The following is a 345,916-nucleotide window of genomic DNA, read 5'->3' as shown; positions in this document are numbered from 1 at the left end:
CAAATATATAAAAATTCATGAAAAGCATTTTACATTTATTATCCATTTCCTTCTATATAACAATATAAAAACTTAACTACACTCAAAATCATCATAATTATCATGATGTATTAACATGCATTATATAACTTTCTCAATGAATAAACTTACATAAAGCAAATCTTTTAACTTAATAATACAACAAAATTTGAGCAGCACTTAAAAGTTGATAAGCATAGCTATTTAATTTAATATTTTCATCTATAAATAATAAGTGCTATGCTATACACATCAAAAAAACTAACAAATCTATTTAGCTTTTTAGTAAAACATTAACTAAAAATAACAACCTTCATAAATAAAAAATAATTCCCAAAATTAGTAAGTTCTAGCTAAACAATAACACAATATAAATCCTAATATTTTTTCTACTGTTGTTTAATATCTTAATATATGTTACTATATACAATATAAAGTGTGTTTCCAAAATATATGCGAAAAAGATTTAACCCCCTTGAAGAAAAAATATTTAACGCTATAGAAGCAATTATCAATAAACAATTAGATCATGGCTTTTTTATAAACATGCTTGAAAAGTTAGTAACAAACAAGCCAAGAGATAGTCATAATATTGCTATATTGATTACAGATCAAGTATTAAGTATCGTAATTAACGAAAAATATGGGTACATACCTACTGAGACTTTTTCAAGTGTAACTAACTATTTAGACAAATTATTTATTGATAAACTTAGTTCCGGTATGCATCATGAACTAGTTAATTTATTTAAAGAGCTAGATAGACACGTAACCTTACATCCAACAGAATTTCAACTAAATAGCCTTAATGCATACATTAATTTTATTAATCAACATACAGATCCTACACAAATTAATGCATTAATTCGTTCTTCAGCAAAATTATTAAGAAAAAACAACCTTTGCATATTAACAAAAAAGTGGTTCTTAATGCGAGCATTGGCAAGAGCTATTATGAATGAACATGTTCTATATAATAATAATAAAGCACAACAAGAACTTACAGATGAATTTCATGCATATGACAACTTAGTATTTTATTTTCAACATCGTGATAAGATTCTAGATGAACAGTTAAAAGCTGAACAAAGTTTTAAAGAACATTATTCTATTCTTAATAAATTCTTAAAATTTACCACAAATGCTTTAAAAAAGTTTTCATATATGTTATCAATACATGCTGCATGTACACTTTCAATATTCATGGTACGTATTGTTTCCACAGCAAAATTCAATGATTTTTTGGAAAGAAATTCTTTATCACAATCTTGCTTAACTCCTAATTTACAAAATTATAGTGTATCTCATACTATCACTTCTTGTGCAGATTTTGATTTTGACGCATATCCACAAGAAATAGGTACATTATCTACTATTACTCCTAGAATAATAGCACTAATATGTTTTTTTTTCTCTATGCCAAAAATTTTGTTCTTTAAATTTAAAAATAATTTCATAATTAGCAAAATACGTACAGCACCATTTCATAAACCTATCATCACACCTTATTCTGTTGCAGTCGGAACAAGATGGGTATCAAACATTGCACTCCAATGCATTGATACATTCTCTAGTCAAGGTTTTATAAAATGGTATGTACTCAGATCTTATACACCATCAGAAATAATAGAAAATTCTCAAAAAATAAAAATAGTCCATATTATGGCATTGCAATCAGGCTCAAAGCATTATAATACACAATTTATTTTACATCGGAAATATATTATCTCTGCGTTTATATGTTCAATTATATTTGAATATGTAAGCGCACTTACTTTTCCAAGCAGTTCAATAATAAAAATACCAACAAAATCTATGCGTTTATTCGCTACCATATTGCCATATATATATAATATAAATTCATATGGTGCTCCATATCATCCCTCAGTTTCAAAATATATAGCATTTGACATGATAAGATGCATGTCTTCTACTATTGCATTATCACTATTGGAAGTCATAGACAATGTAAAGTACTCAAATTTAATGTTAGCGTGCCACGTTCTAGCTACACTATATTCGGACATAAAATGCGGTACAATAATGGAAGAATTATCTAATAATCAAGTCACAATAACTTGTTTACAACATCTAAGAAATTCTAGAGAACTAGTAAATTATTATAGTACGTCTTTAAAATATGAAAATGAAACAGAAGAACAGCACGGCAATTCTGCGATAAATTGTATTAATATACCAGATTCAGCACAAATACTACCACACAATACAGAAGAAGAACAGTATAACAATCCTGTAATAAACTTTATTAATACACCAATATGTGATTCAGCACAAATATTTCCATGTAAATACAGAGAACAGCATAATAATAACAATTCTGTAATAAGTTCTATTAATACACCAATACATGATTTAACGCAAAAATCGTCACATAATACAGAAGAAGAACAGTATATATCACATTACATAGCACAAACATCACCATACAATCAAGATACCAATATCACAGATGATGATTGTGCTTTAATATTTGATGATATGCATTATGCTAATGCATTAGCTCCTCAAAACATGCGCTATGATCATTCTAGTCAAAAACGTACAGGAGGCTCATGTATATACAATCCTTTAGATATACCACCATCACACCACATTACACAAATTAACTTACAATCATATCGTGCACATAGCAATAATTACAAAATATAAAAATGATTGTGCTTTATAATAATATATTAGCTCCTCAAAACATGTACTATGATCATTTATATACCCTAGATACACCACTATAATATCCATTACACAAATTAACTTACAACCATATCGTCACATAACAACAATTACAGAATATAAAACTTTCAATATCCAAAATAGTAGCAAATTTAGATCACTTACAAAAATTATAAAACTTTCTTTTTCTATTGTTAAAAAATTTAACATATGTTATTATTTAGTTAAAGTGTGTATATTTTAACCTTATGATAAAAAAGTTTAATCCCCTTGACAAAAAAGCATATAGTACCATACGCAATGTTATCAAACAAAAAATAAACCACGGCATTTTCATTAACACTTTTGAAAAAATATTTACAAATAAGCCAAAAGATAGTCATAGTATTGCTGTACTAATTACAGAAAAAGTATTAAATATTGCAATCAACGATACATATGGATACATACCTACTCAAAACTTTTTGAACGCATTAGAACATTTAGAAAGTGATTTCATTGCTCAACTTAGATCCGAAATGCAGCATGAGCTGGTTGAATTATTTTATGCGTTAGATCAATATGTTACATTACATCCATCCGAATTTAGATTAAATCAACTTAGCGAATATATGGACTTTGTTACAGAAAATGTACATCCTATGAATATTAATACATTAATTATATCTGCAAAAAAGTTATTAAAAAAAGATAATCTTTGTATATTAACAAAAAAATGGTTCTTAATGCGAGCATTAGCAACAGCTATTGTAAATTCCTATGACAACAATAATTACATTACCGAACAACAAAAGCTTTTTATTGAATTTAATGCATACAATAACTTAACAACTTATTTCCAGCAACGCGATAAAATTTTAGATGTACAGTTAAAAGCAAAAGAAGATTTTAAAGAAACACATCCCATAATAAATAAATTATTAGATGTAACTCAAAGCTTTTTTAATAAATTCCCATATATGCCACAAATGTACTCTATATGCATATTTACAATATTCACAATACGTGCTACTACTATAGCAAAATTTCAAGATTTTATCACAAGAAATAATAAAACAACCTGCTTTCTTCCAAACGCTAACTCTGAGTCTTATCAACGAAATGCATGTGAGAGTTTTGATTTTGATGAATACTTTCCAATGTACAGCGGCATAATTAATTCATCATCTGTTATTGTAACTACATCACTAGCAGTATTGTGTTTGTTTTTTAGTGTACCACAAATGTTGTTTGCTAAATCCTACTATAATTTTATAAAAGATAAAGTATCCAGAACAAGAACCAATGAGTCATCATACAATCCTTTTTTTATTACACTAATGCTAAGATGGGCTTCAAATGTTGCAATACAATTTGCTGACTTAATACGTAACAAATATTTTAATATGGTAGTGGTTTGGTATATAGTAAGAACTTTCGTACCATTAGGAATAATGGAAAATTCTCAAAAAACAAAAGAACTTTATGATACTCTACTTATAAGTAGCACAAAAACAAATAATCCACAATTTATTTTGCGTTGGAAATATGTAATTCTATCATCTGTTGTTATGGTTATACTTGAATATACATCACAAGTTTGCAAATATTTCGGGTATCAAGCAATATATTACACGATTGGAATGCCATTAAAATTTGCACGTGCACTTGCTATTGTAGTACCTTACTTAGTAAATAGACACTACAATAAGATTGAATACAACCCTTCAATGTCAAGGTATATGGCGCTAGACTTGATAAGAAGCCTATCTAGCCCTATAGTATTACCGTTGTTTGATAATATACAAACAACAAGGTATATCAGTTTAGTATCAGCATACGATATTCTATCTACAGTATATTCAGATACACATTGTAGCATAATAATAAGAGAGGCACACAATAGTAAAGTTATAATGTATCATATAAAAAGCTTAACGACTAATAATACACCTATTTCTCCGAATACTCCTGCTCATGTACCTTCAGAGTTATTTTATATTAATCACCAACCATATAATTATCAAGAATTACCCCAAGATGAACACACAGTCGCTGATGAAAATACTAATAGTAATGTTCTTAACAGCAACAGAAAGCCCATTTATACAAAAAGCTGTCATTTACGTCATCATGGATCCCCCACCACTCTATCTTCTTTTTTAGAAAACACACACATCATGCGTCCTGCATTAACGCATTATAACCCTGCAATAAATAATCGCTAAAACTCAATTATGTACTAAAGTTAACAAATATATAAAAATTCATGAAAAGCATTTTACATTTATTATCCATTTCCTTCTATATAACAATATAAAAACTTAACTACACTCAAAATCATCATAATTATCATGATGTATTAACATGCATTATATAACTTTCTCAATGAATAAACTTACATAAAGCAAATCTTTTAACTTAATAATACAACAAAATTTGAGCAGCACTTAAAAGTTGATAAGCATAGCTATTTAATTTAATATTTTCATCTATAAATAATAAGTGCTATGCTATACACATCAAAAAAACTAACAAATCTATTTAGCTTTTTAGTAAAACATTAACTAAAAATAACAACCTTCATAAATAAAAAATAATTCCCAAAATTAGTAAGTTCTAGCTAAACAATAACACAATATAAATCCTAATATTTTTTCTACTGTTGTTTAATATCTTAATATATGTTACTATATACAATATAAAGTGTGTTTCCAAAATATATGCGAAAAAGATTTAACCCCCTTGAAGAAAAAATATTTAACGCTATAGAAGCAATTATCAATAAACAATTAGATCATGGCTTTTTTATAAACATGCTTGAAAAGTTAGTAACAAACAAGCCAAGAGATAGTCATAATATTGCTATATTGATTACAGATCAAGTATTAAGTATCGTAATTAACGAAAAATATGGGTACATACCTACTGAGACTTTTTCAAGTGTAACTAACTATTTAGACAAATTATTTATTGATAAACTTAGTTCCGGTATGCATCATGAACTAGTTAATTTATTTAAAGAGCTAGATAGACACGTAACCTTACATCCAACAGAATTTCAACTAAATAGCCTTAATGCATACATTAATTTTATTAATCAACATACAGATCCTACACAAATTAATGCATTAATTCGTTCTTCAGCAAAATTATTAAGAAAAAACAACCTTTGCATATTAACAAAAAAGTGGTTCTTAATGCGAGCATTGGCAAGAGCTATTATGAATGAACATGTTCTATATAATAATAATAAAGCACAACAAGAACTTACAGATGAATTTCATGCATATGACAACTTAGTATTTTATTTTCAACATCGTGATAAGATTCTAGATGAACAGTTAAAAGCTGAACAAAGTTTTAAAGAACATTATTCTATTCTTAATAAATTCTTAAAATTTACCACAAATGCTTTAAAAAAGTTTTCATATATGTTATCAATACATGCTGCATGTACACTTTCAATATTCATGGTACGTATTGTTTCCACAGCAAAATTCAATGATTTTTTGGAAAGAAATTCTTTATCACAATCTTGCTTAACTCCTAATTTACAAAATTATAGTGTATCTCATACTATCACTTCTTGTGCAGATTTTGATTTTGACGCATATCCACAAGAAATAGGTACATTATCTACTATTACTCCTAGAATAATAGCACTAATATGTTTTTTTTTCTCTATGCCAAAAATTTTGTTCTTTAAATTTAAAAATAATTTCATAATTAGCAAAATACGTACAGCACCATTTCATAAACCTATCATCACACCTTATTCTGTTGCAGTCGGAACAAGATGGGTATCAAACATTGCACTCCAATGCATTGATACATTCTCTAGTCAAGGTTTTATAAAATGGTATGTACTCAGATCTTATACACCATCAGAAATAATAGAAAATTCTCAAAAAATAAAAATAGTCCATATTATGGCATTGCAATCAGGCTCAAAGCATTATAATACACAATTTATTTTACATCGGAAATATATTATCTCTGCGTTTATATGTTCAATTATATTTGAATATGTAAGCGCACTTACTTTTCCAAGCAGTTCAATAATAAAAATACCAACAAAATCTATGCGTTTATTCGCTACCATATTGCCATATATATATAATATAAATTCATATGGTGCTCCATATCATCCCTCAGTTTCAAAATATATAGCATTTGACATGATAAGATGCATGTCTTCTACTATTGCATTATCACTATTGGAAGTCATAGACAATGTAAAGTACTCAAATTTAATGTTAGCGTGCCACGTTCTAGCTACACTATATTCGGACATAAAATGCGGTACAATAATGGAAGAATTATCTAATAATCAAGTCACAATAACTTGTTTACAACATCTAAGAAATTCTAGAGAACTAGTAAATTATTATAGTACGTCTTTAAAATATGAAAATGAAACAGAAGAACAGCACGGCAATTCTGCGATAAATTGTATTAATATACCAGATTCAGCACAAATACTACCACACAATACAGAAGAAGAACAGTATAACAATCCTGTAATAAACTTTATTAATACACCAATATGTGATTCAGCACAAATATTTCCATGTAAATACAGAGAACAGCATAATAATAACAATTCTGTAATAAGTTCTATTAATACACCAATACATGATTTAACGCAAAAATCGTCACATAATACAGAAGAAGAACAGTATATATCACATTACATAGCACAAACATCACCATACAATCAAGATACCAATATCACAGATGATGATTGTGCTTTAATATTTGATGATATGCATTATGCTAATGCATTAGCTCCTCAAAACATGCGCTATGATCATTCTAGTCAAAAACGTACAGGAGGCTCATGTATATACAATCCTTTAGATATACCACCATCACACCACATTACACAAATTAACTTACAATCATATCGTGCACATAGCAATAATTACAAAATATAAAAATGATTGTGCTTTATAATAATATATTAGCTCCTCAAAACATGTACTATGATCATTTATATACCCTAGATACACCACTATAATATCCATTACACAAATTAACTTACAACCATATCGTCACATAACAACAATTACAGAATATAAAACTTTCAATATCCAAAATAGTAGCAAATTTAGATCACTTACAAAAATTATAAAACTTTCTTTTTCTATTGTTAAAAAATTTAACATATGTTATTATTTAGTTAAAGTGTGTATATTTTAACCTTATGATAAAAAAGTTTAATCCCCTTGACAAAAAAGCATATAGTACCATACGCAATGTTATCAAACAAAAAATAAACCACGGCATTTTCATTAACACTTTTGAAAAAATATTTACAAATAAGCCAAAAGATAGTCATAGTATTGCTGTACTAATTACAGAAAAAGTATTAAATATTGCAATCAACGATACATATGGATACATACCTACTCAAAACTTTTTGAACGCATTAGAACATTTAGAAAGTGATTTCATTGCTCAACTTAGATCCGAAATGCAGCATGAGCTGGTTGAATTATTTTATGCGTTAGATCAATATGTTACATTACATCCATCCGAATTTAGATTAAATCAACTTAGCGAATATATGGACTTTGTTACAGAAAATGTACATCCTATGAATATTAATACATTAATTATATCTGCAAAAAAGTTATTAAAAAAAGATAATCTTTGTATATTAACAAAAAAATGGTTCTTAATGCGAGCATTAGCAACAGCTATTGTAAATTCCTATGACAACAATAATTACATTACCGAACAACAAAAGCTTTTTATTGAATTTAATGCATACAATAACTTAACAACTTATTTCCAGCAACGCGATAAAATTTTAGATGTACAGTTAAAAGCAAAAGAAGATTTTAAAGAAACACATCCCATAATAAATAAATTATTAGATGTAACTCAAAGCTTTTTTAATAAATTCCCATATATGCCACAAATGTACTCTATATGCATATTTACAATATTCACAATACGTGCTACTACTATAGCAAAATTTCAAGATTTTATCACAAGAAATAATAAAACAACCTGCTTTCTTCCAAACGCTAACTCTGAGTCTTATCAACGAAATGCATGTGAGAGTTTTGATTTTGATGAATACTTTCCAATGTACAGCGGCATAATTAATTCATCATCTGTTATTGTAACTACATCACTAGCAGTATTGTGTTTGTTTTTTAGTGTACCACAAATGTTGTTTGCTAAATCCTACTATAATTTTATAAAAGATAAAGTATCCAGAACAAGAACCAATGAGTCATCATACGATCCTCTTTTTATTACACTAATGCTAAGATGGGCTTCAAATGTTGTAATACAACTTGCTGCCTTAATACATAACAAATATTTTAATATGGTAGTGGTTTGGTATATAGTAAGAACTTTCGTACCATTAGGAATAATGGAAAATTCTCAAAAAACAAAAGAACTTTATGATACTCTACTTATAAGTAGCACAAAAACAAATAATCCACAATTTATTTTGCGTTGGAAATATGTAGTTCTATCATCTGCTGCTACGGTTATACTTGAATATACATCACAAGTTTGCAAATCTTTCGGGTATCAAGCAATATATTACATGATTGGAATGCCATTAAAATTTGCACGTGCACTTGCTATTGTAGTACCTTACTTAGTAAATAGACACTACAATAAGATTGAATACAACCCTTCAATGTCAAGGTATATGGCGCTAGACTTGATAAGAAGCCTATCTAGCCCTATAGTATTACCGTTGTTGGATAATATACAAACAACAAGGTATATCAGTTTAGTATCAGCATACGATATTCTATCTACAGTATATTCAGATACACAGTGTAGCATAATAATAAAAGAGGCACACAATAGTAAAGTTATAATGTATCATATAAAAAGCTTAACGACTAATAATACACCTATTTCTCCGAATACTCCTGCTCATGTACCTTCAGAGTTATTTTATATTAATCACCAACCATATAATTATCAAGAATTACCCCAAGATGAACACACAGTTGCTGATGAAAATACTAATAGTAATGCTCTTAACAGCAACAGAAAGCCCATTTATACAAAAATCTGTCATTTACGTCATCATGGATCCCCCCCCCCTCTATCTTCTTTTTTAGAAAACACACACATCATGCGTCCTGCATTAATGCATTATAACCCTGCAATAAATAATCGCTAAAACTCAATTATGTACTAAAGTTACAAATAATAAACTCATGCTAGTTCTTTAGTACAGGAAATTATATACACTCATTGTTTTACCTAAAATTATAAATTAGGAATAATATGTATAAAATTAAGAAATAGTTAATAATACTTACATTAAAACTTTTCCTATTACCAAAGTATGAGTTTTAACTGATACATGATACAAAATATTAAACTTAACTAAATTGTATGCAATTCATTGCATATCTTTACCACTATTTACTTATAGTAAAGTATATACTTTTAAAATAAAATAATACCACATTTCCTAAATAACTAAATTACATGTAAGTCTTAATTCTATGTAAAAAAAGACTTCTACAAATTCCAACTTCTTTTACTATTTTTATATTTTAAGCAGCATAACATGATTATTAACTGATAGCAACGTAGTTATTATAAGCATAGAACCAGTGCTCTCCTAAGAACACTACCTTACAGCCACCATACATATTTGGAAATACATAAAATTGCTAAAAATAATCAATAAATTAACCACCGTACAATGTATAATGAAACTCAAATAAATTACATTATATTGTGTTAACCCAATAAGCATAATCATAATATACTACATAATAACAAAAATCATATGTGCAGCAACTACGTTGTTACCAGTTAACAATCTTTCAAAAAGTAAATCAAATTACAAGAAAAATACCTATGTCCAGATTATTCATCAGTTGAAGTTACTATTGCACATGCATACTTTACGCTTTTATACTATAATCTAATATTTTGAATTCGCTTTTATATGTTATAAGTGATAGTCTTTATAAGAGAACTTTAAATATAAACAAGAATATTTATTCCATATGTCATACACTAACTTAAGAAAAGTTTAGCCTCTTTAGTCCATAAAGTACATAAGTTAAACAATCATATTCTTCTGCTACTCAATAATAACCAAAAACCATATTACATTAATATAATTGATAGGAAGAAGTATAATAATAAAGTATTATTAAAACATGCAAAATCAGAATTACGTTATTTATTAATTAAGGTATTACCTCTCACGTGCTGAAGATTATCTAAAGTAGAAATGTTAACATATGTATGATCTCTTCTTCTAATAATTCATAACTCTCATTAATTACGCAATTATCTCTATTAACACATTTTTCATATAATTTCAGACACGCACTCACAATAAACTTCAATAAATCCATACTATAAGATAATCTTAAATAGTCTCCTATTTTATCACAATCCTATGAGTTAATGTATAAGGCTTCCCAGTACTTGGATTTACTTCCCTATCAAATATCGCAACACCAACCAACAATACCCACTAATGAACACAATGCTATAACTCAACCAACAATTAAGCCCATAGGATTGGACCTAAAAAAGGACCACCTACCATAAATTATCTATAAACTTATTTATAATACTAAAATCAATACCATTTATCATATAAATAGATATAGTTGCAAATAACTCCCCTGCGATCACTGATTTCATAAAATTTTTACACACATTTATACATGCTTTCGTATGATCATTGTTAATTTATCAATATCTATCGGTACAACTTTTGAGATTTTTTTAACACACCATTATCTATATTATAAATTAAAATGCATATAGAATATTTTCTATAAAATTGTACTAGCAAGCATACACTATACTGCTTACCAAAAATTTTACAGTATAGCAAAAACCATCAACAAAACCAGTCAAATGGTTCTTAATACGAGCACTAGCACAGATATTACAAATTCTTAGGTATATACACATAACAGTATAAATATGCAACTTACTCACAAACTTTTCTATAAAAACAGAAATATTTAGTTATTACATTATAAAACAATTTTAATCCTTTTCATATTTATATAGAATGCATATATGAGGCTTAACCAACTTTTATCTATAAAACCAATAACAACTACCTTTAAGCTTTTTATTCTTTGAATTACTATCTAGCTACATTTCTTCTAAGCACAACAGTATATGGTTTATCAAATAATTCCAAGAACATAATATTCTTCACAACATTATTTAAGTTAAATTTAATATAAATCTTAAATAATGCCTTTGTCATATAAAATATTCCATCAATAAATAAGATATAAAAGCAATAATATCCCATCCGCATCTATTTCTTACAAAAAGTCAGAAACCCATAATAATACTATAATAATAATACTATAATAATTAACATTATTACAAATAAACAAATATTATACACTATGTATTTTTTATAAAATTTAGAAAAAAACTATTTATTGTATAATACAGCAGCAAATATTCTCTAATGATAGATATGCCCCAACATACTTAAATTTCTAAAGCATTAAATATTCTCTACACTCAACACACTTACAATAATACTGTATATTGGTACTAATAAAAAACTTAAATCATTTATGAAATACTTTTTAAGCCACATTTGCATGATGTAATGCATATAAATACACCGCTCTATTTTTTAATATCAATAAAAATATAGAAAAGAAATTATATTTCTAATTTACAAGCACAGTACTTATAGTATTATAAGCTATAAAGCTATACCATATTTCCTATAAAGAATATACAAAATTAGTTTTTAATATAAAATTGTAAATACATTTTTTTAAAGTATATGTTAACTTGGTTACTATAAAAGATAGTATCCCTACATTAAATTTATAACTATTATAAATAATTTGCCTAAATATAATTATTTTGTTAAACAATCCTACAAAAATGATAAAAAATCCAGGAAAGTGCATCTCTTATTCTTATTAGTGTGCACTCTTACATTTACAAGAAATGTTGTGCTTAATACATCAAATAAAGATTTTCTTCCATAAACACATAATAATTATGTTTAAGCTGCCCATATTCAAAACCATAATTTCATATAAGAAAATAACCCTTACTTCATTACAAATATCATTCAAATACAGATTAACTCCTAATCTAACAATGAAAATATAATACTATTACATAGTATTAAAATGATAACCTACTATTTCTTCAGTAATCAGTAAAATTATAATGGATCATAGATTATATTAATACATTATGTATTAAATAACACCCAATATAGATATAAAATAAATATTACTATTAAAGAAATTTATTTGTATTATAAAATAATAATGATAATAAGTTTTTTATCTTGCTTTATGTGGTATATTCATTTACTCTCTTAACAATATGTACAGCTTGCGGGAATAGCTCAGTGGTAGAGCGTGACCTTGCCAAGGTTAAGGCCGAGGGTTCAATCCCCTTTTCCCGCTCTTTAGCAAATTCAAGTAATCATAATATATTTCCAACTATTTATAAATTTGGCAAAAAACATATGCTAAAAAAAAAGTTGTAATAATAATTCAAAATATTACTTATACAAATAATATATGCAGAAACAAATTTTCCTACACTATTGCCTACTTTAGTTATAATATAATAAATACTTTTTAAGAACAAATACTATATAAGCCCTAAAAAAATAGGCATTCACATTATCAAAGTAAAATCCCCCTCTCAATAATAATCTTCTACTCAAATAATTAAATACTACTATAACATTAATTTCTTAATTTAAGAAAGTAAAAGCCTCACACAAAACTTAGTGCAATAATCTTCATATAAATATAGTATATTTTTACATAAGATATAAAAAATAACATTAATTAAATAATAAGCTATTAATAATAAATTAATCTACAAAATCAATCTTTTTGCAGTAGTAATTTTCATATTATCAGTTAACAATTTTCCATTCAGTACTCAATAAGGACTGTAGCTTCACATACCATCTATCAATATTATCTCATGCTTCTTTGAGTTCTTAACCTTTCAATCCTAACATTACATAACTATTGGCAGTACTATAATAAATCATTCACAACCTAAAAAATAATAAAAACACGTACCTATTATTATGATATACCTCGTTGCAAATTAACAAAAATACTATAAGTAACAATTAACAAACATAAAATAGTTAAATTTGCACCTTAACCTATACTTATAACTTTTTTACAACGAGCACTATAACCAATACAACCATTATAGCATAATTAATAATAAACCCGTTAACCTTATTAACATTATTTTTCATTATCACATATGATATAATGTACATATATATAATATTCCATTAATAATTATACATCACATCAATGTAACACACTACATTTTGCGCCTGTTATACAACAACATCATATAATGCCAACAATACATAAACAATTATGCACAATTTTCTTAGAAAATGCCATAAAGTATACTTAATTAAAAATGCTATTATTAATATTTTTATGTTAATTTACACTTTACAAGCTTCATGCTATAACTTTCTATTGCATACATGGTTGTCTTTTTACACGTTTAAAAACATTCTCAACATCATACGAAGAAATTTTATCACATAAACTTAATGCTTCTTGCTCTAATATTTGATTGTCATCATAATGCTGTGCAATTTCTAACGTATTTTTATCACACTTCCCTTTTTTATTTTGACGATTACCTTTATAATTAAAGCAACCCTTTACCGTACTTACCAAGGATTTGCTATTTACTTTCTGCAACCACAGATCTTGCAATTCTCTTAATTTGTCAACAGCATATTGAAATATTCCTTTATAAAAAATTAATGCTTCTTTTAGTTGATAGTACTCATTGTATGCTTCAACTGCCTGCTCACTTCTAACATTATTATCCACGTTAACAACTGTTTGTATATCTTGCTCTTGCTCATCTTTGCATTCAATTGCATTAGATTCATCTGCTACCTCATTTAATAATGAGGAACCAAATTTAACGTCTTTGCTTTCCATCTGCTGCTTTTGCAATTTCTTCTTGAAAATACTATAATAAGTTAACAAAAATAACATAAAACATATTATAAGACAGCTCAAAACAACAACTGACAACCTTACTACGTTAGCATCAATATTCATAATAAACCTCACACACACCCTTATATTATTAAGCAGCACATACCAATTGAAATGATCGCCTATTTAATATAAGTATTAATATTTCTTTTCATAATTATTTGGCTAGCTTGATTAGGTAGTAATAGCAGTTAATATAAAAACTTAAGTTTTGCACAATACTACCTTACCACAAACCTCTCAGTAGGACAAAACACCCACTATTGTAAACAATTATATACATAATTATATGATATTGCAAAATGCATCTACCACGTATTAACTTATATCATAAATATAATTCCGTGACTCAAAATTTCTTTTATTAGTATTATATTATTTATATATAAAAGCATAAACACCTCTATATGTTATAATAGTACTATTTTTCATTGAAAAAATCAATAAATTTCATTTTAACTACATCCTCCAAGTACAAGTCTATTTCGTCATAATATAAATATAGGCACTACCTACTACTTCTATCAATGCTGCCATCATTGATATTCATATACATACCTTAAATACATTAGATATAAAAACAATAAATCATAAAATAAAACTAGCTATTACAATTTTTATACTATCAATAAATATACATTAGAAAAAAAACATAAAGTTATCAGTAATTGAGTATAAAAAACTAATTATATAAATAATTCATAACCTAAAAAACAAATTATGGTTATCCATATTACAAAAATACACCACTTTTATACGTTACAACATATAATACTTAACGCTATTTATAGACTATAACAAGCTCTCATAATGCATATTTAATACCTATCTCAAATTCATAAAGCTTACTAATTAAACTCTAATAAATAGTAACCTCATAATCAGTAATCAACATTATAAATTTACATAAATAAATATACCACACTAATTTCAATAAATATAAATCCACTAAAGCAAAGATAAATTAATCATATAAAGTTAACTTAAAAAGCAAGCATTCCTTCTTTCAATGAACTACCAACTTTTATATAACATTTTTATTATACAAATAATAGTCTACTTTTTTTATGCCTAAACAAAAATACACTACAAATAATTATCTATTATGCTTTCACATAAATAAGATTACAATTCGTACTCATTAACATAAATACATAAAAAATTTTGCAAAAAACATAAATTTATCTCATGATGTTAACAAAAGTAATAAGCATGGTTAATTATTGTGATTGAACGTTACAGCCTACCTGAAATGTCCTCTATCTGGAATGAGCAAAACAAATACAGAATCTGGATGGATATAGAGCAATATGCATGCGAGGCACAAGCAAAACTTGGAGTAGTACCTCAATATATAGTTGACAATTTAAAAAACAAAATAAAATATTTTGACATAGAAAAAATTAATGCAATAGAATCTGCAGTAAAACATGATGTAATAGCGTTCCTAACATATATAGCAGAACATACAAATGTAGACATACGATATCTACATTATGGTATGACAAGTTCAGATGTAGTAGATACATGTTTAGCTGTACAATTGCATCAATCCTGTAATATACTGCTTAGTAACATACAAGACATATTATTTGAGCTTAAGCAAAAATCTGAAGACAACAAATATTTATTATGTATTGGACGTAGCCATGGAATTCATGCAGAACCTATAACATTTGGTTTAAAATTTGCAAGATTCTATGCAGAATTTAAGCGTAATTATAATCGCTTAAAAATTGCACAACAAGAAATATCAACATGTAAAATTTCTGGAGCAATGGGAAATTTTGCAAATATTAACCCATTTGTTGAAGAATACGTTGCATCTTCATTAGGATTAATACCAGAAACAATATCTTCTCAGGTAATACCTAGAGATCGACATGCAATGTTTTTCGCAACACTAGGAGTTATTGCTTCATCCATAGAAAATATTGTTACAGAAATTCGAAATTTACACAAAACTGAAATTTTAGAAATAGTAGAATATTTTTCACCTGGCCAAAAAGGTAGCTCAGCAATGCCTCATAAAAAAAATCCTATTCTCAGTGAAAATTTAACTGGTATTTCTAGAATAATACGTAGCTATGTAATTCCTGCTTTAGAAAACGTAACACTATGGCATGAAAGGGATATTTCTCATTCCTCTGTAGAACGTTGTATAGCACCAGATTCCTGCATCGCCTTAAATTTTGCCCTTGTACGGCTCAAGCATTTAATAGGCAACATGGTAATCAATAAGAATAGTATCAAAAATAATTTAAATATGTCAAATGGTCTAACACATTCTCAACGTGTACTTTTAACATTAGTAAATTGCGGGTTAAGCAGAGAAAAATCTTACAAAATTGTTCAAGATATTGCATTAAAAACACTAGAAAATAATAGCCATTTTCTTGATGAATTAAAGCAAGATTTAACTCTATCAAAATATATCAGTAGCAAGACTCTAGATTCTTTATTTAGCTATGACTACTATACCAAACATATAGATACTATATTCAATAAGGTATTTAGCACATAAATACTATACAGATTTATACTAGAATTTTAATAGGTACATACTTGTTGCTGATTTTTAAATCAGCTTTAAATGTTAAATACAAATTTTTAGTTTTTTTAATGAGCTGCAAATGTCAAATCTGACTTCTTATTCTAATGTACGAATATTCTACTATAACTTAAATTCATTATTTTTATACTCTATATATTACCATACTTACAGCACCATACCTAATAATACACAACACAAGGTAATACAAAGAAAAATTTCACAATTATATCGTCCACATAATAATCGCATTTGATAAATTATCAATAAATACATATTTTTAATACAACATTAACACTGTTAAAAATATATAAAAACTAAATGCATATTACTTTTTATTTGCAAAAAAAAATAGTAACCTTACTTAACACAACATAGTATATATAATAACAAACTTTCTCATACTATTGCCTACTTTAGTTATAGTATAATAAATACTTTTTAAAAATGAATACTATATAAGCCTAACAATAAATGGGCTTTCTCATTAATTATTAACTAAAAAGTAAATATCTCTATTGACTCAGCAAAAGACTTAAGTTACAATCCTATTTGTACTACAATTAATAAATTAATTATGGCCTTGCTCTACTATCAATGCATAACCATTAGGTAACACACACACTTTATCTTAACATGTAGAGCAAGGCCGCCATCACTCTATTAGTGTATACTTTTATTGAATACACTGCAATATATTTTCACAATAAATGTTTAAAATGTGACATTAATATCAAAGACATGTAGTAAAAATGTCATACCCTTAATAATTACTAACAAAAACAATACAGATGTTCATAATTGTATAATTTTACAAATTAGTTTACGAAATACAGTTAATATTACGATTAATAATTATTATACTAACAATATATAAAAATATTATTTTAATTATATGTAATTTATGGTGTGATGTTTATGAAAAAATCTCATTAAAAATATGGTTTACTTGCTATTTCTGCATTATATTAACTAGTGCCATAATCATTTTTACCTTAGTTTATATAAGTGCAATGTTCTTTTAATTTGATAATAAACAAGGATATAATTAACCACTTATACTTATTTTAATACAGTTATAGACAACCATAGTAAAACATTAATACGTCATCAATGTACTAAAAAACTGAAATTTTTTTTAGTATTAAAACAAGTGACATATTGCGTATGATTATATTATACCAAATTTTACAGAAGTTATAGTTACCAGTCCTACTACCTCCTACAAAAATAACTTTACTTTAAAAAAACTCACTCGTTACCTTACTGTTTGTATTTCTAGCATTCTGTTAATGCTTCAAATTTACATTGAACAATATGCTCTTTAATTTCTAAAATATAAAATAATTTGTACTTCGATCGCTATTGTCAGCCGCATAGCGATATTTTCTGCTTTTGTAATAGCAGGTATTCACTTTACAAAATACATTCAAATTATGATAAAATGTCTTGTACATCAGCATCATAACCTATGATTTAATACTTGAAAATTATTTAGGAATCTATTAATCTAACAACTCAGAGCCAACTTGTAATAAAAACGTGCATTAGCATATAACTCAGTTCAACACCTGATTTGTTGAAAACCTAATAATAACCCATACAAAACATAAGAACTTTAAACCCATAGTATAAATCAGCAGCAAGAGGAAATAGCTTGTGCTTTTCATTGCTTTAAAGGAGAATTATCGTTAAAGCAATAGAATATAATAAAAATATCACAAAAAAAAGTAACTCCTTATCTAAGTGAAAGGCCTATACCACTCAGCTACTATTTTTCCAGACTACAATAAAACCTTACTCAAAATAATATTCATTCTATTTGCAAAATTAGCAGCATTATCTATTTCTTCACCCTCAATAATACATGCCTGATCAAACAATACATGTATCATATCTTCTAGCAATACGCTCTCCCCATTTGTACTATATTTTTCAATCAAATTACTAATAACAGTATGCTTAGGGTTTAATTCAAGAATTTTTGTACTCTTATGGCTTAATTGCTTCTGTTCTCTCAAAAAGCGCTCCATTCTAATATCCATTGAACTATCAGAAACTGCAAGACATACTGGACTACTGGTAAGCTTTTTTGAGACTCTAACTCCACTAACTAATTTACCTAATACTTTAGTAGCATATTCAATAAATTTACCTGTCTTTTCTACTGCTAAATCTTCCTCTTTTTCATCATTATCACTTTTTGACTTAACAAAACCTTCTAACTCTTCACTAGCACGAGTCACAGATTTTAAAGGAGTTTTTTGGTATTCCGTAACAACGCTAGTCCAAAAATCATCCACTGGATCTGTTAACAAAATAACCTCTATTTCCCTACTAATAAACCCTTCCAATTGAGGACTTTTCTTAACTGATTCAAGATCATTACCTGAAAGATAAAAAATACTTTTTTGTTCAGATTTCATTCTTCCAATATAATCTTCAAGACTAGTTAATTGGTCACTATAAGTACTATAAAATCTACACACTGATAGTAAATTTTCTCGTGCTTCAGTATTCATATTCTCACATAACCCTTCCTTAAGCACTGAACCAAAATTATTCCAAAACTTCGCATAATCATCTAAATCGCTCTCAGCTTTTTTTTGTAATTCTGAAAGCACCCTTTTTATAATTGAATGTTTAATTTTCTCAATAACTTTATTATTTTGTAAAGTTTCACGACTAATATTCAACGGCAGATCTGAAGAATCTATAATACCCTTTAGAAATCTTAAATACTGTGGAACAACTTGTACATTATCCTCAGTAATAAATACCTTATTAACATACAACTTAACAGAACACCTTCTATCTGGATGAAATAAATCAAAAGGCTTGATAGAAGGTATATACAGTAAATTAGTATATTCAACAGCTCCTTCATTCTTATTATGCAATATCATCCATGGATCACCACCTACATGTGCAACTGATCTAAAGAAATTTAGATGTTCATCTTGTGATATATCATTTTTTTGCCTAGTCCAAATAGCAGACTTACTGTTTAATCTTTCTTCTTCACCTTTATCATTAATAAAATAAACTGGGTAACTAATATGATCAGAATATGTTGTAACAATATGCTCTATACGGAATTTATCCAAAAACTCAATTTCTTCCGGCTTAAGATTTAAAGTAATTTTAGTACCTCTAATAGCACTTTTTTCTAATTGTGCAATGGAGAATTCTCCATCACCATTAGATTGCCATTGATAACATAAATCTTCTCCAGCTTTACAAGACTCAACAACAACTTCATTAGCAACCATAAATGCCGAATAAAAACCTACTCCAAATTTTCCTATTAATTCTATCCCGTCTTTACTTTTATTATTCTCTAAAGATTCAATGAACCTTTGAGTACCTGAATGAGCAACAGTACCTAAATTTTCTATCAAATCTTTTTTATTCATACCAATCCCATTATCAGTAATAGTCAATTTATGATTTTCTTTATCCACACTGATAATAATTTTTAATTCAGCATCATTGCCCATTAAATCTTGATCTGACAAAGATTCATATCGTAACTTATCACAAGCATCAGAAGCATTTGAAATTAGCTCCCTTAAAAAAATATCTTTATTGGTATAAAGAGAATGTATAACAAGATTTAGAACTTTACCAACTTCGGCATTAAATTTTAATTTCTCAACATTCGTAACATCTTGCATTGAACAACCCCTTTTTAACCTGCTTACAGTATTAACCTAATAACTCAGCAATAATTTTTCAAGCCTTATAAAATTATTTTTTGCTATATATTCTCATTAAATCTTTTGCATTCTTACTAATCATTGAGTCAGAATTAACATCACTTACAATTTCTTGCATTATTTCCATAGCACCTTTAATATCATCATCCTTAATTCTTGTAATTGCAGCCACCTCTTTTACCGAAGATTGATAAACTTTACGATTTTGTACAATAAGTTTTCCAACTTTCTCCTTAAGTAAATCAACATTACTACCTTTCAATAACGAAATAACTTCTAAATATCCTGCCAATTCCTTCAATTCAGGAACCACTTTTTCGTCATTCACCAAACTTGCATATATTTCCTGCGCTTTCTCTATATCTTGTATGCCATAAGTACTAGCCAATCTTAGCTTAGCTAAATATTTGTAATTACCAAAGTCACCATCTATTACACTTTGTAACATGCTTATCATTTTAGCTTGATCGACATTACTCATCAATGCTTTATACATAATATTACCAGCCTCTATAGACCTCTTATCCTTTACATTACTCCACCATGATAAAGCACCTGCACCTGTCAATAATAGAACCACCGACCCTAATATTAGCCATTTAACCTTTATTATAGCATCAACTATATTCACTCTCTCCCTCACAAAAACTATTAAGTAATCATACTGTAAGAAAATAGACCCATATAGTCAACATTTAGTTATATGTTACACAACGTATATTATCAGGACTTTTTAGTTATTTTATTACCAAAACTCAATAATATACAATCAAGTAATACAATTATATTAGCTACTAACCATCTTATAAATAACAATTAAAAAAACTGCTTTGTTACTTATTAACAAAACTCAATAATACATAATCCCAATAATATAATTACATTTACTACTAATCACTTCCAAAGCACAATATTATATATCAAAATCTTTCATTACTATTCGTCAATACAATTACAACTTAGTAAATAACCAGCAGCTAAAAAAACCTATATCTCGACTCAATCAATATATAACTAGAACATTAAATGCTAATAAAAATATAACATAATACAATAAATATTTTATTACTTATCACTATTTACATAAACACCAGTATATCAAAAATTGTAATTACATGTTCCCATAATAGATTTAATAATAAAAGTTATATTCAAACATATCTTCCACTTATTATATTAATAAATATATAACTATAACCCTCTTTATACAGCTATAGTATAGCCCCTTTATAATTAAACGCATTACTACTTATGCTTAACTAACCATAATCACAATACAATTTTACAACTAATTACTTATATATTTTTATAACACAAGTCTTCTATAATACATTTATGGCATAAAGGATATCTTGCCTTACAAATATATCTTCCATGTAATACTAACCAATGATGAGCATACAATAACCATTTTTTTGGAATAATACACATTAAATGTTTTTCTACATCAAGCACATTGTTAGCCTTTACCAATCCAATTCTATTACTCACCCTAAAAACATGTGTATCTACTGCAATTGTTGCAACTCCCAGCATAGAATTTAAAAAAACATTTGCGCTTTTTCTTCCAACACCGGGCAAAGAAGTTAAAATATCAAAATCATGAGGTACTTGTGCATCATATTTTTGCATAATAACCTCACTCATCTTAATAATGTTCTTAGACTTAGTGTTATATAATCCTATTGTATTTATATACGCCTTTAATCCATCTTCACCTAAAGATAAGATTTGTTCTGGCGTATCCGCTACCTTAAAAAGCCTTTCCGTAACTTTATTTACACTTACATCAGTAGTACGAGCAGATAACACAATAGCAACAAGTAAAGTAAATTCACTATAATATTTTAACTCTATTTTAGGTGCTGGATTATTATGCTGAAATCTTTTAAAAATTAAATTTATCTTTTGCTTGTTCATTTACATTTAATACCATATCGTACTAAACATACACATTTATTATTGATAAGAACATAAATTTATAATATGCTAATAATAAAATTTATATGCTATAAAAATTTTGCTTTCTACCATACTTCTACTTAAGCTTCATCTATATTTGTACCATCTTCCTTATTATCAATAATCTTTGCAACCGATACAACCTTTTCACCTTTTTCTGTTTTAAACAAAGTTACACCCTGCGTACTTCGCCCAATAATTCTAATATCGCTAACAGCAATACGTATCAGCTTTCCCTTGTCGGTAATAAGCATTACTTGATCTTTTGAATCTACAGGAAAACTAGCAACTACATTACCATTTCTTGTAGTAGTTAGAATATTTGCAACACCAGCCCCACCTCTTAATGCCATACGATATTCATATGCTGACGTTCTTTTACCGAAACCGTTTTCTGTAACTGTTAATACAAACTGCTCATTATGTACCATCATTTCAAAAGCTTCTTTACTTATTTTTAACTCATCAATCATCGAAATAATATCTTGTGTAATCAAATTCTTAGCATCACAGCGTTTTTCTAGAGGAATTCTTAAATATAAATCTTTAATTTCAGAGCTTATACCCATACCTATCAATATAGACATTGAAATAACCTGATCCTTATCTGCAAGACGAATTGCTCTTACACCATCAGACATCCTACCTTTAAATTGACGTATATTATTAACGGCAAATCTTATACTCTTACCAAATTTACTTGACAATAAAATGTGATCTTGCTCCTTACATACTTTCACAGAAATTAATTTATCATCTTTGTTGAGCACCATAGCTATTTTTCCATTAGAAGGCACATACTGAAAATCAGACAATGCATTACGCCTTACATTCCCAGATGAAGTAGCAAAAACTATATTAAGCATATTATCATTTTGACCATTATCAGGTAAAGGCATAACACTAGTTATGATCTCATTTTCATTAAGAGGAAAAATATTTACCAATGATCTTCCACGGGAAGTTGGCTCCCCTAATGGTAACTTATAGACTTTTAACTTATATACTCTACCAATATTAGAAAAAAATAATACACTAGTATGAGTATCTACAATAAATAAGTTAGCAGTTATATCTTCTTCTTTAATAGCCTGACCTAGTCTTCCTTTTCCACCACGTTTTTGCGCACGATAGTGAGATAGCTTTACACGTTTGATATACCCATTCATCGTTACAGTAACAACCATGTCCTCTTTGGGAATAAGATCTTCAGAATCAGTTTCTGAATAAGATAATTCTATAGCCGTCTTTCTAGGAACAGCTAATTTTGATTTAATTTCTAGTAAACCATCCTTCACTAAATTTAAAAGCAATTCTTCAGATCCCAAAAGCTCCGTATAACTTTTTATAATAGTTACCATTGACTGCAATTCAACTTCTAATTTGTCTTTTTCTAACCCCGTAAGACGTTGCAGCTTCATATCTAAAATTGCTTTGACTTGTACATTAGTTAATTGATACATACCATTTTTTACAATGCTCTTGCTATCAGATACAAGCTCTATCATATCACAAACACTAACAGATGCAGACCATGTACATTCTAATAGTTTCTTAGCCGCTTCCATTGCATCAGCTGATGACCTAATAATAGAAATAATTTGATCAATATTTAGCACAGCAATATACATACCTATATATAAGTGTGCTTTGTCTCTTACTTTTTTTAACCTAAATTTTGTCCTACGTATAATAACTTCTTTTCTAAAAGAGATAAACGTTGATATTATCTCTACTAAAGACATTACTTTTGGCCTATTATTATCTAGCACCAAAGTATTAATACTAAAGCTAGTTTTTAGCGGTGTTAACCCAAAGATTTGATTCAAAACAAATTGATAATTAACCTGCTTCTTCAATTCTATAGCAACTCTTATACCCATTTTATTTGATTCATCACGTAAATCAAACACACCTTCTATTTTCTTTTCCTTGACTAACTCGTGTATGCGCTCAATAAGTTTTGCTTTATTTACTTGATAAGGAATTTCATCAATAATAATTGCCTGTCTTCCAGATGGTAAGTCTTCAACATGAGTTTTACCCTGTATAATAATTGTACCTTTACCGGTCGCAAAGGCAGATCTAATACCCGCATTACCTAATATTACCCCACCTGTAGGAAAATCAGGCCCAGGTATAACAGTCAACAACTCATCAAGCGTAACATCTGGATTCTCTATGTACATAATACAAGCACTTATAACCTCTCCTAAGTTATGAGAAGGTATGTTAGTAGACATACCAACTGCCACCCCTCCTGCACCATTAACAAGTACATTTGGAAATTCTGCTGGCAAAACCACTGGTTCTTCTTCATTTTCATCATAATTAGGACGAAAATCTACAGTATCTTCGTCAATATCATTTAACAAAAAATGTGCAGATTTTGCTAATCTCGCCTCTGTATAACGCATAGAAGCTGGAGGATCACCATCAATTGACCCAAAGTTACCTTGGCTATCAATCAATGGAAGCAAAAGTGAAAATTCCTGTGCCATTCTCACCAACGCATCATAGATCGCTGCATCTGCATGAGGATGGTATTTACCCATAACATCACCAACAACACGTGCTGCTTTTTTATAAGGTTTACTATAATCATATCCGGATTTATACATAGAATATAAAATTCTTCTATGCACCGGCTTTAATCCATCTCGAATATCAGGGATTGCCCTACTAACTATTACACTCATAGCGTAAGACAAATAAGAATCTTCTAGCTCTTTTTCTATTGCAACTGGTAAAATGACACTACTCATGCAATCTAAATTACGATATAAACTTTTATCATATTAAATCTCCACAATACCAAGGTCAAGGTAATTGTTTGATAAGATCTTTATAGCTTTATAAATCAAACACATACACCCTCTATAAAATTAATTCAGGTATTTTAGATAAAATAAAAATATAGATAAGCTTTATTATATAAACAATTACTAATAATAAAAATTACTATCATACTAAAATTACGATAAACAAATTTAAAGTGATCCTATATAATCTCCTAATATTGAGACAAATTGTCTTCTGTTATAAACAACATAGTTCTATTAATACTATTTCCTATAGTAGTAAGTATTAAATATTATTAGTATATGTTTATTGTGTTTTTAACCAATTTTTATAATCAATAATATTTTTATTTTTTCCAAACTAAAACACTGGTAATAGTATTTTATAATTCTAATTGGCACAAGACCCTATAAGTCTTACAATTCCTACTGTAAGTGTACTCAGTACCTATATAGTTATAAATATTATGCAATTATTAAATGCTATTCCAAAACTTACTTACAACTTCAATAGTCAATTTTTCTTAAAATTCATATTTGCTGTTAATGTTATTATTATAATTAATCTAATGTTTCATCTATAAAAAATTATCAGCACCTAAACATACACATATTCATAATAAACTCTGTTTCCTAACTCTTAATATTTCTTTAAAGCATTAAATATTTCCTACACTTAATACACAATAACAAATATATAATAATACTGATAAACTGGTTAAAAAATTGATAGAATTATCACACTGTCTAAAATTAAAAAGCATGTAATAATCTTATCAACAAATACATATTCCTCCCCCTATATTTAAATAATGCTTATATAATAAATATCTACTTTGACTGCTATAGTAAAAAAATATAATATCTCACTATTGATCGCAAGTTAGTTTTAATATGGAAGATTATCTTTCTTTGCTAAATGAAGGACAAAAGCAGGCTGTTATTAACATCAACGGACCAACTCTAATATTAGCCGGAGCAGGAACAGGTAAAACACGAACTATAACTTCAAGAATGGCATATATCATTAAAAATGATTTTGCTTTACCAAATCAAATTCTTGCTGTTACATTTACTAACAAAGCTGCAAATGAAATGCTATTAAGAGTTAATGAATTGACTCATACACATGGAATCTGGCTAGGTACCTTCCACTCAGTAGCAGCAAAAATTTTACGTCAAAATGCAGAAATAGTACACCTTAAAAACGACTTTACAATTATTAACTCCGATGACCAAGCACAAATTATCAAATCCATTGTTAATGATATATATCCTCAATATTCCTCAGATGGATATAAAATAATTTTAAACATAATACAAAGATGGAAAGATAAAGGACTAACTCCACATAATGTAACAAATACAGAATTACTCAAACCCATACATAATGCTGCACTTAATGTATACAATGCATACCAAGAGCGTCTTAAATGTCTTAATTGTACTGACTTTGGAGATCTTTTATTACATAACATACATATATTAAATACCCAGCATCAAATTCTCACACATTATCAAGAACAATTTAAATATATCATGGTTGATGAATATCAAGACATCAATACTGTACAGTACTTATGGTTAAGGTTATTAGCACAAAAACACAAAAATCTTTGCTGCGTTGGAGATGATGACCAATCAATATATAGTTGGCGTGGTGCGGAAGTAGGCAACATATTAAGATTTTCAGATGATTTTCCACAAGCAACAGTCATTAGATTAGAGTGTAACTACCGCTCAACATCTAACATATTAGCAGCAGCAGCAGCAATAATAACTCATAATAAGTCAAGATTAGGAAAAAAACTATGGACTCTTAATCAAGCTGGCCATAAAGTAAATTTAATGAAATTTTGGGATAGCAAAGCTGAAGCAAAATATATAAGTGAGTATATAAAAAATTCTTATGATTATCAATTTAACGAAATAGCAATACTAGTAAGAGCTGGATTCCAAACAAGAACATTTGAGGAATTTTTCATAAAATATAGCATTCCTTATAAAATAATTGGCAGCACAAAATTTTATGATCGTCAAGAAATTCGTGATATTCTTGCTTACTTAAAAATAACAGTTAACCCTAATAATGATATCGCTCTTGAAAGAATTATCAATAAACCAAAAAGACATATAGGATCTGCTACGCTCAGCAAAATATATCTTTATGCAAAACAATATAATATATCCTTTATACAATCAATACAAGCCCTCACCGATAATAACCAATTACCAGAAAAATCCACTAACTCTTTAAAAGATTTACTAAGCAAAGTTGAAAAGTGGAAAAAAATGCTTGATTCAGAATCTGTATCCAATGTTGTAAAAACTATTTCATATGACTCCGGATATATTGAAATGTTAGAAAATGAAGGTGAATCAGGACTTATAAGAATTGACAATATTAAAGAACTATTTTCCGCATTACTAAATTTTGATGATGTAACAGAATTTTTAGAACATATCAGCCTTGCAACAGACTTAGACAATTTTAACCATTATGATAATCATGTATACATTATGACATTACATGCTGCCAAAGGACTAGAATTTCCCATAGTTTTTCTTCCAGGATGGGAAGAAGGTACTTTTCCACATGAAAAATCTTTACATGACCTTACAGGACAATCTTTGGAAGAAGAAAGGCGCTTAGCTTACGTAGGTATTACAAGAGCAAAAGAACAATTATTTATTTCATGCGTTGCAGTACGAGAAATTAATAACTGGCGTCAACCCATGAAAATATCTCGATTTATTAAAGAACTTCCAACAGAATACGTACAAGTAGTAAAAAATATTTCTTATCATTGTTAACTCTTGTGTTATATATTAGCTACTGAAAAAGCAAACTTAGCCTCTAAATTACAAGTTATTCATAAATGCTTTATCACAAACAATTGCTTGTATATTCTGACAATTACAAATTAAAAAACAACAAAATCATATATTAAAATATTTTATATAGCATTTAACACTTATTTCTTCTTATATGGTATTTTTTATGTGAAATGTTGTTAATTGTTAGTTAATAATTTTTTATATACTAGTACATGTAACTAAAAGTTGAGAAACTTATTAGTGATAAGGTTAGCAAGAAATTTATGTCATTTTCAAGCAATAAATTCAAATAAGTTCTTATTAAGATATTAAAATAACTATACATTCATACTTATGTAAAACAGCAATAATAATATAATATTATTTATGTATACAAAATTACTTACTTATTAATACTTATCCTCTTTACAAAAAGATCTAAAACCCCTAATTTGCCATTCAGTAGTATAATTCACGTCAACAAATACTAAACAAGGTATACATAGTTTACAAATAACACATATTTAATTATTAAAGAAATTAACAATATAATTTATATTAATAATACATTATAAAAAATATTAATTTCTTTACTTAATACTTAAAACAAGTATAATGCTTAAATGTAACGTACCATATAATTAATCCTATGAAAGAAAATATTAAAAATAGTATTTCCAACATTAATGACAATTTAGAAAATGATTGGAATGCTATACTATCAAATAGTCAAGTATACAATTTAAGGCCAACAAAACTTTCAGACATACAATTAAGTGGGTATGAAATAGAATCAGAAATCCCAAGATTACTTAATAACTTGTATATTAATAGTAAACTTATTAACCTAAAGCAATTACAACATAATTTTTGTCAATCTACCCCGCATGAAATTTATCAAGCCATGAACGAGTTATGTTATTATTCTACAAGAAATGAAGCATTCCCTAAAAATCATGAAAATATTCATTCTAATGATTTATACAAATATTATCAAAATCGTATAAAATTTTATCTTACGCTAAAAAAGACATTTAAAGCTAACATTAATACTATACCACACAACAGCATAATAAACGAACTTGTACACAATATTACCGTAGGAACTATTGGTGCCTTTGTTACATATAATATAGCATATCCTATTTTTAGAATAGTAAGCAAAATTCATAAAACATGCAATTATGATTCTCATAAGCTCGATATTACATATGCTCTCAACATGTCATACTCTGCAAATAAAAACCCAAATTCCATTACAATACAGTGTATATCTAAAAGCAATATATTTCCCAGAGAACTATATTCTGACAAAGAAAAATTACCAGTATTCGAAGATTTTGAAAAATATAAAAAATTATTTAACGATTATTCACAAAATAAAACTTCCAGTATAAAAAATGCAAATTTTGACCAAAAACTTACTTCAATGTTTTACATAGAATATACTATTACAGCAATTGACAACAATAAAGTTCAATATACAAATTTTCATTGCAAGCTCCTTCTTCCAAATTATTCTTTAAAAAACAATGAAACATCTACTAAATCAATAATAGAGAAATTACGTGCCTTACTAATAAGGCTTTGGAATATAATTGTCAGAAACACAAAAAACGTATCAACACTAAATATAGGAAGTTATGACACAATCAACGACATTAATCATACAGTAGATATACAACATACATGTAAGAACAAAGTAGTAATTTCTTGCAATTTTAATAACTCTGAAATAATAAATGCATTTACAATTGATACAGCAAATAATATATCAAAACAAAAATCCTGCGGTAGAGCATTTAGTCAGTAAATATGCAAGTAATTTAAGCCATAATACAACAACACATACGTGTATATATCTAAGTCACTTAACTTTTCTTCAAAAAAATAAATTCAATAAAAACTCATAGGTTCACTATCTATGTTATAATATTCATTCAACAATTGTAACCTTTATATACAATGTGGTGTACATTTATACATTATTAAGTGATCTTTCTTAAGATTATATATATATTTATAATATATAATTAGTACTGCATTCACAATTCACAGAATGTTTACACTCATATAAAGTATAAAAGAAAAGTAAACATAAGGTCATACAAATGTTTCTATATCATATTCATAATAGTATTTTTTATAAAGCTTTTTCAAAAATAACAACAAATTCTTTAATTAACAATACGCAAATTAGTAATGATGTATTAAGCGGATACACAGCTAGTATAGACTTTAATAGAACAAATATAAGGATAAATAATAACATTGTTAAAAAAGATTATGAAACATATACCAAAGACGGTTTAATAAGAGAAATAATGCGCACACAACATAGCATGCCTTCTGAATTAAATAACTTATGTACAATATACAATACCACTACACAAAATTTCTTAGAAAAATGTCCAGCAAGATATTTACTACACATAAAATATAAAAGTTTATTTTGCAAGTATTGTAATGTTCAACCTGACATAAGACTCACTAACGAAATAATAACTAATTGTAACCAAGGAGGTTTTATATCCTCTATCGTATATGCACTTATGTCAGAACTTTATACAACACAAAAGCCCTTATTATCACATAATTGTATTGTTTTTAAAGTAGGTGACAAATCATCCACGTTTATTACTATACCAGATCAACCGTCTAATGCAAAAACTGCTAATACTATATCAGTTAATGAAAGTATTACTTTTATCTTCTTTAACACATTAGGCTATCAATGTAGTGTTCCAGTTCAATTAACTTACACAATTTCACTAGTATCAAATATAATAAAATACCACAACGTTAAAATAAGTGGAGATATACCATACAAATTACAAGAAGATATTAATCAAAATATACAACATACCTTACTAAGCAGAATAAAAAATAAAATAACAATGTTTTTCTACCGTATATGTGCTTATATATCATCGTGTATCTACGGTTGTCAACCTATACCAGAAGAAGAAAATGATATACTTATCGATAACAAAAAAAGCTCTTCATTTTCACTGACACGCACACTTGAAGACCTTTATATTTACACACATAAATTACCCGAAACCAAACAATTTTGCTTAGAGGAACATAATAATTTAATAAAAAATCACCATGCTAATACAAAATTTCAAGAAAATATTACAAACTTACAACATCAAGAAAATATTACAAACTTACAACACCAAGACAATATTACAAACTTACAACATCAAGAAAATATTACAAATCCACAACACAAAAAAAAGATATCACAAACTGAAAACCTTCAATTAACAAGTATAGAACGTCAAAAACCATCAAATAACAAACATATTAGTTAACATAAAATTTTTATAAAACTATTACAAAAATACATCATAAAATATACTAACAGTAAAATGTTATATTTATAATATAATAAAAATTCAGTAAAGTACTAACCTATAACCATGATGATTCTAACAGAAACAGCATTCTTTATACTTAAATCACTAATCTTTACTTAACAAATGCGTGACTGCATAAATATACTTAGTATTTCTACTACACCATTATCTTTTCAATAAAAATTAAAAATATGCTCTATAATATAAAAAAAACATTACATTAATTATGTAACCTGACGCCCATATTAAAGAGAATCAACAAGGAAAATAAAATTTAAAATCAAAAATAATACCTATATCAAAATAACACTTAACAAATCTTACAATACATAAAAAGTGAATATGAAATTTTTTTTGTATTATCTTAATATAAATATAAAGCTATCACATATTTAAAAAATTCATTCAGTACTACTTATGATCACTTATTAATAAATTCTTTAACTTATTAAATAATAATATAATATTCTTAATTATAAAAAATTAATGATTTCTAAACATGACAAAATATACTCCTAATCCCAATTATTATAATAAATTTATATCCTCCATAACAATAGATTCACTGATTAATGAAGCAACTTCCAGACAAGATGTACTATGTGGAAATACTGCTATGCAAGATTACCATAGAAAAAACTTATGCTTAAATGGAATAATGATACCAAAAACCGAAGAACATAATTTATCTATAAAAGAAAATATTGAAACATATATTAACAATCTAATAAGAACATGCGGCATTTTGCCTGACTTGCAAGATATATGCAAAATGTACAATATAGATCAAAAAGATTTCTTAGAAAAATGTCCCAGACGTTATTTAATGTACGTAGAGTACAAAAAATTATTTAACAAAACAATTAAACTTTCTCCTCACATTAAACTGATTAATGAACTCATCACCAACTGTAATCAAGGAGGGTTATTAATTGGATCAATCACAGCAAAATGTATTCATATGCTTTTCCCATATGTAAATACTATTATCAAACCAGATAATTCAACAGATATACACATTAAAGCCCGTAAAGATACTTTAAAAACAAACTTTACTCTTACACACAATCAACATAAACCTTCACCAATATCGCACAATATTTTAGCAGATGATGCTCCAAAAATTAAAAGAAAGCAGTATAATAATGCTTCAGCAATAAAAGAGCAGGATCATAATAGTACTACTAGTAATAAACAAAAATCATACAATCCCTTATCAACATCAGATACTCTAAAAGTAAGAGAAGAATTATTACTTGACATTGTTCACAATGAAACAGTTTTTTCTCAAGTTAATATATCTCTAGAATATAGTATGTCATTACAAGATAATAATATACTTTATCACAATACTTATTTTACAATCACAATTCCAAATAAATTAAGTCAACTCATTACACATATAAAAGAAGATAATCTTCATAATAATTCTAATAACTTACCACAACTACTAAAAATACATCGTTCATCATCAGATACAAAACTTGTATATCATATTGGCCAAGCTAAGATATCATCACAATTTCAAAATTTGTTATCGCAAATTCCAAAGGACATTAATGCGTTTTCTTTTCCCATAACTATAAACAATGTACAAGTTTCACCCGATGAAGTAATGGCCGACACAAAATTACAGCATCATCAAGATTTACAATACTTTAAATAAATTTGTACGCATCTTATAAATTATTTTAATACAGATTTAATACCGTTAATTCAAAATTAAATACAAAACACCTTTATATAACTACAAATAACCTATAATCTTTATCTAATACACTTATAGCAACCCAAAGCACAATATTATAAAACTCAACAAGAACATATATGCATATTATATAAATAAATAATTAATTAAGTAACTAAATTAAGATCTATAAAACATTTCAAAAAATATAAACCTTAAATTATAATATTACATTAAAAAATTTATAAATTAACATCTTAATAAAAAATAATATAAAAAAATGCCATTATAGAATATAGAACTACTAATATATATTTTCATCTTAAAAATATTCATAGAATATAAGCGTATAAATATCTACTATTACCAATACTATTTCTTCATACTAATTACAGTAATATAACTGATAAATATACCCTATAATATAGGTTATATATAGTATTTACAGAAAAATATGCAAAATACATTTTACTTTAAATAACTCATTGGTATTACTACTTGATTATAGTTAATATTTAAATTTTTTAATAAAAATTAATATTTTATTAATATATAAATTCTAATATTTATTAATAATTTTAATTTATTAATTAATATTTAATGACTAAATACAATATTAATACTGATAATAAATCTGATATACAAAATCTTCAATATGGTACATTCCATCAGAATTTTTCTTCAATTACACTCAATTCACTAATACAAGAAATATGTACTAGTAACAGTGTGTTAAGCGGCAAAGAAGCACTACAAGATTATGCTACAAAAAACTTAATTATAGGTAATAAAAGCATCAAACATGATAATAACTCACTATATAAACCTTCTTTACAATCTCATATCCAAAGTTTAATAGATCAACACAATATTTTACCGGAAATAAAATACATATGTAATATGTATGATATAGATCATATAAATTTTCTAGAAAGGTGTCCAGAACGCTATTTGCTATATTTAGAATATAAAAAATTATTCTATAATCATTACAAATTCACACCTCACATAAAACTCATAAACGAACTTATAACTAACTCTCATAAGAAAGGATTTATAGGCCGTACACTGCTAAAGTCCGTACGATCAGCAATAAAAACAAACATATTCAAACAACAAACAGCAATAGATATTGAAACACAAATATTGTCTACACTAGAAGAAGCATCATTAACAACAATAACTATTGATCCTCCTAAAGCACCTGCTCTTTGCCATATTGCCCCTTACTCATCAAAACATTATCACTCAAGTGTATCAAATTGTATAACAATTACAGAACATATGATAATTAACTTAAATAAAATAAGCCAATTTACAGGAGCAATGAAAATAACCCTTTCTTATAAAATATCCTTAAAAAACAAACACAAAAAGATTTATTATAACAATATCGAATTATTAGTAGAAGTACCACAACAACTTCACAAATATGTTGTAAAAATAAATCCACATATAATAAAATTAAAAAAAATTATTAACCATTTAACAAAAATTCAATGGAAAATATTATCATATGTTAATATTTACAGACCTTTAAGAACCAACACTAAAGAAAGTAATACATTAGTTAAGCAATCTAATGATTTATTATCAACTAATTTTACATATTCTCTTCCAGATATCACACTTTCACAAAACTTTTTTAAGAAACTTAATCTATTAAAGATAAAAAAAGCAATTAATCTATCTTTTTTAAAAGCAATTCCACATAGTATAAAACATAATTCTTTATATTTACCTACTTCATTATTAGAGGATACATCATTATATGATGTTCAAACAAAATCTTTACTAATAATTAAAAAAATATAAATTTATTAAGATAATAAATTAAATTATATTAATAAAACAATTTATTATTAATTATAAAATTAATAAAATATTAAGATCTTAATAATAAATTTATCTTTATTATTAATTAGTTTTAACTCATGTTTCATAAAAAATTCAATACTTACAAGAATATATCTAAAAGCCTTCAGCCATTAACATTCGATCAAGTATTTTCCAAGATCAATATAGATGAATTAAAAAATTGTATACAAAGTACAGAATGTTTAACGGAAGAATCACTTATTAAAAATCTTAAAAATATAAACTTTTATATAAATCAAAAAAAAATAGACACTAAAAATTTAGAACACACTTCAACACAGAATAATGAAAATACATTACCTAATAACAGAACAACAGCTTTATCAACAATAGATAACATAATAAAAAGTAACTCTTTCGATAAGATTGATGTAAACCCCATAATTATTGAGGGGCTAGCTAATCATTGCAATAACAACGGATTGAACAAATTATTCTTATCCAATATTAAGTCTTGTACAAAATATCAAATGAGTAATGCAAAAATATTTGATGAACATAAACCTTGTATAAAAATCAATGTACTTTCTAAAAACCTAATACATATTGTTCATAAATATGGAATAGACATCAAATCACAATTGAATGAACATCTAGGATCAATTACAGTATGTTTTCAAAGTCATATATCTACACAAAAGGACATAATTAAACACCAGAATAACACCATAGATATCGATTTTTCTTCTACGCTATCACATTTAATAAATAATATAAAATCTAAAAAATACACACAAGACATGGCTATTAAGCTAAAAGTAGCAACTCCTCTACATTTAATATATATGGCAAAGGACATTGATATAAAGCAATCCCTAACAGATAATGTAACTGAACAATTAAAAAATCTACCATCTCACAAAACTCAATATCAGTACAACAAAACATCAGAAATAACAACTATAAAAGAACCTATTTATAATAAAGCACAATCTTCTCAAGATCAAAGCAGTATTACTAATTCACCATATAATACCAAATATCCTTTAACATCAGAATACCATCCGTATACAAGCAAAGTCCGATCTTTATCATATATTTTAAAGCAATATCGTAAGAGCACACCAATAGAAGATCAACAGATATATATGGATATCAATAATAGTTATACTATAGATCAAGAACCTACTACTTCACATAATATTATACCTGTTATCAAAGATCAAACTTCTTATACACAACCTCATAAATCAGTACCTCAAAAGCAGCAACTTTCAAATACTAACGATAAAAACAATACATTTAAAGATACGATTTCTGTTAATCAATCAAAAATCAAAGAACAACAACCATTAAATATGAATAGTAAAAATGATACATCACAAATTCATGAACTTACACAACCTACTTCTGCAGATTCTGAGTTAACCCTTGAAAGGCCATCTTCTTCTGCTAATTCACAAAATTTTTATAAACAACTTGGTAAATTAATGACTAAAGAACAACAGCCCTTAAGTATGAATGGTAAAAATAATACACCACAAATTCATGAACTTATACAACCTACTTCTGCAGATTCTGAGTTAACCCTTGAAAGGCCATCTTCTTCTGCTAATTCACAAAATTTTTATAAACAACTTGGTAAATCAATGACTAAAGAGCAACAGCCCTTAAGTATGAATGGTAAAAATAATACACCACAAATTCATAACCCTATACAATCCACTTCTGCAGATGTTGAATTAACCCTTGAAAGGCCATCTTCTTCTGCTAATTCACAAAATTTTTATAAACAACTTGGTAAATCAATGACTAAAGAACAACAGCCCTTAAGTATGAATGGTAAAAATAATACACCACAAATTCATAACCCTATACAATCCACTTCTGCAGATGTTTTAAATAATATTACATCGAAGAATTCATCATCTAAGAAAATAGCTATTTTACGCTACAAATTTTTAGATCAATTACTTAATGAATCAATCAATAAAGAACAACGACACTTAAATATGAATAGTAAAAATGATATATTACAAGTTCATAAACCTATACAACCTACTCCTGCAGATGCTAAATTAACCCTTGAAAGACCATCTTCTTCTGCTAATTCACAAAATTTTTATAAACAATTTGATAAATCAATGACTAAAGAACAACAACCCTTAAATACGAATAGCAAAAATGATACATTACAGATTAATAAACCTACACAACCTATTTCTGCAGATGCTAAATTAACCCTTGAAAGACCATCTTCTTCTGTTAATTCACAAAATTTTTATAAACAACTTGGTAAATCAATGACTAAAGAACAACAGCCCTTAAGTATAAATGATAAAAATAATACACAACAAACTCATAACCATATACAATCCACTTCTGCAGATGCTACTGTTTTAAACAATATTACATCGAAGAATCCATTATCTAAAAAAATAGACGTTTTACGCTACAAATTTTTAGATCAATTACTTGATACATCAAACTCTAAAGATCCTACTGTTTTAGACAATACTACATCTAAGAATACATCTTCTACACAAATATTACATACAAATATTAACCCTATAATAAATCCAAAACCTTACTCAAAAACAACAGCTACATATAGAAAAATTCCGCTTTTTAACATTAAAACAACTAATACCACATCACCATCCTATAATGATGATAATACACAAAAAGTAGAAGCACAAAATCAAAGTATAACTATCACAAGCAAAAAAGAATCTGCAGGTCAGACCTCACAGCAAACAACACCAGTAATTTCACAGAATATACAAAAAATAATCAAACCTGCCATTGCTCGTAAACCCTCTTTATCACAACTTTACTTACAGACAATAAGTACAGATAAACAACAAAATAAAGATAAAGTTGCTACCCAACCTATACCCCAAACTAATAACACTTCTGCTGACTTACAAAATACTACCCTAGTAAAGAGAAATCTTTCAACTCATACAGCAACAAAGTTAACAACAGCACAACATATATCTACTTTACAATCAACAAGTGCTTTATCTACATCTACAAGTAAAGAATCACAATCCCATACAGAAAAAACAATACAACCACATGATAAAGAACATTCTCCACAAACAATAAAAGATCTCCAACAAAAAAAACAGTCACATGTTACACAGCTTAAAAACATTTATGAAAAATTACTTACTTCACAATCAACAAGTATTCCATCAACACCTACAAGTACTAAATCACAACATCATACTACAAAAACATTAACACAATCACATAATGGAAAACTTTTTGTACAGGTAATAAAAGAACCTCAACAAAAACATCAGTCACCACGTGTTACGCAACTTCAAAAACCAGCAAGTACTCCATCAACATCTATAAGCACTAACCCACAACACCATGTAAAAACATTAACACAATCACATAATAGACAACTTTTTACACAGGTAATAAAAGAACTTCAACAAAAACATCAATCATTACATGTGACACAACTTCAAAGATCAACAAGTACTCCATCAACATCTATAAGTACCAAACCACAACATCGTGTAGAAACATTAACACAACCACATAATGGAGAACTTCTCGCACAAGTAATAAAAGAACTTCAACAAAAACATCAATCATTACATGTGACACAACTTCAAAGATCAACAAGTACTCCATCAACATCTATAAGTACCAAACCACAACATCGTGTAGAAACATTAACACAACCACATAATGAAAAACTTTTCGCACAAGTAATAAAAGAACTTCAACAAAAACACAAAGAAGCCTCTAGTAACCCTTCTAATAAACTTGATGCAACATCACTGCAACAATATAACACAAAAACACTTAATAGATAAACAGGCTAATCTTTAAAATAAGCACTATAAAACAACGTTTTATAGTGCTTATTACTCTATAAAATCATCTTTTTACTACAAAAGTTATAAAATTTTGAACATTCCCACTTTTTATAGAATTCACAAAAAAACTTTAAAATATCAAGGATCATATCCCATAATAAGCTAATTTTCAGAATAACTAAATAATACATATACGATATATAATCATATCAAATCATCACACCATATGATACAAAAGCTTATATAATTTATTAATATCTTCAAATTTAAATTTCTATTATTACAAGTAAAACAACTCTACCCATTAGTTATCACTTAAATATATAAGATGTAAGCAATTTACACACGATATAAGAGCACATTGATAGCTATAAAATTTTCTTTAAAACATTAATTCACGAAAATTTGTATTATACTCAAAAATATCACAATTTAACTTCCTGAACAATTTACAAAAATAATGTAAAAATAAAACGTACCTATATTAATAAGCCCACATATAGAATATATAATGTACTTTCCTTAATACTAATTAAATAAAAATACTATATACTCCTTCATTAAAATACTAAGTCCTAAATTGAATGCAATATTTCAATCAACTAATTTTATCTTCAATACAATATTCTGCTTCACATATATATTTTATTCCTAACACACCTCCTGCTATTAAAACTCTTGGTCGTATAGAATTTTTACAGCTCAAAAATTGTAGTACTATAGAAATAGAAAAAATAATAGAATCGGTACTCACAGAAGAAGCTTATAACCTTTGTAAATCAAAAAATTACTTCACAACTACCTTGAACTTTAATCAAGAATACCAACTAAATATACATATTATACGTAGCATATCACAAATAAAAATGGTGATACAAATTAACAAAAAAACCTCTTATTCTTTATCAGAATTAAATATACCTATTGAATTATTAAAAACTATCAGTTCAGCATCAAAAGGATTAATAATAGTTACCGGAGCACCTCATCACAATAAAGATATAACAATTAATGCATTACTAGACGAAATTAATAATAATCAAAAAAAACATGTGTTGATCTTTAGCAATGATAATGCTTTCCATAAAACATCAAATAAATCGATAATAAGCTCATATAACTTATCACAAGTTAATTTTGAATTTATCAAAAATCAATCAGCAGATATTGTAATACTAGGCTGCATTAATAGTACTGAATTAATCCATATAGCAAACAATTGCATTGCTATAGGAACTTTAGTTATAGCATTGGTAGATGCAGTATCAGTGACATATGCAATAGAAAAAATTATTTCCCTTTTTCCACATAGGCAGTCTGGTCTTAATACGCTTTCGTATCATTTATTAGGAATAATGTTACAAGTTTTTATTACAAGTAAAATCCATAATAACAGCTTATATTTATATGATTTTATAAAATGTAACAGTAAAGTACAAAACTTAATACAAGAGGACAAGTTACAACAAATCAACTCTTCTAACATAAAGAACAAAATTAATGAACTTATAGAACAAAATAAGTTGACTTATCATGATGTACAAATTATCCTGTCAAATTTATCTAATACCCAATTTTTTTATGATACACATTATGATATATTCTAGCATCTTATTACTTTGTTAATAATCAATACTACCAACAATACTCTTAAAAAAGGAGAAGTACATGAATAGTTCTTCTTATCACATCATTATACTTTCACTTATGTGGCATACTTGTTGTAAGCAATCTGCTAATCAACAATAATAAAAAATCTTTATCACAAAGAAAGTAGCGTAATTAAAAAATATACCAACATAATAGCTTAAATAATAGTTATCTAACAAAAAATATTTTTGTATATTAGTCATCACAGTAACGTATATAGTGCATTACTGATATTACAAGGTAGGTAATACAATATATATAAAACATAATCAGGAGAATACATGACCACCACAACGTTATGTTATCGTAGTAAAAATTAGTATAATGATACTTACCACGTAATAAATCAGCAAAATAAGCACGTAAAAGTATGTTAACATAAATAATTACACATACTGTACAAACTCTATTATAATAATTTAATTTTCATGATATTATTATTCACAAATGGACTAAAAACATTCGAAATACTTGAAATAATCCCATGTATCATATATACAAACAATTACATTAATCTTCTACCAATTTTGGACTTGAAAAATCAGCGAAATAAATATATATTTTGCCATGCTACACTTGTACATTACAACAGCTCTATATATATTATGATCAATAACTTTAAAATTAATCCATTAGTACCCAATAAACCCCCTCAAGAAACAACTGTAGTAGTTGCAATGTCAGGAGGTGTCGATAGCTCAGTAACGTCAGCACTTTTACATGTACTAGGATACAAGGTAATAGGGGTTACTATGCAGTTATATTCTAATAATAATTCAAAAAAAAAAGCATGTTGTGGCAATATTGATATTTATGATGCAAAAAGAGTTGCTGCCTCTATGGGATTTCCTCACTACGTATTAAACTACGAACAAGTATTTAAAAAAGAGGTAATAGATGATTTTATAAGTTCTTATGAACGTGGTGAAACTCCTATACCATGTGTAAAATGTAATCAAACAGTAAAGTTTAGGGATCTTTTACACACAATGAAAAATATAGGTGGAGACGTATTAGCAACAGGTCATTATATTAGACAAGTAGAAGTTAAAGGTGAAATGCAAATATTTTCAAGCAAAGACATAAAAAAAGATCAAAGTTATTTTTTATTTTCCGTTACTCCCGACCAACTAAAATTTCTAAGATTTCCATTAGGAAACTTCCAAAAAAGCGATATTAGAGCTCTAGCAGAGTTTTTTAATTTAAGTATTGCTAACAAACCAGATAGTCAAGATATATGTTTTGTGTCAGAAACATACAAAAAAACTATTTTTAATCTTAAGCCAAGTACCATGAAAAAAGGTAAAATCATACATATTAACGGCCAGGTTTTAGGAGAACATAATGGTATAGTCAATTTTACAGTAGGACAAAGAAAAGGTCTCGGCATATCATCACCCATACCACTACATGTAGTAAACCTAAATGCAGAAAAAAATGAAGTTATTGTTGGTCCTTTATCATCTTTGATGAAAAACAAGTTGTATATTAAGGATTTAAACTGGATATCAAAAAACCAAATTCCACTTCAAGGATTAAAAGTAGAAGTAAAGCTTCGCTCATCTCATCCTGGGAGTCCAGCAACTATATTTCTAGATAATACAAATTCAGCAACCGTATTATTAGAAAATAGTTATTGCGTAATTACCCCAGGGCAAGCATGTGTAATATATAACAAAGATAGAATGCTAGGTGGTGGCTGGATATACAATAAAACTTAAGTAATTCTTATTTAAATCAATATACCTTAAATACAATGCTTTCCTGTAAAAAATCATCTACAAAATTATCAGTATCAAAAGTATATTAAAACATGATAACTAACTGTCAATGTTGATACAAGCTTCACATTAATAAATCTATTAGCAATAACTATATTTTTGTTTTTATACAACTTTATAATATCAAACTTAAAATACCAATTGTCTTTATTACTAGCAACATACAATACCATCCATAAACAAAACCAATATCAGTTAGTTTTTGCTGTATCGTATCCATATATATAATCCCAATATTTTTAATTTACGATATAAATAAGCACTAATAAAATAGCAAAACTTTTTTTATACTACATTATATACTAATACAATAATATATTGATCAATATCAACAAATTCTTTTAGAAGCTTGCAAATTGATAAAATACCAAAATCTAAACAGCAGGAGTCATGAATTTATACAACATATACAAAACACATAATTTTAATATCTACAACACGGAGTCTATATATGCATATCAACCTTGTAGAAAGTTAAAAATACGGTATAATATTATGTAAGCAAACTCCCGTATTTGTAATAATTACAGTACAATAAAATATAATATATATTTAATATTCTAAATAGTATGTAAAGCTTACTAATATAACTGCTAAACAATACACAATTTGTTACATATGATTCAAAAAAGTACAATAAGCTTATCTTGCTAATCCTCATATTATTTAGGTTTTTGATATGATATAAGTGAACACTTATTATCAATAAAAAAACATTAAAATACACATAAGTAACATTTACATATAAAAAAACTTGTCATTAGTATTAATGATATACTACATTTACAGCTTCATAATAGCTGTATACAACAGCAATATGCATAAATGTTTTAGACTTTAGAAGAAATATTTAGCATCCATGTTGTTTAAAGCATTGTATAATATTTATGCTGTAACAAACCCAAAGAAATTGTATGCTAATAGCAATTTCTACAATATATTACATACTTATTTATCTACAATACAGTATTTGTGTAATGCATAAAAATCTTTCACATGTACAAAGACGCAAAAATTATTTTGAAACTACGCGCATAACTCATCACAAATTACTTCCATTATTATATTTATAGTTAATCCTTAAATATAGAATATTATTAGCATAAGCATACAATACATCCATTTATAAAATATTATCCTTATGATAATTAATACAATCACATCTTTATTACATCCAAATAAATTACCTATTTATTAAACAAAAAACCCATACTGCATGCAAAGACGCACAATAAAAGACGTAACTATACTCCATCATTAATCATTTATACAAATATCTTTAATACACAATTAAAAATACACCGCCAAAATATACAAGTAATTGTATAAACGTTTTTACCATACTGCCAGAAAAATGCTACACATCATCCAATGTAATCCATAGATAAACAACAAAGTCATTATTAAATACTTTTTTTGTATTTTTCTCTTAGTATTATTATTTAACACAAAATGAATAATAGTGTACATCAGTGGCGTTGCTCCCAATGGAAAAGCATATATACAGTCTCTTATCACACCTGTTACAAACAACAATAAATAACATGGCAATAGCTCTATATAAAAGAAACACACAGCAAAAAATAAAAAATCAACCCTTAGAGTAAATTGATATACAGTCTTACTAAGTAAAAATTCACACAATATTAAAATAATACTTACTAGAAATAGTAAAAAGTTTTTAACAAATAACTTTAACATATATGATATTCCGTAATATGCGATCTTATTCTTCTAACAATATTACGCGCGTCCTTTTATATTTTAATACTCGTAATAATTTTTAGTTAAACATTAAAGTTATACTATATATTAATATATAAATCGTATTCTATGTTATACTTTTTCAAAATATCAACAATTCCATACGTTATATATAAAGTCATTACACAACTATATAAAATTATATATAATATATCCGCCCATATTAATGGCCACTATTCTATTCAGTAAGCAATTGCTTCTAATCAGCAATGTTTTACTTTATTATAAAATATATCATAAAGTACATAATAAATTATTTTTGCTATCAAGTTTAAGCATTAATTATTTACACATTTCATTCACTGTTAATCTCACCTTGTAATACATATCTTCTACCTTATAAGATAAAACTCAAAAAAGTTTTTTATCTATATAATCTTAATACTTTAAAAAATAGCTTTATTTTTATGTAATGCAATATTATTGTGATAACCTTAATAATCCACCTTGTAAACTTCAGAACAACAATATGTCTAATCGTTATACGAATAAAAGTATAACTGCACAAAGTTTACATGACAATACAACCTATAAGATTAAAATATATATTCTAATTAAAAAACAAACCCCACACACATTGTATTTAATTTTAAATATACCAAAAATTAATTTATAAATCTATTCCCTTGGTTTCCTAATATAACAAACATAAACTATAAAAACTAATCGATAAAATCACATAAACTTTCTTATAGCAGAAACATAACCTTTAGTTTTGTATTGTTAACAAAAATACACTAGATGTTAACATTAAATATTATAGTATTTTCGAAATAGCAATAGCAGTTTTACATATTTTTTTTATTGCATAAGACAAAACTTGATATGCAAAAGCATCCTCTGCTCCATGATCTATAGCAATATCTTTATGTTCTGATTCTTCTTTATAAAACTGTTTTATTTTTTCTTTTAATTTAGCATCATTACAATTATTCAACTGTAAAAGTTGGTTACGATAATGATCACATATAACTTCTTCTACTGCAGCAGTACAAGCCATTGCTGACTTTTCTCCCATAAGAGCCGTTACAGCCCCCATCATTACACCCATTACATGCCACACTGGCAAAAAAAATGTGGGACGTACCTGCATTTGTCTCATAGTATCATTAAAATATTTAAAATGGCACTGCTCCTGTTTTTTCATATGAAATATCTTTTTAGCCATTATGGGATTCTTTTTTAATACTAACTCTTGCCCATGATATATGCAAACCGCACCATATTCACCAGCATGATTTACTCTGATAACACTCTCAATAAAACCATTCTTTAACATAACACACAGTAAATAATTGAATATTTATATACAAAAAACTTAAATTTGTATGGTTGCATAATATAATTAATAATTCTTTTCGTTATTGTAAAAAACATAACAATCACTTTATGTATCTTTACTAAATAAACAAACTCCTGAAAGCAAGCATACCATACTATAAATAAAGTTCCACCCTGCCATTGAAATTCCAAGAAAAATGAAGCTAGGCACATTACAATACGCAATATTCGTATTTAACAAGTTGTTTTTTATATCATCAAAACTCAGATTATTTAAATCAACATTACTACTACAACCTAACACATCAAAAAACCACCCATATTCTAAACCCATATGATATATCGATATAAGCGCATTCACTATATAACATAAACATATAGAAACAAAAACTACTTTATGCTTTACAAACAAACTCACAATACATAAAATTATAATTATAAAATATGGTATGCGTTCATATATACACAATCTGCAAGGAATAAAACCAAAAATAAACTGAGATATATATGCAGTAATTAATGCAATGACGCTCAATAGTAAAAATAATTTATTATATATTTTCATGCTGTATCATTTCATAATAAAAGCAAAAACATATCGATTAAAATTAATAGCTTGTTGAATAGTCAAATCTAAACATATAAATGCAATAAGATACATAACAACTAATGTATAACAAACTATTATTATACCTTCTAACATTATCGAAAAACAATTATTATAAGTAAGTTGCAAAAAAGATATAGGCCATGGTTTTATAACTTCTATAAAATTAAAAAATACAAAAGGTATTGCAAAAAATATTATAAAATATGTCAGATTATTAAACCAAGCAGGGCATAAAAAAACTCCCTTACATAATCTATCATATATATCAACTAAATGCACATATATTGACAATGCAGCAGGCATTGAAAGAGCAACAACCAAAAGCTGGCCTATAACTATTTGTATAACTATATTATCGTCATTACTTACAAATTGTACGGATTGATTCTCGGTCTGAAAAATAAATATCGATATTATCCCTAATATTATGACAGATAATGCAACTTTACAGAAAAACACAGAAATCATTGCACCAGTCATCTCAATTCCTAACAAAAAAGAAGAAGCTCCATTCACTAAATAAAAAGCAATATAACATAATAACAAAGAACTTGCAGATGCCCAGTGACATTGCCATGCTGGAAGATATCCTATGCCAAAAAAAGTACTTATTAATGTTGTAGGAAGAAATCTGCCAATAATTTTTATTAAAACATGAAAATAAGACCCTAACATAATAACTACTCTTTAATTAGATATAACAAATCATACCCTTTACTAATAATATCATAACTAAATATCATTTAATAAAATTTTTTAGTATATATAAAGCCAACCTTATATTTACAAAATAAACGTCTCCAATTTATTACAAAAAGCTTAACTAACAATTCTTTAATACTTTTTAATCCTTTATATTTGATACTTTCATATAAGTAAAGCTTTTAAAGTCTTAAATGATAGATAACAAAAACATACCCCTATATTAATGAAAATACTTGACATAAATGAACTTAATTATTATTCCATCTCAAATAAATATTTATATCAGATACAAACCAAAATATTCTTTTAGAACTATGACTACAATTTATAAAATTAGTTTTTATAAGTATATAAAGTGAAGTTTTATATATAAAAAATTTAAAAAATAAATACACTATTAATTTTGTTTTGTACAAAGCTCATTATTTATGTAGCTTACAAATTAAAACCCACCAAAACACATATTACTCAAAACATTTTCCATAATTTAAAACTTAATAATAACTCTTGATAACACACTAAAATCATACGCAATAAATTTTCAAAAATTACTTGACTGATATACTAATCATAAACTACCATGGAGATAGTTTTAGGAATAGGTTTCCATTCAAACATGGCTAAAAAAGTTTCCAATTTGCTTGTTAAGTTAGTCAGCAGCGCAAAAACAGGTTATTTTTATGTAAAGAAGCGTAACCCTAAAAAGTTAGTTAATAAGTTATCTTTTCGTAAATATGATCCTATTGCAAGAAAGCATGTAATTTTTAACGAAGAAAAGCTGAAGTAGGTTCCTGATAATAGCTTTTTTTTGACCTATGGGATTCTTTTTCTATTAAAGATTCCTTCCTTTTGTCATTTTTCATATTCGTATGTATAGTATAATTGTATAAGTTGCAACTTAAAGGATCGGATGGATCTTCGCTGTTGGTACTGCTACATTGTAAACTAGTTTTTTGACTTGTTAATTCACTTAAATTTTGTGATAAACTACCACTATAATCACTAAGCTGCTCCACGTTGCCAATATTATTTTTATATAATTTACAGCTTGATTTATTATAAACACTATTGACATATTTTTGATTGACAATCGGAAAAATTGTCTTTTGTTCATTAAGTTGAAATACTAAAATGCTTACCATAAAGTAAGAAAAAAACATCAAAAAAAGCATTAGTGATGTTAATGTACCTAAAGTAACTTGCAGCTTCCATAAATTATCTGATGCTACAGATAATAATTTGTCTCTATATACAAAAATGCAGTACAAAGCAGCACTTGTCATTAATACAAATTTTCCTAAACATACACCTAATGATATTAAACTATAGTAAATAAATCGTGATCTTAATTTTTTTAAAATCAATTTTTGTATTTTATCATTTATTGAACGTGTAAACATTAGCAATGGTATATAAGAAATCTTAGCATCACCAAAGAATAAATCTTGCCTTTTATCAGAAAGTAAAGTGCAGATCATATCCATATTTTTTTTGTCAATAGCAATTTTTAGTGCTGTGGTATTAAATCCATTACATAAATTAACATCCAAATCTTTATATGAAAGAAGATGCTTAACAAATTGTACATCATTCTTAATAACAGCTTGATGCAATAATGTATTTTTTCCACAAGTACTATAACTATTTAAAGCTGTATATCCTGCTTTATTTTGAATACTAACATCACAATGTTTTTCTTGTATTAAAAATTTAGCAACATCAAAATTATTGCTTTCAATTGCTATATGTAATGGCGTATTACCTACCTGTTGAATATCATTATCTTTTAATTCTATCACTTCTCGAATTTCTTGCTGAGTCACATTATAAACATTACATAACTTCTTCAAATACTCATAATCTAAAGCTCTATCACAAACTTGATTATTTACATCTAGGTTTTTCACTAACCGAAAAATTTCTATTGAATTTACATTTCTTGCAGCATAATGTAAAACATTCTGACCATAAACATCTACTTGATAAACAGCATCAGGCACTTTATCAAGGATTAGCTTAACAATATCCACAGCTCCATTTGAAGCAGCTATATGTAAAGGAGTAGCACGGAACTTATACTCTGCAATAGATACACTTGTACCTTGATTTAACAAATAATTTACACATTCGTATGAATTTTTAGCAGCAACAGCAATATGCAAAAGCGAGTGGCCATATTGATTAACAGTATTAGGATTAATACTCATATTTTCAAGCAAATATTTTACGAGTTGCAACTTACCACAAAAAACTGCAATACTTACTAAGCTTTCTCCATCGCGATTATATTTACTAAAAATTAAATTATAACTAACACTATAATAGTCAAGCATAACATTTGTTAAAGATTTAGATGTATATGCATTATTTACACGTTTCTTTCTTCTTACAGCATGTAATGCTTTTTTATTACCACAATGTTTATACTTATAGCATTGTGATTTTTCTTCCTGTATTTCATTTTTCCATAATTCACCACCTATAATAAATAGCTCTATAACTTTTAACAACTCTTCAGATACTAAGTATTCAATTAAAGCATTAAACCCCGGATCTCTAGTATTTCTTAGAATTTTAATAATTTGTACTGCATTCTTTCGTAACCCTATATCACAATTATTATAATCAATCGTAACTTTACTTAATAATTTATCTAAAATTTTCAGCATGTCACAACATAAAGAGTAGTAACCCGCTTTACTATCAAGAACAAATAATCTAATAGCGTATGCTATAAGATTATAGCCTTGATGTGTATCATAAATATCTTTTATAGTAAATTTTGTATCCACAGAATTCAGTGAAAGTAAGTACCTTACATATTGAATATTTTTATTTTCTACCGCATATGCAATAGGAGTTTTGCCATCTACTTCATAAATAACTTTATCTTGTACAACAATTCCCTCAGCAGCATAAACATTAATATCTGCCCCATGATCAATAAGACACTCACAAAAATCACTTAATTGATCGTAATTTAGTATATTATCAATAAAAGGTAAATGTATCAAAAAGCATCTTATTACTTGTGAGGATTTAACATACTCAACAGCACTCATATTATTTTTTTTTTCAATAATATCGTTAACAACATCATCTTCATCTTTGTAAAAGACAAGGCCAGAGGCTCCTTTGACAACATATATTTGTTTTTCAACCAAAGATTTATCATCGTTACATGCACGTACTATTTTTTCATAAATACTTCTTGATTTTTTATCATTAATTTTAGCATTTAAACTATCAACAAGCAAACTTAGTGACATATACATAAACCAGCAAAAACTCTGTTATGTATAGTGAATAAATATGTGCATTAATACAACTCATACTTGTATAAAGCATATTTATAAACAATTCATGTTAATAAAATAACAACCAATGATAGACATGTTGAAATTAGTATTAGCATACGTTATCATAACATACGCTAAAGTAAATTCTGTAATTATTGTAATAACTTTTACATTATATTTGCTTTATTTACATTTAGTTTATATATTACTTATGTTATTTTTCAATTATTAATGTTAATGGATAAATTATGGAAAAAAATGTTACAGAACATGAAAAACAAGATTGTATGGTAGAATGTTCTATAAAGGACACTGTAATAAAAATTGTCATTGATTGTTTAAAACTTAAAGATGAACAAAAGAGTTCTATATGTGGTACAACTAATTTAGCAAAAGACCTAAATCTTGATAGTTTAGACTTTGTTGATTTGGTAATGTGCTTAGAAGAACATTTCTCAATCGAGATTTCTGATGAAGAAGCACAAAAACTTGAAACTATTAATGACATAGAAAAGTATATAAGCGATAAAGTAAAAAATTAATAAAGTTATTACTAGGAACTCGCATGGAAAAGAAAAGAGTAGTAGTCACTGGCCTTGGATTAGTAACCCCTTTGGGTACAAATATTAACAAAGTATGGGAATGTTTAATAAGTGGGGTTTCTGGTATCAGAAAAATTACAAACAGATTTGATAGTTCTGATCTGGAATGCAAAATTGCTGGTCAAGTGCTAATAAAACATGAGTCAGAAGATTACATCTTTGACCCTGCACAATGGATACCAGAAAAAGACATAAAAAAAATGGATACATTTATTCATTTTGGAATTGCAGCGTCCGCTGAAGCAATCAAGGATTCAAGTTTACTTACTTACAATAACCTTAATTATAATCGTATAGGAGTTCTTATCGGTTCTGGTATTGGTGGATTACCTTACATTGAAAAGACAGTCATAAACTTAAATGAGCATGGACCAAAAAAAGTAAGTCCTTTCTTCATTCCTGCAAGTCTAGTCAATTTATTACCTGGACACATATCTATGAAATATGGTTTTAAAGGATATAACAATTCAGTCGTTAGTGCATGTGCAACTGGCGCACATGCTATTAGCGATGCTGCAAAAATCATTCAACTAAGTGAAGCAGATGTAATGATTTGTGGGGGATCTGAAAGTGCTCTATGTCGCTCCGGAATTGCAGGATTTGATGCAATCAAAGCATTAACAAGAAAATTTAATGATACTCCAGAAATTGCTTCACGTCCATGGGACAAAGATAGAGATGGCTTTGTAATGGGAGAAGGAGCTGGAATTATAGTACTTGAAGAATATGAACATGCTAAAAAAAGAGACGCAAAAATTTATGCAGAGCTCATTGGATATAGTGCAACTTCAGATGCATACCACATCACCGCTCCTCACCCAGAAGGACAAGGTGGTATAGAAGCTATGAAAAAAGCATTAATCAATGCACAACTCGATCCATGCAAAGTAAACTATATTAATGCCCATGGTACTTCAACTCTAATAGGAGATAGTATAGAAATAAAAGCGATAAAATCAGTTTTTCAGGACCATGCTTATAAAATCCCAATTTCCTCAACAAAATCTTCAATAGGACATTTATTAGGAGCAGCAGGTAGCGTTGAAGCTATTTTTAGCATTCTTTCAATTATTAGCGGTATTGTTCCTCCTACATTAAATCTACATAATTCTTCAGAAAGTAGCGCTTTAAATCTTGTACCACTAATTGCCCAAGAACATAAAGTAATACATGCTTTGTCAAATTCTTTCGGTTTTGGTGGTACTAATGTTTCTTTAATTTTTAAAAAACTATCTGCTAGTTAATTACATATCTATATATTATGGAAACTATTAAATATAAATACTGTAATAATATCTAAGTGTTCTTTAATGTTTTGTTTTCTTTAAACACTTTACGTATCCGCCAAAAAACTTTTTATACTTTAATGTCAAAAACGCTTAACTACATCCAATAATTATAAGATATAAAATTAAACAATATGTAACATTATAAACTCATATTTTACAATTATTTATATTCTTATCAAAAGCACCTTACCTGATTACATTGTAGCCAATATTACATAGAATTAATTACTACATGTTAATATTCGTTTTATATATGATTTCCAACTATTATAAGCACTTTTATTATTGACATAAATTACCTATGTCTTATAAGTACGCTACGGTTGTTAAAAACTCTTATATTGATGACAAACCTTGAATTAGTGACACTATATAAACAATTCGTCTACTAAAACATTTTCTACACATTATTTCAGTAATGCTGCTATTTATATATATACTCCACACTGATTAGCAATTATTTATTCTTGATTATTTAAAATTAATATTTATATTTTTAAACTTAATACTAATAAATTAAAGTATTTTTTAATGTTCAATAATTTACATAATAATAATCAAATACACTATAATGATTTACTATCTTGTATAAGGTTAATACGTACCCCAAATATAGGACCCATAACTTTCTCTCATTTACTAAAATTATATAAAACTCCTCAAAATGCAATATACGCTTTAGAAGCCTTAACAGTAACATCAAAAACATACAACCAAATAAAAGAAATATACCCTATTGACAGAGCAAAAAAAGAAATTGACGACACTTATAAAATAGGTGCGAAAATTATAACAATGTTTGAAATACCATACCCAAAAATGCTACGTAATATTAATGATTTTCCACCAATTATTACTGTTTTAGGAAATCATACCTTACTACAAAAAGACGCAATTGCAATAGTTGGAAGCCGCTACCCATCGATCAATGGTAAAAATTTCGCTTATAAACTATCTTATGATATTTCAAAACACGGATTCATAACTGTCTCAGGACTTGCTAAAGGGATTGACAAGTCTGTACATAGTGTAATCTCAAAAAACTTTCCAACGATTGCAGTTATGGCTAGTGGCATTAATATAGTATATCCTAAAGAAAATTTGCACTTATATAAAGATATTGTACATAATGGAGGGTTAGTACTTACTGAATTACCTTTTTCATCATTGCCAAAAGCACAGTTATTCCCTCAACGTAACCGCATAATATCTGGATTATCGCTTGGTATTGTAGTAGTAGAAGCATCTAAAAAATCAGGATCTCTCATTACTGCAAACTTAGCATTATCACAAGGCAGAGAAGTATTTGCAGTTCCTGGATCACCACTAGATATAAGATATTCAGGTTGTAATAATTTAATAAAAAATGGTGCAAAACTAGTAGAATCTGCAAATGATATAATAGACGGTATCACATTTAATTACAACCCATTACAACAGAAGTTAATATATAGTGACAATATTACAAACAATAATAAAGAAGAAAATACTAAAAAAAACGATATAAAAAAGTTTATTTTACAGCAATTAAGTACTTCACCTACTAGCATTGAAGAACTTCTTAATTTAACATCTCTTAATATCAATGTAGTCCTCGCTGTTTTAACTGAATTAGAAATTTCACAAAAAATAGAAAGGTTACAAAATAACAAAATCGCTTTAATACTATGAATTAAAACAAAAGCTACAGCACATTAATACTTCATTAGTAAATTCATTATTGCACAACAATGTATTGTAATTTTAAAATATTTCACCCACCCTACAATCAGTTATATTTTGGCAAATTTTTTTATTTTATTAGGTTTAATAAACTACACATAATTATAGATATCACATAGACTCATAACATGTACGAAGTTTTAATCAAAAATATTAGGTAGTACAACTATTTAAAACAAAAAATATTTATGCATCACCAAAATACACATTAGGCCATCTAATAGAGTAACTCTATAATATAATTACCAATAGGTAAATACTAATATTTCCATTGATAAACACACGATTTTTTAAATAAGTAATAAGCATTATAAAAAATAATTTACAAATTATTCCCTATAAAATTTCTTTTACATTTAACATATAACTATGTAAATCTTATTTATACTTATGGTTAGGACTTACAATTTTTTATATTTTTCTACAAAGTATTTATTATAAATTAGAGCGATTTTTTTCTGTTTTACCAGAACAAAAAAGCCATTTTACATTAATTAGGGAATATTATAGCCATATTTCCTATTCCACTCAAAACTCTATTAATCATTTACATGTAACTAAATTTATATAAAGTTGCTCATAAATATTTTTTTGCCATAAAATTTACATATATCAATCACACATAGCAAATATTTATACTTATCATTTTGCATTATTTACAATAAGTAAATATAGCACAAAGATATAACTGCATAACTTAATACATTATTTAAGTTCGCTCAAATAATTTATCAATTGTTGTTAAACTAAGCTTAACATAAGTTGGCCTTCCATGATTACATTGGCCAGAATGTGCCGTATACTCCATTTGTCGTAAAATGCCATTCATCTCATCAATATGCAATTTTCTACCACTTCTAATAGAACTATAGCATGCTATAGTACCACAAATATCTTTTATTTTTTCATCCATAAATAATGTATTACCAAATTCTATAATACTATCAACAATTTTTACCATTAAAGATTTAACATTAAAATTGCCAAATATTGCTGGTACCTCCCTTACTACAACCGCCAAATTTCCCATAGATTCAAATAATAATCCCAATTTTAGCAATTGTGCTTGATATTCAAGAAGTGCTTCTAATTCATATTCATTATTTAATTCAACAACTTCTGGCATAATAAGTAACTGACGCTTTATACCATCTTTACTCATAGCTTTTTTCATATATTCATACGTCAATCTTTCATGAGCTGCATGTTGATCAACTATAATAACGTATTCTTTAGTCTGGGAAACAATATACTTATTATATAATTGACATATAGCATAACCCAACGGATAATCTTGTATTAATACATTATTATCTTGCAATGTTGATTTATTTTTATCATATATTGGGTTACTACGTTTTATAATATTATTTAAATCATCTTTACCATACAATAAAGATTGGACATTTTCACTTTGTTTTATATAAATATTATCGTTACTTTTTGACGTATCTAATGTCAACCCTATATCATCACAAACTATACTACACTCACTATTACTATCAGAATGTTGTAAATAATTACTATCTGAAGGAATACCTGATAAGAGCACATTATTATCATTGCTTTGTAATTTGTCAAATTCCAACTTTGATAAATGAGAACTTACAGGTAATTCTTGTACAACTGTTTTACCACATATCTTTTCAATATTATCTTTAACAAAAGGATCTTTATTATAAGAAAGGATATTACTATCTTTTAGATTCACATACACATTATTTGAAAGAGCATCTTTTAGTGCTTTAACAACAATATTAAAAACTAATTTCTTATCTTGAAATCTTACTTCTAATTTATTGGGATGCACATTAATATCAACTTGATCAAATGGAATATTTAAATATAAAACAACAACCGGATATTTATCCTTACTAATAAAATCACTATAGGCATATTTTATTGCGCCCACTAATAAATTATCATTTATAGGTCTATTATTTACAAAAGTATATATGCCACTAGATCGAGATTTATTAAAAGTTGGCAGACTTATATATCCACTTAACCTGATTGCATCTTTCTCTAGGTTTACTGCTAGAGCGTTATTTCTAAATTCCTCACCAAAAAATTTAATTTCAGACAACCGATCTATTATTTTGTCTTGTTTAAAATACTTAAAAATCAACTTATCATTAATGTATAAAGAAAAAGCAATATGATAATTTATTATTGCTAGTCTATTTATTATTTCAATAATATGTTGAGTTTCTGCTTTTTCTGTTCTTAAAAATTTCAACCTAGTTGGTGTTGCAAAAAATAAATCTCTTACTTCTATACTAGTACCACAAGATAAAGCTTCCGGTGATAAATCTTGTATTTTTTCTCCTCCTGCAATTAATATAGACCAAGCAATGTCAGATTTTGCATGTTTTGATATTAACTTGACCTTACTAACAGCAGCTATGGAAGTCAATCCTTCTCCTCTAAACCCTAAAGACCTAATATTAGTTAAGTCACCATCTATCAATTTTGAAGTAGCATGACAAAGAAACGCTAATTCTATATCCTTTTTAGGTATTCCAATCCCATTATCAGATACACTAATTAAATTACGTCCACCATTCTCTATTTTTATATTTATTAAAGTAGATTGAGCATCTATAGAATTTTCTAACAACTCCTTGACTACACTAGCTGGACACTCTATTACTTCACCAGCCGCTATCCTATTAATTGTACATGCATCTAGTAATATAATAGACATTTTTTAACGGTTGACATTACACAATATAAATATAGTATAAAAAAGTTATTTTAATAATCTTTATATTATAGCTTATGAAAAGCATTATTCAATCTTCTAATATAAGTACACAAAATAGCTTATCACTTTTTGATTTATTTCTACAAGCAGATGTAGTTGTGCAAGCTATTATTTTAATGCTTGTAATATTTTCCATAGTCTCCTGGACAATTATCTTCAAAAAATACATTACGCTACGTACACAACTTATAAAAACTACTGAATTTGAAAAATATCTAGAATTACAACAAGCCAAACAATCCATAAGTGAATTATATCAACACATACAGAATAATCAATGCCTCATTGCTAAAGTTTATATTTCTGGATTAACTGCAGCACAATCTAAACATTTACCTATAGATAATAAAAAAGAATACATATTACAATCAATTAATATTGAGTATCATAAAGCTATTGATATACTGGAAAGTAAAATAGAAATTTTAGCTACAATTGGTTCATCAGCACCTTTTATTGGGTTACTTGGAACTGTATGGGGAATCATGAATAGCTTTCAAGCTATTTCCAACACTGCTAATAGTAATTTAGCAACCATCGGTCCAAGTATAGCTGAAGCATTATTTGCAACCGCTATAGGGCTAATTGTGGCAATACCCGCAACAATTTTTTACAATAGGTTTACTGTATCTATCTCAAGACTCTCAAATAAATTCAGTGGTCTCATTAGTGAGTTTGAAATATTATTAATGAAAAAAGAGTGGAATTAATGCATATATCACGTAAAAAACATATATTATTACATAATATCAATATGACGCCCTTTGTTGATATAATGTTAGTTTTACTAATAATATTCATGATTTCTCCCACTACAGAAAACATGCCTTCTTTACTAGTAAATTTACCTACAGCAAAAGAGGCAACCCCTTTACATGTTAATCAATCAATTATTCTTACCATTAGTAGCAATGGTACCATTTATATAAACGACAAATTATCCAATGAAAAAACTCTTAAAAATGACTTAATATCTGCTATAAAAAATAAAGATATACAAATATTTATACGTGGGGATGATAAACTAAATTATGGTGCTATAATAAGGATAATTAATATAGTAAATAGTTATGGATTGAAAAATATAGCACTAGTAACAAAAACAACAACTTAACTGGACTATATAATGTATCGCTTATTGCACAGCAATATCTTTTACGTTACTCTTTCACTATTATTTCACGTGCTAATAACAAGTTTTTTTTTTATCAAGTTACCTAATTTACATTTAAAAAAAAACAATCTTTATACTAATCATATCGTTGTAATTGATGCATTACCATTAAACACAATAAATAACATACCTCTAAAACAAACACCTCCAACAAAGCCTCACCACAGTAACCATATAAATAAATTACCCACAAAAAATAATACAAATCAAAAAAAACATACTACAAACACAGCATCTTCCCATGAACATAAAAAGATGAAGGATACAGAAAAAAAAGTAACAAAACCTAAATCAAATAATAAAGAAACAAACACTGCATCCAATCATAACCAAAAAAATAAAAATGCCACAACACAACATGCATCTCCCCAACATGAACATAAAAAGATGAAGGATACAGAAAAAAAAGTAACAAAACCTAAATCAAATAATAAAGAAACAAACACTGCATCCAATCATAACCAAAAAAATAAAAATGTCACAACACAACATGCATCTCCCCAACATGAACATAAAAAGATGAAGGATACAGAAAAAAAAGTAACAAAACCTAAATCAAATAATAAAGAAACAAACACTGCATCCAATCATAACCAAAAAAATAAAAATGTCGCAACACAACATGCATCTCCCCAACAAGAATTAGCAAGTATTTTAAAATCCATAGAAAAAAGCAACACAACTAATAACCTAGAACAAAATAATGCTCAAGATGGTCTTATAGGAAAAGGTGATGTGAATTATGACAAAAATAGTCCTGTATCAATAAAAATCCTTGATGCTATAAGAAGTAAGTTTATCAAATGTTGGACTGTTCCAGCAGGAGCAAAAAATATAGGAAGTTTACAAGTTATCATAAACGTTGCTTTATCTCTTGATGGGAAAGTGATAAATGCAGAAATTAGCGATCAATATAGTTATGCTCATGATCATTTTTTCAGAGCAATAGCAGATAGTGCTTTACGAGCCGTTTATAAATGTAGCCCGTTAATTGGATTATCAAAAAAACACTATAACATATGGAATAACATCTCATTAAATTTCGACCCACGACATATGTTGTAATTTACTAAGCCTTCAAACCCCGTAAGCAAAATAATACAAACTTTACTATATTAGATATTTAATACAATAATAACAAACCACTTGCATCAACAATATACTCTTATATGACACAATATTCTTATATACTAAAGAAATTCCCTATAAAACTGCGGGCAACAAACAGTATGTAAATTATATATAGCAACAAGTGTATATATTCTTAATAGACAAGATGTTCATTCTAAAATTTCTACATACAAAAGCCGCATCTTTTGATCAATTACATTTTGCATGCCAATTACTTAAATAAAGAAGAAATTACAATCCTTATAAAAAATTAAAGTTCGTATTATAAATGATAATATACTATCTAAATTTAAAACATCTGATTATTTCTCGTTACACATAATCATCACAAAAGATCTTTTTTAGTACTCTGAATATACCTTCTTAAGCTACTATTAGTTACTACAACTGTTTTTGCAATTTTATCATGCCAAGTCTGCTTACGTTTATCAAAATGACCCCACAGCATTCCTAAGCATAAAGGTATTCCCGATAATGGAAAAGCAATAAACCTCTTAAAAGCTTGCATAATTGTCACATTTTTAAAAGTTTCTGCATCTACTATCCTTAATCCCATAGAAAATTTTCCTATGGTAGATGCAAATCTTACCCACATATACATCTTATATAAAAATATAGCAATTAACTGTACTATTTGTTCACCAACTATTATAAATAAATATACATTTTTAAAATAATTTTCTTCATTATTCAATGAAGCTTCCATTTTATACTTTTCTATAGATTTAGCATACATTTTATTTTTAGGGTACACAGCATATACAAACACAACATGTATAATTTGAATAATTAATAATATTATTATTAGATCTAGTATAATACTTAAACATCTTCTTATACCACCTACATAACAAATACTATCGTTTTCTTTCAAATTTTTTTTAGGATTAAAAAAAGAAAGTAACTTTAAAATAAACTTCATTTTATAGACCTTATGATATTTACAAATGCTAAAAAGGCTTCTTATCTTGATTTACATTAGGAAAAATAAGCGTAACAACAGTGCCTAAATTTGGCTCACTCTTGATTTTAAATACTCCATTCATCAATTCTACTAGTTTTTTACTTAAAGGTAATCCTAACCCCGTACCTTCATATTTACGTGAATGCTCGCTATCAGCTTGCCCAAAAATAGACATAACCTTATAAATATCCTGTTGAGCAATACCTATTCCATTATCACTAATTTCAATAATTATTTCTTCTGTATTTGCTTCTACATATAATTTTACACATCCATTTTCCTGCGTAAATTTTATTGAGTTAGATAATATATTAATAATTACTTGCTTTATCCTTTTAGGATCCGCAAACATTATTACATCATTATTTGGAAATTCTTTTTCTATTTTTATTTTTGTTTCGCTTGCCCTTTGTAATACCATATTGCAACATGATTCTATTACTTTTAATAAATCAAACTTAATTGGTTGTACAGTAAGTTTATTCGCTTCTGCTTTAGAAAAATCTAAAAGATCATTAATTATACTAAGCAGGTGAACACCTGACTGATAGATATCATTTATGTATTCCTTATATTGTTTGTTCCCTATAGCACCCATAGATTCATTACAAATAATTTCTGAAAATCCAATAATAGAATTTAAAGGAGTACGTAATTCATGGCTTACATTTGCAAAAAACTGAGATTTGCTAACATTCTCTTTCTCTGCAATTTCCTTAGCTTCTTTTAATTTTAAATTAGTATCGTATTGCTTACTAAGAATTTTTGTGTTTCTATTATAAATGAAAAAAACAAAGATAATACATACCAGAACTATTAATGCAATAAAAAAAGTAAGTATTACATACGTTTTTGTAATAAAACTTGACAAACTTGTAAAATTTTTAGTAACCTTTAAAAACATTATAGGCTTTAAATAATTACTACTTGACGTAAAAACAGGAAATACTGTAGTAACAGTACTACCATCAACCGTACTATATAAACTTCCTTTTGTTAATAAAATATCAATCTCTTCGCTAGATAATAATTTCTGATTACAACTTTTATGAGCATTGCTTACATTATTGTCAGTAGTTAATATAATATTTCCATCCAAGTTATATAAAACTACAGAAATATCATCAATACCCTTTAAAGTCTTGATAAATTCAGCACGTAACTTAATAAGAACATTAACATAATAAGGGCTTACCCCTACATGATTAGGGATTTTACTTAATAAGTAAGTATACTTATTAAGTATGGAATTAACAATAATATCTCTAACATTTGTGTTAATTTCCTGAGAAATACTATATAAAGAATTATATTTCAAGTATATATGCATATATCCAGTAACAATAATCAATGTACTTACAAGTACCAACAAAAGTGCAACCTTAACATATTTCATATACAACTCATTATATCAAACAATCTAAAACTACATAAACATTATATATTACATACACCAATGCTTTATCATTTGATACGTTACATATTTTTATAGTGTAGTTCGTAAAAAAATAATAGATTTTTCGTCAAAATATCACAATATAACTTGCAAATTATACCTTTTTTAATCTATATAACTTATTTAATAATAAAGGCACATTCTAGTTTAAGTTAATGTTTTAATTTTGTAAAAGTATAATAGATTTTTTATAAACTTATTAATCATTAGAGTATTACTTCTTTATATAGCATCTATGATATGCATACCGCCCCTTATAGGCTATAGCATATATAATGCACTAACCACTTTAACACATTATTACTTGACATAAGTTATACCATAGTATAGCTTCTAGCTAATAATTATTTCTTGAGAATTCAATGCCATTCCCTCTTATCATGCCGTTTTACAATCCAAAAAATCTTAGTTTTACACATGGTAAAGGAGTATATTTATATGATAATAATAACAATCGTTACCTTGACTTTACATCTGGAATTGGTGCTAATTCTTTAGGGTATTCTCATCCCATATTAATAGATGCACTTAAAACTCAAGGAAACAAAATTTGGCACATTTCTAACTTATATATTATACCAGAAACAGTAAAGCTAGCTCAAAAATTAATAGGTAGTAGTTTTGCAGATACAGCATTTTTTGCCAACTCAGGTGCTGAAGCAGTAGAATGTGGTTTAAAAATTGCAAGGTCGTACCAAAATGGAAAAAGAAGACCTGAGCGTTACAAAGTATTAACATTAAAAAATTCTTTTCATGGAAGAACATATGCAGCCTGTTCAGCTAGTGACCCACAGAAATTTTCCCCTCTTCTCTATCCATATGTTGATTGGTTTGAAAACGTTGACTGTGACATTAATGTAATTAAAAGCGCTATTAGTAAAAATAACATAGGAACCATACTTTTAGAGCCTGTGCAGGGAGAAGGTGGTATAAACGTAATTAATAGTAACTTATTAAAGGAGCTGCGCCTCTTATGCAATGAAAATGATATTTTATTATTTTTTGATTGCGTACAATGTGGCACAGGAAGGACAGGAAAGTTTTTTGCATATGAACATTTTGACGTACAACCAGATATATGTTCCGTAGCAAAAGGCATTGGTAGCGGGTTCCCATTAGGTGGATGCTTAGCAACTGCAAATGCTGCACAGTTTTTATCCGTAGGAATGCATGGATCTACTTATGGAGGAAATCCTCTAGCAGCAACTATTGGATATACTGTCGTTAGTGAAATTTTAAGTGAGGGTTTTTTAAATAATGTTACCAACAACGGTATTTACTTAAAAAATAAACTTATACATTTATCCAATCAATTTCCTATAATAGAAGAAGTAAAAGGTATAGGTTTAATGTTAGGAATAAAGTTACAAGATAAAATCAGTAATGTTGCATTAGTAGAAAAGCTTATACAGCATAAGCTGTTAGTATGTGTAGCAAGTAATAATGTTATAAGAATGCTTCCACCACTAATAATATCACAACAAGAAATAGACGAGGCAGTTAATATTTTTAAAACAGTATTAATAAATACTGATTTTCATTAGTAAGTACTGAGTGTTATTTATAAAGGGATGTTATAAATTTATTATAGTTAACAGAGTTAAGTGTTCTAATAAACTAATGTCAGTTTTATACTCAATACAAAAGTTTTATTTGTATAGTAGAAGCAAACGCGCTAATTATTATAAAATAAAATTGACTTAATTTCTGTCAAGATTATAATTATTAGTTGTAACTAGTGTATTAATTAATAACACATTTAAAATAAATGTGAGATTCAGGTTAATGCTAGCAAGCGTCTATATTACTAGAAGTAAAAATATAATTTACTGTTAAAAAAAATCAAGGTAAAAATTATGATGGAAAGTCCTAATAGTGTTTCACATGAATATGTTAACAATTTGCAAGAAAGTCTTTTAAATTCTAATAATAGTTTATCACAAATAAACCATGATACATTAATAGCTGATATACAACAGTTACAAAACGATTATGCAACAACCATAGAAGACATAAATAAGATAAATACATCTTATGTATCCGCCATAGAAACAATAAAGCAACATAAAGTTGCCAAAACTATAATGGATAATCACACAGAAACATACAATAATTTGCAAAAATACCTTGATGTTAGTACTAAATTAAATCATATACATAATAGCTTAAGAGAAGTTCAAGCAAATCACAGAAAACAGTTCTTAGCTTTCACATCACCTCATGATGCAATACCACTTTATGAAGCTATTAATATAGCTCTTAACACTGCTACAAAAAACTACAATGCTGCACAAAAGAAACTTAAGAATGCTCAAAAAGAATGCTCTAATAATAAAACCATCATTAATAATATTAAATTAAGGTTTTACACTCATCAACAAGACCTAGCTTGTATCTGTAAAGAGTTACAAAATGTTCTAATAAATACACACAATATAAACAACAAAAAAATATTTACTATAGAACAATACATTATTAATCAAAAATCCGCAACTTTCGAAGAAATAGAAAAGGTTCAAGAAAAACTTAAAGCCGCTATAGAAGAGCTAACAGGTCTTACAGAATCAAGTGTCGAAAAAATACAAGAAATTCAAGAAGAACTTAAAATATTTATAAAGGAACTCGCAGCTATTAAAGAAACAACAATTCAAAAAGAGCTAGAAAATAGCAAGGAATTTCCTACAACTGATATACCAACTCGAACTAAATATGCTACAAAAAATACTGATAAAAAACTAGCAGAAATATTAAAAGCTTGTCAAAATATACGGTCAATTCAAGAAAAAATCATAACTCTCACACAAAAGTTCATTGATATAGAAACACAACAATGTAACAATAATATGCAATCCAAAATGCTAAAAGATTCAATACAAAAAATTGACGAAGAAATCAAAAGTACCGATAAAAATCTTAGAATCTTAACAGTAGTAATAGAACAAGAAGAAAGAAAAAAAATACTTATTCAAGACAACATCAACACTATCACAACAAATTTCAATAATGAAATACAAAAAATGCAAGAATGTTCAAATAATGTCACACTTATCCATAATAAAGTCAGTAGCATTCAACGCGAAAAATCAGATTATGAAAATAAAATATCTCAGTTATATAACGATTTTATAGCCACAAAAAATAATGTGGTAAACAAATTAGCAGATATTACACAAAATTATGATTCTCAAAACTATGATACTATAGCAACCAATTTACAAAAAGATATCTTATATACATTATCAATAGTACAACAGTTAATCAATAAAGAAGTTAAGACTATAATAAGCACATATGACCCTTATACTACTTTTTACAACATGGCTCCAGAAATGCTAACTGCAGTACGTCTAGTAAAAGAATATAGAGAAGCTAGACACGCTATAATGAATAAATACTTAACCGCTAAACGCAGGATCGAACAAAAATATAACATTAACGTAAATTACTTGATAAAAAACAATAATAACAATAATGCATCATATGTTGATCGCTTATTTTTTGCAGTAACTTTATTAATAATAATAGTAGATGCAGCTTCTTCAGCCTTCAGTCTTGCCGCAAAATTCTATAACTTAGAAATATACAAACAATATGTTACTTATATAGTCTATAGTCTGTCCATAATATTATCTCTATTTTTAATATTACAATCAGTTATTGCACTTAAACAAACAAATAAGGATAAAAAAGAAAATATCATTACAAGTAACCTTGCAAAAATTCAACACTTTCAAAGCTCATTATCAATAGTGAGTTCAATACTATGGACCACATTGTTTGCTATTTCATTATATATGCTTACTGGTAACTACACTAAAACGCTTGTTAACATAAGTTTAGTATTGTCATTAGTTGCACCTATAATTGGATTCATCTCTTCTATATCTAGAGTCTCAGATCAATGGATACAACAAAAAAATAAACAGCATTCACCTCAAGAAAGACATAGATCTATACTTAACCTTATATTACGTCCAATTACATTGTATGTTATTATTTCTACCCTTGAGCTTATTCATTGTGTATGTCATATATTAGAAGCTATAAATCTCAAAGGTAACATGCAAAATATTTATAATTTTAATATCCTACCTGCAATAATTGTACAGCTAATAGTAGCAATTATGTTTATGGCATTAGAAATCTTACAAGAAACAAACATTTGGCTAAATATAAATAATAATAATAATAAAACATTACCTGATGACCTTAGCCATCTTATAAATAATGATAATAGCTTAAGTGACTATATTGTAGCCTATAGTGCAGAAAATGCAGCTTATATTACAGATGAGAACAATAGCGTATATCCTCAAGTAAGCAATGCTATGCCTACATCAACATCAATGCATTTATAATATTACCATTATTGATATTATTTATAAGATAACATTTATCTATTTATGAAATAACCTATAAGCTGCACTACAGCAGCTTTATATAATATATCAAGACAAACAATATCAATACCATACTCCTGCTAACAACTAACATACAAGTAATAAGCGCAATTACTACAAACTCATCATGAAGATATTATTATCCTAATCTTTTTTTACATATATCTATATGTAGAATAATTATATACAACAATATCAATCTTCCATAGTATATCAAGTCATACATTATCTACTTGACATATTTAATAAACTTAACCTACAACAATAACAAAAAATACTCACCTCATAACTTATGTAAATACATAATTTAAATGTAAACTTTCATCATTTAATTATAAACTTAATATATATACAATCTTACATTATCTGATAAAAAATACTTGAATTATTAACTATCAAATACACAACATAAATATTATTATCAATAATACCTAAACATTATCAATATTCATCCTTTCATACTTTATATATTCAGTTATAACCAATAAACTTCTCTATTTACAATAAAAGTAACATAAGCAATCTACAAAATATTTACATAAATTAACAATAAAAATTAATCTTAAATATTTGATATATAACTAATACATCATTTAGTCAGGATTTCTCTTTTTCCAAAATTAGCAGCTGGACCTAATATACCCTCTCTTTCCATACGCTCTATTAAATTTGCTGCTCTATTATAACCTATTCTTAGTTGTCTCTGTATATAACTGACTGACGTTTTCTGATCTCTAAGCACTATAGACACAGCCTGGCTATAAAGTCTATCATCATGATCACCGCACTGTTCATTTTCATCATCATTTTCATCATCACTAGATATTTCTGTAATATCCTCCATATAACTAGGATTACCTTGTTTTTTTAAATGATTAACAATATCTTGAACTTCATTGTCACTTACAAATGCTCCATGTACACGAACAATTTTTCCACCAGAAACCATATATAACATATCACCCATTCCAAGCAATTGTTCAGCTCCTTGGTCCCCAAGAATAGTTCTACTATCTATCTTAGATGTTACAGCAAAACTAATTCTTGTTGGAAAATTTGCTTTTATTACACCAGTAATTACATCAACTGATGGTCTCTGAGTAGCCATAATTATATGAATGCCAGCAGCCCTAGCCATTTGTGATAATCTCTGTATAGAAGATTCTATTTCTTTTCCAGATACCAACATTAAATCTGCCATTTCATCCACTATAACTACTACATAAGGAAATAGCTTAGCTTCTATTAATATTTTTTCAAAAATAGGTTCCCCTGTACTTTTATCAAAGCCTGTTTGGACAGTTCTTTCAAGCATAACACCATTATTAATAGCTTCATTTACTTTATCATTATATCCAATAATATTTCTAACCCCTATAGCCGACATTAATCTATATCTATTCTCCATCTCACTAACTACCCATTTCAATGCAGCTATTGCCTTTTTAGACTCGGTAACAACAGGAGTTAATAAATGTGGTATAGAATCATATATTGATAACTCTAACACTTTAGGATCTATAAGTATCATTTTACATTGTTCAGGTGTTAAACTATATAACAAAGACAAAATCATAGTATTAATTGCAACAGACTTACCAGCACCAGTTGTACCGGCAATTAAAAGATGCGGCATTTTCGTTAAATCTGCTATTACCGGTTCTCCATCAATACTTTTTCCTAAAATTATTGGTAATTTTAACTTTGCATCTCGATATTCTTTACTATCAATTAAATCCCTTAACATTACTATCTCTCGATGCTGATTCGGTAATTCTATTCCCATCACATTTTTTCCAGGTATTACTGATATTCTAGTAGATAAAGCACTCATAGAACGTGCAATATCATCAGATAATCCTATTACCCTTGAAGATTTAGTACCTGCAGAAGGTTCAAATTCATATAATGTTACCACTGGTCCATAACGAACATTTATTATTTTTCCGTATATACCAAAATCTTTCAGAACTTCATCAAGCAATTGAGCAACGTCACTTGCATCGTTCTTATTATTAATATCTTTTGCCAAGTTCGATTTAGACAAAAAATCTACACTCGGTAAAACAAACCCGCTACAATTATTTCTATATTCAAACAATGGTTCTTCTTTTACTTTTCCAATTTTTTTTAAAATATTAGTAGTTTTCTTTCTTTGTTTAGTATAAGGTACATCTTCTTTTACAAAATTCTCAGTTTTATTTCTTTTTGTTAATAAAATTAATAACCATTTCCGCAAAAAGTAAACTACATTTTTCCATCCAATCATCCCACATAAACCAACCAATACAATTATAAGTAACAATAAAAACGGATATACTGAAAGCTTAATACCCACTACTCCACCATAATAATACTTACTTGTGACACTTAAAGATAACTTACCTAAAATTCCACTAGTCCCTATTAAAGTAAGTAAAAAATAGATAAAATAAAAAAATATTACTTCATTTAAATAAAGTAATTCTTTAATTCCATATAATAGAACAAAAACCCATATACAAAAACTTGCAGCACCTAAATACTGAATTAACATATCAGCACAATAAGAGCCTACCTTACCTCCCATATTAGTCACTAATTCACTACTAGCAGTATTAAAGGAAGTGTCATTGGCATTATACGTTAATATTATCACACAAATAAACCCAGCCATACAAAAAATGCTAAGTAACTTTATATAAAAATAGCATTTATAAGCTATATCCTTAACCATAAATAATTACCCAAAATAGTAACGCAATGTATATCTACAAAAATTGATAAAGATAAGTAGTATAATAGGAGAAAAATCAACTCCATACATTAATGGCATATATCTTTTTATAAAATTTAGGACAGGAAGAAAAATTTTAGAAAGTGCCATAAAAACATTATTTACAAACTCATTATATCTATTCACAATGTTTAAGGTAATAAGCCAACTTATTAGCAACCATACAATCAAAGCAAAATTATACATACTTAATAACATATCTAATAAGTACACCACTGGATGCATATATACTACCCTTTTTGGCTTAATAAACACTTTAAGTATATACAAACTTATAACTAATGAAAAACGATAAATTTTTTCACTTGAAAAATATAATGTTATTATATATATATTATTATCGGGAAGATTGTTATCCTCAATGGATTATTTGTTGTTATCTTTAATATTAACTGTCTTCATATTGCTGCTTTTTTCTGCTATGTTTTCTGCAGCAGAAACAAGCTTAACATCAATTAGTATTTCACGCATAAATAAACTAGCACTACAAGGAAATAAAAAAGCAGCTATAGTTAACTCACTACATCAAAAGAAAAAGCTTGTTATTAGTACAGTATTAGCAGGAAATACTATTGTTAATATAGCTTCCTCGTCGCTTGCAACAGCAATATTTATGAAATGCTTTGGACCTGAAGGAATATTAGCATCCACAATTACAATGACATTTTTAATATTATTATTGTCTGAAGCATTACCTAAAACTTATGCCATACAAAATCCAGAAAAAGTTGCCTTGCTAATAGCAGCACCTGTAATGTACTGTGTATTTATTTTATCTCCTCTAACAACGCTTATACAGTATTTTGTAGACGTTGTATTAAAAATCTTTCGCATGCATAAAGATGCAGAGATCATCTCAGCAGCTGATGCTATGCGTAACTTAATACTACTGCACAGCACTAAAGGTACTATGCTAAAACAAGATTTAGATATGTTAAGTAGTATTTTAGATCTTGCAGAGACTGAAATATCCCAAGTAATGACTCATAGAAAAAATTTATCAGCACTCAACATTGATACAAATGTTAATGATTTTATCAAGCAAATTCTTAAGTGTCATCACAGTAGAATTCCTATATGGAAAGATAGAGAAGATATAATAATAGGAATATTACATGTAAAAGACGTTGTAAGTTTAATAAGAGAAAAAAACGACAGTATCACACAAGATGATATATATAAAATTATGACAAAACCATGGTTTATACCAGATACAACATTATTAAGTGTACAACTACATAATTTTAGAAAAAATCGTAAACATTTTGCTTTAGTCATTGATGAATATGGAGCATTACAAGGAATAGTAACACTAGAAGATATATTGGAGGAAATAGTAGGAGATATTTCTGATGAACACGATATTACAACAGAAAACTTAATTAAATCAATATCCGAAAACGTATATCACATAAGCGGAGAAATGCCAATTAGAGATATTAATAGACAACTAAGATGGAACTTACCAGATGAAGAAGCATCTACCCTTGCCGGCCTTATTGTATATAAAATTGAGCGCATACCAGAAGAAGGAGAAAAATTTCAATTATACGGATTCTTTTTTACAATATTAACAAAACATGGAAATGTTATTTCTGTTATACAAGTTGAAATACCCAACGACATTAATAATAATTGCATACATGCTTGATAAATAAACTTTATTTATATAAGTTAGTCATAACTATTCAAATTAAAGTTTTTCACACCTTTCTTAATAATATAATAAATTAAGTATATATACAAAATTATCTATTATTCCAGTTGATCATATACATTATATCAGATTTTCTTGCTTAGTAAGCTCATAACTTAATAAATATGAAAATATGCTCTAAATAATAAAACTAATGACCTAGTAAATGCTAAAATGTATATCTAGGTTAAAAAACTAAATAACCTTTACAAACAAATACTCCAATTATTTAATTTACACACATGATCATTAATAGTATTCATTATACACTACAGGTTACAACAAACTTGTACAAATATTGATTTATAACACCATCATAGTATATAAATACTTACAATATTGTCATTTCAATAACACCTATAACAAATACACTTACATAATACAAATCATCAATTAACAAATTGTTTATTTTATATCAATTACTCAAATTTCTACTACAAGATATACATGCACTATATCAAAAATATTATCATAAATTTATCATTATCTATCTAATGTTTAAACATTGATCATGTATTTAATAGCAATATTTTAAACAATAAACCACTTTTGTATACCAACAATATTAAACCAATAGTTATTTTTATAAATTTTACTAATTTTACCTAACAAATCTCTTTTGAAACTCATATGTAACATTCTCAGGATTATCACTATCAATTAGTGCAGATATTACTGCAATTCCATCTACTCCACAATCAACTACTGAATCTACATTTGATAAATTAATACCACCAATAGCTACCACACTACAATCTGTATTTTTAACCCACTGAGTTAATAATTTTAATCCTTGAGCATTAAACTTCATTATTTTAGAGGTTGTAGGAAAAATTGGACCAAATGCAATGTAAGAGGGATTAAAATAGCATGCTCTTGCCAATTCGTGATAACAATGAGTACTTATACCCAAATATAGTCCCGATTGATATATATTATAAATATCAGCTGTTTTACAATCTTCTTGCCCTAAATGCACACCATCAGCACCATACTTTATAGCAAGTTTCCAATAATCATTAATAAATAACTTTACTTTATTTTTTTTAGCAAACTCAATACATTGAGCTATTTCTTTCTCTACTTCATCATCAGACTTACCTTTAATTCTCAACTGTACAACACTTACTCCTAAATTCATAACATATTTTAACCAATAAATATCTGGAACTATATAATATAACCCTATAGATTCTATCTTTTTAAAATTAAATTTTATATTATTACACTGAAAATCATTTGCTATACAAGGAAAATAATTACTAGTTAAATCATCTATACTAGAGCATAAATTATCAAAATTAGCATAAGCTCTTGCAAGCACTAGACAATCGCGATACGCATCTTTAATATCTAAGCATTTAGTATTATTTAAAACTTGAATTGCTTTTTGATAGGCTAAATGAAAATTTTTTTTACTATTATCATTATAGCAAGAATATATAAATTGCAGTTTTTCTTCCCCATCAAAATAATAGTCTATACAGTTATCGCCATTATTCGTATCAATAACATAAATATCCTGATCATTCTCCACATATAAATCATATATAACATCATTAATAACTTTCCCTACATTTAATTCTCTTTTTTCTATTATATACATAACATCTCACAGTATTTTAATAAATTAAGTAATTCATAAATTAAAAATGAATAAAAACCACAACAGATTTTTATACAGATACATAAAATGAACCTTACAATTACGCTATTTCTTGTAATTACAAGTAACAACACATAACTACTTTGAAGTAATAAATCACACAAGGCAATATTATTATACATTAAGGTTAGCAAAGAATCACATAACAACTACTTATAATCAGCATTCAGTAATATCACTACCTTTAACATGTTTACATAAATATTAATTATTTTCTCAATATATCACTAACATTTTTTATCTTATAATTGCTATAATGATCAAATACATAATAATTCAAGTTAATTTACATATCATTTTTACAATTATATCTACATTAAAACCCATATAGGTATATTATCCTAAATATTTTCAAAATTATATTATAATTTGCACTTATTTTATAAAACCTATTATTAAAATATACTATATTATAATTATTATATATATTACAAGTTGATCATAAAAAAACTTTCAATAATAACCTACGCTCCATCATAGATTATATAAACCGTATATTAATAATTTAATATATTCACTAATTACTTTATTACTAAACCACTATACATACAAGAAAATAAATTAATTATACAATTAACTTACTAGGATAACTTTTTTTATTTAATTAACAACTTATTTTATTAAAAAATTGAATTATAGTTGCAGCAATTTCTTCAACAGATTTTTGTGTAACATCTATGATAGGCCATCCATTTTGCGTACAAATTTTTTTCATTAGATTAATTTCTTCAAACACTTGCTCATAGTTAACATATTCATAATTATCATAATTTTTCATAGACATTAATCTATTTTTACGTATTTGTATTAACCTATCTATGTTAATAGTTAATCCAACTATTAGTTTATCCGTAAATTTTGACAAATCTACAGGCATATCTATAGAATGAACTAAAGGAATATTAACTACTTTATATCCTCTATAAGCAAGATATATACTAGTTGGGGATTTAGAAGTTCTAGAAACTCCCACAATAATTATATCTGCTTGATCTATATCCCAAAGACTTTGTCCATCATCATGAGCAATTGTGTAATTTATTGCATCTATACGATTAAAGTACTCATCACTTAATCTATTAGCACTAACATTGATATCCCTTGCTATATCTAAATAACAAGAAATTTCTCTAATAATATGTGATAAAACAGGTATACACCTAATATTTTGCACACTCGCTTTTTCTTTTAAATATTCTCTCAGTTTATCATCAACCATCGTATACATAATAAGATTATATTTTTCAGGATTAATGGCCAAAATAATTTTATCAATCTGCTTACGGCTACTGACTAATGACCATACAAATTCATTCACTCTTATAGATGTAAAATGTTCTAATGCTGATCTAGCGACCGAGATTACCGTTTCACAAGTGGAATCAGAAATCAAATGCAAATTTAAAGTTACTTTATTAGTCATATAAAATATACGCGCTCATAAATCTATAGATATCAGCATAATTATACAAGTTACCTTAATACATTGGAAAACCTTAACAAAAAAGTTTTTATACTTTTCTCCTTAAGCACAAGATAAAAACTAGTTTACATAAAAGCTATCCAACAAATATATTATTTCACCTATATTAACTTATTATAAGTCTCATATAACATGTTGTTATAACATAACATAATACTTAACCTAAAATTTTTACCGTTCTTTTTAGAATCCATGATTTATTATATTTTTCAATCATAAACTAACTTAATTAAGATCTATTAAAATAATATGCAAATTAAGTTTTTAACAGGATAACGCTAAATGCATAATGCTCAATAACCATAAAATCAACATCTTATTGCATTGTACATAACCTTTTAAAATATACTATAGCAAACATCTTATATGGAAACTCTTATTTTGGGCAGCTGGAACCTGTTTGCCAATATACAAAACTTTCCCAATTCTAAAGAACCATTACCATCATATGCTAAAGCCATGCTTATGCTTATTTAAAACTACTATTTTGCCGTAAACTAATAGGTAAAAAACAATCATCAACGCAACATATAATATAATTGATATAAACTTAAGCTATTGATACACGATGTGCATTAGACCTACACTCACAACATATAACATATCCTCTAGATATTGACTGAGTATCCTTATTACTTACCTTTTTTGAGCATTTAACGCACTTTATATTATCACTAGGAAGTAAATGTTCATTAACAGCAATCCTATCATCAAAAATAAAACACTCTCCCGTCCACAACTTATTTCTGTTATCTGTACTGTGTAGATAATTTAATATCCCACCTTTTAGATGATATACATTTTTAAAACCCAAATTTTTCATAAAAGCAGTAGATTTTTCACATCTAATTCCCCCTGTACAATACATTGCAATATGTATATCATGCGCTTTGTCAATTGACCATAATTCTGCCCACCTAGGAAATTCTCTAAAATAAGATGTATTAGGATTTATAGAATTTTTAAATTTTCCAAATTTTACTTCATAATTGTTACGAGTATCTATAACATACACCATAGGTTCAGAAATAAAATCATCCCAATCATCTGGAGAAATATATTTCCCATTAACAGAACAATCAAGATCTGTAATTCCCATATGTACAACTTCTTTTTTTAATCTTACCTTCATTTTAGCAAAAGGATCTTCTTTTGAATAACTCTTATGATATTGAATACTCTTAAATCTACTATCTAAATCTAAAAAGGAAAATAAATTATTTATTGCAAAATCACTACCTGATATTGTAGCATTAATTCCTTGCTCAGCCAAAATTATTGTACCCTTTATTCCATGATATAAACAAAAATCTCTTAATACAGGTTGAATATCATAATAATTAGATAAATATACAAAACGATAAAAAGTTGCAATAACACAGCCCATATTTTTATACACTATTAGAATCCTTAGCTAGTAATTTTATTTTACAAAATCTCTTCTGTCAATCTTGTAACATATACAACAAATCTATATATCATTTATACCGCCAACATATAAAAAAGCTTTTAGTAAAGAAGTACAAGCACTACAAAAAAAACTATAAATATAACTTTAAACAGTCACACTCTATTACAACTAACAAATTACTTTTCACATTCACGCCAATAATATGTAAAAATATAAAAGAATCAACAACTAAAATAACAACAAATATACTTTATCTACTTAAACAAGTTACATGTATATCAACATATACAAACACTGATAACTATATAAATAGCTTTATCCTTTTTTAATTAACATTACTACTGTAATAGCGATCCAAAAATCTTTTTTCTATACCCTCGTAAAAAATTATCAGTACTACATACATTTTTACCTTCCATCTGTATTACAATAGGTATTAATGCTGTACCTTTCCCACACTTTATATGCATACTATCATTAATAACATCACCAACATTTAACTGATCAAAGTTATAACTACATGCTTTCAATATTCGAATCCTTTTTCCATGTAACATAAAAAAAGCCTTTGGATAAAAAGCTCTTATTTGCCTACATATAAATTCTGCCGAATCATTAAAATTTATTCTAAAATCTATTAATTTATTTGCATAGGTAATACCAACATTACTCTGTGCTATAGGTAACATATTATCAATATTATTTAATACATTAATAACTAATTTACTGCCTATACAAGACAATTTACAACTTAAAGTATCGATATTATCTTCTACATCAACAGCAACACTTTCTTGCAACAATATATCACCTGCATCCAATAGTTCACTGACTTTAATAATGGTTACTCCTGTCATAATATCTCCACACAGAATTGTATGTTGCATAGGAGCCGCACCTCTCCACCGTGGCAACAAAGACGGATGTATATTAATGCACTCATATTTTGGAATACTTAATAATTGCTTAGGTAGTATTAATCCATATGCAACAACTACAATTACATCTGGATTCATATCACGTATTTTCTCAATTTCACCATTAGATCTCAAAGAAGATGGCGTATATACATCAATATTATAACGTTCTGCAACTACATGTACAGGCGTTTTTTTAATGCTTTTCCCTCTACCGGCAGGTTTAGGTGCTTTAGTATAAACAGCTAAAACCCTACATTGAAAATTTAAAAGCGCAATCAAAGTAGCAACAGAAAACTCCGATGAACCCATAAATATCACTTTCATATTACTATCTAAACCATACCTATAAATAGCTTGTATATATAAAGAATATAAATCATTGATGCAAAAAAAAACAAGTAGTTTATATTAATAAAAATCTAAAACTTTGCAGACTCATAAACTATCCATAAGTGCAATCAAAATAACAATTGAAAACTCTGATAAAAACTCATAAATATTTTTAATAAATCATATCGTAAATAACTGCTCACATAATAATCAGGATACACAATTGATATAAACAAAAAACAAATAGGATTTATATTAATAAATCAAAAATTAAAAAACCTCATAAATTATTTATATAATAATACCCATTAAAGTTTAAAAAACTTTCTATAATACTAAGTCAGCATTGAAGATCTAAAAAATAAATTTCACATTACATAATAATTAATTATATAAATACCAAAACTATTGTATAACTTAACATACTCATACAAATAACTCTTACCAACTACTAATCGCAGCATAAATAGTAATTTAAATAAAAAATAATTTACACTCCTTTACAAAAAAATTAACTTATACACCCTACACATAAACGTGGGGCTGGTAGGAATTGAACCTACGACCTTATCGTTATGAGCGATCAGCTCTAACCCCTGAGCTACAGCCCCACAAAACAACTATATTGTATTACATAAAAATATAATTTACAACAGCACATTTTATTATACCACAAAAAACTATTACCATATAATATAGTTTATATAGATCACAACCCCAATTATAAACCCCTACAACATAGCAAAAACAGCATAACATTTTCACTACCTACATGTAATTATTAACTATAAATTAAACTATTACTTATAAACCAACATAATTTATAAAAATAATTCGAAATACAGCTTAAAGCTACATAAGTAAATTTATAGAGTTTTTACTTTGATAAACATTTACTTATATATAAGCTGACATAAAAACTTATAAAGTCAATTTAATCACTAGATAATAATGATATACAAAAAATGTTACTTAAATATGTAATATATTCTTATAAGAAAATAGCTCAATACAATACAACAATTCAATTTATAATTTGTGTAGTTATATAAGTTTTTTATATAACCCCTATAGTTTCTTTGATAAAAATATTTAGATATACTACCTTAATACTAACTAATAAACTGCAATAGATATAACCTAATACAAAAATATTATGTAGTATTAATGATTTTCTATTAGAGTATAGATTTGAATAACCTATTTATATAACAACATTGATTAAGAAAAGGGCAAAACTATTTATATATCCATCCAGTACTTTTATATGTTGTACATATAATCTACTTTAGGAAGCATAAGATAAATCATTACCTACTACATTGATATATAATATTATAAAAAGATTATAGCTTTTTCCAAACACAGATAAAATAGACTTATTATCTTTTAGTTATTAGTCCTTTTCTATCTTCCACTAATGTTAAACTATTTATGTACTATTTAGTGAAAATAATGAAGATAAATAATTCGTTACCCATATTGTCTTCAATTAATAAAAACAAAAAACAACCATTTACTTACATATCACAAGTGTAGTACCAACACTCAATAAGTGAGCTACCACTTATTCATTTAATATATAACACCAATAAAATAATACCTACACTAATTTAGTATCGTACAATCTTCTTCATCTGTATTAATCATTTTGTTATTAATAAATGTATCATTTTTGCTCAAATGATTCACTGGACGAACCAAAGCATTATTAATAACTTCATCAACTGTTGAAACAAATATAAATTTCATTCCTTGTTTAACATTATCTGGTATTTCAATCATATCCTTTTTATTTTGAATCGGAATAATAACAGTTGTTATACCCCCTCGCAATGCTGCCAATAACTTTTCCCTTAAACCACCTATAGCAAGAACACGTCCTCTTAAAGTTACTTCTCCCGTCATTGCAACTGTTTTTTTTACTGCAATTCCTGTCATTAAAGATACTATTGAAGTACACATAGCAATACCAGCAGAAGGACCATCCTTTGGTATTGCACCTTCCGGTACATGTAAATGTATATCACTAACCTGAAATTTCTTAGATTGAATACCAAACTCTAAACATCTTGATCTTATATAACTATATGAAGCTTTTACTGATTCTTGCATTACTTCACCCAATTTCCCCGTAAATTTTATACCACCTTTACCTGGCATTAATACCGATTCTATCGTTAATATATCTCCACCAGTATCAGTATATGCTAATCCAGTAGCTACCCCCACCATATCATCTTTTTCTACAATACCAAAAGTATATTTTGGTACACCCATATACTTTTCAATATTATTATGATTAATATGCACGTTTTTTATTTCTTTATTCATTAATATTTCTTTCACAACTTTTCGCATAAGATTAGAAAGTTCTCTTTTAAGGTTACGAACTCCACTTTCTTTAGTATAAAACCTAATTAAGCTATATATTGCATCATCAGAAATACTCCACTCTTTCTCTTGTAATCCATGATCCTTATACAATTTAGGTATAAGGTGCGCTCTCGCTATTTTCAATTTTTCTTCCTCTGTATAACCAGACAGCTGAATTATTTCCATACGATCAAGAAGAGGTTTATGCAAGTTTAAACTATTCGCAGTCGCAATAAACATTACATTTGAAAGATCAAATTCCACTTCAATATAATTATCAACAAAATGTTTATTATGTTCAGGATCCAATACTTCAAGCAATGCAGCTGTAGGATCACCTCTATAATCAGAGCCAACCTTATCTATTTCATCCAACAAAAACAAAGGATTACATGACTTTGCTTGCTTCATCTGTTTGATTATCTTTCCAGGCATTGCACCTATATATGTTCTTCTATGACCTCTAATTTCTGATTCATCATGAACACCACCTAAAGACATACGTACAAACTCCCTACCTGTTGCTTCTGCTATTGACCTTGCTAGCGATGTTTTACCTACTCCGGGAGGACCAACAAAACATAAAATTGGACCTTGAGGTTTTTTTATTCTTTTTAGTACTGCTAAAAATTCTAAAACTCTCTCTTTAATTTTATCCATACCATAATGATTATTATTCAAAATCTTTAAAGAATTATCCATGTTAATTCTAGAATTTTTATATTTGCCCCATGGAAGATCAAGTAACCAATAAAGATAACTAGAAATAATATTTGCTTCAGGAGACATAAAATTCATTTTTTTATAGCGTTTTAGATCATTTAAAGCCCGTTCCTTTGCTTCTTTAGATAATAATGTATTATTAATCCTCTTTTCAATTTCACTAGCAGAATCAATATCACAGTATGCACCCTCACTGTCTTCCAATTCTTTTTGTATAGCTTTTAGCTGCTCATTTAAATAATAAACCTTATGATTTGTTTCAACTTGTAACTTAACTCTATTATCAATTTTTTTCTGAGCATTTAATATATTGATCTCTAACTTAATAAAACTATATATTTGCTCTAAGCGTTCAATGACATCAAATGCTTCAAGAATTTTTTGTTTATCTGAAACCCTAATGTTTAAATGAGAAGCTATAACATCAGCTAAATCACTTAGTTCTTTAATTTCGTAAATTGATGATAAAGCTTCTGACTGTACTTTCTTGCTTAATTTACTCCAAACATCAAACTCATTTAGAACCGATCTTTTTAAAGCTTCAACATCATCATTTATAACTATATTATTATCACTATTAACTACATTAACTTCTGCTTGCAGAAAACTATCACCCTCTATAAAATTTACTACTTGTGCACGATACCTTCCTTTTATTAAAACTTTCATGATTCCATCCGGAAGCTTTAAAAGCTGCATAACATCTGCAACAATTCCTACTTTATATAAATCAGTTAAACTTGGCTGATCAACTGCTCCATCTATTTGCGTCACTAGCAAAATTTTACAATCATTATTTTGAGTAGCATACTTTAAAGCACTAATAGACTTTTCTCTACCTACAAACAAAGGTATAACTACTTGAGGAAAAACAATTGTATCACGTAAAGTTAAGACCGGCAGCAAAATTTCGCTTTTCATATATAACCTTTTCTAGTATTTTTTAAAACAATTATCACTTACTACCATCTCATCTACCATTTGTGCACTAATAAATATTTTATTATTTGTACAATTTGAAGAATCAAACATTAAATCAAGCAATAAATTTTCCATAATAGCACGCAATCCTCTTGCTCCTGTTTTCCTGTCAACAGCTTTTTTAGCAATACTAAACAAAGCTTCATCACTAAACATAAGCTCTATGTTATCCATCTCAAATAATTTAGTATATTGCTTTACTAGTGAATTCTTAGGTTCAACCAAAATACGATAAAGAGTGTTCTCATCTAATTCACCTAATGACGTAACAACAGGTATCCTACCCACAAACTCTGGTATTAATCCAAATTTTACTAAATCTTCAGGAGCAGTATGACAAAGTATATTTTTTTTCTTATCTGATAATTGCTGCACATTTGCTTCGAATCCCATATAACTACCACGATTCCGTGCTTCTATTATTTTTTCTAATCCATCAAATGCCCCACCAAAAATAAATAGAATATTATCAGTATTAATCTGTATAAACTCTTGATGAGGATGCTTCCTACCACCTTGTGGAGGCACAGAAGATACAGTACCTTCTATAACTTTAAGCAATGCCTGCTGAACGCCTTCACCAGAAACATCACGTGTAATAGAAGTATTTTCAGATTTTCTTGATATTTTATCTACTTCATCAATATAGATAATACCACGCTGAGCAGCATCAACGTTAAAATTAGCTGCCTGCAATAACTTTAGCAAAATATTTTCAACATCTTCTCCAACATATCCTGCTTCTGTTAATGTAGTAGCATCTGCCATAGCAAAAGGCACCTGTAACACCCTTGCTAGAGTACGAGCTAATAAAGTTTTTCCAGAACCTGTCGGACCGATTAGTAAAACATTAGACTTAGATATTTCAATATCACTAATAACACTAGAATTCAACAAGCGTTTATAATGATTATATACAGCTACTGACAAAACTTTCTTAGAATGCTCTTGACCTATAACGTATTCATCCAAAACCTTCTTAATATCTTTTGGTTTAAGATCAAAGCTAGTATTTTTATATAATTTACCCTCTTCTTGTAATATGCCACTACAAAGATCTATACATTCATTACAAATAAATACTTCAGAACCAGCAATAAGTTTTTTTACTTCACTATGAAGCTTACCACAAAATGAGCAACTATAAGTATTCTTATCATTATCCGACATTCATTTTCCTTAATTCCCTAATATAATATCTAGCCTTTTATCTATAACCTTATCAATTATACCAAAATCTTTTGCTTTCTCAGCAGACATAAAATTATCTCTCTCCATATTAATTATAACTTCTTCTAAAGACTTACTTGTATGCTTTACATAAATCTCATTCAATCTACGCTTAACATTTAAAATCTCCTTCGCATGTATCTCTACATCTGTTGCTTGACCATGGAAACCACCAGAAGGTTGATGTATCATTATTCTAGAATTTGGTAAGGCATATCGCATACCATGTTCTCCAGCCGCTAAAAGAAGAGACCCCATAGAAGCTGCCTGTCCTAAGCACAAAGTAGAAACCTTAGGCTTAATATACTGCATAGTATCATATATAGATAATCCAGCTGTAACAACCCCTCCCGGAGAATTAATATACATTGATATATCTTTCTCTGGATTCTCAGCTTCTAAAAATATAAGCTGAGCAACTATCAAACTAGCCATATTGTCTTCTACTATTCCTGTAACAAAAATGATTCTTTCTTTTAGTAACCTTGAATATATATCATAAGCACGCTCACCACGACTAGTTTGCTCAACAACCATAGGTATTAAATTCATAAATATTATTCCCTTATTAATTCCCTACATTCAAAATGTACTAATTATCACAATTTATTCAACATAACATCCACTAAAATTAAGAAATACTATTAAATAATTCTTCTAAATCTGCACAAGTTATGTTTTCCTTTTCCTTTTTGACACAACCAATTATATAATCAACAACCTTATCTTCAAGGACTTTTCCCCTAATATAATTACTAAAATCCTTATTAGATTTTAATAATTTTATCACATTATTAAAGCTTGCACCATAATCAACATAATTACTCTTAATAAAATTTACAACATCCTCACTTACCACAGATATATTATGATCCTTTGATATTTTCATTAATATCATACCCAATTTCACTCGTTTTACAGCTTCCTTTAATGGATCAATTTTTGTATTTAATTTACTATTTTCTAACTCATGATTTACCTTTTTAAGCTCTGTTGACACAACGCACTCTGGCGCATCTAATGAATAATTATCATCCATATAATCAAAAAGCTCCTTTTTCATTAAAATATTGTTCATTTGAGTACACTTCTCTTTAATTGCCTTTTCGGAAAATGTTCGCATTGCTTCCACATCATCAAACCCATAACCTTTAGCCAACTCTTCATGATTATCAGCACCTTTTGATACAAAAACATCTTGGATATCTACTAACATTTCTACTTCTCTACCTGCCATATGAGCAATTTTATAATCACAAGGAAATAAAAGTGGAAACATTTTCTGCTCTCCTTTTTTCATTCCTATTAGTTTATTTTCAAAATCTTCTAATAGATGAGAATCACCTACTACGACTTCATAATTTTTTGCACTTCCACCTTTAAAGGCCTTGCCTCGTATCTTACCATAGTAGTTAATAATAACCTTATCTCCTTTGCATATTTCATGCTGTTCATTATCAGGTTTAACAAAATTAACATACTTGCTATTTAAAGTATCAATAAAATCATCTATATCTTTATTACCTATCAAAACTTCCCTATCTTTTAAAGTTACATTTTCAATATCAAAACAAGGAACTTCCGGCATTATTTCAAATTGTAATTTATACATTAATTGTAACCTATGAATATTATCACTGCTGACCTTTTCATTAGGAATAAAACTAACATCAACATTTGATGAAACTACTTCCTGAAAATTATTTTCTTTCAAGAATAAAGAAGAAACATCTTCTATAATTTTTGACACTACAAAATTTACTACATCATCAAAATGAAGCTTTTTAACTACATCAACTGAAACCTTACCAGGCCTAAATCCAGAAATCTTTACAGATTTAGCTACTTCCTTGAATTTATCATCCAATTGTCTTTGAAAATAGTCATTATCAATAATAAATTCATACTCATGCTTTAATTTATCTCTTAAAATTTCTTTGGCAATATAAAACCCATCCATAATAATAAACCTAATACTCCATTGATAAGACTAGAGTACGGATAGAGGGACTCGAACCCTCACAAGTCTCCTTACTAGGACCTAAACCTAGCACGTCTACCAGTTCCGCCATATCCGCACATTAAAACCATTAATTTATACGATTAATAACTCAGTAATCCTCCAAAAAGTAAGGAATTATACTCACTAAACACACAAGACTCAAGATTTTTAACATCAGCTTATAAACTAACAAACACTTTTATTTTTTTTATAGATCTAAGTAACCACAAATAACCACTTTCAAACCTGATCCCGGTGTGAATCGAACACACGACAAACTGATTAAGAGTCAGTTGCTCTACCAACTGAGCTACGGGACCACCTTAGTATATAAAAATAGTAAACGCAAGCTTTATTTATGTCAACAATTCATAATTTATCAAAATACTACTTACTATAAGTACTACAATATAATTATTCTGACATACTTTGTACATTACATAACTTTAATCTGTAAGTACTTTTATAACAACTAATATCATACACAACTTGTCATTACTTCAATTCATATTCAATGTATCCAACATTAAATATACATTAAGCACATAAAGATAAATAACTAATGTATTTCTAATAAAATACTAATTATAGCTATATAGAAAAAGATCTTACCATCACCATAAATCATGTACAGCTAATATATGATTATTTCAATAATACTACCTACTACAAATTAGTAATGTTTAAAACAATATACAAAACAATTTAAGTTATTAAATACGACTATACACCTGATATAAAATTTGGTTTTATAATAATGTACCTTTGATAAGTAACTTATAATGCTGGCAAGTCATAACTCTTTTAACACTTAACCATAACAATAAAATATTATAATATATAAAAAACTAATAAGACAAACTGCTTATTATTTGCTCTTTAACTATTGCTTTTTATCTTTTAATATTAATAATGCTAACAAGTTATAGTATTTTTAACCGCTATTATAAGCTAATCTTGACTATATTAAGTAAATTATTTATATATATTACAATAAAGTAAAAATAGGCAATAATAAATGAAGCAAGTTGCTATAGCGTTTGTCTTTTGTATACTGTTGCTTGCTATATCAAGCTGCAGTTTCACAAAAAAAGAGCGTAGAATCAAAAGTCCATGTATAAGATTAAACAGTAATACTCCTTGCAAAAGCTACCCTGTGAATGATTGGTGGATGAAGTAGAAAAAGTATTTAGTAATGATGTATTTATTTATCATGTAAAATAATGATGCCACTTTACGATATAGTATCAACGTGGTTTAGCTGTGGTAAGTTAACAAACATGCCAGGTACCATAGGAAGCTTAGCATCAGTAGTTTTTATACCGCTAGTTATAATAAATAGTATTTATGGTGTTATAATATCTGTAATAATACTTTTTCTTGGTTTATGGTCAATACCACAATATTTAATATCTCATCCTGGAATACAGGATCCGAAAGAAGTCGTTATAGACGAAGTGCTAGGGCAATTAATGACATTCACATTAATAATCTTATTCACGGAAAACAATGATACATTTATATTAAAAAATAAAATAAACTATATAAGTATATTTTTCGCTAGTTTTACATTATTCAGATTTTTTGATATAATAAAGGTTTGGCCAATTAACATTGTCGACAAAAACATTAAAGGCGCGTTAGGAATAATGCTTGATGATATAATAGCCGCAGTCATGTCCGCAGCATCCTATGCTATATGTTACAAGATTTACTTCACTACTAAGGTTTAAAGGAATTAACAGAATGCATTATTCTATAGTCATGGATAACCTTAAACAATACATTACTTATGCTACACGACTATCAAATTGGGAATTGCATACATTTAATAACATCACATCAACAATTAACGGTAGCAAAAGCCCTATATTTAATTACGTTTTTCTTGAAAAAACAAACGATAATACTTTCCATAAATCAATAAAAGAAGTATTGCAATACTTACAACAAAGAAAAATTGAGGCCACTTGGCCTTTAGATTCATCAGTAAAACATGCACAACCCATTCTTGAAGATCTAGGCTTAACACTTGCTAACTCTCCAAAAAAAGCTATTGCTAATATAACTAACTACTTCATACCATACAATAACAATATAAATATCACTTTAGACATTGTAGATAATCAACCAAAATTAACTCAGCTAGATCTTCTCGCATCAAAAATTTTCCACTGTAATATCAATGAGGTATCTATATTTCTCAGGGGCATATCTAGCTATAAAGCTTCCGAATCAGAATTAAAATTCTTTTTAGTAAAACTACACAATACAATAGTAGGTATATGTGGAATGTATATTTACAATCAAGTTGCAGGTTTTTATAGTGATGGTATTCTACCAGAATATAGAAATCAAAGAATTGGGACTAGTATAGTATTACAAAGAATTAAAATAGCACAACAACACTATTGTAAATACGCAGTAGCTCAATGTATGAAACCGTCTATTAATTTATATAAAAGACTAGGATTTAAAATGATTGGCAACTTACCTTTGTACGTGTCGCATACAATATGAAGTTTTTTACAATTTTATATAGAATGAAGTAATATATGTTTATTTATACTATTATTTTTCTTCTTATTTTTACCATATCAGTTCTAACTGCTGCTTACTTTTATGCTAATATAAGCATAAATAATTTAAAACACAATAATAATCTTATTACTAATTTACTTTTATCTTTAGGAGATGGATTTTACTTATGGGACGAAGAAAAACGTATAGAAAAATTTTCCCCTAATTTACAGTTATTACTAAACACAATATTCTATTCTTTTGATGAGCTTGCCAACTTTTTTGAAGAGTCACATCAACTTAAAAAAAATTTTACAGATGCACGAAAAACAAATAAATCTTTTACAATAGATCTAAAAGGAAAAGATACGGAAATTTACTGCTTTTGTTATGGGCAAAGCATTGTTAACAATCAAGATAAAATTGTAGGAGTATTACTATGGATTCAAAATACTACAAAAGAAAAATTACTAATAACACAATTAGAACATAAAAACGCAAAATTAAAACAAGAACTGGAAAATTATAAAGATATGATCGATGTACTTCCGTATCCTACATGGAAAAGAGATAAAGACTTTAAAGTAACAGTATATAATCCTTTTTACATTAAATTTACACAATGTCATTCAAATAGAGAATTTTTTAAAAACAGGACACTTAGTAATAAAGTTTTCCCCGATAAATATCAGGAAAGCATATATACGATTATTGAAAATGAAAGAAAACTCTATACACTAACAGAAATTATCAACCCCCATACCCAAGAATTTATTGGATATGGACAAGATATGACACAAGTAAAGCAACTCACTCAAGAAATACAAAGCTATATTGATTTACAGAAAAACTTATTAAACAACTTATCTTGCGCCATAGCAATATATGGTAATGATAATAAGTTATCATTCTATAATAATAACTTCATAAAGTTTTGGCATTTAGAACAATCATGGTTAGACGAAAACCCTACTTATTCAAAAGTGCTACATAAAATATACACTAATAATCAATTTTTTAACAAAGAAACATTTGATTTTTTACAACAGCAACAACATATTCTTTTTAGAAAGCTGCTAGATCCTTACCATGAAACTATTACTTTAATAAATAACCTTATTATAAAAATTTCAGTAATTCCAACTCATAAACAGGAACTCATATTCATTTATGATCATATCAGGTATGAATAAAATTAACAAATCAATATATTTATTACATAATCTATTTAAATCTCCTTTTAAATACCATAAATTTTAATTCAATAGCTCATAAAAAATCTATGTATAATGATACATCAGCTTATATTTTAAACTCTTTCCCTAAATGCGATATCTAGTAACGGGTAAATAACATAATTATCATGTAACTTTCAAAGCAAATTTGCGTTTAAATAATATTCACAATAAAAACAGATTTACAATTATTAACAGTTGTTCCTTTCCTCATGCCATGCAATTTGTATCGCCTCTAATATTTTTTCGTTACACTTATCACTATCATCATCAAACCCTGGCAATCCCATAACCATTTGCTGCAAGTCAGTAAATCTTAAATTAAAAATCATCGTATCTGGATAGTTTTCCTCTAACAAATTAACTATATCTTCAATATCAACCCATTTCATACTACTTTATACTGTTATTATATTTTCCAATAATACTACACGTTTACCTATGATCAAGTTTTATTATCAAAAAAAAATTGACATGCATGCATAAAATGTATCATACTAGCCAAGGTTGGTTTATACTATAAATCTATAGTTGTTTGCTTATATGGTTATAGTGTTTAATTTTTTTTCATGTCGTTAATTATAATAAAGGTCATATGACAGCAGTTATAAAAAGAAAATATAGAGCAAGTCGCAGACTAGGGGTAAACTTATGGGGAAGATCTAAGGACGCTTTTAATACAAAAAACTATCCTCCTGGGCAGCATGGTAATTTAGGGTATAAAAAGCCTTCAGATTTTGGAAAACAGTTTGCAGCTCATAAAAAGTTTAAGTTCTATTATGCAATATCTAGTAAGCAAATGCGTAATATATTTTTAAAGGCTTATCAAAAGAAAGGTGATACTGGTGACAACTTTGTAGGAGCTTTGGAATCTCGTCTCGCATCTATATTATATAATTCTAGCTATGTTCCTACAATATTTTCTGCAAAGCAATTAATCTCCCATAAGCATGTTACCGTAAATAACAAAGTTGTAAATATTTCAAGCTACGTTGTCAGACCTGGTGATGTTATACAAATTAGGGAAAAAGCAACAAACTTACCCATCATTATGGAATCCATTAAGTCACAGGACAGAAGGGTACCAGACTACTTAGAAGTTGATGTTAATCAGTATTCTATTAAGTATTTAAGGGTACCTAAATATCCTGAAGTTCCTTATGCGACCAATATGGAAGTCAATTTAGTTATAGAGTTTTACTCTAGGTAGTTCTTTGCCCATGTGGCGGAATCGGTAGACGTTGCGGACTTAAAATCCGTTGATCGCAAGGTCGTGGGAGTTCAAGTCTCCCCATGGGCACCATGTTAAGTTTAATTATGTACAGTTCTACTTCAATAATATTGTAAATATTAAGAGTACAAATTAACATATTAACCATTGTATCCCTGCAGGTATTATATAATAACTAATGTATTAATATATACGTGCATATTTTCACACAACATTAACACAAATTCACTGAATATTTATTATTACACTATACAATACCTTAAATTACATGATAATTACTGACAGTAAGCTTAAAAATACTGTACAATACCTATAAGATATTATATGCAAAGTATAATCACTAAGATAAAAATAAATGAATAATAACAAATCTATTACTAATTACACCAATTATTTATTTTTTGCATTGTTTACAGTAGCCATAATATTAATTGCAAAACCAGTCATTATACCATGTTGCACAGCATTTATAATAGCCTATTTTCTTAACCCGTTAGTTAATAAATTAGAGCTAATAAAAATACATAGAGCAGTATCTACATTTATAATAATTACTGCATCTACTAGTATAATGATAACTTTTCTAATTATATTTATACCAATAATATACTTTCAAACTATAGAATTAATAAAATTTTTCATAGAAAAAATACAACTAAGCGATACTCAGCATATACAATCTCTTATAAAAACACACAATTTTTTTGATCACAATAATATAGAAAAAATCATACAATTGTTTACTCACTCATCTCAAAATTTGTTAAATCATGAAAATACCACATCTTTTATAACAATATTCAACAATTTACTGCAAAATTTTAATAACATAATAGGCTATACTATTAGCTCAGGAATAAACATAAGCTATACAATAGCAATGATTTTTGTAGTATTATTACTCACATTCTATATATTATGTAACTGGCCACTAATTATAACAAGCTTTCATAAATTAATACCTGTTACCCATAAAAAAAGTATAGAATTTTTTACCTTAAAAGTAGATAATATTATTGCATCCTATATTAGGGGACAAATAAGTGTATGTTGTATTATGTCCATGTATTACTGCGTAAGCTTTATTATATTAAACACAAAGTATTCTCTAGTCATAGGATTCATATCAGGAATTATGACTTTCATACCATATTTTGGACCGTCAATATGTGCTATTCTAAGTATTGTAATCAATATGTTTCATACAAATAACTGGACAACATCTGGTATTATCATATGCATTTTTATTATTGGACAATGCATTGAATCCAACATCATTACTCCTTTATTAATCGGCAAAAAAATAGATTTACATCCTATATGGATAATAATTGGCATGATAATATGTCATGCATATATTGGATTCATGGGAGTATTACTATCAATACCTATTACAGCTATCACAGGCGTATTTATACAATCTATTATACAAAAATATATAAACAGCGATTTTTACAATGGAATTTAATGTACAAACAGCTCAATTTATTTGATTTAGCACATAGTAAATCATATCAATATCGTGACTATATACTGTTAGAGCAAAATAAAGATACATATAACATGCTAATGAACTATGACTTGTGGAGTTGTTTTATTTTATATGGCAAATCAGGGTCCGGCAAAACACATCTTGCTCATATATGGCAAAAATTAAAAAATGCATCTTTTATTCATCAAGGACCTATAGCCAAAACAATGCACACAATACATAATAGCAATGCTTTTATAATTGAAGACATAGATAAAATAAAAGATGAAACTTGGATGCTACACTGCTATAACTATGCAAAAGAAAATAACAAATTATTACTTATGACTTCTTCTGTACCACCAAAATCATTAAACTGTAGCTTAAAAGATTTAAAGTCACGTGTACTATCAACTATGAGTGCAAGTCTTGCAAGTCCCAATGAAGAATTGTTAAAAATCATGCTCATAAAATTATTTACAGATCACCAACTACACATCAATCTAAAAACTATAAACTATATTTTAAATAACACTGAACGCTCCTTCAAAAACCTACGTAATATAGTTAATTGTATTGATCGGGAGCTTTCCAATAAGATCAATGGAATTACTATTTCATTTGTAAAATGGATAATAGAAAAAAATGCATAATAATAATCAATATAAGGGTAAGGTTTTAACTATAGCAGGATCGGATTCAAGTGGAGGAGCAGGTATTCAAGCAGATATTAAAACTATCACTATGCTTGGTTGTTACGCAACAAGTTGTATCACATCTGTAACCGTACAAAATACAATGAAAGTATATGCTATACATAACATTCCTCTGAATATCATTAGTGAACAAATAAAAGCAATTATATGTGACATAGAAATAGATACAATTAAAATCGGCATGTTACCTAATTATAATACTGTAAAAGAAGTTGCAGAATCTATTACACAAAAAATTCCTATTGTTTTTGACCCAGTAATGATTTCAACTTCAGGTTTTCAACTCTCAGAACATAGCATTGCTAATGCTTTTATAGAAATTCTATTACCAAAAACAACTATTATTACCCCCAATATTCCAGAAGCAGAAGCTATGATTAATACAAAAATCAACACGCTAGAAGACATCATTACTGCAAGTAAAGTTATTGCATCATTTGGAGCAAAAAACGTTCTAATAAAAGGCGGTCATTTACCTAATAGAGTAATTAATAATATACTACTTACAGAAGATAATGAAGTATTTAACTTCCAACATTTAAGAATCTCTGAAGAAGATTTACATGGGACAGGATGCACGCTATCATCAGCTATTGCAAGCTTCATGTCACAAAAATTACCTATAAAAGAAAGTGTGAAACAATCTATAAGTTATCTTATAAACACTATACATACAACTCCTAAAATAGGACATGGCTTTAATCCAGTATTTCATAACTATAATATGATAAAACAACTTTAAAATTCAATTATTATCCATATTTAACCATTAAATAACAAGTAGTTAATTATAATTACCGATATTAAATTACCAAGTATTTTATCCTTAATTGTACTAAAAACTATCTAGCATTACAAAATTCTGCAATATAACACCTAATTAACAAATATATATGGCTTAATTATCAAAAATTTAATTTATAACTAAAAATCACATTTTGGCTTAATGTTAAAATTGCTATTAAAAATGCAATTTTAACATTAAAATATCATACCACTCTAGTGAAAAATAACTTTAATCTTTCTCATACCATTAATTTTGCAATTATTATAGTCCTTTATAAATATAACAAAATATCTAATTAAAAAAAATCCTTATATTAATAATACTCTTAGTAAATACATATACAAATAATTACTTTATCAAATCAGGTTTTTTTCCTCTAGGATTTGCACTACATTCAAGTCAAACAAAATATTGTATACATTCTTAAATATAGCTATATACTATATAAACAACTTATAATAAACATATAGATAGTGGTTTAATATTCTAAACAACTTACCAAAAAAATAAAAGATACCTTCAATAAAAAGTATACACTCAATGCAACCAACAATAAAAGTAATGCACAATAATAAGCATAAAACAGTAAACAATAATTAATACATAAATTCATATTGTCATAAAAATGATACATATATATAAGATGCAAGTTTATTTTAATAGTAAATTATTTCAACATTAATCTGATCACAAACAAAAAACATTCTAATAAACAATACAATACCTATGTACAAATAACACTTTTATAAGTACTTATACTCATCTAATAGAAACAAAATACCTTTAAAAATATAAAACTTTAAAGCTTCACGTATAAAATAAAAATTTATCTTACCTGTTTTGTGACGCTACCGTAGAAATATTACGTTGATTTTGAGAATAATCATGTAATTCTTCTGATGCTCCATACAATACTTGTTGTTTTGATAAATCCATCCCTACTTTTTTAATTTCCTCTTTATCATTAGCATTAATTTTCCGTTTTATATGTTTCCTTTGCCTTGTCATAGAATTTTGATTATCATTTTCTTTCATTACAGCAATTTTCTCCATATTATTACACTGATCTATCTTACCTTTAAGCGTACTTAAAGCCTTTCCATCTCGAGAAAACCTAAGTTTATATAGCTTATAATGATCGGTAAGTTGCTTTGCTCCATTACGTAAATCAGAATAGCAATCTGTAGATACTTTCTTAAGTACAGCAACTCCTGATTTTTTCTGTAAATCATCAGCATTATACATAGCATTTAAAAACGTATTTCCAACTTTACATAAAGCTTCACCTATATCTTTCGCATTTTTAATAAACATCATAAATCCTGTAACTATCAAACCTAGTAATCTAAAAATAGATGCAGCCACAACCAATCCCATATCAGATTGCTGATTTATTAAAACCCCTGTACTTTTATTTATAATGTTACAATCCATTTTCTCTTCTAAAGAATTAGCACACTTGTTAAAAAAATTGCTAATATGCTTTAATACCCCTTGAACTGCACCCAAAGAGAACCTAATAATATCACCGAATACATATAATGGCATTAATGCTAAAGTTAATATCCAATTTGTAGTATTTGACTCCAAACTTTTAATACGCATAGAAAAAGGATTTAATTTTATATCTTTAAGTCTCTTCATTACTCTTCCATCATGAGACCTAACTTGTATAGGAATATTATCTTTACAAGCAATAACAGGTATCGTATTTTTTACTCGACTACCCAGATGTAAATCTTTAAATATTTTTTCTTGGTTATTAGTATTAATTGCAAATAAAGCATTACCATTTATATCATAAATTGGGTTACCATCATCATCATGTAACTGTATAACCGGATATTTTTTATTATTATATATCAAGTTATTTCCTTTGATAAACATGTTACCTGTACTTTTTTTAAAAAATTTATCAGGAACATAATTGCAAAATTGCTGCTTAAAAATAACTTGAGATTGTACACCAGAAATTGTTACATCCCTTTGTTTGCCAAAATCAGGATTAAGCTTTGCCAAATATGTAAAGCTTAATATATTATTAATTACTTTTAAGGATGAAGAAAGCAATGACCCAATAGTAACAATGGCTTTTCCAAAAGGCACATTATTATTTTTTAAAGCCCTTCTTAAGTTACCCAACATAGTTATTTACACAATCAATTCTTAAAATAATAATCTTATAGAAAATCTATTAATAAATTAATAAAAATTATTTACATAACCTGCCAATAAAAAAATAGCTAGTATAATATTTATATAAATAAAACTCCTTTTAATAAAAAATACAGTCTCTTACTGATAAGAACAAATAAACTACATAATAGCAATATACTCAAAAAATACACAAAAATTAAATAATTAACATACCTCTTTATTTAATTACTAAGTGTAAACATCTTACCAACTGCACTGCAAATTATAGATTTTATAAAGCAAAAAAACAAAACATTATAACTGCCATTAAAGATAATAATAATGTTATTATAAAAATAACTTTTACAGTAATAATAATAGCAATTCTCAGCTTTTGAGATGAAATATAATCCTCTAAAATAACTATTATCCCTAACATAGCATGATATATAGCTACATAGAATAAAAGAGTAATTAATATAAGTTTTATAGGATGCATTAAAATTAGCTCACGCGCATGCTCAACTGAATATGTAAACATATTAAGAACAATAGGTAAAAGCAATGGAATCGGTAACATTATAATAGCAGTAATCCTTTGCATTAACCAATGATATGCTGACTTATTTATCATATAGTACTATAAACTAAACGCAAAAAAACAAGATATTAATGATAATGCTACGGATAAAGATATAACTAATAACCCACTTATTGTAGCCGAAGACTTATTTATTCCTATACCTAAATCCCACATTAAATGTCTAATACCATTTAAGTAATGATAATAGAAACTAGCACTCCATAACACACAAACCGCTTTAATTAACCACATAGGAATTAAAGCAATTAAATTGCTAAACAATCCAGGCATAAATGCAAAAACTATAAATGCCCAAGAAAAAGCCATCAATCCTATAAACAGAAATACACCAGTAACCCTATGAGTAATTGATAAATATGCCATTCCCAACTTATAGATTTGCAAATGAGGAGATAAGGGCTTAATTTTCATTATTATTGACAATTATAAATACAGAAACCTGTAGCAAGAAAAAAACAATAAAATAGAAATAAAGACGGCGGAACAACTTATTAAGTCATTACTAAAAAATAACAACTTTAATAAAAAGCCTAAAAGGAGGTAATCCAGCCGCAGGTTCACCTACAGCTACCTTGTTACGACTTCACCCTAGTCACTGATCCAACCTTAAATGGCTGCCTCCTTACGGTTAGCTCACCAGCTTCGAGTTAAACCAATTTCCAGGGCATGACGGGCAGTGTGTACAAGACCCGAGAACGTATTCACCGTGGCATGCTGATCCACGATTACTAGCGATTCCGGCTTCATGCTCTCGAGTTGCAGAGGGCAATCCGAACTGAGACAACTTTTATGGATTAGCTCAATCTTACGATCTTGCAACCTATTGTAGTTGCCATTGTAGCACGTGTGTAGCCCACCTTATAAGGGCCGTGCTGACTTGACATCATCCTCACCTTCCTCCAGTTTATCACTGGCAGTTTCCTTAGAGTTCCCAGCATTACCTGTTGGCAACTAAGGACAAGGGTTACGCTCGTTGCGGGACTTAACCCAACATCTCACGACACGAGCTGACGACAGCCATGCAGCACCTGTGTAAGGTCCAGCCGAACTGACTCTTTATGTTAAAAAAGATACGACCTTCATGTCAAAAAGTGGTAAGGTTTTTCGCGTTGCATCGAATTAAACCACATGCTCCACCGCTTGTGCGGGTCCCCGTCAATTCCTTTGAGTTTTAGTCTTGCGACCGTAGTCCCCAGGCGGAGTGCTTAACGCGTTAGCTACAATACAGAGATAAAATATCCCCACATTTAGCACTCATAGTTTACAGCGTGGACTACCAGGGTATCTAATCCTGTTTGCTCCCCACGCTTTCGCACCTCAGCGTCAGAACTGAGCCAGATAGTCGCCTTCGCCACTGGTGTTCCTCCTAATATCTACGAATTTCACCTCTACACTAGGAATTCCACTATCCTCTCTCGATCTCTAGTCTAACAGTATTAAAAGCAGCTCCAAGGTTAAGCCTTGGTATTTCACTTTTAACTTATTAAACCGCCTACATGCCCTTTACGCCCAATAATTCCGAACAACGCTTGCCCCCTCCGTATTACCGCGGCTGCTGGCACGGAGTTTGCCGGGACTTCTTCTGCAGGTACCGTCATTATCTTCCCTGCTGAAAGAGTTTTACAACCCTAAGGCCTTCTTCACTCATGCGGCATAGCTGGATCAGGCTTGCGCCCATTGTCCAATATTCCCCACTGCTGCCTCCCGTAGGAGTCTGGACCGTATCTCAGTTCCAGTGTGGCTGATCGTCCTCTCAGACCAGCTATAGATCATAGCCTTGGTAAGCTATTACCTCACCAACTAGCTAATCTAACATAGGCTCATCTAATAGCGATAAATCTTTCCCCCGCAGGGATTATACGGTATTACCTGTCATTTCTAACAGCTATTCCATACTACTAGGCAGATTCCTATGCATTACTCACCCGTCTGCCACTAACTATAACTATAGTAAACTATAATTATAATTCGTTCGACTTGCATGTGTTAAGCTTGCCGCCAGCGTTCGTTCTGAGCCAGGATCAAACTCTCAAGTTTGATTAACCATAATTAACTATGGTCTGTACTCATGCAAAACAAAAACTAAAAAATGTATTAGCTTTAGTACATGAAAAATAAATTAGCTTATATGTACCGCCGCCTTTACTTCTATTCTATATTTCCCTTAACTAATCAAACAACCTCACCAAATAGGTGCTTATATGTATTAATTTAGAGTATCTAGCACTATTCACTATGTGTCAATATATTTTTTAAATACTAAGTATAAAATAACTATATTAGTTTTTTAATTTTCCCACCTAACTGGTTAACTATACTAATAAAGTCAGTATAACTACTACTTATACATTCCACATCATTTATTATAATTGGCTGTTTAGATACCATACCCAATATTAAAAAAGACATCGCAATCTTATCATCGGAATGTACATTAACTACATTACCACCACAAATATTACCTCCGGATCCATAAATTATCAATTCACTATCTGTCATTTCTGTATTCACACCACATTTATTTAATTCACAAATTATTATATTCAATCTATTTCTTTCTTCAGTGTCCAATAAAGACATACCTTGCATAACAGTTGTCCCATCAATGTAGGCAGCAATTATACTAATAATGGGATATTCCTCAACAATAGATGGTAAATCCTTTTCCAATATTATTCCACCATGTAAAACACTTGTTTTAATAAAAATATCTGCTATACACTCACCAATAATACTTTTCCTTTTATTGGTTAAAGTAATATTAGCACCCATATTAATTAAAATTCTGTAAAATCCCATTCTATCGCTATTTATCATAACATTATGAATAATAACTTCCGAATTTTCTACCATTAATGCAGCAGCAACTATAAATGCTGCTAAAAAGGCATCTGATGGTACATATATATCCTTAGCAAATAACTCTTTTTGTCCACGTAACGTAATAATATTAGAATCATCAATAAAATTAACCGATATATCAGCATTTAAATATTGTAATAATAATTCTATATGATTTCTTGTTAAAATTCTTTCAGTAATTATACTGATGCCAGATGTATTTAACCCTGCAAGCAATACAGCAACCTTGACTTTATCTGACACACTATTGGTCGAATAACTTATAGGAATACTATCTTCAGAACCAATAAGAAGTATTGGTAACTTACCATTAACAGAAATATAATTACTCCCCATAGATAATAAAGGTTCTGTAACTCTATCCATTGATACTGAACATAATTTTCTAGATCCATAAAAAAAAGATAGGAAAGGATACGTAGATAAAAGACCAAGCAACATACATGTTATAGTAAAAGAATTACCCATGTATAATGCATTTTTAGGGCACATTAATCCGCCAATTCCCACACCTTTGACTATACAGTCACCTTTTTCATATAAAATTTCAACTCCTAATAAACTCAGTGCCTTACTAACACACATAACATCTTGACATAATGATATTCCATAAATCCTAGTAATACCTATGGCCTGTGATGCTAGTATTAAGGCTATACAAGATATAAACTTATCCCCAGAAATATTTGTAATACCATTTATAGAAGAAACTTTATAGGATATAGCTTTCTTTTTACTATTCATATTGCAAATTTAATTATACTAAATATAAGCCTAAGCAACATATTTATAAATATATTTTTTTAGCAACTACACTCCATTGAAAATACATTAATCAAAACATCATAACAAATCAACTTTTTATTACTAAACATAAAAAACTTTTAGTAATTAGTACAATAAATCTTACAAATAAGTGCAATTAATTTTATACAACAAACAACTACAAATTATACGCCATCATCATTAATAGTTACATCTTTTACCCATGTGCAATTTAAAATTTGAATAAAAGTCACAGGAGTAATAAAAAACAATTTTGGTAACTCAACCACTATCTCGCTGTCTTCTAGGTACAATTTAATAAAAATTTTTGTATTACCAGAGTCATTTAACAGGCAAGATAATGATTGTGGGGCAATGTTATCATTAACATGTATAACAATACTTCTTATATCTTTCATTATAACAGTAAGATATTCCTTAAAATCATATATATTTTTTCCAATTAACCTAGATCTACTTACATGATAATCCATATCAATAATAACTGACACACCACTATTAAATAAGTCCCTATTCTCTTCTATAATGTTACTACCATAAAAAGCTATTTCATTAATATTATAAGGATCAGATAATCTAATTACTGCAAACTTTTCCTTATTGGTTGATCTAATACGTACATTTGAAATAATACCTGCAACTCTTTTTGTCTTATAAGTAAATTTTTCTTTATGTTCACCAATAAAGTGTATGTTTAATTTTTCTAAAATACTTTTATATTTACTCATAGGATGATAACGTAAATAGAATCCTATTGCAGAAAATTCTTGATTGATTTTTTCTTCATCGCTCCAATCCTCTACTTCCTCTAATTTACTAATGCTACTATTATTAAATAAGCTAAACTGATCAAAGCTAATACTACGTTTATTGCTTCCTATCACATCAAGTAAGATATTCAAAGATTTAAAAAGTTGTTTTCTATTGGAATGAATAGAATCCAATGCACCAGACTGTATAATACTTATTAGCATTCTTTTATGCGCTACATTTGATTGTATACTATCAATAAAATGCCATATATTCTCATATTTAGTTTTAGGAATAATTTCTGTTGCAGCTAATTGCCCTACATTTTTTAATGCTCCAATACCATATCTTATAGATTTTCCTTCTATTGAAAAAAGCGCATCTGAAAAATTAATATCAGGTGGAAGTATAGTAATACCATGAAGTTTAGCTTGTTGACAAAGTAGCTCTAATTTATCTTTATTATTTATATCCAAATTCATTGATGCAGTAAAAAATTCTAATGTATAATTAGCTTTTAAATAAGCTGTCTGAAAACTAATTAATGCATATGCAGCAGCATGCGATTTGTTAAACCCATATCCAGCAAACTTTGCTACCAAGTCAAATATATAACTTGCCTTTTCCGCATCTATTCCATTTTTTATAGCACCGCTAATAAAAATTAGCCTCTGACTATCCATTTCCTCCTTAATCTTCTTTCCCATAGCACGTCTTAATAAGTCAGCACCACCTAAAGTATAATTAGCTAATATCCTAGCTATTTCCATTACCTGTTCTTGATATATAATCACTCCAAAAGTTTCTTTTAATACTACTTCTAACATTGGATGTATATAATCTGGTGCTTCTAAGCCATGTTTACGTTGTATGTAAAGTGCAATATTATCCATGGGTCCAGGACGATATAGAGAAATGATGGCTATAATATCTCGAATTCCATCTGGCTTTAGTTTACTAATTGCTTCACGCATTCCAGAACCTTCAAGCTGAAAAACACCTATAGAATTCCCTAATGACAGCATTTCATAAGTTTTTTTATCATCTAAAGGAATTTTCGAAAGATCAATATCCGAGCCTCTTTTCCTAATTAGGTCACAGATCTGGTCTATTACAGTTAAGGTACGTAGCCCTAAAAAATCAAACTTTACTAACCCTGCTTTTTCAATATATTTCATGTTATACTGGGTAATAGGCAAAGCACAAGATTTATCATAGTATAAAGGTACAAAATTTTCTAATTCTTGATCACATATAACTATACCCGCAGCATGCACTGATGCATGTCTATATAAACCTTCTAATTTTAGTGATATTTCAAGCAATTCAGCAACTGTTTGATCATTATCACGCTCTTTCTGTAAATTTTTATCCATTTCTATAGCTTCAGAAAGTGTAACAGGACTTACAGGATTATGTGGTATCATTTTACATATTCTATCAATATGAGCATAAGGTACTTGCATTACCCTACCAACATCACGTAACACTGCTTTAGCCTGTAATTTTCCAAATGTTATAATATGAGCAACATAACCATATTTCTGTCTAACATATTCTATAACTTGATCTCTCTTTTCTTGACAAAAATCAACATCAAAATCAGGTATCGATATCCTATCAGGATTAAGAAATCTCTCAAAAATTAATCCAAATTCAATTGGATCCAATTCTGTAATCTGTAAAGCCCAAGCAACTAATGACCCAACACCTGAACCTCTACCAGGACCTACAAGTATATTGTTTTTTTTACTCCAACAAATAAAATCTGCAACTATCAAAAAATATCCTGAATAATCCATTGATATTATAATATCTAATTCATATTTCAACCGATCATAATATTGTTTTTCCTGCTCTTGGGTAAAACTTTTACCACATAAACGAAAATTCAACCCATTAATTGACTTATCAGTTAATTCTTCTGCCTCAGTTCTTCCTTTAGCACAAGGAAAGTGCGGTAACATAGGTTTTCTTACCTCTAAAACAAAAGAACATCTTTTCGCTATCATAATAGTATTATGCACTGCTTCAGGGATATCAGAAAATAACTCACACATTTCCTTTGAAGATTTAAAGTAATAATCTGGTGTTAATTTCTTTCTATCTTCCTGTACAATATATGTTCCATCAGCTATACAAGACAGTACATCATGTGCTTGAAAATCTTCTTTATTAGCAAAAAACACATTGTTTGTCGCAACTAAAGGAATATTATTCTTATAAGCAAAATCTATAAAAAACTTTTCTAGCTTTTTTTGACTTTTAAGATTATGACGTTGAAGTTCAATATAAATATTATCATTAAACACTGATATAATATCATTAAGAATACTAAAATTACCGTTTCTTTCTAATAATAACTGAGACAGAAAATCATCATAGCCTCCCGTAAGTACAATTAACCCTTTATAAAGGTGCAGCAACTGCTTAACATTTACCCTATTAATTTTACTACATTGGTTATCTTTAAACGAGTTACTAATAAGACTAACAAGGTTACTGTAACCTTCACTATTCTTTGCTAATAACAGTATATTACCTATATTTTTTCCAGAGTCTTCAACCATAACATTGCATCCAATGATAGGCTGCACACCTGCTTTTATAGCATAATCAGAAAACTCTAAAGATCCAAATAAATTTCCTGAATCAGTAAGCGCTACGGCCGGCATATTATGCTGTACACATAAATCAACTAAAGCATCAACTTTAATCATTCCCTGTAATAAAGAATAATCACTGTGAACTCTTAAGTGAATAAATAACTGAGACATACAGTTGTTTTTAATATTAAAATCACACATATTTACATGCTAGTAAGCTATGTATAAAAATACTACAAAATTTTACAGCTGGGCAAAAGGTTAATTATGTGTAAGCAATCTAACAAAGGTTTAACAACAATATCAAACCATAAATTTCTATAACATTTACTAAAAAATACAAATAACATATGACCTAATTATACTGAAAACAAATACAAATTTAATCAAAAAAAATACAGCGAGAATAGCTAACACGTAAAATAATCTGCATATGTATAAGTTATTACGCAATTCAATATCTCGGAATATATGTGTAAAGTACATTTTTAAATTACGACAAGTATTAATTCACTTTGATAAATAATCTTAAAACTGTAAAAAATCACATTTATAGAATTACTACTTCTACAAATAATAATATCATACCTAAGTAACCAAACACTAAGTAAAACATCACTAAACCTATACATAAAGCTATTCAACTCAGTATAAATATGCCATAATACAATCAAGGCATCTATCACAAACAATAATTAATGTAGTAAATAAAAGATTGGCAACCAAGCCTCCCTTGATTTTTCAGCAACTTTTTATAAAGCTAACTTTACACTTTTCTTTCTAGTTATAGCTTTTACATTACATCTATTACAACCACAACTTTTAAAACATCATCACAACATAATAAACTTTTGGGTAAAATGTAAATATACTATTTTTTTCAACTAAAATATCTAGATGACTTACACCTTTTTCTAACTATCACTTTTTAACTATACCTATTTACAACTAAAATTTTGACCATCACCACGATATGACAAATCTTTTGAAATGTAAATATACCATCCTTCTTTGCAACTAAAATATAATGCATTTCTTGTATATTATATAAACATTCCATATAAGTTTTATTTACTTTATTACTTATCTCTTTATAAACTTTTGTAGCACTCATGAGATTTCATTAGAATGTAAAAAATAAAAGCTCTTTTTTAGGATAAACTGCCACTTGATTATGAGGAGTTTTAAATTTCACTGCCGTTATACATACAGCAACTTATTAACTATGTATAAAAAACTGTAATCTCTTTCGGTTCATCCATTAATTTGAGCGTGAAGATCTCTACCATAAAAGTGCATATCTCCCAAATCTGTAGACGTAGGCTGACCACATAATATATGAGCAAAAGCTTTACCATTAACCAAAAATCTGCTAACTCTTTTTAAATTGAGATAAATTTGCACTTGCAGTAAAAACTTAACAATTAAGCAAATTATAAATTTCTTTAACATAACTTTCATAGTTCTTATCATTTAACAGTTGTACAAAATCATCTCTCTTAGGAATAATACCCCTCGCCACATATTTTTAATACTGCATTATCAAAAGTATTCAATTTATGAACTAATGGAAGATCACACTTGTCATAAACACCTTGTCGAAAAAAAAAGGATTAAAACTTATATTGCTAATACAATCTTTTGACATTTTAGCATCAGCACTACCATAAGACCCAGAACTAAAGAAGTACAATGCAATACAAAATATAACATTAATAACTAACATAATTCTATTGATTCTCATAAGAATCATCTTTCACAATTTAACACAAAGTTCTACATTTAATAATAAATATAGTATGCAGCCATACCACTTTTAAAACAATGCAAATTTTTTAGGACAATTACTTATATTTATAATAAAAATATATTCCTTTTTTTTAATTTACAAGCTAATACTATTAGGTAATACACACAAAAAATGCATAAATTTTATTAATACAACCATGAAGTTAATTCAAACAATAAAAAATAAAATCGCATCCTCTATTAACTTAATTGATTTAAAAGTTATTGATAAGTCTTTAGACCACATAGGACACAAGTTTACTTCTAATTCCTCTATATCACACATCAAACTAGTAGTAATATCTGATGATTTTTCAAACACTAACAGACTAGAACGTCACAAGTTGTTACATAAAATTTTAGCAAATGAGATACAATTAATACATTCAATTTCTTTATCAGCTTATACATCAGAGGAATATGGTAACTTACCAAAATAATAAACTAACTCACAATAAATTATATCCCTTAGTTTCAAACTTAACTAAAATACCCGATTTCTTGTATATTACAAAGGCCACTAGTTACTTTTATAAAAAAATTTAGAAATAAGTTGTTTATCAAGTCAAAATTTAACTAAAAACCTAAATTATTTTTTAATTTTTACCATGCAATAACTAAAAAATATTTTAACTATTTAATAATATTTTTAAAGGTTAAAAAATATAGTATACTTAATAATTCGTGACATTATTATCTATAGTATAAAAATATTCTAGCTTATAAGAAGTAAGTTAAATGAAAAAAAATTTTTCTATATTGAAACCACATAAAAACTTTTATGGTTCTTTAAACCTTCCTGTATATAGATCGTCTACAATACTATTTCCAAGCTTTGAAGAATACAATAATGCCACATCCGGGAATAGCATACACGACGTTTTACATGATGGGATAACAAGAGATTACAGCTATAACAGTGTTGGTAGTCCTACATATCACTACTTATCACAAATAATTGCACAACTTGAAAAAGGAAAATATGCTATAATATACCCTTCTGGATTAATGTGCTTAACTTTAGCAAGTATAACATTCACTGATAACAACACACACATCTTAGTCCCAAGTAACGTATATTTCAGGTATAAAAATTTTGTAAATGAAGTTTTAACTAATAATGGAACAACTGTTACTTTTTATGACCCAGCTACAGACATTAGTCACCTTATTCAACAGAATACATCTTTAATAATAATAGAGAGTCCCAATTCTACAACTTTAGAAATAACTGACATATCTCCTATAGCAAAGTTAGCAAGAAAGCATAATATCACTACCATCTGCGATAACTCTTGTGCACCTTTACTTTATAGTCCTTTAAAATACAATATTGATATTGTAATGTATTCACTTACAAAATATTTTTCTGGACATTCAGACGTATTAATGGGAGCAATAATAACAAACAATAAAACACTCTTTCAAAAATTATGTAACATCTATAGAAATTTTGGTGTTTTTGTATCTCCAGACGATTGTTACTTGGTATATAGAGGGATGAAAACAATGCATATACGTATGGAAAAATGTCAAAACACTGCCCAAAAGCTAGCCTTGTGGTTACAAAAACATAAAAAAATAAAGCAAATAATTTATCCATCACTACCATCACATCCGCAATACCATATATGGAAAAAATACTGTACAACTGGTGGTGGTGGATTACTAAACATTATCCTACATCAAAAATATTCAAATGATGCAATAAATGCTGCTTTTAATAATATGAAACATTTTGGCATTGGAGCATCATGGGGAGGATGTACTAGCTTAATTTTACATAAACACAATGACTCCCAAGAAAGCTACTTAAGAATATTTTGTGGGTTAGATGACCCACAGGACTTAATAAATGATTTAGAATCATCACTTGCAAAACTATAAACATATTTTATATATTAGCTTTTTATTTAAATCTATTATTATCATATATAGTAAAAACTTGTGTTATTTGCTTCTAAGTTGTAATTTTACAGCATAATGCATCACCTTTATCAAAAGTACCCATGACACATTTTAGATATATTCTATCATACTAAACATTGTAATATATTATTATCACCAATACAAAAAATACTTATCAATTTATATGCAATATATAATGAATATATTTCATAGATTATGAGAAAATATAAAATAAAATTATTATGAATTTCTCTTTTACACACATTATTTTAAAAATTTGACTATAATAAACCATAATTATTTATTAGAAATCTTATAGCAATATTGTATCTTATATATTTTCTATTAATATACAACTCACATTTCATATGTATAATACATATAGCAGCTTTTTTCAATTATATGAACATAAATAATCTTATACAAAAACTTGCCTGTAAAATCAGTGGTATATCATCTCACTCAAAGCACATTAAACCAGGGTATGCCTTTATATGTTTATCTGAAAAAAGCCACATGTTTATACCAGAAGCTATAAAATTAGGTGCTAAATTCATAGTAACAAAAAATTACAATACTCTAAACAACAACAAAATTATCACATGCTCAGATCCATATAAATTATATCATCTTTTATCATCCAAGTTACATAATAACAAACAACCACATTTCATCGCAGCAGTAACTGGTACCAATGGAAAAACATCAGTTGTAGATTTTTGCAGACAAATATGGTACTTACTCAACTATAAATCTGCAAGTATAGGAACTTTAGGCACATTCATCAATAAACAACTATTATATAAAAACTCTTTAACAACACCAGATCCAACAAATCTACACCAAATATTATCAAAGTTATATAACAAACAAGTTCAATATTTATGCTTAGAGGCCTCAAGTCACGGAATAGATCAAAAACGTATTAATAATACTATAATAAGTGCCGCAGCTTTTACAAATCTATCACATGACCATCTAGATTATCATAATGATATGAAATCATATTTTTCCGCAAAAAAAAAACTATTCTCACATGTAGTAACACGTGAAGGGTATTCCATATTAAATATGGATATTGCAGAATATCCACAATTAAAAGCTATAGCAAGAAGTAGCAAAATTATTACGTATGGGACTAATAAGGGAGATATCCAAATATTAAGTTCTTGTAGTAATAAAAAAGGACATTATATAAAAATAAAAATATATAACTCTATATATGAAAAATTTTTCCCTGTACTTGGACAATTTCAGATATATAACTTAATGTGCGCTATAGGTATAATCATTGCATCAGGTGTAAAATATAAAGACTTACCTATTGAAAAACTAGCTACTCCAAAAGGACGAATGGAGAAAATAAATGACTTCATTATTATTGATTATTCACATACTCCTGATGCATTAAAAAGCACGTTATTATCCTTACAATTACACGGATACTCCAAAACAATTTTAGTTTTTGGATGCGGAGGAAATAGAGATATTGAAAAACGCAAAATCATGGGTAAAATAGCTGCTCAGTATACAACAAAAACTATCATTACAGATGATAATCCAAGAAATGAAGACCCACAAAAAATTAGAAAAGAAATCTTATCACACTGTCATAATAGTATTGAAATACCTAATAGAGAAGAAGCTATAAAATATGCAATAGAGGAAGCAATTAATAATAACTACATTGTATTAATTGCAGGAAAAGGTCATGAAAACACTCAAATTATTGGCAATAAAATACTTGATTTTAACGATGAAATAATAGCAAAAAATATTATCAATCAGTACTATAAATAACACAATTGACATATTTTATAATTAGCAAGGATAACAATATTAAATACTAAGTTTCCTTTATTGAATTAAAACTCTAAAATATTACTAATCTATTTGCAACAATAAAATTCTTTACATCCTTACTTTCACAGATTATAAAAGTTAAAAATATAAGAAAATTTAGCGCTACAGAAATCATAACTCTTTAATTAACAATTTAATGCATACTAGCTAACATATGATACTCTTTAAAGAAAGAGTTATCAATTTATGCATAATGCTAATAAAATCCAATAATAATATAAACCACTAGAATAAAAATCACAACTTTTCCATTTACATCTATATTGTAGTCAATATAAATCCTATCATTATTTACTTTAAAATTAATTTCATAAAGTAACATGCAACACTTTTTACGGATAAAGCTCTACAACTTTCCATGTATCATTTATACACTTACTATATTGATGCCTAATATGCAACCTATCAATACCTTCCTGCCAAAATTCTATTAACTCAGGAACTACTTTCATCCCCACCCAATAATCTGGTCTAGGTATGTTTTTATTTATAAATTTTTGATGCATATATTTAATTGATTCTAATAATTCATCACGATCTTTTAAAATACTTGATTGTTTAGAACACCAAGCACTTATTTGACTGCCACGCATTCTAGATGCATAATAAGAATCAGATTCCTCGGATGTAAGTAACTCTATTTTACCTTCCACACGAACTTGCTTTGAAATAAAGCTCCAATCAAATACAAGAGCAACATTTGGATTATAAGCAATATCTTGACCTTTTTTACTATGAAGATTAGTAAAAAATACAAAGCCACTATTATCATATTTTTTAAGTAGTACAATCCTTGCAGACGGCTTTAAATCCTGTCCACAAGTTGCTAATACCATAGATGTTGGGTCCTTACAAGAAGACCGTAATATCTCATCATACCATATACTAAATAATTCGATAGGATCCTTCATAGAGAAACATATAAACTAACAATACGTATCATAAATAGTAAATGATATCTTCCATATCATAAAATACTATTCAACCCTTAAATTTTTATCCATATAAATCTCTTTATATTTTTTAATACAAAATCTTGCCACAAATCAAAAACAATTAGGCTTCCTACTTAATAAGGTAAAACTCTAAATATAGAATAACTTTAATTTCACGTTATTTAGGCATATCAATTATATTAATCATATTACATATTACCTTAATTGATACAAATATCAATCCCATAACTTACATGTTACAGTAGCACATTTATAATACATTTTAATTTTTTATTCTTAAAATTATAAAAGTATTTCTTTACTATTATATGATATTATCTATCTGTTAATTAAGTTCCATTCTTTAATAAACAAATATACTAAAATTAATTAAATACGCAACATCATATATTATAGCAGTACACAAAATGCTTATAAATGTTATAAATACGTTTCATTTTACATACTATAAGCTAATCCTATATTTCAGTAAGTTAATTATTAGTATATAATGGTGAATGTTTGAAATGACTATCACTAGTAATAAAATCACATAACTTATTTATATTATTCATATTTTCTTGTACGATTCTCTGTGCGTCTAATCTTAAAGATTGGATATTTTTATATGAGATATCAGATAATTCATATGAAGATTCTTGTAAATTACCATTTATTCTAATATAATGTCCTTTTCTCGCAATTCTTTCCATTTGATAATCTATCCCATCTATTCCAGCATCTAAAAATAGATTTACAATATGTGTAGCCCAATATAATAATGTATCATGAGCTGATTTAGTATTTATCTTTGAACCACAACCTATTGATACAAAATATATATCATCATCTGGATATATGGTTATTGCAGAAGCATATGCACATACTACAGGGTTACTAGCCAACAAACTACTATCTACTAATAATTTCCTTTGATTATCTATTATAAGTTCTCTTGGAGAAAAATATGTAGGAGCTGCAGTAGCTGCTAATAATACATCCATTACTTTAATACTTGAATATTTATCTATCCAATTTCTAAAGATCACATCTTTCTGATTATATACGTCATAGCTTGGCACTAAAAAATTACACATTAGATCTTTCATTTGTACATTTTCAAAAAAACAATCAATAGTTTCCCTCAAATTATCAGAAGAATAGCGTGATCCTATTACATAAGATGTTATTCTACGTAATATCGAATTAGTAAACATTTTTTTTCCATATTGAAGAAAAAATCCTAAAATATCTTTAGCCATATACTTGGAACATCCTTTATCATCTTGCACAATTAATAAAGCAGATATTAAACTACCAACTGAGCTACCAGCAAACATACTAAATATTTTAGATAATGGCATTGCAAGTTTTTTTTCTATTTCACACAAAATTGTTGCAGCAATAATACCTTTAATTCCTCCGCCATCGACTGATAATACATATCTCGCCATATAACCCTCTAATGCTGTTAAATAATTTTATAATATAAGGAAGTATTACAAATACACTATGTAAGTAATAAAATTATAATCTAGTATCACAATTATAGTAAGCATACTTTAAAAGTAACTTTGTAAATTATTAGGTCTATACAATTAAATAAGCTTTTCTTTAATTCTACGTATGCACTACAACTTTATTGCACCCTTAACTTATATGCATATTAGTAACTCAAATGCAGTAATATACAACAAGCTTTAAAAAATAACTATAATGTAGTTTTGGAATACATATAGACAATTAAGAAATGACAAAGATATTCCCTAATATTTAGCATATTAATGCATTTTTATCAAAAAGACTTAGAAAGATATATTTAGTCTTGTAACACTAATAACTGCACATGCCAATAATTTAAAAGTTAATTTTAAAGTATACTTACTATAATTGTGATACTAAATATAATTTTACTACTTACATAAACAAATATAGTATAAGCTAATTACAAATGGGATATACAACTTTTAATAAACTCTGCTCCTACTATAATACATTCAGTACTTATGCTATGATCTAACCCCTTTATTTCATGATATTTAGCAGGAACATTATTATTAGTTAAAAAAGCCATACAATTGTTAAAATGTATAAATGGAACTACATAATCTTCATTACCATGTATAATACACATATTAGGTCTTGCAATAATCTCATGCTTCAACAAATTAGGACATAAAATAGCACCAGAATAAGATACAACAGAAGCACATAATTTTCTACATAGCGCTACATGCATTGCTAGCATTGCACCCTGTGAAAACCCTATCAGCGATAATTTGTTATCACTTAATTTTAGCTTTTTCAATTGTTCATCAATAAAATTATTAACAATTTCTGCAGATTTTTTCATTTCATTAAAAATAATATCTTCTTGCAAATAACTAGATGAAAACCACGCATATCCCATATTATAATTAATATGTGCATTAGGAGCAATAAATTGAGATTTAGGAAGAATCTTACTCATTACAGGAGCTATAGATATTATATTATCTCCTGTAGCACCCCTACCATGCAATAAAATTATCAAGTTATCTATATTATTACTTACCGCAAAGCTTGGTCCATTTATTATCATAACACCTTTTTACCTCTCGCGATAAATTAATTGTCAACGCTAATACAGTGGATTATAATGCTTTTTTACACATAGTCAAACCATAATGAACCATCCCTTATGGGGAGGTAGGTTTACATTACCTCCTAATAAAATTATGAAAGAGATTAATGCTTCTATAAAATTTGACAAATTGTTATATCAAGAAGATATAGAATGCTCAATATCACATTGTAAAATGTTAATAAAACAAAAAATAATAACCGAGTCTGACGGACAGCTAATCATAAACGGACTAAATGTAATACAGACACAAATTTTAGAAAATAATTTTGATTTTAATGCAGATCTTGAAGATATACATATGCATATAGAGCATCACTTGCATAAAATTATAGGAAATGTAGCAGGAAAATTACATACAGCAAGATCAAGAAATGATCAAGTAGCAACAGACTTAAAGTTATGGATAAGAAAGTATATATTAATACTTGATGCAAAACTACATGAGTTGCAAAGTTCTTTAATAAACATAGCTGAAAAGCATTATAATACCATTATGCCAGGGTTTACACATCTTCAAATTGCACAACCTGTAACCTTTGGACACCATATGATGGCATATTTTGAAATGTTTAAACGTGATAGGTTACGTTTAAAAGACCTATATCAAAGAACTAATGAATGTCCTTTAGGATCAGCTGCCTTAGCAGGCACTTCCTTTCCTATAGATCGTCATTTTGTTGCTAAAGAATTAGGATTTGAATGTCCTACAGAAAATTCTATAGATTCGGTGTCAGACCGTGATTATGTAATTGAATTTTTGTCAAACGCATCAATTTGTATAATGCATCTATCGAGAATCGCTGAAGAACTAGTATTATGGTCTAGTTATGGTTTTAAATTTATAAAGCTATCCGATAGCATGACAACTGGTAGCTCAATAATGCCACAAAAAAGAAACCCAGATGCAGCAGAATTAATTAGAGGTAAAACTGGTCAAATATTTTCTTCACTTAACCAGTTATTAGTCATTATAAAAGGACTACCATTATCATATAGCAAAGATATGCAAGAAGATAAGGAATCAACATTTATTGCAGCAAATAACCTATTATTATGTATAGAAGCAATGAGTAGTATGTTAAATAGTATGACCATTAATGCAAAAGTAATGACAAAAACTGCTTCATGCGACTTCTCAATAGCAACAGATGTTGCAGATTGGTTAGTAAAACATTTAAACATATCTTTTAGACAATCTCACGAAATAACTGGAAAAATTGTAAAATTAGCTGAAGCACAAAAATGTGACATAAGTAATTTAACAATTCAACAGTTGCAATCAATATGTCCTAGCATTACAGAAGATATATTTCTAATATTATCGGTACAAGAATCCGTAAAAAGCAAAACAAGCTATGGCGGCACAGCACCAAAAAATGTTATTAATGCAATAAAAAAAGGAATTTTATATTTACATAGTTACTGTTTGGCTAATCAACATAAAAAATGACTTTCTTTCCTATCATTAATACAATTATCTATAAATGAAAAATTACACCAGCACATATACTATTCAGTACTTTAATAAAATAACATGCATACTATACAAAAAGCCTAGTACTTTTACTACATTTGATCTGCTAAACATAAACAAATATTTGTAAACCTCTATATTCACCATATTTAGTAATAACTAAACAATCCATTACTACCCATTAATATCTCATTATAAATTAACATCTAAAAGAAAGCTATTCAGCATTTGTAGCATGTTTTTTATTGTTTAATAATAGTATATGTACTGTACTATAATCCTCATCAGATACACTACTTACATTAACATTTCTTATATTATCTATAACATTTGCCAATAATACACCGTTTAAATGATCAATTTCATGCTGAATACAACGAGCAAGCCACCCATACGCTCTAATAACACATTCATTATTTAATAAATCTTTATATTTTAAATCTAAATGCTTTGGACGGTGAATTCCAACTAAACCATAAGATATAGCTGATAAACAACCTTCAAACAAAGTCACAGCTTCACCTGATAAATTAACAATTTCTGGATTAATACATATTAAATTTTTACCGTTTAACGAATGATACCCTGATATTACTTTTATATCTTTAGTAATATCAAATAATCCACTAAACATATTTATAACAAAAATTCTACTAGTATTCCCAAGTTGCACAGCAGAAAACCCAACAGTTTTATTACTTTCTACAACCTTTACCATATCATCAACTAATTTTATAACGTTATCATCTATATCTCTTACATAATCCGACCTAGTACGTAATACTGCTAACTCCTGCGTATTTTCAACAGATAAAACCTTCATTCTTCCTCCAAATGATATACAACTGATATTGTATAACATTATACATAGATAATCTTAATAGTTGATATATAATTAGTATAAACTTTATAAACCATAATCATAACACTATAAAATTGTATTTTATCTTTTAAAAAGCGAAATAAATACAATAATATACACTTATTATTCTATAAAAGTTACGTTATACAGATTTATCAAGTAGTATTTTTGTAAAAATGTTATATAATTGAAATTAAATATTACGAGTTTAAAAAAAAGTAAATGCAGTGCTTCCACTAAAACTTACTAATCCATTATTACATATATCACCTGAGATTGCACATAGGTTAGTAATACTTGCATTAAAAAATGGACTATTTCCATATACAGCACCACAATGGTATTCATGTCTTAATACTCAGTTTTTTAGTAAAAGATTAAGAACACCCATAGGTACCGCAGCAGGATTTGATAAAAACGCAGAAGTAATAAAACCAATGCTATCAATGGGATTTGGATTCACTGAGGTAGGTACAATAACAAAATATCCACAAAAAGGAAACAAAATACCTCGCGTTTTCAGACTACACAAAGAAAGAGCCATAATTAATAATCTTGGATTTAATAATAAAGGCGTACAATATATAATAAAGCAAATTAACAAATGTGATCTTAATAACTACACATTTGGCATAAATATTGGTATCAATAAGGATACTAATGACCCTATAAAAGACTTTACAGATGTTATAAAGGAGATATATGGGTTAAGTACCTACATTACAATAAATATATCATCTCCTAACACCTTAAGATTACGTGATTTTCAAAATAAAGAAATTCTTACTAAGCTTCTCATGTCCATCATACAAACACGTAAAACTATAGATTATGCAGAATCTGTACCATTTTTTTTAAAAATATCACCTGATATTAACGATACCATAAAAGAAGACATTGCAATACTATCTTTAAAATATAAGATAAATGGCTTAATTATTAGCAATACAACAACTCAGTTTGGTCACTTATGTAGTAATTCAAAAGGTGGACTTAGCGGTCAACCGCTTTTTGATTTGTCTACAAGAATATTATCAGAAATGTACCAACTTACTAATGGTCAATTAGTATTAATAGGTTGTGGCGGCATAAGTAATGGTTTTCAAGCATACGAAAAAATAAAAGCTGGGGCATCGTTATTACAACTTTATACTGCAATGGTTTATAATGGAGTTAATGTAATAAACAAAATTAATCAGGAGCTTGCTGGTATTTTAACATCTGAAGGTTTTACAAAAATAGATCAAGCTGTAGGTATTAACCACAAATGATAATAGCTATAGATATTGGTAATACAAATACAAAAATTGCAATTTGTCACCAAAGTACAATAATGCATCATTGCATATTATCAACCTGCTATAAAAGAACAACATACGAGTACTTTATATTACTAAATGCTTTCACTAACCAAAAAAATATCAAATTACAACATATAAAATATGTTGTAATTTCAAGTGTCGTTCCAAATATTAACCCTGTAATAGAAAATATGTGCAAGCAGCACTTACAAGTTGACCCCATATTTATAACAAATGAAAGTATTTCAAATTTAGATATTACCATAAACCTTGATCAAAATAGTATTGGTAACGATAGAATCGCAGATCTAGTTGCAGCACAAAAATTATGGCCTAATCAAGATTTGTTAGTTATAGGGATGGGAACTGTAACAGTATTTAACTTATTGGATAAGCATGGCAGCTTATACGGACAAATTATTACTCCTGGAATTCCTTGCTTAACACAGAGCATAAGATCACAAACTGCATTATTGCCACAAGTGAATTTACAAAAAACAAACAAACTTATAAGTAAGTCTACAGCTGAATCCATAGGGTCAGGATTATACTGGGGATATGTTACAATGACTGAGGGTATAATAAAACAAATCTTTAATGAAGAAAAAAAAAATTTTCTTATAATAGCAACAGGAGGTGGATCTAATTTATTTTATAACAATAAAAACATTCATATTATTGATACTCTCCTAACCATAAAAGGAATTTTGTATTTACATAATAATATAACATCACAACACTAAGCTACTATACAATATTAAAACAATTACTTTATAACATTTTATGTACTAATCATTAAATACAGTTAATTATTTTAACAATAACTAAAATAGTTGTCTCATAAGTACTTGAAAAAATAAACATATAAATAACATGTAATTAACAACCTATTACACTTTTATCAAAAAGTTACTTACTTCCAATAATCTAAAGTATGAACCAACCCCTATTTACAAATAATACTAACAATCTTGTGATTTAACAATTTTATCCATGCCATAACTTTATTATCATAGCAATATGAATTACTGAAATATTTCTTTTACTTTATTATCAATATCATCTACTCCTGATATTAGTTCTTTATCTATCGCTAACACTTTTATCTTATATCTATCTTCCTTTATAACATCAACACTCACTGTACCAGGAGTCAAAGTAATAGAATTCGCTAATACCAATACTCCCAAATCATTTTTTTGTTGAACTGTAATTAATTTAAATACGCAGCTATCTGTGTCTAACTTTAACTTCCATATTTTTTTTACAATGCATATATTAGACACCACTATCTGCTTAACAAGCCACACAATATAATATAATGATCTAATAAAAAAAGTAAAAGAACATTCACTTGAAATATGAATAACACGTTCACCATTATTATAATGGATTCTTTCCAGTAAAATATTTACTATTACTAATGATAATACAGCACTACACATACCTGATACAATAAAGAAAACATTGAAATACCCTGATAAAATCAACCATAACACCATTAAAACAAAAAACCTCTTGATTTCATAAAATCTCATACAATTTTTACTCATACTTCATAAATACATAAAAACCTTAGCATTTATAACATAATCAGTTATTGTATAATATAAATAACTTACATAATATTAAAATGCGAAAGGATATAAAATTTACAATCGTTATCAGTATATTGGTAATATTTTATACAATTTTCATGATAAAAGAAAACATTATAAGTACTAATAGAGATAGTAAAAGTACAACATTTATACTTTCTAGTTACATCAATAAATTCTATACTGATCCAACATCAACTACACAAATAATAGCTTTTCACAAAAATTCTCCACATATACAACAATATTTACCAAACATGTTAATATATAATATTATTAACAAAAAAAATGCATCAACAATATACCAATACTTTACACATTGGGAAAAAAATCTTGCATATAAAGAGCAATTACTTTACGAAATAAGCAAAAGTATTTCCTCACAAATTAACTATCTTGTTAAAATTAAACAAGAGATTAGCAAAGTTTCTATACCCAATGACAATAACATTAATGCATCTCTTTCCAGAATAATTAATATATATGAAAGCATACCTGCACATGATGTCGCACAAATCTTTGATGCATTAGATTCTAAAACCACATTATACATTGCATCTCATATGCAAAAGTCAAAATTACTACCAGTGCTAGCACACATAAATAATAATACAATAAAAAACATAACCCTAGAAGCTTATAATACACTTATAGATAATAATTAGGTTTTAACCATAAGTTCACACAATAATTAATATAAATTGAGCACTACAAAAACCTGCTGTAATTTCTAGGATTATCATAAGAACCATCTAGCAAAATCTAATTCCTGCTATAAACCTTTAACATTTCCTACTCCTATACTAAGTTATATTTATATAAAACATAGGTTGTCTGATATACAAAGATTGTGTAAAGTACTAAGGGAAGAGTACATTAAGGGACCGTAGCTCAGTAGGATAGAGCATCAGATTCCTAATCTGGTTGTCGTGCGTTCGAATCGCACCGGTCCCACTTTATTTATAAACTATCAATCCGATATCATTAATCAATATTCTCAATACAACGCTGCTAATAATTCATGAATAACATTCATTATTAAAATCACTGTTATACTTCAACATTGTATGATAATTTCTCTAGCATATAGAAAAAATTTTATATAAGTTATACTTTAATTAACTAAGATTATAACTTTCTATATACTTAAACATTAGTTAATAAACGATAATATAATAATGAGCTTATCAAATCTTATAGAAGTATATTTTTTATTATTCATTGACAGTGTAGTAGCTGCACTGATTTTACCTCTAAATAAAGTAGTAGTATTTAAAATAATGCACTATTTTGGAGGATATAATACATTACTTATGATAATAATAGCAACCCTGGGATCATTAATAGGTAATTTAGTTAACTTGATGCTAGGTAGAATTATAATCTATGCAAGAACAGAATATCATCACTTGGAGGAACAGCTACAACATGTGTTTATTCCCTACATTAAAAAAATAATAACCTTTTTAGTACTTACTATATCTTGGATACCATTTTGGGGAGCTTTAGTAATAGCATTATCAGGGTATTTTAAAATTAACATCATACATACACTATTTGCAATGCTAATATCTTATTTAGCATATTTTATACTATATTAATGGTATACACACTTCATAATCATAAAAAGTTTTTTAATAAACAAATTCCTTACTTTAGCAAAATACTATAAACAGCTTATGTAGGACTAGCATGTACATAAATAATACACTTAAAAAAAAGCTGTCTACTACTAAACAGCTTTTCTTTACGTTATTGTCATTAGTTTATTTTTATAACTCTCTTTTAACATGTCTGTCATAACTTACTTTATCCAAATAACTTTCTGATTTTGCTCTATGTCTATCCAAAGAAAAACATTGATAACGTAGTGCATTTTTACCATTATCTTCTCTATTCCCACCATTATCAATAACAGAAGCACTAAAAGAAAAAATCTCACTTTCTTTGTTGTTACACCTCTTATTATCTCCATTAGCACAATGTACAACTTTTGCTTGCGTTACAAAACTTTCTTGCAAGCTATTATCTCCTTTACTATTTGATGAAACACTACTGTCACTGTAATGACTTAACATTACTTTACCAATAGAACCATTAGGAGAAAAAATCTCATTCCCATTACTTGACAAGTTATGTTCTTCATTATCATCAAATGTGCTAATAGCAGGCAATCTTTTTTCTTTTAGATCACCTTTCTTAATACCATCTATGGTATCATCTGATGTAATAGTACTATAACTATATTCACTAACCATATCACTCGACACAATACTACTAGCACAATCATTTAACATTGCAATATTATGATTTCTAGGGATTCTAGAAGAAAAAATTTCATTCCCATCATCACTTCTTTCTAATAATTTGTATTCTTCGCCATTTTTTAATATACTAGTACTAGGCAAACTTTTACAATCTGTTTGTAATGCAACATACTTAGAAGTATTTGCTTCTTCTACGCAGCTATCCTTACTACTAACCGTTTTTTCATTACTTACATTATTTAATACAAAAAAACATTTCCTATTACTATCTCCCGTACCTTTTATCTTTCCGCAATTCAGTAGAGAACGTACCTCCCTTTCATAATTAGCTAAAACAGCTTGTCTTTGCATTGACACTTGGTCTTTGCTCAATCCATTAGAATTAGCTATCTTTTTACATAAAGTTATCCATTTCATATGCGCTCTACTAGACAATGCTTTTTCAGTAGACGTTTCGCTCTTATAATAAACAAAAACCTTACTATCAAGTGTCTCAATACTTCCACCTATCATAACTATAATTTCCAACAAAAACTTTTCACCATAAAATTGGGTACCAACAGCCATTTGCAACATTACTTGAGACTTATTTTCAATGAACATAACCGTATTATAATCACTCATATATGCCTTCAATAGAGATTTTCCCTGAATTTTTAGGCTAACGCATTGTAACTTACCAAAATCTCTTTCATCTGAAGTAACTAAATCATCATTTGTGCATTCTAGATGTGCAATACTATTACGCAGCACATCAATATCATCCTGTCTATTACACATATCTCTACTATAAACGTATAATTTACTGTTCATTATATGAATCTTACTTTTGACAATACTGTTTGTATTTAAATAACTATTATTCAATAATAAAACTGAATCTTGCATCCTTTTTATGTAACCAATAACATCTTTTACTGTAATACTACAATTATCAACACTACCTAAAATAATAAATTGAGTATTCTCTCCATCTAATACAAGTCCATGTGCATCATCTTTGATAATCACTGTAGAATTTTTTGCTTTGATGCACTGTTTTTTTGATGTTATGTACTCAGTATTTAAACAATTAAATATTGCATCACTAGAACAATGTATTTTATTAATCATTAAAGTACTATTCTTACATTTCATTTTTCCACTAAATTGATCACAAATTATAGCACTATTCTCAGAGGTTATATCACCATAATTATTACCTATATTAACTATTGCACAACATTTCTGTGATAATATATCGTAATAACCATAAGCATCATGTTGATCACTAAAATACAAATCACATATATTAGTATCAAATTTACAAACGTTACCAACATAAGTATTCTCACAATTAATGCTACCATAATTAGCATTCTTAATATCAACATTTCCACTATTTTTAAGTTGTATAATTCCATAATTGTTCTTATAAATTGTAACTTTACACCTATCCTTTGAACAATTAATACTTTTATAATTATTACCTTCAATAACAACACAGCCACCATTTTTTATAGAAATAGCGCCATTGTTATCATTTTTAATAGTAACATTACCACTTATATTACTAATATTGCATGTATTTTGTAAAAATACAAAAATAGTACAGTTATCACCAACAATCTTTCCTTCGTTATTACCATATATATTTATTGTGCCATTATAAGATTCCAATGTTCCATAAAGATTCTTTTTTATATTTATAATTCCACCCCCTGAAATAATACTTCCATAATTACTACCAAATACACATATACCATTACTACCTACAGAGATCTTTACATAATCATATACATCACCACACACATATATATCACTATCTAATATCTTAATATCATTTAAATATTTAAAATATTGTGACAGAATAAAAATTTGCCCAACTTTGTTTTTAAACTTATCTATGTATTGTCCACTAATCCCATCATTACAAAACTCTTCTATTACATTCTTAAAAAAAGATCTATTACGCACAATTCTTAATCTAGACACAAAAGGATTAGCATTAATTTTACATAAATTTTCTATACATTTGTGTACATCTTGTGACTTAATAGAGTGATGATACAATGTATGGAAGTCTTTTAAAATCTCATACACTTCTTCCCGCTGATCAAATAATGGAATAGCTGGTAATTCATATTCTTGATACTTACGCTTTTGATAATAATAATATTCAAAACCTTTCAAGCTTAAATATATTTCACCTAAACACTCATTAAAGTTATTACACTCTATTAAAGTCAACATTACAAAATTATAACAGTAACTTTCATAAGTATCATCACTGCATATTTCTTGTATTTTTTCTACAATAGGTAAGACTTCTTCCATCATAGGTACCATTGTTGAACTATCATTTAAAGATTCGTCACCAAATTGATCAACAACTTCATCTTTCAAGTAAGAATCTCTCACAATAGCAATCTTTCTTTCACTCATACTATGTAATGTGCTACTAGAAGCCAAGAGGATATCACCTAAATTTTCCACTTGAGCATCATAAACATGACTTGTAACACTTGGTTCTATTGTAGTTTTTGCTTTATCTGTTAATTTAGAGCTATCTTCCTCTAAAACATTAACAGAATCATTACTACTTAACATAAAAGACCTCATTTGTACTAAAAATAATAATTTATGCTTAAATTAGCATAAATTATATTTTTAAAGGTATTATATTTAATATTTGTAGTCAAGATAAAATCTGTAACTATCTTTACCATTCAAAAAAATATTAAATTTTACTGCAATACGGTCAATCAAAGACTAACAATTAAAAGCACCATACGTAATTAATAGCACTAAAATTAGCTATATGTAAAATATACACAAGTCAACTATAAATAAGCTTTACTGCATTAGTACACTTTAATAATAAAAATACCAAATATCACTAAGTGATATACAGGAATACTTCATAAACATATACAAATATATTATAATATCTACTAGCAATTAGTACTAATACTGCTTTAATAGTAAAGCGATAACAACAAAAATATAAAAAGAATACCTTTACCTTTTATACTATACTTCTTTACACACAAAATTTTTATAAATACTACAAGTACAAATTACACTTTTAAAGAAAAGTACTATTAACATTAATCTTAATAATATTTAAAAATTTACTTATTATCAAAATATACATCAATAGATAACTAGTATAAGATTTTTTTTTAACACTTCAGCAATATTCAAAAAGTACATAATAATTACATAAAAAACTTTACATATTAATACTGATAAACTACTGATAAACGTAATGAACTATCTCATAAACATATTACATTATTCATTAATAAAATATACGTAACTTTATTAAGTTATTGTTCATTATTGCAGAACGCTTCCTTTAGCAATTATCTAACTAAAAATTTTAAGCACTATTTGATATCTACCACTTTTGTTACATAAATTACTGTAACTGCTTTTTCTAACAAGCACATATCAGAAGTATATGATATGTAAAATTCCTGAAGAGAATTTTCTTCGATAGGTCACATTTATACAAATTCTATCCATAAATTTCCACCAACACCTACTAGTCATTACGGAATCAATTTAATAAGGTTTTATCATAAACCGCTTATACTAAAATATACATACAGTATGTGAATTTTTATAATAAGTAATCATTAAAAACTACCTATTCCCCAAAGTATAAAACATGACAATAATTAAGTATATTCCTCATATTACATAATAAGACATGTTAGATAGAAAAATAAAATTAATGTGTTAAATACTCAGAAACAAAATGGTGATGTATATAAAAAAAACACTTACAAATGTTACTAACATACACATATATCAAAATATAACAAATTTACTTGCAAAAATTAAATAAAATAAATTATAACATCACCTTTGTTTTTTACATAATACCTAAATTTCACATAAACATTTTACCTATGTTAGTAAATATAATAAAAATACATTCACAAATGTTCTATCAAACTTGCATCATAACATAGTAAAAATATCAAAAAAAAAACTTTAAATACAGCAAATTATATTAATATAAAAATAATTAAGTAAAATACTAAAAAATACAAATATGCCTAGTTTTTTTATAGAAAGCACAATAAGTACACTACTTCAAAAACATGTAATTGTAGGAGTAGACGAAGTTGGATATGGAGCAATAGCCGGACCTGTAGTATCCGCTGCTGTATTCTTTCCAACAAGAAATAATATTACACAAGAAATTAAAGATTCAAAAAAACTTACCCCACAAAAAAGACAAGACCTTTTTCTAGAAATCACCAAATATGCAAAATATGGCATTGGCTTTGCTAATGTAAGTGAAATTAGTCAATATAATATACTAAATGCCACACATTTATCAATGAAAAGAGCTTTATTAAATATGAATATAAAAATCGATTTTATATTAGTAGATGGAAATCGAACTCCTAACTTACCGTGGAAAATAAAAACTATAGTAAATGGAGACAATATTAGTATATCAATAGCTGCAGCATCTATAATTGCAAAAGTCACAAGAGATAAACTAATGAAGGAACTACACGTACAGTACCCTCAATACCATTGGAACAAAAATCACGGATATGGCACAAAAAGTCATATTTCATCATTATACAAATATGGTAAAACTATACATCATAGAAGTACCTTTGCACCCATTTCTCAAATAACTAAGACATATTTAGAACCTCATCAAAATTCTATATAAAACAAGAAGACAATCCCTATATAATTTTAAAGTCTTCAATACTTTAAAAAATACAATTAATAAACTCTAACACACAAATGTCTTATGATATAACCATCCACGCAAGCATACTACCCAATAAAATTATCTAAAGTTATAACCACCCGCCTTTTTTCTTATAAATTCAAATAAATCAGTACCAAAACTCACCTATAGCAAGTGGCATTGAGATACAAACCATCTCATATTTAAATCTATCATTTTGCTTTAACTAGTGTATTTTCCGAATATAACTATCACTAATAATCAGCAACCCCACTATCAGAATTTTCATTATCAATAGGCACTTCATCTTCTTGCTTAAGATCATATCCCATAATTTCCCTAAGTTCGCTATTATAATAGGTAGAATAATCACTTTTATCAAGTAAAGATAGCTTCTTAATCTTATTCATGACAAAACCCGTACCTGCAGGTATTAATCTACCAACTATTACATTTTCCTTTAAACCATATAATAAGTCTTCTTTTCCTGAAAATGCAGCTTCAGTTAATACCTTAGTAGTTTCTTGGAACGACGCTGCAGATATAAATGAATTAGTATCAAGACTTGCTTTAGTAATACCTTGCAGTATTGAAACATAACTAATAACACGCTTATTAGACATTTCCAAATTTTTATTAACCTTAATTACCTCTTCTTTATCAACATGCTCCCCTACCAAATACATTGTATCTCCTGGATCTACAATCTCAACCTTTTGAAGCATTTGTCTCAATATTACTTCTATATGTTTATTATCAATACGCACACCTTGCAACCTATATACTTGCTGTATTTCAGATATCATATAATTTGCAAGTGCTTCTACCCCTAAAACTCTTAGTATATCGTGCGGATCTGGATCTCCATCCATTAACAAATCACCTTTATGTACAAAGTCACCCTCATTTACAATAGTATGCTTACCTTTAGGAACTAAGTACTCAACAGATGCAACTTTATCATCTACTGGTTTAACAAAAATACGTCTTTTAGAACGATAATAATCTTTACCAAACTCAACATAACCATCAATATCACTCACTATAGCATGTTCTTTAGGACGCCGAGCTTCAAATAATTCAATAACCCTTGGTAAACCACCTGTAATATCACGAGTCTTAATAGATTCCCTAGGAATTCTAGTAATCACATCTCCAGCATGCACTTTTTGACCATCTTGTACATTTAATACCGCCCCTATTGGAATGAAATAGTTAGCTTCCAAATCATTAGATAAAGTCACTACACTCCCATTATCATCAAGTAATACTAACCTTGGTCTAATATTTGCTCCTTGCAAATGTAACTTCCAATCAACTACAACTCTATTTGATATACCTGTTGACTCATCTAAAACTTCATTAATTGAGACACCATCTATTAAATCTACATACTTAATAATACCAGTTTTTTCAGTAATAATCGGAATAGTATATGGATCCCAATCTGCAATTTTTTCTGTTATTTTAACTAATTGACCATCATCAACATATAATCTTGCACCATAAGGTACACCATGACGCATTTTCTCATTACCAACATTATCAAGAAGAACAACTTCACAAGATCTACTCATAACTATTTTATTTCCATGCCTATCTTGAACAATATTGCTATTGACTATTTTAACTGTTGCATCTAATAACGCTATTAAATTAGAAACTTCTATACCTCTCATTGCTGTACCACCTACATGAAAAGTACGCATTGTAAGCTGAGTTCCAGGCTCACCAACTGACTGAGCCGCTATTACTCCAACAGCTTCGCCTATTGAAACCACATATCCTGTTGCAAGATCTCTTCCATAACATAATGCACAGATACCTTTTTTAGATTCACAAGTTAGTGCTGATCTTACTTTTACAGCATCTAACCCAGCAATTTTCATTTTCTCTACCTTTGCTTCATCTATCAATTCTCCAGCTTTAACAATTAATTCATCTACAATAGGGTTATAGGTATCAACAGCAGCAACTCTTCCTAAAATTATACTATCTAATGTAGCAACTACAGCACCTCCCTCGACAACAGCTCTAATAACAACCCCATTTTTAGTCTTACAATCATGTTCCACAACAATACAATCTTGTGCAACATCTACAAGTCTACGAGTCAAATATCCAGAATTTGCTGTCTTTAAAGCTGTATCAGCCAATCCTTTACGTGCACCATGTGTTGAGTTAAAATACTCAAAAACACTCAATCCTTCACGAAAATTAGATATAATAGGAGTCTCAATAATTTCACCTGATGGCTTAGCCATTAAACCTCTCATACCTGCCAATTGTTTCATTTGAGACGCAGAACCCCTTGCTCCAGAATGCGCCATCATATAAATGGAATTTAATTTTTTTTCTGAATCATAAACAGATATTGCTTTCATCATATCCTTAGCAATCAAATCTGTACATTTTGACCACTCATCAATAACTTTATTATATCTTTCACTCTGGGTAATTAAACCATCCTGATATTGCATAGAAAATTCCTTAATTTTTTCGCTTGCATTTTCCACATGAGCAGCTTTAGTATCGGGGATTATCATATCCTTACACCCAAAAGAAATCCCCGACTGTGATGCATATTTAAAACCAAGAGACATTAATTTATCAGAAAATTCAACAGTCTCACTTTGACCACAACTCCTATAAACTAAATCAACTATAAAAGTAATTTCCTTAACTGTAAGAACTTGATTTATTAAGTCAAAACTCAGATTTTCATGAGATGGAAAAATTTGCCATAATATTAACCTACCAGGAGTAGTTTCTATAATTTTTGTATATTCAGTTTTATTACTGTTACAATATTTCATTCTATATTTAATTTTTGTACACACGTGCACAATATTATTGCTCAATGCATACTCTACATGACTAAAATCTGCAAATGTTAAAACCTCATCATCATTATTCTTATCTTGCAATGTTAGATAGTATATTCCTAACACTATATCTTTAGAGGGAACTATTATTGGCTTACCATTTGATGGGCTTAAAATATTATTTGTAGACATCATTAATATTCTAGCTTCAAGCTGGGCTTCCAATGATAAAGGAACGTGAACAGCCATCTGATCCCCATCAAAATCAGCATTAAATGCACTGCACACTAAAGGATGTAATTGTATAGCCTTCCCTTCTATCAATAATGGATCAAATGCTTGTATACCCAGTCTATGTAAAGTAGGAGCTCTATTTAGCAATACAGGATGTTCATGTATTACTTCATCCAATACATCCCATACTTCAGATCTTTCATTCTGAATCATTTTGTTAGCTAGCTTAACTGTTGGAACAATCCCATACATCTTAAGTTTTGAACAAATAAAAGGTTTAAATAACTCTAAGGCCATCTTTTTTGGTAAACCACATTGATTCAGTTTTAAATTTGGCCCAACAACTATTACTGATCTTCCAGAATAATCAACTCTCTTACCTAAAAGATTCTGCCTAAAGCGACCTTGCTTACCTTTTAGCATATCACTTAAAGACTTTTTATACCCTACACTCCCAGCTTTATTAGAAATATAATTACGTCGACTACTATCAAAAAGCGCATCTACTGCTTCTTGCAACATTCTCTTTTCATTACGTATCATTATGGCAGGAGGATTCAATTTTAAAAGCTTACCCAGCCTATTATTACGATTAATAATAGTTCTATAATGATGATTTAAGTCAGAAACTGCCGGCCTACCATTTTCCAAAGATACAAGAGGTCTTAAATCAGGAGGCAATATTGGAATAACTGTAAGAATCATCCACTCTGGCTTATTACCAGAATTAATAAAATTCTCAATAATACGCAACCTTTTTACTATTTTTTTTCTTTTAATTTCTGAAGTAGTAGATTCAAGCTCATTTCTTAAATTTATGTTAATTGCGTTTAAATCTAACCTTACTAGCAACTCTCTTATTGCTTCAGCACCAGTTAAAGCAATAAAACTATCCTCTCCGTATAGGTCTTTTGTTTGATTATATACACTTTCACTAATTACTTCTCCCTTAGAAAAAGGAGTAGCTATAGGATCTATTATTACGAAATCACCACTATAAAGTATACTCTCTATCGACTTAAGTGGCATATCAAGTAATGCTCCTATACGTGATGGTAATGACTTTAAAAACCAAACATGCGCCACTGGAGATACAAGTTCTATATGACCCATTCTCTCTCTACGCACCTTTGAAGAAGTTACCTCAACCCCACATTTTTCACAAACAACACCTCTATAACGCTTCTTCCTATACTTACCACACAAGCATTCATCATCATTAACAGGACCAAAAATTTTAGGACAAAATAACCCACCTTTTTCTACTTTAAAGGTCCGATAATTAGTAGTAGAGATGTCCTTAATTTCACCATATGACATAGCCTTAATACTTTCAGGACTAGCTATAGATATGCAAATTTTATCAAATGATTGTGCTATACTAGTATAACCATATAAATCCAATAGCTTCATATTCTTACTACTCCCTCTTTAATTTGCCATTCCATCATTACCTGTAAAGTCTTTATCTTGCTGCAAAACAACATTTAAACATAAAGAACGCAATTCTTTTACCATAACATTAAATGACTCAGGTATACCACATTCAAAATTGCTATCACCCTTAATTATTGATTCATAAATTTTAATTCTACCAACAATATCATCAGATTTTACAGTTAACATCTCCTGTAAAGTATAAGCTGCACCATAAGCTTGCAAAGCCCAACACTCCATTTCTCCAAAACGTTGTCCACCAAAATGGGATTTACCTCCTAAAGGTTGTTGTGTAACTAATCCATAAGGACCAACAGATCTAGCATGTATCTTATCATCAACTAAATGATGTAATTTTAGCATATATATGTATCCAACTGTTATCTTACGATCAAATTTTTCACCAAGCCTACCATCATAAAGATCAACTTGTCCTGAAACATCTAAATCAGCCAATTGCAACAAATCAGAAATTTGAGAATCTTTAGGTCCTTCAAATACAGGAGCCGCCATAGGAACACCTTTTCTCAGGCGCTCTGCAAACATTATAAGATTATCATCACTCATTGAAGAAATATTCTCCTCTAATTTTTTTCCTTTATATATCTTACATAAAAATTCTCTTAAATGAGCAACTGATAACTCTTCAATATTATCAAGTATTGTACTGATTTTTTTACCTAAATTCACAGATGCCCATCCCAGATGAGTTTCTAGTATTTGACCTACATTCATACGAGATGGAACCCCTAAAGAATTTAATATAATATCAACAGGTGTACCATCCTCTAAATAAGGCATATCCTCAACCGCAACAATCTTTGAAATTACTCCTTTATTTCCATGACGACCAGCCATCTTATCTCCTGGTTGTAAATTATGTTTCACAGCAACAAATACTTTAACTACCGTTAAAACACCTTGTGGCAAATCATACCCATAATTCAACTTTTCTATCTTCTGATCAAACTTTCGATTAGCATCACTGATAATTAGATCAAATTTCCCCTTCATATCCTTTATTTGCTCTGAAACTTCAGTATTATTTAGCAAAATATTCCACCAATCTTTTTTTTGTAATGTTTCTAGAAACTCATCTAAGCTATTATAACCTTTACTTTTAAAATCACAATGATTGGCCAACAATTTCTTTAATTCATCGTAAAAATACTCACTGACAACATCAATTTCATAATCTCTTTCCTTAATAAAATTATTTATTTCATTCTGTTTGATCAGCAACGACCTATCATTTTCTTCAACTCCTCTACGCACAAATACATGCACATCTATAACAGTACCTTCAACATCTGGTGGAAGATATAAAGAAGAATCAACGCAGTCAAATACTTTTTCACCAAAAATTGTTACTAATAATTTTGTTTCTGGAGGAAGTGAAACTGGCGGTCTAGGCGTTACTTTACCAACCAATATGTCACCTGCAGATACTTCGGCTCCAACATTAACAATTCCAACATCATCCAGATGCCATAAACTATCTTCATTTACATCTGGAATAGATCTCATAATTTTTTCTGGACCAAGAGGAGTATCTCTTACTACGCACTCAAATTCTTCAATATGTATAGAGGTAAACATATCTTTCTTTACAACTTCACTTGAAATCACTATTGAATCTTCAAAGTTATAACCTTGCCATGACATAAAGGCTACAAGAACATTTTTACCTAGTGCTAACTCTCCTCTATCAATTGCAGATCCATCCGCTATAACATCATTTACTTTAACATAATCTCCAGGTTTTACCAAAGGTTTCTGATTAATACAAGTATTATGATTAGAACGCTGAAACTTACGTAAATTATAAATATCAACACCTAAATATTCATTTTTATCCTTATCAAAAGCACGAATAACTATATATAGCCCATCAACACGATGAACAATACCATCACGCTTTGCAAGAACAACAGTTCCCGATCCTGCTGCTACAATTGCCTCCATACCTGTACCAACTAATGGGGCTTCTGCTTTTAACAAAGGTACTGCTTGACGCTGCATATTTGAACCCATTAATGCACGATTTGCATCATTATTCTCTAAAAATGGAATCAACGACGCAGCAACAGATACTATTTGCTTAGGTGATACATCTATATAATCCACCTCTTCACTTTTTACCATTATAAAATTACCGCCATGACGGCAATAAAGCATATCATCAATAAAACGATTATTTTCATCAAGAGCTGCACCTGCATCCGCTATATAATAATTACCTTCTTGTATAGCAAGTAAATATTCAACAGTATCTGTTACAACTCCGTTCTTAACTTTTCTATACGGACTCTCAATAAATCCATACTTATTAATTCTAGCATATATAGCTAAACTACTTATTAAACCTATATTTTGTCCCTCTGGAGTTTCAATAGGACAAATTCTTCCATAATGTGTCGGATGAACATCTCTAACTTCAAAACCAGCTCTTTCTCTTGTCAATCCTCCAGGACCTAAAGCTGATAACCTACGCTTATGAGTCACCTCAGATAATGGATTTGTTTGATCCATAAACTGAGAAAGTTGAGATGAGCTAAAAAAGTCTTTTAAAACAGTAGCTAAAATCTTAGGATTAACAAAATCACAAGGCATTGCATTATCAAAATTGACTGATGACATATAATCCATTATCATCTTTTCTAATCTTAATATACCAACTCTAAACTGATTTTCTATAAATTCGCCTACAGATCTTACTCTTCTATTACCAAGATGATCTATATCATCAACAACACCTTCCCCATCACGTAATAAAACTAATTTTTTAACAACATATATTATATCATCTTTAGTTAATACTGTTATATCTTTACTAACATCTAATCCAAGATGACCATTCAATTTTATTCTTCCCACAACTGATAAATCATATCTATCCTTGTCAAAAAATAATCCATTAAAAAATGACTTAACTGCTTCTAAACTTGGAGATTCACCAGAACGTAGTACTTTATATATCTCAAAAAGAGCATCTTCATAAGATATATGCTTATCCAAAAATAACGTATTTAAAATATATGGACCAACTGTTAAAAAATCTATATTTAAAACATCAATTTCATTAATATCAAGTAATTCTAACTGTTTAACATGCTCAGCGGTGATACTTTCACCAGCAGAAATAATAACAGAACCACTATTAACATCTATTAAATCATTAGCAATAAATAATCCTACTATCTCAGAAAATGGTATTATATATTCCCTAAGACCTTCACTAAATAACCTCTTTGCTATTCTTAAAGTAATTCTTGTATTAGCTTTTATTAAAACATTCCCCTCAATATCCTGTAAATCATAAGAAAGCCTTATTCCTTTAAAACGCTCTATTAAAAAAGGAACCCTCCATCCCTTATCACACTTTACATATTTAATTGTATCATAAAAGGTATTTAAAATTTCATTATTAGACATACCTAATGCTCTTAATAAATAAGACAAAGGTAATTTTCTTTTTTTATCTATTCTAAAGTGCAATATATCTTTAATGTCAAACTCAAAATCTAACCAGGAACCACGATATGGTATTATGCGTGCCGAATAAATCAATTTACCGGAACTATAGGTCTTACCTTTATCACTATCAAAAAACACACCAGGTGAACGATGCATTTGCGATACTATAACTCGCTCTATACCATTAATAATAAAAGTACCATATGACGTCATAATAGGTAATTCACCAATAGAAACTTCCTGTTCTTTTATGTACTTAACGCTTTTTTCTAACGTATCTTCATCAACTACATATTTTACTTCTTTAAACGATACTTCCTGTATTTTCCATACTATAAAACGTAACACTATACGTATTGGTACAGAAAAGGTAACGCCTCTTTTAATACACTCATGTTCATCATATTGTGGCTCACCAATACTATAACTTACAAACTCAAGAACTGCTCTACCCAACAAATCTTGTATTGGAAACATAGACTGAAAAATATTCTTTATACCACTTTCTGCATCTGTGTTTACCCCAATAAATGCGTTATAAGAATCTCTTTGAATTTTAATCAAGTCGGTAAGAGAATCCTTAATATCTATTGATTTTGCATAAGAAAGCCTAGGAACTACGTCAAAAGAATTTAATACATACTGTGATGTTACAGAAGAAGACATTAAAATCCCTCAAAAATATTAAAAACTACTTTTTATACTATTAAAACTACTTAATGCTAATCTTAGCACCTGCATCTTCCAACTTCTTCCTAATTTCTTCCGCCTCATCTTTTTTATATTTCTTACCCTCATTTAGCTCCTTAGATCCCTCTTGTTCAACAAAATCTTTAGCTTCTTTTAATCCAAGATTAGTACATTCCCTTACAGCCTTAATAACTGCTATCTTCTTCTCTGGAGCATATCCATCAAACATAACAATAAATTCTGTTTTTTCTGCATCAGCAGCAGGTACATTACTTAAAGTTGTTCCTCCTGCAGAAGGTGCAGCCATCAATAATCCCCCTTTAGGAAACCCTAATTTTTCTTCTATTTTTTCTACTAACAGTGCGGCACTGCATAAATCCAAGCTACAAATTTGTTCCACTAAACTATCCATATCAACTTTACTCATAATTAATAACCCCAAAATTATTAAAAAATATAACTACATATAAATAAAACGTTACTCTTTATTACTTAAAGCTTTCAAGCACAATGCTAATCTTACTGGTATACTGTAAGATATTAAATTTCCTATTTGCACATGTAGTTCCTTTAAAGATGGCAAATTAGATAAATAAATAATTTTATCTTTAGATAGCACTTGATTATTATCATATGCACATACTAAAGATATTTTCTTTTTATTACTATTTATAAAATTAACAACTATCTTTGATATAACAATCACATCATTTGAATAAACAACAAATACAGAGTTAACAAACTTGCTATTTAATTCTTGCTTACCTAATTTTTCTAAAGCAATACGTGCTAAACTATTCTTTGTAACAATCAACCCTCCACTAACAGCTTTTAATTCTCTTCTCAAACAAAAAAAATCATCAGCTGTCATATGCTGAAAATTCACAATGATAAAGCTTCCAAACTGTACAAATACATTCTCAATATTATTTAAATGCTGTTTCTTATTATCACGCTTCACTTATAACACCTCTCATAATCAGAATAATTTAACCGATATTTACTATTTTAAAAGACCTTCCCATAGTTGAGCTAATAAACACACTCTTAAAATATAATCCTTTAACAGTAACAGGCTTTAATTGTTTTACCATACTAACAACAGCATTAAAATTATCTAGCAAATCCTCCACAGAAAATGAAGTATTTCCAATTTTTGCATGCACAATACCACCCTTATCAGCTCTAAGTCTAATCTGACCAGATTTTATTACACCTATAGTCTTAGCAATATTAGAAGTAACTGTACCAAACTTAGGATTCGGCATTAATCCTCTTGGCCCTAGAATTTTAGCAATAGGAGAAATGTGGGGCATAAAATCTGGTGTTGCAATACACCAATCAACATCTAATTCTTTTTTTCTTTTTACATCTTCTACTAAATTCTCATCACCAAAAATATCCGCCTTAGCATCTTCAGCTATCTTTAGATTTTCACCTTTGGCAAAAACTGCAACTTTAATTTCCCTACCCAATCCCTTAGGCAAAACAACAATTCCCCTAACTTGTTCATCAGCTTTAGAAATATTAACATTGAGCTTAATTGCTACATCAACAGACTCACAAAATTTTGCTTTAGAACACCCTATAAGCTTTTTTAATCCTTCTCCAATTTCATAAAAATCATCAACTAGCATTAATTCTTTTCCCCTTTATTAATTTTCTTCTATAATTATACCTATAGAACGTGCGGTACCTTTAACCATATTAATTGCAGCTTCTAAAGTATCAGCATTCATATCGGCCATTTTGCGCTCAGCTATTTTTATAATTTCTGATATTTTTACCCTACCAACATTATCCTTCCCAGGATTAACAGATCCTTTTTCAATAGCAGCAGCTTTTTTTAACAAAAAAGATACAGGAGAATCACTAATAGTAAACTTATAAGTTTTATCATTATAAATACATATCTTAGCAGTTACCATATCCCCAATACTATATTGTTTATCATCACCACTTGTTGCATCATTAAATTCTTTACAAAACTTAGGCATTGATATACCACGAGGGCCTAATACTGAAGCAATTTTTGGACCAGGATTAGCTTTGCCAGCTTGCATCATTAAATTAATTCTTGAAAGAACATCCTCATTACTCACAACTATCCCTCCAGTTTTTGTATATGTTGTAACTTAAATTCTATTTTAGTTAATCTACCGAATATCATAACACTTACTCCAGCTATCTCTTTATCTTCATTAACGTATTCTACTTTACCCGTAAAATCTTGAAATAACCCATCATTTATAACTACTTCATCTCCCACTTCAAAATCTATTCCTTTATTATCATCAACTATAGCACCATGATTCATTTTTTGACGCATTAATGCCATTTCCTCAAATGAAATTACTTTAGGTAAACTAGAATCATCACTAAGAAGAAAATTAGACACTTTAGGTATAGCCCTAATAAAAGCCATATTATCATTATTTAACTTCATCAACAAGAATACATACCCAGGTAATAACTTCCTTTTTACTATTACCTTCTTATTACGTTTAACCTTAGTTACCTCCTCATAAGGAATAAATACTTCAGAAAAATCATCCATTATTCCTAATTGCTTAGATCTTTCCATAATAATCTGAGATACCTTTTCCTCATTTCCAGATAATACTTGAATAATATACCACTTATAAGCATCATTACATTCCATAAATTACCTCAAGCACTATCCTAATTAATTTTAGGAATAAAAAATCTACACAGCAAAATAAAATGGACGCAAAAGTAATTACTAGTATAACTATCAACAAAAACATCATAATTTCATTTTTTGAAGCCCACGAAACCTGCAAAGCTTCGTGCTTCACACTATATAAAAATTTATTAATAACACTTATCATGCATACACCTGACATATTTTTAAATGGCAGGAGCGATAGGAATTGAACCTATAACCCTCAGTTTTGGAGACTGATGCTCTACCAGTTAAGCTACACTCCCATTCACTTTATACTCCAAGATTTCAGTAATAATACCAGATCCAACAGTTCTTCCACCTTCACGTATTGCAAATCTTAATCCTTTTTCTATCGCAACTGCTTTATCTAAGCTTACTTCTATACTTAAATTATCACCAGGCATAACCATCTCTATTCCTTCTGCCAATTTTATACTACCAGTAACATCAGTAGTTCTTACATAAAACTGCGGCTGATAGTTTGAAAAAAATGGTGTATGCCTTCCACCTTCTTCTTTCTTTAATATATAAACTTCCGCCTTAAATCCATTGTACGAACGTATTTGCCCAGGTGCACTTAATACCTGACCTCTCTCAACATCCTCTTTCTTTATGCCCCTTAGCAAAATCCCTGCATTATCTCCTGCTTCCCCAGCACCTAATGCCTTGTGAAACATTTCAACACCTGTACATACAGTACTTTGAAGCTCCCTTAATCCTACTATCTCTACTTTATCTCCTACCCTTATAACTCCACGCTCTATTCTTCCTGTTACTACAGTACCTCTACCAGGTATAGAAAATACATCCTCTATTGACATCAAAAATGGCTTATCTTTTTCTCTTAGTGGTAATTCTATCTTCTCTAATGCTGCCATTAACTCCATTATCTTATCGCTCCACTCTCCATCAGCACCTTCATCCTCTAACGCCTTTATTGCTGATCCTCTTATTATGTCTATACTGCTTCCTTGATATCCGTAATTTGTTAATAGCTCTCTCATCTCCATCTCTACCAATTCCAGCATATCATTATCTGTAACAACATCACACTTATTTACCCATACAACTATATCTTTAACACCTACCTGCTTTGCTAATAATATATGCTCTCTTGTCTGCGGCATCGCTCCATCAGTAGCAGAAACTACTAATATTGCTATATCCATTTGCGCAGCACCTGTTATCATATTTTTTATGTAATCAGCGTGCCCAGGACAGTCAACATGCGCATAGTGTCTACTCTCTGTTTCATATTCTACGTGTGCCGTAGAAATCGTTATACCTCTTGCTTTCTCTTCAGGTGCCTTATCTATTTCATCGTACTTTACTACTTTATTCGCTCCACTTAATTTCTTTGCTAACACTGTAGTTAGCGCAGCTGTCAATGTTGTCTTACCATGATCAACATGCCCTATTGTACCTACATTAATGTGTGGCTTCCTAGTATCTGTCATCTTTATACCTTACTTTTTATATCATTAACCACTATATTATCAGGAACTTGCTCATAACAAGCAAAATACATACTATATTGAGCTCTCCCCTGAGATATAGAACGCAAATCCTTTACATATCCAAACATTCTTCCAAGAGGAATCAAAGCTGTTATTAGCTTAGTATTATGACGATCTTGCATCTCTAATACTCTACCTCTTCTACTATTTACATCCCCTATTACATCACCCATATATTCTTCAGGGGTAATAATTTCAACACGCATTACCGGTTCAAGTAATATAGACCCAGCTTTATTTAGCATATCTCTAAATGCGCCCTTAGCAGCCAATTCAAATGCTAAAGGACTTGAATCAACTTCATGAAAGGCTCCATCAAATAAAGTAGCCTTGAAATCAATCACTGGAAATCCTGCTATCACACCACTTTCCTTGGCAATTTCTAATCCATTTTGTACACCAGGTATATATTCTTTAGGAATTGCTCCACCAGTAATTTTACTTTCAAATATAAAACCAGAACCCGGCGATAATGGCTCAAATAATATATTAACTTTAGCAAATTGACCAGCTCCACCAGTTTGTTTTTTATGAATATATTCGATTTCAATAGACTTTGTAACTGTTTCACGATACGCTACTTGCGGAGCACCTATATTAGCCTCCACGTTAAACTCGCGCTTCATTCTATCAACTATTACCTCTAAGTGCAACTCACCCATACCCTTTAAAATTGTCTGACCACTTTCATTATTTACAAACATCTTTAACGAAGGATCTTCAGCAACCAGCCTATTTAATGCCACACCCATTTTTTCTTGATCAAATGTAGACTTTGGCTCTATTGCTATTTCCATGACAGGATCAGGAAAATCCATACGTTCTAAAACAACAGGAAAATCCACCGCACATAAAGTATCCCCTGTAGTAGTTTTCTTAAGACCAGCTAAGGCAACTATATCCCCCGCTTGTGCCTCTGAAATATCTTCTCTATTATTAGCGTGCATCAATAAAATTCTTCCTATAGATTCTGTCACATTCTTCACAGAGTTCAGTACTGATATTTTACTTGTCAATTTACCAGAATATATTCTTATAAAAGTTAAACTACCAACAAACTTATCTGCCATAACCTTAAAAGCCAATGCAACAAATTTTTCACCTACAGAAGATTTGACAGATATAACTTCATCTACATTAGAGATACTACTACCTTCAATCATAGGAACATCATCAGGTGCAGGCAAAAAATCAACTACAGCATCCAATAAGGGTTGCACACCCTTATTTTTAAATGCAGAACCACACAAAACAGGGACAAATTTTGATTGAATTACACCTACACGTATACAGTGCTTCAACAAAGGTACAGGAATATCATTTCCTTCAAGATATAAATTCATTGCTTCATCACTAAGTTCAACAACACTCTCTAAAAGCTGTGCTCTATATTTTTCCGCTTGATCAAGCATATTATCAGGAATGCTTTGGTACGCAAAGTTCGCCCCAAGAGAATCTTCTTCCCAAATAATAGATCGCATCTCTATTAAATCTACTACCCCTACAAAACCTTTATCAACTCCTATTGGCAATTGCAAAACTAAAGGGCAAGAACCTAACCTATGCACTATCATATCAACACATCTAGAAAAATCTGCTCCTACCCTATCCATTTTATTAACAAAACAAATCCTAGGAACATTATACTTATCTGCCTGTCTCCACACTGTTTCCGATTGAGGTTCAACACCAGCAACACCATCAAAGACTGCAATCGCTCCATCCAATACTCTAAGAGATCTTTCAACTTCTACTGTAAAATCAACATGACCAGGAGTATCAATAATATTGATTTTATGACTATTCCAAAAACATGTAGTGGCTGCAGATGTAATGGTAATTCCTCGCTCCTTTTCTTGTTCCATCCAATCCATTGAAGCAGCACCTTCATGCACCTCACCTATTCTATTTTGTTTACCTGTGTAAAAAAGTATACGCTCCGTAGTAGTAGTTTTGCCGGCATCTATATGAGCCATAATACCTATATTTCTACACTTAGATAAACAATTATTCTTGCTCACCTATCCCTCTTTGATTAATTAAACCTAAAATGCGAAAATGCCTTATTAGCTTCGGCCATTTTATACTTTTCTTCACGAATCTTATATGCACCACCACGCTTATTACAAGACTCTAATAATTCATTACACAAGCACTCCATGTATGTCTTATTACTATGCCTCCTACTTGCACACGCAGCCTTAGAAATCCACCTTAATGCCAATGAAATTGATCTATCCTCTCTTACTTCAACAGGAATTTGATAAGTAACACCACCTATTCTACGCGAACGCACCTCCATTTGCGGCATTACATTATTTAAAGCGTTATTAAAAATAGTAATCCCACTTTCACCAAAGCGAGACTCCGCCAAATCTAATGCTCCATATACTATTTTCTCAGCTAAAGACTTTTTACCGCAACACATCACTACATTTATAAAACGCGCTAATAATACACTATTATACTTTGAGTCAGGAACAATAATCCTTTTATTTACTTTACAACGACGTGACATTATACTACCATCTTAACCATTTTTCTTAACCCCATATTTTGATCGTGACTTCTTTCTACCTTGCACTCCCTTAGCATCCAATGCACCACGAACTATATGATAGCGCACACCTGGTAAATCCTTTACACGTCCACCTCTAATTAACACCACTGAATGTTCTTGCAAATTATGACCTTCGCCAGGAATGTATGCTATAACTTCACTTCCATAACCGGATATCTTTACCCTAGCAACTTTACGCAACGCTGAATTAGGCTTCCTAGGAGTAGTAGTATAAACCTTAACACACACTGCCCTTTTTTGAGGATTATGCTGAAGAGCAGGTGCCTTATTTACAGAAGCACGTGACTTCCTAGGATTACGAACTAATTGATTTATAGTAGGCATACACTAAATAACCTTATTTATTAAAGAATACTATCCCAGATTTAAATAACAGAAATACTATTACTTATAAAATAATCATAAATTTCAGTCAATATATAATTTAATATTTTATTTATATATAACAATCACATAATCCTATGATATTTTATTTAATATTTTTAATTGATGCACTTCTTTATTTTCCACGTTATAATATTTTATAATTGAGTAATTTTTATTTAACTGTGCAATTGCAAACCCAAAACCCTCAACACTTTGAACATTATTTGCAGCAAAGTCGCCAATTTTTATATCATGTATCTTTAAAAATTTTACATTATCAAGCTTAGTGCCACTATTACCTACTATTACTTGAGTTATAACGTCTTTTCCATCTCTAATCCTTATTATCAGCGTTTGTCCTATATGAAGATGCCCTGACACTATTGCCAATAAATTTTTAGGTAAAATATTACCAAAAGCTTTAACCTGCAATAAATTTCCATAATATATAATACCCATTCTATCAGCATAACTCCATAAAGGACGATGTGTTAATAACCAAGTAGGCAACTTGTCATCTAATTTATCTAAAAACCCACTTCTAACATTATTAATATCTTGCTTAGAAAACAACACTTCATTAATGCCCGAAGAATCATGTATATAAAAATTTAAATCACATATACCCAATCGATGCGAAGTAAAAACCCAAGAATCAACAATACCTTTACATGCTTCCTTACTTATGTCGGCAAAAGGACTTGCGCTTAAATACCTAAACCACCCCTTATAAGCCCTATTACAATTTTCGTGATTACCACGTACAAATATAAAAGGAGCTTTTTTTGACAATAATTTAGATGGAGCTAACCAATCAAGCTTCCAAGTATTAAAGTTATCCCCATAAATACCCTTATCACACTCTTTATCATCAACACAATCCTTCTCCCTATACAAGTAATCCCCAACATGTATTACTAAGTCAGGATTATGCTGAGATATTTGGTACAAAATTTTTTCTAGCGGCCATGTATCTTGCAATTTACAATTTTGTTGGTAATATGATGATACTCTGCATCCTGTATCACCTATTATCGCAATTTTCTTTATTTTGCTAGGAAGAACAGGTATTACATCATCACCTACTTTAACAACTTTTGCAGTGTTAGAAATTAGCGCTTCACATACTTTATTATCAAAAACTGCATTTTTTTCATATATAGGAAAGGCTCTGATATCCATTTTTCTTGTTTGATTGTCAATACTAATTATAGGACAATCATCTTGCAAAGAAACTATTGCTCTAACACTTAAATTATTACCACTTACAACTTGAGACCAAATAAATAATACATCGGCTTTTACGCATATACTAAAAAAATATACCATTAGAAATAGTACAAATTTTAATATACTCACAAAATCCTCACAAACAATAATTTAAAAACCTCTTATACTATACCTCTTACTTTTTGTTTTTAATACAATTAAAACTGCTCATATACACCTTAGCTCATATTGAGTACTTAAGAATAGTAAAGAAATAAGCAACCTATAAGATATCATTATTACCAGCATATAGCGCTGTACCCATAATTATATACTTACACAAACAAATACATTATAAACTTCCTTTAAATATTTTCAATGAATTAAAATACTAAACATATATTCTACTGATACAAAAAAATATACTTAATTATCCAATCATTCCTTTTTTATCCTATGCCCTACAAGTGATAATTTCTTATACTCATAAGAATCTTATAAACAACATCTACTACTATTAATTAACATATTGAGAAATACGATTAACAGTTCATTAAAATAACAACTATTGCCTTTATTAGAGATTTAAACACATTAAATTGCTGATAAAAATAAATTCTTTTTGATAAAAACTAATATACTGTCATAGTATTTAACTAACTCTACACATAAAAAATTATTAATACTGATCAAAAATGCAATTTTTAAAATGTTTCTACTATAGTAACATACCTTATCATAACAATTATCCATAATACCTGTAATTTAAATATAAAAAACATTATTAAACAGCTAATTTACTAAATTAGTTTTTGTTTGTAATGGAAATTATATGTGATATCCTAAAATACTTAACTTATTTAATTTTTTCGATATTTACATGAATTTTAATCCCAATAATTTTTTATTCGTACCTTTAGGTGGTGTAGGAAAAATAGGTATGAATGTTACGCTATATCATTTCCAAGGCAAGTGGATCATAGTTGATTTAGGAGCAGGGTTTGCTGACAGTGATATTATGCCAGGAATAAATATGATTGTTGCTGATATTAGCTTCATAAAAAAACGTCGAAAAGATTTACTTGGCATTATACTAACACACGCACATGAAGATCATATTGGAGCAGTACAGTATTTATGGGAAGACTTAAGATGCACAGTGTATGCAACAAAGTTTACAGCAACACTTCTCAGAGCAAAGTTAAAGGAATTTTCCCTAGAAGTCCCGATTAAAGAAGTTGACACTTCTAAAAAGCTAATTCTTGACTCTTTTACCATAGAATTTATCAATATGACACATTCTATACCTGAAATGCACGCACTCGCTATTCATACTAGTGTAGGAAGCATTTTACACACAGGAGATTGGAAACTCGATAATTCTCCCATTATTGGACCTACTTCTAATATTGAAAAACTAAAACAGCTCGGTAAAAATGGATTACTAGCAGTTGTATGTGATTCAACAAATATATTCACTAAAGGAAAATCTGGATCAGAAGGAGATTTATATGATAGCTTATTCAACATCATCAAAAACAGTACCCAAAGAGTAGCTGTATCTTTATTTGCTTCTAATGTTGCTAGAATTTATACATTCATTAAAATATCTCAACAACTCAATAGAAATGTCATAATTCTAGGAAAATCTCTTATTAGGATTATACAAGTTGCAAAAGATAGTGGATATTTAAATGATATACCTGATTTTATTGATGAAACACAAGCAAAAAAATTACCAAAAAATAAGGTACTTTACATCTGCACAGGATGCCAAGGTGAACCACTTGCAGCTACTGCAAAACTATCAACTAATTCTCATAAGTTAGCTAAATTGGAAAGTGGAGATACAATTATTTTTTCATCCAAAATTATTCCTGGAAATGACAAAAGAATTTATGGTGTATTTAATCGTTTTGTCAACATGAACGTAAAAGTAATAACAGAATTTATGGATAATGTACATGTATCAGGTCACCCTGCAAGAGAAGAAATTATTACAATGTACTCGCTTACCAACCCTAAGTTATGCATACCAGTACATGGAGAATATATACATATGTATGAACATACAAAAGTAGCACAAGAATGCGGCATTAAAAATCATATTATTCCTAATCCAGGAGATGTTATTGATATAGTATTAGGAAAAAAAATTGACTCTGTAAAATCTGGTTACTTTGGTGTTGATGGAAATTTCTTCCATCATCCCGAAGGTAAAGTAATGTCAATGCGTAGAAAAATGAAAAACGCAGGTATTATTATAGTAACATTAATTATGAACAAAAAAAACCAACTACTTAAAGAACCATCTATTATTGCACCAGGTGTGTTAGATGAAGTAGAAGACAAAGCATTAATACAAAAAATAACAAAAAAAATAGGTCCTAAGTTCCATACAAGCAAAATGCAAAATATTAAAAGTTATATAAAAAACATAATTCTCAATACTCTAAAATATGATATACAAAATAAACCAGTTATAGAAGTACAAATAGAGTACATAGTATAGTGGTACAAAAAAAGAAATAAAAAATTAAAACAATGCTTTATCGTTTATTCTTATTATTGCTTTTTACAATATTAAATGTTGTTCCTAATAAGTCACATGGTGAACTTAAGATTGATATTACTAGAGGTAATACAGAAAACATTTCCATCATTATTCTTCCTTTTCATTTTACAACTAATCTTGAAAATGAAATTGGAAAAAATATTATAAAAGTAATACAAAATAACTTAAATAACACCGGAATGTTTAATGTAACAACTCAGCACGCAAGTGACTTCGATATCAATTCAAATGCATTACCAACTTCATCACTATGGAAGATATTAAAAAAAGATATGTTAATTACCGGCAGCGTTAAAGAAAATGAACAAGATAAAATAGAGGTTAAATTTCGTATATGGGATATTACCCTTGGTAAGGAACTGTCTGGCCAGTCCTTAACTTTTGTAATAACAAGCTGGCGACGTGCTGCACATATTGTTTCAGATAATATATATCATAGGCTTACTGGTGAAGAGGGGTATTTTAATACTAAAATAGTATACATAGCAGAAACTCTGTCTCCAAGAACAAGAAAAATTGCCATTATGGATCAAGATGGTGAAAACAATATTTATCTTACAAGCGGATACAATTTTTATTCAACACCAAGATTTTCTCCTAATGCAACCGCCATTGCATACATGACTTACATTAAAAACAAAGGAAAAATTGTAATGAAAAACTTAAATACTGGATCCTCAGTAATATTAGGAAATTTTAACGGTATAAGTTCTTCACCAAGATTCTCTCCTGATGGAAAGTCAGTACTACTATCAGAGTCTATAAACGGACAAACAAATATATACTCCATTACCCTTAAAGATCACAAAGTTTATAAATTAACAAATAATAAATTCATCAATACTTCTGCTTCATATTCCCCTGATAAAAAGTTTATAGTTTTCAACTCTGACAGAAATGGGTCTCAACAATTATATGTAATGAGTGCTGATGGAAAAAATCAGCGTAGAATAAGTTTTGGTAAAGGTAGATATGCAACACCAGTATGGTCTCCTAGGGGAGATTGGATTGCTTTTACTAAAATTTTATCTAATAATTTTTATATAGGAGTTATACAACCAGACGGTACCGGAGAAAGACTACTTGCAAAAGGTTATGTGGTTGAGAGTCCAACATGGTCTCCTAATGGAAGAATCATCCTTTTTACACAACAAGAGCATCCTTCTGGCAAAGCTCATCTTCAATCAAGACTTATGTCCATAGATTTAACTGGTATTAATAAAAAAGTCATAAACACTCCAACTAATGCTTATAGTCCACATTGGTCACCTTTAATTCAAGATTAAACATGTATACAATAAAGTACTTACAAAATAAAATTTAATAAAAATTATGCAATTATCACTTGCAAAAATTACATATATGCCTATAATTCAATTGTGCTGTTATAATATTATTACTTAATGGTTACTGTCAAAAGCAGTGGTTATCAACCTATAAAAGATACGCTATACCTTTCTAGATGGTTGGTGTGCTTTGTGTATAGGTTATACAAAACCTTAAAGTATAAAGTTTTTAATTTACAGGGTAGCAATTTTGTTTGCTCAAAAATGTACAGATATATAATAGGTGACTTACTCAAGTTGCAAATTAGGGCAATGTTATATATTAGTAAAAACTTTATAAAAAGAGTAGCGCACTTTCTATTTAAAAAATTGCCTTCAAAAAAATACAAAATAGCTCTCAGTACTAGGTTTTTCTATTCAAAAAATAGTTGGCCAGTATATAAAACAATAAGAAGTGTGGCTTTATACCTTTTAGTAAACCTTCAAAATTTTGTAACTCATAATATTAAACTACATAATTTACTTTATTGTGAATACAAAACTATTATGAATGCTTCTTGTTAATTTTTTTTGAAGGCAAAAAATAATTTTAACAATTAAATATTAATCATAAGTGGCGCGGTTAACCTTGTAAAATGATTTCTAATAACATATAATTATGTCCTCCTATATATTTCATTATAAATAACTTTGATACTTTTGTAGCTTTATTTGCTAATGCATATTTATACATTATGATATTTACATAAAATTTCAGCATTAAAAAATTTTCCAAACATAATCTTTAATACACAATATAAACACCATATGAAAGAAGATAAGGGAATTAAAGAGGAATATATTTATGATGATATAAGCATTGAGATAAGACAATATTTACGTTAATAGTCTTGATATTAAAATGGATGTTTAGAAGTAATATAAAAATCCTGTGTACAGTGCTTTATCATAAAAGCAATGAGAAAGCTATCATAACACACGAAGAATACATAATACTATTCATTCTTTATGTAAGATTTAACAGATATGACTATACAATATCATTTGTATAAATAGTGATTTGATAGCTTTATATTTAAAAAGTTATAGATAAATTACAAACATTATATTTAGATACAAAAAGTCTTCTAGTATACCTATTAGGTTTTTCCAACAATATCCAGTTGCAACTTAATTTTTTTGCATATACTATCAAACATGCAATATCAAACCAAATAACCTTTGCATTAACTTAAATTAAAATGCTATTAGCTGTTGCACTAATTCACAAAATTTATTCCCTCGTTCTTCAAAGTTTTTCCATTGATCCCAAGAGGCACAAGCTGGAGATAACAATATTATAGCATCTTGAACATCTTTTATCGCAAGTTCATATGCAATTTTAACTGCAACTTCTAAATCATAACACTTAACATAATCAACATTATTATCTTCCATTAACTTCGCAAACATACTAACTGATTCGCCTATTAAAAAAGCTTTTTTAACACGATAAAAATACATCCATAATTTAGAAATTCCCATATCTTTACTTCTTCCACCAACAATCCAATATATATTTTTATAAGACATTAACGCTTTTTCAGTTGCGGAAGCATTAGTTGCCTTACTATCATTAACAAAATAAACATTACGAACCTTTCCTACTAATTGGTTTCTATGTTTCAACCCTTTAAAATTTTTCATAGCATGAATAATTATATCATCTGATATGTTAATATGTTTGGCAACAATATAACTAGCAGCTAGATTTTCTAGATTATGTTTTTTATTAATATATAGTTCTCCAATTTTTAATATTTTACTTCCCATATATAAACAATCATCTATAAAAGATACTCCTTCGTCTAATCTAACAGTAGAAGAAAATGCAATTTTATTACCGACAATATTTCTAAAAACTTTATTGGTAATAGTATCATCATAATTTATCACAGATACTTTACTGTAATTTAGTATTTTCGTCTTTACTGAAATGTAGTTCGCCATATTACCATAAATATCCATATGATCTGCAGTAATATTAAGTAGTACAACAATGTCTATATCAATAACATTCAATAAATCTATTTGTTGTGAGGATAATTCCAATACATAAACTTCTGCATTAGGATTAAGTGTTAAAGCACTTTTTCCTATATTACCTCCCACTTCAACATTAATTTTAGCATATTTTAAGATTAACCCTATTAACTCAGTTGTAGTAGATTTACCATTGGTCCCAGTAATACAAACAAACTTTGATTTTTTCTGTGATTGATAAAGTAACTCTATATCAGAAATTATAGGACAACTATGATATTTTGCTAATTTAACAACCCAATGCTGCTTATCACCAAAATAAGGGATGCCCGGACTTAGCACCAAATTTGAAATCTCATTCCAATTGTATTCATTAGGATGCACACAGTAACAATTCTCTAACATTTCCATATTTTTTAATACAGATACATTATCATCCCAAAAAAATACTTGTGCTCCACTCAATGATAAAGACTTTAATACAGAAATTCCTGTCTTTCCCAACCCAAACACTGCAACTTTCTTGCCTTTATAATCAGGTAATAAAATCATGATTTATAACGTTTAGTACTTTTATACATTAATATATGGCAATATTTATAAAACAAGAACTCTAAAAAATATAGATATCAACACATAAATTATAATAAAACTCTAGTTATACTTTATAATTAACACTAAATCTTTTAATCACAAAGCACACAATTAACATTGGGTACAAATTGCCATAGCTTCTCTCAGTATTCTCTTTAAAATTATTTAACAATCAGCTATTATATTGCTCATAGTTTTATTATGACATTACATGGAAGATATTTCTTTAATTAATAATACAACAATTGCACTAATACCTTTTTACGGTGTAAATGACAACACACTATTAAAGGCATGTATACAATTAAATTTACACAATAGTTTCTGCAAATTCCCCAACGGCATTAATGATGTTATAACCTATATGCACACAGAACTAGAAAAATTTATTGCCTTTAATTTTCATAATACTAACAACATCACAAATTTTAAAACTCATGAAAAAATCAAACACTGCATAAATCTATGCTTATTGTATTATGAAACTTTACCAAATTTTAGAGAACTAATTAAAAGTATATTACGCTTTTTTAGTGTTCCAAAGAATACTTGCTTTGCAACACAGTGCATATTTAAAATCAGTAATAACATTTGGTACATTTCGGGAGACTTATCAACAGATTTTAATTACTACACTAAGAGACTAACTTTAAGCGCTATTTATATATCTACATTAGTATACTTTACAAATGACCTTTCCGAAAATCACACAAAAACTCTATCATTTCTAGACAAGCATATTAATAATATACTAGCATTCCATAAATTTAAATCATGTATAAAAAACATATTTTATACAGACAACAATATATTTCATGTAAAATTTTAAAGTAAAACAATACATTTACATATGCTTTTTTAATCATAAAAATAAAAGATTTTAATTATTATGTTTTTATGATATAAAGTAAGCTCACCTATCTTATTAAACTTATGTATAAACGGTTGCAATCCATAACAAAAACAGGTCTATCACTACCACAACTTTTAGGACACGATTCTCTTCACAAAAATGGAACAACAAACAAACATAGCTCCAAAATTATTGGAAAATTAACATCCGTTATTGACTCGATAGTTAATTTCATTTTTCGCATTAAAAACAAACATAAAATTAATGACGCATTAAAAGTATCATGGGGACCATTATTTGCAGGACTAGTAATTATTATTATGTTTTTTGGCTTTTTTGGCATATGGGCTGCAACAGCGCCATTAGATGGTGCCGTTATTGCAGTCGGTGAAGTAATGTCCTCACTTAATCGACAAATTGTACAACATCTTGAAGGAGGAATTATCAAAAAAATTTCAGTACAAGAAGGAGAAATAGTACAAAAAAATCAACCTCTTATTTACTTAAATGATACAGCTGCAAAAGCCAATTTAGCAATCTTGCAAGAAAAAATGCTAGTGCTACTAACAACAGAAGCAAGATTAACTGCTATAAAAAATAACCTAAATAATATTACCTTTCCATCTAATGTATACACATTATCTGATATACAAACTGTCAATAAGGTCCTAGATAATCAGCAGCAATTATTTTTATCATACAGAAAGAATATCTCTGGACAAATAAAAATATTAAAGCAACGCATTAAACAATTAAGACAAGAATTAAGCGGATTATCAGCACAACTAACATCAGAAACAAAACAATATACTCTTATTACAGAAGAACTAAACACAAAAAAGAAACTGCTTAAAAGCGGATACATAAGCAAACCTTACATACTTAACCTTGAACGCTTACATGCAGAAGCTCAAGGAAAATTAGGTCATATCAAAGCTGCAATTGCAAGTACACAGCAAAAGATTGGGGAAAACAAACTAGAAATAATAAACATTATTAATAATATGCAGGATAAAACCAATATAGAATTAAAAGATACTGATTCAGCAATTGCAGATTTAAAGGAAAGACTAAGAGCAGCTAAAGATGTATTAACGCGTACAATAATTAGATCTCCACAAAATGGAATTGTTACAGGCTTAAAGTATCATACTGAAGGAGGAGTAGTATCTCCTGGTAGTAATATTATGGACATAGTTCCAATCGATGAAGATTTAGTCATTGAAGCTAAGATTCCTACAAGACACATTGAAGAAATTCTTTCTGCTCAATCAAATTCAAAAAATATAATTTCAAACGATAAATATATAGGACTAAAAGCAAAAGTAAGGTTAAGTGCATATAATATTAGAAAATTTGGACTTGCTAATGGTATTATGACACAGGTTTCCGCAGATGCTTTTAGTGAATATAATGGTACAAGATATTATTCAATACGAATTGTTATTCCAAAATCCTTACAGCTTGGAAAGTTCAAAAATATAAAACTATATCCTGGCATGCCAGCAGAAGTATTCATTATCACTCAATCACGCACTCTGTTAAACTATTTATTAACACCTATAACCAGCACATTTGAAAAAGCATTCAAAGAAAGATAATAATTCAGCATAAAACAAAATTTGCTAGGGCAACAATAAGTATTTATACGCTATCTAGTCATAAATAATCTACCCCACAAAATTATCACTTTGACTAAAAAATACTTTAACAATATTTAATCCATGTTATCCATAACATTTATTTTACCTTCTACTAAAAATTATAAACACTTCCCAATATCATCTTAATATTCATGCTTTCATCTAAAAGTACGAGCATAATATATGAATATAGTTAAAAATAGGCAAAGACTCTCAATAACTAATACTATAGAGTATAACTTTATGTACGTATATACATCAAAATATCTTTATTTAAAAAATTAAGGTTACTAAAATGCAATTACTACAGCTCTTAATCAATATTTCTACTAAAGAATTCTACATTCTTGTACTGTGAAAATTATAAATTACATTAGTATTTAGTAATTTTTTTCGATGCTTTATAAAATTTCTCGATATAATATATTATAAGTATATGATTAATTAAATAGTGAAATAAAAGAAAAGTGTTAATGGTAAATTTTTTTAAAAATTTATTTATATTTACCTTAACAGTGCTATTTACTTTACCAATATTTTCTTTAATATCAATTGTTTTTACAAAAAGTGAAAAACTTAATATATTTACCACTCTATTACCCGAATATACAGTTAATACTATTGTTTTAATGATAGGCGTAGGAATAATAGTATTAATTATTGGAGTAATGAGTGCATGGTTTATTACTTATTACTCATTTCCAGGCCGTAGATTTTTTGAAGTCGCACTTTTTTTACCATTATCAATACCAGGATACATAGTAGCTTATGTGTATGTTAACATTTTTGGATTTGCTGGTCCGGTACAAAGTTTTTTAAGAGCATTACTTCACTGTAATAAGGGTGATTACTATTTTCCAGATGTAAAGTCAATATATTGGGGAATTATTATTATTGGGTTTAATTTATATCCTTATGTATACATGCTAACAAGGACAGCATTCATAATGATAAGAAGTACAGTAGCAGTTGCTACAACTTTATGTGATTCCAGATCCAAAATTCTCATATCAATAGTCATACCAGCAGTTCGTCCAACTATAGTTGCAGGTATTGCATTGGTATTAATGGAAGTAGTTTCTGATTTTGGTACTCCTCAATTTCTCACAATTAATACTTTTACTACGGGAATATATCGTCATTGGTTTTTATTACATGATAAATATTCTGCATGTATTCTTGCTATTATAGCTTTATGTTTTGTATTTCTGTTAATTATAGTAGAGAAGTTTGTTCGTAAAGATGAAGCATCTTATACAACAATTAAAATGAATACAGGTTATTGTCATAGATGGAATGTCAATAATATAGCATCTATTATATTAATATATTTAATTTGTTTATTACCTGTATTCATAGGATTTATTCTCCCTGTATTGCCACTAATTTACTGGACTATCGAAAGATTACATATGTTAGTAGATAATGCAAGGTTTTACATTATTGTTTTCAATAGTATTAGTATAGCACTAATGACATCCATTATTACTGTAACTATATCTATAGCGGTATCATATATAACACGTAATAACAAGTTTTTGTCTTATCTTATCAGGTTTATTGCTATGGGATATGCTATTCCCAATACCATTATTGCAATTAGTATTATGGTATTACTTGGAAAAATATCACAAATAATTAGTTCATATTTTTTTAATATTACCCTTATAGGTACAATAATTGGGCTATTATATTCTTATACTTTTAGGTTTTTTGCTGGTGCATTAGGGCCTATTGAATCGGGTTTTAGTAAAATTCCTAAGGAGATAGATTGGTCTTCTTCTTTAATGGGTCATGGTGTAATATCAACATGTTTTAATGTACATATTCCTATGTTAAAGAAAAGCATACTGGTAGGATTTTTGCTAGTGTTTATTGATACAATTAAAGAACTATCAGCAACTTTAGTAATCAGGCCATTTAATTTTGAAACTATGGCCACTTGCATATACGAGCTTGTAAGCGATGAGAGATATATGGATGCTGCACCTTATGCGTTAACTATAGTTATTGTAGGATTAATATGTGTTATGGTATTATGTAAAATTTTTCAGCACGACAAAGTTAAAGAAAACAGAATTAATAATTAAGTATCCATTTAAAATCTAATAATACAGATTTAAATAATAAATATCATACGCACATGATATTATGCCAAATTTTTCAGCATAACAAAAAGTTAAAGAAAACAGGACTAATAATTAAGGTATCTGTTTAAAATCTAAATAACACACATTTAAACAATAAATATCATATGTCGCAATATGGTCATAATTAATCTAAAAACACTTAATATGCCAAATAAATTTAGCTCGAAAAAAAAGTGTAAGAGTTAAAGAACAACTTATAACAAATAAAACCATTTAAAATGATCAAAAGAGTTTTTATACAAACAACCGTAATTAATAAAGCAATATTACACCTATATATAGTGCACAATACTATAACAAGTTAAGTATTTTCTGGCCACTACATGTTTATAAGCAATATTTTGATACACAAGAAAATTAACAGTATCATTATTAATTAACTTATGAGCAAGCATAAAAATAATATCATATATATCGTTACAATGTATAAATCAAAATTATTGTAGAATATTTTCATACAAGGCTAAATTATTTAGCAGGTAACTATATTAACATACCCTATTTACATTTGTAATGAAATGACTCTGTTAAGAACATTAAATATTGCCTTAAACTATGTAAAAAAATGATTTGTAAAATATATTAGTGTGTTTGTTATTATGCAAAATATAAAATTAAAAATTATGTTCATAAACTTGCAGACTTGGTAATTATACTTTTACCTAGATATACAGTGTTATTATTTTTAAATACATCGATCAACATTTTCTTATCCTTATTAATATTTACTAAGAAATTAAATTTAACTTCTAAACTTACTTCCTATCTGACACGCATTAACTATTTTATAAAGCTATTCATTCGGAAAATTAACATTTAAATATCTAGTAGTAGATTAAACATTTTCAGCATTTCACATAAAAAAATTACGATATTTATAAAAAAATTTTATTGAAGAATACAAACACTGTGATATATATCACTTAATTAATAATATATAAAACCTTAAGATAGTGTGGAAATATAGTATCTTTTTAAGAATAATACATTGGTTAATGGCTTTAGTAATTATATCTATAATAATTTTAGGCTTCTACATAAAAACATCATCTAGTAGTATCAAAGATACTTTATACGTCGTACACAAAGCATTAGGTATTGTATCTATGATATTAATTATATTCAGAATTTTTTGTCGTATTTTTTCACAAATACCTTCACATTCTAAAACAACTTCATATTTTTCTATTATAGTTTCCAAATATGTACACACATTATTATATTTTTTTATGATAGTTATGCCTTTATCCGGATATATGATGTCATCAGCTTCAGGCAAAGCAATTAAAATAATATTTTTTGATGTTCCATTAATATTTACTCAAAATAAAAGTCTAGCTTTTTTATATAATAAAATTCATACCTCATCTTCATATATAATAACTATCTTAATAATGTTACATGTTTTAGGAACATTTAAACATTTAATAATAGACAAAGAAAACATTTTCAAACGCATTACATAAAAAATATATGATACTTTCAAATTTATGGAAAAAGGGTACAGAATTTCTAGGCAGCAAATATGCGATTATGGGTGGAGCCATGAGTTGGGTTTCAGAACCATATTTGGTATCTGCAATATCAAACGCAGGAGGGTTTGGTGTATTAGCTTGTGGAGCTGTATCTCCTACACATTTAAAATTTGACATAGAATTAACACAAAAGCTAACTAGTAATCCTTTTGGGGTAAATTTAATAATTATGCACCCAGACTTAAGCGAACTTATTAAAATATGTATCAATAGTAAAATTACACACATAGTTTTAGCTGGAGGCATTCCCAGTAGCACCACAATAAATCATATTAAAGCCGCAAAAATCAAAATTATATGTTTTGCGCCTTCTCTTTCTGTAGCTAAAAGATTAATAAAATTAGGTGCAGACGCACTCATTATAGAAGGGATGGAAGCTGGAGGACATATAGGACCTGTAAGTACATCTGTCTTAGCCCAAGAAATACTTCCATTTTTTAAAAATAATAACTTAGGTATAGCACCTCCTATATTTGTTGCTGGCGGCATTGGAATGGGAGATATGATAGTACATTACTTAAGAATGGGCGCAAGTGGATGTCAAATAGGAACCCCTTTTGTATGTACTCATGAATCAAGAGCGCATCAAAACTTCAAAGAAATATTCATAAAATCATCATCTAGAGATGCTATTGCATCAATCCAACTCAGTAAAGATTTCCCTGTAATTCCTGTAAGGGCGATATCTAATGCTGCAAGCACAAAATTTTTAGAGTTACAAAAAGAAATGATAAGCCTATATAACAAAAAACAAATTTCAAAGGAAACTGGACAATTACAAATAGAAAAGTTTTGGGCTGGTGCATTAAAGAAAGCTGTAGTAGATGGTGATATAACAAATGGATCGCTAATGGCAGGTCAAAGTGTTGGGTTAATCAAAAAAATACAAAGCACACAACAAGTAATTGATAACCTTATTACTGAAGCAAGAGTATATATTTCAATGTAACAAAGATTAGTTCCAATTAACCTATTGTAAGTTTTATACCTTTATCATAAACCTAAACTTGCTGCAAAATAATTAAGTTTTAAGCATGTTTTTAATATATTCTAGATATCTTTTTTGTATAATTATCATTAAAATTAATTCTATATATCAAAACTTTCATTAAAGTCATAAATTATTTTCATGTTATTTAGTAATAAAGTTACTTTATTGTAATGAATAAAATAAATTAATATTGAATAAAAAATTTTATAACATATTTATAAATTTTTAAACAACATGTAGTACCTTTACAAATAATATCTTTCATCATATTATTAAAATCTTTTTAATTTTATTTACATTATTAATTATGCTTCTCCTGTAACCCAATATCAATACTAACTTGCAATACAAATATATGTCACCACGACAATTAAAATTAGATATTGTAAGAAATTTTAAAGCACTTAATTATTTTTAAATCCTTAATTTACACTTATTACAATAAATATTAAACCTAAGCTTTATGCAATAAGTGGAATCCCATATAACATACTTGACACACTTTCTAGATAAATGCTAGAATTCCTAACTAGCATCTTCTTAAGGTCTTAGATAATGAAAATTTTTAAAATACTATCCAATACTTTTTTATTACTTGCAGCAATGTTTTTGGTATACTCATATTTTAATAAAAAAGGTATTTTTAATAAAGGCAATTCTCATAATGTAAATGTATTAAATATTAAAAATAATCAAGGCTCTTTTGACACTTCCTTCAATTTAATAAATCAAGAAGGTGTTAATGTCAGTAGCAAAGATTTTGCAGGCAAGTATATGTTGGTAATATTTGGATTTTCGTCATGTAATCATATTTGTCCCGCTGAACTAGGGCTTGCATCTGAACTTCTAAGTAAACTTGAAAACAATGCTGATAAAATACAAGTTATTTTCATTACTATAGATCCTGAAAGAGATACTGTAGAGAGGTTAAAAGAATATCATCAAGGATTTGACAACAGAATTCAAATGTTAACAGGCAGTAAGCAAGATCTAGATAAAGTTGCAAAAAATTATAAAGTATATGTTGGGGGTCAAGATAGCGATAAACAAATCGACCATTCATCACTTTTATATTTAATAGATCAAAATGGCAACTTTTTAACACACTTTGCACCAGATTTAAAATCATCTAAAAATCAAACTGAAAAATTATTTCTTCTTGTAAAGCAATATCTTACACCACAAGAACCTAATAACCAAAATACTGTATCTTAAATATTTACAAAAATGAAATATTTCTACATATTTATGCTGGTATTTATGTCAATAACAGCAAGTAGATTACAAGCACATCATATTAGAGTTGTAGGGTCTTCAACAGTTTTTCCATTTATTTCATCTATTGCAGAAGAATTTGGTAAGTTTTCATCTTATCAAACACCTGTAATTGAATCTGTAGGAAGTGGCATGGGATTCAATATGTTTTGTGCAGGTACAGGAGCTAATACTCCTGATATAACAATGTCATCACGCAAGATAAAAGATGCTGAAGTAGAGCTTTGTAAAACAAACAAAGTTAATGATATTATAGAACTTATAATAGGTTATGATGGTATAGTTATTGCAAATTCTAATCAAAATAAAAAAGTAGATTTCTCTATTAAAGACTTATTTAGTGCTCTTAGTAAATATAAAATATCTGATGAATATAGTGATACTATACCATTAAATCATTATAAATCTTGGTCTGAAATTCATAATAAATTTCCCAGTGTTAATATTGAAGTGTATGGCCCACATAAAAATACAGGTACCTACGACATATTAATAAAGGAAATTATGTTAAATTTATGTATGAATTCCAAGATTTTTATAGATGTATATCCAAACGTACAAAAAAGAAAAAAAATATGCAGCAGCATTAGAGATGACGGTAAGTATATTGAAGTCGCTACTAATGAAAATGTAATAATACACAAAATTGCAAAAAATAATAGTGCATTTGGAATATTAAGTTTTAGTTTTTTAGTCAAAAATCAAGACAAAATTCAGGGTAATAAAATTGCAGGTATAGAGCCAAGTTACGAATCAATTTCCTCAGGCAAATATGTATTATCTAGGCCTATTTATTTATATGTCAAAAAAGAACACTTAGATAGTACACCTGGTTTAAAAAAATTTCTTGAAGAAATTGTCAATGCAGAATCAATAAGTGAATATGGGTATTTAGTAAACTCAGGATTTATCCCTCTACCACAAGAAGAACTCACTAAAACCAAAAAAAAGGTTATGGATTTAATTAAATAAATCTATATAAACACTATAATAGCCAATTTACTAACATTGAATATAGAGAAAAATTATTTGACATATTAATATGTTACTGTTAAAATTATAGGTTATTATTGAAATTAATTGGGGGAGCTGTTTTGGTTGAAGTAGTTGTTTACCATGGGGATATAGAGCAAGGTATACGTACCTTAAAGAAAAAATTACAACGTGAAGGTAAGCCTCGTCAAATGAAAATCACTCATCATGAAAAGCCTTCAGAAAAACGTGCAAGAAAGCAAGATGATTGCAAAAGAAGAAGGAAAAAGTTACATAAAGTACCTTATGAGCCGCAGTTTACAAAGTTTCAAATAAGTGCAAAACATTTTCAAATTCAAAGGCCTTTGCTTCCACACAATAATAGTAATTCTCAGTGAAGCATAATAAATAACACACAATTTTTAGCTAAAATTTATATAAAATGGTTTTATTATGAATATTCATGAGTTTCAGGCAAAAAGTGTTTTGCGTGACTTCGGTATTGCAATACCAAATGGAGTATTAGTTGAGTCGATTCAAGACGTTGACACAGCTTTAAAAAAGTTACAATCAAGCACAGTAGTTGTTAAAGCACAAATTCATGCTGGAGGTAGAGGAAAGGCCGGAGGAGTTAAAATAGCAAGAACTACAGAAGAAGTACATCAGTTTGTAAAGCAACTATTACATTCAACCCTAGTAACATATCAGACTTCTCTAGAAGGACAAAAGGTTAATAAAATATACCTTGAAGAAGGTTGTGACATTAAAAAAGAATACTATTTGAGTGCTGTCATAGATCGTAAATCTGGAAGAGTAAAAATTATTTTTTCAACTGAAGGGGGTGTTGATATAGAAGAAGTTGCTAAAATTTCTCCTAATAAAATATCTCAATGTTGTATTGACGTAGTATACGGGTTTCAAGACTTCCATGGACGTGAGCTATGCTATTCTCTTAACTTAACCTCAGACCAGTCCCATAAAATATGTAATATTATAAATAAAGTATATAATGCATTTATAAGTACTGATGCAACTCAAATAGAAATCAATCCACTTGTTGAAACACATTCTGGCAAATTTATTGCACTTGATGCTAAAGTAAGTTTTGATGATAATGCATTATATCGTCATCCTGACATTATTAAGTTACGTGACCTTGATGAAGAAGTTAAAGAAGAAATTGAAGCATCAAAATACGGACTGAGCTACATAAAAATGAACGGCAACATTGGATGTATGGTAAATGGAGCTGGGTTAGCTATGGCTACAATGGATATAATTAAATATTATGGGGCAGAACCAGCAAATTTCTTAGATGTTGGAGGTAGTGCAACTAAGAAAGCCGTAAAAGAAGCTTTTAAAATTATTTTATCTGATAAAATAGATGGCATATTAGTAAACATATTTGGTGGAATAATGCATTGTGATACAATTGCTCATGGAATCATTGAAGCCACAAAAGAAGTAGGTATTAATATTCCACTAGTTATAAGATTATCAGGTACAAATTTTAAAGCCGGAAAAAAATTACTCAATGATTCACAGCTTAACATCATTACAGCAGATACCCTAAGTGAAGCCGCTTCTAATATAGTGAATGCAATTAAGAAAAAATAGGAATAAAACATTATGTCCATTCTCGTAGATAAAAATACAAAAGTTATATGCCAAGGATTTACTGGTACAAATGGGACTTTTCACTCTGAACAAGCCATTGCATATGGAACAAAAATGGTTGGTGGAGTAACTCCTGGAAAAGGTGGATCTATGCATCTCAATCTTCCTGTATTTAACACTGTCATGCAAGCAAAATTACATACTCAAGCTAATGCAACGGTTATTTATGTTCCAGCCCCTTATGCAGCTGATGCCATCCTAGAAGCAATCGTAGCTGAAATCGAGTTAATTATTTGCATTACTGAGGGAATCCCAACATTAGATATGGTAAAGGTAAAGCGTGCTTTAATTGGCTCTAAAAGTAGATTAATTGGACCTAATTGCCCCGGTATTATAACCCCTGAAGAATGTAAAATTGGTATCATGCCTGGACATATACACAAAAAAGGTCACATAGGTGTAGTTTCCCGTTCTGGAACATTAACCTACGAAGCAGTTGCACAAACAACAGCTGTAGGACTTGGACAATCAACTTGTATTGGAATCGGTGGTGATCCTGTACACGGAATGTCATTTTTAGATTGTATAGATCTTTTAATACAAGACCCAGATACACATGGTATTATAATGATTGGTGAAATTGGTGGTACAGAAGAAGAAGAAGCTGCAGAATTTATTAAGTCTTCAAAAACTGTAAAGCCAGTTGTAGGATTTATTGCTGGACAAACTGCACCTACAGGAAAACGCATGGGACATGCTGGTGCTATATCATCAGGTAGCTCAGGTACTGCACAAGGTAAAATTGATATAATGAAGAAAGCTGGTATTACTATTGCAGAAACACCTGCTGTTATTGGTCATACCATGCTAAACGCTATGCAAAAATCTTAAATTTTTACAGTATAATTTTTGCATTAAGTAGCTATAAAGCTATAGCTTTTTTACCTTTAGCAATCATAGTTATAAAATCCTTTAAATTATATAGCTTTTACAAATAAGTTAATGCTTTAAGAAAATTCCTTAATTCTTAACAATATTTCTAAAAATCAGTAACATCATATTAGCAACATATAATTTAACTTTTATATCTTTAAATAAATTATCATTCATAACTAATTTACACTATGTTAAAGTTTTAAAAACTCAATGTACAAAAATAAAAAACTATACTCTCTTATTATAAAAACTACATACATATTATTGAAAAATTGATATTTTTACTCTTTATAAATTTTTTAATTTATACTAAATATGCAAAACTGATATCAAAAAACACTAACAATTCTATCTTAAAAAATCGACATATATAACCAGTTTTTTAATAAACAACACGATTTTGTAAAACTTTATTACACATCATTAATTAAAAAACTATCGCTCAAGCTTATTATTTAATAAAAACCTTTTTTCATATAACATTACCACCAAATACTATAACTTTAAAACATTATCATAAATATCCCGCTTTTTTTATTCAAGAAAACTAATAATAAACATATCCAGTATCTAATCCTACAATAAAAAACCCTTAATAAAGATATTAAATATAGCAATATAAATATATTTAATTTACACACATTACATATTGACAATTTATTTAAAATAACATCCCATAAAATTACTTCTTATTTGCACTTGTACGTATAAACCTGAGCATGCACCTCTCACAAACTTATATTTTTTTATACTTAATTAATGCTAACATTCTTACTTTTTTATATAATTGTAATTCAAAATCAAATTTTTTGTGTTCACAACTTTCTGTACAAATCTAACTATTATCACATACCAGTTTAATATTTAAAATATCTAACTTATATTATGCATTATCTATCAAAATCTTGCTAATTTCATTTTGTATCATTAACATAGCTTCTTCTGTATAACCAATATCAATGCTCGCTTGCAATAAATGTGCGTTACCCCCTCCCTTACCATTAAAAGTATTAAATATTGTAAGAAATTTTAAAGCACTTAATTTATCCTTTAAATCTTCACCTACACTTATCACAAATAAAGCTTTATTGTTAATCTTTGTAGATACAGCTACAATTAAATTTGTACTTTTAATACCAACAACAAACTTTTTAATAATATCAACAGGAATATTATTAAAAATAGCATAACATAGTTTATTATTCCCTAATACCAATGTTTTTAATTGTTGTTCAATAATGTGACAATAAGTTTTATATAGAGTTTTCGTAATCTTCTGTTTTTCCTGACTAAGCTTTTCTATTTGACCTATAACTTGATTAAAAGGAATACACAAATAGTCAGATATTTTACATAAAATCTCATCTCTATCCCGCAAATAATCTATTGCTGCTTGTCCAGTAACCGCTTCTATTCTTCTCACTCCAAAAGCAATACTAGATTCAGAAACTATTTTAAATAATCCTATCTCACCAGTATACCGCACATGAGTTCCACAACATAGCTCCTTTGAATCTCCAATACTCACAATCCTAACATTATCATTATTATATTTTTCACCAAACAATGCAACAGCACCTTTTGCATTTGCATCATCAAAGGTACTAAAATCTATAATTGTAGAATAATTTTCACGAATAAGGTCATTAACTTTATCTTCCACCAAGTCAATTTGCTCACGCGTTAATGCAGATGAACAATTAAAATCAAATCTTAGTTTTTCTGCAGTCACCAATGATCCCTTTTGAATTACACATTGATCAATAATTAACTTCAAAGCATAATGTAATAAATGTGTTGCAGAATGATTAGATTGCAATTTTTTTCTCCTCTTGCCGTCTACTTCCGCATACACAATATCACCTACTGATAAGATCCCATTTCGTACAACACACTTATGGACATGCAAAGAATTTAACACTTTTTTTGTATCTAAGACCTCAATAACACTATATTGAAGACTCAAATCAGATCCATTCCTTAAAGTTACAGTTAAGACTCCTCTATCTCCTTGTTGGCCACCAGCCTCAGCATAAAAAGGTGTATTATTCAATAATACATCTATTGCCTTGTCTTTATCGATTGATTTCATCATATAATTATCACACACTATAGCCAACACACTAGCACTAGAACCTAGAGTGTCATACCCAACAAATTTTGTTTCCTTATATTTATTAAGGAGTTCAAACCACACGTTTCCTACTGACTCATTTTCAGAGTTTAACCAATACTCACGAGATCTATTTTTTTGTATTTGCATATTATGATAGAAGCCTTCCTGATCAAATTTTAGTTTTTTTTCTCTTACAACATCTAAAGTAATATCCAAAGGAAATCCATACGTATCATATAACTTAAATGCTATATCTCCTGATAAAGTATCACCCGGTGATAAAAATGATATCTCCTTTGTAAGTAATAACAATCCTCTACGTAACGTATCAAAAAAACCCTCTTCTTCTAACTTTAATACTGAAATAATTAAATCTTGTGCTCGTATTAATTCTGGATAAACGTCTCCCATATAACCTGCGCTATTTTTATCTAATATTATAGGTACTACTTTATGCATTAAGGCATCTTTACATCCCAATTGATAAGCATATCTAGCAGCTCTTCTAATAATACGCCGTAAAATATAACTCCTACCATCATTACCTGGTGTTATCCCTTCTGATATTAAAAATGCCGCAGATCGTACATGATCTGCTATAACTCTATGTGCTAATTGATTCGTAGAATTATCAGAGTACTCTTTTGATGCTTCAATTAATGCTTTAAACATATCTATATCATAATTATCTTTTACACCTTGCATAACTGCAGTAATTCTTTCAAGACCCATACCAGTATCTATACATTTTCTTGGTAAAATGTGTAAATCATCGCTATTATCATCTCTATTATACTGCATAAATACCAAGTTCCATATCTCAGTAAATCTACCATTACCCTCATTACATGTTCCAGGTAACCCACCTTCAATATCATCACCGTAATCATAAAAAATTTCTGAGCAAGGCCCACAAGGCCCTACATTCCCCATGCTCCAAAAATTATCACTAGTACTAATTTTTATAATTCTATCATCACTACAACCACTCACTTTTTTCCAACATTTAAAAGCTTCATCATCGCTGTGATATACAGTAAAATATAGTCTATCTTTTTCCAAGCATAATTCTTGCGTAATAAACTTCCATGCTAATTCTATAGCTTTCTCTTTAAAGTAGCCTCCAAAACTAAAATTACCCAACATTTCAAAGAATGTGTGATGCCTATTAGTATGTCCCACATTTTCAAAATCATTATGTTTACCTCCAACTCTTAAGCACTTTTGACTTGAAGCAGCCATTTTTACATCTACATCTTGAATAGAAGTAAATAATTTCTTAAATGGAACCATACCTGCATTTGTAAATAATAATGACGGATCGTCCTTTGTCATTAACGATGAAGATGGAAAAATTTTATGATCATGCTTAGCAAAAAAATCTATAAACTTTTTTCTGATATTGCTAATTGAACTATTATGCATAATATTAAAACAACGTATAATTTTACTAATAAGTATTAGTATATAAAAATATATTGACTAAATATACCACTATTAATAATATTAGTACCCTAGTTTTACTTTTTATGCAAAATGATTACTTTTTATATACTAAGTAAGAATCTTGCAACCCGATTAAAGAATTTATAAATTTTTCCAGACATCAATTATGTTACATAAACAACACAAAAAATTTATTAGATATTATTGTTAGAAATCTTATACAATTGTACCTGCCTTAAACATGATAACAATTACCCCTCCAACATATAGATCAATAACTACAACAATTTAGTAAAAAACACCCTTACAGCCTTTACTACTAACCTATTAACTACTACAACTAATATTCAATAAACACATTACATAATTACCTATTTATAATGATGAAAATAACTGTGTTTTATCATGATAGCCATTGCCATTTATAATAATGCAATAAAAAATCGTTTATACACTCAGTAGTACGTTACTAAATTACAGCAGATTCATCTTAGACAAGATCTCACCTTATACTTCCAAAAAGCAATACTTAAATAATACACAACTTTATTATAAGTATAAGATACGTCATTAAAGATATTACTGTAAAAAATATATCACTTACCTAAATTACAATAGTCATTTGTATCTTTATAATCCAATACACATTCTCTAAATTAAATACTGTTTATTCTAACCATCATAATAACATTTAAAAATAATGTACAACTTCACCAATAAGCATTAACATATAAAAATATACTGATAAAAAATATTACTAGTATTGTTTTCAAACATGATAATAGCTATTTTCCTTTTTTCCATATTACTAGTTAGTAATTATTACAAAAATCAATTTTTTATTGAAGACAAATTTTTGTATACTGCTTCACTAAACACCATTTTTTCACTTTTTATCAGCTGCGTACTGTATCTGCAAGGATTTAGTATCCTATCATCTATAGCTACTTTTATAATATTTGTTTCAACGTTAATAATATTACACATAGATAAAAAATTTAAATGTTTAAAATTAATTATATTTTTATCCACCATACTATCTTTTATTACAGTAGTATGTATAGTAGTATGTCTTATGTACAAATCAAAATTATTTTTCAGCAAAGTACCTTTATCTGAATTCTTATTTGGTACAATATGGAATCCAGATTCAGAAATCATTGACAATAAACTTGCAGGTTCATTTGGCATATTACCATTACTAAGTGGTACACTATTAATCGTAATTTTATCTATGACAATTGCACTACCTTTAGGACTGCTATCTGCAATATATATAAGTGAATATGCAAGTAAACGTATCCGCTATACTTTTAACACAGCACTAGAAATATTATGTGGTATTCCCACAGTTGTGTATGGATACTTTGCAGTAGTATTTTTATCTCCATTTATAAGAACTATTGCTAAATTTTGCAATTTGAATGCTCACTCAGAAAATGCGCTAGTTGCTGGCTTATCAGTAGGTATAATGTTGTTACCATTTATCACTTTACTTCTTGAGAATGCTATACGTTCTGTACCAAAAATTTTAAGATACGGATCGATGGCATTAGGAGCAACCAGGGCAGAAACTATATGGCATATTATCATTCCATACGCATTGCCATCTATTATTAGTTCTATCATGTTATCAATTTCAAGAGTTATTGGAGAAACAATGATTGTTCTAATGGCTGCTGGTATTACAGCACATTTAACTTTCAATCCTTTAAATTCTATTACAACAGTAACAGTACAAATCGCTACTATATTAACTGGAGATCAACACTTTAATAGCGTACAAACCTCTTCTGCATATGCATTAGCACTTACACTTTTTATAATAACCTGGGTATTAAATTCAATAGCAATTTACATTACAAAAAAAGCATAACTCTAATATGTTACATGAATTACTAAGCTATCTCATAAAAAAGTTAAAAATAATCCCTGAAATTGGAGTGGAATTAGAGTTTTATTTTAGCAAAATAGAAGAACATAACTTACAATCGCTTATAGATATAATATCCTCAAAAATTACCCAGCTATCCTGCCAAATAACTAAAGAAGCTCACCACTTCCAATATGAGATACAAACATATCACAGTAATAAGATTGAAAACTTGATCACTGATTTACTCATCGTCAAAGAAATTATACAAGAATACACAGCATCTTTTGGAGGAAAAGCCAATTTTTTTGCAAAACCATATTTAAATAAAGCTGGTAATGCGTTTCATATTCATGTTAACCTTTTAAATTTGCACAATGAAAATTTATTTTTTAACCATAACAATTGCATGAGTAATACTCTATTATATTGCATAGGAGGCCTATGTTCTTCTATAAAAAAGCATATGATTTTCTTTGCACCAAGAGCCGACTCTTATTTAAGATATATTCATGCTGATATTAATACACCTACTACAATAAGTTGGGGAGGTAATAACAGAAGTGTCGCTATAAGACTACCAAATATTACTAATAACTTATCAAAATGCAGAATAGAGCATAGGGTACCAGGAGCTGATTGTAATTATCAGAATACAGTCATTGCAATACTACAAGGTATAATACATGGAATTGAAAACAAAATTTTACCTATACCGAAAACTTACGGAATAGCTTCGGATCCTCAATATAAACTAGAAAAACTACCATTAAACCTTCAAGAAGCTACAGCACTAAATAAACAAAATTAGTGCCTGAACTCTTTAGTATATACATTTTTAAAGTAATACTTTTATTATTATAATAAAGTATACATACGTTTTATGTTGAACTTATATATTTTCATTTTTACAACAAAAATAACTCAATACTCAGACTAGTCAACATGCACAAAAAAATTAATCTAGCACAGTTAATATATTTTTTACAATTAACTTTAGGCTTGTGTATTTTTTACACCTTAGCCCCCAAGTAATCCAAAAATTGTTATTTAAAGTAATCATGCTTCTATAAGATTTACACTCAAAGTGCAAAACAGTATTTTAAGCAAGTTTATAAAAATATAAATTAATTTTATATACAATGCACATATAACTTTTGTTATCACAAACTTTTATTTAATCTTTTACAAATTTTACTTATTAAAAATTTACTACAAATAACTTATACTATACGTGCCATAATATATTACAGCTTTTAAAAAATAATATTGTATTTTAATATTAATTTAAAACTATTACTTTTATATTGTATATTTATAAAGTAACATTTTTCATTAATATACCATATATACATTGCATAATACAAAGCTACCATATATTTTTATCATACAGCAATACGCAACATATAAAAAATCACTCCTCTCAAAATTATTAGCTAGCAGCTTTTAATACATTTAAATTTATTTTGATTAGTGACACAAGAGTTTAATATTACTGTTAAAGTATTATTACCATATAACAGTAAAACAAGGTTATCATATATAACTTAAATTTACACATCGTTAACAAAAACCTTACGTTAAATTTGCATTACAATTTCACAATCCTACGCTAATTTACTATTAAAAATATACTTGAACATTCTTAATTAAAGAATATCATTTCTACACAAAAGCATTAGTATAATTCCATACAACAAAATATTGGGCATTAAAAAAATGTGTAACAAAGATAGAAAATATCGTCCATGTGTAGGGATAGTACTTACCAATAAAGAAGGAAAAGTTTTCGCAGGTCAAAGAATCGATACTAGCATAGATTCTTGGCAAATGCCTCAAGGAGGTATTAATTTTAATGAGTCTTACAAAAATGCAGCACTACGTGAACTATTAGAAGAGACAGGTATAAAAAATGCACATATTCTGTACACAAGTAAAACATGGTTATACTATAAAATACCTGACACTTTTAACAAAATTTATAAAAAGTTTTCAGGACAAAAACAAAGATGGGTCCTCATGAAATTTACAGGACAAGATTCAGAAATTAATATCAATTACTCTTCACAGCCAGAATTTAAATCATGGAACTGGCAAGATTTAGATAATATAGTAAATAATGTTATCTACTTTAAAAAAGAAGTATATCACAAAGTAGCAGAAGAATTTCTACCACATATATTAAAAATGCATAATATCAACAAGTAGTTATAATAGTTGACATTCTTAAACAGTAATTTGTATTAATAAAAATAACAGATTTACTGATATAGAAACTTGTAATCATAATAACCATATATTACCTACAAACAATACTAACAAGCTAGGCTCAATTTTAATCCATCATATGCTATAATAACTTTACTATCACCACCAACATGCTTGTCTACATACTCCTTAACATCTTTGTAGTCTATATCATGACTCATATGAGTCAAAACAACAATTTTAGGTTTTAAATCTTTTATCCACTCAATGCACAAATCTACATGCGCATGAGCATATGTCTCATTATATCGCAAACATCCTAGTACTAATATTTCTATGTTTTTCAATAACTCAAAAGATTTTTTAGGAAAAAATTTTACATCTGTACAATATGCTATTTTATCATTAAAAACAAACCCATTTGTTTCAACATCTCCATGAACCTGTTTTAAAGATATTATTTTACACTTCCCAATATAAAATACTTCATAAGGATATACAACATTCACTGTTAAGTAATAACATTTTTTCCAGGGGTTACTTGATCTGCTAGGAATAAATAGATAAGCATAGCTTGAAAGTAACATACACAAAGTATTAAAATCACTATATATTGGTATACACTTTGATTCATTCTTAGGAGCAAAAGCTTGTATTTCACCTATTCCTGCACAGTGATCAGAATGACAATGTGTAAACAAAACAGCATCTACAAAATCAACCTTATTGTTTAGTGCTTGCATACGCAAATCAGGAGAAGAATCTATCAAAAAATTTAAACCTTCATATTCAATCAATGCTGATGCTCTTGTTCTTTTATTGTATTGTACTTCAGACTGGCACACTTGACAAATACACCCTATAGATGGCACCCCCACTGATGAACCACATCCAAGAATTGTAATTTTCATAATTAAATTTAACCTTTATGGCTATCACAATATTACTTATTGTTCTATAAACAATCATATATAATATAAACGCTTTTAAATTAATGTATATATTCTCAAACTGCTTTTTACTATTCTGAACAATATAACCTACATATTGTTCTTATCTTTACAATAAGATACATTTAAAGCTTTTATAGTAATATACCCAACTTTTACTTATAATATTTAAATTATTATAAATTCCAATAACATGAAATTATAAAAATCGCTTCTAATAAAGTATTATATAGCTACAATATACACAATTTTTGTATTGCAGCTACCAAAAATACTGATTATCTATAACATAAGACTTTTTCTACTCCCTTACAAAAATACTTTTTATGTGGCCTTTATCTCAATATTCCTTAATATTGTTTCCTGCACTAATTTATTATATAATTATTTAGCATACAATATCATTACGTTTTCTTTATTTTACTTACAAAGTAAATTATATTTAATAAATTTTTACAAAAAAAATCTTCTAATATACATTGATCCAAAAAACTTTTTTATAGTATTTGCCAATACAATATTTTCTTTTAATTTTTTCACATTTTTAGTATATTTTTAAACTTATTATCACTGATACATAATATTAAACTATATTGACCTCATCTTTGACTGTTAATTCTAAACATTATTAATTTTTTATCATACGAAGTTTCTTCATAATATCTTCATCAAAAAAAATACTTTTTATTGAGTTAGCTTCTGCCTTTCTTTTTTCAAGCCCAGCTTTATACTCAACATCCTTAATATTTTCTTCGGTGAATTCTTTTCCCATATCAATCAACCCTCCATCCATGCTAGCATAAAACCTACATATTCTAGACTTTAAAACTTCAATTTGTTTCGTATTAATACTAGCATTCTTCGTAAAAATTTTAACTAAATAATCTGACATTATGTTAAGATTATCAGAAGACAAATAACACAATGATAATCCTGATAAATCTCTTTCGAGATACTTACATCCTTTTCTTCTAATTCCTAAAACTTCATATTCTAACTTATCTTCAACAAACTTTATAACACACTTATAAGGCTTACAAGTCTTTAAAGCATCAATTAACCCTACACAACTATTAGCTTTAGCTTGAAAATTATAACAAACAAACATTACCATAAATACACTAACTTTTATGATGTTGATCATGGTCTTTACTTGATATACTATACAAATCAAAAGCAACACTGCCATACACTGCAGGAACAAAATTTCCTGCAAGGTTATGTTCCATTATATTATGTGTAATTTCTTTGTTTTTTGTTAATTCTAAAGATTTAACAGTAATATAGCCAGGAATGTCATACTTTATAGTATGCATAAATAAAAAAACATTCTCATCTGTAATGGAGGAAAATTTTATCACTACATTACGTTTAACAACATCTATATATTGTTTTTTATAATTATTACTCACTAGTACTGGAGAAGATATACTAATTTGTGGGTTTAAAATATTATGTTTCACACATAAAGTATCAATTAATAATTCCAAATTACTAATATGTGATACACCATATACATTCGAATCTGATATTTCTTGCCATAAAACAAAATTATTATTAAGTTCCGTTTCATGATCATGTAATCTGGCTATCTCAAAATTTACTTCTTGAATCTCACCTTTAATACTATCAATACTCGATTTTATATGATAATTGTAATAACATGCGTAGCACCAAATACATAATAATAACAAAAATAATATACCATATGTTGTTAACTTTATATAAGAACTCCTTTTTAGCATATTTTCCTATTCAATTCATAAAATGAATGCTTACATATTGATTATTTGTGTGTTCATTGTGTACTAAAATATTAACTTTATAATCACTAAAGATGTTATAAGCAATAGTCTTTAAAGTTTCATAATGTATTAAAAAATCTTCTTTTAATTTAAATTCTAAATTCACCGTTATATTTACCTTCTGTTTTTCAGTAGTATTCCATGCAAAGTGATTAATACGAAAATATGAAGATTTTAGTTTGTTAAGTCTCATAACACCATCAAGTGAAAAAATATTAGTACCAGATAGCAATTTATACATATCTATCGTTTCATGCATCTCATTAATTCTTATAAAATCACAATCACTTCTCATACTATCAAATTTTGAAGTCAGTTTTTCTTTATGATGAAACAATTGAATTTTTTTCTTCAAATTAACACTAATATTAAAAATATATAAAACATTTAACACAAAAAGTAACACTGACATCCACATAAAAGAAGGTATTACATACTTGCATATTAATAAAGATTTATAAACCCGCTGTGTCTTTTTCGTATGAACTATATATAAAGAATTATACTGAAAAATAGCATATAATATTACAGTATCACAGTATACACTAATAATATTAGCAGATTCTTGAATCATTAGTACTTTTGCTAATTCGTAAGGCGTAAAAATATTAATATTTATTTTTTGAAAATCAAAAGCTAAAAGACTTGCCTTAATATCACTAGGAATAATAACATATAAGGTTATTTCAGTCTTATTTTGTAATCCAAATTTTAGAAGATATTGGATAGTGTTCTCTATTTCTTGATATATTTGTCCAGCAACAACATTAGACAGCAATTCATCTGCAGAAACAGTTATGGTATTAGTATAAATCAATTTATCATTGTCCAACACAATTTGTTGTAAATCATTTGTTTTAGTATACGCAATTAACATTGTCCATCTTCTTTTATGTCTATCGTGTATTTTTAATAAATAATTAGTCACATTTACTAATTCTATGGGAAATAATAATATTCCTTTGAAGTTATTTGAATATTCCAAAACTATATCAATTAAAGATTTAGACAATTCATCTTTAATTTTACATTCAACAAACATATAATACCAATTATTATCTTCTTTGCTAGGCTTAGATATTAAAAACGCAGATTTCACTTCATAATCATGCAAAGCATTGTCATAAGATTTCATGTTAATTAAAGACCTAACTACAAATCTACTCGCTGCAGGTATAGTTTGCCTTGTATATTTTTGATGAGTATAATTAAGTAGAAAGTATACAGGTAAATTTTTATGAGAAACAATTAATGATTTAATATCAAAAAAATTTGCATCATTCATTTCCTCAAAAAAATACTTATGCAATATTACGTTATTAACAATACTCAATATTACAGCACCATTATTTCCAAGAGAAATCACTATCTTATCGTTATACATAATGACTAAAAAATGACATAAATTTCTTGCTAACCTTATCACTAATAAGTTTCTCAACTTTTAGTTACATGTACTAGTATATAAAAAATTATTAACTAACAATTAACAACATTTCACATAAAAAATTACCATATAATATTAATACTAGACTCTCCCTATGATTTATCAGAAACATATAACTTTATACATATCTTGGCTACTTCTACCTTACAAAAATGCTTATATAAACGTATGAAATTTATACACAGTATTTTACAACACTAATTAAATTCTAAAAAGAATCCTTATAACAATTCCTCTGACAACCTATCAATAGCACTTTCAACATCAATGTAATATAGTTCTCTTCCTTCATTCATAGGAATATCATCCATATCAATTATTCTATGGTGACCTCTTTTATGTCTAACATACCTAAATACAACCATAAACGTTATAACAATTAAAAAAAATAAAGGTGCTGCTATACCTGCAGCTAATAATAGTGTATTATTAGGTTTTGATGTATCATTTCTTGAAATATTTTGTATTAAATCTTCTGCTTTTGCAGAGTTTAATATACTTGTTGAATTATTAAACGGCAGTAAAATGTTATTTTGATTACTTATGTTATGTGCTCTCTGCGTTTTTCTATAATGTAATTTTTCTTCATTATCTATATTTTTTTTAGTAACACCATTAACAGAAGTATTTTTAACATTTTTATTCATTAACAGTGAACCTGTAGAAGTCACAAAATTATTGAATGCAATAGTATCACTATGTGAAAAATCAACATCATTTTTAATCTTGATAACGTCTGTCACGTTATCACTTATTGAGTCATTATTATTAAATGTTACACTGTATTCCTGACTTGTTGTATCCGAAACAACTACATTATCCATTGATTCCATAGTTTTATTCAATGTAGAGGTATTAATAATCGTGTAATGCTTCACAGGATTTGTTACATTTGAAGTATCATTGTAAATTATAGGCATAATAGATACAGAAGAATTCTTTTGATCCATATAAACAGAAGTATCATTCTTATTATGATTACTATCATAATCTAAAGTAGGATCTTTATAATCCTCATATTCATGCATTATCATTTTTGTAGTAGCTTTTACAATTCCATCAATATCCATCACTGATGTAATGACAGAATTACTTAATATTTTGCTCTTTTTACTAAGCAAATCCTGTCCATCTATTATGCGATACAAATCAACAAAGCTATTAATACTATTGATATTTATGTTAAATACCATTATAGAGTTAATTTTTCCATGTAGTAAATCATCAGCATAAACTTTATATACAGTAATCTTACTATTAAAAATAACTGTAACAATTATATCATTATTTACATATTTAACATATAATGCATTAACATCTTCTTGAAAATTGGTTATATCATAAATAACACTTTGTGCAGCATCTCCATAGTTAGCAATAATAGCTAATTGTTTAGTAGTATGTGATAAATCTTTATTATATATATCTCCTATATATATAATATGTACATTATCACCAACATCAACGGACTTAACCAAGTTGATATGACTTTGCGGTATTTTAACTACATTGCTATCAATAATGCATCTATATTTACTAATTAAGCAGTCTTCTGATTGTTTAATACCCACATAGTTAATACTAGATCTATATATCTTAGAAAAAAATTTATAATTTTCCAAATAATTGCCAACATAGGTTACATTCAATTTACTACTATTAGAACTTAAAGATATAATAAGGTTATCTTCTTCCTTACCATTACTGTATCCTACAACTTTAAACAAGTAATAACTTCTCACATCGTTATTTCTACTTCGTGGCACAACCATTTCAAAATTATTATCTTTAATTTTCCACATCACATAAATTTTATCACCAATACCCGCTCTCTTATCTTTTAATGTTTTAGCAATTACAAAAAAATCTCCTTTATCATTCTGTCGTATAATAATAGGGTATTTATAAATAACTGATGAATTTTTTACATAACTATTAAGCTCTATTTTTCTGACATGAGAAAGTAACACACTATTGTTAACATCAAACTTATACATTTTTAAAAATAATGCATTCGCATTTTGTTGCATATGCAATTTTTTTTCAATAAATACACAAGCTAAAAATTCACTTTTGTTGTCAAACAATATCTCTGGAGAATAATTTTCAACACTTTTATCAATAGGCATATCATTGATTTTAAATGTATTAGTATTTCCATTAGGCAATTGTACTGTAATATATAAATCATTATTACTATGATCACTTACTAAATAATAAGCAGCAAAAATTATTTCCTCTTTTTCAAGAAAATAAACATTTTTAAAAGTTTTTATATTATCATTTGTGCTCTTGCTAATATTATCAAGCATTCTACTCATAATATTAAGCTTAATCTTTTGATCATCTACCAAATCAGAAACATTTTTCTGTCGTAATATTTTGTGATCTATATTTTTCATTATTAATAAACCTTAACTAATTAATATTTTAATCTAATAAAATATTAATTTTTTAAGTAAAAATCAATACTTTTTAATAAATTAATATTTTGTGTTTAAAATAGCATTCTATACTAACAATACAAATTTACAAATCTTACACATAAGTATGCAACCATTACTTATATCATCAAAAATATCATTGCAATTTATTACCATTATAAATACTATGGAGAATCATTTTTTATAAAAAACACACAATGAATCAGTACGACTTTATAATTATTGGAAGTGGTCCAGGAGGATATATAGCAGCAATACGTGCCGCACAGCTAGGATATACTGTAGCGATTATCGAAAAAGAACAAACTCTAGGTGGAGTATGTTTAAATTGGGGATGCATACCTACTAAATCACTACTTAAATCTGCTGAAATGTATCATATAATAAAAAAAGCATCTTCATTTGGATTGACTGTCAAATCATTAGGATACGATCTCAATAAAATTGTCCAAAGATCACGTAAAGTAGTTGATAAACTATCTAGTGGCATCAGCAGCCTAATGAAAAAGCATAATATAGCAGTTTATTATGGTACTGCCCAATTATATGATAAAAAACTCATAAAAGTTATTTGTAACAATAACAGTATCAATTTGTCAGCAAGACACATAGTAATCGCCACAGGAAGTAGAGCAAAAAATCTACCTCATATTAGTTACAATCATGAAAACATATGGAGTGCAAAAAGTGCAATGATGCCTAAAACACTTCCTAAATCCTTGTTAATAATTGGCACTGGTGCAATAGGCATAGAATTTGCTAGTTTCTACAATACACTAGGCAGTAATGTAAGCATTATAGAACTACAGAACAACATACTACCATTAGAAGATCATGACATATCAAAGACAATACAAAAAATACTAGCTAATTATGGCGTAAATATTTACACAAACAGCTCAGTCATAGAACTCAATCAACATAATGACATAATAAAGGTAAAAATATTAACTAATACTCAAAAGACAACTATTATCGAATGCGAAAAAGTAATATTAGCAGTTGGTGTACAACCGAATACAGAAGGATTAGGTATTGAGAATACAAACATTAATACTGATAAATCTGGATTCATCATTACTGATAAATATTGTAAAACTAATGAACCAAACGTTTATGCTATAGGAGATGTTGCTGGCCCTCCATGTCTTGCCCATAAAGCAAGTCATGAAGCTGTAATATGTATTGAAAAAATTGCAAGTGATGAAAAAAAATTAAACAAAAATATTCACCCACTCATAAAAAACAATATACCAAGTTGCATATATTCGGTTCCACAAATTGCTAGCATAGGATTAACTGAAGTACAAGCAAAGGAAAAAGGATTAGATATTAAAGTTGGAAAATTTTTTGCCAATTGTAATGGAAAAGCTATTGCTTCAGACGAAACAGAAGGATTTATAAAAGTAATTTTTGATAAAACCACAGGAGAATTACTAGGTGCACACATGATTGGTACAGAAGTAACTGAAATGATAAATGGGTACGCTATCAGTAAGCAACTTGAAGCTACAGATCTTGATATAATATCAACAATTTTTCCCCATCCAACACTTTCAGAAATGATGCATGAAGCTGTATTATCTGCAAATAATGAGTCTTTAAATAGTTAAAAACTTATTAAGCAAAACCAACAAGGACTCTGCATATTTTGTACAAAAACTTAATCAAGCACTGATACATTACTTAATTCACATACCAACACACAGTAAACAATTATTAGAACTAGAGAACATATATACTAAATGTCTTCATAACTTTATTGAAACCCATTTTCTAAACTATTCAAATAATACTCTTTAATTTACTTTATATGTAATTAAAGTATCTCATACTTTAAATACTAAACTCTTTTTAAATAACATGAACCATTTTAATAATCATTAAAGCTAATGCCACTCTTTAGCTTATGTTTGTTAGCCTCTATTTGTTTAATTCATATATATTTTTTAACAGATCTCTACTGTTATAATTAGCAATTCCTTGTTACATACGCCTTTAAAACTTTTAATATATACTTCCATATTTATTTACACATTATCTTTTGCCATTACAATTCACTATTAACTATTCATCATCTCAAAAAAGTCATTATTATCTTTTGCTATACTCAATTTATCCCTCAAAAATTCCATAGCTTCTATAGATCCCATTGCCGATAACAATCTCCTTAATAACCACACCTTCTTTAAACATACATTATCTATCAACATATCTTCTTTTCTTGTTCCAGATTTTGATATATCTATTGCTGGATATATCCTCTTATCCGCTATCTTTCTATCAAGAATTATTTCACAATTACCTGTACCTTTAAATTCTTCAAAAATGACCTCATCCATTTTTGATCCTGTTTCTACTAATGCTGTTGCTATTATTGTCAGTGATCCACCTTTCTCTATATTCCTTGCAGCTCCAAAAAATCTTTTTGGCCTTTGCAATGCGTTAGAATCTACTCCTCCTGTTAATACCTTACCAGACGATGGAATCACTGCATTATATGCTCTTGCTAACCTTGTTATCGAATCTAACAATATTACTACATCCTTTTTATGCTCTACCATCCTCTTAGCTTTCTCTATAACTATTTCTGCAAGTTGCACATGTCTATACGCAGGCTCATCAAATGTAGAGCTTACTACTTCCCCCTTCACTGACCTTAACATATCTGTTACTTCTTCCGGCCTTTCATCTATTAATAATACTATTAATTCCATATCTGGATGATTAACCGATATTGAATGCGCTATTTGTTGTAATATTATTGTCTTACCTGCTCTAGGTGGAGCTACTATTAGTGCCCTTTGTCCTTTCCCCAAAGGGGCTATTATATCTATAGCTCTCATACTAATATCCTTTTTATCCTTACCTATTGTATCACTACATTCTAACAGTATTCTTTCCTCCGGATATAACGGTATTAAATCATCAAAGTGTACATATCTTTGCAATTTCCCTATCTCTGTAAAATTTATATTATATGCTTTTACTAATGTAAAATACCTTTCCTTATCACTTGGCGCTCTTATTTCTCCATTAACTATATCACCTGTTCTTAAGTTAAATTTCTTTATTTGCCCTACAGATATATACACATCATCACTACTTGCAGCATAATTAGCTTCTGCAGATCTTAAAAACCCAAATCCATCAGGTAATACTTCAACAACTCCTCCTCCTATCGCTATACCACCTTCACTCACTACTTTCTTCATTAAATGAAATATTATCTCTTGCTTAAGCATCCTACCATTACTAACAACTCCTAACTCTTCTGCTATTATTAACAACTCCTCAGTGCTCTTCTTCTTTAGTTCATTAAGACTTAAAACCTTTGATAGTACCTCACTTTCATTAGCGGAACTTTGTTCCTTTACAACTCCTTCTTCTATAGTAATATCTTCTGACATAAAATTCTCTCTTCAATTAAAATTAAGTTCAATAAAGCTCAATGCAATGCACCTTATACACTTACTCACAATAAACATTGAAATAAACTGCTATAACTTTACTAATTTTTTTAGATTACATAACTCCTATACAGACCCGATAACTCATTGCAACATATAAACAGTAAAAGGAGATATTAGGAACTGCATATTTATAATATAGGTAAAACCTATAGCACAAAAAATTATTATACAAGCTATTTAAAAAAATCATAAAAAAAATTTACCGTAATTCACATAAAAATAAATAAAAAAATGTGCCTTTTTATATTATTTTTTATATAAAATTACAAACTACTTACTCAGTAAATAAACACAAAGTCTTTTGCAAACTACTATAAGTTAAATGAATACAAAACTTAGTGCATTCTATCTAAGTAAAAAAAATTTACTAGTACAACAAAAGAAGTTACATATTATTTACATAATGATAATACTTACAGTATATCACAGTTATGTTGCAATTATAAATCAACCAATACAGTAAAAATAAACCCCACATTAAGTTTAATAACACTTGCAACTTAACTTTATTGTATAATATTCTCTGGTAATATACAACTTAATTTTACTTTTATTAGTTAAATCATTGCTACCATATATTCTATCACATAGATAATGTCAGTAGGCATATGAAGAAAATATTTTAATACTTCTCTCTGTTTAAGTAGTATTCACACAGCAAAAGTCGCAAATACATTGAAATCATGTAAAATTATTAAATTAATCCATTAATACTACTTTTATTCGCTAATGACCTATTTTTTATTCTTTTAATATGTAAATCTAAATTTTTATCGAAAATATCATTAATTGTATCGCCTCTACTTAAGCAATACAATTAATTAGCAGATTCTATAATTAACACCTAACTACAATACAATGACTTTAAAAGAAAGTAGTACAATTATTCTACTATTTTTAAATTTTAAAAATTATAAAATTAATTAAAATCAATTTATTACTTAAAATCTTAACTTCACAGCAACTTACTTATTATTTCTTCATATTTATTGATTTTCAATAATAAGACATATATTATACACTTTTACATAATTATACTAACAACATTTAGATAGCATATATAAAAAGAGGATCTATATGGACCATAAAGACAACAATACAATGTATGGCACAACAATTTTATGTATTAGAAGAAATAATAGTGTCATAATAGCAGGTGATGGACAGGTGTCTTTGGGTCATACCGTAATGAAAACTTCCGCAAAAAAAATAAAGCGCTTAGCAAATAATACAGTAATTACTGGTTTCGCAGGAGCAACTGCAGATGCATTTACCCTATTCGAAAGACTCGAAAGTAAGTTGGAAAAGCATCCTGGACAATTAATGAGAGCATGTGTAGAATTAGCTAAGGATTGGCGTATGGATAGATATTTACGTAAATTAGAAGCAATGATGATTGTTGCAGATAAGTCTGTATCTTTAATCATATCCGGTAACGGTGATGTTTTAGAACCAGAAAATGGAATTGCAGCAATTGGTTCAGGAGGTAATTTTGCATTAGCAGCAGCAAGGGCTTTGTGTTCAGCACAAGAAGACCTTGAAAATACAATGAGTTTAGAGTACATAATAACTACATCTATGAAAATAGCTGCTGAAATTTGCATTTATACTAATCATAACATTATAATGGAAAAAATAGAGGGTTAATTTATGTCTTTGATAAGTAAATATCAAACTTGTAATAATAGCAAAGATCTTCATAGTAGTACTGACCCTATACATCAAAGTCAAGAAGATAGCATAATACAAGAATTATCGCCTAAACAAATCACTCAAGAATTGGATAGGTTCATCATAGGTCAAGCAGAAGCTAAGCGTGCTGTTGCTATAGCATTACGTAATCGCTGGCGTCGTAACAAAGTACCTTTGCCTTTACGAGAAGAAATTATACCAAAAAACATATTAATGATAGGACATACAGGTATTGGTAAAACAGAAATAGCTCGTCGTCTAGCAAAATTAGCTAATGCGCCATTTATAAAAGTTGAAGCAACAAAATTCACTGAAGTTGGTTACGTAGGACGTGATGTAGATTCTATTATACGTGACCTTGTAGATATAGCTATTGGATTAGTTAAAAAAAAATATAGAAAAATTTTTGCAAAAAAAGCTGCGGAAATTGCAGAAAACATTATTTTAAATGCTCTTATTGGTCAAGATGCAAGTGAAGAAACAAGAAATACTTTTCAGAGTAAATTAGCAGCTGGAGAATTTGAAGATTCCGAAATATCAATTAGCGTCAAAGAGAACAAAAGTATAGCTTCTTCCTTTGATATACCAGGAATACAAGGTGGACAAGTAGGAATCATGAACATTAACGAAATAGTACATAAAATGCTAGGAAACAATAAACAACTTAAAACTATTAATGTTACAGTAAAAGAAGCAAGAGAAATACTCATACATGAAGAAACAGAGAAACTAATTGATGAAGATAAAATTATTAAAGAAGCTTTATATATAGCAAGTAATGATGGAATTGTATTCCTAGATGAAATAGATAAAATTGCCGCACGAACAGAAATTAGGGGAGAAGTTAATAGAGAAGGTGTACAACGTGATCTCTTACCACTGCTTGAAGGAACAAGCGTAACAACAAAATATGGGACTATTACAACTGATCATATATTATTTATTGCATCTGGTGCATTTCACCTGGCTAAACCTTCTGATTTATTGCCTGAATTACAAGGGCGCCTTCCTATTAGAGTAGAACTCAACCCTTTAAGCAAAGATGACTTAATCAAAATTCTTACAGAGCCAGAATCAAGTTTATTAAAGCAATATTGTGCTTTAATGAAAACAGAAAATGTGACTATTGATTTTTCTGATGACGGTGTTTCTACAATCGCAGAAATAGCTTCTGTAGTTAATAGAGAAGTTGAAAATATTGGCGCACGAAGGTTACATACTATTTTAGAAAAATTAATGGAAGATATAAGCTATACTGCATCAGAAAATAGCGGAAAAACATATATAATAGATGAGCAATATGTCAAAAGAAAACTTGAAGACATTTCAAAACAACTAGATCTTTCCAAGTTTATTTTATAGCGCATGCAAAAATCTAATTTTGTTCATCAGGTATTTAGCTCGGTAGCACCCTGCTATAATATTATGAATGATATTATGAGTTTCGGTCTTCATAGATTTTGGAAGTTAAAAGTAATTAATTGTATTACCAAAGATAAAGGGTCACTTCTTGATGTAGCATGCGGAACCGGAGACATAGCTATAAAAATTTTGAAAAAGAAAAACCTTGATATTACTGTATGTGATATAAATTATCAGATGATCAGGCATGGTCGCGATTGCGCAATCAATGCAAATGTACTAAAATTACAATGGGTATGTTCAGATGCAGAGCATCTTCCGTTCCCTAACAATACTTTTGACTATTACACTATTATCTTTGGAATACGTAATGTCTCCAACAGGCAACGTGCATTACAGGAAGCATATAGAGTGTTATCCCCTAAAGGGCAATTTATATGTTTAGAATTTTCTCCATTACAAGACAACAACTTGTTTAGCAAAATTTATGACTTTTATTCTTTTTATGTTATTCCTAATATAGGAAAATTTATAGCAAATAATAAAGAAGCATACCAATATCTTGTCGATAGCATTAGGGCATTTCCATCACAAAATAACTTTATACAAGAAATAGAAAATGCCGGTTTTACTGTAATAAACTATGAAAACATGTGTAATAAGATTGTTACCTTATACATAGCAAGCAAAATATAACAAAACAACTCATTAATTTAACTACATTAGCAACTGAATAAGTTATCAACTAACAAACTAATAATATTAAAAAGCACCTTATACACTAAAGTTTACTATATAATTTTTAAACACAATAAATAATTTACTACATTTTATAATGCTTATTATTCCATAGACAAATCATAGCTACCAACACTAATTAAGATACTTCAATCATATATAATATGCAACACAACCCTACTTTCTACAGTGATATTAACATTATATCCACCACACATTAATATAACATACTACCAATAATTTACACTTCACAAATTATTAATTTATAATACAGATACGATCCTTACTATAATAACAAGAAAAATTTATGACAAAAAATAAAGAACCATACTAATATCTTACTGATAGCATTAAAATGCTATCACGAAATAACTTCACATACAAAATAACCATATCAATATATAAAAAATTATTATTGTATGCAAGTATATGAAAATATTATACTATGAATACTACCCTTTCTTTACATAAGATAAAAAATATTAACAACAATTCTCTATTTAATATTTATTAAGAATTAATCAACTAATATAGGACAACTTACTAACATACAATCATTCGTATTTTTGAAAAATAGGCCAAGAATCCGGTAATTTACTTCTCATACTACTCCGTATGAGCAAAGAATTAAAACACCTCTTATCCGCAGAAATGGCTATCTGATCTAAAATTTTTGTAGCTGTATCTGGCATAATAGGTTGCAATAATATACCAATGCATCTTATATATTCTACAAGTTTATATAAAACAGCCTCCATACGTTTTCTATCTGTTTTACAAAGCTGCCATGGAGCCCTTTCAGCTATATATTCATTTGCAGTAGAAGACATACACATTATAAATTTTATAATTTCATAAAGATCATAGTGCAACATATAATTTTTTACTTGATTCAATATATCTTGATAATCAGGCAATGATTCCTTATCGTTAAATAGACTAATATCTACTTCCGGAATAAATCCACCACATTCCCTATGTATAAAAGTAACCGTTCTATGTACAAGATTACCTATATTATTTGCTAATTCATAATTTATACAATTAATAACATTTTGACGCGAAAAATTACCATCATTTCCTATAGGAATTTCTTTAATAAGAAAATATCGAATTTGATCAATACCAAACTCCTTTATCAATTTAAAAGGTTCTATAATATTTCCTACAGATTTAGAAATTTTTTGTCCTTCATTTATCCACCAACCATGTGCCAAAATTTTTTTAGGCAAAGGTAACTTAGCAGCCATCAAAATAGCAGGCCAATATACAGCATGAAATTTTAATATATCTTTCCCTATCACATGCACACTCAAACTATTAACATTATTCCAATATTGTTGATACTCTTTTCGTAAAATATCTGGAAAACCAAGTGCAGTTAAATAATTAGATAAAGCATCAACCCAAACATATATCACATGCTTTTCATCATTTGGCACCCCTATGCCCCATAATAAACCCTGTCTTGATATTGATAAATCCTTTAATCCAGATTTTACAAACGCAATTACTTCATTTAATCTATGTTTTGGTGTAATAAAGTTAGGGTTATTATTATAAAAATCAAGTAACGCATCTTTCCATTCTGACAATTTAAAAAAATAACTAGGTTCCTCTATCCATTCTACTTCAGCTCCCGTAGGGGCGCGATTATTAACAAGTTCTCTTTCATGATAAAATGCCTCATCACGTACAGCATACCAACCGGAATAACGTCCTAAGTATACCTGATTATAATCGCACAAACGTTGCCATAAACAACATACTGCATCTTTATGACGTTTTTCTGTTGTTCGAATAAAGTCATCATAGCTACACTTCATTACATTGGCCAAATTTTTAAAAACAGCACTATTATTATCCACAAAATCTTTTACACAAATACCATTTTTCTCTGCTGCTTTGTGAATCTTATAGCCATGCTCATCTGTACCTGTAACAAACTTAACAGCATATCCATTAAGGCGCATAAACCTTGCCATAACATCGCAAATTAATGTCGTATAAAGATGACCTATATGAGGAACATCATTTACATAGTAGACAGGAGTAGTAACGTAAAAATACTTTTTTTCCATTGTAAATAGCTTTCAGTTTTAGTTAATTACTTATATCAATCCTACAAAAAATCAACTATATAATAACAAATAGATATGCTTATAATAAGGCATATTAGCAGTACTAACACTGTACAAAATCAACTTAATAAAATCAATAAAAGTATGCAGCGCACTTGTTGTTTAAGTGCTAAACTTTTTTGGTATCCCATAGTTAGATACCATATACAATAAGGTCAACACTTCCACAAAACACTTAACGAGAACGTGACAATTATTCTTATACTTTATAGGATAATTTTGAAGATAATTAGTTACAATGCTCAAACCTTTGAATGTTAAGGGCAAAACAAAGTCACTGAATACACAACATTCAGGCAATCCTAAATTGAAGTTAATAATATTAACATGCTCAATAATAAATTTTTGATGTTTTAACTAAACTTAGCTTATTGATTAAGGAAAGGTATGTAAATTACAATTCAATAGCATACAAATTATTTGTGCCACAAACAATTATAAATAATTTATATGCTTATCGCTAATATAGTCTAATGGTTATAGCTAATATTAATTTAAACAAAAATGCTTTACTAACAAATAAAGTACTTTATCTGAATCATGTAGAGTTATAATTTCCTATAAGTTTTAACTTATTATACAAATAACTCATATTAATCCTATAAAAAATCAACTATAATTTACTATAACGACTTGCTCCTTTAACAATGAAAAAAATTATTATTAAAAAATTCGGTGGTACTTCTTTAAAAGATATAGATTGTATTAACCGAGTAGCAAAAATAATTCAAAATGATGTTATAAATAATCATAAAATAGTGGTAGTTGTATCTGCTATGGGTACATTTACCAATAATATTATTTCTACAGTCAAGCAGTTATCTAACTTACATTCTATCTCAGAATTATCTGAATATGACTCTATTATTTCTTCAGGAGAGCAAATATCATCCGGGCTTTTATCTCTTGCATTACAAAAAATGAATATCAAAACTAGATCTTGGCTAGGGTGGCAGATACCTATTAAAACTTCTTCTCATCATTCTAATGCAAGAATAGTTGATATTGAAAGCAGTTTACTCAAAGAATTTTTAGAAGATAATAACGTTGCAATTATCGCTGGATTTCAAGGAGTGTACAATAATCGTATCACAACTTTAGGTAGGGGGGGATCAGATACATCTGCAGTAGCTATTGCTGCTGCATTAAAATCAGACCTCTGTTATATATATACAGATGTAGATGGAATCTACACTACTGACCCTAACATTGTTCCTACAGCACGTAAGCTTAATAATATTACATACGAAGAAATGCTAGAAATGTCTTCTTTAGGAGCAAAAGTATTACAAGTAAGATCTGTAGAAATTGCAATGAGATATAATATAACATTGTGCGTATTATCCACTTTTACAAATACAAAAGGAACATTCGTAACAAAAAGAGGAAGAATTATGGAAAGCCATACTATTACAGGTATTACACTTAATAATAATATAGCAAGTATAACAGTAAATTCTATTAATGCTCTCACCGGCATTGCTTCAGTATTTGCACCACTTGCACAAAATAACATTAGTGTTGACATGATTATACAAAATATAGAGCACAAAAGTATTAATGTAACTTTCACGGTTTCAGAAGATAATATTGCAAGAACAACAGAACTTTTAACAAAGTTAAAAGATCAAATTATATATCAAAATCTAATAGTAAATCCAACTGTATCAGAAATCTCAATTATTGGTGTAGGAATGATATCTAATCCTGGAGTAGCATATAAAATGTTTAGCACTTTAGATAAAAATGGAATAAAAATATTAGCTATCACTACATCAGAAATAAAAATTAGTGTATTAATAGAGCGCCTACATTCAACATTAGCTATCAAAGTTTTACATGATGCATTTGAACTTCAATCATAGTATACCATTAAGTATATACACCTTTAGGTTGTAAAATTTAGGCATATTTCTTAATATGCCAGTAAAACACAGCATTATCGATTATGTTATTATTAAATGACCAATATTGTTATTTATCAACAAAATAACTTATTGCTTTCACCATATCACAGTAAAGCAAACAAAATTTTGCTTATGCTTGTTCCTCAATAGAAGTACAGAACATTACTATATTACACACATTTACAAAATCTTAATACAAAATTCTCACTACATAAAACACATTATTTACACAATGTCACTCAACTATAGCAATCTCACCCTTAAAAAGCATTTTAACATATAGCTTTCCTTATGCACATATTACTTATACATTCTATCACATATATTGACAAACACACAACGCTAAACATATACTCAATTCATTTATAAGCACTTAATCCCTATTATTTATAATTACTACTATTATTTATCATAAATCTATAAAAATAAAGTACATAAGGTAACTTATAATTATACACGCTACAGCACATATGACATATTGCTACATAGTATCAATAGCCTATTATATAATGACAATAAGTCCCAACGGCACAAAATTCTTGCATTTCCATAACCTTGATGATAGAAATGTAAACCAGTAAAATTATAAATTTCATGCTCACAATTTGCCTCTGCTTGCTTTTTTTATTTAATGTAATATGTAACTATTCCAATTCATATGCCATATCTGCATCGCCATGGCAAATAGGTTTTCAGGACCCTGCAACTGATATTATGGAAAACATTATACATTCACATAATGTTGTAATGGTAATAATGCTAACAATATTAGCCATCGTTTTTGCTATGTTGTTATATATAATAATTCGGTTTCGCAAAAAAGATAATGTGCAGGCTACTTTTAACAATAAAAATTCTCATAATGCATTACTCGAAATTACATGGACAGTTATTCCATTAATATTAGTAGGGTTTCTTACAATTAGTAATGTACAATTAATTCAAAAGGAACAAAAAATACCTAAAGCTGAGTTAATCATAAAAGCAATTGGTTATCAGTGGTATTGGAGTTATATATACCCTGATTATAATATTAAATTTGACAGCTACATGAAAGCTTCTAATGATTTAAAAGAAGGGGAATTACGTTTACTTGAAGTAGATCGTAAAATTGTAGTACCAATAAATGTTAATGTATTGGTGCAGGTTACAAGTGCAGATGTAATACATAGCTGGGCAGTACCTGCCCTTGGAGTAAAAATTGATGCAGTTCCAGGTAGATTAAATGAAACTTGGTTTAATATTAAAAAGCCCGGCGTTTATTATGGACAATGCTCTGAACTTTGTGGTAGACTTCATGGATTCATGCCTATTACAATAGTAGCTGTCAGTAAAGAAGAGTTTGCAAAATGGACAAAAGAAAATAAACTTTAGGTCATATTATGAGTAATGAACATTTACCAAAAGGAATAAAACGTTGGTTATTTTCCACTAATCACAAAGATATAGGTACTATGTATATCATATTTTCGATTATCGGAGGAATAGTTGGTGGATTACTGTCACTTATAATACGCACTCAGCTTGCACACATTAATATACTAAATGATAATTACCAACTTTATAATGTAATTGTTACAAGTCATGCGTTAATCATGGTTTTTTTTATGATCATGCCTGCATTAACTGGAGGTTTTGGGAATTGGTTTGTACCATTGTTAATAGGAGCTCCAGATATGGCATTTCCACGATTAAATAATGTAAGTTTCTGGCTACTTGTAGCTTCGCTCATTCTTTTAGTTAGCTCTGTATTAATAGGCGAAGGTGCTGGTACAGGTTGGACACTTTATCCACCTCTATCCTACATTGCTTCTCATCCTGATGCTTCCGTAGATATTGCAATTTTTGCACTACATGTTGCTGGAGCTTCTTCTATTGCTGGATCAGTAAATTTTATAGTAACCATTTTTAATATGCGTGCTACAGGAATGACCTTATTAAAGATGCCTTTATTTGTTTGGACAATATTATTGACATCTTTTATGCTAATTGTCACTTTACCAATATTAGCAGGCGCAATTACAATGCTTTTAACAGATCGTAATTTCGGAACTAGTTTCTTTGATCCATCAGGTGGTGGAGACCCTTTATTATTTCAGCACTTATTTTGGTTTTTTGGCCACCCAGAGGTATATGTAATAATTTTTCCAGCCTTTGGAATTATTACTCAGATTGTCTCAACGTTTTCCCATAAAGCAGTATTTGGATACTTAGGTATGGTATTTGCACTAATAGGAATAGCAACCGTAGGAGGTATCGTATGGGCACACCATATGTTTACTGTAGGATTAAGCGCAGATACAATTGTATATTTTAGTGTAACAACCATGTTAATAGGAGTATTGACTGGTATAAAGGTATTTAGCTGGATTGCAACTATGTGGGGAGGGAATATAGAATTTAAAACTCCTATGTTATTTGCAATAGGATTCATATTTGTCTTTACGGCTGGTGGGCTAACAGGTATTATAATATCTCATGGTGGTATTGATAAAGTGTTACATGATACATATTACGTTGTAGCACATTTTCATTATGTAATGTCTATTGCAGCTTTATTTGCAGCCTACGCAGCTTTTTATTACTGGATAGGTAAAATGTCCGGAAAACAATATAATGAACGTCTAGGAAAGATACACTTTTGGTTCACCTTTATTTCAACTAATTTAACATTTTTTCCTCAGCATTTTTTAGGATTAGCAGGAATGCCTAGAAGAATTCCTGACTACCCTGATGCCTTTATTCCATGGAATTATATATCTTCTGCAGGAGCATTATTATCTTTTATTTCTGCTTTATTTTTCATCTATATAGTAATACTTACTCTGAAAAACGGCAAAAAAGCTCCTAGTAATCCTTGGGGAGGAGATACTCTAGAATGGACTATTCCATCTCCCGCTCCTTTTCACACTTTCAATGAAATTCCAAAAATAGAATAGTCATGGTTTTTAATTCTAAAGAAGATAATATTGCATCTATTTGGGATTACTGGCAGTTATTAAAGCCAAAGATTATGTATCTAGTTGTATTTACTGGAATTACAGGAATGGTAGTAGCACCCGGTAACATACATCCTGTTATTGCCATAATATCCATTGTATGTATTGCTTTAGGCTCAGGTGCAGCAAGTGCTATCAACATGTGGTACGACAGTGATATAGATGCAATAATGACACGCACAAAAAATCGTCCTATACCCATTGGTAAGATACAAAAAAGCTCTACTCTTGAATTTGGATTAGTACTTGCAATATTATCAATTACTATAATGGCAATTTCTGTGAACTACATATCTGCTATTATACTTACTATTAGTATTAATTTCTATGCTGTAGTCTATACTATAATATTAAAAAGAAGAACCCCACAAAATATAGTTATTGGCGGTATAGCTGGATCTTTCCCTCCAATAATTGGATGGACATCTGTCACAGGATCAATTGCATTAGAAAGTTTTATACTTTTCAGCATTATCTTCATGTGGACTCCTCCTCACTTTTGGGCTTTGTCATTGCTAAATTACAACGAATATAAAAAAGCAAACATTCCTATGATGCCTGTTGTATATGGGATACATAAAACAAAGCTTTACATTCTTTTTTATAGTCTTATTCTCATTCCCATTACATTATTACCAGGTCTTTTTGTAAAATATATACTACTATATGAAATAAGTGCAGCAACACTTGGAGTAGTATTCCTAATACATGTATTAAGAATATTTATAAAAAATAACACATTATCTTACAAACAATTATTTACTTATTCAATCTACTACTTGTTTTTATTATTCATTGCAATAATATTATCTACAATAATTTAGTATACCTTTTTTTCATACATCTTTATCTTCTCTACTTGAGTTTCACTAGCAGTCTCATTATTATGGGCTAACATAATACATTTACCCATGGAAAATATAGCTAATTAATAACGTAAAAAAAAAAGAGAAAATCAATTACCACAACAAGCAAGCTGGGTATGAAGAATAATATAAAATATAAAGCTCTTCAAGTCTAGATTTAGCTTACTTATCTGCTTATAATTTAAAAAACTTTAAGAAATAATACTACACAAGTATTTATACTTCATTATGTTTTCAAATTTTGTACATTTTTACAATTCACACTACGACCAAATTATTACTTAATCAAATAAAAACTTAAATACAATACACAAAAACATATATTACTTCTTTGTCTTTAAGTTATTCCAAATACTACCCTTACAACATTTTTCAAGCATCAATAAATACTTATGCGATGTTTGTTCATCTCCTAAAGCTAAATATATTTCATATATTCTATATACACTCTCTGGAAAATAACCTGTATCATTATACTGAGCAAGAATAACATTAAATCTCTTCAGAGCTGCTACATATTCACCTCTTTTTAAGTAAAAATTACCTATAGAAAACTCTTTACCTGCTACATGATGTCTTACATTTGTTAGTTTATCTTTTACAACTGCAACATATTCAGAATCAGGAAATAATTTTATAAATTCACTTGACAAGTCTAATACTTCACTGGCTACTTTCTGATCAAGATCTATATCTTGAATTTGCATATACTTAGATATAATACGCAAATAATATGCAAAATCTATATTTTCACTGTTAGGATACATTTGTATATAATCATCCACTAAAGCATTAGCGCTAGCATAATCACTAATTTGGTAATTTGCAACTGCGGCAATTAAATTACCCTTTATTGCTAGTTCTGAAAAAGGATACAGGTTTTCAATTTCTGCAAAAGTTTTTATTGCATTCTCATATTTCTTAGCCTTAAACTGTTGCACACCACGATTATAAAGTACAGAAGCTGCTTCCTCAAAACTTTTAGTATTAGCGGCCACATAGCTACTAAAACAAATACAACACAACATTAAAACAACTTTCAAGAAATTCATCACAATTTTCCTAAAAAACAAATGCTAGCAAAGTTTAAGCATAAAACAGTTATCAAGGCAAGTTCTTTGTCAAAAGAACATAATCATATACTACATTTTAACATTGACAATCATATAATTTATGGTAGCATTACATACCCAATTTAAGATATTTGTGGTCATCATACAATGAATGTATTAGTTATTGGAGCTGGGGGACGTGAGCACGCGTTACTACATTATTTAAAAAAATCTCCTATGATTAGTCAGCTTTTTATTGCTCCAGGACGTGAAGCAATGTCCAATTTAGCCACCTTGGTGGATGTTAATATAGACGATTTTATAGAAGTAATACAATTATGTAATAAGGAAAAAATTGAACTAGTAGTTATTGGTCCAGAATTACCGCTAGTTAATGGATTAGCCGATGCCTTAACTGATGAAGGTATTTTAGTTTTTGGTCCATCAAAAGCTGCTTCAAGGCTTGAGTCTTCGAAAGGATTTACCAAGGAATTATGTACACGTTATAATATCCCTACAGCAAAATACGGATATTTTATTGATACAAAGTCAGCAAGACAATTTGTGAATAAAAATAAGTTACCACTGGTAATTAAAGCTGACGGTCTTGCAAGTGGCAAAGGCGTTATCATATGCCACACCATTGAAGAGGCTTATGATGCATTAGATTTAATGCTAGTTGAAAAAAAATTTGGACAAGCAGGAGAAGCAGTTGTTATTGAAGAGTTCATTGAAGGAGGAAAAGAAATAAGTTTCTTTACCTTAATCGATGGTACAAATCCTGCTATACTAGGGGTAGCACAAGATTATAAAGCTATATATGACAATAATAAAGGCCCCAATACAGGTGGCATGGGATCTTACTCTGCTCCGGGTATCATTAGCAAAGAAATGGAGCATATTATTGTACAAAAAATTATATACCCAACCATTAAAGCAATGTTCAATATGAACATACAATTTAAAGGAATGCTATTTGCAGGAATAATGATTAAAAAAAATGAGCCAAAACTTCTTGAATATAACGTAAGATTTGGTGATCCAGAAACACAATCCATACTTCCTAGGCTTAATTCCGATTTGTTAAAACTAATGCTATTAACAGCTAAGGGTAAACTTGGTAATGAAGTTGTAGAACTTAATAATAAGTCTGCAGTGTGTGTCGTTGTGGCAAGTAAAGGATATCCCAATAAATATAATACTGGGTCTATAATTAAGGGCTTAGATGCAATTGAAAAATTACCTAACATTAACGTTTTTCATGCAGGCACAAAGTTAGATAGTAGCGGTAATTTTATATCTGATAGTGGAAGAGTGTTAAATATTGTAGCTGAAGCTGATAATTTAGCAAACGCAAAGCACCAGGCTTATGCTGCTCTAGATTTATTGGATTGGCCAGATGGTGTATATAGATATGATATTGGAGCTTGTGAATAAATATAACCTATAGAGATTTACTGGCAAACTAGCTTGACAAAGGTTTTAGTTTTTTGTAAAGTAAGGCATGTATTTTTAGTAGGTTAAAATATTGTTTTTCTCTGAAGCTTTTGCTACATCAGCATCTTCTACATCTGCGACTGGAATAGGTGCGTCAATTGCAGGTTTTGTGCCGTTAGTTTTAATTTTTGTTGTGTTTTACTTCTTAATTATTAGGCCACAGCAAAAAAAAATTAAGGAACACGCAAAACTACTAGATAGTATTAAAAAAGGCGATAAAGTTGTAATATCTGGTAGCATATTAGGAGTAGTTAGTAAAGTTGATACTGCTAATCAGCACTTTTTCATAGAAATTGCAGATGGTATAGAAGTTAAGGTATTGAAGTCTTCAATCTCTGAAGTAATAAATAGAACAAATAATAAATCTCCTGCTTCAGTACCTGAAGGGAAGTAAGAGCAACATAGTTTTAGTATTTACCATCATAACTGTTACAATTAGGTGTTTGCATGTGTGGTGTGTTTGGGATAGTTAGTAAATATCCAGTTGTTCAGTTATTACTGCATGGGTTATCTAAGCTAGAATATAGAGGTTATGATTCCTGTGGTGTTGCAATACTCAGTAATGGTATACAAGTTAAAAAATCTAGCAAAAAAGTTACCCATTTAAGTAGCATTATAAAATCCGATCATACATTTACTAGTACAGTTGGTATTGCACACACCAGATGGGCTACACATGGGGTTCCAACAATTAATAACGCACATCCAATATGTGTTGATAAAGTAGCTGTTGCACATAATGGAACTATAGAAAATTATATAGAAATAAAAGCACAGTTAGAAGCTCAAACTTTAGTTTTTTCGACTAAAACTGACACTGAAGTTATACCACACCTTATACAGCTTAATTTAAAATTAGGATTATCACCCCGCGAAGCTGTAAATCAAGCTATCAAAAAACTGAAAGGAAAATTTTCTATTATAGTATTATTTACAGATTATAATAATTTACTTATAGCAGCAAAAAATGGGTTACCTCTAATACTAGGATATGGGGTAAATACTAACTTTGTATCCTCTGATGCACATGCATTAACTCAGCATGTACAAAAAATTACATATTTAGAAGATAATGATATTGCAGAAATTTATTTCAACAATATAAAAATCTATAACAATAACACTAAGGTGTATCGTAATATTTTTACTAATAATTTTCTAATTAGTGAAACCATTAAAGGTAAATATCCTTATTTTATGCTTAAAGAAATACATGAGCAACCTAAAGTAACACACAATACTATAAATCAATTTTTTGACAATAAAAATTCAATTTCAGTATTTAATGATATTGATTATTTAAAAAATATAGATTCTATAATTATAATAGGTTGTGGATCCTCATATTTTGCTGGACTCATTGCAAAATATTGGATAGAAAACGTTACTAATATACGGGTTTATTTAGATATTGCGTCTGAATTTCGTTATAATAATATTTCTCTTTCAAAAAAAGACACTGTATTACTAATATCACAATCTGGAGAAACAGCTGATACCCTTGAAGCTTTACATTATGCTAAAAAGCAAAATTGCAAAATCATTAGTATAACAAACGTGCCAGGTAATAGTATAGAACAAGCCTCAGATATTGCTTTAAAGACTCTAGCTGGACAGGAAATAGGTGTAGCATCTACAAAAACTTTTTCAGCCCAATTATCTGTTTTAGCATGTTTTACTATATATTTAGCTCAAATTAAAAATAACACCTCTAATAATTTATCACATCTTATAAATTATTTAACATTAATACCAACACATATATCACATGCTCTACAAATAAAAAATATTGATTTAGTAGCAAACACAATTCTAAAACATAATCGCGCAATTGCTATAGGACGAGGCACTTCTTATGGGGTAGCCTTAGAGGGTGCATTAAAAATCAGAGAATTATCTTATATTAACACTATAGGTATTGCAGCAGGAGAAATGAAGCATGGTTCTATTGCACTAATTGATAAATCAATGCCAACAATTGTCATTGCACCATATAATGAATTGTTTCCAAAAAATTTTCTTCATATTCAAGAAATTATAGCAAGAAAAGGCATAGTCATAGCAATGACAGATAAAAACGGTTCCCAAAAATTACAAAATATTTGTGCTCAAATAATAGAGTTACCTCAAACAAACTTTTTTTCATCACCAATTGTATATACAGTAGCAATGCAACTTATTGCATATAAACTCGCAATCAAAAAAGGTATCAATGCAGATCAACCACGAAACCTGGCAAAATCTGTAACAGTAGAATAATCTAAGCAACTCAATATTTTATATATGCACTTATACACAATGTCTTACTCAACAAAATTTACAATAGCAAGTTACTTAATAAGAATGAATGTAAATATAATCAAAATGTGAAATAAGTTATTTAATATTATATAAAAATAACTCAAGTTTATTTATAAATATTACATATATTTTTTACTCGCATTACAGCTTGCATTTATCTGCAGCATTACAGCACATGATATTAATCATAATTCAAAAACAATTACCTAATATAATAACATATAAACTTATTCAATAGCTTACATTTAAACTATAAAAATTAAGCCATAACCTTTGCATTATATAAGTAACTACTACCTTAAAAGCTGACATTCCTGTTTTTAAATTTAACTCATCTTAATTCATTATATATAAATTAAAACTTATCTGATTTTGTACATACTATATTAATTAAAACGCATTTAAAACTTTATCACAATACTCAATACCCTTCTCAATTACATTCTCATTGGCATTATAATATAAAGCGCACGCTCTACATCTTGATCCTGAATCACAACCGCCGTACTATTATCATGAAATGTCAATTTACACTTCTTCTTAATACAATACAAAACCTCCATTATATACCTAGCATTAAGCCCTATAACAATATCTTCTCCAACGTAATCTACATCTAATTCTTCTGTAGCGTCACCTTGATCAGAAGAAGCAGAGCTTATTAATAACTTGTTATAAGTAAAACTTAACTTAATCACTTTTACTTTATCAAAAACAATCACAGATACACGATCTATAGCACTCAATAATACTTCAGATTCCATGAATATATGTTTACCCTCAAACTGTGGAATAATCGGCTTATAATCTGGAAATACACCATCTATTACTTTAGATGTCACTACATAATCCTGATATTGAAAGCAAATTTTTCTTTGTGATAAACTAATTAATGCAACCTTATCTACATCATTACTATGACTAATAATTTTTAGTATTTCATTAACTGTTTTTCTAGGTATAATAATACCAAAATCAAAAAATTCGTTGCTTATGTCAGTTTGCATTAACGATAAACGATGACCATCTGTTGCAACACAACATAAAGCATTATTATTTACATGTAAATATACACCATTTAAATTATATCGACTTTCTTCCACCGACATTGCAAACTTTGTTTTACTCAGTAACTCTATTAAAACTCCTATTTTTAAGCTAAATTTATGCTCTAGTTCATTATTTTCAATAATAGGAAATTTACCTGGATCAACAACATGCAATGAAAATTTGGCATTTTCACATTCTATAACTAACTTTCCATTTTTATTCTCAAATGCTATTTCAACATTATTAGAGAGCTTTTTAACAATATCATAAAGTAGCTGAGCAGAAGTAACTACAACACCATCAGATAGTACATTAGCATTAACACAAGCTACTATTGAAATATCAAGATCAGTAGCAGTTAGACTTATAACCTTATCTTTTGCTTCGATTTTTACACACGATAAAACAATAATACTCTGCCGTTTTTCTATAATATTATTAATATATACTAAGGACTGAAGCAAGTCTTCCTTTACAATTTTAAAATGCAACTTACTTTTTAACAAAGCACTCATGTCACTTTACACACAAAACTTAAATATATAGCAAAAACTCGTTTAAAATCAACTATATTCACTAATTACCATGACTAAATATATCAAAATTATCCCATCCTAGTAAGTCTAGCTCTGCTCTTATAGGAAGAAATCTAAAACAAGCTTCAGCTAACTCTTGTTTGCTTTCACGTTGCAACATCATATCTAATTTATCTTTTATAGCATGTAAATACAACACATCTGATGCCGCATAACTAAGCTGCTCAGACGTTAGAACTGAATGCCCCCAATCAGAGGATTGCTGCACTTTACTTAACTTTACCCCTAAAAAGTCATAACATAAATCCTTTAAGCCATGATGATCAGTATAAGTACGTACTAATTTTGATGCTATTTTTGTACAATAACATGGCACAGACCACACTTTAAGATAATAATAAATAATTGCTATATCAAAACGTGCAAAATGAAAAACCTTCATTACATTATTATCAGAAAGTACCCTTTTTAAATTTGGAGCATCAAAACTATAACCTGTAAACTTTACCAGGTGTGCATCTCCATTACCTGAAGACAACTGCACCAAACACAACCTATCACGCCTATGCACAAGCCCCATAGTTTCTGTGTCAATAGCAACAACATCACCAAGATTTAAATTTTCAGGTAAATCATTATTATGTACAAAAACTGCCATATATTATTACAAATGCATCACTATACCCCAACATTAACATAGAAATACCAAAATCCAAATAATAAATTACACTTCTTCTACATAATCTTTACTCTTTTCATTACCGTATTCCACATTATGATTGGCATCATTCCACATATAATTATTACGATTCCCTCCTGGCTCATCTTCATCATCAGCACATTCTTTAAGAACATAACCACGCCCCCAAACAGTCTCTATATAATTTTTACCATTATTTGCAACCTTTAATTTTTTACGCAATTTACACATAAATACGTCAATGATCTTATCATCTGACGGTTCATCTAATTCTCTATATAAATGTGATAAAAACATCTCTTTTGTCAGGACAGTACCTAAACGTGACGAAAGAAGTTCTATCATACCATACTCTTTCTTGGTCAAATGTACAATTTCGCCATTACACTCAACACATTTATGATCTAAATTAATTGAAATATTCCCAACACGTACTATTGACTCAGGATGCCCCCTGGTACGACGCACAATCGCCTTAATCCTTGCTAGCAGTTCACTTTTATGAAAAGGTTTTGTTATGTAGTCATCTGCACCATAGTATAACCCTTTTACCTTATGAGCTACAGACGAAATGCAAGATAATATTAGTACTGGAACTTTTATTCCTGATTCACGAAGCTTTACCAATATATCATATCCATCTATTTTACCTGGAAAATGTATATCTAATATTACCACATCATAATCATCATTTTTTGGAACAATACTACCGTAACAATCCTGAGCAGAAGTCATAGTCTCACAAAAATGCCCTTCCGAAGACAAAGAAGCCTCTACTGCTTTTGCACATGCAATATCATCTTCTATTAACAATATACGCATAAATATACCTCTAATAAAACCTTATAAAAAATTATATATTACACAACACCCCAAATTAATACTTTAAAGCTCAAAACTAATATGTATTAAAAAGCCCATAATTTAGATATAAAACATCACATTCTCTTTATATAATAATGCATAATACACCCCTCATAATAAATTTATAACAACACTAGATATATAATATTCAAAACTCATAACCATCATTAACTTACAGTTAATAAATCTCAAAAAATTTAATATATAGTGTTATTATGCTAATCAAGCATAACAGCAAATTATATATAACATATTTCTATTATGTTGCACACATAGCACATAAAATCTACTTTATCTATTGAAAGTCACGTTATTATATTATGTATGCAACCTGCTTATTTTACTCAGTAGATAATAACTATATATTTTTTACAAGTAACAGTTAACACTTTCTTAATTACTTCGTAATCAAGATAATAATGCCAACTTACACAAAATACAAATTTTTATTTACGTTACATAAATTAGCTATAAAGCCCTTGCGTACCAAACTACACGACCTAATACTTTTACATCTTCAAGATCGCTTTCATAAGAAGAATATTGCTTATTGTCACACACAATACGCAATCTAATTTTTTGGTTATCTTTTACATATTCTAATCTTCTAATTGATATACCAACTGAATCAATAATGGTAAAAATACCTACTGGGTGAGCAATTTTATCACCTGTATCTACTAATACAATATCCTGATTTACCAATGTAGGCCACATACTATCTCCTTTTACATGATAAAAACGTAAATTTTTTATATCCAATGGCAATTTTATATCTGCAGGTAAATAAAATTTAAAATTATTTGAATGCTCCGATAAGCTATTTTGTACATCTAAATGATGTATAGGAAATATATCATTACCACTCATATCATAAGTACAATTATCACTACTAATTAAATATGACAAAGGCACTTTTAATACTTTCGCTATTGCCATAAGTTTCTTAGATGTAGGATTTGTCGATTTACCACTCAATATATCATAAACGAATGATTTACCAACAGAAGCTCTATCTGCTAATTCACGAGCATTTATCCCCATTTTATCCATTTGTAATTTTATCTTAGTAACTATTGTACCATGATTGTCATGTCTTTCCATACATTAACCTTATAGTGTACATTATTACAACTTATTACAATTTAAACTAGATAAACTCAAGCATTAAATAAATCACAGTTGATTTATTATTACATAATGAACATGTATAATGATTTAGAAATTTTGATCCTTAAATAAAATACATACCTACATATTTTTAAAATATTCTAAAACATATTAAAAATTAGCATGTGTTAGTTATAAATCCACAAATATTACATAATAATAAAAAAACACCCAAACAATAATATTATAGGCAAAATTAATGCACACATTACAAAATATACTGATATAACTAAACTTGGAAATTATCTTATCTTTCTACATAAGTATAGTTATTATACAAATCAAATACAGCATATATGTAATATATATTCAATTGTATTAAAATATTAATAAACTAAAAATATATATTACCATAAATATAAATATTTATTAACAAATATTCTTTTTATTAAAAATCTAATTTACTTCTATACATAAGCTATAAACCAGCAACATTCAAATTTGCTAAATATAAACATTATATTTCCACTGTGATAGAATATGCCTAATAATAAATATTCAACTTAATTTATATAACATAACAACTAGAAGATATAACTCTATTAACAATTTCAATATTCCTAATTTACTTATAAAATAAACTTATAACTTTATTTAATTATGGAATCCAATATCAGTTTCTCTGCATATTTTACATCCTTCCACTCCCCTACAGATGTAAACTTACCTTCTTCTAATTTCTTATAAAAAGAAAAAAAATGAGTTATTGAATCAATAAACGACTTTGATATATCAAGATAACTACAAATATTAGCATAATGAATGTCTACTTTTTTAGTAGGTACGGAGAAAATTTTAACATCCTCACCGGCTTCATCATACATAGTAAGCACTCCTATAGGCCTTACAGAAATTAGCACGCCTGTCATTACTGGGAATCTAGTTAATACTAAAACATCTATAGGATCACCATCACCAGCACAAGTATTAGGAATAAACCCATAATTACATGGATAATACATTGCTGTTGGTAAAAATCTATTTACATATAATAAATTTTTTTCCTTATCAAATTCATACTTAACAGGAGTAGAACCTTGACTAATTTCAATAATAACATTTACTTCTTCTGGAACATTATCACCATAACTTACTTTCTTCAAATCCATTATAACCCTCTAATTACACATTATTATTTCATATACAATACCATGAATACCTAAAGATAAATTGGCATTTGTAGTAAAGCTAAACTTTCTTCTAAAGAAAACATAATATTAAAATTTTGTACAGCCTGACCAGCAGCACCCTTTAATAAATTATCAATTACAGATACTACTATTATACTATTAGTTCGCCTTCCAGAAAAAACTCCTAAATAACAAAAATTAGTACCAATTACTGATTTTGTACTAACTGCCTTATCATTATCTACAAACACAAACTTAGAATCCTGATAAAACGACAATAAAATATCGTTAACATTAGAAACAGAAACTTCATCATTAAGATTTAAATATATATTAGACAATATACCCCTGCTCACTGGTATTAAATGAGGTGTAAATTGCAACATGATATTCTCTTTTTTAGCAAAAAAAGATAATTCTTGCTCTACTTCAGGAATATGCCTATGATGCGAAACATTATATGCCTTAATACTTTCATTAACATCACAAAACATACTCTCTTGCTTTAAAGTTCTCCCAGCACCACTGGCCCCAGATTTTGAATCAACTATTATATCATCTGTGTTTATTAAATTATTTTTTACTAATGGTATAAGAGGAATTAAAATAGAAGTTGCATAACATCCTGGACAAGCAACTAAGCGTGCATCCTTAATTTTCTCATAATAAATCTCCGTTAATCCATATATAGCACTATCTATAAGTTGTGGCGCGCTATGCTTTCCATACCATTCTTGATATATACTAAGTTTTTTTATTCTAAAATCTGCAGATAAATCTATTATTTTTACACGTTCAGGTATATTAACTACTACCTTATTTGATACATTATGCGGAAGGCATAAGAAAACAACATCAACATGTGAAAAATCAATATCATGAAATTGCGAAACTAATAAATTACGGTTACGATCAACATGAAAAAACACATCTGATAACATATGAGAATGCGTTGAACAAAGGTACTTAACCTCCACCATTGGATGAGACACAAGCAATCTTACTACCTCAACTCCTACATAACCTGTAGCACCAATAACAGCAGCCCTGTACCTCATAAAACAGCTATCTCTTAGAAAATTGACACTTTTTCCTTGCCTTATGCTGACCATATTTCTTACGCTCAACAACACGTGAATCTCTTGTTAATAGCCCCGCTTGCTTTAAAATCGTACGTATAGAAGGATTAATATTTTTTAACGCTTTACTTACGCCATGAGCTAAAGCACCAGCCTGTCCTGAAATACCACCACCAGAAACTGTAGCATTGACATCATAACACCCAGCAGTAGAGGTAACACTAAATGGAAAGTAGACTCTTCTACACAAAGTACTACGCTTAAAGTATTGGGACAACTCCATACCATTAACCGTTACTTTTCCACTACCAGCCTTTAACCACACCCTTGCTACTGATTCCTTTCTTTTACCTGTACCATAAGAACGACCATGAGAATCTACTTTAGGCTTTTCAGACTGGTAATTGCGCACTCCATCACTATTATTTATCATTATACCTCCACTTTATTTTTTACGTTCATTTGCAGGAAGTTCAGCTCTATAGGTTTTTGTGCACAATGTTTATGTACCGGCCCACAATAAACATATAAATTCTTAAAACGGCTACGCGCCATAGGCCCATCGCCTATCATACGAGCAACAGCCATTTTTAACACGCGATCAAACCGCCCAGACTTAGATAACTCGGCTGGTGTACAGCTCTTGAGTCCTCCAGGATAACCTGTATGTCTATAATAAATCTTATTCTTCAGTTTATTACCAGTAAACTTCACTTTTTCTGCATTAATAACTATCACATTATCTCCACAATCCATGTGAGGGGTATACTCAGGCTTATTTTTGCCACGCAAAATAGTAGCAATAAAAGCAGCTAATCTACCAACTACAGCACCATCCGCATTAATAACAACCCATCGCTTCTTTACTTGTTGAGCCTTTAAAGAAAAAGTCTTCATTGATACCTAAGTATTTACAAAATTACCCTATAATCTACTAGCATAATTTATCATTGTCAAGAAGCTCATGATTATAACATTTTTAAATTTAGATATTGTAAGTACAATTGTTTTGCATAATACTCAATAAATATAAAATAAATTCATAAATTACATGTATAAGGTCACGCTTTTATTCTTAACTTTTATAATTTTCGCAACAAATGCGCATAGTACATCACTAAATGATGCTTTAATTAAAGCACTAACAAACAACCCAAGTATAAAGGCTAATTTCTATGAAACGTTAGGGAATAAAAAACAAATTTTCACCTCCAACATATCTGCATTTTTACCAAATATTACTTACTTCGTTCGCTCTACAAGCAATAGCATAAATAGTATTAGTATTCCCAATAAAGACAAAACCATGGGTATAGCGCTGTCACAATCATTTAGTATGACAGCATTATCAGCATTACAGCAATCTCATTATTTATTTGGAATTCAAGATTTAAACTTCTTGTTAAAAAAGCAGGACATTCTACTAAATGCAATAAAAGCATACATAAATGTTTTAACTACAACTGAAGTGTATAAGCTTAATCAAAATAATGAAAAAATACTAAAACAGCATTTGCTTACTGCTCAAAAGCGTTTTGATGTTGGAGAAATAACAAAAACTGATGTGTCAAAAGCTCAGGTACGATTATCACTTGCTGTATCAGATACTATAAAAGCACGTGGCGATATGAAAACTGCTGAAGCTAATTATTTTCATATTATTGGAGAACAACCAATTAATCTCCATTATCCAAACAGCTCGCTTGTCACTCCTGTAACTTTAGAAGATACATTGAAACTCGCTAAACAAAATAATATTACTTTAAAATTAGCGTATTACGCCTACAAATTAGCTAAAAAAGATGTGCTCACAACACTTACCAAATCCTTGCCTTCCTTAAGTGTTACAGCTAACCTAGCATCCCCATTTAACACTTCAGATTATACAAGTAATGTTGATCTTCAAATATCATTACCAATATTTCAGAAAGGTATTAATATTATGGCCATTGAGCAATCACATGTTACTCGAAAACAAAAAATGTACGCATATTATGAAGCTTTAAAATCCATAGAGGAATCTGTTATATTAATCTGGGAAAATTTATCCACTGCTAAATCTATCCTACAATCAGCAAAAGATTCTATGAAATATGCAACAGTAGTGTTAAAAAGTGTACAAGAAGAAGCCAAATTAAATCTTAGAACAATTCTTGATGTTTCAGATGCCGAGCAAGAATTACTCAAAGCTAAAGTAAACTTAATTAATGCTCAAAACAGTATAATCATAAATCAATACAATTTACTTGCTTTAATTGGGCAATTCAATATTAATTAAAAACTAACTAACTAATTATAATTATGAGTGATGAATCCAGCAACTTCCTATCAATTAAAGATATTATCAATGGTATAAAAAAAATTATGGCCAGTAGTGATAAACAAATAGAACAAAATACAGAAATAATACATCTAGAAAATCCTGAGAATGTACTAGAGCTTAACAAACACAACTTTGATCCGTATAGTATACTTAGCAGCATAGATAACACCTTACGTTCTATAATTGAACAAACTACTAATCAACATAATATAAAATCCAATACTACAGCCATTGATGCATCAACATATGATAATAACTCCTCAATTAATAATCCATCTGAATTCTTAAAATCAATGAATCTAACTGAAAATTCTTCACTAACAATTCAAGAAAATGCATCAAAGACTCAGCACGATATAACAAATTTTTCTTTAATATCCGAAAAAAATATTACTACTACTACTGAAGAAATAAAAAAATTAATTAATCAAATCCATAAATCTCAGAAACCTGTCAATAACTCAAATATAACTATAGAAGAACTAATAATAAATATATTAAAACCAGAATTATCAAAATGGCTTAATAAAAACCTACATAAATTAGTCAAAAATATTATCGAAAAAGAAATTAGTCAGTTAATTAACAATGCTAGATCTCAATAATATTAAATTTTTTAAGTCTTAACATGTTACAATTGAATCTATTTACATATATTCTTCAATGAAATTTTCGATAATAATAACTGCTTTTTATATTTGTCGAATTCTACTGATTCAATTTTTTCCAAACATTAAATCTAATGTATTATAATCCCCCTTCAATGTGTAACCTATGATAACAACTCTATCATCGCAAGATGGTAAGCTTTCATCACTATATAACGGTAATTTACTTTGCATTTACAAATTGTTTTACCAATTATAAGATATCACAAACATGCACATAATTTAGTCAATTCTTTTGAAAGACTAAAGCCTTAAAGAAGTTTTTGATATACTAAACCAAAATTCCTTTATCAGTTTACTAATACCTTATTACTATCACAATTTAATAAGTTACAACATTAACTACCTATAAAGTATAATTATCAATCTTTAAATTTACTTACAAAAAGTATATCTTTGACATTATTATAATACTAGAAAGCCCATATATAACTTATAGACTCATTAACTTATTACTTATATACCCCTCTGTAAAAACACTTAATCATCACTAATAAACATACATTATATAACTAAGCCAAAATAATAAAGCACATTACAACTAACACTTCACTTATTGAATATATACTTAACTTTAAACTCTCAAAAATACTTATAATAGCTTGTTTGCAGGATAATGTTGTAAGTTTTTCATACCTAAAGCCTTGTGGTGCAATAGCTATAATAGGCAAATTTTCTAACTTTAAATATAAATAGACTTTTCTAGAACTTTAAAATTGTATAATACATTAAACTTATCATTAGCAAAAAAATATAAAAGTAAGCAATTATCAAACTTTAATTTGCTTTCAAACACAATATCTTATTACAAAATCATACAAATAACCAAACTTACATTCATAAAAATAGAACAATATTCTCAGTAACTCATTAAGCACTAAAATAGGTAAATACATATTCTATGCTAATTATTTACTTCTACTGTCCAGTAGATCAAAACATAAATCTATACGTTAATTTTAAAAAATTTATCTTTTTTAACTATAAATACTCTTTAAACTATGTAATATATTGACAGTTATAGAATCGTACGCTTCCAGCAAATCTTGACTTAATAATAATGGATTTCCTTTCTCTGATGACTCACAAATTTGTGGATCTATTATTATCTCCCCAAGAAATGTAATATTATTCACTTTTGCAACTTTTTGAACTCCTTTTTCCCCAAAAAGATAAGTTTTATTTCCTGATATCTTATCAAAAAAATAACTCATGTTTTCCACCATACCTATTATTGGAATCATCATAATTTTTAACATATTATACATTTTAATTAATTCCATAACTGATAACTCCTGAGGAGTTGAAACTAATACTACGCCTGTAATACTAAATTTAGTAAAAAGACTAATATGTATATCACCTGTGCCAGGAGGAGTATCAACTATTAAATAATCTATATTCTTCCACTCTGTACCTACCATAAGTTTATATATAACCTTTGTTAACATTGGACCACGCCACATTACTGCTTTTTCTTTATCTATAATATATCCAATTGACATGGTTTGAAGTCCATATCCTTCCAAAGGAATCATCTTACCATCGCAATTTACTTCTACATTACCAGAAATATTCAAAAGTTGTGGTATCGATGGACCATAAATATCAGCATCAACTAATGCAACCTTATGCCCCATCCTTAATAAAGATAATGCTATATGTAAAGCAACTGTAGACTTACCTACACCACCTTTTCCTGAAGCAATTAGTATAATATTTTTTACTCCATCAACTAATAACTCTGATTGTGTAGTATTATCTATAACTGACGCAATACTTACATTCCCAACTTCTTTAATATTATCTTTTATGGCTTCCTTACACTTTTCTATTAATTGTCGTTTTCGTATTGCTTGTGTTTTATTAGCAAATTCCAATGCAAAACTAACATTATTACCGCATATTACAATTGAGGATACTATGCCTAGTTTAACAATATTTTGATTTACTTCATAATCAACAACAGATTCTAAAGCCTTAAGAATATTACTTTTATTTATCACATATTTCTCACAAAATATAATAATATAACAAAAATATCAATTCACTAATTAAAACATCCACCAAAAAACATTCCCATATTTGTAGAAACTAACAAAAAATCCTTAATACTTTATAATAGTAAAATAAGAAAGTAATATTATCTCAATAACACACTGTAAAAAGGCATAAATCATTTGATAAAATTTACCCCAAAGTAACATTTTAAGATTTTTCATTATATCTTATCTACAAAAATACATTATACATACAATATCACCCTCTACTTAACAACACACTAAACATTGCAGTTATATAATATATTGAATCTCTTAATTACTATACTTTTTAAATATACAACAATATTAAATATACGTTCTACATTTCCTTAAAGCTATACACCTCTAAAACATTTTTATCATTACACATTTAATGCAATAACAAAAGTATAAGTTTATAATTAAATATATACATAAATACCTATTTACTTTTGTTACGGCTTTTATTATCATTCTTACTTAGCCAATTAAAATAATATTAATATGTTAATAATATCTGGGACCTCTAATACCCCTCTAGCAACAAGTATATCAAATATGACAGGAATAAAACTGATCAATACCGTTATCTCAAAATTCTCAGATCAAGAGATTAACGTAGAAGTAGAAAGTGATATTTCTGATCAAAATAAACATGTTATAATTATACAGTCATTATCTTACCCTTCTAATGATAATTTAGTTGAGCTAATGCTATTGACTGATGCTGCTACAAGAGCTTTAAATCCACGAAAAATAACAGCCATAATACCTTATTTTTGTTATGCTAGACAAGATAGGTTAACTTCTCGAAAAATTAATAATCAACTAATGGTACCCGCTATTAGTGCTAAAGTCATTGCAAAAGTGTTAGAATCCAGCAATATCAGTAACATTATTACTATTGATTTACACTCTAAACAATCAGAAGGCTTTTTTAATATTCCAGTAACAAACTTAACTTGTAATAATATTTTTATTGAAGATATAATCGCACACAGCGCACTAGATAAACTAGTGATTGTATCACCTGACTGTGGATCCTTAAATAGAGTAAGAAACTTTACAAGAATTCTATCAAATACATGTAAAACACAATCTATACAATCAGCAATGATTGATAAATATAGAGAATGCCCTGGTATTTCCGAAGTAATGTACGTATTAGGTGATGTAAGAGATAAACATTGTATAATAATAGATGATATAATTGATTCTGGTGGAACATTGTGCAATGCTGCAATAGCACTAAAAAATAGAGGAGCTGTTCAAGTAGACAGCTATATTACACATGGTGTTTTATCCGGTAAAGCAGTAGATACAATATGTAATTCAGAACTTGACAAATTAATCATAACTGATACCATAAAAAACGCTACTTTTGAAGGTCATGATAAAATTAAGATTAAATCTGTAAGTAGTTTTCTGAGCCAGTATATCATATCTAACTTAGTATAATGATGAAAGAACATTTAAGAAATAACAAGCCTTTCTGTCAGGCACAATCTCCTGAAGAAAATATTAGCACAGAAAAACTTTTAGAGGTTGCAAAATTAGTAAAGATTAGGCTATCAAATGACGAGACTAAATATTATGCTAATCAACTGGCAAAAGTAGTAAATTGGGTCAATGTTATTGCACAAGTAGATACAAATAATGTTCCACCAATGCGTTATGGCAATCCTTTTCAAAAATTAATTTCACGTAAAGATATTGTAAATGATGGCAATATTAAAGATCAAATATTATACAATACTAAGTCAAAATATGGATATTTTGTAGTACCAAAAGTTATATAAATATGTAGTTTTTAACAGAAGTTGCTTAAAATACAGGTTTTAGATAGTATAAAAGGGTTATACAATTACAATAGCTGCAATGTTAAACCAAAATAACTATACTAGTCATAATATTTTGATATTACAAATATAATTGCATTACATCATAACAGGATATATAGGTTAAAAAATAAGCTATTAATAAAATGTTCAACTTCTTTTACAATTCAAATCATAATAAAGGCAATAAATGCCAGAAATATACACAATACGCATTATTTAACAAAGTTTAAATCATATACACACACAATATAGGCTACTAATAAGTATAAGCAATACTTAAAATTATATACAAAATATTTTGCAAAACTTACTTATTAATAAAGTCTCGATAATCTAATTATCGCTTCAGTACCTTATTGTTAAGTCTTACTTCAAATATTTAATTATCTTATACTATGATAATCATATTTTGAAACATATACAGTTGTGCATTAGTATTAAAAATAACATAATATCCCTAGCTTCCTAAAAATGACATGTTTTTCTACAGAAATATTTAGTAAAAATGTTATTATTAATTGCATATTGTTCTTTTTAAACATGAAAGGACTATAAGTATTTGTTGATATGTCATTTCTATACATTGCATAACATTTATACAATAATCCTGAATTACAAGATCATTAGTAATAAAATGATCCAAACTAACCTCGGTAACATATAATTCAATTAGGCAAAATAACTAATAATAAAGCATACTTTATACTAACTATATCAAGTCTATTTTCTTATATCATAAGATCAATAATTATAAAAAATTACTAACACTTTTACCAAGGGTATAAAAAATATTATATATAAAGTAACAATAAAAACCTAATTAACCCGCATATTAATAAATAATATTATAGAAGCATACAATACATATCTTAAAGTTAGTACTTATAAAAATCCACTAAAAGTGTACTCTTATATGGATAGATCCCTATCACTAACGCTTTCAGCAATAAAACCGCAATTATATCTACTTATCATACCTTTTAACTTACCAGAAATATAATCTAAAAAATAAAATTGTTATTTTTCTTCTTTGTCATATCAACTAATTAATTATGAAAATCACTTAATTTTTTTCATGTCCTAAATCAATAAAGAAAACTATTACATACTTTATGACAAGATTTGTACCCATAGTAAAAAATTAATTTCTATCACATACTACTATCTTGATTTTATATCACAACTTAAATTGCTTATTACTCTACAGTTATTTATTACAAATAAAATAATTTATTTTTATCTCAAACAATAAAATTATATTACACTTTTGGACAATAACACTTTTATTCGTTCATAATCTTCAATAAGACATAATTCATTACTCCACCTGCAATAAAATAATCAATTTCATTTATAGTATTAAGTTGGCATCTTAACTTAATGTTTTGCGTAACATTATTCTTTCTTACAATAATGCAACTAATATCCTGTTGTATACCTACTGAACCCATAATACTAATTACTTCATCACCACATAATTGCAAGCTTTTTCTTGTTTGCCCATCTTTAAATGTTAGCGGCAGTATTCCCATCCCTATCAGGTTAGATCTATGTATACGTTCAAAGCTCTCAGCTATAATCGCTTTAACCCCCAATAAAAAAGTTCCTTTTGCAGCCCAATCTCTACTAGAACCACTACCATAATCCTTTCCTGCAATTACAACCAACGGCACACCCTTTTGTTGATATAGCATAGATGCATCAAATATTGCCATCTTTTTGTTTGTAGGAACATGCAATGTAAAACCACCTTCAACACCATCCAACATCTCATTTTTGATACGAATATTTGCAAAAGTTCCACGAACCATAACACTATGGTTACCTCTTCTGGAACCATAAGAGTTGAAATCCTGTACTCGAATATTATTCTGCATTAAAAAACGACCAGAAACACTATCACATGAAATATTACCGGCAGGAGAAATGTGATCTGTTGTTATATTATCACCTAGTAACATAAGTATTCTTGCATTCTGTATATTAAGCTCTTTACTATATTTATTACCACTCACAACTAAATTATCAAAATACGGAGGATTTTGTATATATGTACTATTAACATCCCATTTATAGGTAACCTCATCCACAGATTCAATATCCTGCCAGGATTTATTACCCTCAAAAACACTACTATACTTCTCAATAAACATCTCCCGTGAAATAAATTTACTAATAATATCACTAATCTCTTTATTAGAAGGCCAAATATCATGTAAATAAATACCCCTTCCCTGATTATCTTGACATATAGGATCTCTAGTAATATCTATATCAACAGTACCAGCTAGTGCATACACTACAACCAAAGGTGGTGATGCTAAGTAATTAGCCTTTACAAGAGCATGTATCCTACCTTCAAAATTACGATTACCTGATAATACTGCAGTAGCTATTATATTATTATTTCTTATATCTTGCTCTATATTTTCTGCTAAAGGTCCAGAATTACCTATGCAAGTTGTACATCCATAACCTACAATGTTAAATCCTAACGCATCCAAATCATCTTGTAAATTTGATAATTTCAAATATTCCATAACTACTTGCGACCCCGGGGCTAGTGAAGTTTTAACCCATGGTTTAGACTTAGCACCAAGTTTATTAGCTTTACGAGCTACAAGTCCTGCAGCAATCATAACACCAGGATTTGACGTATTAGTACAACTTGTAATTGCAGCAATAACCACATCTCCATGCTTTATTGATGACTTTACTTGAACATTTTTTGTAACATTAAAATCATATAATGTTTTAGATATTTGAGATATCAACACCTTATCTTGGGGTCTTTTTGGACCAGATACTACTGCTTGTACTTCAGATAAATCAAACTCTATATTATCAGAATACAACATCTCATCGCAATAATTGTACCATAAATATTGTTCCTTTGCATACGCTTCTACTAGATCTATTAGTATAGAATTTCGACCTGTTATATCCAAATAATCCAGAGTATTTTGATCTATAGGGAAAAATCCACATGTAGCACCATATTCAGGAGACATATTTGCAATAGTTGCACGATCAAAAACTGATAATGTCTTAAGACCATCACCATAAAATTCAATTAACTTACCAACAACTCCTTTTTTCCTCAAAATATCAGTAATAGTTAATACCATATCGGTTGCTGTAACACCTTCTGACAATTTACCAGTAAGCTTAAATCCTATTACCTTTGGCACTTGCATAGTAATTGGCTGCCCCAACATTACTGCTTCAGCTTCTATACCACCTACACCCCATCCTAAAACTGATAATCCGTTAATCATGGTTGTATGACTATCAGTACCAATAACTGTATCTGGATATACACATGTGTCATTACTCCATATAACTTGAGCTAAGTATTCCAAATTTACTTGATGACATATTCCTATTCCAGGAGGGACGACACGAAAATTACTAAATGCTTTCTTTCCCCACTTAAGAAATTGATACCGTTCTATATTTCTATGCATTTCAATATCAGCGTTTTTTGCAGAAGAATCTTTCGATCCATAAGAATCTACCTGTACAGAATGATCTATAATCAAATCAACACAAGTTTTAGGATTAATGATCCTAGGGTCTCTGCCATTTTTTTTTACATAATCCCGCATTGCTGCTAAATCCACCACTGCAGGCACACCTGTAAAATCTTGCATTAAAACTCGCGCTGGCATAAAACTTATTTCACCATTTATGCTATTTAAAAGTTCAGGTAACCGTTCTATGTCATTACGTGTTACATTATAACCATCCTCATTACGTAATAAATTCTCAAACAAAATCTTAGTTATAACCGGTAATTTTTTATAATTTAATCCTAGTTTTTTACTTGCAGCTTTAATACTAAAGTAATTATAAGAGCAACCTTTAACATTTAGCTTCTTTTGTACACACAAAGAATCCAAAGACATAATCAACCTTTTATTTAACTTTTTTCACTAGAATAAAATTTACTAACAATGCATAGCTACAAACAGAATGTACAAAACACTACTCAACAAAATACAATTATTCAAAAGAAAACACTATGCAAGCAACCCTAGCCAACACTTATTCAACAAAACTTAATTTGGCTTAACATTATCATATGGACTATCTAAAGAAAAAGTCGGTATATCTACATAAAAAACTTGAGCTGCATTTTCATCCATAAATTGATATTCTCCATGCATAATACCTGAAGGCGTATTAAGGTATGCACCACTAGTATACTCAAAAAACTCACCTGGTTTTAATATAGGCTGCTTACCTACTACTCCAGAACCTGTTATTTCATTAATAACACCTCTAGAATCTATAATCTTCCAGTTGCGACGCAAAAGCTGCACCGTTGACTCACTTTTATTTTTAATCTTAATACTATAAAGCCATATATAGCAATTCTCATGCGGAACTGATTGTTCTTCCAAATAACTTGGAATTACCTCTACTTCTATTGATTTTGTTACACTATAGTATTGAAAGACCATTGCTATTACACCCCTTTATAATAACTATAATACATCTTTTTAACAGTTGACACAATACCTATTAAATAAAAACCCAAATTGTATAATGGTTCTAAACTATTAATAGAACATTTACATAAATAAGTAAATATAATCCTTATATTTTACAAAACTTACATATTTACTAATACAATTATCAATACAGTAATTTTTTTACGAAATTACTCAACCCTTGAATAAAAGATAATTCATGTATAATAATAATTATTTACAAGATTATTAATTTATGTCACACAATCTAAGCATCCTTCCAGGCTCAATTATTGGTATCATAGGTGGAGGACAACTTGGAAAAATGATAGCCATGTCCGCTGCACAATTAGGATATAAAACTCATATATTTACAAACAATATTAATGGCCCTGCGGCTCAAGTTAGTAACAAAGTTACTGTTGCAAATTTTAATAATTATGAAAAACTAACCTCGTTTGCATCAAGCGTAGATGTAGCTACAATAGAATTTGAAAATATTGACAGTAATGTTATTGACATAATACAACAAAAAACTCAAATTTATCCTAGTAAAAAAATTCTATCTATTGCACAGAATAGAATTAAAGAAAAAATGCACATGCAACAACTTGGCATAAGCACTGTAGATTTTGCAATTGTCAGTGATTACAAAAATCTAGTGCATCATGCAAATATTCTCGGCTACCCTCTAGTACTTAAAACAGCAACATTAGGATATGATGGTAAAGGACAATATGTTATTAAAAATCAAAATGATTTAAAGCAATTACTACATTTAGACTGGTCCCAGGAATATATTTTAGAGAAATTTATTAAAATTTATAAGGAAATCTCTTCAATAATTGTTACAGAAATTAACAATACCTCAGAATTTTTTCCAATAGCAGAAAATTACCACATAAATGGTATATTAGATAAATCAATTGTTCCTGCAAAAATAAATCAAAATATATATAAGCAAGCACAAATGATAACCTTAAAAATTGCTCAATCTTTAAGTTTAGTTGGTATATTAACAGTAGAATTTTTTATAACACACGAATATAAACTCTTAGTAAATGAAATAGCACCACGTCCTCATAATTCTGGCCACTGGAGTTTAGACGCATGTAATATAAGCCAATTTGAACAATTAATATATGCAATATGCGGATTACCATTAAAGCCTATCAAGCTACTCTTTCCGTGCATTATGCAAAATATATTGGGAAAAAACATACATAACTATAATAGCCACATAAACAAGCCAAACTATCGTTTTACTATATATGGAAAAGAAGAAGCCCATGACAATAGAAAAATGGGGCATATAAATATTCTAGAATACTAAGTCATCATACACAAACATATAAGGAAATTCATAATTTTACTATTTCTATGACAAGTACATAATTGTTAATACTATTAATCATAAAAACAATAACAATTATTCTATTCACAACTACAAAAATGCTCATTTCATTGTCCATCTTATAGCACTAACACTATTAATAAATTCTTCATAAGTATATAAAATCTTTATTTGCAACGTTTATAAACAAACACAGTACTATAAATATAATTATCTAATGCAGACATACAATAACAGCAGACCACCCTTTATTACAGAATAATTAATCTAGTAGGCATAACAAGCTCCATATCACAAATCTGATATTAAATTCAGACAAACATAACGTTATTAATATTAGTAAACTTTCTTATATATCATACAAATACATACTAGAACCCAGCTATGACAACTTAAACGTACATTATTATTTAAAAAGAGAAACCACAAATATAGAAACACACTAAGTCCTATCATCAAACAATAACATATCGACAAATACTTAACCTTTTATATATCTAAAATGGTAACATACAACCTTAGATTACTAGATGTAACATAATCTTACACGTGATAAAACAACAATATATAATAGTCCTTCCTTACAGCTGTAAACTTAATTTATACAGTAATCAAGTGTGAAATCTCTATTTACTAATAATCTTTCTTATAAAAGAGTTTCACACTGACACTCCATAATATTAATTGTACACAAAAATACAATCCTAACAAATATACAAGCTATAATATACTACAATTATATTAATTATGACAAATATACTTAAGTTAATTCATAATGAAACATTCAGCTACTTTACAATATACTCACAATTCATGAAAAAATAATTTTCCATGCCATTTTTAAATATAAATTCAACAATATTTATACAATATACTATTTTTACTCATTTAAATGTAAATTTATAAGATAATGGCTTCAAACGTATATAATTTTACTTTATTGCAAGCTAATATTTTTCATATATATTAGGTAAATTACTACTTCCATTTCTAACATAAAAAAATAAGCTAATTTTTTATAAAACATTTTATTCATTATTAAAGTAATTACTTCATAAAACAGGAATAATATTCGCATTTTATTATAAGTATCAATTTACTAAAAATGAAATTTTTCACTATAGTTTATGTATTTTTAATATTTTTTTACTAAATGTTATTATTTTTCCAACATTATGAGATATATTTTTATAATTATTATTTCCTTTATATATAACACTACATATCTTGCTTCAAAAAGAAGCTATGCATCAATAAAAGATATTCGCATAAGTTCAGCACAAAAATTCACAGATTATAATGTTGTACCAGGTGATATGACCTACATAGTACTAAAAATGGACACATTTAGACAAGGCCTTTACAATACTTTTACCACACCTATGAGCAGTACTATCTCATATAAAGCTATTCCAGGAAAATGTATTTCATATCCGCAACATAATATAATGAACTCTGTAATATCCTATTTACAGGAAGACACTATTCCATTACAAATATGTGCATGCAGATTAAGTAATCCATGTAGTAAAGCTACAGAAAATTTATTTCACGATCAGTATTGTACATATGAACAACTAAAATGTAAAGAACTTATAGGATGTACTAGCGTTGTTACACATCACCCTATAGAATATTGTGACATTATTGAAGAACGCGTAAACATAAAATTTGTACCTTTAGAATTTAAAAAACAAAGCTACTTTCACCCTGGTATTCATGTTATATTTTCATATGGAAATGTAATTAGAGAAAAAGATTTATTTCTCGACTTAGAACATGGTAATATACGTAAAACCTATACAGTAAAATTTCATAATAATGATTATCAAATTACTGTTGAAAAAAAAGGAGAACAACTTATTTGTGCAAGTTATACACAAAATAAAGAAATTATTAGTACATGTGAGCCAACCCCAGCACTTAAAAAACCAACCGTATACAAAATTAACAATACTACTATAGGAATAAAATTTGAGGGATGTGTAGTACCAAAAAATTGTCATTATAGCATGCGCCTAGGTACACCAGATAAAGACTATCCTGTTACTCTTAAAGTAATTGCACCCAAAGTAACCCCAAATCGCTTTTTTCCAAAACATATATACTGCTCAGATGGTAAAAATTTTACATACAATAACATTTCAGACATAAAGAATATACACAAGCAATGTAACGACTCAATACTGCCAACTGTGAAATATTTAGAAGATAGTAAAAGCCCACTTATATGTATTCATAATATTAATTTTGAATCCCAAAAATACACCATGTACTATTCTGGTACAGTAACAATAACATCTACTGCACAACAAAAAAATACACAAAATAACTACAAATCCACCAGTTCTACAACCATAGCACATAGTAACGGTACATTAATGCATAACATGCTTGTCCCGTTTTATAAAAATAAAAACAACATACCTACGGAATGTTCCGCAAATAACAGAGGCGCTATCTTTTTACACAATATTCCACAAAACATTCTAAATAAAATCCACAAAATTAATGATATGTATCAATTACCTCAAAAATATGTACGTCAACATTCTCAAATATACAACAATAAAAAAAGTAATCCATGTATAGACAACAATTTATTATTTTCATACCAAAACACAAGGATTCAGTACAACACACAAGGAAAAGCCTATTCCTCACCATATCTTGATGACAAAGGAAATATATATGAACCAAAAAAGTATAAAAAAATAATTCCACAAAATCCTTATGATCAAGAATTATGCATTAACAACTTTAAAACGTATGAATACAGTATGCAAACACAACATACTAAACTCACTAATACCGCAAACACAAACAGCTTAAGCGATACCATATTTGATAAACATATTCAAATGATAGAATATAATGGTCCTTTAAAAGCAGTACCTAATAATTTTGATCACCGTATATCATTAAATGATAACTGTGACTATTTAAAAATTGAATCCTGGGGAGGAACCGAAAGAGGCATAAAAAGTCCTGTATCAACATCAATAATACACAAAAGATTTTCTAACTACCCTATCGTTATACAAATCAAATTAGGTAGACAAAGTAACAAATCAAGTAATACTTTTACAAAAATAGTAATTTCTTCTTTAATAAACCCAAGAACACAACATAAAATATCGTATATTACAACAACAAATGCTAAAACTCACATTTTCACACCAACCCGTACAAATTTTTTTAATATAGTCAATACTACCTCACATGCAATACAGAACCCCAATAACAATAATAGTGGAATGGTAAGAATTACTTGTGAAAAATGGTAATAAAAAACATACAGATATTTACAATTAATAAAAATCTTCAATATTATATTTCAATAACACAAAGATATCATTTATTCCTTAATCTAATAAGCGTTATAACTTAAACAGAAACCTCCAATAACAGTAATAGTGAAATGAAAAAATGACTTGTGAAAATGGTAATAAAAAACTTACACAGATACTTATAATTAATAAAAATCTTTCAAACCATTACATTTTAATAATTAACACAAGATATCATTTATTCCACAACCTAACAAGGGTAATAACCTAAAAGGTTAAGCTAACATAGTATTCTCATTAGAAATTGCGCATTATACATTTTATATATAATAACTTCTTATAATAAAGCCATTACTACACGTGCTTATATAAATTCACTGTTACCTTCTTATCAATAACTTACACATTAAAAACTCATCACACTTCCTTACAATGCTGTGCTAACACTAGCTCATTACATAATAAAAAAACTCTACTGATCCTATATGCGAAGGACATATAAAAGAAATATAAAAAAAACTTAACTTATTCTTTAAAATTAATAAATACTAACGTAATAAGTAACTTGCAAAAGTACATAATAATTTAATCAAGAAATGAAGCACAAGCATTACATATGCTGTAATTTAATTACTAAATTACAAATGATATAAAACACATTTTAAATTAGCCATAAATATACTATTTAGTATTTAGTCTTATACTTATAGTATAACTATATTACTGATTACTTATACAGAAACCAAACTAATGCTCATTTTTCCATTGTTCACATGTTAATATTGCTGCACCATTATTACCTATATCAGCAATACCTTGTTTTATGTTAATACATCCCCCAGCTCCGGGAAAAAAAACTTTATAACGTTCCCAATATAACCGTTGTATACAACTTTCATGATTACGTAATGCAAAGTCCTTTAACACATACGAATGATTGAATATATAATCAAAAAATTGCTTTTCAGCAAATAATGAAATATTTAACGAGAAATAAGGTACTAACACGTTATACTTTTTTGTTAAGTCTACTGCAATATTATCCGATACTGCTGATGTACCAGGTACAATACTATGATAAATAATACTACTAGAATGTACTTCACGTACAGATAGGTCTCCTCCACCTTTTGCTGTTATTAAACGCTCACATTTAGCTTCATTGTTACACAATTCCACATACGTACTTTTCCCATTTTGACCATTGTTAATGCCACCACTACCTACATTAATTATCAAATTATAAGACGAATATTCTTGTATCTTTTTATTACTTAATATACCAACTGCATATTCACCCGGTCTACCAAGAACCATAACAGATCCTTTTTTACTAGCAGCCTGACCACCTCCCCATACTTCTATTTTCAGAAAATCACAATTCCCATACAAATGTTTAAGAGGACTATTATAGATATGCTTTATATCACCAGTATTTACTACTATATCCTGCTGCTTACCGCCATTTTTAATCTCAGAAACGCCCTTTTCATCAAAGGAGCGATCATAATAATCCGTTACAAGATAACTACTACTAACGTTACTAACAATACTATTCTTAGTTTTTCTATAAGTTATCAAATAGCCTGATTTCTTAAAATTATCAATACATAGTTCTTGATCATACAAGTCTCTAAGACTAACCTGCATGTTATTCTCTTTAGAACTTTTATAACTTGCATTAAAATAACATAGAGAACCGTCAACAGATGCGTACTTATAATCACACCCCTTGAAGCTTTCATTACTATTATAATATATCGTTACAGGATTAGAACACTGTTCAGTAATATCAAAAATCCCTTCCTCATAAACATAAAAATCTCTTAAATTTTCATCTTCGCATGGAGTGCCTACTACACCATGACGAACATTACCATAAAACATTCTTTTAGAAAACGTAAAAACATTATTCCTTACTATCGCATCGTTTATATCTTCTTGCCGCATTGTTTGTAAATCTAAAGAATACACATCACTACACTTTATGTACCGATAATGTTTACCATTCTCTATGCTAACATAACGTCTTAAAATTCTCGGCAATGCATTAATCAATAAATAAGTATTAGTATGCTCTTTTTGTGTATATTTTTTAAAAGGAAATGATATACACTTTGCATTAGTACGTTTATGCTGTATAGTTTGTAATTTATAATCATTATCCTTTACAGGATATACCACTTTAGCACGTAGTAAATTGTTAACCAGATCATCAATATTGTTATCATCTCCAAAATAAGCAATATTATTTTTGAACTTTATAGGCAAGTTATTTACATCTCCATTACTTTTTATAGACAAAAACTGCTCTTTTTTTAAAAACATAATTCCATCCAATGTCGGAATAGGCAAACAATTATTTTCAATAGCAAGTTTTTTTGATACATCAGTGCCATAGTATCTTATACATACTAAATCTTCTTTCTTGGATGCTTCAAAAAAATACTTCGTACCTTGGTGTACAAAATCATAACTCATATATTTATCATTAATATATTTATTATCTACCAATTTCTTCTCATATTTATATATACCCGTATTATCTTCCACTACTACAACTACACCAGGTGTAAAAAAGTTTTGTTTTGAAAATTCCATAGGAACAAATTTAACATTAAAATATTCATCTTCCTTTATAATATTACAAAAAGGCTCAATATATGGAGCTATAGGAGATTCAACACATTTAACACTATTAGGTATGCATTTCTTAACCCATTGGGCTGGATCCCAAGGTAAATCACAAGCAAAAACTTGACACATACAAATTTTTGACTTACCTGATTTATCATCTATATAAGCCATAACATTCGTTGGAAAGACATATCTACATTCACCTGCTTTCATATTAGTACAAGAATAACAAAATGGCCATGCTGCACAAACTGTGATATCAGGATTAAAAAAATTTCCATCAATTGATGATCTTACATCTTGATAAATTGCACCACAAGCACTATGTGCATCTTTACAATATATACAAAAAACAAGCAATAGGATAATACGACTAAAGTCATTACAATATTTACACCACAATATTAGCAAAAACTTTCCCCTTCACAAACCGCTTTTTTTATTGTCTTTACTTAATACGACATATTCAAGTGTAATAGTAATTTTATCACAACTTTAAGTACACAATCTTTATACAGAAAACAATTATACAGTCAACTATTTTTCTTTTTACGCAAATAATACCCCACTACCCCACCCCCCTAAATTTTAATAATTAAATTGCTATATTTTTTAATAATTTTTATTACTATCTGAAATCTTGATTTTTTATTAGTTCACTAAACTGATTAGTAGATAACTTTTTTGAATCAAATACACTTATAAAAATGAATTAAATGTATTAATAAAATATCATTTTTCAAGAAAGATCAGAAAAGTTACTAATATGATAATTATAAAATGTTTTCGCTATCGTACACACTTTGGCCACTTAATAGAACACTACAGAAGTGATTAATTTCATATATTAATTTCATATATCAAACAATAAGTCCACAAGGTGTATTAATATAATAAAAATGCTCAGGCTCTACAGAGTAGAAATTATCTACAATTACAAAAAAGTAAAATATTATCATATCATTTTAAAAAGATATTTTTACTCATATAGCCTGTAAATTATACAAAATCACTTCCATAAAATTACCATTAAGTAATAATAACTATACTTTATAATTGATAAAAATTAATTCCTAATTTTAAATCTACTAAAAAATATAAATTACCAATCAGTGGCTACTTAAATTACTGTAAAATTACTAGTACAATGCTAGTACAAAATAATATTGAAATTATTCTTTAATGTAGAGCATTATGAAAAAAATCAGTATAAAAGGCAGCAAAATATAATAATAGTTTTATAAAAAATATTTAATATCTTTTTTGTATTAAAATATCTTTATACGTACTAATAAGTGATAAAAATATCTCACTAATCCAAATTCAGGAATTCAATATATAATCTCTTAATATATTAAGTGCTTTAATTACTATATCCGATATGAATTTTAACAATGAATTCATAATATATCATTGTAATTTATATCTTACTAAACAATAAGACACCTCATAATTTATCAAGTACCATTTATATTATTTAGTTTGTAGTTGTCTCTATTATATCCACTAACAGTCCAAGTTTAATTCATCAGATGGTTTTTATATACTATGTTCTTTAATACGTGTACATAATACGTATTAGTACCCCCTCCCTTAAGGATAATAGCTGTAATTTTATCAGTCACACAGTCAGTAAATAAATTTATAAATATTTTTCTATAATCTCATCAGATAGCACTTCTATTCACTTACCATAAACTATATTCTTTATTACCTTATGTGTATATAATGCGCATCAGTACCCCAATAAGGATAAGCTGCTATCTCTTTAGTCACACAGTCAGTAAATAAATTTACAAATATTTCTGTAACATCATCAGACGGCATTTCTAACTCACTGACTTCACCATATGCGTCAGTATATCTGTGCTTAGGAAAACGTGTAGGTTTTATCTCCAGGTCAAGTCCTAAATCTAAAAATACCTGTTTATCCTCAACATTACTTCTCACTTTATTTACAAACTCTGAAACCTTCTGTGAATAAATCATTTCATTCACTACATTACCACCAATTGCAAGTTCTTTTATCAATAAGACTAAATCCTTTATAGGGGTTGGAACATATAATAAATCAAAAAATCTTGATTTAAGCAACTTAGTCATAACTTTATCTAATGTTAATACAAACTGTTCCCCATCTCTACATTTATTATGTTGCTTCAATACTTGAAGTAGGTTGATAACATATTTTGTGCTCATTTTTTTCTGTGAATCACTGCTATCATAGAGAATATTTTGTATGCTCATACTTTCCTGTTGATTACTATCATATACAACATCTTTTGTTCTCATATCTCCTTGTTGAACACTAATATCGTTGATAGCATATTTTTTCATATTTTTTTGATCAACACTATCACTGACAACACCTTCTATGCTCATATTTTGCTGGTCACTATCATCAGGTTGATTACTATCATGTACAACATCTTCTGTTCTCATATCTCCTTGTCGAACACTACTATCGTTGATAGCACCTTTTTTCATACTTTTTTGATCAACACTATCACTGACAACATCTTCTATGCTCATACTTTTTTGTTGGCCATTATCATCATTGATAACATCTTGTGTGTTTATACCCTTCTGCTGATCATTATTACCATAGGCAACATTTTTGCCCATATTCTTCTGCTGACCATCCTTATCATAGATAACATTTCTTGTGTTCGTACTCTCCTGCTGACTACTATTATCGTTGATAACATCTTGTATGTTCATATTACCCTGCTGATTGATATCACCAATCAATTTTCCTGTACAAGCATGAAACAAGTCTGCAAATATTATTAAATTGATACCAAGCTTCATAAATTCTTCATCCCATCCATTATTTAACGTTTCACTCATAAAACTTACAACCTTATCTACATAAATACTTTCATTGATACTTACACCTGCATTAGCAAGTTCATTAATCAATAAGAAAAGGCGTCCTAAATATACTGGAAATTTATTACTAAATACTTCTAATGATGGTGTAAACAGTTTTTGCTCATCCATTGTCAAATGATCATCTATAGAAAATCGAGTAATAAACACTCCTTTAGGTATCTGTTTCATCAATGAATCCAACACAGATGCAAATTTCTGTCTATCTACACATCTGTTATTGTGTTTAAGCGCATTTAAGAAGTCTAATAGATCATACCTTTTTTTATCCCTTATTTCCTTCTTAACTTCTTTAGGAGTTGTTTTATGTTTTTGTTGATCTTCCTGAGATTTTCCTTCATGTGGACTTGTGCGACCAATCATTGATTTTTCTGATGAACAACTGCTCACTAATTCTCTTATATAAGACATCAATTTACCATTTTCCAATTCTAATTTCTCCGATAAAATATGAGATATAAATGTAGACATTTGATCTTGACTAGGCCCTATTTCATTATCAGCAATCATTCTTATATTCCTAGAAAGTTGCTTAATTATTCCTAACAATTCTTTAAACGATCCTTTAAACGATGACCTACAAAACTGCGATTTAGATAACATATCAATAATAGCGTCTACACCTAATGAAAATCTTTCACCACATTGATGTTTAATTTGAGATAAATGTATAAAATACTCTCCACAGTTAATATCTTCCCACTTTTTTACATTTCCAGGAGCACCTGACCATTTTTCGCATGTTAATTTTACCATACCATTAGCACCTTCCTGGGCAGAAGAAGTATCACCTCTAGCACAACCTCCAGCACCTGGGTATTTATTAGGATTTTTTTCCAATCCTTTACTTATACATTCTTTATCGTCCATACGAACTACACCATTTTCTAAATTAATATTCTGATATGGTATAAAAATTTCATTATTACCAACATGACTACGTCCAGTAGCAACCCTATAATGTATTAGATTTTCATATCCCTTAGAATTATCTTGTAAAAAATCTTCATTACCTCCACCATTTGCTATTAGCTTTATAGAACAATTATTACCGAACTGATCATCACATAATCTCACTTCTGTATCTTTCCCTACTTTTTCTGATTTATTACCACCTTTACCAACCTCTATCAGCAAATGTTTTTCCATGTTATTATCAAGTTTTAAAATACCCATAAGATAACCACCAGGCCTACCCACTGCATAATTATCCAAAGAACCTGATTGTCCTCCTCCCCATGCTTCTATCTTTATAAAATCACATTTAGTGTTATCACCATTGATATTTAATAAATATTTATTCTTATCATCTTTAATACTATACTCATGTGAAGGAAAATTACTAATACACATTCCCTGCATCATATCATTAAGAACACTTATTTTGCCATTTTCTTCATCTTCATTATCTTTTAGAAAAAAGTTTTCGTAATTATCCTCACTAAAAAATCTAGTTTTGCAAGCAGGTTTTTTTTTACCTAAAAAATCACTTATCATAATAGATTCTTTACATAATCCATTACCTGCAAACGCTCTATTATTAGTATATACGTAATACATATTATTATTTAAACAAGGTTTCTGCTCATTTTGATGTATATTTTGTTCCATATAAAAATATGAATCCCTAACATCCATCTTATTTATTAAATCTTGACTCATTGTTGCAAGATCTAAAGATGCTGATTCATCACATTGTCCTATATCATAACTATAACCTAGTAAAATTTTATCTAGCTTATTAAGCCAATAATATCTATTATCTCGTTTGACAACATACTTTTGCTTAAAGAATGGTACATTTACTAAACATTTCACATTACTATTTGCATCTTCTTCATATATTCTATGTACCTTACAATTTTTCTTTGACTTAATATCTGATCCATCCTCACATTTAAAATCAGAATTAAAGTCATACTTATCTATATTAAACTTAGGCTTAATAAGTGAAAAGCCAAGATTATTATCTTTATCTCCTACCAACATTTCAAAATTACAATATTTAGTATCTTTACCTGCCTTATCATTAGAATAATCTTTACATTCTTTAAACATAACATTCACTTTATCATCTCTAAGCTCTTTAATGACTGGTCGTTGTAAATACGGCATCGGCAAACATTTAGTAGCAACACCATAACTATCTTCATAATCTACACATACTGAGCTAAAATTTCTTCTATATACATCCTTTATAGAATGCTCCATATTTTCAAAAGGAATCTTATAAGAACTTTGCTGTTTATCTAATTTCATATATATATCAACTTCACTTGAAGTATTGTTTTGACCATCTATAATTACATGTACTCCTGGAACAAAAAATGATTGTTTATCAAATGCTATAGGCATAACTTTTATATTTGACTTTTGTGGGATGATATCACAAAATGGCTCAGGACCTCTAATACTTGTATCTATACATGCATACTCTCCCGGCTTCTTATGAGACATTATTGCAATACAGTAATTATTAATTTTCTCATCAAGTTCCATATTATCAACTCTCTTATGTTCAAGATAAGATTGCCTAACTCTAAAATCAAAACCACCAAACTCATTAAATAATTTAGGTAAATTTTGATATAAATATTTTATAGAAAAGTGCAATCCTGCAAAGGGCAACCCAAACATTAAATAATCACTAATCATATAATCATTACTAATAGCACATGCACATATTTGTAACTGATCTTTATTACTTCTTTTAAAAAATCCTAAAAAAGTACTTTTATAACAAGTTACCATTTGATATCTTCCAACAGTACATACATCACCTTTAGGATGATAATATCCCCTTCCTAGTACACCTATAATTGGCTCATATGATGTTCCTTCTCGCATTGCTTTAGGAATAAAAAACCTATTATACCCCACAAAAGTACTATCTTCTTCATATGGTAAAATATCTTCAGTATTAGGATAATCTTCAGCTTTAGAAAAGAATCCTAAAAATATCACTAAAATAAATAATATACTTGCCAGAAAAAAACTTTTACCCATTTTATTTTCTCATGCAAAATATGCAACAGCAGCTGATTACAATACACATTACAAAAATAGTTTTTATATTGCTAAAAATAAATTATATATAGCTACGTTAATTCTCTTATTTCACACATATATATATGTATGTATTATATTACGTAAATTAAATATTAATTTCACTAAAAATATTATATACTATCCAAATAGCATAAGTATTTTTCATAAACTTTATTATTTATATACTATAAATCATAAAGAGCATTACATATCCCCAATGTACTCTGGTCTATAACAATATTGCATAAAAATGCATTACTATGCATGTTATCTCAATATTTATTTAAGTTATACAAAACAGGACTTTTGACAGATAATAATTAATTACATTTAAATAAAAGCATTATTACTAGCGTTTATTATAGCACTATAAGTTGTTGCTCACATAACGTGTATTATTCTCACAAAATAATACAGGTCTTAATATATAACACACAATTACTACTATTAAGCTGCACTATAAAGTATTGTTCCACATATATTATTACATTTATTATGTACATATCATGTATTTTAGAAATTTTGCATATAATATAATTAGCTTTTCTTTAAGATAACAAATTATCTAAAACAACCTACATCAATACATGATATTTATTGCAATGAATAACAAAAAATAGAGATTTGACCCAAAAATCAACAAAAAACATAAAAAATTTACACTATTAATACAATCCTCATTAAAAAACTTTGTAATTTTTTTAAATATCTTTTCTGATCACATAATACATAATTTAATATCCTTTTTCATATTTCACATTTGTAAACAATTGCCATTATAACTATATAAAAACGACATTTAAAAACTATCTAAGTTTACAACCACCTATAGTAAGTTTTAATTTTTAGCTGTAATAAACCTTATGTATGCTTCTGGCAAATTATATAATAAAACTCATCATTAATTGTTCTCAAGTAAATTATCGGTGTTTACAATAACACAATAAAGGACATCATTATTCAAAAGAAGCTTGTCAAAATATAAAACAGTCAATTACTTATTTAATTTAATGTTTAATAAAATTAAATATAAACACATGTAATTCTTAGCAGCACAAACCTAAAGCTTAATTCCATATTCTTTAAATATATAATAGTGCTTTTACGTTGACATAAAAGCACTAATACTCAAATTAGATAATTGCTAAATACTCTTGGAATAAAAAACAGGCAGCCAATCTTTTGCATTCTCTCCTTTCTCTTTTATAGCATCATACATATGATGAATACCTTCTCGAGTCGCAGATAATACTTTAGCTTCTTTTTTATCTTTTATATCAAGAGTTAACACCGTAGAAGCATCACCTTGTTTTATAAAAAATTGACCTTTATGCTCAGATATTTGAAACATGCTATTTAATTCTTTCCTTGATAATCCAAGTGTTTGCATAGAAAGTTGACTACTAATTACAACATTTGGCATAAATACTCTAGTGTCAATGTGTTTATTTAGGTACCCTATCGTTTTACTAGAAATCATGGCATGCGTACTTTCAGAAGCAAAAATAACAACAACATTTAGTTGTCCCATTCTATACATCCAATCATCAAATTCCTTTTCTAACAAAAAAACTATATCCATTAACCATGCTTCATATATTACTAAAATTGTTGGAGACCCATCAAGATAAGTTTCCAAAATATTAAAAAAGTAGTACATAATTACTGAAATACACTCAGGTTGACTAATAATCATTCCAATATTAATACCTATAAGATTTTCCATAAAATTAACACTGTTGCCGCCCTTAACAAAATGGGCAAATTTATTATCATTAATCCAATCCTTAATTCCTTTACCAAGCACAAGTAAACATTCATAAATTTTTTCATGTGTTCTTGATTCTATAGGAATAGAAAACAAATCATCTGCTACCTTATTGACTAATGCTACTTCTTCATCGTTTATTAGTTTTGTTCCATAGTTCATTCTTCTCAATACACCTACTACAACATTACGATTAACAGCATTATCCTCAAGATTAAAGGGATTAAAAGAAAAAGTATTATTATTAATATTAGAGTCTATTCTATAGTATTTTCCACATAAGGCTTTAACAAAAATAATAGATTTACCACTATAATCACATAACAAAATCTTTGCGTTAACGTTTCTAGATTCTGATAATATAAAGTTAATTAACAATGTCATTGAAGAATTATGTGGTCCTATAAACAAGCAATGACCACAATTTTTAACATGAAAATTAAAAAAATAAGGCTTATTATAAGAAAAAAATATACTTATTGCTTCACCCCATCTTCCATACCTTAACGCTCCTATGGAAAAATTATCTAACATAACAAAAACACATGCATGTTTTATCACACAATATCTCATGTTCAATACAAAAGGAAAATTACCAGGTACATGCGACCAAAAATTATCTTCCATACTTAAATCAAATCTTACAGGTATGGCTCCAATAACTGACAAGGCAGCAACAACAGACATAATGTCCTTTTGTAACATCTGCATTGTATTCGATATAATAATAAAATTAATTTTATGTTCACAAAAATCAAATTCACCATTACTACTAACATTTACAAAATCATCTAAACAAGTTACTTGCGCAAATTTTTGATCTCCACTTATTCGAACAATATCTGCTTGTGATTTAAATACTTTAACTACATCTTTACTATTCACAAACTTAATAATTTCTACAATTATAAATTCACAATTTTGCTGTAAACATACATTTATTGCACTTGATGACACTCCTAAATATTCCTTAATTCCTAAAATAGTACCTAATTTTTTACTATCATTATCTGTAACTCTAAATACATTAAATCCCATATCAATCTTATACTTAGAAGATATATAGGCATTGTTTTTATGTTCAAGAAAGCATTCATCATTTCTAAAAGTCACTAAATAATTTAAAAATTCTAGTAACTCTGATCTATAATTTCCTGTATCCGTTAACAATAATCCTAGTTTTTTAGCATTAAAATCTTGTAAATTTTTTAATATACAATCTGTAATCTTATCCAGCAGATCACATTTCTTAGACAAAAAATCTTTATGTTTTTTCTTTAAAAACCTAAAAGATAGTGCCCCTATCAATGACTTGATATCTTCTCGTAGATGGCTAGTTACAATTGCTATATATAATTCAGTTACATATGTATTATACTTCTGATCTGTATGTACCTTATACATTTCATGTAATTCATCAGAAAAGTCATTTTTTTTCATCCATTGCAAATCAAATATATGACGTTTTCTAACTGTATATATCCAAAAAGAAACCTCTAGTTCTTTTGCACTATCAATAATACTTTGTCGTATTACCTCCCTTACATCTCTACGCTCTTTTACATTTGAAGCATAACCTTCTATCTTAATAATTTGTATAAGCTCACCATTTCTATTCAATATAGTATTTTCATTATAATGACAAGCAGCTGAAATAAAATCTATTCTATTATCCTTTACTCTTTTTTGATTTTCACTATGTACACTATCACTTTTTGCTTCCACATTATCATTACCTTTAAACAGAAGCTTATTCATTAACCCTTCAAGAAAGAACATATTTCAGACCAATAATTATAATATCATACATGGCACATCTAATAATGTTATTCATAAAATACTTATACTAACATATAATTAATATCTAATTAACTAGATATATAAAACTTCCCTTTCACAACATATCTAATCTCTAGTATTACAGTCAGCATTTGTTTTTACAATGTAATACTAAGTTAATAACATTCATAATAACAATAGCTGGTATAAACTAATATTAGGAAATTTTCACCAAGACCTATTATACATAATTTTTCATTATCTTAATTTACTGTACGGAAATACATCATGATCATTAACAATAAGCAATTACTTTTGCATACATTTTATAATATATATACACATAACCAATTAACAATACACAAAAAATAATAGGTACAGAATACCTGTTTTAATGGCAATATATTTATATTTTTATAAAGCAAGCAACTAATTATACTTTCTTAACTTATCCTTATATATTAAAATAATTAAAAATATATTTAACACTTTAAATAATAAGACAAACTAATCCCCTACATTAATAGAACTACACATCTTTCATATCTTATCACAACAATATAGTACACACGTATAACACTAACACAAAATACTCTATGTATAATCAGCTATAAAATATATATATTTATGGTTCTCTACATTCAAAGTTTTCAGCACCAATATTCAAACCTGCAGCAAACTTATTAATCAATTTCGCAGAGCCAAAGAATATTGCTGTAAACACTACTAACATTACTATTGCAGGCCATGCTAATCTTCCAAATATCGCCATAATACTTGAACCCAAAATTACTCCTGTCATAATTGGCAATCCAAGTTTTTGCACAAATAATATCACATTACATATTACTTGCTGTACTATTACATCTGCCCCTTGCAAACTATCAGCAGCCGTAGACATCCCCACACTTAAAGCCAATATACAACTTATAATAAACACTACTATACGACTGTTACTTAACATTTTACCTCCTAAATAGGACTAAAACTCCATTGCATCAAGTTCTTCACATCAACATAGAAATACTACTATGTTCATCTAAATACAATAATGATCCACAAAAGTAATATATATCACTATTATTTGACATGCTAATAATATTAACTATTTATATAAATAATCTTTCATAAAAGCTTATAAAGCTATAAATTTACCTAAAATATAATACCCAGTATTACATGTTCAATATCGTAATAAAAACTTTTTTTAACAGCTTATAATTTTATCTTATTTTAAAAATAATATATTATATATAGAATATTCTTACATATCTTTTATGTAAATTTACAAATACATAAACAACTTATCTACTTCAAACGTATTATTTATTAACATTTGTACTTGCTGAACTCATTTCATAATTTATCAGTACGTACTAAATCATCTATTTGATCACAACAGTAACTAATGTATATGTTTTTATAAAATTGTAAATGCCTACATAAACACTTTAATGTATTAATTTAATTTTTTATAATATAGGCATTTGCTTACAACATAGATTAATTTTATACTTTTAACCTATACTTAATGTATATCTTTTATAGAGTTTCTCTAATTATGCATATAGATACCCATAAAAACACTACAGTAATCCTATACAAATAAATCCTCTTCTACATTTCCTACTATTTACGATATATCTGCTTAGTTAATAATTCTTTATGTTACATTTCTTTTTTGCTTCAACGATAGTCAAAATTATATCGCTAGATGTAAAATTTCAACAATATCAACTCATTTAATCAACTTTAATATCAAAAGATTCTTATAAGTTTGTTAATCAAAAAAATCACACAAAACACTTATAACAAATTTCTCATTAAATCTATAGTCAAAATATCACCTGCTAATATTATACAATATAAATAACTCCTATTGTATTCTATAAATACAATATAATCGTTATTAATAAACATTAGCATAATATCCACAATTTACTAAATTCATCCCTTCCACCTCTCCCTCATAATTTTTTTTAATAAAAAACATACTATATGTCACTTACTCTGCAACATCTAATATACTATAACTATAATCTTTAGGTATTAACACACTTAACAACATCTAAAAATTTAATTCGATAAAAGTGTGCATTAATATACCAATAACTCAGCATTGTCTTCTCTATATTTTACCCACAGTCAAAAGTTTCAGCACCAGCACCTATTCCTGCAGCAAATTTATTCATTAATTTTGCAGCACCAAAAAATATTGCTGTAAATACTACTAACATTACTATTGCTGGCCACGCTAACCTTCCAAATATTGCCATAATACTTGAACCTAAAATGACTCCTGTCATTATTGGTAACCCAAGCTTCTGTACAAACAATATAACATTACATATTACTTGTCCTACTACTGTTTCTGAATCTGCCTGAACAATAGAGCCACCTCCTCTATATTCTGCATATGACGTACCAACCTCAGTGGTAAATAATATTACACTTATAATAAACAATAATCTCCATGAATAAACGTTACACATTAAATTACACTCCTTAATTTATTTAATAATCTATATTAAAATTACGTACTCCCAGTCACTAAAGTTATATGATCAAATCTCTTTACCAATATCTTATGTAATGCATTTGTTATAGGCTGGATTATATACATATGGGTTAGTCAAAATAATAAATCCTTCCTAGCACTAAACAGCACAGCATATAACACTAAAATTATTAACTATCTCTCAAGAGTTGCATATAATATATCCATTAAAGACTGTACGGAAATCTATACATCACACACTAACTTATTACAATGAACTAGCAACTTATAACAACACGATAAGAATATTAATAAAATAAAATTGTTTTTTATAAAACATTCATAATAATCATAAACAAGGCTCACTAATAATGCGGACCTAATTACTGCATAAAATTATTAATTTTTTATAAATATAAAAAATAACAAATTAAACTAACACTATAATGTTTGCGATTGACTCATATAAACTTTATAATATAAGCCTATATTTTCCTATACATCAACATATATATCAGCTTAGTTAACAATACACCTTATGCATAAATATTACAAATGCCTAAATACTAAATTTATTGTACTAAAATTCATCTACACTATGTTTATCAAACAACAACACTTTGTGCCCTTGGATAAGAAGATCTATCAATATTTAAATATTTACCAGTAACATTAACTATAGAACTATTTACATAACATTTATAATACTTTATGCAAGAAAACCTTATAAAGTATTCAACAAATACTATTGTTAACTAATGGAAATACAAAATAATTTCTTATAATAATATACATGTTTCAGTAGTAACAACATTCTTAGACAAACAATTACTTACCTATGTATTGTATAAAAATAAAAAACAATTTATAAACGATTTAATTAACACAAAATACTTATTCTGTATATTGCATATCTAAATAACTTATGCTAAGCATACAATTAACCTTTAATTATACATTACTAAGTCACAATATACAGTACACTATATGTACTCAATTTTTTACAATAATAATATATTTCTTAGAATATCAACCAGATAAATTTAATACACATTACATTATATATCTTTCCACATCACAATAAAAATATATGCAATTATTACTTTTTTACTATTAATAACAAATTCTTGTATAATAACTTAACCTGCAATTAAAATTTGCTCATACCTAATATTTCCTGCAAATTTCTTGAATTATACAAAATTAAAAAATATTACTTTAAATACTTTTAACACTACCGACTAGTTAGCTAACTTTCCAATATACAGTTAAACACATCACTATTCTTGTATAATTAGCAGTTTAAATACAAAAAAGTATTACCATTTAGATCTTTTTTGCATTTATTACTGCAAACTTTAATATATAGCATAAAATTCAACTGATAATAATGTCACCTCCTATTTTTCACATTATTTTTTCTTTAACATTACCAACACAAATGATTAAAACGTTAGCAATACAGATTTAGTGAATACTATGACTTTCACTCAACCAATTAAAATTAAATTCCTATTATGCGGATTTACATTCAAAATTTTCAGCCTCAATACCTATACCTGCAGCAAATTTATTAATCAACTTCGCAGCACCAAAAAATATCGCTGTAAATACTACTAGCATTACTATTGCAGGCCACGCCAATCTTCCAAAAATTGCCATAATGCTCGAACCTACTATCACTCCTGTCATGATTGGCAGGCCCAATTTCTGCACAAACAATATTACATTACATATTACTTGTTGTGTTACCGTTTCAGAATCTTTAGCCGTATTTGCATTTGCCACTGTAAAAAATCCAGTACATAGCATAAAAATCAAACTGATAATAAATGTCATTCCCAATATTTTCACATTAAACATTAATATATACCTCGTATGTGTTCCTAAGTTTTTATGTTATAATAAGCAAGTTTACTAAAAATATTAAGTTAATAACATATGTAAATAATATTTTTAATATTTATACAATATGGTCAGTTTTAGTAATTCAATTAAAGCTTAGCATTTGCCAACATTATGCTGCTTTACATTCAAATTTTTCAGCATCAATACCTATACCTGCAGCAAATTTATTAATCAACTTCGCAGCACCAAAAAATATCGCTGTAAATACTACTAGCATTACTATTGCAGGCCACGCCAATCTTCCAAAAATTGCCATAATGCTCGAACCTACTATCACTCCTGTCATGATTGGCAGGCCCAATTTCTGCACAAACAATATTACATTACATATTACTTGTTGTGTTACCGTTTCAGAATCTTTAGCCGTATTTGCATTTGCCACTGTAAAAAATCCAGTACATAGCACAAAAATCAAACTGATAATAAATGTCATTCCCAATATTTTCACATTAAACATTAATATATACCTCGTTATGTGTTCTTATGTTTTTTAATTTCTACTATAACAAACTCTCACAATAGATAAGTTTAACCATTAATAAAACAGTTACAAACAACTTAATATTTTAAAGTTTATTAATCTCACCACGAAATAACAGTTAATTAGCTCAAAGTCTTTTCAGCATTCACATAACTATGGTGCAGGTTTACATTCAAAATTTTCAGCATTCATATCTATACCTGCAGCAAATTTATTAATCAATTTTGCAGCACCAAAAAATATCGCTGTAAATACCACCAACATTACTATTGCAGGCCACGCTAATCTTCCAAAAATTGCCATAATGCTCGAACCTACTATTACTCCTGTCATGATTGGCAGGCCCAATTTCTGCACAAACAATATTACATTACATATTACTTGTTGTGTTACCGTTTCAGAATCTTTAGCTGCATTTGCATTTGCCACTGTAAAAAATCCAGTACATAGCACCAAAATTAAACTGATAATAAATGTCGTGCCCAATATTTTCACATTAAACATTTCCATAAATTTTTACCATTTTGATTAATATTAAAACTTAATAATTTTTTTATCTGCTATTACATAGCAAATTATACAAAGATGACATGTAGTCATCTCTCTATACTTTTTAATCAAATTCTAGATATCATCAAATCAAATACCACTTATTAACACCTGTTATGTGCAACACACTATTTAGAGTATAAAAAATATTTATCCACTGAAAAAACTACACTGCTCAAAATATGTTAATCTTTATAAGATGGTAGTGATTATTTGCTGTAATTTTCATAACAACCTCAATAATTGATTTGCTATTTAGTGTAGCAGTATCGTTATTACAGCATAGAAGAGTTAATTTTATATAAACAAAAAAGCAGAATTACTAATTATAACTTACAACCCATTACAAACACAACGTATATGCCATAAAATGTATCATTGATCAATACATAGTTCTTTTTATATTTTCACATAAATTTGAAATCCTTATAAATATGCTACCTAACCATTTTATTTCGATATAGTATCTATTATCATATAGTGGTATTTCCACTTCATACAATTAATACATAAATATATACCATGTTATGAGTAACTAACTTTCAAGTAACCTTGCTTAACATAAATCACCTAAAACATAATAATTAAGCCTTTGTTATTGTTTTACAATCAAATGCTTCAGCATCAATACCTATACCTGCAGCAAATTTATTAATCAATTTTGCAGCACCAAAAAATATCGCTGTAAATACTACTAACATTACTATTGCGGGCCATGCCAATCTTCCAAATATTGCCATAATACTTGAACCTAAAATTACTCCTGTCATAATTGGTAACCCGAGCTTCTGCACAAATAATATAACATTACATATTACTTTTTCTGCAACCTGACTTGAGTCTTGCCCGTCTTTTGCTACAGCGCTTATAACACCCCCTAGACCTAATATCATAATAAAACTTATAATAAGCACTATTTTCCATGAAAAAACACTATACATAGCTACCTCTATTTGCTTACTGTTACTACAAACATACTAAAATCCACAACATTTTATCTTATGGATTTCCCTCTCTATAAAGATGCAAATATTTTTAATGTTTTTATCCATCAAATACATTGATAAAAGCACCAAAAATAAGTAGTAACCCTAATTAAAAGTTTCATACTAAGCACATATTAATTATTAGCATTAATACCTACATCTTATTTATTAACTCCAGCTGTGTTACAGTCAAAAGTTTCAGCCCCCATATTTATCCCCGCAGCAAACTTATTAATTAATTTTGCTGCACCAAAAAATATCGCTGTAAATACTACTAACATTACTATTGCGGGCCATGCTAATCTTCCAAATATTGCCATAATACTTGAACCTAAAATTACTCCCGTCATAATCGGTAAACCAAGTTTCTGTACAAACAATATAACATTACATATTACTTTTTCTGCAACTTGTGAAGCATCATAGGATTGAGCATATACTGCATTATAAAAAAAAACTATTACTAATACAAAACTTACAATATACGCTATATTCCACAAACACAATTTATACACTATATCTGACTCCTATATCCAACTAATGAAAACCCATTTTTATATACATGTAGTCCAAATGGCTACAACCTACACCTAAAGTTGTATTTACTACCTTCTTAATTTAATAAACGGGCTACACTAACTTAAGCATAAATACAACCTTATGGTGCATTACATGCCTGATATTACAACACAAAATAATTAATTTTATATAAATATAACTTACAAATAGTATGTATAAAAAATATGCTTAACAACTTTAAAGTTATTTTATAATAGTCAGAAAAAATTTTTTAGTCACTCAAATACATTATTATGTTACCATTCTTCCAATTACAGTTATAAACATAAACTTTTTTATTTTATAAATTATCTTGATAATCATGCTAATTAGGCCTTTTTAAAGTAGCTTTAACATAGAAAAATATCCTAAGTTAAAGCGTCTTACTATTTGAGTAAACCAATTCTGTATACACAAATATATATACGTAAATCTATAACGTATATGCATAAAACATAAAAAGATTTATAATAATGTCTTAAAGGTTGATCAAAATTTTTAGCATTTGTTATAACGATACAAACTTATAGACAAGCTCTTTTAACAATTAAATTACTTTATCACTAAATAATGATGTTATGAATCCTTCAAAAAGTAGGTAATAGATGTGAAAAATTCGATTAATGTATTAACTTCACATGATCTAATAAGTTTAATATAATTCATCAATGAAATACACATATCAAAATAAATACTCAAAGTAATAATTTTACATTATTTATCATTTATAAAGAAAGCTTTCAACCATGTATAATCTTAAGATGGTATATTCAAAAATAAATCCAACACTAAAAATTTATTCTTAAGTGCTATTTTTTTTAATTTTAAGCATATTTATATAGGTGTTACAAAATTTGCAAACGCAACAACAAAACTTACTATTTTAAATTTTTTAGTTTAACAAAATTTATACTGAATTAAAAACCTTGTGACTTTATGTGTATCCTTTTAATATTCAAAAACTTTCCATAAGCTTGTATTGTATAACAAAAGCTAAAAAGATTAACTTTCATGTACTTCTCACTATTGTTAATTTTACGACAGAAAGTAACATTGTCAGCTCTATGTAAGCAAGCAACATAAATATATCCTAACAATACTTCATTGTTTTGCTTAGAGATATAGATATACTAATGTTTAAATTAGTTTTATATAATACAGTGGGCTACAAAAACACTTAATATTCAAAAAATATTTTCAATTCCGATCCATAAATCAATACTTACCTTATATAAATACACAAAAACAGAAAATATGTTCATAAATTAGAACTAATAAAATATTTCTTTGATTAATTATTTATTGTATTAAAGATTATAATATTAGTTATTTATATAACAAATGTAACACTAATATTTAAAAAAATCTCTTGTACCAAGCAACTATTTTCGATATAAGCACACCACCAATGTAATTAACAGTTATTATTATGAAAAGCGTACGGGTACTAATAATAATATATATAATTGCTATTATCACTCTTTTAATAATTTACTACAAAAAAAATAATAGCCACCTTATTAACTTACACAATAACAATATACCATTAACATTAAATGTTAAGCCACAAAATACTGAACTATTATCTCAATCCTCTAAAAAGGAATTTCACGATTACTTGTTATCTATTAAGTCGCATAATAAAAACTTTGATTTTAATTAAAATCAACTAGATTATAAAAAATAGTTTTTTCGTTACTTAAATTTATAATTGATAAATGATCCAATTACGGTTAAAATTACTTGCTGTAACTAAAGCAATACTTTTTTAGTTATTTTATACTTACAGTCATTTTTAAATGTTTATACAATTTTATGATAGATAATAATGATCCATGGAATACAAAAAAAGACTTCAAAAAGTTTACAAATAATGCAAATGATTTAAAATTTAGCAAGATTGCTGAAAAATTTAACCAAACATTTAAGTTATTTGAAAATAATCAAGGCTTTTTTTTTAACAAAATGCGTTTTTTGTTTATCACAATAATATTGCTTTGCATTTACATTTGTACTGGTTTTTATATTGTACATCCTGAAGAAGAAAGTGTAAGACTATTGTTTGGAAAATATCATAACACTGTAGGTCCTGGCTTACAGTATTATTTTCCTTACCCCATTGGACATGTTATTAATTTAAAAGTAAAAGTAATTAATAAAGAAGAAATAGGTTCTAATCTTCATGCAGATTCCTCAACAGATCACGGTGAAGGTGTGATGCTAACTGGTGATGAGAATATTGTTAACATTAACTTTGATGTTCAATGGCGCATTAACGATGCGTATAATTATCTTTTTAAAGTACGTGATGATAGGCCTGGAGCAACAGTGAAAAACGCAGCAGAAAGCGCAATGCGTGAAATCATAGGGAAAAGTACTATTTCATTTGCAATTGAAGGGAAAGGGAGAGCTGCAATTGCATACGAAACAAAAACGCTATTACAAAATATTCTTAACCAATATCAAATGGGAATCGAAATACTTTCTATCCAATTAAAAAAAGTCGATCCTCCGGAAAAAGTTATTAGTTCTTTTAGAGATGTACAAAGTGCTAGAGCTGATAAAGAAAAAGTAATAAATGAAGCCTATGCTTATAGAAATGAAATCTTACCTAAGGCTAAAGGAGAAGCTATAAAAATTAAGCTTGATGCTGAAGCATATAGAAGCGAGATAATTAATAAAGCTGAAGGTGGAGCAAAAAAATTTATAGCTATTCATAAAGAATACATCACTCAGCCATTAGCTGTAAGAAATCGTATGTACTTAGAAACAATGGAAGATATACTACATAATGCTGATAAAACTGTAGTTAGTGATGATTTAAAAGGCATACTTTCTTACTTACCGTTAACAAATACTGTCATAAAATAATAAGGTAGCCCATGAATGGATCATTAAAATTAGGATTAAGTATTTTTATATTTTTTGCAGCTGCTTTATTATATAATTCACTGTTTATTGTAAACGAAGCACAGCAAGCAATAGTTTTACAATTTGGAAAAGTGATACGAAAAATACATAACAGTGGATTATATTTAAAAACACCTATTATTGACAAAATAATCTACCTTGATAACAGAGTGATTGATATTAGATCAAATTCTTGTGAAGTAATTGCTGCCGACCAAAAGCGGTTTATTGTTGACTTTTACGCTAAATATAAAATCACTGACCCCGTTAATTTTTACCAAACTGTAAAAAACGAGCCAGGATTAGAAAATAGGTTGAGCTCAATTATCGAATCAAATCTTCGTGAAAAAGTTGGCAACGTTGCTTTAATTAACTTTTTAAACGAAGCAAGATCTGATGTCATGTTATTAATACAACAAGGTGTTAGTAAAGAATCTAAAAAATTTGGAATTAAAATGGTAGATGTAAGAATTAAAAGAGCAGATTTACCAGAAGAAAACAGTTCTGCAATTTTCCGGCGCATGCAAACAGACAGAGAAAAGGAAGCAAAAGAAATTAGAGCTGAAGGAGAAGAAATATCACAGAAAATTAAGTCTGATGCGGAATTACAAAAACGTATCATTATTGCTAATGCCATGAAAGAAGCACAAATTATTCGAGGTGAAGGCGAAGCAAGAGCATCAAAAATTTATAATAGTGCCTTAAAGGTTGATCCAGAGTTTTTTAGCTTTTATCGCACAATGCAATCTTATAGGAAAGCATTTTCAAACGATAAAACTAAATTTATCTTATCACCAAATAATGACTTTATGGGTCCTTTCAATAAAAATAGGGGGTAGTTGTGAAAAAAAGTTCTTTGTTAATTATTATACTATTAACATTAGTAAGTACCATTTCTAGTTTTGCAGATACATCACATTTACACAATCAAGGTTTTTCACATTTAACTAAAAAGTTAATTCCAGGGGTTGTCAACATTTCTACAGAACAAGTTATCCCTAATGAAGAACGTTATAAAGGAGGAAAGCAAACCTTTCGCTTTCCTGGCATTCCTAGAGGAATGTTGGAAGAGTTTTTTGAAAATTTTGAACCATTTTTTAATAAAATTCCTTCTGAACCAAGAGAAGCAACATCTTTAGGATCAGGGTTTGTTATCGACGAATCAGGAATAATTGTTACAAATTATCACGTTATTGCAAACGCAACAAAAATTACTGTCACGTTTAGTGACAATACACAGGCAAAGGCAACAGTACTAGGTACAGATCCTCAAACTGACCTTGCAGTATTAAAAGTAAAAGTTGATAAGAAGCTTGCATATGTTAAGCTTGGAAATTCCGATAACGCATTAGTTGGAGATTGGGTACTTGCTATTGGCAATCCGTTTGGACTTGGAGTCTCTGTAAGTACCGGTATAATATCTGCAAGAGGACGTGATATTGATATGGGAACTTCTAATGAATTTTTACAAACTGATGCTGCAATTAATCGCGGTCATTCAGGAGGACCTTTATTTAATACTAATGGTGAAGTAATTGGCATTAATACAGCAATTTTTTCACCTCAACAAGGTGGAGGAAATGTAGGTATTGCTTTTGCAATTCCATCCAATAGTGCTGCACCCATCATTAACATTCTATCACAAGGAAAAAAAGTTGAGCATGGTTGGCTAGGAATAGTAGTACAAGCAATAACTCAAGATATGCTTGAGTCTTTAAATATGAAAAACCCCAATGGAGTATTAATTGCAAGTGTTATTAAAAACAGTCCAGCAGAAAAATCAGGACTTAAGCCTGGTGATGTAATACTTGAATTCAATGGTGTTAAAACTGAAAAAGCACAACAACTAACTCAGCTTGTTAGAAGAGCTGAAGCAAATAAAAAAGCTAAAATGAAGGTATATCGGGATGGTAGTACAATTAACATCAATGTAAATATTGGTAAGTTACCAAATAATCAAACATCTGACAATACTTCACAAGATACACAAATTATTAATAATGAAACATTAGGATTAACTGTAGGCAATATCCCACAAGATTATAATAGGATTAATGATAATAATGATAACAGTGGAATAATTGTACTAAAAGTGGATCGTAGTAGTGATGCTTTTAGTAAAGGGATAAGAAAAGATGATATTATTACACAAGTGAATCAAACTATTATTAAAAACACTACTGATTTTAAAAATGCAATAAAAAAAGCAAAAGGTAAAAAAAGCATATTACTAAGGATTCAAAGGGATAATAATCCTCAAATATTTATAGCTGTAAAATTAAAATAATGCGATTAATAATATCTGTAATATTAGCTGCTGTTGCCATTCTTCCCAATAATGTTATTGGTAGTGCAATATCACATAATGCAAAATGTCATGAATTATTTAACAGAATATTATCATTTAAAGCTAATTTTACACAAATTAATCCAAATTCTATACAACATGGTTTTGTTATAATGTTAAAGCCTGGTTTTTTAAAATGGAATTATTATCCACCTACCCATATCTCCATAGTGATTAAAAAAAAGGTAATTACATATTATGACAAAGAGCTTAAAGAATATACCTATGCTCCAGTCAATAATGCAATACTTGATTTACTGAGTAATAATATCAGTAGTATACCAAATATCAACTGTGTAAATATCACTAGCTACGCAAACATAGAAACAGCTACTATAAAAGATTTTAATACAAATTCTATTATTAAAGTAACATTTAATAAAATTCCCATTGCTATTACTGAGTTAAGTATAAGTAGCCCATCACAACAGAACACAATTATTAAATTCAACAATATAATTACTAATCAGCCTATATCTAAAAAAGAATTTCATGTTGAACTAAATTAAGTTATGAGTAACATACTAAAATCTATAAAATACCAATTTAAAAATAAAGAATTATTATACGAGGCCTTAACTCACCCCAGTACTTTACAAAAACGCAATATAAACTATGAGCGCTTAGAATTTTTAGGTGATACAGTACTCAATATGGTTATCTCTGAAATGCTTTTTCACATCTTTCCCTTAGAAAATGAAGGTAGTCTTGCAAAAAGAAAGAATGCTTTAGTATGTAAAGGTAAAATAGTAGAGATAGCACAATCTCTTAATCTAGGACAATTTATAATAATGTCAGCAGGAGAAAAAGCTTGTGGTGGAAAAGAGAACTTAAATAACTTAGAAAACGCACTAGAAGCACTAATTGGAGCAATATATATAGACGGAGGAATACAACCAGCTAAAGAATTTATCTTACAACATTGGGAGTCATCTGCTAGATGTATGCCATTTCCTCCTCAGGATGCAAAAACAAAGCTGCAAGAATGGGCACAGACACAAGAATTATCAACACCTTATTATTGTGTAATAAATAAGTCTGGATCAGATCATTGTCCAGTTTTTACAGTAGAAGTTAGCTTATCACATTATGGAACAGCAACAGCAACAGGTAATAGTAAAAAGTCTGCTGAACAAAAAGCAGCAGAATTAATGTTAAAAAAAATATACAAACAAACTTAATCTATAAAATAAATTTACATTTAAGAAATATAAAATATATCTAGCAACAAATATTACAGTAAAATTTTACTAACAAAAAACAACAGAATTAATGTTAAAAAGTAAAAATATAGATTATTATACAAGTAAAATATAGTTAATTATTTTTTATCTGTGTCGTTGTCTTCTTTATATTTAAAAAAAGTATAAGATAAGGTTATAGTATCTGTATCTGAAGTGTTAGGGTCATCTTCTATATTGGGGTCTATAAAAAATGCAACTGGCATCACAGTTTTTTGTTTAGGAGATAAGGTTTGTTTTGAAAAGCAAAAGCATGCCACCTTATTAAAATACTTTCCAACTTTATAGGGAGTAACGTTGTATACGGCTATACCAGTAGTAGAAACATTTAGTAAGTTTTCTGCCTTGTAAAAAATTAATGTCTGTTCTCCAGGTTTCACAATAACATAAGGTAATTCTGGATAAAATGACCAAGATAAGTTATTAATATCAGCATTGAACCTAACCCTTATTTCTTTTTTTCCCACTTTTAGCTTATTATTAAACAAGGAAGTTTTTTGAGTTGTTCCACCGTATCCTGTAGCTTTGCAATATATTCTATACAATGGTACAGATGCACATACTAAACAAATCATTGACATCGTTATTAACAATAAAAATGTTAATATAGTACTATTTTTCATCATTGATAAAATTTTCAAGTATATTAGGCATATGATATCATGTTATTAGTAGATAGTAACATAATTGTGTATTTATGTTTTATGGTGATTCATTATTTTATTATGAAATATTTTATTTGTGCATACTAAGCTTTGATGTAATTTTAAAACTAAAAGCATCTTATAATAATGTAAACGTGCTAAGTTTAAAACTCTACAAAGATATATATTTATAATTAATTGTTTATAAAGCAACCCATTTTTAGTGAATTATTGTATCTCTCCGTAAAGACGCAAATAATACTTTTTCATAATTATTTGCACATAGATTTATATAGTTAGTGCCTTATTTAGAACAATTATACATTTCTAACATTAGCTTTGTCATTTTTCTAGCAGCACTTGCTTGACAACTACCTTTATGCATTAGATATAAAATTCACTTCTAAAAGTTAAGTATTACTTACTACATAATAAAAATTCTAACCCTTAAAATTATCACAGCTTCTAATAACAGAAAAATTATATTCAATTTATAACTTTACCTTTAAAATGATTATTTCTACCTACCTCAATTATCGATAATTCATTGGAAAGAAAGCTTTTTGCCACTCTATTAACATCATTTAAAGTAACCGCATCAAAGTAAGAATTACGCTTATTTAAATAATTTACATCTAATCCTCTTAACTGAGTATTCATTAATAACTTAGCAGTATTATCTGCATTTAGCAATGAGAATACGAAAGCATTTGTAATACTAGATTTTGCCATATTAAACATATCTTTATTAACACCATTTTTCTTAATATCACGTATAGTATCTAGTAATACAGAAACACCTTTATCTACTGTCGAATCATCTGTATATAAAACACTTATCCACTCATCACAATGATTATCATTACTTAAATAACTATATATCCTATACGTAATACCTAAATTATCACGCAACTTCTTCATCAAAATTGAATTTAAAGGCAATCCTCCTATAATATGATTTAACAAATATACTGCATAGTAATCCGGATGACCATAAGATATACCACTTTGAGCAATCATAATAACACTTTGTGGAGTATCCATATAAATATAACCCTTTAAATTATTTTTAAATACCGCTTGATCAATATCAGTACTCTCCATTTCAACAACATTAACATTTAACTCTGAAAAACAATGATCTATTGCCTTAGATAAAGCTTCAACTTCAAAATTTCCTGTAACTCCTATAACCATTTGATTCGTATTAAATTTATTTTTAATATAATTTGCAATATCATGTACATCCACATTATTTATGGTTTCTTCAGTTCCATACTTATTATAAGAATACGGATGATTACCAAATAACATTTTATTCAGTCCATAAGCAGCAACTAAATCTGGATATGATGATAAACGTTTCAAGGTCGCTCTTTGCTGACCTTTTATCCTATCTAGTGCATCTGTAAAAACAACACTTTCAGTTAAACAATAATATAAATGTGATAAGGCAATATCAAGATTTTCAGATAAAGTTTTTAAATGAACATAAAAATTTTCACGATCTACAGAAAAAGTAATGTCTACTCCATCATAAGCTAATTTTAATTTCATAGGAAGCTGACCAGGACCTCTCAAGTCTTCTGTTATTACACTAGTTATCAACGAAGCAATACCCTGTTTACCTTGTGGATCATATGCATAACCTGCTTTTTTAAATGCTATAGACAATGATACTATTGGTAATTCTTTATTTTGAACATACCAATATTTTATACCATTTAAAGTAACAGCATCTTTTACATCTATTTTAAATCCACTAGCACTACTACCAGTAGTATACACTATTAAACTAATTACAAAAGCATAAACATACTTTCTAATCATAATTATACCTCTTATTTAGGTAATAAATATCCTACTAATTTTGCACCATTAAAGGTGCTTTTCATTGCAGCATCAACATCTTCTTCACTTATATTCTTCATTTTTACAATAAAATCTTGTACATCTACTAAAGGTACTCCTAATGCTAAATTGTTAGCATAAAAAAATGAAATAGCTTTAAGCCCATCTAAAGCATATACTATGTTTGCTGTAGTATTCGTTTTTTTTAACCGAAAAAAAGCATCGTCTTTTTCAAACCCAAGTTTTATAGTATCATCAATTTCACGCTCTATTCTTTTAAGAGATATGCCACTTTTAGGTATCGCATGAATAGTAATAAATCCATCACTATATTCGTCTAGATTACATGATACTGATACGCTAGTTGCTAATTCTTTCAATACTAATGCATTATACAAACTTCCAAATGCATTATTCCCCAATAAATCAGCAACTAAATACATAATGTGATAATTATCACCGGTAATAATACTTGGAGCTTTATAAGTAATAAATATTTCTGGGCTTTTTACTGAACTATTGCGTAGTGTTACAGCAATATCAGTTTTATGAGAAGGTTCTAATTGAGGTATACGTTTAACAGCTGATGCTCTATTGCTTATGCTACCATAATATTTTTTTGATAATTTAACTACATCCTCAAAATTCACATCACCTGATACAAACAAAATAGCATTATTAGGATTGTAATATGTATTATAGAACTTCTCAGCTTTTTCTCTATTAAAGTTTTTTATTTCATGCTCCCAACCAACAGTCGGCCTCCCATAACCATTACGATAGAAAGCCCTTATCATTTCTTCAGTTATTACACCATAGGGATTGCTATCAGTACGCATTTTTCTTTCTTCTAATACTACACTCCGTTCACGTTTCATAGCTTTATCTGTAATTTTTAAATTATGCATCCTATCAGACTCAATTTGCATAACAAGCGGTAAATACTGCTTACCTACTAATTCATAATAAATAGTACTATAAGATGAAGTCATAGCATTAAATTCACCACCAATATCATTAATAGTAGATGCAAAATCTGCAAAATTATTTGTACCACTAAACATTAAGTGCTCAAAAAAATGTGCTAATCCAGAGTACCCATAAGGATCATCAACGCCACCAACTTTATATATTACCATATGCATTACAACTGGTACGCGGTTATTAGGAAGCACATAAACTTCCATTCCATTATCAAGTTTTGTATGATGTAAAATCTTTTTATCTAAGGACAGCGCAACATCACAAACACAAATAACATACAACAATATAAACACAACCCGCATCATCATAAATAATAACCTATACATTAAATACAAGATAAATGTTTTCTAGATAATATACAATTTAGCCAAATTGTGTACAACCTATTTATTATTATCACATAAACTTTTTCAATATCGTATATTCATAAAGCAAAGTTATTAATTCACCAAATATATACCTGGCATACATAACCGAATACACTATACCTGAATAATCTCACAAACTTTATAGCATTACATTACATTTTTTGATATTGAATATTACTGTGCATTATTATTTTCTGCATTTATAAAACTTTTACAAAGTAAAGTCATTACTCCACATACTATAACCGCATCTGCAATATTAAATGCAGGCCAATGCCAATCTACCACATGTATATCTATAAAATCAAAAACTGCTCCAAATCTTAATCTATCAATCAGATTTCCCAAAGCCCCACCAATGATAACAGCAATAATAAACCTACAATTACTTTTTAATTTAAACGAAAAATACAATAATATTGTCACTATAAAGCATGATAATATCGAAAAAATAATATTACTATTTTTCATAATACTAAACATACCAAAACTAATACCAGAATTCCATACCATTACTATATTCAAATGCTTACATAATGTAATTACTTGATCATAATGCAGTACTTTCATAACATACCATTTACTGCCTTGATCAAGCACAATTACTAAACTTATCAATATAATGTTAATAAAAAACTTCATAATAGATAATTAACTTTTACTTTTTCAATATCACACTTTATTTGGTCTACTAACTGATTAACAGTATCAAATTTTTTCTCAGAACGTATAAAACCTAGTAGTTCAATGCTTACCTCTTTTTCATAAATATTACTACAAAAATCAAAAATATACATTTCTAATATAGGACACTCTATATCACAAAATGTCGGTCTTATTCCTATATTAACAACACCATTAAACCATTTATCACTATAATCGTTAATCTTTATACGTGCAGCATAAACCCCAAATTTAGGAACTAAAAAGTCCTCTATCCTAACATTAATTGTTGGAAATCCCAATGTCTTTCCTCTACCTAATCCTCTAAAAATTCTACCATTAATCTGATATGCTCTACCTAACAATTGATTAGCTAATTCTATATCACCAGAATGTAAACACTTTCTAATTGAAGACGACGAACACAATATTCCATTTTTAGTTAAAGGATTAATTTCTGTAACATCATAACCGTATATCTGTGAGTAAGCATGTAGTAACCCTATGCTACCCATACCTTTATACCCAAATACACAATCGTGTCCTACAACAATATGCTTCATTTTACAACCATCAACCAGTATTTTAGTAATAAAATCTTCTGGTAATATTTGTGAAAAGTCTTTATTGAACTCAACGACATATAAATAATCTACCTCATGCTGCGTTATTAATTTTACTTTTTGTTCAAAATTTGATAAAAGAAAATTTGTTTTGTTTCGTAAAAAAACTTCTGTATGAGGTATAAAAGTTATAACAGCAGATGATATACTTTGCTTATGCGATATATCTTTTATTTTAGAAAAAACTGCACCATGACCTAAATGTACCCCATCAAAATTTCCAAATGCAAGTACAACATCTACATCTCCATGATAACCATACAATACTTTCATATTTAACTTTACATTACATCAACAACTTTGATAATAAGTAATCATTTACCATTTTAGTTATACAGGATAGTCAAATGCCAAAAATCGTAATATATACTAAAAGCTTCTGCCCATATTGTACTAAAGCCAAGGTTTTATTCAATAAAAAAAAAGTTCCTTTTAAAGAAATTGACATTACAGATAATGATCAAGCACGTAATGAAATGATCAGAAATTCAGGTGGCAGTATGACTGTTCCCCAAATATTCATTGACGGAAAACATATAGGAGGCTGTGATGATTTATACGCAGCATATGAATCCGGTACCATTAAATTATAGATATTCCTTACAAAACAAACAAGTCTTAATATACACAGCGCTTATATAACACACAGACTACTAAGTCTGAATACAAATACACTTTAGCATCACTACAATAAATTTTGTAATATAACCACTATTTCAATACAAAAATACTATTATAATAATGTTTAAAATCACATATACCTAACTCTACCTATATTTTAGCATTCCTACTGTATACCATTTAATAAACTTAATTCAATATGATTTATTGCTATATATTTGACACTCAACAACAATAAATATTAGTTACGTGTAATAAAATAATAAGCTTACATAACCAAGCTAAAGCCATATAGGTTACATAGTGCACACATAGACACAATTAATACGAATATCTTACTCTTTTCCTAAAGCTTGATTATATTATCGCATTGCCAAAACATAATAAAGATAAAAAACTATTATCACTCAACTTATTATACCTATTCATACACATTCCTCAAACTTTATTATATTGTCATATTATTGAAAACATAATAAAGGCAAAACTATTATACAATAACGTAATAATTCTTATATATCAAAAATTATACTTTATGTATGTAATTATAAACGTAGTATAAAGCATTAATACATAAAATCATAACTTAATATATTAGCACTTCAAAACTACATTTATTAACTATGAACTACTTTTTACAATCTTCTTAAATATAAATGTAATAATATTCTTATAACTTTGTTATAAATAAATCAATTATGTTTTAGCAGAATTACTTAATATTATACAACGTTTTTTTCCACACAAGTCATACACATAATTACAAAAAATCAATCCATAATTTGGCACTATCCTATGAATTTGAACTTGATCTTCTCCTATTTCCAAAATAGCTTTACCATTGTGTTTTAAACACCTTTTAATTACTTGAAAAATTTGAATATAATTTTCTATCCCTATAGGACCACCATCTAAAGCTACAAATGGTTCATATAATTTTACTTCTGGTTGCAAACTTGAAATTTTAGATCTTTTAATATATGGAGGATTGCTTACTATTAGATCAAATTCCCCCTCACATTCTATCCAAGAAGATAACAATAACTTTGTTCTACTATATACTTTATGACGCTTCAAATTTTCATATGCTATCCTATAAGTTTTAACATTTTTTTCAAAAGCAACACCAACCGCATTATGATAGTGAGATAATAATGTTATCATAATACAACCCGTACCTGTACCCAAATCTGCAATAGTAATCCTACTATTTTTAGTTTTATATATTTCAAAGGTAGATGAAATTATCGTTTCTGTTTCTGGTCGAGGATCTAACACATTAGCGTTAACTACAAATTCTTTACTCCAAAATTCACGTTTACCTATAATCTGAGAAACAGGAACTCTATTAGCACGCTGTTCTATTGCCTGCCAAAATACTTTTAACTTACTACGACAAACAGGAAAATTCGAATTTACAATAATAGTTGCACGTTCTATATTTAAAGTATATTGCATTAATATTTCCACATCAAATTGTGGATTATCAATACGAGCATTATGCAATATTTTCACTGCTTCACGCAGTAAAGATGATATTGTAATCATAAAACTACTTATGTTAAATATTCATTTAACCACACAAAAATACAGCCATTATATAAATAACACATGAAATACTACTTACATAAATACAGTAGAACCTACTCAGCCCTATAGGCATATTACTGATTATCCATACTGCATTTCTAAAACACAATGCTTTAAAGACATAATATCATAACTTATATGGTGGAAAATCAAGTCCCTTTGGAGAACTTGTAAATATCTCAACACCATCTTCCGTAACGCCTAATGAATGTTCAAATTGTGCAGATAACGAAAAATCTCTAGTAATCACCGTCCATTTATCATGTTGACTAAGCATAGTGTAATATTTTCCTGCATTAATCATAGGTTCTATTGTAAAGAACATTCCCTCTTGCATAACGCAATCATTATCTGCATCATAATAATGCATAATATTGGGACTAGCATGAAACTTTCTTCCTAATCCATGACCACAGTAGTCTCGTACTATAGAATAACCATACTTTTTTATAACACCTTCTATAGCTAATCCAATCTGGTTAAATTTATTACCTGGCTTAACTTGCTGTATTGCAGATAATAACGCATTATAGGTCGCTTCACAAAGACGTTTTGCTTTAATTGATGGCTCTCCAACCCAATACATTCTACTTGTATCACCATGCCATCCATTTAATATAACAGTAACATCTACATTTAGTATGTCCCCATCTTTTAATAACTCATCATCAGGAATGCCATGACAAACAACATAATTCTTTGACGTACAAATAGATTTAGGATAACCCCTATACCCTAAAGGTGCAGGAATAGCTCCAGCACATATAATAAACTCATGGCATAAGTCATTAAGCATATTCGTGGAAACACCCGGCCTAATATAAGAAGTAATAAAATCAAGAACCTCAGCTGCAAGTTGACCAGCTTTACGCATGGATTCGAAATCTTCTTTATTATGAATAACTATGTTTTTATACACCACGTTTATAAATTATACATCTAAATACATTCTAACAGGATCTTCAAGATATTGTTTAATACGTACTAAAAACGTTACTGCTCCTTGACCATCAACAATCCTATGATCATAAGATAATGCAACATACATCATTGGTCTTATTTCTATAGACCCATTAACTACAACAGGACGATTTTGTATTGTATGCATACCCAAAATCCCAGATTGAGGGGGATTAATTATCGGAGTTGATAATAAAGATCCATAAACACCACCATTAGTAATAGTAAATGTAGCACCAACCATATCAGCAACTTCAAGCTTGCCATCTCTTGCTTTTTTACTTAGTGATAAAAGCATAATTTCTAAATCAGCAAAAGACATCTTATCTGCATTGCGTATTACAGGAACAACCAATCCTTTATCTGTACCAACAGCAATACCTATATCATAATAGTTTTTATATACAATGTCATTATCACATATTTCAGCATTAATCACTGGAACTTCTTTTAAAGCTAACGTCACAGCCTTAATAAAAAACGACATAAACCCTAATTTAGTGTTATACTTTTTTTCGAAACCATCTTTATATTTTGTCCGAATATCCATAACACTTTTCATGTCTATTTCATTAAATGTGGTAAGTATAGCAGCAGTATTTTGAGATTCTTTAAGTCTCAAAGCAATAACCTGTCTAATTTTACTCATTTTAACACGTTGTTCTCTGCCTGGCTCTTTAGGAATATTGCTTTTTGTTACATCTCTAGAAAAATCATCCCTACTAGTAGTAAGACTTTTATTAATATGCTCTAAAACATCAGATTTTGTTACTCTCTTATTATAACCAGAACCCTTCACCTCGCTTAAATTTACTGATTCCTCTTCTGCAATTTTATAAGCAGCAGGTGCATGCCTTTTCTCAATAAATTTTTGCATATTATCCTGCTCAATTTGCTCATTATTTTTATCACCATATAATTCATTATTCGAAGGATTAGACACTTGTTGATCAACAATTGCCAATACTTGACCCTTAGAAATCATATCATCATCTGCAACACATATCTTTGTTATTACTCCCTCCACTGGAGATACCACCTCTAATGAAGTTTTATCAGTTTCAATGATAAATATCACCTCATCCTTATGTACAGAACTACCAACATTTTTAAGTACTCGTACGGGAGCTTCAAGTATAGATTCCCCCCCAAGACTATCAGCCTTTATCTCTATTAAATTATTCATAAAAAAACCTTACACTGATAATGCAATTAGTATTGTTACTTACTATATTATTACAAGTAATTAATCATTAAATAATCAAAATGTCAAATTGTAGATCAGAGTAAATATTTATCAAATCTTTCTAAAAATGACACAATTATAAAATATAAACGAATTATTAAATAATCAATACAAAATGTATGTATATTATTTAATAAGCTAATACAGTTTGAAATAAAATTTATAATCCTTCTAGTATATCAATACATAGTTAAAATAAAAAATTTCCATAAGCTTTAAAGTGTTAACACACACTTAAAATCACTAGACACTCACATAAAGGCTAAAATCTAATATTTCCTTAAACAAACATCACGTACAATTATTTTGAGTACTTACGAGACAGTTCTATATAATTATGCGCTGATTCATCAATATGCAACATTTCTTCTTCAGAAAGTTTACGAAAAAATTTTGCAGGCCTACCAGACCATAACTCTCCGCTCTTTACTATTTTACCTTTTGTAAGTATTGAACCTGCAGCTAGCATACTATAATTTTCCATTATTGCATTATCCATGACAATAGATCCCATACCAATAAAAACTTTATCAAAAATTGTACATGCATGTAATATAGCACAATGACCAATTGTAACCATTTTACCAATTCTTGTATCCCCATTATTTCTATCAACATGTATTACTGTACCATCCTGAACATTAGTACCATCATCAATATAAATCTCACCTACATCACCACGCAAGACCGCGTTATACCATATACTAACATTTTTTTTTATAAACACTTTCCCTATAATAAAAGCACCATCCGCAACAAATGCACAATCATCTATTACAGGAAAACTACCTTGATATTTAATAAAACAACTCACTACACATTAAACTATAAGTAAATTATCAATAAGTCTACACTTCCCTAAATAAGCTGCAACAAAAATCCTTGCTGGTTCTCTAAAAAAATTTATCTCTTCTAAAGTATCATTATCACGCACTTGCAAATAATCAAGTACAAATCCTTTATCTTGAAAAGATTGCTTTCCACTTTCAATAATATCACATAATTTGTAAGGTTCATCCTTTAACCTTTTCGCTATATCAACCAACGCATGATATATGTAATTTGCTGTACATTTTTGTTCTTCACTTAAATATTTATGACGTGATGACAATGCTAATCCATTATTAGTTCTTATTGTAGCACCTTGCAAAATCTCAATATCTATATTTAAGTCCTGAAACAATTTACGTGTTAAAAATAACATTTGATAATCTTTTTCTCCTAGAATCATAAACTGTACTTTTGTTTGCATTACAAGTTTTAATAAAACTGTCATAATTCCATCGAAATATTTTACTCTAGATAGTCCACATAATTCTTTAGATAATTTACCAACATTTACAGTAGTTGAAAACCCGCTAGGATACATAAGACTGCTTATAGGCAAGTACACAACATCTACTCCAGCCTTTTCACATTTTTCACAATCATGTTTTTCACTTCTTGGATAACTCTCATAATCTTCACCATGTGAGAATTGTAAAGGATTAACAAAGATACTCAATATTACTTTATCAACTTTTTCCTTAATAACGTTTACCAAGGATAAATGTCCATCATGTAAAGCACCCATAGTTGGTACTAACCCAACTTTATAGTTACTATCACAAAATTGCTTTACACAACTTTTAATAGAAACAATATCCCTCATAATTTGCATACTAAATACCTACCTTAGCTAAAACTACACTACTGATATTATAAACATAGGGGTTAATATGCAAAGTAAAATAGTTTATACCTTAAATTTTTCTTACACAGTGAATTTTCCCCAACACACAAAACATATAGTATCGCAACCTTTAAAAAATTTCATGTCTTCTGCTGAATATTATAAATAAATACAAAACCATTACCTTACACTATATCTACTAGCCTACATTCAATTATAATTTTGATAATATAATTAATAATGCTAAATACTATATCATAAAATACACTAAAAAAGCATTTAACAAAATTATCATACAATAATAGCTAATATTAAATATCAACAAACTTTAAATATTGAAATTCTTAGCGCAAAATTTTAGTTCAAATATTGAAAATCATGCAAAATATTTAATAATACCATTTACAATCTATTGCTGATATCAATATTAAACATATTTATATATCATTTATAATTTAGTTGTTGATATCAATATTAAACATAAGTATAAATAAAGCACACAAATTTAAGATACACAAACTCAGTAATAATGCATATAGTAACATTCTTAACGCTTTCGCTTTTTATTTTTACAACTAGCTCGCTGAATGCTTTTCAATTATATACCAAAGCTCCTAATGCTATAGTTTTTGAGCTTAACTCTAACTCAATTTTGTTTGCACGAAATGCAGAAGAGAAAATTGTACCTTCTTCCATGAGTAAGCTTATGACTCTTTATATCGCATTTCAATACTTAAAAGCAGGTATCATAAAAATGGATGATAAGTTCGTTGTAAGTAAAAGTGCTTGGCAAAGGGGTGGTTCTTCAATATTTCTTCGTGAGGGACAGCAAGTAAAAGTGCGTGATTTAATTAATGGCATTGTTGTTGCATCAGGAAATGATGCATGTATTACTCTTGCAGAAGGTATTTCTGGATCACAACAAAACTTCGTCGACGAAATGAATAATATGGCACAAAAACTAGGTTTAACAAAAAGCCACTTTAGCAATGTTACTGGATGGCCTGACGAAAATCATTTAATGTCAGCAAAAGATATAGTATTTTTATCTGTGAGAATATTTAAAGATTTCCCAGAATATTACCATCTCTTTAGCCAAAAAGATTTTACTTACAATAATATCTATCAGAAAAATAACAATATTTTACTTCAATATAATATCGGTGTTGATGGAATTAAAACTGGTCATACCAATAAAGGCGGATATGGCTTAATAGCATCGGCAGAGCAAAATAGTAGGCGCATTTTTGTTGTTGTAAGTGGACTTAAACATGAAACAGAGCGTGTTTCCGAAGCAAAAAAACTCATCTCATACTCTTTTAATAATTTTAACACAAAAACAATATTTCATAAGAATTCTCAAATTGATCAAGCAACTGTATGGTATGGTAAAGATAAAGTTGTACCATTAACTATCCATGATGATGTTACAGTTACTTATCACAATAATTCTTATGACAAAATTAAAGCATTTATTTCTCGAAATAATATTATTCCTGCACCAATAAGAAAGGGACAAAAAGTTGGTGAATTACACATACAAATACCAGAATTAGGGGAAAAGGTAGTTCCTGTATATGCAATGAAAAATGTGAGATCCTTAAATTATTTTGAAAAAATATTACACATGTTATTATATTAATAATCATTTAAAGTGTCCTTGAGGATTTTGCTGCTTAAAAGCTGTGGTAAGATTTTGACTTTATTTCCATTAACATACAAGATATAAAATGGTATGCTACTTTGCTTCATTTTATCAAGATAAGCTGCAATATCATTGTCTTTATTAGTCCAATCAGCTTTCATATAAATTATTCTTTTTTTGGAAAGTAACTCTTGAATATCTTTAGATTCTAATACCTGTTCATTTAATTTACATGTTAAACACCATTCCGCTCCTATAGCAAGAAATACAGACTTCCCTTTGTTTAACAAAACATTAAGCTTTTCCTGAGAAAACTCTATACTCCTTGAAGCAGTAGCAACATAGAAAACCTTATTAGTATAATAAAAAGAAAGTACGATCACTAGTACAATGGATAAAGGTAATAAAAATTTAAAACAACCTTTATCAATAAACTTAAGCGCCCAAATACCCGCAATAATTAAAACAACACCACATAAAGCTGGAAATAAAAATACTATACCCTTCTGCTTAACCAAAATATATAATAACCATATCGCAGATATATACATAGGGAATGACAAAAATTCCTTTAAAATCTCCATCCATTTTCCAGGTCTTGGTATAAAAAACAACAATTTAGGAAAAAAAGATATTAACAAATAAGGAAATGCTATTCCTAGTCCTATCGCTTGAAATATTATAATAGAATATATACTAGGATACATTATAGCAAAACTTACAGCAGATACCATAAAAGGTGCTGTACAAGGTGTCGCAATAAAAGTTGATAGTATTCCTGATAGAAAATTACCTAACATACCAGATTGAACATTATAACCTACAAATCCTGGCAATACAATATTAAGAAACCCTGAAAAAAATAATCCCACTAAAAAAGTAATATACATCAGTATTACTATAAATACTGAAGACTGCATTTGAAATCCCCATCCTATTAAAGATCCCGTATGACGTAATATTAATAATATAATAGATAAAACAAACATACTAGACATAATACCAGCTGCATATACTATACCATTAATTCTATAGCCATTTTTACAAGTACCGCCTTGTACTAATGACATGATTTTCAATGATAAAATAGGAAATACACAAGGCATACAATTCAAAATGATACCACCAATAAAAGCACAGAAAATTGTATAAAATAGACCAAGAGTACTCATACAAAATCATTATTAATAAATTTACTAAACATCAAATACATATGTAAGCTTTATTCACCTACAATAAATAATTTTTCAATGACCTCATCTTACTAAAATGTAAATTCAGTATCTTATTCAATTAAATTAACATTTGCCTTATTAAAAGAAATAATACGCTCCATTAACTTATTTACTAACAAAGGAATAGGCTGTTTACCAGTAATATACTCATACAGCAATTTATCATCCATATCAACTATCTTTTCATATTCACTAATTTCTTGATCATCTAATAAAAAAATGCACTGTACTGCAAATCCTCCAAGTAATATGTCAATTTCTTTACACCCTCTATGTAAGCTTCTATACAGCAGTTTTTTTCTTTTTTCATTAATATCTAACATTATTTACACGTATTTATTGGATTTATTACAGATAAGTATTACATATTCTATTGTCAAACACATTAATATAATATATATTGCACTTTTAAAAGTAAGTTAGCATCTTATGATATACTTGACTAAAATATTTAGTGCTGCTAATGATAGCTTTTTTTATTTATCGTCGTTTATATTTATAATTTCCATTATAGTTTTTATCCATGAGTATGGACACTATATTGTTGCTAAAATTTGTAACGTAAAAATTGAAACATTCTCCATAGGTTTTGGTCCTGAACTATTTGGTATCAAAGATAAGTCAGGTACAAGATGGAAATTCAGCTTAATTCCTATAGGTGGCTACGTAAAAATGTTTGGTGATGCAAATATTGCCAGCACTGGTGCAACATCAAGTAACTTAACAGCTGAAGAAAAGCTGTATGCATTTTATGAGAAATCTCTATTGCAAAAGTTTTGCATTGCTTTTGCTGGTCCACTTGCTAACCTACTATTTGCCGTAATAATTTTAACAGTATTTTTCAACGTGCAAGGAATAATGCACCCTCTAGCAGTTGTTGGTAAAATAGAAAAGAATAGTGCCGCAGAAAAAGCAGGTTTAGTCGCAGGAGATGTTATTTTAAAAATTAATAACCATGATATTAAGTGGTTTAAAGACATCCAAAAATATGTTATAGAAAATGGTAATCAAAAACTATCAATTCTATATTTACGACAAAATGTACAAGATACAACTACTATTTATCCAGAAATGCGTACTGTAGGAAAATCACAAATACCATTTTTAGGAATTTTAGCAAGTCAACTTCGTCAAGATTATCAACTGCAAAAGTTATCTGTTACTTCAGCATTTACTAACTCCTGTATATATACTTACAATTTAATTTACACAACTCTACTTATGATATGGCAAATGATCACTGGACAACGTAGTATTAATGAGCTGGGTGGTCCAATACAAATTGCCAAGTACTCTGGTTATTCTGTAAAAAATAACGAAGTGTTGTGGTTTATGGGAATTATTTCCATTAATCTAGGGATAGTTAATCTACTTCCAATTCCAATGCTTGATGGGGGACATATGTTGCAATATACAATACAAGGCATTTTACGTCGTAAACATATAAGTGCAAAATATCAAAACTATGCAGCAACAATTGGTTTTATATTACTACTGTCTTTAATGATTTTTGCTACCTTCAATGATATAAAAAGCATTTTAAAGTAACCTTATGAAATACGTTGTGTTTATAATTTTAATATTTTCTTTCAATCTAATTAGTACCAATGCATTATCAGCAGAAATCACTTCTGTAAAAATATATGGTAACAAAAGAATAGATAATAATACAATATACTTTTATACAAAACATCCATTAACAGGGAACATTACACAAGCAAATATTGATCAAATCATAAAGAACTTATATTCAACTCACTTATTCTCAAAGGTTGAGGTAAGTATTGAAAATGATACTCAGTTAATTATTAGATTAAAAGAAAATCCTGTAATAAATAATATTTATATAAAAGGTAACAAGGAATTCAACAATAAAGATCTTAAAGACGATGTGCTACAACTAAAAGCACTCAGTGTATTCACTAAAACAAAGTTACGGCATGATATATCTCAATTGTACACTTTGTATCAAAGTAAGGGTAAGTTAGGGGTAAAGATTACGTATGATATTACCGATAAGAGCAATAATAGTATAGACTTAACAATTAATATTAATGAAGGAATAACAGCAAAAATTAAAACAATTAAGTTTATCGGCAACAAGTCATTCACAGATTATCAACTAAAATCACTTCTTACTTCAAAAGAGGTTAAGTTTTTTAAAATTTTTAGCAGTAGTACAAAGTATCTAATTGACAGGTTAATGATTGATCAAGCAAATTTGTACAATTTTTATGCTACTAATGGTTTTATAAATTTTAAAGTTAGATCAATTATATCAGAAGTAAGTGATGATTATTCAAGTGTAAATATTATATTTTCTTTAGAAGAAGGGAATCGATATAAGTTTGGCACTAGTACCATATTTACAGATAAAAATTTCATTGGTAACAAAGATATAAAATCACATCTGCAAAAACTTATACAATCACAACAAGGAAACGTTTTTAACATAACAAAAGTTAACAATTCAATTTCTGCAATTACATCATACCTTAATAATCAAGGTAACCTCTTTTCAACTGCAAAAAGCGAACATGAAATAATTGAAAAAGACAATATTGTAAATGTTAAATACATAGTATATACAGGTGACCATGTATATATAAATAATATTAATATCAAAAATAATACTCGCACTTTAGATTCTGTAATAAGACGTCAATTAAGCATCTCAGAAGGTGATGTATATAATTCATCCACAGTAAAAACATCACAACAAAATGTGCTTAATTTGGGTTTCTTTGAGGATGTAAACGTAGAAACTCAAAAAATTAATGACAATTCCGTTGACTTAAATTTTAATGTTAAGGAAAGAGGTACAGGTTCTTTTGACATAGGTGCAGGGTTTTCTTCAATGACAGGCCTTGTAGGGAAGATTAACATAAAAGAGCGCAATATATTAGGTACTGGTAAAACCTTTGCTATTAAACTTGAAAGATCTATTACAAACTTTTCAGGTGCAGCAGATTTAATAACACCTTACTTTTTAGACAGCAATATATCCTTAGGAATAGGGTTATTTTATTCACAACAGAAAAACCAAGCTAATGAACAGCGGGTATTACCTTCAGATACCTCTGTTTTTAGTAGTAGCAGTATGGGTTTTTCTACAAGATTATCACATAATATTACAAACAACATAATAGGTGCTCTGCAGTATTCATATAAGTATAATCACATATATGATGTAAGCAGATATGCATCTATTTTAATAAGGGAACAAAAAGGAAAAAATATAGACTCTTCTATTGGTTATTCACTAATTTACAGTAGCATAGATAATATGTACCAACCAAAAAATGGTATTTTTGCTAAAATAGAACAGTCTCTATCCGGCATTGGTGGTACTTTGCATTATATAAAAACTGAAGGTTCTGCAACATATCTTCATCCTATTTTACAAAAAATTAATAATGACATTATTTTTAAAATAAAGTCATCATTAGGGTATGTATTTGCTTACAACAATGAAGGAATAAAAATAGGACAAAGATTCTTTATTGGAAGCAATGATATTAGAGGATTTAGTATTTCTGGTATAGGACCTAGAGATAAAATAACCCATGATGCATTGGGTGGTAATTTTTACTTCAGTCTTATCAATCAGGTTGACTTTCCTATAGGACTGCCAGATAATTTAGGAATTAAAGGATCACTATTTATTGATGCAGCAACTTTATTTGGAATTGACTCTGAAATGCACAATAATTATGACAGCAGTAAGTCCTTAAGAATTGCGATTGGATTTGGTTTTTCATGGAAATCCCCTTTCGGACCAGTAAGGATAGATTTTGGGTTCCCAATTAAACAAGAAAAATTTGATATAAAATACGTGCCAAGATTTTCTCCAGATACAGGTATATAACAATGAAATTAAAATCATACATAATGCTTTTTGGTATCTTTTATAGCTTTAACGCTTTTGCTATAGATAATAAGTCAATGGTATTTGTTAACCGAGATAAAATCATGACTGAAGCACTTGTTGTAAAAGATATTAGAAATCAAATAGATACAAGACGTTCTGATTTACAAAAAGAATTTTCACATAGAGAAGAAAATCTTCACAAAGATGAAGATGAGTTAGCAAAACAAAAAAGCATATTAAGCTCTGAAGCATTTAATGCAAAGGTTAATGAGTTTAAAAAGAAAGTTGAAGATCTACAAAAAGACATTACAAACAAGAGATCAGAACTTGAAAATATGTATATGAGCTCTATGGAACAAGTATACAGTAAAATTAAACAAATTTCTGAGGACATAGCTCAAAAGGATAATATAAGTCTTGTGCTATTTTTAATGGACAACCAAGTGCTTTTTTATGATTCTAGCATTGACATATCTAGTCAAGTATTAAATGTACTGAACAAAGAGCTGTCTAGAGTGGATATTAAAAAAAATATACACTAGTTTATTATAGCATATGAAGTTTGATATTAAACAAGTTTTAAAAATTCTTCCTCATGCCTATCCTTTTATATTAATTGATAGAGTTATTGAGTGTAAGCCTAGTAAATCTGCCATAGCAATAAAAAATGTTACTTTTAATGAACCTTTTTTTACAGGACATTTCCCTAATAATCCTATAATGCCAGGAGTACTAATAATTGAAGCTATGGCACAAACTTCTATGATATGTATAGCAAGTGGTTTTAGGGATGAAGTACCTAAAGGGTCAGTTTATTTTCTTTCTATTGACTCAGCAAAATTTCGTAAGGTAGTCATTCCTGGAGATACTATTGTTATTGATGTTAATGTAATACATCAAAGAAAAAATACTTGTAGATTTAAGTGTAATGCATATGTTAACAATCAGCTAGTTACCGACGCTCACATTCTAGCAATGATTAACAATAGTAATTTAAATTAAGGTCATATATGGAAATAAAGACAGCTATTATATCTGTGTACGATAAAACAAATATTATAGATCTTGCAAAATTTTTAGTTGAACGCAATATAAAAATCATTGCAACACATAGCACGTACGAAACTTTAAAAGAAGCAAATATTAGCGCTACAGAAATATCTGAATACATTAACTATCCTGAAATTCTTAATGGTAGAGTAAAAACCTTACATCCTAAAATTTATTCAGGCATTCTCAATAAAAGAAATGAGCATGATAAGGAAATACACAAACTTGCAATAAGTAATATAGATTTAGTGATTGTCAACTTATATCCCTTCATAAAAATCGTAAGTAATACATCTTCTACAGAGAACGATATCATTGAGAACATAGACATAGGTGGCATATCTCTTATAAGAGCAGCAGGAAAAAACTTCCACTATGTAACAGTGATAAGCAACATAAATGACTATCAAGATTTAAAACAAGAGCTTATCAACAATAATAACTCTACAACCTTAAAGTATAGGCAATATTTAGCAAAAAAAGCCTTTGCACTCACGTCAACATACGATGCTGACATTTACAATTGGTTTAGCAGTAGTGAACAATTTCCAGAAAAACTTATCATACATGGAAATAAAGTACAAAATTTAAGAATTGGAGAAAATCCACACCAAAAAGCTGCTTTATACACAAGTTGTCCTAATAAAAGTTTTCCTATTGAACAATTGCACGGAAAGGAGTTAAGTCACAATAATATTACGGACATTGAATCTGCTATAAACATAGTATATGAATTTCAAGTACCAGCAGTATCAATAATTAAGCACAATAACCCATGTGGAGTTGCAATTGCTGATAATATTACAGAAGCATATAACAAGGCAATTGCATGTGACACAAAAAGCAGTTTTGGAGGCATAATTGCATTAAACAAAAGCGTCAATTCAGATATAGCGCAAAAGATTAGCGATCTCTTCATAGAAGTAGTTATTGCACCAGAATTTGATCAGCAAGCCTTAGAACTTTTAAAAACAAAAAAAAATATTCGACTACTCTTATTCAAACCATCAAATGCTGCAAATATTGTTTTAAAAAGTGTAATTGGAGGCTTTCTAGCACAAGAAAGAAACAATAACAATATTTTATCCCATGATTTTAAGCAAGTTACCAAATTATCAGCATCTCAAGATATAATATCAGATCTATTATTTGCATGGAAAGTGTGTAAATATGTAAAATCTAATGCTATAGTAATTGCACGCAATGGATCCACTCTTGGCATTGGTGCTGGACAAATGAGCAGAATTGATAGTGTAAAAATTGCTATAAGTAAAGCAAAAAACTGTACTAATTCAGTATTAGCATCCGATGGTTTTTTTCCATTTGAAGATAGTATCATAATAAGTTCACAAGCAAACATTACAGCAATTGTTCAACCTGGAGGATCAATTCGCGATAAAACAATAATCCAAGAGGCAGATAAGCACAAAATCTCTATGTTTTTTACTAACATCAGAAATTTCTATCATTAGTATTACAACTACCCAAAATATTTAAACGTTAGCATTATGTTTAAAATTTCAGCTTGATTTGAATATTGAATTCACCAAGTCTTTTAAAGACTACACACACGTACAATATATCCAGAATATACAGCTAACTTGTAATAACTAACACTTTTGAATATTTAATCACTAATTCTTTTAAAGGCTATACATACGTACACATATCCAGAATATACAGTCAATATTGTTGCAACAACTAACATTACTTCACCAATAAGTATAACAGTTTTATCGTTTACAATGAGCATCCCAACAGCCACCATTTGAATTACCGTTTTGATCTTTCCTAATTTATTTACAGGCACTTTTATATTCATAGTAATTAAAAATTCACGTAATCCAGAAATTAGTATTTCCCTACATATCATTATAATAATAAATATTACAGTAATACTCGTAATCTTATGTATGTAAGTTAACATAATAACAGTAGATATAAAAATAAGTTTATCAGCTATTGGATCAAACAACTTACCAAATTTCGACTGTGTCTTCCACATACGTGCAAGATATCCATCAAATAAATCTGTAATACATGCAAAAACATATATAGTAAGTGTTATAATAGAAGAATTACTATTTTCTATATAAAAACTTATCACTATTGCAGGAATTGCCATCATCCTAAACACTGTTAATAGGTTAGGCAAAACCTTACGCAAATAATTCACCATACATATAATCCAAATTATTTCATTCTAATAATATAACTTCAACATTTTAAACATCAAAGATCTTTACGGGTTAACACTATAATGATATGTATAATATATTTTATATAAAACATCAAAGTAAGTTTTAAATCGGTAGTATTTGTATATTTGTCATAATTTTTAATAATGAAATTCATCAATAACAGCAATTTTAATCTATGTAAAAAATGGTTATTTTTAGGCTTATGTGCATTATCTGTATCTGGAATACTATCAATTATTATAGTTCTTTTAAGGTTACCCTTTTTTAAAGCACTTTTATATTCATACAATAACATATTTGATATATCTCTTGTAATACATGTGAATTTATCAGTACTAGTCTGGATGTGCTCCATTATTGCCATAATTTCAAATTTAATAATTAATAACAATACAAATACAAGATTTTTGCACTACCTATGGATATTATCTTTTTGCGGCACCATTTTAATGATTTTGTCCGCCTTTATGCCAAATACTGTTGCCATTAAAAATAACTATATTCCTGTTATTGACAATTGTACATTCTTTATAGGCTTATGGTTATTTTTACTAAGTATTACACTAAATTCTATATTGTCAGTACAATATTCTAATTGTAACAAACATGTTATATTCACAGGAGTAAAAGGAATCGCAATTATGTTTATCACTGTTATTGCATGTTTTATTATTGCATATACAACTATTGATAAAACTTCTGACAACTTGTTATTCTATGAAAATCTATTTTGGGGAGGTGGACACTTACTACAAGCTGTTTTTAGTCAAGCATTACTTATAGTATATCTTATAATGATAAATAAAAAACTCTTACATATTTCAAAAGTGGTGTTTTACATAAACACTATTTCTGTAATTTTTGCCGTTTTTTCTTATGCATTATATCCTATTACTTCACCATCTTTAGTAAATTTCTTTACATGGCATATGCGTGTTGCAGAAGGAATAATACCTATATTTCTAATTGTACTTGTACTATATAATATAAAATCCTTAATAAAGTACCATAATCATCATCTATTATGTTCTGTCATATTATTTACATATGGTGGTATTCTAGGAATCATGAGCATAAATGGCACTGTTACAATACCTGCACACTATCATGGATCTATAGTAGGAATGACTATAGCATTTATGGGATTCTTATACTGGCTAATACCAAAATTAAATCTTTGTCAAGTCAATATACACCTTAGTAATTGTCAAATATATATCTATAGCATAGGGCAATTTTTACACATCACTGGATTACAGATATTAGGTGGTTATGGAGCTTTACGTAAAGTAACATATTTACCTAACACTGTATCAGTATTAGCAAAAATTTGTTTTGCATTTGGAGGTATAACGGCAATTATTGGTGGATGCCTATTTGTAATAATACTGCTAAGGATATATTACAAAAATACTTCTAAAATATACAACTAATACAAAAACCTATTTATTATCAAAGCAGCACATAGTAATTTAAATATATAAAGTCACATTAAATAACTTTTTTACATATCCTGCACAAATACATATATTTGGTTTAATATTAATACCATAGCTAAGATTGCTAACATTCAATAGAGTTACACTTTCTAGATATAACTTAATATAGCTATCCATGCTATCAAAAATATGCCTTATATTTTGCATATTACCAAACGCATTATATAATAACGTTATAAACTTATACTTACTTATATATACTTTACCATTATCTAAATCTTATGAATCACAATATTTACACTAAATTTATAACCAGAAAAATAACCTAATGTACAAATATATAAACAAGATTATCTTTACTTTTTTTCAAATAGCACATACATGTTTATTTTTCAACTGTGCTCATGGCAATATATCAGTACCATGGAACATATCTGATATAGAAATAGAAAACTTTAAATCAATACTAAATTCCGCTTACAATAAAGACTACAGTACTGCACAAAAACATGCAAAAAAGCTTAGTAAAGACTTTCTCATATTTGCTGATTGGTTACAAATATACAATAATTGTCCATCTAATGAAATAATTAGCAATTTTACAAAATTACATCCCAAATGGCCACCTTTAATTCAACATCAAGTCACAGTAACACACTCTTTGAACACCATGAAACCTCATTGCAGCAACATAAAAAGAACCGTATTTTTAAACTATAATATTCTTTCCTCAGATTCTTTTGCTACATTAGTAGATAAGCTACTATGGAATAAAAAAATCACTGCTGTAATAACAGATATTTTACCACAAAATATCCTACAACTTATCTATACACGAATAGCTTTTCAAAGAAACACTAATAGTTCTCATCAACATATTCAATATATTAAATTACATGAAAAATCTAATTTTGGAATACTATATGATTATTTAGTATTGCACAATAAAAATCACGACATCAATGACACAATATTATACTTAATATCTTTAATACCTTACACCCATGATTACCAACAAGAGTTATGGTATATATATAAAATATATATTTATAAGATTTTATATAATAGGCTATCACAGTATTATACTTTTGCATATCAACTAATAAAACACTACAATCAAACCAGTAATTCCTCAATATTAGCTGAATCTTATTGGCTTTCAGGATGGATATCTTTTGAATTTTTAAAAGATTATAAAGCTGCGTATAAACACTTTTCTGACTTATACAATATTTCCAAAACACATATAGAATATAGTCGATCAGCATATTGGGCTGCACGCTCAGTAGAATCTTTAAAGCAAACTAGTTTAGCTACTAAATGGTTTAAAAAATCTTCTGCATATAAAACAACATTTTATGGACAATTATCATTAATAAAAACAGGCATTAATTACGTAGATTTAAGCTACAATTATACATATAGTACTAACGACTTTTTAAACTGTAAAAACAATATCTTCGCTAAAATTGCATATTTATTATCACAAACAAACACTAACAATAATATTTCTGAAATTTTCACATATCATGCTATAAAAAACGCAAAAAGCATGGGTGAAATGGGAATTATTACAGAGCTTCATTTACTAAATAATAACTTTAATGTAGCAATTAAAAGTGCAAAAACTATTGAATCACAGGCAACAGTATTAAGAAGCTTATATCCATTATATACTTTCCATAAATTTATACCATCAGCAATAATATTATCTATTATAAGACAGGAAAGTCTTTTTAAACAAGATGCAGTCTCAAGATCATCTGCTACAGGATTAATGCAAATTATGCCATATACTGCTATATACATAGCAAAAAAACTTCATATCAAATATCACAAAGACTATTTAAAAGATCCTCAATATAATATAGCACTTGGTTCTTCATATTTAAAAACAATATTACAAAAATATAACAACTCTTTAATATTATCAATTGCTGCCTATAATGCAGGACCTTATAATGTTGATCGATGGATAAAAAATCTAGGTAATCCTAGTAACTTTCAGTCTATAGAACAAGTAGTCACTTGGATTGAATCAATACCTTTTCATGAGACTCGAAATTACGTACAGCGCGTTTTAGAAAATTTACAAGTATACAGTAGTTTGTTAAATAATAAAAAAAGCACCATAATTATACCTTACTAACACTCAAATGCTCTAATATTGATATTTACTCAAAGTTTAAAATTACTAAATGTTAGTTTTTTTTACATCCTATAGATTATTAAAAAACACTTTAATCTACTATTAATTCATTACAGATCCTATTTGTATCTTGCATAGAATACAGAAATAATCCATCCACAAAACAAATTCCACATATTTTGTAATATTACAACAAATAACAGCTAATAAAAGTCCTATAGAGTACCTTGAATTACAACATTGCTTAAGTTAATTATCACATTTCATATTATTAAAAAATTTAAAACATAATCTACTTATTTATACACATTTTTTTTTACGCACAAAACTAACACAATAAATAGCCCAAACGATAGCAAGAAAATACCAGGTAATTATATATTCCAAATGGTCATTACGTACTTGTAAAGTCATATTAGGTTTTAACCCACTTAATAACCATGTGTTATCAGCCCACACAATACAAGCTTCTAATTGAATATTAGAAACCTTAGCCATACTATTAATATCAAACCAAATCCATACATTATTTGCAGGATCGTTTTTAAAAAACCATCTAACCTTCTTATCAAAGTCACAATATATAATACCATTAATATTTATAATTTTGCCATCTAATTTATCAACTAGATTTTTATAATCAGTTAATATTCCTCTATTTACTAATATAGTTCGACCATCAATAAGTTTAAAAGGCTGTAAAAAGTAATAACCTGCATTACCAGCAAAAACATTAAAATAGCTCCCTACTTCAAAGCTCCCTCTAGCAATAACATTTTTATACGCATATTTTTTTACATCATCGTTTGGCAATGCGATAGGTAATGACTTCATACTATGAATAATATTAAGTTTTTCCTTAAACCGAAAAATTTGCCAAGTACCAAGCGCACACATTATACAAAAAGGCAATATTAATATCATTAATGTATAATAATTTATGTTACTTTTCACTTTACAACTCAAGAGATTACGGTTCTAATGTTAAAACTTATTATCTTAAAAGATTATCTATAACAATGATAGTTAATAATTTTATGACACTTATTATTTACAATAAAGTTTTAACTTCTATATAGTTAACTTACAAAACTCAATGTTTAACATGAATATTATTATAGCATTACCATATCACCTAATAAGGTTATCAGCATATATATTTAACTTATTGATTTTTAGCATTATCATAATACAGATTAGTTATGCACATGATAACAATGCTAAGATTTCCCTTTTAGACAATATAAAAAATATTAAATTTACAACATACACTAAAAAACATTTTGAAGATTTTATAGTTAAGTGCCACGCAAAAGGTATTCCTTTAGACTTTAAAAAAGAGTTTGGCAGCAATTTATCTGGAGCAGATTTTAGCGACCTAGATATCAGAGGATCAATATTTAAAGATGTTGTTTTAGTCCAAGCAAATTTTCAGCGTAGTAATTTATCAAATTCTGTTTTTAACAACTCAGATGCCAGAAGTGCAAACTTTACTAACGCAGATATGAGTAAATCTATTATCAAAGAATCAAATTTACAATTTGCAAACTTCACATCAACAGATCTGAATAAAACACACATACATACTTCTAATATTAGCTATGCGCTTTTTAATAACGCAGATATGCGTCATTCTATTATAGAAAAGTCCAAAGGATTATATACTTATTTTACAGACACAGAACTATTATCTACATTGATTTTAGACTCCGTAATTCAAAATGCAAACTTTCATGATTCAGAAGCTGAAGATATCACTATACAAAATAGTGATTTATCCTATTCAAACTTATTTGGAGCAAATCTCAGCAATTCAAGAATCCAAAATTCTACACTCAAAAACACTATAATGTATGGTGTAAATTTAGACTTTGCAGATTTAACAGGCAGTGATCTTAGTCACACAAACTTAGAAGTATCAAGTATATATTCAGCCAATTTTTATAACACAAACTTAAGTAATGCACAAATACATGCCGTAGATAGTAATTACACAAACTTTACAAATGCTAATTTTAACAAAACAGTATTTAATAATACAGCAATATCATACGCTATTTTAAATAATGCAACATTAATTAATGCACAGTTAAATAATTCTACAATTACAGAGTCTATAATGAAAGAAATAGATGCACGACACTCAAATTTTAATACAATAAACCTTTTTAATAACAACATGTCACTGTCTTTTTTTAGCGGAGCGACATTTCACAACACTAATATTACTAATAATAACCTTAGCATGATATCAATGAACAGCTCTGTAATAAACAATGTAAATTTTTATAATAGTAATCTATCCCATGCAAGTATCAGTTATAGTAAAATTACAAATACAATATATAAAAACATAAATGCGGAAAACTCATTGTGGTTATTATCTACTTTAGAATCTTCTAATTTTAGTAATAACATTTTAAATAATATAACTTTTGCAAAAAATAAACTCAATAAAGTAAGCTTTTTTAATAACACATTGCAAAAAACACATATTATCAAGTCTCAGTTTAATGCATCTAGTTTGTACAAAAATGATTTACTTGAATCTCAATTTCAAAATTGTACATTTAACAAAACAATAATAATTGATAATAGAAATTCACCTAATAATAAAGCCATTAATTCTACTAAAGACTTACAAGATTTTTTTACATCTACAAAAATACTTGACATAAATTATTCACATTTTGATTTTAGAAAATTAAAAATAGATGGAATTAACTTTTCTAATTCCATATTAAATAATGCTAATTTTTCAGCGCTTACATTAAAAGACGTTAATTTTACTAATGCTAATTTAAGTTTTTCCAATTTTTCGCATTCAAAATTATACAATATAAATTTTTCCGGTGCTAATTTAGAAAACTCAAATTTTCTTCAAGCTAACATACAAAATGTACTTACAAAAGGAGCAAAATTATATAATGTTAAACGGTAAATACAAAAAAACAGAGAACTATAATTGAAAAACCATAAACATATGGTTAATCTTTTATTTATAACCGAAATAAATTTGTAATTGACGTACCAAAATTACGAATAAAAAATAAGTACCTTCTATATATTATGCAGAATAAAATTCTGTGCATATTATTATGAAGGCCATATTTTGTATGCAATTTATATATAACTTTCATTAAGCTAGATACTTACACTACAGATATACCCATGTGATGAGCTATATCAAGAAAAGTAAACCTATCTCTAGTAACAAATGCTAAATTTGCAACTTGTCTATAATTAGTTACATTCCAATTTGTATGCTTGATATTATGAGGACATTCTATTTCTAAAAACATTTTCTCAATGAAATTTGGATTCAACACATTCTTACTAATTAAATTTACAATATCATTCCATTTCTCTCTAATAACCTCATTTAACATTTCCGCTTTTGCATGATTTATCATCTTATTAGATAATATACACCAAAAATCCTCAACATGCTTATTTCCAAAGCACGCTATTATATCATCTTTATTTACTACAGTAGCGTTAATTTCTGGCAAGATATTCAATATTTTATGTTGTAACCGTGACATAATCATCATTGAAACACCTATCATTTCTCCATGTAATAAATGATTATTTGGATCTAATAATTCTATACTACTAGCAATCATGTGCTCACCTTGACTAGCAGACTTACTACTTTTCACAATAAGCATTCCTATCCCTGATAAAATTAATGCTTGCATTAACGTCATCACAGTACTTTTATCATTGTACACTAACCCTAAATAGCTATCAATAAGTTCATCTTCGCTTTCTTTGCTAATTGTAAATGGCAATTCTGTATAATCGCTTCCTAACAAAAAATGTGATACTAGCCAATCTGCTTGTACTGTAGAACGACAAATAAAATCTGCAAAACCACTAACAATTAATCTTTTAGGAGAATTGACTATTACATCAACATCAATATATATCGCCTTTGGTAAATGGGCATTAAAAGAATATTTTCTACCATTATTCATTATAATAGATGCATTTAATGAAGTATACCCATTCATAGATGGTGCTGTAGGAAATACAATATAGTCTTTATTTTCAATATAGCTTGCATATTTACAAATATCATTTATGGTCCCACTTCCAAACGCCACTATTAAGTCAAATCCCTTAGCCTTTTTTACAATAAGATCTACAAGTGTTTCAGAAGCACAAAACCTCCCTGGAATAATATAATGATTAAACATATCAAATACACGCTTATCTAAAATATTAGCTGTATTTATATCCGCGACCACAAAACTGTTATGACTATGAAATTTGATAATATCACAGAAATGAGATATCAAGTTTTTATCTATATGTATAATGTTTATAACATTCTTTACTACGTCCAAATAATCATTTATACCTTTACACAATAAGGACCTTTTTAGAAATCTATCATACATAACTTTAAAAAGTAAAATAACACTCTAATATATCACACGTACCTCACAATAAAAACCTCTAAGCAATCAACCACGTATTTTTTAACATAATTAATAAAACATTGTAGGTACAAAAACATTAATTAACTTACAAAAAATATTATTGTTATATACTTAGTTTATATTCAATAATTAATGTCACCAATTTTAATTGTTTCCATAACTGCATGCTAATTAACAATCTGTAAATTAAATATAATCCCTTTAATTAGCGGCTAAAATTCATCTATAAAGGACTACTTATTAACATCACAAAGCGTTTGTATAAGAATCATATAAACCTTACATTAAAATCCACTGTATTATTATAATAACAACTGTGTATATAAGCTTTCTTATTAATTACTTCAGCATGAATAACATTACAACCAACATTATTGAATACTACAGTAATATGTCATTCAAATTACACAAAATAAAATCAACAAATTTTTAAATAAAAACAGAATAATAAAATTATTATCTAACACATAAGATTATAGCAACAATTTTTGGCAACTTTAATTCTGAAGTAAAAAGTATAGTTTTTAAAAATAATAAGCTATTTTTTTCCATAAAAACATTCAAATATATGCCCATTAGGACAATATTGTAGTCTTAAGCAGAATATATTTTGCAACACATTATTAAAATTAACATAACATCATAGCAAAATTACTTTTTTATGTAATTGACTAACATAATGTTATTGATATGATTGTTTTATTAGTATAACTATATGGAATATAGATGTCATCGAATCCCTTAGAGCAGTTTAAGGTTATCACAATATTCAAACTTCCAACTATCGCTGGATATAACATAGACTTTACTAATGCATCCTTATTTATGGTATTAACCGTTGTAATAGTTATTGCACTTTTTTATCTAGGATTAAGAAAAAATATAGTGTCACATCCTATACAACTTATAGTAGAATTTATATATGATTTTATAGCAGAAACTTTAGAAAACAATGCAGGAAAAGCTAGCTTACAGTACATACCTTTAGTTTTCACAGTTTTCACATTTATCTTAATCTGTAACTTATTAGGAATTTTACCTCTAGGATTTACTGCTACAAGCCATATCATTGTTACTTTTGCTATATCTATGGTAGTGTTTTTGAGTGTAACTATAATAGGATTCAAGCATCAAGGACTACATTTTTTTAACATTTTATTACCAAAAGGTACACCTTTATGGCTAGCACCTATGATGATATCAATTGAGTTTTTTACCTACTGTGCGCGCCCTATAAGTTTATCAATACGTCTAGCTGCAAATATGATTGCCGGACATACAATTATAAAAGTAATCGCAGGTTTTGTACTAAAAATGAGTGCAATACTTACACCTTTGCCATTTGCTTTTATTATTATCTTAATTGGATTTGAAATTTTTGTTGCAGTTCTACAAGCATATATATTTACTGTACTAACATGTGTTTATTTATCTGATGCAGTTACTACACATTAAATTTACAATTGACATATCTTATATTATAGTTATAATAACATTATTAAGTTTTGCTTAAGGTTAAAGCATGGATTCTTTAAAATTTATTGCTGTTGGATTAAGTGTTTTAGGTATGGTTGCTTCTGCGTTAGGAGTAGCAAATATATTCTCAACTATGTTAAATGGTTTAGCACGTAACCCTGAAACAGAAGATAAATTAAAGAAATATGTTTATACAGGTGCAGCTTTAGTTGAAGCTATGGGCTTATTCTCCTTTTTATTAGCATTATTATTAATTTTTGTAGCTTGACAAAGTTATGGATGTAATACCACAATTAGATACATCTACTTATTTATCTCAGTTATTTTGGTTTATCATTTCCTTTACGTCGTTATACTTTGTAGTTAGCAAGTTAGTAATTCCAAAAATTGAGGATCTTATAAGAAAGAGATATGCCATCACACAAAACTCTCTTAACAATTCTTACAATTTTTGTAAGATTTTGCATGATCATATAAACCAACAACTGTTCACATTGCAAAGTGTTAACTCTGTAGCAGATCATTCAATAAATGAAGCTCTTCAAGAGTCGCAATATATGATGCATAATTTAAAACTTACAATACATGACGAATTAAGTAAGATGTTCAAATTAGTAGATGAACAATTACAAGATACCATATTGAGCTCTAGAAAAGAGCTAATACAACTTTCTTTTGAGATAGCGTTAATATACTATAATAAGCTTTTCAATTGCAATCCTGATATGCAAAAGTTACATAATATTACCCTTCAATTGTATAAGGAGAAACTCTAATGCCTGCTAATCTTATTGTTGACATTGCTTTTTGTACTGGGTTCATGTTAATTTTTAATCCTGCTAAAAAAATTATTACTAAGTTTCTATCACAACGATCTAAAAAGGTAAACTATCATATTGAGGAATCATTAAAAGTTGAAAATAAATTGCAGTCATTACTAAATAATGTTTTAGTAAAAAGTCAAAGTTTTGAAAGTGAGGCTAACTTAATATTAAAAAATGCCCGTGAAAAACATAATAATATTATAGAAAATAGTAAAAAAGATATAGAATCAATTTTAGAAAGCCATTTAGAACTAGCTGTTAATAAAATTTCTCATCAAGTAGAACAAGCCATAAAGTCTTTGAAGTTAACTGCTTCTGACATTGCTGTTCTTGCAGTTCAGCATCTATTAAAAGAACAATGTACAGATAAAAAACATAACAGTGAGGTTACCGCCTCTGCCACAAGAGATTTGAGAAAAAAATTACATTAACCTTTTTTTCCATAATTTTGTGCAAAACTTATAGTGTATGGAAATATTTTTTTTTGCATCTCTAGCTTGTATAGTGTATTAATTTTCTTCCTTTTTTAATCACAATTACTATTTCAAGTTTGATTATTAAACTACTCTATTAAAATATTATATAACAATATAGGCCAATTTTACTAGACTTCAAATAGTGATAAAACAACTTACTTTTCATATATACTATAATTATACAAAATCTTGTTATAAATAATCTTAAATTTTATTACCCTCATCTCAATATTAAATTACATAACAACTGCTAACAAACCATTTTTTATTTACACAAAACAAATTCACTTTACTTAATAACAAGTTCTTCTATGCTTTTAAGCTTTAACATTATAACCAAAATTATAAAAACTTTTGCAATATGCTTAAAATAGCTAATGTAAATGAACTATCTTATCCATTCAAACAATTTTTTAAGCTTGTTTTTTTTATCATGAACATAACTACCACTATAGAATGTCTGTGCAACAAGCAAAGTTACGCCTATAGCAGCAGAAAATATAGGATTACGACTATATTCCACATCAAGGCCACTTATACTAACAGGAGTTCCTATTCTCACCTGTTTATTCAAAATATAACTAGCAATTTCTTTCATACTCATCAATTGGCTACATCCTCCTGTAATAACTACTTTTCTAACAATATTTTTTTGTCTTTCCAATTTACCTTTTACTAATTCTAATATTTCTTCAATTCTTGGCCTAATTATATTAATAAGGTCTGATTTCATAACTGATATTAATTCATCATCATGATCATCGTTTTCAGCTTCAATAACATAGTTCTTATCCGCAGATGTTAACATGATATTACCATGCAAAATCTTTATACGCTCTGCGCTTTTAACACTAGTATATAACCCATAAGCAATATCTCTAGTAACATGCATTCCACCCAAAGGTATACTATCAGCATAAACAAACTTTCCTTTATCAAAAATACCAATAGAAGTATAACCGCCTCCCATATCAATAATTACTGTACCCAGTTCCTTCTCATCATCAGTTAAACAAGCTAACCCAGATGCATAAGATTCTGCAATACATCCAGCCATATTTAAATTACTATTAGTAATACAATTTTCTATATTTAATAATGCTAATTTTGAAGCTGTCACCACATGCATATCTGCCTTTAATTTGCTACCATAAAGGCCTTTTAATTCTGTGATACTACTAATATTATCAAGATGATATGCTATAGGAATATTATGAATAATGACATCATTATCACAACACTTTTCATAAGTTTGTAGTACAATCCTTTTAACATCACGATCTGATATTTCATGTACTGTAGAATTAATTTCATTAACAACATTATATGAAGAAATACCACATCCAGAAATGTTAATATACACCTGATCTATTGTCTGTTCAGCAACTTGTTCTGCAATATCTATACTTGATAAAACTGAATAACTTGCATGTTGCATATTTGTAATTGCACCACCATTAATACCGTCAGCAGCTTTATAACCTATTCCTATAATTTCAGGCTCTCCATTGTTATGCATTTTTACTGCAAAGCATACCATTTTTGTTGACCCCATATCTAGGATTGCAAAAATGTTCCTCCTTGGTTCCGTCATTACAGCAGAATGTAACATATTTTTTACTCTAAAAATAAAAAATACAAATCAGTCCTATCTTATATCCTTATCAAAACATATCAAGTGTTTTTACATTAATTAAGAAATATACAACTTTTTACATTTATAAAAAATCAAATACGCAAACGCAAAAACTGGTATTATTTCCAGTCTGCCTATTAACATTAGACAAGATAACAATAATTTAACTAGCGGTAACAAACTATTATAATTACCTTTTGGCCCAACAATTTCACCTATTCCTGGACCTGTATTCGCTAAAGTAGCAATAACAGCCGTAATAGAAGTTACAATACTTTCTCCACTTAACGATATAAGAACACAGGATACAATCAGAATAGCAATATACAAAAAGAAAAATATACTTACTTCTAATAATATATTGGAATTTATAGCCCTATTATAAAAGCAAAAATATACTTCTTTGTAATCACCAAGTACAATATTTTTTATATATTTTTGAACACTTTTTAGTAAGATTAAGATACGGTACATTTTAACACCACTATTTGTAGAACCGCTACAACCTCCAATAAACATAACTAAACATCCTAATATAGATACCAATCCCCAATTACTATAATCACAATTTGTAAACCCAGTAGAAGTGCTTAATGATACAAAAGAAAAAACTACACATCTTAGGCAGCGTATAAATTCACCTTTTATATAAAGATTATTATGATAAATCCATATCATACTCAATATTGAACATCCAATAATAATAAAAATAAGACAAATAATTTGTATATCAAAAAAACGTTTTTCTGACATTGCCCTCAGATACATATTAAAGGGACATGAACTTAAAAGTATAAACACTATGGCTACATTCTCCACATAAACACTATTAAAATGCTGTAAAGAATCATCATAATTTGAAAACCCACCCGTTGATGTAGTAGATAATGCATGACAAATTGCATCAAAAATAGACATTCCAGCTATTCTATAGAACACAGTACACAATATTATTAATGTAATATATACCCCAAATGTATACATTAAAGTCTTAAAAAGGCCAAACTTAAATCTTACTGAAGTATCAGAAGATTCGCAATGATACAAGCTATGCAGGCTTATCACTTTTAAGCAAGGAAACAAGAAGATACCTGTTACAATTATTCCTAATCCTCCTATAGAATTCAAAATAGAACGCCATAATAATATGCCTGGTGATTTTTCATGCAAATTACTTAAAACCGTTGCACCTGTTGTTGTAATTCCAGATGTTGCCTCAAAAAAAGCATCAATATAAGATAGCTTAGTATCAGACAAAACAAAAGGTATCGATGATAATATTGAAAGTATAATCCACACATTACTTGTAATACTAAATACCAACACTTTTTTTAGGGCGCATAATTTTCCAATAAATATACAAATTATCCCAAAAGAAAATACTATTAAGCTTGATATTACAAACCCTTCCCAAGCATATTCAGCATAAAAGTTCACCATTGCTGGAACAAGCATAATATTTGCAAACAGTAAAGAAAATACTCCTACAATAAAAATTATTGCACGTAAGCTTTTCATCAGTCACCAAAATAATACATTTATGTATAGTGACCTACTATAAACACCCTAAAAAAAATATGAAATTATTTTTTACAATTACAAAGATATTTTGCTTTATTGAGTAATGTAAAATTAGTAATATTTTTATGTAAAATATAGGTTATTAAGTTAAGTAATAAGCTAAAAAATCAATAATTTTAAACAAAAATATCTTTCCTTTTATGTAATGACAATCTTATATTTTCGTTACTTCAAATACATACTAAACATAAAATATATAGTTGTCTTTCATCTTTCAGTCCTTTTATTTTTATAGTATAGCTTTAACATAATACCATGTGTTACCGTACTAAAAAATACAAAATTTTTACAATATTAATTATTATAATTAAAAAACATTTATATAAATACTATTTCTGCTAAAATTACTCCCATTAAGGAAAGATGGCTGAGTGGTCTAAAGCGCACGCCTGGAAAGTGTGTATACAATAAACTTGTATCGAGGGTTCGAATCCCTCTCTTTCCGCGCTTACAATAATAATATGTTGGTAGTTATGAATTTAGAGTCAAGGTTCTTACATAAAATGCAAGAATTAAATCTACAAAAAAACTATGCTGTTGCAGTGTCAGGAGGGGTAGATAGTATTACTTTATTATACTTAATATCCATATATCATAACGTAAATACTAAATTTCATCCCATAATTCTAACAGTAAATCATGGATTACGTGAAGAAGCAACACAAGAAACTCTATTTGTATATAATACTTCACAAAAATTAAAATTAACCTGTCAGATCCTAAATTGGAACGGCATAAAACCTACAAGCAATATTCAGTCAGCTGCTAGAACCATTAGATATAGTCTATTACATGAATGGTGCGATCTCAACTCCATAAAGTATCTCATAACAGCTCATCATAAAGATGACCAAGCAGAAACTATTTTTATGAGATTAGAAAGAGGTAGTGGATTAGATGGATTATTAGGAATGCAAGAAAGATCTAGATTCTATACTATAGAAATATTAAGGCCTTTTCTCTGTTTCACAAAAAAAGAAATACTACATTATGCATTACAAAAACAACTTAATTGGATAGAAGATCCTAGCAATACAAATACAAAATACAAAAGAACTTTATACCGTAACTTTATTAAAGTAAGCAAAAATCCAGATGTTTTAGTTAATAGGTTACATACAACGGCAATACATATTAAGCGTGCTGTAAATTGCATATTATATTATGTACATGCTGCACTTAATGATTGTTTAGAATTTAACAAATTAGGCTTTATTAACATTAAATTAAATAAGTTTAATGAAGTTCCAGAAGAAATAGCGTTAAGGTTGTTTTCATATTCACTTATGGTTATAGGAAAAAAAAGTTATAAACCAAGATATGAAAAATTTATCAAACTTTTTCATAAAATAAAGAATGATTTATCCATTCCTCCTCACACATTTTACAACTGTAAAATTATAAGAAATAAAGACAACACTATATCTATTATAAAAGAAGTTGCATCAATAAAAACACAATATATTAATCCATACACTAAAGAAACAATCATATGGGATAATAGGTTCTTACTTAAAATACACAATATTAGCGCTGAGCAAGTTAGTATTACACCTTTAAGCAATAATCCTATACCTATACACCTTAAGAAACTTTATAAAGAAGCTGTGTATAGCTTGCCTATATTAAAGAGCAAAGATAAAATTCTTGCTTACCCTCTACAAAATAATAATATAGATAATATTCCTGTAATTAGCATTGAAGATGTGCTAATTAAAAGAAATATTGTCAACTTAGTTTACAGTCAATTTAATTAATAGGGAGCTGCTAATTATGCGAAAAATAACTGAAGGATTGGTTATTTGGTCTGCAATAATTATTTTAATAACCGTACTATATATACAGTTTAATAATAAAATTATCGGAAATAGTAATATTAAATTACCATTTTCCGAATTCTTAAGCAAATTAGACAATAACGAAATAGAAAGTGCTGTCATTACCGATCATAATATTGAAGGAATACTACGAAACGGCTCAAAGTTTCGTACAAATGGCATAATATATGATAATTTAATAAAATCTCTACAAGCTCATAAAGTTACTTTTAGCTTTGCATCAGATGAAACATTTTTAGGTATTATAGGCAATATCTTCATTTCCTGGTTCCCAATGTTTCTACTAGTTATAATATGGTTTATTTTTTTAAAACAAATGCAAGCTGGTGGAAACCGTACAATGAGCTTTAGCAAATCACGTGCACGTCTTATGACAGAAAATCGCAACAAAGTGACATTCAATGATGTTGCAGGTATAGATGAAGCAAAGGATGAATTAGTTGAAATTGTAGATTTCTTAAAACATAGACAAAAATTTCAAAAATTAGGAGGTAGAATACCAAAGGGATGTTTACTTATAGGGCCCCCAGGAACTGGTAAAACTTTACTTGCACGTGCAATTGCTGGAGAAGCAAATGTACCTTTTTTTAGTATTTCAGGCTCCGACTTTGTTGAAATGTTTGTAGGAGTTGGTGCAAGCAGAGTACGCGATATGTTCGAACAAGGCAAAAAAAATGCTCCTTGTCTCATTTTTATTGATGAAATAGATGCTGTAGGAAGACACCGTGGCATAGGTTTAGGTGGTGGTAATGATGAAAGAGAACAAACACTTAATCAACTACTTGTAGAAATGGATGGATTTGAATCAAATGAAGGAGTTGTTATTATTGCTGCAACAAACCGTCCTGATGTCTTAGATAATGCACTATTAAGACCAGGAAGATTTGATAGACAAGTTACTATACCAATACCAGATATTAGTGGAAGAGAAAAGATAATAAATGTACACATAAAAAAAATTCCTATAGCTCCGGATGTTAGTATAAAAATAATTGCAAGAGGTACTCCAGGGTTTTCTGGTGCAGATTTAGCAAATCTAGTAAATGAAGCAGCACTAATAGCAGCCAGATTAAACAAAAAAATAGTTACTATGAATGACTTTGAATATGCAAGAGACAAAGTTATGATGGGGGCAGAAAGAAGATCAATGATAATGACAGATGAAGAAAAAAGGTTAACAGCATATCATGAAGCCGGTCATGCTGTAATAGCTTTCTATACTCCAGCATCTGATCCTATACATAAAGCAACTATTATTCCACGCGGTAGAAGTTTAGGACTAGTAATGAGGTTACCTGAATCTGATCGTGTGTCTCACACTAGAGAAAAGATGATCGCAGACCTTACAGTAGCAATGGGAGGAAGGGCTGCTGAAGAATTAATATTTGGATACAACAAAGTAACAAGTGGAGCATCATCAGATATACAACAAGCTACTAATCTTGCTAGATCAATGGTCATGAAATGGGGTATGAGCGATAAAATAGGGCCTCTATATCATAGCGAAGAAAAAAATGAAACTATATCTAATAATTTAGCAAACTTAATCGATAAAGAGGTTAAATCTATAGTATCGTCTGCATTAGAAAGGGCAAAAAATATACTTAATGAACGTTTAGATGCATTGCACATTATAGCTGAAAATCTTCTAGAATTTGAAACACTAACTGGAAATGATATTAAAGATATTATTGATGGTAAAAAACTAATCAAAGATAGCGTTACCAACGATCACCCAGTGAAAAGTTCCTTTGCTAACTTAACACACACAAAAAAAGATGCTAGCTAGCAATGCTCTTGTTCAATACGTTTAGCATTTTTCACCTGCACATCAACTAAGTATGACAGCGGGTTATTCATACCCTCTTCATATGACTCTATTAGGTATTGCCCCTGCAAAAACGGAGAGCTAAGCCTTTTATTACTTTTTATATCATAATGAAATAATGACATAAAAAGAACCTTTGCATAAACAATACCACATAATATCACTACTGGTATAATTTTGCAATACTTTTTAACAACAAAAGTATACCCACTACTATCATAGGAACTGACAATAATTGTCCCATTGTAATTTCATTTAGCAAAATATAACCTACTTGAATATCAGGTTCACGAAAAAATTCTATAATAAATCTAAAAATTCCATATAACGTTACAGTAATTCCACACAACAATCCTTTTTGATTTTTAGCAGTTGTAAAATGAAAAAGAAAGTTAGTAATACAGAATAACAACATTCCTTCAAAAACAGCTTCATACAATTGGCTAGGATGTCTAGGTAATAAGTCATTACTTGCAGGAAATACAATACCCCAACCTACATTTGTTACTTTACCATACAGTTCTCCATTAATAAAGTTTGCAATACGCCCTAGAAACAGACCTAAAGGTGCAGAACAAGAATATAAATCTAGTACAGATAATATGAAAATTTTTTTTTTAAACAAAAAATCACAGTAACAATTAGTAATCCTATTAAGCCTCCATGAAAAGACATTCCTCCATGCCATATTTTAACAATTTCAAAAGGACACTGTAAATAAAAACTAAGATCATAAAATAGTACATAACCTATTCTTCCACCAATAATAACTCCAAGCATTGCTAATGACATTAGTGAATCATAGTCTTCTCTGCAAAAAGTGACATATTTATCTATTCGAGCTATGTACCAATATGAAAATAACGCTCCCACAACATATGCTAAAGAATACCAACGTATTTCTATATAACCTATTGTTAAAGCTACAGGATTTATGTTTGCTAATTTTAACATTAAATCACGTATACTAAAGACAATTGACATAGTCATTTAGCTATCCTATAATAATGTAGAATACTTGTAAATCCTATGATTGTTTCTTGCATAAAGTCAAGTAATGCTAAAAAAAATTTTCACTTTTAGTTTTTTTACCTTAATTTCTAGAACGTTAGGATTACTACGAGATATGACAATTGCATATAATCTTGGAGCACATGAGTTATCAGACATATTTCTTGCAGCATTTCGCTTACCTAATTCATTCAGAATATACTTTGCAGAAGGACTTAGTGCTGCATTCATACCAGAATATTCAACAAAACTCATAAATAAATCTTCAGCAGCAGAATTTGCAAATAATATTTTCTCAGTACTAGCAATAGCATTAGCAGTCCTTTGTGCAATATTAATGTTTTTTTCTCCTCAAATATTTAAAGTATTTATTCATGGATTTTCTAGCCATATCGATAAATTAGGGCTAGCTGTTAATTTAACAAGAATCATGATGCCATATTTACTCTTTATCTCTCTTGCTACTTTGATTAATAGTATTTTACAAACTCATAACTTTTTTGCAGTAACTGCTTTACTACCCGTCATTTTAAACACTTGTTTAATTTTAAGTACATTTATACCCCACTTCCACACTACATGTATATATAATCTTTCAGTATCAGTGCTAATTGCAGGAATTTTACAACTTACCTTAGTATTTTGTGTAGCATATAAAAATAAAATAGGGGTGCATATATGTGTACCAAAATTTAACAGTGAAATTGCATCATTTTTAAAAAGCACTATAGTATCGGTGTTACATAATTGTATATCTCAGATTAGTGTTTGGATTAATACCATATTTGCAAGTTTTATTCCAGGTGCAATATCTTACATTTATTATGCTGAAAGAGTACATCAACTTCCTCAAGCATTAATAGGTATTTCTATTGGTACTGTTTTATTACCTGCACTTTCAAAAAAGATACAAAACAATAATTTTCAGAATATTATTGATATTCAAAACAGAGCTTTGGAAATAGGATTAATGTTTATCATTCCAGCAACAATATCATTAATCATTATACCTGATGCAATATTGCTAACATTACTAAATTATGGTCAATTCAACCATATAGCAATTTATAATACAATACCTGTCTTAATTGCGTTTGCATTCTCCTTACCATCTTTTGTAGTGAGTAAAATATTTTTAGTTTCTTTTTATATACGTAAACAAATCTATATACCAACATTTTCTTCATTAATATCACTAGTAGTAAGTGTTATTTTTAATATCATACTTATGAAATTTTATAAACATACGAGCATTGCTATTGCAGCATCCATTGGATCATGGACAAATGCTATTTTACTCATATCCTACTTAAGGACTCATAACCTGTATAAAATTAGTACTTCGCTTCCATTAACATTAATACATATAGTTATATCATCCATAGCAATGACAGTTGTTATACTAATAATATATCATTTTTTACAACCACTGTTTTTCTACAGAGCAATTTTCAGGTGTATCGGGTTGGCAATACTAATAATTTTTGGAGCACTAACATATTTTTTTACATTATGTTGCGTTTTTAAAACAAAAATTACACTGTCATAATATATTTATTTAGCCAGTGTAAAAATATTTCAAAGTTATCAGCAATTGCTAGATTACAGTTTCTTTATAATAGTAAAATTATTAATATATAACAATGAAATTATTTTTTTTTTAAGAAAAATTTATTAACATAGTAAAATACAATTTAAAAGTGTAAAGATAATGATAAAAACTATTATAGTTACAAAAAAACAAATAGATTTGTTATTTACAGATCTCAATACAATAGAACACTTTATAAAAACATTTACAGTATTAGATAAACATAAAGCTGCTAAGGCATTATTTTCGCACGCTGTTACCATAAATTACGATAATAATAAAGCCACATTATCTACTACTCAACAATTCAGTTATAGTGAAGTTAACCATATGGTAAACTATATGCTAAATCATGGTTTTCGTATTAATGCCGACTTACTTGCAGAAACATTAAAAAAAGCCTGTAATCTTGATACACACAACTTTTTTATATGTAACTATTCTAATAATCCTCAATTTAGCATTAATATATATAATAATACTATAATAATGCACCCAATATCAAAAAATTATCTAGATCTACTGTCACAAGAAAATAAATCTTTAATAAATTTACTAGAATCAGATGACACAACGTGTGATGTTACAGTTAATAATACAACCCGTTCTATAGACATAGTAATTCTCAAGAATGTATATAAGACCATTGAACATTTTGTAGATATTTTATTAAAAGCTAACATTATAGAACAATCAGATAAAGATGATGTACTTCCAACTTTAATAAACTTAGCTTTTCGCGATTTTACAACTCATGAATTAAAAATCGTTAAAAACATTGCCCAATATCCAAATGATCATTCTTTAAGTAAATACAAAAACATTGCAAAAAATGCTGAAACCATATTTTCACACTTAGCAAATGATCAACATCTTGATAGTCAATCCCTAAACCAATTAAAAAATGCTTTAAATAATAGGGGGGATTTTTCCACTGCTCCATGTATAATAATGCAAAGTTTCAAAAAATTAGATAAAAACTTTCATAAAAAAGTTCAATATATTCTTAGCAAAAGTACACATAATTAACTTATATATATTTTAATAATAAAAAATAGCCAAACTTCTCTTATACACATACAGTTTGTGTTACCATTAATTATTTTTCGATCAAAAAAATTTAAGATGTTGTTATTATATTCATAATAAATGAGCAACCCTACTTTCACAAATGTTTAATAATAAGTTATGTGTATTTGCTACATAGTAGTCTTACTCCTTAATCCACTACAACTTGGCATTAACATACAACTTGACATTTCATTGCTTATATCATCATTTGATAGTAAGTATGTATTATCACTTTCATCGTTATACTCCTGATCTCGCACAGCCTCATTACCTTCTTCTTGAACACCACTTTCTTCTTGTAGCATAAACTCACTCCCAAAAACACCTGCCATACACGCCTCTTTAAGAAATGGCTCTTGAATCTTATCAAATGCTTTATTATACTGAGTTACATAGCCTTCTTTTACTAAATTATCTAATTGTTTCTTTATTGTTAAATACGCAGTAGTGCTAAGATGTAATTCTGAAGCTACCATCCTATCCTTTGCATAACAATTGCTTATCCCAAAAAGTATACATGTCATTATAGTAGCCATTGATAATAATGCTACAGATATCCATTTCTCATATGTAAAAAGAAACATATTGGAAGTATTGTTAATGATAGAAATTAATGTCACAGCAGCCATCATAGATGTAATAGCCGTACATATTGTTGATATTACTCTAATTTTTACATTTCTAACACAAAATAAACTTATAAATCCTAGCAATAATACTACATAAGATGTAAAAGATCCATATAAACTCGTTATTCCTTTGTTAAAATAACACCCTAATATTAACTGCATAATCCTAGAACAGCCTACAATAGCAATTACAAAAAGCAAATAATATCTTAAGGCAAGTTGTGCTTTAGTTAATTCTTGATCTTTAGCTATAAGTAAAAATACATCCTTATCACTTACTGCTTTGCCTATTGGAGTAGTACAATTTTCGTTTATAGTTGCACCCATACATACAGACTCCTCATTAAAATAATGAGCATCTTTACTGTAACGTACAACCTTATTCCTAAATACATCTTTTATATCATCACAGCAATTAAACATCACATCATAAGAAGATTGTGGAACCTTTGATATATATTCCCTATATTGCCAAGGCCGTAGGTTAAAATAATTACTTCTCGTAAGATCCTTTTTGTGCCCATGATAAGCAACAATTATAATTAATGATAATGGCGGAATGCAGAAAGCAACACCTGTAAATATAATCCTCAGTGCTTTTTCGTAAAAAGTTAGCAATGACCACTTTTCTGCATAAAAACAAGCATCATATAATTTATGACTTATTGGCTTAGAACTATAGTCATAATTTACAATATGAGTTTTTAGGTTACTATCTTTAAGAATACTACATTGAATATCAGGAATAAAATTAGGATATAATTCTATTTGTTCAAATAATTCAGCTTTTAACAATACTATATCAACATCCCTATATGTACTTACAGCTTTCCTCTCATGAGCTTCTACAACTGAAACATTATATGATAACCTTTCAAATAAATTTGAAGCTAACTTTATAGCATTATCATCATTACAAATAAATATTCTATCCAAATATTTTTCACTACATTCAAACAAAAATTTTCCTTCAGGATTCTTTGTATAAACTTCTAATATTGAAGTAAAAGACTCATTATCATATAGTATTTCACTAATGTCTATTGCTCCTTGAGCGTACAGCTCAAACAATTTATCTTGTAATGACACTACACCACGTACAAATTGTCCTCGATTAAATATACCATAATTCTGTGTATAAAATATCACACTATGTAAATCTCTAATACGTAGTTTCATAATTTTAACCCATATTCTATTGTGTATTGGTATAAGTTATTAAAATAATTAAACAACTTTATAAATTATTATATATTAATTTTTTTTATTAAAATATTTTTTTATTAATAAATTAATTCTATATTATTTAATCTTATATCTTTTTATACTTTACTTTTAAAATATATTTATATGTATAGTTTCTATTAAACCCAAATTTTGCTAAAATAGTGTTACTACAGACATAACAGCTATACTTTACACATTGTTTAATTCTCAGTATAAAAAAATACCTTACTACAATAAGGACAAACTACCTTTTCACTATTAGTAAAAGTCAAATATACTTTTGGATGCTCAACATAATTATTATCATCACCTTTTCCACTACACCATACCACTTTACGTTGATAATCTTTCACTTTCTTTTCTGTAATCATAAAATACCTACTTATAAAATGTTTTTATAAATTTAGCATACACAAAAAATCATTATAATTACTGCTCTTACACTATATATTTACTATAGTATAACTAACGTAAATAACACATGCATATGATAACTTTATATTTAAGTTAGTTGTTTCTATTTACTATAGTTAATATAAAATACTCTTACATGCCTTTTTTATTATTCTAGTTACATGTTTTATGAATAAATTTGCAGGTATGTATACAAATATTATATTTTCACAATTTTTAACTTCATTACTGCTACCCACAAATCTATAAGAAGCCTTGTTAAGGTAATTGCTGATAACATAGAACATATAATTCCTATGGATAAAGTAACAGCAAATCCACTAATTGGTCCACTACCTATCATAAACATAATTACTGCAACAATTAATGTTGTAATATTTGAATCAAAAATCGTTGACATAGCATTTTTAAACCCTGTATCAATAGACCATCTAAGTTTATTAGTAGCTTTTATCTCCTCTCTTATTCGCTCAAAAATAAGAACATTTGCATCAACAGACATACCAATAGTTAAAGTAATTCCCGCAATTCCAGGTAATGTTAAAGTAGCCTGTAATAACGTTAATATAAAAAGAATAAATATTATATTAAATACTAACCCAATTACAGCAATAATACCAAAAGGGCCATAAATTAGTATAATGAATATTGAAACCAGTAAAATTGATGTAACCATTGCAACTTTACCTTGAGCAATAGAATCAGCTCCTAAACTTGGTCCTATAGTTTTTTCTTCAACAACATGTAATGGTGCAGGTAATGCCCCAGATTTTAACAGAATTGCTAATTCTTTTGCTCTATCAAAAGTAAAATTTCCACTAATTTCACCACTTCCTCCCATAATTGGCTCATTTATTATAGGAGCTGTTAATACAACATTATCTAATACTATGGCAAAAGGTTTACCAAAATTTTCTTTAGTAATCTTAGCAAACTTCTTAGTGGCAAAGGTATTAAATTTAAAATATACAACTGCTTTACCTACTTGATTTACACCTGCACTTACATCTATTAGTGAATCTCCACTAATTTCAACTTTACGTAATACAGGATAAGTGTTACCCAAACTGTCATGAAGCAAAACTGTAGTAAAAGAATTAATATCACTAAGCTTTTTCACATCTTCTAGTAGGTGAAAAGTTAGCCTAGCAGTTTTTCCAAGTAAAGACCTAATATTTTTAATATTATAAATTCCTGGTATCTGCAAAGATATTTTATCTGTCCCATGACTTTTTATTGATATTTCTTTAGTACCAGATGTATCTAATCTACGCTGTATATTATTAATAGAACTAGACATAATATCTCTATATACTTTTTTAATATATGCTTTATTAAAAGCAATAGTGATGTATTCTACTTTATCTACAATCTCAATATCTTTATATTTTTTTTTTATTTCATAAATATTTTCTTTATTGTTTAAATTTAAAATCAATGTTTCTTGATTAACATAAAGCTGAGTATATGATATTTTTTCTCTTTGTAAAAAATCCTTTAATTCATCGCTTAAATTATATAATCTCTCTTTCAAATGTTCTTGAAAATCTATCTTCAACAACAAATATCCTCCTCCTTGCAAGTCTAATCCCAAGTTTATCTTATTTTTTGCTAACAAAAAACTTCCTTCTATAAAATTAGGCAATATTGAATAAACTGACACAACACATAACAAAAATATAGCTATAGCTTTTATAGATAATCTCATACTAATAATTCAAAAAACAACAACAACTTATTATATTTTATTGATAACCCACGAAGATAGTGTTTTTTATTAATAATGCTTTAAAACTAATTATTAAATTATAATGTCAAAAATAACTAATACCATTTATAAAAAGACTACAGCAACAACCGTTATTTCATTATTCAAAACACGTATAGAGAGTTATATAAATACAATTTAAATATCATTAAAAGTATAGCAATATCTTACAGCACCAACAATAGTTAATTTACATCTTGCTTCAATTCTATTTCCATTACAAGCTATCACTAAAAATGATACATTTTATTCTCTATTTCAAGGTAAAACTACTAAATATATTATGCTATTAATCCTTTATTAAAACTCTTAAAAGCTACTTTATTAGTAAGAACCCACAATACATATAAACAGAGCATATTACAGTACATTGAGGAAAATACAAACAAAAAAGTCATACCCTATAAATATTAGCACTAAAATTTACACTAAAAAACCCTAAATATAAATACCAACTTAATATAAACTACAATATAATAAAGCACAACTTACAGTAGTTATTATAAGTAATAATAAAAAAATCTTCTTTTACTAGAAATCCTTAATCATATTCATAATAGCTGGTTTATGATGCCACCTATATAAACGTAATTACTTACATTAACAGAGCTTAAAAAAGCTGCAAAGAAATTTTACACTCTCTTTTAAAATTAATCCCAATTAAAATATCAAGTACTTAATCATAAGCAGCAATAAATTATCCCATAGTATTGAACAATATAAAAGCATGCTTTGCTAGGAGTTACCGGTTCAGAAAAAACATTTATCATGGCAAATATTATAAAAATTTCCTGCTTTAATCATAACACATAATAAAAACTGGCTGCACAAACATATGAAGAAATGACATCATTGCTTCCAAATAATACTGTAAATTTGTATCAAAAGTTCCTTACAACTAGTTTTGAATACAAAAATCTTCACCAAATTATCATATTTTTCAATAAGTATAATTTTATAAAAGATTTACTAACCACATAATTTATAGCAACCTTTTGCTTGCACAAAATAAGGTTATACAAAAAATATTTATCATCTCATGGATTTTACTGTAAACACTTCATAACAAAATTACTTTGTAATATCAAAAACTTACGCATACTTATAATATAAAATTCACTATCTCTCATACAAAAATAACCACACTTATTATTCATATTGATTATCAACTTCCTTATGTTACAAATTAGCTGAATTATAAATAAATTAATATTACTAATATTGAAAATATAACATCTCTTTCACACTGTTTGTACTTGAATATCACATTAATTCACAAAAAAGTTATAAGTAATGTAGCGTATCCGACAATTATTAATACGTAATATATTGGATAAAACATAGGTTATTTCTATTTGGCATGTTATAGTTTATAACATTTTAAACCTATGTATACAATTATAATAAAATTAAAGATATTATATTTACCATTAAAAATATAATTTACTCTCATAGTGACTTATATCATATGGGTCAACTTTTACATTATCCCCGCATGCTATACATGATTTATTTGCAGAAAATTCATAAGTAACAAAGCTATTATTTTTTAAGTCTATCCTTTGCAATTTTCCTACCAAATTTGTAGAGATATTTATCAAATATTTAATCACTTCCATAGATACTATACTGCCCACTACTCCAACAGTGGAACTTAATATTCCTGCATTAGCACAATTCAACTTAATACTCATATGCCGATTTTCAAAAAAACAACGCAAACAAGGTTTCCCATAAGAAGGTATTGTTAATACTTGACCTATAAATCCAATAGCTGCACTATGTATTAACGTCTTACCCATTAATACGCATGCATCATTAAGAAATAATTTAACTGCTAATCTATCAGTACAGTCTACTATAATATCAACACTATTAAAAATGCTTTCAAAATTTTTAGGTCCTATAAAAACATTCAACGCTTGAATTTCTACATTAGAATTAAACTGTTCTATAAATTCCTTAGATTTTAATACTTTACTATTACCTATATCCTGCTCTTTGTAAATTATTTGTCTATTAAAGTTAGAAATTTGTATATTATCATCATCACATAATACTATCTTCCCAATACCACTTGCAGAAATCAAAGGTATAACAATGCTTCCTATCCCTCCGCACCCAACAATTAATACTCGACTATTCTTAAGACTCTTTTGACCTTCTATTCCTATTTGAGGAAGAATCATTTGTCTTACATAACGCTTTTCTTCCAATTCAACACCATACTTTTAAATCTTACTAACTTAAATTAATAAAATTACAATACAAACAAAAACATACCTACTATCACCACTAGTATAACTGCTGATTATTGCTTCATGAATTTAAGCAATTATTGATTCTTGGATATTATCAATTCTATTGCATTTATATAAATAATCAACCACTACACTAAGTCCAGTACAACTTAATGAATTACTTAGCTCTAAGTAACAACACAATATATCTGATGTTATTATTTATACAAGCAATCTGCTACCAGGTTTTACGGCAGGTATTTGCCTTAAATTATCTGGAAGATTATTATCCGTATAATGCGGTATTTCCAATTCAAGTAAACTCACAATAGGAAAAGGTACATTTATGTCACTATTACTACGTTTTACAATACTTAGCTCACCAACAACATTATCCTTTATGCTTATACATTCTAGTACTTCCATCGAAGATTTTCCTGTTGTAATCACATCTTCAACAATAATTATTTTATCATCACATTTTATCTCAAATCCTCTACGTAATGTAAACACACCATTAACCCGTTCACAAAATACACATCTAATCCCTAATTGTTTGGCAATTTCGTATCCCACTATTATTCCCCCAATTGCTGGAGAAACTATAAGATTTATATTTTGCATAATAATCTTATTTTGAGCTTTTTTTATTAGACGTGCACATAACTCCTCACACACCCCCGGATTTTCAAACAACTTAGCACATTGTATATATGTATCACTATGCAACCCTGAAGATAATACAAAGTGACCTTTCAAAATCGCATTATTACTACTAAAAATATTTAACAAACTTTCATCTAGCACACGCTATACCCTCATAGACTATAAAAGCTGTTGCAACATAATAAGGATAGCTAACTTAATTAAAAAACTTCCTCTGTAACTTGTTCCATTATATCAGCACTTACAACATCACTTACAACATACTCATCGCAATTTCTTGATAAATAATCTCTTATTTTTTTCTCTATTTCATTTGCAATATCGGAATTAGCTTTTAAATAGGCCTTAGCATTTTCTCTTCCTTGACCCATTCTAGTAGAATTATAAGAGTAGTAAGAACCAGATTTTTCAATGATATTAAATTTAACACCCATATCAATAATTTCACCAGTCTTTGATATACCTTCATTATACATAATATCAAAATCAGCTTGTTTAAAAGGAGGAGCAACTTTATTCTTAACAACTTTCACTTTAGTTTGACTACCAACCACAGCATCTTTATCTTTTATTGAGCTAACTTTGCGAATATCTAACCTTACAGAAGTATAAAATTTCAATGCATTACCACCAGTTGTGGTTTCAGGATTACCATATACCATCCCTATTTTCATACGAATTTGATTGATAAAAATGAGAATACAATTGGCTTTTGATACTACAGAAGTCAGCTTACGTAAAGCATGGCTTAGCAACCTAGCCTGCAACCCCATATGCTGATCACCCATATCACCTTCTATTTCAGCTCTAGGAGTTAAAGCAGCAACAGAATCTATAACTATTACATCCATTGCACCAGAGCATACTAAATACTCAACTATATGCAATGCTTGCTCTCCTGTATCCGGTTGTGACACTACTAAATCACCAATATTAACACCAAGCTTACGTGCATACATTATATCTAAGGCATGCTCAGCATCAATAAATGCACAATTTCCACCATTTTTTTGGGCTTCCGCTATAACATGTAACGCAAGTGTTGTTTTACCTGAACTTTCAGGACCAAAAATTTCAATAATCCTACCTTTTGGAAAACCTCCTATACCAAGAGCAACATCCAATGCTATAGATCCTGTAGAAATACTATCTATCTTTTCAGTAGGGTGCTGTTTTAATTTCATGATTGCACCACGACCGAAAGCTTTTTCTATTTGATTAATGGCATTATCCAAAGCTTTCTGCTTATCAATATTAACATTTACACCGCTAGACATTTAGTATACCACGTATGAAATAAATACATATATAAACCACAAGTATTTATCATACCTATCGTAATATAACGATATTGTCAAGAACTTACAAAATTTTGCAAATTAAAATTAACATTAACTTAATAGTCATGATATAAACATATGCACACAATAAAGCATATCCACAGAACAATTTCATTAACGTTATTCTGCTTAACACATAAACAACTTTATAAAAACACCTTTATACTATAACTTTAAAGTTTTTCTAATAAAACTCAAACCGACTTAGACACAAATTACTTAAATAATTTCCGTAATACAATTTATTTAATAAAATCAAATGATAAAGTATTTTAAAATTCTATTTTATGTTTTTTTTAGTACATTCACTTTTAAAAAAGCAATATCACAATGATATCTCTAAAATTTAGAGAATCCAAACAAGCTTTTATACAAAATAGAAATATCGTCTCCCACCCCTAATTTCTCCAACTATTATTTAAACTACAAACAAATTTTACTTGAAGTATACTTCCGTTTTCATTAATTACGTAAACTTATGTACCACATAACTATTGATAAACCTTACTAACTTACAATCAATAATCTTGCTCATATAATCATATAACATAAAAAAAACCATGCCCTTACCCATATAACGTCTTTTATTTAAGATACTTATTTATGTACAAACATGTGTCCTACATTAATATTTATCCAAACAAATTTTGCTGTTTTATATGGAGCTTTACTTAATCAACTCTATAAATTTTACAATTAAAGCATAGAAGTATAAAACATTCATTAGCAGAAATACTAAAACTAAGAGTGTTTTAAACATCAATGAAACGTTTTTTCCCCATATTTCTGTTTCGTATAAGAGGCAATATATCAGCATGCAATGCTTGCATTGCATAATTCACATAATATTATCCTATCTATAACAATTGGTTTTATTACTTTAATACTTTTAAATATTTTGCTAAAATACCAATATAAAGTTGAAATAAAAAAGCTTTATTTCCATTGTATCACAAAAGGCTGACAAGTATGCACAACAATAATAAAGGTTTTTTCAATATTTTAAAAAACAGTTTACAAAAAACTTCATCAAAGTTAAATGAGGGAATTAAAAATATTTTTGTAGTCGGTAAAAAGGTAGATCAACAAACTTTAAAAGAACTACAAGATTTACTAATAACTATGGATGTAGGACATCAAAGTGCAGAGTTTTTAACTAAAAAAATATCCGATATAAAATTAAATAATATAAATTACACACATGTTAAAGAAAAATTAGCTCAAGAAATTGAAAGCATCCTAAGTAAAGTATCCAATCCAATATCTATAACCCATAAACCACATATTATTATGTTATGTGGGACCAATGGAAACGGTAAAACTACAACTATTGGTAAACTAGCTTACAAATTTCGTAGTACAGGAAAATCTGTAATTATAGGAGCATGCGATACATTTCGTGCAGCAGCTATTGAGCAACTAAAAATTTGGGCAGAAAATGTACAATGTCCTATTATAACAGGAACTCACGGAACGGATTCAGCAAGTGTTGCTTATAAAACTGTAAACCAGGCGTTAACTCAAGCAATTGATATTGTACTTATCGATACTGCTGGTAGGTTACATAACCATAAAAATCTTATGGAGGAATTATCAAAAATAAGCCGTATTATAAAAAAACAAGATCAAGAAGCACCCCACAATACTATATTGGTATTAGATGCAACAGTTGGACAAAATGCTTTTGTTCAGGTTGAAGCTTTTTCAAAATTTGTAAATCTAAACGGAATCATTATCACAAAACTAGATGGAACAGCTAAAGGTGGAATAGTAATAAAAATAGCTCAAAAATATAATAACATCAGTTTACATGCAATAGGAGTTGGAGAAAAAATGGAAGATTTAAAAGACTTTTCCGCACAGGAATTTACAAAAAGTCTTCTAGATATGGATTAGACAGACACATCTGTTATAAACATGATGTATTCATATTATAGTAAAAGTACATTTACTTTACCATTGTAATATAACACAGTTGTATACTATTGATAATACTCATGTAATTACAAAATAGAAATACTTATGTAATAATACTACAAGATATAAGTAACACTACATATTAACCTGCGGGATTCTCTTTATACAAATAAACTATGCTATAAGCCTTTTTTTTTACAGCTTACATGCATACATATTAAGGGCATGCTCAAGGGGCATCAATAAATTCACAACCCTATTTGAGCTCCTGCTATAACATACAACACAAGTGCTTTTACCTAACTTTAGATAATATTACTTTTACCACATAAACATACATTTTAAAATATTCTCCAAGCACACAAAATCTTACATATACATAGCAATACAAACTTATACATAACCAACATTTATCTATACAACTAAATTTAACCAATAATTTTTAAATTTTAGTTATTAGAATTAACAAGTACATCATCATAACATCCTTTAACAAATTACAACTCTTACCTTGTATTTATAAATAACTAGTCTATAATGAATTATTAGCAATTAATGTATAATTTGCGCATTTATTATAATAAGATTATGTCAACACCTATAACTGTTGCTTACGGAGATGGTATTGGTCCGGAAATTATGGAAGCAGTACTTCTGATAATTAAAGAAGCACAAGTAGATATTGCTATAGAAACAATAGAAATAGGAAGCAACTTATATAATAAAGAGTGGCCTTCAGGGATTGCACCTTCATCATGGGAATCAATTAATAGAACAAAAATATTATTAAAATCCCCAATTATGACCCCTCAAGGAAAAGGACATAAAAGCTTAAATGTAACACTAAGAAAAATGTTAGGATTGTACGTAAATGTACGGCCATGTATATCATATTTTCCTATTATTGAGACAAAATTTCCTAACTTAAATATAGTAATTATTAGAGAAAATGAAGAAGATACATATGCAGGTATAGAACATAGATTAACTCATGATTCATTTCAATGCATAAAAATATCTACAAAATCAGCATCAGAAAAAATATGTAACTATGCTTTTGAATATGCCAAAAATAATAACAGAAAAAAAGTTTCTTGCTTAGCAAAAGACAACATTATGAAGATGACAGACGGTATTTTTCATCAGTCTTTTGACAAAGTTGCAAAACGTTATTCTGATATTACTTCTGATTTTTACATTGTTGATATCGGTATGGCTAGTGTTGCAAATATACCTGAACATTTTGATGTCGTAGTCACAACAAATTTATACGGTGACATTTTATCTGATATAGTAGCACTATTATCAGGGTCTATAGGTCTTGCAGGTAGTGCTAACATAGGAGATAAATATGCAATGTTTGAAGCAGTACATGGATCTGCACCAAATATTGCTGGAAAAAACATAGCAAATCCTTCAGGACTACTTAACGCTGCCATACAAATGCTTATACACCTTAAAAAATTTAACAAAGCTGAGATAATTTATAATGCACTACTTAAAACATTAGAGGATGGTATACATACAGCTGACATATACAATCCTAAAACAAGCATTACTAAAGCCTCCACCAAAGAATTTGCAGAAGCTATTATTAATAATCTTGGCACAGTTCCTACACAATTACAAAAATTATCTTTGCCTAAAGAATTATCACAAGCAACGCATACTACACAAAATTGTTATACTACACAAAAAGAAAAAAAAACTCTTATAGGAGTAGATATAACTATTGAATATAATCAAGAAGTTATCAAGGACATAGCTAAATCTTTAGGCTCATTAAATAACGCTCTAGAATTAGTATCAATTTATTCAAAAGGTTTAGAACTATGGCCAAATTTGCCGTATCATATAGCATACACTGATCAAATATCTTGCAGGTTCTACGTTAATGATAAAAAGAAGAATATAAGTAACAACGATATTAACAATTTATTAATAAATATCACAGAAAAGGAAATTAATATTTTAAAAACTGAAAATCTATACTTTTACGATAATTGTCCAGGATTTTTCATATTATAGTAACACTAGCAAATAACAGCGTAGATTACAACTTTCAATATATTATAAAAAGCTCTTTAATGTTCTTTATTTAATAAAATTAAACTAACAACATTCAACACACTCAGTAAGTTTTATAATTCTATTTATTTAAAAAATCCCTTTTTAAATTACACATGTTTTAAAAGCTCAATTTCTTAATGAATAGTAGAGCTACCAAGATTTAGAAGACTTACTCTTAAGTAGTATTATTTCCATATTAAAATGTATTACACAGTAGTAAAAACAACATCTTACATTTATTTATAACCAAAAATGATTACAACATTATTAATAACCTAAAAGATCAATAAATTTTGTAAAACAACTTGTTATATAAGTAAAAGCTTTTTTGATTCATTAATTTATTTCAAAGTATTGCTATACATATATTTCTTATAAATTAATATACTAATATACAAAATAAACACAATAATATATGATTTCATATTATTTATATAAACTATATGTTACAACAAGAAATAGATGTTCTAGAGTATACTGGTATCACCGGATCAATATGGAAAGTTGATGAGGTTAGTACAAGAAATATTCTCGCAATTCAACAAAAATTCGGAGTGTGCGAAATTATTGCAAGGATCATATCAATAAAAAATATTCCTATAAATAAAATAGACGATTTTCTATATCCAACATTAAGAAATATGCTGCCTGATCCTTTCCATCTATTGGACATGGAAAAAGCAATTAATAGAATTGAACAAGGAATATATAATCAAGAAAAAATAGTAGTATTTGGTGACTACGATGTTGACGGTGCAACATCATCAGCACTAATAAAAAAATACTTCAAAAGTCTAGGAGTTGATATTTATATTTACATTCCAGATCGCATAGAGGAAGGTTATGGTCCAAATACAAAAGCTTTCCTTAATCTACAAAAGGAAGGTTATAGCTTATGCATTACCGTAGATTGTGGAACTGTTGCACATAAGCCAATATCTATCGCAAAGTCAGTAGGACTTGACATTATCGTTATTGACCACCACATTAGTACTAGTATACTACCTGAAGCAGTTGCTGTTATTAACCCTAATCGTCTTGATGAATCTTCTTCACACACCAACTTAGCAGCAGTCGGGGTTTCTTTTCTGATGGTAGTAGCGTTACACAAAACATTAAAACAAAAAGGTTTTTTTAAAGATAAACAAGAACCTAATCTATTAGATTACTTAGATCTAGTAGCCCTAGGTACCATATGTGACGTAATGCCAATTACAGAATTAAATAGAGTCTTTATAAAACAAGGGCTTAAAGTAATGGCTGCACGAAAAAATGTGGGATTAAAAGTATTATCTGATATTATTGGAATACAAGAAAAACCTAACACTTATCAATTAGGATTTGTAATTGGTCCTCATATAAATGCTGGTGGCAGAATTGGAAATGCAAGTTTGGGAGCAAGTTTATTATCAAGTGAAAGCGAAGAAGAATCTATACAAATTTCTACCAAGTTACAACACCTCAACATAGAAAGAAAAGCTCTTGAAAATCAAAGCTTCAATGAAGCAGTTGTTCAAGCAGAAAAATTAATACTTTCTGGTAAAAACATAATTATAGTTGCACACCAATCTTGGCATCCAGGAATTATAGGAATTATCGCAGGTAGGTTAAAAGAAAAATTCTATTTACCATCTATTGTAATATCACTAAATAATGGCATTGGAAAAGCAAGTGCAAGATCAATACCTGATGTAGATATAGGAGTTGCTATATTATCTGCAAAGCTTAAAAATCTCATTATTGATGGGGGTGGACATGCAATGGCTGCTGGATTTTCTATATATGAAAACAACATTCAAAACCTATATGAATTCCTTTCAGAAGAATTTAGCAATATAAATACACAAAAAATTCTAAAGGCTGTTGGTACCATTACTTTAAATGCTGTAAATTTGCATTTATGGAAAAAATTACAGCTTTTAGAACCATTTGGCATAGGAAATCCAGAACCAAGGTTTATAATAACAAATGTAAAAATAAAAAAACCAGAGCTTATTAATGATAGTCATATTAAGTGCTGGATTTATGATAACAATATTTTTCTGAAAGGCATTTGTTTTAGATGCGCAAATACTGATCTAGGAATCACATTGTTACAATGCCAAGTCACAATGATAATAGGGAAAATTAGTATAAATTACTGGAAAGGCAATGAGAACATTCAATTTATTATAGAAGATGCAATTATTTAAACACTATTATATTCATTCATACTTATTATTTTATACATAACACGACTTATCAGTACCATAAATATATGTTACAAACATAAACTTATATGTATTTTTCCATACTTGTACTATTCTACAAATCTTAATACACTACAATATATTTTAATTGTTAAGATTAACAAAAATTATTGTTATCTTCATTTCTCAACACTTTTATGATGATATACAATACATCATTGTATTCCTTGTACTTAAATCAAAGAACACATAATTTAAGTAATATTGCAAACACATCTTATTTAATGTTAACACAATAATAACAAGGAAAACATGTTAACACTATATTAAATTACACAGCAATAAATTACTACAAATAATAATTATTTTTCTCCCTATATTATCTTAACAATTATAATTAATATGCTTTACATTTAAATAATAGGACTATATATTATCATATAAATTTCTGTGTATAACAGCTACTATAACATTAAGTACTGATATTCTTAAAAATTTACTTATAGAAAAGCCTTTAAAGTTTTATACCAACAACATGTATAACATAGATATTTTGAGTAATCTATCAATACATCATTCTTTTTTATACAATAATTTTTCTATTAAACCTATTGGCTTTACTTAAAACAGTAGAAAATATAGAACATAATTTATTTTTTAACATACATATCCTTTTCTTTGTATATAAACGCCATAGCATCAAAATATTACAAGAATAATCCCTAATCAAAGTATAAAATCTTTTGTATAGTTATCCTAAAATAGATTTGCTATCATTTACATTGTTTAATAAAAAAATAGATGATTTCTCAACTCATAAAAAATCCTAACATTTTATTAATAATAAATGCTATAGAAAAATTTAATGGAAGTATAAGACTTGTAGGTGGATGCGTAAGAGACAGCATAATTAATAAAAGATTTACTGATACCGACTTTGCAACTACTTTAACACCCGATAAGGTAATACAAGCATTAAATTTCTCACATATAAAAACAATCCCTACTGGTATTAAACATGGGACTATCACTGCTATAGTAAATAATACTTCGTATGAAATCACAACTTTAAGGTCTGATATAAAGTGCGATGGAAGGCATGCAAATGTAAGCTTTACTAATAATTGGAAAGAAGATGCTTCAAGAAGAGATTTTACTTTTAATGCATTATATTGTGATAAGGAAGGAAAAATATATGATTATTTCTCTGGAATTCAGGACCTAAACAATAAAACACTAAACTTTATAGGTAATGCAGAAAAGCGTATTAATGAAGACTTCCTTAGAATATTAAGAGCATTTAGATTTCATGCAATGATATGTAATGGTAATCAGCTCAAAAAAGAAATTACAGAATTATGTAAAAAATATTCATACACTATAAAAAAATTATCTAAAGAAAGAGTGAGAGAAGAGTTCTTAAAACTTCTATCATATAACAATATATTAAATACATTACAAATAATGCAACAGTGTAACATTCTAGAGCAAATCCTTCCTTATGACATATCTACTAACATATTATCATCACCTCTTCTACAAAATAATCCTCCTATAGTAAAACTATCAGCTTTGCTTAGAACAATAAAAAATAATGACAAAATAAAAGTTTCAGAAAATGTGAGTAATCTTTTACGATTATCAAATAAACAAAAAAAAATTCTAATCACTCTCGTTACAAATACACTACCAATACCTTTATCAATAAATAATCAAAAAAAATATATTAGTAAATTTGGATTAGAATCATACTGTCATTTAATTACAATCAACCATGTAGAGGTAAATAATACTTATGAAGAATTATTTCAATATATCGATTTTGCAAATAATTTTAAAGTTCCTAACTTTCCTATATCCGGTAATGATCTGCTAAATATAGGTTATAAAAAAGGTAAAGCCCTAGGACAAACATTAAGTATAATAAAACAAACCTGGGAAAACAGTTCATATCAACTAACAAAAACACAACTTTTGTCATTTGCTAAAGATATGTTAAGATACTAATATAAAATTTCACATTCAGGGAAAAAAAACATTATTTCTCTTTTAGCATTTTCTAAATTATCAGACCCATGAACACAATTTGCATCAATACTTTCAGCAAAATCTGCTCTTATTGAACCAGGTTTAGCTTTTTTAGGATCAGTTGCACCCATAACTTCCCTATATAAAGTTACAGCACTGTCCCCAATCAACACCTGTACTATTACCGGTCCAGATACCATAAATCTTATCAATTCAGAAAAGAAAGGCTGTGCCTTATGTATTTCATAAAATCTCTCAGCTTGTAACTGAGATAGTAAGCACATTTTTTGAGCAGCTATTTTTAACCCTGCTTGTTCTATGTAAGCTATCACATTACCTATAATATTACGCTTAACTACATCAGGCTTTAAGATAGATAGTGTTCTCTCAAGCACTTGCACTCCTTATCAAAAGGTTTATGCTAACATAAGGCATTATTTGCATCAAGAAAATTTTTGCTATCAAGTACTATAATTTTAGTATTTTTTATGACAGAAATATAAAACAATATTTATGATCAAAAATATTTACTAGTAATTTTATTTCCAATTTAGCATACTCTTCACAGTTTTATTATTATATACCATGCATTAAATAACTGTTGCATTACAATAACGTATGATTTATCCTAAGTAAATAATCATAACACATAGGATAATTTTTATGATGTCACAAAGACAAAATGCTAATCCCACTAATAATGAAGGAAAAGCAAAATCTCATCCTGTCGATGAGCACAAAACAAAACCTCACCCTGTTGACCAATATGTGGGACGAGAAATAAAGAAGCAACGTATTATTAAAGGAATGAGTCAAAATCAGCTTGCTAGTAAACTAGGAATCACTTTTCAGCAAGTTCAAAAATATGAAAAAGGAACAAATCGAATAGTCATCAGTAGACTATATGAACTTACAAAAGTTTTAGGCATTGGAGTTATTGACGTAATATCAAAAGTACAATTGAATATTAATCACACTACTTCAGATAACAATGAAATATGTAGCAACATCTTAAGAGACAATAATGAAAGCTTTATACCAGAACTGAATCATGACAATACAATTGATAGCAAAGAAATATTAATGCTTGTAAGGGCATATACTTGTATTAAAAATGATAAGACTCGTAATGTAGTCTATAATTTAATAAAATCATTATCTACAAATAATAATGAAGAAAACAATGATATTTCGCCTCTAGCTTTAAATGACAAATAAACATATGATAATAAGGAGGGAAATTAATGTCTATTGTAGATTATTATTTAATATACCTAATTTAAGTATTTATGTGCAAAAATCTTTTATTACATTAACTAGCAATATTTTTTAGTATATCAAAATTATCAGCTTACTAATAATAGCTCCCTAATTAAATATGTAATAATAAATATAACCTGCATTAGACAACAATTCCCTCCTAACAGAATTAATAGATCTACTTAATAACATATTTATTAGCAATTATAATAATTTAGTATATATTAGTAATGTGTTATAATTTATATTAGTTATGAATTCTCTAGTTATGTATTATGAATAAAAAAAAATTTCTATTATGCTTTTTTACAATTTTACTTATTGAATCACATAAGTCTTATGCTTCACCTACACCTATTGATTTTTCAGTAGAGAGTGAGAGTTCAGGCTTTTATATAAGTGGACAATATAAGCCAAGTTATCCATATTTTAAAAATTTTTCTATTGTCGAATCTGAAAACAAACCTTTAATACTATTTGCCACAAAAAAAGATGAAAGTGAAAAATTATCTTTAAATTCCAAAAATAGTTTTAAAGATAAATATGATCCCACTTATACAGCAAATCTTAAAGGTTATTCTATAGCTATTGGATATTCAGTAGGTGGGCCGCGTATAGAATTTGAAGGTTCTTATGAAAAATTCACAATTGACAATGCAGGATATAAAAATCAAGAAAACGCTAAATATTTTGCATTATCTAGATCTGAAACTATTGATGATAGTACTAATTGCAATTATGTTACCTCAGAAAACAACGGTATTAGCATATATTCATTAACTGTAAATACATGCTATGATATACTTACAATACAAACGCCAATAGTACCAAGTATATGTATTGGTATAGGAGGTAGTGTAATTAATTTTCTTGAGCTTGTTAATCTTCAATTGTCATATCAAGCTAAAATTGGATTACAATATTTTTTGTCTCCAAAAACTATAATTTTTATTAATGGTCATGCTCAAAAATTATCAAGTACTAATTTTAAAAATATTCCTGTAAGCTATAATAATCTCGATCTTAAAGATCCTCCTAAGCACATTTCTCCTAATGCTACATTTAATATCAATTATTTTGGTCTTGAGTCTGGTATGAGACTTGTATTTTAGAAGGCCAAATACAAATTTCAATGCTAACAATTCAATACTAGTATAATATATATGGTAGCGTGTATGTAGTATAATTACAACATTGTTTAAATAAATGATTAAAATTTATTTTAAATTGTAGAAATACTCATAAACTCTCTTGACTTGATTCTTTTTTAGCCATATTTATTATTGCATGTAGCTTACTTAGTTATTGTTTAAGGCGAGGCTTGTTATTTTTATGAATTGTAAGGGATCTTTTGTAAAAATTGCATTAGCAATATTTATTTTGCTATTTTCAAATTACGCTTCTTCAGACACTTTAGTCCTTAATTCCTCGCGTAACAATAAAGCATATATTTACATGCAATATAAGCCAGGGATTCCAAAATTTAGAAAATTTAGTATTAAGGAAATGTTGCACTCTACCTCAAATATATTTGGTGTATCAACATCTTTCACAAATCAAATAAATAGTACTAATGTAAGTAGTGTGTCAAATTATAAAGAGGAATATCGTCCTACTTATGATGCAAATAAGATAAGTTTTGGAGGGGGCATTGGCTACTTAGTAAAAAAATATTTAAGGTTAGAGTTTGAAGCCTTCTATGAAAATTTTAATCTTAACAAGGGTAATTATCTAATTAGTGGTAATCATAGGTATTTTGCACTAGTACATGATGATAACAAATATGTTGTAATGGAAAATCGAGGGTTAAAGGCTGGTTCGACATTATTAAATATCTGTTATGATGTTTTAAACGCAGAATTGAAGCAGTATTATATTTCTCCTTATTTTTGTGCGGGTATTGGTATAAATCTAATAAATTTCTTAGATTCTAATTTTATAAAGCTAGCATATCAAGGTAAGTCGGGCATAAACTTTACCGTAAATTCTAATATTATCATTTACTTTGGTGCCTATTATCATGGAATAGCAGATAATAAATTTATCAATTTACCTGTTATTTATAGTTCAGATAATAACAGTGTAAAGTTTGCTGAATCAACACTTAGCGTTAGCTATTTTGGTGCTGAATTTGGTGTCAGGTTTATGATTTAGTTTAATTTTTACATTTGTTTGAGGAATTGCATTATGCTTTGTAAAAGGTTTTTAGCTAGGGTTATACTAATTGGAGTTACAGGGTTTAGTTTATGTGCATTCTTTGCTGCATATGCTGTAGATCGTATTCCTGCTAATAACTTAGGCTTTTATATAGGTGCACAATATAAGCCGGGTATCTCGTATAGTATTGGAGGATTTACGTTAAAGGGTACTTTAATGGATATAGTGTCCATTATGGGATTAAAGCCTAATGCAATAACGTTTCCTAACAATATAGACAAAGAATCCATTTTTGAAGCTTTAAAAATTAAAAATAATTTTCAAGGTGCTTATAGTCCTTCTTATAAGAACAGTTTTACAGGATTTAGTGGACTTATAGGATATTCAGCTAAAAACGGTACAAGATTAGAAGTCGAATATTTTTATGAAAATTTCGAATTACAAAATCCGAGCAACTATACGTTAGATGATAGTTATAAATATTTTGCGGTTGTAATGCAGCATAATGACAATACTACAGGAAACTATTATGTTATGCAAAATTCTGATATTAGCATTGCTTCCATGATAGTTAATACATGTTATGATTTTATCATAACTAGAGCGATGTTACATCCCTATATATGTGTTGGTGTGGGGGGAGGTATTTTAGAGGCTTTTAATTTACCTCATATTAAGTTTATATACCAAACAAAGGCTGGTCTTAGTTATTCTCTAACACGAAGAATAGTGGTTTTTGCTAATGGTTATTATAGTGGAATTACAAATAATAAATTAAAGAACTTACATTTTTATTCTCCTATTATTAATAGTAATCAGCTTACAAGTAATGATAATCAACCTGCAAATGGAAGTGCTACAGCTGTAATAGCTTTTAATAATTTTCTCGGAGCAGAAATTGGAATCCGCTTCATATTTAACTGGGAGGATCCATTACTATGAGTTTTAAAAATTTATTTGTAAGATTATTAATAGCTTTTTTTTCTTTGCAGTTTTTTTCAAGCTCTGTTAACGCAAGTATTTATGTAGGTGGGCATTATAAACCAGCTATTATGAATATAATTAAAGATTTCTTAGTAAAAGGAGACTCTCTTAATTTTTTTTATTCAATCCTACATAATGAGCTTTTGAGTAATGATCAGAATACTGATAGTGTTATAATAAAAATGGCTAGTCATAATAATCCATATAATCCTGCCTATAGCAATAGTACCTTAGGGCTTGGTGGTTTTATAGGATATTCAAATAATAGGATGAGAATAGAAATTGAAGTTTCTCATGAAAAATTTGGTTTACATAATTTTAACAATTCAGATGATAAGTATCTTATTTCATTTTATAATTCTTCAAACAGTATCCATACAATAAGAGCTAGCGACATTAGTGCTACTGCTTTTATGATTAATTTATGTCATGATTTTGCAACAGATAACTTAGGAATAAGTCCTTATTTATGTGCTGGAGCTGGAAGTAATTTTATAGAAGTTTTTGATGCTTTAAGAGTTAAATTTATATATCAAGCAAAAGCTGGTGTTAGTTTCATCAGATTGCCAAAAGTAATTGTTTTCGCTGGTGGGTATTATGAAGGCATTATAAATAGTAATTTTAAGAATTTGTACTTCGAATATCCTAAATATGTGAGTTTCACTGCTAAATTAAATATAAGTTATTTTGGTGGTGAGGTTGGCGTTAGGTTTACATTTAATTAAGGGGATATAATATGATTTATAAAGATTTATTTATTAAAACTTCATTTGTTGCATTAGCTTTGCTTATGCCTTTTTATTCTTCTGCGCAAGTAGTTGTTGAAGAAGAATCTAAAAGTAATGTACAAAATCATGGGTTTTATATAGGAGGTCAATATAAGCCTGGTATTTCTATAATGGGAGACCTTACATTAAAAGGAGATCTTGTAGATATTAAGGCTATTATTGGATTAAAACCTGAGGCAACAGGTACTGTCGATGCTGATGGAAAAACTGCTATTGGTAAAGCTTTAGAAACAGCTACTAATTTTAAAGGAATTTACAAACCAACTTATAACAACAGCCTTACAGGTTTTAGTGGTCTTATAGGTTATTCAATGAATAGCGGAATGAGAATAGAATTTGAAGGATCTTATGAAGATTTTGAATTAAAAAATCCAGGTGGTTATACATTAAAAGATGGCTATAAGTATTTTGTTGCAGCTTACAATTTAAAGAGTGGTTCTTCTGATGAAGTAGACTCCGGCAGCAAAAAATATTTTATTATTAAGAACTCTAATATTGTAGTTGCTTCTACTATGATTAACGCATGTTATGATTTTGCTCTAGATAGTTTAAGCAATGTAAGAGAGATAAGCCCTTATTTATGTGCTGGTGTAGGAGGAAGTTTTGTAAAAGTTTTTAATTCACAACATATTAAATTTGCATATCAAGCAAAAGCTGGTGTTAGTTATTTTATATCTCCATCAGTAGCAATTTTTGCTGACGGGTATTATGAAGGAATTTTAAACAATAAATTCAGAAATTTTTCTAGTTACAATCATGAGAGTAATACCTCTTCTAGTATGAATTTTGATCATAATGTTATATACGCTACTTTAGATTTTAATTATTTTGGTGCTGAGGTTGGCGTTAGGTTTACATTTAATTAAGGGGATATAATATGATTTATAAAGATTTATTTATTAAAACTTCATTTGTTGCATTAGCTTTGCTTATGCCTTTTTATTCTTCTGCGCAAGTAGTTGTTGAAGAAGAATCTAAAAGTAATGTACAAAATTATGGGTTTTATATAGGAGGTCAATATAAGCCTGGTATTTCTATAATGGGAGACCTTGCATTAAAAGGAGATCTTGTAGATATTAAGGCTATTATTGGATTAAAACCTGAGGCAACAGGTACTGTCGATGCTGATGGAAAAACTGCTATTGGTAAAGCTTTAGAAACAGCTACTAATTTTAAAGGAATTTACAAACCAACTTATAACAACAGCCTTACAGGTTTTAGTGGTCTTATAGGTTATTCAATGAATAGCGGAATGAGAATAGAATTTGAAGGATCTTATGAAGATTTTGAATTAAAAAATCCAGGTGGTTATACATTAAAAGATGGCTATAAGTATTTTGTTGCAGCTTACAATTTAAAGAGTGGTTCTCCTGATGAAATAGACTCCAGCGGCAAAAAATATTTTATTATTAAGAACTCTAATATTGTAGTTGCTTCTACTATGATTAACGCATGTTATGATTTTGCTCCAGACAGTTTAGGAAATGTAGGAGAGATAAGTCCTTATTTATGTGCTGGTATAGGAGGAAGTTTTATGAAAGCTTTTGATTCGCAATATGTTAAATTTGCGTATCAAGCAAAAGCTGGTGTTAGTTATTTTATATCTCCCTCGGTGGCAATTTTTGTTGACGGATATTATGAAGGAATTTTAAACAATAAATTCAAAGATCTTCATTATAATTATTATTATAGTACTTCTTCTACTTCTCCTCTGAGTAACATTATTTCTGCTACCTTAGATTTTAATTATTTTGGTGGAGAGATTGGTGTTAAATTTATACTTAATTAAAAGGGTACATTAATGAGTAGTATAATATGCTGATAAATGATGTTTATGCCATTTCAGGCTTCAGGCAATACTGTAGTAATGTCCAAGCATTTTATCCCACTAGTAGTGTATTTCAACAGCAACTTGACTTAAGCTATTTCGGGGGTGAATTTGGTGTAAGATTTATCTGAATTAGTTATACATATGTAGTGTACTTGTTGTACTGTATTAGGGTTTTATATGTTATATTTTAAAAATATATATAATGGTTTATCACTTATAAAAGATTTACTGACATTTGTACCATCTTCTTTTATATCGTTTATAAAATTTATAAAAAAAACTACAGGTAGTATTCTATTAGTAGAAAAAAAGTATAAGTCTAATCTTTTGATGGTTCAAAATTTTACAAAAAGAAGTAGTTTTTTATATGTAGGATTGGCGGACTTAAATTCTAATATAATTACAGCACAACTAAATGCTATAAATGTTTTACAGGCAGATTTTATAAAAAAATATTTAAAAATTATAACAATAATCATGCAAAATAGTAGCTGGAGTTTCATGTATAGTAAAATAAGAAGAGATGCTGCTAGTAGTAAGCTCAAAGATTTGTTAAGTTGTTTAACAGTCACATACAATAACTTTATAAACAGTATTATTGCTAGCTTTAGTGGTAGCAGGTTTAGGTTAAATACATGTGTTTATAATTTATTCACTATTAGGAGTTTTTCATGATTGATAAAGTTTTTTCTATAAAAAATGTATTTATAGCTTTAGCTGCAGTGTTAGTAAGTACTAATAATGTCTCAGCATCAAATTGTGGTTGTCAGAACAGCACCACTAATGGCTTATATGTAAGTGCTTATTATAGTCCTACCTTATCTTTAATCAAAAATTTTACAATTGGAGAGCATAATAATATAACTAAAGCTGTTTTTGGTTATAAAAAAGATAAAACAGGTAACGATATTAATACCACCAATATTGCAAGCTTTGCTATTAATAATCCTGAGTTTCAGTACGGTGATAATCTACTATCAGCTTTTCATGGTGCAATTGGTTGTTTTTTAAAGAGCAACTTAAGAGGAGAGTTAGAAATAGGATATGAAAATTTTAGTGCTGTACCTAATAATGAAATGTATAATGTGTATGCTTTAAGTCGTAACAGTGCTATTTCTAGTAGTCAATACGTAACTGTAAAAATCGATGCCATCAACACTGTATCACTCATGGCAAATACATGCTATGACTTTATAAATGCAAATATAGTGCCTTATATTTGCGCTGGGCTTGGCGGAAATTTTGTAAAAATTACACATAATATAGTACCAAAATTTTCTTATAAAATTAAGCTTGGTACAACTTTTAAATTCAATCCAAAAATACTTATAGCTATTGGAGGGTTTTATCATGGCATTTTTGGAAATAAATATAAATATTTATTAGTCGATCAACCAGTACAGTTAAGTCATACCTTAAATCTTAATAACGCTATTGCTGAATTTAATTTTTCTTATTTTGGTGGTGAAATAGGTGTAAGGTTTATGTCTTATTAATTATTACAGTTAGTAATGTAACCTAAGTTTTTTTGATAGATAAGGAGTTTTTATTTATGGGTTATGCAAAATTGTTTATAAGATTTATAGCAGTGATTTCACTAATACCAAGCATTTCTGTGTCTGCAATATCTAAACCCAATAGTAATGGTAGTTACTATGTAAGTGCTCATTACAATCCAACATTATGTAAATTTTTTAACTTTGAAATTGCAGAAGCTTATCAAAAAACCATATTATCACATGGCTATAAAACTGATAGTAGCGTTGTTAACGAATTGCAAGGTACAAATTTCAATGTATCTAACTTTCAGTTTAATTACAAAGACAACTTATTATTAGCTTTTAGTAGTGCTGTTGGTTATAAAAAAAATAATGGTTCAAGAATAGAGTTTGAAGTAGGTTATGAGAAATTTAACACAAAAACAGATACAGAATATCAAAATGAGGACGCATATAAGATTATTGCCCTAAAACGTTCAAGTTATCTTCAACATGCAGATTACATTACAGTAAAAATTGATGCTATTACTACTGTATCCCTAATGGCAAATTTATGTTATGATTTACATATATCAAAGGTTGTTCCTTATGCATGCGCTGGTATTGGTAGCAATATTGTTCATATTACACAAAACTATGTAGTACCTAAATTTTCCTATCAGGCTAAAGCTGGTATCAATTTTTCAGTTAACCCAAAAACTTCTATATTTCTTGGTGGTTTCTATCATAGTATTCTTGATAAAACATATAATGGTATTCCAGCAAATATGCCTAAAAATTTATTTTGTTCTTTTAATGGCGTTGTAGCTACTTTTGATTTATCTTATTTTGGCGGTGAGGTAGGAGTTAGATTTATATTATAATCAATTCATTAAGTATTTTAAATGATAATTTCATAGTGTGTATATATTTAAGGGTTATGTTTATGAGTTATAAAAATTTTTATATAAGAAGTACGTTAGCAATAATAGTTATGTTACTACCAAATATTTCTTTTGCTACTACATCAGATGTTGATAAATTACATGGTATTGGTAATTTTTATGTTAGTGCATTTTACAATCCCACTCTTTCTCAAATTAGGGACTTTACAATTGCAGAACCAGGTTCATTAACTAAGGTTGTTCTTGGTTACAAAAAAGATGCGAACACTATTGCTTTGTCAACTCATAGTAACTTTAATGTTAAAAATTTTGAATACCACTTTAATAACAATATATTATTTGCTCTTAGCGGAGCTGCTGGTTATGCAGTTGGAGATGGGCTAAGAATAGAATTTGAAGTAGGGTACGAACAATTTAACACCAAGGGGGGGGGAGATTATATACATGAAGATGCACATAAATTCTGTGCATTAAGTCGTGAAAATAATATTAGTGATCAAAGATATGTTACTGTAAAAATTGACGCTATCACTACTGTATCGTTAATGATGAATGCATGCTATGACTTAATTTCATCTAATACTTCAATTACACCTTATTTATGTGCTGGTATTGGAAGTAATATCGTGAATGTAACTCAAAGTTATTTAACACCAAAACTTGCATATAAAATTAAGGCCGGTCTTAATTATCCATTAATTCCAGAAGCATCCATATCTGTTGGTGTTTTTTATCACAGTATACTTGACACAGAATACAAAAGTTTGCCAGTGTATCACCCTTCATCATTAAGTACTGCTCCTATGTATACTAATGCTACAGCTAAATTTGGCTTTTCTTACTTTGGAGGTGAAATAGGTGTTAGATTTATGTTTTAGTTTTTACTAATTTTTATATATTATATAACATTTACATTTATAAAGTGCTAGCACACTAAAAATTAGAAAAGATAAAGTTTGTAGTTTAGGCTTATTATTCCTTTAACTGTTTTATTTATGTGATAAACTATTGTATATTTAATTATGGTTTATAAAAAGGTTTAATGTTATGAATTACAAAAAATTCTTTGTAGGAAGTGCACTAATGACACTGGTATCGTTATTGCCACACTACTCTTTTAGCGCACCTATAAGTGCAAGTGATTCCATGAATAATGATTCCAGTGGTGAATTTTACATAAGTATGCGCTATAGCCCTACTTTTTCACAGTTTCGTAATTTTAAAATTAATGAAACTAATCGGCAATCTACTGTGAAGGGTTATAGCAAATCTGATAGTAGTGTTGTCCGTACTAGTCACGAAAAATTCACAGTTGAAAATTTCCAGTTTAAATTTGATAATAATTTATTATTGGCTTTTAATGGAGCTATTGGTTACTCAATGGGAGGTCCAAGAGTAGAACTAGAAATAGGATATGAAAGATTCAACACAATTTCTAATGATACTTACGCATCTGATAAAGCTTATAAAATTGTGGCATTAGGACGTAATGGCGCTATAACTGCTAATAACTATGTAACTGCGGAAATTAACAATATAACTACTGTATCATTAATGGCTAATGCTTGTTATGACATACCAGTACATGACATGTCATTAGTACCATACGTATGTGCAGGAATAGGTAGTAATTTAGTTAACACAACTAAAGACTCATTAACACCTAAGTTTGCTTATCAAGCTAAAGCTGGAGTTAGTTACACAATCACACCTGAAGTATCTTTAACTGTTGGCGGATTCTATCATGGAATTATAGGAACCAAATATGAAAAATTACATGTAGACAATGCTACTGGCTTGACAGATAAAACTTCAGCTACTGCTGAATTTGGCCTTTCTTACTTTGGTGGTGAATTAGGTGTTAGATTTACGCTATAATCTGACTTAAGAATATATGGTAAAGATATTTACTATCTTTACCTATATTCTTATTTTATACAGCTTAAAAACTTCTATTAAAATAAATCAATACCGGTATCTTACAATTATTTTATGATTATAAATTAATTTAAACCATAAATTAGTACTTTAACTTTATAATTAACCTTCCATCACAAAACCTTAACTATTTTAACACTCTCAAGTTATTTCAAAAAACAAGTTCTCTATTAAAATAAATATCTCCTTTTTTTACACACAATACAAGCGGGGTACTAATGAACACATTATTCTATAGCAAAATTTTATTTTATCTAAAGCATATACTTAGTGTTATTTTAAACATGCAATTTAGTTTATTTAATGTGAATATATGTTATAAATTATATCATGTATTATCTGCACAGTTACCATATTTCACTTCCACTGTTACGTAAGCAATACTAAATTCTTCATTAAGTAGCCTTTTATTAACAGACAATAAAACTTCCGTATGATTTAAACAATTATGTAAAAAACTAAAAAATAATTTTTTAACAGTTTTTTTTAATAATATGTTATTGCTTTTACAGGCTTTTTCTATTGATAGTGTGAATAGAAATATTAAAGCTCTAATCAAGATAGTTTAAGCATAAATAGTAACTATAAAGTAGGTTGAAGATTTTATAATTAAAATACTTTTTAATAAAATGGTGCCCTAACTAGAAATAAACTACAACTAGTCAGATTCTAAAGAAGTAAATCATATAAAATTCAAAAACCACTCTCAAGAAAAGTAATAAGTCTCCTGTTTTTGATAAAATTTACTTAAATTTTACTGATGCTGTTGGGTATTTACAAAATAGTGTTAGTAGAACTTTTATGCTTACAAATATTTTTTATGCTCAAGATATGATAGTCATTGTCATTAAGGATAATCAACCGTTTATACTTTGATTCATAATAATGATATCAAGAAAAGTACAACTATAATAAATCATGTTATTACAAAAAACAAAGGAATAACTAGTGATAGTTAATAAAACAAAGTTTATTGTTTATTCATTAAAACCTATAATAAAAATCATATAATAAGTTTCTTATGTACAATTATTCCATAAAATTTCTAAAAAGAATTTATATTATTAATCACAACAATAATATAGATTATACTTTGCTCCCCTATATTTAAATTTTAAATTATTACATAGTATTAACATATTTAACATTCGTGCATCTGTACAAAAGAATTTTTAACAAAAAACTCATGATACTTACAAGGAACTACCTTACAAAAATTTATCTTAATGTATAATAAAAATAGCATTTCACATCTTTAGGTAAACTATCTATCTAGAGTGAAGTTTGTTTATAAAAGTTTAAATACATTTAGTAAAATTTGATGTATATTCAAGTTACTACTAAACCATATTTATATAATTTATTAATAACATATTGATATACTTATAATACTAATATATAGTTTATAAAATAGTAGAAAAAAGGAGTACACATAATTATGATAGATTTTATAGAATGCGAAGCTTTTGTTACACATCACGGCAATAATGCTCAAGATGTTCAATATCATGGCAATGTGAACGTTGATTATAATGGTACATTTAACACAAATCTTCAATTATCTTCTGAAGATATGGTTGGCACTCATGTACATGTTGATGGAGTTATACACATAAATGATAATACACCATATTTAAAAATACATGGTGACATAGAAACTTCTCAAGGAATATCTACTGGTACTGGTACTTTTTACCATGACATTGCAGGACGTATTGATGACGAAAATAATATAGTATTTCAATATGATGGTAGCAGTGAAGATATTAAATTTTTATTTCCTCAAGTTTAGTTTTTAAGTTTTAATGTACATGCTTCAGGAAAAAAATTCCTGAAGCATTGTCTTTTCTTTATAAGAAGTATATACAATAGTCGTTACATTTTAAGTAGTAGTTTTTCCCCTTTGGTTACTGCTATTAATATACAGTTTTTTCATAGTATAAATATGTATTTTAGTTAAAATGTTCAAAAGGACTTTTCTATAAGCTTTATTCATCTATAATCTAGAAATAATTAAAAATAAATTTAATACCTAAAACGCATATAACACTAGTATATGTTTGTATTACCTTTAAAAATAATGTACAAACTATAGTATTATCTTAAAAATATTAAGCTACAATACTACATCAATAAGTTAGCACTTTAATGTTAAATTCTATTGTAATTTTTCCAATTTATACATATAATTCTCCACTTATTATAAAACTCATCTTTATGCTAAGCATCATACAACGAATTTTTGGATCATCGAACCACTCTATAAAAGCTTTTCAAAAAATTGTATCAGAAATTAATACAATGGAAAGAAGCATGGAATCCATATCTGATGAATCACTACGTACAAAAACATCAGAATTCAAAAAATTATTAAGTCAAGGTAAAACTCTTGATGATATTTTAGTTCCAGTATTTGCAGTTGTACGTGAAGCAGCAAAAAGAACCTTAAATATGAGACATTTTGATGTGCAACTTATAGGTGGTATAACACTGCATAAAGGTATGATTGCAGAAATGAAAACAGGTGAAGGAAAAACATTAGTAGCAACATTAGCTGCATACCTTAATTCTCTAGAAGGAAATGGTGTGCATATAGTTACAGTAAATGATTACCTAGCAAAGCGTGATTCTGAATGGATGAAAAAATTATATGAAGCATTAAACGTAACAGTAGGATGCATTACCAGTAATACAAGCGACGAAGAAAGAAAAAGTGCTTATAAATGTGATATTTTATACTCAACAAACAATGAACTAGGATTTGACTACCTTCGAGATAATATGAAATTTACTAGAGAAGAAATGGTACAAAAAGGTTTCAATTATGCAATTGTTGATGAAGTAGACTCTATCCTAATAGATGAAGCAAGGACACCTTTAATTATATCTGGACAAGTAGAGCAAGATAATAACATATATAAAAAAATAGATAAGCTGATACACAATTTAAAAAGCGAAGATTATGAATTAGAAGAAAAAAACAAATCTGTATTTCTAACTGAAAGTGGAACCACAAAAATTGAAAAATTATTATTATCCCATAACCTAATTCCTACTGATTCATCTCTATACGATACTAGTAACATTGTAATGATGCATTATGTCAACCAAGCTCTACGTGCACATAAACTGTTTTCTATAGATAAAGATTACATAGTCAAAAATGGCAACATAATTATAATTGACGAATTTACTGGCAGAATGATGGAGGGAAGAAGATATTCTGATGGACTACATCAGGCTCTAGAAGCAAAAGAAAATCTAAATGTAAATAACGAAAATCAAACCCTAGCATCTACTACATTCCAAAATTATTTTCGTATGTATAAAAAACTCGCAGGTATGACAGGAACTGCATCAACAGAATCTGAGGAGTTTTGGGGTATATATAGATTACAAGTTATACAAATACCAACCAATGTTCCAGTAACAAGAATAGATCTCAACGATGACATATACCCTACAGAAGAAGCAAAATTTAATGCAGTTATCGATTTTGTCTATGAATGTCACAAAAAATTACAACCTGTATTAGTGGGAACAATAAGTATAGAAAAATCTGAAATTTTGTCAAAGCTACTTACAAAGAAAAAAATAGCACATTCCGTATTAAATGCACGTTACCATGAACAAGAAGCATATATTATTGCTCAAGCTGGAAAACCAGGCGCAGTAACTATAGCAACAAATATGGCTGGAAGAGGAACAGATATCCAGTTAGGTGGTAATTCAGAAATGTTAGCAAAAACAGAATTAGCCAATATTTCAAATAAGCAAGAAAAAGAATTAAAATATAAGCAACTTGTTGAGCAAGTAAAAAAGGATAAAAAGCGCGTTATAAATGCTGGTGGACTTTGCATAATTGGTACAGAACGACATGAAAGCAGAAGAATTGATAATCAATTACGTGGACGATCAGGTAGACAAGGGGATCCAGGCTTATCTAAATTCTTTTTATCTTTAGATGATGATCTACTTAGAATTTTTGGATCCGATAAAATAAAAAACGTACTTCAAAAATTAGGTATGAAAAAAGATGAAGTCATTCAACACAAATGGATTAGTAAAGCTATTGAAAAAGCACAATGCAAAGTTGAATCAAGAAACTATGACATCCGAAAATCATTACTAAGATTTGATGACGTAATTAATGAGCAGCGTAAAGTCATTTTTGAGCAAAGAACTCAAATTTTAGATAGTGAATCATATGATTTATCTTCTATGTATCAAAGTTTAAATCAAGAAATAGTCAACGATATTGTACAGGAAAAATATTGCAATTTAAGTAAAGAAACAACAGAAATTTTATCTGCCGAAGTTAAAAAGATATATAACATTGACCTTGACACTAACAAAATAAGTACTTTTGAGTTAAAAGATCAAATTATTGACTATATAAACAGTATTGCTGACAATATACTTTCAAGTAAAGCTCAACTATTCACAAAATATCACGAAAATCTATGGAACTTTGCAGTTAAAAAAGTAATGATGATGTCTCTGGATTACTTATGGAGAGAGCATCTTGCAGCATTAGACTGCTTAAAATGCGGTATTAACTTACGATCTATAGCACAAAAAGATCCACTAAATGAATTTAAAATAGAAGCATTTTCTATGCTCCAAGCAATGTTAAGTAAATTTAATGAAATGATAATACAAAAATTATCACATTTAGAATTAGAAAATGAAGCTCCTTTAAAAGATCAATCTCTTATTAATTATAGTGCTTTTTTTAATAAAGTATCGCGTAATGAAAAGTGTCCTTGTGGTTCTGGAAAAAAATATAAACATTGCCATGGGTACAAAATTATATAAGATACCCCATTATTACGTAATAATACTACACAATAATTAAAATACCATCAATGTCGTTAATAATCTTTAATCATTAAAATTTTATCTCTAGTTTTTCTTTACAAAATTAAGCTTAATTTTTAACATACACTTAAAAAGCTTCGGTTAATCTTAAATCATAAAAACTTTATAATCCATACTTAGACCATTTGCTTGTAACTTTTTCTATTATTTCTTCTGTCATTTGTATAGGAGTTCCCCACGTCCTAGAAGTTTCTGGATAAATCTTATTAGTTGCATCAAGTCCAACTTTACTACCCAAACCATCTTCAGTAGATGCAAAATCTAAATAGTCAATAGGAGATCTTTCAATAAAAGTCATATCCCTTACAGGATCCATCCTAGTAGATATAGCCCAAATTACTTCTTTCCAGTTCCTAGTATCAATATCATCATCCACAACTATTACAAATTTTACATATAAAAATTGTATCAAAAAAGAAAAAATACCCATAATTATTCTTTTTGCATGACCAGGATAAGACTTTTTTATAGACACTACAGCCACTCTATAAGAACATCCTTCTGGAGGTAACCAAAAATCCACTATTTCTGGATAATGAGATGTTAATATCGGTATAAATATCTCATTTAATGCTTCTCCTAAAATAGACGGCTCATCAGGTGGTTTACCAGTAAAAGTACTCAAATAAATAGGAAATTTCCTCATTGTAATTGCAGTAACATTAAATTTAGGAAATTTTTCTACAGAATTATAATATCCTGTATGATCACCATACGGACCCTCATCACAATATTCATCACTAACAAATCCCTCTAAAATAATCTCAGCATTTGCTGGTACTTTTAATGGTACTGTAATACAATTTACCAGTTGTAACGACTTTTTACGTAATAATCCTGAAAATTGATATTCTGAAAGAGTCTCAGGAATTGGTGTAACAGCAGCAATTATTGTTGCAGGATCTACACCTATGACTACTGCTACCGGAAAACCTTCCTTATGGCCTTGTTGTCTCCATCGAGAATACTGTTGTGCTCCTCCGCGATGTTTTAACCATCGCATTAAAGTTGTATTCTTATTAACAACTTGCATACGATATATTCCTAAATTAAAGCTATCTTCTTTAACCTTTGAAGGGCCTTGTGTTACAACTATAGGCCATGTAATAAGAGGTGCAGGTTCTTGTGGCCAACAAACCTGTATAGGTATTCTGTATAAATCTACTTCTTCCCCTAGTAAAATAACTTCTTGACAAGCAGCACTATTAATTGTTTTAGGAATGGTAGTCATTAAATCTTTTAATAGAGGTACCATTTTTATAGCATCTTTAAAACTATGTGGTGGTGTAGGAGACTTTAAGTATGATAATAAGTTTCCAATATCTCTTAACTTTTTACGCGTAGTACCAATTCCTGTAGCAACCCTTTCAACAGTACCGAAAAGATTAACTAAAACAGGAATAGAACTTTTATTATAAGCAGTTACTACATTTTCAAAAAGAATAGCTGGACCCTTTTCTTTAATTACCCTTCTATGAATCTCTGTAATTTCTAAAAAAGAAGATACCTGCTCTTTAACCCTTATAAGCTGAGAGCTTTTTTCCAAATCATTGATAAACTCTCTTAGATTTTTATATGACATAAATCATACACACAAAAGCCCCATAATATACCATTATATTACTTATAAAATATTGTAATTTCGTTAGAGCAGTAACCTTAATCCTATTTCTAACCCAAAGTAAGCTGTGTCAAGTTGTGCTGAAATATCTGTTATTGTCCTGCTATTATCAGGATAAGCATAAACAGGTATTCTTCTATATTCATTTCCTGCAATTCCGTGATAATACCCACCACAAAATATCATAACATTGGAATTAACATAATAATTCATACCAAATTTAGCTTGATAAGCAAATTTAGGTTCTTTAATCTTTAAAAAACTTACACTTTCAACACCAGCACCACCACATATATATGGATATAAACCTTCATTATACATAACATCATAACAAATACTAACTATCCCTGATCCTAAAAAAATACCTTCATTCTTAAGCACAACAAATTTGTTGGTTTGTAGAGGTACACAGCTACTTTCTCTCGCTTCTGTACAATAGGGTACAGCAAAATATTGATGATTCTCAAATTTATAATTCCCCTGACTAGGATTAAAATTTTCAAAAGCACATTCAAATTCTATCCTTAAATTATTGTAATAATAATACCCTACTGAAAAAGCAAATCCTAAAAGATTATTATCATAATTAATATCCTGTAGAACACGCGTGAAATCAGAGTTTGTCATGCCAGGAACCATATAACGGTAATTAACATCTAAGCCATATACATATTTACCTTTAGTATTAGAAGTAGGAAGTGTTTCATTAGCGTAAAAATTACTAAATACCGAAATTCCAGGCTTATATTGACCACTAATATAAAAACTTCCATTAACACCCTGCTGCGAAAAAGATTCAACAGAGAAACCTTCACCTATCATACAAAAAATAATAAAAATAACCAAGCGCAACTTTTTATAACTCATCTTTAAACCCCTAATAGAGTAAAACAAATAACATAATCAAGATTTTAATATATAATATATTAACCTAAACTTGACATATATGCATATTAATTACAATATAAACCTAACTCCAAGGTTTACTCCCATATATCCAATATTAGCATTAGCAGTTGCAGAAGAAGAAGCCTTAGGATACGATAATAAAAGATCAGGTACTATAACCTTCAAGTGATCAAATTTATTGTCCGCAATACCATGATAATAACCATCTACAAAAGCCACAACATTTGACATAATCTTATAACTTAAGCCAATTTTGCCCTGATAATTGAGTTTCATTTTTACAGTATCAAACATATTTATGAATTCCCCTCCTGCTCCAGCACATAAATATGGTATAACATAAGTATATTCTGGAATAATGTCATAGCACATATTAAAAATAAGAGATACGCTAGCTATTCCTTTATTTTCTGCAATAATGTAATTTGTTCCAGCTATACCGTTCGAGATTGTCTCACCACGAACTAAAGATATAAATCGTCGATTATCCTTAACGACATAACTATCATCATCTTGAACATCAGAATACTCATAAGAACATTCAAGTTCTATTCTAACATTATTCTGTAAATACCCAACAGCACCAGTAAAATTTAAGTAACTTCTATCAAAAACAGGAGGCTTATACTTTTCTTTAAAATGGTCTCTGAACCTTAGAGGATTCACCTCTTTAGAATCCTTGCTTAACTGTAGTTTATTTTTAGTTTGAGTACCATTAAAAACGGTTTCATTAATTAAAAAATCTTCAACATCAAAAAATCCCACTTTATAACTACCACTTACATATAAACCACCTTGACTATTTAAAGCTTTAATATTTCCATTTACATTATCAATAGAAAAAGCTTGTAAAGGTAATAACATTATTGTTATCAGAGAAACTGTTAAAAAATTCCTTTTTATTTTTTTTACACAACTCATGACATATACCTACGCTTAAATAAACTAAATTGCATATTTAAAAACACACATATCAAGTACATAATACTAGATAAAACTAAAACAAAATTGTCCTTATTCCTACCGCCCCTCCAAAGTATTTAATATTCAATTTAGCAACGGCACTTGTAGCTTTAGGTTCTTCTGTTAATATAACAGGATAGTCAACTGAAATGTTATGAAACTCATCACTAACAACTTTATGATAATAACTATCAATCACTAAAAATAATTTTTTAGCTAAAGGAATACTTACTCCTAGCTTACCCTGAAAAGCTATTTTTGGCCTTACAGCATCAAACAAATTTATAAAATCTACCCCAGCACCAAAGCACAAATATGGAACTATTACTTCACCACTTAACCCATAACAATTATTTACTATCAATGAATTAACCTCTACACCTTTGTTTTTTAAAACAAAATATTTTCCATTATTTACATTTTTGTCACGAGATATAGCTAAATACCTATAATAATCATTATATTTATGACCATCTATCTTAGTTACATCAAATAATTGATGTGAAAATTCTAGCTCTACTCTTACATTATTGTTATTTAACACACCTATCGCACCTGATAAGCCATTATAGTTATTATTATAATCACATTTGTACAAAGCATTAAAATTACTACTTTCTTTTAATTCATTGCTATTAGCATTTTTGTTAAATGACATAGCATATCCGATTCGGCCTTCTTCATTTATTGAAAAATTCTTAAAATCAGAAATAGATGCTTTATACTGACCACTTATATAAAACTTTGTTAAATTTTTATTGGTACTTAAATTATTATCTGCAAAACAATAAGCAGGAACAAGATAAACAACCAATGTCAAAAACGTAACCTTTACAAATTTTTTCTTTAAGCTCATACAACACCTTTCACTGAACTAAAAACAATTTATTTAACGCTTATAAGCTATATATTATAACAATATCTCAATACTACAAAAAGTATACAATAATGTCTATGCTTACATATAAAAATTATTGAATAATAACTCAATATTAATTTTTAAGTTGTAGTAATATTACAAAATTCAAAAAATTTAATAAAAATACCTCCTATATTTTGCAAAAAACCTACCATAACACTCGCAATAATAAATCTTTTTAATAAAATAATAGTTGTAATCGTAAATAGCATAACACTAATAGATATATGCTGATAATATAGTTAAAAATTCTTTATAACAACTAATTTTTGTGTGTTTTACAAGTATTTTTATAATATTAATTTTTGTAGCATTATTTTAATACTAGCTCTTTTAGCTTCAATACCTTCAAAAATGATAGTATTATTTTTTTCATCAATCTTTTTTACTTGTAAGTCACTATAGTCATATTTTACAATCTCACCTATACTTATTTGCATACTATATAATTGATTGATATGCTTAATATTACCTTCAAAAAATTCAAATGCTCCTAGCCCACCTAAAATCCATAAAATTTGACTAAATGTAGCCATATTAGCATTATTAATAAGCTTAACCTTTCCACCATAAATGACACTATTATTACTAACATGATTACATTGATAAACTTCAATGTAAAACAAGCCATTTATATTCATAATGTATCCTTAAAAACTTTAATATTATAAACTTTTAGTTGCAAACTAACAATAACAAAACAACATAACAGGAAAATTTATCTTAAAAATACTAAATATAGCATAATAAAAAAAAAGGTAATAAAAACTTAAGTTGTATTTCTATTTAATTACTTTCACTTATCAAAATAAACCCATAACATTTCTATTTAAATCTGACATAATAATTTTTACGAAAAAGCCAAATAAGAAAATCTTTACTAATTACTAATTCCCCAATTAATTTACTATAGAACCTCAATGAAAATATTTGCATATATCTCTTTAAGTAGTAATATGTTAAAATGAGCTGTGGTTAGTAAATCGATATGTCATTAAACGTTTTTTTACCAGATCAATCCCTACTTAGACCAAAGATTACAGTTCTTGGCGTAGGAGGTGCTGGAGGAAATGCTATAAATAACATGATACAATCCAATCTTCATGGAGTCAATTTCATAGCAGCAAATACTGATGCCCAAGCTTTAGAATATTCTTTATCAGAAAAAAAAATTCAACTCGGAATAAGCCTTACAAAAGGATTAGGTGCAGGTTCACTACCAGAAATAGGAAAAGGAGCTGCAGAAGAGTCCATAAGTGAAATTATGGAAGAAATTTCCGATAGTAATATGCTATTCATAACAGCAGGCATGGGAGGAGGAACAGGTACTGGTGCTGCACCTGTAATTGCAAAAATAGCTAAAGAAAATAAAATCTTAACTGTAGGTGTTGTAACAAAACCTTTTCATTTTGAAGGTGCTCATCGAATGAAAATAGCGGACTTCGGATTAGAGGAGCTCCAAAAATATGTTGATACATTAATAATTATACCCAACCAAAATCTTTTCCGAATAGCAAATGAAAAGACAACCTTTGCAGATGCATTCAAACTTGCAGATACTGTGCTACATACAGGTGTGCGTGGAATAACTGATCTTATGGTAATGCCTGGATTAATAAATTTAGATTTTGCTGACATACGCGTAGTAATGAGTGAAATGGGAAAGGCCATGATGGGAACAGGTGAAGCAGATGGTGAAAACAGAGCTATGGCTGCTGCTGAAGCTGCTATATCAAATCCATTATTAGATAATATATCCATGAAAGGAGCAAAAGGTATATTAATAAATATTACAGGAGGATTGGATATGACTTTATTTGAAGTAGATGCAGCAGCAAACCGTATAAAGGAAGAAGTTGATAACAATGCCAATATAATTTTTGGTTCAACATTTAATGAAAATAGTGAAGGAAAAATAAGAGTATCAGTATTAGCAACAGGAATTGACAGTGAAGAAGAATTTTTACAAAACAAAAAACAAATAGATCAACAATCTGTCGCCCATAATAATAATAATATAGATTTCATTAACAACTATCTATCAAACGATAGAAAAGATAACTTTATACCTGATCACAATATTGCTTATTATAAACCTGTTGACCCTGAAGATACAAATATTATAGATAGCTTGACATCTGAAAAAAAAGAAGAAAAACCACAAAAAAATATATTTAATAGAATGTCAGAGGCAATTCGTAGTCACAAATCCCCTAATTTTCAAAACTATAGTAAAAACGATCTATGGAGTGAAGAAACATTTAACGTTCCCACATTTCTAAGAAAAAAATAAAATGCTTTTCTGGCTTTTTAAAACCGAACCTGAGGATTTTTCATGGAATGACATGATAAAGTGTCAAGTAACTACGTGGGATAATGTTCGAAATTATCAAGCTCAAAACTATATGAAAAAAATGAAAAAAGGTGATCTTGCTTTTTTTTATCATACAGGCAAAGAAAAATGCATAATAGGAATTATAGAAATATACAAAGAATCATATTATAATAATGATAAATTTAGTGTTATTGACGTTAAAACATATTGTGAATTAAATCGAAAAATTTATCTACATGAAATAAAAAACAATAATTCTTTACAAAACATGACAATATTAAAGCAACCACGTTTATCAATTTCTCCCATAACACAACATGAATGGGAAATTATTTTAAAAATTAGCAGAACTACGTTGTGATAAAAATTACAGTACTCAAAAAGAAATGGTATAAGATTCTTAATAAACCTAAAACTTATATTAAGAAAATAATTAACATTTCTTTAAATAATCTAGACATATTAAAATATAACCCTTTTATTTCTATTGTTTTAGCAGATGATAATTTATTACATAATCTAAATTATAAATATAGAAAAAAAAACAAGCCAACAAATGTACTTTCTTTTACATATGAAAAACTTTCTTACAATTGTTGCTTAGGAGAAATATTTATTTCATTAGAAACAATAATTAAAGAGTCTGCCGAACTTGATATTTATATAACAGACTATGTATCACATATGTTAATTCACGGACTACTCCATATATTAGAATATGATCATAAAACACCTGAAGAAACTCACAAAATGCAGTCATTAGAAATCGCACTATTAGATAAATTAGGAATAAAAAATCCTTATATCCCACATAACTGATATGTAATTAAAAACATGTGAAATTTTTACATTAATCTTCTTACAATTTTGCAAAATATTATACAAAAATAACATAAACTCTTATGTTTCACGTGAAACATATTAAAAAATATATTGTTCATATTTTATAACATAGCTAAATATGTTTATCGAACATAACAGTTTAAAAACAACATTGACAATAGCAATTCATGATTACCAATTTTTTCAACAATAAGATTACTTTATGAACAATTAGTAGTACATTTTTAAAAAATTGTTCTTTATTATGCTCTATTCTAATACTTTAAAAAATACTTTCTTTATAGTTATTAATCCTTTCAAATTTTTTTACACCTATGTAATCAACATTTTTTATAGGAAACAATCTTGTACTATGAATATTAATAATCACCATTTTAACAAAAATGGCCTAAAATCAATTAATAAAAAGCTTATACGTTTCAAATAAAACACTAAAGTGATGTATATTAAAAAAATAAGTGACATATCTTTACCTTTTTATATAATTGGCAATAAAACTTATAAGCTTTATATGTGTAAAGTTTTTGCTATAGTAAATCAAAAAGGTGGTGTAGGAAAAACTACTACAAGTGTAAATTTGTCTACAGCAATTGCTGTTATAAATAATCCTACATTACTTATAGACCTTGACCCCCAAGGAAATAGCAGTACTGGATTAGGTATATCACATATTAAAAGAGTTATTACCTTATATGATATATTAGTAAATAATGTACCTATTTCATCTTCAATACTAAATACTGATGTACCAAATTTATCATTGATACCATCAAATGTAGATTTATCAGCTGCAGAAATAGAATTAACACAGCTAGAAAAAAGAGAATTTATACTAAAATACTCTCTATCTTCTATAAAAAAAAATTATAAATATATATTTATTGATTGTCCTCCATCATTAGGATTACTTACAATAAACGCTTTAATTGCTGCAGATTCAGTAATAGTTCCATTACAATGTGAGTTTTTTGCACTGGAAGGTTTAAGCCATTTAATAAAAACTATAGAACTAATAAAAAAACATTTAAATCCACATTTAAAAATAGAAGGTATTTTACTTACCATGTACGATAAAAGAAATAAATTAAGTGAACAAGTAGAAAATGATATACGAAAATACTTAAAAGATGTTGTTTATAAAACCGTTATTCCACGCAACATAAGATTATCTGAAGCTCCATCACATGGAAAGCCATCCATAATTTATGATTTTAAATGTGCTGGTTCTCAAGCATACATATATTTAGCTAAAGAAATTTTAGAAAAGTATACTCCTTATAAAAACCCAATAAAGAGATATAAGTAATGGTAAAGCGCTTAGGAAAAGGAATTTATGAACTAATAGGAGAAATTAATAGCACTATAGATTTGAATAAAAATAATACTGACCAAGTAACTATTCCTATTAATTTATTACATTCTAGTACTTTACAGCCAAGAAAAATTTTTAATCAAGATACCTTAAAAGAATTAGCAGAATCTATTATTAAAAATGGTATCATACAGCCTATTATTGTTAGAAAAGATCCTAACAAAAAAGGATATGAAATCATAGCTGGTGAAAGAAGATGGAGAGCAGGTATAATTGCAAAGCTTACCACTATACCAGTAATTATAAAAGATATAAATGATCAGCAATGTTTAGAAATCTCAATTATCGAAAATATACAAAGACAAGATTTAACACCGATTGAAGAAGCAGAAGCATATAAAAATCTGATTGATAGATTCTCTTATAAACATGAAGATTTAGCTTTAATAATGGGAAAAAGCCGTAGTTATATCACAAATATGATTAGAATTTTATCGTTACCTACAAGTATAAAATCAATGATTAACAATAAACTATTATCTTTTGGTCACGCAAGATCCTTAATCAACATAGCTAACGCGGAAGAAATAGCAAAAAAAATTATATCTTTAAATTTAAACGTAAGACAAACTGAAAATATGATTAAGAACTTGCAAATCCCACATAAAAAATTACACAAAGAAGTATCAATTATAAACTTAGAACTGTCACTATCTAAAACACTTGAAGCTAAAGTCACAATAAAAAAATTAATTAACAAAGGACAAATTATTATTAATTTCACAAATGATCAGCAATTTCTTGCATTAACACAAAAATTACATAATATAAAAACCTCATAAATTAACTTTTCCAATAAAGTAATACACTATTATAGCTAATATAACACATAAATTATTTATAATAACTCATACACTATATAAATAAATTCACTATATATTAACAATACACTAATTATGAAAAAAATTACCAACATTCAAATTATTGATAGATGTAATTTTAACATTACGTTTACAGAAAAACATTATGTACTAAAAAAATAGTACCTACTATTTTACTTATTCATAGATTAAATACAACACCATATAAAAGCAGCTTTACTACATGCTAAATAAAAGCCACTTTATGCTAATAATTTAAAAATATCACAGTTAAATATTCTATAGTAAAATTTTCTTTACCGATTAATAGTAAAAACATTACGCTTTCCATAAACAGATATAATGTGTTATCAGATAACTAATAATTAAGATGGATGCTAATGATAAAACTTTTATAATAACAAGGTATAAAATCCCTTAGTAACTTTATACAAGCAACTAATCTAATTGATACAAGTTTATAGCAAAAGCAGTACTAAACAACTCTTATAACTTATATATGAGCCTATGAACTAATGCGTGTTAGCATAGCAAGTACTCTATAATAATCTAAGATATTATACTAATAATCATTATACTTAAATAAAGATTTTTCCAGTAAAATTATGTTTCAATCAATAGAAAAATAAGTTTAAAACTATAAAAATTAATTAAACGAATAAAAATTTAAAGCCTTAGCTTATAAAAAACAGTTCATAGTATTGCAACCAAATATTTTTTTGATAATTAAAACACCATTACAATCCCACAATATATCATTACATCATTTTTTATACATAAAGGCATATGTAAATAATATAGAAGGTTTTATTATACATTAATACTAATTAATAACTAAAGTAAACTTAGTTAAAGACTCCTATTCCCATTGCATGCTTTATTAAAAATTTTTTTAAAGTTTCTGAATTTTCAATAGAAAACATACCGATGTTTCTTATAATTTTTATTATACATGATTTATTAGAAAATACAGCATTTAATCCTGTTGTAATAAAAGTCATAGAAAAATTATCAAAACATCTATCACGGAAAATACTTTTTAAAACATAATCACTACCAATATCTATTTTATGTAATTGTGCCATTTCTATATTATTGATTAATTTCTCTATGTCTCTTAGTCCTAAATTTAATCCTTGCCCTGCTATAGGATGTATACAATGTACAGCATCACCTATTAGTATAATCCTGTTCCCATATATTTTTTTAGCAAAAGTAAGAGATATCGGATAGAAAAACACATCACCTTTTAGTTTTATACCTTTTAAATAATCTTTACACCTTTTCTGAAGTTCTACTTCAAAATCCTCTTTATCCAACTTAGTTAACATTTTTACCGTATCAGATTTTTCTGTCCATACAATAGATGACGTGTTTTTATTGTACATTGGTAAAATTGCTAATGGACCATTTGGCAAAAAATGCTCTATAGCAATGTTATTATGACAATTTTCATGAGTGATATTACACACAATACAACTTTGTTTAAAATCATATTTAATAGTTGGTATCTGTAACAATTCACGAATTTTAGAATTTTTTCCTTCAGCACAAACTATTAAAGATGCTCTTAATACTTTCTCATTTTCAAATTGAATCTCTACAAAATTTTCTTTTACAAATACAGACTTGTATGCAATTGATGTATATATATCAAGATTTTTAAGATGTTTTTTTAAAATACTAAACAAGTAACTACCTTCTACAACATATCCCATTGGGTCTTCACATACAGTTCTATTATTATAATGAATTGAAACTGGACTATTACTATCATGTATTAATATATCATATATTGGGCAAAATCTTTTTACATCTTCCCATATATTAATACTTTGTAATATTTCCTGAGATTTTTTTGACAAAGCAAAAACCTTATTACCTACAGTAGATAATAAGCAACTGTTTATGTCTACAATCGCTGTTGAAAGTCCTTTTTTAGCTAAACCAATACCTGCAATTACACCATTAATTCCACCACCTAAAATAATAATACTATAATGCAGGTTGGTATTCATAATTAAACACATTGCAGATTATGTGGTGTGTCCGAAGGGATTCGAACCCCTGACCAACAGCTTAGAAGGCTGATGCTCTATCCAGCTGAGCTACGGACACACAAATTTCAAGCTACTATATTTATAAAAATAAGTCAAGTTAACACAAAATTAACAGTATTCTTTTCATTTTTTATATAAAGATACTAAAGAAATTACAAAAATAAATTTAAAAAATTATGTGTGAAAACTCATAATATAAACTTCACATCACAATAATTTTTAAAATGAATATAGATCCACTTAGATTTCTCTGTTTTATAATTTACTTTATAAAAAATTATGTATTTACTTGAAGTTGTTCTATCAAAATTTACTATTAAATTTTGATTATGTGTATTATTACATGTTTTAGTTTTTTATATCAATAATATTTTAACTTTAAAATACTAAGTTATTCATGTTAAAGTTTTTAAACTAAATTGATATTTTATTGTCTTTTATGAGTGTGTTTGTTAATATAAAATAGTGTTTACGCTTAAAAATTTTAAACAATGATTCATTTAGACAGGCAATCCTCTGATTATTCTATTACTAGTGAATCTGTTTCTGCTGGGCATCCTGATAAAATTGCAGATCAAATATCTGATATAATTCTTGACTATTGTATTTCCATTAATCCACTTGCTCACGCAGCTATTGAAACTTTAGTGACAAAAAATAAAGTTATTATTGCCGGAGAAGTTTGTGATGTTGATTTCGATAAATCTGAAATTGAATTTCTAGTACGCAGTACAATAAAAGATATAGGATATGATAAAGAAGGTTTTAATTGGGAAAATGTTGATATCAATATTCTAATACATGAACAATCACCTGACATAATTATGGGTGTAAAAGTTGGAAAAAACCAAGGTGCTGGTGATCAAGGAATTATGTATGGGTATGCTATAAATGAAACAAAAAGTCTAATACCTGCTCCTATTTTTTATGCTCATTTAATATTAAAAAACATTATGAAAGCAGTTAAAGATCATGAAATTACAATACTAGGACCAGATGCAAAAACTCAAATTACATTGTTATATAAAAATAACAAACCTGTTAAAGTATCAAATCTAGTGCTATCTGTTCAGCATCCTGAAGGATTAAATAATAATCAAATAAAAGAAATGGTTTATCCTTATGTATTATCTTCTTTGCCTAAAGGGTGGATGTGTTTAAATAAAGACTTCTTAGTTAATCCAACAGGAAGATTCGTTATAGGTGGTCCAATAGGAGACTGTGGTTTAACAGGACGAAAAATTATGATAGACACTTATGGTGGACATGTACCTCATGGAGGAGGAGCTTTCTCCGGAAAAGATCCAAGCAAAGTTGATAGATCAGCAGCTTATATGGCACGTTATATAGCTAAAAATATTGTTTCTGCTGGTTTAGCGGAAGAATGTTTAGTACAGTTATCCTATGCTATAGGTGTTTCTGATCCTTTATCTTTTGATATTAATACTTTTAATAACAATTTTAATAATGAAAAGATAAAAAAAATCATCCAAGAAAATATAGACTTGTCAATTTATGGAATTTGTAACTACTTAACGTTATATAAGCCCATTTATAGATCTACATCATGTTATGGCCATTTCGGAAGAAATCCTACTAATAACGGAAATTTTTCATGGGAAAAAGAAGATTTATCACTTAAGTTATGTAAAGAACTTAAAATGTATAATTATGAAAGAAACTTTCAATAATGAAACTATTTCATCATTAAAAAGAGGTATATTCAGTAGTTGGTATCGCACTATAGATAAGTCTTTTTTCTTTTCAATTGTTTTTATGTTATTTTGTAGTTTAATTCTAGTTTCTTCTGCTGGACCAGTTATTGAAAAAAGAATATTGCTGCCACAAAATTATTTTATATCTAGACATTTATTATACATGATAATGTCTTTATGCATTATTATAGCATGTTCTTTTACAAATTATTATACAATAACAAAAATTTCATTTTTTGGATTGTTTGTTATCATTTTAATTTTAGTATATATGTTTTTTTTTGAAGTTGAGATAAAAGGTTCAAAAAGGTGGCTTTATGTTTTCGGATCTTCCATTCAACCATCGGAATTTGCTAAGCCGTTATTTGCTATAGTTACAGCACGTATCTTACATAGCAATATATGCTATAAATATTACATTTCCTTTTTTCTATACTTTACTCTTGTAACATTATTTTTATTTCAACCAGATTTTAGTATGTCTATAATACTATCTATTACTTGGATTTTACAGCTATTTTTCTATGGAATAAATTATTTATGTTTTTTTATTATAGGAACAATATTGTTAATAGTAGTAATCTTATGCTGTTATTTTATTCCCTATATAAGAAATAGAATATATGCTTTTCTTGACCCTTTAAATCATGATCATTTTCAAATTAGTAAGTCTATTCAGTCTTTTAAAATAGGAAAAATAACAGGTATAGGCCCGGGAGAGGGAGTGGTAAAACTTCTATTACCTGATTGTCATACAGATTTTATATTCTCTGTAGCTGCAGAAGAATTTGGGATAGTATGTTGTCTACCAATTTTATTTATATTCGGATACATATCAGCAAAAATGTTTTATTTCACGTATAATGAAAATGATATGTTTAGGCTATTAACAATAGCAGGTTTATTTGTACAATTTTCAACACAATTTCTAATAAATATAGGTGTTGTATTAAATTTATTACCAACAACTGGCTTATCTCTTCCTCTTTTAAGTTATGGTGGATCATCTTTATTATCTACAAGCTTTCTTTTGGGAACTACTATGTCATTTAGCAAAAGCAGATTAGCAATAAAAAGGATTATTGTTTCTTAAATAATTAACACGGTTTATAAATATTCTTGCATTAAAATTTCTGATATTTGAACTGCATTTAATGCTGCACCTTTTCTTAGATTATCTCCTACTACCCACATATTTAATCCATATGGTACCGTATCATCTTTCCTTATTCTTGAAACATAAACATAATCATCATTTACACAATCAATAGGGGTTGCATATCCACCATCTTTTCTTCTATCCAACACTAACACTCCAGGTGTTTTTTCTAAAGCTTCAATAGCTTCTTGTTCTGAAACTCTAGAAGTAAATTCAATATTCAAAGATTCAGAATGAGATACAAATACAGGTACTCTTACACATGTAGCACTTACCTTTATTTCCTTATCCAAAATTTTTTGTGTTTCTACTTTCATTTTCCATTCTTCTTTAGTTGAACCATTTTTCATAAAAACATCTATGTGAGGAATACAATTAAAAGCAATTTGCTTGGTAAATTGTTGAGGTCTTATATTTTTGTTCATAAACATTCCCTTAGTTTGATTATACAATTCATCCATAGCAGCTTTTCCTGCTCCTGAAGTTGATTGATAAGTAGATACTACAACTCTCTTTATTCTAGATATTTTATGTAAAGGATTTAATACAATAACCATTTGTATGGTAGAACAATTAGGATTAGATATTACATATTTTTTTTTGTAATTTTGTATATCATAATAATTAACCTCAGGAACAATTAGCGGTACATCTTTATCCATTCGAAAAAAAGAAGAATTATCTATTACTATACACCCTTGAGATGTGGCTTTTTCTACATATTGTTCCGCAACTGATGCTCCAGCAGCAAATATAGCTATGTCAATTCCAGAAAAATCATATCCATCTAATACTTCACAAGAAATATCTTCTTTTTCACCATAGCTTATTTTTTTTCCAAAAGATTTTTTTGATGCTAGTGCTACAACATTTTTTAAAGGAAATAACCTTTGTGCTAAAATATTAATTATTACCCTCCCAACATTCCCTGTTGCCCCTACAACAGCTATTTTATAACTCATTTATTTTTCTCTACATATTAAACGACATTAGTGAGCTCATAAGATTTGTATTATAATCTGAAGATTTTTTAAAAGCATCATTAAGTGCTGCTTTAATTAAGTCTTCTATTAAAATAGATTTTTCTGATAGTAAAGAAGGGTCAAGTTTTACTTCCTGAACTTGATAATTTATAATATTAGATAAAGACAATTTTACTGATACTTTACCTCCCAGAGCTGATCCTTCAAAAACTTGCGTCTTTTGATGATTTTGAAATTCAGAAAGTTTTTTTTGTATAATATTTTGTAAGCTAGAAAATTGTTTGCTATCAAATGACATTGTCACCTACCTTAAAACTATTAATTATTTAATTTTTTTATACTAATAACTTTTGCTCCATTAAACTCATTTAGTATATTTTGAACAATTTCACTATAACATGAATTTCCGTTATTTTTAATATCAATTTTTTCTTTAATTGTTATAGTCCATTTTTTATTAGTTAAACCTTGTAAAAAGTCTTCTAGCATATTAGAAAAATTATTAGGAAATGTGTAAGAAGTTGCAAATACTAATTTATCAACTTCACAAAAAATTTCAGGATTGCTATTATTTAAGTGATCATACAAATCATGTCTATTATTTTCTTTTAGTAAATTTAATAATTTCTGTAATATAGATGTTGAATTTTTATAGGATTTCTTTTCTTGATAAAGTTTATTAACAATCTGTTTTGGTGAAGGTAAATTTGATAAATAGCACAGCCTAATAATCAACATCTCAGCAGCCTGATAAATATAATCAGAGTATTTAATTTCTTGTAACCCTTTAAATAAGGCTTGCCATAGTCTTGATAAAAATATAGCAGAACGGACTTTCTCATTAGGTAATTTTATTAATTGTTTCATGTTATCTTCTATAAGATCGTTTTTTTTTTTAATTAATAACAGGCACATATCATAAATAAGCTGTAGCATATCACTTAATACTATAAAAGGAGTTATGGATTTGCATGCTATTTTAAAATCTTCAAGAGCTTTTAAAGGATTTCCTAATATTACTGATTCAAATATATTTATTAAATCTTGTTTACTTGTACATCCTAATAATCTTCTCACTTCTTTTTCAGAAAGATTATTATTTGTATATATAGCTGACTGCTCTAAAAGAAGCAAAGCATTTCTTACAGATCCCTCAGAATTATTAGCTATTAAATTTATACTTTCTTCATCAAATAAAAAACTCTCTCTTATAGCTATCTCTCTTATATGTTTTCTTAAGTTAGAAAATGATACTCTTTCCAAATCGAACCTTTGACACCTAGATACAACTGTATTAGGTACTTTTTTTACTTCCGTTGTCGCTAAAATAAATTTTACATGAGATGATGGTTCTTCTAACGTTTTAAGAAGTGCATTAAATGCACTATTAGAAAGCATATGTACTTCATCTATTATATAAACCTTAAATTTACAGCTAATAGGCAAATAATATGAATTTTCCAGTATAATTTTTATGTCTTCTATGCTGGTATTACTTGCAGCATCAATTTCTATTACATCCACATTACTAGAATTTATTATAGATTTACAATTCACACAGTTATTGCAAGGATTTAATGTCGGACCTAAAGAGCAATTTAAGCATAAGGATATAATACGTGCAGAAGTAGTTTTACCAACACCACTTGATCCAACTAATAATATAGAACTAGGAATTTTATTTAAGTGGAATGAATTCTGCAAAATTTGAACTAAAACTTCTTGCCCAATTAAATCTTTAAAATTATGTGGTCTATACTTTAATGCAAGATTCATATTTACAAGTTAAAATCACAAAGGATAACATAACCCAAAAAGACATTGCTACGGCTGCTTTATTTCTAACCTGACCGACTTCACAAGTTTTTTGCTTATGTTACCCATTACATTATAATTCTATTTTATAATAAGTATCAATAAAAAACTATTAGCCACAATTTTAAAAAGTATATAATGTTTGTTACAGTTTATAATATAATTTAAAATATGTTATTTTATACTTCAAGTTAATTATTATAGCTTATCTATAACATTGTATCTTTTTTAATATTTTTTATAATAAAAAAATATAAAAACATATATAAGTAAAGTTCAGTGCATTATTCAAGGAGTTTTATGAATTTAAAGTCTGCAGTAATTTTATCTGGATGTGGCCACTTAGATGGTTCAGAGATTAGAGAAACAGTTTTGGTCATGCTTGAGCTTGATAGACATGGCATAGAATTTGAGTGTTTTGCTCCAAATATAAATCAAAAACAAGTCATAAATCATATTAATAAGGAAAACTCTAGAGATGTTAGAAATATTCTAATAGAATCTGCTAGAATATCTAGGGGTGAAATTTATGATATTAATGACATAAGAACCGAAGATTTTAGCATGTTAGTAATTCCTGGAGGATACGGAGTAGCAAAAAATTTTTCTAATTTATTTGACAACCAAAATATAGTGGAAGTAATTCCTGATATAAAAAATACTATTTTAAACTTTTATAATGCTAAAAAATTAATAGGAGCTGTATGTATAGCACCTGCAATTGTAACTATTTCTCTAAAAGACTTAGTTAAAGTTAAAGTAACAATAGGAGATGATAAAGATCACTTAATAGAAAGATTGGGAGGAATACACATTAATTGTAGTACTGATCAATCTGTTACAGACACAGAAAATAAAATATTTTCTTGTTCCGCATATATGCGTAACGATAATTTGTATAGTATATATTTAGGAATACAAAATATGATAAGCTCTATGGTTAATTTTATAAAGTAACTCTTTACACACATAATTACTTAACAACTACTATTTAGCATTACTACTTAAGTATACTAATGGTGTTATTTATATATTTTACATACAATGCAAGTAAATAAATGTAAGCTTTATTAAAAATAACATTATAGTAAAATTTATCTTACACCATTAATAACGTGCCTATAACTATTTTTGATAAAAAAGTTATTGCATTATTAATCTGGTTTTAAATAATGATGTACTGAATCTAGGTTCTATTAACTGAAATACTAGAAGCTTTTATATGTTCCCTTATTTCATTAATTTCTTTTCCAGTTTTAGAAATATCGCAACGATTTTTGTATATTATAAAACCATATCCTATACAGAAAATTATCATACCAAAAACACGAACAATAAGTCCTAAAGAAATGTTCTTATCTAATCCAAGAAAATTATATGAGATACTTTTTGTATCCTCTAAAGCAACTAAAACTTTACCAAACAAAATTAATGCGGCTCCCATAGATATATTTATAAGTGATAAAGTAGTTTTTTTATCTTCAGATTTTTGATATTCTCCTTTAGATTTATTAACAGAATTCTGTAGTATATTAGATGTTAAAAGCATTAATGTTGAAGAAAAAAATAAGATGTTTCCTATAATATCTACCACTCCTTGCAAATTAAACTTTTTGCTTATAGAAATACTACAAACATCAAAAAGTAGGCCACACGTTATCATTATTTTGTTAATAACACTAATTGTCTGCATAGAAGTAGTAAATGTTGTACCACATAGATCAACTTTATTACAATGGTTATTAAGAATTTTTATTATTTTTTCACGTTTGCTATGAGCTTCAACGTAACTCTTACATAAATAAGATTGCAACCCTAGCTTTTTTACGTGATCGGGATTTATTGTCGTTAAAAGCATGCCTAAATGTTGCCTTTTTTTTCCTATGTGCCCAACTAATATTAATCCACATGCTAAAAAAACATAACACCCAGATAGCGCTAAAATTTCTATAAACATATATAATTGTTTTTTTGTTACAACACTTATGTTGATATTAGGAAACAAAATACAAGATATCCAAATACTTACAAATAAAATACTAGAAAACATAATAGCAATTTGCCTTATGTAATTTCTTTCTTTATCTTTTTTTGATTCTTCTAATATTGCCTTATATAAGACTAAATTTTGTATTGTTAGTTTGCTATAAAAGTTATAATTTTCACTATCTTTTGTTAAATTATAACTAAAATGATTATTAGTGTGTACATTATCGTCTTCAAGTGGGAGATAGTGTTGTCTTATTCTTAACATGAAGCATACCATTAATAAATTATGTACGTTTTGCGCATTATATTATAAAATTGTAAAATAATCAAATTCTTGATTGATTGTATACTTTTTTCATGATAAGCTTTAAGAGAACCTTACATTTTGTTAACTTAAACTTGATTATTTACTACTAACTATTAGCTTATAATTTTATACCCGCAGCATTATATAAATAAATTTATTAAAATAAGGTAAATATAAAAGCAAAATCTTAAAATATAAATGTACAAGTTTAACTTACAAATCAACTACTCTTAGCAGGTATTTTAATGGTTAAATCATATCTTGCCTAAAATTTTGAGAATATAAAAAGGATTTTTTATCATTATAAAGTTTTATTTTTGCATTGCAGATTTGCGTATTAATTTTATAAATATTTTTACTATTTTGATATATAAAAATAGCATATCCTGCACAGTAAATTGCCCTACCAATAATAATCGTAATAATTCCTATAGGAGATGCATGCATAGCTTTTAAAGAAAGTAAAATTTTACCAATAAGAACCATCCCTGTTCCCACAGACATGGCTGTAAATATTAAAGTTTTATGATATTCTATTTTTTGAAAATTTTCTTTAGATTTATTTTTGTTTTGCAATATATTCGCTATCAAGAACATTAACGGAGAAATGAAACATAATACAGCACCTACTATACCTATATATTGTAAATTAAATTTTGAATTACTGGTAATTTTATTATTAAGATTATAACCATATATCATGCATACCATACTAATAAAAGATATTGTTTGTACAATGGTAGAAAGCATCGTACCAAATAAGTCAACGCTATTTCCGTAACTATTCAAAAATAAAATTACTTTTTCATTATTAGAAGTAGGATTTTTATACATGTAAGATTGTAATTCAAGTTCTACTAGTTGTTTTAGTTGTATTTTTCTTAAGGCAATGCTTATGTTCTTTTTTTTTCTTTCTATATATCCTACTAACAGTATTCCGCATAAAAGAGAAGACCCACACAAAATTACTGCTAAAAGCTCCATTATCTTAAATGGCTTATTTTGTAAAATGTTTATATAAGACACAGATGATTGTAGCAAAGTACACATACTGATAAAAATTGACAATATTACTACTGTCATAATAATTGTCTGTCTAACATAATTTATTTTTTCTATATTATATAATTCTTTTAATATAGTATGGCATAAAACTAAATCTTGATTTTTTGATTTATTATAAAATATTTTTACATAGTCATTTTTTTTAATACTAAAGTAGCGATTTATATTATCTTTATAAATTGCTGATATTTGTACTGCATGTGACATAATATTAAGAACACCTTTATAGTTTATCAATAATTGATCTACATAAATAATAAAGTTTTCTTTTCTTAAAGTAAAAATAAAGAGAAATTATTATAAATTGTTTTACTTATTATCCAAGTAATTAATACCTGTCATACTTACAAAAACATTAATTTATGTGCATTCATAAACTAAAAACTAACAATTATTGTACAATATCAATAAATTTTTATTCTTGATAGATATTGTTTTTTGTTTTTATAATAAAAGCTCTTGGTGATATTGTAATGCTAATATGTTAAAATAAGGTAAAATGTGAAAAAAATTAAAATTGGAATAAACGGATTGGGAAGAATAGGAAGATGTGTATTAAGAGCAATTTATGAATTAAATTTTAATGATCAAGTAGAATTAGTAGCTATTAACGGCTCAACTAGCATAGATATTCATAGACATTTAATACAATATGATTCTGTTCATGGAAAATTTAGATATAATGTAAACTGCAGTTCTAAAGAAATTAAAATATGTGATAATGTTATTTCATTATTTTCAGAAAAAGATCCAGCTAATATACCTTGGCAAGAACATGGTGTTGAAGTCGTATTAGAATGTACAGGAAAATTTAATACAAAGGAACTATCCCAGAAACATCTTGGATCTACAGTTCAAAAAGTTATAGTTTCAGCTCCTGTTTTAAATCCTGATTGTACTATCATTTATGGAATAAATAATAATATTCTAGAAAAGAATCATAATATAATCTCTGCAGGATCATGTACAACAAATTGTATAGCACCTATTATTAAATTAATGGATAATAATGTAGGAATAAAAAACGGATTTATTACTACAATACACTCATATACAAATGATCAAAATTTAGTTGATAATAATCATAAAGACATTAGAAGAGCTAGAGCATGTATGATGTCAATAATTCCTACAACCACTGGAGCAACAAAAACTATAGAATTAGTAATTCCTCATCTTAAAGGAAAATTAAACGGGACTGCTATAAGAGTTCCAACTCCTAATGTATCTATGGCCAATATAGTATTTAATACTGTAAAAGAAACTAACAAAAATGAAATCAATAATATTATAAAAAATAAATCTATAAATTCTGAAATTATATCATTTACTAATGAAAAATTAGTTTCCATAGATTTTACTCATACGACTTATAGCGCAATAGTAGATTTATCAGAGACATGTGTAACTGATAATAATCTATGTTATATATCAGCATGGTATGACAATGAATGGGCATTTGCTGTTAGATTATTAAATTTAACAATTTTCTTAAAAAAATATCTAACATAACAATATAAGGCAACTTGTATTTCAGTTTTGAGTTTAGTAATAAAATTATGAAAAATATTATCGTTATTATTTAAAGCGATTATTGATGCAATAATTTTTTTGTCAAAAATAGTTATAGGTACGTTATTAACGGTGTAAGATAAATTTTACTGTAATGTACTTTATAAAGCTTACACTTATTTATTTGCATTATATGTAAAATATACAACTATAATAACACCATTAGTATACTTGAAGTAATAATGCTAAATAAGTAGCTGTTAAGCAATATACATGCAAAGTTACTTTTAATCATATTTAGTATTCCTAAATATATACTGTGCAAATTATCATCACAAATATATACGAGCAAAAAAATATTTATCTACATCTATAACAGACTGATCAGTACTACAATTGAATGTGTACTCATACATGTCTTTCTATTAAGTTACCTTTATCATCTCCTACTGTCATTTTGACTATAAATAAATCTTTTAGAACAATAGTTGCAATTGCAGATGCTATACATACAGCTTCTATTAATTTTTAGCATTATAAAAATTTAAAACTACTATATTTTGCTATCAAATAAATTAGAAAAACTTTTTTCTATTCCTTACCATACAATTTAAGCGTTTTTAATGCTATTACATTTTTTATCAGTAAGATGCTTTCGTATATAAAATTGGGGACTAGCTTTATAGTTATTTTATGTAAATGTAAATATTAAATCCTTTTTATTTATATAAAAATGTTAAACAAGCAGTAATTTTTTCCCTAAACTAGTAACAACTATTAGTGTGTTATTAATACCAATTAAGTGATCCAGGATTAATATATATCAAAAAAATTAATTGTACAAAATATATAAATAAAGAAGAGTTTTACAAAATTTTTGCATGCATAAAAATCCTAAAAATGTGATAATTGTCCTTTAATAGCATTGCTATGATTCAGGTACCATTAACATATATTATAGTAGAAATTTTTAAAATAGGTTTAATATTTTATTATATGATTTTCTAAAAAATAATATAAAAACTAATAATAAAGATTTACCTAATTCATATTCATAAAAACATAAAGAACTCACACCTACACATTTTAATAAAAACCTTTGTTAACTTTCATTATACTAATGTATAGTTGTTAATCTTCTTCGTATAAGCATATCTATTACATTGTTAATTTTTACTTTTTACATAAAGTATGTTCTATTACCTCTAAATTTAGTATTGCAAAAAATTGTAAGAATTAATGGATAAGTTAATAAGTACAAAAAGTTTAGTACTAATATAAAAGATAAAAATCACCTTTATTTATTGTTAGTATATAGGCATATGTTATAGAACAACAAATATACAATTTAATATTAAATCACCATAATAATAGTTATGTTTTGATTTATAACTTTTTAATTTTTAGTGTTGAATTTTTGCTTATTTAGTGTTAAAATGTATAGTTTAAAATTTAAGGGTCTAAACTTTTATGAACAATAACTATAGTGTACAATTTAAAAATACGTATTATTGTACTGGGCTTAGAAATTATTTAATTAAAATTTATAATTATATGGCCATGGCATTAGGACTAACAGGAGTTGTTGCTCTTATATTTTCATCTTCTAATTCTCTGATGATGATGGTATATAACACACCATTACATTGGGTTGTTATGATAGCACCTATTGTTTTAGTGTTTTTTATGTCATATAAGTTAAATACCCTTAGTTTTCAGTCTGTAATAGTGATATTTTTTAGTTTTTCAGCACTGATAGGAGTATCCATATCATATATATTTATGATATACACTGCTGAAAGTATAGCTAAAGTATTTTTTATTTCTTCTTCTATGTTTGGTATAATGGCATGGTATGGTAATGTAACAAAAAAGGATTTATCACAATTCAGTACATTTCTAATGATGGGTGTAGTTGGCCTAGTAATAGCTTCTTTAGTTAATATATTTTTAGGTAGTCAGCCTCTTCAATTTGCTATTTCTATAGTTGCTGTAATTGTATTCACAGCTATGACAGCTTACGATGCTCAAAGAATAAAGGATATGTATTACAAATTTAATGATGGATCGGACATTACTGTTAATAAAATGGCTATTATGGGAGCAACCAGTTTATATTTTAATTATGTAAATATATTTCTTAATTTGCTTCACTTGTTAGGGGATCGTAAATAAAAGTTTTGAAAGAAGAAGAAAAGATAAATTTAACTTATAATTCTGTAAATTTAAAGTTTGTTTCAGTATTAGCCAGTAAAATTGCTGTAAATTTAGAAAAAGGGGATTCATTATCTTTAACTGGTGAGCTAGGAGTAGGTAAGACAGTAATTTCTAGATTTATAATTAACACTTTCTTGCCAAATGAAGATGTTTGCAGTCCTACTTTTAGTTTAATAAATGAATACCAATGTAGTAAATTTATTATATACCATGCAGACTTCTACAGACTAAAGTCTATTAACGAAGTATATGAAATTGGATTTTTAGACATGGTTACAGATAATGTTGGTATTATTGAGTGGCCAGAATTAGTTCAAAACATAATAAATTTTAGCTTGTGTATTAATTTACAATACTCTAAAAAGAACAATACACGCAACATAATAATAAAATGTAATAAAAGCTGGTATAATAAGTTAATAACATAAAGCTATTTTGCACATAATACCATACTTAAAACATTGCCTTCTTTTTTTGGAAGAACTTCTGGCTTTGCAATATCTTGGGTATCTGAAATTAAACGCTCTAAAACATTCATTCCTACTTCTGGATGCAAAATTTCCCTACCAATAAACCTTAAGGATATCTTAACTTTGTTTCCTTTTTCGATAAAATTTCTTAAATTTCCTAATTTAATATTGTAATCATTATCTCCGATATTCAACCTGAATTTAAGCTCTTTAATAGAGATAATTTTTTGCTTTTTCTTTGAATCATTGATTTTCTTCTTATTACTATATCTATGCTTACTATAGTCAAATATTTTACATAGAGGAAACTCATCATCTGAAACTATTTCTACTAAATCTAAATTAGCAAGCTTTGCTCTAGATAGTGCATCCTCTATATCAACAATTCCTATCATAACACCATTTGTATCAACAAGCTTTACCTTTTTAGCAGTAATAAGATCATTAATTTTATTTTTTTGAGAAAATTTATTCGTTTTCAAATTTTAACCTAAATACAATAATTATGAGATGCTAGCATAACTTAACAATGTTTTCAATGCTTTATCAATAGATACAGTATGTTGATTAGAAGAACCTAAATATCTTATAGAAACAGAATTTTGTTCAACCTCACTTTTACCTACTATCCACATAATTGGTACTTTTTTAGAAGAATAATAGCGTACTTTATAATTAATATTTTCATTTGTTGTATTAACTTCAACTCTTATATTATGTTGTTCAGCTTTTAACTTTAGTTGCTGAGCATAATTTTCTGAATCATTAGTAATTGTTAATATAACTAGCTGTACAGGAGAAAGCCATACAGGAAACTTTCCTGCATAATGTTCTATTAAAATACCTATAAATCTCTCAAATGTTCCTAAAATAGCTCTATGAATCATTACAGGATGATGTTTTTCTCCATCTCTTCCTGTATAAACAGCGTTCAAACGACTTGGTAAAACAAAATCTAATTGTAAAGTTCCACATTGCCATTCTCTACCTATAGCATCTTTCAATATAAATTCTATTTTTGGTCCATAAAATGCTCCTTCTCCTGGATTTAATGTATAACTTAAATTTGCAGATTTAATAGAATCCTTTAATGATTTTTCAGCTTTATCCCATATTTCATCACTACCTATTTTTTTATTTGGACGATCTGAAAATTTTACCTTTATATCATAAAAACCAAAATCTTTATACACTTCTTGTAGTAAATTACAGAAATTTAAAGTTTCTAAAGTAATTTGATCTTCTGTACAAAAAATATGAGCATCATCTTGAGTAAATCCCCGTACCCTCATTAATCCATGTAAAGATCCTGACGATTCATACCTATGGCATGTACCAAATTCTGCCATACGTATAGGCAAGTCACGATAACTTTGAATTTTAGAATTAAAAATTTGTACATGACATGGACAATTCATTGGCTTTATTGACAATTCATTTTCATCTATTTTACTTAAAAACATATTTTCACGAAACTTATCCCAATGTCCAGATTTTTCCCATAATTCTCTGTTTATTAACATTGGAGTTTTTACCTCAATATATCCATTATTTTTTAGCTTTTTTCTTATATAATCTTCTATTATACGATATATTGTCCATCCTTTATTATGCCAAAATATTTGCCCTACAGCTTCACCTTGTATGTGAAATAAATCCAATTCCTTTGCTATTTTTCTATGGTCTCTTTTTTCTACTTCTTCAAGATATATTAAATATGATTTTAAATCTTGAGATTTAGACCATGCTGTACCATATATACGTTGAAACATAGGGTTATTTGAATCACCTTTCCAATAAACTCCAGAAATCTTCATTAATTTAAAGGCTTTTATTGATTGTGTAGAAGGAGAGTGTGGACCACTACAAATATCTACAAAATTACCTTGTTGATATACAGTAATATCCTGATTTTCTAATTCACTACGCACTATCTCAACTTTATAACTCTCCTTTATGCTAAGAAAAAAGTCTATAGCTTCTTGTTTTTTCCATACTCTACGTATAAACTTCCCTTTATGACTTATGATTTCTAGCATCTTTTTCTCTATGAGCTTAATATCTTCGGTAGAAAAAGCATGATCTATAGCAAAATCATAGTAAAAACCATCTTTAGTTATTGATCCTGTACCTAATTTAGCATTATGAAAAATTTCTTGAACAGCCATTGCCATAATATACATTGTATCTTTACGTATAATATTTACTCCAATATCACTGTCTATAGTAATTGGCTCAACAGTACTATTACTAAATATTTTTACTGACAAGTCACACAGAACATCATTTATTTTTAAAACAACTATCGAATCCTTAATTTGTGGAAATAAAGATGCAATTACATCAAATCCCGTAGAACCTACATTAAATGTTTGTTTACACAAAGAAGATGTAATGGTTATCATTTAAATGAACTTTAATAACTTTGTTGTTATAATAGTATTATTTTTCTATTATTGCAAATATACTATTCCTAACAGATACTTAACATGTTAAATAATAAGTACTTAATAGAAAAAGCAAGAAGATGTATTTCTTATTTATCAAAAAATAATTTAAAAATTGTTTTAGCTGAATCTTGTACAGGTGGTTTATTATCATTTCTTTTTTCTTCCATACCTGGCGCTTCAAAAATTCTTTATGCTTCTTTTGTAACATATTCGAATGAATCTAAAATTAGTGTATTAAACATAAATAGAGATATTATATGTAAATTTGGTACAGTTAGCAAAGAAGTATCTCGTTTAATGGCTATGGAAGCTTTAAATATTTCTCCCTTAGCAAATATTTCAATTTCTATAACAGGATTTGCTAGTCCATATGAAGAAATAAATAACATGAAAATTGTACAAAGTGATAAATTAGTCGGATTAGTATATATAGGTTGCATAACTTCTAATTATAAAGAAATTATAAAAGAATATAATTTTGGAAAAATATCAAGATATAAAATACAAACAAAAGCTGCTAGTGCAGCTATTGATTGTATTGTTAATATGATTAAAAACAATATTAATTTATAACATTTTGGTGCATTACTTAATATCTGTTTTAAAAACTGCTAACTATAATAAACTTATAAACTTTTAGATTATTAAACTATTTAAAACTTTATGCAAATAGCACATTAACTATATACACTTAATAATAATACAATAACTATAAAATACAAAGTTTACATCAAATATACTATCAAAGTACATAAGAAACATAAACATAATAGGATTATCATCCTTACAGCATCAAGTATGTGCTCTTAAGATGTTTTTTTCAATTTATCATTACGTTCTTTTATTCTCGCAGATTTACCAAATAAATTTAACATATAGTAAAGCTTTGCTCTACGTACTTTTCCTAGCTTAATTACTTCAACAGAATGCAATGCAGGAGAATAAAAAAATACCTGTAATTGTATGCTTTCATTATGACTTATTTTACGTAACGTAAAAGAAGAGTGAAGACCATTATTTCTTTTTTTTATGCAAACACCTTCAAATACTTGTATACGATCAGTTAAACCATCTGAAACACGTATACTTACCTTTAATGTATCTCCAGGACTAAAAGTAGGTATATTTTTTGATAGCATTTTCATTTGTTGATCATTAAAATTTTTTAGTATTTTGTTCATTATTTTTTCCTCTACCTTTTTGTCAATTCAGGACGCCTTTTTAGTGTTATATCATAAGATTGCTTTTTTTTCCATTCATTTATTTTTTTATGATTACCAGACAATAATATACTTGGAACATCCAATCCCATCCATTTTTGTGGCCTAGTATACTGAGGATATTCTAATCCGTTATTAAAACTTTCACTAATCAAACTATTATAGTTACCAATTATTCCAGGAACAAGCCTAATACAAGAATCTATCAATACCATGGAAGCAAGCTCACCTCCAGATAAAACATAATCCCCTATACTAATTTCTCTAAACTTATAAAAATCTAAAACTCTCTTGTCTATACCTTCAAAACGACCACATAATATTGTTATATTAGAAAAATGTATAATTTGTCTAGAAATATGTTGTTCCAATTTTTCTCCACTAGGCGACATATAAATTAGTTTTGTATTAGGATAATTACTAATAACATGATCTACTGCCAACCCTATAACGTCAGCTTTCATTATCATTCCTGGTCCACCTCCATAAGGCCTATCATCAACAGTCTTATGCTTATCGTGTGCAAATGATCTAATATCTATAATGTTAAGTGACCAAATACCTTTTTTTAGAGCATTTCCTATAATAGAGTAGCTTAGTGGTCCAGGAAACATATGTGGAAATATTGTCAATATATTAAAAATCATTACTTACTTCCTATAATTTCTGGTAAAGATACTATTAAGTATCCTTCTTTTATGTTAATATCCGGAAAAATATCTTCCGTAAAAGGAAGCATGACAGAACTTTTTTTATTTAATAATGACAACTCTATAATATCACATGACCCAAAATTATGTACTGCTTTAATGAATCCATATTCAACTTTATTTTTAAAAAGAACTTTTAGTCCTATTAATTCAGCATGATAAAATTCATCTTTATTTAGAGGTAATAGCTTTGTTTTTTTTATATATAAATGCTTATTTCTCAGTTTTTCCGCTTCACTTCTTGAAGTGATGTTTTGAATTTGTACAATTATTATGTCATCGCTTACGATAGAAATCACGTTAATTACATACGTATCTACTTTATCTGTTAATGTTCCATAAGATACAAACTGTGTTATATCTTTAGCAAAAATTTTTATTTTGACATATCCTTTCACTCCATGAGGTGATGTTATTATACCAACACATACAAAGTCATTTGCCATAAAATAATTACTAATTAGTTAAAATACCAATTTTTAAAATTTATAGTTTAATTAAATATTAAATAATTTACATTTTATTATATAAATTTGCTAAATTTCTGATAAAACAGCTGATATACATTAATTATTTACTTTTTATCAATTCTTCGATTTAACATTAGTACTTCATAAATCATGTTATCCACTAATCCTTCAATTTTCCTAATAGTTGAACTTTTTATAAAATTTACATCTATATTATAATTTTGAGAAGGTACTTTATTATTTACATTAAAAATATCACACATCATATTATCAATTGAAGATTCAATA

Annotated in this window: 250 protein-coding genes, 9 tRNA genes, 1 rRNA gene, 1 other RNA gene and 2 pseudogenes (1 of these 263 only partly in view); 131 read left to right on the top strand and 132 right to left on the bottom strand. The window is 28.1% G+C overall.

Going from position 1 to position 345,916, the window contains the following annotated elements:
* The first annotated feature begins 471 nt into the window (after positions 1 to 471).
* The 5 genes from cpg1 (NLO413_RS04730) to NLO413_RS04705 all read left to right on the top strand — a co-directional run bounded on the left by cpg1 (NLO413_RS04730) (position 472) and on the right by NLO413_RS04705 (position 13,121).
* Complete coding sequence (gene cpg1 / locus NLO413_RS04730) at positions 472 to 2,688, top strand: Cpg1 family polymorphic protein (RefSeq protein WP_045809317.1); 2,217 nt, start codon at positions 472 to 474, stop codon at positions 2,686 to 2,688.
* A 269-nt stretch (positions 2,689 to 2,957) separates the two neighbouring features.
* Positions 2,958 to 4,916 carry a Cpg1 family polymorphic protein gene (gene cpg1 / locus NLO413_RS04725; RefSeq protein ID WP_045809318.1) on the top strand — a complete coding sequence of 653 codons (1,959 nt, stop codon included), beginning with the start codon at positions 2,958 to 2,960 and terminating at the stop codon, positions 4,914 to 4,916.
* A 495-nt stretch (positions 4,917 to 5,411) separates the two neighbouring features.
* Positions 5,412 to 7,628 (top strand): Cpg1 family polymorphic protein, encoded by a 2,217-nt coding sequence (gene cpg1 / locus NLO413_RS04720; protein ID WP_045809317.1) that lies wholly within the window; start codon positions 5,412 to 5,414, stop codon positions 7,626 to 7,628.
* Positions 7,629 to 7,897: 269 nt separating this feature from the next.
* Positions 7,898 to 9,856, top strand: a complete 1,959-nt coding sequence (cpg1, locus tag NLO413_RS04715; protein WP_045809316.1) for a Cpg1 family polymorphic protein — start codon at positions 7,898 to 7,900, stop codon at positions 9,854 to 9,856.
* A 3,193-nt stretch (positions 9,857 to 13,049) separates the two neighbouring features.
* A tRNA-Gly gene (locus NLO413_RS04705) sits at positions 13,050 to 13,121 on the top strand.
* A gap of 1,059 nt (positions 13,122 to 14,180) precedes the next feature.
* On the opposite strand, the gene NLO413_RS04700 is transcribed toward NLO413_RS04705, so the two are convergent.
* Positions 14,181 to 14,786: a hypothetical protein gene (locus tag NLO413_RS04700; protein ID WP_045809314.1), complete on the bottom strand. Its 606-nt coding sequence runs from the start codon at positions 14,784 to 14,786 to the stop codon at positions 14,181 to 14,183.
* 1,162 nt (positions 14,787 to 15,948) lie between these two features.
* On the opposite strand from NLO413_RS04700, the gene purB reads away from it, so the two are divergent.
* Positions 15,949 to 17,247, top strand: coding sequence for an adenylosuccinate lyase (purB, locus tag NLO413_RS04695; protein ID WP_045809313.1), 1,299 nt, complete (start codon positions 15,949 to 15,951; stop codon positions 17,245 to 17,247).
* Positions 17,248 to 19,058: 1,811 nt separating this feature from the next.
* On the opposite strand, the gene htpG is transcribed toward purB, so the two are convergent.
* The 4 genes from htpG to gyrA form a co-directional block, all read right to left on the bottom strand.
* Entirely contained in the window at positions 19,059 to 20,951 is a 1,893-nt protein-coding gene (gene htpG, locus NLO413_RS04690) for a molecular chaperone HtpG (protein WP_045809312.1), read from the bottom strand.
* Between the two features lie 73 nt (positions 20,952 to 21,024).
* Positions 21,025 to 21,624 (bottom strand): hypothetical protein, encoded by a 600-nt coding sequence (locus NLO413_RS04685; protein ID WP_052690404.1) that lies wholly within the window; start codon positions 21,622 to 21,624, stop codon positions 21,025 to 21,027.
* A gap of 665 nt (positions 21,625 to 22,289) precedes the next feature.
* Positions 22,290 to 22,913 carry an endonuclease III gene (nth, locus tag NLO413_RS04680; RefSeq protein ID WP_045809310.1) on the bottom strand — a complete coding sequence of 208 codons (624 nt, stop codon included), beginning with the start codon at positions 22,911 to 22,913 and terminating at the stop codon, positions 22,290 to 22,292.
* A gap of 122 nt (positions 22,914 to 23,035) precedes the next feature.
* On the bottom strand, positions 23,036 to 25,720 hold the full coding sequence (gene gyrA, locus NLO413_RS04675) for a DNA topoisomerase (ATP-hydrolyzing) subunit A (RefSeq protein ID WP_045809309.1): 2,685 nt from the start codon (positions 25,718 to 25,720) through the stop codon (positions 23,036 to 23,038).
* A gap of 930 nt (positions 25,721 to 26,650) precedes the next feature.
* Between gyrA and NLO413_RS04670 the strand changes: the two genes are divergently transcribed.
* The 8 genes from NLO413_RS04670 to mnmA all read left to right on the top strand — a co-directional run bounded on the left by NLO413_RS04670 (position 26,651) and on the right by mnmA (position 42,656).
* Complete coding sequence (locus NLO413_RS04670) at positions 26,651 to 28,570, top strand: ATP-dependent helicase (protein ID WP_045809308.1); 1,920 nt, start codon at positions 26,651 to 26,653, stop codon at positions 28,568 to 28,570.
* A 652-nt stretch (positions 28,571 to 29,222) separates the two neighbouring features.
* A complete protein-coding gene (locus NLO413_RS04665; RefSeq protein WP_045809307.1) occupies positions 29,223 to 30,386 on the top strand; it encodes a hypothetical protein in 1,164 nt (387 codons plus the stop codon).
* A 298-nt stretch (positions 30,387 to 30,684) separates the two neighbouring features.
* Entirely contained in the window at positions 30,685 to 31,893 is a 1,209-nt protein-coding gene (locus NLO413_RS04660; protein WP_045809306.1) for a hypothetical protein, read from the top strand.
* Between the two features lie 544 nt (positions 31,894 to 32,437).
* Positions 32,438 to 33,604 (top strand): hypothetical protein, encoded by a 1,167-nt coding sequence (locus tag NLO413_RS04655; protein ID WP_045809305.1) that lies wholly within the window; start codon positions 32,438 to 32,440, stop codon positions 33,602 to 33,604.
* 621 nt (positions 33,605 to 34,225) lie between these two features.
* The gene (locus NLO413_RS04650) at positions 34,226 to 35,440 is read left to right on the top strand and encodes a hypothetical protein (protein WP_045809304.1); all 1,215 of its coding nucleotides are present in this window, start codon (positions 34,226 to 34,228) and stop codon (positions 35,438 to 35,440) included.
* A 119-nt stretch (positions 35,441 to 35,559) separates the two neighbouring features.
* Positions 35,560 to 39,282: a hypothetical protein gene (locus NLO413_RS04645; RefSeq protein ID WP_045809303.1), complete on the top strand. Its 3,723-nt coding sequence runs from the start codon at positions 35,560 to 35,562 to the stop codon at positions 39,280 to 39,282.
* A gap of 587 nt (positions 39,283 to 39,869) precedes the next feature.
* On the top strand, positions 39,870 to 40,892 hold the full coding sequence (locus NLO413_RS04640; RefSeq protein WP_045809302.1) for an ATPase, T2SS/T4P/T4SS family: 1,023 nt from the start codon (positions 39,870 to 39,872) through the stop codon (positions 40,890 to 40,892).
* Between the two features lie 648 nt (positions 40,893 to 41,540).
* On the top strand, positions 41,541 to 42,656 hold the full coding sequence (mnmA, locus tag NLO413_RS04635; protein WP_045809301.1) for a tRNA 2-thiouridine(34) synthase MnmA: 1,116 nt from the start codon (positions 41,541 to 41,543) through the stop codon (positions 42,654 to 42,656).
* Positions 42,657 to 45,237: 2,581 nt separating this feature from the next.
* Here mnmA and NLO413_RS04630 read toward each other — a convergent pair.
* The 3 genes from NLO413_RS04630 to NLO413_RS04620 all read right to left on the bottom strand — a co-directional run bounded on the left by NLO413_RS04630 (position 45,238) and on the right by NLO413_RS04620 (position 47,046).
* Entirely contained in the window at positions 45,238 to 45,759 is a 522-nt protein-coding gene (locus NLO413_RS04630; RefSeq protein ID WP_045809300.1) for a demethoxyubiquinone hydroxylase family protein, read from the bottom strand.
* 108 nt (positions 45,760 to 45,867) lie between these two features.
* The gene (locus tag NLO413_RS04625; protein WP_045809299.1) at positions 45,868 to 46,326 is read right to left on the bottom strand and encodes a disulfide bond formation protein B; all 459 of its coding nucleotides are present in this window, start codon (positions 46,324 to 46,326) and stop codon (positions 45,868 to 45,870) included.
* 6 nt (positions 46,327 to 46,332) lie between these two features.
* The gene (locus NLO413_RS04620) at positions 46,333 to 47,046 is read right to left on the bottom strand and encodes a phosphatidylglycerophosphatase A (protein WP_045809298.1); all 714 of its coding nucleotides are present in this window, start codon (positions 47,044 to 47,046) and stop codon (positions 46,333 to 46,335) included.
* Positions 47,047 to 47,692: 646 nt separating this feature from the next.
* On the opposite strand from NLO413_RS04620, the gene rpmG reads away from it, so the two are divergent.
* Positions 47,693 to 47,863, top strand: coding sequence for a 50S ribosomal protein L33 (gene rpmG / locus NLO413_RS04615; protein ID WP_045809297.1), 171 nt, complete (start codon positions 47,693 to 47,695; stop codon positions 47,861 to 47,863).
* Here the strand turns inward: rpmG and NLO413_RS04610 are convergent.
* Positions 47,841 to 50,345 (bottom strand): ankyrin repeat domain-containing protein, encoded by a 2,505-nt coding sequence (locus NLO413_RS04610; protein ID WP_198138902.1) that lies wholly within the window; start codon positions 50,343 to 50,345, stop codon positions 47,841 to 47,843. The genes rpmG and NLO413_RS04610 overlap by 23 nt on opposite strands.
* Before the next feature lie 278 nt (positions 50,346 to 50,623).
* Here NLO413_RS04610 and NLO413_RS04605 point away from each other — a divergent pair, with 278 nt between their 5' ends.
* From NLO413_RS04605 to dprA, 3 genes are all read left to right on the top strand, one after another.
* A complete protein-coding gene (locus NLO413_RS04605; RefSeq protein WP_045809295.1) occupies positions 50,624 to 50,917 on the top strand; it encodes an acyl carrier protein in 294 nt (97 codons plus the stop codon).
* 23 nt (positions 50,918 to 50,940) lie between these two features.
* Positions 50,941 to 52,221, top strand: coding sequence for a beta-ketoacyl-ACP synthase II (gene fabF / locus NLO413_RS04600; RefSeq protein ID WP_045809294.1), 1,281 nt, complete (start codon positions 50,941 to 50,943; stop codon positions 52,219 to 52,221).
* Between the two features lie 576 nt (positions 52,222 to 52,797).
* A complete protein-coding gene (gene dprA, locus NLO413_RS04595; protein ID WP_045809293.1) occupies positions 52,798 to 53,937 on the top strand; it encodes a DNA-processing protein DprA in 1,140 nt (379 codons plus the stop codon).
* A gap of 760 nt (positions 53,938 to 54,697) precedes the next feature.
* Here the strand turns inward: dprA and mutL are convergent.
* Complete coding sequence (gene mutL, locus NLO413_RS04590) at positions 54,698 to 56,695, bottom strand: DNA mismatch repair endonuclease MutL (RefSeq protein WP_045809292.1); 1,998 nt, start codon at positions 56,693 to 56,695, stop codon at positions 54,698 to 54,700.
* 74 nt (positions 56,696 to 56,769) lie between these two features.
* Between mutL and NLO413_RS04585 the strand changes: the two genes are divergently transcribed.
* Genes NLO413_RS04585 through tolA form a run of 3 tightly spaced genes read left to right on the top strand, consistent with a single transcriptional unit; the run spans position 56,770 to position 58,994 of the window.
* Positions 56,770 to 57,465, top strand: a complete 696-nt coding sequence (locus tag NLO413_RS04585) for a MotA/TolQ/ExbB proton channel family protein (RefSeq protein WP_045809291.1) — start codon at positions 56,770 to 56,772, stop codon at positions 57,463 to 57,465.
* Positions 57,465 to 57,869: an ExbD/TolR family protein gene (locus tag NLO413_RS04580; protein WP_045809290.1), complete on the top strand. Its 405-nt coding sequence runs from the start codon at positions 57,465 to 57,467 to the stop codon at positions 57,867 to 57,869. The genes NLO413_RS04585 and NLO413_RS04580 overlap by 1 nt, the downstream gene beginning before the upstream one ends.
* Before the next feature lie 12 nt (positions 57,870 to 57,881).
* A complete protein-coding gene (gene tolA / locus NLO413_RS04780) occupies positions 57,882 to 58,994 on the top strand; it encodes a cell envelope integrity protein TolA (RefSeq protein WP_084229845.1) in 1,113 nt (370 codons plus the stop codon).
* Positions 58,995 to 59,385: 391 nt separating this feature from the next.
* Here the strand turns inward: tolA and NLO413_RS04570 are convergent, their stop codons facing one another.
* A complete protein-coding gene (locus NLO413_RS04570) occupies positions 59,386 to 59,982 on the bottom strand; it encodes an RDD family protein (RefSeq protein ID WP_045809289.1) in 597 nt (198 codons plus the stop codon).
* A 28-nt stretch (positions 59,983 to 60,010) separates the two neighbouring features.
* The gene (locus NLO413_RS04565; RefSeq protein WP_045809288.1) at positions 60,011 to 61,420 is read right to left on the bottom strand and encodes a sensor histidine kinase; all 1,410 of its coding nucleotides are present in this window, start codon (positions 61,418 to 61,420) and stop codon (positions 60,011 to 60,013) included.
* 422 nt (positions 61,421 to 61,842) lie between these two features.
* Between NLO413_RS04565 and NLO413_RS04560 the strand changes: the two genes are divergently transcribed.
* Together NLO413_RS04560 and NLO413_RS04555 are read left to right on the top strand one after the other, a co-directional pair.
* Positions 61,843 to 63,024: an aspartate aminotransferase family protein gene (locus tag NLO413_RS04560; protein ID WP_045809287.1), complete on the top strand. Its 1,182-nt coding sequence runs from the start codon at positions 61,843 to 61,845 to the stop codon at positions 63,022 to 63,024.
* 312 nt (positions 63,025 to 63,336) lie between these two features.
* Positions 63,337 to 65,838, top strand: coding sequence for a synaptonemal complex protein 1 (locus tag NLO413_RS04555; protein ID WP_045809286.1), 2,502 nt, complete (start codon positions 63,337 to 63,339; stop codon positions 65,836 to 65,838).
* A 631-nt stretch (positions 65,839 to 66,469) separates the two neighbouring features.
* On the opposite strand, the gene NLO413_RS04550 is transcribed toward NLO413_RS04555, so the two are convergent.
* Together NLO413_RS04550 and NLO413_RS04545 are read right to left on the bottom strand one after the other, a co-directional pair.
* Positions 66,470 to 68,596, bottom strand: a complete 2,127-nt coding sequence (locus tag NLO413_RS04550; RefSeq protein WP_045809285.1) for an FtsK/SpoIIIE family DNA translocase — start codon at positions 68,594 to 68,596, stop codon at positions 66,470 to 66,472.
* 6 nt (positions 68,597 to 68,602) lie between these two features.
* The gene (locus NLO413_RS04545; protein ID WP_338140333.1) at positions 68,603 to 68,842 is read right to left on the bottom strand and encodes a YggT family protein; all 240 of its coding nucleotides are present in this window, start codon (positions 68,840 to 68,842) and stop codon (positions 68,603 to 68,605) included.
* Positions 68,843 to 69,017: 175 nt separating this feature from the next.
* On the opposite strand from NLO413_RS04545, the gene NLO413_RS04540 reads away from it, so the two are divergent.
* Complete coding sequence (locus tag NLO413_RS04540; RefSeq protein ID WP_045809283.1) at positions 69,018 to 70,307, top strand: HlyC/CorC family transporter; 1,290 nt, start codon at positions 69,018 to 69,020, stop codon at positions 70,305 to 70,307.
* Positions 70,308 to 70,953: 646 nt separating this feature from the next.
* Here NLO413_RS04540 and thiE read toward each other — a convergent pair.
* From thiE to NLO413_RS04480, 11 genes are all read right to left on the bottom strand, one after another.
* On the bottom strand, positions 70,954 to 71,958 hold the full coding sequence (thiE, locus tag NLO413_RS04535) for a thiamine phosphate synthase (protein WP_045809282.1): 1,005 nt from the start codon (positions 71,956 to 71,958) through the stop codon (positions 70,954 to 70,956).
* Positions 71,959 to 72,622: 664 nt separating this feature from the next.
* Positions 72,623 to 73,441, bottom strand: coding sequence for a pyruvate, water dikinase regulatory protein (locus tag NLO413_RS04525; RefSeq protein ID WP_045809280.1), 819 nt, complete (start codon positions 73,439 to 73,441; stop codon positions 72,623 to 72,625).
* 610 nt (positions 73,442 to 74,051) lie between these two features.
* A complete protein-coding gene (gene trhO, locus NLO413_RS04520) occupies positions 74,052 to 74,888 on the bottom strand; it encodes an oxygen-dependent tRNA uridine(34) hydroxylase TrhO (protein ID WP_045809279.1) in 837 nt (278 codons plus the stop codon).
* Positions 74,889 to 75,250: 362 nt separating this feature from the next.
* Entirely contained in the window at positions 75,251 to 76,156 is a 906-nt protein-coding gene (gene fmt / locus NLO413_RS04515) for a methionyl-tRNA formyltransferase (protein ID WP_045809278.1), read from the bottom strand.
* A 544-nt stretch (positions 76,157 to 76,700) separates the two neighbouring features.
* A tRNA-Ile gene (locus tag NLO413_RS04510) sits at positions 76,701 to 76,773 on the bottom strand.
* Positions 76,774 to 77,770: 997 nt separating this feature from the next.
* The gene (lon, locus tag NLO413_RS04505) at positions 77,771 to 80,182 is read right to left on the bottom strand and encodes an endopeptidase La (RefSeq protein WP_045809277.1); all 2,412 of its coding nucleotides are present in this window, start codon (positions 80,180 to 80,182) and stop codon (positions 77,771 to 77,773) included.
* Between the two features lie 12 nt (positions 80,183 to 80,194).
* Positions 80,195 to 81,412 (bottom strand): ATP-dependent Clp protease ATP-binding subunit ClpX, encoded by a 1,218-nt coding sequence (clpX, locus tag NLO413_RS04500; RefSeq protein WP_045809276.1) that lies wholly within the window; start codon positions 81,410 to 81,412, stop codon positions 80,195 to 80,197.
* A gap of 9 nt (positions 81,413 to 81,421) precedes the next feature.
* Entirely contained in the window at positions 81,422 to 82,024 is a 603-nt protein-coding gene (clpP, locus tag NLO413_RS04495; protein ID WP_045809275.1) for an ATP-dependent Clp endopeptidase proteolytic subunit ClpP, read from the bottom strand.
* 79 nt (positions 82,025 to 82,103) lie between these two features.
* Complete coding sequence (gene tig, locus NLO413_RS04490; RefSeq protein ID WP_045809274.1) at positions 82,104 to 83,432, bottom strand: trigger factor; 1,329 nt, start codon at positions 83,430 to 83,432, stop codon at positions 82,104 to 82,106.
* A 36-nt stretch (positions 83,433 to 83,468) separates the two neighbouring features.
* A tRNA-Leu gene (locus NLO413_RS04485) sits at positions 83,469 to 83,550 on the bottom strand.
* A gap of 171 nt (positions 83,551 to 83,721) precedes the next feature.
* Positions 83,722 to 83,794: transfer RNA gene (locus tag NLO413_RS04480), tRNA-Lys, on the bottom strand.
* Positions 83,795 to 84,697: 903 nt separating this feature from the next.
* Between NLO413_RS04480 and NLO413_RS04475 the strand changes: the two genes are divergently transcribed.
* The 3 genes from NLO413_RS04475 to NLO413_RS04465 are packed head-to-tail and all read left to right on the top strand — an operon-like array spanning position 84,698 to position 87,187.
* Entirely contained in the window at positions 84,698 to 85,207 is a 510-nt protein-coding gene (locus tag NLO413_RS04475; protein ID WP_232295920.1) for a phosphatidylglycerophosphatase A family protein, read from the top strand.
* 13 nt (positions 85,208 to 85,220) lie between these two features.
* Positions 85,221 to 85,994, top strand: a complete 774-nt coding sequence (locus NLO413_RS04470; protein WP_045809273.1) for a GNAT family N-acetyltransferase — start codon at positions 85,221 to 85,223, stop codon at positions 85,992 to 85,994.
* A gap of 35 nt (positions 85,995 to 86,029) precedes the next feature.
* The gene (locus tag NLO413_RS04465) at positions 86,030 to 87,187 is read left to right on the top strand and encodes a hypothetical protein (RefSeq protein WP_045809272.1); all 1,158 of its coding nucleotides are present in this window, start codon (positions 86,030 to 86,032) and stop codon (positions 87,185 to 87,187) included.
* Between the two features lie 233 nt (positions 87,188 to 87,420).
* On the opposite strand, the gene iscX is transcribed toward NLO413_RS04465, so the two are convergent.
* Positions 87,421 to 87,621, bottom strand: a complete 201-nt coding sequence (iscX, locus tag NLO413_RS04460; RefSeq protein ID WP_045809271.1) for a Fe-S cluster assembly protein IscX — start codon at positions 87,619 to 87,621, stop codon at positions 87,421 to 87,423.
* Positions 87,622 to 87,824: 203 nt separating this feature from the next.
* Between iscX and rpsD the strand changes: the two genes are divergently transcribed.
* The 5 genes from rpsD to thiD all read left to right on the top strand — a co-directional run bounded on the left by rpsD (position 87,825) and on the right by thiD (position 91,389).
* Entirely contained in the window at positions 87,825 to 88,439 is a 615-nt protein-coding gene (gene rpsD, locus NLO413_RS04455) for a 30S ribosomal protein S4 (RefSeq protein WP_045809270.1), read from the top strand.
* Positions 88,440 to 88,445: 6 nt separating this feature from the next.
* A tRNA-Leu gene (locus NLO413_RS04450) sits at positions 88,446 to 88,532 on the top strand.
* A 283-nt stretch (positions 88,533 to 88,815) separates the two neighbouring features.
* Positions 88,816 to 89,928, top strand: a complete 1,113-nt coding sequence (locus NLO413_RS04445) for an AI-2E family transporter (protein ID WP_045809269.1) — start codon at positions 88,816 to 88,818, stop codon at positions 89,926 to 89,928.
* Positions 89,928 to 90,584, top strand: a complete 657-nt coding sequence (locus NLO413_RS04440) for a P-loop NTPase family protein (protein WP_045809268.1) — start codon at positions 89,928 to 89,930, stop codon at positions 90,582 to 90,584. The genes NLO413_RS04445 and NLO413_RS04440 overlap by 1 nt, the downstream gene beginning before the upstream one ends.
* Positions 90,577 to 91,389 (top strand): bifunctional hydroxymethylpyrimidine kinase/phosphomethylpyrimidine kinase, encoded by an 813-nt coding sequence (gene thiD / locus NLO413_RS04435; protein ID WP_045809267.1) that lies wholly within the window; start codon positions 90,577 to 90,579, stop codon positions 91,387 to 91,389. Before NLO413_RS04440 ends, thiD begins: the two co-directional genes overlap by 8 nt.
* A gap of 876 nt (positions 91,390 to 92,265) precedes the next feature.
* Here thiD and NLO413_RS04430 read toward each other — a convergent pair.
* From NLO413_RS04430 to NLO413_RS04895, 8 genes are all read right to left on the bottom strand, one after another.
* Positions 92,266 to 93,579, bottom strand: coding sequence for a hypothetical protein (locus NLO413_RS04430; protein ID WP_045809266.1), 1,314 nt, complete (start codon positions 93,577 to 93,579; stop codon positions 92,266 to 92,268).
* Between the two features lie 283 nt (positions 93,580 to 93,862).
* Positions 93,863 to 94,204, bottom strand: coding sequence for a succinate dehydrogenase, hydrophobic membrane anchor protein (sdhD, locus tag NLO413_RS04425; protein ID WP_045809265.1), 342 nt, complete (start codon positions 94,202 to 94,204; stop codon positions 93,863 to 93,865).
* A 6-nt stretch (positions 94,205 to 94,210) separates the two neighbouring features.
* Positions 94,211 to 94,585: a succinate dehydrogenase, cytochrome b556 subunit gene (gene sdhC, locus NLO413_RS04420; RefSeq protein ID WP_045809264.1), complete on the bottom strand. Its 375-nt coding sequence runs from the start codon at positions 94,583 to 94,585 to the stop codon at positions 94,211 to 94,213.
* 122 nt (positions 94,586 to 94,707) lie between these two features.
* Positions 94,708 to 96,211, bottom strand: a 16S ribosomal RNA gene (locus NLO413_RS04415).
* Between the two features lie 237 nt (positions 96,212 to 96,448).
* Positions 96,449 to 97,780 (bottom strand): 3-phosphoshikimate 1-carboxyvinyltransferase, encoded by a 1,332-nt coding sequence (locus NLO413_RS04410; protein ID WP_045809263.1) that lies wholly within the window; start codon positions 97,778 to 97,780, stop codon positions 96,449 to 96,451.
* A gap of 206 nt (positions 97,781 to 97,986) precedes the next feature.
* Positions 97,987 to 101,349, bottom strand: coding sequence for a DNA polymerase III subunit alpha (gene dnaE, locus NLO413_RS04405; protein ID WP_045809428.1), 3,363 nt, complete (start codon positions 101,347 to 101,349; stop codon positions 97,987 to 97,989).
* A gap of 1,083 nt (positions 101,350 to 102,432) precedes the next feature.
* On the bottom strand, positions 102,433 to 102,630 hold the full coding sequence (locus NLO413_RS04915; RefSeq protein ID WP_198138901.1) for a hypothetical protein: 198 nt from the start codon (positions 102,628 to 102,630) through the stop codon (positions 102,433 to 102,435).
* Between the two features lie 112 nt (positions 102,631 to 102,742).
* Positions 102,743 to 102,922, bottom strand: coding sequence for a hypothetical protein (locus tag NLO413_RS04895; protein ID WP_156965577.1), 180 nt, complete (start codon positions 102,920 to 102,922; stop codon positions 102,743 to 102,745).
* A gap of 202 nt (positions 102,923 to 103,124) precedes the next feature.
* Here NLO413_RS04895 and NLO413_RS04390 point away from each other — a divergent pair, with 202 nt between their 5' ends.
* The 3 genes from NLO413_RS04390 to NLO413_RS04380 all read left to right on the top strand — a co-directional run bounded on the left by NLO413_RS04390 (position 103,125) and on the right by NLO413_RS04380 (position 106,674).
* Positions 103,125 to 103,406: a BolA family protein gene (locus NLO413_RS04390; protein ID WP_045809260.1), complete on the top strand. Its 282-nt coding sequence runs from the start codon at positions 103,125 to 103,127 to the stop codon at positions 103,404 to 103,406.
* Between the two features lie 298 nt (positions 103,407 to 103,704).
* Positions 103,705 to 104,853, top strand: a complete 1,149-nt coding sequence (locus NLO413_RS04385) for a trans-sulfuration enzyme family protein (protein WP_045809259.1) — start codon at positions 103,705 to 103,707, stop codon at positions 104,851 to 104,853.
* Between the two features lie 423 nt (positions 104,854 to 105,276).
* Positions 105,277 to 106,674, top strand: a complete 1,398-nt coding sequence (locus NLO413_RS04380) for a UDP-N-acetylmuramoyl-L-alanyl-D-glutamate--2,6-diaminopimelate ligase (protein ID WP_045809258.1) — start codon at positions 105,277 to 105,279, stop codon at positions 106,672 to 106,674.
* 395 nt (positions 106,675 to 107,069) lie between these two features.
* Here the strand turns inward: NLO413_RS04380 and pdxH are convergent, their stop codons facing one another.
* The 3 genes from pdxH to NLO413_RS04365 form a co-directional block, all read right to left on the bottom strand.
* Entirely contained in the window at positions 107,070 to 107,648 is a 579-nt protein-coding gene (gene pdxH / locus NLO413_RS04375; RefSeq protein WP_045809257.1) for a pyridoxamine 5'-phosphate oxidase, read from the bottom strand.
* A 518-nt stretch (positions 107,649 to 108,166) separates the two neighbouring features.
* Positions 108,167 to 109,126, bottom strand: coding sequence for a patatin-like phospholipase family protein (locus NLO413_RS04370; protein ID WP_045809256.1), 960 nt, complete (start codon positions 109,124 to 109,126; stop codon positions 108,167 to 108,169).
* Positions 109,127 to 109,617: 491 nt separating this feature from the next.
* Positions 109,618 to 110,253: an alpha/beta hydrolase gene (locus NLO413_RS04365; protein WP_045809255.1), complete on the bottom strand. Its 636-nt coding sequence runs from the start codon at positions 110,251 to 110,253 to the stop codon at positions 109,618 to 109,620.
* A gap of 85 nt (positions 110,254 to 110,338) precedes the next feature.
* Between NLO413_RS04365 and argH the strand changes: the two genes are divergently transcribed.
* The gene (gene argH / locus NLO413_RS04360) at positions 110,339 to 111,748 is read left to right on the top strand and encodes an argininosuccinate lyase (RefSeq protein WP_045809254.1); all 1,410 of its coding nucleotides are present in this window, start codon (positions 110,339 to 110,341) and stop codon (positions 111,746 to 111,748) included.
* Positions 111,749 to 111,989: 241 nt separating this feature from the next.
* On the opposite strand, the gene NLO413_RS04355 is transcribed toward argH, so the two are convergent.
* Complete coding sequence (locus NLO413_RS04355) at positions 111,990 to 112,595, bottom strand: peptide deformylase (protein ID WP_045809253.1); 606 nt, start codon at positions 112,593 to 112,595, stop codon at positions 111,990 to 111,992.
* Between the two features lie 266 nt (positions 112,596 to 112,861).
* Here NLO413_RS04355 and NLO413_RS04350 point away from each other — a divergent pair, with 266 nt between their 5' ends.
* Positions 112,862 to 113,905: a quinone-dependent dihydroorotate dehydrogenase gene (locus NLO413_RS04350; protein ID WP_045809252.1), complete on the top strand. Its 1,044-nt coding sequence runs from the start codon at positions 112,862 to 112,864 to the stop codon at positions 113,903 to 113,905.
* On the top strand, positions 113,902 to 114,678 hold the full coding sequence (locus NLO413_RS04345) for a type III pantothenate kinase (protein ID WP_045809251.1): 777 nt from the start codon (positions 113,902 to 113,904) through the stop codon (positions 114,676 to 114,678). The genes NLO413_RS04350 and NLO413_RS04345 overlap by 4 nt, the downstream gene beginning before the upstream one ends.
* A 282-nt stretch (positions 114,679 to 114,960) precedes the next feature.
* Here NLO413_RS04345 and NLO413_RS04340 read toward each other — a convergent pair whose 3' ends face one another.
* Entirely contained in the window at positions 114,961 to 115,488 is a 528-nt protein-coding gene (locus tag NLO413_RS04340; protein ID WP_052690401.1) for a Na+/H+ antiporter subunit E, read from the bottom strand.
* An 80-nt stretch (positions 115,489 to 115,568) separates the two neighbouring features.
* On the opposite strand from NLO413_RS04340, the gene NLO413_RS04335 reads away from it, so the two are divergent.
* From NLO413_RS04335 to NLO413_RS04325, 3 genes are all read left to right on the top strand, one after another.
* Positions 115,569 to 116,198, top strand: coding sequence for a MotE family protein (locus NLO413_RS04335; RefSeq protein WP_156965576.1), 630 nt, complete (start codon positions 115,569 to 115,571; stop codon positions 116,196 to 116,198).
* A 215-nt stretch (positions 116,199 to 116,413) separates the two neighbouring features.
* A tRNA-Arg gene (locus tag NLO413_RS04330) sits at positions 116,414 to 116,487 on the top strand.
* Positions 116,488 to 116,711: 224 nt separating this feature from the next.
* Positions 116,712 to 117,134 (top strand): YqaA family protein, encoded by a 423-nt coding sequence (locus tag NLO413_RS04325; protein WP_045809249.1) that lies wholly within the window; start codon positions 116,712 to 116,714, stop codon positions 117,132 to 117,134.
* Between the two features lie 171 nt (positions 117,135 to 117,305).
* Here the strand turns inward: NLO413_RS04325 and NLO413_RS04320 are convergent, their stop codons facing one another.
* Positions 117,306 to 120,401, bottom strand: coding sequence for a hypothetical protein (locus tag NLO413_RS04320; protein ID WP_198138900.1), 3,096 nt, complete (start codon positions 120,399 to 120,401; stop codon positions 117,306 to 117,308).
* Positions 120,402 to 121,845: 1,444 nt separating this feature from the next.
* On the opposite strand from NLO413_RS04320, the gene NLO413_RS04315 reads away from it, so the two are divergent.
* Complete coding sequence (locus NLO413_RS04315; RefSeq protein ID WP_045809247.1) at positions 121,846 to 122,484, top strand: ribonuclease HII; 639 nt, start codon at positions 121,846 to 121,848, stop codon at positions 122,482 to 122,484.
* A gap of 278 nt (positions 122,485 to 122,762) precedes the next feature.
* On the opposite strand, the gene rpoC is transcribed toward NLO413_RS04315, so the two are convergent.
* From rpoC to NLO413_RS04245, 14 genes are all read right to left on the bottom strand, one after another.
* The gene (rpoC, locus tag NLO413_RS04310) at positions 122,763 to 126,980 is read right to left on the bottom strand and encodes a DNA-directed RNA polymerase subunit beta' (protein WP_045809246.1); all 4,218 of its coding nucleotides are present in this window, start codon (positions 126,978 to 126,980) and stop codon (positions 122,763 to 122,765) included.
* 18 nt (positions 126,981 to 126,998) lie between these two features.
* On the bottom strand, positions 126,999 to 131,147 hold the full coding sequence (rpoB, locus tag NLO413_RS04305; RefSeq protein WP_045809245.1) for a DNA-directed RNA polymerase subunit beta: 4,149 nt from the start codon (positions 131,145 to 131,147) through the stop codon (positions 126,999 to 127,001).
* Positions 131,148 to 131,193: 46 nt separating this feature from the next.
* Positions 131,194 to 131,598: a 50S ribosomal protein L7/L12 gene (rplL, locus tag NLO413_RS04300; protein ID WP_045809244.1), complete on the bottom strand. Its 405-nt coding sequence runs from the start codon at positions 131,596 to 131,598 to the stop codon at positions 131,194 to 131,196.
* A 51-nt stretch (positions 131,599 to 131,649) separates the two neighbouring features.
* Positions 131,650 to 132,132, bottom strand: a complete 483-nt coding sequence (gene rplJ / locus NLO413_RS04295; RefSeq protein WP_045809243.1) for a 50S ribosomal protein L10 — start codon at positions 132,130 to 132,132, stop codon at positions 131,650 to 131,652.
* Positions 132,133 to 132,160: 28 nt separating this feature from the next.
* On the bottom strand, positions 132,161 to 132,808 hold the full coding sequence (gene rplA / locus NLO413_RS04290; protein ID WP_045809242.1) for a 50S ribosomal protein L1: 648 nt from the start codon (positions 132,806 to 132,808) through the stop codon (positions 132,161 to 132,163).
* Positions 132,809 to 132,826: 18 nt separating this feature from the next.
* Positions 132,827 to 133,273 carry a 50S ribosomal protein L11 gene (rplK, locus tag NLO413_RS04285; protein ID WP_084229843.1) on the bottom strand — a complete coding sequence of 149 codons (447 nt, stop codon included), beginning with the start codon at positions 133,271 to 133,273 and terminating at the stop codon, positions 132,827 to 132,829.
* Between the two features lie 2 nt (positions 133,274 to 133,275).
* On the bottom strand, positions 133,276 to 133,833 hold the full coding sequence (gene nusG, locus NLO413_RS04280) for a transcription termination/antitermination protein NusG (protein ID WP_045809241.1): 558 nt from the start codon (positions 133,831 to 133,833) through the stop codon (positions 133,276 to 133,278).
* Positions 133,823 to 134,023: a preprotein translocase subunit SecE gene (secE, locus tag NLO413_RS04275; RefSeq protein WP_045809425.1), complete on the bottom strand. Its 201-nt coding sequence runs from the start codon at positions 134,021 to 134,023 to the stop codon at positions 133,823 to 133,825. Before secE ends, nusG begins: the two co-directional genes overlap by 11 nt.
* Before the next feature lie 24 nt (positions 134,024 to 134,047).
* A tRNA-Trp gene (locus NLO413_RS04270) sits at positions 134,048 to 134,123 on the bottom strand.
* A complete protein-coding gene (tuf, locus tag NLO413_RS04265) occupies positions 134,109 to 135,317 on the bottom strand; it encodes an elongation factor Tu (protein WP_045809424.1) in 1,209 nt (402 codons plus the stop codon). Before tuf ends, NLO413_RS04270 begins: the two co-directional genes overlap by 15 nt.
* Before the next feature lie 2 nt (positions 135,318 to 135,319).
* Complete coding sequence (gene fusA / locus NLO413_RS04260; protein ID WP_084229841.1) at positions 135,320 to 137,398, bottom strand: elongation factor G; 2,079 nt, start codon at positions 137,396 to 137,398, stop codon at positions 135,320 to 135,322.
* A 14-nt stretch (positions 137,399 to 137,412) separates the two neighbouring features.
* On the bottom strand, positions 137,413 to 137,895 hold the full coding sequence (gene rpsG / locus NLO413_RS04255) for a 30S ribosomal protein S7 (RefSeq protein ID WP_045809240.1): 483 nt from the start codon (positions 137,893 to 137,895) through the stop codon (positions 137,413 to 137,415).
* Between the two features lie 12 nt (positions 137,896 to 137,907).
* Entirely contained in the window at positions 137,908 to 138,282 is a 375-nt protein-coding gene (gene rpsL, locus NLO413_RS04250) for a 30S ribosomal protein S12 (RefSeq protein ID WP_045809239.1), read from the bottom strand.
* A gap of 135 nt (positions 138,283 to 138,417) precedes the next feature.
* On the bottom strand, positions 138,418 to 139,683 hold the full coding sequence (locus NLO413_RS04245) for a metallophosphoesterase (RefSeq protein ID WP_052690400.1): 1,266 nt from the start codon (positions 139,681 to 139,683) through the stop codon (positions 138,418 to 138,420).
* Positions 139,684 to 140,413: 730 nt separating this feature from the next.
* Between NLO413_RS04245 and NLO413_RS04240 the strand changes: the two genes are divergently transcribed.
* Positions 140,414 to 142,045 carry a ribonuclease J gene (locus NLO413_RS04240; RefSeq protein WP_045809238.1) on the top strand — a complete coding sequence of 544 codons (1,632 nt, stop codon included), beginning with the start codon at positions 140,414 to 140,416 and terminating at the stop codon, positions 142,043 to 142,045.
* A 32-nt stretch (positions 142,046 to 142,077) separates the two neighbouring features.
* Positions 142,078 to 143,394, top strand: coding sequence for a Tol-Pal system beta propeller repeat protein TolB (tolB, locus tag NLO413_RS04235; RefSeq protein WP_045809237.1), 1,317 nt, complete (start codon positions 142,078 to 142,080; stop codon positions 143,392 to 143,394).
* A gap of 1,236 nt (positions 143,395 to 144,630) precedes the next feature.
* Here the strand turns inward: tolB and murD are convergent.
* Positions 144,631 to 145,968: a UDP-N-acetylmuramoyl-L-alanine--D-glutamate ligase gene (gene murD, locus NLO413_RS04225; RefSeq protein ID WP_045809235.1), complete on the bottom strand. Its 1,338-nt coding sequence runs from the start codon at positions 145,966 to 145,968 to the stop codon at positions 144,631 to 144,633.
* A 253-nt stretch (positions 145,969 to 146,221) separates the two neighbouring features.
* On the opposite strand from murD, the gene NLO413_RS04220 reads away from it, so the two are divergent.
* From NLO413_RS04220 to sucD, 10 genes are all read left to right on the top strand, one after another.
* The gene (locus NLO413_RS04220) at positions 146,222 to 146,839 is read left to right on the top strand and encodes a COQ9 family protein (protein ID WP_045809234.1); all 618 of its coding nucleotides are present in this window, start codon (positions 146,222 to 146,224) and stop codon (positions 146,837 to 146,839) included.
* Between the two features lie 104 nt (positions 146,840 to 146,943).
* Positions 146,944 to 148,464, top strand: a complete 1,521-nt coding sequence (locus tag NLO413_RS04215) for an HlyD family type I secretion periplasmic adaptor subunit (RefSeq protein WP_045809233.1) — start codon at positions 146,944 to 146,946, stop codon at positions 148,462 to 148,464.
* A 515-nt stretch (positions 148,465 to 148,979) separates the two neighbouring features.
* A complete protein-coding gene (locus NLO413_RS04210) occupies positions 148,980 to 150,596 on the top strand; it encodes an ABC transporter permease (protein ID WP_045809232.1) in 1,617 nt (538 codons plus the stop codon).
* Positions 150,597 to 151,651: 1,055 nt separating this feature from the next.
* Positions 151,652 to 152,122 carry a cytochrome b gene (locus tag NLO413_RS04205; RefSeq protein ID WP_045809231.1) on the top strand — a complete coding sequence of 157 codons (471 nt, stop codon included), beginning with the start codon at positions 151,652 to 151,654 and terminating at the stop codon, positions 152,120 to 152,122.
* Between the two features lie 10 nt (positions 152,123 to 152,132).
* Positions 152,133 to 153,140, top strand: a complete 1,008-nt coding sequence (locus NLO413_RS04200; protein WP_045809421.1) for an NAD(P)H-dependent flavin oxidoreductase — start codon at positions 152,133 to 152,135, stop codon at positions 153,138 to 153,140.
* Positions 153,141 to 153,737: 597 nt separating this feature from the next.
* Entirely contained in the window at positions 153,738 to 154,397 is a 660-nt protein-coding gene (locus tag NLO413_RS04195; RefSeq protein ID WP_045809230.1) for an SCO family protein, read from the top strand.
* A 12-nt stretch (positions 154,398 to 154,409) separates the two neighbouring features.
* Complete coding sequence (locus tag NLO413_RS04190; protein WP_045809229.1) at positions 154,410 to 155,429, top strand: substrate-binding domain-containing protein; 1,020 nt, start codon at positions 154,410 to 154,412, stop codon at positions 155,427 to 155,429.
* Positions 155,430 to 155,551: 122 nt separating this feature from the next.
* Entirely contained in the window at positions 155,552 to 155,827 is a 276-nt protein-coding gene (rpsU, locus tag NLO413_RS04185) for a 30S ribosomal protein S21 (protein ID WP_045809420.1), read from the top strand.
* A gap of 55 nt (positions 155,828 to 155,882) precedes the next feature.
* Entirely contained in the window at positions 155,883 to 157,046 is a 1,164-nt protein-coding gene (gene sucC, locus NLO413_RS04180) for an ADP-forming succinate--CoA ligase subunit beta (RefSeq protein WP_045809228.1), read from the top strand.
* Between the two features lie 12 nt (positions 157,047 to 157,058).
* Positions 157,059 to 157,937: a succinate--CoA ligase subunit alpha gene (gene sucD / locus NLO413_RS04175; RefSeq protein ID WP_045809227.1), complete on the top strand. Its 879-nt coding sequence runs from the start codon at positions 157,059 to 157,061 to the stop codon at positions 157,935 to 157,937.
* Positions 157,938 to 158,865: 928 nt separating this feature from the next.
* On the opposite strand, the gene alaS is transcribed toward sucD, so the two are convergent.
* Positions 158,866 to 161,523 (bottom strand): alanine--tRNA ligase, encoded by a 2,658-nt coding sequence (gene alaS / locus NLO413_RS04170; protein WP_045809226.1) that lies wholly within the window; start codon positions 161,521 to 161,523, stop codon positions 158,866 to 158,868.
* A gap of 796 nt (positions 161,524 to 162,319) precedes the next feature.
* On the opposite strand from alaS, the gene pstC reads away from it, so the two are divergent.
* The 3 genes from pstC to NLO413_RS04155 all read left to right on the top strand — a co-directional run bounded on the left by pstC (position 162,320) and on the right by NLO413_RS04155 (position 165,625).
* Complete coding sequence (pstC, locus tag NLO413_RS04165) at positions 162,320 to 163,420, top strand: phosphate ABC transporter permease subunit PstC (protein WP_045809225.1); 1,101 nt, start codon at positions 162,320 to 162,322, stop codon at positions 163,418 to 163,420.
* Between the two features lie 7 nt (positions 163,421 to 163,427).
* On the top strand, positions 163,428 to 164,228 hold the full coding sequence (locus tag NLO413_RS04160; protein WP_045809224.1) for a type I glutamate--ammonia ligase: 801 nt from the start codon (positions 163,428 to 163,430) through the stop codon (positions 164,226 to 164,228).
* A 908-nt stretch (positions 164,229 to 165,136) separates the two neighbouring features.
* A complete protein-coding gene (locus NLO413_RS04155; RefSeq protein WP_045809223.1) occupies positions 165,137 to 165,625 on the top strand; it encodes an RNA pyrophosphohydrolase in 489 nt (162 codons plus the stop codon).
* A gap of 107 nt (positions 165,626 to 165,732) precedes the next feature.
* On the opposite strand, the gene NLO413_RS04150 is transcribed toward NLO413_RS04155, so the two are convergent.
* From NLO413_RS04150 to NLO413_RS04130, 5 genes are all read right to left on the bottom strand, one after another.
* The gene (locus tag NLO413_RS04150) at positions 165,733 to 166,536 is read right to left on the bottom strand and encodes an MBL fold metallo-hydrolase (RefSeq protein ID WP_045809222.1); all 804 of its coding nucleotides are present in this window, start codon (positions 166,534 to 166,536) and stop codon (positions 165,733 to 165,735) included.
* Between the two features lie 667 nt (positions 166,537 to 167,203).
* On the bottom strand, positions 167,204 to 167,719 hold the full coding sequence (locus NLO413_RS04145) for a hypothetical protein (protein ID WP_052690399.1): 516 nt from the start codon (positions 167,717 to 167,719) through the stop codon (positions 167,204 to 167,206).
* The gene (locus NLO413_RS04140; protein WP_045809221.1) at positions 167,697 to 168,320 is read right to left on the bottom strand and encodes a hypothetical protein; all 624 of its coding nucleotides are present in this window, start codon (positions 168,318 to 168,320) and stop codon (positions 167,697 to 167,699) included. Before NLO413_RS04140 ends, NLO413_RS04145 begins: the two co-directional genes overlap by 23 nt.
* A 10-nt stretch (positions 168,321 to 168,330) precedes the next feature.
* Positions 168,331 to 169,764: a hypothetical protein gene (locus NLO413_RS04135; protein WP_052690398.1), complete on the bottom strand. Its 1,434-nt coding sequence runs from the start codon at positions 169,762 to 169,764 to the stop codon at positions 168,331 to 168,333.
* Positions 169,765 to 170,048: 284 nt separating this feature from the next.
* Positions 170,049 to 172,229, bottom strand: coding sequence for a hypothetical protein (locus NLO413_RS04130; protein WP_045809220.1), 2,181 nt, complete (start codon positions 172,227 to 172,229; stop codon positions 170,049 to 170,051).
* A gap of 239 nt (positions 172,230 to 172,468) precedes the next feature.
* On the opposite strand from NLO413_RS04130, the gene lpdA reads away from it, so the two are divergent.
* Complete coding sequence (gene lpdA, locus NLO413_RS04125; RefSeq protein WP_045809219.1) at positions 172,469 to 173,884, top strand: dihydrolipoyl dehydrogenase; 1,416 nt, start codon at positions 172,469 to 172,471, stop codon at positions 173,882 to 173,884.
* A gap of 450 nt (positions 173,885 to 174,334) precedes the next feature.
* Here lpdA and rho read toward each other — a convergent pair whose 3' ends face one another.
* Entirely contained in the window at positions 174,335 to 175,681 is a 1,347-nt protein-coding gene (rho, locus tag NLO413_RS04120) for a transcription termination factor Rho (RefSeq protein ID WP_045809218.1), read from the bottom strand.
* A 1,140-nt stretch (positions 175,682 to 176,821) separates the two neighbouring features.
* On the opposite strand from rho, the gene hslV reads away from it, so the two are divergent.
* Genes hslV through ubiE form a run of 3 tightly spaced genes read left to right on the top strand, consistent with a single transcriptional unit; the run spans position 176,822 to position 179,494 of the window.
* Positions 176,822 to 177,391 carry an ATP-dependent protease subunit HslV gene (gene hslV, locus NLO413_RS04115; protein ID WP_045809217.1) on the top strand — a complete coding sequence of 190 codons (570 nt, stop codon included), beginning with the start codon at positions 176,822 to 176,824 and terminating at the stop codon, positions 177,389 to 177,391.
* 3 nt (positions 177,392 to 177,394) lie between these two features.
* Positions 177,395 to 178,798, top strand: coding sequence for an ATP-dependent protease ATPase subunit HslU (gene hslU / locus NLO413_RS04110; RefSeq protein ID WP_045809216.1), 1,404 nt, complete (start codon positions 177,395 to 177,397; stop codon positions 178,796 to 178,798).
* A gap of 3 nt (positions 178,799 to 178,801) precedes the next feature.
* Positions 178,802 to 179,494: a bifunctional demethylmenaquinone methyltransferase/2-methoxy-6-polyprenyl-1,4-benzoquinol methylase UbiE gene (gene ubiE / locus NLO413_RS04105; protein ID WP_045809215.1), complete on the top strand. Its 693-nt coding sequence runs from the start codon at positions 178,802 to 178,804 to the stop codon at positions 179,492 to 179,494.
* A gap of 596 nt (positions 179,495 to 180,090) precedes the next feature.
* On the opposite strand, the gene metG is transcribed toward ubiE, so the two are convergent.
* The gene (metG, locus tag NLO413_RS04100) at positions 180,091 to 181,617 is read right to left on the bottom strand and encodes a methionine--tRNA ligase (RefSeq protein ID WP_045809214.1); all 1,527 of its coding nucleotides are present in this window, start codon (positions 181,615 to 181,617) and stop codon (positions 180,091 to 180,093) included.
* A gap of 707 nt (positions 181,618 to 182,324) precedes the next feature.
* Between metG and NLO413_RS04095 the strand changes: the two genes are divergently transcribed.
* The 4 genes from NLO413_RS04095 to cyoE all read left to right on the top strand — a co-directional run bounded on the left by NLO413_RS04095 (position 182,325) and on the right by cyoE (position 187,407).
* On the top strand, positions 182,325 to 183,542 hold the full coding sequence (locus NLO413_RS04095) for an aspartate kinase (RefSeq protein WP_045809213.1): 1,218 nt from the start codon (positions 182,325 to 182,327) through the stop codon (positions 183,540 to 183,542).
* 636 nt (positions 183,543 to 184,178) lie between these two features.
* On the top strand, positions 184,179 to 184,958 hold the full coding sequence (coxB, locus tag NLO413_RS04090) for a cytochrome c oxidase subunit II (protein ID WP_084229839.1): 780 nt from the start codon (positions 184,179 to 184,181) through the stop codon (positions 184,956 to 184,958).
* 8 nt (positions 184,959 to 184,966) lie between these two features.
* Positions 184,967 to 186,523 carry a cytochrome c oxidase subunit I gene (gene ctaD, locus NLO413_RS04085; RefSeq protein ID WP_045809212.1) on the top strand — a complete coding sequence of 519 codons (1,557 nt, stop codon included), beginning with the start codon at positions 184,967 to 184,969 and terminating at the stop codon, positions 186,521 to 186,523.
* A gap of 2 nt (positions 186,524 to 186,525) precedes the next feature.
* Complete coding sequence (gene cyoE / locus NLO413_RS04080; RefSeq protein WP_045809211.1) at positions 186,526 to 187,407, top strand: heme o synthase; 882 nt, start codon at positions 186,526 to 186,528, stop codon at positions 187,405 to 187,407.
* A gap of 365 nt (positions 187,408 to 187,772) precedes the next feature.
* Here the strand turns inward: cyoE and NLO413_RS04075 are convergent, their stop codons facing one another.
* Positions 187,773 to 188,501: an outer membrane protein assembly factor BamD gene (locus NLO413_RS04075; protein ID WP_084229837.1), complete on the bottom strand. Its 729-nt coding sequence runs from the start codon at positions 188,499 to 188,501 to the stop codon at positions 187,773 to 187,775.
* A 168-nt stretch (positions 188,502 to 188,669) separates the two neighbouring features.
* Here NLO413_RS04075 and purD point away from each other — a divergent pair, with 168 nt between their 5' ends.
* The 3 genes from purD to glmS all read left to right on the top strand — a co-directional run bounded on the left by purD (position 188,670) and on the right by glmS (position 192,257).
* Positions 188,670 to 189,938, top strand: a complete 1,269-nt coding sequence (gene purD / locus NLO413_RS04070; protein ID WP_045809209.1) for a phosphoribosylamine--glycine ligase — start codon at positions 188,670 to 188,672, stop codon at positions 189,936 to 189,938.
* A 91-nt stretch (positions 189,939 to 190,029) separates the two neighbouring features.
* On the top strand, positions 190,030 to 190,392 hold the full coding sequence (gene yajC / locus NLO413_RS04065; RefSeq protein ID WP_045809208.1) for a preprotein translocase subunit YajC: 363 nt from the start codon (positions 190,030 to 190,032) through the stop codon (positions 190,390 to 190,392).
* A gap of 53 nt (positions 190,393 to 190,445) precedes the next feature.
* Positions 190,446 to 192,257, top strand: a complete 1,812-nt coding sequence (gene glmS / locus NLO413_RS04060; protein WP_045809207.1) for a glutamine--fructose-6-phosphate transaminase (isomerizing) — start codon at positions 190,446 to 190,448, stop codon at positions 192,255 to 192,257.
* 479 nt (positions 192,258 to 192,736) lie between these two features.
* Here the strand turns inward: glmS and dnaN are convergent, their stop codons facing one another.
* The 8 genes from dnaN to rplM all read right to left on the bottom strand — a co-directional run bounded on the left by dnaN (position 192,737) and on the right by rplM (position 199,725).
* Positions 192,737 to 193,864, bottom strand: a complete 1,128-nt coding sequence (gene dnaN, locus NLO413_RS04055) for a DNA polymerase III subunit beta (protein WP_045809206.1) — start codon at positions 193,862 to 193,864, stop codon at positions 192,737 to 192,739.
* Between the two features lie 61 nt (positions 193,865 to 193,925).
* Positions 193,926 to 194,543 (bottom strand): ribonuclease D, encoded by a 618-nt coding sequence (locus NLO413_RS04050; protein WP_045809205.1) that lies wholly within the window; start codon positions 194,541 to 194,543, stop codon positions 193,926 to 193,928.
* 66 nt (positions 194,544 to 194,609) lie between these two features.
* A complete protein-coding gene (locus NLO413_RS04045) occupies positions 194,610 to 195,407 on the bottom strand; it encodes a response regulator transcription factor (protein ID WP_045809204.1) in 798 nt (265 codons plus the stop codon).
* Between the two features lie 510 nt (positions 195,408 to 195,917).
* Positions 195,918 to 196,553: an ECH_1013 family putative transcriptional regulator gene (locus NLO413_RS04040; RefSeq protein WP_045809203.1), complete on the bottom strand. Its 636-nt coding sequence runs from the start codon at positions 196,551 to 196,553 to the stop codon at positions 195,918 to 195,920.
* A 656-nt stretch (positions 196,554 to 197,209) separates the two neighbouring features.
* The gene (gene ppa, locus NLO413_RS04035; protein ID WP_045809202.1) at positions 197,210 to 197,728 is read right to left on the bottom strand and encodes an inorganic diphosphatase; all 519 of its coding nucleotides are present in this window, start codon (positions 197,726 to 197,728) and stop codon (positions 197,210 to 197,212) included.
* A gap of 50 nt (positions 197,729 to 197,778) precedes the next feature.
* Positions 197,779 to 198,807: an N-acetyl-gamma-glutamyl-phosphate reductase gene (gene argC, locus NLO413_RS04030; protein ID WP_045809201.1), complete on the bottom strand. Its 1,029-nt coding sequence runs from the start codon at positions 198,805 to 198,807 to the stop codon at positions 197,779 to 197,781.
* 7 nt (positions 198,808 to 198,814) lie between these two features.
* Positions 198,815 to 199,261, bottom strand: a complete 447-nt coding sequence (rpsI, locus tag NLO413_RS04025; RefSeq protein ID WP_045809200.1) for a 30S ribosomal protein S9 — start codon at positions 199,259 to 199,261, stop codon at positions 198,815 to 198,817.
* Positions 199,261 to 199,725, bottom strand: a complete 465-nt coding sequence (rplM, locus tag NLO413_RS04020) for a 50S ribosomal protein L13 (protein WP_045809199.1) — start codon at positions 199,723 to 199,725, stop codon at positions 199,261 to 199,263. The genes rpsI and rplM overlap by 1 nt, the downstream gene beginning before the upstream one ends.
* Before the next feature lie 154 nt (positions 199,726 to 199,879).
* On the opposite strand from rplM, the gene NLO413_RS04015 reads away from it, so the two are divergent.
* Together NLO413_RS04015 and NLO413_RS04010 are read left to right on the top strand one after the other, a co-directional pair.
* Positions 199,880 to 201,106: a TolC family protein gene (locus tag NLO413_RS04015; protein ID WP_045809198.1), complete on the top strand. Its 1,227-nt coding sequence runs from the start codon at positions 199,880 to 199,882 to the stop codon at positions 201,104 to 201,106.
* Positions 201,107 to 201,129: 23 nt separating this feature from the next.
* Entirely contained in the window at positions 201,130 to 201,756 is a 627-nt protein-coding gene (locus NLO413_RS04010; protein WP_045809197.1) for a DUF2497 domain-containing protein, read from the top strand.
* Positions 201,757 to 201,867: 111 nt separating this feature from the next.
* Here the strand turns inward: NLO413_RS04010 and NLO413_RS04975 are convergent, their stop codons facing one another.
* Positions 201,868 to 201,993 carry a hypothetical protein gene (locus NLO413_RS04975; protein WP_269744831.1) on the bottom strand — a complete coding sequence of 42 codons (126 nt, stop codon included), beginning with the start codon at positions 201,991 to 201,993 and terminating at the stop codon, positions 201,868 to 201,870.
* Positions 201,994 to 202,796: 803 nt separating this feature from the next.
* The gene (locus NLO413_RS04005) at positions 202,797 to 203,825 is read right to left on the bottom strand and encodes an Mrp/NBP35 family ATP-binding protein (RefSeq protein ID WP_045809196.1); all 1,029 of its coding nucleotides are present in this window, start codon (positions 203,823 to 203,825) and stop codon (positions 202,797 to 202,799) included.
* Between the two features lie 519 nt (positions 203,826 to 204,344).
* On the opposite strand from NLO413_RS04005, the gene NLO413_RS04000 reads away from it, so the two are divergent.
* Both NLO413_RS04000 and gatC read left to right on the top strand, forming a co-directional pair.
* Entirely contained in the window at positions 204,345 to 205,298 is a 954-nt protein-coding gene (locus NLO413_RS04000; protein WP_045809195.1) for a ribose-phosphate diphosphokinase, read from the top strand.
* On the top strand, positions 205,298 to 205,639 hold the full coding sequence (gatC, locus tag NLO413_RS03995; RefSeq protein ID WP_084229835.1) for an Asp-tRNA(Asn)/Glu-tRNA(Gln) amidotransferase subunit GatC: 342 nt from the start codon (positions 205,298 to 205,300) through the stop codon (positions 205,637 to 205,639). The genes NLO413_RS04000 and gatC overlap by 1 nt, the downstream gene beginning before the upstream one ends.
* Before the next feature lie 1,325 nt (positions 205,640 to 206,964).
* Here gatC and acnA read toward each other — a convergent pair.
* Together acnA and apaG are read right to left on the bottom strand one after the other, a co-directional pair.
* Complete coding sequence (gene acnA, locus NLO413_RS03990; RefSeq protein WP_045809193.1) at positions 206,965 to 209,589, bottom strand: aconitate hydratase AcnA; 2,625 nt, start codon at positions 209,587 to 209,589, stop codon at positions 206,965 to 206,967.
* Between the two features lie 153 nt (positions 209,590 to 209,742).
* Positions 209,743 to 210,147 (bottom strand): Co2+/Mg2+ efflux protein ApaG, encoded by a 405-nt coding sequence (apaG, locus tag NLO413_RS03985; RefSeq protein WP_045809192.1) that lies wholly within the window; start codon positions 210,145 to 210,147, stop codon positions 209,743 to 209,745.
* A 265-nt stretch (positions 210,148 to 210,412) separates the two neighbouring features.
* Here apaG and NLO413_RS03980 point away from each other — a divergent pair, with 265 nt between their 5' ends.
* Together NLO413_RS03980 and NLO413_RS03975 are read left to right on the top strand one after the other, a co-directional pair.
* Positions 210,413 to 211,489 carry a 5-(carboxyamino)imidazole ribonucleotide synthase gene (locus NLO413_RS03980; protein WP_045809191.1) on the top strand — a complete coding sequence of 359 codons (1,077 nt, stop codon included), beginning with the start codon at positions 210,413 to 210,415 and terminating at the stop codon, positions 211,487 to 211,489.
* A gap of 1,196 nt (positions 211,490 to 212,685) precedes the next feature.
* Positions 212,686 to 214,797, top strand: coding sequence for a hypothetical protein (locus NLO413_RS03975; RefSeq protein WP_045809190.1), 2,112 nt, complete (start codon positions 212,686 to 212,688; stop codon positions 214,795 to 214,797).
* Positions 214,798 to 215,547: 750 nt separating this feature from the next.
* Here the strand turns inward: NLO413_RS03975 and NLO413_RS03970 are convergent.
* The 10 genes from NLO413_RS03970 to NLO413_RS03925 form a co-directional block, all read right to left on the bottom strand.
* A complete protein-coding gene (locus NLO413_RS03970) occupies positions 215,548 to 217,848 on the bottom strand; it encodes a hypothetical protein (protein WP_156965573.1) in 2,301 nt (766 codons plus the stop codon).
* A 1,299-nt stretch (positions 217,849 to 219,147) separates the two neighbouring features.
* On the bottom strand, positions 219,148 to 223,335 hold the full coding sequence (locus NLO413_RS03965; protein ID WP_045809188.1) for a hypothetical protein: 4,188 nt from the start codon (positions 223,333 to 223,335) through the stop codon (positions 219,148 to 219,150).
* 1,186 nt (positions 223,336 to 224,521) lie between these two features.
* Positions 224,522 to 226,924, bottom strand: coding sequence for a VirB4 family type IV secretion/conjugal transfer ATPase (locus NLO413_RS03960; RefSeq protein WP_084229833.1), 2,403 nt, complete (start codon positions 226,922 to 226,924; stop codon positions 224,522 to 224,524).
* 625 nt (positions 226,925 to 227,549) lie between these two features.
* Positions 227,550 to 227,888, bottom strand: coding sequence for a TrbC/VirB2 family protein (locus NLO413_RS03955; protein ID WP_045809187.1), 339 nt, complete (start codon positions 227,886 to 227,888; stop codon positions 227,550 to 227,552).
* A gap of 1,171 nt (positions 227,889 to 229,059) precedes the next feature.
* A complete protein-coding gene (locus NLO413_RS04970; protein ID WP_045809186.1) occupies positions 229,060 to 229,416 on the bottom strand; it encodes a TrbC/VirB2 family protein in 357 nt (118 codons plus the stop codon).
* A 1,520-nt stretch (positions 229,417 to 230,936) separates the two neighbouring features.
* Positions 230,937 to 231,260, bottom strand: coding sequence for a TrbC/VirB2 family protein (locus tag NLO413_RS03945; RefSeq protein ID WP_045809415.1), 324 nt, complete (start codon positions 231,258 to 231,260; stop codon positions 230,937 to 230,939).
* 178 nt (positions 231,261 to 231,438) lie between these two features.
* On the bottom strand, positions 231,439 to 231,762 hold the full coding sequence (locus NLO413_RS03940) for a TrbC/VirB2 family protein (RefSeq protein WP_045809414.1): 324 nt from the start codon (positions 231,760 to 231,762) through the stop codon (positions 231,439 to 231,441).
* A gap of 201 nt (positions 231,763 to 231,963) precedes the next feature.
* Positions 231,964 to 232,320: a TrbC/VirB2 family protein gene (locus tag NLO413_RS03935; RefSeq protein WP_269744830.1), complete on the bottom strand. Its 357-nt coding sequence runs from the start codon at positions 232,318 to 232,320 to the stop codon at positions 231,964 to 231,966.
* Positions 232,321 to 232,943: 623 nt separating this feature from the next.
* Positions 232,944 to 233,300: a TrbC/VirB2 family protein gene (locus NLO413_RS03930; RefSeq protein ID WP_045809185.1), complete on the bottom strand. Its 357-nt coding sequence runs from the start codon at positions 233,298 to 233,300 to the stop codon at positions 232,944 to 232,946.
* Positions 233,301 to 233,506: 206 nt separating this feature from the next.
* Positions 233,507 to 233,827 carry a TrbC/VirB2 family protein gene (locus tag NLO413_RS03925; protein WP_410517985.1) on the bottom strand — a complete coding sequence of 107 codons (321 nt, stop codon included), beginning with the start codon at positions 233,825 to 233,827 and terminating at the stop codon, positions 233,507 to 233,509.
* A gap of 1,505 nt (positions 233,828 to 235,332) precedes the next feature.
* Here NLO413_RS03925 and NLO413_RS04890 point away from each other — a divergent pair.
* From NLO413_RS04890 to rnc, 6 genes are all read left to right on the top strand, one after another.
* Positions 235,333 to 235,566 carry a hypothetical protein gene (locus NLO413_RS04890; protein WP_156965570.1) on the top strand — a complete coding sequence of 78 codons (234 nt, stop codon included), beginning with the start codon at positions 235,333 to 235,335 and terminating at the stop codon, positions 235,564 to 235,566.
* Between the two features lie 152 nt (positions 235,567 to 235,718).
* Positions 235,719 to 236,774 (top strand): FtsH protease activity modulator HflK, encoded by a 1,056-nt coding sequence (gene hflK, locus NLO413_RS03920; RefSeq protein ID WP_045809183.1) that lies wholly within the window; start codon positions 235,719 to 235,721, stop codon positions 236,772 to 236,774.
* A gap of 11 nt (positions 236,775 to 236,785) precedes the next feature.
* Complete coding sequence (gene hflC / locus NLO413_RS03915; protein ID WP_045809182.1) at positions 236,786 to 237,652, top strand: protease modulator HflC; 867 nt, start codon at positions 236,786 to 236,788, stop codon at positions 237,650 to 237,652.
* A gap of 2 nt (positions 237,653 to 237,654) precedes the next feature.
* Positions 237,655 to 239,100, top strand: coding sequence for a Do family serine endopeptidase (locus NLO413_RS03910; protein WP_052690394.1), 1,446 nt, complete (start codon positions 237,655 to 237,657; stop codon positions 239,098 to 239,100).
* Positions 239,100 to 239,669: an outer membrane lipoprotein carrier protein LolA gene (locus NLO413_RS03905; RefSeq protein WP_045809181.1), complete on the top strand. Its 570-nt coding sequence runs from the start codon at positions 239,100 to 239,102 to the stop codon at positions 239,667 to 239,669. The genes NLO413_RS03910 and NLO413_RS03905 overlap by 1 nt, the downstream gene beginning before the upstream one ends.
* 3 nt (positions 239,670 to 239,672) lie before the next feature.
* On the top strand, positions 239,673 to 240,341 hold the full coding sequence (gene rnc / locus NLO413_RS03900; protein WP_045809180.1) for a ribonuclease III: 669 nt from the start codon (positions 239,673 to 239,675) through the stop codon (positions 240,339 to 240,341).
* Positions 240,342 to 240,481: 140 nt separating this feature from the next.
* Here rnc and NLO413_RS03895 read toward each other — a convergent pair whose 3' ends face one another.
* The 5 genes from NLO413_RS03895 to NLO413_RS03875 form a co-directional block, all read right to left on the bottom strand.
* A complete protein-coding gene (locus tag NLO413_RS03895) occupies positions 240,482 to 241,027 on the bottom strand; it encodes a cytochrome c oxidase assembly protein (protein WP_045809179.1) in 546 nt (181 codons plus the stop codon).
* 504 nt (positions 241,028 to 241,531) lie between these two features.
* The gene (locus tag NLO413_RS03890; RefSeq protein WP_052690393.1) at positions 241,532 to 242,875 is read right to left on the bottom strand and encodes a M16 family metallopeptidase; all 1,344 of its coding nucleotides are present in this window, start codon (positions 242,873 to 242,875) and stop codon (positions 241,532 to 241,534) included.
* A gap of 11 nt (positions 242,876 to 242,886) precedes the next feature.
* On the bottom strand, positions 242,887 to 244,188 hold the full coding sequence (locus NLO413_RS03885) for a M16 family metallopeptidase (protein WP_232295916.1): 1,302 nt from the start codon (positions 244,186 to 244,188) through the stop codon (positions 242,887 to 242,889).
* Between the two features lie 234 nt (positions 244,189 to 244,422).
* Positions 244,423 to 244,890: a signal peptidase II gene (gene lspA / locus NLO413_RS03880; protein ID WP_045809178.1), complete on the bottom strand. Its 468-nt coding sequence runs from the start codon at positions 244,888 to 244,890 to the stop codon at positions 244,423 to 244,425.
* Positions 244,887 to 245,807, bottom strand: a complete 921-nt coding sequence (locus NLO413_RS03875; RefSeq protein ID WP_045809177.1) for a bifunctional riboflavin kinase/FAD synthetase — start codon at positions 245,805 to 245,807, stop codon at positions 244,887 to 244,889. Before NLO413_RS03875 ends, lspA begins: the two co-directional genes overlap by 4 nt.
* A gap of 74 nt (positions 245,808 to 245,881) precedes the next feature.
* Between NLO413_RS03875 and grxC the strand changes: the two genes are divergently transcribed.
* Complete coding sequence (gene grxC, locus NLO413_RS03870; RefSeq protein ID WP_045809176.1) at positions 245,882 to 246,127, top strand: glutaredoxin 3; 246 nt, start codon at positions 245,882 to 245,884, stop codon at positions 246,125 to 246,127.
* A gap of 724 nt (positions 246,128 to 246,851) precedes the next feature.
* Here grxC and prmC read toward each other — a convergent pair.
* From prmC to panC, 5 genes are all read right to left on the bottom strand, one after another.
* Complete coding sequence (gene prmC, locus NLO413_RS03865) at positions 246,852 to 247,703, bottom strand: peptide chain release factor N(5)-glutamine methyltransferase (RefSeq protein ID WP_045809175.1); 852 nt, start codon at positions 247,701 to 247,703, stop codon at positions 246,852 to 246,854.
* Between the two features lie 169 nt (positions 247,704 to 247,872).
* Positions 247,873 to 248,667, bottom strand: a complete 795-nt coding sequence (gene map / locus NLO413_RS03860; RefSeq protein ID WP_410517979.1) for a type I methionyl aminopeptidase — start codon at positions 248,665 to 248,667, stop codon at positions 247,873 to 247,875.
* A gap of 9 nt (positions 248,668 to 248,676) precedes the next feature.
* A complete protein-coding gene (gene odhB / locus NLO413_RS03855; protein ID WP_045809173.1) occupies positions 248,677 to 249,891 on the bottom strand; it encodes a 2-oxoglutarate dehydrogenase complex dihydrolipoyllysine-residue succinyltransferase in 1,215 nt (404 codons plus the stop codon).
* A gap of 361 nt (positions 249,892 to 250,252) precedes the next feature.
* On the bottom strand, positions 250,253 to 250,765 hold the full coding sequence (locus tag NLO413_RS03850) for a gamma carbonic anhydrase family protein (RefSeq protein ID WP_045809172.1): 513 nt from the start codon (positions 250,763 to 250,765) through the stop codon (positions 250,253 to 250,255).
* Between the two features lie 6 nt (positions 250,766 to 250,771).
* Positions 250,772 to 251,611: a pantoate--beta-alanine ligase gene (gene panC, locus NLO413_RS03845; RefSeq protein WP_045809171.1), complete on the bottom strand. Its 840-nt coding sequence runs from the start codon at positions 251,609 to 251,611 to the stop codon at positions 250,772 to 250,774.
* A 541-nt stretch (positions 251,612 to 252,152) separates the two neighbouring features.
* On the opposite strand from panC, the gene NLO413_RS03840 reads away from it, so the two are divergent.
* Positions 252,153 to 253,265 carry a D-alanyl-D-alanine carboxypeptidase family protein gene (locus tag NLO413_RS03840; RefSeq protein ID WP_045809170.1) on the top strand — a complete coding sequence of 371 codons (1,113 nt, stop codon included), beginning with the start codon at positions 252,153 to 252,155 and terminating at the stop codon, positions 253,263 to 253,265.
* Here NLO413_RS03840 and NLO413_RS03835 read toward each other — a convergent pair.
* Together NLO413_RS03835 and NLO413_RS03830 are read right to left on the bottom strand one after the other, a co-directional pair.
* On the bottom strand, positions 253,262 to 254,440 hold the full coding sequence (locus NLO413_RS03835) for a protein-disulfide reductase DsbD family protein (protein ID WP_045809169.1): 1,179 nt from the start codon (positions 254,438 to 254,440) through the stop codon (positions 253,262 to 253,264). The genes NLO413_RS03840 and NLO413_RS03835 overlap by 4 nt on opposite strands.
* Positions 254,441 to 254,553: 113 nt before the next feature.
* Positions 254,554 to 254,826, bottom strand: coding sequence for an FAD assembly factor SdhE (locus tag NLO413_RS03830; protein ID WP_045809168.1), 273 nt, complete (start codon positions 254,824 to 254,826; stop codon positions 254,554 to 254,556).
* Positions 254,827 to 254,932: 106 nt separating this feature from the next.
* On the opposite strand from NLO413_RS03830, the gene rseP reads away from it, so the two are divergent.
* From rseP to purH, 5 genes are read left to right on the top strand one after another with little or no spacing between them, the layout of a single operon-like run.
* The gene (rseP, locus tag NLO413_RS03825; protein ID WP_045809167.1) at positions 254,933 to 256,051 is read left to right on the top strand and encodes an RIP metalloprotease RseP; all 1,119 of its coding nucleotides are present in this window, start codon (positions 254,933 to 254,935) and stop codon (positions 256,049 to 256,051) included.
* 4 nt (positions 256,052 to 256,055) lie between these two features.
* Positions 256,056 to 258,371 (top strand): outer membrane protein assembly factor BamA, encoded by a 2,316-nt coding sequence (gene bamA / locus NLO413_RS03820; RefSeq protein WP_045809166.1) that lies wholly within the window; start codon positions 256,056 to 256,058, stop codon positions 258,369 to 258,371.
* 2 nt (positions 258,372 to 258,373) lie between these two features.
* Complete coding sequence (locus NLO413_RS03815; protein WP_045809165.1) at positions 258,374 to 258,916, top strand: OmpH/Skp family outer membrane protein; 543 nt, start codon at positions 258,374 to 258,376, stop codon at positions 258,914 to 258,916.
* Positions 258,917 to 258,929: 13 nt separating this feature from the next.
* Positions 258,930 to 259,376, top strand: a complete 447-nt coding sequence (fabZ, locus tag NLO413_RS03810; protein ID WP_045809164.1) for a 3-hydroxyacyl-ACP dehydratase FabZ — start codon at positions 258,930 to 258,932, stop codon at positions 259,374 to 259,376.
* An 8-nt stretch (positions 259,377 to 259,384) separates the two neighbouring features.
* Positions 259,385 to 260,896 carry a bifunctional phosphoribosylaminoimidazolecarboxamide formyltransferase/IMP cyclohydrolase gene (gene purH, locus NLO413_RS03805; RefSeq protein WP_045809163.1) on the top strand — a complete coding sequence of 504 codons (1,512 nt, stop codon included), beginning with the start codon at positions 259,385 to 259,387 and terminating at the stop codon, positions 260,894 to 260,896.
* Between the two features lie 155 nt (positions 260,897 to 261,051).
* Here purH and pgsA read toward each other — a convergent pair whose 3' ends face one another.
* Positions 261,052 to 261,603, bottom strand: coding sequence for a CDP-diacylglycerol--glycerol-3-phosphate 3-phosphatidyltransferase (gene pgsA, locus NLO413_RS03800; protein ID WP_045809162.1), 552 nt, complete (start codon positions 261,601 to 261,603; stop codon positions 261,052 to 261,054).
* A 165-nt stretch (positions 261,604 to 261,768) separates the two neighbouring features.
* On the opposite strand from pgsA, the gene NLO413_RS03795 reads away from it, so the two are divergent.
* Positions 261,769 to 263,058, top strand: coding sequence for a cbb3-type cytochrome c oxidase subunit I (locus tag NLO413_RS03795; RefSeq protein WP_045809161.1), 1,290 nt, complete (start codon positions 261,769 to 261,771; stop codon positions 263,056 to 263,058).
* Between the two features lie 334 nt (positions 263,059 to 263,392).
* Positions 263,393 to 265,213: a lytic transglycosylase domain-containing protein gene (locus tag NLO413_RS03790; protein WP_045809160.1), complete on the top strand. Its 1,821-nt coding sequence runs from the start codon at positions 263,393 to 263,395 to the stop codon at positions 265,211 to 265,213.
* A 300-nt stretch (positions 265,214 to 265,513) separates the two neighbouring features.
* On the opposite strand, the gene NLO413_RS03785 is transcribed toward NLO413_RS03790, so the two are convergent.
* Positions 265,514 to 266,137 carry an SURF1 family protein gene (locus NLO413_RS03785; protein WP_045809159.1) on the bottom strand — a complete coding sequence of 208 codons (624 nt, stop codon included), beginning with the start codon at positions 266,135 to 266,137 and terminating at the stop codon, positions 265,514 to 265,516.
* Between the two features lie 181 nt (positions 266,138 to 266,318).
* Here NLO413_RS03785 and NLO413_RS03780 point away from each other — a divergent pair, with 181 nt between their 5' ends.
* Complete coding sequence (locus NLO413_RS03780; protein WP_052690391.1) at positions 266,319 to 268,154, top strand: pentapeptide repeat-containing protein; 1,836 nt, start codon at positions 266,319 to 266,321, stop codon at positions 268,152 to 268,154.
* A 211-nt stretch (positions 268,155 to 268,365) separates the two neighbouring features.
* On the opposite strand, the gene NLO413_RS03775 is transcribed toward NLO413_RS03780, so the two are convergent.
* Positions 268,366 to 269,619: an iron-containing alcohol dehydrogenase gene (locus tag NLO413_RS03775; RefSeq protein ID WP_045809158.1), complete on the bottom strand. Its 1,254-nt coding sequence runs from the start codon at positions 269,617 to 269,619 to the stop codon at positions 268,366 to 268,368.
* A 768-nt stretch (positions 269,620 to 270,387) separates the two neighbouring features.
* Between NLO413_RS03775 and NLO413_RS03770 the strand changes: the two genes are divergently transcribed.
* The 4 genes from NLO413_RS03770 (at position 270,388) to NLO413_RS03755 (ending at position 272,392) form a co-directional block, all read left to right on the top strand.
* Complete coding sequence (locus NLO413_RS03770; RefSeq protein WP_045809157.1) at positions 270,388 to 271,116, top strand: F0F1 ATP synthase subunit A; 729 nt, start codon at positions 270,388 to 270,390, stop codon at positions 271,114 to 271,116.
* A 67-nt stretch (positions 271,117 to 271,183) separates the two neighbouring features.
* Positions 271,184 to 271,405: a F0F1 ATP synthase subunit C gene (locus NLO413_RS03765; protein WP_045809156.1), complete on the top strand. Its 222-nt coding sequence runs from the start codon at positions 271,184 to 271,186 to the stop codon at positions 271,403 to 271,405.
* Positions 271,406 to 271,412: 7 nt separating this feature from the next.
* The gene (locus NLO413_RS03760) at positions 271,413 to 271,913 is read left to right on the top strand and encodes an ATP synthase subunit B family protein (RefSeq protein WP_045809155.1); all 501 of its coding nucleotides are present in this window, start codon (positions 271,413 to 271,415) and stop codon (positions 271,911 to 271,913) included.
* Positions 271,913 to 272,392 (top strand): F0F1 ATP synthase subunit B family protein, encoded by a 480-nt coding sequence (locus NLO413_RS03755; protein WP_045809154.1) that lies wholly within the window; start codon positions 271,913 to 271,915, stop codon positions 272,390 to 272,392. The genes NLO413_RS03760 and NLO413_RS03755 overlap by 1 nt, the downstream gene beginning before the upstream one ends.
* A 433-nt stretch (positions 272,393 to 272,825) precedes the next feature.
* Here the strand turns inward: NLO413_RS03755 and ftsA are convergent, their stop codons facing one another.
* Entirely contained in the window at positions 272,826 to 274,049 is a 1,224-nt protein-coding gene (gene ftsA / locus NLO413_RS03750) for a cell division protein FtsA (RefSeq protein WP_045809153.1), read from the bottom strand.
* Between the two features lie 81 nt (positions 274,050 to 274,130).
* Positions 274,131 to 275,591 carry a TrkH family potassium uptake protein gene (locus NLO413_RS03745; RefSeq protein ID WP_045809152.1) on the bottom strand — a complete coding sequence of 487 codons (1,461 nt, stop codon included), beginning with the start codon at positions 275,589 to 275,591 and terminating at the stop codon, positions 274,131 to 274,133.
* A gap of 420 nt (positions 275,592 to 276,011) precedes the next feature.
* Between NLO413_RS03745 and NLO413_RS03740 the strand changes: the two genes are divergently transcribed.
* The 3 genes from NLO413_RS03740 (at position 276,012) to ftsH (ending at position 279,281) form a co-directional block, all read left to right on the top strand.
* Positions 276,012 to 276,099, top strand: a tRNA-Ser gene (locus NLO413_RS03740).
* Positions 276,100 to 276,127: 28 nt separating this feature from the next.
* Positions 276,128 to 277,411: a tRNA lysidine(34) synthetase TilS gene (tilS, locus tag NLO413_RS03735; protein ID WP_232295915.1), complete on the top strand. Its 1,284-nt coding sequence runs from the start codon at positions 276,128 to 276,130 to the stop codon at positions 277,409 to 277,411.
* A gap of 16 nt (positions 277,412 to 277,427) precedes the next feature.
* Positions 277,428 to 279,281 carry an ATP-dependent zinc metalloprotease FtsH gene (gene ftsH, locus NLO413_RS03730; RefSeq protein ID WP_045809151.1) on the top strand — a complete coding sequence of 618 codons (1,854 nt, stop codon included), beginning with the start codon at positions 277,428 to 277,430 and terminating at the stop codon, positions 279,279 to 279,281.
* Here ftsH and NLO413_RS04880 read toward each other — a convergent pair.
* Both NLO413_RS04880 and lgt read right to left on the bottom strand, forming a co-directional pair.
* Positions 279,278 to 279,445 (bottom strand): hypothetical protein, encoded by a 168-nt coding sequence (locus tag NLO413_RS04880; RefSeq protein ID WP_156965568.1) that lies wholly within the window; start codon positions 279,443 to 279,445, stop codon positions 279,278 to 279,280. The genes ftsH and NLO413_RS04880 overlap by 4 nt on opposite strands.
* 38 nt (positions 279,446 to 279,483) lie before the next feature.
* A pseudogene (lgt, locus tag NLO413_RS03725) lies at positions 279,484 to 280,274 on the bottom strand (prolipoprotein diacylglyceryl transferase).
* A gap of 103 nt (positions 280,275 to 280,377) precedes the next feature.
* Here lgt and murJ point away from each other — a divergent pair.
* Together murJ and NLO413_RS03715 are read left to right on the top strand one after the other, a co-directional pair.
* A complete protein-coding gene (gene murJ / locus NLO413_RS03720) occupies positions 280,378 to 281,880 on the top strand; it encodes a murein biosynthesis integral membrane protein MurJ (RefSeq protein ID WP_045809150.1) in 1,503 nt (500 codons plus the stop codon).
* 162 nt (positions 281,881 to 282,042) lie between these two features.
* On the top strand, positions 282,043 to 282,951 hold the full coding sequence (locus NLO413_RS03715; RefSeq protein ID WP_045809149.1) for a hypothetical protein: 909 nt from the start codon (positions 282,043 to 282,045) through the stop codon (positions 282,949 to 282,951).
* 170 nt (positions 282,952 to 283,121) lie between these two features.
* Here the strand turns inward: NLO413_RS03715 and NLO413_RS03710 are convergent, their stop codons facing one another.
* From NLO413_RS03710 to recA, 6 genes are all read right to left on the bottom strand, one after another.
* Complete coding sequence (locus NLO413_RS03710; RefSeq protein ID WP_045809148.1) at positions 283,122 to 284,801, bottom strand: hypothetical protein; 1,680 nt, start codon at positions 284,799 to 284,801, stop codon at positions 283,122 to 283,124.
* A gap of 248 nt (positions 284,802 to 285,049) precedes the next feature.
* Positions 285,050 to 285,220, bottom strand: a complete 171-nt coding sequence (locus tag NLO413_RS04820; RefSeq protein WP_084229827.1) for a zinc-finger domain-containing protein — start codon at positions 285,218 to 285,220, stop codon at positions 285,050 to 285,052.
* Between the two features lie 242 nt (positions 285,221 to 285,462).
* The gene (gene secD, locus NLO413_RS03705) at positions 285,463 to 286,977 is read right to left on the bottom strand and encodes a protein translocase subunit SecD (RefSeq protein ID WP_458692772.1); all 1,515 of its coding nucleotides are present in this window, start codon (positions 286,975 to 286,977) and stop codon (positions 285,463 to 285,465) included.
* A 1,484-nt stretch (positions 286,978 to 288,461) separates the two neighbouring features.
* Entirely contained in the window at positions 288,462 to 289,220 is a 759-nt protein-coding gene (locus NLO413_RS03700; protein WP_045809146.1) for a HesA/MoeB/ThiF family protein, read from the bottom strand.
* A 273-nt stretch (positions 289,221 to 289,493) separates the two neighbouring features.
* Positions 289,494 to 290,078: an orotate phosphoribosyltransferase gene (pyrE, locus tag NLO413_RS03695; protein WP_045809145.1), complete on the bottom strand. Its 585-nt coding sequence runs from the start codon at positions 290,076 to 290,078 to the stop codon at positions 289,494 to 289,496.
* Positions 290,079 to 290,137: 59 nt separating this feature from the next.
* Positions 290,138 to 291,214, bottom strand: a complete 1,077-nt coding sequence (gene recA, locus NLO413_RS03690; RefSeq protein WP_045809144.1) for a recombinase RecA — start codon at positions 291,212 to 291,214, stop codon at positions 290,138 to 290,140.
* Positions 291,215 to 292,246: 1,032 nt separating this feature from the next.
* Between recA and ftsY the strand changes: the two genes are divergently transcribed.
* The 4 genes from ftsY to NLO413_RS03670 all read left to right on the top strand — a co-directional run bounded on the left by ftsY (position 292,247) and on the right by NLO413_RS03670 (position 299,460).
* Positions 292,247 to 293,173: a signal recognition particle-docking protein FtsY gene (ftsY, locus tag NLO413_RS03685; RefSeq protein WP_045809143.1), complete on the top strand. Its 927-nt coding sequence runs from the start codon at positions 292,247 to 292,249 to the stop codon at positions 293,171 to 293,173.
* Positions 293,174 to 293,782: 609 nt separating this feature from the next.
* On the top strand, positions 293,783 to 295,222 hold the full coding sequence (icd, locus tag NLO413_RS03680) for an isocitrate dehydrogenase (RefSeq protein ID WP_045809407.1): 1,440 nt from the start codon (positions 293,783 to 293,785) through the stop codon (positions 295,220 to 295,222).
* Positions 295,223 to 295,707: 485 nt separating this feature from the next.
* Positions 295,708 to 297,456 carry a single-stranded-DNA-specific exonuclease RecJ gene (gene recJ, locus NLO413_RS03675; RefSeq protein WP_045809142.1) on the top strand — a complete coding sequence of 583 codons (1,749 nt, stop codon included), beginning with the start codon at positions 295,708 to 295,710 and terminating at the stop codon, positions 297,454 to 297,456.
* Positions 297,457 to 298,254: 798 nt separating this feature from the next.
* Positions 298,255 to 299,460 carry a CCA tRNA nucleotidyltransferase gene (locus tag NLO413_RS03670; RefSeq protein WP_045809141.1) on the top strand — a complete coding sequence of 402 codons (1,206 nt, stop codon included), beginning with the start codon at positions 298,255 to 298,257 and terminating at the stop codon, positions 299,458 to 299,460.
* Here the strand turns inward: NLO413_RS03670 and ndk are convergent.
* Positions 299,457 to 299,876: a nucleoside-diphosphate kinase gene (ndk, locus tag NLO413_RS03665; protein WP_045809140.1), complete on the bottom strand. Its 420-nt coding sequence runs from the start codon at positions 299,874 to 299,876 to the stop codon at positions 299,457 to 299,459. The two genes, NLO413_RS03670 and ndk, sit on opposite strands and share 4 nt — an antisense overlap.
* A 262-nt stretch (positions 299,877 to 300,138) precedes the next feature.
* On the opposite strand from ndk, the gene NLO413_RS03660 reads away from it, so the two are divergent.
* The 13 genes from NLO413_RS03660 to NLO413_RS03605 all read left to right on the top strand — a co-directional run bounded on the left by NLO413_RS03660 (position 300,139) and on the right by NLO413_RS03605 (position 310,762).
* Complete coding sequence (locus NLO413_RS03660; protein WP_045809139.1) at positions 300,139 to 300,699, top strand: helix-turn-helix domain-containing protein; 561 nt, start codon at positions 300,139 to 300,141, stop codon at positions 300,697 to 300,699.
* 317 nt (positions 300,700 to 301,016) lie between these two features.
* Positions 301,017 to 301,853: a P44/Msp2 family outer membrane protein gene (locus NLO413_RS03655; RefSeq protein WP_045809138.1), complete on the top strand. Its 837-nt coding sequence runs from the start codon at positions 301,017 to 301,019 to the stop codon at positions 301,851 to 301,853.
* Positions 301,854 to 302,073: 220 nt separating this feature from the next.
* A complete protein-coding gene (locus NLO413_RS03650; protein WP_052690388.1) occupies positions 302,074 to 302,895 on the top strand; it encodes a P44/Msp2 family outer membrane protein in 822 nt (273 codons plus the stop codon).
* Between the two features lie 33 nt (positions 302,896 to 302,928).
* Positions 302,929 to 303,840: a P44/Msp2 family outer membrane protein gene (locus NLO413_RS03645; RefSeq protein ID WP_045809137.1), complete on the top strand. Its 912-nt coding sequence runs from the start codon at positions 302,929 to 302,931 to the stop codon at positions 303,838 to 303,840.
* Positions 303,837 to 304,607, top strand: a complete 771-nt coding sequence (locus NLO413_RS03640) for a P44/Msp2 family outer membrane protein (RefSeq protein ID WP_045809136.1) — start codon at positions 303,837 to 303,839, stop codon at positions 304,605 to 304,607. Before NLO413_RS03645 ends, NLO413_RS03640 begins: the two co-directional genes overlap by 4 nt.
* 11 nt (positions 304,608 to 304,618) lie before the next feature.
* On the top strand, positions 304,619 to 305,536 hold the full coding sequence (locus NLO413_RS03635) for a P44/Msp2 family outer membrane protein (protein WP_052690387.1): 918 nt from the start codon (positions 304,619 to 304,621) through the stop codon (positions 305,534 to 305,536).
* An 11-nt stretch (positions 305,537 to 305,547) separates the two neighbouring features.
* Positions 305,548 to 306,459, top strand: a complete 912-nt coding sequence (locus tag NLO413_RS03630) for a P44/Msp2 family outer membrane protein (protein WP_052690386.1) — start codon at positions 305,548 to 305,550, stop codon at positions 306,457 to 306,459.
* 26 nt (positions 306,460 to 306,485) lie between these two features.
* The gene (locus NLO413_RS04875) at positions 306,486 to 306,629 is read left to right on the top strand and encodes a hypothetical protein (protein WP_156965567.1); all 144 of its coding nucleotides are present in this window, start codon (positions 306,486 to 306,488) and stop codon (positions 306,627 to 306,629) included.
* 49 nt (positions 306,630 to 306,678) lie between these two features.
* Positions 306,679 to 307,176: a hypothetical protein gene (locus NLO413_RS03625; protein ID WP_045809135.1), complete on the top strand. Its 498-nt coding sequence runs from the start codon at positions 306,679 to 306,681 to the stop codon at positions 307,174 to 307,176.
* On the top strand, positions 307,173 to 307,997 hold the full coding sequence (locus NLO413_RS03620) for a P44/Msp2 family outer membrane protein (protein WP_045809134.1): 825 nt from the start codon (positions 307,173 to 307,175) through the stop codon (positions 307,995 to 307,997). Before NLO413_RS03625 ends, NLO413_RS03620 begins: the two co-directional genes overlap by 4 nt.
* A 56-nt stretch (positions 307,998 to 308,053) precedes the next feature.
* Entirely contained in the window at positions 308,054 to 308,863 is an 810-nt protein-coding gene (locus NLO413_RS03615) for a P44/Msp2 family outer membrane protein (RefSeq protein ID WP_045809133.1), read from the top strand.
* A gap of 62 nt (positions 308,864 to 308,925) precedes the next feature.
* Entirely contained in the window at positions 308,926 to 309,762 is an 837-nt protein-coding gene (locus NLO413_RS03610; RefSeq protein WP_045809132.1) for a P44/Msp2 family outer membrane protein, read from the top strand.
* Positions 309,763 to 309,931: 169 nt separating this feature from the next.
* Entirely contained in the window at positions 309,932 to 310,762 is an 831-nt protein-coding gene (locus tag NLO413_RS03605; RefSeq protein WP_045809131.1) for a P44/Msp2 family outer membrane protein, read from the top strand.
* A gap of 388 nt (positions 310,763 to 311,150) precedes the next feature.
* Here the strand turns inward: NLO413_RS03605 and NLO413_RS03600 are convergent, their stop codons facing one another.
* Positions 311,151 to 311,381 (bottom strand): hypothetical protein, encoded by a 231-nt coding sequence (locus NLO413_RS03600; protein WP_045809130.1) that lies wholly within the window; start codon positions 311,379 to 311,381, stop codon positions 311,151 to 311,153.
* A gap of 879 nt (positions 311,382 to 312,260) precedes the next feature.
* On the opposite strand from NLO413_RS03600, the gene NLO413_RS03595 reads away from it, so the two are divergent.
* A complete protein-coding gene (locus NLO413_RS03595; RefSeq protein WP_045809129.1) occupies positions 312,261 to 312,614 on the top strand; it encodes a hypothetical protein in 354 nt (117 codons plus the stop codon).
* A 425-nt stretch (positions 312,615 to 313,039) separates the two neighbouring features.
* Positions 313,040 to 315,640 carry a preprotein translocase subunit SecA gene (gene secA / locus NLO413_RS03590; RefSeq protein ID WP_045809403.1) on the top strand — a complete coding sequence of 867 codons (2,601 nt, stop codon included), beginning with the start codon at positions 313,040 to 313,042 and terminating at the stop codon, positions 315,638 to 315,640.
* 166 nt (positions 315,641 to 315,806) lie between these two features.
* Here secA and NLO413_RS03585 read toward each other — a convergent pair whose 3' ends face one another.
* The 5 genes from NLO413_RS03585 to NLO413_RS03565 all read right to left on the bottom strand — a co-directional run bounded on the left by NLO413_RS03585 (position 315,807) and on the right by NLO413_RS03565 (position 320,756).
* The gene (locus NLO413_RS03585; protein WP_045809128.1) at positions 315,807 to 317,285 is read right to left on the bottom strand and encodes a UbiD family decarboxylase; all 1,479 of its coding nucleotides are present in this window, start codon (positions 317,283 to 317,285) and stop codon (positions 315,807 to 315,809) included.
* 63 nt (positions 317,286 to 317,348) lie between these two features.
* Positions 317,349 to 318,191 (bottom strand): P44/Msp2 family outer membrane protein, encoded by an 843-nt coding sequence (locus tag NLO413_RS03580; RefSeq protein WP_052690385.1) that lies wholly within the window; start codon positions 318,189 to 318,191, stop codon positions 317,349 to 317,351.
* Positions 318,192 to 318,281: 90 nt separating this feature from the next.
* A complete protein-coding gene (locus NLO413_RS03575) occupies positions 318,282 to 319,154 on the bottom strand; it encodes a P44/Msp2 family outer membrane protein (RefSeq protein ID WP_045809127.1) in 873 nt (290 codons plus the stop codon).
* Positions 319,155 to 319,230: 76 nt separating this feature from the next.
* Entirely contained in the window at positions 319,231 to 320,052 is an 822-nt protein-coding gene (locus NLO413_RS03570; protein ID WP_045809126.1) for a P44/Msp2 family outer membrane protein, read from the bottom strand.
* A 353-nt stretch (positions 320,053 to 320,405) separates the two neighbouring features.
* Complete coding sequence (locus NLO413_RS03565; protein ID WP_045809125.1) at positions 320,406 to 320,756, bottom strand: hypothetical protein; 351 nt, start codon at positions 320,754 to 320,756, stop codon at positions 320,406 to 320,408.
* Positions 320,757 to 321,103: 347 nt separating this feature from the next.
* Here NLO413_RS03565 and ftsZ point away from each other — a divergent pair.
* The 5 genes and pseudogenes from ftsZ to NLO413_RS03540 all read left to right on the top strand — a co-directional run.
* A pseudogene (gene ftsZ, locus NLO413_RS03560) lies at positions 321,104 to 322,070 on the top strand (cell division protein FtsZ); the annotation flags it as partial.
* A 339-nt stretch (positions 322,071 to 322,409) separates the two neighbouring features.
* Positions 322,410 to 322,811: an EVE domain-containing protein gene (locus NLO413_RS03555; RefSeq protein ID WP_045809123.1), complete on the top strand. Its 402-nt coding sequence runs from the start codon at positions 322,410 to 322,412 to the stop codon at positions 322,809 to 322,811.
* Positions 322,808 to 323,269, top strand: coding sequence for an rRNA maturation RNase YbeY (gene ybeY, locus NLO413_RS03550; RefSeq protein WP_045809122.1), 462 nt, complete (start codon positions 322,808 to 322,810; stop codon positions 323,267 to 323,269). Before NLO413_RS03555 ends, ybeY begins: the two co-directional genes overlap by 4 nt.
* A 535-nt stretch (positions 323,270 to 323,804) precedes the next feature.
* Positions 323,805 to 324,599 carry a ParA family protein gene (locus NLO413_RS03545; protein WP_045809401.1) on the top strand — a complete coding sequence of 265 codons (795 nt, stop codon included), beginning with the start codon at positions 323,805 to 323,807 and terminating at the stop codon, positions 324,597 to 324,599.
* Positions 324,599 to 325,447: a ParB/RepB/Spo0J family partition protein gene (locus NLO413_RS03540; protein ID WP_045809121.1), complete on the top strand. Its 849-nt coding sequence runs from the start codon at positions 324,599 to 324,601 to the stop codon at positions 325,445 to 325,447. Before NLO413_RS03545 ends, NLO413_RS03540 begins: the two co-directional genes overlap by 1 nt.
* 884 nt (positions 325,448 to 326,331) lie before the next feature.
* On the opposite strand, the gene NLO413_RS03535 is transcribed toward NLO413_RS03540, so the two are convergent.
* Positions 326,332 to 327,504, bottom strand: coding sequence for an FAD-dependent monooxygenase (locus tag NLO413_RS03535; RefSeq protein ID WP_045809120.1), 1,173 nt, complete (start codon positions 327,502 to 327,504; stop codon positions 326,332 to 326,334).
* 23 nt (positions 327,505 to 327,527) lie between these two features.
* Positions 327,528 to 327,604 (bottom strand) — tRNA-Arg (locus NLO413_RS03530).
* Between the two features lie 433 nt (positions 327,605 to 328,037).
* Between NLO413_RS03530 and metK the strand changes: the two genes are divergently transcribed.
* Together metK and NLO413_RS03520 are read left to right on the top strand one after the other, a co-directional pair.
* Complete coding sequence (metK, locus tag NLO413_RS03525; RefSeq protein ID WP_045809119.1) at positions 328,038 to 329,237, top strand: methionine adenosyltransferase; 1,200 nt, start codon at positions 328,038 to 328,040, stop codon at positions 329,235 to 329,237.
* Entirely contained in the window at positions 329,218 to 330,354 is a 1,137-nt protein-coding gene (locus NLO413_RS03520) for an FtsW/RodA/SpoVE family cell cycle protein (protein WP_045809118.1), read from the top strand. Before metK ends, NLO413_RS03520 begins: the two co-directional genes overlap by 20 nt.
* Before the next feature lie 14 nt (positions 330,355 to 330,368).
* Here NLO413_RS03520 and NLO413_RS03515 read toward each other — a convergent pair whose 3' ends face one another.
* From NLO413_RS03515 to ffs, 4 genes are all read right to left on the bottom strand, one after another.
* On the bottom strand, positions 330,369 to 331,382 hold the full coding sequence (locus tag NLO413_RS03515; RefSeq protein WP_045809117.1) for an aspartate-semialdehyde dehydrogenase: 1,014 nt from the start codon (positions 331,380 to 331,382) through the stop codon (positions 330,369 to 330,371).
* Between the two features lie 10 nt (positions 331,383 to 331,392).
* A complete protein-coding gene (locus NLO413_RS03510) occupies positions 331,393 to 331,701 on the bottom strand; it encodes a YbaB/EbfC family nucleoid-associated protein (protein ID WP_045809116.1) in 309 nt (102 codons plus the stop codon).
* A 20-nt stretch (positions 331,702 to 331,721) separates the two neighbouring features.
* Positions 331,722 to 333,179, bottom strand: a complete 1,458-nt coding sequence (gene dnaX / locus NLO413_RS03505) for a DNA polymerase III subunit gamma/tau (protein ID WP_045809115.1) — start codon at positions 333,177 to 333,179, stop codon at positions 331,722 to 331,724.
* Positions 333,180 to 333,195: 16 nt separating this feature from the next.
* Positions 333,196 to 333,288: signal recognition particle sRNA small type (gene ffs, locus NLO413_RS04815), an RNA gene on the bottom strand.
* Between the two features lie 230 nt (positions 333,289 to 333,518).
* On the opposite strand from ffs, the gene elbB reads away from it, so the two are divergent.
* The gene (gene elbB / locus NLO413_RS03500; RefSeq protein ID WP_045809114.1) at positions 333,519 to 334,175 is read left to right on the top strand and encodes an isoprenoid biosynthesis glyoxalase ElbB; all 657 of its coding nucleotides are present in this window, start codon (positions 333,519 to 333,521) and stop codon (positions 334,173 to 334,175) included.
* A gap of 229 nt (positions 334,176 to 334,404) precedes the next feature.
* Here the strand turns inward: elbB and NLO413_RS03495 are convergent, their stop codons facing one another.
* Entirely contained in the window at positions 334,405 to 335,472 is a 1,068-nt protein-coding gene (locus NLO413_RS03495) for a hypothetical protein (RefSeq protein ID WP_045809113.1), read from the bottom strand.
* A 291-nt stretch (positions 335,473 to 335,763) separates the two neighbouring features.
* Complete coding sequence (locus tag NLO413_RS03490) at positions 335,764 to 336,786, bottom strand: hypothetical protein (protein WP_045809112.1); 1,023 nt, start codon at positions 336,784 to 336,786, stop codon at positions 335,764 to 335,766.
* 303 nt (positions 336,787 to 337,089) lie between these two features.
* Here NLO413_RS03490 and gap point away from each other — a divergent pair, with 303 nt between their 5' ends.
* The 4 genes from gap to tsaE all read left to right on the top strand — a co-directional run bounded on the left by gap (position 337,090) and on the right by tsaE (position 340,736).
* Entirely contained in the window at positions 337,090 to 338,091 is a 1,002-nt protein-coding gene (gene gap / locus NLO413_RS03485; protein ID WP_045809400.1) for a type I glyceraldehyde-3-phosphate dehydrogenase, read from the top strand.
* Positions 338,092 to 338,491: 400 nt separating this feature from the next.
* The gene (locus NLO413_RS04965) at positions 338,492 to 338,623 is read left to right on the top strand and encodes a hypothetical protein (protein WP_269744825.1); all 132 of its coding nucleotides are present in this window, start codon (positions 338,492 to 338,494) and stop codon (positions 338,621 to 338,623) included.
* Between the two features lie 938 nt (positions 338,624 to 339,561).
* On the top strand, positions 339,562 to 340,266 hold the full coding sequence (locus NLO413_RS03480) for a Bax inhibitor-1/YccA family protein (protein ID WP_045809111.1): 705 nt from the start codon (positions 339,562 to 339,564) through the stop codon (positions 340,264 to 340,266).
* Between the two features lie 5 nt (positions 340,267 to 340,271).
* Positions 340,272 to 340,736 carry a tRNA (adenosine(37)-N6)-threonylcarbamoyltransferase complex ATPase subunit type 1 TsaE gene (tsaE, locus tag NLO413_RS03475; RefSeq protein ID WP_232295914.1) on the top strand — a complete coding sequence of 155 codons (465 nt, stop codon included), beginning with the start codon at positions 340,272 to 340,274 and terminating at the stop codon, positions 340,734 to 340,736.
* Positions 340,737 to 340,738: 2 nt separating this feature from the next.
* Here the strand turns inward: tsaE and infC are convergent, their stop codons facing one another.
* Together infC and thrS are read right to left on the bottom strand one after the other, a co-directional pair.
* Positions 340,739 to 341,260 carry a translation initiation factor IF-3 gene (gene infC, locus NLO413_RS03470; RefSeq protein ID WP_045809110.1) on the bottom strand — a complete coding sequence of 174 codons (522 nt, stop codon included), beginning with the start codon at positions 341,258 to 341,260 and terminating at the stop codon, positions 340,739 to 340,741.
* A 21-nt stretch (positions 341,261 to 341,281) separates the two neighbouring features.
* The gene (gene thrS, locus NLO413_RS03465; protein ID WP_045809109.1) at positions 341,282 to 343,183 is read right to left on the bottom strand and encodes a threonine--tRNA ligase; all 1,902 of its coding nucleotides are present in this window, start codon (positions 343,181 to 343,183) and stop codon (positions 341,282 to 341,284) included.
* A gap of 84 nt (positions 343,184 to 343,267) precedes the next feature.
* Here thrS and NLO413_RS03460 point away from each other — a divergent pair, with 84 nt between their 5' ends.
* Positions 343,268 to 343,801: a CinA family protein gene (locus NLO413_RS03460; protein ID WP_045809108.1), complete on the top strand. Its 534-nt coding sequence runs from the start codon at positions 343,268 to 343,270 to the stop codon at positions 343,799 to 343,801.
* A gap of 233 nt (positions 343,802 to 344,034) precedes the next feature.
* Here the strand turns inward: NLO413_RS03460 and rplS are convergent, their stop codons facing one another.
* The 4 genes from rplS to NLO413_RS03440 form a co-directional block, all read right to left on the bottom strand.
* On the bottom strand, positions 344,035 to 344,409 hold the full coding sequence (gene rplS / locus NLO413_RS03455) for a 50S ribosomal protein L19 (RefSeq protein WP_045809107.1): 375 nt from the start codon (positions 344,407 to 344,409) through the stop codon (positions 344,035 to 344,037).
* An 11-nt stretch (positions 344,410 to 344,420) separates the two neighbouring features.
* Entirely contained in the window at positions 344,421 to 345,095 is a 675-nt protein-coding gene (gene trmD, locus NLO413_RS03450) for a tRNA (guanosine(37)-N1)-methyltransferase TrmD (RefSeq protein WP_045809106.1), read from the bottom strand.
* Complete coding sequence (rimM, locus tag NLO413_RS03445) at positions 345,095 to 345,604, bottom strand: ribosome maturation factor RimM (protein ID WP_045809105.1); 510 nt, start codon at positions 345,602 to 345,604, stop codon at positions 345,095 to 345,097. Before rimM ends, trmD begins: the two co-directional genes overlap by 1 nt.
* Positions 345,605 to 345,732: 128 nt before the next feature.
* A protein-coding gene (locus tag NLO413_RS03440; protein WP_052690384.1) for a hypothetical protein crosses the window boundary here: on the bottom strand, positions 345,733 to 345,916 show its end. It continues 422 nt past the right edge of the window; only the last 184 of its 606 coding nucleotides appear in the window; its start codon lies off the right edge, out of view — the gene reads right to left on this strand; the stop codon is at positions 345,733 to 345,735.

Source organism: Candidatus Neoehrlichia procyonis str. RAC413, assembly GCF_000964795.1.
In the GTDB taxonomy this organism is placed as follows: domain Bacteria; phylum Pseudomonadota; class Alphaproteobacteria; order Rickettsiales; family Anaplasmataceae; genus Neoehrlichia; species Neoehrlichia procyonis.
This window is presented reverse-complemented; position numbering and strand designations above follow the sequence as displayed.

What these genes read in the sequence shown, in the direction of transcription:
- cpg1 (WP_045809317.1), top strand. Translation starts at nt 472, where the DNA reads ATGCGAAAAAGATTTAACCCCCTTGAAGAAAAAATATTTAACGCTATA.
- cpg1 (WP_045809318.1), top strand. Translation starts at nt 2,958, where the DNA reads ATGATAAAAAAGTTTAATCCCCTTGACAAAAAAGCATATAGTACCATA.
- cpg1 (WP_045809317.1), top strand. Translation starts at nt 5,412, where the DNA reads ATGCGAAAAAGATTTAACCCCCTTGAAGAAAAAATATTTAACGCTATA.
- cpg1 (WP_045809316.1), top strand. Translation starts at nt 7,898, where the DNA reads ATGATAAAAAAGTTTAATCCCCTTGACAAAAAAGCATATAGTACCATA.
- NLO413_RS04700 (WP_045809314.1), bottom strand. Translation starts at nt 14,786, where the DNA reads ATGAATATTGATGCTAACGTAGTAAGGTTGTCAGTTGTTGTTTTGAGC.
- htpG (WP_045809312.1), bottom strand. Translation starts at nt 20,951, where the DNA reads ATGCAAGATGTTACGAATGTTGAGAAATTAAAATTTAATGCCGAAGTT.
- nth (WP_045809310.1), bottom strand. Translation starts at nt 22,913, where the DNA reads ATGAACAAGCAAAAGATAAATTTAATTTTTAAAAGATTTCAGCATAAT.
- gyrA (WP_045809309.1), bottom strand. Translation starts at nt 25,720, where the DNA reads ATGAGTAGTGTCATTTTACCAGTTGCAATAGAAAAAGAGCTAGAAGAT.
- NLO413_RS04670 (WP_045809308.1), top strand. Translation starts at nt 26,651, where the DNA reads ATGGAAGATTATCTTTCTTTGCTAAATGAAGGACAAAAGCAGGCTGTT.
- NLO413_RS04665 (WP_045809307.1), top strand. Translation starts at nt 29,223, where the DNA reads ATGAAAGAAAATATTAAAAATAGTATTTCCAACATTAATGACAATTTA.
- NLO413_RS04660 (WP_045809306.1), top strand. Translation starts at nt 30,685, where the DNA reads ATGTTTCTATATCATATTCATAATAGTATTTTTTATAAAGCTTTTTCA.
- NLO413_RS04655 (WP_045809305.1), top strand. Translation starts at nt 32,438, where the DNA reads ATGACAAAATATACTCCTAATCCCAATTATTATAATAAATTTATATCC.
- NLO413_RS04650 (WP_045809304.1), top strand. Translation starts at nt 34,226, where the DNA reads ATGACTAAATACAATATTAATACTGATAATAAATCTGATATACAAAAT.
- NLO413_RS04645 (WP_045809303.1), top strand. Translation starts at nt 35,560, where the DNA reads ATGTTTCATAAAAAATTCAATACTTACAAGAATATATCTAAAAGCCTT.
- NLO413_RS04640 (WP_045809302.1), top strand. Translation starts at nt 39,870, where the DNA reads ATGCAATATTTCAATCAACTAATTTTATCTTCAATACAATATTCTGCT.
- mnmA (WP_045809301.1), top strand. Translation starts at nt 41,541, where the DNA reads ATGATCAATAACTTTAAAATTAATCCATTAGTACCCAATAAACCCCCT.
- NLO413_RS04630 (WP_045809300.1), bottom strand. Translation starts at nt 45,759, where the DNA reads ATGTTAAAGAATGGTTTTATTGAGAGTGTTATCAGAGTAAATCATGCT.
- NLO413_RS04625 (WP_045809299.1), bottom strand. Translation starts at nt 46,326, where the DNA reads ATGAAAATATATAATAAATTATTTTTACTATTGAGCGTCATTGCATTA.
- NLO413_RS04620 (WP_045809298.1), bottom strand. Translation starts at nt 47,046, where the DNA reads ATGTTAGGGTCTTATTTTCATGTTTTAATAAAAATTATTGGCAGATTT.
- rpmG (WP_045809297.1), top strand. Translation starts at nt 47,693, where the DNA reads ATGGCTAAAAAAGTTTCCAATTTGCTTGTTAAGTTAGTCAGCAGCGCA.
- NLO413_RS04610 (WP_198138902.1), bottom strand. Translation starts at nt 50,345, where the DNA reads ATGTCACTAAGTTTGCTTGTTGATAGTTTAAATGCTAAAATTAATGAT.
- NLO413_RS04605 (WP_045809295.1), top strand. Translation starts at nt 50,624, where the DNA reads ATGGAAAAAAATGTTACAGAACATGAAAAACAAGATTGTATGGTAGAA.
- fabF (WP_045809294.1), top strand. Translation starts at nt 50,941, where the DNA reads ATGGAAAAGAAAAGAGTAGTAGTCACTGGCCTTGGATTAGTAACCCCT.
- dprA (WP_045809293.1), top strand. Translation starts at nt 52,798, where the DNA reads ATGTTCAATAATTTACATAATAATAATCAAATACACTATAATGATTTA.
- mutL (WP_045809292.1), bottom strand. Translation starts at nt 56,695, where the DNA reads ATGTCTATTATATTACTAGATGCATGTACAATTAATAGGATAGCGGCT.
- NLO413_RS04585 (WP_045809291.1), top strand. Translation starts at nt 56,770, where the DNA reads ATGAAAAGCATTATTCAATCTTCTAATATAAGTACACAAAATAGCTTA.
- NLO413_RS04580 (WP_045809290.1), top strand. Translation starts at nt 57,465, where the DNA reads ATGCATATATCACGTAAAAAACATATATTATTACATAATATCAATATG.
- tolA (WP_084229845.1), top strand. Translation starts at nt 57,882, where the DNA reads ATGTATCGCTTATTGCACAGCAATATCTTTTACGTTACTCTTTCACTA.
- NLO413_RS04570 (WP_045809289.1), bottom strand. Translation starts at nt 59,982, where the DNA reads ATGAAGTTTATTTTAAAGTTACTTTCTTTTTTTAATCCTAAAAAAAAT.
- NLO413_RS04565 (WP_045809288.1), bottom strand. Translation starts at nt 61,420, where the DNA reads ATGAAATATGTTAAGGTTGCACTTTTGTTGGTACTTGTAAGTACATTG.
- NLO413_RS04560 (WP_045809287.1), top strand. Translation starts at nt 61,843, where the DNA reads ATGCCATTCCCTCTTATCATGCCGTTTTACAATCCAAAAAATCTTAGT.
- NLO413_RS04555 (WP_045809286.1), top strand. Translation starts at nt 63,337, where the DNA reads ATGATGGAAAGTCCTAATAGTGTTTCACATGAATATGTTAACAATTTG.
- NLO413_RS04550 (WP_045809285.1), bottom strand. Translation starts at nt 68,596, where the DNA reads ATGGTTAAGGATATAGCTTATAAATGCTATTTTTATATAAAGTTACTT.
- NLO413_RS04545 (WP_338140333.1), bottom strand. Translation starts at nt 68,842, where the DNA reads ATGTATAATTTTGCTTTGATTGTATGGTTGCTAATAAGTTGGCTTATT.
- NLO413_RS04540 (WP_045809283.1), top strand. Translation starts at nt 69,018, where the DNA reads ATGGATTATTTGTTGTTATCTTTAATATTAACTGTCTTCATATTGCTG.
- thiE (WP_045809282.1), bottom strand. Translation starts at nt 71,958, where the DNA reads ATGTATATAATAGAAAAAAGAGAATTAAATGTAGGGAAAGTTATTAAT.
- NLO413_RS04525 (WP_045809280.1), bottom strand. Translation starts at nt 73,441, where the DNA reads ATGACTAATAAAGTAACTTTAAATTTGCATTTGATTTCTGATTCCACT.
- trhO (WP_045809279.1), bottom strand. Translation starts at nt 74,888, where the DNA reads ATGGGCTGTGTTATTGCAACTTTTTATCGTTTTGTATATTTATCTAAT.
- fmt (WP_045809278.1), bottom strand. Translation starts at nt 76,156, where the DNA reads ATGAAAGTGATATTTATGGGTTCATCGGAGTTTTCTGTTGCTACTTTG.
- lon (WP_045809277.1), bottom strand. Translation starts at nt 80,182, where the DNA reads ATGAAAAGCGAAATTTTGCTGCCGGTCTTAACTTTACGTGATACAATT.
- clpX (WP_045809276.1), bottom strand. Translation starts at nt 81,412, where the DNA reads ATGTCGGATAATGATAAGAATACTTATAGTTGCTCATTTTGTGGTAAG.
- clpP (WP_045809275.1), bottom strand. Translation starts at nt 82,024, where the DNA reads ATGAATTTAATACCTATGGTTGTTGAGCAAACTAGTCGTGGTGAGCGT.
- tig (WP_045809274.1), bottom strand. Translation starts at nt 83,432, where the DNA reads ATGGATGGGTTTTATATTGCCAAAGAAATTTTAAGAGATAAATTAAAG.
- NLO413_RS04475 (WP_232295920.1), top strand. Translation starts at nt 84,698, where the DNA reads ATGATGCCACTTTACGATATAGTATCAACGTGGTTTAGCTGTGGTAAG.
- NLO413_RS04470 (WP_045809273.1), top strand. Translation starts at nt 85,221, where the DNA reads ATGCATTATTCTATAGTCATGGATAACCTTAAACAATACATTACTTAT.
- NLO413_RS04465 (WP_045809272.1), top strand. Translation starts at nt 86,030, where the DNA reads ATGTTTATTTATACTATTATTTTTCTTCTTATTTTTACCATATCAGTT.
- iscX (WP_045809271.1), bottom strand. Translation starts at nt 87,621, where the DNA reads ATGAAATGGGTTGATATTGAAGATATAGTTAATTTGTTAGAGGAAAAC.
- rpsD (WP_045809270.1), top strand. Translation starts at nt 87,825, where the DNA reads ATGACAGCAGTTATAAAAAGAAAATATAGAGCAAGTCGCAGACTAGGG.
- NLO413_RS04445 (WP_045809269.1), top strand. Translation starts at nt 88,816, where the DNA reads ATGAATAATAACAAATCTATTACTAATTACACCAATTATTTATTTTTT.
- NLO413_RS04440 (WP_045809268.1), top strand. Translation starts at nt 89,928, where the DNA reads ATGTACAAACAGCTCAATTTATTTGATTTAGCACATAGTAAATCATAT.
- thiD (WP_045809267.1), top strand. Translation starts at nt 90,577, where the DNA reads ATGCATAATAATAATCAATATAAGGGTAAGGTTTTAACTATAGCAGGA.
- NLO413_RS04430 (WP_045809266.1), bottom strand. Translation starts at nt 93,579, where the DNA reads ATGTTGGGTAACTTAAGAAGGGCTTTAAAAAATAATAATGTGCCTTTT.
- sdhD (WP_045809265.1), bottom strand. Translation starts at nt 94,204, where the DNA reads ATGATAAATAAGTCAGCATATCATTGGTTAATGCAAAGGATTACTGCT.
- sdhC (WP_045809264.1), bottom strand. Translation starts at nt 94,585, where the DNA reads ATGAAAATTAAGCCCTTATCTCCTCATTTGCAAATCTATAAGTTGGGA.
- NLO413_RS04410 (WP_045809263.1), bottom strand. Translation starts at nt 97,780, where the DNA reads ATGAATAGTAAAAAGAAAGCTATATCCTATAAAGTTTCTTCTATAAAT.
- dnaE (WP_045809428.1), bottom strand. Translation starts at nt 101,349, where the DNA reads ATGTCTCAGTTATTTATTCACTTAAGAGTTCACAGTGATTATTCTTTA.
- NLO413_RS04915 (WP_198138901.1), bottom strand. Translation starts at nt 102,630, where the DNA reads ATGTTAAAGAAATTTATAATTTGCTTAATTGTTAAGTTTTTACTGCAA.
- NLO413_RS04895 (WP_156965577.1), bottom strand. Translation starts at nt 102,922, where the DNA reads ATGAGAATCAATAGAATTATGTTAGTTATTAATGTTATATTTTGTATT.
- NLO413_RS04390 (WP_045809260.1), top strand. Translation starts at nt 103,125, where the DNA reads ATGAAGTTAATTCAAACAATAAAAAATAAAATCGCATCCTCTATTAAC.
- NLO413_RS04385 (WP_045809259.1), top strand. Translation starts at nt 103,705, where the DNA reads ATGAAAAAAAATTTTTCTATATTGAAACCACATAAAAACTTTTATGGT.
- NLO413_RS04380 (WP_045809258.1), top strand. Translation starts at nt 105,277, where the DNA reads ATGAACATAAATAATCTTATACAAAAACTTGCCTGTAAAATCAGTGGT.
- pdxH (WP_045809257.1), bottom strand. Translation starts at nt 107,648, where the DNA reads ATGAAGGATCCTATCGAATTATTTAGTATATGGTATGATGAGATATTA.
- NLO413_RS04370 (WP_045809256.1), bottom strand. Translation starts at nt 109,126, where the DNA reads ATGGCGAGATATGTATTATCAGTCGATGGCGGAGGAATTAAAGGTATT.
- NLO413_RS04365 (WP_045809255.1), bottom strand. Translation starts at nt 110,253, where the DNA reads ATGATAATAAATGGACCAAGCTTTGCGGTAAGTAATAATATAGATAAC.
- argH (WP_045809254.1), top strand. Translation starts at nt 110,339, where the DNA reads ATGAACCATCCCTTATGGGGAGGTAGGTTTACATTACCTCCTAATAAA.
- NLO413_RS04355 (WP_045809253.1), bottom strand. Translation starts at nt 112,595, where the DNA reads ATGAAGGTTTTATCTGTTGAAAATACGCAGGAGTTAGCAGTATTACGT.
- NLO413_RS04345 (WP_045809251.1), top strand. Translation starts at nt 113,902, where the DNA reads ATGATAATAGCTATAGATATTGGTAATACAAATACAAAAATTGCAATT.
- NLO413_RS04340 (WP_052690401.1), bottom strand. Translation starts at nt 115,488, where the DNA reads ATGAGTAAAAATTGTATGAGATTTTATGAAATCAAGAGGTTTTTTGTT.
- NLO413_RS04335 (WP_156965576.1), top strand. Translation starts at nt 115,569, where the DNA reads ATGCGAAAGGATATAAAATTTACAATCGTTATCAGTATATTGGTAATA.
- NLO413_RS04325 (WP_045809249.1), top strand. Translation starts at nt 116,712, where the DNA reads ATGAGCTTATCAAATCTTATAGAAGTATATTTTTTATTATTCATTGAC.
- NLO413_RS04320 (WP_198138900.1), bottom strand. Translation starts at nt 120,401, where the DNA reads ATGAGGTCTTTTATGTTAAGTAGTAATGATTCTGTTAATGTTTTAGAG.
- NLO413_RS04315 (WP_045809247.1), top strand. Translation starts at nt 121,846, where the DNA reads ATGCCTAGTTTTTTTATAGAAAGCACAATAAGTACACTACTTCAAAAA.
- rpoC (WP_045809246.1), bottom strand. Translation starts at nt 126,980, where the DNA reads ATGAAGCTATTGGATTTATATGGTTATACTAGTATAGCACAATCATTT.
- rpoB (WP_045809245.1), bottom strand. Translation starts at nt 131,147, where the DNA reads ATGTCTTCTTCTGTAACATCACAGTATGTATTAAATTCTTTTGACGTA.
- rplL (WP_045809244.1), bottom strand. Translation starts at nt 131,598, where the DNA reads ATGAGTAAAGTTGATATGGATAGTTTAGTGGAACAAATTTGTAGCTTG.
- rplA (WP_045809242.1), bottom strand. Translation starts at nt 132,808, where the DNA reads ATGCTAGTTGATGATTTTTATGAAATTGGAGAAGGATTAAAAAAGCTT.
- nusG (WP_045809241.1), bottom strand. Translation starts at nt 133,833, where the DNA reads ATGGAATGTAATGATGCTTATAAGTGGTATATTATTCAAGTATTATCT.
- secE (WP_045809425.1), bottom strand. Translation starts at nt 134,023, where the DNA reads ATGATAAGTGTTATTAATAAATTTTTATATAGTGTGAAGCACGAAGCT.
- tuf (WP_045809424.1), bottom strand. Translation starts at nt 135,317, where the DNA reads ATGACAGATACTAGGAAGCCACACATTAATGTAGGTACAATAGGGCAT.
- rpsG (WP_045809240.1), bottom strand. Translation starts at nt 137,895, where the DNA reads ATGTCACGTCGTTGTAAAGTAAATAAAAGGATTATTGTTCCTGACTCA.
- rpsL (WP_045809239.1), bottom strand. Translation starts at nt 138,282, where the DNA reads ATGCCTACTATAAATCAATTAGTTCGTAATCCTAGGAAGTCACGTGCT.
- NLO413_RS04240 (WP_045809238.1), top strand. Translation starts at nt 140,414, where the DNA reads ATGAATTTTAATCCCAATAATTTTTTATTCGTACCTTTAGGTGGTGTA.
- tolB (WP_045809237.1), top strand. Translation starts at nt 142,078, where the DNA reads ATGCTTTATCGTTTATTCTTATTATTGCTTTTTACAATATTAAATGTT.
- murD (WP_045809235.1), bottom strand. Translation starts at nt 145,968, where the DNA reads ATGATTTTATTACCTGATTATAAAGGCAAGAAAGTTGCAGTGTTTGGG.
- NLO413_RS04220 (WP_045809234.1), top strand. Translation starts at nt 146,222, where the DNA reads ATGGAAGATATTTCTTTAATTAATAATACAACAATTGCACTAATACCT.
- NLO413_RS04215 (WP_045809233.1), top strand. Translation starts at nt 146,944, where the DNA reads ATGTATAAACGGTTGCAATCCATAACAAAAACAGGTCTATCACTACCA.
- NLO413_RS04210 (WP_045809232.1), top strand. Translation starts at nt 148,980, where the DNA reads ATGGTAAATTTTTTTAAAAATTTATTTATATTTACCTTAACAGTGCTA.
- NLO413_RS04205 (WP_045809231.1), top strand. Translation starts at nt 151,652, where the DNA reads ATGGCTTTAGTAATTATATCTATAATAATTTTAGGCTTCTACATAAAA.
- NLO413_RS04195 (WP_045809230.1), top strand. Translation starts at nt 153,738, where the DNA reads ATGAAAATTTTTAAAATACTATCCAATACTTTTTTATTACTTGCAGCA.
- NLO413_RS04190 (WP_045809229.1), top strand. Translation starts at nt 154,410, where the DNA reads ATGAAATATTTCTACATATTTATGCTGGTATTTATGTCAATAACAGCA.
- sucC (WP_045809228.1), top strand. Translation starts at nt 155,883, where the DNA reads ATGAATATTCATGAGTTTCAGGCAAAAAGTGTTTTGCGTGACTTCGGT.
- sucD (WP_045809227.1), top strand. Translation starts at nt 157,059, where the DNA reads ATGTCCATTCTCGTAGATAAAAATACAAAAGTTATATGCCAAGGATTT.
- alaS (WP_045809226.1), bottom strand. Translation starts at nt 161,523, where the DNA reads ATGCATAATAGTTCAATTAGCAATATCAGAAAAAAGTTTATAGATTTT.
- pstC (WP_045809225.1), top strand. Translation starts at nt 162,320, where the DNA reads ATGATAATAGCTATTTTCCTTTTTTCCATATTACTAGTTAGTAATTAT.
- NLO413_RS04160 (WP_045809224.1), top strand. Translation starts at nt 163,428, where the DNA reads ATGTTACATGAATTACTAAGCTATCTCATAAAAAAGTTAAAAATAATC.
- NLO413_RS04155 (WP_045809223.1), top strand. Translation starts at nt 165,137, where the DNA reads ATGTGTAACAAAGATAGAAAATATCGTCCATGTGTAGGGATAGTACTT.
- NLO413_RS04150 (WP_045809222.1), bottom strand. Translation starts at nt 166,536, where the DNA reads ATGAAAATTACAATTCTTGGATGTGGTTCATCAGTGGGGGTGCCATCT.
- NLO413_RS04145 (WP_052690399.1), bottom strand. Translation starts at nt 167,719, where the DNA reads ATGATCAACATCATAAAAGTTAGTGTATTTATGGTAATGTTTGTTTGT.
- NLO413_RS04140 (WP_045809221.1), bottom strand. Translation starts at nt 168,320, where the DNA reads ATGCTAAAAAGGAGTTCTTATATAAAGTTAACAACATATGGTATATTA.
- NLO413_RS04135 (WP_052690398.1), bottom strand. Translation starts at nt 169,764, where the DNA reads ATGTATAACGATAAGATAGTGATTTCTCTTGGAAATAATGGTGCTGTA.
- NLO413_RS04130 (WP_045809220.1), bottom strand. Translation starts at nt 172,229, where the DNA reads ATGAAAAATATAGATCACAAAATATTACGACAGAAAAATGTTTCTGAT.
- lpdA (WP_045809219.1), top strand. Translation starts at nt 172,469, where the DNA reads ATGAATCAGTACGACTTTATAATTATTGGAAGTGGTCCAGGAGGATAT.
- rho (WP_045809218.1), bottom strand. Translation starts at nt 175,681, where the DNA reads ATGTCAGAAGATATTACTATAGAAGAAGGAGTTGTAAAGGAACAAAGT.
- hslV (WP_045809217.1), top strand. Translation starts at nt 176,822, where the DNA reads ATGGACCATAAAGACAACAATACAATGTATGGCACAACAATTTTATGT.
- hslU (WP_045809216.1), top strand. Translation starts at nt 177,395, where the DNA reads ATGTCTTTGATAAGTAAATATCAAACTTGTAATAATAGCAAAGATCTT.
- ubiE (WP_045809215.1), top strand. Translation starts at nt 178,802, where the DNA reads ATGCAAAAATCTAATTTTGTTCATCAGGTATTTAGCTCGGTAGCACCC.
- metG (WP_045809214.1), bottom strand. Translation starts at nt 181,617, where the DNA reads ATGGAAAAAAAGTATTTTTACGTTACTACTCCTGTCTACTATGTAAAT.
- NLO413_RS04095 (WP_045809213.1), top strand. Translation starts at nt 182,325, where the DNA reads ATGAAAAAAATTATTATTAAAAAATTCGGTGGTACTTCTTTAAAAGAT.
- coxB (WP_084229839.1), top strand. Translation starts at nt 184,179, where the DNA reads ATGCTCACAATTTGCCTCTGCTTGCTTTTTTTATTTAATGTAATATGT.
- ctaD (WP_045809212.1), top strand. Translation starts at nt 184,967, where the DNA reads ATGAGTAATGAACATTTACCAAAAGGAATAAAACGTTGGTTATTTTCC.
- cyoE (WP_045809211.1), top strand. Translation starts at nt 186,526, where the DNA reads ATGGTTTTTAATTCTAAAGAAGATAATATTGCATCTATTTGGGATTAC.
- NLO413_RS04075 (WP_084229837.1), bottom strand. Translation starts at nt 188,501, where the DNA reads ATGAATTTCTTGAAAGTTGTTTTAATGTTGTGTTGTATTTGTTTTAGT.
- purD (WP_045809209.1), top strand. Translation starts at nt 188,670, where the DNA reads ATGAATGTATTAGTTATTGGAGCTGGGGGACGTGAGCACGCGTTACTA.
- glmS (WP_045809207.1), top strand. Translation starts at nt 190,446, where the DNA reads ATGTGTGGTGTGTTTGGGATAGTTAGTAAATATCCAGTTGTTCAGTTA.
- dnaN (WP_045809206.1), bottom strand. Translation starts at nt 193,864, where the DNA reads ATGAGTGCTTTGTTAAAAAGTAAGTTGCATTTTAAAATTGTAAAGGAA.
- NLO413_RS04050 (WP_045809205.1), bottom strand. Translation starts at nt 194,543, where the DNA reads ATGGCAGTTTTTGTACATAATAATGATTTACCTGAAAATTTAAATCTT.
- NLO413_RS04045 (WP_045809204.1), bottom strand. Translation starts at nt 195,407, where the DNA reads ATGCGTATATTGTTAATAGAAGATGATATTGCATGTGCAAAAGCAGTA.
- NLO413_RS04040 (WP_045809203.1), bottom strand. Translation starts at nt 196,553, where the DNA reads ATGGAAAGACATGACAATCATGGTACAATAGTTACTAAGATAAAATTA.
- ppa (WP_045809202.1), bottom strand. Translation starts at nt 197,728, where the DNA reads ATGGATTTGAAGAAAGTAAGTTATGGTGATAATGTTCCAGAAGAAGTA.
- argC (WP_045809201.1), bottom strand. Translation starts at nt 198,807, where the DNA reads ATGAGGTACAGGGCTGCTGTTATTGGTGCTACAGGTTATGTAGGAGTT.
- rpsI (WP_045809200.1), bottom strand. Translation starts at nt 199,261, where the DNA reads ATGATAAATAATAGTGATGGAGTGCGCAATTACCAGTCTGAAAAGCCT.
- rplM (WP_045809199.1), bottom strand. Translation starts at nt 199,725, where the DNA reads ATGAAGACTTTTTCTTTAAAGGCTCAACAAGTAAAGAAGCGATGGGTT.
- NLO413_RS04015 (WP_045809198.1), top strand. Translation starts at nt 199,880, where the DNA reads ATGTATAAGGTCACGCTTTTATTCTTAACTTTTATAATTTTCGCAACA.
- NLO413_RS04010 (WP_045809197.1), top strand. Translation starts at nt 201,130, where the DNA reads ATGAGTGATGAATCCAGCAACTTCCTATCAATTAAAGATATTATCAAT.
- NLO413_RS04975 (WP_269744831.1), bottom strand. Translation starts at nt 201,993, where the DNA reads ATGCAAAGTAAATTACCGTTATATAGTGATGAAAGCTTACCATCTTGC.
- NLO413_RS04000 (WP_045809195.1), top strand. Translation starts at nt 204,345, where the DNA reads ATGTTAATAATATCTGGGACCTCTAATACCCCTCTAGCAACAAGTATA.
- gatC (WP_084229835.1), top strand. Translation starts at nt 205,298, where the DNA reads ATGATGAAAGAACATTTAAGAAATAACAAGCCTTTCTGTCAGGCACAA.
- acnA (WP_045809193.1), bottom strand. Translation starts at nt 209,589, where the DNA reads ATGTCTTTGGATTCTTTGTGTGTACAAAAGAAGCTAAATGTTAAAGGT.
- apaG (WP_045809192.1), bottom strand. Translation starts at nt 210,147, where the DNA reads ATGGTCTTTCAATACTATAGTGTAACAAAATCAATAGAAGTAGAGGTA.
- NLO413_RS03980 (WP_045809191.1), top strand. Translation starts at nt 210,413, where the DNA reads ATGTCACACAATCTAAGCATCCTTCCAGGCTCAATTATTGGTATCATA.
- NLO413_RS03975 (WP_045809190.1), top strand. Translation starts at nt 212,686, where the DNA reads ATGAGATATATTTTTATAATTATTATTTCCTTTATATATAACACTACA.
- NLO413_RS03965 (WP_045809188.1), bottom strand. Translation starts at nt 223,335, where the DNA reads ATGGGTAAAAGTTTTTTTCTGGCAAGTATATTATTTATTTTAGTGATA.
- NLO413_RS03960 (WP_084229833.1), bottom strand. Translation starts at nt 226,924, where the DNA reads ATGTTCTTTCTTGAAGGGTTAATGAATAAGCTTCTGTTTAAAGGTAAT.
- NLO413_RS03955 (WP_045809187.1), bottom strand. Translation starts at nt 227,888, where the DNA reads ATGTTAAGTAACAGTCGTATAGTAGTGTTTATTATAAGTTGTATATTG.
- NLO413_RS04970 (WP_045809186.1), bottom strand. Translation starts at nt 229,416, where the DNA reads ATGTGTAACGTTTATTCATGGAGATTATTGTTTATTATAAGTGTAATA.
- NLO413_RS03945 (WP_045809415.1), bottom strand. Translation starts at nt 231,260, where the DNA reads ATGACATTTATTATCAGTTTGATTTTTATGCTATGTACTGGATTTTTT.
- NLO413_RS03940 (WP_045809414.1), bottom strand. Translation starts at nt 231,762, where the DNA reads ATGACATTTATTATCAGTTTGATTTTTGTGCTATGTACTGGATTTTTT.
- NLO413_RS03935 (WP_269744830.1), bottom strand. Translation starts at nt 232,320, where the DNA reads ATGGAAATGTTTAATGTGAAAATATTGGGCACGACATTTATTATCAGT.
- NLO413_RS03930 (WP_045809185.1), bottom strand. Translation starts at nt 233,300, where the DNA reads ATGTATAGTGTTTTTTCATGGAAAATAGTGCTTATTATAAGTTTTATT.
- NLO413_RS04890 (WP_156965570.1), top strand. Translation starts at nt 235,333, where the DNA reads ATGAAAAGCGTACGGGTACTAATAATAATATATATAATTGCTATTATC.
- hflK (WP_045809183.1), top strand. Translation starts at nt 235,719, where the DNA reads ATGATAGATAATAATGATCCATGGAATACAAAAAAAGACTTCAAAAAG.
- hflC (WP_045809182.1), top strand. Translation starts at nt 236,786, where the DNA reads ATGAATGGATCATTAAAATTAGGATTAAGTATTTTTATATTTTTTGCA.
- NLO413_RS03905 (WP_045809181.1), top strand. Translation starts at nt 239,100, where the DNA reads ATGCGATTAATAATATCTGTAATATTAGCTGCTGTTGCCATTCTTCCC.
- rnc (WP_045809180.1), top strand. Translation starts at nt 239,673, where the DNA reads ATGAGTAACATACTAAAATCTATAAAATACCAATTTAAAAATAAAGAA.
- NLO413_RS03895 (WP_045809179.1), bottom strand. Translation starts at nt 241,027, where the DNA reads ATGATGAAAAATAGTACTATATTAACATTTTTATTGTTAATAACGATG.
- NLO413_RS03890 (WP_052690393.1), bottom strand. Translation starts at nt 242,875, where the DNA reads ATGATTAGAAAGTATGTTTATGCTTTTGTAATTAGTTTAATAGTGTAT.
- NLO413_RS03885 (WP_232295916.1), bottom strand. Translation starts at nt 244,188, where the DNA reads ATGATGATGCGGGTTGTGTTTATATTGTTGTATGTTATTTGTGTTTGT.
- lspA (WP_045809178.1), bottom strand. Translation starts at nt 244,890, where the DNA reads ATGAAGTTTTTTATTAACATTATATTGATAAGTTTAGTAATTGTGCTT.
- NLO413_RS03875 (WP_045809177.1), bottom strand. Translation starts at nt 245,807, where the DNA reads ATGAAAGTATTGTATGGTTATCATGGAGATGTAGATGTTGTACTTGCA.
- grxC (WP_045809176.1), top strand. Translation starts at nt 245,882, where the DNA reads ATGCCAAAAATCGTAATATATACTAAAAGCTTCTGCCCATATTGTACT.
- prmC (WP_045809175.1), bottom strand. Translation starts at nt 247,703, where the DNA reads ATGATTACAATATCATCTTTACTGCGTGAAGCAGTGAAAATATTGCAT.
- odhB (WP_045809173.1), bottom strand. Translation starts at nt 249,891, where the DNA reads ATGAATAATTTAATAGAGATAAAGGCTGATAGTCTTGGGGGGGAATCT.
- panC (WP_045809171.1), bottom strand. Translation starts at nt 251,611, where the DNA reads ATGCAAATTATGAGGGATATTGTTTCTATTAAAAGTTGTGTAAAGCAA.
- NLO413_RS03840 (WP_045809170.1), top strand. Translation starts at nt 252,153, where the DNA reads ATGCATATAGTAACATTCTTAACGCTTTCGCTTTTTATTTTTACAACT.
- NLO413_RS03835 (WP_045809169.1), bottom strand. Translation starts at nt 254,440, where the DNA reads ATGAGTACTCTTGGTCTATTTTATACAATTTTCTGTGCTTTTATTGGT.
- NLO413_RS03830 (WP_045809168.1), bottom strand. Translation starts at nt 254,826, where the DNA reads ATGTTAGATATTAATGAAAAAAGAAAAAAACTGCTGTATAGAAGCTTA.
- rseP (WP_045809167.1), top strand. Translation starts at nt 254,933, where the DNA reads ATGATATACTTGACTAAAATATTTAGTGCTGCTAATGATAGCTTTTTT.
- bamA (WP_045809166.1), top strand. Translation starts at nt 256,056, where the DNA reads ATGAAATACGTTGTGTTTATAATTTTAATATTTTCTTTCAATCTAATT.
- NLO413_RS03815 (WP_045809165.1), top strand. Translation starts at nt 258,374, where the DNA reads ATGAAATTAAAATCATACATAATGCTTTTTGGTATCTTTTATAGCTTT.
- fabZ (WP_045809164.1), top strand. Translation starts at nt 258,930, where the DNA reads ATGAAGTTTGATATTAAACAAGTTTTAAAAATTCTTCCTCATGCCTAT.
- purH (WP_045809163.1), top strand. Translation starts at nt 259,385, where the DNA reads ATGGAAATAAAGACAGCTATTATATCTGTGTACGATAAAACAAATATT.
- pgsA (WP_045809162.1), bottom strand. Translation starts at nt 261,603, where the DNA reads ATGGTGAATTATTTGCGTAAGGTTTTGCCTAACCTATTAACAGTGTTT.
- NLO413_RS03795 (WP_045809161.1), top strand. Translation starts at nt 261,769, where the DNA reads ATGAAATTCATCAATAACAGCAATTTTAATCTATGTAAAAAATGGTTA.
- NLO413_RS03790 (WP_045809160.1), top strand. Translation starts at nt 263,393, where the DNA reads ATGTACAAATATATAAACAAGATTATCTTTACTTTTTTTCAAATAGCA.
- NLO413_RS03785 (WP_045809159.1), bottom strand. Translation starts at nt 266,137, where the DNA reads ATGATATTAATATTGCCTTTTTGTATAATGTGTGCGCTTGGTACTTGG.
- NLO413_RS03780 (WP_052690391.1), top strand. Translation starts at nt 266,319, where the DNA reads ATGAATATTATTATAGCATTACCATATCACCTAATAAGGTTATCAGCA.
- NLO413_RS03775 (WP_045809158.1), bottom strand. Translation starts at nt 269,619, where the DNA reads ATGTATGATAGATTTCTAAAAAGGTCCTTATTGTGTAAAGGTATAAAT.
- NLO413_RS03770 (WP_045809157.1), top strand. Translation starts at nt 270,388, where the DNA reads ATGTCATCGAATCCCTTAGAGCAGTTTAAGGTTATCACAATATTCAAA.
- NLO413_RS03765 (WP_045809156.1), top strand. Translation starts at nt 271,184, where the DNA reads ATGGATTCTTTAAAATTTATTGCTGTTGGATTAAGTGTTTTAGGTATG.
- NLO413_RS03760 (WP_045809155.1), top strand. Translation starts at nt 271,413, where the DNA reads ATGGATGTAATACCACAATTAGATACATCTACTTATTTATCTCAGTTA.
- NLO413_RS03755 (WP_045809154.1), top strand. Translation starts at nt 271,913, where the DNA reads ATGCCTGCTAATCTTATTGTTGACATTGCTTTTTGTACTGGGTTCATG.
- ftsA (WP_045809153.1), bottom strand. Translation starts at nt 274,049, where the DNA reads ATGTTACATTCTGCTGTAATGACGGAACCAAGGAGGAACATTTTTGCA.
- NLO413_RS03745 (WP_045809152.1), bottom strand. Translation starts at nt 275,591, where the DNA reads ATGAAAAGCTTACGTGCAATAATTTTTATTGTAGGAGTATTTTCTTTA.
- tilS (WP_232295915.1), top strand. Translation starts at nt 276,128, where the DNA reads ATGAATTTAGAGTCAAGGTTCTTACATAAAATGCAAGAATTAAATCTA.
- ftsH (WP_045809151.1), top strand. Translation starts at nt 277,428, where the DNA reads ATGCGAAAAATAACTGAAGGATTGGTTATTTGGTCTGCAATAATTATT.
- NLO413_RS04880 (WP_156965568.1), bottom strand. Translation starts at nt 279,445, where the DNA reads ATGTCATTATTTCATTATGATATAAAAAGTAATAAAAGGCTTAGCTCT.
- murJ (WP_045809150.1), top strand. Translation starts at nt 280,378, where the DNA reads ATGCTAAAAAAAATTTTCACTTTTAGTTTTTTTACCTTAATTTCTAGA.
- NLO413_RS03715 (WP_045809149.1), top strand. Translation starts at nt 282,043, where the DNA reads ATGATAAAAACTATTATAGTTACAAAAAAACAAATAGATTTGTTATTT.
- NLO413_RS03710 (WP_045809148.1), bottom strand. Translation starts at nt 284,801, where the DNA reads ATGAAACTACGTATTAGAGATTTACATAGTGTGATATTTTATACACAG.
- NLO413_RS04820 (WP_084229827.1), bottom strand. Translation starts at nt 285,220, where the DNA reads ATGATTACAGAAAAGAAAGTGAAAGATTATCAACGTAAAGTGGTATGG.
- NLO413_RS03700 (WP_045809146.1), bottom strand. Translation starts at nt 289,220, where the DNA reads ATGATTCTTCCTCAAATAGGAATAGAAGGTCAAAAGAGTCTTAAGAAT.
- recA (WP_045809144.1), bottom strand. Translation starts at nt 291,214, where the DNA reads ATGTCTAGCGGTGTAAATGTTAATATTGATAAGCAGAAAGCTTTGGAT.
- ftsY (WP_045809143.1), top strand. Translation starts at nt 292,247, where the DNA reads ATGCACAACAATAATAAAGGTTTTTTCAATATTTTAAAAAACAGTTTA.
- icd (WP_045809407.1), top strand. Translation starts at nt 293,783, where the DNA reads ATGTCAACACCTATAACTGTTGCTTACGGAGATGGTATTGGTCCGGAA.
- recJ (WP_045809142.1), top strand. Translation starts at nt 295,708, where the DNA reads ATGTTACAACAAGAAATAGATGTTCTAGAGTATACTGGTATCACCGGA.
- NLO413_RS03670 (WP_045809141.1), top strand. Translation starts at nt 298,255, where the DNA reads ATGATTTCTCAACTCATAAAAAATCCTAACATTTTATTAATAATAAAT.
- NLO413_RS03655 (WP_045809138.1), top strand. Translation starts at nt 301,017, where the DNA reads ATGAATAAAAAAAAATTTCTATTATGCTTTTTTACAATTTTACTTATT.
- NLO413_RS03650 (WP_052690388.1), top strand. Translation starts at nt 302,074, where the DNA reads ATGAATTGTAAGGGATCTTTTGTAAAAATTGCATTAGCAATATTTATT.
- NLO413_RS03645 (WP_045809137.1), top strand. Translation starts at nt 302,929, where the DNA reads ATGCTTTGTAAAAGGTTTTTAGCTAGGGTTATACTAATTGGAGTTACA.
- NLO413_RS03640 (WP_045809136.1), top strand. Translation starts at nt 303,837, where the DNA reads ATGAGTTTTAAAAATTTATTTGTAAGATTATTAATAGCTTTTTTTTCT.
- NLO413_RS03635 (WP_052690387.1), top strand. Translation starts at nt 304,619, where the DNA reads ATGATTTATAAAGATTTATTTATTAAAACTTCATTTGTTGCATTAGCT.
- NLO413_RS03630 (WP_052690386.1), top strand. Translation starts at nt 305,548, where the DNA reads ATGATTTATAAAGATTTATTTATTAAAACTTCATTTGTTGCATTAGCT.
- NLO413_RS04875 (WP_156965567.1), top strand. Translation starts at nt 306,486, where the DNA reads ATGCTGATAAATGATGTTTATGCCATTTCAGGCTTCAGGCAATACTGT.
- NLO413_RS03625 (WP_045809135.1), top strand. Translation starts at nt 306,679, where the DNA reads ATGTTATATTTTAAAAATATATATAATGGTTTATCACTTATAAAAGAT.
- NLO413_RS03620 (WP_045809134.1), top strand. Translation starts at nt 307,173, where the DNA reads ATGATTGATAAAGTTTTTTCTATAAAAAATGTATTTATAGCTTTAGCT.
- NLO413_RS03615 (WP_045809133.1), top strand. Translation starts at nt 308,054, where the DNA reads ATGGGTTATGCAAAATTGTTTATAAGATTTATAGCAGTGATTTCACTA.
- NLO413_RS03610 (WP_045809132.1), top strand. Translation starts at nt 308,926, where the DNA reads ATGAGTTATAAAAATTTTTATATAAGAAGTACGTTAGCAATAATAGTT.
- NLO413_RS03605 (WP_045809131.1), top strand. Translation starts at nt 309,932, where the DNA reads ATGAATTACAAAAAATTCTTTGTAGGAAGTGCACTAATGACACTGGTA.
- NLO413_RS03595 (WP_045809129.1), top strand. Translation starts at nt 312,261, where the DNA reads ATGATAGATTTTATAGAATGCGAAGCTTTTGTTACACATCACGGCAAT.
- secA (WP_045809403.1), top strand. Translation starts at nt 313,040, where the DNA reads ATGCTAAGCATCATACAACGAATTTTTGGATCATCGAACCACTCTATA.
- NLO413_RS03585 (WP_045809128.1), bottom strand. Translation starts at nt 317,285, where the DNA reads ATGTCATATAAAAATCTAAGAGAGTTTATCAATGATTTGGAAAAAAGC.
- NLO413_RS03580 (WP_052690385.1), bottom strand. Translation starts at nt 318,191, where the DNA reads ATGAGTTATAAAAAGTTGCGCTTGGTTATTTTTATTATTTTTTGTATG.
- NLO413_RS03575 (WP_045809127.1), bottom strand. Translation starts at nt 319,154, where the DNA reads ATGAGTTGTGTAAAAAAAATAAAAAGGAATTTTTTAACAGTTTCTCTG.
- NLO413_RS03570 (WP_045809126.1), bottom strand. Translation starts at nt 320,052, where the DNA reads ATGAGCTTAAAGAAAAAATTTGTAAAGGTTACGTTTTTGACATTGGTT.
- NLO413_RS03565 (WP_045809125.1), bottom strand. Translation starts at nt 320,756, where the DNA reads ATGAATATAAATGGCTTGTTTTACATTGAAGTTTATCAATGTAATCAT.
- NLO413_RS03555 (WP_045809123.1), top strand. Translation starts at nt 322,410, where the DNA reads ATGCTTTTCTGGCTTTTTAAAACCGAACCTGAGGATTTTTCATGGAAT.
- NLO413_RS03545 (WP_045809401.1), top strand. Translation starts at nt 323,805, where the DNA reads ATGTGTAAAGTTTTTGCTATAGTAAATCAAAAAGGTGGTGTAGGAAAA.
- NLO413_RS03540 (WP_045809121.1), top strand. Translation starts at nt 324,599, where the DNA reads ATGGTAAAGCGCTTAGGAAAAGGAATTTATGAACTAATAGGAGAAATT.
- NLO413_RS03535 (WP_045809120.1), bottom strand. Translation starts at nt 327,504, where the DNA reads ATGAATACCAACCTGCATTATAGTATTATTATTTTAGGTGGTGGAATT.
- metK (WP_045809119.1), top strand. Translation starts at nt 328,038, where the DNA reads ATGATTCATTTAGACAGGCAATCCTCTGATTATTCTATTACTAGTGAA.
- NLO413_RS03520 (WP_045809118.1), top strand. Translation starts at nt 329,218, where the DNA reads ATGAAAGAAACTTTCAATAATGAAACTATTTCATCATTAAAAAGAGGT.
- NLO413_RS03515 (WP_045809117.1), bottom strand. Translation starts at nt 331,382, where the DNA reads ATGAGTTATAAAATAGCTGTTGTAGGGGCAACAGGGAATGTTGGGAGG.
- NLO413_RS03510 (WP_045809116.1), bottom strand. Translation starts at nt 331,701, where the DNA reads ATGTCATTTGATAGCAAACAATTTTCTAGCTTACAAAATATTATACAA.
- dnaX (WP_045809115.1), bottom strand. Translation starts at nt 333,179, where the DNA reads ATGAATCTTGCATTAAAGTATAGACCACATAATTTTAAAGATTTAATT.
- elbB (WP_045809114.1), top strand. Translation starts at nt 333,519, where the DNA reads ATGAATTTAAAGTCTGCAGTAATTTTATCTGGATGTGGCCACTTAGAT.
- NLO413_RS03495 (WP_045809113.1), bottom strand. Translation starts at nt 335,472, where the DNA reads ATGTTAAGAATAAGACAACACTATCTCCCACTTGAAGACGATAATGTA.
- NLO413_RS03490 (WP_045809112.1), bottom strand. Translation starts at nt 336,786, where the DNA reads ATGTCACATGCAGTACAAATATCAGCAATTTATAAAGATAATATAAAT.
- NLO413_RS04965 (WP_269744825.1), top strand. Translation starts at nt 338,492, where the DNA reads ATGTGTACTCATACATGTCTTTCTATTAAGTTACCTTTATCATCTCCT.
- NLO413_RS03480 (WP_045809111.1), top strand. Translation starts at nt 339,562, where the DNA reads ATGAACAATAACTATAGTGTACAATTTAAAAATACGTATTATTGTACT.
- thrS (WP_045809109.1), bottom strand. Translation starts at nt 343,183, where the DNA reads ATGATAACCATTACATCTTCTTTGTGTAAACAAACATTTAATGTAGGT.
- NLO413_RS03460 (WP_045809108.1), top strand. Translation starts at nt 343,268, where the DNA reads ATGTTAAATAATAAGTACTTAATAGAAAAAGCAAGAAGATGTATTTCT.
- rplS (WP_045809107.1), bottom strand. Translation starts at nt 344,409, where the DNA reads ATGAACAAAATACTAAAAAATTTTAATGATCAACAAATGAAAATGCTA.
- trmD (WP_045809106.1), bottom strand. Translation starts at nt 345,095, where the DNA reads ATGATTTTTAATATATTGACAATATTTCCACATATGTTTCCTGGACCA.
- rimM (WP_045809105.1), bottom strand. Translation starts at nt 345,604, where the DNA reads ATGGCAAATGACTTTGTATGTGTTGGTATAATAACATCACCTCATGGA.